The following is a 461,373-nucleotide window of genomic DNA, read 5'->3' on the forward strand; positions in this document are numbered from 1 at the left end:
GACAAGCCTTTCATTAATGGGATTGTTTGTTGGGGCATTTATTTGGCTGGTAGGAGCCAGTATTGGCGGCCGAGAACGGGTTACGGATAAATATTGGTGGCTGAAGAATTACGATGAACGTTATTGTCGTAAAAAACAGCGACATTCGTGATTATTTTAGATAAGGCGATTATGGTTACCGCCTTATCTATATTTGTTAAATGTTCAGTGTATACCCATCTCACATCAAGATGCATATTGTTTCTCCCCGCGAAGCGGGGAGAAACAATGATTATAATGAGCAACTTGAAAGGTAACACGTAGATTAAAAATTGACATTGAAACCGAGGTTGAAATAGTAGTCATGATTCGGTTCATTATCATTTTTTTCATGTGATACGGCGGCAAATGCGCGAAAGTCATTGGTCAGATTGGCATTAACACCGACTGTATATTGGATATGATCTCTATTTTGTTTCTCTCCCTGTTGGACGAAACTTGTTTTGGTCGCATTGATCGCGCTGCGAAGGGTATAGCGTTCATCATCGAATTGATGATTGAGCAGAATAGAGGCATAAGGATTGAAGCGGCCTAGTTTGGTATCTACGCGCCAACCCACCGAGCCAACTTTGGAATGATAATTTTGAGCTGCAAAATGCATGGAGGTGCTGTTGTTACCTGTTTCACGATAACCATCAATATCCCCTTTATCCCAGGAATATTGGATGATTGGACTGGTGGTCAGGTAAGGCGTAATAGGGATATTCCAGCCTGCTGCAATCTGCCAACCCCACTGTCTGCCCATCGTTGAACCTGATTCCCTGCGAGTGGCTTGACCAAGCTGGATAGAGCGTGACAGGTTGTCGTAATTGGTCCGTGAATAATGAACATCACCGTTCAGCCATCCATTACCATAATAGTTCCAGAGTGTGTAAGCAGTTATGACATGACCAATAGCAGCATAGTTGAAATTAGGTGTTGCATTTTGTTCATCTTTATAACGTGAAATTGTGGCGCCTAATAGTAAATTATCCGTCAGTTGATAATCACTACCCAATGTAAGGGTATTATTGTGATTGCCGGTATAACCGCCAAATACACCAATTTTACCTTTGGCCTGATGATTATTGCGAAGCTGTTGCAGGTGACCTTCAAGTGAGCTTAGCGCCGTTGTGGTTGAGGTGCGGTTGATGTGGTTCAACGCCATCACTTGTAAAGGGGCGTTGTAGATCGACATAATGTACTGGCCGATGACTTTGTGTGCGTAAGGGGTTGGGTGGAGGTCATCGGAAAATAAGTAGGGTTGGCTCTTATCAAAGCCAGGCTGGGAAGAAGAACACAGGGCAGCGATTGTACCTTGTGGACAGGCATAACCAAGGGTATTAGCAATACCATAAATGGTTGGATTCTCAATAACTTCCCTTAAGAGATGATTGACATCGGCACGCAGGATATTGCCGTTACTGAGTTGATTTTCTTCGTTTTGGTTAAATTCGTCGGAAAATTGGGACGCAGTTTTACTGGCATTATCATAAGCATCAAGCAATTTGCGGTAAATTTCTTTTGCTGCTTCTGGATCTTGGGGAGAAGCGCCTTCAGCAATCTTTTTAAAAACGCCCTGGAGAATTTTATCTCTGATTTCCTTATTCGGCGTAGGGTACTTGTTGATGGCTTCGTGTGCTTGTTTCAGAATTTGGGCGATTTTGTCATCGGGTATTTTACTTTTTTTTAAAGCGCCTTGAAGCACGGCTTCCATAATTTGGGGGGTTGTCCCAACATCAGGGACATTAGGCACAATAATTAAACCCGCGCCAGCCTTAATGAGTTGATTGATCTGCGATGCCGCGGATGCAGAACTCTCAGTGATACGATGTTGCGCCGCTTTTTCATCGCCTTTCGCTAAATCTTGCAGAGCGTTCTTTACATCATTGCCGCCTATCCAATGTATGTACAAACCATTCGGATCAGCCCGTCCAGAGTGTGCCTGCAAATAGTCATCAAGCTGTTTCTTTGTTGGGTGCGCAATAAAATCCCATATAGGATTACCAGAGCCGTTAGCGGTTGCTCCGCCATAGGAATAATTGGTTCCACCTTTCTCAGAGGGTATTATTTTTTTGCCAGTAAGGTTTCGGGCTATGTATTCATCATATAGCTCAGCGTCTTTGCCATCGGTTGTAAATCTGCCGATATTCCCGCCATCACTTAAGCTATCCCCGAAAACATATACATTGTTATAGGCATAAGCATTTGTCATGAGGTTAACGAATAGTGCGGCCGTGGCTGATACTAAAAAGAGTGTTGTCTTCATGTAGTTCTCCTGAAAAAACAGCGCATTATTTTCATGCCAGCCAAAACACCTTGATTTAAAAGGGCATTTGCTCATTTTTCTTCGGTTAATGGCTGATTTTCTGATTGTTTCAGTTCGATACTACTTGCAATTGCATATACAAAAATTAAACAGAACGTTAACGTTCGCGTGATAATTAAACAAAAACGCAAGGCAGTCATTTTGCCTTGCGTCCCTTAATCAATGTTTTCTTAGAAACTTGCGTTGATACCTAAGCTGAAATTGTAGCTAGGATCTTGGCTATTGCCGTCATTACGGGTAACGGAAGCAAACCCGCGTAGGTTATTGATCAGGTTTGCGTTCACGCCGACAGTATATTGACGCCAGTTTGTGCTCTGTTTGCTACTTTCCCGCACAAAGGAAGTTTTGGTAGAGTTAATGGCACTGCTCAGTTTGTAGCTTGTATCACCAAATTGGTGATTAAACTGGACAGAAGCATAAGGATTGAAACGACCTAATTTAGTATCTACGCGCCAACCCAGGGTGCCAACTTTAGAAGTGTAATCTTGATCACTAAAATGCATGGAAGTGTTATTGTTGCCGGATTCACGGTAGCCATCGACTTCACCTTTATCCCAGACATATTGGATGATTGGGCTGGTGGTCAGATAGTGAGTAACAGGAATATCCCAACCAGCGGTAATGCGTGCTCCCCATTGTTTACCTGTGGTAGAACCGGTTTCCCTGCGTGTCGCTTCACCAAGTTGAATGGTACGAGTCAGGCTATCATAGTTAGTACGTGAATAATGGAAGTCACCACTTAACCAACCATTGTTGTAATAGTTCCACAATGTATACGCTGTCAAAACATGACCACGGCTTTCATAAGAGAAGTCAGCAATCGGTGAGCGCTCTTCTTTATAGTTAGAGTACATCGCACCCAATAGCAGATTATCTATCAGCTGATAATCGCTACCCAGTGTAAAGGTTTTATCTTGGTTACCCGTGTAGCCACCAAAGACACCAACTTTACCTTGTTCGTTGCCACCGTTACGCAGTTGTTGCAGGTGACCATCAAGGGAAGAGAGGGCACTTTTCACTGGTGCGCGGTTGACTTGATTCAATGTCATTACCTGTGACGGGGCATGATAAATAGAGTTAATGTATTGGCCCATTATCTTGTGTCCCAACGGGGTTGGGTGGAAAGAATCAGAGAATAAAAATTCTTTGTCTTTAGTAAATTCTGGGTCGTTGGAAGAGCATTGATCCGCGTTTTTACCTTGCTCGCAAGCATAACCCAATGTATTTTGGATGCCATAAATCGTAGGGTTAGCGATCACTTCACGTAATAATCCATTGATATCGGCACGCAAGATATTACCGTTTCCTTCGCTGATCAATTTGTCGACTAGCTCATTATATATATCAGTGAGTTTTGTAGCCTCTTGACTTGCATCATTATAGGCAGCGAGGAGTTTTTCATAGGTTTCTGTAATCTTGGCGTTGTCACCTGGATACGATTTTTCTGCAATTGTTTTCAGTGTCCCTTCAAGCAATTGACGGCGGTAATCACTATTAGGAGTAATATGGGTATTAATGCCATCATGAACTAATTTCAAAGTGTCATTGATTTTTTGTTCGATGGGTTTTTTTTGGTCTTCAGGTAGATTGTTATAAACTTCAGGATCTTTAATACCTTTAGACTCTAAAGTCTGGCGAATGATAGCTTGACTAAGTAATGTTTCTAAAAATCTAGGGGTAGTGCTCACATCAGGAACGGTTGGAGCAATAACTAATCCAGCACCTTGTTTGATAAGTTGATTGATTTGATTTGCGGCTGCGGTAGCGCTGGTGATGGTAATATCAGCGGCAACTTTCTCACGTTCTAGTGGATCGTTTTTTTTTGAAGACTGTTCCAAGGCATTGGCGAGGTCGTTACCCCCTATCCAATGAATATAGATGCCGTTAGGATTAGCTTTTCCATTTTGGCTATTAAGGTATCTATTGAGCTGCTCTTGCGTATTAAACTTATATTTAATCGCCATAGCCCCACCTTGCGCATAATTAGTTCCACCATCCTTGGATGGCGTTGGCTGGGTGTTCGTAATATATTGAGCAATATACTCATAATATAACTGGCTTTTTGCTCCATCTGTGGTGTAGCGTCCGTTATTGCCACCATCACTCAGGCTATCCCCAAAGATATAGACTTGATCATAAGCATGAGCATTAGAAATAGCATTAATTGAAAGCGCTAGCAGTGCAGGTGTAAATAAAAATGCCTTTTTCATTGGCACTCTCCTTAAAAAGTAGTTTTTGCTATTAATCAACATCTTGTCTTTAGAAAAGCGGGTTTTTGGGCAAAAAGCATCCCGCAACTCTTCCTCAGTAGGTTAGAGATGTTGATATGTTTAATATTGAGATAAACCCATATAAGACAGCTGACTTATTGGTAACGGCTGCCTACGATTAATTATGGTTTCAGGTTATTGAACTTCCATGTTGCTTTGCATTTTTTATGGATACTGGGATCTTAAAAAATTCAACGCTTAATCGCGCACATAAAATAACCAATCGAAAATTATCCTTTTCATCCCTGGATCTTGATAACTTATCTATTAGAATAATTTATTTTTTTAGAAAAGAAATAATACCTGTTTTCCGATACTGTTGTGTGATGTAAAGAAGTAAAACCAGCGCCATTAAGCGTGCGACAGGTTAGCAGTAACTATTCAATGACACCAGTATTGTTAGAATGTTAGGAACTGGACGTACCAGATGGATTGAAATGTTTATGGGGCATTAATATTAGATTATATGGCTATTTAATCGTTTTATTTTATTGGGTGAAATTTAAGATCTTGTGTTAATTTATTGATAGTTTTACTTATTTTCTAAATGGTACTATTTTTAATTATTATTAATTCTAAGCGAAATCATTAGCTAAATATATTAAAAAAACAGAAAACCCCGTTGCTGCAAATGCAGCAACGGGGTTTTTCAAGCAATGATTTATTTAATCACTTGAATAAGTTAGCACTTAATATTGACGCTAAAACTTAAACATTAATGCTCAAACATCGCAGAGATTGATTCTTCATTGCTGATACGGCGAATGGCTTCAGCCAGCATACCAGACAGTGTCAAAGTGCGAACTTTGTTCAACGCCTTAATCTCATCAGACAGAGGAATTGTGTCACAGACCACAAATTCATCGATCACTGAGTTCTTGATGTTTTCCACTGCATTGCCAGAGAAAATAGGGTGGGTTGCATAAGCAAACACCCGTTTCGCTCCGCGCTCTTTCAATGCCTCAGCCGCTTTACACAGTGTGCCACCTGTATCGATCATGTCATCGACCAGAACACAATCACGGCCAGCAACATCACCAATAATATGCATCACTTGAGAAACGTTTGCACGTGGGCGACGTTTATCGATGATAGCCATATCTGTATCGTTTAGCAGCTTGGCAATCGCACGGGCGCGAACAACACCACCGATATCTGGAGAGACAACAATGGGGTTTTCCAGCTCTTTCTGGAGCATATCTTCCAGAAGAATTGGGCTACCAAATACATTATCAACCGGAACATCAAAGAAACCTTGGATCTGCTCGGCGTGTAGGTCAACAGTGAGAACACGGTCTACACCAACGCTGGACAGAAAATCAGCAACAACTTTTGCAGTGATAGGTACACGTGCCGAACGGACACGGCGATCCTGACGGGCATAACCGAAGTAAGGAATAACAGCGGTAATACGACCAGCAGAAGCACGACGTAGCGCATCGACCATAACAACTAATTCCATCAGGTTGTCGTTGGTTGGTGCACAAGTAGACTGGATGATGAAAACATCACCGCCGCGTACATTTTCATTGATTTGAACACTGACTTCACCGTCGCTAAAACGACCGACAGCAGCGTCTCCCAGGTTAGTGTACAGGCGGTTGGCAACACGTTGTGCTAGTTCAGGTGTGGCATTACCAGCAAAAAGTTTCATATCGGGCACGAGAAAAACCTCAGGCTTGCGTCCAGAGAGATATTGTTGACCAATCAAACAAATATTGCTTATTGGTTCAATAACATGGGTATCCCAGAGCGGAATGTATGCAAGGGAGAAATGTTAACGCCACGCGCAACAAAACCCTGCATCCACTCTGGAGTTTCATTTAACACCCTACGGGCCGATGCTTCTGATTCGAACTCGCCGAAAACACATGCACCGGTTCCGGTCAGGCGTGACGGTGCGTATTCTAACAGCCATAAAAGAAGCTGTTCAACCTCACGAAAACGTTTTCTTGCGATTGGTTCACAATCATTTGCAAATGGTGCCTGTAATAATGCGGGCAGAGCGCGAATCGGAGAATTTCTTTTTAATTCAGGATCTGTGAAGATTGTCGGGGTTGATATTTCAATTCCAGGGTGGGCAACCAAAAACCACTTTTCTGCCGGTGAAGCAGGCTGGAGCTTTTCTCCAATACCTTCGGCAAAAGCGGCATGGCCTTTGACAAAGACAGGAACGTCTGCCCCAAGGCATACGCCAAGCTGTGCTAATTCATCATCGGACAGATTGGCTTGCCAATGGTGATTGAGGGCAATTAATACCGTTGCCGCATTGGAAGAGCCGCCTCCTAAACCTCCGCCCATTGGCAGACATTTATCAACGTGAATATCGGCTCCCAAATGTTCGGTGACAGATTGAATATCCGCATTGAGATTCGGTACAGCACGTTTTTGTAATAGATGATTTTGCAATAATCGAGCGGCCCGCACGATCAAATTGTCATCATGAGCGACACCTGTAACCGAAGTCAGTAAGCGGATTTGATTATCTCGACGCGGTGAAATGGTGATTTCATCGCCATAATCTAAAAATTGAAACAGGGTTTGCAGTTCATGGTAGCCGTCAGGCCGCTGCCCTGTGATATACAAAAATAAATTCAATTTTGCCGGAGAAGGCCAGGTTAAAGTCATTATTGAATCGTCCAATTATCCATCTTTAATTTTATGCGGTTGTTTCCTTGCGTAAGCTCCAGTCGGGTGGGTAAGGCGGGCGTGATCGTTGTATCGTATCCTTGATAATTTACGCGCCAAATTTCACCCTTTTTTTTGTCACTGACGGATTTAAGCAGGTAGTTTGCATCTAACTGAAAATTTTTGGCATTACCAGGCAAACCGATGATCCAACTTCTTAGATTATCCAGAGGAATATTCATATTGGTCAGTTGGTAAATCAAAGATTCGGGTTTATCACTGAGATATTTTTTACCATTATTGTCAGTGATCTGAATCATATTTGGTTCGACGAATAATTCCAATTCTGTTGTACCCAATGGATTGAGTAACAGTAACTTATAATTGTCAGAGGAATATTGTTGCCAGAAAAATCGGGCGTACACTTTTTTTTCATCTGCCAGATAAGCGAAAGAACCTCGGGTTTGGTAATGCCCTAATTTTTGCAGTTGCTGTTCACGGGCGTGCCATTGTGGTGTATCTGCTGATCCCGTACCCATAGGGGGTTGCGTGATTGTACAGGCAGTCAGTAAAACTCCGGAGAGGGGAAGTAAGCGAAAAAAAGCAGACATTTTCATACGGTAACCCTTGGTAGTAAGAGAGCTTGGCATTTTGTCGATTATAAATATGACAATTTAAAGCGTGCTACCCAAGTTTATAATCATAGAGGGTAATTTAACGAAAGTTTGCTGAGAATTCTCGAATAAAATTATCGCATAATCACCTGATTGACTTTTATTGCACAGATGCATCAAGTAGAATGCTCGACCAATGAGAGTCCTTATGAAGGGTGTGAGTTTATGAGAATAATTATCGATATCATCATGATCTTGCCTCCTATGATAACTCAATGCAGTTAAGATGACTTTATTAGCACTCGGTATCAACCATAAAACAGCGCCTGTTTCTTTACGTGAGCGGGTATCTTTTTCTCCTGACACGATAGGATTAGCGCTTGATGACTTGCTCCAGCAACCACTGGTGCGAGGTGGCGTTGTACTGTCTACCTGCAACCGTACAGAGCTTTATCTCAGCGTTGAACAGCAGGGTAATTTAAAAGAACAGTTAATTAATTGGCTATGTAAATATCATCAGCTTAACCCTGATGATTTGACAGGCAGCCTCTATTGGCATTTAGACAATGAAGCCGTCAGCCATTTAATGCGAGTTGCAAGCGGCCTGGATTCCCTGGTATTGGGGGAACCGCAGATTTTGGGACAGGTGAAAAAGGCTTTTTCTGAGTCGCAAAATTATCAATCTTTGTCGAGTGAACTGGAACGCTTATTCCAAAAATCTTTCTCGGTGGCTAAACGGATCAGAACAGAAACCGAAATTGGCGCCAATGCCGTTTCTGTCGCATTTGCGGCCTGTACACTTGCGCGGCAAATTTTCGAATCCCTTTCCCAACTGAATATCCTGCTGGTGGGCGCGGGGGAAACGATTGAACTGGTTGCCCGTCATCTAAAAGAGCATGGCGTAAACCACATGATGATCGCCAACCGGACAAAAGAGCGGGCACAGATGCTTGCCAGTGAAGTCAATGCCGAAGTCATTTCCCTACCGGATATCGATACCCGATTGGCTGAAGCGGATATTGTCATTAGCTCTACGGCCAGCCCATTGCCGATCATTGGCAAAGGTATGGTCGAAAGGGCATTGAAATTGCGTCGTAACCAACCCATGTTGCTGATTGACATTGCCGTTCCTCGCGATATTGAACCGGATGTGGAAAAATTGAGTGATGTTTATCTGTACAGCGTGGATGATTTACAGGCTATCATTCAGCAAAATCTTGCCCAACGTAAAGCTGCGGCAGTGGTTGCGGAAGGGATTGTGCAACAAGAAAGCAGCTATTTCATGGATTGGTTGCGTTCTCAAGGCGCTGTTAATACAATTCGCGAATATCGAGAGCAGGCAGAGAAAATTAGGGCTGAGATGACGGCAAAGGCATTGATGTCCATAAGGCAGGGTGCTGATGCTGAACAGATCATTAACCAATTGACCTACCAGTTGACGAATCGTCTGATCCATACACCGACTAAATCTCTCCAACAGGCTGCCAGTGATGGCGATTTGGAACGCCTGAATCTATTACGGGACAGCCTTGGGCTGGATCATAACTAACCCTATTCTAAATAAGGTCTGATATTACGAATGAAGCCTTCTATTGTCGCTAAATTGGAAGCATTACAAGAACGCCATGAAGAAGTGTTGGCTCACCTCGGTGATGCTGAAGTCATTGCTGATCAAGAGCGTTTTCGCGCATTATCAAAAGAATATGCTCAACTGACGGATGTGACTAACTGTTTTAAAGCCTGGAAAAGCGTTCAGGATGATATTGAAACAGCCGAGATGATGCTTGATGATCCCGAAATGCGGGAAATGGCGCAGGAAGAACTCAAAAGCGCAAAAATTCGTAATGAAGAGTTGGAACAGCAATTGCAATTGTTGTTATTACCGAAAGATCCGGATGATGAGCGCAACTGTTTCCTTGAAGTTCGTGCCGGAACGGGGGGGGATGAAGCTGCGATATTTGCCGGAGATTTATTCCGTATGTATAGCCGTTATGCTGAATCCCGTCGCTGGAAAGTGGAACTCATGAGTGCCAATGAAGGTGAACATGGCGGATATAAAGAAGTGATTGCCAAAATTTCTGGTGAGCAAGTTTATGGACACCTGAAATTTGAGTCTGGTGGTCATCGTGTCCAGCGAGTGCCGGAAACAGAATCCCAGGGGCGCATCCATACTTCTGCGTGTACAGTAGCTATCCTGCCAGAAATCCCGGAAGCGGAATTACCGGACATTAATCCAGGCGATCTGAAAATTGATACTTATCGCTCCTCCGGCGCAGGCGGGCAGCACGTCAATACCACTGACTCCGCCATTCGAATTACCCACTTGCCAACGGGGATTGTCGTGGAATGTCAGGATGAGCGTTCACAGCACAAGAACAAAGCCAAAGCGATGTCTGTGCTTGCTGCGCGTATCCGTGCCGCTGAGATGCAAAAGCGTCAGGAGGCTGAGGCCTCTGAACGCCGTAACTTACTTGGCTCCGGTGACCGTTCAGATCGCAACCGCACTTATAACTTCCCACAGGGACGCGTTACCGATCACCGTATCAACCTGACGTTATACCGTCTTGAAGAAGTGATGGAAGGCAAACTGGATATGCTTATCCAACCTATCATTACTGAATATCAAGCAGACCAATTATCCGCATTGTCAGAGCAGGATTGATGAATTATCAACATTGGCTCCGACATGCAGCTATGCAGTTGACTGAAAGTGACAGCCCTAAGCGTGATGCAGAAATTCTGTTGCAACACGTAACAGGGCGTTCCCGCACTTACTTAATTGCATTCCATGAGACACCAATTTCCCCAAAAGAAGTTAGCCAGCTTGAGACCTTGCTGGCTCGCCGCATCCAGGGTGAGCCGATTGCTTATATTGTGGGGGAGCGTGAATTTTGGTCGCTGCCCCTGACTGTATCACCAGCAACGTTAATCCCGCGTCCTGATACGGAATGCCTGGTTGAAAAAGCTTTGGAACTATTGCCTGTATCATCGGCACAAATTCTGGATCTTGGCACGGGAACAGGGGCAATTGCATTGGCGCTGGCAAGTGAGCGGCATGATTGCTATGTCACTGGGGTGGATATCAACCCTGATGCAGTCGCATTGGCAAGACATAATGCTGCCAGAAACGCGGAAAAATTGTCTGTTCACAATGTGAATTTTCTGCAAAGTGAGTGGTTTTCTGCGGTTGGGGAAAGACAATTTGATATGATTGTCAGTAATCCTCCCTATATTGATGAGCTTGACCCTCATCTGCGCGAAGGAGATGTCAGGTTTGAACCAGCCACTGCATTGATCGCTGCACAAAATGGCATAGCAGATTTGCAGACAATTATAGAGCAGGCTCGCCACTTCCTGTTACCAAACGGATGGCTATTATTGGAACATGGCTGGAAACAGGGAATCGTTGTCAGAAACCTATTTTTGGAAAAAGGTTATCAACAGATAGCAACTTTTCAGGATTATGGTGGTAACGAACGTATCACGGTAGGTCAATGGAATAAAGATGAAAACCATAGTTAATTATGAATTCAATAATGCTTCCCTGATAGATGGTATTATTCTGGTAACACGGGCCATTCGTCCTGATTTCCCCCACACAATGGTGACTGAGCAATTAACAGTATTGGTTGAAGAAGCGCGCCAAAAACTTTCCTCTATTACTGACACCAAAGCAAAATTACACGCATTATTGATGCTGTTTTATCGAGAATGGAAATTTGGTGGCGCGAATGGGGTGTATTGTTTATCGGATACCTTGTGGTTGGATAATGTATTGCGTTCACGCCAAGGCGCTCCCGTCACATTGGGAACGATATTTACCCATATTGCTCAGGCGCTGGTATTGCCCGTACAGCCTGTTATATTCCCGACACAGTTAATCTTACGGATTGATTTGGCTGATGAGCCGACATGGTTTATTAACCCGATGAATGGCGATACGCTCAACGAACATATCCTTGATGTCTGGTTGAAAGGTAATATTGGCCCGATGGTTCGTTTAGAAAATAAGGATTTACAGGAAGCCGATAATAACAGCATTGTGCGAAAAGTGACTGATATTATCAAAGTTTCCTTAATGGAAGAGAAAAAAATGGAATTGGCGTTAAAGGCCAGCGAAGTCGTGCTGATGTTCGATCCCGAAGACCCATATGAAATTCGCGACCGAGGGCTAATTTATGCGCAACTCGATTGTAATCACATTGCTGTTTCAGATTTGAGTTATTTTGTCGAACATTGCCCTGAGGACCCGATCTCAGAAATGATAAAAATGCAGATTAACACCATTGATCAGAGAGCAATCATTCTCCATTAAAGGTGTTATCCAATCCAACTTCAAGTTGCAGCTTGCAAATCAATGTGATTGTTTATATATCCCCCGCTACGCGAGGAGATATAAGACGCATCTTGAAAGACGATTGGTATATAAGGCAGCATTTCCTTGCTCCTTATTTATTTTTATAGATACAGCAAATTATTTGTCCTTAACAAGAGAAGGTATAAACATGCAACAGAAAGTGGTTAATATTGGTGACATCAAGGTCGCAAATGATCTGCCTTTTGTACTGTTTGGTGGAATGAATGTCCTTGAGTCACGGGATTTGGCCATGCGTATTTGTGAACACTATGTGACCGTAACGCAAAAACTGGGCATTCCTTATGTTTTTAAGGCGTCTTTTGATAAGGCTAACCGTTCTTCGATCCACTCCTATCGCGGGCCAGGTCTGGAAGAGGGGATGAGGATCTTCCAAGAGCTGAAACAGACTTTTGGCGTGAAAATCATCACGGATGTACATGAACCCGCCCAAGCCCAAGTTGTTGCAGAGGTGGTTGATGTCATCCAGCTTCCTGCTTTTCTTGCCCGCCAGACTGATCTGGTTGAGGCGATGGCAAAAACGGGCGCAGTTATCAATGTCAAAAAACCGCAGTTTGTTAGCCCAGGGCAGATGGGAAATATTGTTGAAAAATTTAAAGAAGGTGGTAACGATCAGGTAATACTGTGTGATCGCGGCAGTAATTTTGGTTACGACAACCTGGTCGTCGATATGTTGGGCTTCGGTGTCATGAAACAGGCAACCCAGGGTTCGCCAGTGATTTTTGATGTTACTCACTCATTACAGTGCCGTGATCCATTGGGTGCGGCTTCCGGTGGTCGTCGTGCGCAAGTGTCAGAACTAGCTCGTGCTGGTATGGCGGTAGGAATTGCCGGTTTGTTCCTTGAAGCTCATCCTGATCCAGAAAATGCAAAATGTGATGGCCCATCAGCATTACCATTGGCAAAGCTGGAGCCATTCCTGATGCAGATGAAAGCCATTGATGATGTAGTGAAAAGTTTCCCAGAGCTGGATACCAGCAAATAATCACGGGATCTGTTTGGTTTTTTGATAATGCGGTTACAGAAATATTGCCCTGTGACCGCTTATTTTTTACGCATTATCTTTAATAAATAATCTCTTGCCGGGAAAATCAATTAATACTGAATATTGATTGAAAAAGTTATTTCCAATTAATCCATCCGCATTTAAGTGATTAAAATCTCCATCAACCAATAGTGAATTGAGTTCTATTTTTTTAATCCCATCCTCATCAATTTGAAACGTCGATACATCGCATTCTTCATTTTCCAGTTTTTTGCTTAAAGCCCGGCAGGGAAGGATAACTGGGGGGGATTGTAGCCGTTGTTGCCAGAACACAGAAGCTGTTGCACCAGTATCCAGGATCATGTTGTAATTCTTGGCGTTTTGTGAAACCTTGACAATAATACCTTCTTGAGTGAGTCTCAGCGGTAATTCGCTCCAACCAGCAGTCACATTGACATCCAACGCTTGCAAATGGTCAGAAACCGACAGTTGTTGGTTTTTGTAATCGATAAGAACAACTTTATCTTTGAATAAACTAAGTCCTATTACCATCGAAGCGGGGAGCTTTTTTTCTTGGCCTAATAAGGTGACTCCCCACGGTGTCAACGAAACGCCGGTAATATCCTTAAATATCATCCCGTTTATCGAAAGTTGTGGAATGTGAAATTTATCATTAAAAAAAACTTTGCCTGTAATATCAGTAGAGCGTGCTTTTTCAGGATCTATCACTAAGCCTGAAATTTCCGACATAAACTCTTTCGTTAAATGGAGGCCTTGAGATGCACCCGTGTCGATCACTAAATTTTGCTTTTTCCCATCAATTTCGAGATTTGCTATTGGCATAGAGAATTTATCAAATTGAAAATTTATATGCATAACTTCTTCAGCAGCCATGGAATCTGTGACAAACACTGGTGTAATAGAAGAAAAAACGATGAGCACTGTTGCAACAAGATGTTTATTGCGTGAAAAAAGCATGAAAATTCTCCCTATCTGCGTTTAGATTTAAGTCAAACTTTGGGGTGAAAAATGCGCTTCTCTTGAGATTTGCAATAAGAATATTAGACCAAAAAAAGCATCCAATATTCTTATCTGGGGATTTAGATTAATCTATTTCTTTCAGTGCCTTGGATAAAGTGGCATAAAAACTCAATTGTCCTTTAATTGGCTCGACTTTGGCTCGTGCCAGCGTTTTCAAAGGCTGGAAGGAGATATCGCACACAACGAGATGTTTCTCTTTTCCCATTTCCCGAACGAATGCTTGAAAAGCATGTAGCCCACCTGCATCCAGAACCGGAACAGCGTCCCACTGCATAATAATGGTGTGATAATCGGTGCCTTGTTCTTTCAGTTCAGTAAAAATACGCTCTGCGGCTGCGAAAAACAGGGGGCCATTAATTCGCACAACCAATAAACCGGTATCATGATTCGTTGCGGGAGAAATGCTGATTCGTGTCATGTTGGCGATTTTGCGCATAAACAACAGTGAAGCCAGCACAATGCCTATCGTGATTGCTACTACCATATCAAACAGAACCGTTAATGACATACACAGCAACATCACGATGATATCGTCTTTGGGGGCACGGCGGATGAGATCCACAACCTTATGGGCTTCGCTCATATTCCACGCCACAATCAACAAAATAGCTGACATAGCGGCAAGCGGTAAATAAGAAAGTATTGGGGCAAGAACCAGCAGTGCCAACAATACCAGCAGGGAGTGAACGACAGCGGCAATTGGTGAGGTTGCTCCTGCCCGCACATTGGCGGCTGAGCGAGCGATAGCCGCAGTTGCGGTGATCCCACCAAAGAAGGGGGCGACAATATTACCCATTCCCTGACCGATTAATTCACTGTTGGAATGATGTTTTTTTCCGGTCATGCCATCAAGAATAACGGCGCACAGCAGGGATTCAATTGCGCCTAACATTGCCATAGAAAATGCAGCGGGCAGTAATGCTGATATTGTATTCCAGCTAATATCAAGAGAATGAGTATCAGGTAATTGCCACGGCAGGACAAATTGGGGAAGAATGGGGGGAATACCTTGGCCTTGTGTACCTTCTTCCAGCGTATAGCTAAATGATGAACCAATTGTTGCCACATCATGGCCTAACAGATGCATGATCCCCATGATACCTGTACCTGCTATTAAAGCGGGTAAGTGACCTGGTAACTTTAGCCTGAGTTTTGGCCAGAAAATCAAGACCAGCAGGGTTGTTAAACCAATAAGGGTATCGCTCAGTTGTAATGAAGGAAACGCTTGGGAGAGGGCAATCACCTTATTAATATAATTTTCCGGTACATGGTCTAATTTCAGGCCGAAGAAATTTTGCACTTGCATGGTAGCGATGGTAATGGCAATACCAGAAGTGAATCCAAGCGTAACAGACAGTGGAATATACTCAATCAACCGGCCTAATCGCGCTAATCCCATGATAAGCAGGATAATGCCTGACATGAGCGTGGCAATGAGCAAACCACTGAGGCCAAATTGTTGCGATACAGGATAGAGTATCACCACAAAAGCTGCTGTTGGGCCGGAAACGCTATAGCGTGATCCTCCGGTCACAGCAATAATCATGCCGGCAATGGCCGCAGTATACAGGCCGTATTGTGGTGCAACACCACTACCGATTGCCAGAGCCATTGCCAGTGGGATAGCAATAATTCCCACGGTGATACCAGCAATTATGTCTTTGATAAGACGCTGAAAAGAGTAAGTTTCTTTCCAACAAGCGTCAATAAGCGCACTAAATGGACGTATTCCCTTAATTTTACGAGTATTCATTTAATTGAGAACCAAAAAATAAGATGGCAAATGATGAGCTGAAAAAAGTTATGCCAGCATATCGCTTTTATCAGCTCAGAAAAGTGTTATATGTCAAAAAGTTAACTAATAGATTAGTGCTTGTTTTTGGTCACGTGGGTAAATTTTGAGTTTGATGCTCACTTTAAGATAAATAGCACAAATAATCCTAATTATTGGCTGTGAACGTCTCTGTCGGCAAATTCGTCAGTCAAATTCCGTACCGTTTTTCTTCAGCAAACCAACAGCGGATGACTCGAAATTCATAGCCATTTCGTCGATAGTGCTGGTCTAAGACTTTGGAACGATTTGTTTTGTTACCTCTTTTAATGTTTTTTCCGGCAAGCAGGAGTTGCCCTCGTAATGTTGCAGGGACAGGTAAATAAAATAAGCGGTTATTGCTTAAGATCCTGTATATGATTAAACCTTAATTAAATCAAATTGTTTTATTGCCATTACTATCTTCTCAACGTCGTTGTCTGAAAGGTGGTGATGACAAGGAATAGTGAGAATTTCTTGTGCTAAACGTTCAGTAACGGGAAGAACTATTTGAGGTTGGCTACGAAGCCATGCTTGTTGCCGATGTATCGGTATTGGATAATGGATAGCAGCTTCAATATCATGTTTAGCTAGATGCTGCTGCAATTTGTCTCGTTTTCTTGATCTTACAACATAATGATAATAAGCATTTCCCTGTTTTCCTGCCCCTATATCCGCAACAGGAAGGGCAGCTAAACAGACTGCATCACCAATCATCGAAAGACCTTGACCAATAAGCAATTTCCGGAATGATGAGGAACGTAACGCCTCGGAATAAGGCGATGCACGTTCAGCGAATGAAGTCATTTGTTTCTCCGCAAATATAGATACGTCCATCTGGACAACATTCGGTAGTGAGTTTCTTTCCTCCACAGTAGATGTCAATGATGCCATCTGCAAATACACTGACCATAAGTCGTTGCCCGCAAAAATAAAGCATAAACCGATAGGAATCCCAATCAGATGGTAATCGGGGACGAAAATAAAGCTTTTTATCAGCAACACGTAGTCCAGCTAATCCCTCAACAAGTCCTTGCCATGCACCCGCGTAAGCTGAAAGGTGTAACCCATTTTTGTAATTTAATATGGGAGTGAAATCCAGATTATATCGGCTTGCGCGTGATATAAAATCGGCGCAGGTATCAACTTTACCTATATCTGCAGCAAGCACTGCATGAGGGCCATAACTGAGTGATGATTCATGGACAGTACGGGGTTCATAGAAGTTGAATGCTACTCTTTTGACTTCATCAGAGAAATCATTAGGAAACAATGACATAAGCAGGACGACATCAGCCTGTTTTATGGTTTTAGATGTGAAGTTTTGCAGTTTTTCAGCAGAACACCGTTCATGTTCATCGATGAATTGTGGTCCACGTTTTTTCTCGTTCCTTAGTTCAGTATCTTGAAGCATTGCATATCCATCGAATTCCTCTGGAATAGAAACACCGTCAATAATCATCCAATTTTATCAAAAAAGGGATCCATTCTGCTGGCGTCCAACGCCAATATAGCGGTACTGCCGGACGGATAGAAAACAGTCAGATAGGCGTCTTTCTCTGTTATGCCGGTCAGGGCGGCCATGCCTTTATTGACCGGGCCTTATACCTGCCTGAACAATGGACAGATGACCGGCCCCGATGTAAAGCCGCTGGCATTCCTGACTCGGTCACCTTTGCCACCAAACCCCAACTTACCCAACAGATGTTGGAATGTGCATTAGATGCTGGCGTCTCTTGTCGTTGGGTGACCGCCGATACGGTGTATGGTCAAGATCGTCGCCTGCGGTGCTGGTTAGAATCCCGATATCAACCGTTTGTACTGGCGAGCCCCAAAAATGAACACGTGTGGTGGCAGGGCCCACGTATACCAGAGCCGACAAGGTTGTGGACAGTCTGCCATCTTCGTTTTGGGAAAAACATTCCGCGGGATTGGAGACAAAGGGAGAACGTTGGTACGACTGGGTTCGGGTGCCGCTTTGGCATTTACAACTCAGTGAGGAAGAGCGGGGTTATGGGCATTATCTGCTGGTTCGGCGCAGCCGGGATGAGAAACAAGAGCGGGCTTATTATATCGTCTATGCCCGCAGAGAATAGGCTGACCTGAAAACTCTGGTTCAGGTGGCAGGGCATCGCTGGGAAATTGAAAGTGGTTTTGAGGAAACGAAGGGGGAATGTGGCTTGGATCATTATGAAGTGCGGCAATGGCACAGTTGGTATCGGCACATTACCTTATCGCTATTAGCTCATGCGGTACTGGCGGTCTTGCGGATACGGGAGAAAAAAACACCGGCGGGATTGGTAGCCCTGAGTATCCCGGAACTGCGTAAGCTGTTGTCAAAATTGATGGAAAAAACGGGAGAGGCAGTCGAACAGATTTTACATTGGTCAGACTGGCGACGACGACACCAATACTATGCACAACAATGTCATTACTGTCGTCGGAATAACCCTATAGTGACAGAACAATTACGGCTGTAGTATTAGAACTCCATTTAGATCAGATAGGGGTTTTCCGCCGGAAATTCCGATGCCATGAATTTGACGTTTTTTTATACATGTTTCGCATTATTAGGATGTACGATTAAGGTTCCATCAATGAGAATTAATGCGTACCAACCATATGAAACGTAGTAATCAGATTTTTTTGCAAGAAATAGCTACTTTTTTACTGTCCGGTTAGACCTGGTCTTACGTACAGGTTATTTTATTCCACGTTTTAGCTTTTCGGAAATTCCGGCGGAAAACCCCAGATCGAAAGACCCATGTCCGGTTTGGAGAGGGGGTGCCCGGAAAAGTACCGTGATAAACGGTAACTCGCTGGCGCTCTACTCTACCGCACGCTCCGTTCTCAGAAGAGCACAGTTTGGCAACAGGCTGTTTATCCGACTATTGTGTTACACTCTATGCAAGGCCTTACTACGCTTGGACTTGCTCTGTATCAGTAGGAGATCCAGCTGTCGAGCCGGTTCCCTAGCCACAACTGAGGTTTGTGCAAAATACGCCCAAAAACAACAACTGTAGCGGTATTCGGAACAGCTATTTAGGTGTTTGTGTAATCATCATGTAAATGCACTATATCAAATGTTATCATCACATTAAGTAATATAAAAAATCCTTTACATTATAACTTATAACGATGTATTATTATTACAGAAGCAAAAAGTAGCACGAAAAACAATCACAAATTAATAATGAATTATATGATTTTGTATCAGAAAAAATAGATATTCAAAATTCTAATTTGAACATTTTTTTGATTGAGGCTTGTTTTATTTTAGTTAAATTTACTATATGAGCTTTAAAGTTTATTGAAAAAAATAATATTAATTAATATTGATAATTTTTGAATTTTTTTAGAGAATATTAAATTTTTATCTATTAAAAATTGTGCTAATGAAGGTCGCTATCTCTACTGTTATGCTAAATAATATATGGAAATTTTTATTGGCATATAATGATGTGTGAAATGTCAATGTAATTGCTTTTTTAGAGATTATAAAAATCTTTTTTTAAAAATAAAAAATAATAGCATTCTGTATGATTATAATTTATGGTTTAATTTTTTAAAAATGTAGTTTTTAGTCAAAATAAAATTATGCGATCTTGAGGTGAGGAAATACATAGCTAATTTTTATATGACTCTTTTATACCTAAAATATACCGATTTTTAAATTTATTTATTTTTTAAATCTAACTAGGATGGTATCCATGTTGTGTATTGACAACTAATCTGGAAAAATATTTTTAGATACAGATAAATATAAAATTTAACCTCTTAGGTATGTTAAACTTTAAAGAGATTTGGCCACATATGCAGGGCGGTCTGCCTGAGTCGGTAAATAATATTATTTCTCTGGCAACCGCGAATTAGATAAGTCATCGGCTTGGTTAATAATGTAATGAATCAAGCCAATTACATTTAATAGGAGAACTATGATGACAAAGTATTGGTGTGGCGTTGTCTCCCGAGAACATATCAAGTTCGGTGAACAAGGTGGATTTTGTCAGGTGTGTCACGGAAAACGTTCACCGCTGACCAGGATGGCAGTGGGTGATGGCATTGTTTTTTATTCCCCCGTTCTGCAATTTCAGGGGAAAGAGAAATGTCAGAGTTTTACCGCCATTGGTACTGTCATCGGGGAGGAAACCTATCAATTTCAGATGACACCAACCTTCGTACCCTACCGGCGTGATATCGCTTATCAGCCTTGTGTCGATGCCCCTATTCACCCCTTGCTCGATCAGCTTAGTTTCACCGCAGGGCACAGTAACTGGGGTTATAAATTCCGCTTCGGCCACTTTGAAATTACTGCCGCCGACTTTTTGTTGATAGAGCAAGCCATGTTGCCCAATAGGACACCAACCGTTCTCAGGCCGGTTAAGCAGGAATCAACAGGTCAAACTCTGGACTTATTTACCGATCATAGTTAGTGGTAGAAGCAGCTGTGCCGAGGTGAATACTGCTTAGTACTACAGTCGTAGTTAATATTGTGTCATGATAGCTATCTCCCTTCTTCCTCACCCTAGGGAGGTGCCACATGGCCTCACCTATCAATCTCTGGGAACAAGAGCTCCTGACTGCCCATTCCCGTCTGACTTCGCTGTTTCACTCTGCGAGTTCTCAACAACGTTGTCTGGCTTATCTTCGGGGATGACTCAGTGATGTTGAACGTAAAAATGGCTGGCAACTGGCTGAATGGCTCGGTGAACGCTCGCCGGATAACATTCAATATTTTCTGGAACACGCCCACTGGGATGCAGAAGCCGCCCGCAATGTCTTACGCGACTATGTCACTGAACATCTGGGTGATGAGCAAGGTATTCTTATCATTGATGAAACCGGCTTTATCAAAAAGGGCACCCATTCTGCCGGCGTCCAACGCCAATATAGCGGCACCGCCGGGCGGGTCGAAAACAGTCAGATAGGCGTCTTCCTGTGTTATGCCGGTCATGGCGGTCATGCTTTTATTGACCGGGCATTATACCTGCCCGAACAGTGGACGGCGGATCGCCCGCGTTGCGAAGCCGCCGGCATTCCTGATTCGGTGAACTTTGCCAACCAAACCTCAGCTTGCCCGGCAAATGCTGGAGCGAGCCTTCAGCGCGGGCGTGCCTTGCCGTTGGGTGACCGCCGCTTGCGATGCTGGCTGGAAGCCCAGTATCAACCTTTTGTCCTCGCGATCCCTAAGAATGAACCACTTTGGTGGCAAGCACCTTGCTATGTCAGAGCGGACGTGATTGCCGCCAGTCTGACGGCTGACGATTGGGAAAAACAGTCAGCCGGGTTGGGAACAAAGGGAGAACGTTGGTATGACTGGGCGCGGATCCCGCTCTGGCGTTTACAGATGAGTGAAGAAGAACGTTGCTATGGTCATTATCTCCTGATCCGGCGTAGCCGGGATGATAAGCAAGAACGGGCTTATTATGTTGTTTATGCACACAAAGACCAGGCAAACCTCAACACATTGGTTCAGGTGGCCGGGCATCGCTGGGAAATCGAAAGCGGCTTTGAGGAAACGAAAGGGGAATGTGGACTGGATCATTACGAAGTCCGGCAGTGGCATAGGTGGTATCGGCATATTACGTTGTCATTATTGGCCCATGCGGTACTGGCAGTTTTGCGAATACAGGAGAAAAAAAACGCCGGAGGGACGGGTAGCCCGAAGTGTATCGGAACTGCGTAAGTTGTTGTCAAAAATGATGAAGGCAGGAGAAACCCTAAAACAGATTTTATCTTGGTCAGACTGGCGGCGACGACATCAGTACTATGCGCAACAATGTCATTACCGCCACCGGAAGGAATATCTGCCCATAAAGCAGTTACGACTGTAGTACTAGTTGCATATCATGTTCTCCTATACCGATAGATGCTTTCCCATTGTGCAAGAGCATCCCAATGCTCCTGCCTGAAAGTCACTAATGGCCTGGCCTTACGTAGGACATTTATTGCTCTGGTGATGTTGTATTCAGGATATTGTTTCAATAGCCATGCTGCTACAACCATGGCACTGCGGGACAATCCGAGTGTGCAATGGATGAATACGTTGCCTTTTTGGTGCAATTTATCCAACGTACAAACAGCGGATTGCAGTGCTTCTGGTGTTAGCGGTAATAAATCTATTTGAGGTTGGCATACATAGTGTTTTCCTTGATTATCAGGTTTTCTGTGCCACTCAGCAGTCAGATCAAACACACTGGTTATATTGATTGATTCAATAACAGATTGGCATGGTAAGCAACCGAGGATAATTCCTTCTACGATATGATTATAAGGAGAACTTTGGCGCCTGAACCAAAGATAAGAAAGCCAAGCCCCAAATTGGTATGGTGCCAGTAGCCAACGTGCGGACAGTGACATGCATCCATCGGATTGTTTTTGGAACACTGAATTACCTAATCCAGCATAACCAAGGGCGATCATCAATAATGATATAGCAGGCCATAACAATATCCAGAAAATTCCTCCTAATCCATATGCCATCAGCGTAAAAAAGAAACTTCCCATTATATAACAGCCAAAGAGTTTCCGAGCATAGCTACCCTGGCTTGGTTGCCACCGCCAATGATGTGAAATCGGTAATAAGTAACTAATGATCACACCTACGGCAAAGCCTGTGATCACGTCAATAAAATGGTGCTGCCAAGTGGTAAGGACTGATAAGGCAATCAGGAGAGACCAGACATGCAGCAAACCACGCCAGTAACCTTGAATGTGTGTGGAATAACGCAGCCAGAGTAACCATAACAGGATAATATGTAAGGACGGTGCTTGATTATAGGGTAAATCAAACAGTTCTAGTTGAGTGAACAGCCAACCGAAAATACCAGTTGTTGCAGGGCGGGAAAATGAAAATTGCAAAGGGAATAACAAAAATCCGGTACAGGCAATCAGTGACGCTGTCACTAATCTCCAGCCGTGAAGCCATTGCTCACGGCGGTTGGTACAGATAAATAATGATATCCCGTAAAAAAAATCAATACTCCAATAAGGAATAATTGTCCATGACCAAAAAGGGATATTCTGTTCCCAACTGAAAACGACGACTTTTATGTCGTCTCTTAGTGAGGTGAGCTGATTAATTTGCCCATATGTCATAAAGAAAAAGGGTGTCAGGAACAATAGCCATACACAGGCTGTCAGCCATAAACGTTGACGACTTTCAAGGGCAAGTTGCATTGGGAATTTCATAGAGTTATTTCCGGCGATGAATACGTTTGGCAATCGATACAGTAAAAATCCCCCAGTTATCCGTTAATTGATACTGTTTTTCAAAACCAGCCGCTTCTACTAATGCGTCTATTTCACCTTGGGTACGTCGTCGCATGATCCACGGCTGATTTTCGCGATGACTGGAAAGAACGCGGGCAATCATTTCAAGTTGTGGGTGCCAAGGCTGTCCGGTATATATCAGATACCCCTTTTCGGCGATCGCATCAGCAAGACCACGCAGGGAATTTTTAATTAACGTATTGTCAGAAAATAGTTCATAAAGACCGGAAACTATGCCCAAAGTTGGTGTGGGGGAAATGGTTGTAATGCTTTCAGTATCAAAAGCGTCACCGAGTACAAAACGGATTTTATCGGTAAGATTACGCTCTTCAATATAAGTTTGGCCCTGATTAACATTAATTTCGCTGTAATCCCTTAACAAAATTGAGTCAATTTTGCTGAAGTCGTTGATCGCATCAAAAATGTAGCGTCCATGTCCGGCCGCGATATCGACAATATGAATCGGTTGGTTTTGTTGATGTAGATGGTGAATCGCTTGGCGGATTAAGGTTTCCATATTGATTTTACGCTGTCGTATGCCGCGCCAGCCAATATTGCCTCTGAGATATTGCTGATCGACTAACCGTCCCCAAATTCCTTGACCTTGTGGTTGATTGCGATAGACATAATCCAGCGTGGAGCCAGAATCAAAACCTGTTTCAAGGCCGATACGAATACCTTCAGAAGCTTTGCCCCAGCGTGTATTCATTGCCTTACGCATTAATTTATAGCTGAGATTTTTAGGGCACCAGCGGGGTAATGGATGAGATAGAGTACGAAACTCATCGGCTGTGTGGCTCCAGATATCTTCATTGCTGTAATCATGTTGGTAACGTGGAACTGAAAAAATACGATCAATAAAAGTACGTATTTTGTCGAAGACGAAATGGCGATTTTTTTCGCCCAGCGTATCGTGGTAAAACCCCGCCATAACATGTTTCTCTTTAATCGGGGTATTCAATTGTTGGTAGAATTGGTGTTGGGGTTTATGGTTCACCACATAGTCATTACCAGAAATAAACAGTTGTGTCGGTAAGGTAATGGCGCTGGCATCTTTCACCACACGTTTTGCCGTTTGATAAAGTTCTAGCAGAATATTGACGGCAATTTCGCGGGTAATTAGGGGATCACGGTCATAAGATGTGATACGGGCTTCATCGTGAGTCAGGAATTTCGCTTTTACATAAGAATTGACGAAGAAAACTCCCCGTACTTTCTGCATCAATCGCAATCCCTGCACTGCAAAGGGAACATATAATTTGATATCGAACGCAGGAGCTGCAAGTATCATGGCGCGGATTTTGGGCGCATAATCATGTACCCAGGCGGACACTAACACAGCTCCAACACTCTGACCAATGACCACGATATTTTCCATTGCGATATGGTAATTGGCAGCAATAAACCTGACAAATTCATCAACATCTCGAATAGAACGGCCCATTGATGGACTATAACCGCGCAACCCTTCTGTTTTTCCGTGTCCACGAGCATCCCATGCAAACATTGGCACATCAGGAAGATTGAGTTCATCAACAACATGCTGAATTCTTCCTGAATGTTCATGGCCTCGGTGAAAAATAATAATTGCTTTTTTTGCCTTATCCTGCGCCTGGGGCCAATAACGATAAAACAGGGCGGTCTGATCTGATGTGGTAAAATAATGTTCTTCGGCAATGCGTTGATTTAATGTTTGTGTTTTCGACGTGGGTGTTTTTGCTAAGAGTGTCATGTTAATGCCTTATTTGGATTATGGTTGTTCAGTCGGTTTGATATCATGCAAGGCTTTGACAACACGCTGATAGCAAGTTATCAGGAGTAAAATAATCATGATGGGGAATAAATAATGGCTCCAGCTTAAGGTTGAAGGAAAAAGTGCGATAATCAATCCATAAGCACCGAAGATAAAAGCGCGGTCACTTTTTCCCATTGGACCATCATAGCGCCGTGATGCACCAATCGTTAGTGCCAGAACACCGATAAATTCGGTTAGGATAGCCAGAAATAAGCACATCAATAGACTGACATTGTTGACATTAGGTAAAAAATAGAAGGGGAGATAGAGTGCAATATCGGAAATCACATCGCCAAGTTCATTATAAATAGCCCCCAAATGAGATTTTTGGTGATATTCTCGTGCCAACATACCATCAATGGCATTGAGTGCCATACGAATGAAAAGAAAAATAGGCAGTAGCCAATAGAAACGGGTAGAAGGAAACAGGCTCAACAATAGGCCAACAGCGATCGACAAGAACATCGCACTTAACGTGACTTGGTTGGCAGTGAACCCATATTTTTGTAGAGAAATTACGAGAGGGCGTAATAGGTTTTGGAAATGTGGTTTTAGATTATAGATGGTCATCTTACCCTAAGTCCTTTATAGGCCAAACTGATATCACTAAATAGGTTTTCATAATACTGAGAGTATCAGATATTGGAGTTCTTTACCCCGCGCGGGGTAAGGAATACTCCTATCATTTTGAAACGCTAAACGCTATTTAGAATAAATAACAGAAAAGTGTGAACAAATAAAATAGATTTTGTTTAGGTAATTAATAATTTATTGATTAGGTGATGTATTATTGATTTTTATACCAATCTAACTTCAAGATGCGTGTAATTTATCCCCGCAAAGCGGAGGAGAAATCAGGTTTCATATCGTGTTGTAAATGGCAACTTGAAGTTTAATGCGTATATTCATAATTATATACCAATATGATTTCAAGATGCGTGTGATTTCTCTCTGTGAAGCGGGGGATAAATCAGGTTTCAATCGTGTTGTAAATGGCAACTTGAAATTTAATGCGTATAGTTGTTACTTATTCAGTAACAGAAATTATTACGAGGATATGATGATTTGTGTTACAAGTTTGGATAAATCAATGGGTTAAGTTAAGGATATGATAAATTGTCTAGAGCACAACGTTTGCTAACTCTGATGGAAATATTACGTAGTTATCACTTTCCCGTACAGGGAAAAGTATTGGCGCAGAAATTGAAAATTAGTTTAAGGACAGTTTATCGGGATATTGCGACCTTGCAGGCTCAAGGGGCAAATATTGAGGGAGAAGCGGGTATCGGTTATGTCTTACGGCCGGGATTTGTCTTACCTCCATTAATGTTAACGCAAAATGAGATAGAAGCTCTGGCATTAGGGGCTAGTTGGGTGACTAGACGTGCCGATTCACAATTAAAAGCATCTGCCAATAGTGCAATCAATAAAATTGCCGCCGTGATCCCAACAGAACTCAAACAATATCTTGAGGAAAATGCATTATTAATTGGGCCTGTCGCTACAGAAATTGTGCCTTCTGTTGATATTTCGCAAATACGGCAAGCGATCAGTCATCGGCATAAAATCACTTTCACTTATTTAGATCTGAAAAACAATCAATCAACCAGAACAATATGGCCATTTGCATTGGGATATTTTGAGAATATCAGTATTGTGATTGGTTGGTGTGAATTAAGAAAAACATTTCGTCATTTCAGATCGGATAGAATGCGTCATTTGAAGATCGAACAACGGTGTTATCCTCGTTCAAGACAGTCTTTACTTAAAGAATGGCGGGAAACAGAAAAAATATCGCGTTAGCTGCTGACAAAAACTGTCACACGGGTTTGTTACTTTGGGGGTTCTTAATGTACTGAATCCGTTATCTGACTGTTGGAGTTTTTTATGTTAACCCTCACTTTTTCTACATCGGTAAATGCAAAGCCATCTCATATTTGGTCCCATTATGTCGATTTTGACTTACGAAAAAAATGGGAAGTTGATCTTGAGTAATAACATGGCAAATGGCATTCAGGTGAGAGTTTCTTTTGAGCCTGAAGAGCAACTTTCTGATGCCCAAGCGGTAAGTTTTTTTAAACAAGTGACACAAAATCTGGTCGAAACACTCTTAAGGCTTAAAGCTGTGGTTGAAAAAACCAAGGCAGCAAAACGTGTTTCTGTTGTTAAGCCCATAGCATTTACTACAGGTAAAAAGGCATAAAGGGGATAATGTCATGTTTAGTTTTAATCATCAAGATGGTAATTATTTAGAAGTTGACGATGCTCATATCTATTATGAGATCCAAGGTAATACCAATGGTTACCCACTAATTTTTTTGCATGGTGGTTTAAGTACCATTGAAACGTTTAATCGGTTAGTAGACGATCTTGGAAAGACTTATCAACTGATTGGCATAGACAGCCGAGGGCAGGGAAAATCGACTTTGGGACAAAAAAGCCTATCGTATCAACGCCTCCAACAAGATGTAGAAGTGATAGCCAACCATTTAAGGTTAGGGAAGTGCAGTATTATTGGTCATAGCGATGGAGGTATTGTTGCGTTACGATTGGCGGCTGCGGGGATCATTTCAATCGATAAAATAGTAGCAATAGGTGCTCATTGGACCCTAAAAGAAAATGATCCGATACGAGATATATTTAAACAGATTACGGCAGAAAGCTGGAGGGCGATGTTGCCTGACAGCTATGATAACTACCACAGATTGAATCCGAAAGCAGATTTCAACAAACTGATAGGCAGTGTTGTCACTATGTGGCTTGATGCTAGTGACAACGGCTATCCAAATCAAGCTGTCCGTAAGATCGCTTGTGAATTAATGGCAGTACGAGGGGATAAGGATAGCTTAGTATCACGTACTCACTTAACTGAGTTAGCTGATCAAGTCACTCATTCTTATTTATTAAATATTCCTTTTACTGCTCATTCTCCTCATGAAGAAAAGCCTGAGTTATTGATGCCATTTTTGAAGAAATTCTTGTCGCATTAATATCAGACAGTTGAATTTTTCATACTTGAGAGCGCTGTATCTAATATTATCTTCCACAGAGGGAATGACCACACTTGGAGCGATATTTATGGTGCTGCCCTAGATCAAATGACTTATCCAGGACAGCACCATAATTAAAATTTATTTTTTAATTTATTAATTATTACAGATAATGTTCTTTTGCGGATAAATCCACTGACTGGCCTAATTATAAACCAGTAAAAAGTAAATTTTTTCTTAACACTATCACTAGGGCAAAAAATAAATGTTTCGGTTACTAGTGAATGATAACCATCAAGATGTTCCTTGACTAAAAAACGCAACACCAATTTAGCCGATTTATGATCATCAAAACTGATAAATGATGCTAGGTCAGATTGGTGTATAATACCTAAATCTGCTTGCCAAAATCTGCCCGTTAATCCCATTGATATTTCATGACTATTTTCATTAAGTGGGGTAAATGTTTTTAAGCCAAATTCTTGTTGGTTATTGTTTTTTATTCCTAATTTATTCAGTAAATAAGTTGGCACATTTCTTATTTTGGACAAAGTTTTAATAAATAAATCATCGGTCATTTCAAAGTCTTTTACAGCCTGGATTATTTCTTGCGCTGGTATCTTTATCGATTCTGATTCATGGATTTCATGAAAATGAAAGCAAGGGAGAAAAGGCGTTGGGTGTTTCCATGTCTTATATTCTTTACTATTGACTATTCCTAAAAATGTCACTGCTTATCTCCTATATTGTAATAAAGATGTGAGTTTTTGTTTTTCATAGAGTTACTGATAATGTAAGTCAAAGTGCAATTGGTTTATCTTTGATATTGTTTCTACCTGTTACTTTTACCCTTGTCTGTTATCAGTAATTGATACTGACATAACGACTCTGTCCATATCATATTAAGAATTGACCGTTTAATGATAAATAAATATGAAGAATGGGCTATTTTATTTAAAATGTAAAGGGCTTAATGCTCAATGTAAGAAGGATGAGTAATATGTCAATTTTAGCCATTATTAAAGGTACTCCTATTTGGGTTTGGATTTTATTTGTTTTTCTGATTAAACGGGGTATCAATGCGTTATATGACAGGGAAATGCGTATTGATCGGCTGTTTTTTATGCCGGTTTTGTTTTTAATATGGGCAATTTACAGTGTATTAAATGAAACGGGTCACGTATTCAATCCGTTGATTTGTGTTAAACATCGTATTCACGTTCAATGAAAGTCCCGATGACTTTATCATGCATTTCCGGTGACTTCGAATAACCCAACGTCTTACGATTGAGTCGCTTAAGTCGGTTGCGCAATGTCAAATTCTCCCGCTCAATACGTTGAGTGAAGGTTTTTCCGACAAGATGCTGGCTTTTGGGTAATAGATTGTAAGCCTTGAAATTATCTGTACACCAGAAAACAACATTGAACGAAGCCAGCGTTTCTTGAGTGTTTTTTTGCTTCTCGCTCCAAACGTATGAGCGATGATGCGTTTTAGACGAGGCTCCCAAGCATACCATAACCAACGTTGGCATTTTTTATTCCCGACAAATGACTCCACTTCATCAACTTCACAAATGAGTTGAACGTTGACATTATCCAGTGGGAGTGTCGTTACGCCTCGTGGTTTAAGTTTTTTAAAACACGGACAACCGCATTGATACTGATATGTAATGCACGGGCTGTATCACGGATACCTGCATTATTCATGGCAAGATCAACAACGTGTTCTTTTATACCCGCTTGGCAGGCGCGATAAGCGTAATCCAGTTGGAAGGTTCGTTTGCAGGAGAAACAACGATAGCGTTGATGTCCGGCCTCACCTTTGCCATGCTTTTTGACGTATTCAGTTTGCTGACAAAACCGACATTTTACTTCAACAGTCGCCATGTGATTTCTCCGAAAAAATGGCGATTATACACAATCATCAACAGGTTGAATACGTGACCAATGATCCGGAACATTTTAGGTTTATTTTTTTATGTCGGTAACTTGGCCAGGCTGCGCTGTGTTGACTCCTGTTGTTTTTGGATTATGTTTTTTAAGCAAAAAATATAACCAATTTGTTGGTAGGCAGTCATGAAATGGCAATTGAAATTTGGCGCTGTGATTATAGTTATAACGTTAATTGGTTCGGCAGCCTATTCCATCTATTCGGTATATGCAGAGAACGGGGAATTGGTTGGTGAAAATAAGTCATTGACCACCAAACTATCTGAACAAGTCGCCATCAACACCATCGGTCTGAGGGATTGGGCGAAGACTGAATGTCGGTGAGCCTCTGATTACTCAGAGGCTGGAGGTCGCTAGGTTGCAGTGTGAGAGATATCACTGGAGCTATTTATAAGGAGACTTCCATTCCCCTGAAACGGGATCGTATACAGATGCAATGGTGTTGTCTGAGTATGAGTAACTTGGATATAGTGGGTTTTGGGGGGCCTGTTGTTGCGCAGGTTGCTGTTGTTGTAGTTGCCCGGGTGGTCGGCGTTGGCGAAATGCAGCATGTCGCGGTGCAATTGAAGGAGGTTGCACTCGGTGTCTCATTGGACCACCAGCTTGGGGGCGTGGGTCTTGCATAGGCGATGGAGAGCTACTAGGTTGAGCAGGTGACTCATTTGAACTAACGTATTGAGCTAGCCCCCCAGCTATCCATCCTGCCCTTTGTATTGGGGGTGAAGACTGAGGTGGAGATGGTGCAATGAATGGATTACCTCTGCCGGATGTTGAAGGCCTAGGTCGAGAAGGAGGGTTAGCAAGGTCAGGGAAAAACTCTGCAATATCAAAGTCATCGTAATCTTCTGGGGTTGGTGAAGTTGGTCTAGGTGGAATGGGAGACGGAGGCGGTATATGCAAATGAGAATAACTAGGTTGAGAACCTCTTTGCGTTGGTGGGATATGACCGAAGCCCAATCGTGGATCTCTGGTAATGAGGCCTTCAATTAGAGGATTTTCCCAGCCAGGAGGTAGAACTTGAGTAATACAATTTGCAATATGCCGATCATCCATCGAATTAACCAGTCGCTCGACCTGCGTAGAGGGAAAGTCAGATGTATCTGGTTGATTGCTTATTGATAAATAGGATTGAGAGCTTTGGGCATGCACGGATTGTTTATGCATTTTTAAGTTGCTATTTTGAGCAAAACTTTTTCCACAATCATTACAGTGAAAAGGACGTAATTTTTCATGTACACATTTTTTATGTCGTGTTAAGACGCTATTCTGAGTAAAGCCTTTTCCACATTCGGTACAGTGAAAAGGTCTTTTTCCTGTATGGGTTCGTCTATGCGCTTCTAAATGAAATGGTGTATTAAACGTACTCGAACACCCGGGCCAGCCGCAAGAATATCGTCCAGACATAACCACCTCCAACAATGAACATCTTTACAACTACACATAAACCCATCTTCACCCAATAACAAGCGAATAATATTTAACAATTAGTTAACTTCTGAAACTAAACCCAATATTTCTCTACCCATTCCCTGAATGGCTACAGAAATAACTCATGCTGCCACCCGTACCCAACGCATGGTCATCCTACTCGGTTTAATGAAGAAGGGTGGATTAATGCTACAGATGTAGCGGTTAAGTTTGAGAAAGAAGTAACTAACTGGTTGTATTTATTAGATACATTGGAATATCTAGTAGCACTAAGCAATAAGGTTTATGGTAAAACCTGCACTATGCAGGAAATAAGTTAAATCTACATGGCTTCACCCAAAACTTGCTATCCGCTTTGCCCGCTGGTTATCTGTTGACTTAGAAATCTGGTGTGATGAACAAGTAGACGCCTTGATCCGTGGCACCCCGTCATTGTTTGGCATGATCACCTCCAAGTGGGTGTATCAGGTTGTGCTGCCTGACTCAGTTTATGCTGAGGCAAGAGAAGCTGCTAAAGGCAGCGGGGACAAGATCTACCAATACCTGAAACCGGAAGCCCGGGAACTGGTCACAGAACAACTGAAAGCGGTCACTATATTGGTCAACGGCTGAAGACTTTGAGGCACGTGGCGTTCAGTCATTTGGCAAGCAGGGTGAACAAGGTTGCTTAATCCTGCCGGTAGAACGGGAATTCAGTTATTCAGCGGTCGGACATTAGTTCTTTTGCGTCGGGTTATCGCCGTCTGTCGGTATTAGCTATGACATGCCTCCTTGCCATCGAGCGTACCGACAGAATCAAAAATAACCTATGCCCTCGTGTAGCTACCACGGGTTATTATCAGCAACACCCGCTGTAGGCTGGATAATTGATTATCGAGGGCTAAAATGAAAGTAGAAAAATTGGTCATCATTGCCTAGGCATAAGATCTCGCCTTCTTTTTTATCTTTTACTTTGATATCAGCAACCAGTTCAGTTGCGACATATTGGCTGCCTACATAATCAGAAAAAACATTTTCTTGTATGCTGTCATTATCAACGCTTGCTTGTCTCAGTATCGATAGCGCACCCTCCGCCTGTACTTTCCTCATTTCTTTAATCCCATAATCCAAGCACCGCTTAGCATAATTATTTTCATGCTCAGTGACAGCTATTGCTTGTGGTGCAATTAGTATTGATGACAAGAGTAATAGGGGAGTGATTGGTCTCATGAAAATTGTTCCGTATGTAATTTTGACAAATAAAATAGTTATGTTAGCAGTATTTAAATAAAGGGGAAAACAATGATGATAATCCACCTTAATGATAACACCATTCAGTTAAGGAATTACCTGCTTAGATCAATTGATTGATCCTCAGGTTAATTCAAAATACCCTCATCACTATTAGGTCATGAGGGTATTTTTTTTGCTTAATCATTGGTTTGGCGGAAACCGTGGAGCTGGCGAAAAATGTAATACAAACAGGGTAATATGGGTTAGGCGGCATTGCGCCAATAGCTAGCGATAATGATTTAAATGCCAAACGGCTGCCAACATCATTTTATCGTATGGGAGGTGGAACTGGTGGGCGGGATGGGGAGCAGGTATTTTGCTGCGGTATGATAAAAATATTGTATTTCATATTTGGCTGAGTGCGCAACGCACGGAACTACAGTTTGTTATGCAAATAGGTGATACCACTCGAGGTGGAACATAAACTTGGCATCGGTCATTATCAAATATCCGGCGTGCTGGGCTATAACGCTGACGGGGCATGGAGTGTACATGGTGGTATCTCGTCGCCGAAGAACAAGCGGATAAAAGACATTATCGATGGTGAAAAGGTCTACTATGCCGATGCTGAACCTTGTGATATCCCCGAAGGCTGCCGATTAGATGTCTGTGTTCAGATGCAGGAAGATGTGGAATTTGAGGCAGAAGGGGGCAGAGGTTGCCGCTGATATTGACCAGATTGAATAGGTGGCGTAAGGGAATGGTTAACCCGCAGAAGTTGCGGGTTATATTGTTGGGGTATTAAGCAGCTCTGACTATGTAATTGAATGCGATGTTGCGCGGGCGGACACGGAATGTTGCCAGCCTTGCGCCTTCACCTTCTTTTGTTAACGCAGTAGCTAAATATTCATCTGATTCTTTGTACACTGGTTCATCAAAATCTTTAGGGCGGATATCTGTTCCTTCAGCTCCTTCTATCCCTTCTGTTTTATATGCACTCATTGGTGGTGAGATAAATACTCCTGTCTCTTCACCTTTATATTTATAGGTATAAACTGACGGTAGCATGGTTGCTTCTTGTTTAGATAGTAATGCACGATTAGGATCAATTTCCCCTTCTCTATCCCAGCCGCGAATAAATTCACCACGTAAATCAGGTAGCACGCCAGAGGGATAGGCAAGTGCAAGTTTTGGGTGCCTTGCTTTATCAAATGATTCACCATTGCATATCAGCCAGCCTTCAGGTGGATTTTCTGTAGGCCAAGGAACAGGAACACCAACAGGTAGGGCTAAGTTTGCATTATTGGCATTCTGATTCGCTGTATCCGCCAAATCATATGCTGCTTTCACGGCTTTAGATGTTGCGACGGTTATTTCACTGTCACTATCTGTCTCATTACTCAGTGTGACAAATCCCGGTTCTGTCTGAGTTGCATATGGATGATTACGGCTTTGGGCGTGCTCATCAATTGCTTCTTTGATTGAATCTTTAACATATAGTGGTGTGGGTACTATTACAACGTTATCTTCTAATGCTTTTGATTCAGGCTTATTATCTTGCATATTCATTCCCTCATTTAATCAACAATACACATTGCTAAGTAACATGAAGGCGGTGAGATACTACTCCGCCTGTGAACATCAATGAAATTGGTTCATCAATACTGGAGAGTACGGCTTAATTAATATTTGATAGGTAGCATGTTTTGATGGCAGGATGACATAAAATAACAGAGGGTGAATTAATAAATTTTATATTACCGCTGATAAAATTTAATTTTAGTTGGATGATAAATATCCTCCTTTTCATTCCTGAATTACCCACTTGTCCTAATCCTCACACAACCCCAATCAATTTATTCAACTATCCACACTCGTTAATATATTCGGGCTGTCCAGCAATTAATAATTAAACAAGGAAATAGTATGTCTGACGTTATTAAGCCTGAATGTGAATGTCCGTTCGATCCAAAACAATATCAGTGTGATTGCTTTATTGCCCCAGTGGGTTCTTTCTCTTGGGCGTTGATTCAATTAAAACTCCGCAAGCGTGTTGCCCGTTCTGCCTGGGGTGACAAAGGAATGCATCTGGCGATTACACCACGTGTGAGTAACTTAATCGTAGAAGAAGGCAGTGCTTACGCGGTTGATGGTGTAGCCGTTGGGACTCAGTACGATTATCTGACTCACATCGATCTGCGCAATGAACACGGTAACTTCGTACCGTGGCAACCGACACAGGAAGATATGATGGCTTGTGATTGGAAGTTTGTGGAAGGGAAGAAAGAAGAGCCTGTGAAGCCAGAGCCTAAGCCGGAACCTATTCCAGAGCCAACACCTAAACCAGAACCAATACCTGATCCAAAACCAGAATTTGAATTGAATGATAGTATGTTTGTATTTGATCTTACTTTAGGCGTCGGACGTTATAGAGGTAGTCAGGGGAGCTCTGATGACTGGGGATATCTTGTCGATGATAGATACCTAAGTACAGGAAACGAAGCCGCTTTTGGTATCGTAAATGTAATTCAAAATAAGAAAGCTATTGAAAAAATAGACATTTTTTACTGGGGTGAAAATAATAAATCTAAATCATCCGGTATTAACTTATTAATAAATTCTCATGAAAATGATGAGAGTTATCAACAAATGCAAGATCTATTCAAAAACAAATCTCTTTATATAACAGTGGATAATATAACTTATAATTTGGGTATGAGCTCACCTAAAAGCGTTCACAGCAAATATTATTGGGGAGATTGGTATGAAAATAATGCTGAGGTAGAAAAATTAGGTGAAGTATTGAAAAAAACAGGCGAAACCAAGCGCTTCTACTTCAACTGGCGTTAACCACGATTTGTATTCCCAACTTAGGCCACGCAGTGCGTGGCCTTCCCCTAACCCCTTGATATTCCTAATCTCTGTCCCTGTGACAGAAATAAGTAAAATCAACGACTTAGATAACGGTGGGATTTCTTACCTATGCTATAGTGAGTATGTTTTCTGTTTGTACATAGATGTGTACATTTGTGGATTTTATGGGATGTATTTTTTTGTAATTATTTGTTTTTATTTAAATAAATAATGGGAGCATTTATTCAAAAAAGTTGGCACATTTCTCATTTTGGACAAAGTTTTAATAAATAAATCATCGGTCATTTCAAAGTCTTTTACAGCCTGGATTATTTCTTGCGCTGGTATCTTTATCGATTCTGATTCATGGATTTCATGAAAATGAAAGCAAGGGAGAAAAGGCGTTGGGTGTTTCCATGTCTTATATTCTTTACTATTGACTATTCCTAAAAATGTCACTGCTTATCTCCTATATTGTAATAAAGATGTGAGTTTTTGTTTTTCATAGAGTTACTGATAATGTAAGTCAAAGTGCAATTGGTTTATCTTTGATATTGTTTCTACCTGTTACTTTTACCCTTGTCTGTTATCAGTAATTGATACTGACATAACGACTCTGTCCATATCATATTAAGAATTGACCGTTTAATGATAAATAAATATGAAGAATGGGCTATTTTATTTAAAATGTAAAGGGCTTAATGCTCAATGTAAGAAAGGTGAGTAATATGTCAATTTTAGCCATTATTAAAGGTACTCCTATTTGGGTTTGGATTTTATTTGTTTTTCTGATTAAACGGGGTATCAATGCGTTATATGACAGGGAAATGCGTATTGATCGGCTGTTTTTTATGCCGGTTTTGTTTTTAATATGGGCAATTTACAGTGTATTAAATGAAACGACATTTCCAAATTCGGCATTCCTGGCGCTTATTGTCGGTATTATTGTGGGAGGGGGTATCGGATGGGGCTTATGGCGTAGTCAACCAAGATTAAGAAAAGGTAATGAAGATGGCTCAATCATTCGTTCAGGAACGCCTTTGAATTTGGGTCTGATTCTTACTGTTTTTATAGTGAAGTTTATTATTTCTGCTATGATGAGTATTAATTCTAATTTGTTATATTCTTTCAATTTTAATTTACTTTTTGGTTTTATTTGTGGGTTATCGGATGGCGTTTTTTGGGGAGGAACGCTTAATTTATTTATTCACTATGTAAATAATAAAAAGGAATAAGGTGAAACTATTTTAAATAGCGTTTCAAAATGATAGGAGCACTCCTTACCCCGCGCACCGCGCGGGGTAAGTAACTCCAACATCTGATACTCTCAGTATTATGAAAACCTATTTAATAGATAGTCATACCCATATGATCGAATAAGGAGAAACAAATGTCAGTATATTCGTTTGATAAGGAAATGGTTGCGGTTGAGATTAGCCAGCTAGGAGAGCCTGATGTTTTAACACTGATAAAAATGCCTATTCCTGAACTTAGCGCAGGGGAAATATTGGTTAAAGTGGCAGCCGCAGGTGTTAATCGCCCCGATGTGGCACAGCGACGTGGATATTATCCTCCACCAGCGGGTGCTTCTGAAATTCCAGGTTTGGAAGTTTCAGGTACAGTTGTTGCTGTTGATCCAGCTGTAACGCGCTATGCTGTTGGTGATCAGGTATGTGCATTAATTGCAGGGGGAGGGTATGCTGAATATTGCAAAGTACATGAGAGTAACGCATTGCCAATCCCTAAAGGTTATAGTTTGTTGGAAGCTGCGGCATTACCAGAAACATTTTTTACGGTATGGGTGAATCTATTTCAACGTGGCAAGTTGAAAGCAGGTGAAACGGTTTTAGTCCACGGCGGCACTTCGGGTATTGGCACTGTTGCCACTTTACTGGCAAAAACATTTGGTGCTTATGTGATTACCACCGTAGGTTCTGAAGAGAAACGTCAAGCCAGTTTGGCGTTAGGCGCTGATATTTCCATCAATTATAAAACGGAAGACTTTGTCGAACTCACTTTTCAGGCGACTAATGGCCGTGGTGCAGATGTGATTGTTGATCTTATTGCTGGTGATTATGTAGCAAAAAATTTTCAGGCGGCAGCTACAGAGGGCAGAATTATTCAAGTTGGTGTGCAGCATGGAAAGGCGAAAGCGCTTAATTTGATGCCATTGCTGCAAAAACGTCTCACAATCACAGGTTCTACACTGCGTTCTCGTAGTGTTGAAGATAAAGCCAGTATTGCTCATGATCTATGTGAGAAAGTTTGGCCTTTATTAGGGCAAGGGAAAATTAAGCCAAAGATTTTTAAAACGTTCCCACTCAGCCAGGCATCAAAGGCTCACGCACTGATGGAAAGCAGTGAACATATTGGGAAAATTATGCTGGTGGTATAGGCGATTTTATTGGGTATTTGGGATGGAAAAACAGCCTGAATATCAATTCAGGCTGTTTTATAGAAAATGGCGGTGAGGGAGGGATTCGAACCCTCGATACGTTTTCACGTATACACACTTTCCAGGCGTGCTCCTTCAGCCTCTCGGACACCTCACCGAATTTTGTTTTGTTGCATTCAATAAGAATACACTATTGTAATCGCATTACTAATAAACCTAACCATTTATGGTTAAATAGTCAGGCATTAAAAAAGCCTGACCATTCTGTTCAGGCTCTTTCGTAGAATATGGCGGTGAGGGAGGGATTCGAACCCTCGATACGTTTTCACGTATACACACTTTCCAGGCGTGCTCCTTCAGCCTCTCGGACACCTCACCATATTTTCTATTGCAGTGATTTCTCTTGAGTTCATCGCTGCAACGGGGCGCTACTATAGGGAAAAGCAGGGCAGGCGTCAACAGGCTGATGACGATTTTTTCAGGCTTTTTGACCGATTAGACAAATAAAAAACAATTTGTGTGGCGGATAGCCAATTACGGGAATAAAGGTGCTTTTTTTGTTGCAACAGGTCATGGCAAATTTGTTAACCAGATAACATTATCATTATTTTCATTCCTGTCTTCCCCATTGGAGGCTTGCAACCTTTCAGCAATAAGTTAACCCTATTAGAAAAACAAAAAGGAATGAGATTTTATGAACATCATTTTCTTTCACTCTTCCCCTAATTTTAATGGCGATGAATGGATTCAGGGAATACAAGCTAGATTACCTGAAGCTAACGTCCGGCAATGGATTAGTGGTGATAATGCCCCTGCTGACTATGCATTAGTTTGGTTACCTCCCTATGAAATGTTAGCTAACCGTCAGGATATCAAAGGAATATTTTCACTTGGGGCTGGAGTGGATGCTATCCTTCAGCAAGAATTAGCCAATCCAGGGACATTACCTAAAGGGATCCCGCTAATACGCCTTGAAGATACGGGCATGGCACAGCAAATGCAGGAATATACGGTTTCCTCAGTTTTATACTATTTTCGCCGCATGGATGAATATAAACAATATCAAGAACAGCGTCTTTGGAACCCAATGCCTGCCCATAATCGAGACGAGTTTGTCATTGGTGTCTTGGGGGCGGGCGTTTTGGGGCGTAGTGTTATTGAAAAATTGAAAGAATTTGATTTCAATGTTCGCAGCTGGAGCCGAACACCAAAACAAATTGATCATGTCGAGAGTTTTTATGGGAAAGGGCAACTGGACAATTTTCTTTCTGAATGTAAGGTATTGATTAATATTCTGCCGGATACGCCAGAAACGCGTGGTCTCTTAAATCTTGCACTATTCAGGCAGTTAAAATCTGGCTCATATGTGATTAATATTGCACGAGGCGCCCAATTGGTAGAGCAAGATTTGTTGACAGCCATTGATAAAGGTTATGTGGCGGGCGCGACCCTGGATGTATTTGCTGAAGAACCGCTATCAAATTTTCACCCTTTCTGGACTCACCCACGCATTAATATTACCCCACATATTGCGGCTAAGACTATTCCTGATGAAGCTATGGATATGATTTGTGACAATATTCGACGAATGGAAAAAGGTGAATCACCCATTGGCCTCGTTGATGTGACCCTTGGTTATTAACAAGTCGCTTTACAGCAAGGCAGACGATTAGGACAATAACAGATATTTATTATTTAGATAAGTTATTGGAGGTGAATTAAACCATGAACGAATTTTCTATTGTCTGCCGTATATTGGGAACATTGTTTAACCGAGCACCACAAGATCCTGTTTTGCAACCGGTAATCACCCTGATTGCTGAAGGAAAATTGAAACCATTGTGGCCTTTGGAGCAGGATGAGTTATTGGATAGGTTGCAGAAAAGCAGTGAATTATCGGTAATTGAAGCCGATTATCATGCCTTATTTACTGGAGAATCTGCGAGCGTTGCAGTCTGCCGCTCTGATTATACTGATAAAGATGAAAGTGAAGTACGCCAGTTTTTGGTGGAGCGAGGTATGCCTTTGACTGATATTCCTGCTGATCAATTTGGTTCCTTATTGTTGGCGGCATCATGGTTGGAAGATCAGGCCGCAGAGGATGAAATCCAGGCCCAGATTAAGTTATTTGATGAATATTTGTTGCCTTGGTGTGGACAATTTCTTGGTAAAGTTGAAGCCCATGCGACCAGTGGCTTTTATCGGACGTTGGCGATGATGACTCGAGAGGCATTGCAAGCGTTACGTGAAGAGCTGGAAGTGGAGTGACGACACACTTATAGATAAGCCAAGCGGTAAACGCATTAAACTTCAAGTTGCAATTTACAACACGATTTCTCCCCCGCTTCGCGGGGAGAAATCACACGCATCTTGAAGTTAGATGGGTATATAAGTAAGAACAGGTTGTTAAATAACCTGATCTTACTATTTTATCGATAATAGAAATTATTTATCAACCAAATCAATAATCAATTTACCGGGTTGAATTTTTAATCCTTTGGCTAATTTTAAAGCAGCGGCTTCAGCCTTGCTTTTTTCTGGATTTAAGACATAAACCGGATGATCATCAAAAAACTCACTTAAAGATACATTTAAATAAGGGAGCAACGTTTTAATTGGCGTGGCGACTTTTTCTGGTGTGGTTTGGTAGTCTACGATTTCCAACCCGTTAATGAAAATAGCCCCTTTTTCCGCATCAAATATCGGTTTAGCCCTAATAGTCAGTTTCATATCAGCATGAACCGTTCCCAGTAAGGTCACTAATTGAACTTTTGCCAGAGTTGATAATTCAATTTTTTCTGGATCTTGGCGGCCGATCTGACTGGATAAATCTCCCAGTGTGATATTGGCTTTGGTAGCGGCGGGCAGGCTAATTTGTTTTTGATAATGAACTCTTTTTAATAAATAATCATTCAGCAAGCCTTCGTTAATACTGACTTCCTTGAATTGATCACAGCCGCTGATTAACCCTGCCAGTAGCAAGATTGCTCCTAAGAAAAATCTTCTCATTGTTGTCTCCTTTTGTTTTCAATGAGCAGATCTTACACTAATTAATCCTTAATTTGCTCATCGTATGATTAATGCTTGTTAATAATGATAGGTTCAATTTTCTTCCGGTTGAACTGGTGATGCAGGGCATAAATGGTCACTAAACCCACCAATCCCAGCAGGAGCCACGGTAATTGCGGTATATTTAAGGCATGGCCTGTATCATAAAGCCACCCGCCACCGGTATAGCCCAACGCGCCTCCTAATGCCAGCCCCAGTCGGCTGAATCCCATGTAACTGCCGCGTGCCCGTGGATCAGCCAGTGAAGCACTCAGGGTTTCACGTGCCGGCTCTGCTATTACCAGGCCCAGATAGAACAGACAAATCAGGCCAAAGATGAGATGCAATTGATTGACCCAACCGATTGGAAACATGCAAAGACTCATTAAAAACAAGCCAGCCATTAGGCGTTGCTCCTGCCGAAAATATTTCTCACTCCAGCGGGCGATGGGGTAGAGCAGTGTCAGGGAGATGACAGCTTCAATGGCATACATCCACTTAACGGCGGTAGCTGTACCGGAAATTTCATGGATTATAATAGGAAACATCAACATAACTTGTACTGACAGGATAAAATAACCAGCTAATGTCAGTACGTAGTAAAAGAATCGACGATCTTTGATCACACGTCTCAGACCTTCCTTAATGGGGGTGCGAATTGTTGAGATACGGTATGCCGGCAGAAACCAAGCGTTAAATAGCGCGGCTAATACAAAGATTGTTGCGCCAATCCAGCAGACAATATTGAAATTATATTGCAGCAACCAGCTTCCTATCAGTGCACCCATGACGGCACCTGCACTATCTTGCATCAATAAAAGCGAATAGAAACGGTTACGTTCATGAGGACGGGTTAATTTTATGACTAATGCCGCCCTTGGCGGATCGAACAATGTCCCGCCCAATCCAGATAAAATGCAGGAAAGGAGTAATATCCAGGGTTCAAACGCCACGGCCATCAAGGCAAAACCCACAGCCCGTAGCAACATACCTGTGACAATCATGGGCTTGGCACCGAACTTATCCGCTATAGCACCACCAAAGATACCTAACCCTTGTTGTACCAGTTGGCGCAAACCGAGTGCCAAACCGACAATAACGGCAGCCCAGCCAAGTTGTTCGACGAAACGAATAGAAATTAAGGGAAAAACAACAAAAAATCCTAAAATAACGAGCAGATTATCAAATAAAAGAAAATATTTACCCAAGCTACGCGCTTGTGAAACTAATGACATTTTGCACCATTGGAATATGAAAAGATAAATGTGAATACTTTGTTATTTTGGACTTAATCTGAGTATTAAGGTAGAGGGATATAGATGATATTTTTTTATCGTCAGAGGGTGATTAAAAATGTCGTAAGCGCTAAATTACTTAATAAATTTTCCAGGGTAAATATCAGGAGAAAACATGTTTGGTTATCGTTCTGCATCTCCCAAGATTCGCTTTATTACAAATAGAATGGTTATTCGTGTGGTGTGTGAACGGGATACCTACAGATTGGCTGAATATTATGCAGAAAATAAAGATTTTCTTAAGCCATGGGAACCGACAAGAGATGGTAGTTTTTATCAGCCTTCGGGATGGACAAATAGGCTGAATTATATTGTGGAATTACAGCGGCAGGGATCGGCATTTAATTTTTTGTTATTAGATCCTAATGAAAATGAAGTGATGGGGATTGCTAACTTCACTAATGTTGTACGGGGGGCGTTTTATTCCTGTTACCTTGGTTATTCTTTGGGCGAGAAATGGCAAGGTCAAGGATTAATGTATGAAGCTTTGCAACCAACAATCCGTTATATGCAACGCCACCAAAAAATGCACCGAATTATGGCTAATTACATGCCACATAATCATCGCAGTGGAAATTTACTTAAGAAATTAGGTTTTGAACGGGAAGGTTATGCCAGGAACTATCTAATGATTGACGGCGTTTGGCAGGATCATGTGTTGACATCATTGATTGATGATTCTTGGGGGTTATAAATGTGTTGAAAAAATAGCAATGAATTCGGATATAGATAGTGGCCGTCTTGAGGGTTTTATTGCCAGGGCAGAGTCAATGGCATGCAGAAACGGTAGGGAGTATCCCGCTGGACGCAGTTTAACCAGCGGCTGATAATTATCTTCAAGATTGCGTACGATGCTGACCGGAGGGGGGTTACCTACAATCAAGGTATAGAGTACTGCCCCTAACGCATAGAGATCTGTCCAGGGGCCTTGTTGGTTTTCTTCATTGGCAGTGTATTGTTCAATGGGAGTAAAACCGGATCGGATGGTTATCTCTGTATCATCAGACAAGCGTGTTGTTGTCTGGCGGGTAGATCCTAAATCCAGCAATATCGGTGATTGATTCTCCTGGATCAAAATATTGTCCAGGGAAATATCACCATGTAAATAACTCCTTTGATGGAGAGTATCAAGAACATTTAACAAAGGAAACAGTATCTGACGAAGCCAATTTTCATTGATGAAATATGGATGTTTTATCCTCAATTGATTTAATGTCATCCCTTTGTAAAAGGAAGCAGCTATATATGCTGTGCAGTTTTGTTGCCAAAAACGTTGAAAGCGGGGAAGGCAGGGATGTTCGAAACAGGACATCAAATGGGCTTCACGGATAAAATCTTGTAATCCAGCATAAAATTGTTTTTCTAACTTTTTTCCTCGTAAGTTGAGTTTCATATCCTGGCGGCGTATAGCAAAAGAGTGGGGCGTATATTCTTTGATGGCAATAGATTGCTTGAGATGGTGATCCCAAACACGATAAACAATACTGCCCCTACTTTTGCCAATGACTTCTTCGATTTCAAATTCGTTAAGGCAGAACCCAATTGGAAGTGGGTAAATAAAACCAATGTTGTCATCGATATGTGTTTTCTGAAAATTTTGCAAATGGATAGCCTCTCGGTTATTTGCTTAATTTGTGAGTTGACATTGAAATTCACCTTGTTCGAGATAAAGTTGAAGTTGATGATATTGTTTCTCATGTTGACTGGCAGCAAGAAGTTGCTGGCTAATTTGTGGTAGTAGGGTATTTGTCAGGATGGCATCAACCGTGCGTCCACCAGACTCAATTTCTGTGCATCGGCTGACAATATGTTTGACGATAGTATTATCAAATGTTGCTGTAATACCGTGGTTTTCCAGTAAACGTTTTTTAATCCTTTCCAATTGTAAGTGCACAATATTTGTCATCACTTCATCACTTCATCACTTAATGGATAGTAAGGAATGACCATTAATCGTCCCAACAGGGCGGCAGGAAATATTTCCAATAATGGCTTGCGTAATTCTGTGCTGAGTCTGTCCGGCTTTGGCAGAGTGTCCTGCTGAGTGCACAGTGAATTGATCAGATCAGCACCGACATTGGATGTCAGGATAATAATCGTGTTTCGAAAATCGATGTGGCGTCCTTCACCATCTTCCATCCAGCCTTTGTCGAAAACCTGGAAGAAAATTTCATATACGTCAGGATGTGCTTTTTCAATTTCATCGAGCAAGACAACACTATAGGGACGGCGTCGGACTGCTTCCGTCAGTACACCACCTTCACCATAACCAACATAACCAGGAGGCGCTCCTTTTAACGTTGATACCGTATGTGCTTCCTGAAATTCGCTCATATTGATAGTAATAAGATTTTGCTCTCCGCCATATAATGTTTCGGCAAGGGCGAGAGCTGTTTCCGTTTTACCCACACCAGATGGGCCACACAACATGAAAACACCAACAGGTTTATTGGGATCATCCAGTTTAGCGCGTGAAGTGCGTATGCGTTTTGCAATTAACTCTAATCCATGATACTGACCGATAACACGTTGACTAAGGATATCAGCCAACTGTAATACGGCATCGATTTCGTCTTTTACCATACGATTGAGTGGAATGCCTGTCCAGTCTGAAACAACGGAAGAAATAATATTGCTGTCTACAGCAGCAAAGATAAGAGGTTCTTCACCTTGTAAGGTTTTCAATTGTTGCTGTAACTCTGACAATTCGGCATGTTTTGCTGCAAAGTTGTCATCCTGGTTGGTGTGTAATTGCGTTCGCAGAGAAATAATTTTATCGATCAAGGAAAGTTCTTGTTCCCAACGTTCTTGTAATTGTTTTTTTTGAGCTTCCAGCGTAGATAGTTCGTTCAGAATAGTGGCCGGACGTTGTTTATCACCGATGCCTACTTTAAATTCCCGTTCGGCAATCTCCAGCTCAATTTTCAATGCATCTATGTGATGACGGCAATTTTCCAGTTGGGGTGGTTCTGCATATTGGCTGATTGCAACCCTGGCACAGGCGGTATCCAATAGGGCCACAGCTTTGTCCGGTAATTGACGGGCGGGAATATAGCGATGTGAAAGACGTACAGCGGCTTCAATGGCTTCATCCAGCAAAAGCACATGGTGATGTTGCTCCAGTGCCTTGGCCAGACTGCGTAGCATGATCAGCGCTTTATTTTCATTGGGTTCATGAATTTGAACGACTTGAAAACGGCGGGTAAGTGCGGGATCTTTTTCGATATATTTTTTGTACTCCGACCAGGTTGTGGCGCCAAGAGTACGTAATTGCCCGCGTGCCAATGCCGGTTTTAACAGGTTGGCAGCATCACCGGTTCCCTGTTGTCCACCTGCCCCAATCAAGGTATGAATTTCGTCAATAAACAGAATAATTGGGGTAGGGCTAGATTGTACTTCATCGATCACTTTGCGTAGACGTGATTCAAATTCGCCTTTGGCGCCTGCACCGGCTTGTAGCATACCGATATCCAATAACCAAAGCTGGACATCCAGCAAAGGTGGGGGCACTTCTTTCGCCACAATCTTCAATGCCAGCCCTTCAATGACGGCGGTTTTACCGACACCGGCTTCGCCAGTCAGTAGTGGATTATTTTGGCGGCGACGCATCAGAATATCAATAATCTGACGAATTTCCTCATCACGCCCTGATACTGGATCAATTTCACCATTGCGCGCGCGCGCAGTCAGTTCTTGTCCATATTGTTGCAGAGAAGACGGTTGTAGAGAGGATGATTGTGGGGAAGGGCTTGCCGCACTCTGTGCATTTGATTGGGATTCATCGCTATCGTTGCAGATGCTGTTGAAATTGTCGAGTAGAGTATCTGCATTCACATGGTCAAACTGGGGGGAAATGGATTTCAGTGCATTGCGTAAGTTAAAGGTTTTCAGTATGCCTATCAGTAAATGAGCACTGCGAATTTCATTGACACCAAATTTCAGCGATCCATATACCCAAGCGCGTTCTACGGCATTATCAATATGTTCGGCAAGATCAGAGATGGCACTGGCTCCCCGTGGCAAGCGATCAAGTGCTGTAACAATGTCTTTGGCCAACGCAGATTCGTCCAGTGAAAAGTGGCGGATAATTTGCTGTAAGTCGCTGTTTTGTTGCTGCATGAGTTGATGCAGCCAGTGAACTAATTCAACATAAGGGTTGCCGCGTAGTTTACAAAAAGTGGTGGCACTTTCTAAGGAAGTGAACAGGGTGCGGTTAAGTTTGCCGAAGAGCACAGAACGACTGATTTCTGACATAGTGTATCACCCGTAGTATTGTTGACAGTGATTGAGTTTTGCAGGCAAGAGCGGGGGGATCATTCCGGCTTGTAAATTAAATCCCCGCGATGGGTTGGTTGTTTATTATTTTTATCCCGCTCAATTTTTCCAAGCCAACTGCTGAGTCCTAATTTTATCGGTTCAGACAGACAAATCCCTTTTACATCTGACTGGTGGAGAATTAACTGGATATCCCATGCGTATTCAATTCCCAAATATTGATAAACCCAGTCACACAACTGCCTTGATTTGGATCCTTCCGGCAAGAACATCTGGTATTCAGCCAGTTTTAGCGGACCTAATTTAATGCGAAATTTATGTTGAACATCGTAGTGTGCAATGCCTAAAAAAGCCGATTTACCCAAACGTGGCATGTTGCGTCCTGCTTTTAATTGGGCCTGATCCTGTACTTCGACTTCCAGCCATTGGGGAATATTTTGCACAATTTTGAGTGGGACATGGAAATAACAGGACAGTATTTTTTCTAACCCTTCTGAGTTATGCCCTTGACGGGATAAATGGCCAGATAAAAAATAACGCGCGTGATCATTGATGGTGTCTGGTTGTTGTTGAGCAGGCAAACCCATACCCACCAAACAGGAGAAATAATGGCAAAAGCGCTGATTATCCTGACGATCGAGTGATACGGTTGGTTGAGTATTGGCCCAGGCTCGATAGAACAACAGGATTAATCTATGATGGAATAGGTTAGCGAAAGCATTCAGGGTTGGATCTTGATAATTATATTGTCGTGTATAGGCATATTCGGTCATATGCAGTGGTAATGGGCCATTGGGACCGAACAAACCAAAACTGTAAATGAGTATGTCATACAGTGTCGAGTTTTCCCGCTGCTTGGCTTCAGCAATAGTAGATGGGGCGAAAATTATGGACGCTTTTTGTCCCAACCGCAGTAGCTCATATTTCGGCAATGGGGCAGAACCGAGCATATAATCTGCTCCAGATTGGGCATCGATCCGGCGCAGGGTTTGAAATAAGTCGAATTGCCAGGGAGTTTGGCAGAGTTGCTGCCAAAAGTTATCCGGTAAACGACATAGGTGATGAATAGAAATGGAATTTTTTTGCATCATATTCATTTCTTGTCTGTTATAGCAAATTCTTGTTGCCCATACGGGCAGGCCAAAATCCGATGTTGCCGCGTTGCTGACTATATAACGTCATTTCAGTAAAGGAGTTCATGGTGACCAGTCGTGAAAAGAGCTTTTCCAATACGCTGCCTAACAGCCAGGGACTGGTTCCGGCAAATTCTTGTTCATCCACTTCAATCCTAATACTAACACCACGAGCAAAGACGATCGGGCCAGGTTCAGGAACCCGCCGATAAATCGTTTTTAATGAACTGTGGCGGATACCATTAATCTGGCGCATGACGGCTGGCTCTGCAAGGTTGGCGTATAAGCTCAACAATTGTCGTAATGCCTGGGTACCTTGCTCGTCATCTTTATCCATGAGGTTCAGATAATTAAGTTGAAGCTGGCTAATTAGTTTCCAAGAGGTTGAACCTTGTGCCAAGGCAGGGCGTGGAATAGTGGGCCTTTTTAGAAAGACAATTTGGTTAATTGGAATCGAATCTAGCATGACAAAACTGTTGAGATCCTGTTGGCGCAGCATCACTGATAAGTCACGATTAGTGCACATGACATCAGCGGTCAGAAATTTTAACTCATTGAGCCACGGGGAGTTTTGCTCATCAACAATAGAGACAAAGGATTCTGTTCCAACATAACTGGTTCGGGTTCCGTAGTGACGGGTATGTTCAGATAAGATACGGGGTTTGCGGCGCACAGAAAAGTAAGAGCCGTAATTACCCTGGTCGTCACTGAAAGTAGACCAAAATGGCCTGAATATTTGTGTTTCTTTACGTTTGATGTTTGCGCCGTGCAGGCGTTGTACTGAGAAAATTTCGTAATCAAGAGGATGAATGTTATCGACAACTAAGTGGTATTCATTGACACTTTCTTCCACCGAGATCCGTTCCGTGATTTTAGGGAATAAATTAATGACCGGTGTACTGTTCAAGGCCAGATAAGAGGCATCTACCAGACGTTCCAGTTCGGAGTCGGTTTGATCCAAAAGCAGTATCAACTCAAATTCATTCTTTTCCTGAGTCTGTTGTAGTAAAGATTCCAGACTGCTGATACTGAAGAATTGAAAGCGTGCCGGAAAAGCAAAATATTCCTGGAGTTGACGATAACCACTGAAATTACGTGAGTCATTGGGGAGTAATGACTGATCATCATCAAATCCTTCATGATGCGGGAAGATATCGGGCAAGACCTGATATTGGGGTGTATCACCCAGCGTCTGACAGACTATGCCAACAGAATGTTCCATAATCAGTTCTAATAACCGTTGGGATTGAATATCTGGTCCGGAAAGAAAGAATACCAGCTTCTTGAGATCCAGTTCATTGAGGAAAAATTTTCCTTGACAGCCAAGATGAATGCGTAGTGCACTGACGGCGCCATATTGATGAAGGTTCAGTGCCACGAGCGGAAAGTTAGCGGGGATCCTGCCAAGTTCAACGTTTTTTAGATGCAGCGGCTGTAAGGTGACATCTTGTGTGGTGCTGTAGTAGAAATTGATCCCGTCCTTTTTCAATGCTTGGCAATGCATAATTGTGTTACGCGGCACTAAAAATCCATGGCTGATATCTCCCTTACTGGTATCTGGCTTGAGTTCGACGATTGCCGTTGAAGGTGTAGGAGACAAATAGTTAGGGTACAGGACCTCCAGTAATTGCTCGGAAAAGTGAGGGAATTCCGCATCCATTTTCAATTGAATGCGGGAAGTCAGAAAAGCAAAACCTTCCATCAAGCGTTCAACATAGGGATCAGCGACGTCAATCCCATGCATTCCTAAACGATTGGCAACCTTAGGATAGAGTTTGGCAAATTCTTTACCCATTTCCCGTAAATACATTAATTCACGGTTATAATATTCAAGTAATTTATTATCCATACTCCCTATATGAACGCATCCCGTTTGCAAGACAAAAATCACTTCTTACCTCGGCAACCTTTCTGCATTCACCCTTATGGTTAAAAGTTAAAGGCATTTTTCAGCACCGTCACCTATGGTGATTATGCAGCCTCTTTTATAGTGAAGTAACCGTTTTCAAGATCGATATCACTGTGGAACAGGAATTCCAGTGGCCAGGGAACGCACCACAACAAGCCCTTTATCTCTATGGATAAGGTGTTATATAGGGGTAATGTATGGGGATCGGATATACAGTTGACTTCCAGCCCATCGGGAATGATACGTGGTTCGAATATATGAATTGCTGTAATGATTCTGTTTTGGATATTTCCCCATTCTATTTCAGATATGCATTCACCCGCTAAGGAAGGTAAACCAAAGTTATACACAGAATGACGAATTTCTGGAAATGAGGTGAAATCTTCCAAGGATTCGCTGTTGATGCTATTGAGCAGCCATTGCAAATCCCTTAGGACATTCTGCCTCAAGGCGGTGTGCGACAGCATGTAATTGTTGATTGTTTCTTGTTTTTTATCAGGTTCATGATCGGTGAGTCTGTCGAATAAAGAAGGTAACATTCTATCTTTGGCAGTGATGCGCGTAGCGTTACTCCGGCTATGATAGCCACCATGTAATAAAGTTATATTCTGGTTCATGATTCACTTATTCGCCATTGCCATTGCCATTATATTGGGAGTTTTTGTATCGGTTAACTTCTGCTTCATAGGCTTGTAGGAATTTTTCACCAAACAGGAAAGGATCTTGTTTAAATGCTTTCTCTGTTTCTTGGTAATGTTTGATGAGGTACTCCCACATTGAGGCTTTGTTGTTAGCCAATGACAAAGAAAAAAGTGGCAACTCATTGTTTTTTTGTGCTTTTCGTTCAAGGGTCGCGGGATGGAATAGATGCAATATATGTGTCGTAATAGCACGCATTCCCGCAATCATACCCAATTGGTGTGCTTGCAACTCGATCAAAATGTCACGGGTTGCCAGTTCAAGTGGCATAAACCCTGGTACATGATGACAAAGCATCAGCACCAAAATAGACTGACCAGAAGGCAGAAGTTTAAATGGGTTATTGGCGTTAGACTGAGGTTGAGGTATGGCTGCGTTTGTTTCGTGTTTCAGTTGGGTACGTAAGGTGTTGAGAGTAACGATACCCTGAGTTAACTGACTGACGAATCGTCCTAATTGATACATCTTTTGTTCATCAAATTGCAGGTTGATCTCTTTCAGCCCCATACCCTCTAATAACGCCGCCAGTAATTTTCCTTCCAATTTGACGCTATTTTTGACGTTATTGTCTTGATTTTGGTGTGCATTTTGCTCTTTTTCTTCAAATAATTTGGATGATGGCTGAGAAAAAAGTTGAGATGTTGCAATAGTCGCGTCATCGACTGCATTCAATGGTATGGCGTTGTCCAATATTTGATTCAACAGCTCATCATTTTTGGTTGCTTGTGTAGCCTTAGTGTGTTTGTCGGAAAACAGTGCCAGTGGATCAATCTTCTGTTTATCATCATCTTGATTACTCTCATCATGTGACAATAACGTAGTAGGTGTGTGGTCATCCAAGATGTTTTCTTGTTGAAAAGTAGTACCTGCACTGAACATGGCGATCGGATCTGTTGCGCGCAATTGGAGGGCGTCAAAATCGATTGTTGGCTCAATTTCTGCCAATGGATCAATTGGATTGCGTTCTTTATCATATTGGCTTGTTACCAGAGGGTTATTGTCGTTTATTTCTGGTTTAGCTTGGGACGAATCAGAAGAAGTTGAGGTATCGGCGAAGGTTAAAATATGCTCAAGATCGTCCCAGATTTCACTGGTAGTTAACGAGTGCTCGGCATTGAGCCCGTGTTGTAATGGATTCTTTTTGATATCAATCACTTGGATCTGATAATTGCCAATATTCAGTATATCACCATCACGAATTTCAACCTGGCGATTGGGCGCCAGGGGGATCATGTTCAATAAAACCTCAGAGGCAGAGCCTTGATTATTTATCTGGCATTCTCCGTCAGCAGAAATAGACACAATGGCCTGCAATCTGGCAATTGCTTGTCCGTCATCGGGCAAATACCAGCTATTTTCTGTACTGCGACCGATTGTGCCGCCAGGAGGAGAAAAATCGTAACTCAGTTGTGGGGGGGAATTTGAGCCAGAGTGATTAACAATGGTGAATCTCATAAGTATGGATACCTATTGTTATATAGCAATCTAACTTCAAGATGCGTGTGATTTCTCCCCGCGAAGCGGGGAGAAATCAGGTTTCATATCATGTTGTCAATGGCAACTTGAAGTTTAATGCGTATAGATAACGATGAATGAGGAGATAATGATGTTTTGAAATAATGAAATTGAAAAGACGGCCTTCCTGTGAGTGTCCACAAGAAGGTCATTATATGTGTGGTTAATCGATTTTATTGGTGTATGAATCCCATTCATAGCTGACTTCAGCACCTTTAGCGCCTGAGCTATACCCTTGAGGGAAATAGCTTTCTTTATGTTTTTGGAAGGCGAGGAGGATAGAAGAATAAAAACCACCATCCCCGTATGCCAGGCTGGATCTCGCGACTAAAGAGTTTGTCAAAACCAATGTATACCAAGACACTTGTTTATCTCCTTGTCTACGTACTTTAAGTTGCACTTCCTTGATATGAGTCCCTTTAACGAGGTATTGGCGCAAGGTTATGGCAGACTTGTCAAATAAAATATCCAAAGATAAACCGGAAACCGTCACGATACCTGCACCGAGTCCAGTAGCTTGAGAATGAGAATTAACACTGTTCATTACTTCAAGAGCAAACGATTGAACAGCTGTCCAACCTTTGAACGTGGTGTCACCTGATTCTCCTTTAATATCAGTAAAGTTAATATATGCATCAATGCCCGGAGTAGATATGCCCAGAGTAGATATGTCCGGAGTAGACATAATTTTCTCCTTAATATAGAGAATAGAATGAAACTAACAAACGCAGCCAATAAATACCTATTGGTGCTAGACATAAAGGTATATACCAATCTAACCGCAAGATGCGTGTGATTTTTCCCCCGCTTCGGGGAAAAATCGCGTTTCATATCGTGTTGTCAATGGCAACTTGAAGTTTAATGCGTATATACGTATTGAAATTTAAAGATGAGCAAATAGGTTTTGGATAGATAGACTTTTTAAACCAATCTCCTTTCAAGATGCGTCTTATATCTCCCCGCGTAGTGGGGAGATATAAACAATCACATTGATTTGCAAGCGGCAACTTGAAGTTAGATTGGTATATAAGTAAAAAAGTATTCCTTAATTTTTTAATATTAGGTTCCTTTCAGTGAAGGGAGTTTTGAAACTAAGCGTAGGGAAACGGTCAAACCTTCCAGTTGGTAGTGGGGACGCAGGAAAAATTTAGCCTGATAGTAGCCTGGATTGCCTTCCACTTCTTCCACCGTAACTTCTGCGGCAGCTAGCGGTTTTCTCGCTTTAGTCCCTTGTGATGAGTTAATGGGATCACCATCAACATAATTTATAATCCAATCATTCAGCCAACGTTCCATATCTGAACGTTCATGAAAAGTCCCGATCTTATCGCGCACAATACATTTCAGGTAATGGGCAAAACGACAGCAGGCAAATAAGTAGGGCAAACGGGCTGCAAGGTTGGCATTGGCAGTTGCATCAGGATCATAGTATTCTGCGGGTTTTTGCAGGGATTGAGCACCAATAAAGGCGGCAACATCCGTGTTCTTGCGATGCAATAACGGAATGAACCCATTTTTTGCCAATTCTGCTTCACGGCGATCGCTAATGGCGATTTCCGTTGGGCACTTCATATCTACTCCTCCATCATCGGAAGGGAAGGTGTAGCAAGGCAGGTTTTCTACAACACCGCCGGATTCTACACCACGGATAGAAGTACACCAGCCATACAGTTTAAAAGAACGATTAATATTGACTGCCATAGCATAAGCGGCATTTGCCCAAGTGTAGTTATTGTGCGTTGGGCCTTCTGTATTCTCCTCAAAATTGAAATTATCAACGGGATTAGTGAGGGCACCATAGGGAAGACGGGAGAGGAAACGCGGTAGTGCCAACCCGATGTAACGCACGTCTTCTGATTCACGTAAGCTGCGCCAGGGTGCATATTCGGTGTTTTGGAAAATCTTGGAGAGACCCCGTGGATTAGCTAATTCCTGCCAGGATTCCATTTGCATAACACTTGGTGATACACCTGAAATAAATGGACAGTGTGCTGCTGCACTGATTTGTGCTATCTGGCGTAAAAGTTCAATATCCGGTGCGGTATGGTCGAAATAGTAATCCCCCACCAGACAGCCAAACGGCTCGCCACCAAATTGACCATATTCCGCTTCATAGATCTTTTTGAAAATGGGGCTTTGATCCCAACTCACACCTTTGAAACGTTTTAATACTTTGCTCAACTCCTTTTTGGAAATACACATCACACGGATTTTCAGCATTTCATCGGTTTCTGTGTTGTTTACCATATAATGCAAACCACGCCAAGCGCCTTCCAGGGCCTGGAATTCTTCATGATGCAGAATATGGTTCACTTGTTGTGATATCTTGGTATCGATTTCAGCAATCAATGATTGGATAGTACGGTAAGTATCATCAGAAATAGTGACCGTGTTTTCCAACGCCTGTTGTGCCAGTGTCTTCACCGCATTCTCAACGGCACTACGGGTATGATCACTTTGCGGACGAAACTCCTTATTCAGCAATGTACTTAGTTCATCAGGGGTATATTCTTTTGCTCCCTGAGTGTGTTGCGTCTGGGTTTCTTGTTCAATTTGGCTCATCAATTACTCCTTATCTTCATTACCTTCTGCTGGAGCACTCTCTGTAAGATTTGGTGCTTCAGCCAAGGATTTGAGCAGAGCGGGGTTTTGCAATATCTCGGCAATCAGTTTTTCTGCGCCATTTTTGCCGTCCATATAAGAAAGCAGGTTTGCCAGCTGGGTGCGTGCTTCCAGCAATTGCGCCAATGGCTCGACCTTTTTGGCGATGGCATCAGGTTGAAAATCTTCCATAGTTTCAAATGTTAAATCGACATTCAGCTTATCCTCACCAGTCAAGGTATTTTCAACCTGAAAGGCTGCTCGCGGTTTGATTGAACCCATCCGTTCATCAAAGTTGTCAATGTCAATTTCTAAAAATTTGCGATCATTAATGTCTGGCAAGGCTTCTACCGGTTTTCCTGCTAAATCAGCCATAACTCCCATAACAAAGGGTAATTGAATTGCTTTCTCCGAACCGTAAAGCTCGACATCATATTCAATCTGTACACGAGGAGGACGATTCCGTGCGATAAATTTTTGTCCACTGGATTTCATAACACATTCTCCGTTATTGTCTGGATAACTATACCAATCCAACTTCAAGTTGCCGCTTGCAAGTCAATGTAATGGTTTATATCTCCCCGCGAAGCGGGGAGAAACAATGAGTTATGTTGTCTTATAATGAGCAACTTGAAAGGTAACGCGTATATATCAATCTAACTTTAAGATGCGGGTGATTTCATATCGTGTTGTCAATGGCAACTTAAAATTTTATGCGTATAAAGGGATTTGCGGATAACTAATTTAATTATTTAAAACAATAGGTTATTAATCCGTGTCAGGGTTATTGGGGCGACCAAAAACGCTCTCAAGCTGACTTAACCCTTCTGGAACAAGATCGTAGATAATATTAATAAAATCACTGTCAATCAGCCGTAGAATACGGTCAATCATTATAGGCGCCGGATGGCTTGGCTCATGTTGAAGAAAATAAGTTTTGGCTTTTTCTAATAAAATGCGAGCATCATCTCGGTTACTGACTTCGATTTCTCGCCAATGGGAAAATTCACCCTTTTCAAGGGACTCAAGGATTGTTGTTGGTGAAGTTATTTGTTCCGCTGCACTGTTTTGTTGCATAGGTTCGGACGCAAATGTTTTTGCGCTGTCAGAATGTTCCTGAATATCTGTTCCTGGTTTATGCATGGGAAAAAATCTAATAATGGTATCCAACTGTTTTAAAAATTGCGGCAATTGGGGGAGGTAACTGTCGGATAAATTATGGCGAATAATTTCAATCAAGGCAGTAAGTTGTTCATGAATGGCGATGACTGCCTTGATCTCAGGGCTATTAAATTGTTGGTGTAATTCGTTAATTAATCTTGTGCGTCCGCCAGTATAACCTTTGATTTCGGTTACCGTACCATTAAACAGTGAACAAATTTCCTGTAATGACAATTCCGTTGAAACACTCCTGAGCACAATCGAGTTTTGGGCTTTTATCGTACAGGGTGAACCATCTTCAATGATGGCTAGCGTGTTGAGGCGGAATAAGGGATCATATTCACCATTAAATTCCAATTTTGGCCACACATCTTCCCAATAACGTTCCAGGGTTTGGCGTAGTAAATTCAGGCCATCGGCATACCCACATATTCCCCGAATATTTAACCATGCTTGCATCAGGGCGATGATGACACGCAGATCTTTGGTACGGGACAGTAGGTGAGTGGCTTTTTTTGCCACCTCTATCCAGTTGGGCGGTTCAGCAGGGATGAGTACATCACCAAATTGCTGTTCTGGCTTCTCGATTAGGTCTTGCTCTAATATCAGAAATTCATCATCGTATTCGAGGTTTTCCCCGCACGGAAACGCTACACTGATTGGAGTGAGTAAGGCATCAATATTCATGGTATTTTCAGCTTATATTCAGTTCACAAGTTCACAGTAAGGATATCGATCATGCTGATTGAAACAGTTCTGGATTTGGGCACGAGAAAGCAGGGAGATTAAACGGGCTGAAAATGCTGTTCGGGGTAAATTCTAGCAAGACAGTATGACCACTGATATTAAATCTTGCCCATACACCAATATTGGTTGACTCCCCTGTTTTACCACGCCAGATACGTTTAGCATGATCCAGCAAGCGGTTTAGTGCCCAGAAACCTGACGTTGATAAGTTTGCCGTTGTACCATCCGTGAGATTTAATTGAATGCGAACCAGATTGATATTGGCAGGACCAGGCCAGCTAATCAGTTGTGAAAGTTGCGGGCCGTGACTGTATTCTACTATCTGTCCATCAACATCCAACACCATACTCAATATATCGTTACTCATATTGATTGGACGAACCATGACGCGAAATGATGGTGTTGGCGTTCCGTTGGTAAATAGCGTATTGCGGATAATCTGGGCCTGTTGGAAAGGTTTGAGCAGATTTCCCCCTCCTGGCAAGGGCTTGCCATTCACACCGGGCATAAATTGCCATTTTGGCAGAGTCGTATCTACTTTACCCGCTAAATTTTTCAGGAAGAAATTGTCCATTAAGCCAGTCTCTGGCGCAAACATTCGTGCCATATCGTCGGGCTTGATATCCTGTTTTGCGTTAGGGTTTAACGGATAGCGATTGGCAATCGCCTGGTTGCAAAACCCGCCGATTTCTGTACTGAGATGCTTACCGACATTTTTCATATCACTAAGCTGAGTATCGCTACTGGCCCCCACCGCGAGTGACGAAACTATGCTCCTGAACGGTATAGGCAGGAGAGCAGATGTTGTTTGTAGCTGCGTGACAATCTGACCAGGGGGCAAGGGCATTCCTGCATTGGTTGCATTTTGTACTGAGGTTAAATACAGGTATAACTCGTTAATTTCTTTTAAGGTCTTATCAAAAGGGATACTTTGGGTGTTTTTATTTGGCCTTTTTGCTAACGCAATAATTGAGGCAAAAGATGCTTCTAATGCCTGTTCAGGTATAGTTTGTTGATTATTATCTGGCATTATTTGTTCGGGCACTAATTTCGTTAATTTATTTGATTGACTCTTCACAACACGGTTATTCACAATATTGTTGAGTTGTTTGATATTATTGCTATTCCCATTCAGTATGACGTTTTTACTGATATTAATTAAAAGGTTACGCATAGGTGAATCAAAAGAAGACAACAGGCGTGAAGTGTTGATCCGTTGTTCCAGGGTATCGATATTTATCAAACCAATATCCGCCAGAAACTCGCTCCACTGATATATATAGTCGTTAATATAAAATTGCTTAACAGCGGATTTTATTTCCTTATCGGTCTGCTTTTTTGCATAGCTACCGAGTACCCAACTGTCTTGTGAATATAAGGTTGTTAGAAAAGTATTGAGGTTTTTTTCAATGCCTTGCTGATAACCCGTTGGGGTGAACATCCCTGATATGCCATCTGTAATGGGAGTACCACTGATGCGTGAGAAAGCCAATTCAGCCTGGGGACCTGCGAGTGATTCCAGATTTACGGGGGCTAAACTGGGATCATTAATTAATTTTTCCTTCATATAGTTATAAGCACGTTGTGCTGGTGAAATATTGCTAATTAATTGCTGTTTTTTTTTGATCTGCGTGTCATCGCGAATGAAAGGAGATGTGACAACCTGGTTATCTAACAATTGGCCGATGTGTTCCGCGATTTGTTGCAAATGCTGCTGGGTTGTGTCTGCGTTTAATTGGGTTTTCAAATATTGCATGATCCAGTTATGCAGAAACTTACCATCATAATGCTTAGGCTGGTATAACATTTGATAAGCCTTGAGCGTATTGTAGGTGTTCTCTATGTCATCGTTGTTGTCATCATGCAGCTGGTTAGTGATGATCGTTGCTATCTGGGGCAACAATAATGTTTTTAGGGCTTTTCTATATAGAAAACGGCTGGCATCACTGATTTGTTCACCACAATACAACCCCATTCGATAGGATAACGGGGGATCATTTAAGGAAAAATGTTGGCTTTTATCTAAATGAGCCAAACTGTTTAAAATCGGCAGTAAGGCATAAATATCATTGGCATTTTTCTTTAAGTGAGCGCTTTGTTTTGCAATGGTCGGAAATCTGGCTTGCACTTCCGTCAGGTAATCTTTGTTATTGTTGTAGCTTATCAAAAGTAAATTGGCTACCAATGCCAGTATTGCCACTGAAACAACATATTCCAATCCGCCCAGCAAGCGTTTGCGGTATATCCACCAGCGGTTATAACCGGCAATTCCTGCTTCATTAAAGATATTTTCCAGTAAATTTTTTATAAAGTAAGCCTGGCTGGTCGGAGTAGGATGAACACTTCCTTTATTATTCCCCCATGCCATGGTTTCACTATTGTTATTGGTTGGTAACTGAAAATTGCGGTTAAATTTCTCCATGACATTGTCAAAGGAAAATCCTGTTTGTGTTCCACTGGTGAAATATAGTCCGCGTGGATAGTAGGGGATTTCAAAGCCCGACTTTGCGAATACAATTTCAAGATATTGTGCGATCAGGGGGAGCAAGGATACAAATTCTTGCGGGAATAAATAACTTTCGGCACATTGTTGTGGATTGTGTCCGTTGTTTAAGAGAATAGAAGGTAATTCAGCATCTAACCGCAATGCTAATTGGCTATACTGTTGATTAAGAATTTCATGCAAATCAAAATCAAGACCTTTATTCCACTTGCCCCGTGAAACGTTATTCCATGGGAAATTAAATCCCCAAATTTGCTCACGGGATTTTTCGTCAAAATGGGAGAAATAAGCACTAAATCCTTTTAATAAATCAGTCTTAGTGATCATGATATAAATAGGGATCTGTATCTTAAGTTGTTCATGTAATTCTGACAGGCGCTTATGCAGCATATAAGCCTGCTGCTCCCGTTTTTCAGTAGATAGATTGAGTAAATCTTCCACACTAATAGTAATAATAATCCCATTCAGTGGCTGGCCTATCCGATATTTTTTCAACAGTCGGATGAAATTTTTCCATTCATCAGCATCCTGTTGGTGAAAACTATCCTGTGTGACATAGCGACCTGTAGTATCTAGCAGAACGGCTTTATTGGTGAACCACCAGCTACAGCTATTCATGTCTTGCGTACTGTGCAGTGCGGATTTACCCAGGTAGTCCGACAGAGGAAAATGTAGGCCAGAGTTTGTCAGTGCTGTCGTTTTGCCTGAACTGGGGGCACCAATAACCAGATACCAGGGTAATTGATATATATATCGGCGGCTGAAAAAGTGTATCCAGCCTGGTTTATTTTTAATATACCAACCAGAAAAATAGGCTTTTTTCAATAATCTTGCAGCATCAGAGAAACGCTTTGCTAATGTAATATATTGTTCATTCTGCTTCTTTTCTTTGTTTTCATTTTTAGTGATCTCCAATTCCTTGGTCAGCTTTTGGTTAAACCATGATTGGTATAACCGCGGTATTACTTTGATGAAAAACCAGAGCAAGTAGAAAGAAATAATGGTAATGATTCGTGTTGTATTTGGCTCAAAAGGGAACTTGTTACCAACAGAAATAATGGGACCAATGAACCAGATAAAAAAAGAGATGGCCGTTACGCTAAGAAAACTCCATGTCAACGGGCTGGTGATGATAGAAAAAAGTGCATTCAGCATGTCTTAATTTCCTTACATCGTTTGGCTTACAGGAGAAGCCAACAGTGTGATTTCAACTCGCCTGTTTTTGGCTCGATTACTGGCAGTATTATTGGGAACTAAAGGATTTTGGTCACCTTTTCCCTCTGTTTTGACTCTTTCTGGTTGGTTCAGATAACGCTGAAGTTCTTTTTGTACAGACTTGGCTCTTGCGAGTGATAAGGCATCATTGGATGAAAAACGGGAATAACGGGTATTAATGGGAATATTATCGGTATACCCAACAACCAGAATTTCGCCGTTAAAATGGTTTAATACCTCAGCGACCCGCCTGATGACATCCAAATAGAGACTTTTGATCTGAATAGCATTGGTGTTGAATAAACCAGCGCCTTTTAGCGTGATCACGCTTCTATCAGGGAAGTCAGTGACGTCCAATAATCCTGTGGCTATTTCATCCTGTAGCCTGTTTTGCAGGTTCAGGGCGCGTGAAAATCTCCTATCGCTAACGGTGACATTAGGCAAATTAGTCTGGTAGATTTTAGCCAAAATGGGATTAACCTTATCATTCAACTTCCAGTTCAGGTTTATATACAAGAGAAGTACCAGAAAACCTAATATTGCTATAGATATCCATACTGGTAAGGAAATATATTTAGGTTTATTTGGTGAGGTAATAGTTTGTCCTTTTTCTGATAATTCAATGGGATAATTACCTCTAATCGAACTTATTAACTGGAATAAGCGTTGCTTCACGGTTTCCAATTGAGTACGACCGTTATCGATGACACGATAGCGCCCTTCGAATCCAAGCAGGAGACAGAAGTACATGAGTTCTAACAGGAACAAGTTATCTTTGGGATTTTGCGACAACTTGGCTAATAGCTGGAAAAATTTTTCGCCTCCCCAAGTTTCATTATGAAAAGTGACGAGCAGGCCACTGGCAGACCAAACACTGCGCACCCCCCAAGGCGTAAGTGCTGCGGCTTCATCCAATGCGGTGCATAGACAGTAGCGGGCGCCAATGATCACGTTGTAGGGCAGTTTGACCTGTTGGCATTCCACTTCAAAACGCCGGATTTCATTAATCAGTTGCTGGCGTAAATGGGTTGGATCAGGGTGAACAATTGAATGCCGGATCTGGGGGATCGTATTTAACAATGAGTTTATGGAAATTTTGCTTACGCAGATCGCATTCAAAAAAAACAGTTTTATTAAATTCACTGGCAGAAAAATGGCTTGTTCGTAAATCCTGCCGAAAAAAAGTGACCAAAAAAAAGTGACCGTGGCTAAACCTTGTTTGATCCATTGATGAGGCAAGAAATGTGATTCGTTCGAAGTCACTGTGGCTGAAATCAGCATATTGCAGTGAACAAGATGCAAACTGGTTATTTTTCTGTTTTGTTGCTGTAAATTGGGTTTTTTCTAAAACAGATTTATGGAATACATTGCCGGTTAATGTGCTGTTATTAAAGACCGCGAGCTTCAGATTACACTGTTCAAACGTGCTTTGCTCAAGTACAGCCGAGTCGAAAATGGCGCCTTGTGCCTGACATTCGGTAAAGCCTGTTTCTTTTATTAAAGTTCGTGAAAAATCAGCACCTGAAAAATCGACTTCTTTAAAAATTCCGCCAGATAAGTCACGTCCGGTCAGGGAAATATTCTGCAAACTGATTTTTTCAATAACCTCACCTTGCTTGATTTTGTCTACTAATTCATCGGCTGTCAGTGAACTCATATCACATCCTTATCCCGTTTGGGCAAGGTCTTGGTGCGTTTAATATAAGCATTTGTAATTGAGGTTGAATCGCTGATAATTGATTGGGACATATCAGCGCGGAATAGGTTGGCACCCTGTAAGTCGGCATTATTGAAGTTGCATTTCTGCATAAATGCGCTCATCAGGTTAGCGTTATTCAGTAAGGCACCCCGGAAATCTGTCCTAATAAACAGGCATTTTTCGGCATTAAGGTACTGCATATCAACTAACTGGCAGTTGGATTCACTGAGATCGGTGTTATTCAAGGTTGTGGCATAGAATTTCGCCCCGACTAACGGCAATTGGCGCAAATTACATTCTGTCAATGTTGCCTGGCTGAAATCGGCTTGATTAAGCTCACTGTCCATGGCAAATGCGCAGGTCAACAATCTAGCTGACTGAAACCGGATACCGTTTGCTTTAGTTTCCACCCATGAACAACTTTCCAGTTTTGCGTAATCAAAAATTGCTTGTGTTAGCTTGCACTTAATAAACGAAACTTTATTCAGGCTTGTGTGATTGAAGCTAAGAGCAGGAAGTTCAAGCTCTATAAATGTACAGTTTTTCCACTGTGAATATTGGAATTGGCAATGCGTAATAAATATTTTTTGCAGAAATAGTCCTGTAAACAGGGCATGGTCAAAGTGACAATGGTCAAATCGCGTTTCTTGCAGTTGGGTTTCAGTGAAACTTGCGGAAGAAAAGTTACTCTGTTCACATTTAGCCAGCGACAGGCTGGCATGATCTAATTTAGCGCCACGTAATGAGGCGTTGCAAATTTCAGTCCTCGCCAGCATGGCTTCGTTGAAATTTGCTTCGTCCAACTGACAATGGTTTAAACATGCGCTTTCCAATAAGGTGCGAGTGAAATTAGCTCCCCGTAGATCCATACCTGACAAATCCGCGCCAGTAAAATCCATGCCAGTGAAATTTCCCCCTTGCAGCATGATTTTTTGTACTCTTTTACGAATGATCTGTGACAGGCTACCTGTTAAGCGCAGGGCAGGGCTTTGTGCCTGTACTGAAGACAGATACATTGAGTGTAGTGTTTGCTCGATTTGTGCCAGCTCTTTATCATTGAAGCCTAATGGGTGCTTTTGTAACATATCCCGCATCTGATGCAGGTTTTCTGGCCCCTTGGGTTCTGACTTTGCCGTTATTTTTTCAATATCACTGTCTTGTTCTTTGGCTAAAGCCATTGCTTTTTCTTTCTGTAATTCAGCCTCAGCCTTTTTTTCGGTGGCATATTGTTCGATTTTTTCCATAAACTCCGGTAACTCAGCCAGTTTTGGAGCAGGAGGGGGAGGTTCTGTATCAACAGGCAGTATCGTATTGATATCGTAGCCATATTCAGACAAGCGTTCTTGTTGCTGTTCACGCAGACGTTTTTCACGATTTTGCAAGTTTTGTCGCAATGGTGAGCTATTTTCTGGTTTTTCTGTATCTAGCCACGGGCCAATCATCTCTTCGGCGATAAGATCTTTTTCCCGAAAAGCGTATAGGGCGCCTTTTTCTTTATCCAATCGTTGTTCAAGGACATGCAGGTAATGTTTCGGCGGACGAGGATTATCGCTTAATTCCAATGCCGATATCATTTGCAAGACATCCCTGGCATCATCTTCATTAATTTGTGCGCTGCCATGCCAAACCAGAACCATTTTTTCCAGGTGAGGAAAGAACCATACCGTTGTGTTGCGCATGACGACTTCTTCAAAAATCTCCTCATCAAGACGCAACCGTTTGATAAAACAACGTGCGTTCCATGCAGGCAAAATGCCTTCCTGAATAGGTTGTTCTGGATGCATATTCCAAATGCGCCACGCCGCTTTCTCTGGCAGTGTGGTGTTTTCTTCCCACCATTGATCTTCGGGGGCAGCATTAAATATCCGCCAGTCAATGTCATTGGCAAAGCCGGGGAATTCATTTTCCAGCCAGGCTTTGTCGTATTTTTTTCCAATACGGGTAAAACGACGCGGCCATATAAAATCTAAAGGGCAAAAGCTGGCCGGAATGGGAATTTCCTGTTGTGATGTCAATTGCCGTTGTGATGTTAAGCGATGGTGCAGGGCTTCAATATTGGGCAGACGATGAATTTTCAGCCTGTTATCCCGTTCTTCTGAGGTGAAACCAATTCCGTGTGGGTTTTCTTCACAACCTTCTCCCCCAAACGCTCGGCTCCAGTCTAATCGCATTTGTGTAAAGGGTTGGGGTTTTGAAGGAGAATCATCAATCCAATAGCGATCACCAAACGCAACTAATGTCTTGTCCAATTGTCCAATCTGAATACGTGCAGCACAGGTGGTTTTATCAGCTTGGTGGTGGGTATAGGCATATCCTGTCGCCAAAAATTCAGCGCGCGGTTTCGGCATAGCGAGATCGATAACGCCATTACAGGTTTGCAACTCATTTTCTGCAAGTTGCCAAAGTTCTGTTTCCGGGCGTAAGCGTGGGTTCGCTCCCATATCTGCCAGTGCCATAATGGAAATTCCGATGTGGTTCCTTTGCAACCAACGATAAGGTCGATAAAGTACACTCAGGCGCAACGGTTTGATGATTTTCATAACAAGCCGGAGGTATTGGCAATTATTTATGGAGTTAGTTATTAGAACATAGTCATTATTTGAGGATATATAAGCTGCTAGTTGAAATAGTGGTGTTTGAATTTATTTCCACATTGGTATCGCTTTTTATCTTAATGGAACTGGGGCTTGAGATTGTCGTCATTCCTGTAATGTTTTTCACCCAATTCCCCTCAATTTTTGCGTTTAAACTCCCATTAAGTGTGTAAGTATCACCACCATTAATCTCGGTTTTTCGTCCATTTTTGATCGTTAATGTATCTTTGCCTTGAATGGTTGTTTCATGGTTTGCCTTATAGGTGAAGTTAGCATCTCCAGTCACAGTGTCTTTTTGCTGTTTTTTTATTTCAGTCGTACGGTTTCCATCAATAGTGACATTTTTATCTTTTTCCACCGAGATATTCATATTCCGTTCTGCATGTAGATCAAATAATTCCTTATCTGGTTCATCATCTAAAAAGAGATAATTTGCCTGATCATGCTTACCTCCCTTGGTATTCGACATAATACCAATGCGGGTTTCATATTTAGGTAGTTCCCATGGAGGCATGTTCTCATTGTTATAAGTGCTGCCAATCACTAAAGGTTTATCAGGATCACCGTTGACGAAACTGATAACCACTTCTTCGCCCACACGAGGGACACATATACTGCCATAACGCCAGCCGGCCCAATGGCTCGCAACACGTACCCAGAAAGAGCAGGTATCATCTTTTTTGTGATCCCTATCCCAACGGAATTTCACTTTTATACGGCCGTATTTGTCAGTCCATATTTGTTTATTTTTGGGGCCGGTAACAACGGCAGTTTCAAGACCGGTCACTTTTGGCCACGGTGTCACTGCCAGTGGTTTCCAATGAGTGTTAGCAGGAATTGCCTCAAATTGAATCGTATTTTTATTGGCGTTTGAATTAAACAGGTCGTCAGTGGATGTATTAAGGCTTTCGTCAGTAACGATATCAAAAGTATCGTCAGAAGAACTGGCTATGTAAGGTTTTTCATAAAGAAAGTAGTGTGCGCCTATAATTAAATAGTCACCATGATCATCGCCTTTGATGTCATTGGGGAGTGATAGTGTAAAAGTATGTCCCGGAGCGATTCCCAGCACATAGCCTTTGCCATTAACCAGTTCACTTGTTGCTTCGGCAGCTTGCTGGCGAACTCGGGCATAAAACTGCCCTTGTTCATTTTCTACATAGCGCCCGGGCCAAATGAATATTTCTGTGTTATCAATAGAGTTGATTGGGGTCTGGGTAGCGGCATATAACTCAGCCCGTGGTTTACGGAAATCGTAGTCATCAAGGCTGTATGTATTTGGTATAGTGATACTGGAGACAGCCCAATTGTAGATATATTCTTTGATGTGTGCTTTTGGTGAATCACCCTTGTTGATATAGTAAATATTTTCATATCCAGGCATTGGCTCATGTGATTGAGGCGCGTCAACCAAGATCATCGTATGGTTTCCCATTTCATGTTTGAAATAATAGTAAATTCCTTCATGTTCCATCAGGCGATGGATAAAATCAAAATCAGTTTCATTATGCTTGACGCAATATTCCCATGTGCGATATTTTTCAACAAGCTGATTTTCAAATAGAATGTTAGCCTTATTGAGTATTTCGGCTATGATATCGGGTACAGTATTATCTTGCCATATACTATAACCAAGACTTTGTTTTAATTCCCATAATTTAGGTCTGACAGTCACCGTATATAAATAAAGCCTGTCATCATACTTATAGAATGGGGCATAGGATATCTTTTCTATATAACCACTTAGATATCTTGTTTGTGCTGATTCATTCTTTATCTCTACCGTTAATATCGTCTTATGCAGCGATATTGGGTCAGATAACCTCTTTTCGCTCAATAATTCAATCTCAAACTGATAGGCTTCAGATAATCTTTCTATTCCTCTAAGGGATTTGAAATATAACGTATTATCAGATAATGAGGCGTGTGCGATAAACTGTCTTTCCATAAGGATATCCTTACTTTGCTTAAAGCTACCGCATATTCCTTGTCGGTAAGGAATAGATGTAAAATAGGTAAACTGGCGTTAAAAGAGTGAAATCAAGATAGCATACTATTTTTAGGTAAGGAACATACAATAGGAGGGATAATAATAAGATGATGGCTTATCTGTTTATGAGTTAAGCATAATGTTTACTGTTTGCAATCTATAAGTGTAATTCTGTTGATACGATATATAAGTTTATTTAATTATTTTAATTAAAACTCATCACCATGCCTGTCTATATGTTTGTTAATATTTAAAATCCACAGATTTAATTAACGCTATAAATAGCTTAGGCAGGTTGGTGAAAATTTATTTTCTCAAGTTTTAATGCATAACCTATTAATTATTAAATGTATTTAAAAACGGGATGAGTTGGTTGGTTAATCTTGAATGTCTTATCAGAAAGATTATTTTTTTAATTTAGTTAACATAGTTCTATTAGAAAAGGCCGCTTTGATATTAGCGACTGAAATAAGTCTAAAATTTAGGATTTTTAAATCAGTAACTGCTTTTTTCTATTAGAAATATAAATTTATTTTTTTTATGATGTTTCCTTTTTGTTAAAAAACATGGGTGAGAGATACCTGCTATGCTATAAATGGAAATGGCGTTAACATTTTTGCGTCAAAACATTAACATTGGGGAGGGCGGCTTAGCGGTATGTAAACTATTTGTTATGTTTTCCAACCTTGAAATGAAAGGAATTTATTAATATTTGACAATATTATCTTGATTTCTTTGAGCTAATCGCTTTACATCTTTTATGCTCATTTCATAAAAATTAATCTTAGAAAATACCATGAATTTACTGAAATCACTGGCAGCGGTCAGCTCAATGACGATGTTCTCCCGCGTTTTGGGCTTTATTCGTGATGCCATCATTGCTCGTATATTTGGTGCTGGCGTAGCGACAGATGCCTTTTTTGTTGCCTTTAAACTGCCTAACTTACTGCGTCGTATTTTTGCTGAGGGCGCTTTTTCACAAGCGTTTGTACCTATACTTGCTGAGTATAAAAATCAGCAGGGGGATGAAGCGACACGCACTTTTATTGCCTATATATCAGGAATGTTGACGCTGATTTTGGCGATAGTCACCGTGATAGGAGTGATAGCCGCACCTTGGATCATCTATGTGACGGCACCAGGTTTTACAGATACGCCGGATAAATTCACTTTAACCCGTGATTTACTCAGAATTACCTTCCCTTATATTTTCTTGATATCGTTAGCTTCGTTAGCAGGAGCCATTCTCAATACATGGAATCGCTTTTCTGTGCCCGCTTTTGCACCAACATTGCTTAATATCAGCATGATCATTTTCTCGCTGTTTGTGGCTCCTTACTGTGATCCACCTGTGATGGCATTAGGTTGGGCCGTGATTGCTGGTGGTATTTTGCAATTGGCTTATCAGCTTCCGCACCTGAAAAAAATAGGTATGCTGGTATTGCCACGAATTTCCTTTCGTGACAGCGGCGTATGGCGGGTTATTCGCCAGATGGGGCCGGCTATTTTGGGGGTTTCTGTCAGTCAAATTTCATTGATCATCAACACCATTTTTGCTTCATTTCTGGTTTCTGGCTCGGTTTCGTGGATGTATTATGCCGATCGTTTAATGGAATTACCTTCGGGAGTGCTGGGAGTAGCATTAGGTACGATCCTTCTGCCTTCACTGGCAAAGAGTTTTTCCAACGGGGATCACCAGGAATATAGAAAGTTAATGGATTGGGGATTGCGCCTTTGCTTTTTGTTGGCGTTACCTTGCGCGGTGGCGTTGGGTATTCTGGCAGAACCCTTAACCGTGTCACTCTTTCAATACGGCAATTTTTCTGCCTTTGATGCAGAAATGACACAACGGGCGTTAATTGCGTACTGCTTTGGCTTGATGGGATTGATTGTGGTTAAAGTCCTTGCTCCTGGTTTTTACTCCCGTCAGGATATTAAAACCCCAGTCAAGATTGCGATTGCAACCCTGATTTTGACTCAGTTAATGAACCTTGCTTTTATTGGCCCATTAAAACATGCGGGATTGGCGCTTTCTATCGGTTTGGCTGCCTGTTTCAATGCCAGTATGCTTTATTGGCAATTGCGCAAGCGTGAGATTTTTAAACCGTTGGCAGGATGGGGGATCTTCCTATTGAAGTTGGCGGTGGCAATTGTGGTCATGGTTGGGGTATTACTGACCATATTGTGGTTTATGCCTGCCTGGGATCAGGGCAATATGGCATTGCGCCTGCTACGATTGATAGGGGTTGTGATTGCGGGGGCAGGGAGTTATTTTGCTGCCCTGGCTTTGATGGGGTTCCGATTGAAGGATTTTGCCCAACGAGGATTGATGTAACTATATCCATCTCACTTCAATATACATATTGTTTCTCCCCGCTGCGTGGGGAGAAATGCACCAACATTTGCATAATTTCTTCTGGCGGGCTGTTTCTCCCCACGCAGCGGGGAGAAATCACACACAGTTCTTGAAGTTAGATTGGTATAGGTTATTAAAAACAGTTATCACGCGATAACTGTTTTTAATAACGCAAAAATAGAATAAATAACTAGTATCATAATAGGCGTAGATCTGAATTTTTTTATGGCTAAGAGTAACTAAAAAAGTGAGTTAATATCAAAACTTATAAGGTGTTTTTATATGTTATCGTATATTGGCAAAGGCACTGTTTTATTCTTTTTCCTTTACACATCATTAGTACCCTATACGATCACAAACTCCTTTGCCGATAATTATCTGGCGTCTGAAAAAAAAGAGAGCGTTAAAAAAAACAATCATCCTCCACCCAGTGTGATTACTAAAAATATCCAAATGGCAGGTAATATCCTGTCATCTTCCCCTTCAGAACTGGCAGAACAAGCTAAATCCTACGCGATAGGGCAATTTAACAGTACAGTCGCTTCCGGCACACAAAAATGGTTATCACAGTTTGGTACTGTCAGAATTAATTTTGGACTGGATAGAAAGGGAACGCTAAAAAACAATTCATTCGATCTGTTACTGCCACTTTATGATAATAAAGCAGATTGGTTGTTCTTTTCCCAACTAGGTTATCGTAATAAAGACAGCCGGAATACCATGAATCTGGGGTTAGGTGGTCGTTATTTTTATCAGGACTGGATGTATGGTCTGAATATCTTTTATGACTATGACCTGACGGGGAAAAATCAACGCCTTGGGCTGGGCGGAGAAATAGGGGGCGATTATATTAAATTGTCCGCTAACACCTATTATCGCTTGAGTAACTGGAAAAATTCACGGAATTTTGCCGGTTATTACGAACGCCCAGCCAATGGTTATGATATTAATGGGGAGTTTTTCTTACCTGCTTATCCTCATCTGGGCGCCAAACTGTCTTATCAGCAGTATCTTGGCGATGACGTGACTTTATTCAATCGTAATACAAAACAGAAAAACCCCGTTCTGGCGACATTGGGACTGTCTTACACTCCGGTTCCGCTATTTACCTTGGGGGTGGATTATAAACAAGGGGGAAGTGGACACAGCGAAACGCAGTTTTTGGCGAATTTTAACTATAAACTGGGTGTTCCCCTAAGTATGCAGTTATCGCCAGAAAATGTGGCGGCGGCAAGGGCATTAGCGGGCAGCCGTTATGATTTGGTAGAAAGAAACAATCATATTGTGCTTGAGCACCAGAAAAAGCCGATTCCTCAACTGTCATTACCGGAAACAATTGTTGGATACAGCCAGGAGCAGCACGAGGTGACCGTCAAATTATCCTCTGATGCCTTTGTTAAGCAGATTCATTGGACGACGAACAAAGATTTTGAAAAAAACGGTGGAAAACTGTCTTCCCGCGTCGGCCACACCATAAAAATCACCCTGCCAAAATATTTATCCGGTGGTAACCAAAATAACAATTACCCCATCTATGCTCTGGCCGAATTGGAAGATGATCAAAAATTAGCGCCTGTCGCCATGCACGTGATTGTCAGGCCCTTTATACTGAAGCAACAGGAAGGGAACAACAACTTTACTCCAACGGGACCATTGCCGGCGACGGGGAATAAAAATGACGGATATACGTTTGATCCTGTGATCACCTTTGATACGGTCAATCGTGCACCGATAAAAAATGCCACCATTAGCCACGTTCTGTGGATAACCGATCCTAAAACCGGCCCGGATACGGGGTTGCAATGGATTGGCTGGGAATCCTCAGATTCTGTGGAACTCGATGAAAATGGGCATTTCAAACACAAACCAATTTTAATGAGTACCCGGCCACATAAAGATGTCAAAGTGTATCTGCAATTGGATAGCCAGCCGCCACAGTTAGTCGGCGAGGTTAGTTTTGATGAAAATCCGGCCAATTTCCACGTCGAGGTAGTTAAGGTTTCACCGTCAGTACCGTCACAGGTAGCCAATGGTACCCAGACTTACACCTACAGCGCTGTGGTATTAGACAGTGATAACAATCCGGTGAGAAACCAAAAAATTGCTAATGTGAAATGGAGCGTTACACGAAATGGTCATGATTTGAGTGCCAATCCGAACCTCAAATTGACGAATGACGGGGATACAACGGGTAACCAGGGGGAATTAGTTGCCTACCTGAAAAGCATTGAGGCAATACAAGATGTGGTGGTTTCACTGTCCATTGAAGGCCAACAGCCTGTTCCTGCACAACCTCCGGTGACTTTTACTGAGGATACCCAAGATTATAAGGTTAAAGGGGATATTCAGGTCAAGCCGTCAGGAGGGATAGTCACGGCAGATGGTGTCCAGAAATATACCTATACGGCGATTATCGTAGGTCTTGATAGAAACCCTGTTTTCAAGAAAAACATTTCGAATGCGACATGGAAGATAGAACATCCCGACAATATGCCTGAACTCACGCTAGATCAATCAGATAAGACAACCGATGACAAAGGACAATTAACGGCAACCTTAACCAGCATTAAGGCAGTCCAAGGGGTTGTCGTTTCACTCACGGTGGGAAAACAACAGCCGATTCAGGCAAAGCCACCTGTAGATTTCGAACCGGAACAGGTGTCAATAACACCGACACCATCAAGCCCCATATTGGTGGGTAACAATTATACCCTGACCGTTAACGTTAAGGATGCTACGGGTAAAAATTCGGAGCCTAATAAGCAAGTTAACTGGACCTTAAAAAATCCCAATCAAAAAGGAGTAACACTGAGTCCAACAAGCAGCACAACTCAGGGTGATGGGAGTGCTACCACAACATTAACCAGTACGCAGGCGCAAACAGTGACGGTAGAAGCTTCTGTCGAAGGCGTTGAAACAGCGACGTCGGTGGATGTGGAATTCAAATGGCCAACTATTCATAAACCCACCGTTACCGAAAAAACCGGCACAGTTCCGGCGGATGGAGATAAAGATCCGCAACACGCTTATCACTATACTGCGCATGTGGTTGGTGCTGATGGTAAAACACCTTATACCGGGCAAGAGATTAAATTTAAGTGGCGGTTAAAAGGTACTCCACAAAATACCTGGTTATCAGAGAAGGGAGAAGTGACTGCTCAATCTGATGGCACATTAAAAGTTCAACTGCGGAGCAGTGAGAAAAATCCGGTAGCGACAGGCGTTATCGTGTGTCTTGCTGCTGTTGATGAAAACTCTGTTGAGATCTCTGAAACAGAACAATGTGCTGATGCTGTGGATTTTGATACGGAAAATTTAAAGATAGACAGCCTTGATGTTGCGTTTGATCCTAACCATCCCATAACGGGGGGAAGTGGTGGACATTATACTTATACGGCGAAAGTGGTTAACGCTGACGGTACCGCGCTACCTGATGGGTATAAGGTAGAAGGGGCTAAGTGGACTCTGGACCCTGCCCCTGGAACCTATAACGGTCAGGCTGAATGGGAAATTAAAGGTGACAATGACAATATAGTCACAAATGGTCAAATTACGGCTACCCTAAGCAGCCAGGTGGGTATTGGTGATATTAGTAATGGTCAAGTTACTGACGGTCTGACGGTAAAATTAGAAGTACCGGCAGGAAGGGGGAAAACAACTTCCAGTCAGGCAAATCAACAAGTTGCTTTTGAAGCACCGACGTTGAACGCTGGGCTGCATGTATTCAGTGATAAATATCCAACAGGAAAAATATTTAAAGAGCAGAATAAACCCTACAATACATTTCAGAATCTGAAGGGCGAATTAGTGGATGCTTCTACAGGAAAACCGATTGCCGAAAATAGCAAGAGCGTGAACTATGATGCGAATCCTAAAGTAATAGATTCTGGTGGTACATCGATTGGTGATACATCTACTAATAGTCGATGGGATAAGGGAATAATTTCATTTAACTTTATATCTACAGCTGTTTCTAACTTAAAAGTGATAACAACGGTTAAAAAGACGAATAATGCCAAATATATATATACCTATGAATTTAACGTAAAAAGGTATTTTTTTGGCTCCCCCGATGGGTTAATTACCATTCCAAATGATTTTAATTGCGCTACGGACACGGGTGCTACACAAAAAATGACAGATTATGAACTCTATAGGGGATCTGGATCTGATATTGATCTTATAACAGAGTTTGGCGATATTTCTAAATATGGAATAGTCGGTAATCCTGAATTTATTATTGGTGTTGGTCAGTCTCAAAATAAGGGACAGAATTTTATATATGACCTAAAAAATAACACCCATTCATTTGATAGTAATAACACGACTCCAGGATATGCTATGTGTGTCGATCACGGTTAATTTTACCTTGATTAAAAACTGGCATGGTTTAGTCATGCCAGTTTGGGACAGGTAATTACATCCGCTCTACCGTCTCGATACCCAAGGTATCCAAACCTTGCTTCAAGGTCTTCGCTGTCAGCAGGGCTAATTTCAGGCGGCTCTGACGCACTTCTTCGCTATCCGCGCTCAGGATTGGGCAATGTTCGTAGAAACCAGAAAACAGGCCTGCCAGATCATAGAGGTAAGCACACATCACGTGAGGAGTGCCTTCGCGGGCAACAGTTGTGATGGTTTCTTCAAATTGCAACAGGCGCGTCGCCAGAGCTTGTTCACGTTCTTCGTTCAGAAGCATCGGGTGGAGCAGGCTGCTTTCGTCAATTTCTGCACGCTTGAAGATAGAATTTACGCGGGTATAGGCATACTGCATATAAGGTGCGGTATTACCTTCAAAGGCGAGCATGTTATCCCAGTCAAATACATAGTCGGTAGTGCGGTTTTTGGAAAGATCGGCATATTTCACCGCGCCAATACCGACGGCGTTGACAACTTTTTTCAGTTCGTCTTCCGGCATATCTGGGTTTTTCTCACGGATCAGGGCATCTGCGCGTTCGATGGCCTCATCCAACAAATCAGACAATCTGACTGTTCCCCCCGCACGGGTTTTGAATGGCTTGCCATCTTTGCCTAACATCATGCCGAACATATGGTGTTCGAGTGACATCGACTCAGGAATGTAACCCGCCTTGCGTACGATTGTCCAAGCCTGCATCAGGTGTTGGTGTTGGCGTGAATCGATGTAGTAGAGAACCCGATCAGCGTGCAGGACTTCATGACGGTACTTGGCACAGGCAATATCCGTGGTGGTATAAAGGTAGCCGCCATCTTTTTTCTGGATAATAACACCCATTGGTTCGCCTTCTTTGTTCTTATACTCATCAAGGTAAACCACGATAGCCCCATCACTCTCGACGGCAAGTCCACGTTGTTTTAGATCGGCAACAACGCCAGGCAGCATATCGTTATACAAACTTTCACCCATGACATCTTTTTTTGTCAATGTCACGTTCAGGCGATGATAGGTTTCCTGATTCTGCGACATGGTGATATCAACCAATTTGCGCCACATGGTACGGCAGTATTCATCACCGCCTTGCAGTTTTACGACGTAGCTACGGGCACGAGCCGCAAATTCTTCATCTTCATCGTAAGTTTTCTTCGCTTCACGATAGAAGGCTTCCAAATCGGCTAATGCCATATCACTGGCATCTTCGTTCTGGACTTTTTCCAGATAAGCAATCAGCATTCCGAACTGAGTACCCCAGTCACCAACGTGATTGGCTCGAATGACTTTGTGCCCCAAAAACTCCATAGTACGGGCTGCGGCATCGCCAATGATCGTGGAGCGAATGTGCCCAATATGCATTTGTTTTGCCACATTCGGTGCAGAATAGTCGATAACGATGGTTTGTGGCGCGACCGGCGTGATGCCCAGTTTTTCATCTTTCAGCGCAGTTTCGAGATTGGCAGCAACCCACGTTTTATCCAGAAAGATATTGATAAAACCAGGACCAGCAATCTCAACTTTGCTGGCAATTCCTTGCAGATCCAGCAAACTGACGACTTTTTCTGCCAATTGTCGGGGTGGCATACCCACTTTTTTCGCTGCCGCCATGACACCATTTGCCTGGTAGTCACCAAACTGAGCTTTTGCAGATTGACGAACGTGAGCTTCACTGTCGGCTGGAGCACCAGCAGCAATCAGCGCATGGCTGATTTTTTCTGAAAGAATGGCCTGAATATTCACCGTAGTACCTTAAATTACGCACAAAAGCCCTTGCATTTGAATTATGCAAATACTTTTAAGCGTGTGAGTTATGAGAAAATAACGGGTTTTATACCATATTCATTATCCTGCATGCTACTATCAGCCGCCGCTTGCGGTATGACTTTGGGTTTTTTAGCTCGCCTTTCAGGTGATAGTTTTTTGCTGGGGGAAAGATGACACACTTTGCAACAATTCCTGAATTACAGGATTTGGTGGTTGATTTATATCAGTTTGAACAAAAGCTAAAACAGTTTGGTGAATATCTTGGCCTGGAACTTACACAGTATGTAGCGGATCATATTTCCCTGCGTTGTAATGATATTTCAATCGCTGATCGCTGGCGCCAAGGTTTTCTGCAATGTGGTCAATTGATGTCTGAGAGCATGATCAATGGCCGGCCGATCTGCCTATTTGAGTTAGAACAGCCAATCGCTTTACTTGGCTGGCAAATTGACTGTGTCGAATTACCTTATCCGGGTAAAAAGCAATATCTTCACGCAGGCTGGGAACACGTCGAATTTGTCCTGCCTGTGCCACCAGAACAACTGATTCGCGAAGCCTATAAATTACTGCCTGATCCGCTGCCCGCTGTTTTTCGTACGAAAGAGAGTCAGCCGAAAGGGGATAGTGAAAGATTACCCAATCCAACATTAGCGGTAACAAATGGTGAAATCACCATCAAATTTCACCCTTTTTCTCTCAAAGAGATTATCAAAAATTAAACATACGTGTTCTTTTTGTGATCTTTATCGTAGCACTGCAACTCCGCGTAGCGATAAGCTCGCTTGAATGAGTGATATTTGAACGAATCCGGGTGGGCGACTAAGGCACGCCAGGAAAATAAAGCGCTGTTTGATACAATAGTATCAGGGCGGCAGGCTGCATTTGCCATGATTGCCAGCCAATAGAAGGCTTAAGGAAGTCATATGACAGCACGCTACATCACAATTGATTGGGGATCGACCAATTTACGCGCCTGGCTATATCAGGACGATGAATGTCTGGAAAGCAGGCAATCGGTAGCGGGAGTCACCCGCCTTAATGGAAAATCGCCACAGGTAGTGTTAGCAGAAATGACTCAAGGCTGGCGGAATGACAAAACGCCGATTGTTATGGCAGGGATGATCGGTAGCAACTTAGGCTGGAAAACAGTTCCATATCTGTCGGTTCCCATTCAGTTCTCTGCAATCGGCGAGCAATTAACCCCAGTCGCCGATAATGTCTGGATTATTTCTGGATTGTGTGTTTCACGTGAAGATAACCACAACGTGATGCGAGGCGAAGAGACACAATTATTAGGCGCTCACCAGCTTTTCCCTTCTTCCCTTTATGTCATGCCCGGTACTCACTGTAAATGGGTATCCGCTGACGACCAACAAATCCACGATTTCCGTACTGTGATGACCGGTGAACTCCACCATTTACTTTTGCATCATTCACTGGTGGGCGCGGGATTGCCCGAACAGGCAGTCTGTCCCGAAGTTTTTAACGCTGGTCTTAAACGGGGAATAGATTCTCCGGTGCTTTTGCCTTTTTTATTCGAAGTTCGCGCTTCGCACATACTGGGTACCCTGCCGCGCGAATATGTCAGTGAGTTTTTATCCGGCCTGTTGATTGGTGCAGAAGTGGCGAGCATGAGTCACTATTTTGCTGATCAACAGACTATCACACTCGTCGCCGGACTTTCGTTAGCTGCCCGTTATCAGCAGGCGTTTAACGCTATCGGACGAAATATCTCTTTGGCAGACGGCGATACCGTTTTTCAGGCAGGTATAAGGAGTATCGCAAATGCTGTGGCAAGCCAATCTCCCGCTTATCGCTATTCTTCGCGGTATTAGACCCGACGAAGCGCTTGAACACATCGCGGCGGTCATTGACGCTGGGTTCGATATAGTAGAGATCCCGCTTAACTCTCCTCAGTGGGGACAGAGTATTCCGGCCATTGTGCAAGCATTTGGCCGTAAGGCACTGATTGGGGCGGGAACTGTACTGAAACCAGAGCAGGTAGATGTGTTGGCGGAAATGGGGTGTAAATTGATTGTCACGCCTAATATCCGCTGCGAAGTGATCCGCAAAGCAGTCGCTTATGGTATGGCAGTATGTCCAGGTTGCGCGACAGCGACAGAAGCGTTTACCGCGCTGGAAGCTGGAGCACAGTCATTAAAGATTTTTCCAGCATCGGCATTCGGCCCGAACTATATCAAAGCATTGAAAGCGGTGTTACCACCAGACATACCTGTTTTCTCTGTGGGGGGTGTAACGCCAGATAATTTGTCTCAATGGATTAACGCAGGTTGCATAGGGGCCGGTTTAGGTAGTGATCTTTATCGCGCCGGTCAATCTGTTGATCGTACTGTACGGCAAGCAACCTTATTTGTTAATGCGTATCGCGAGGCCGTACGATGAAAATAATTAAATTCACGACTTATCGTGTACCTCCACGTTGGATGTTACTGAAAATTGACACAGATGAAGGTGTTGCAGGCTGGGGAGAGCCGGTAATTGAAGGCCGTGCCCGTACAGTGGAAACGGCAGTGCACGAGCTAAGTGAATATTTGATTGGACGGGAGCCAGCCCGTATCAATGACTTATGGCAGGTGATGTACCGCGCAGGTTTTTATCGTGGCGGGCCCGTTTTGATGAGTGCCATAGCAGGCATCGACCAGGCTTTATGGGATATCAAAGGTAAGGTCTTGAATGCACCCGTGTGGCAACTTATGGGTGGATTGGTGCGCGACAAGATCAAAGCTTATAGCTGGGTGGGAGGTGATCGTCCTTCGGAGGTGATTGACGGTATTAAAACCTTACGGAAGATTGGTTTTGATACATTCAAATTAAATGGTTGTGAAGAACTGTGCATCATTGAGGATTCGAGAAAAATCGATACTGCTGTCAATACGGTAGCGCAGATCCGTGAAATGTTCGGCCATGAAATTGAATTTGGGCTTGATTTCCACGGCCGTGTCAGCGCACCAATGGCGAAAGTATTAATCAAGGCGTTAGAACCGTATCGGCCTTTATTTATTGAAGAACCAGTGCTGGCGGAACAGGCGGAATATTATCCACGTCTGGCGGCACAAACCCATATTCCCATTGCGGCAGGCGAGCGGATGTTTTCCCGTTTTGAATTTAAACGTGTACTGGAAGTGGGGGGACTGGCAATTATCCAGCCAGACTTATCGCATGCGGGAGGTATTACTGAATGCCATAAAATTGCAGGTATGGCTGAAGCTTATGATGTCGCACTGGCACCGCATTGTCCACTGGGACCGATTGCGCTGGCCGCTTGCCTGCACATCGATTTCATATCACGCAATGCGGTATTCCAGGAGCAGAGCATGGGCATTCATTACAATAAAGGAGCAGAGTTACTTGATTTTGTGAAAAATAAAGAAGATTTCAGTATGGAGGGTGGTTTCTTTAAACCCTTAATGAAACCCGGTCTGGGTGTTGAAATTGACGAAGCACAGGTCATTGAGCGCAGCAAAAATGTATCGGACTGGCGAAATCCAATATGGCGACATAAAGATGGTTCCGTTGCTGAATGGTAATTGCCATTATTAAATTAACTAACTAAATCAATGCGTTCTTTTACACCCTCTGTTAACGACAAGCCAAGGTGGAGGGTTTCACTATGCCCAAAATCTGGAGACAGATTGAGATGAATATTTCAGTAACAACGACGAAAATTGGGCGTCGGCGCTATCTGACGTTGATAATGATCTTTATTACGGTCGTTATTTGTTATGTTGATCGAGCTAATCTTGCGGTTGCATCAGCCAATATCCAGAAAGAGTTTGGGGTCACAAAAACGGAAATGGGCTACATCTTTTCTGCTTTCTCTTGGTCTTATACCTTATGTCAAATTCCCGGTGGTTGGTTTCTTGATCGCGTTGGTTCACGCTTGACCTATTTTATTGCCATTCTTGGCTGGTCGGTGGCGACCCTATTACAGGGTGTTGCAACCGGTCTGATATCACTCATAGGCTTACGTTCCATTACTGGTATTTTTGAAGCCCCGACATTCCCCACCAATAACCGGATGGTAACAAGTTGGTTCCCTGAACATGAACGTGCCTCTGCCGTTGGGTTTTACACATCAGGCCAGTTTGTGGGGCTTGCTTTTCTGACGCCGCTTCTCATAGGACTCCAGGAATTAAGTAACTGGCGCTGGGTTTTTTTCGTGACAGGGGGTATCGGGTTTATTTGGTCACTGATCTGGATTAGCGTTTATCGGCGGCCACGATCAACAAAAAATATGAATCAAGCAGAGCTTGAGTATATCCGCAGTGGAGGAGGGATAGTCGATGATGATTCGCCAGCCAGAAAAGTGGTTCGGCTGCCTCTTACTATCGCGGACTGGAAGCTGGTGTTCCACCCTAAGCTGGTGGGCGTCTATCTGGGGCAATTTGCAGTTGCTTCAACACTGTGGTTTTTTTTGACCTGGTTCCCAAATTATTTGACTCAAGAGAAAGGGATTAGCGCCCTAAAAGCGGGTTTCATGACGACCGTTCCTTTTCTGGCCGCATTTTTAGGTGTACTGCTCTCTGGCTGGCTAGCAGATAACATGGTACGTAGGGGGTTCTCTTTGGGAGCGGCACGTAAGACCCCGATTATTTGTGGTTTGATAATTTCTACTTGTATTATGGGAGCCAATTACACTAACAATCCGATATGGATCATGGTGTTGATGGCGCTGGCGTTTTTTGGTAACGGTTTTGCATCTATTACCTGGTCACTGGTTTCTTCACTGGCACCGATGCATTTGATTGGTTTGAGTGGTGGCATCTTTAATTTTGTCGGTGGGTTGGGTGGGATCTCTGTACCACTTGTGATTGGCTATTTAGCGCAGCGCTATGGTTTTTCTCCAGCACTGGTTTACATTTCTGTCGTCACATTGATTGGTGCTCTCTCCTATATCTTTCTTGTGGGAGAGGTGAAACGTGTAGGCTAATTGGGCGTTTATATCCGAGGGGCTTTGAATGATAAAGCTGGAAATTTGTTGTTATAGCATAAACTGTGCTTTGGTTGCACAACAGGCAGGAGCTGATCGCATTGAATTGTGTGCAAGTCCGTCGGAAGGTGGGGTAACACCGAGTTTCGGTGCATTGCATCATGCACGACAGCATTTATCAATTCCTGTACATCCCATTGTCCGGCCAAGAGGAGGAGACTTCTGTTACAGCAACACTGATTTTGAAGTAATGAAAAATGATGTTGCTCGTATCCGTGATATGGGATTTCCTGGTGTCGTTTTGGGCGTATTAAATGAAGAAGGTCATATTGATCGGCTTCGCATGAGGCAATTGATGTCATTGGCAGCGAATATGAAAGTTACGTTCCATCGTGCCTTTGATATGTGTTTCAATCCACATGTTGCATTAGAACAACTGACAGAGCTTGGTGTGCAGCGTATTTTAACTTCAGGGCAGCAACAAAGTGCTGAATTGGGATTACCCTTGTTAAAAGAATTGTTACAGGCAAGCCAGGGGCCGATTATTATGCCTGGTGCGGGTGTCAGAATAAGTAATATCTGTAAGTTTCTGGAAATTGGGGTAACAGAAGTTCACAGTTCGGCAGGTAAAATTATGCCTTCTGCTATGAAATATCGGAAAGCGGGTGTGAAAATGAGTTCTGACGACAGTGAGGTAGATGAATATGCTTACCATTGTGTTGATGGGCAATTAGTTGAAGCGATGAAGGGCGTGATTAGTTTGGTTCAACGGACAAAATAAAATACTCTGTATGTATTTCATCTGAATCCCCAGTTATACCAATCGCCTTTCAATATGCATCTTATATCTCCCCGCGTAGCGGGGAGATATAAACAATCACATTGATTTTCAAGCGGCAACTTGAAGTTTAATGCGTATACATCGTTGACTATGCAACTGGGGTAATCAGCCTAACAGATAAAAAAGAAAAGTTATGGTTTACGGGCAATAAGGACTGCTCGCAGTGGAGCAGGGTAGCCTTCTATCGTTTTACTATGATCGTTTGGTTCAAGAAAATCGATCAGCGATTCAGTCTTCATCCATTCTGTCTGGCGTTGTTCATCCAGTGTTGTGAGCGCATGATCAACGATTCGGACATCAATAAAACCACATTTTTCTAACCAAACTTTTAGCATCTTGGCCGACGGAATAAAGTAGACATTCCGCATTTGTGCATAACGCTCACCTGGAATGAGGCATTGGTGTTCATCACCCTCAATAACCAGGCTCTCCAGAACTAATTCACCGCCGGAAACTAACTGGTTTTTCAATTGCCATAAATGGTCGAGGGGAGAGCGGCGATGATAAAGCACGCCCATTGAAAAGACCGTATCAAAGGCTTTTAGCTCTGGTAACTGTTCAATGCCTAAAGGTAAAAGATGGGCGCGTTGGTCGTTACCCAGTAATTTTTTGATGGCTTCAAATTGGCAAAGAAAAAGTTGGGTTGGATCAATACCCACAACGAGCTGAGCACCTTCTCCTACCATACGCCACATGTGGTAACCGCTGCCACAGCCGACATCAAGGACCGTTCTGCCTGCTAAAGGCGAAATATGGGGAAGGACGCGATCCCATTTCCAGTCAGAACGCCACTCAGTATCAATCTCCACACCGTACAGTGAAAAAGGTCCTTTACGCCACGGCATGAATAGCTTCAGGATATTTTGAATACGGGCTTTTTCACCGTTTGGTAATTCTGGTTGATGGTTTGCAATGACACCATTTTTCAGATCAAGTTGGGTGGGATTAATTTCAGGCAGGTTCTCCAGAATTTTTACCCATGAACTGAACTGACCATGCAATGAAGCTTGCTGCCAATGGCTTAATTGTGCGGGCAGGCATTCCAACCAGTGACTTAAGTGGTTTTTGGCGATCAATTGATAAAAGTTACTGAAATCAATCATTGTTCAGCCCCTTTTATTGCCAGCAATGAGCCAAAGTTAAAACATTGGAACCAAACTTCAACGTGCTGGAATCCGGCTTGTTTGAGGCGTGATTTGTGCGTTTCAACCGGATCTGTTCGCATGACATTTTCCAGCATACTGCGTTTTTGACTGATCTCCAGTTCGCTGTAACCATTGGCGCGCTTAAAATCATAGTGCATATTGAAGAGCAACTCGCCAATCTGCTCATCTTCAAAGTTGAATTTTTCAGACAGTACCAGAACGCCTCCAGGCTTTAAACCGGCATAGATTTTATCCAGCATTTTCTGGCGATCATCAGGGTGCAGGAACTGTAATGTGAAATTCAAAACGACCATTGATGCATTGTGAATGTCGGTATCAAGAATATCCTGTTCGATGATTTCAACGGGGATGTTGGCCTTGAAAGAGTCAATATGGCGACGGCAGCGTTCGATCATTGCCGGTGAGTTATCGACGGCGATAATACGGCAACCCTCTGTATGGAGAGGGGGACTATTATTTTCGGCGCTAATAGCACGGCGGATTGATAACGTGGCTGCACCAAGGGAACAACCAAGATCATAAATTTGACTATTTGGCGTGACAAAACGTTCTGCCAGCATACCTATCATGGAAATGATATTGGAATAACCGGGAATTGAGCGTTTCACCATATCGGGAAAAACTTCGGCAACGCGTTCATCGAAATTCCAGTCACCTAAATTGGCAATTGGAGCAGAGAACAGGCTATCCCGTTGATTATGAGATTCTTGATTTGACATAACAGCATTGATTTTGGAAACAATAAGAAGCGGTTATTCTAACAGAATGCAGGAAAAGGCAGAAAGAGGGATCATCAATAGATAGGTCCTCAGGCGGCCACATACCGCCCAGGATGACTCTAACTGTGGGGAACTATTGATATAGGGAATAGATTATGTATAGAGAGAAAAGATCTGCTCCCACGGCAAATAGTAGATGTTATTGAGGATCATGATTATCATTGAGATATAGGTTGCCGCCATGCCCATACGCCGCCAGCGTATTTCTCGATGACGCAAGCCAAAATAGTGTAGGATCCTGCCTGACAGTAATACCAGTCCACAAATGTGCAGCATCCAAACGGGGGCGCCATTCATCTCCATCACAATCAATAACAACATTGAAATTGGAATGTATTCAACTGCATTACCATGAACCCGAATGGCGGTTTGCAATTCATAAAAACCGCCATCGCCATAAGCGACCCGATATTGCGTTCTTAATTTGACTACATCCAGAGACAGCTTAATTAACAGTAGTGCGCCCAGTACGATATAAAGCGAGCTAACCATTTCTTAACTCCAATTGCCTAACCCAAAAACGGCTAAATGATGATAAACCGCAAAAAGAAAACTGTCGCTATAAATCATAGTATTTAATAATAAATTCTATGAATGTTAGCGGATAGCAAAAAATTGTCTTGTCAAGAACGGCGTTATGACCTTATCTCCGGTCAGAATTTCCAGTATAATAGTGACCTTTTTTGCAATTCTTCCTTAGAAAGAACAATGCCAAAATTTCCGCAGCAGAAAGCATAACGAGCTGAGTAAAAGGATATTGTATGCGTACTAATTATTGTGGGCAGTTGAACCTGGCCCATGAAGGCCAAAAAGTGACTCTTTGTGGGTGGGTAAATCGTCGCCGTGATTTAGGTGGCTTGATCTTTATTGATATGCGAGATCGCGAGGGTATCGTTCAGGTATTTTTTGACCCAGACCAGAAAGAGGTCTTTGCTCAGGCTTCTGAACTGCGTAATGAATTTTGTATTCAAATTACGGGGATTGTGCGTGCGCGCCCTGATAACCAAATCAATAAAGATATGGCAACCGGCGAAATTGAAGTTTTCGCAGAAAGCCTGATGGTTTTCAACCGCTCGGAGCCATTGCCACTGGACAGCAACCAGAATAACAGTGAAGAGCAGCGCCTGAAATACCGCTATCTTGATCTGCGTCGCACTGAGATGTCGCAGCGTCTGAAAACCCGTGCCAAGATCACCAGTTTTGTGCGTCGTTTTATGGACGATGCGGGTTTCATTGATGTTGAAACGCCAATGCTGACTAAAGCAACACCAGAAGGTGCGCGCGACTATTTAGTGCCAAGCCGTGTGCATAAAGGCGAATTTTATGCACTGCCGCAGTCTCCGCAGCTTTTCAAACAGTTGTTGATGATGTCTGGCTTTGACCGTTATTACCAGATTGTAAAGTGCTTCCGCGATGAAGACCTGCGCGCCGATCGTCAGCCTGAATTTACCCAGATCGACGTTGAAACCTCGTTTATGACCGCTGAACAAGTTCGCGAAATCATGGAAAAAATGATCCGTGAACTGTGGCTGGATGTGAAAGGTGTCGATTTGGGTGGCTTCCCCATTATGACATTCGAAGAAGCCATGCGTCGTTTTGGTTCAGATAAACCAGACTTGCGTAACCCTCTGGAATTGGTGGATATCGCCGATCTGGTTAAAGACGTAGAATTCTCTGTCTTTGCTGAACCTGCAAACAATCCAAAAGGCCGTGTTGCGGCTATTCGCGTTCCCGGCGGGGCAGAGTTAAGCCGTAAGCAAATTGATGAGTACGGTAAATTTGTTGGCATTTATGGCGCGAAGGGGTTGGCATGGATGAAAGTGAATAACCGTGCTGCCGGCTTAGAAGGCGTGCAAAGCCCGATAGCTAAGTTCCTGTCTGCGGAAGTGGTTGAAGACCTATTGTCCCGTACCAATGCTCAGGATGGTGATATCCTGTTCTTTGGCGCTGACAAGAAAAATGTTGTCACTGATGCTATGGGAGCACTGCGTCTGAAACTGGGCCGCGACTTGAATATTACCGATCTGGCAAGCTGGAAACCGCTTTGGGTTATTGATTTCCCCATGTTCGAAGACAATGGCGCAGGTGGTTTGACGGCAATGCACCATCCATTTACTTCTCCGCGTGATATGGCGGCGGCTGAATTGGAACGTAATCCAGAATCTGCTATCGCGAACGCTTACGACATGGTGATCAATGGCTATGAAGTCGGGGGTGGTTCTGTCCGTATCCATCGTAACGAAATGCAGCAGGCAGTATTCCGCATTCTGGGTATTCATGAGCAGGAACAGCAGGAGAAATTTGGTTTCTTACTGAATGCCCTGAAATACGGTACACCGCCACATGCTGGTTTGGCTTTCGGCTTAGATCGTCTCGTTATGTTGTTGACTGATACAGATAATATTCGTGATGTGATCGCTTTCCCGAAAACAACGGCAGCGGCATGTTTGATGACGGATGCACCAAGTCCGGCGAATTCAGCCGCGTTGGAAGAATTGGCTATTTCAGTCGTTAAAAAAGAGAACGAATAATGGCTTATAAGCGCCCTGAATCTGTACTGGTTATGATTTATGCCGTTGACAGCAAAAGGGTGCTGATGCTACAGCGACGGGATGATCCTGAGTTTTGGCAATCTGTGACAGGTAGCCTTGAAAAGGACGAAAAACCGTGGGAGGCGGCGTTACGTGAAGTACAGGAAGAGATAGGTATTGATATTATCAATGAAAATCTTGAACTGAAAGATTGTCAACGCTGTCTTTATTATGAGATTTTCTCGCACCTACGATATCGATATGCTCCTGGGGTCACGCGGAATAAAGAACATTGGTTCTCTCTGGCATTACCTGAAGAGCGAGAAATTTTGTTGACCGAACACTTGGCTTATCAATGGCTGGCGGCGGAAGAAGCGGCCACATTGACGAAGTCGTGGAGCAATCGGCAAGCAATTGAAGAATTTGTCATTTAGTCTATAAGACGTTTTATCGGAGATATTTGCATGGCAGGTCATAGTAAATGGGCCAATACGAAACACCGCAAAGCTGCACAGGATGCGAAACGCGGTAAGATTTTTACAAAAATTATCCGTGAATTGGTAACGGCTGCACGATTGGGCGGTGGTGATCCCGATTCCAACCCACGTTTGCGAGCTGCCGTCGATAAAGCGCTGTCCAACAACATGACTCGTGATACGTTGAATCGTGCAATTGCCCGTGGTGTTGGTAACGACGAATCAGATAACATGGAAACCATCATTTATGAAGGCTACGGCCCTGGTGGTACAGCAGTCATGGTTGAATGCCTGAGCGATAACCGTAACCGTACTGTTTCTGAAGTTCGTCATGCATTCACCAAAGCAGGCGGCAACTTGGGGACTGACGGTTCTGTTTCTTATCTGTTCACCAAAAAAGGGGTTATTTCCTACGCACCAGGCCTGGACGAAGATGCGGTGATGGAAGCTGCATTGGAAGCAGGCGCTGACGATGTTGAAACTTATGATGATGGTGCGATTGACGTCTATACTACTCCAGAGTCTTTTGGCGAAGTTAAAGATGCATTGGATGCAGCCGGCTTCAAGGCAGATTCCGCAGAAGTTTCTATGATCCCGTCAACGAAAGCAGAACTGGATGCAGAAACTGCGCCTAAATTACTGCGTCTGATCGATATGCTTGAAGATTCTGACGATGTGCAAGAAGTTTATCATAATGGTGAAATTTCTGATGAGGTTGCAGCACTGCTGTAATTGGCATTAGGGTTCACAGCGTAGAGAAAGTGTTCCTCAAATCAGGGCACTTTCTCTAACGTTTTTATCCCATATCACAGGCAAACCGATTTAGGCGAATAATTCGATATGGCGATTATTCTTGGTATTGACCCTGGCTCCAGAGTCACGGGATATGGCGTTATTCGCCAGCAGGGACGGCAACTTATCTATCTCGGCAGCGGTTGTATTCGGACAAAAGTCGATGACTTACCCAGTCGTTTGCAGAAGATTTACGCCGGAGTTACTGAAATCATCACTCAATTCCAGCCCAATGCTTTTGCAATAGAGCAAGTTTTCATGGCAAAAAATGCAGACTCAGCCTTGAAATTGGGACAGGCGCGTGGAGTCGCAATTGTTGCAGCCTCTAACCAATCCATACCGGTATTTGAATATGCAGCCCGTCAGGTTAAACAGACGGTGGTTGGTACGGGGGCGGCCGAAAAGAGCCAGATTCAGCACATGGTACGTTCGATGTTGAAATTGTCTGCTAATCCACAGGCCGATGCCGCTGATGCGTTGGCTATTGCTATTACACATTGTCATCTCAGTCAAAATTTGCTGCGGGTGGGTGATGCGCGGTTAAATTTAACGCGTGGTCGTCTGAAATAGTTGATGCTGGATATACGTCCAGCTTTTTTTGTGCTATAAGCTAGCGGAACGATTTATTTTATTTTCAGGGGGTAAACAGTGATAGGGCGTTTGAGAGGAACCGTGTTGGAAAAACAGCCACCGTTGGTTTTATTGGAAACTCACGGTGTCGGTTATGAAGTTCATATGCCAATGACCTGTTTTTATGAACTGCCTGAAATTGGCCAGGAAGCGATTTTATTTACACAATTTATTGTGCGTGAAGATGCTCAGTTATTATACGGTTTTAATGATAAACAAGAGCGTGCACTGTTCCGTGAACTGATTAAGGTCAATGGTGTTGGGCCTAAATTAGCGCTGGCGATCCTTTCGGGCATGTCTGCCCAGCAATTCGTTACAGCGATAGAACAAGAAGCTATTGCTTCATTGGTTAAGTTGCCGGGTGTTGGCAAAAAAACGGCTGAAAGGCTGGTTGTAGAGATGAAAGATCGCTTTAAGGGGCTTAATGGCGATCTATTTAACCAAAGTAGTGATGTTAATTTGCCGGCTGTCAGCAAACAAGCGAATTCCGCTGCCGAGATTGAAGCAGAAGCCGCAGCGGCCCTGGTTTCTCTGGGATATAAACCACAGGAGGCCAGCCGGATGGTGAGCAAGGTAGCTAAACCAGGTGCAGATTGTGAAACCCTTATTCGAGAAGCACTTCGTGCGGCTCTGTAATCACAGGAGTTAAGTGATGATTGAAGCTGACCGTCTAGTTTCAGCAGGCGTTCTGCAAGATGATGAAGCGATTGATCGTGCTATTCGGCCGAAATTTCTGTCTGAATATGTTGGACAACCCCATGTTTGTGAACAGATGGAAATTTTTATCCAAGCGGCACGTCAGCGTGGTGATGCACTGGATCACTTATTGATTTTTGGCCCCCCTGGATTAGGTAAGACCACGTTGGCAAATATTGTGGCAAATGAAATGGGGGTTAATCTTCGTACTACATCTGGGCCGGTATTGGAGAAGGCAGGGGATCTTGCCGCTATGCTCACTAATCTGGAACCACACGATGTCTTGTTTATAGATGAAATTCACCGTTTATCGCCGGTTGTGGAAGAGATCCTTTATCCGGCAATGGAAGATTACCAACTGGATATTATGATTGGTGAAGGGCCAGCCGCCCGCTCCATCAAGATTGATCTTCCCCCCTTTACTTTGATTGGTGCGACCACTCGTGCAGGCTCTTTAACTTCACCATTACGTGATCGATTTGGTATCGTACAGCGTCTTGAATTTTACAACGTTGATGATTTGCAGAGCATCGTTTCCCGTAGTGCACGCTATATGGGATTAGGCATTTCAGATGATGGTGCAAGGCAAATCGCGATGCGTTCTCGTGGCACTCCCCGCATTACGAATCGATTATTACGTCGTGTGCGTGATTTTGCTCAGGTGAAAGGTAATGGCACCATTGATAGTCATATTGCATCTCAGGCGCTGGATATGCTGAATGTCGATTCGGCCGGATTTGATTACCTTGATCGTAAGTTGCTGATTGCCATTATTGATAAATTTATGGGTGGCCCCGTTGGGTTGGATAATTTGGCCGCGGCGATTGGTGAAGAACGAGAAACGATTGAAGATGTACTGGAACCTTTCCTGATCCAACAAGGATTTATCCAACGAACGCCACGCGGGCGTATTGCAACCCATCATGCTTACCGGCATTTTGGATTGAGCAAGGAAGACGAATAATAATCATTTTGACATACCAGCTCGGGTTAATTACCAGGGGCTGGATGTATTCTTATATTGTAAAAAAATCAATCTATTTTCCTCTTATACGCATTAAACTTCAAGTCGCAATTTACAACACGATTGAAGCCTGATTTTTCCCCGCTTCGCGGGGAGAAATCACATGCATCTTGAAGTTAGATTGGTATAAATAGGTTTTCATAATACTGAGAATATCAGATGTTGGCGTTCCTTACCCCGCGCTCCGCGCGGGGTAAGGAATACTCCTATCGTTTTGAAACGCTATTTAAAAGGAATGCCATTTTTTAATGGTTGTATTTAATATTTTAAATTAACCTTTATCTTTAATAAGGATGTTTTCCTTTTAATATATTTTTTATTTTAAAGGATGACATTTACCTTTAAAAATTTCCTTGATTTTAAATTGTATGATTTATTTTTTAAAATAATACTTATTTTTAACAGAGGTATCTATTTTAAAGGTTACAAATGTGTAAGATTTATTTACATTGTCATCTATAGCTATTATAAATTCTATACCGATTTAACTTCAAGATGCGTGTGGTTTCTCCCCGCGAAGCGGGGAGAAATCGGGTTTCATATCGTGTTGTAAATTGCAACTTGAAGTTTAATGCGTATAGCTGGAAATTGATTAAGAGGTTGCAGAAATACACAGTATCATGCCTTCCTGTAAATCAATGTGCATGTTTTAATTATAATTTAGAACCCACATCCCAAAGAGTATTCAAAAGCATATGAGGAAGATGATATGTTCTTAAGTAAAGAATCGTTCAGTCATGAGGAGTGGAATGACCCAAAATTTCAATTACGTAACTTAATTAAAACATCTGAGGATTTAGGTAAATGGATTGCATTAACGGATGGAGAAAAGAAAGCGATTGAAGCTGTGAAAGGAAAATACTTATGGCAGAGCACGCCTTATTATGCTTCGATTATGGATAAATATGACGAGAATTGTCCCATTCGATTGCAAACTATTCCTCACTTAAGAGAGATGAAAATAGAGTACAATTCTGATAATGATCCGGTAGGCGATACTTCAAATCTTAAAACAGCCAGAGTGATCCATAAATACCCTAATCGAATTGTTTTACTTGTTTCCGATACTTGCCCTGTTTATTGTCGCCATTGTACACGTAAATTTCATACGACAGATGTTAACGGAACCTATTTTGGGGCCGATATTGCTGCATCATATGAAGAAGATTTTGCTTATATTGAGAGCCATCCCGAAATTGATGATGTCCTCCTGACTGGCGGTGATCCCTTAATACATTATGATAAATTTCTTGAAGCCATTATTAAGAGACTAAGAAGCATCAAACATATTAATATCATTCGTATTGGAACCCGTTATCCTGTGTTTGCTCCCCAGCGAGTGACAGAAAAATTCTGCCAAATGTTGGAAAAGTATCATCCTATCTGGGTTAACACACATTTCAATCATCCTAAAGAAGTGACCGAAGAGGCGGCTGCTGCTTGTGACCGATTGCTGCGACATGGCATTCCAGTGCAGAACCAGTCTGTTTTGTTAAAGGGTATCAATGATGATGTGGAAACGATGCGCTCATTGCTGAAGGCTCTCTTGAGAATTAGGGTCCGTCCTTATTATTTGTACCATTGCGATAATGTATCTGGTGTTTCTCATTTCATGACGACGCTGGAGAAAGGGCAGGAGATAATGGATGCACTGGTAGGATTCGAAACAGGTTTTAGTGTACCTCAGTATGTCGTCACAACCACATTAGGCAAGTTGGCTGTTAACCGAAAATATATTAACACGCATGAAAATGGTCGCATTATTGCGAGGAATTATAAACAAGAATATTTAGATATTACTGAATATATTAAACCTCCCTCTGTATTGAATTATGGCGCCGAAGCACATAGTAATGGTGAAATTATTCCCTTCAAGGCTGTCGATTGATTAATTTAAATGTAAATTAATAGAGATATTCATAATGATGCAAGAGAGAAATTTCTCAACCCGCATTGCAAGCAGATCAAAAAATATTAATGCCTCAGTAACAGTAGGGTTGGCAGATATCGTTGCTAAACTAAAAAGTGAAGGTCGTGATATTATTGGATTGAATGAGGGTGAGTTGGATTTTAATACCAGCGCCACTGTTGTCAATGAAACTATTCGTGCATTGATAGATGGTAAGACACGTTATAGTTGGCTTGATGGTGAACCTAAATTAAAAGAGAGGATTTGCCATAAAATATTTGAAGATAACCGAATTAAAGCGACACCTGAAAATATCATAGTGACCAATGGATCAAAGCAAATTATTTATGAAATACTACAGATATTAATTGAAGAAGGTGATGAAGTTATTATTCCTGTTCCCTGTTGGGCAACCTATTTAGAAGCGGTGAAATTAGCGGGTGGAAAAGCAGTTTTAATTGAAAATATTGGTGTGGATCTGGATATAGAAAAAATCAGACAGGCAGTGACTGACAAGACCAAACTTATCATTATCAATACACCGAATAATCCGACAGGGGCTGTTTACTCAAAATCAGCGTTACAAACATTGTGTCAATTGATTAAAGAAAAACAGATTTTCGTGTTATCTGATGAAGCCTATGAACAAATTGTATTTGATGTTGAACACCACAGCTTAGCTGCAATTGATGACAACGAATACATTATAACGGTACAAACATTTTCCAAAAGTTTTGCCATGACGGGATACCGCATTGGTTATATGGTTGCCCATCCTGAGTTAGTCAGCAGGGTTTCTGACCTGCACGGCCATATGACTGACAACGTTTGTACGTTTGCACAATATGGCGCTATTGCTGCACTTGAGATGCCAAAGGATTTATATCAAGAGCGGCTGGAAATACTGAAACAGAGACGGGATCTGTCATACCGATATGCCCGCGAACTTTTTGAGTGTGAATTACCTAATGGCGCATTTTATCTGTTCCCGAATGTCAAAAAATACCTCAACGGTCGTCATCGCGACGCAACTCAATTATGTGAATATTTGCTCATTCATGCAGGGGTCGCGCTAATTCCCGCAGAAGCCTGTCTTTATCATGGACATATACGTATCTCTTTTGCTGCATCAATGGATGCTATTGAACAGGGATTTGAAAGGATAGCAACTGCATTGCGGTAACTTATGACAATGAGGATTAATAACCATGAACCAATCTATATATTCAATTGAATTGTCAACTTCAGAAATTGATGAAATTCAAGCCCTCATCGGGCAATTGCAAAAACGTTATCACTCGACTGATGATCAAGATTTTGTTAGCACCTTGCCAGAGTGGGTAGAATCATTACCAACCCGATTGCGTATTGAATTGAAGAGATTCCGTAATCAGGGTTATCCACTGGCTGTAATAAAGGGATACCCTGATATGTCAGGGACTATAGGGCCAACTCCCAATCATTGGAAGGATGTTTACAATACGAATAGTAACTATGATTATTATTGTTGTTTGATGTCGAGCCTGTGTGGCGATGTGGTGGGTTTTTCTGATTTGCAGGAAGGAAAACTGGTTCAGGAAATATTCCCAATCAAAAAGGATGCCGGTAAGCAATTGGGTACAGGCTCGGTAAACCTATTACTGCATACTGAAGATACTTCCCTAGGCTATCGGGCGGATTATCTCGGTTTTATGTGTATCCGTAACAACTATCGAATCCCAACTTGTGTATCAATACCGGATTTTTCCAAATTGAGTGAAAAAACGGTCACCATCCTCAAAAGAAATAAATTCCGTATTTTTAATGACCGACCTTGCCTGTCGAAAGAAGAGCGTGACGAAAATTATACCATCTGTCCCATTCTTACCGGCGGTGGCGATAATATCCATATGCGTTATGACCCACTGTATCTGGATAAAGAAGCCTTGGATGACGAAGAGCGTGAAGCTGTGGCCGAACTAGAGGAATTAACTGAGGCAGCGGTATTTGATTTGGTTTTAAGCCCAGGTGAAGTTGCCTTTATTGATAATTATCGTTGTGCTCATGGCCGCAAGGCGTATCAACCTAAATACGACGGAACTGACCGTTGGTTAAAGCGCACCCAAATATTAACGAGGCTGCGTGATTTCAAGCACATGCTGCTACCCGGACGCATTAACGTATTGCCTTAAATCTAAGCATAGGGATTAGGCTTTTGCTTTCTTTAAACCATGAGTTGATAAATGAAACAAAAGCCTGTGCGGATTGTATCTATGTCATCTTTTTTATTTGGCTTATTTTTTATTTGGCTTAATAGTTATGCATAAACAAAATAAAAATGCAGAGAATGAGCGTTTTATCGAGCAATGGCAAGCCTGCTTACAGGGGCTTGATACGGATAATATCCTTATTCTGGCGTTATTGAAAAAAGCACTTGGCGATGTTGATGCAATACGATTTAACGACATGCAATCTAAGCGTCAGCTAAGTTGGCGCCAATTACTGTGCAGCATTGTCCGCGTTTATCGTTACTTATGTGAGCTGGAGGTTGCACGTGGCCAACGGGTAGTGACAATTTCACATAATCGCTGGGAGTTATTGGCCATTGAGTTTGCTTGCCAGATTAAAGGGGCGATTTATACCCCACTGTATGCCAGTTATCCTGAAGAAATTATTGCCTATTGCCTGTCACTGACAGAACCCATTTTAGTTATTACTGAAACCGCGGAGCATGTGCAATCCTTGCCGCGGAATTCTTCGTGGCATGTCATCACATTGGAACCTTCCAACGTTTTTACCGATTTTTCCACCATTGATAGCGACATTCACCAAGTTACCGAGGATAAGACGGTCAGTGATAAGGGGATTGGGGCAGAGTTGCACAGTTCGCTGATTACAGATTTACGGGCGACACAGGCAGAGCAAGCTTTTTGCCTGATGTTCACTTCAGGCTCCAGTGGGAAACCCAAGGGGGTATTGCTTAGTCAGGCCAATATTCTTTCACAGCAACAAGCTCTGAAAGAGTTATGGCATTTCGATGGCCCGCAATCTTTTCTCAGTTATTTACCGTGGCACCATAGTTTTGGTGGCTTGTTTGAAAAATATACAGCTATTTTTAGTCAGGCCGTATTACATATTGATAACAGTCGGGGGGTGGATATTGCGCGGTTGTGCGCCAACCTAAGCCAGCTAAAGCCGACGCGGTTTTTCAGTGTACCGAAAATACTGACCGCGGTTGCCAATAAGATGAAGGATTCAGCGAATTTTTACCACGAGGTGGCTCCTTCATTGCAAATGATCTTTTCTGCGGCTTCCAAACTGTCTGCGGACATTGAAGATTATTTCAACCGTTGTGACATTCAGGTCGTTGAGGGTTGGGGGCTGACTGAGACAAGCCCTTGCCTGACACTCAAGGGATTAGACAGTAAAGAACCGAACAGTGTAGGCCGCCCTTTACCTAATGTGACACTCCGTATTGATGAAGAAACTGGGGAGATTTTGGCTAAGGGGCCGAATGTTATGCTGGGTTATTATGCTGATGAAGCTGCGACCCAGCGCTGTTTCAAGCAACAATGGTTCAGGACTGGCGATCTCGGCAAAATGGTTAATGGAGAACTGGTGCTATTGGGGCGGTCAGATGCAGTCAGGAAACTGTCCAATGGTGAAAAGGTTTCCAGTGATACTATCGAACAGAGTTTGTTTGCTAAGACCGATATTATTAGCCATGCCATTATTGAGATTGAGCAAAGGCCATACGCCACAGCGTTATTGTTTATCAATCCTGAGCTTCGTCGCCAGACGTTAAGAGAGGATTGTACACTCCAGCATTCAACACGTTTGCGGGAATATATCTTACAGATCTTGCAGCAACACAATCGTCAGGTGACGGAAATTTCCCACAAGTTGATAGCGGTTGCGATCACCGAAACACCGCTGTCTGCTGATAAAGGTGAAATCACGCCATCATTTAAAGTCTCCCAGCGTACCGTGCGGGAAAATTACCGTGCTGTGCTTGATGCACTATATGACACTGATAGATCTTTCAATTTAAATCCGGCATGTCGTTCATTTTTGAAAGTTTCAGAAAATCACCCTGTTTCGCCCATTATTTTCCAAGATAACCTACTGACAGGTTCTATTAATTGGGAAGGGTTTATACACATCATTGGTCAAGTCAGAGGACAAAATCTGTCAGGTGATGATACTCAGAGATCCTTGCTTGACCTTGGTTATAATTCATTGACGATAGTTCAATTGGCGGAGAGTTTAAGCCAGGCTAGCGGTCAAGTCGTCACAGAAATAGAGCTGTTCTCCAGTTCGTCAATCCATCAACTTTGGCAAAGATTAGTGACACGGACGACGGGGAAAACTTTCTGCCATGCCAATACCACAGAACAGATGCTGTCAGGACAGGATCAGGCCGATGTGGCGATCATCGGCTATGCAGGGCGTTTTCCCGGCGCTGAGGATTGTGAGCAGTTATGGGAAAACTTGCTTGCAGGCAAAAGTATGTTTAGTCGTTGCCCTGACGATCGCCCCTTTATGGCTACATTGCTGGCAGAATTTGCAGCCAAAGGCACCCAATTAAGTGGGGCATTTTGTAATAACATTCGTCAATTTAACCATCGCTTTTTTCAAATCAATCCCAAAGACGCCCGATTGATGGATCCCCAACACCGGTTATTGTTGATGGTGACATGGGAAGCCATTGAACAGGCTAATCTGAGCCTGGATGATTTGAAGGAGAGCCGAACAGGTGTATTTATCGGTATCAGCCAAAATGGCTATCGGCAATTGTTACATGATTACCAGGCCGAGACGGGGGAAGAGGGTTATCCGAGTAGTGCAATTAACAATCAGAATAGTATATGCGCCAATCGATTGTCATATTTTCTGGATTTAAGGGGACCTTCATTAGTTGTTGATACCTTGTGCTCATCATCATTGGTGGCATTGCATCAAGCGCGTTTGAGTATTGAAAGGGGAGAATGTGATACTGCCATTGTCGGAGGAGTGCATCTGCAATTGGATATGGCTCATTTTAGGGAAATGAGCCAGTTGGAAGTGTTATCCAGTGATGGAATGTGCCGCCCTTTTGATGCCGAGGCGAACGGAACTGTGCTGGGTGAGGGCGCAGGGGTGGTGATCCTTAAACGCCATGATCTTGCCATGCGTGATAAAAATGATGTCAAGGCAATCCTGCTGGCTTCCGAGGTTTATCATGGTGGCCGTAGTAACGGTATTACAGCACCAGATCCACTTTCACAACAAAAGTTATTGGAGCGGTGTTGGACGAACGCAGGCATAAGAGCGAGTGATATCGCTTATTTCGAAACACATGGCACTGGCACACGTTTGGGTGATCCTATCGAGCTGGCTGGAATTAGTGCTTGTTTTCATGACCAAAAAATGCAGGCTCCCTGTTATCTTGGGGCTATCAAAGCCAATATTGGCCACCTTGAAGCCGCCGCAGGTATTACCGGGTTGATCAAATTACTATTGATTGACCAGCACAGAATAGCGCCACCAGTGGCAGCATTTAGCCAATTGAATCCCCGGATCTCGCTGGCCGAAGGGCAACTGGAGATCCCTACGACAATACAACCGTTACCTGCTGAAAAAAGTTGTTTGGCTGTCAGTGCGTTTGGTATGGGAGGAACGGGGGCGCATGTAGTCATTAAAAGTAATGGCAAACCCCCTTTTTCTGATGCGGAACAAATAAGCGAAACGTTGCCTTGTGTGTTGAGTGGATGTGATCAAGCTCATCTCCAGGCTGTTGCCACCAGTTTATTAACTTATGTGCAACAGCAAGTGATGCAACAAAAATTTGTCCTAATGCATTTCTGTCAGGCGTTGGCTCAACGCACGGTGCTACCGGTTGTTTGTACTTTGGGGGTAAATAGTGCTGAACAATTGATTGAACAGTTATCTGCAATAGCCAGCGGGGAGCTTGTTGGTTATCGTGCCAGTGCAGCCAATAGCCAGGATAATACGACAACCCTGGCATTGGTTTTTGCCGGACAGGGAACCCAATCGGTGGCAATGGCGGAACAGTTGTATCGTCATAATGTGCAATTTGCACAGTGGCTCGATCACATCGATCAATTGTGTTCTGAAATAGCGCATGAAAGCGGGCAGCCAAAGGTGGAGGTAAAACATCTGCTGACTGAGCAGGTGGATGAACAGACGATCCATCGTACCGAATTTGCACAGGTGATTTTATTTGCTTTCGAGTATGCACTGTACCAATGCCTGCGCCCTGCTATCGGGCATGTCGATATTCTGCTTGGCCATAGTCTTGGCGAATATGTCGCGGCCTGTATAGCCAATGTATTTTCATTGAAAGAGGGGCTTAGGATCATCATTAAACGCGCCCAATTGATGGAGGCGAGTGATCCCAATGGTGCCATGATGATGGTGAACTGTTCAGCAGAGCAACTTGGCACCTTCATGGTGGTGGTTAAAACCGACAATGGCGTGGAGGGGGGCGCTGGCCTGACTATTGCTGTTGAAAATAGTGAAACCAATACAATTATCAGTGGCTCACGTAGTGTACTTGATCATTTCCAGTCGCAATTAGAGCGGCATGGTTTCCATTCTCGCTTTATCAGTACCAATAGGGCATTCCATTCTCCGATGATGGCAAATGCAGCCCACGAATTTGGAGTATTTCTCGCCAATATCCCCCTTAAGGCAGCAGATATACCCATTTTGTCTAATCTGACGGGGCAACCGGAAACAGATTGTTTCGCTACGGCAGAATATTGGCAACAGCATATGTTAGGTCGTGTACTGTTCCGTCATAACCTGAATAAATTAACTGCCATGGTTGGGCTGAAGATCATTGAGATTGGCCCCAAAAGTATGATCGGCGCGTTGCTCGATGAAGCTCCGCAACATCATCTGGCTTTAGCGTATTGTCCTGCCCAGAAAAACCAGCAGCTCAATTATGGTGATTTAGTAGCAGTGTTAGCCAGTGAGCATTTATCTGGTTCACCAAGAGATTGGCTGGCAATGTATGCGCCATTCACGCCGAAACCTGCCTTATTACCAGCAAGAAAATTATTGACAGAAGATTACTGGTTTACGGGAACTGCCATTGCGCCTTCATTGAATGGGGCAAGGCAACAAAAACCTGACGAACATTTCAACCTGACTGAGCGTGAGCCTCTCGCCATCATGCAACAACAAATTGACTGTATGAACGCTATCTTCCAGGCCCAATCAGAAATTATGAAGGGAATGTAACATAATGACTCAATTGCCAAATGAAATTAAACACTCTCTGCAAAGTTGGTTACAGTCAGAATTAGCAAGTGAACATGTGCCTACCGATACTGACTTTTTGGCACTGGGTATTGAATCTCTCACATTGATTAGACTGAAAAACAATATTAAATCTCAATATGGTGTTGATATCGGTATTGGAAAGTTTTTTAAAGGATTATCGACTATTGATAAGGTCGCTAATTTTGTTAGCAAGCAGGCACAACCTGCCTCGGTTGATAACTTGAGCAATCAACCACAGACAGTATCTGTGCCGATACCGCCAATAGCAGAGCCGGAGGTACAAGCGCATGTTCTAACGCCTCCAACAATATCGTTATCACCCTCTGTATCTCCTTCGGCGATGATGTCTAACAAACAGATTGTTACTAGCCGCGAAAACCAGACTGTTATTAGCAATAACCCAGGCATGGAGATCAAACACGGCATTATGGCTGCCCAATTAAACGCCATGCAGCAATTATTCCAACAGCAGTTGGCAGTGTTGCAATATCTTGGGGGAGGAAGCGCTGTTCCGACGACTGGTGACCAGCCACCCGCCGCCGTTCAGCGACCAGATCCCACTTTAATTTCAGCATCAAGCAACCTTTCATCTAAAGAGAGTGTTGTTAGCGAGCCATTAGTGACATCTGGTGAAAAAGCCAAATTTACCTACAAACCCGTTGATATTGCCGAGCCTGTACAGTGTGATGCTGAAACGACGGCATTTATTCAGCATTACAACGCGAAAACCAGTGCATCAAAAGCGGCTATCCAGAAATATCGGAGGGTGCTCTGTGATAACCGCAACTCGATTCAGTTCAACAGTAAGCTCAAAGAATTGTGTTATCCGATTGTGGGAAAAACCGCAAAAGGAGCACATTTTACTGATCTGAACGGCAATGTCTTTATTGACATTGCGATGGGGTTTGGCGTCAACTTTTTTGGGCATAATCCTGATTTTATCCAACAGGCTTTACAAAAAAGGCTTCAACGTGGTTTTCATCTCGGGCCGCTTGATGAGTCTGGTATGGTTGTTGCGGATTTAATCGCTGAAATCACGGGTGTTGAGCGAGTGGCTTTCACTAATTCAGGCACCGAGGCCATTATGCTTGCCTGTCGCGTAGCCAGGGCTGCTAGCGGGAAAAGGAAGATCGTTATCTTCAATAATGCCTACCATGGTCACTATACGGAAATCCTCTTTATGGGAGGAATGAGAGAGGGAGAGATATTCCCTCAATCTAGCGGCATTCCTGAAGATTTGGGGCGGGATATAGTGATACTCAATTATGGCGAACAACAAAGCCTGGACTATATTACCGCTCACGGAAATGAAATTGCTATGGTCATGGTTGAACCCGTCCAATCGCGCAATATCAACCTACGGCCTAAATCTTTTATTCAGACGTTACGAAAAATCACGGCACAGCAGAATGTGGTATTGCTATTCGATGAAATCATTACTGGTTTTCGTTATCACCCAAAAGGGGCGCAACATTACTATCAGGTCAAGGCTGATTTGGTGACATATGGCAAAGTCATCGGGGGTGGTATGCCTATCGGTGTTTTGGCTGGCGATGCGGCAATAATGGATTACCTTGATGGTGGTTTCTGGCAATTTGGTGACGCGTCTTATCCACCCAATGAGACCACTTTTTTTGCCGGAACGTTTTGTAAACATCCGCTGGCGATGGCCGCAGCTGAGGCAACGTTATTACATATGAAAACGATGGGGTCTGCATTACAAACTGATTTGAATGACAGAACCTCAGGCTTTGTTGAGCGGCTCAATGCGTTGTTCACTACAGCAAATTGCGGTATAGAAGTTGCGAACTTTGGCTCATTATTCAAGTTCAGTCAGAAAAACACACACGAATTATTTTTCCATAACTTGTTAATGAATGGGGTTTATACTTGGGAAGGGCGTACCTGTTTCCTCTCTACAGCTCATGATGATAACGTGTTAAATGAATGTTTCGATGCTTTTGAAAAAACCATCGAGAAGATTTCTGCCAAACCCCGCTTGCTGAACGTACCTGTAGAATCAAAAGCGCCAGTGAACGTTGTCGTACCCGAATTTAAGATGCAGAAGAATTTGGCGATGTCCAGTTGGTACGATCCGGCGGCATCAAAATCTTACAATGAATTCGTTCAGTATGTGATCACTGATGGATTGCAGCTGCATCGTTTAAACAGCACTATTGAGTATTTGTTCAATCGTCACCAACAATTGCGCCAGGTTTTTTGTCCTGAAACCTTTAAAACGGTGACCGGCCAATTTGATCATCATGCCGCAATACGGACTGAACCGGCGATCATGGATTCACCAGAACAGTTTTTACAATGGCGGCAAAGTTGTCTGGATGAAGAGTTTGCGCTTGATCGTGGACCGATGTTTAGAGTGCATGTAGCACAGATTGATTTAGCTCTGCCATTATGGAGTGAAACACCTTTAGCACAACATGCACTTAACTATAGCCGTGTGGATATGATTTTTTTGGTCGCCCACCATGCTATTGTTGATGGTGTCTCTTTGGATGTATTAATTGATGAGCTGGTGGCTGTTTATCATGGCACCGGCGATTTGCCACCAGCCTGTCAGTATCATGATTATTTGGAGCGTCTGGCTGCATTCAAAAAGACCCCGGATTTTATTCACCAGAAATCATTTTGGCACAAGTACCTGTCTGGCTGGCAGAGGGATTTGGCAAATTTACCCGAACCGGCTCCTGTCGTGCTGACAGAAGAGGGGAATGTACTTGCGACGGGGGGATTTTATCTTGAGAAATTATCGGCTGACTTGACGGCTAAGATTTTGGCTTATGCGGCTGCACAGCGTGCGACTCCTTACATGCTGATGTATACCGTCTACTCTATTTTTTTGGGTACGGTACTCAAACAATCCCAATTTGTTATGTCTACTTCAGTATCCGGGCGTAACTTTGACAATTTCGACAATCTGGTGGGCTTGACGACGGCAATGTTGCCCGTTCGGGTAAATACTTGCAATGGTGAACAACGTTTCAGTGAGTATCTTGACCTTACTTGTGAACAATTGTTGGATATTTTTTCTAACCAGGATGTCACGATTGAAGATTTGACGGTGCAGAATTGTAGCCTGGGGCATCATTCGGAAATGGTAAACCGTTATCTTAATTACGACTTCAATTTCAGTCCCCGTAAACTTAAGCTTAATGAAAGTGGTAGTTGGTCTTTGTTACTGGATAACCCCAAACGCTACATTGTTGGTCAATTGTCTTTGGATGTATTTCAGAGCGAGCACGATCTGTATTTACATTGGGAATATGCAGCACAAGCCTACAACAAGGCGCAAATCAAAACGCTGTCAGGTAAACTGGTACAGTTACTGGATTATCTCATTAACTCTCCGGAGAGGGATACACTGACCCTGGCTGATATTGTCACTTATCTGAACTCGCTGGATACACCCTCTATTGCCATTGGGCCGTTGCGGAAGGATTTTCTGTACAAGGCACCAATCCATGCCTTGTTTGAACGGCAAGCCGCCGATGATCCACAGGCATGTGCATTAATCGATGCCAGTTTGAAAGAAGGACAGCGTCAGCTTTCATTTGCCGAATTGAACCGACAGGCAAATGCATTGGCACATCATTTGCTGCAACAAGGTTTACAGCCAGAAGAGCCTGTTTTTATCAGTGTACGTCGTGGGATACCCTTAGCCGTCTCGGTATTAGCAGTACTGAAAGCGGGGGGCGTGTACGTTCCTATTGATAAGAAGCTACCTCTTACCCAAGTCGAATTCTTGCTCTCAGAACTTACTCCGCGATTTGCCCTGCTCGATGGGGATTATGGAGGCTTAAATGATGGTAATGAGGTAAGAAACTCTGACCATATTTCGTTGCTGAAAACGCTATCTCATGTCCGGTATTTCAACTTTTACGATGAAGGGATGTTGCTGCGTCAATGTGGGGTTGCCTCGGGGGATACCGCGTTACTGCAAAATCCGGGAAAAGTAATACCTGCGGGGCAAACAGCCTATATTACCTGTACATCAGGAAGTACCCAAAATGCTAACAACGTGATGAACTCCCATGGGGCTATCGCCCATCACTGTTTGATGATGAAGGAATATCTAGCGATTTGTTCGGAAGATCGGATGCTTCAATTTACCGATTTGTGCTGGGATATTGTTCTTGAGGAACTTTTTCCTGTTTGGAGCGCAGGAGGCAGGGTTGTATTTTTCGGTGATACCCCGCCAAATACGTTTGCTGATTTCAACCAATTGCTGATTGAACAACAGATTACGTTGGCCGATTTACCGTCTACCTATTGGCAAGGATGGGTGGATAGTTTGGAAGATCCTGCCATAAATTACCCATCCCACTTACGGCGTATTTTAGTGGGAACTGAAAAAGTTGATCCACAGACGTTGAAAAAGTGGCAGAAATTTGTACCTGAAGGGGTAATTTTCTCCAATGCTTACGCCCAAACTGAAACCACTATTACCGCTACGGATTCAGTGATTACTAGGGATACACCGGTGGGAGAAACTGTGCCGCTTGGGAGGCCGCTCGCCAATACCGGATTTTATGTGCTGGATGAGTCAGGCAAACCAGTGCCACGCGGTGAGCCTGGTGAATTGTATATCGGTGGTCCGCTGGTATCTAAGGGATACTATGGCAATGACACTCTGACAGCCACCAGATATGTAGTTGATCCTTATATCCCTGCTGAAATTTGCAACCAGACAGCACCACTTATGTACAAAACCGGTGATTTGGTCAGCATGGATGAACAGGGATGTCTGTCTTTTCTTGGTCGAACAGATTTTCAGATCAAGGTACGAGGTTATCGCATTGAGCCAACCCAGCTGGAAAGTACCATTGGTCAGTGGGAAGAAATCGAACAAGTTGTACTGACGACAAACAGCGTGATTGATCCGACTATTCCTGTGGCAGAAACAAAATTGCTTTGTTATGTGAAAACCCAAGCCGACAAAGCGGTACAAAGAGAATTAAGTGAACGGATCCGGCAGTTCATCAACTGTAATTTTGCTCATTATATGCAACCACATCGCATTATCTATCTGGCTGAATTCCCTAAAACCGCTAACGGCAAAGTTTCGATAAAGCAGTTCCCTTTGCCGGAACGAACTGTACCCAATGACCCTTTACAGTATCTTAACAGTGCGGCGGGGCGTTTGCTGATGACTCATCTTAGGCAACGTGAACTGGATATGGGCGAAAGTTTCGTGGCGTCGGGCGGGGATTCGTTAACCGCGATCAAGATCTTATCTGCATTGCAAAAAGAGCATGGAGTCACTCTTAAGTTGCCGGAGTTTATGGCTTGTCCAACATTGGCTAGCCTGATCGAATGGATAGATTCAGCATTGGTTGTGAACAAAGAAGAGGTTGTATCACAAACATTCGTGCCGGATAGCCATAAGCAGATAGCAGGGCGAAAAGAAAAACCTGTATTACAGGCTCGTCGTCGTAACAAAAAGGGAATTGTTGGATGAAGGGCATACATGGATTTTATCCGCTCTGGATTGGCATCGCGGTGTCGATATTTGGTAGTGAATTGACGGAATTTGCTTTCGGGTTATGGCTGCTTCAGAAACAAATGTCAGTCATGGCTTATACGAATATGTATTTAGTATTAGTGCTTCCGGCCTTTTTACTGATGCCGTTAGTGGGCTATGTGATTGATCACTACGATAAACGCAAGGTGCTGCTACTCACTGAAGGGATTGCGGGTTTGGCCTTGGCAATTGTGCTCTTGTGCAATCATTTTGGCTATATCAATTCCATCGTAGTCTATCTGTATATCGCCCTGACCAGCGTGCTGACCGCGTTGCAGATTGACTGTTACAGCACTCTGGTTTTTCGGCTGGTTCCACAATCTTCATTAAATCGGGCAAATGCATTGGGCAGTCTTAGCGATTCATTGCCACAAATGCTTGCTCCGGTTGTTGGTGCGTTTCTGTTTTCTCACTATGGCCTGGGTATGGTGCTGACGGTTGATCTTCTAACCTTTATGGTAAGTGCGTTCGCCGCAGGGTTATTGTTCAGGGTGAAGTCTGTACAGTTTCTGCCGCACGATGATGGCACATTATCTAAGTTGAACTGGAAAGCCATTTTTCCTGATATGGAATGTGTTCGTTTGGTTAAGGCATCGCCAGAAATGACTTATATGATCGGGTATACCTTTTTTAAGTCAATTTTGGTTGGTGGAACGCTAATCACGATTGTTCCTTATTTTACCACCTATTTTTCTGTCGCAGATGCAGGCTACATGATGTCTGTCGGCGGAGTTTCTATGGTGATAGTCAGCCTGATGTCGGCATGGAAGCCCTCTATATTGCGATATATGCCATTGCTGTTATTGGAGTTTTTATTTGCGATTGGTTTTTTGATATTGACGCAGATAAAAAATGTTTACGTCTTAGGGGCTTGTATTGCTATCAGCTTTATCACGATGCGAATAAGCATTATTAAAATGCAAACGTTATGGCAAACCATTGTGCCGAAAATCTATCACGGTCGTGTTTTTGCCTTACGTAATCTGGTTAAGACATTCAGTAGCTTCATTATTTATCTTATCACTGGGATTGTCTTGGAAATATTACTGGCTCAAGAGGGAGGGTGGGCGATTTGGGGGCAAAGTAACCCGATGGATCTTTATTTTATTGGGATCACCCTTCTGATATTACCTCCCTTGCTTATCACGACACAAAAACTGTTATTAGCGATAGGGGGGAAATAATATGCTGAAGATAGGCATTATCGGTACAGGCGCGGTTGCATGTTATTTGGCTCATCAATGCAAGAAACAAGGATGTCAGGTTTTTTTATTATCTTCACGAGGAATAAGGAACCAGACATTACCTATCAGTCACATACAACTCAGTGATGATACAAATCATAAGCAGGCAATCAGCAAGGATCTCGGCAGTATCGTTATTGATGGTCATTTCACTGATTATGCAGATTTTCTGTCTAAAGATTTTGATCAATTGTATGTGTGCAGCAAGACGGTATCCAATCAACATATTTGCCAGCAATTATCGCGCAATAAACATCGGCTCCGTAGCCCTGTGGTCATATTCCAAAATGGTTTTACCACAGAACAAACCTTTATTGATGAGGCATTAGGTGTCACGGTCATCCGTGGTGTACTCAACTTTTCGGTGACTTTGCATAGCAAACAAAACCTGAGATTGATGTTTCTTAAAACCAGCTATCTTGGATGCATTGAACTCACTGAACAGGCAGAAGCGGATATTTTGGCGGTTTTGGATTTACTCAACCGAGTCGGCATTCCCTTCGAAGGTTGTGAAGATATCGGACATAAAGCGTTTGCCAAAAACACGCTCAATGCGGCGGCCTCTGTGTGCGGATTAGTCCGTATCGGCGTATATACAGCGATGCGTAATTATGCTTCCCGATCTGTTATTCAGTCGATTATTGACGAGTGTGCTGCCATTGGCGAAAAAACCGGATATGTCAAAGATAGCGAAAGTTTCCGGCGTCAGTCCGTGGGGTATTTAATGTCAATTCCCGATTTTAATTCTTCTTTGGTATTGGATGTGATCAATGGCCGGGAAACAGAGGCAGATACCTTACTGGCTTCCTTGGTCAAACTTAGCCAACGAATAGACATTGCCACGCCAAATCTGAATTTTGTTTATCGTTATTTCGATTTTTATAACACATATATAACCCAATCCCAGACATTCACGAAAACGATCCTGGTCGAAGGAGATGCCTAATGAGTAATAATACTACAATCGATACTACAGTCATGTTACCTGAAGGTGGTGAAGGTGTTCTGAATAACGTATTTTCTCCTTATGCTGATTATTTTATCGACATGATCGACCAGCGTCACTCTCATATTGCGATTGAACCGGTTGGAATATATGAGAGCCAAATTAAACATTATGTTTGCCAGGATTATTTCAATTACGAACAAAAAGAACTGTGGAAAAGTATTCCCCAGTTTATAGCGCCCATTCAATCATTGGAAAAAGTAGGGGATTTTATTACAGTCGATTATCAGGGGCGTGTTCCGATGATCGTGAGTAAAGTCGATGATAATCGTTGTGCTGTATTTGAAAATGTCTGTCCTCATCGGGGAGCCAGACTTGAACATCATAAGGAAGGGTGCAAAAAAGCTTTTGTTTGCCCTTATCATAGTTGGTCATTCAGTCATCAAGGCCATCTGATAGCTGCTCGTTGGCGAGAAGCTTTCCCTGAAATACCCGATCAATATCGTTCACTTAATGCAATTGATACGCTACAAAAGTTTAGTATGTTGTGGCAAATGCCAGGTGAATCTATGCCTGACTTTTCGCTGGAACATTGGTTTTCTGCCATTGATGATCAAATTTCCGCTATCGGCTTTGAACAGCACCAATTGTTGAATTCCCGTGAAAGGATGATTAAAGCTAACTGGAAATTACTGATTGAAAATTTTATTGAATATTATCATGTCCAGTCTCTGCACCGAAACAGCCTAGCTCCCACATTAAATGGCCAGCTTTATTCATTGGATTCTTTTGCCCAGCATGGACGGATTTTGACCCCACTGAAAAATTTGGCTCAGGTTCGTCGACAAACACCACATAAGACACGTCGGGAGATGGTAGCCACTTATTTGCTGTTCCCCAATGTGATTATCGGGGTACAGCCTTATCATGTTTTTGTCTCTTTTTATCATCCTGTGTCGGTAAACCAAACCTGGTCGAAGACGTTCAACTTTATCCATAAAGCAGATGAGGCGATAAGCGAGGTATGCCAACTGGATGTGGAATATCTGGCAGAAGCCCTTGAAGAAGATTACGAGGCGATTGAGCAAGTCCAAAGAAATCTGGAAGTATGCACCGCGCCGAGTCTGCTGTATGGCGAAGCGGAATCCCTTATTGTGCAGTTGCATCGCAATTTGGCAGCCATTTTGAACCAAAGTGGTAAGGGAGCAAACAAGGTATGAGTGAGATAAGAGATCTGGATCGTGCTGATTTTGAGATTGATGAAGTGCCGGTCTCTGCTGGTCAGCAAGATTTGTGGTTGGCAGAACAATTAACTGCAAAACAGCTTTACATCGTACCCGTAACCTACGAATTAGTTGGCTCATTAGATCAGGATAAATTGCTGGATGCGATTGCCCAGACGGTACAAAACAGTGAAGCTTTCCGTACCGCATTTGTCGAAAGCGATCAGGGATTGGTTCAGCATATCTACCCTGAGATTGAATTACCCGTTACTGTGATAGATCTATCTAGGCAAGGCATAGCATCAGATAATGATGAGCGCCTGCAACAGGCATTAATGCACTGTCAGCATAATTTGGAAACCCCATTTACTTTGGAAAAACCCGGCTTGGCACGTTTTTTATTGATCAAGTTAGGAGAGCAAAGCCACATTTTGCATTTTTGCCTCCATCACCTGATTTGCGACAATGATTCAGTGGCATTGATTCTTAATAATATTGCGACAGTGTATGCGGGAGGTTCGTTACCGAGCGGTGATACTGATCGCCTTGAATACGCTGAATTTGCCAGCTGGCAGGATGAATTGCTGCGCGGTGATTATCTGGCTAATGATGAAGAATATTGGTTGACAGAACTTGAAGGAGTAGATGGGCGCTTGGAACTGGCTATTGGTAATCCTGTTCCATCGAAAAGTGAGCAAGGTGGTATGATCCGGTGCCAGCTAGCCCCTTCTTTAGTTACCTCCTTCAATGATTGTGCCGCTACTTTGGGTATTTCACCAGCACTGGGTTATTTTACCCTATACGCTTCTCTTTTGTATCGGCTGACGGGACAGCAAGCCATAGTGTTTGGGGTACCGGCTTCTTTGCGAGATGATCAGCGTTTGGAGAAAACGATAGGTTATTTTATTAATGTGTTGCCGATTAAAGTGATATTCCATCCGCAAATCAGTTTTGCTGATATTGCAGCCCAGCTTAGTCGCCAGCTCTACAATGGCATTGAACACCAGCAATTGCCTTACAGCCATATTGTACGTTGTGTCAGCCATGCCCAGCAAATCCCGCAGTCCCCCTTATTCAATGTGATGTACAACTATTTTGTTGGTCAGGGAGATTGGGTATTGCCCGGAACCCGATCTCATCAACATGAGTTGATACCCGTTGGGGGAAAATTCCCATTGACGTTGTTTGTGGTTAATCACGCTGATACCGTAGAGTTAAGTTTTGAATATCAATACGCACATGTTGCCGCAGATTATGCTGAAGTATTAAGCGACAGTTATCAGCAATTGTGTACGGCGATGGTTTTTGATGTTGATCAGGAAGTGTTGGCGCAACCTTTGTTGAATGAAACTGATTATCAACGTCAAGTCCTGGCATTCAACCAGACTGACACTGTCTTCCAAGATGATTTTTGTCATCATTTTTTCCGTCAATTGGACGCTGAACCTGAGCTAACGGCGGTTGAATATTGGGACGAATCGCGAACTGGACGACTCAGTTATAAAAAACTGTACCACTTAAGCCAATGGGTAGCTGACGAATTACGCAGTCATATTATTTCAGGTTCATCACGGCAGGCTAAGGTGGTTATTTTCTCTGGCGCCACCCCCTTGTCCCTAGCCACGATTGTTGCTTGCTTGATTGAAGGTATTGTATGGATACCGGTAGATAGCCAATTACCCCTCAACCGTCTGTTGCTGATTGTTCAAGATGCCATCCCCGATGCCATAGTGATAGAAGATAAGATCGCGGGCAAAAATGCATCTTTATTGGCGGCAATGGAGCGTTTCGATATACCCGTTATTGAGTTAAACAGCGAATGGGAAATAAGAGATGATAATAATCATATAGGCTGCATCCCTTTGATTCCTCGTTGGAAACTCATTGCAGAAAATGATTGCCTTTGCTACATGATTTATACCTCCGGTACGACAGGGAAGCCAAAAGGTGTCGAAATTTATCGCAAGGGCCTTAACAACTATCTCAATTGGACAACACAGGCTTATATGCCGCCAGGTACATCTGATTTGGGGGGATTAGGTGTGCCAGTGACCACTTCCTTCGGGTTTGATGCCACTATTACGAGTTTGCTTCTGCCATTAATTGCGCGAGGATACGTCATCCTTTTTTCTGCGCAGGCCAGCCAAAATGCGGCATTATTGCGCTTATTTGAGCTAAATCAGCCTTTAGGATTGATGAAAACGACGCCTTCACAATTGGAGCATTTAGCATTAAGCATGGGGCAGAAGCAGACTCCGCTGGATGTTAAGGTCATAGTGATCGGGGGTGAGCAAATGAGTCGTGCTCATTTGGGCTATCTCAAAACAATCGCGCCAGAAAGTAGGTGTTTTAATGAATATGGACCGACAGAGACTGTCGTTGGTTGTTGCGTAGAACGGTTGAATATCGCTGCTGAATCGAACCAACATTATCATGGCGTGTTACCGATAGGTTCTCCCATAGCTAATACACAGATGTATGTGTTGAATGAAAGAGGTTGCCATCAACCCTCTGGCGTGATTGGTGAATTATGTATTGGTGGGGAGGGAGTAGCTAAAGGATATTGGCAACGCCCGGATTTAACAGCCGCTGCATTCATTGCCGATCCATTCTCAAAAGTTAATGGGAAATGGCTTTACCGAACTGGCGATCTGGCTTGTTTTACCATGGATAATAAACTCTTATGTCTGGGGCGAAAGGATAATCAGATCAAGCTTCGTGGTTACAGGATTGAACCGGAAGAAATTGAGTCGTGGATTAAGCAGGTGCCGGATATTGATAAGGCTGTGGTCGTGATTGAAAAACAGCTCCATGAACGGCTTTGTGGCTACCTGGTTGCATCTTCACGGTTTACGGGAAGTGCGCAAGAACTTATTGATAAGGTCAAACAGTATCTGCAAGGCCAATTGCCGGATTACATGATCCCAACACAATGGCGGGTAATTGAAGCCATTCCTTATACAATTAACAATAAGATCGATACTGCTGCATTATTGGCATTAGGGGGGAACCAAATCTCTTCTGATGCAGAGGAGCATCTGGAACATGACTTGGATTCTGATATAGCAAAACAAGTCTTGAGCCATTTTAGCGAGGCGCTAAATCGCCATATTGTTTCGCTAGAGGATAATTTCTTTCAACTAGGGGGAGATTCTCTGATGGCAGTACACCTGCTGGCAAAAATCAACGTACATTTCGCTATTGAGGTAAAACTCAAGACGTTCTATCAACAGGCATCCCTGAAAAATTTGATTACGTTGGTAGAAGAAAGGATCCGTCATGGTAATAGACATATTGGCAAGTGATTTGAGGAGTGTAGTTTGGAAAATAATAAGTTGTTTATTATACCAAAACCGATCAGTAGTCCGAGGTTGAGACTCTTTTGCTTTCCATATGCGGGGGGATCTGCGAGAACTTATCTTGATTGGGCAGCGTATTTTAATGATGATATTGAGATAGTGGCAGTTCAACCGCCAGGGCGGGCAACTCGAATTGGTGAAACCTTGTATGAAGATTTGCCTTCTCTGGTCGATGAGTTAATCGCTCATGCTGCATTTATTACGCAGATCCCTTATGTATTTATTGGACATAGCCTGGGATGCCGTGTGGCATTTGAACTTGCTTGTCAATTGCAATCCCGTGCTTATCCCATTCCTGTCCACTTCTTTGCGTCAGGGTGTCCAGCTCCACATTTGAAGGATAATAATCCTTATACTCATAACTTGCCTCGTGACCAATTTATCCGTGAGCTACAAAAAATGAATGGCGCCACTGATGAGATATTGTTAAATGATGAACTTATGGATATATTGCTGCCGGTTTTAAGGGCTGATTTCAAGATGGCTGAAACCTATCAGCCAGCACGATTCGTCCTAAAAAGCCCAGTAACTGTTTTAAGTGGTGATTCCGATCCTGACGTTAAACCAATTGAACTTTATGCCTGGTCAGAATTATCCAGCGAAGATTTAACGATACAATATATTCAGGGAGATCATTTTTTTATTGATCAAAATAGAAGGCGGGTTATAGAGGTTATGTTGTCTGCATTATCACCAATGTGACACCTTGCCTATCGGAAAGGGTTATAACTTACCTAAATATAACCCTTGTTATACGCATCAAACTTCAAGTTGCAATTTACAACACGCTATGAAGCTCGATATCTCCCCGCTTCGCGGGGAGATATCATATGCATCTTGAAGTGAGATTGGTATAGTTGTATTTGAATTGTCGCTAAAAATCAGTTTCTTGCCTTGAACGTTAAGCTCAAGGCAAATAACACTGCCGAACAAAGTACAACGGAAGGTCCTGCCGGTGTGTTATAAAATGCCGATAATGTTAACCCTCCCGTAACAGAAAGCATACCGACAATAATTGCAAAAACGGCCATTTGTTCAGGTGTGCGGGAGAAACGACGGGAGGTAGCGGCAGGGATAATCAGCAGGGAGGTGATAATTAATGCCCCAACGAATTTCATTGCCAGCCCAATAGTTAATGCTGTCACTAACATGAGTAAAATACGCAGACGTTGAATTTTAATGCCATCAACAAAGGCCAAATCTTGGCTAACTGTTATTGATAGCAGGGCGCGCCATTGCCATGTCAGTAATCCAGTAACAATCGCGACACCGGCCGCAATGAGCCAGAGATCTTCGTAAGTTACGGACAATAAATCGCCAAACAAATAAGCCATTAGATCGACCCTGACACTGGTCATAAAACTCACGACGACTAAGCCCAGCGATAAGGCACTGTGAGCCAGAATGCCTAATAAGGTATCAACTGCCAATTGCGGGCGCTTTTCCAGCCAAACCAAAATAGTGGCTAAGATAAGTGTTACTGCAATCACCGCATAAAATGGGTTCACATTCAGTAAGAAACCAAATGCAACACCAAGCAGTGATGCGTGTGCCAGTGTATCACCAAAATAGGACATTCTGCGCCAAACGACAAAAGAACCAAGAGGCCCCGCGGCAATTGCCAAAAAAATACCGGCGAGCCAGCCGGGAAGTAATAATTCAATCATCGGCGTGATTCCCCTACATTTTTCAAAATAACTTTCCCTCTAAGATCATGATGATGATTGTGGTGATGGCGGTAAACTGCCAGTTGTTCTGCACCATGATGTCCAAACATTGCAATAAACTCTGGGTGCATTGACACCACTTCTGGTGTGCCAGAACAACAAATGTGCTGATTGAGGCATAAAACCTCGTCTGTTTTCGCCATGACTAAGTGCAGGTCATGGGATACCATCAGTACAGCGCAATTAAGCTCTGTTCTGATTTGGTTGATTAAGTCATAAAGCGCCAGTTGGCCATTGACATCCACGCCTTGTGTTGGTTCATCAAGAACTAAAAGCTGGGGATGGTTCAGCAAAGCCCTGGCGAGTAATACCCGCTGAGTTTCTCCACCAGACAGCTTTTGCATGGGTTGCTCCAATAAGTGAGCAGCCTTGACCCGATTTAATACCGGCATGATATCTGCGGGTTTCACATTGGGCCTTAACAGCATAAAACGCTTTACAGTCAGGGGCAGAGTGGGATCAAGGTTAAGTTTTTGCGGAACATAACCAATTCTTAATGTGGGGTTCTGTTCAATCGTGCCCGAAGTGGGTTGGACTAAACCAAGAACGACGCGAACCAGAGTTGATTTTCCTGCACCGTTTGGGCCGATCAGGGTCAGAATTTTCCCTTGCTTGAGATTGAATGAAATATTATTTAATACCTTGCGGTTACCAAATTCAACCGTAATATTTTTTAGGGTAATCATAGTTGGCGAGTCAAAAGTGTCTTGCGGAATTATTGGAATGTTATAATATAACAAAATTCAATTTTCTGCATGGAATATTCATATTATGTTACACAACTCACAGAAATACGCGCATAAGTTTTTTCATAACATCGCATTAGCGACTACGTTAGTGGCAGGAATGAATGGCTCTGCGCAAGCCGATGTTGTTGCATCCATTCGGCCATTGGGTTTTATTGCAGCTGCCATTGCTGATGGTGTAACAAAGACTCAAGTGCTTCTGCCCGATGGCGCTTCTCCACATGATTATGCGTTACGGCCTCGGGATGTACAGAAAATTAATCAAGCCGATTTGGTTGTTTGGATTGGTCCAGATATGGAAACCTTTTTGGCGAAACCCATAGCTAAAATTGAACGGAATAAACAACTGTCACTGGCTGAATTATCGACGATTAAGCCACTATTATTGAAAAATAGTGAAGATAGTCATGAACCGGATGCTGAATCATATCAGCATAAACATGAGGAAGATCACGAACATCATCATCACGGTGAATATAATATGCATATTTGGCTTTCTCCAGAGATTGCGGAAAAAGCCGCTCAGGCAATATATGATCAGCTTATTGAGCAATATCCTCAACAAAAACAGCAATTAGAAGTAAACCTACGTAAATTCAATGGACAGCTTGCACAAACTGATAAGAATATTACTCATGTTTTAAAGTCCGTACAAAAACAGGGTTATTTTGTTTTTCATGACGCGTATGGTTATTTTGAAAAACACTACCAATTGGCTCCGCTAGGTGTTTTTACGGTCAATCCTGAAATACAACCTGGTGCGCAAAGGTTACACAAAATACGAACACAATTGGTTGAGCAGAAAGCAAGGTGTATTTTTGCTGAACCTCAATTCAAGCCAGCCGTTATTCATGCCGTAGCAAAAGGTACTGATGTACGTATTGGAATACTTGATCCTTTAGGGAGTGGTATCGTATTGGATAAAGATAGCTATATGAAATTTATAACTCAGCTATCAAAACAATACGCGAGCTGCCTGAATTAGTATAGTAAGGAATTTTATTAGTGCAGCAGATAGCTAAAACTATCGTTCTGGTATACAACAACCTGCCCAAACCACACAAGATCATGCTTGGATCTCTCACGCTGGTCACTCTGGCTATCGCGATATGGCGGCCTGTTGTTTACCATGAACGAGAAGAACAGACAGGTAGTATTATTCTCAGTACCCCCAATCGCATTCCAGAAGCAACGGATGATGATGTCGCTGGGGATGCTAATGAACAACTCCCCAATGAGGGCATTGGGGATGATGATGGCAGTTCTGTTGATACGGCAGTAAATGTTCCGCACCAATATGTTGTCTCCAGTGGTGATACCCTGAGTTCGATTTTAACTCAGTTCGGAATTGATTCCTCTGATGTTGCTTTGTTAGCAAATCAATATAAGTCATTGCGTAATTTAGGTATTGGTCAGTCATTATCGTGGACTACTGATGATAATGGGAGTTTAAAAACGCTGACTTGGAATATATCACGGCGCGAAACTCGCGTTTATACTCGCGAAGGAGATACTTTTAACCAAACGCAAGAGTTCCAGAAGGGAGAATGGAAAAACAGTGTCATCAAAGGTACAGTTGATGGCAGTTTCAATAGTAGTGCTCTGGTGGCTGGATTAACAAGCAGTGAAGCTAGAGAAGTGACAAAAGCGTTGCAATGGCAGATAGATTTCCGCAAATTGCGTAAAGGTGATCGTTTTTCTGTGTTGATGTCCCGTGAAATGCTTGATGGGAAAAGTGAACAAAGCCAATTGTTAGGTGTTCGCTTACAAAGTGGTGGCAACGATTATTATGCCTTCCGGGCCGATGATGGTCGTTTTTACGACAGCAATGCTTCCGGGCTTGAGCGTGGCTTCTTGCGCTTCCCCACAACTAAACAGTTCAGAGTATCTTCTTCTTTCAATCCACATCGCTTAAATCCGGTAACTGGCAGAATTACAGCGCATAAAGGGGTTGATTTTGCTATGCCAGTAGGAACTCCGGTTCTGGCGGTAGGTGATGGTGAAGTCGTTGTCGCCAAATTTGATGGGGCAGCCGGTAATTTCATTGCTATTCGGCACGGTCGTCAATATACAACTCGATACATGCATTTGAGGAAAATACTGGTAAAACCGGGTCAGAAAGTGAAACGGGGAGAACGTATTGCGCTATCAGGGAATACGGGACGCTCAACAGGTCCACACTTGCACTTTGAATTCTGGAATAACCAGAGGCCGGTTAACCCGCTCACGGCAAAATTACCGCGCGCTGGTGGGCTGAGTGGTAAAGAGCGTACAGAGTATGTAGCAATGGTTCAAGAGACTAAGCCTCAATTGTTGCTAGATTAAGTGTATCAACTTCCTATTATTGACAGAGATAAAAGCGGATGATTACTATCATCCGCTTTTATCTTATTTTTTGTTGTAAACTTGCGCCTTAAGAGTAAATATTGGGATCATCAGAGTTGTTAGCTCATGAATAAAGAAAAAGATACAGATAGTAAATTGGGATATGTCCCTCGGTTTCATCGAGCTTATTTACATCCTCGTTATTGGGGGCTTTGGGCTGGCGTGGGTATATTGGCAGGATTGTCTTATGTCCCTGTAAAATGGCGTGATCCACTCTTGGCCAAGATAGGTGTTTTGGCGGGAAGAAAAGCGAAAAGTGCTCGCCGCAGGGCAAAAATCAATTTAATTTACTGCTTTCCTGAGTTAACGGAACAACAGCACGAAGAGCTGATTGATCGCATGTTTGCTACCGCCCCTCAATCGTTTGTTATGCTGGCGGAGCTTTGTCTCAGGGGAGCAAAATCAACCCTTGAACGAACCCAATGGCATGGCGAAGACACTATTCAAGCCTTAAAAGCACAAGGTAAGAATGTGATTTTTATGGTTCCACATGGTTGGTCTGTTGATATTCCCGCGATGTTGTTGGCTGCACGTGGACAAAAAATGTCAGCTATGTTTCACCACCAAAGCAATCCCGTGGCTGATTACTTATGGAACAAGGCGCGTTGTCACTTTAGTGGTCGTTTGCATTCCCGTGATGCAGGGATTAAACCCTTTATCTCTACAGTGCGTGAAGGTTTTTGGGGATATTATTTACCTGATCAGGATCATGGCGAAGAGCACAGCGAATTTGTCGATTTTTTTGCCACTTATAAGGCGACTTTGCCTGCACTTGGACGCTTAATGAAAGTTTGTCGCGCGGCCATTGTTCCGTTATTTCCGGTTTATAATTACCAAACTCATCAGCTGGACATTTATATCCGTCCACCCATGGAAGATATTGCAGGACAGGATGATGCTTATATTGCTCGTCGGATGAATGAGGAATTGGAAGAGTTGGTGAAGCCGAATCCTGAACAATACACTTGGATCTTAAAATTGCTTAAGACGCGCAAAGCAGGGGATATTGAGCCTTATAAAAGGGAGGACTTGTGATTGGAAAAACGACATGTAAACATTGATTTTACCTTATGAATTAGCTTATCCCCCTAATCAATAATTACCTTTTAATTAGGGGGAGGTGCTAAGGTAACACTAAATTATCCTGCCATAACCTGTTCTATCGTTTTCAACAAGTTACCGGTTCCACAGCATGAATTATTATAATTTGGGTTATGTTTTCTATTAATGACCCTATCATGAGGACAGCCACCATTACATATGAAGAACCATTTACATTGATGCATTTTTTCATATGATTCTTTTTCTTCTATAAGGTGGTTTTTATTAGTATTGGAGTTTTTTAGGAGATATCCTAAATCATTATCTATTATTGAACCGTAATTATTCCCTTTTGCGCCAACATATTTGTCACATGCAGATATGGTACCATTGGGTTCTAGGGTAATAATTTCTTGGGAACAATTTCCAGCCCAATAGCAATCGGAGATCTTTTTCTGGGAATATTTTATGCTATTAATAAAGCCGTCAAATAAACGAATATTTATTTTGTCTCTATAATTACCCCACCAAATACGGAAAACTTTAGAAAGGAAATTAATATAATCATGGTAATTGATATAACTTCCTCCCGGATCATCACCAGGTTTAAGCCTGTTATCCGGGACAATATTTAGGAATTCAATATCAGTTAAATCTATTTCATGAAAATAAGAGAGCATTTTTTCTATATTTGATTCGTAAACATCCCTATCAACAACGATAAGTGCGCCATATGGTATTCCATATTGGCGTAGCTTTTTCATTCCGGCTGCAACTCTCTGAGAGGTTGGCCTTCCCCTGTAATCTAATCTTCTACTGTCATGTATTTCAGGGATACCATCAACACTAATGCCCACACTCATGCCAATGCCTTTTAGGAATAACAGCCAATCTTCAGGAATGTTTACCGCATTAGTTTGCACAGTATTTGTTATAATCTGGCCTGGCTTCTTAAATTGTTGTTGCAACCATATCAGCTTCTTGAAGTAACTCACATTTAGCAATGTTACCTCACCACCGTGCCAAACGAACTCGAATCTTTTTATATTTGGAATAGAGAGAAAGCGATGGAGAGATCTCATTAAGTTAAAAAAAGTTAATGTATTCCCTTTTCCTTCAGCCCATGAGTGACAGTAAGTACACCTTAAGTTGCAGAGCCTGGTTGCTTTTATAACGACAACTAGCTTAGTTGCGCTAATTTTTTCTGGACTAAAATGTATGCTTTTTTCCTTTTTATATAAATCAAATTCTTCGTTATTTAGTATATTTTCTGCAGGAATTTCACCAATAATTCTGGCAGCTAATTGCTTGTAATTAACTTTTTGAGTCCCTGCGGAAGAAGGGGGGGAGGTCAGATCCAAAAATTTTATAGGAATTATTGTATCCATATATAATTTCTCTTTAGTTATTAATATCAAGTCATTAAATGACCGTCCTTCATAATTAGTATTCTGTCAGAGAATTTAGCTGCTTCTGAAGAATGGGTAACCATTAAAATTGTGGTGCCATTTTTATTTAACTCTTTCAGTGAGGATAATATAATTTCCCCATTAGCACTGTCCAAATTACCCGTTGGTTCATCGGCTAATAATATAGCAGGGTTGGATATCATTGCCCTGGCAATTGCAACACGTTGTTGTTGACCTCCTGATAATTGTATTGGTTTATGATTTTCTCTATTTTTCAGGCCAAATTTATGTATTGAATCAAAAACTTTTTCTTTTCTTTGTGATTTTTTGTATCCCCTATATTTTAGTGGTAGCTCGATATTCTCAAATACAGTTAGATTTGGTAACAGGTTGAATGATTGAAAAATATACCCAATAAGTTCACGGCGTAATGAAATTTTATGGGAATATTTCATATTGGAAATGTTTTTATCGTTAATTGTTATTTGCCCATGTTCGAAGGTTTCAAACATGCCTATAACATTCAGTAAGGTTGATTTACCAGAACCTGATGATCCCATAATAGAAACAAATTCACCTTTATCTATATTCAGATTTATGTCACTCAAAACATTAGTTTGGATAAATTTTGTCTTATATGTTTTGCAGACATTTACGATGTTAATCATATTATTCAATCCTTACTGTATTGTTCTTAACAAAATTGCTTTTGCCAAAACTGACTATTACCTGATTTTCAGAGATACCATCTTTGATTTCTGTATTAATCCCATCATCAGAACCGATAGAAACTAATGTGCGTTGGGCTGATTTTTGGTTTTTATCCAGAATGAAAACATAGTATTTATTGTCTAGATAAAATATCATAGATGAAGGGACAGAAAATATCGATCTGTTTTCGGACAGATTTACCGCGATATCAACAGATTGTCCTCGTTTGAAATTAAAGTTTTTTTGGGTTTTAAATACAAACCTGACCTTGAAAGTGCCGTTATTAACTTCAGATGAAATTAGCTTTACCGATAAAGGTATTTTATTATTGTTATAAATTAAGTTTGCAGGAGAGGTATAGGTTATTTTATCCAGGTAATATTCATTAATTTCTGATTCGAAATAGAAACTGGATAAATCGTCAATGACAGCTATTTGCTCCCCTGGTTTTAGTCTCTGGCCTAAAATTAAATTTAATGAGCTGATGTTACCAGAGATTGTTGATTTTATTGAAAGTTGTTCAAAGCCGTTTTCAATGATTTCAGAAAGCTTTTTTTGTTTTTTTACAGCATCATTAATTTCTTTTAGTTGCTGTTTTATGTTTTTATCCTGTTCGTATTTTAATTTTTTATAAAATTGATAAACATTACTCCAGTGATCCATCTTAATTTTTAAATCACGCAAAACTTCTTTAGAAACATAATCTCTGTTTGTAATGTTATTGTATCTTTCGAGTTTATTCTTAATGGTTTTTAATTCCTTAGTGGCGTCTAAAAATTTATCATTTATATCTCTGTAATCTGATTGTAAATTAGTTTTTATATTTATCAAGTTATTCAATTTATCTGTAACGTCAGCTAACATAACTGAGTTATTCAAGGTGAAATTAAAGTTAGATAGCTTTACTATTTCTTCATTTTTTAATATATTTTGTGAGGGTTTTTTTATAATTTCGCTAACAATTCCACCTATTTCTGTTGAAATAGATACGCTATTATCAGGAACGACAACAGCTCTTATCTTCAAGGAATCATTGCTTGTTTTCCTGAGTACTTCAAATTGTGTTATCTCTCTCTTTCCTACAGTCACTTCTTTTGCAGAAAAGGTATAATATAAAATGAAAATGATAAATAAAATAAAAAGTATCAGAAACAAAAGAATTATTGATTTTTCTTTATTATGTATGCTTTTTTTTCAATCTTTATATCCATTATTCATCTCACAAGAATTTAGCAGAAGATAATTTCTTATAGTTTATTAAATATACTGCAATAAGAATAATAATAGTAAATATCATGGTTGCTGACAAAGCTAATGTGCTATAAACAAAAGTATTTGCATAAGAAATGTTATATTCTTTGATTAAGTAATTTAACAGGGGCTTTCCTGATAAGTATGCTATAAATATTGATGCAATGATAGGAAGAATACTCTTTGATAAAAAATGGATTAAGTTAGTGTAAATAGATCCTCCAATAGATTCCATAATGCTAAATTCTTTTTTCATACCATTAAAGTCAGTCATGCTGGTAGTGAAACAAGAGAGCATTAACAGGACAATAGAAAAAATAGCTGTAGTGGAAGTAAGTTTAATTAATTTCCAATAGTTATTATAATAAGCGTCAAATAATTGGCTGGTTAAATCAATATCATTCTTGCTAAAACCATGTTTTAACAAATTATCAAATATAACAGGTGTGTTTTTTATATTGTTAACATTAAATGAAATGTATTTGTTGTCACCTTTTTTAATGAAAATCACTATGGGTCTAAATGGTTCATCAATGGCAGCTAAGTTAAAGTTTTCTATAACCTGAATAAACCTGATCTGTATTTTATTATTCCCTTGCATATACCAATAATAGTTATTAAATATGTCGTCAAATTTAGTAATGCCGTTTTGTGTCAAAAATTCTTTTGTAACAATAGCATTGACTGTATTTTTATCATTGCTCTGATATATATGATTATTCTCTCCTGCAATTGTCCTTATTTTCCAGACATTAGTAAAATTTTCATCCGCAGTGATCACATTTGAGTAAATATATTTATTGCTGATTTTTTGCCCTGAATGGTAAATGGTAATGTTTTCTCTTGACATATCAAATGGACGCCAACTGCTAAATGTTGATGATGATATAATTTTATTTTTGGTAAGTTCATCACCCAGTTTATTAATGGTCAATTTTTTGTTATTATCATTGTTTATATCTATTGATAGTGTATTCGTGTTATCGTACGGAATGTGTAATTCCATTAATTGGATGTATTGACTGACTAATCCTGTAACCAGGTAAATTGAGATGCCGGCAACAAATAATTGAATAGCTAGGGAGGTTTTTTTGAACCAAGAGAAGAATATGGATTCATATCTCATATCCATTTTTCTGTTTCTTTGATAAAAATAAAATCTTAGTAAAAATGAAAGGTTTATTAATGAAGTTATTATAAATGAAAGAAAAATAGAAAAAATTGCCAGAAAAATCAATTGGTGTGTATCGAGTATATCGAGTATATCGAGTATATCGAGTATATCGAGTATATCGAGTATATCGAGTATATCGAGTATATTGAGTACATTCCTAATGTATGCAGAATAATGGATTATACATATACTTAAAAACAAAAATATTATGATAGAACATATGGATTTTATCAGGATTTTTGGAAAAGTGTCATAAATGATGTTTAATGTTGATGCACCTAATGCCTTTTTTAATTGGTAAATATCTCTTTTCTCAGATGAGTAAGAAGAAATTAAGCTATAGTAATTGGTAATTGCCGCGAATAATATAAATGCAAGGGCAGCATATGAACTATAGATAACTTCTTTTGATAACCCCGTGGATATTTCATCAGGCAAGCCATCTTGATAATGAATATCTTTCATTTTTTTTAGAGTAAGATGTATAAAATCGGTCGCCGTGAATGGTGCTCCTGGGAGATTAGTGGCTTTAGTTGCAATGATATTATTAAGGGAATTATCCTGGTTTTCTTTTTGAATTTTATTCGTTAGCTTAATAAATAAATAGGCGTGAGTATCATACCAATTGAATTTTTCAATATTATAATTTTGCATTAAATTTGGATTAAACAAAATAATAGCATTTATATCTAAGCTATTGTTATTGCGTTTTTCTAATAAATCTTTAATGATATAGGTTTGATTGTTTAATATGATTGACTTTCCTTCTGGTTTTTGTAAATGAAGATACTGGTCATTAAATTTTTTGGTTATGAATATTTCATTTTCTTTTAAGAAAACGCCTTCCTTTTTAAAAGGTGACAAAGTATGTAAAAAATCACTACTGACAGCAATTATTGGTACTTTTGGTATTCTCTTTTCATCTTTTTCTAATGTCATATTAATTTTGAAAAAATAATCAATTTTCTTAACTTGGGAATCTTTTTGGATTTCTTCAATCAATGGCAAAGGAGACTTTGCAGATCTCACTTTCTCCCCATTAGGTAAGTTAAAAGTTGTTTCAACACGGTAAAGATTATCGTTATTATTATCGATATGGTAATCGGAATAAAAAAAAGTAGAGAATAAATAAACCGCTAACATCATAACGGATGTTGAAAGTATTAATAAAACCATGCTGGCATACTTCATTGCGTTTGATTTATTATCTACATTCATGTTTTTCTATTTTTCCTATTTGTGTTATTTTTCTATTTAAGTAACATCATTACCTGATGGAAATAACTTACTTTCCTATTTGTATAGCACATTATTTTTATTATGGCAAATTTCCGGTTTTATTGATTGTTTTACTTATTCAAACTTTTAAATCTGGTGTTTTAAAAAATCAATAATAACAATTCGTTATTATTGATTTTTGAGTTGTTTTAGGTGATATCAATAGGGTAATCATTTGTGATTACCCTGGTTTTTTTATTTATAGTTCCTGAAATCCTTTAGACCAATTCCAGGCGCTAATTTCTGGGATTGTTGGATTTTCTTTGAGATCATCCAAAGATTTTTGGCTGATAGATAGATCTGTTCCTTTAAATGATGTAGCCAGAAAACTTAATGCTTCTTGATTTCTGTTCATTTCATTTGATGTATTAATCATAATAATCTCCATTTTGGGATTAGAGAGGGTTTATATATCTTAATACTCATGGAAAAAATTTATTCCATATGGATAGTGTTGATATCAACGACTAATTAATAATGTTTTATTCCCCCCCCCTGTCAATACTAATTTTATTTATTGTTATTTGTCGAATTTTATCATAAAAATAAAGTTGGTATTGGGGTGATATATACCAGCCTAACTTCAAGATGCGTGTGATTTCTCCCCGCGAAGCGGGGAGAAATCAGGTTTCATATCGTATCGTAAATTGCAACTTGAAGTTTAATGCGTATAGTATAAGTCGTTTATTGTGAAATTAATTTTGGACGCTTGTTTCATTAAATAAATTTTTTCTAATCGTTATTGTAGGTTTTATTTAATATAATTAGAGGGATGATATACCAATCTGAGCGGTTCGCTAAGCTGCTCAGTGTCTTGCAGGTGAAAGTCCTGCCGCAGTAGTTGGTTGATTTGACTGCGTAGCTATGGCGTACGTGTGGATGGTGACTGAAACACGGGAGCAACGCCGGATAAACGTGACCCCTGACCCAGACTGTGGGTGCGCGCAAGTATGCAGCCCGTAACGCAAGTGAACCTGAACAAGCCTCGTAAATTTCAGCCATACCGTTATGCTGGGAGAGTGTGGTGTAGGGTGATCCTGCCGAGCCTTTAGAATGGGGGCGAAGGCCAGTGAATCATGATGGATTAACAACCATATGAAGTCATGACAGGGATCCGGGGTATTGAGGATGGGATGCATGTATAGCACTGAGTGGAACGAACGAGACCTCTCCCTGTCGTAGTCTAACCCACTGCGTAATCAAAGATATAAGGTAACCGCTGAAATTCTGAGAGATGCAGGATAGAGGAGTCGGAGGAGGTCATAGTACTGTTGATGGTAGGGACAACATAACCTGACCGTAGGGAAGGACCTCTACTTCTGTCATGCCTGTTGTTACAGGAGGTACTACGTGATTGCGAAAGCTCTAAACACGGCATTTGAAAAGGTACGAGTACTGCAACGCAAGCTATACCTGGCAGCCAAGGCGGATCCAAAACGTAAATTTGGTGTTCTGTATGACAAGGTATGTAGTGGTCGTGTGCTTGTTATGGCATGGACGCAGGTTAAAGCCAATAAAGGTTCTTCAGGAATTGACAGGTTAACAATCGATAAGATTGAAACTGAAATTGGTGTAGGTAACTTTCTGCAAGACATCCAGAAGAAGCTAGTTCAAAAGAAGTACTCTCCTCAACCGGTGCGTAGGGTTTACATTCCTAAACCGGATGGAAAGGAAAGACCACTGGGCATACCTGTTATTGAAGATCGTGTAGTTCAGGCAGCAGTAAAGATAGTCATAGAACCGCTTTTCGAAGCGAGTTTTAAAGATTTTTCATATGGCTTTCGGCCTCGCAGAAATGCGCAGCAGGCGCTGAGAGAAATCTATAAGTGGCTAAATTTTAAATGTTACTGGGTGGTAGATGCTGATTTGAAGTCTTATTTTGACACTATCCCCCATGATAAATTGTTGTTATCGGTGAGAACCAGAGTCATAGATCGCTCAGTTGTGAAACTGATTGAAATGTGGCTGAAAGCTGGAGTAATGGAAGAGGGAAACCTGAAAGCGGGGATAGCAGGAACTCCACAAGGAGGCGTGATATCTCCACTACTGGCTAATCTTTACCTGCACTGGCTGGATCATATCTGGGAAAAAGAGGGATTCAATCAGCGTGAGCATGACGCTCATCTTGTTCGTTATGCCGATGACTTTGTCATTTTGTGTAAGAAAGCACCGAGGTTTTATCTGGCTCAAGCCTGTAAGGTACTTGATCGGCTTGGATTGACGCTAAATACCGAAAAGACGAAAGTCGTTCATGCAATAAAGTCACCGTTTGACTTTCTGGGGCACAGGTTTGCAGTGCAGCCGTCCAAAAGGGATGGAAAATTGAGAACCTATTACTACCCCTCACCAGAAGCGATGAAAAGAGTAAAGCGAAAGATTCGTGAAGTGACACGAAAAGGTCAGCATCGGGATCTTCCGGAGCTAATCAGAACAGAAATAAACCCAATCCTTAGAGGGTGGGGTAATTATTTCAAGACGTGCAACTCCCGGATGCATTTCAAAAGCATCGCAAATTACACGATATGGACACTCTGTATTATGTTGAGGAAGAAGCACAAGAAGCGAACTAAAGGATGGAGGGACCATCCGCCGAGCTGGTTCTACAAGTATCACGGGTTATTTAAGTTGTATAGTCTGTCGATAAACGGAAACGAAGTCAGTCGGTATGCTCGCCTTGTAACGTCGTAATGCAGCAGGAAGAAGACAGTCGGAAAGCCGTGTGCGGGAAAACCGCACGCACGGTTTGACGAGGGGCCGCTGGGGAGATGACATCAAACTTGAGGCCTACTCTACAACTTCAAGATGCGTGTGATTTCTTCCCGCGAAGCGGGAAGAAATCAGGTTTCATATCGTATCGTAAATTGCAACTTGAAATTTAATGCGTATAAATAGTCGTTATTAGGATGAGAAGAGGGCCGTGATAGTGCCCTCTATTTTATGATTTATATTGAGATTATTCTACTTCAAGTACGCGACAGGTATTGGTACTGCCAATAGTTCCCATCTGATCACCTTGGGTTACGAGTACCAAATCCCCTGAGATGAGATAACCTTTATCGCGCAGGCGATTTACTGCTTCATTTGCCGCAGCGATCCCGTCAGTATGTGAGCTACAATAAACAGGCGTCACACCACGATAAAGAGCGGTACGGTTTAAGGTTGATTCATGGCGAGACATAGAGAAGATAGGCAGGCCAGAACTGATGCGGGACATCATGCGGGCTGTGCGGCCAGATTCAGTCATGGCGATAATTGCCTTGACGCCTTTCAGGTGGTTGGCTGCATACATAGTGGACATTGAAATCGCTTCTTCAATACTATCAAATGTTATATCCAAGCGATGTTTGGAAACATTGACACTGGGCATTTTTTCTGCGCCAAGACAGACTTGAGCCATAGCGGCAACAGTTTCCGCAGGATACTGGCCTGCCGCTGTTTCAGCGGAGAGCATAACCGCATCAGTACCATCCAGTACCGCATTGGCGACATCCATGACTTCAGCACGCGTCGGCATTGGATTGGTGATCATGGATTCCATCATTTGCGTGGCTGTAATCACGACACGATTAAGTTGGCGGGCGCGGCGGATCAGTTTCTTCTGTACACCAACCAGTTCAGGGTCACCAATTTCAACACCGAGATCACCACGAGCGACCATGACAACATCCGATGCCAGAATAATTTCATCAATGATTTCGTCACTGCTAACAGCTTCCGCTCGCTCAACTTTTGCAACGATTTGGGGTTCACAGCCTGCATCTCGTGCGAGACGGCGCGCATAATTCAAATCTTCACCTGAACGAGGGAAAGAAACAGCAAGATAATCAACACCAATTTTGGCTGCTGTGATGATATCTTCCTTATCTTTTGCTGTCAGTGCTTCGGCTGATAACCCGCCGCCCAATTTATTGATGCCTTTATTGTTGGAAAGCGGGCCTCCTACAGTCACTTCCGTGAAGACTTTCATCCCCTGAACGTCCAGAACTTTCAATTGAACGCGTCCATCATCCAATAGCAGGATATCTCCCGCCGTCACATCAGATGGTAAACCTTTATAGTCAATACCGACTTTTTCTTTATCTCCTTCTCCCTTACTTAGATTGGCATCCAACAGGAATTTATCCCCAACATTCAGGAAAATTTTTCCTTCCTTAAAGGTGGATATGCGTATTTTGGGTCCTTGAAGATCACCGAGGATGGCAACATGACAACCTAAACGGGCAGCAATTTCGCGCACTTTATTAGCACGTTGGATATGATCTTCCGCAGTGCCATGAGAGAAATTAAGGCGGACGACGTTGGCCCCCGCTTGGATAACTTTTTCTAGATTGTCGTCACGATCTGTAGCTGGGCCAAGTGTAGTGACGATTTTTGTTCTTCTGAGCCGTCTGGACATGTATTACTCCGTTGACCTGTGAAGTATACCTTTTGTTTTTCAAGTTACCGCATCGGTGAGGGGAACTTGAAATCCATTGGGTATATGAGTTTTCGATTACTGTAGGGTAACTATTAATTTATTGATTATTAACTCCGCACTGCAAATAGGCAGTGGGGAAAAGTCTACATATGCTATCAGTCTGGAGAGTTGATAAATAGTGAACAAAAACACAGTCTATTTTCTGGTTTATTCAGACTTATCAAACCGTGAATTACGCAACGCTTCTTTGACTCTCTTCAAATTATCTCTGAATTTTGAGCCGCGGCGAAGTGTAAAACCCGTTGCCAGTACATCAATGATGGTTAATTGAGCAATCCTTGAAACCATCGGCATATAGATATCTGTATCTTCGGGTACATCCAATAGAATGGGGAGGGTGGCTTCGTGTGCTAAGGGGGAGCCTGTCGAAGTAATGGCGATCACTGCTGCATCGTTCTCGCGGGCCAGTTTAGCCATTTCTACCAGGCTTTTTGTTCTTCCGGTATGAGAAATTAATACGACAACATCGCCTTCGGTACTGCTAATGCAACTCATCCGTTGCATCACAATATCGTCAAAATAGGTCACTGGAATATTGAAGCGAAAAAATTTGTTCATGGCATCATGGGCTACAGCGGCTGATGCCCCCAAACCAAAAAAAGAGAGTTTTCTGGCTTGAGTCAAAAGATCGACAGCTCGGTTAATTGCTGCAATATCCAGATTACTTTTGACCGTTTCCAGATTTGCCATTACTGATTCGAAAATTTTGTTTGTATAAGCGGTGACACTGTCACTTTCTTCCACGTTGCGGTTTACATAAGGTGTACCATTGGCAAGGCTCTGTGCCAGATGCAATTTAAAGTCAGGAAACCCTTTGGTGTTGAGACGACGACAAAAACGATTCACCGTTGGTTCACTCACATTGGCCATTTTAGCCAGAGTAGCAATGCTTGAATGGATGGCAGTTTGTGGTGAATCAAGGATGACCTGCGCAACCTTTTTCTCTGACTTACTCAAAACATCAAGACTATTTTGGAGCCGTTCCAGTGTGTTCATAAAACGAAGTTCAACCTCGGTTTTAACGATTTCATTAACAGGAGAAATCTATTTCATTTTCATGAAAATATACTACTTGTTATTGAAAGCTGGCAGTGGCAATAATCGGATAATATGGGATTTTTCATGAAAATATGACAAGTGTCTAACTTTCAACTTGGTAAGATTACTTCTTAAGCGTTGTAAATTTTCAACTTATAATCACTAATCGGTATGAATGACGACCACATTGCAAGTGAATACAAAATTATCATGGATGTGACAGCAGTGTACAGAAAATAGACGTGGTTGTTTAATAACCTGTGTATGGATTTCATTTTGTCGTTAATCCAGCAGCAACATGAAATACAGAGAATTACATGAATAATCAGTGTTTACTGCATATAGCCAAAAGAGTACATTACCCACAGATTCTGTAAAAAAATTACAATATCCCGTAATTGAGGAGATGCAACATGGCGGTGACGTCTACAGCTCAGGCTTGTAATTTGGTAATTTTTGGGGCGAAAGGAGACTTAGCACGCCGGAAATTAATGCCTTCCCTTTACCAGTTGGAAAAAGCGGGTTATATCCATCCTGATACCCGAATTATCGGCGTCGGTCGAGCTGATTGGGATAAAAAAGCCTACACCAAAGTTGTTGAAGAAGCATTGGTGACATTTATGTCCGAGAAACCAGATCCAGAACTGTGGAAGAAGCTGAGTTCACGTCTGGAATTTTGTAATTTGGACGTAAATGAGACGGGACATTTTACCGAATTGGCAAAAATAATTAATAAAGATGACTTACCCGCTATTCACTATTTTGCCATGCCTCCAAGTACATTTGGGGCAGTATGTCATGGATTAGGCGCTGCGGGGTTGAATACGGAACCCAACCGTGTGGTGATGGAAAAACCACTGGGAACAGATCTTGCTTCGTCCAGAGCGATTAATGATGAAGTGGCAAAATATTTCAATGAAAACCAAATTTACCGTATTGACCATTACTTGGGAAAAGAAACGGTATTGAATTTGTTAGCGTTGCGTTTTGCCAACTCGCTTTTCGTCAATAATTGGGATCATCGCACGATTGATCATGTGCAAATTACCGTTGCTGAGGAAGTTGGTATCGAAGGGCGTTGGGGATATTTCGATCAGGCAGGGCAGATGCGCGATATGATCCAAAATCATCTTCTGCAAATTCTGACTATGATTGCCATGTCACCACCGGCTGACCTGACAGCAGATCGCATTCGTGATGAAAAAGTGAAAGTGCTGCGTTCATTGCGTCGGATTAATCAGACCAATGTCAGGGAAAAAACGGTTCGCGGGCAATATACCGCAGGTTTTGTTCATGGTAAGAAAGTTCCCGGTTATCTGGAAGAAGAGGGGGCGAATAAAGCCAGTAAAACGGAAACTTTTGTATCGATTCGTGTCGATATTGATGACTGGCGCTGGTCTGGTGTGCCTTTTTATCTGAGGACCGGAAAGCGGTTGCCAGCTAAATGTTCTGAAGTTGTCGTTTATTTCAAAGAGCCTCCTCTGAATCTATTTGCTGAATCTTACCAGCAATTACCGCAAAATAAATTGACAATCCGCTTGCAGCCAGATGAAGGTATTGATATTGAAGTGCTGAATAAAGCCCCAGGACTGGAACATAAACACCGTTTGCAAACAACCAAACTGGATCTGAGTTTCTCTGAAACATTTAACCAGACGCATCTTGCGGATGCTTATGAAAGGTTATTGTTGGAAGCAATGCGCGGCATTCAGGCATTGTTTGTCCGGCGTGATGAAGTGGAAGAAGCCTGGAAATGGGTGGATTCCATTATGGATGCGTGGGCGGCGGATAATGAACCACCGAAACCTTATCAAGCAGGCACGTGGGGGCCAGTGGCTTCTATCGCTATGATTACGCGTGATGGTCGTTCATGGAATGAATTTGAGTAATTTGCGCGTTTTTAATTCGCATTAACTTAGTTATTAATAAAATAACAGCTGGACTTGATGTTTATACGCATTAAACTTCAAGTTGCAATTTACCAGCATGCGATGAAACCTGATTTCTCCCTGCTTCGCGGGGAGAAATCACACGCATCTTGAAGTTAGATTAGTAAATATAAATAGTTATGCTTTGTATTTGCGAAATTTTAGGGGCAGAAAATGATTTTCATTTTTGCCGAAGCAAGAGACTAAATTTGTTATCTGAATAAATAAAATTCAGTATAAATAAACGGTTATTCAATTTTTCTTACTAAAAGTAGAGTTTGATTAACTAAATACAAACCATTGCTTTTTATTTTGGGCTATGATAGAAATACATCATTCGTTTACTAATATGAGGGTTCGTAGTATATCGTGCGATAGTTATACGATTGTCGTGTGATGAAAGAATAAAATATCATGAATAGCGCCAAAAGCGTCAACATTCAACATAGTAACAAAATTCAACGTTGTACCCATGTTTTCTTCCTCTCAACTATTTTATCCAGTGAGCACTACTGGTGCGGCGCCCTTTAGGGCCTTCTCCTACTAACCGGTTCTTCACCGGCAATTTTCGTTTGCCAAAATATTTTGCTAAAAAGTCAGTTTGATTCTGATATTGCGTCATTACATTTGCCACCGACTTTGTTGGCATCTATAGCTTGATATCTTGGCATGCTTATCAGTATGTTCAGGAGAAAAAAAATGATTTATTGGGTATTTCTTGTACTGGCGATTATGACAGAAGTGATTGGTACTCTGTCAATGAAACATGCCAGCGTATCGGGTGATTTTACAGGCATGATCGTGATGTATACCATGATCACAACTTCTTATATTTTGCTGGCCGTTGCTGTAAAAAAAGTCGCATTGGGCGTAGCTTATGCACTGTGGGAAGGTATTGGGATCCTGTTTATTACCACTTTTAGTGTGATGTGGTTCAACGAATCACTGTCATTGATGAAAATGAGCGGATTGGTCTTGTTGATGGCTGGAATTGCCTTGATCAAGATGGGAGAGAAAAAAAGCAAAGGCCAGGCTTCAAACAATGCATCCCAAAATAATCCATCAACAGCATTAAATAATGTTTCGAACAAGCAAATCAGGGAGGCATGATATGCTGACGCAATTTGAATGGTGGCATGGTGCATTCCTGATTCTGGCTGTTGTTTTGGAAATTGTGGCGAATATTTTATTGAAATTATCCAATGGATTTCAGCGTTTCTGGATGGGTATTTTGTCTCTGGTTGCTGTTTTGGGCGCATTTAGTGCGTTGGCCCAGGCAGTGAAAGGGATAGAACTTTCCATTGCTTATGCCTTATGGGGAGCATTCGGCATCATTGCCACAGTGGCAGCGGGTTGGATAATGTTTAATCAACGACTGAATTTTAAGGGATGGAGTGGTATTGTGCTGCTATTGATAGGCATGATTATTATTAAGATGGCTTGATTTCTACTCTCCATTCCTTAAATTTTATTTCTAAGCATGGCATTGAATGAGCAATAACTCATTCAATGCCATATTTGTTTGGCCGGTGTGGATTATAAAGCGGCGATAATTTTGATTTCGACTTTATACTTAGGATCCATCAATGCAGCCTGAACAGTACAGCGGACTGGAGCACTTCCGGCAACCACCCATGCATCCCAGGCGGCGTTCATACCTGCAAAATCAGCCTTATCCGCCAGAAAAATCGTTGCATCCAATATCTTGCTTTTATCTGAACCAAGGCGGTGTAACAGGGTATCAATGGCTGCCAGAGTATCGGCGGTTTGCTCTGTAATATCACCGTCCAGTTGTTCTGGCACGCTGGTATAATAGATAGTGTCATTGTGAACGACCGCTTCTGACCAACGGGTATCTGGATCAATGCGTTTAATAGTCATTAAATCTCCTGTTAATTTATCCAGTTTTTTGCTGAATTGAGTAGTTATTACAACTTAGTATTGGCATAATTCTGCTACATTTTATTGAAAGAGGCTGTTTGTGTCAGACGATTTTGCGAAAAATGGCATACTAGCCAAAGCCATACCAGGTTTCAAGCCACGCGATGCCCAGCGGGAAATGTCTTCGGCTATTACAGTTGCGATTAAAAAACAGCAACAATTGGTCGTAGAAGCAGGAACGGGAACCGGTAAAACATTTGCTTATCTGGTCCCTGCTTTGCGTTCCGGTAAAAAAGTGATTATTTCTACTGGTTCTAAGGCATTGCAGGATCAGCTTTACAGTCGAGATCTACCCACTATCGTTGATGCGTTAGGTTTTACTGGCAATCTGGCGCTATTAAAAGGGCGCTCAAATTATTTATGCCTTGAACGCCTTGAACAACAGTCAATCGGCAATTCCCAGTTAGAAGCTGAAGTCCTGGCGGAAGTCATCAAATTGAAGCATTGGTCAGGTGATACAACAGATGGTGATATCAGTACCTGTCATCAAGTGGCGGAAGATAGTACGGTTTGGCCATTGGTCACGAGCACTAATGATAATTGTCTTGGCAGTGATTGCCCATCCTATCAGGAATGTTTCGTTCTGAAAGCCCGTCGAAAAGCGATGGAAGCCGATGTGGTGATTGTTAACCATCACTTATTTATGGCAGATATGGTGGTTAAGGATAGCGGATTTGGTGAATTAATCCCGCAGGCTGATGTGGTGATTTTCGATGAGGCGCATCAGATCCCTGATATTGCCAGCCAATATTTTGGTCAGCAATTAAGTAGCCGCCAATTGATGGACTTATCGCGCGATATCATCATGGCTTACCGTACTGAAGTGCGAGATCAGGCACAATTGCAAAAAAGTGCAGATCGTCTCAGCCAAAGTGCACAAGATTTCCGTTTGTCATTGGGTGAAAACAGTTATCGGGGTAATCTTCGTGGGGCCTTGCAACAGCAGCAGGTTCAGCGCGCATTAGTGCGGATGGACGATGCGCTTGAGCTTTGTTATGACGTGATGAAACTCTCTTTGGGGCGTTCAGCCATGTTAGATGCGGCTTTTGAACGGGCAACGGTTTACCGTAATCGTCTTAAGCGTCTGATTGATGTTAGCATACCCAATTACAGCTATTGGTTTGAAAGTTATGGGCGGCATTTTTTGCTGGCACTAACACCGTTATCTGTTGCTGACAAATTTAGTGAGATGATCCTTGAAAAATCAGGTAGTTGGATTTTTACATCGGCAACCTTGTCGGTCAATGAACAGCTAAATCATTTCACTGAACGTTTAGGGCTAAAACAGGCCCAAACATTACTCTTGTCTAGTCCCTTTGACTATCAACGTCAAATGTTATTGTGTGTTCCGCGTCACTTACCATCACCTAACCAAAATGGTGGGGCAAAATGGCTGGCTCGTATGCTAAAGCCATTAATTGAAAGCAATAAAGGACGCTGTTTTTTCCTCTGTACTTCTCACCAAATGATGCGCAGCTTGGCGGAAGAGTTTCGTGCCAGTATGACATTGCCAGTATTGGTTCAGGGTGAAACGAGCAAGACACAACTTCTGACACAATTTATCTCTGCGGGCAATGCATTACTGGTAGCGACCAGCAGCTTTTGGGAAGGGGTGGATGTCCGCGGTGATGCATTGTCCTGTGTTATTATTGATAAATTGCCGTTCACTGCGCCGGATGATCCTTTGCTTAAGGCCCGTATTGAGGATTGCCAACTTAAGGGCGGAGATGCTTTTCACGAGGTCCAGCTTCCCGATGCCGTGATTGATTTGAAGCAGGGCGTTGGGCGCCTGATCCGCGATATTGATGATTATGGCGTTGTGGTTATTTGTGATAATCGGCTGGTGATGCGTCCATACGGTGAGGTTTTTCTAAACAGCCTGCCTCCCGCTTCCCGTACCCGTGATTTATCAAAAGCAATTGCGTTTCTGAACTCACGCCCACCGCGGTCTGGGTAATAAAATGTCAGGGCGATGATGTTGGGGCTATGGTAGTATAGCCCCTTGTTTTGAATCCTATATCTTGCCGGAGTTAAGGCATGTCCACGCGAATTTTAGCTATTGATACTGCAACTGAAGCCTGTTCTGTTGCGCTTTGGAATGAAGGTGCTATCGAGGCACAGTTTGAAATTTCCCCACGGGAACACACTCAACGTATTTTACCAATGGTTCAAGCGGTTTTATCAAAAGGTGGTGTGAACCTGCAACAATTGGATGCGTTAGCGTTTGGCCGTGGACCGGGCAGTTTTACCGGTGTACGGATTGGTATTGGCATCGCTCAAGGGTTGGCATTGGGCGCTGAATTACCGATGATTGGTGTTTCCTCGCTGAAAACAATGGCACAAGGGGCTTTTCGCTTAAAAGGAGCAACAAACGTTTTGGTTGCTATTGATGCGCGGATGGGAGAAGTTTACTGGGGACAATACACGCGTAATTCACAAGGTGAATGGCAGGGTGATGAAACGGAAGCAGTTTTGAAACCTGAACAAGTGCAAGAGATTATGAGTTCCTTGTCAGGAGAATGGGGAATTGCTGGAACGGGATGGGAAGCCTATCCTCAATTATTAGACAGCCATTTAGTGCTGACAGCAAGCGATGTTACTTTACCCCATGCAGAAGATATGCTGCCACTGGCCATTCAGATGTGGGACGCGGGGGAAGCGACAGCGGTTGAACATGCTGAACCTGTTTACTTGCGTAATGAAGTGACATGGAAAAAATTGCCCGGCCGTTAAGGAACTTCTGTCTGGCGCCATAAAATTCATGCAACTTGTGGCAGAAAGCGGTGTCCATGAGTATAAAGGGCTTACAGTATGGCTAACCAGATGGATGGTTAGTCTAATAAGATTTGGAGGCGTTATGCTCAATGGAACACACTATCGAAGCATACTGCAAACGGTAACATTATTGGGAACCCTGGTACTTGCGGGCTGTGTGTCAGTTCCTGATGTTATTAAAGGAACGACTAAAACACCGGTGGAAAACCTGCTTTCTGTCAAGAACATGCCTGAGTTATACATTGGGCATGAAGGAAGATTTGGTGGCAAAGTACTGAGTGTCTTGAATGAAAAAAGCCAGACTCGATTGGAAATATCTGCTATGCCACTAGCGGGCAATGCTTCCCCCCGTTTGGATGCACCTTCTTTGGGACGAGTGTATGCCTACGTTAATACTTTTTTAGAACCCAGTGATTTTAAAGATCACTATGTGACCGTTGTAGGTTTGATTACGGGTCTTGAAAAAGGAAGAGTAGGCAATAGCCCGTATAATTACGTTGTGATGAATGCAACGGGAGTGAAACGTTGGTATGAATCTCAGAGAATGATTCTTCCTCCTGCTGTCGGAATGGAACCATGGGGCTATTATGGCAACCCTTATGATCCGTTTTGGCGCGGTTATTCACCACTCCAGCCTGTATCAGTTGAGACAATTTTAACCGAATAAACCTCTTGCCAATCAAGGGGTATCTGGTGGCAGGCATTTGTCCCCCAACCAAAACAAACCTGCCACGGGTGATACCCAGGGTTATCCGTCTGTAAAAGAATCAATTTCCCGTCATGTCGTGACATAAACTCTTAATAATTATCCTTTGACTGATATGTCTTATTTATAACTATTTAGAATAATAGGAAGACTTCAAGCCAAAAATTAGGAAATAAGTGTATAATTGGCTAACTATAAATCCAAGTGATAACAATTTAGCTAATTGTTTGATAAATAATAAAAAATACTCAGGCGGCAAAAGCTGCCTTATTTTTTTGCAGTCATTGATAGTATTAAATTAGTGATGTGTATCGCCAACCTGAACATTGTTGCTTTGCAAACTGGTACGCTGAGTTAATAATTTGTTAAATGTACTAGTCAGGTTTGTTTTATGGTTAGTGGTTACATCGCAATTAGATTTCAGGAGTATTCAACTTGGAAAAAGTTTGGCTAAAACATTATCCGGCAGATGTTCCGGCAGAAATCGATCCCGATCGTTATTCATCGTTGATTGAAATGTTTGAAAATGCTGTAGCGCGTTATGCCGATCAAGTCGCATTTATCAATATGGGCGAGGTAATGACTTTCCGTAAATTGGAAGAGCGTAGCCGTGCCTTTGCTGCCTACTTACAAAATGGCTTGGGGTTGAAACAAGGAGATCGGGTAGCATTGATGATGCCCAATTTACTGCAATACCCCGTGGCATTATTTGGTATTTTGCGTGCGGGTATGGTTGTTGTAAATGTGAATCCACTCTATACCCCGCGTGAATTGGAGCATCAGCTTAATGATAGTGGCGCATCTGCTATTGTTATCGTTTCTAACTTTGCACATACCTTAGAAAAGATTGTCTTTAATACGCAAGTCAAGAACGTTATTTTGACGCGCATGGGTGACCAACTTTCTCGTCCTAAAGGAACCCTTGTTGATTTTGTCGTTAAATATGTCAAACGGCTTGTGCCTAAATATCACTTACCGGATGCCATTTCGTTCCGTAGTGCGATTCATAAAGGCTACCGTATGCAGTATGTCAAACCGGATGTGAAAAACGAGGATTTGGCTTTTCTGCAATATACGGGGGGAACCACAGGGGTGGCAAAAGGTGCAATGCTGACTCATCGTAATATGCTGGCAAACCTCGAGCAAGCCAAAGCCTGTTATTCTCCGTTATTAAAGCTTGGGCAAGAGTTAGTGGTCACTGCATTGCCGTTGTACCATATCTTTGCTTTGACGATAAATTGTCTGTTCTTTATTGAATTGGGTGGGCAAAATTTGTTGATTACCAACCCTCGTGATGTAAACGGCACGGTCAAGGAACTATCGCGTTATCGCTTTACCGCACTATCAGGTGTTAACACATTATTCAACGCTTGGCTGAATAATGCGGAATTCCAGAAGCTGAATTTTTCCTCACTACGTTTATCTGTTGGTGGCGGCATGGCCGTACAACGAGTAGTGGCTGAAAAATGGCAAAACCTGACAGGTCGTCGTCTACTGGAAGGATATGGATTGACGGAGTGTTCCCCTCTAGTTTCAGCTAACCCGCATAACTTGACCTATTACAGTGGTAGCATTGGCTTTCCCATTGCTTCAACAGAAATCAAGTTGGTAGGGGATGATGGCAATGAAGTTTCACTGGGCGAGGTAGGTGAAATGTGGGTGCGTGGGCCACAGGTGATGAAAGGTTACTGGAATCACCCTGATGCAACGGATGAGGTATTGAAAGATGGTTGGTTGGCAACTGGGGATATTGCCAGCGTGGATGAAAAAGGCTTTATCAGTATTGTTGATCGGAAAAAAGACATGATCCTAGTTTCTGGATTTAATGTCTATCCAAATGAAATAGAAGATATTATTTCTTCCCATCCTAAAGTGTTAGAGTCTGCTGTAGTCGGTGTTCCGAGTGAAAACTCAGGAGAAACTGTCAAAGTATTTGTGGTACGCAAAGATCCCAGTTTGACTGAGGATGAACTGAAAACGCATTGCCGTCGTTACCTGACTGGGTATAAGGTGCCGAAGCTTATTGAGTTCCGCGATGAATTGCCGAAATCGAATGTCGGTAAAATTCTTCGCAGAGAACTTCGCAATGAAGAATTGGCAAAAGTGGATAACGCTGCAACAAATTGAGTATATTTGTACATCAACAACGCCGGTTTTACCGGCGTTGTTGTGTTACAAACTTGGCACCGGTCATTATCAGATATCTGGTATATTGGGCTATAATGCTGCGGGGCTGGCGGTATTTCATCCCCGAAGGTTGTCTTTAGAGGCCCGCTTGAAGATGCCGGAAGATTCGGGATGGAATTTGAGGCAAGGGAAAGTTAAAGAGTAAAATAAATCCGCAGAAATTTGCGATTTCTATTGTTATGCCTAATTTTCTGTATCGCCAGATTTTGGGTTCGAAATAATCCTCGTATGTTAAAAAAGCAGATTGCTGCCCTATAGTGATAGTAGCTTCCTTTCTCATTGAACCACGATTTCCCGTTTTCTTTCAGATAGTCATAACAGTCATAATGCTTGGTCGAGACGCCAAGTTTTTGTGGAGTTGTGAATACCTTTCATATCAGAACTAACCCTCATTCCTCCGCAAGTGTCTTACAGGTTCGTCTGATATCCCTTGGAGTAAATTTGTCAAAGTTGTGGTAAGAGAAAAGCATGTCTAATACTATAGAAACAGCTATTTGAGTGAAGGACGTCTAGAGATTTTTATTGTGTGTACATAACTGTGTACATTGTTATATTTTTTTAGTATTTATGGTTGTGTAACATAATGTATTTAAAGGATATTTTATTGTTTAATTGTGATTATCAGTTGATTACTACCGATGCCCAATTGCAGTCAGCCTGTGAACAGGCAAAAAAACATGCAAGAATTGCACTGGATACTGAATTTATACGTACACGGACGTATTATCCCCAATTAGGTTTGATGCAACTATTTGATGGTGAACAACTTTCTCTGATTGATCCCCTCGAAATTTCGCAATGGCAGCCCTTTAGGGAGCTATTGACTGATCCGAATGTATTAAAGTTTATCCATGCTGGCAGTGAAGATTTAGAGGTTTTTAGTAATAGTTTTCAGTGCTTGCCAGAACCCATGATTGATACTCAGGTACTGGCTGCATTTATTGGTCATCCTATGTCATGTGGCTTTGCGACATTGGTTGCTGAGTATTTACATACTGAATTGGATAAAAGTGAATCCCGCACTGATTGGTTGGCTCGGCCGTTGAGCGAAAAGCAATGTCAATATGCTGCGGCAGATGTCTACTATTTATTACCGCTGGCCGATATCTTGATGGAAAAAACAAGGCAAGTGGGGTACTTGGATGCGGCAAGAGATGAAAGTAACTTGATAGCACAACGCCGTAAAGAAGTATTGATGCCGGAATACGCTTATAAGGATATTGGTAACGCATGGCAATTGCGCCCAAGGCAATTGGCTTGTTTGAAAAAACTGGCTGCATGGCGTTTAAATCAGGCTCGTGAGCGCGATCTGGCAGTCAATTTCGTGATCCGCGAAGAAAATTTATGGCAGGTTGCCCGTTATATGCCAACTTCTTTGGCAGAATTGAATGCGCTGGGATTGAGTGGACAAGAAATTCGTTGCCATGGTCGCCGATTATTGGCAATAGTTGCGGAGAGCAGAGATATTCCAGAAGAAGAATGTCCAGCTCAAATTGTGAATTTAGTTGATTATCCTGGTTATCGTAAGGCGTTTAAAGAAATTAAATCGTTGGTCACTCAGGTGGGGGAATCTCATCATTTCAGTGCTGAACTGCTGGCTTCTCGCCGCCAAATTAATCAGTTACTTTGTTGGCATTGGAAATTGAAAGCGCCGGAGTATCAACCTGAGTTAATCAGAGGCTGGCGAGGCAAGTTGCTGGCTGAATCTATTGCTGAAATATTGGCAAATTATTCGCAGGAATAGGATTAATTCAATCACTATTATGGTCTTATTTGCGAGATATAAACAATCACATAGCAGGATATAAATTTGATTCCCTGCCTGATATATAGGCAGGGAAAATTGCTTTTACTTCTTACACTATTATTTAAATAACAAATTGTTTTAAAAATCACCACCTCAAATTAAATAGCGTTGTTTGATACTGCTATTTTGGTGATTCTTCAACCTCGGGTAATGTTACATTTAGTTCTAGTACAGAAATATCATCATTTTTTTGCTCAAACTGCACAGAAAGCATATCTGGATCGATTTGTACATACTTACAAATTACAGCCAGAATATCCCGTTTCATGTCGGGCAAATAGGCAGGCTCAGAGTCACCACGGCGCCGCTCTGCTACGATGATTTGTAGCCGCTCCTTGGCGATATTGGCCGTCGGTTTTTTTCTCGACAGGAAGAAATCTAACAAAGCCATGCGTTACCCCCCAAACAGGCGTTTTAAAAAGCCTTTTTTTTCTTCTTCGATGAAACGGAAAGGCCGCTCTTCACCGAGTAAACGTAAAACAGTATCTTCGTATGCTTTACCTGCGTCAGAGTCTTTGTCCAAAATGACCGGTTCCCCTTGGTTGGATGAACGGAGAACAGATTGATCTTCAGGGATAACACCAAGCAAAGGAATACACAGAATTTCCAGTACATCTTCCATACTCAACATATCGCCGCGGTTCACACGCCCTGGATTATAGCGTGTCAGCAGAAGATGCTCTTTGATAGGCTCGTCACCTTGTTCTGCTCGGCGTGATTTGGATGCCAGGATACCTAAAATACGATCAGAGTCACGAACAGAAGAGACTTCCGGGTTTGTCGTAATAATTGCTTCATCGGCAAAGTAAAGCGCCATCAATGCGCCGCTTTCAATACCAGCAGGTGAATCACAGATAATGAACTCAAATCCCTGTTGGTCCAATTCATTCAGAATTTTTTCAACGCCGTCTCGGGTGAGTGCTTCTTTATCGCGAGTCTGGGAAGCGGGCAGAATATAGAGATTGTCTGTGCGTTTATCTTTGATAATGGCCTGATTCAGGCTGGCGTCACCTTGAATGACGTTCACGAAGTCAAAAACCACACGGCGTTCACATCCCATAATGAGGTCGAGGTTTCGTAAACCGATATCAAAATCAATAACGACGGTTTTTTTTCCTTTTTGGGCGAGGCCGGTAGCAATGGCCGCGCTTGAAGTGGTTTTGCCAACGCCACCTTTACCAGATGTAACAACAATAATGCGTGCCATGAAGCGATTCCTTGTTATAAGGGCTAGACTAAAGTTTCAATAGTTAATTCATTGTTCACCAGACGTAATTTTGCTGCCTTGCCAACAAAATTTTCTGGAATTTTCTCGCTGAGCCAATATTGACCTGCTATAGAGGTGAGTTCAGCGTTTAAATGGGTGCAGAAAATCTGGCTTTCTTGATCACCAGATGCGCCTGCTAATACTCGTCCACGCAGCACACCATATATATGAATATTTCCATCAGCGATTAATTCTGCACCAGCGCTCACATTATTTGTCACAATAAGATCACTGTTTGGTGCATAAATTCTTTGTCCTGAACGAACAGGTGTATTAATTATACGAGTTTTTTTGAAAATAGGTTCAGCCGGTTTATTTTCTTGAGTAAGAACTTTCTGACTTTTACCTTCTTTCAATAAAGGAAGCTCAGATTTTAGAACAACTTCTCGTTGCTCTTCGTTTTGGCAACCGCTGATGCCAACGATGCGCAACCCTACTGACTCAATGGCTCGGTGGAGTGCGAAGAGATCTGCATCGACAGGGAGAGCGGATATATTGATAACAACGGGCGCATTTTTCAGGAATTCGGGCGCTTGCTCCATTTTTTCCTGCATAGCTTTATGAATAACTTCCGGCTGGTCATCATATAAATGAACGACCGAAAGCGTAAAATTACTGCCTTTTAGCTCAATTGGCGATTGTGACATCGATATTCTGACTCAGCAAGGTTAAGTTTCCCAAGGTAGTTTACACAAACATTTTCCTAAGCCTCTGGGAGACGATATTCTTAGATATAATAAGCATGTTATAGTTAGTGAATTATTCAAGCAAGTCACAGCGTTAATTTAAAAGAGTTTATAACAATGATTTGTGTAATCTACAGAAGCCCAAAACGTGACCAAACATATCTGTATATTGAAAAAAGAGGCGATTTTTCGCGCGTTCCTGACGAGTTGTTAAAAGCGTTTGGTGAACCTCAATATTCAATGATGATTTCATTATCTGAAAGAAAAAAACTGGCTAATGCTGATATTGAAAAAGTAAAAACCGCGTTAAGTGAGCAAGGTTTTTACCTGCAAGTACCACCGCCAGTGGAAAGTTTGCTCAATACGCACCTGGCACCAAATAAGCCGCCTAAACAATAAAAATTGCGGGTAACTGTCTGAGCCTGAATTATTGAGGAGGAGCCGATTTATGAAATTAATCACTGGGCTGACTTTATTGACAGCAACTTTGCTGGCAGGGTGCAGTACATTAAGTGGCAAACAATTGTACCATCCATCCGTGTTGGCTTCACGATCCCACGCCGAAGTCAGGGCATTGGAGCAAGATTTTCCATTGAGTGCCCGTGAACCATCACAGTTCCCCGCCTATGTGGTCTTGTTAAAACAGCAAGCCAGAGAGCAAGGGATCAGTGAAAAAACATTAGATCGAGCATTTACCAATATCCATTTTATCCCGCGCGTTATTAAAGCCGATCGTAACCAGCCAGAAAAGAAAGTGACTCTGGATGATTATCTGACGCGTGTCTTGCCAGCCTGGAAGATTGAGCAGGGTGCCAGGGAATATGAGGATAATAAGCCCCTGTTAGCAAGGATCAGCCATCAATACGGTGTACCCGAAGCTTATATTGTTGCTTTGTGGGGATTAGAAAGTGGTTTTGGCAAATTTCAGGGAAAAGAAGATGTCATTTCGGCTTTATCTACGCTGGCTTTTGAGGGACGCCGAGAAGTGTTTTTTATCAGACAGTTACTGGCAGCGTTAGAAATAATTGAAAATCAATATATTGATAAAGATCAGGCGCTAAAAGGTTCTTGGGCGGGCGCAATGGGACAAAACCAATTTATGCCAACCTCTTACTTAACGTATGGTGCCGATGGCGATGGTGATGGTCAAATTGATATTTGGCGTAATAAAGCAGATGTTTTTGCTTCGACTGCCAATTACTTACATAAGGAAGGATGGAAACCGAGCTTACCTTGGGGATATGCCATTTCGTTACCTACAGGCTTTGATATCGCTTTAGAAGGCGTTAAACCCGAACAGGGAAAAACCATTGCTCAATGGCAGGCATTGGGAATTTCATCTCCGCATTTTGCTAAATTACCTGCAAATACGAAAGGTTGGATAGTCATACCTGATGATTCGGCTCAACGGGCATTTTGGGTGACTCAAAATTTCCGCACTATTATGCACTGGAATCGCTCTTACTATTTTGCCCTCAGTGTTGGTATGATGGCAGACGGTATTATGCAACGTACTCATTTTCTCACTCGCTGAAAATCAAATCCTGAAAACAAAATAAAGGAACCATGTTATGTACCAGCATCGGGATTGGCAGGGAGTATTGTTAGATTTTCCTGCTAATAAGGTTGTTTGTGTCGGCAGTAATTATGACAAGCATATGAAAGAGATGGGCTCCCAATCCACTGAAGAGCCAGTGATATTCATCAAACCTGAAACAGCGCTGTGTGATCTGCGCCAGCCTGTTTTCATCCCACAAGAATTAGGTGCTGTGCACCATGAAATAGAATTGGCTGTTTTGATTGGTTCAGCACTTAAGAATGCCAATGAAGAGCGAGTCAGTCAGGCGATTGCAGGTTTCGCAGTTGCACTGGATTTGACATTACGTGATTTGCAGCGTGAATTTAAACAATCGGGGCAACCGTGGGAAAAAAGTAAGGCATTTGATCGATCATGCCCGATATCAGGCTTTATTCCTGTCAATGCCTTTGGTGATCCACAAAATGCCGAACTTTCTTTGACAGTCAATGGTGAATTACGTCAAAACGGCAATACGAGTGACATGCGAATGCCTATCATCCCGTTGATTAGCTACATGTCGCGTTTTTTTACCTTACGTCCGGGCGATATTATCTTAACGGGAACGCCTGAAGGCGTAGGGCCATTGCAATCTGGTGATGTGTTAGATGTTTCTCTTAATGAGCACGTTTTGACAACCAGGGTGATTTAACTACGAGGAATGACAGAAATTATGTCTCAACCTTTCTGGCAGGTGAAAACCTTAGAACAAATGACAGATCAAGAATGGGAAGCACTATGTGATGGCTGCGGTCAGTGCTGCCTGCATAAGTTGATGGATGAGGATACGGATGAAATTTATTTTACCAATGTTGCTTGCAATCAACTGAATATTAAAACCTGCCAGTGCAAGAATTATGAAGATCGTTTCAGATACGAGCCTGACTGCATCAAATTGACCCGTGAGAATATGAACACCTTTGAATGGCTGCCAAAGACGTGTGCTTATCGTCTGATTGGCGAGGGGCAAAGACTCCTCCCTTGGCATCCATTGGTCAGTGGTTCAAAATCGGCCATGCATGCGGAGCGTATTTCTGTCAGGCATATTGCTGTGCGTGAAGTGGATGTGGTGGATTGGGAAGAGCATATTTTAAATACACCAATGTAATGATACGCATTAAACTTCAAGTTGCGCTTTAAACACTTTATGAAACCTGATGCCTCCCCGCGATGCGGGGAGAATTCGGAATTGGCATTAATATCGGATTTTTCTCCCGTTTTTCTGACTTTAAACAGTAAAGAAAAACTGATAACTTGTTTGGTCAAAAATCAAAAACAAGGAAAGAGAAATGGCAAGTTATTTGATTCGTGTGGAGCTTTATGGCACGGGTATTGAGGGTTATGAAAAATTACATAAAAGAATGACGGCGAATCAATTCAGCCAATCTATCCGCTTTCCTAATGGGAAATGGCATCGCCTGCCTGGTGGCACTTATATTGGTCATTCGACGATGGAATCCGTGCAGTTGGCGGAGAAAATCAAATCTATGGCTACACCATTTTCAAACAAAGATCCTGCGATATTTGTTTGCACTTACAGTAATTGGAGTGCGTCGCTATATCCCGAAAAACCACATACTGAATCCGGTTTTGGTGAATAATTCGTTAAGAAACCACGTGTTGTGGTTTTTTATGATCTAACTCTCTTATTCTGGTTAGTTTTATTACCTGAGCATTGTCTTACTAATATACGCATTAAACGTCAAGTTTCACTTTACAACACGCGATGAAACCTGATGTCTCCCCGCAAAGCGGGGGAGACATCACACGCATCTTGAAATTAGATTGGTATATAACAACCTGGCTAATTTAATACCCTTTGTAATAAATATTAATATGGCACTTATGCCGCATACCAAATATATATTAAATGCTGTTTATATTTTTTATGTCAGATCGTTAGGGCCACTACCGTGCAGCTATGGATGTTTGTTTGATAATGAGGGAAAGTAAAATGAAGAACAGATTGGTGAGCTATGTAACGTTTGTAGGGGTTTGGATTACCGTAACATTGACAATTGGCATTATCTTGTCATAAGAACATAAACGAAATTAACTATAAACCTCGCCTCGCTTTGGCGGGGTTTTATTTATTATTTGATGCCCGATTACCCAGTTGATACTGGGTAATCACAATCATAGGAACGGTTGTGAGTAATTATTGAAAATTATTCAACAAGATTTGGACAAACCTTTCCAGAGACTAATTGCTGAATATTTTGCAAAGTTGTTTCACTAATACTGGTTAAGGCTTCTTCGGTTAAGAATGCCTGGTGGCCGGTGAACAGCACATTATGGCAAGAAGATAAACGGCGGAAGATATCGTCTTGAATAACGTCATTTGATTTATCTTCAAAGAATAAATCTCTTTCGTTTTCATAAACATCCATGCCCAACGCACCAATTTTTTGTTGTTTCAGTGCATTAATAGCAGCCACGGAATCAATCAGGGCGCCTCGGCTGGTATTAATGATCATCACGCCATCTTTCATTTTGTTGAATGCGGTTTCATCCAATAAATGGTGGTTTTCCGGTGTCATGGGGCAATGCAGGGAGATCACATCCGATTCAGCATATAAAGTATCCAGATCTACATATTCCACCCCCATATTCAAGGCTTCAGGATTAGGGTAGGGATCATATGCCAGTAAACGCATACCAAAGCCTTTCAAAATCCGCAAAGTAGCAATACCGATTTTTCCTGTTCCGATAATACCCGCAGTGCGTTTATACATATTAAAACCAGTTAATCCTTCCAGGGAAAAATTAGCATCGCGGGTGCGCTGGTAGGCGCGGTGGATACGTCGATTAAGACATAGCATCAACCCAACAGTATGTTCAGCAACGGATTCAGGGGAATAAGCAGGAACTCGAACAACCTGGATGCCTAATTCTTTTGCTGCATCCAGATCGACATTGTTGAATCCGGCACAGCGTAGTGCCAGGATTTTGATATTCATCTCTGCCAGTTCTTGCAGCACTTCCCGTCCACCATCATCATTGACGAAAATGCAGACGGCATCTGCACCAACGGCATTTTTGGCAGTTTGTGGACTTAAAGGAAAATCAAAAAACTCGATATGATAATCAAAGCCAAGCTTTTGGTTGAGTATTTCAAAATGCTTACGGTCATACTGCTTTGTACTGTAAACAACCAGTTTCATAACAACATCTCCACTATACAGTAACTATAGAATCATTCGAGCCATTCATAAAATTTACTTTGCTGCAAAAACTGCCTGCAATCATGACGTCTCCTGAAGGTTCTAAGCGTTATCTTTCGCTATACTCGAATAAATCGCCGGATAAGCTATTCATAGGGATAGCTTGTATAATAAATCGGCTTAGAGCCTGATATGAGATTATCATAACAGGAAGTTGTTCTCAGGTTGACAAGAAGAGATAAGGATTTAATGGCAAAAATACTCAAAGTGTTTGCAGTGATAATGGTAATGCTGGCGTTATTGGTGTCGATGGGATGGTATACACTTCCACGCTGGTTACCATTGATTGCCAGTTATTGGTTGCCACAAGGAGTCACGTTTTCTTTAAGCCAACCTCGATGGAAGAACAGCGGATTGTGGTTAGATGAACTGTCATTACAGGCAAAAGAGTGTGAATGGATCAAAATCTCCGGGTTATCTGTGGAATACTTATCTGGGAATCGCCATTGGAATATTCATGCCACCAATATTGACAGCCAGAACCAATGCCTGGCTCAACTTCCTGTAGCAGAAGAGCAATCAGCCCCGCTATCTGTGCAAGAGATATTATCCGCAATACCTTCGCTTAGTCTTACTGTTGATCGGCTGGCTCTTATGCCTTGGCCCGAATTTGCTGGCAAACTTCAATTGAGTTCATCATCCCAAGGGCAAATGTTCTCTTATCAAGGGGAAAAATTAAAACTCAATGCACATATTGCAGATAAACAAGATCTCATTGTGCAGAGTTTTTTTATGAAGCTACCTGAACAGGTGATTTCCCTGAATGGAGATATTGCATTGCCCTTAAATACTGCAACGCTACCAAGACATGGCCAAATCATAGCGCACGTATCTTTGAGCCAATATCCCGAACCGTTGCAAATGGCATTGAGTTGGCAGGAACAGCGCGGGTTGTTCACCGTTATTAAAGAAAAAAATCAGCAGCTATTGGCAGAATTACCTTGGTCATTCGACGAATCGCAGTTCCAGATTGTTAATGGAAAATGGCAATGGTTGGAGAGTCATCAAGCGTTGTCTGGACGAGTAAATATTACACTTGAACAATGGAAAAAAGGTCTGTCAGGCATGTCTGCCAGTGGGCGGATAAGTCTGGTTACTCAAAATAAGCAGGGTAAAGGCAATGTTGTTCTTTCCGTGAAACCAACCCCAATCAATATAACCAATGCTCATATTCCGTTTCAGGTTACCGGGCAAATGAATAGCGGCAGGATGGTTATGACGATGTCATTGCCTGCCGTTATAACAGGGCCGTTGGTTGATCCTAAAATTATTTTTCGTCCAGGTGCCCTGTTTCGGGCATGGGGGAGAGTCAGTGAAACATTGACTGTCAAGGAAGCCAGATTACCTTTAGCAGGCATTTATTTGACTCGTGATGGCTTTACCGGCCGTCTTCAAGCTATTGTGACGGCACAAGACAGCTATTGGGGGAGATTTAAGCTACATCTGGATGGTTCTGCAAAGGATTTTATACCCGATCAGGGAAGTTGGAATTGGCGTTATTGGGGAAATGGGCATTTACCACCGCTACAAGCCAAATGGGATATCGCGGGCAGGGGAAGTTGGAATCAATCAAAGATAACAGTAGATACATTAAATACCGGTTTTGATCTTATCCAATATGGTCTTGTGAAGATGCAAGCACCGCGCTTAAAACTGACAAATGCGTTAATTTGGGAGCGAGCAGCAGATCGTCCCAATTTAACGGGAGATTTACAATTATCTGCCCAGAAAACAGAATTTCGTTCTGGTGGTTTTTTGCCTGCTTTTGATTTCAAAGCCACGCTTGCAGGAGAATCTCCTGATAACTTTATGTTGAATGGTAAGCTATATTCTAACGGTATTGGTCCCATTCCCTTTTATAGTCGTTGGGATGGAAAGCGATTAAGGGGAGAAGCCCGCTGGCCGAGGCAATCTTTATTAGCCTTTCAATCTTTAATTCCGCCAGATTTGGGGATTACCGTGCTTGGTGGAACTCTCTATGCTCAGGCTGCTTTTTCCGCAGCAAAGGGGCAAGGATTGCTGGCTGGTGGTCATTGGGTGGTCAAAAATGCGGGTATGTGGCTGAAAAATGGGGAAGTTAATGACCTGGATTTTGTTTTGCCATGGCGTTTACAGGAGGACACGTGGCAATTAGGGTTGGGATCGCCCGTCCAGTTGCGGATCAAGGCAATTAAGGGTCTGTTTGATATGCAAAATGTAACAGCCGATCTGCTAGGATACTATCCCGCAACAGACAAACAGCCATTGACGTTGACCAATGTGAATGTAGATATGCTGGATGGAAAATTGGCGATGGACCAATTACAGATCCCACAAAAAGAAGCTGCGGTATTGCGGTTTAACAAACTGAATTTGAGCAAATTATTTGGCGTATTGAAAGTCAAACAAATGGCGATGTCAGGAAAGATTTATGGTGAATTACCCGTATTATTAAACGATAAACGTTGGATTATTCAACGAGGATGGGTATCCAATGAAGATTATCTGACATTAAGGTTGGATAAGGACACAGTTGATTCTATAGGAAAAAATGACTTATCGGCAGGTATGGCAATGGATTGGTTGCGTTATTTAGAAATCGATCGGTCAAAAGCTTACGTTACGCTCGATAACTTGGGGATCTTAACATTGCATTCAGAGATTAGTGGAGTAAATCCCGTGGTGGATAGAAAACGTGAAGTCAGGCTTAACTATCATCATGAGGAGAATATTTTTCAATTATGGCGTAGTCTGCGTTTTGGCAGCAATCTGGAAGAATGGTTGCAGAAAAATATATCTGTGATAGGTGGGAGTGATAAATGATAACAAATATTGGATTCAAGTTGCCAACAGCAAGAATGAGTGTAATGTGGATCAGCGTAGCTTTGTTCAGTATGGCATTGATGGGCTGTCTCAGGCTGGAAGTGGCGACACCGGATAAGCCTATCAACATCAATATGAACGTGAAAATTGAGCATGAAATTCATATTAAAGTTGACAGACAAATTGAAGATATGCTTAAAAATAACTCTAACTTATTCTAAGGGCTAACACATGAAAAAAGTAGGAATAATATTTCTGTTAAGCCTGTTATTCAGTTCTTTTGCTAATGGCATGACGTTAAATGAAGCAAAACAACAAGGGCTGGTGGGAGAAACATTCAGTGGCTATTTAGCACCAGTAAAAAATGGCCAAGAAGCCCAAACAGTAGTGAAAAAAATTAACAATGAGCGGCAAAAGAAATATGCAGAGATCGCGGCTCAAAATAACATGACGACAGAGCAAGTTGCCAGGATGGCAGGAGAGAAGTTGGTAAACCGCGCAGCTTCAGGCGAATATGTCCTTGGTATCAATGGTAATTGGGTGCAGAAATAGGGGGAATGATTCGACTTGGTTTGACCATAGCATTAAAAATTTTTATCAATCGCCTGTTAAAATCTTCAATTTATGTGCTATATAATTAGTTGACATTTATTGTGCTTTTCAAATGAAAGAGAATAATATCTTAGGAACAGCATATGTTACAGCATATAGTCAACACTTTTCGTTTCTTTGTTTTTCTGTGTTTTTTATTACTGCCATCATCTTTGATGAGTGCTGGTTCTGTTTATAATATGAAAATGGAAGAAAAATACTTACAAAGCACAGAACAGAGAAACAACATAGATTTTAAAATTGAAGAATCAAGTGGAAACTTAGCGAATTCAAATAATAAGAAAAAAAGCAATTCAAATGAAAATAATGATGCTTCAATAAATCATGATCTAAACTCTATTAACCAAAATATCCAAATTGCAGGGAACATTCTATCATCTTCACCTTCAAAATTAGCGGAAAAAGTAAAAACCTATGCTTTGGGTAAATTTAACAGTACCGTATCTTCAGAATCTCAAAAATGGCTATCCCAGTTTGGGACTGTCAGAATCAACTTTGGATTAGATAAAAAAGGAAGATTAGAGAATAATTCACTCGACCTATTACTACCACTTTATGATAATAAAACAGATAGGTTATTTTTCTCACAATTAGGTTATCGTAATAAAGATAGTCGTAATACCATTAACGTCGGTTTAGGTGGGCGTTATTTTTATCAGAACTGGATGTATGGCCTGAATACCTTTTATGACTACGATCTAACGGGCAAAAATCAGCGCCTTGGGTTGGGTGGAGAGATTTGGGGAAATTACATTAAACTTTCTGCTAATACCTATTATAGATTAAGTAATTGGAAAGACTCACGGAATTTTGTCGGTTATTATGAACGCCCTGCCAACGGTTATGATATTAATGGGGAGTTTTTCTTACCCGTTTATCCTCATCTGGGCGCCAAACTGACCTATGAGCAGTATTTTGGCGATAATGTGACTTTATTCAATCGTGACACGAAACAGAAAAATCCTAACCTGGCTAAATTGGGGCTGACATACACGCCAGTTCCGCTACTTACTCTGGGTGTGGATTATAAACAGGGAGAAAGCGGGCACAGTGAAACGCAGTTTTTGGCGAATTTCAACTATAAACTAGGAGTTTCCTTGAGCGGGCAGTTATCACCAGAAAATGTGGCAGCGGCAAGGACATTAGCGGGCAGCCGTTATGACCTTGTAGAAAGGAATAATCATATTGTACTTGAGCACCAGAAAAAACCGATTGCGCAATTGTCGTTACCGGAAACTATCGTTGGATACAGCCAGGAACAGCACGAAATTACCGTCAAATTATCATCTAATGCTTTTGTTAAGCAGATTCATTGGACAACCAATAAAGATTTTGAGTTGCGTGGTGGAAAACTTTCTTCCCGCGTCGGCCACACCATAAAAATCACTCTGCCAACCTATTTATCCGGCGATAACCAAAATAACAATTACCCCATCTATGCTCTCGCTGAATTAGAAGATAACCAAAAATCAGCACCTGTCGAAATGCGTGTAATTGTCAGGCCATTTATGCTGAAAAAACAGGAAGGGACTTACTTTACCCCTGCGGGGCCACTGCCGGCAACGGGGGATAAAAAGGATGGATATATGTTTAACCCCGTGATTACCTTTGATACGGTCAATGGTGCCCCAATAAAAAATGCTACCATTAACCATGTTCAGTGGATCACCGATCCTAAAATCGGACCGGATTCTGGATTGAAATGGATTGATTGGGAAACATCAGACTCTATTACACTTGATGAGTATGGGCATTTCAAACGAAAACCAATATTAGTGAGTACCCGACCACATAAAGATGTCAAAGTGTACCTGCAACTGAATAACCAGCCGCCACAATCCGTGGGGGAGGTCAGCTTTGATAAGAAATCAACCAGTTTCCACATTGATAAAGTTGAGGTTTCACCACCTATACCGTCGCAGATAGCCAATGGTTCCCAGACTTACACTTACAATGCTGTGATATTAGATGCTAATAACAATCCTGTAATAAAACAGAAAATCGCTAATGTGAATTGGAGTAAAGATAAGAACCACGATGGGCTTATTTGGAACCCACAAAATGGTGATGTCACAACGGATGAAAACGGGAGATTAACGGCAACCCTGGCCAGCACAGAGGCAATAAAAGATGTCACGGTTTCGCTGTCCATTGAAGGCCAACAGCCTGTTTCTGCACAATTTCCGGTGACCTTTACTGAGGATACCCAAGATTATCAGGTTAAAGGGGATATGCAGGTCAGCCCGTCAGGGACGTTAACGGCAGACGGTGTCCAGAAATATACCTATATGGCGACAATCATAGGTATTGATAAAAAAAACGTTTTCAAGAAAAACATTCCGAATGCGATATGGAAGATAGAGCATCCCGCTAACATGCCTGAACTTACGCTAGATCAATCAGATAAGACAACCGATGACAAAGGACAATTAACGGCACACTTAGCCAGTACTAAGGCAGTTCAGGGGGTTGTCGTTTCACTCACGGTTGGAAACCACAATCCGGTACAGGCAAAACGGGCGGTAGATTTTAAACCGGAACAAATGTCAGTAACAGTGACACCATCAAGCCCAAGATTAGTAGGTAATAGTTATACTCTGACAGTGAGTGTTAAGGATACTACAGGTAAAAATTCAGAGGCTGGTAAGACAGTTAATTGGACTATAAAGGCGCCTGACCAGACAGCGGTCACGCTTACCTCAACAACCAGCACGACTGATGGTAATGGTAATGCCAGTACAACGTTGACCAGTACGCAGGCTCAAACAGTGACGGTAGAGACTTCTGTAGAAGGTTCTGAAATCAAGAAGTCTGTGGATTTGACGTTCAAATGGCCAACAATTCAGAAAATAAAGTTAAAACAAAAAAATGGGAGCATTCTTCCAGGTGGGGAATATGATTTCACAGCAACAATATCAGGTACTGAGGCTGATGATATTGACAAATATAAGGGTAAATTTGAATGGATACTCAAGACTCCAACAGATAAAGGACTCTCTCTTTCACCGCAGGGAGAAATCAGTATTTCACCGAATAGCGGGACATTAACAGCGAAATTAATAAGCCAGAAGAATCAGCCTGCTGTTAAAGGCGCTGTTGTCTGTTTGACAATTGTAGGCGCACCTGCCTCTGAACTTCCGAAATGTGCCGATCCTGTCGATTTTCAAATAGAATTTGAAATTAGCCATGTTGAAGTTTGGCGTGTTAATCGGGCAGGGAAAGAAGAAGGATTTGATCCCAATAAACCATTACTTGGTGATGGAAAGTCAGAATATCAATACAGGGCGCTGATCGTTGAGAAAAAAGGTAATAAAAAGCCAATTTCTAATTATTCATTCAGTGATGTTACGTGGGTTAGGGATCATTCAGAAGTTACGGATCTAGAATTACCTCAGCCTGAATGGGATAAGGCAGATAAGACGGATGGAGACGGGTATTTACATGCAACATTGAAGAGTAGAGTAGTGGGAGTGGGGATTGATGACGTTGCAGTAACATTAAGTATGGATGGGTCAGATGGAAATACGTTATCCCAGCCTGCCAATGACAAAGTAAGTTTTAAGGTTGTGCCAGTGCTAGCAGCGATAAAGGTCTATAAGTATAATTATAAAATAGGAACAGTGGATAAATCCGTTAGCAAACTTTTTACTGAGCAGGAAAGGCCATATAATATCTTTAACCAATTGGCCGCTGAATTAAAATCAGTGAAAGGTGAAGAACTCGTTGAGCCTGGGGATACTGCCGACTATAGCCTGCAACAAGACGGAGGGTGGCCTGCAATAAATGTAAACTCTCAAACCGGATTGGTTACATTTAACAATACAGGGCACGGGAAAGTTATTCTTGATATTACGAAAAAAAATGGAACAAAGCGTCAATATACTTATACATTTTTTCCAAAAATGTGGCTTATATCTATACCGGGAGCTTACAATAACACCTACCCATTGAATGACAATAATAATTGTGAACGTCCAATAAAGAGTGATCAACATAACCTATCACCTCTTTATTCAGAACTGATTTCAACAGGAACAGGAACGGCATTATCTGATGAATTTCCGGACGCCTATAAATTTGGTATTTTGGATGATTTAAATCATATAGATAAAACGACTTATATTAAAATGCTAAAATCTCGTCAAAATAATGGGGGTTATTTAGCATATGACACAGCTACTGGTAAGGAAATACCGAATGATGATCCTAGAAAATCAATAGTTGCATATATTTTATGTGCACTGTATTACAATTAATCAAGAATATAATATAACAAAGGGCAATGTTTCACATCAAGCCATGTAGATTTACCCATACTGTATTTACATTTATTAATGGTTCATCTACTCCTCGATATGATTTCACTAATATTATTAAATAAATTAGATCAGAAACCATCCTCAAAAATACTGTGTGGTAAAAATAAATTCAGGTGATAACTTTTAATTATCACCTGATAATTATTTTTCATTATACATTTAACTTGGAATTTAGCTTAATATAGTAGAGTTCATAGATAATAGTTATATATTTTTCATTCACGCAATGAGGTGTATTATGTCAGAAGAAAAAAAAAGTCATTTACAGGGTAGTAGTACTCCCACAATAGATACAAAATTATCAGTAACACCTGATACCACTTTAATTTACGGTCAGCAATTTTACCTTGATGTGACATTAACAGCCAGCACTGGTAATTTACCACAGGGGTATTTTATTAATGTCACCGCAAAAGTCGATAGTGGTATAACAATAGCTCTACCGATGTTTAAAGTTGTAACATCGGGTCATGAAAATAGTATAAATTCCGGACTATATAGCATAGTAATTGATGATTATGATGATAATACCATAAAAAACGGTAAAGTATCTTTTACTGTTGATCTAAAGAGTAGAATGAACAATAATTCTATTTATAACACCACATTTAGCTATAACGTAAAAAAAATACTTTTCTATTCTTTGCAATTATTGCCTGACAAACCGGTTTGCGTTATTCCTAAAAAATATTCTGATCCAAAATTCAATGATCCTAATGATAAATATATTCGGTATGAAACACAGTTATTAGAAGATACAGGGAGTTTATCATCAAATATTCCAATGAAAAAAGTGCTGGTTTATATTACATCTATACCTGGAGGTGATTTCAGTAAGGATATTATTATTACATCTGATCCAGATTCGAACGGTCCAAATACACCGCTAATAATTTATACGCCTGAAACTGTAGATGGTGTAACATTTATTAATATTACAAGTAATGAGAAAAATGGAAAAATAAGCTTCCGTGTCTATCCAAATAATAAACCAAAGGACAACAATAGTAAGGCTAATTATAAGCCGACTTTGCTTTCTTTGGGGTGTGTGATTTCAGGACTGGAAAGGTATACGCATATGGCAGAAAGTGTATGTTTTATTACTCCCAGACCGATTTTTAACTTCGATGATTTAGATCTATTATTGATCCCTAGCGCCAATGGTGGTGTAATAAATCGTAGGTCATCAGATGAGATTACTTTTGAAGTTATGATCCAATCTTATGATAACCCTAGCTCAGATGATAAAATTTTATTTTTCACCAAAGAAAAAGACCATATTCCTGATATTAATAGCTTAATATTACCCATTTACAGTATGCAGACAGGAGAAGAAGCTAATTATTCTTTTTCTATTCCTTTTGCCAACTTTAAACCTGATGAATGGACGGAGATTTTTTATGTGATTACTAACACAGGAAATACGCGTTATTCAGGTGGACAGCAGATTAAATACTCAGGTGAAGATGCAGACTTTGTACCATCTGATGGAGTAAAAAGAACCTATAATAAAGTTCAGGTTTATTCCAGTTTGGCTGATTATAAAAATGACCCACAGTTAGAGCAGGCAGGGGAAGAAAACACATTATTCTGGGAGAATAGTTATACCACCAGAGTGGAGTTGTCAAATTATATTAACAATGGCGGTAATGATGCCTATGTAAAAATAACAGCAACTAACGATCCAACAGATGATAAACGGCCAAAAGTGGGAGATACTGTATATGTAAATATGTACGTCAAGTCGGGTAATAAGAATTTTTTCCACAAGTTACCTGACACAAAACTTTCAGCGACTCTAGATACTGTTCCGGCAGATAATAAAACATTATGCTCTACAGTGATCCCAATTAAGCACCCGTTATATTATGGGATAAGATCTTATACTGACGGTTCACCCGCATTCGTTTATTTTGAGTATTATACGATGGATAAAAATAACAAGGCAACGTTTAGTCATTATTGGCGCGGAATGACGGACACCTCACTGCCTGGATTGGACGATGATTGATTTTAATTTTCACAGTAAATAAATTCATGTTTTTTATAGTATTAAAATCAACGAACCATATTTAACCTATAATATATTTTTATTCTTAACTGAAAACCACCTTCTGTGGTGGTAGTCAGCAACAGGTTTTAGCTCTGCCTTATTGGCTTTTGGATTTTAAAGTAGCAGAAGTGGTAGGGGTTTATTTTTAGGGATTTTAGTACGCCCCTCTGGGGCGAAATCAATGCCGCCTTCTATGAAGGCGGATTTTTACTAATATATAGCGTTCATAGATGACATTTATATATTAATATTGTGAGAATGTAATGAACGCATCCCAACCACTTGGCCTTTGGTACCGTGCTGGAATTGAGAGATGAGGCGTGGATCCTCACAGATTTCCGGCCTTATAGTGCCTAAAGCGGGAGCCTGTTGCTCCCTGATGACTGGAGGATCCACTCATGAAACATACACCTTTTGGCGTCGATATTGCAAAACATTTGATGCAGATTCATTTTGTTGATGAATACACCGGTGAACTCATTGATAAGCAACTGAGGCGAAATGACTTTTTAACGTTCTTCAGTAACCGTGAGCCTTGCCTGATTGGCATGGAAGCCTGTGGCGGTGCGCATTATTGGGCACGGGAGCTAAGAAAGCTGGGGCATGAAGTCCGTTTGCTTCAGGCTAAATTTGTCAAAGCGTTTCGGATGGGAAACAAAAACGATGTTCAGGATGCCCGGGCTATTTGGCTGGCCGTTCAGCAACCCGGTAAATCGGTCGCTGTCAAAAACGAAGAACAACAGGCCATTTTGTCGTTACACCGGATGCGCTACCAGCTAGTGAAATTCAGAACCTCGCAAATCAATGCGTTGCATGGCTTACTGCTGGAATTTGGTGAAACCGTGCATAAGGGAAGAGCCTCACTGGATAAAGCGATGCCGGAGGTGCTTGAGCGGCTAAGGGAAAAACTCGCCCCATTCCTGCTTGGACTCCTTGAAGAACAATACCGTCGTTTGGACGAAATCGATGAACAAATTGACCTGGTGGAAAAACAACTGACGGCGTGGGCAAAGCAGAATGCTGATTGTCAGCGAATTATGAAAATTCCCGGAGTCGGTGTCTTAATTGCCACAGCCGCCATCGCGACGATGGGCGAGCCCAGCGGGTTTCGGTCGGGCAGGGAATTTTCGGCCTATTTGGGCCTGGTGCCGAAACAAACGGGAACGGGAGGCAGGGTCAAATTACTGGGCATCAGCAAACGGGGAGATACCTACTTGAGAACCCTGTTTATTCACGGTGCTAGAGCGGCCACCTTACTCACGAAAACCCCGTCGCCGTGGGTGACAGAACTGAAAGAACGACGCCCAACCTGTGTAGCGATAGTAGGCATGGCTAATAAGCTGGCTCGTACCGTTTGGGCACTGGTTGCCCATCAACGGGACTACCAAAAAGATTACGTCAGTGTGAGGCCTTACTAAGGCGCTTCACTGGTCAACTTTAACTTGTAACACAACAAGGATGAATGCAGAAAGATTGCTGAGGCAAGGGTAACGATGACAAAGACAGGTAAGACCGTGACTTGCTAAACCTGAATAGTTCCTTGAGCATAAAGCTCGTCAGGAGAATGAGGAGCAAGCCAGCGGATTACATCGAGGCCCGCAGTTTTGGCTGCAATAAGGCCGGATATAGAGCTGCAACCTACCGTCGATGTCAGCGTGGTTTTTGTCTTGCAAACGGGATGCGTTCATATAGATGAACTATGTCAGAAACAAAAAAAAGTCATTTACAGGGTAGTGGTACTTCCTCAATAGACGCGGAGCTATCAGTAACACCTGATACTACTTTAATTTATGGTCAGCAATTTTATCTTAATGTGATATTAAAAGCTAATACTGGTAATCTACCAGTAGGGTATATTAATATCACTGCAAAAGTCGATAGTGGTATAACAATAGCTCCACCGACATCTAGGGCTGTAACATCAGGTCATGAAAACAGTATAAATTCTGGACTATATAGTATAGTAATTGATGGTTATGATGATAATACCATAAAAAATAGTCAAGTATCTTTTACTATAGCTTTAAATAATGGTAGTAATAATATATACAATAAGAATTGTAGCTACAATGTAAAAAAAATACTTCCTTATACTTTGCAGTTACTGCCTGACAAACCAGTCTGTGTTATTCCTAAAAAATATTCTGCACCAACACAACAGGATCCAAAGGATAGGTATGTTCTTTACAAAACTCAATTATTAGAAGATACAGAAAGTTCTGGAAAAAAAACACCAATAACAAATGTGCTGGTTCATATTACATCTAAACATGGGGATGATTTCAGCAAGAATATTATTATTACGTCTCATCCAAAATTAGGATTACAACCAACAATTTACTCTCCCACCATTGAAAATGGTAAAACATTTATTAGATTGATGAGTGATAGTCATGATGGAACAATAAAATTCCGTGTCTATCCAAATAATAAACCCAAAGATGGCAATAGTAAGGCTAATTATAAGCCGATCTTGCTTTCTTTGGGGGTGTATTTTTGGTCAGGAAAGGTATACGCATATGGCAGACAATGTATGTTTTATTACTCCTAGGCCGTTGTTTGACACAGATCTCCTAGAACCATTGCTGATGCCTGATGCTGACGACAGTGTAATAAAGGGTGGACCAGAAGATCCTACATTTGAAGTTACTATTCAACCTTATGATAACCCTAGCTCAGATGATCATATTTTATTTTTCACTAAAGAAAAAGATAAGGTCCCTGATATTAATAGCTTAATATTACCCATTTATAATATGAATGATGCTAACGAGGTTAAATATTCTTTTCCCATTCCTTTTGCCAGCTTTAAACCTGATGAATGGGAAGGGCTTTTTTATGTTATTGCTAAAAAAGGAAATACTCGTTACTCAATGGGAGAGATGTTTAAAGTTTCAGGTGGTAGAACAAGCCTTATACCGTCAGATGGAATAGAAAGAACTTATAATAAAGTTCAATAGAGTAATGGTTCTTGTGGTTAAACTAATATAAAGTCTGTTATTTTATATTTAGCGTATTTCAAAAAATAGTGCGCCGGAAATAGAGTGAATACCCCGCCGCATAACCAGAATAATTGAAGTTTGGAAGGCAGTGAGAATAGACATATTTCGTCGAGACATTGGTTGAAAAATTAAAAAGGTACTGATTATGATTGATAAAGAAAATATATTACAAAATGCTGTCCTATCGTCAGTTGTTCTGTCCGTGCCTCATCGTTCAGATGTGGTTATTGGGCAAAGTTTTTATCTTTATATTACCATGATGTTCAATGGGAAATTACCTTCGGAATTAAATGTTAATTTAACAGCGATTAACGGAATAACTGTAGACAGTTTGACTAAAGCCACTCCTGTTACTGGTATAGAAAATGCTCTACGCTCAATTGCTTATTTAACTATTGATGATGACAGTACTTTAAAGTCCGGAGACACCATTGCGTATAAATTAGAGATATCTAATTTGCATACGCAAGACATACATTATACTGCTAATTTGATTGATGCAGATTCTCTTAGGCTGTCAGTCGATCAATATATTTGTGAAGTACCATACACAGAGACTCATATTGATAATCAAAATAAGAATTTTATTCTTTATACTGCGAAATTGAAAAATAGTAATGGTAAGGAAATGATAAATACACCGATCCAGATTTCCTCAGTTATTAAAGATAGCCTAAATAATAAGGTGATTATTACTACGGATCCGGATGATGGGCAATCCACTCCTGTGACTCTTTATCCCATTGAGGAATATGAACAGGTTGTTATTCCTATCAATAGTAATCACCACGGTAAAATCAGTTTTCGTGTTTATCCAAAAAAGAATCAACCCATTACACTGCGGTTAGAAAGCGAATTGCCTGGGCTTGAAGTCTATTATGCAGCACCTTCTGTCTATATGCTGAACCCTAAGCCTGCCGATCCGCGTGAATTGCTTCCCGTCCCGATAATAAATAACTTGAGTCATGGTCAATTGCAAGCATTTGGCTCAGATTATACATTTGATGTAACCGTTGAGCCTTATACTAATTTGCATGATGATGATAGTATTATATTTTTTATTGATGACAAACCTGTTTTACCCATTAAGATGATAGCGCACTCAGATATCCCTGATCACAGTTTTAAACTGTATTATGATCTGTTTCCAAAAAATAATATAGTACATCTTAATTACGTAATCGCCCCTGTAAGCGGGAATAATAGATATTCAAAAAAATTACCGATCACCTATATAGGTGGTGGTGAAAATAAACCGTCAAATAACATTGAACGTGTTTTTGACATGCCTGTTGTCTATGCTAGTTGGGCAGATCCTAATAGTCAACCACCGTTAAATCAGGATGATGACAATTTTATACTGGAATATGGTTCAACTATTAATAGTTCTTCAATCGCTGGCTATCAGGAAGAAGGAAATGAAGGTTATGGGCTATTTGTAAAAATAATAGGAACAAATGATTTTACGGATACAAGCAAACCAAAATTTGGCGATACCATTCATTTCACAATGTACCTTAATGGTGATTCAAGTGATGATTTGAGTAATGATGACCAATATAAACAGATCAATGAACCCTTCTCCACGGTTATTAACCATGTTCCTGATTATGATGGCGGTAAAACATCCACAACGGTTATTAAGATTAAATACGATTTGTTGGTTAACTTTGCGAGCAGTTCAACTTATGGAATGCCAGTGATTTACTTTGAATATTACATTGATAATGAAGGTGTGAGGCAATACAGTCATTATTATTATAGCCAAATAGAAACTGTCGGCGAATAATAAGAGTGGCAGAAGTGAATTCAGTTCATCTTTTATATATTTATAATTACGGAATTTTATGGAGTGAATAATAATGTCATCTAAGAAAATTACGACTTCTATAAAACTAGGTTCAGATTTAGTCATAGGGGAAGAATTTATTCTCGACATCTTTTTAACATCTGATACACCTATTTCTAGTGATGCAAGTGTCGAATTGACACCTTATGGTGGTATCGGGTTGCGTAGACATGTACCTCCAATCGTATTATCTGATAATAATAGAAAGGGAACGATTTCTGTTGAATTACGTGTTGATAATAATATTGTTGAAAACAATGAAATTACATTAGATATTCAGCCAAATTCAGCAGCAATAGGGTTTGAAAAAATCAGTGTATTCTATTATGCCAAAACGCTTGATTTTTCATCAGTTCAACTGGCTATCGGTGCTGATTATTTAGATATGCCGACAGAAGTTAATGACCCACCTGGTGGACGATATTTTGTGAAGGTGGGAACAGTAAAAACCGCAATAACAAATAAGGATAATACAGTCAAATTATCTGGTACACCTGTGAATATACTTGATACGCCTGACAGGAATTTTGATAAAGTGGATTTTTATCAGGATGATAAAAAAACGAAAATTCCTATCAGGAAGATTGGTAGTAAAAGAGGTTTCATCATTAACACAGATCCTCATGGTAAATTAAATTTTTATATTTATGCCAGACAGGAAAGTTCTGTTGTTCTGACTCTTTATTCACAAATATTTGGTGCAACAGGAGAAATTTCAGCTGATAAGACGCTATACATTTTGGATAGTGATCAAACGGATGTCAATTCAATGGATTCGTTATCGGCTCCAGTTATTGCCAAAGTTAATAATGGAGTTTTACACAATGATGGTAGCTCTTTGGACTTTTCTGTTAACATACCACCATATGATAATGCGTCGGGGGGAGATACGATATTTTTCTTTATTAATGGAAAAATGATTGATAATCCTCACCGTTTGTTAGATCCAGACTATCTTGGAACACCTTTTATAAGGTTACCTTATGGTGTTTTCAATGAAAATAAAGAAAAGGTTAATTTTTACTATAGTGTTATTAAGGAAAGTGCGGATAGATTAGTTTCGGATTCTCTAGAGTTTACATACACAAAGTATATTCCTCCAGCAGATAATGTTTATGAAAAATGTTTGGTTTATTCGAGTTTAGGAGTAGGGAAGGATAATTTAATTACGGAAAGTGATATTATAAATTACAAGACTATCTCTCATTATAAAGAGAATGCCAATCATGAGGCTTTATTTGTTAAGATTATAGGAACAAATGATCTAAATGATAAGACTAGAATACCTTTAGGTAGTGAAGTGACTTTGAATTTACATATTCATTCAAAGCTCACAAAGTTAGATAAATCTTTCGGGCAAAAGAGGATGCCAATGACAGCTGGTGATGATGGCGTCACTAATTATGTCATCTTTGGTATACCACAAATCTATCTTGAAGGAAATGATGAATTTGATATTTATAATCAAGGAAAAATTTATTTCTCTTATACTGTGAATATAGATAATACGAAAGTTATTAGTCAGATATGGAAAGGACAAATCAATGTCGCTCCTCCTGATGAAATAATTCCAATAGTAACTGGATATCAGCCAATCGGTGACGAATATGAAATACTTACAATTCAAATTAATGATAAACAGACATCTGAACAAATTAAAAATACGCCCATCTCTTATAAAATAGATTCAGCCGTAAACATGAATAACGTGTCTGAAATTGCTTCAAACTCCGATACGATACAATCAATGACTACAAATGAATACGGGCAATTTAAAATAAATCTTCAAGGGAAAAAGGGAGGATATGGCACTATAACGGTTACAGCCAATAATCTTGTTGGCAGAATAAAACATACTATGGGACAATATTAAGGAGATATTAGCAATGGCAACGAAAACACTTTCTTTTCCGGATATAAAAAATGGTTGGTATGTTTCGTATTTCTTTCAAGTGTTAGCTGGATATGGCTATACAGTGACAATACAAGATAGTGTCACCGGGAGTACTTACGCTACTTGGGAAAAACCGAACAATGGAGATGATTCTCCCTATAGTAATACCCATTCATTTTGGTACACAGGACCAGATGGAAAGCTTATATGCAATGTTGATTGCCCAGAAAGCATTCGCCTTGATAATACCTGGGCTGAAAGTATTATAACTCCAGATTCGGGGGAACCAACTTTGGGAAGAACCTATTGTGTAGCTTTTGAGGATAATGGCATTAAGCATAATGGCACAGACTACAGAATCGAATACAATAACTTATTTCTATGTCTGGTCGGATGGTCTCATTATCAGGACGATCCCAACGAATAAATTATCCATTTTGTAATTAAAAATTATTTCTAGAAAGACTTGAACCGTTGTGTGAAGCCTATCCGATCTATACGCATTAAACTTCAAGTTGCAATTTACAATACGCTATGAAACCTGATTTCTCCCCCGCTTCGCGGGGAGAAATCACACGCATCTTGAAGCTAGATTGGTATAAATATTCCTGCTAAATAGCGTTTCAAAATGATAGGAGTATTCCTTACCCTGCGTGCCACGCGGGGTGAGAAACTCCAACATCTGATATTCTCAGTATTATGAAAACCTATTTAGTTTTATAAGGGCTACAGCCAATAATTTTGTCAGGAGCATAAAATGAACTATGAAATAATATTGAGGGGATATTAATAATGGCAAGTAAAACACTTTATTTTCCGGATATAAAAAATGGTTGGTATGTTTCATATTTTTTTCAGACGATAGCTGGATATAGTTATATCGTGACACTACAAGAGAATGACACTGGGCATAATTACGATATCTGGAAAAAACCGAATGATGGAGCTGATCCTGCTATCCGATATTCCAATTCATTTCTATATACAGGATCAGATGGGAAGCTTATATGCACTATTGATAGTCCGGAAAGTCATCGACTTGATAATACCTGGTCTGAAAGCATAATAACACCAAGTTCGGGAGAAAAAACGCTGGGAAGGAGTTATTTTGCAGCCTTTGAGGATAATGGTGGAATACTCGAATACTGTAACCTTTATGTCTGTCTGATAGGAGCGCATATTGCTGGTACAGTGGAAATAAAGCAGTAAAATGTAGTACTTGACTTTTTCGAATAGGGTTTTAAGCAAAGCTACATATCTATAACATGATTGCTGCCATTGTCAATTATTGAAGATATGGATAAGTTTTTATTACTTCAGGGGGTGACCGTAGATTTGAGCGCGCCATTGGGCGCGCCAACTGATCTTAATTTCGTGATATGTTATCGAACAATGTTAAGCAACGATTTTTTCAGATTGCTTCTGTCCCATTTTCGCTATGATATCATCTATCGCGTCACGGGCATCTTGATGTGTCTGGTTAGCGGATTCGGCTCCCTTAGCTAAGCCTTCAGCAAATATAAATTCCACATCTGTAATGCCGATAAATCCAAAGAAAGTGCGTAAGTAGGGTGTCACCAAATCTGTTGGACTGTTTTTGTGAATGCCGCCCCTGCTGGTCAAAATAACAGCGCGCTTGCCTTGTATTAACCCTTGTGGGCCTTTTTCAGTGTACTGGAAAGTTACACCAGCACGGGCGATCAGATCAAAATAGGCTTTTAGTTGAACAGGGATTGTGAAGTTATACATTGGTGCGGTGATGACAATAACATCATGTTCTTTTAACTCTGCAATTAACTGATCTGACAGGGCCAATACTGTTTTTTGGCGTTCTGTCAATTCTGCATCGCTTGGACGCAAGGCACTGACTAACTCTCCGTCTAGTACTGGAACTGGGTTTTCAGCCAGATCACGTGTGGTAATGTTGCTCTCTGAATGATCAGCTAACCATTTTTCAACAAAGTAGTTAGCCAGTTTATTGCTTTGGGAATATTGTGCCAGGATGCTGGATTTCAGAACCAGTACGTTACTCATTCTCTACTTCCTCAGTTATCTACAACCCAAGTTACCTAAGATACTAATAACTTCATTGATAATATTGCTTGTGAATCATATTTTATATAGAGAATTGTTCAGTCAATAGCTCAATATTTTGAGATATTCATTCAAATTTATTGAATCAAGCGATGAATTGGTGAGGGGAGTACGTGAGATCACTCAAGATATGTTACACTTCTAATATCGTTATGCCATAAAAAAACAATCCTCTGAGCCTGCAAAGACAGCGCTACTCAGTTAAAAAACGTCACAAGGATTTATCACGTGAAATCACCTTTGACAGCACCATTTGCTGAATTATTCGCTGAACTTGATCACACACCGCTGCGCGATCAGTTCCGTTTAAAAAAACGTCTGCATGGAGCAGCAAAAATTAAGAATCAAGTCTCCTTGCAGGCTGTAGCACAATCCATCGCTGCGGATATAGCGACGGCAAAACAGAAAATTATGAATCGCCAGGCTGCGTGTCCTTCGATTCAATACCCTGAAAACCTGCCGGTTAGCCAGAAGAAAGACGATATCTATAAGGCTATTCGGGATAATCAGGTTGTTATCATTGCCGGGGAAACCGGTTCAGGTAAAACAACTCAGATCCCCAAAATCTGCCTTGAATTGGGAAGGGGAGTTAAGGGGTTGATCGGCCATACCCAACCCCGTCGTTTGGCAGCACGTTCGGTTGCTAATCGTATTGCGGATGAACTGGAAACACCGCTTGGCTCGACGGTTGGTTATAAAGTTCGTTTTAACGATCAGGTCAGTGAAAATACGCTGGTCAAATTGATGACTGACGGTATTCTACTGGCGGAATTACAGCAAGATCGCTTGTTATTGCAATATGATACGTTAATTATCGATGAAGCCCATGAACGCAGCTTAAATATCGATTTTATCCTCGGTTATCTGCGCCAATTACTGCCAAAACGCCCAGATCTAAAAGTCATCATTACTTCTGCAACTATCGATCCTGAACGCTTTTCCCGTCACTTTAATAATGCCCCGATTATTGAAGTATCTGGACGTACTTATCCGGTAGAAGTGCGTTATCGCCCCGTAGCGGGTGATGAGCATGACAGTGATCGCGACCAGCTTGACGCTATTATTGATGCAGTGGATGAATTAGGGCGTGAAAGCTCAGGTGACATACTGGTATTTATGAGCGGTGAACGAGAAATTCGTGACACGGCGGATGCCCTCAATAAGCAAAATTTCCCACATACCGAAATCTTGCCACTTTTTGCACGGTTATCTAACAGCGAGCAGAACAGAATCTTTCAACCCCATGTTGGCCGCCGTATTATTCTGGCCACCAACGTGGCGGAAACATCCTTGACTGTACCTGGCATCAAGTACGTGATTGATACCGGTTTTGCACGTATTAGCCGATACAGTTATCGCACCAAAGTGCAGCGCTTGCCGATAGAACCGATATCGCAGGCTTCTGCCAATCAGCGGAAAGGGCGTTGTGGCCGTGTTTCGGATGGGGTTTGTATTCGCCTTTATTCGGAAGAGGATTTTTTATCACGTCCAGAATTCACCGATCCGGAAATCTTGCGCACTAATCTGGCCTCCGTTATTTTGCAAATGACCTCCATTGGGTTGGGGGATGTCAGCGCCTTCCCGTTTGTTGAAGCGCCGGATAAACGTAATATCCAGGATGGAGTTCGTCTGTTGGAGGAGTTGGGGGCTATTGATCCGGAGTCATTGTCAGAAGGGGGTTATCGACTGACTTCAATGGGGCGACAATTGGCTCAGTTGCCTATCGATCCCCGCTTGGCACGTATGGTACTGGAAGCTAAGGTACATGGTTGCGTTCGTGAAGTGATGGTGATTGCTTCTGCATTGTCAATTCAAGATCCACGGGAACGACCGTTAGAAAAACAGCAGGCTTCTGATGAAAAACACCGCCGTTTTGCGGATAAAGATTCAGATTTCATCGCCTTCCTGAAGTTATGGGATTTTCTGGTGGAACAGCAGAACGCGCTTTCCAGTTCCCAGTTCCGTAAACTTTGTCGGCAGGATTATCTGAATTATCTTCGTGTGAGGGAATGGCAGGATATTTATACTCAGCTACGGCAGGTTGTGAAAGAAATCGGGTTGCCGATTAATAGCCAAGAAGCTGATTATCGCAGTATCCATGTTGCCTTGCTGACAGGGTTGTTATCCCATATTGGGCAGAAAGATACGGATAAACAGGAATATACCGGTGCACGCAATGCCCGTTTTTCCGTTTTTCCTGGCTCTGGGTTATTTAAAAAACCACCAAAATGGGCGATGGTGGCTGAATTGGTGGAAACCAGCCGCTTGTGGGGACGTATTGCCGCGCGCATCGAGCCTGAATGGGTAGAGCCATTGGCGGCTCATTTAATCAAAAAACACTATAGTGAACCGCACTGGCAGAAATCCCAGGGGGCGGTAATGGCAATGGAAAAAGTTACCTTATATGGTTTGCCAATTGTGACGGGGCGTCTGGTCAATTACAGCCGAATCGATCCCATGTTATGCCGCGAATTATTTATCCGCCATGCACTGGTAGAAGGCGATTGGCAAACTCGTCATTCATTTTTCCGCGCTAATTTGAAATTACGTGAAGAAGTAGAAGAGCTGGAACATAAATCTCGCCGACGAGATATTCTGGTGGATGATGAAACCTTGTTCAGTTTCTATGATCAGCGCATTGGCAAAGACGTTGTTTCATCGCGCCATTTTGATCGTTGGTGGAAAGTTGCCAGCCAGGATCAGCCTGAATTGCTCAACTTTGAAAAGAGTATGTTAATCAAGGGAGATGCAAACAAAGTCAGTGCGTTGGATTATCCAAATTACTGGCACCAAGATAACTTGAAATTCCGTTTGAGTTACCAATTTGAACCGGGAACCGATGCTGATGGCGTAACAGTGCATATTCCTTTACCGGTATTGAACCAGGTCAAAGATGAAGGATTTGATTGGCAAATTCCGGGCATTCGCCATGAATTGGTTGTTGCGTTGATTAAGTCATTGCCAAAACCAATACGTCGTAATTTTGTTCCGGCACCTAACTATGCGCAGGCATTTCTGGAGCGTGTGACACAACCTCAGGCCCCTTTACTGGATAGCCTTGAGAAAGAGTTGCGTCGCATGACGGGGGTGACAGTGTCACGCGATGACTGGCAGCTAGAACAAGTACCTGATCATTTAAAGATCACATTCCGCATTATTGGAGAGAAGAAAACGGGTGAAAAAAATAAATCGTTAGCGGAAGGCAAAGATCTGTCTGCATTGAAACTGAAATTGAAAGAAAAAGTTCAGGAAACGCTTTCCGCAGTTGCAGATGATGGTATAGAGCAAAATGGATTGCATATCTGGAGTTTTGGAACATTGCCTGAATGTTATGAGCAGAAGCGTGGGGGCTATTCTGTTAAGGCATTTCCGGCATTGGTGGATGAGAAAGACAGTATCGGTATTAAACTATTCGAAACCGAGTCCGAACAACAGAATGCTATGTGGGAAGGAACGCGCCGCCTGTTATTGCTGAATATTCCATCGCCGATTAAATACTTGCATGAAAAATTACCAAACAAATCTAAACTGGGGCTGTATTTCAATCCATATGGAAAAGTATTGGATTTGATTGATGATTGTATTTCCTGTGGTGTTGATAGATTGATCGCAGAAAATGGTGGACCAGCTTGGGATGAACAGGCATTTTCCAGTTTGCATGATAAAGTTCGTGCTAATTTGAATGACGCCGTGGTTGATATTGCCAAACAAGTTGAGCAAATCCTGACTGCGGTCTTTAATATCAACAAGCGCCTGAAAGGGCGGGTGGATATCTCTCTCGCACTGGCGTTATCTGATATTAAAGAACAAATTTCTGGTCTGGTATTTAATGGATTTGTGACTTCCCACGGTTGGAAACGTCTGGCAGATGTCTTGCGCTATTTGAATGGTATCGAACGTCGATTGGAAAAATTGGCGGTAGATCCTAATAAGGATAGGGCGCATATGAGCAGAGTTGAACATATCCAGCGTCAATGGCAACAATGGTTGGCAAAACTGTCTGTGCAGCAGAAGCAGTTAACGGAAGTAAAAGAAATTCGTTGGATGATTGAAGAACTTCGGATCAGTCTGTTTGCCCAACAATTGGGTACTGCGTATCCAATATCGGATAAACGTATTTTACAGGCGATGGAAAATATCGCGTCGTGATAAATAGGGGCAGTTGTGGCTTACAACTGCCCAAAATACGCTTAAAAGGATCCATTACTGTTTTAGTTACAACATACTAATTTAACTCACTAACATCCCCCACTTAACAACATTACTATCAAATAGGGGATAACTATCATTTACTGATATGTAAAAGTGATTGTTGCTGTTGCATCTGCTTTGCCCGGCTTAATTTCTGCTTCCGTTTGGATATAACGGGCAATTAATGGAATGGTTATATTTCCACCAGACTGTGTGGAGCCAAATACAACGGGAGTACGCATCGTTACGGGGCGGTTTTGATACAAAATTTGTAAACCAACTCCTTTTGCGACGTTGTCAATATTGTCCAAGGCCCAGATATCTTGGGCATTCCAGCTTACCGAACTGCCATCCAGCATCAACCCAACATCGACATTAGCATCGCAATTTATATTGATATCAAAACGTTGCATTCCCGCTGTACTATGAATACCCCGAAAATCACTTTTTTTAATATCTCCCATATTGACTAAAATCATTTCTTGATTGAGAGAACAACCTTTAGTCACGATATAGGTATTCGATAAATTGAAAGTGTGAACAGGAATGTTGTGACCTAATGTAGCACGAGTCAGTTTCGCCGAGTTAACGGCTCCAGAACCCGTTGTTGATGCAATCTTGATTAGCTGTACCGTCAAATAACCCCATGACTCACCGCAATATTGTTTTTTCCATCGAGATTGCGGCGATGAAGGGCAAGTGAATGGATAGGTCGCTGTTCTGGGTAGCCAATCAATACCATAACCGTATCCCCAGGTATTAATGCGGATGCCAACTCCCGGAACACCGGATTCATAAATGGCATCCTGATTATAGTTTGCAGGTTTAAGGTCAGGTTGTTCCCATATTGTAGGCAAGGAAGTGTCGCAGAGGGCGATATTACCTTTTTCATTCACCTGCTCCAGACGTATTTCTTTGATAGTTGTTCCGATAGGATGGTTTCTGGGAATTGTAATCGAACCAAAAGAAACTGGAGTCATACCAGGTACAAAACCCGCAGAATATTGGCAATGGTATTTAGCTAAGCTAGAAAAACTACTCATCGTGCCGATGAGAAATGTACTTGCCAATAATAATTTTAATTTGTTGGCCATAGAATAATTTCCACTATTTTTATATATATGCATTAAACTTCAAGTTGCTATTTACAACACTATGTGAAGCTTGATGTCTTCCCGCGAAGCGGGAAGACATCACACGCATCTTGAAGTTAGATTGGTATATGCCATTTGCAAGAGATTATTCGCAAGAAGCTTCAACCATATACAAACCTGAAGCAGGTTCGTCATCAGAGAGTTGATAGTTGGCATAACACTCTTGTATTTCTTTATATCCCCATTTAACCCATATCCGGCCAGATTTAGGTATACCACTGAGATAAACTTGCCCATCATTACTGACAATTGCGCTGTTGGAAGCATCAATATCATGCTGTTTTTCCAGTGTCGCAGTTGCACCAAATGGGATCGCTTTACCTTGATGAGAAAGTATCAGTAAAGCACGATAACCAATACGAGTCTGGAAATTGGCCAGTGTCAATGAGCCTTGGGTTGGAATAATAGTTTGCGTATTGATATCAATATCAACATTGTTACCCATTGAATGCGTATCTAGGGCAATACGGTTTTTCCGATAACTACTGGCATAAGGCACAATGGCATAGCCTTTCCAGTCAGTTTTGATACCGATATGGTTTTGCACTTTGACTTCTGAAGCACCATTGGCGCGTACTAATACCGATGTATCCCCTAAAGGTTGGGAAAGGGTGATACCATAAGGATGGGCAACAATCCCGCCATTTAAACCATAAGTAAGTTGCCTGGTATATTTGTCATAATTGTAACCAGCGCTGACCTGGCCATATGTTCCTTTATATTCAGCGTTGATATTTCCGCCAACGCTTTGATTACGGTCAGTATAACTTTGCTGAATGCTATAAATCAGATTGTTATCTTCAAAAGCTGTACCATTTAAGCTGACTTGATGAGACGTGTCACTGCTTTTGTTGCTGGTCATGCTATAGCTTACCCAACTATTTTTCAGCCAACGATCAAAGGGAACCTGCACACTGAATGAAACGATTTGCTCACTACGATTTGATCCAGGGAAAGCGCTGTGAGAATAATTCAAGCTATAATTAAACGAATTGTAACTTGTGTTATAACCCGCACTGACATTTTTTTCGTAGCCTTTTTGATGCCAATAATCTTGTTGAAAAGCCGATAAATAAATGGTTCCCCAATCCCCAAGGGATTGATTGATATGTAATTGCAATTTACTGCGCTTATTGCTGCTCCTTCCATCGATTGCAGGATTTAACTCATTCGCTTCTTTAAAATCGTAAAAATTTTGTGTCGAGTAACGATAGCCTGCGAGAGTGAGGTTAGTGCCTGTCTGAGAGAGATCTTTGGCATATTGGAAACGGTAAGATTGGCCATAATTGTTGGAGTTCGACATTAAATTGGTTTTGGCGTAAGTCACATCAAAAGAAAGGGAACCCCAGTCAGACAGACTATAGCCTGTCCCCAAAGCAACGGATTGATAATCTTTTGCAATTGTGCTTCCCCCATAGGCAGTGACACGATTGGAGATACCATAAATCACCGTACCTTGCATGAAATAGGGGGTTTTTCCGCGGTGAGAATTAGACTGGTATTTCCCCAAAGTCAGTGAATGTCGCAGGCTATTTTCCCGTAACATAATCGGCACAGTGGAAAAATTTTGCACAGAACGATGTTCTTTCCCATTAGCTTCTTTGACAATAACCTCTATATCTCCGGTTGAGGTTGTTGGATAGAGGTCATTGATAACAAAAGGGCCGGGTGAAACGTAGGATTCATAGATAATGTAACCATTTTGTTTGATGGTGACTTGAGCATTGCTTTGGGCAATCCCTCTAATTATTGGTGCAAAACCTTTTAGACTATCGGGCAACATATTGTCATCGGAAGACAATTGCATTCCGCGAAACTGAAAGCTATCAAATATAAGTGAAGGTGTGTAACTGTCTCCAAATATTAATTGGCTTTTCAATGCATGAATATCTCGTTGCAGATATATATTAATATTCTGCCATTTTTTATTTTGACTACTGTAAGTGGAATAGTTGCGCAAACGCCACGCATCCCAATTAACGCCCGTTCTAAGGTTGAGAAAATGGTTTTTTGTCGAACCTACTTGATCATCCTGCCAAGTCATGGAGCCACTATAGCTATAGTTGACTAACAGAGACGTTAATCCCTGATCCCACAAATGAGGTGGCACGTAGTCTCTTGCCTGACTCTTTAAGGCTGCTTGGGGAATACTGATATCCAGCCGTTGATGTTTGAAATCGAAAGACGTCGATGCAGATGGAATATATTGACTGAGATCAACAAGCTCCGTTTCTGGCGGCAAAGTAAGTAGCGTAGGGGATGACTCAATATTCACCCCCATTTCTCTGAGTTGTTGTATCTTAATTTTGGGAAATAGCTTGTTATTAACGATAATAAAATCGACATTTCCCGTATCTACTTTTTCTCGATTAAGATAAATATCTACCCAATAACGTCCGGGAGGTTGCTGATCATCTTGAGTAAAGATAGAGAGATCAATATCTTCAAAACCTGAATGGTTTTCCAGTGCATTGATATTGAAATACTCTTCTGCGTAAGCCTTATTGTTATACATCCAAAGAGAAGTGGTTAACAATGCACAAATCGGCACCTTACAATATAGACAACGCAAGCGTAGCTTGATAAGTAACGCCCAATTACCAGAACTATTTTGTTGAAGATAATGACGATAGCTATTCATAATAAATTTTTAATTTTGATATACCTACTATCCTACAACTCACGTCTTTCTTCTGGTGTTACGCCACCAAAATCATTAATCGTTTTCCAGGTTACTCGATTGATATTTTTAATAGGGATATCCCAACTCTCTTGTTGAAACGGTGGGATCATTCCCGCAGATTTAATCTCGTAACTTTCTACATTATTGCCGGTGGTTAGCTCAGAAAAAGAGATATAGTAAGGCGTTGGGTTTTCTGCCATGAGTTTGTGTCCATCGGTTTTGAACTTTAGAGCCTTATAAGCAATACCGGCATTACCGGCGAGGTTGGCAGGGCGATAGAATAACTTAAATCGAGATTTTACCGTGATTTGCAATTGATTCTGTTCTGATTTAGTTGTGGCAGGAATAGACTTAATATTGAGCCAAAACAAAGATTCTTTGTCATCAGGTAATCCATTGCCAATTTTAACTATTCGTAAAATATTCTCATTCTCTGCTGTTAATTTAAAAAGTGGGGGAGTGATAATAAAAGGGGTTTTAGTTTCATCACCTTCACCTTCAACCCATGATTGAATGAGGTAAGAGATGCCAGCTTCTGGATTGTTAATAGAAATAGAGGCTTCTTTCTGGTCACTAATATAAACAACACGTGTGCCGCCAATAACGACGCCAGCAAAAGAGATATTCGTATTGAAAATGCAGATAAAGATAAAAATTAAAATGCGAAAGTATTTCAAAGCGGTCGCTCCAAACAATATTTAGACCAGAGTGATATTGTTTTGGCTTCCCTGCCATAACTTCCTTTGGTTATAGGTAGTTAGTTATAGACAATAGTGAAGTTAGCGACGGCGTCACCCGCACCTGGAGTTACGGTTTCAGCTGTTGCTATGTATTTGGCAACAAATTTCAACTCTTCTGTCTTTCCATTTGAGAAATATTGAGGGCGTGAATTTTTTGCCAAATTGATCAAGGTATTACTGTCATCTTCATAAAGGGCAATTGCGACACCTTGAGCTGGATTATCTCCACCATTACTGTTTAACGCCAAAAGTCGGTTACTGGCTCTGTCTGGTTGGCCGTCAAATTTGACCTGTGCTTGTTGATAATCTTTCGGGCAATCAGTCAATTTGATACTAAAGCGAGTAGCGGCAGAAGTGCTATAAGCCCCAGCAAATGAACTTGAGCTGATAGTTCCCATATTTACGGTTTGATTAGCCGAATTTGAATCAACTTTACACGCAGTGGCGGTAATTTTGCCCGTAAATTTAATTTGACCATCAGCAGCATGAGCTGCGGACATAAATACAGATGAAACAAATAAAGATGAAATAATTAGCTTGATTTTCATTTTTTAATATATCCCACCTCTGAAGAACGTATTCGACAGAGAAACCGATTATTGAGTTAATGTTTGTTGCGTATATGAATACAACAACGGATTACTTAGTTTACTTCTGAAAATAGCAAAGGGCTTTCTCATCAACAGATGAGATAAAAATATAGTAGCGAATAATTAACAAAGTTCAAAATAATAACTTGACTAATCTCATAATTTGAAGTTTTAAGCTATTAAGAAAAAAATAATAGCATTGTTATGCATAACATAGATTTTTTTCTAAACATCAATGAGTTTTTGTTCTGTTTTATAAGATTAATTATTAATTGCTGACATTCTGTAAAAATAAAAGTTATGCAATACATATAATATGTTCGAATTTTGCTTTTTTGTTAAAGTTTTAACTAAATATTATGTATTTATTATTTGTTTGTAACGTGTGTTTTATTTTTCAAATTTTGTATCTAATTATTTTAATTATGTAAGAGGTTAAACCTATTCATAAGGCAAATGAAAATGAATTGCATTTGCTTTAAGTTAATTTTTTGTTAATAAAGTCTTTGTGATAAATACCCAGACATAGTTTAAGTTCTATATATTTGAAGAATGTGTCAGCATAAAAACAAAATTAATTCTTATGATTTGATTGAAAAATGATCTATATTTTAATTTTTAGTTACAACATACTTCTAGTAAGCACAAAAAAATAAACTCTCTACAACATCATCAATATCAAAAAGAAAACTAAACAGCACAATTTTTATAAACGATGAAAACATCAAAGAAATACAAATTCTCTCTCAAATTACCTGTTTTTATAAATCAGTAACGGATAATAGTCTGTCGCAAATAAAAACCGGCACAAAGGCCGGATTCTTTGGAGTGATTGATATTAGTGCATTAATTGCCATGTAGACGGGAGCGCTATCAAGAATAAAACCACAATTATCGATTTTTCTATAACAGTTAATGGTACTTTTTCCTGATTTTGTCTGCGTGCGTACAGAAAAACCAGCAATCCAGGAACATATAACACTACCGAAAGTAAGAGGTTCATTAGCCCCGAAGCATAGAGTAGCCATAACCCATAAGTACAAGAACCCAACGCAATAAAGAGTAAAGCACGGCTACCACGTTGAAAGGAAACTTTCACTAAAAATGCACCGACAAGAAAGTAGGGGACAAGGATCATCTCAGAAGCAATAGAGAGTAATGTATTGTAATTACTGCCACTTAACCAAATTAAAATCAAAGAGAGTTGAACCGCGCCATTTGTGATCCAAAGTGATGATTCAGGTGCTTTCTTACAATTTTGTTTTTTGAATACCTTAGGGAATGAACCGTGTAAGGAAGCGATAAAGGGGACTTCTGCTGCCATGATTGTCCAGCTTAGGTAAGCACCACAAACAGAAACAATCAAGCCAGCTACAATCACAATTTCACCCGCCGAACCCATTAACCCAACCATTAAAGTTGCCATAGAAGGGTTACGCATAGCCGCTAACTCAGGTCTGGTGACTAATCCTAGTGAAAGCAGGGTAACCAGCACATACACCCCTAATGCTGAAATAACAGCCAGCACAGTTGCGATACCAATATCCTGGCGTCTTCTGGCTCTGGCTGAAACAACAACTGCGCCTTCTACGCCGATGAAAACCCACAGTGTAATTAGCATCGTATCTTTCACTTGCTGCCAAACAGGAACGCCCATTTCAATGCCGCTGAAATCAAAAGAAAATACATCCATTTTGAACGCGATGACAGCTAAGATAATAAATAGGGTTAATGGTAATAATTTTGCCATTGTCGCCAGCAGGTTAACCCCCGCAGCTGTTTGTACACCACGCAATACCAGCCAATGCACGAACCAAAGTAAAATAGACTCACCGATTAACGATTGCCAGGTATTGCCATCACCAAAAATTACTGCGTGTTCGGTATCGGTGAAAAAACTTAACGCGGCAAAGACAATAACTAAATAAGAAACATTGGCAATAATGGCACAGAACCAATATCCCCATGCAGAACAGAATCCAACTAACTCACCGAAACCTTCTCTTGCATAAGTAAAAATCCCGCTATCCAAATCAGGGCGCAGTCGTGAGAGTAAAAGTAAGGAAGTGGCCAAAAAGAGAATACCTATACCCGTTATTCCCCAACCAATCATTAATGCAGCAGGGCTACCTGCTTGCGCCATATTTTGCGGTAAACTGAATACGCCGGCACCGACCATAGAACTGAATACCAGTGCGGTCAAAGACGTAAGGCCTAATTTCTTTTCCAAAGATACGTTCCTAAAAAAATATAATCGACACGATTAGCCAGAACATTTGTTCTGAATATCGAACACATATTGGACATTTATTGCATCCATGCGATGGATTGCGAACGGATTTAGTCGATAAAGCTAAAAACAGGGCGATTCTACGGAGTGAAAGGATTGTATGCAATGGTTGACTATGCAAAAAAATATAAATTTTATGCATAAAATTCTGTAGAGGAGTAAGAAAACAAATTACGGATAATTTTTCTAATGTGTGTTATTGCCTGAATAAACATAGAGATGATCACAAGATAAGCACCTTAGATAATATTAGTCATATATTTTACTCTATTGAAACAAATAACAAACAATTATGTATACCAATCCAACCTCAAAATGCGTGCGATGTCCCCCCGCAAAGCGGGAGAGACATCAGGTTTTATATAGTGTTGTAAATTGCAACTTGAAGTTACATGCGTATAAACAGTATTAATGAAAAGGAAGGATAAACAGGATAATTTGCAAATCAAGCCGCAATATAACGTTATTGAGTTGTTAATTTTTAAGAAGTTAAAAAAGTAAATAAATTATGAACTAGCAAAAAAATTCGATAAAAAAGGCACAAATGTTCTTTGTGCCTTTTCCAAAAATGACAGAACTATCTATATGATTATTTGAATAAATCTGCACTGATGGTAACGTTACCACCATTAGACTGCCACTCTCGTGTGATATGGTAGTATTTTGCGCCTTTCTCTGCTGCACGTTTAGCAACCTGGTAAGAAACCTCTGGTGCGGTAGTGTAATAACCAGAAAAAGTAACGGAATCGAATGGTGCCATCAAAGCGGCGGAGGCTTTATTCAACTCTTGAATTTTTGTACCATCAGGTAAAGTTACAGTGTAACGACCACCTTTTGATGACTGGGTTTCAAAAAAGCGACCAACTACATTGCTTGTTGACGTTGAAGAAGCAACGCCTGGAATCTCAACTTTCTTGGCTTCCTCTCCGCCTTGAGCCAGAGCTTGGCGTCCTGCATCAGAATCGGCTGGGATCACCGCTTCACTAGACTGAACCTTACGTTTTGGTGCGTCTTCTTTATAAACATAGGCTGTGACGACTTGGTTTCCGCCATTATTCGGTGCAATATCACGGACGATAAAGAAAGAGGCTGCATCTTTCTTTTTAGCTGCCTTAGCGAGAGCTTCTTTCAGATCAGGATCAGTCGGGAAATAACCATTTACTGTCACAGTATCGAAAGGCTCTAAAGTGATAGCCTCAGCTTTAGGTAACTCTTTGATGCCACGATAGATACGATAGTTAGGTGTTTTATCTGCTTTTTCCGCATCTTTGTGGTACAAATCGGCGACAACACGCAAATTACCTCGTCCATTAAGATCATCAAGACTTTGAATATAAAAACTGTCAGCGCCTTTTTTATCGGCCTGACGGGAAACCGCATCCGCAGCTTCATAAATTGCATTAAAACGACCAGTAACTGAGATCCGCTCAAAAGGTTTAAGCTCTGCCGCTTGTTCTGGAGTTAATTCTTTAGCTGCATGTGCAGCGGTCATCGTGGTTAGTGCGAACACCGCAGTCGCGATGATCGTTGTCTTCAGCTTCATAAAAAATCCTTTCGCCTTGCGCATTAAAATATTTATAACGTGCTGAACATTGTTATGCATCACATAGAACGCAATTATTACATGTAATAATGCCAATTGTCGCAAGAAATTATGCCCTCTAAAGAAACGATTGCTAGCTTTTAGTATATGACACTAAGAATTTTAATAAATATAGTAAGTTATACGAGCTAAATAATTGTTTACATTAACAGGTCATTTTGTTTTTCTGATTTTATGATAATTCGTTGACATTATTTTCATTAAGTTACTATTTGGTATTCTATTGATAGGTTTTGCTGATAGCAGCGATAAAGTCAATCTAATCGTTAAATAGGCATCAACAAGGTAATAATCAGCCATATTTCATTCTTAAAGAAGGAAACATTATGCGTATTGGTGTACCAAAAGAGCGACTTTCCAATGAAGCACGCGTTGCTGCCACACCATCAACCGTGGAGCAATTGCAGAAATTGGGGTTTGACGTCACAGTTGAGACAGGCGCAGGGCAACTTGCAAGTTTTGGTGATATTGCTTATCAAAAAGCAGGCGCTGATGTAGCAGAAATCCACCAGGTTTGGCAATCAGATATCATTTTGAAAGTAAACGCCCCTGAAGATGATGAAATTGCCTTAATGAAAGAAGGTGCTGCGCTGATTAGTTTTATTTGGCCAGCGCAAAATCCAGCATTAATGGCAAAATTAGCCGAACGTAAGGTCACTGTTTTTGCTATGGACGCCGTTCCACGAATTTCCCGCGCACAATCTTTAGATGCCCTCAGTTCAATGGCCAACATTGCGGGTTATCGTGCCATTGTTGAATCCGCCCACGAATTTGGTCGTTTTTTCACGGGACAAATTACAGCAGCAGGCAAAATACCACCAGCTAAGGTTATGATTATTGGCGCAGGGGTTGCCGGATTAGCGGCAATTGGTGCAGCGGGTAGTCTTGGTGCGATTGTCCGTGCTTTTGATACACGACCGGAAGTGAAGGAACAAGTACAAAGCATGGGGGCTGAATTCCTGGAATTAAATTTCAAAGAAGAAGCGGGCAGTGGTGATGGTTATGCAAAAGTGATGTCAGAAGCTTTTATCAAAGCAGAAATGGAACTATTTGCTGCACAAGCAAAAGAAGTTGATATTATCGTGACAACTGCATTAATTCCGGGGAAACCGGCACCACGGCTTATCACAAAAGAAATGGTTGATTCCATGAAACCTGGTAGCGTGATTGTCGATCTGGCTGCTCAAAATGGCGGCAACTGTGAATACACGCAAGCCAATCAATTGGTTGTGACAGAAAATGGAGTAAAAATTATCGGTTACACAGATTTACCCAGCCGATTGCCGACTCAATCATCACAACTTTATGGATCAAACCTGGTCAATTTGCTGAAACTACTGTGCAAAGAAAAAAATGGCGAAATCACCATTGATTTTGATGATGTTGTTGTTCGTGGTGTTACTGTCATTAAAGAAGGTGAAATCACCTGGCCAGCTCCACCTATCCAAGTTTCAGCCCAACCAGCAACGACCAAACCGACGTCAGTAAAAAAAGAAGAGAAACCAGCAGAAAAGCCTAAATCTCCGTGGCTGAAATATGGAGCACTCGCACTGGCGATAATTTTATATGGTTGGTTAGCACATATTGCGCCAAAAGAATTTTTATCTCATTTTACGGTTTTTGCCTTGTCCTGTGTGGTGGGTTATTACGTTGTCTGGAATGTCAGTCACTCATTGCATACACCATTAATGTCCGTCACCAACGCGATTTCCGGGATCATTGTGGTTGGCGCCGTACTGCAAATTGGGGAAGGGGGATGGGTAAGTTTCTTCTCATTCATTGCCGTGTTAATTGCCAGCATCAATATTTTCGGTGGCTTTACAGTCACTCAACGTATGCTGAAAATGTTTCGTAAAGGATAGGGGGTAACTTATGTCGAACGGAATAGTTACAGCTGCCTATATTGTTGCTGCCATTTTGTTTATTTTCAGTCTTGCTGGACTTTCCCGTCACGAAAGTTCCAGACGCGGTAACATTTTGGGTATCGTGGGTATGGCGATTGCCCTGATTGCCACGATATTAGGGCCTGATACTGGCAAAATTGGCTGGATTATTTTAGCGATGGTCATCGGTGCGGTTATTGGTATTCGTCTTGCCAAAAAAGTGGAGATGACTGAAATGCCAGAATTGGTGGCTATCCTGCACAGTTTTGTCGGTTTAGCGGCGGTTCTGGTTGGGTTCAATAGTTTTATCACTCATGATAATTTTGCCAGCGCTATTATGGAAAACATTCATCTGACAGAAGTTTTCCTTGGGGTATTTATTGGTGCTGTAACCTTTACTGGCTCAGTTGTCGCATTTGGTAAATTACGTGGGAAAATTTCTTCCAAGCCATTGATGTTGCCACATCGTCACAAACTTAATTTGGCAGCATTGATCGTCTCCTTGCTCTTAATGTTCACCTTTATCAAAACAGAAACTGTTGGCTTACAAGTTTTCACCTTGCTGGTGATGACAGTTATCGCGCTCGCTTTTGGCTGGCATTTAGTGGCCTCAATTGGCGGGGCAGATATGCCAGTCGTTATTTCCATGCTGAACTCATATTCAGGCTGGGCGGCTGCGGCAGCCGGTTTTATGTTAAGTAATGATTTGCTGATCGTCACGGGTGCCTTAGTGGGTTCTTCGGGGGCAATCCTTTCTTATATTATGTGTAAGGCGATGAACCGTTCCTTTATCAGTGTCATCGCGGGTGGTTTCGGTACAGATGGCAATTCTTCAGGTGATGATCAAGAGCTAGGCGAGTACAGAGAAACAACTGCGGAAGACGTCGCTGAACTGTTAAAAAACTCCACCTCAGTCATCATTACCCCAGGCTACGGTATGGCAGTTGCGCAAGCTCAGTATCCTGTTCATGACATTACCGCCAAATTACGAGAGAAGGGTATAAATGTTCGCTTTGGCATTCACCCCGTTGCGGGACGGTTGCCAGGTCATATGAACGTATTACTTGCCGAAGCTAAAGTTCCTTATGATATTGTCTTGGAAATGGATGAAATTAATGACGATTTTGCTGAAACGGACACGGTTTTAGTTATAGGAGCCAATGACACCGTAAACCCAGCCGCTCAGGAAGATCCTTCAAGCCCTATTGCCGGAATGCCAGTTTTGGAAGTCTGGAAAGCACAAAACGTTATTGTATTTAAACGTTCGATGAATACGGGATATGCCGGAGTACAAAATCCATTATTCTTTAAAGACAATACACAAATGCTGTTTGGCGATGCGAAAGAAAGTGTAGAAGCCATCCTTCGGGCTTTATAACTGAACGGGGACCAGTTTCCAAAGAGCTTCGGGTTATAAATCCGAAGCTCTTTTCTTTAAAAAAGATAGATAGATTCTTTTGTCTACTAACATTGATGAGTCCTTTCAAAGATTAAATATCTGCTATGTAAAGTAAAGAGGTGGGAATTTGGATATATGATTGTCTGGTCCTTTTCTTACAGTACCATCGTCATTTACAGTAATATCATTATAATGTTGATAAAAGGTTCTGCGGGGATATCCCTTTTCATATCTGAATGCGTTTTCTGAAAGGCTTCCAGCAGAGTATTTCCCTAAGCCAACAGTTTTTGCTTCTTCAAGCAGAAGAGGGTGGAAACCTTGGTTTAACTCGCTGTTCACGAGACGTTTTCCTTCTAGATTATGAAGGACATGGAGCAGCTCATGAAATACAATACATGCATTTTCTTTTACCCTTTCGTCCTTGCGCATTTGATTATTTTGTCTAAGATTGCAATAAAAATCAGATTTCGTTCCCAGATAACTGCCAGCGTAATGATCTTCTTGTGCTTTAACGCCTGTATATTGGGTATTGAGATGAATAGATAACTTAAGTTGTTTACTTCTTAATGCTGCGTCGATACGCTGAAGCAACTGACGGCCTGTTAACGATGATTTTATTTCTTCCATTGCCTCATTAAGCCACTTCATTTGTTCACTATTATAGCTAACAAAAGAAACACCTTGATTATTATAAAACCACTTCATCCTGAAGTTTTCTTGATAATGAATTTCATTCTTGTGCGGTTGCAATGATAATGTCAAAACAGTAGGACGTAGCATATGTGTCTCCTTAACTAACCCCAATTTGGGGTGGATCGAAATTTTCTTTTATTTGTTTGATATTTAAGTTTTTTGTTATAAAATGGTCAGAAATACTAGCTAGAATGTCATAGGTGTGTAACTTTTACTTAGACCCAGTTCAAAAAAATTGGTGTGACCAAAAAATATTAGCTCTGTTCAGCCATCAAAATCGTTTGGGTATCTAGTGTTACTCTGTGAATGGAGTTTTTTTTATAAGAGTTGAAACGTAATGCGCTGCATTCATATATTGAATGCAGCGCATATTACATATATTAACAAAAGCATCTTGAGGATTAACTACATACCTCAAATATACCAAGCCATTGTATGATTTTTTCTAGATAATTAACTTATTTTCTTCCTTCATAATAAGCTTGATAGGCTTTCTTTCCATTATATTCACACGCCCCATTTTGTCCGACTTTTCCTTTAAAATACCATTTAATACCATACTTTTCAAAGTAATTTGCAAAATTACTTGTAGGATTAACAACATACATTTGATACAGGTTACCACCAATATTTACTGGTCTTTCTGCATTCTCACATTTACTTAATGCCATAGCATTACTACTCAACAAAGCACCTGCGGCTAATGCCCCAACCGCCAATAATTTCTTAAACATAAACATTCTCCTGTAATATTTCAAAATTTGCTATTTAAATATATTGCTTATAAAGTCTTATTTGATAACGCACGCTAAATCTAAATCACCATCTGATGAAGTTGCAATTTCAAAATTTAAAAACTTATTATATTTTTATATCCTGGATTAGAAATACAACCTCCATTATCATCATTTGTAATCAATAATTATTTATCTATTATTTTCAAGATGGAAATAAATTATTGTAAATTGCAATATAATGCATAATAACAATATTGATTTAATGCAATCTAATTATCCACTTATTAATTAAGTTTGAATATATTTTATGAAAGGTTAACATGTAGTTATCAACAAGATGAAGAGAACTTATATGGTCATGACTATAATTTGAATTTTAGGGTAATTCTTTTACTTCATGTGCAATCCTGCTCATCTATTTTCACAATGGACAACTACTTCTATGCCAAGAAATAGATCAAAAAAAGCACAAACCCCGTTAAAATAACGAGGTTTGTCAATGCTCTGAAAGCCTTATAAATAAGATGGTCTTTAGTTGGATTTTAATGCTTGTTACTTTTAGTTACCTTTATATTGAGCAGCCCAAGCTGCAGTTCCATTATATGAGCATTGGAATGAAGGACCTTGAAAATACCATTTAATTCCATCACTTGTAAATGTATTAGCAAAAGAATTATAAGGATTAACTACATATCTCAAATATACTCGTCCATTATGTGATTTATCTTGAGATGGGCATTTAGCAAGTGCCGTAGTTCCTGCCGATGCACTCCCAATTCCTCCAGTTAATGCAATACCTGCGGCTAATGCCCCAACTGTCAATAATTTCTTAAACATAAACATTCTCCTGTAATATTTCAGAATTTGCTATTTAAATATATTGCTTATAAAGTCTTATTTGATAACGCACGATAAATCTAAACCACCACCTAACGACATTGCAATTTCAAAATTTGGAAACTTATTATATTTTTATATTCTGGATTAGAAATATAATCTCCATTATCATCATTTGTGATCAATAATTATTTTTCTATTATTTTCAAGGTGGAAGTAAATTATTGGAAATTGCAATATCATGCATAATAACAATATTGATTTAATGCAATCTAATTATCCACTTATTAATTAAGTTGGAAATATTTGATAAAGATAGATATTAAAAAAGGGGATATTATAAAAATAATGGATACTATAAATTCGATTCATCCCACAATACCGATATCACCTGTTATTAATATGCAGCGGTTAACCCGTGTTTATCAACAGGGTGGAGAGAACCCAATACCCGTTCTAAAAAATATAACGACACAAATTTATGCTGGTCAGAGTTGCGCTATTGTCGGAACATCAGGTTCAGGTAAAAGCACCTTACTAAACATCCTTGGTTTGCTGGATAAACCCACCACCGGTGAGTATTTTCTTTGCGGTGTTGATATGTCAACAGCTGATACTGATCTCAGAGCCAGAATGCGCAATAAAGAAATTGGTTTTGTTTTTCAAAGCTTCCATTTATTAGCCGGAATGACAGCTACAGAGAATGTCGCTTTGCCGCTTCTTTACCGCGGTATTCCTGCCTCACAAGCTCATAAAATTGCCAAAGAAAAACTGCATTTGGTTGGTCTCTCACATCGTGCTACTCACTATCCGGCAGACTTATCTGGCGGACAGCGACAACGCGTTGCGCTCGCCAGAGCATTGGCCGGAGACCCCTCGTTATTACTGGCTGATGAACCTACCGGCAATCTGGATCGCCAAACCGCAGAAGAAATTTTATTGCTACTTTCTTCTCTTCATACAGATAAGGCGATGACGCTGGTCGTAATAACCCATGATGCTATGGTTGCGAACCATATGCAGCGTGAATTACGCATCATTGACGGCCAATTACATGAAACCAGAGGGATAACAATACATGCATGATAGCAACTATGGCATGTCGATATTAATGATCTGGAGAGAAGCCTGGCGTAACTTAATGGCAACAGGGAGAAGCACTCTGCTGGCTTTATCGGGTATTGCTATTGGTTGCGCTTCTGTTGTGGCATTTGTGAATACCGGACATAACGCGACACTGGCTGCGTTGAAAATGTTCAGCGGGCTGGATATCAATGTCATTACAGCAGATCTGAATTCCTATAATCATGGGATTGGTAGTGAGTCAATTACAATGGCCGATCTGACAACTGCTATTCCGGGGTTATCTTCTGCAGCCCCCTGGATTTATTATCCTTCGCCCGGTCGCTATAACGGGAAAACAGAAACCTTTACCATGATAGGCTCCTCTGCGGAACTTGAGGAGGTTATGCAATTGCGACTTCGTTATGGCCGATTTATCACAGATTATGATCAGCATTCTCCTTATGTGGTCATTGGTAATGAAGTCGCGGTTACCCTGGGTGAAGGGGAGCCATCCCGTATACTTGGCAAACAGATTCAGCTTGGCAACTATTTATATACCGTCATTGGTATTTTCGCTATAAAAGGGCAAAACCCTATCTTTCCTTTTTCGCTAGATTCAGTGGTGATTGCGCCCATCAATGCCATGCGTAAAATCTCACCCAATACCGATTTAAATGGCATCATTGCTCGCACGATAACGACCGCAACCACAGAAAGTGATGCGAAGGATTTATTGGCCTTGCTCAAGCGCAAGTTTCCGGCAGTTGATATTAATGTTCGGGTAGCCCAACAATTACTAAAAGGGCAGACAGAACAAAGCAAAACCTTTTCTTTTATGTTGATCGGGCTAGCGGGTATTTCGCTGCTCACCGGCGGTATTGCAATTTCCAATGTGATGCTGATGAACGTTTCCGCCCGACGAAAAGAGATCGGGTTACGTATGGCTTTGGGAGCAAGAACTCAGGATATCCGGCGGCTTTTTTTGTATGAAGCAGCAGCCTTGACTTTAGCCGGCGCCATTCTTGGGACACTGGCAGGTATTATCGTCGCTTTTCTTTTTGTCCTTTATTCTGGCTGGTCATTTTCTTTAGCCCCTTTATCTATTCCTTTAGGGATAGGTAGTTCAATCATGGCGGGACTTATCTCCGGTTTTTATCCCGCACATAAAGCCTCTCAAATGGAACCCGTACAGGCATTACGTGATGATTAAAAAATATTTTCTTTATGGCGCTCTGACCTTGTTTTTCTTTTTTCCTCAAACAGTGCTCTCTGCATCTGAACAGGAACGAGAACCTGATTACAGTTTGCATCGGAAAGCCTCAGAAAAGGCTATAGGCTTATCGTTGAGTGATGCAATATCACTGGGTTTAAGAAACAACTACGCAATACGTAGTGTTTATCTGGATCGTATCGCCCAAAAATTTGATTTACGGGTAGCAGAAGATCGATTTACACCAAAGCTACAGCTAAGTGGGCGTTACATTGCGGGTAAAAATCAGGATGCAAATTTCAGGAAAACTAACCTTTCACCGAATGCCACACTATTCACTCCGTTGGGAACACGTTTTACTCTTTCCTGGACGCGTGAAAACACGAGATCTGGGATTAACAATTTTCATAATGATGGCGCAAGTATTACTGTAGTACAGCCTCTCTTACGAGGAGCAGGAACCGATGTTAACAATGCTCCGATCTTATTGGCTAAACTCCAGGAACAAACCAATAGGTTGAATTTAAAAGCGACTATTTCCGATTCCATCACGCAAATTATTTTTGCATACCATGCATTACTTCGTGCTCAGGAACAACAATCATTATCTATCGCTTCCCTTAAGCGGATGCGGAAATTAGTCGAGATTAACAAAGAGTTGATTGATGCAGGCAGAATGGCCCAGACAGATATCATACAAACACAGGCTGATTTAGCGATGCAGGAACTTTCGGCCAAAGAAGCGGAAAACAATGTGCATTCCACCAGGCTGGCATTACTCAAGTTACTTGCCCTAAACCATAAAACTCCCATCTATGCTACAGATACGCTAAAAGGAACGCATGTTAATCTGAATATTGAACAATCAATTGCCAAGGCACAGGCCCAGCAACCTGATTACCTTATTCAATTACTTTCTGCAAAAACAGCCGATATTCAATTATTGCAGGCCCGAAATGACCGGCTTTGGGATTTATCATTGGTTGGTGGCACATCGCAGAATCGTTCATCCTCTTCTGAAACCCGAAACTGGGAAAATTTTGTGGGTATACGATTAGATATTCCAATCGGAGATATGACTCAGAAACAAGCAGAAGTTCAGGCGAAAGTCAATGTCCAGAAGCAAGCCTTACGCTTGGAAGAGGCAAAAACGAATCTGGAGCAAAAGATAATCAATGCAATCCGCGATACAGAATCACGCTGGCAGGAATATCAATTAGCGATAAAAGCCAGTTCACTTTCTCAAAAGAAACTCGAAATTGAACAGGAAAAATTACAGGCTGGCCTATCCAGCAACTTTCAGGTTCTGAGTTTTGAAACTGACCTAAGAAATGCTGAAAATGCACGCCTGAACACACTTATTCAGTATCTCAATGCTCAGGCTGAACTCGATCAAATTCTGGGTACTACACTGGAAAGCTGGGAGATAACACTCAATGATTAAACGTTATCGATGGGCCATTGCTGGCATATTTATTGTGGCGGCTTGTTTTTTAGTCTTTTTATCCTTAAAGCAATCACCAGCTCAGGAGTCAGTACAATGGATTAAAGTAAAACAAACCGTTATAGAAAAACAACTTGGTTTGGTCGGCAATCTACAATCTGCACGTCTTGAAACTATACCTGCTCCATTTGATGCGATTATCAAACAAGTTTCGGCCAAAGAAGGGCAGTGGGTGAAAGCTGGCCAAACATTAGTGACGCTTGATACCCGAAAGATTGATATTGATCTTCGGCAAGCGCAAGTTGAGATGATCAAAGCCTCATCAGTCGTTGACCAATTGCATGACTGGGAAAACAGCCAGGAAGTTATCCGCGCCAGAAGAAACGTTGAAAGTGCCAACCATATGGTTATGGAGCTGAAAAATAATCTCGCCAAAACTCAGGCTCTGTTTTCACGGGGCATCGTGCCAAAAATGGAAGTGGAAAACCTCCAGCAACAACTTCGCCGACAATTAACGGAACTTGCTTCAGTACAGGACGATCTTGCATCCATCCGACAAAAAGGAAGCATGAATAACGTGCGTGTTGCAGAGATGGAGCTTCAGAATGCAACAAGCCGCTATCAGACATTACAAGAACAATATTTACATAAAGAAATCAAAGCGCCATTTTCGGGTGTCGTACTTAGGGCAACACAGGGAGAAAGTAAGAAGCTATTAACGATTCAAACAGGCGTTAGAGTGACCGAAGGTATGCCATTACTGGAAATTATGGACACAACCCAATATCAGGTATTGGCACAGGTAGAAGAAACCGATCTCGCCAAACTTAAAGAAGGGCAGGCAGTAAAAATTACTGGAGAGGGATTTTCTCAACATCCTCTGGATGGAGAAATTGAGACTATTGCGATGCAAAGTGTGAGTACGGATAAACCAGGATCAGCAATTTATTATGATATTGTGATTAAAGTGATTTCATCTATGAATCAAAGTTATCCCATCAGACCTGGAATGAGCGCCAAAGTCAACATTGTTATTTATCGCAATGAACAGGGAATTGTTGTACCCGAAGCAGCGCTAACTCGCGCTAACAATGGACAATTAACCGTAAACTGGCGCCCGGATTTAAAACAGCAGGCCATAACTCGTCAGGTCACTGTTGGCGAAGCTATGCCGGAAGGGATAGAGGTTCATGGTCTGGAAGAGGGATTTATCGCACTGCCACGTTAAAAATAATCACTCAACTTTCTATCTGGTAAGGGATAAGCATATCACTGCGCGTCATCTTTGCTAAGAAGTTGGCCATTTTCCAGCTTGATGCAATGATCAGCCAGGTGGAAAAAACGATCGTCGTGTGTAATAGCCAATACCGCTTTACCGCGTGCTGCTAATTCGGGCAATAATTCCCGATAGAATACCGTTTTAAACTGCGGATCTTGATCTGCCGCCCACTCATCAAACAGATAAAATGGCCGGTCTTCCAAATAAGCAACCACCAAGGCAAGACGTTTCCGTTGTCCTAATGATAAATCACGGGTTGAAAAACAACCGTTTTCAATCTTTACCTTGTGATCTAAATGTAGTTTAGCAAGTAACTCATTAGCACGTGCATCCAATGTTGAATCCGAGTCACCCAAACCGACCAAAGTTTCGAAAAGGTGGAAATCAGCAAAAATCGCTGAAAATAATTGTCGGTAGTTTGTTCTGTTGTGGTCAGTGATGACATGTTCATCAACGGTCATGACTCCACTTTCTGGTGTATAAAGACCGGTTAACAGCTTGGCGAGAGTCGTTTTACCACTGCCATTACCACCGATCAGGAAAGTAATTTCTCCTCTTTTGAGTTCCATATCAATGGGGCCAAGTTGGAATACTTCATCCTCTCTTTCTCGATAATAACTGTGGGTGATACCAGACAGACGTAGTGAATGAACTTTCCCGAATTCGTTAGCAGATATTTGTTGATCAAAGTTATCTTGTTCATTCAATTCAGAAAGTACATTTCCAATGCGGTCCAGCGACACACGGGCAGCATTCAATGCTGGAATGTTGTTTAGTAACCCATCCAGAGGCATCAACATAAACAGAAAGATAATCAAATAACCAGACAAAGTCGCTGTTGCAAGAGAAGGTATCACTATCGGGGAGAATATCACCACACCCAGGAACACATAAAATAAGAAGAGGATCCAACCAGTGCCGAAGGCATAAACACTGAAAGCACGAGTACGATGTTGGCGTACCGCATCAATCTCACTATTAAGCGAGTTGGTAAAAAAAGACTGAGCGCGTGCGAAATGTAACTTTAACTCTTTTGCACCAGAAAATAAGGCGTTGAAGTGATTGAAGAGACGATCTTGCGCCTTGCCAGCTGCTTTGAACGCAGAGATTGCCTGAGTTCCCCCTAAGCTATAACCAAGTGAGCCAATGATCACGACAATCAATGCTAAGGAGAATATAGGCCAGGACAACCAAGCCAGATAACCGAGGCAGCCTAGTACAATAGATCCCTGCATGATGATATTGGGTAAGGCGAAGAATAAGATTGATACATTATTGGTATCATCAGTAATAATGGATTGACCTTGAGAGGAGCTAAGTAGCTCAATCTGGCGAAAAGGTGCACGAACAATGCGCTCTGAAATAAGTTGGCGCATCTTCGCTATTGTGTTCTGACTTAATTTGGCGAAAATCACACCACTTAATATGCGACAAGTAATAGCCAGCACAGCCAGGGCACCGAAATACCAAGCGAGCAAAGCGTAATTTTCTTTAGGAATCGTCACTGCTCTATTAATTAATGTAACCAATGAGACACTGGAAATACCATTGGCAATACTGGCAAAGATAGCAATGATTAATGCCCAGCGTGAACGGAACAAAAGTGATAATAAAATCTGATAGGCTGGTTTTTTTATTGTCGAAATGTTCATTGATGGACCCGTCCCGTAAGGCTAGCTAAGGTGACGGCATTGTATCACTCTGTTTCATGAAGCACCCTCAACACACCTTAAATACATTAATATTATTAATTTAATCCCATTTCCCCATAACCAACGGGAAAACAGTTAACTGGTGAGTTTCTCGCATTAATCAGATGACCGAAAATCTTTATAGAGGGTAGGCTGCATGTAGTTTAGTGACAATATCACAAAGTAAATCAACAAAATAATCACCAGATTGATATTTAATCTACTTTAATAAATTTTCATTAAATTCAATTCGTTATCATGGATCATATTTAACGTTTTTTCTTCAAAATGTTTCTACTTATTAAAATAGCCATTTGAAAAAGTAAGATTTATTGCATAAGATGAGCAAGGGGAAATACCGTGATTTTTACAGAGCGCAACCATCAAACCCTCACCAAATTGAACAAAAATAAACCATAAGGAAAATGGAAATGCCTATTCCGTTCAACCACGAAAATAGCAATGATGAAAAATCACTGATTGTACCGATCGATTCCCAACAAGAAACAGGGATGCTGATGTCGCTATCAGCAGCGGGAAAACAGATCCATAACAATCCCGCCATTGCCTATCTTGTCAGTCTTAGTTCAAAACGCAGTCGCCAAACTATGAAATCATTTCTGGATATCGTGGCAAAAATGTTGGGATATCAAAATGTACAGGACTGTACCTGGCATGCACTTCGTCGTCACCATGTTCAAGCCATTATGGAAATGCTTTCAGATTCGGGTAAAGCTCCGGCAACAATCAATACCTATCTTTCTGCCTTGAAAGGGGTGGCATTGGAAGCATGGACAATGAAACAGCTCGATACCGACAATTTTCAGCATATAAAACAGGTGCGATCTGTCAGAGGAAATCGATTACCAAAAGGCAGGGCGCTTGAGCGTTATGAAATAAAAACTTTATTCTTTACCTGCGAAAATGATATCAGCACAAAAGGGTTACGTGATGCAGCTATCATTGGTGTGCTTGTGGGGTGCGGGCTTCGTCGTTCAGAAATTGTTTCACTCGATATGAAGCACATCATTCGTCGCGAGCAAGCATTAAGAGTGATGGGAAAGGGTAATAAAGAGCGGTTGTCCTATATGCCGGAAGGAACCTGGGAACGTTTAAATCGTTGGGTAGATGAAGTGCGCGGTGATCACCCCGGCCCACTTTTTACCCGAATTCGCCGCCATGATGATGTCACTGATAACCGTTTATCAGATCAAGCTATCTATCACATTCTTGAAATACGCAGAATAGAAAGCGGATTGGAAAAATTTGCCCCACATGATCTGCGCAGGACTTTTGCGTCAGCCATGCTGGACAATGGTGAAGATATCGTGACTGTCAAAGATGCGATGGGGCATTCAAGCATCACGACAACTCAAAAGTACGATCGACGTGGAGATGAACGTCTAAGAAATGCTGCCAGAAATCTGAATTTTTAACAGGAAATAGCGCTGTTATCCTGCGCTATTTTTGCAATCAAATATTATTCGACAGATTGCTTCATTCAGTGTTAATTATGAACCTCTCATAAATAACTATGACAGGTGTATTTGTATGACCTCAAAAACAACACATTGGAGCACTTACGGTTCAACTTCCCTTTTCGTTTTATTATGGAGTAGCGGCGCAATCTTTTCTCGTTGGGGACTGGATCATAGTTCTTCTTTTGCTATTTTGACGGTGCGTTTTGCGATTGCATTTCTATTTTTGTTAGCACTCTGCATGTTCAAAAAACATTTCCTGCCGGCGTCTGAAAGTAGGAATAAAATTGCTGCAGTTGGATTACTGATCATTGGCGGGTATTCGATTTTTTATTTTCTGGCGTTAGAAAGTGGAATCACCCCCGGTATCTTGGCTACAGTGATGGGAATTCAGCCAATTATTACACTTTGGGTGATGGAAAGAAATTTCACAGCTCGTCGTTTAATAGGTTTGTTTCTGTCGTTCATCGGATTAATGCTTGTTGTATTTCAAGGGTTGGTTTTGACAAAGTTTTCCTTCTCAGGCACTCTTTTTGCTTTAGCTGCTCTGGCTTGTATGAGCATCGGAGCCATCTTTCAGAAGCAAATCCAGCAAGCTCCCTCCGAAGTATTACCATTACAATATGGTGTCAGCTTATTGCTTTGCCTGTTATTTATACCTTTCAAACCTTTCCATATTGAACCTGTCATCGGTTTTATTGTACCTGCCTTATGGCTTGGTTTAGTGATTTCTGTAGTTGCGCAATTATTACTTTATAGACTCATCAGAGCAGGTAATTTAGTTAATGTCACTAGTTTGTTTTACCTTGTTCCAGGAGTAACAGCAATAATGGATTACTTATTTTTAGGTAATGCATTATCTATTTTAAGTATCATTGGAATGTTCGCGATAATAACCGGTTTGGCTCTGGTTTTTCGTAAAAAAAAGACAAAGGAAATTAATAATCTCAAATAAATTCAATTGGCTAAAATCATTGTGATTTATATGGATTATAATGTTTCAGGTTTACAATAATAAAATAACCAAGGATCACCGGAGTTGCTAATTTTTAAAATCTGATTAATCTCAACAGGCGGGAATAATGAATAACATTGAATAAAAAATGGGAGGCAACATGAAAAAATCATCTCATTTAGAATCACCTAAGTCACCCGTTAATGCATTTACTGAATGGGATCCACTTGAAGAAGTGATTGTTGGTATTGTCGATGGTGCCAGGTTTCCTGCATGGCATATGGCACTGGAACCTGTATTACCAGATGATCAAGTCATTAATTTCCAAAGGAATGCGGGACGTTCTTTTCCTAAAGAACGTATTGAAGCAGCGTCGAGAGAGTTAGAAGAATTTGTGCATATTCTTGCAAGTGAAGGCGTCAAAGTTCGTCGCCCTGACGCTCAAGATCAATCACAAATATTTGGTGCACCAGGATGGGCAAGTACAGGATTATATTGTGCCATGCCCAGGGATATACTTTTTGTTATTGGTGATAATATTATCGAATGCCCGTTGGCATGGCGCTCTCGTTATTTTGAAACGTCAGCCTATAAGTCTTTACTGAAAGAATATTTTAAGGCTGGCGCTAAATGGAGCGCCGCGCCTAAACCGCAATTGACTGATGAACAATATAATTTTAATTGGGAGAAAGAAAGTATAGAACAACAGAAAGTTGTTCTTGCAGTAACAGAGTTTGAACCCACTTTTGACGCGGCTGATTTTTATCGTTGTGGCAGAGATATCATTGCTCAGAAAAGTCATGTAACAAATGATTTTGGCATTGAATGGTTAAGAAGACATATTGGAGATGAATATCGTATACATGTTTTTGAATTTGATGATCCAAACCCAATGCATATTGACGCCACTTTTGTTCCTATTGCGCCAGGGAAGTTACTGATTAACCCTGAAAAGGTATCGAAAATTCCAAAGTTATTTAAAGGCTGGGATGTATTACATGCACCAAAACCGATTATTCCAGATTCTCATCCTTTATATATGACCAGTAAATGGATTAATATGAATATCTTAATGCTGGATGAAAATAGAGTAATTGTAGAAAAACAAGATGAGCCCATGATAGCCGCCATGAAGCGTTGGGGATTCACGCCTATCCCATGTAATTTTAGGAATTTCAACAGCTTTGGCGGTTCTTTCCATTGTGCAACATTAGATGTCAGACGCCGAGGCAGCTTGCAATCTTATTTTTAATAATCAATAAAAGTCTAATAAAAAATCATTAACAGTGAATATCTGGAAAGTTAGTTATCATATTTCACATACTATACCAATTCCACTTCAAGTTGCAGATTGCAAATCAATGTAGTTGTTTATATCTCCCCGCTACACGGGGGAGATATAAGACGCACCTTGAAAGGCGATTGGTATAAAAACATTAACTTCAAATTATATTCACTGTTGAAATTTTAACAATGAGGTAAATATGAAGATATGGAAATATTCCACTAAAGATTCCATCATGTTTATTTTTAGCTTGTTAAATATCATTATAAGTATAATGATGGCATCATATTGGCATGATTTTTCAATTTCAAATTGGCTATTTAATATAGCTATTCTCTCATTTCTAGCCACATACAATATTATAGTCATTTCACATTTCTTTAGTCATACTCCATGGTTTATATCGCCAACTATGAATGGTTTCGTTTCTATGCTCAACTCTATCAATATAGGGCAATCAATCCAAGCTTATCAATTTACACATGTCAGAAACCATCATAAATATCATAATGATAACGGCAATCCTATTAAGGATAGTTCGTCAACCTTTTTGGGTGGTAAAGATGGGAAACATAATACATTATTGAATTATGCTATCTTAGGCGGACTCAATACCCTTTATAAAATGATCCCTCACATGTTATGGGCAGTATTTTTATGGGGGAAACCTTTCAGCCAATATGATCATGGTTTTGAAAAATTAATTTCAAAAATTGAGGTTAATAAGAAGAAAGAACTTATCCAATTACGTTTGGATCGGCTTGCTATGTTTGTTGGACTCGTTTTTTTCTTTATCTTATCTTGGCAATGGACATTACTCTGTTATTTACCATCGTTATTAGTTGCTTTTATTCTGGTGAATGTTCAAAACTATTATGAACATTATGGTGCAAATCCAGAAAATCAATTTTCCAATTCAGTCAGTTATTACGGAAAACTGTACAATTTATTAACTTTTAATGATGGTTACCACCAAGAACACCATATTTCAGGTAACACACACTGGAGTCTTCTGCCTAAATTGCGGGAAAGATATGCTTCTAAGTTTAAAGAGCAGGAGAGAATAGTAAGTCCCGTGCCTGCAATTGTAGGTTTTTTGCATAACAAACGGAAAATGTTACATAAAGATCAAGAGATAAAAATAAGAACCCCAAAATAAATTAAACGAAATATGATTTAGAGAGAAATCAGGTTTCATATCGTGTTGTCAATGGCAACTTGAAGTTTAATGCGTATAAATAGCGTTTCAAAATGATAGGAGTATTCCTTACCCCGCGCGGCGCGCGGGGTAAGGAACATGAAAACCTATTTAATATATTGAAGGAATAATCATGATGCAAAAAAAATTATCGCTCACAGGAGTGAAGCTAGAAGAATCAGAATTTGTTATACATGAAACTGAAGGCCGCATAGAAAAAAGTGCTGTTGATACTCTGCTAGATGGTCATCTTGCCGCATACCGAATCCGTCATTTTTTACCGTGGGAACAACGAAAAAAAATCATTGATAATTTTTGGCGTTCTACAGCCAGAAAACCCCGATATGGTGACGGGATAGATGGCGTAGAGGGATATTTCCTTGGGGCTTCTCACATAGAAAAAACAACGCCTGAGTATTTCAACGAGGTTGAATATTTTCGGCCAGCCATTTCTCAACTCTTTCAGGGGACGGTTAATCCTTTGACACATTTTATAGCGCAATTAAATGGTTCACAGTCAAAGGTGCGGCCAGCCATGTATCAAGGAGCGCCTGCTGGTGATGCCAAAGCTGTCTATTGGAATAATTCAGGAGAATTTTTGTTATTACCCCATGATGATTTAGCCCAACTAAGCGATCCTCGACAAAATGACTTTGAGATTCAGAGTGTCAAGCGAGTCATGGCAGTCAATTTTTATGCGGAAGTTCCACAAGGGGGAGGACAATTAAAAGTGTGGAATATTGCCCCTGATATGGAATCTCGTTCTGCTCTTGGACTCACCCATAGTGGTTTTCCTTATCCTACAGATCGACTCAAAGAACATGAGAGTATGATCATTGATATTGCTCCAGGGGATTTAATCCTACTAAATGGCAACTTGATACATGCTGTGTTAACTGGAAATGCCAATCAATTGCAGGAAAAACGGCTACTCATTACATGCTTTATGGGACGTCACAAAGATGGTGATCTCATTTGGTGGACATAATTTCTGAAAAATATGACGATATGACATGAGACTATCCGATGAAATTCGGGCAATCTATACCAATCGCCTTTCAAGATGCGTCTTATATCTCCCCGCGACGCGGGGAGATATAAACAATCGGCAAAGTTGGATTGGTATAAGCACATCACTCTACATCGATCTTGATTGGGCAAACAAAACCATCAGGCTTTATAGCCAGCAAATCACATCTTAGGCGATCGATGACATGTTCGGCGGTATTGCCAAGAAACGCAGCTGATAACCCAGTTCGACCAAGAATACCTAAAACAACCACACCCGCATTGAGTTCATCGCATATTTCAGGGATGACTTTTTCCGGTATACCTTCATGAACGTGAGTTTGCTGTTCATCAATATAGAATTTCTGCCTCAACTCTTTCATGGCGATCAGATGTTGGCCACGCAACGCCTGGTTATACACATTAGGATCAAAGTCAGGTAATTCAGTGGCAATATTTAAAGGCGCAACTGGATAAGCACTAACAAGATGGATCAGAGGGTCTTTCACAATTCGATTGGCAAGCTCTTGTGTTTCACGCACCAATTTCAGATTCAATTCATTATGGTAAGGTTCTTCATTGGATAAATTGACAGCAACAACCGCAGAACCATTTTCTGGCCATATTTGATCTTTTACCATCCAGACTGGGCAGGGGCATTTACGTAACAGATGCCAGTCAAGTGGGGTAAAAATCATCGATTCCAATCGGGAATGTTGATGTGCCATTTTCAATAATAAGTCGTGATTTCCGGTAATAACTTCTTGAATGATGGCTTCATAAGGGCGATTATGCCAAACCACTTTGATTTCAATATTGATGCCTGATTCAAGGTAGTAATGAGCTTGCTGTTTTATCCAAGCGATTCGTTGGCCTATGACACCTTTTCGCATCGCATTTCTTTCTTCTGGAGAAAGTAAGGTGGTCATTTCGTATGAAAAGTCATAAATAGGTAAAAATGCTTTAATCTGCCCACCACTGCGTTGCACGATATAGACTGCGCGTCTTAATGCGGGCTGATCATCCTGATTAGGGTCAATTGCAACCAAGAGGTTTTGGTAGTTTGCCATATTGAGTTCCTCACAGAGTCTGAATGCCTCTTTCGTACAGAAGATAAATATATACGCAAGCTGCAATTTACAACACGATATGAAACCTGATATCTCCCCGCTTCTCGGGGAAATATCACACGCATCTTGAAGTTAGATTGGTATAAACAACTATAACAGGATAAGAGTCAGCCAGATCAGCAAAATATAGTGATCTGGCCTAAAATTTAACTAACGTTAGGACGCATTAGCAGGAGACTTGCCAACCAACTCTGTCAATTTATTCATATCTTCGATTGCAATATACTTACCTTTGACAGCTAAAATTCCACTTTTCTGGAAGCGGCCAAGCAGACGGCTAATTGTTTCAACAGTCAGGCCCAAGTAATTACCAATGTCGCCGCGTGTCATGGTAAGGCGGAATTCACGAGGTGAAAAGCCGCGCTGTGAAAAGCGGCGTGACAGGTTGTAAATAAAAGCAGCTAATCTCTCTTCTGCGTTCTTTTTGGAAAGCAGCAAGATCATCTCCTGGTCACCTTTGATTTCTCCACTCATCAAACGCATCATTTGCTGACGGAGATTAGGCATTTTTCCAGAAAGGTCATCCAGCGTTTCAAATGGGATTTCACAGACCATTGACGTTTCCAAAGCCTGGGCAAAGCTTGGATGCTCAGTATTAATGATGGCGTCAAATCCGACTAAATCACCAGCAAGGTGGAAACCTGTAATTTGTTCATCACCTTCTTCAGTAATCGTATAGCTTTTGATGGTCCCAGAGCGGATGGCGTAGAGTGATTTAAGTGCATCACCGGCCTTAAATAACGTTTGTCCTTTCTGGATAGGTTTCTTACGCTCAATGATGTTATCAAGCTGATCAAGTTCGTGCTCATTTAAGGTGAAAGGAATGCAAAGCTGGCTAATGCTACAATCCTGACAGTGGATTGCACAACCACCAGATTGAATCCGACGAATAATACGTTTTTCCGGGATCATAGGGAATGCTCATTAGAAGTGATTGATATGTGTAAACTTAACACATTTAGGTTGCTCTGATAAGAGCAAGATACTGCCATCAATCGCGGTATTTATCATCACGAGTAGAAAAAATAAAATTTTTTTGTATTAACGTTGAACTTGCGTAAAATTTTAGCCATTCAATATAATATCTCAATCAAACTGAAATTGAGTGAATAATATATGGATGTAATACGCATCGATGATGTTATTTGGTTACATATAGATGGAATAGGGTTATGACATGAGTGAATGGTTATTAATTGCATTTACGATGATAGTACAGAGCTCGGTGGGGCTTGTATTGATGAGCGGGCTTTATACTTACTGGATTAAGCATGAGTTAAACACCTGGCAACATTCAGTGACCATGTTTGTGCAAAAAATATTACTAAGAACATTAATAGTCAGCAGTGCATTGGCAGGGATAGGGTTGGCTGCTTCTTTGAACATCATAGAATACCCATTTAGTGTTTATCACACATTGCAGAACATAATACATGAATGGGTAAACATAGAAACAATTTTTGCTGTTATCTATTTCGCTTTGCTGGTCTTATACACACTTTTTTTTATGATCACAAAACGCGCGCATGTTTATATTATTCTAGTAATTGGGGTTATTGGTTTAATTGATCTTTATTATATGGCAATTATTTATGTTAATAGCGCCATGATTACTTGGGCAAATATTAATACCTATTTTTTATTTTATAGTGCAGTATTTACGTTAGGGCCTGCATTGGCACTGTCACTTATTTCCTATCCATTAGGAAAATATCTTAGCGGAATATTGCCTATCAAATTAGTGATGGCTGCTTTGCTGGTTGTTTTCATTAGCGTCACCATGCGATTGGTTGAACAACCTGCTTATATGGAGTGGCTATCGGAAATCACAATCGTTAATGATAATGTTATTTTTCCACATCGAGCTGAATTCAATATCAACAGCGCCTTTGGATTAAGAATGATTTCATGGTGTTTGTATATTATTGCCATGGTCATCTGGACTTACTCTCTCTGGAGAACAAGAGTTAACCAATTTATTAATAACAACTATCCTATTCTCATCGGTGCAACCATCATGTTTTTCGCTGAAGTGATCAATCAATATACATTTTTTATTATGTGAAACGTATATACCAATCTAACTTCAAGATGCATGTGATTTTTCCCCGCTTTGCGGGGAGAAATTACGTTTCATATAGACTTAAAGTTTAATGCGTATAGTAGATAATTCATACTGTTCCAGCTAATTATCCTGACACTCTTCTCTCGACATAACGCAAGCTGTGACAACGTCACGGTTCACGTTATACTTGAAAGTAACTTACTTTATAATTTCAATGGATATATTTTCATTGTAATACTATGGGGTATTATTTTCATTTTTTTGTGGTAGCGCACAAAATTAAAGTTAATTATTAACTTATTATTAATATTCTAAGGATTATGTTTTATATCTATACCAACCTAACTTCTCCCCGCGTCGCGGGGAGAAGTTAGGTTTCATATCGTGCTGTAAATTGCAACATGAAGTTTAATGCGTATCTATAAAATAGATTTATTCGGCATAATATTGCAGAATGATTTTTATGCAATTGTAGTGATCGAAAATCAAACAATTATTTTCAGTGCGTTATTGTGGGGGTTTTATCACCTCCGCAAGACATTTGCCGTTAAAGCAGAAAATAAAAACAAATCTATTAATAATTTTATAAATATTTAATTTAAGACAAGACAAAAAGAATCAATTAAAAGGTTACATGATCATGACTAAACCATTTCATCCTAATTTAAATGTAGATGCATTGTTTTTGGGACCAAAATCAGAAAACGCTGTTTTTTTTAGAGAGATGATGGATTATGCAGTGAGCGAACATTTACATTGGCGTTCAGGTTTTCATCCCGAAGATTCAACTTTAGTCACATCCGTTGCTCGCTATGAGCATAACTATAGAGAAACGCTTTATCGTACAGAAGGGATCTTAAATCAGCTGTCAGCAAAACTGAAAAACACGTCTATTCCTTTCTTTTCTCCTCGTTACCTTGGTCATATCAGTAGTGATACCTTAATGGTTTCTAATCTTGCCTACGTTATGGCCATGATGTATAACCCAAATAACTGTAGTTATGAAGCATCCCCGACAACAACAGAACTAGAGCTTGAATCAGGATTAGATCTCTGCCGCATGTTTGGCTATGACCCACAGAAATCCTGGGGGCATATTACTTCTGGTGGCACAGTTGCTAATTATGAAGGTCTATGGGTAGCCAGGAATTTAAAAACATTGCCTTTTGCTATATCTCAGCATCCTAAAGCAAAAGATCTCATCGAACATAAAACATCCCGGCAATTGAAAAATATGCCAACCGCTGAACTTTTGGATCTTATTACCGCACTACAAGAACGTGGGCTGTTTGAAGAAATTCGCGATATGACATGCCGTGGTATGGGAGTGAAAGGGGAAGTTCTAGGCAAATTACTGGTTCCACAATCCAAACACTATTCTTGGATGAAAGCCGCCGATATTTTTGGTATTGGTCAAGAAAACATTATTCCATTACCTGTAAATGATAACTATCAAACTGACATTGCTCAAATGCGGAAAATCACCTTGGAATTAATTGAACAAGGTGAACCCATTCTGGCAATGATTGCCGTAGTGGGCACAACTGAAGTAGGAGCGATTGATCGGATTGATGAAATCATTGCATTGAGGAAAGAGTGTGAGGAACGTTATGGCGAATCATTCTACATTCACGTTGATGCTGCTTATGCAGGATATGCGTGTTCCATGCTCCTGAATGAGCAGGGTGAATTTGTAGAATATGATGAGTTGGCCAGTTACCACCGTTCGGTGGGGATCATGCCGGAAAATATCAGTTGGCCAAAACCGGAAGTTTACCAAAGCTTCAAGGCATTGAAAGAAGTCGACTCGATTACTGTCGATCCGCATAAAGTTGGTTTCATTCAATATGCAGCGGGTGCTGTCTGCATGAAAGACAAGCGCATTCTCGAATTGATCTCTTCACATGCAGCCTATGTGTTTGAAGACCACGATGAAAAAACAAATAGCGTCAGTCGGGGAATTCTTGGTTCATCCATCATGGAAGGTTCAAAATCGGGAGCAACAGCTGCGGCACTTTGGGCTGCTCATCGTCTGTTACCTTTGAATATTAATGGATATGGTAAAATAATTGCGGCGGGTATCGTCACAGCACAAAGATTGTTGAATAAATTGGCGAACTTACCGCCAATAGAAATCGGTAAACATCAATTTGAAGTACATATCTTTCCATCCCCTGATTTCCATATGATCAACTTTACGTTCAAAGAAATTGGCAGCGAAAGCCTGAGCAATCATAATGCGCTTAACAAGCGTCTATACGAGCTTTGCTCATACTCCACAGGACGTGCTTATGCCAATGATTTTCTCACCTCCTCAACCATATTAGATTATAAAGAATATGGTGATACGCCGTGGCATTATGCAGAGAAATGTGGTTTTAGCCGTAATGAATGGGAAAAAGTACGCAATATCTATGTACTACGCGCAGCGGTAATGACTTATTGCTTACGCAATGAAGAGCACTTTGAAGAGTTTTGGCAGCAACTTCAAGCTATCTTTGTGAAGAAATTGAACCAGATTGTTGATGAAGAAGAGAAAAAATATCGGTTAAAATTAGAACTAGACATACCATTTATTGGTTAATAAATATCAATCTAAATCTAAATGTTTATACCAACCTAACTTCAAAATGCGTGTGATTTCTCCCCGCAAGCGGGGAGAAATCAAGTTTCAGATTCAGAAATTGCAACTTGCAGTTTATCGAGTATAACTAATTGAAAAACTGCCTATTAATTAAAAAAGAGCTTAGATAAAGATAAGCTCTTTTTTATTTCAAAAACCCACAATAAATACGTAACCAATTGAAAAATAAAACAATACATAAAAACAACAATCTATCAACATAATAATGTGATTGTTATCACAAAATAAAGATATTCTCAATGCGAACTGAAGTTATTGATGTTTAAATCATAAATCATCGCGATTATTTTTATCCTAAATAAAAGCATAATATTTATTAATTAAAAAATAGAAATTAAATATAAATTCACGCCTTCTATTATTTAAAGGTGATTTTATTACACATAAAATAAATTAACCAAACCATGAAAGAATAAAGATTAATGTGATTAAAGAAAATTAAATTAAAGTTTAAAGCTTTTTATCATTTTTATATTGATTTATTAGAAAATATAGAATCACCAATAATCTTTAACTAAAGAAGGAATTAATATATGTCGATTACAATCGAGCCTGTCAAGGGAAATTTTGGTGCTTATATAACCTGCCAAAGTCTTTCAGAGCTATCATCAGAAGAATATAAAAAAATAAAGGTATACTTATCAGAATACGCTTTATTGATTTTCAAAAACCAAAAGATGGATGATGAGGCACTAGTGAATTTTGCACAGCATATAGGAAGCGGAAGACTCGAAGAACCAGCCAGAAAAATTTCATTATCAGACAATCGAAAATACATCGCTTATTTGACAAATATTCGTGATAGTCATGGTGAACAATTAGGTTTTGCCGGAAATGATACCGATTTTTGGCATTCTGATCAGGAGTTTAGGATTAATCCCGCCTCCGTTAGCATCTTATATGGTGAAGTTGTGCAGTTTAGTGGTGGCAATACATCCTTTGCTTCAACAGCGGTAAACCACCTTGGTTTAACCCATGATGAAATATCGATGATGAATGATTTGTATTCCACCCGCCAGCCAGCAGCTTCACATGACAATGTGCCTCATATTACCGTTGCTCATCCGGTCATGCTCGAAAATATACAAACGAAACGACGGTTTGTTTATGTTAGTGAAAATACTATCGCATTTTTTCTCGATAAGAAAATATTACCAAACTCAGACATACTCAAAAACGCCATTTTAGATAAGATCTTGTCACCAAAAAATATTTATTCCCATCAATGGGAAGAAGGCGATTTGTTGCTATATGACAATAGCCAACTTTTACATCGCCGCGAATGTTTTACCGGAAATAGATTTATCAAAGGATTGAAAATATATCCTGATACATCCTACCAACCGGAAATACCTGGTTGGACTGTTGGGGGAATTTGATATGAACCTATCAAGAGAAAAAGAGAAATCCATTACTCAATTGATTAGAGATAGTAATAAAAAATATATTCATGGGCGTAATCTTAGTCCTGCCGAACCTATGTTAATCAGGGCAGGAATAGCGGGTGATTTGCCATTTAATAGCTTAACCACAGATGTCGTAACTGGTTGTTTACCTGAAAGTATGGCTTGTTATGGTATGTGTTTTTCCGCTATCTCTAGTTGGGAAAATGGGATCGACTTTGGTAAACGTATCGATAATCACTTGGATGAAGATATTTTTTCCGGCGATCTACAAGCATTACCTGATTCACAAAAATACGTCAGATGCGGGTGGAATAGTGATCCTTCATGGAATTGGGCCGTATCTACGCGAATGGCTGAATTGGCACGAGAAACTGGGATCTTAATGATTTTCATCACCAAATTCTTTAAAAAGATGACTGATGATATTGCGCAGCGTTTAATCACGGTAAAGGCTGAGATGAGAGTTTCGGTTAGTGCATTAGATACCAATGAGCAATTAAAGAAACGGCTCGCTTTTATTGAGTATTATCGCAACGCAGGAGGGATCGTGATCCCCATTGTGTTAACAACATTTTTTAAAGATATTGGATTGATGGAACGACAACAAAATATTGTCGATTGGATGGTTATTCATGACTATCCGGCAGCCGAAAACAGCCTGCGATTCCCTAACAATGCTAAAATTTCTGAAATTGTTGATCCTGATATGGTTAAGCCATTGGATAAAGGCGACGAATTTTGGAGTGGTCGGCTATACCCTGATCAGCTCGTATTTCCTACCACAACCACTGTTCCAGAAAATTATCAAGGGATTAATAGTGGTTATCTTTCCGAACTGGATATGGATGAAATCCATCAATTATTCCTCGATCCCGTTAAAACACATCAAGAAGTCATGCAATCTAACTTGCCGTTGTCCAGTCCAAAAATGTGCGGAGTCTCTGATATGCATCGCCGTGCCCAAGAATATTGAGAAGGTGTAAAAATGAAAATCAGCGAAATAGTAGAGTCAGAAAATGGCTCCAAGAAATATTTGCTATCAGCAAGTGACTCAGATTTAAGAAAAAGCGTTGAATCGACTTTCTTTATGCATACAGATCAACATTTGCCTTATCTCTGCATATCCAGCCAATACGGTTGTGCGGTTGGTTGCGTGTTTTGTGAAACAGGCAGGCAACAACCATTGGGAAATATGACAACAGAACAAATAGTACAGCAAGTCTTGTTATGTCATGAACATTTATTGCATTCAGGAGCATTGGGTGACAGCCAAAGGCTTAATACGATATTGTTTGCAGGAATGGGTGAGCCAATGTTGAATCTGAAAGAGATCAGCGGGGCAATAACTGAGTTCAAAAAACAAACATTAGCAAATAGGGTTACCCTGACAACAGTGGGTATTCGCCACGCTGGAGATAAAATTTATGAGCTTCCGCTTGATATGATTTCCATTTCTCTTCATGCCACCACAGACGAACAGCGTGACATGCTCATTCCATCAAAAGCAAAATTTGGTATCAAAGACCTTCTTGACCATTTTTCAACATATCATCACCATACAGGTGTACCTGTTATCGTCAATTATCTGATGATAGAGGGAATCAATGATTCCCAAGAGGATTTGGCACGGTTAAAAGATCTGGTGGATAAAGACACATTCATTATCAAGTTAAAGTACTTGAATGAAGTAAGTGATATCAATGGCATAACATTGAATCCTTCAGAAAATATGCCGTTTTTTGCCCGATCACTTACCGAAGCCGGTTTTCGGTGTATATCAGATAAAAGTGATGGAACAGAAATTTGGGGAGGTTGTGGACAATTAAAATCTCAAGTCAGGGATATTCGCAGTAAGTATCGAATTATGTAATATGTCACTATTACGTCATCATTTGGCTCGTGCGATGGATGCTCCACAAGACATCCATCGCAGATATTTTTTTATTTTATTCCCATCCATACAGTCCAAAAATCTTTCTCAACGATATCCGTATCATTACCCAGCGATTTTTCAATATGCTTGATTAGATAAGCTATCTCTTCATCACTTAATTCATGCAATATAGAGCGCCCTTTACGCGCCTGAAACTCTACGGCTAATTGTGAAAAATTTTTATAGACAGTCTTCTTTTCCAGAAGAGAAAATGCCTTAACTTGTTTAAAACCAATGGATTGTAAGCCATCAATCACTTCAATACCTAATAATGGTACAAGATATGACCGAGATTATTGCCTTATATCCCGACAAGGAAATTTGATCCACTTCCCAATAATTCAGGAAATTTAAAGAAAAAATAGTTGAGTCCGATAAGATATGAGACAAAATGTCAATAAATTATCAGGTTATGTAGTTTTGGAGGTGTCAAATGGGCAGAAGCATTTCAGATGAGTTTATGGATGGACAGTTAGTATTTGATAATGGAAGATTAAAACCTCTTAGCCATATGAAAGCGTAAAGTTTTGGTATTAAAGCTAAAGAATATAAAGGGAGAGGAGGAGCTAAACATAGGAAGTGGTTCAAAAAGCCTAGTAAATGGTATAGTTACTGGAGTTAAGGTTAGTATAGTTTTCTCTCTTGCTTATAGAACTATCGAATTTATGACAAAAGATGAATATGCGCTTGCCGATTTTCTGGGTAATATAACAGTTGATGCGGCCAAGACATTGGTTACTGTGTTAGCTATTGCCGCTGTTGGTGAAATAGCGTCTGGGTATTTTTTAGCAGCGGGGGTGAGTGTAATAGGGCTTTCTGTTGGATTGTTTTTTATTGGTGTTGGTATAGCGGCACTTTTATATTATCTTGATAATGAATTAGGGATAACAAATAGCGTTATTGAAGCAATTAAAGAAGTAGATAAAAAATACCAGGTGATCATTATGAGATTAATCGCCAAGCCATGGGCGTAAGTACGCCAGTTATTTGGCCTTGGAATTAAATATGGAAATGTGTTTTTATTTTATGATTATTAAATGAGAGAGCCTTATGTCAAATAAAATTGAAAACAAAAACGAGAAACCGGTAATTTTTTCTTTATGGCGTAGGATTTTTTACATATCAATATTGATGCTGATTATGTTATCAATGTGTTCGGTAGTTTTTTTTCATGGCGTGATTTCATTTCATTAATTAATTAATTAATTAATTTAAATGATAGAGTTTATTTTTCTTGGAGGGTGTTTTTTATTTCCTTTGGATTTCCAATAAGTATTCATATGTTGTATTCTCTTATGATTGCTTGTTTCTTAGATAAACCTCGACCATATCAAGGTCGTATGGTTAATTTCTTAGTGTGGTTATTTTTCTTGGCGTTTATTTTTAGTATTCCTGTGTCTTTATATGTTGATAATAAATTGAAACATTTTGGTTATGTAACGTGTAGCAAAAAATCTTTAATTGCACCAAATGAATATGTTAGAAATATAAATTTATGTCACTAAGCATATATTAAATATATGCTTAGTTTTTACTATGACTTTAGCCAGTTTAAGTAGCGTCATCTGCTTAAATCATAACCACCCGCATAGCGGGTGATTATGATTTATTTAGTACATTCTGTCTTCCCATATACTATAGGCAGATGTACCTGCTGTTACATGATTCCATGAGACTCAGATGCGCCTTACTGATATTTGTCGTCATTATCATTTAATATCAATATGATACATAATTTAACTCTATTAAAAAAAGAGGAAATTATTTATATTTATACGCATTAAACTTCAAGTTGCCATTTTCAACACGATATGAAATCTGATATCTCCCCGCTGCGCAGAGGGACGTCACACGCATCTTGAAGTTAGATTGGTATAGATATCGTCTTACTATCTGAATCTATCGCTTACCGATTTACCAGGTAATAATTAAATGGCATATAAGGAGCCACCTTATGAAAAATGAAAGAAGACTTTTCCTGAAACAGGCGAGTATTACTGGTGCAGTATTTTCATTATTACCGCTGGTTCCAACAGCAGCTTTTGCCTCTTCACATAATCAATCAAAGAAAGAGAATGGTATTGATATAGGCGTTTGCGAGATGACACCAGAGGAAATGTCAGGTCCATATTTTATAAATAACAAATTGCTAAGAAGGAATATAACAGAAGATGAACCAGGGATCCCTCTGTTATTGACAATGAAAGTCATTGATTCGGTAACCTGTAAGCCGCTGAATGATATCCTTATTGATATATGGCATTGCAATGCAATGGGAAAGTATTCAGGTTGGAAATACATAAACCCAGACCTTGAGGCTCCATCCGATCATATAGGAACGATTTCGAGAACTGATGAAAGCACATTTCTTCGTGGAGCACAAAGGACAGACAAAGAAGGCATCGTCAGATTCACCACCATTTTCCCCGGTTTTTATGCTGGAAGAGCGATACATATTCATTTATCAGCAAGGAATGCGAATGTACAAAAAAGACAGGAAGATAAATTCTATTTTGTCGGCCAACTATATTTCCCTGAGGATATCTCTAAAGAAGTGATGAGTAATGATATGTATTCTCCAAGGGAGGTCAATAGACTTAAAAATGAAGATGATTCCATCTTTTCTGGAGTTAAAAATAGGGCTGCTATTTTGACAATAAATAAAATAGGCGATAATCCTTTGGATGGATTACACGGAAAGATAGTTTTATCTATTAATAAAGACAATGTATCTAAGAAAATAACACCTAACGACTTAGCTAAATACACTGTATAAGAAAATCTCCCATAACCGGAGTTTGAAATAGTGGTTATATATTATTACTCCGGTGAAACAGGGCTAAAGAAGAGGTAAAGTTCAAAGGCGCAGTTAGTGGCCTCAACTAAGTGACGTTGTCACCAATAAATCTTTCAGTGTTAGCACAATTGCCACGATAAAACCGCTTCCCAGTATCATCACCGTTACCACAGTGCCGTATTGTGACAACAGCATAGTCGCTATTGGAAGTAAAAACAGAATGGTTAGATTATTCAAACTCTCTGAGATAGCCAATATTTTCCCTTTATCCTGTTTTGCCCGCTTTGCCAGAAGCGAAGTGCTTATCGGCGCAGCAAGGCCGAGTGTACATCCCCATAACATCAGACAAGCCAAACTAAAAAGTAAAGACAGGGGCAATAACATAAATGCAGAACTGGTGATGAAAAGTAAAATTATTGCTAACAAAAGCACACATTCATCTCTGATATTCAGGTGCTTCACGATACTTACAGATAAGTTACCCAACCCAAGCCCGATCCCAAATACAGAAACAGAAATACCAACAGCTCCTGTTCCCATCGCGTAATGATGTCTTAAAACCTCTCCGGTTAATATAAAAGCAGATACTGCTGTACCGTTCCAAAATCCTTTCGCAATAAGGGGGCGTATTAGGTTGCTTTGCCATCCAAATTGAAACTTCACTGTTTGGTGAACTGTTTTCAGAATATTAATCTGGTTTGGAATGTATTTTTTACTTAAAAAATAGAGCAAAAGGCATCCTGCTACACTCACTAAAAATGGTACTTGCCAGTAAAATAATTCTGTCAAAACACCGGCAACAATAGGACCTCCCGCAATTCCTGCTGTCATACCAAGCATAACAATGCCCATTGCCGATGCCTGTTTATGAGATGGAAAAAGTTCTGCGACCAGCGCAAATATGGTCGGAATTAAAGCGGCAGAAGCAATGCCACCCAAAATACGTAACCCCATTGCAATCTCCAAGTTGGGAGCTATCGTTAATGCTAATCCATCAAGGAACAGAAACAGCAAAGATATCCGCAATAATTTGTGTCGATTGATCCGATCAGATAACCAACCGAAAATTGGTGCTGCAAGTGCGTAGGCGAGGGCATAACCAGATACCAGCCAAGTGACCTTGTCTATTGTTGTCCTGAATGCATCAGCCAAGGGATTGAGCATAGGTGATAACATGAATTCCATCGCACCAATGAAAAATAAAATAAGTGAAAATATCAGTAGTATCGTAGATAAAACAGCACGTGGCGGCATATTTAAGTCTCCTTAGATATATACCAATCGCTTTTCAAGATGCGTTTTATATCTCCCCGCTTCGCGGGGAGATATAAACAAGACATTGATTTGTAAGCTACAATTTGAAGTAAGAAAAATAAAGGGGGAATCAGTACGATGATATTAAGTAAGATACTAAGGATTATTAAATATGGCAATTGATCGACTCTACCAAGACAGTCACTTAGCTCAATTTTATGATTTCGATAACGAATTGGTATCAGGTTATGACTATTATGTCGGACTTGCTAAAGATGCACATGCTATTTTAGATCTGGGTTGTGGCACTGGAACGCTCACGAATAAAATTGCCTTCACTTATCCCGATAAAGTGGTATTTGGTTGTGATATTGCCAGCGCCATGTTGGATATCGCGAAATCAAAATCAGCAGGATCACGAGTTACTTGGATACAATCTGATGCTAAACAGTTGGCGTTATTTCAGAAATTCGACTTAATCATTTTATCCGGCCACGTTTTTCAAGTGTTCTTAACCCATCAAGATCGCGTTACCGTGCTTAAACGGATTTATGAACACTTGGCAGAAGGGGGACAATGTATCTTTGACAGCCGTAATCCTTTAGCAAAAGAGTGGTTGACTTGGACAAAAGCTGATTCTAAACGTGAGTTTATTCATCCAACATTTGGCTCTGTCTTGGCATGGAATGATTTTCGAGTTCACAATACGACGATTACTTACGGCACTTACTATCAAATTCTAAACAACAAGCAGGAATACCAGGCATTTTCAGCAATTACATTTGCCAGTTTTGCTGAGATCCAGCAAGCACTAGCTGACGCGAATTTAATTGCGACAAATGTATTCGGTAACTGGCAAGGAGAAACTTATCATGATCAGTCAGAAGAAATGATTTTTATCGTACGAAAGAATAAATGAGACTATACGCATTAAACTTCAGGTTGCAATTTCTGATCCTGAAACTTGATTTCTTCCCGCTTCGCGGGAAAAAATCACACGCATCTTAAAGTTAGATTGGTATATAAAGGAAAACCCACTGCTAGCTTTTGCCAACAGTGAGTTTATTTACATTTTACTTAGTAGTCGTTGCTTCAATATCAAGGACATTAATCGGGCCAGCATTTCCTGCCATATCTTCACCATATGCGCAAACACGCCATGGTGCTTCAGATTTTGCCAACATTGTTAGCCTCCAGGGATAGCTATAACCTGTTTTATCGTCACAATTTGTTGTTGCTTTAGGTCCATATTTAATTTGTACACTTGAGATGTCATACGGACGAGTGTGAGCGGTTATACGCCAAACATCCCCATAATCATCCTTATTTAACGCGGGCTTAATTGATGGAGGAGTATTATCAATTTCTCGCAACATGACAGAAGCATCTTTTGTCTTTTGCCATTGGCCATCATTATTCTGGTGAATAACACAGAGTTTATAGATGCCTTCTTTATTAGGAAGTAGCATGTTTTGCAGCGGGCTTTGGCTTGCAGGAATAGAAACACTGTATCCTGCTTCAGCAGAGCAATCGACATCACTGATTAATCCTGTTTTATATCGAATATTCTTAACGTTAGCATTTTCCTTGATAACAATGTCCCATTTTGCTTTCTTGCCGTCCACAGGATTAACGCTCTGAGTTATCCAGCGTGACCAAAGAGGACTTCTTTCCAGAATATTACCGCGGTTATTTTCCAGTTTAGATAGATCTAATTTGCTATCCTTTGTCAACGCATTGGCAATACTATCGACAGGGATAAAATAGCTGGCGCCTTCTGTTGGAAGGCCTTTATTGTTTTCGATAGTACAAGGTCTGCCAAGTCCACAGCCGGTCATTCCTGGTGTTACTGTTGTATTTAGCACACCAATCACGTCTGTTTTGTCTTTTTCAAAAACAGGGGAACCAGACGTTCCACCAGCGACACCATCACAATTTACGGAGAAAACTGGAGTCCAAATCCATGGTGAGCCGCCTTCATATAAAACGGGTGATTTTCCGGTGATATTACACTCAGATTTTCTGAGATAAGCGTAATTGTAATCAACGTTATCGACAGGAATATGAGTCAACACAATAGGTTGATGTTTCATATTAAGGTTTTTTTTCAACTTCAAAGGATGATAGCCTTTTTTTGCTAAATCACCATAAGTTGCATCCAATTGTAATACCGCAATATCTTCGTATTTCATCGTTGAATATAAAATACGGTTGACTTTTATTGGTGATAGCGTCTCTTTTTTATCAATGAAATAATCCGGGGTATATCGCCAAAATTCAGGCGCCAGTTGATCAACAATGACATCATTTGTGCCTACATTGCTATCTACACAATGTCCTGCGGTAAGTATCAATGCTGGAGTATCCTTATTCGGTGTATTTTCACCAGAAATCAGGGTTGCAGTACAGTGTGAGATTCCATTTAATTTACCAACAGTTCTAAATTTTTCAGCGCCAGGATCGGTTGATTTCATCAACGGAGCACCATTATTACTTGCTGCTAAAGAACCTGTTGAAACAGAAAATAAACTGATTAATAGGATTTTACGATAAGCCACAATTTTCCTCCTTTGGATTGGTTTAATGACTTAAATTCATTATCTACTTTAATCATTACCCAGTACTACCAAGGTGGCTTGTGCCAAAACGGATACAAAAACCTAAAAATCTTACGAGATAAAAAACTCACTGCCAACCATTGCCAGCAGTGAGTTTCTGTTATCAAAAATTGATTAACTAGAACTTCCAATTGGCATTCAGGAATACACCATTATCCTTATGGCTGCCTGATAAAACACCATTATACCCCAGTGATAGTTTAGTATTTTTATTAATTTCCAATTCCGTGCCTGCCTTAACTACAGCAGCATCACGTGCGGCTGCAACACTATTGACAGTAAACGTGGCATCGCTATTGTTAAAACTTAATTTAGTACCCCGATCTACATTGCCAAACTGATGTTGCCAACCCAATTCACCATATGCCCCTACAGTGATGTCATTTTCAGTCTGCCATTTTTGATCGACACGTAAACCTAATGTAGAGAAGGTGGCATTTTTCGATTGTTTCTTGCCGTTCAATGCAGCAGCACCGCCATGTTCATTGATACCTTCATTACGGAAATTAACATAAGACAGGTTGGCGAATGGTTCCAGGTTCAGCCAGGAAGTATTTATTCCGTAAGCGGCTTCTGTAAACAGTTGACCAGTTTGAGCACCATATTTCGCTTTCAGGTTGTCGGATTGACGGCCAAAAGCCACCGAACGTTTGGTATCAAAACGATGCCAACTGTAAGTAGCGCCGGCACGTAATGCCAAAGCATCAATCTGTTTACTACCGTATAGCGCCAAATGGAAATTGTTACTGCGGGCTGAAGTGTTATATCCACCATTCAAAGAAGAGCGGGTATATCCGGTAGCGACACCAAGCCGCCAATCATCACCTAACTCTTTATCTGCCCCTAATAACACGCCATAGTTGGATACACGATAACCGTTGACTTCACTGTTACCATTAGCACGTTGCCAGTTACCTATGATTTGTCCCCAGGCACCATTTCTATCAACTTTGATATCCTGTTCAATGCTTCCACCATTAGCCTGACGCAAACGGGTATTCAGCGTATCGCGCAGATGGTGGCTATTATTGATTTGTGCCGCAGCAATATCAGCATGGATCTGGCCGGAAGAGAGTTGCTGGAATGCCTGACTGGCTTGCGCTGCTGTATCAAACATCAAGATACTCTCATAAACCGGATGTCCCAAACTTAGCTTATCAGCAGCATCAGCCACAGCACGTTCATTAGCGGTCATTCCTAAACTGGCAAATGTGGTGGAATTACGTTTTATATCCAACATTACCTGATTAGGGCGAGAACTAGATTGAGTATGAGGTTGGTAACTAAGCTCAGTACCAATAAACAGATAGTTTGGCACTACGGTAGTAAATTGGCCGTTGATACCCCGATTTGCTTGCAGAATATTATATTGTTGCCCAAGCAAACTACGGACTTCTTGCTTCGATAACAGGTTACTACTATTTTCCAGAGTGACTTGTACTTCACCGCCTTTCAGCGTAACCAAGCCATTACTGATAATGCGATCACTATACCCTTGGCTATTTGGTGCAACTTTTACCCGATAACGTGAACCTGCTTGAAAGGTCACATCATGAGTAACGTTCAGCGTGCCGCTAGAACTGACGGAGTCAGAACTTAAGTTGCCTGGGGCAATACTGGCTCCAGCGTTGGCCATGATTGAACCGACAGTACCATTCCCGCCAAGAATGGCATTATCTTGCACAGTAACATCCGAAGTTATGGAACCACTAACCAATAAGTGACCTTGTTCGACCAACGTTGGGCCTTTATAGGTACTATTTTTACCGGCCAGTTCAAGTATACCGTTACCAATTTTCGTCAATCCACCATGACCGGAGATATCATTGGCCCAACTGTCATAAGCACATTCAATACTATTACAGACCCGTTCTACAGTAGTACCTTTCTCAACGATGCCACCAATACCTGGAATATTGGCGATAAACTGAGTTTCAGAATAAGAACCTGGAATATAGTATTTCTTCGGAATATCCTTTTCAGTGATGAACATCTTAGGACCATCAATAGCATCTTTCAGGTTCAGCATTCCCCAACCATACATATCATCCAAACCAGGTTTACCTAAATCGGTTGCTGTGGTTTTAAGGACATCTGCGATTTGTCCGGCAGTCATATAAGGGAAGCGTTGCATCAAGACGGCAGCGGCGCCAGCCACATGTGGTGATGCCATTGATGTCCCTGTGTAGGCATCATAGGTGGGATCAATCGTCAACTCACCATTTTCGAAAGCATCTTCGTCGATCTCTCCGTTAACTTTAGAAACGAATTCCCCCGTACTACTGTAAATTTTTGTACCTGGTGCCGACAAACAGTAACTGGCTGTATAACCACAACTCGTTGATGAAACGTTAATTTCGTTTTCCCTGGTCAGATTGGCAACGCTGAGGTAATTTTTCAAGGTATCAGGGAAGAAATAGGGCATACCCGCATGTAACCAGGTGATGTTATAGTTATTTGCATTCCCCGCAGCAAAAACAACTAATTTTCCATGACGCGCTGCACGCAATAGGCCCGCGGTTCTCGTTGTATAGTCATCGAGTTCTGGAATTGGGGAGCGGCTTAACCGATCCAAATCATCCTTAATCGGTGTGACATAGTTAATAAGCTCTTGCAACGTCACTTTGTCATACTTGATCGTACCGTTTTCCCATCGTTTTGGCCGGCCATATTCATCGGTTTCATAAGAAGGGCGCACACCCCAACTGTTATTGATGACACGTGCATTGCTTTGGATCAGGGCTTCTGTGCGGTTATAGGGAGTCTGTAAATATTTCCCTGTAATCAAACCTGCATCAAATGCTACACCATGCATTTCCTTGCCATCCCGATTTGCTGCAATGATCCCAGAAACATGGTTACCGTGAGCCCCAAAACTGATAATCCCAGTGTAGAGGTTTTCATCGTAATTCCAGGGGTCATCTGGGCTTAGAATTTTCAGCTTGCCTGCAAATTCAGGATGGTTGGTAACGGCTTCATCCAATACACCAACATTAATGCCTTTTCCCGTGTAACCACGAGCATAGGCATAATGAGCACCAATAGCAGCTAACCCCCACTGATGATTAAATTCATCTGATAACCAACTATCTGGTGAGTTTTTTTTACCCTGTTCCTGATATTCAGTCGCCATTGAAGCACTGACAGGTAATAATCCCCAAAATAATGTCATCCACAAAAATATCGGTCGTGCCGAATTGTTTTTTTTCATAAAAGAGGTTCCATTTTCCAAAAAAGTGGCAATTTTCAATTCGCTATTTGGTACATCGCTCATTGAAAAGTCTTTATTAATAAAACCAATTATTGAACTTAAATAAGTAGGCCATGGTGGGATCGATCTATATTTTTAGAACAGCTATAGAACAATGCAGACCATATTATTTTCTGCTCACAAGGTGCTATAGCATAATAATTAAACCCAAAATGCAAGAATAATAATTAACTTTTTTATAACCATTTTATAACAATGGAGAGATCATATAAATAACACACTTTTGTTTAACATCCCGTTTAAGTGGCATGATTCTGGCATGATTTGAATTAATTACATATCAATTGTTATTTATATGTTATTTTTTGTGGTGCTTTATTAAATGTTAATATAAACATTATTATTAGAGGTTTTTTTGTGATTCAAGATGCGTTTTATATCTCCACTCTTCACGGGGAGATATAAAAAATTACATTGATTTTCAAGTTGTAACTTGAAATTGGATTGGGTATATTATCTTTTTACATAAACAATCAAACGCAAATGCCTTTCTAAATCAGTGACCATTGATGTGTAATCGAAAATAGTTTCCTGTCCATTCACATTTAATTCCCGTATTCCATTACAAGGTTCATAGATTTCATGTCGATGCCACATTTCACAAAAGTCAGGTGATATCTTAATCAATTTATTCACAATTTCTTGAATATAACTGTCTTTAGCGGCAAGAGCATAATCACGTCTAAAGCTAGCAAGTAAACGATAAGCATCTCGTTCCCAATGACACAAGAGTTCACGATAATACTCATTGGTAAATAATAACCACAAAAAATTACGTTGTTCTCCTGCAAATTGACTGAAACGAAAGCATTCATCTGCTGGTTGATTAAAAGCTAAAACATCCCAATGCAAGTTCAGCACATAAGTTAAATGAGGCGATAAATCATCCATAATCTTTTTGATCAATGGAGAAACAACACACTGGGTTTGTCCCGTTTCAACAGGCTCGCGCATGTGTGCCAGTAGGTATAAATGCCTGCGTTCAGCGGTAGTCAGTTTTAATATTTTGGCGAGATTGTCTAAAAAAACAACGGATACGCCAATTTCCCGACCCTGTTCAAGCCATGTATACCAGGTCAAGCCAACACCCGCCAAAGCAGCTATTTCTTCGCGCCTTAATCCAGGAGTACGACGACGTCCAATATGGGGCAATCCAACGGATTCAGGGCTGATACTTTCTCTCTTGGTGCGTAAAAAGTTGGCTAACTCAGTACGGGATCTTTTCATTTTTGTCATTTATTTCAACCCATTACTTTTAGTAATAGTAAAAATGGTTAAATTGTAACAGGCTAATGGGGTGATTAAAATCTGTTTATCTCAAACATGGTGAGGATTTTTATCATGACTAAAAGGGACTATTTAGCCTTGTCGGTTTTGTTATCAGCTGGATTTGTGACTATTTTTGATCTTTTTGTTGTCAACGTTGCTATCGCCAATATTCAATTACACTTACAAGCCAGTTTGTTCCAAATTACACTGATTATCGTAACCTATGAAATTGGGTTTGGTTTGTTACTGATTACAGGAGGACGCTTAGGGGATCTATTTGGACGGAGGCGATTGTTTCAGTTAGGTATGCTCGCTTTTACTTTAACATCATTGCTTTGCGGTTTTGCACCTACAGCAACTTTTTTGGTTTTTGCCCGGTTTTTACAAGGATTATCAGCAGCTCTGCTATTTCCGCAAGTTTATGCCAGTATCCGTGTCAGATTTGACGAAGAAAATAGCCGTCGGGCATTTGGTTTATTAGGGATGACCTTAGGCTTAGCTGCCATTGCAGGTCAAACGCTGGGAGGATGGATGATTTTCGCCAATTTATTGGATTTACAATGGCGCTCAATTTTCTTAGTTAATGTTCCAATCGGTTTATTAGCTTTAATTTTCTCAGGTTATCTCAACGAGAGCATCGCTCAAGAAAAAACGGAATTAGATTTAACTGGGGTGGTACTTTCCAGTATTGGTATTTCTGCTTTGTTGCTACCACTTTTGGTTGGGCCAACATTGAATTGGCCAATGTGGTGCTGGGTATCTCTCTTTTTAGCCAGCCTGACACTGCTGCAATTTTTCCATCATGAAAAATGTTATGTTGCTAAAGGAAAAACACCATTATTCAATTTTGATTTATTGAAAATAAAGCCCTTTAGTTTAGGTTGTTTATTGGTTCTATTTATCTATTCCACCTCCAGTTCATTTTTCCTTGTTTTCGCCTTACTTTTACAAAATGGTTTGGGTTTCAATCCATTCGATGCTGGATTGATTTTTGCTCCAGCAAGCATAGGATTTGTTTTGTCTTCACTTAATGCCCCTTATTGGGTGAAACGTTTTGGCAGCAAAGCTATCATTGCCGGAAGCTTACTTTATATGCTTTCTTTCATTACTTTGATTGTTGCCATTAGCACATTATCACCAGCCAATTCACCCATATTTGTGATAGTGCCAATTCTAATACTCCTTGGATATGGTCAAGGTTTTGTCATGACACCATTGCTTAATATTGTTTTGGCTTTTGTGAACGTGAGATTCGCAGGTATGGCATCAGGGGTGATTGCAACTTTGCAACAAATTGGAGCCGCTTTTGGTGTGGCCGTGGTTAGCATATTAGTTCAATGGCACTTTAATGAAATAGAGACATTGCTTTTTGTTACATACCAAAAGGCCTTTGTTCACAGTATGCTTTACAATGTTATGGCTGCTTTTATTGCATTTTACTTCTTGAAAAGATTACATCGAAAGTAGAGTAAATCACGAGGATATCAAAAGTGATCAGACCATTTACAAAAGCAGATATGGATGCGGTGCTATCTATTTGGTTGGAAGCTTCTATCAAAGCTCACAATTTTGTGGCAGCTGAATTTTGGCAATCACAACGAGAAAACATGAGAAGCATCTATATTCCGGCTTCAGAAGTTTATGTCTATGTACAAGGTGCTAACGTTGTTGGCTTTTATGCGCTTCACGAAAATAGTTTGGCTGCGATTTTTGTATCACCCGATAAACAAGGGCAGGGAATTGGCAAGGCATTAGTGAGTGATGCCAAAAATAGAAGGACTGAACTCACGTTATCTGTTTATCAGCAAAATCAGGCAAGTTATGAGTTTTACTTATCACAAGGTTTTTATGTTGTCAGCGAAGAAGTCGATGAACACACTGGATGCCAAGAGTATTTTATGTGCTTAGATACCGGTATCATAATCTAAGGGTTTGGTTGAGTTGCGTGATGCACGTTAACCAAAGGATTCTTTTCAATCAAATTGAGCGCAAAAGTATCAACCTGTGTTTCTTTATTAAACAAAAATGCCAAAAATACGATGCCCTGTATTTTTATACAGTACAACTAATAATGAGTAACTTTCTCGATGAAACTACTCAATAGAAACAAAGAAGGGAAATGCTCTCGGCTCCACTAGTGGAGCCGAGGTTTATGTATAAAGAAGTGGATATTGTTTATTCACATACCATACAGATAATTTTCACTTTCTTCGCCAACGTCATCACGAACTTGTTCCAGTGCTTTGGCATAAGATTTCAGCAAATTCAGCGTATAGTGAACACGGCTTTCAAATTTCTCATCGTTACAAATCAGATCCTTTGAAATCAAACTTTCACTTTGACGGAAAACTAAATGGTCAGGCAAGAAACAGACATGGTTATTTTTAAAACCTGTCATGCGTAATTCGCAAAGAGGATAAACACCGTTAATTCCACTTGATACACTCGCCAATAATGCTGGTTTATGGCCTAATTCTGCTATAGAACAATACAATAGAAAATTCTTCAATGCCGGAGTTGACATTCCATGCCATTCTGGAGTCACGAAGATAAATGCTTCACTCTCTCTTAAATGTTGTGCAATTGGCTGCCAGGGATGAGATTCCGCTGATATATCTGTTGTATAACCATCATGTAATGGCAATTCTACATTGGAGAGTTCCAAAAGCTCTATCTCAGCAAATCCATATTCGCTACTTAATTTTTGTAAATAACGAGCTACACGTTGGCTGCGAGAATCTGGACGTTGGCTACCTGAAATTATAGTAAGTTTCATTGATTTTCCTGTTATTCATTAGGTTGAAGAATTATCGGATTTTTTTGTCTGATTCCCGCGGAATCGAAAGCCAAACAGCAATAATGATGGTGCATACCCCAAGCATTTGTGGCAAGGAAAATGTTTGTTTTAGAAACAAATATCCTAAAATACAAGCAGATAGTGCACTAAGGAATCCCAAAAACGAGATTGTCACAACGGGTAACTTTTCAATTCCTCGAAACCAAATAATATAAGAAAACACCGCACCAATTATACATAAATAGCTATAGCCGAAAATATTGGTTACAGTAAGGTGTTGTGGTAAACCTTCTATAGAAATGGCAACAGGCAATAACATTAACCCTCCAAGAGTTAATTGCCAGCCGGTAAAACTGAGTAATGATAAATTGGTGGGGCGGTTCCAATATTTAGTAAGCACAACCCCTAAAGCCATACAACTGCACCCCGCGAACCCCGTAATAACGCCTTGCCAATTTAAACTACTGGCTGAGTTTAATACTAATAAGCCAATCCCGACAACGCCCAATATTGCCGAAATAATATGTTTGATTGTGAGAGAAGTTTTCAATATGTAAGTACTTAACAAGATAACAATTATGGGTTGGCAAGCCATAATTAATGATGCCGTACCACCAGGTAGATATCCTGCCGTAACAAAGAGAAAATAGAAGAAGGCACTGATATTGAGCAAGCTCAATACCATAATACGTAACCACCAAATTCCTTTGGGCATAGTACGACAAATCAACAGTAATAATATACCAGCAGGTAATGCTCTAATAGTAGAAGCTAGCAAAGGCACATTGGGTGGTAATACTTCTGTCGTAATAATGTAAGTACTTCCCCAAACAATTGGGGCTAATGCAGTCAATAACATATTATGGATAGATCTAATTTCTAGCATGTTTCTGCCCTTCTGATTTGTTCGTTTTTTGTTCTTAACATCACTTTTTTTAGTACTCCTTTTTAGTGCTTACTACCTAAAAAAATCACCAACAAAAGTATCTTTATGTAAAGATAAATTAAAATAATAGCCTAATTGATTTTTATCAAGTATCTTTCCATCAAAATAAATGAATAGGGGGAAAAACATGAAATACGATCACGTTGACCGATTACTGAGACAGTGGGAACAACAGCGTCCAGATCTTGATCCGTCGTCAATAGGCGTCATTGGGCGGTTATGTCGCATTCACAAAATTATTGAACAACGCTTGCAACATGCTTTCAAAGAACATGACCTAAGTGGTATCGAGTTTGATATCCTTGCGACACTACGACGTAATAACAGACCAATTACACCTACTGAGCTATATCAATCCGTTATGCTAACTTCTGGAGCAATGAGCACTCGTATTGAACATATGGTACAGCGAGGGTTGATTGGGCGTATTGCTAACGAAGAAGACCGACGTAGCTGTAAGGTTTTTCTGACACCAGAAGGAAGGACCTTGATAGACAAAGCAGTGGAAAGTCATTTAGAGAACCAAAAAGCCATTCTCGAACCACTAACGACAACTCAGCAAGAGCAACTTGCAACACTGCTGCGGCATTGGTTGCTGGATAATGAGTCAACGAGTAGTGATTCGCCCTGATATAAATCAGGGCGAGATAGATCTAGGAGAAGATATTAGAACTTAATATTAACTCTTGCCCAATAAGTACGTCCAGGTTCATTGACTGCCGTATTACCGGAATAACCAAAGCCTTGATTCCCCGCTAAGTTAAGGTGTTCGCTATAGGTTTTATCAAAAATATTGTCAACCCCAGCACTGATTTGAACGTTTTTGGTCACCTGATAGGCTGTATTAGCAGATAGGGTGGCGAAGTCTTTGCTACGATCAAAGTCTTTACCTACAACGTTACCTTCATTGATTGCCACTCGGTGCTGGCTACTTACCAGACGCAGCAAACCACTGCTAGTCCAATCGCCATGCTCCCAGGTCAAGCCGAAACGCGCTTCCAAAGGTGGGATCTGCGGCAATGGGCGATGATGAGTGGTATTTTGCGCCCAGGAATACGCCAGGCTGGCATCAGTTTTCCAGTTTTCGTTAAACTTATAAGCGACTCCTGTTTCTCCGCCCATAATGGTGGCATCCACGTTACCAGCCACCGCATTCTTGCTACGATAATCGAACAAGATAAAGTCATTCACTTTACCCACATACGCTGATATCCAACCTTTCAGGCGGTTATCATTATATTGTGCGCCGATATCCAATTGGGTTGTTTTTTCGGGCTTGATATTAGTGAAAGCATTACTGCCCGCTTTACCCGAAACCAGCTCCCAGTAATCAGGAAAACGCTCGGTATAACCAATGCCGGCATAGAGCATTACCGGAGATTCTTTCAGGTCATGTTCAAGCCGAATAAAGCCAGCGGGCAGGGTTTCTTTACGTTCTTGTTGAGTAGCATATTTATACGCTGTTGCACGATCTAATCGTACACCACCGATCACTTTATTCTGTGTAGTTGCATCCCAGGTTAATTCACCAAAAATACCGTAATCACGGAAGCGGACATTTTTTACCCAGCCATTTCTTTCAGCTTCAGCCATCCTGCGATCGGTATTGGTACGGTGAATATTAGTTTGCATATCCACTCCGCTCTGTAACTTGAAATCTTCCCACAACCAAGTTCCCATCATACGGCCACCCATTGTCAGGCGGTCAGGTTCTGAGGCCATTTTCATTTTTGAACGTCGCATGGAATAGTTATCCATTACATGGTCGGTGTAGTTGTAATAAAAATTGGATTCGAATTTGTCAAACACTTCGCCAATGTTGGATTTCTCAAAACGCACACCAAAACTTTTGCGCTTAAATTGTGTGCCGTCCATACCTCGCGTGGCATAACGTGCTTCACCATCACCTTGTCCAGCGCTTAACTCCAGTAACGTATTTTCATCTGGTGTCCAACCCAAGGCGATATCGGTATTCCATTTATCCCAGCGGGAAGGAACGCGTTTGCCATCACCATCTTTATAATCATTAGAATGGGATTTATTGCCGATCAAACGGATATAGCCCAATTCATTGCCAATACTGAGATCGGCATTACCATCCCAACGACCATGAGAACCCATCACTGTGCTGATATTGCCTTGAGCGCCAGCTTGCTCAAACTGAGGGCGAATACGTTCGAAACGAATAGTTCCCGCTGAATTACCTGGCCCCCAAAGTACGGTTTGTGGGCCTTTGACTAAACTCAAAACATCATAACTTTCTGGTGAAATATAAGAGCTTGGCGCATCCATACGTCCGCCACAAGAGCCCAGTATTTCACTGTCATCAATTAACATTCTCAGACGAGAACCAAACATGCCACGGAATACAGGATCACCGTTAGTGCCGCCGTTACGGATCTGTGAAAACCCTGGAATGGTTTTCAGGTAATCAGAACCATCACTAGCAGGTATTGGTTGACGAGGTGTTTTTAATGAAGAAACTACTTCAAGAGGTGAAACTGCCGGTGCAGTTACCGTGATCACAGTTTCATTATCGTGATCATGAGCAATGTGTTTTTCTTTTGTTTCTTTGGTATTGGCAGCCCAGCCACTGCTTGGCATGATGAGTGCGATAGTCAAAGCTGCTGTCAGAGGTGATATACGAAATAGTTGTGTAGTAAACATAAAAAATCCCTTAATTAGCAACGTTGCCATACAAATTGCGTAAGGCAAGGAAAATAAAATGGTTTATTTTAAGCAGACCGACTAAATAAGGGGTGGGGCGCGTGGTTGTGATTCGCCATAAAACAGCCGAATAACAGGGCCAAAGAAACGCGATATTGGTAGTGCCCTGAACACAATGAGTGTCAATAGAATGAAAGGAACAAAACCACCTGCTAATAATGGCAGATTAATCAGAAGTTGACAGTAACCACAAGCGATATCGTCCATTAAGCCCATATGAATATGATCGACACCATGATGATTCATCGTGTGTGTCGCAGGCATACAGTGATTTATTTCACTTTTTATTTCTTCACGGTGGTGCTCCAGTGTTTTTGATACCACCGGTGCAATGAACAACATCAAAATCGCCAGTAAGGCGATGATAGCGGGTGTTCGGCTTTGTGAGAGGCGAAAAAGCGATAACAAGCTAATGATCCGGATCAATTTCTACGATTGAGGGCTAATCTTACTGCATTTAGGCTGAGGTTGTTAAAATATTTTGGGATTGTGTATCAGTCACCAGCGTTCCAGCACATCATAATTTCACTGGAACTCTGGATTTATCTGTTTTCTTCCAAGAAGACCCGCTTATGGCCTGCACCTTCTCCTACCCATATCACTGTAACCCATTCGCCATTACATTGTATTTCCATTTTGTCCTTTAATATCGCCATAATCATAATTTTTGATTATTGATTTATCTGGCGTATTTTTATCAATCTTAAACTATACGATTGATTATTCATATTATGACTCAGTATTTGAACACATTCTTATGACAAATTCTTCTTGAGGTGAAAGATGTATATCGTTAATGGTAAAAGCATCTTCCTCGCCGTTAGTCCTAATCAAGTCGTTGATATATTCAAATGTGTTATTTCTATACATAAGCCTAGGCGTTACCCCATCATATAATGATATATAATAAATTTCTGGAGAATACCAAGGTACATTATTACCAAATAAATTAACCATTGGATTATCAGGAACGAAACCGAGCGCATAACCAAAATGACGTACTAATAATATATACATATATCTTTTTACTGCTTCATATGGATTATGAATATCACCAAATGTTCTCATTATCGTTGTTATTCTTTCATCACTCATTCCTGCAAGGAAATTATCAACATATATACCATATTGTCCTGCAAGATTAGTATTCCCTAATGCTAATGTATTTATATATCCAGTTTGTGGTATGTAAGCGATAGCAGGTTCAAGACCAGGTCTTCCTGCTAACATATTTAATGCCGAAGAATAACCAATCCTGAAGTTTGCTTCCTGAGAACTATTTGCGCGCCTAATAGTTAATTGTGGATATGCATCACGAGCGACATTTCGCCAAAAATCTACAGCAGCCTCAATTTCTGCGGAGTAATCAATTCTTCTCGTAGCACCATAAATTTCAGCATGAATTACAGCTCCATTAGGCGGTATAGTATAGCGAATCTCTCCTCCATAAGCTTCCACTGGGTTATAATGAACTCCATCTCGATCAGGTTGTGTTATACTGGCTCTATATTTTATTGTCACATTAGCGTTAACCCCCATTGAATTTAAAAGAAATAAAAAACAAATCACCCTTGCAAACATTAATAATATAAATCTAAAACGTGTTCTATCATTCATAACATTATCCTATTTTTAATAATTAAGGTTAATGGATGTATATAATTTGATATAGAATGAATAATGTTTGATATATTTAACTCACTGTGTGATCTTACTCTCATTCATTAAATTGAATCGCTCCGGATGTGCATAATTAAAAACAATTATCAATTAATAACCAAATGTTATCGGTTGATAATTAATTAGTTTATCAGCCCTCATAATAAAATCAATCAGCGGATGGAAAACATCATATATTTATGATTATATCTATTTTTAAATTTGTGAATTTCATTTGCGTGAGTAAACTCATCACTAATGATTAGATAATTGAGGTTTAACTTGAGTAGAGTTTCATTGCAAACTCTTGGCTACAACCTTGTGCGAGGGACTATAAAATGCCAGATAGAAATTATTTCCAAAAATTGAACTTTAAAGCCCACTGGATGCCGTTCAGCGCTAATCGTCATTTTCAACAAGATCCACGTTTGATTGTTTCAGCAGAAGGAAGTTGGCTATTTGATGATCAAGGCCGTCGAATTTATGACAGTTTATCAGGATTATGGACGTGTGGAGCAGGCCATTCACGCGCTGAAATTCGTCAGGCTGTTTCAGATCAACTGGGGACATTGGATTATTCCCCAGGTTTCCAATATGGACACCCTTTGTCATTTAAATTAGCAGATAAAATTGCCAGCCTTATGCCTGGTGATTTAAATCATGTATTTTTTACCAGTTCAGGTTCAGAAGCTACCGATACCGCAGTAAAAATGGCTCGTGCTTACTGGCGGATTCAAGGACAACCTGCAAAAACTAAATTTATCGGTCGGGCACGGGGTTACCATGGTGTCAATATCGCAGGAACCAGCCTTGGCGGTATTGGGGGTAATCGCAAAATGTTTGGTCAGTTTATGGATGTTGACCATCTTTCGCATACATTACAACCTAATATGGCTTTTACTAAAGGGATGCCAGCGGCTGGTGGCCCCGAACTGGCAGATGAATTACTAAAACTCATTGAATTGCATGATGCCAGTAATATCGCTGCTGTTATTGTCGAACCACTTTCTGGATCTGCCGGCGCTATTATCCCACCACAAGGTTACTTACAACGCTTACGGGAAATTTGTACTCAATATGATATCTTGCTGATTTTTGATGAAGTAATTACCGGTTTCGGGCGTTTGGGAAGCTGGAGTGGTGCTGAATATTTCGGTGTAACCCCAGATATCCTTAACTTTGCTAAACAAATTACCAACGGTGCAATTCCTCTGGGTGGTGTAATTGCGTCCAGCAAGATCTACGATGCCTTTATGTCACAATCTCTGTCCGAACATATGATTGAATTCAGCCACGGTTATACCTATTCAGGTCATCCGGTTGCTTGTGCCGCGGGATTGGCTTCATTGGAACTGCTGGAAAAAGAAAATTTGCTTCAACAAGCTGCGGAATTGGCATCACATTTTGAACAAAAATTACATGCACTAAGTCACTGCCCAAATGTCGTGGATATTCGTAACTGCGGGCTAGTGGGGGCCATCCAAATTGCTCCACGGGATGGAGATGCCGTTGTCCGGCCTTTTGATGCTGGTATTGCATTATGGAAAGCGGGTTTTTATGTCCGTTTTGGTGGTGACACGTTACAATTTGGTCCCATGTTCAATGCTAAAATTGATGATCTTGATCGTCTGTTCAATGCGGTTGGTGATGTTCTATACCAAATCAAATAAAATCTTCATTAATGAGGGGGAATCTGTAAGATAACATGAAAGCTATTGAAATCATAAAGTTAATTGAAAACAAATATCCAAAAGCAGGGCATTGGGTATTTGGTGATTCTCCTTCCATGCATGATGAGTTGGCTAAGTTAGTTGCTAAGGGTATAAAAACAGCAACAACTTGCTCATTTCACTCTTATGAGTCGGACGATAGCAAAATTACAGTTGGTAATCACTATATTGTCTTCGGCAGTAAAGGAAATCCAACTTGTATTGTCAGAGCCACAGCTATGCACTTGATGCGATTTTCTGAAATGACCGAGGAACTGGCAAGGAAAGAAGGTGAGGGTGATAGGAGCTTGGCTCATTGGCAATTAGAACATCAACGTTTTTTTGAAGAGAGCGGTGAGTTTTCACCAAATATGGAAATTGTTGTGATCGAATTTAAGGTGGTAAAACTGACATAATCATTCAAACCCACCCAGCATATAACGCCATTTAAAGCTGTTTTTGTACCAATCGCCTTTCAAGATGTGTCTTATATCTCCCTATATTCATAAGGCTTGCACTTATCCACTTTTTTATCTCACATTTTATATGTGCAATACCAATAATTCTATTTGGAAATTGTTTCTGTATTTTATTTTTTTATTCATTGTACCGTGCAGTATTGTATGGAACAGTGAGATTGGTATATAGCTGATTCACACCATTAACCCACGAATTTTTATTCAGGAAATACATCACATAAAGACATAATAAGTTGTTTGAGATAAATTAACTCTTCCGACAATTACTTAAATTATATTTTCATAAAGTTATAATCTTATGTGTTGATCGAATCATTATATCAATATAAAAAATAGGAAATATTATGACTGATAATAGCACTAGAACCGATCTTTTCTCGCCTACCAAATTAGGGGATATTGAACTTGCTAATCGTATTGTTATGGCTCCTTTAACACGTGCTCGTATGAATGAGGATGGTGTCCCAAACGAACTTAATGTTACATATTATGCTCAACGTGTGAGCGCCGGTTTAATCATTTCAGAAGCAACTAATATTTCAGCACAGGGATGCGGTTATGCTATGACTCCTGGTATCTGGACAGAAGATCAGGTGGCAGGATGGAAAAAAGTCACAGATGTTATTCATGCTGCTGGTGGTAAGATTGTAATGCAATTGTGGCATGTCGGTCGTTTCTCACACGTTGATCTTCAACCAAATAAAGAAGCACCAGTAGCACCATCCGTTATTGAAACAGATGGTAATGTTTTTACCCGTCGTGGTATAGAGAAAGCGTCCATACCACGTGCACTTAGAACCGACGAGATCCCTGACATTATTAGGCAATATAGACATGCGGCAGAATGTGCTAAACGTGCAGGGTTTGATGGTGTAGAAATTCATGCTGCTAACAATTATCTATTGGAACAGTTTTTGCGTGATTCAACTAACCATCGCACCGATCAGTATGGTGGTTCAATTGAAAACCGTGCCAGATTGATTATCGAAGTTATTGACGCTGTAACCCATATTTGGGGTGGTGGGCGGGTGGGTATTAGGCTGTCTCCAGTGACAACAGAAGTAGGAAATACTCCGCTTGATAGTAATGTGATGGCAACTTATGGCTATCTGATCCAGCAACTCAATAAATTCAAACTGGCTTATCTCCATTTTGTTGAAGGAACAACAGGAAAAAGCCGTGATATTCCCGCAGAAGTTGATTTGGATGAACTAAGATCGTTGTTCGATGGTGCTTATATCGGTAACAACAATTATGACCTTGAAATGGCGATTTCTCGTCGTGTGGAAGGTAAGGTGGATGCCGTTGCATTCGGTCGTCCATTTATTTCTAATCCAGATTTGGTAGAACGTTTACGCTACGGGATTGAACTGACTGATCTCAATAATGATGCTTATTACGGTAATGGAGAAAAAGGATATACCGATTGGTTGAAAGCGAATTATTAATTTTATAAGCGTCTTTTTCAGCAAAATGCAGATATTGATTTGAGCAAAAAAAGTGGCAGGTACTGTAGAGCACTATTAACGGCTCTATGTTACCTGCTTTTTTAGGTAAAACCGACGGTGACCTGTGATTATCAGAGAAACCAGGTGGTGTGACAGAGAAGAGTAGATGTAAGGACGTAATTATGAATAAAAATCCTGAGATCATTAAAGCACTTAATGAACTTTTAACATCATTTGATAAACATGCTCCAGGTGTTGTCTACATGGCCAAGTATGACAACGGATTAACCTATCAAGGTTCTATAGGATTGGCTTGTTTAGAATCACATAAACCGCTTTCAATAGAAAGCGTATTTAATATAGCTTCAGTTTCAAAACAGTTCACTGCATTTACGCTCTTATTGTTAGAAAATGACGGTTATTTGTCGTTAGATGATTCAATCACAAAGTTCCTGCCTGATTTAGGCAGCTATGCAAAACCTGTTACTCTGCGTCACTTAATCTATCATACAGGTGGACTCGTTGATTATATGGAACTGGCTGAATCGATTGGTATTAATGAACAAGATCCGTTGACAATTGAACAATCATTACATCACTTATATGCGCACTCTCAATCTGTATTTGCGCCAGGGACAGCATTTGAGTACAGCAATACTGGATATTTTTTATTAGCGCAAGTGGCTGAAAAAGCCAGTGGGATAAAACTGAGTGAATTCAGTCAAGAACGTATTTTCAAACCTCTCGGGATGAAAAATACGTTCATTGTTGATGAATATCCAATCGCTGTCGAATTTGCACGAGCATATAACCCAAAAGGTCAACTTTTTGAATCGCCATGGACACATACAGGTGATGGGGCGGTACACTCAACTGTTGGAGACCTCATGTTATGGGGTGAAAATTTATCTCACGGTAGGGTTGGTGGAAGATCATTAGTCCAACGCATGACTCAAGCATTACCCAAGATAACATCTACTGGAGATATGGTTAAAAACTATGAAACTTATGCATTTGGCTTAGAACATCACAATCACTTGGCTGAGCCTAGTCTGGAACACTCCGGTGAATGGGCCGGTTACAGAGCTCATTTTATACGTTTGCCAAACTCATGTTTAACTATTGCTGTACTAAGTAATCAAGTGGCCATTGATACTCAAGAATTAAGTTATAAGATTGCTGATATATTGCTAAAGGCAGCGTAACTTTTGCGTCAAAATTGCCTGTCTTTTATGAAAAGAGTCTCGCTAAAGTTTTGCAACGTTTGGGGGCCGAGAGCAGGGCGTACTCATCATTAATGCATTACCGGATTTATCAAATACGAAGATGGTAATGAATGAAATTAAATGTTATTTAACATAATATAGATTATGCGAACCAAGAGATAACACCAGTTAATAATGCCATTTTTTGCGGCATAAAGGAGAAAACCTTTTGCCGCGATAAGAACATTCAGATGTTGGTTGTTGGTGACTATCATGCTTTAAGTGATGTTACTCGTGTCAGTTGCACATACTCTTAATCTGTGACCATCAGGGGCTATCGCTACGAATATTCAGAACGAAACCATATCTGCCGGATTAATCGTGCTTATTACTCCCAGAGCGCCTTTAATTAATGGGATAGCCACCGGAGAGAGATAGGAGCCTAGCGGGATCCTCGTGTGATCAATGCAGGTAAGCATAGCAAAGTCGCGGTTACGTCCGATGAGATCGTCGCTGATGGCTTTGCCAACGCGTACCGTTTGTGCCACTCCATGTCCGCTCCAGCCATGCACCATATAGACAGGGATGTTGTCACCACTTTTGCGGGCATCGGTCGCACCGTTCAGGGTCAGATCGCTGATCCCACCCCAAGAGTATTCCAGTTCAGGTTTTTCCAAATACGGGAATACGGTTCTGATACGATCAAGCAAGTAGTTGTTCACATCGCGCGGCGACCAGGAGTTCCCCGTGCCCTGTCCACCAAATAACAGACGATTGCCACGCACCGCGCGATAATAGTCTATCTGTAACTGTGTATCGTAGACCGGCAGATCTGACGGAATCAGTTTTTTGATATCCACCGACAGCGGCGAGGTTACTGCTACATAGGTGAAAAAAGGCACTGTAGTAGAAGGACCGGAAATAAACTCATCCGTAGAGCCATGTACCCCCAGCACCACAGCTTTACTCGCTCTGATAAGTCCCCGCTCAGTTTCTATAACCGTGCTGCTGACATCCTGTCTAATGCCCTGCACCTTTGTACTGTCATAGACTCGTCCCCCCAGTCTGACAAAGCCATACACCAAGCCCCGCAGCAGCGCCAGAGGTTGAACCTGTCCACCGATGCTGTCGATATTAGCACCATGATAGATACTCGAACACACATACTCTTCCTGCAATTCGTGTGGCCCAATAACTTTCACTGCCCTATCCCCCAGCTGGCGTCGGGCATCAACATTAGCAACCAATGGCCCCATGTGACCTGGATGTATCGCCGCAGTAATGTGACCATATTTGCGGTCACATTCAAAGCTGTAACGTTCGCGGAGCTCATCCACAAGTTCCATTGCTTCAATCGATGCAAAACGCCATAAACGTTTGGCCTCATCAAGGGAAAATTTTTCCAGTATGGTTTCAGCTTCCCAGCGGGCAATGCCAGGTGTCATCTGTCCCCCATTACGGCCAGAGGCTCCAGAACCAATGTTATCCTTTTCAACCAGAATCACATCGATGCCCTCTTCAGCAAGATGCAGCGCAGTAGATGCTCCCAGTAACCCACCACCAATAACTGCAACCTCACAGCTCTGATCTCTGGAGAAGCTTCCAAAAGCTGGCCAATCAGCCAGAGATGCCTCATAGTAGTTGGCAGGCATGGCGTTGGTAGTCATGTCTCTATGCCAATTCCAGATGCGCGGATCCAAACCCAACCGGCTGGTTTTATACTGTGCATCCTGCAACAACGTCGGCCGGAATGGGTTAATATTGATGACCGGAGTATCAACCGCAGCTAATGCCTGAGCAAGCAGAGATGCAGAGGGAAGTATGGATGAAAGGACTCCCGCCCCTGCAAAAATTGCGGCAGTAGAGATAAAATCTCTTCTGTTCATTGCCATTTCAGCTCTCCTTTAATGGAGTGAACCCGATTCTTTGAATCGTATTTATTACTACCCATCTGTCCTTTCAGAGCAGCGAGTATCAGTAAAATAACCGTGCCGACAAAGGGGATCAGATGTAACAATAGCCACCAGGCGCTACAATTAATATCGTGTAGGCGGCGGGCATTTACCGCCAATGCTGGCAAAAATGTGACCAGTAAATAGATAGCACTAAGCCACCCCATATAAATTTCGGGGTTGGCAATAGCAAACAACCTTTCCAGGAAGGAAATGATGAGAACAGCAAGGATCTGAAACAGAAAAAAATGCCAGAACTCCTTACGCTTAGCCCTCCCCCTGAAACAGGTATAATTCTTTAATACGTTTAGATACCAGTGCATTGTTGTCCTCTATTATGAACCTGCTCAGGTTACTCCTTGCCGCCACATACATATCCCTCCTGGTTATCTCCGGTTAAACGGCAGGTGTACAGTTCAGTTCGAGCAAGACAGATTTCAGGATATTAAGTGCCTCGTCAAAAACATCATCTTGTATGGTCAGCGGTGGAAGGAAACGGATTACGTTGCCATGTATACCACACGTCAACAGAATTAGGCCACGTTCTAGCGCTTTCTGACGTACTGCGTTGGTAAAATCGGCATCAGGTTCTTGACTCTCCGCACGATTAAATTCCACCGCAATCATCAGCCCAAGTCCCCGCACATCAGCAATCTGTGGGACATGCGGGCGCAGTTTATGCAGATATTGTCTTAGCCGTTCTCCCAGCTGCATTGCACGCTCAGTCAGCTTTTCTTCTTCGATTACATCCAGCACCGCGTGACCAGCAGCAATCGCTACCGGGTTACCTCCATAGGTTCCCCCTAATCCCCCTGGCACTACAGCGTCCATCAACTCTGATCGTCCCGTTACAGCTGCCAGCGGAAATCCTCCCGCCAGCCCTTTCGCCATCGTGGTCAGATCGGCTGCAATCTGATGGTGTTCCATAGCAAACAGTTTTCCTGTACGCGCGAAACCCGTCTGAATTTCATCAGCAATGAGTACAATACCGTAGCGATCGGCAATTTCGCGTAGAGATTTGAGTAAGTTGGGAGGTGCAGGATAAAATCCGCCCTCACCCTGTACTGGCTCGATGATAATGGCAGCAACGCGCGTGGGTTCAATATCAGTTTTGAAGAGATTCTCCAGCGCGTTCAGTGTCTGCTCTACACTGATACCGTGTAACTCTACCGGAAATGGAACACGGTAAACGTCGCCGACTAGCGGGCCAAACCCCATTTTGTACGGTGCGACTTTGCCGGTTAATGCCATACCAAGGAAAGTACGGCCATGAAAAGCGCCGCTGAAAGCGACTACACCATTACGTCCGGTAGCGGCACGCGCGATCTTCACGGCATTTTCTACTGCCTCAGCCCCTGTGGTGACAAAAACGGTCTTTTTCACAAAATTACCCGGCACCAGATGGTTCAATCGCTCGGCTAGCGTTACATAATTTTCATAAGGCACTACTTGATGACAGGTGTGGGTAAATTGTTCCAACTGCTCTCTGGCCGCGGCAATGACGCGCGGGTGGCGATGGCCGGTATTCACTACAGCGATACCGGCGGCAAAATCAATATAGCGTTGTCCTTGGGAATCCCAGATTTCAGCATTTTCTGCGCGTTCAACATAGACTTGTGTGGTCACGCCTACGCCTTTTGCGATAGCTGCCCTACGTCTTTTAGCTAACATAGATTCAGTCATAAGCAAAAACTCCTGAGTAATTTTAATTAGTGGGGTTCAGCTAACAAACGCCCTGTGTGATGGCGGTAGGATCACCAAGTGCAATGAAGGAACTTCTCGATTGGCCGAACGGTTAACGTCTTGTCCCTTCAATAGTGAACCTGACCGCACTCCTGGCACGGTTGAAGTCACGACACGCCCATCGTCATTAATAATTAATGCAGGCTTACCGATAGCACCAAGAACCGGCAGAAGTAACCGATCCAGCGTCGAAACCAGAATATCCACTGCTGCGACACCGGCAAACTCTTCACCGATAAGCACCGGATGGGCTATCGTAATCGTGTAGGCGCCATTACAGACATAATCCACATAAGGGCCATCGATGACGGGAAGATGACAGCTGGCTGGTTGCCGGAACCACTCAAACGATCGGAAATCCAGACGTCTGCGTTGCTCTTGATTTTGTTCCAGCTGCGCATATTGAATGGTATTCCCTTCCTGACGCCACCATTCCAGCGTCCAGTAACCGCTCTCTTCCCTAACCGTCTTCGGTATCGCATAACTGGCAAATCCCGCCCCGTTACACCAAACGTGGTTACACCGCAGTACATCTTGGATATGTTTTTGCAATACGTCGCGCTGCGCCTGCTGCAAACGAACACCTTCCGTACGATATAACGGCAGTTCTAATAAAATACGTGCTGTTTTATCCGCTAAAGTTGTAGTGGCCCGCTGCGCCGCAACCAGGATACCGTCCAGGATATGCTTAGCGCGTTCTACATATATGTTGTTGTACATATGTCCCCCTTTCCAGGGATAAATGCCGCCACATTACTTGCGATCAAATCGTTGTAAGAATGATGCATCAGTATCCATACGCAATTTGCATTCAAGTAAGTGGTCAGTTATTCGGGTAATCATCTTCTGTGCCAATTGGTAACAGGCGAAACCATCCCCTTTATACAAAGCGGCCAAGATTGTATGCCAGGCGGCAGCAACCTCGTTGTGAATAACTGCCTCTCGATATAGAAGTACCATCAAAGGCGCCCATTCAGCCTGTATCTCCAGCTCTTGATTGGCGAGCCTGGCTGATTGGGCCTGGGATGCCAGAGTTAACAGACAGCGCATATCTGCCTGTATACGTGCATCTGGTTGCGTTGCGGTTGCAAAGCTGTCGATCAGTTGTCCAAGCTTTCTCAGTTCACCTAGTGTTGAACGTTGAGCCGCAAGCCTCGCACTGTGACCAATAACTGCACAGTGAAACTCGCTGAAATCCGCCAGTTCACCTGAAGCCATCAGCCGCAACGGGTGATATTTCTGCATTGTCTCAACGGAAACTTGGCACACAAAACTACCGCCATGACGTCCGCGCCGAGTATCAATCAACTGCCTGGCACGTAGTGTGTTCAGAGCGTCGCGAACAGTTACCGGTGACACACCCAGCAGCCGCGACAACTCGTTTTCGTTAGGCAACTGCTCATCAGTTTGTAATATTCCGGAGATGATCGCGTTACTTAAACGTTCCACAACCTGTTCGGTTCTGGTGGCCTGATCGAGTGGTGCGTAGACGATGGAATATGCCGTCATTTTCTAACTCCTGATTGAAATGACACAGGATTTCAGCATGTCTGCAAACAAACGCTAAAAAATACCGTGGCGGTGTAGCGCTTGCGCATCCTCTGGTACTGGTGTGATAGCATCCCAAAGTTCAGCCACTTTGCCATTCTCGACGCGCCATAGCTCAAAATAACTGTGACGCACTCCGGCAATACTTCCCTCTGAATGAGTCAGAACAAACTGCCCGTCGGCTACTGTATGGTGGATTTTTGTATAATGCAGGCCCTGTCCTTCATTTTTCAGTTGCTTAAGGAATGCAATGACTGCAGCCGTACCATCGGAAATATCGGGGCTATGCTGGCGGAACGCCTTACCATTGGTGTAATGTTCAAACTCATCATAGTGCCCTTCGATCAGGGTCCGCGTGAAAAAATCAACCACTAGTTCACGGTTTTTCTCTTTGTCACGGCTAGGGCCTGTTTCCGTTGGGCCATCTAATTGAGTTCGGCCACTGGCATTCGGCGCGGACTGCGGTACTAAACCATCCCAGTGTTCCACGATTAAGCCATCGGTAACCCGGTAAAGATCGAAACCAACTAACGGCTTATCGTCTAAGCCCGTGAAACGGCCGTGGATAGCAACCAGATCACCGTCTTGTAGTACGCGAAATGTTTCATGATGCAGTGCGGGATGTGACTGGACCAACTCACGCAGTCCGGTAAGACCATTTTTGATTAGTGGAGAATGTTCAATGAAATTCGGCGCGAAATAACGCTCAAGCGCCCTCACATCACGGTCAGTAAACAGTTCATGGTGCGCACGTGATACCAGGTCGCGCAAAGATATTTTTTGATTCATGTGGATATCCTTGTATCAATCATTGGAACTCATCACGTGTTTGATACGTGTGTATTCATCGAAACCATAGGCCGACAAATCTTTACCGTATCCAGATTGCTTAAAGCCACCATGTGGTGCTTCTGCCGTAAGAGGAATATGGGTGTTAATCCAGACAGTTCCAAAATCAAGCTCACGAGACAGGCGTAACGCACGGCCATGATCGCGAGTCCAGACACTGGAAGCTAATCCGTACTTCACATCGTTAGCTTTCTCGATAGCTTCCTGTTCTGTCAGGAATTTCTGCACTGTGATAACAGGCCCAAAAATTTCAGTCTGAATCACTTCATCATACTGCTCCAGGCCAGTAATCACTGTAGGTTCAAAATAATATCCCGAGCGACTGGCCTGACGCCCTCCTGTTTCGATACGGGCATGGGCGGGCAGGCGCGCAATAAACCCTTTGACCTGTTCCAGCTGACGAACATTATTAAGCGGCCCATACAGCGCCTCTTGATCTTCTGGCTCGCCAAAACGGGTGGCTTTAGCTGCCGTCACCAATTTAGCGACGAAGGTATCGTGAACAGATTCATGCACCAACACACGTGAAGCTGCCGTGCAATCCTGACCTGCGTTGAAGTACCCTGCGGTAACGATGGTATCCACTGCTTTATCGATATCCGCATCAGCAAAAACGATTACCGGCGCTTTACCTCCCAGCTCAAGATGCGCTTTGGTGAGATTAGCCGCCGCCGAAGAGGCAACCTGAAAACCTGCACGTGTGGAACCAGTAATAGAAACCATAGCAGGCGTTTTGTGTGAAACGACCAGAGCGCCCGCATTCGCATTACCCAATACCACGTTGAAGGCGCCAGCAGGGAAAAACGGCGCGGACAGTTCAGCCAGTAGCAAAGTGCTTTCCGGTGTGGTGTCACTTGGTTTAAGCACCACGGTATTACCTGCGGCCAGAGCAGGTGCTATCTTCCACACCGCCATCATCAACGGATAGTTCCATGGAGTAACCTGCCCCACCACGCCCAGCGGTTCACGCCGAATGCTGGTGGTCATATCAGGGAGATATTCTGCTGTAGCTTTGCCTTCCAAAAAACGGGCAGCACCAGCGAAAAAGCGGATATGATCCACAGATGTTGCAACCTCCTCGGAGGCAATCAGGTGTTTGAGCTGCCCTGTATTGCGGCTTTGTAATTCAATCAGGCGTTCAGCGTTTTTTTCTATCGTATCTGCCAGTGCTAATAACGCCCGTTGGCGCGCTGAAGGGGTGCTGCGGCCCCATATCTTAAATGCCTCTTTAGCCGATGCATAAGCATCATCAACATCCGCCGCGGTCGCGTTAGGAGAACGCGCATAAAATTCACCAGTGACAGGGCTTACCAGATCAAAATATTCGGAACCTTTAGTTTCAACATACTGACCATTAATGAAATGCTTAAGCGTTGGTATCGACATGGTTACTTCCTCTCCTTATGGATTAAACGGATAAAATATAACCTATGATTTAATATATTTAACGGTTGCATTTTAGTCAAATTTGTATAAAAAATGTAAAAACAAGAGGAAAGTTAGATACATATATGTAACTTTAAGGACTCTCGGCAGAAAAAAATCTTCAGATATGTGAGAAAGATCGAAGATTTCATATTTTGCGGGCTGGAAAAGATGAACGGATAGCAGGTTTATGTAATTTCAATTTTCAACTGACTATAAAACTTATGCATATATACCAATATAACTTCAAGAAATCAGGTTTCACATCGTATTGTAAATTGCAACTTGAAGTTTAATGCATATATTTGCGAATTATCTGAATTCTTAAGCAAATAATTTCTACATAATTGTTTAACCTGTTCTTCTAATTTATCGCGTAATAGCGAGCAATAAATTAAATAAAATATGTCACGCAAATGTAATGATGTTGTTATTTTTTAATAAATTATTTAAATTTAAAGTGCTCAAATATCAAACGCCATATTTATTTTAATTGACTTTTGCGTTATATCACTTTAAGTATTTAAGTGGATTAAAAATTGAACCGAACACGTCATTTATTTAAATTTTAATTAATTTTTTTGTCACATTTGTGATAAATGTCACTGACAGATATATATAATACACTACCTTACTACCCATATTTTGTATCATCAATATATTTATATTTAGTTGGCTATATATATCAATCTATACCAATCCAACTTCAAGATGCATGTAATTTCTCCCCGCGAAGCGGGGAGAAATCAGGTTTCATATCGTGTTGTAAATTGCAAATTGAAGTTTAATGAGTATAGTTAACTTAGGTGAAATTTTGTTTATTGACAAACAAAAAATAAACATACCCATAAAAAAAATAAAATTGAATCATTAATATTAGTCTGTAACATATCTCGCTGTAACTGTTTGTATGATGTTGTTTTTTCTCTTTTTCATGTTCTAGTTGATGAACATTTTTAGAGGTAATAATGAGTAACAAAATGAACGAAGCCATTAAATCGATATTTAATGGACTCACTGATCTTCCGCCTGAAACTTATTTCCAGGAAGGTTTTTTCAGGGACCCAGCGAGAACAATCAATACAGATGATAGGTATTTTTTATCTCCTGCTGATGGGTTTGTCATCTATAGCGGGATAATAAACCCAGATGAAGCGATCACCGAAGTAAAAGGAAAAAAATATAGCATTCAAGATATCATCAGAGATAAACATTATGATAAGCGTTCGCTGGTCATTGGTATCTTTATGACATGCTATGATGTTCATATTAATAGAATTCCTTACGATGGTATCCTTAGTTACGCGGAACATGAGCCTCTGGAAACCAATAATCTACCAATGATTGATGTAGAGAATAATATTTTTTATAAAGAGAACATTGAATTAATTTATGACGACTATTTATATCTAAATCAACGAGTTGTCAATAAGGTCTATTCGCCTGGCATTAATCGAGAATACTATATGGTTCAAGTCGGTGATTATGATGTTGATACGATAACACCGTTCCATATACAACAAAATACGCCTGTATATCAGGGTGATAGATTTTCAATGATTCGATATGGTTCACAAGTCGACTTGGTGATCCCTGTTACTGATGATGATGAATTAACTTCATTAGTTACTGAAAAGGAACATGTCACTGGTGGTATGACGAAGTTAGTTAGAATCAACGATAACTCTCTATAAACAAATAATATAAACTAGAATTGAGGTTTTAAGATGTTAAAGAATTCTCCCAATATCATTTCTGATCTGAAAATGCCCGTGTTTTTATTAGCTCCTCCATTTTCATTAAACACCAATGTAAGAAATAACATTTGGATGGAGGAACTGGACGAATCTGCTATCAATGTTAACAGCAAAGTGGCTTTAAGACAGTTCTATAAGCTATATAGCTTTATGTCATCACAATCGTTGGTCTATCTGTTGCCATCCGATACTCACCAAGAGCTACAAGATCAAGTATATGTTGCTAACTTGGGCATTATTATTGGAGATGAAGATCCAACAGCAATAGTTGCCAATTTTGCATCAGAAATCAGAAGATCAGAAACACCTATTGGAGTCAGTTTCTTTGAATCATTGGGCTATAAAACTGAAGTTGCCCCCTACTATTTTGAAGGTGAAGCTGAATTAAAACATTTGCATGATAATGTCCTGGTCGGTGGTTATGGAATAAGAAGTGATATTAAGACCTATGACTGGATGGAAGAAAAATTCGACCTCAAAATCGTGAAAGTGGAAGAAAGAGATCCTTATCTTTACCATTTGGATTGCAGCATTTTCCCACTGGATAAAGAAAATACGCTCGTTTATACCGGCGGATTCAACAGCGACGAGCTGAAAGAATTGGAAAAAGTCACTAACATTATTAGCATCAGTAAAGATATTGCATACAGTGGGATTTGTAACTCTGTCAGAGTCAATCAGCATATTCTCTGTTCATCCAATATTAATGATCTGAAAGCAGGTACGGAGGAGTATATCTATGAAATGAACAAAAACCATGAGCTGGAAAAAGTTTGCTCTAAATTGGCATTAACACCAAAACTTTTCAATTTATCTGAATATATGAAGAGCGGCGCCCTGCTTTCCTGCATGGTTATGCATTTAAATAGATATTCTTATAAAATACAAGTAATCTAAAAATTGCGATAAATCATTGATCACATAATTTCACTCAAAATTATTGAGTTAGTTGCAATATAAATTGTATTTTATTGCCATAGGATAAATGTATTCCAAGGATGGAGTTAGTCGCTTTTTGGTAGGATGATAAGTTTTAACATGTTGTCTATACTAGTTAGATTGATAACTTAACAGTGATCAGTATATGAAATATATTATATTCCTTTATTCTTTTATACGTAAACAAAAAACAGCATTGGTGCTGGCTATTGTTTTTACGGTAGTGGCTGCTTTAGCGGAGGTTGTATTTCCATTCCTGGTTCAGGAATTAGTCAATACTTTATTAAAGGATAAGCTAATTCTTTCTTTCTCATTTAATGAATTAATTGCTTCTCTAATTGCAGTATCATTATTGATTGTCATCAGTCATGCTATTATTATTTGGATGCAAACAATTAATGCATCAGAACTGAGTTATAATATGAGGAAATCGCTAGTCGATTCTTTCCTCTCTTTTCCTTATCATATCACCAGAAAATTTCATTCAGCGAATCTGGCATTCAGAATAAAAAATGATACTTACCTTGTATCAGATAGAGTTAGAGATTTATATAGCGAATTTCTTTATGATACGTTGTCAATAATCGGCCCATTTATTGCTATGGCACTGATTGATATTAAATTGGCGATTTTGGCATTTATGATGGTTTGTCTGACGACTTTAATCAGCAAGCCAATCACTAACCGAGTGGCTGTTTATGAAAGAATTCTGCAAATTTATAACTCACGATTGACCGGCGTCATCCAAGAATCACTTTCTTGGATCAAATCTGTCAAGATTTTCAATTCTGAAGAGTCGGAGAAAAAGAGAATTAATGATGCTAATACTAAAGTGAAAAATGTTGAGAGGATCACCGGACTGTTTATGTCCCTATCTATTCCTCTTGGCTTTTTTGCACAGTTAGCATCGACCATTGCTGTGCTTTGGTATGGTGGTTTGCTATTGATGGATGGAACGATCAACCCTGGTAATTTTGTTGCTGCATTTACCTATGAACAATTGATGTCTGATTCCATTAAGAGATACAGTAATCATTTAAATAAATTTGCTTCACTCAAGTCGTTGTTGGATAGAGTTTTCGAATTGTTGGGAGCATACCAGCCAAACAATCGCAAACAGAGCCAATCAGTGGAAAATTGTAGTGCCAATGCTATTGATATCAACGTTAAGAAATTTTCCTATAACGACAGAGATACTTTGTTCAGAGACATGAATATCTCTATACAAAAAGGAGAACGGGTTCTTATCGTCGGTGATAATGGTCAAGGTAAAAGTACGATATTTGATATCGTGACGGGTTTAACACCACTAAACGAAGGCTACGTTTCAATTTTTGGTGAAGTGCTGGATGATCCTGATTCTCAGCGCTGGTTACAAAAATTTGGTGTGATGTCACAACAAACTCAGATTATAAAGGGCACGTTATACGATAATTTGCACATTGCCAATACAGCATCAACCAGGGAAGAGATGATTTCTGCGTTGATTAAAGCAGGTGGCCATGAACTGTTGGACAAATTGAAAGATGGCTTGGATTCATACATTGACGAAAAAGGCTCTTCCCTGTCGGGCGGTGAAAGGCAGGTAATTGGGTTAGCGCGTTTGTACCTTAAGACACCAGAAATACTGCTATTTGATGAACCTACGACCTATCTGGACAATAGTAAAATAAATAGCTTTGCTGAATCATTGAACAATATCGTTCGCGGTAAAACTGTGCTTATGATAAGCCATGATCCGCGTGTATTTAGACTGGCTGAGCGAGTAATCCGAATCGACAAAGGGAAAATTGCATTCGATGGTTCCCTACAAGAATATATGGAGCAAGCAAGAGCAAGCTAATCTGCTCACTTTTTCAGGCCCGCATTTGGCGGGCCATCTGCGTTTCATCCATAATTACATAAACCTACGTATAGTCTCTATATTCAAAATTCAAAACGGTTTCAGCAAATTCCCCTAGTTCGATCTCAGAATTTTCAAATTTCGGCTGGTAATTTTGCCATAAATCGACATATCTTCCTTCTATCCAAGGTGGAGATACTGGCGAACCATCTAGCCAGAATTGTATGCAGGATTGAACCCTTGGATCTTTCCTATTTCGGTATATCCATCTCAGTTCTTTGTTGGTATATGAGTCTTTTCCTTTGTCGATTTTTGGGTTATTTTTTTTATTGATAACATTCTCCATATCTATTCCATCTAAGATAAAATGGATATTTGCATGGCTTAACGAGTGAGAATACCAAGACAACCCAGTTTTACATTTTCGGCTTGTTATTTTTCTAGGGTAGTAAACGTTCCCATTTCTGATATCAATCTTATAGTTATCTTCTTGATTGAGTATATCTCTGTATTTCCAGTGTTCCATTACCGCCGTTGTAAAGCTTTCTTGATTATGAGGAATTTGTTGTCCATACATCTTACGTACCTTAATTTCATTTTGAGTAATTGAATATCTATCAATAGTTGATATGTTGTTAGGATCAAGAACTAGCTGAAATCCTGGGTGTTTTTGAGCATGTTGTTTTCTCTTATCATATAATCCAAAGATAAGATCCCCTGATTCAAAAGAAGTTTTAAATGGTTGATAAAAAGGCATATTACCCTCTGCTCTCTATTTCCGTGTAGATTATTTTACATAAATGCATTGAATAGTGTTGCTAATTTCTTATAGAACTTTTTGGGCTAATTACTCGCATACTATGAATAAGTAACTATATATACTAATTCAACTTCAAATTGCAGCTTGCAAATCAATGTGATTGTTTATAAATAGGTTTTCATAATACTGAGAGTATCAGATGTTGAGGTTCCTTCTTCAAGATATGTGTGATTTCATATAGTTCTGTAAATTGCAACTTGAAGTTGCATGTATATATTAAAAAAATAAATTAAATGCAAATGAAACAATTTAACCTTGACTAATGAGAAACAAATTTCTCTAATAATATGGATATTATGATAATAATTCACAGATAAGAGGATAGTTATGATTATTTTTGTGACAGGTGCAACTTCGGGTTTTGGTGAAGCAATTGCAAGAAAATTTATCAAACATGGCTCCATCGTCATTGCAACAGGACGCCGTAAAGAGAAATTAGATCAGTTGAAAAATGAATTGGGTGAGAACTTCCACCCCATCCAACTTGACGTGAGAGATCGCACAGCAATCGAACAAACCGTTCAACAATTACCAGATAACCTACGTCATGTAGACGTTCTTGTGAACAATGCAGGGCTTGCGTTAGGGCTAGAACCCGCTCACCAAGCTAACCCTGATGACTGGGAAATAATGATTGATACTAATACGAAAGGATTAGTGAACATGACGCGGGCTTTGTTGCCTAATATGGTACAAGCCAATCATGGACATATTATTAATATTGGTTCCACCGCAGCAAGTTGGCCCTATGCAGGCGGTAACGTATACGGTGCGACTAAAGCCTTTGTCAAACAATTTAGTTTAGGGCTGAGAGCTGACTTACATGGGAAGAATATCCGAGTCACCGATATTGAACCTGGTCTGGTTGGAGGAACCGAATTTTCTCATATTCGCTTTAAAGGCGATAAAGAAAAAGTTGATAAAACTTATGTCGGCGCCGATGCATTAACGGCGGATGATATTGCCGAAGCAGTATTTTGGGTTGCTAACCTGCCTTCTCGCGTCAATATTAATACATTGGAAATGATGCCCGTTTGTCAGTCATTCGCAGGTTTAAGCATACATAGAAACTAATGCTTTTTTAGCAGATTCGCTAAATGGCTTAGTCTTATAGTTTAAGTAATAAAGAGGTTCAAAAATGAACGTTCGTTCTTTGATTGTTAAAAGTGTTTCTGCTGTTGCTCTGGTATCCTCCCTCTTTTGGCAGACGTCCGCCTTCTCTACGCCGTGTGCGTCAGAAAGTACGTGTGTAACCATCAATGGTGGAGAAACTTCCTTAAGCAAAGAAATGGCTCGTCAAAGCAAAGAAGAATGGGATGAACAGAGAAAATTGCGCCATAAAGCGGACAAACGTAAAGAAAAAGAGTTTGATAAGTATGAAGCGGAAGCTGATAATCGTGAAGCCTGTTTAAAAAGTGTCGATATTAATGCTTATTGGGAACCGAGCACAAAACGTTGCCTGGATATCAATACGGGCCGCCCGATTAAACCTTGATAAAATCAACGCCGACATCAAAATAAGGAGATGATAGTGAACAAGATCCTACTGACCGGAGCTTTGTTTTTTGCGCTTTCTTCCTTTACAGTGCAAGCTTCACAAAAGATAACATGTGAAAACTTGAAAGAAGAGATTGCGCAGAAAATCATTAAAAATGGTGTTTCAGCAACGGATTTTAGACTTGACTTAGTTCCTAGTGATCAAGTCACTGAAAACAATACGGCAAGTGGAAAAGTTGTTGGTCATTGTGATTATGGCAAACAAAAAATAGTCTATGTCCGTCTTTCTCATGATAAGAAAGGCTGAGAGCAATATTCTTGCTAATTTTCGAAAAAGGGAGCGTAATTTGCTCCCTTTTTACTTCTTGTTTTAATCGTCAATTGCCAGTATCGCAGACGTATCCAGATAGCAAGATAAATCGCGTTCTTCTGGCCTTAAAAGATAAGGTATTTCTCCCAATTGCGGAGCTGGTATGTGACGCTGTAACCTTTCCAATACCTTGGCGTAATGCGCTAATCCTGGATTGATGCGATTAGCAATCCAGCCAATCAGGGGTACACCATCATTCCTGATGGATTGCGCCGTTAGAATAGCATGGTTGACACAGCCGGCCTGAATACCAACAACCAAAATGACAGGAAGTTTTTCTTGTACTACCCAATCAGAATAAAACGTTTCATCTTCCAGTAACACACGCCACCCCCCGTTACCTTCAATGATGACGCGATCTGCTTTATAGCCTAAATTTCTTAGCCCTTTCGTCATTTGAGTAAAATCAGCACGATTTTCTTTTTCATAACTGTTTTCCCAAACAACAGGATTGATTTCTTCATAATCCACTTGTACCGGTGAAGATTTATGTATGACTAAGGCATCACGATTACGTATTCCCTCCGGAGTTTCATGTTTTTCTGTCGCAATAGGTTTATATCCTACAGCGGTTGTTCCATCACGATTAAAGACTTGCAATAATGCGCGGGTAACAACTGTTTTACCGATGTTGGTATCCGTGCCTGTAACAAATAAGCGCGTTAACATAAATTCATTTTTCCGTAATAACAGAATAGATTGACCGGTTACTTACTCTCTTTAGCGAGCAAGGCTAGAGTGTAGGAGATGTGTTTAAGGCAGGGGTTGCGTTAGCTCAATGTTTTGCGTGATGGGGGCTATCCTTGCATTAGCTCAAGCAGTAATTCACCGTTATACAATGCCTGTTTAATTAAGGCTGCCGCAGGTAGTGTGCCTGTATTGTTAAATTGAGTAGCCACAATATCAACTTGTTGGCTATAACCAGGAAGTGAACGTTGTGTTATCTGTTGTTGAATGGCAGGATAGAGAATATGTTTAATGTTGTTCAGCGGCGAACCAATCAGGATCCTTTCGGGGTTAAAGATATTGACCATAATCGCCATGATGCGCCCGATTCGTTCTCCTGCATCACGAACCAATTCTGTTACCCGTGGATCTCCCTCCATAACGGCCTGACAAAATGAATCAATTGTCACGGAGTCAGCTTGGCTTTCTGTCTGGGCGTGAAATTTTTGCAAAATTTTTTTGATACCCACCACAGTTTCAAGACAGCCGATATTGCCACAGTAACAATGTTCGCCATTAGGTTCGATTTGAATATGCCCAATTTCTACGACACTATGATTTCCTGCATGGAGCATTTGTCCTGCTGTCATAACTCCTGCGCCAACATTGTCATCTATAACAATCTGGATAAGATTCTGGTAGTTTTTCCCTGCTCCATATAAAGATTCTGCGATTGTCCATGCGGCTATGCCATGTTGCAGAAAAATTGGTAGTCCTGTGCGTTGATGTAAAAATTTTCCCAGAGGAAGATCGTGGATATCGTAGTAGGGTGAACTATGGATAATCCCATTTACCGGATCAACTATCGCATTGATAGTAATACTGATGGCTGTTAAACGTTCCAGAGCAGATTGATGATACAAAAAGAAGTTATCAATCTCATTAACGATGCAATCTAAAAAAGAACAATGCTGAGACACAGAAAATACTGATTGCTTTTCAACGACAAGATTACCGCTCAAGTCACGAAGCCCAATGACAATATGTCCTTCATCAATACGAATACATAAAAATTGCCACCCTTTACTATCTACCTTCAACCCAACAGCAGGACGACCTCTAAAACCGAGATCAGGAAATTCAGTTTCTTTCACTAAATGTGCATCAATGAGTTCCCGTGTGATTTTAGTAATACTGGCCGGCGCTAATTGAGCTTTTTTGGAAAGTGCGGTACGCGAGATAGGCCCATATTGATCAATTAACCGATAAACCAACCCAATGTTAGTTTGTCTGATCTGGTCAATATGACTTGGTTGAACATCAACACTCACCTCGCCTCCTGCATTTAATTCACGCTGCTAAAAAATTAATAATGACGATTATGTCTCTGTTTAAATGAGAAGATATCCGTTTAAGGTAGAAATGTGATCTTTCACACGAACTTATCGTGATTATTACTTTTGATGAACAATTTCATCTACTAGCTTCATCCACAATGTTTGAAATCAGGAGATGAGTTAACCGATCCGCCGCAGCGCTGTTATTGTGATTTTTATGTTTAACCAGCCAAACTTCGGAGTAAGCAGGGTTGTTTGCTAAAGGCAAATATTGAACTCCATCCAGTTTCATTCGAGTAAACGATTCTGTAATAATGCTTACCCCTAATCCCGCAGCGACTAATCCTAATATCGTCATTGCCTCTCCCGCTTCTTGGGAAATCGTTGGAACCACTCCTACATTAGCCAATAAGGAAATAATTTCATCATACAGTGCCGTTCCTACATCGTGCTCAAAAAACACCAGTGGATAGTCAGATAGCATTTCCAAATTCACCCCTTCATTAGCGTACTTCAGCAGAGGATGATCATCATATACGGCCAACATAAAACGCTCGCGGAAAAGTAACTGATGCTCCAAATTATCGGGCAATGACGTATTACGCATAATTCCTATATCGATTCTGCCTGTCTGCAAAGGTGCTATTTGCTGTTTGGTATTCATTTGATGCATATGGATGGCGACGTCAGGATAACGTTCCCGAAATTGACGTAAACTCAGTGTTACTTTTTGTATAAAAGGTGTGATAGATGTAAAGCCAATCGATATCTCCCCCAACTCCCCTTGCTGCATTCTGGCAGCTTTGGTTGCTGCAGCATCAACCTGGGAAATGATTTGATATGCTTCCTGAAGAAACATCTGTCCGGCAGGTGTTAGATTAACATTCCTGTTATTACGCACCAGTAACTTGGCATTTATATTTGTTTCCAGCGCTTGGATCTGCTGGCTTAATGGGGGTTGTGAGATATTCAATCGTTCTGCTGCACGTCCAAAATGCAACTCTTCTGCCACAGCAATGAAGTAACGTAAGTGTCTGAGCTCAATATTAGCAGTCATTGTTTATGACCTCATTGATATTTTTAACATATCATTTTGAATGATTAATATATTAGACAAAATATTCATGAATTTCTATCCTTGATCCACATCAAGTAATTAACGTTTGTTTTACCTAGATAAGGAAGTAACGTGAATACAATCCAAAGCGTCAGTGAAAAATCAGCAGTCTCTGACGTCGAAAGAGATGTTGAAAACACAGTTAATCATGGATACAAAGGTAAACAGCCTTACATTCAACGTGAAGATGCTGTATACCTGCGAGTCACTCTCTCGTTCTTTGCCGTAGGACTGGCAACATTTGCATTACTCTATTTTGTTCAACCCATTTTGCCAATTTTGTCAGATGAATTTGACATCTCGCCAGCCAATAGTAGTTTGGCTTTATCCCTGTCCACTGGGATGTTATCCCTCGGTCTATTAATAACTGGCCCTTTATCCGATGCACTTGGCCGTAAACATGTCATGGTAGTATCACTCATTGCTGCCGCCATTTTTACTCTCCTAAGCTCTGTTGTAACAAGTTGGCACGGGATTTTGGCTATGCGCGCACTGGTGGGGTTATCATTAAGTGGTGTTGCTGCTGTCGCGATGACTTATTTAAGTGAAGAGATCCATCCCAGTTATGTAGCTTTATCTATCGGCCTCTATATCAGTGGTAATTCAATAGGGGGAATGAGTGGACGTTTGATTGCTGGTGTGATCGCTGATCACTATTCATGGCGGATTGCCGTTCTCTTACTTGGTACATTTGCTTTAATCTCCGCTCTTGCGTTTTGGAAGATGTTACCGGAATCCAGGCACTTTAAATCCAGCTCATTAAAACCTAAATCATTACTTATCAATTTGAAGCTACACCTGCGTGATCAAGGTCTTCCCCTGCTCTTTGCCGAAGCTTTTTTGCTTATGGGAAGTTTTGTCACTATGTTTAACTATATTGGTTATCGGTTATTAGAAGCCCCTTATCATTTAAGCCAAACTATAGTTGGTTTATTATCTATCGTTTATTTAACAGGAACTTACAGCGCAACTAAAGCTGGCGGATTAATAAGTAAGCATGGAAGAGGAACAGTATTGTTAGCCGCTATTAGTATGATGTTAATAGGTTGCTTAATCACCCTATTTTTCCCTATCTGGGCGGTAATACTGGGAGTGATGATATTGACAACAGGCTTCTTTGCCGCTCATGCTGTTGCTAGTGGATGGATAGGACAGAGAGCCAAGCGCGCCAAAGCACAAGCTTCATCACTCTATTTATTCTGTTATTACTCCGGTTCCAGTATTGCAGGAACATTAGGTGGAATATTTTGGTTCTATTTTGCATGGAATGGCGTTGCTGCGTTTATTTCATTATTAATGATAGTTGCTATTTATTTAGGCTTAAAACTCAATAAATTACCAAAATAATAAAATATAGCTGCCGGCATAAATGAGAAACGTCGGCTTATTATTAATAATAGGATTCAATCGGTAACACTAAAACTTTTGTTAAATATCCATCAATAATTTCAATGCATCCATCTTTTTTTAGAGTAAGTAACACGCGTTGTATACAACTGCGTGAAAGTGTGCATCTTTGTTCTATATATTTAATTACCGTAATATTTTCTCTGAATTCTGTCGGTAAGGTCATCAGGCGAGATAACAAACTACACACGATTTCCTTATTAGCATGACGGAAGAGGCTAATATCTCTGGCATATAAGAAAGCTATTTTATAGGAAATTATTCTCATCCACTCTCTATAGAGATCATGCTTCTTTATCGTATTCAATGCACTAACCCTGGGAATTTGATAAAGTTTACAGCTTTCCCCCAGCTCAATGGAATAATAGATTTCTGCTCCAGAATAGAAAGATAATCCGATAATGTAGGGAGAAAAAAGTGTCGCGATGATTAAATCGTCGTTGATTCTGCGCATATTGATATATCCTTGATCTAATAAAAAAAACTTAGCAAATTCACTTTCTATTTTAATCACCTTTTCTTGAGGTGATAAATCAGCTGTAATCAATTCGGCGTATGGTAACAATGCATCGATCACTTTCTTAAAGGAATTCACTGGCTTAACTAATCTTTTCATAGGTAACGACCTTGGTGTATGCCCCACTCTATCAATCATCTAATTTCAAATTAATATGTTACCTGTTTTTTATCACAATGTTAAATTATTTCGCAATAAGCATTTTCTTTTTTAGTTAGCTTTTGTGGTAGTGTGTGGTGGATTTTTTGGGGAGTTGGTTTTATATTACAAGTATGTTGTAACTAAATAAGTCGTCGTATGCTCGCCGGAAATTTGGGTTAAGAACAATTATGAATAAGTATTTTTCAATAGAATCACTGACAACTTGCTTTAAAAAACAAGAAGAAAAGCTATCTGAACTGATTGAGTTGTTAATGAGTTACAGGCTTATTGATGCCCGGGTATTTGAATTACCGAAAATCGAAAAAGGTGAAGAACATGAACAAATAACCGAAATTATGGTCAGTCCGCTACAGGGAAATGAAGCGCTCAATGTAGGATTACACTTCTATCAGAAGCTATTCATACACCATAATAATCCGAATGTCAGCAGTAAAGCGGCTAGCCGCCTGCCTGGTGCCTTGTGTTTTGCGGTTAACCACCCGCAATATAGAGAAGCAATGGCAATCATTAATGAAGTAAACCAATTAAAAATAGAGTTAGAAAATATCGTTACCAAAGAATCAGGTATCAGCAAAGAACAACGTTTTGAATTTGTTCATGATCATTTGCGTGGCCTTATTACCCTGAATGCCTATCGCACTATCACTCCTCTATTAAATCCCGACTCCATTAATTTTGGCTGGGCTAATAAAAACATTATTAATAAAGTCACCAAGCAACAAATTCTGGAAAGGCTGGAGAAAAGCTATAATGCGGGCAGAGCAGTCCCTCCCTACTCCAGTGATCAATGGGCAGCACTGGTAGCATTGGAGATTACAGATATAAAAAAATTACCCGATGATGTGGTATTGAAAATTAAACGGCCAGTAAAAGTACAACCTATTACTCGTGTATGGTATTCAGAAATACAAAAGCAAGTCCAATATGCTTGTCCGGTTCCTGTGATTGTTTTCTACACAGAAGAAAGTGAAATCAAACCCAAACTCGGCAATTTGTCCAATTACAATGCCAACGCAATTAAACATAAGTATAAACCCAAAGCGCAGCCACTTGAGTTGGTCATTCCCCGCTTACATCTCTACAAAGAAATCTAAGAAATAAAAAACCGGAGTAAATGCTCTCCGGTTTTTTTATGTTACATGCGTATAGCAAGCATTACTTCATGCTGCCAACCATATCTTCTGGACGAACCCATGCATCAAATTCAGCTTCAGTTAAATACCCTAACTGAAGTGCTGATTGTTTCAACGTCAAACCTTCTTTATGTGCTTTTTTAGCAATTTCAGCCGCTTTATCGTAACCGATATGAGTATTTAATGCCGTTACCAGCATCAGTGATTCATTCAGCAATTGGGTGATGCGATCACGATTAGGTTCAATACCAATAGCACAATGCTCATTGAAACTACGCATACCATCCGCCAGCAAACGAACAGATTGCAGGAAGTTATGGATAACCATTGGGCGGAATACGTTCAGTTCAAAGTTACCAGACGAACCGCCAATATTAATGGCCACATCGTTACCCATCACTTGGGCACATAACATGGTCATCGCTTCACACTGAGTTGGATTGACTTTGCCTGGCATGATGGAGCTGCCTGGTTCATTTTCAGGAATGGAAATTTCACCAATACCACAACGAGGGCCAGAAGCTAACCAACGAACATCGTTAGCAATCTTCATCAATGATGCAGCCAAACCTTTCAATGCACCGTGTGAATGGACCAGAGCATCACAAGTTGCCAGGGATTCAAATTTATTTGGCGAAGTAACAAAAGGATGGCCAGATAATTCAGCAATTTTCTGCGCAACCCTGACGGCATATTCAGGGTGAGTATTCAGACCAGTTCCTACCGCAGTTCCTCCCAGGGCCAGCTCACACACATGAGGAATACTCTCTTCAATGTGTTTCAAGTTATGCGTTAACATAGCTGCCCAGCCGGAAATTTCCTGGCCTAAAGTCAATGGCGTTGCATCTTGTAAGTGAGTACGACCAATTTTTACGATATCTTTAAATGCTTCCGCTTTATCTGCCAGCGTTTTTTGGAGTACGTTTAACTCTGGTAACAGATGCTCACGTAATGCAGTAACTGCTGCAACATGCATGGCCGTTGGGAAAACGTCATTAGAGCTTTGGCTCTTGTTAACATCATCATTAGGATGAATCAGACGTTCATTGCCCCTTTTACCACCAAGGATCTCACTACCACGGTTCGCCAACACTTCATTCATGTTCATGTTGCTTTGAGTTCCCGAACCGGTCTGCCAGATAGCAAGAGGGAATTCTGTTGGATGTTTGCCTTCTAACACCTCTTTCGCCGCAGCGATAATTGCTTCACCACGCTCTTTAGGTAGAAGGTCCAGATCCATATTAACGCTGGCCGCTGCTTGTTTAGTCAATGCAAGGGCATGAATCAAGGCAACAGGCATTTTTTCCTGAGAAATGCGGAAATGCTCCAGTGAGCGCTGAGTTTGCGCCCCCCATAATTGGTCAGCAGGTACTTCGATAGGTCCCATTGAGTCTTTTTCAATGCGAGTGGCTGCCATTACTATCTCCTTAGCACACAGAATAATTGAATACGCCGGAACAAACTTTGCAGATAAATTAGTCGGCATTTTTATATCATGCCATAAATTTATTATCGATAATGCGACCTAACCGTGTTTATTGTATTGTTGTCATATAAATAAGTGACTTTTTATTATAGGAAATTCCGCCATGCTGAAAATGACCAACAAAATCCAACATTATGACTGGGGAAGCAAAACCGCTCTGACGGATATTTATGGTATCGAGAACGCGGATAATCAGCCGATGGCAGAGCTATGGATGGGCGCACATCCAAAATGTAGTTCACAGGTAACAGATCCTCAAACGGGTGAAACTATCGCCTTAAATATTTTGATCGATAAAGAACCAGAGAAATACCTTGGAGAAAAAGTAGCCCAGCAATTCCAACGTTTGCCTTTCCTGTTCAAAGTATTATGTGCAGCTCAACCACTGTCTATTCAAGTGCATCCTGATAAGACATCAGCAGAAATAGGTTTTGCCAAAGAAAATGCACAAGGGATACCGTTAGACTCAGCACAACGCAACTACAAAGATGATAATCACAAACCTGAATTGGTCTATGCGCTGACGTCATTCAAGGCCATGAATGCTTTTAGACCGTTATCTGAGATCGCACAATTATTGGATTATGTTTCTGCCGCGCATCCAGATATTCAAACCTTCCTCCAGCAACCAACTGAACAAAATCTGGCGTTTCTGTTTTCACAATTATTGAATATGCAAGGCGAACAAAAACAGTTGGCGATGGCGGTCTTAAAGTCAGCATTAAACTGTCATCAGGGCGAGCCGTGGGATACCATCAAAAACATGACCTCATTCTATCCCGATGATAATGGGCTGTTTGCACCACTCTTACTCAATGTCGTTGAACTTGAACCCGGTCAGGCGATGTTTCTATATGCTCGCACACCCCACGCCTATCTTGATGGCGTTGCCTTAGAGGTTATGGCCAATTCTGACAATGTGTTGCGTGCTGGTTTAACCAGCAAGCATATTGATGTCCCTGAATTAATGGCTAATCTGGATTTTATTCCAAAAGCTGCCGATACTTTGCTAACCGTGCCAAGGCAGGAAAAAGATGCGCTGAATTACCCTGTTCCTGTTAATGATTTTTGTTTTTCTGTTTATTCTGTTTCAGAACAACCAATCTCATTGGAAAATGATGCAGCATCGGTTCTATTTTGTATTGAAGGGCAAGCAGTGATCAGCACTGATAAACAGCAGTTGAAATTACTTTCAGGTGAATCAATTTTCTTGCCTGCTATTGAAAAAGCCGTCACTGTTTATGGTAGGGGAAGAATAGCCAGAGTATCTAATTAATTTGATTAGATTCATATGGTTATGATTAATCTTTTATTGGCAGTTAATCATATTTTGACATAAATACAAAACGCATAATACGTCTATGTATACGCGTTAAAAGGATGGGATCTCCACATGAAAAAATCGTTAGTTGCAGTAAGCGTTGTTGTTGCTCTGGGTGCTGTATGGACAGGAGCATCATGGTATACAGGTAAGAAACTTGAAGATCATTTAGATGGCTTCATAAAACAGGCAAACACAGAACTGGCAAAATCGTTTCCTGAAAGCGGTATAGAATGGCAAGCAAAAGATGTCAAACGAGGTATTTTCAGCTCCGATGTCCGTTTGATCCTAAACATCAAGAATGGTGTAAAAAATGCCGATATCCCACCAAATGAAGAAATCATTTTTAAATCGACAATCGATCATGGGCCATTTCCGATCTCTAACTTGAAGAGATTCAATCTGATCCCCCAAATGGCCTCTGTCCACGCAGAACTGGAGAAAAGTGATGCGTTGAAAAAACTATTTAATATCACAAACGAAAAATCGCTGTTTAACTTAGATGCTAAAGTCAGTTATAGTCGTGCGCTCTCTGCTAACATTGATCTGATCCCTATTAATCATACGGAAACGACTGAAAATAATGACCAACGGGTTCTGTCATTTTCAGGTGCAAAAATCCGTGCCGACGTCAATCGTGATCTCAGTGAATTTTCCTTCACAGTCAAAAGTGATGAACTGTCTTTCAGTGATCCGACCAAAAAAGAGTCAATTGCACTGAAGGGTATTGATTTTAAAGGGGATAACAAAAAAGGAAAATTCGATATCTATACCGGAGATCAAAGCTACAGTATTGGCGAATTCAGCATGAATGGAATTCCTAATGAGCCAGATATCGCTCTTAAAGGAATAAAAGTGACATCCAATTTAGGTGAGGATAAAGACAATCTGAACATCAAAATCGTTTATAGCATTGATGGTGTAAAGATTAAAGATATAGAGTTTGGCTCTGGTAAGTTAGCTCTGGGGATGGAAAAACTTGATGGCCCGTCTGTGCGTAAATTTACCCAAGCCTATAATGATGCGGCAGAAGCAGCCTTGACTACGGATCACGTATCTTATGATGCGACTTCCCTGGCGATCCTCAGTAACTTACATCTTCTCCTGAATAACAATCCACAATTCAGTGTTTCTCCTTTTAGTTGGAAAAACAGCAAAGGTGAAAGTTCAGTGGATTTCAACCTCTCCTTACAAAATATTCCAGAGGATAAAAGTGCATTGCAACTGATGGGACCAGAAGAAATGATTCATACCCTGGTTCAAGAGTTGTCTTTGCACATTAATGTACCGAAAGCCATGTTGATAGAATCTATTGCGCAGTCAGCAATGCTAGATGGTCAGGATAAAGATACCGCAGAAGCTCAGGCAGAACAGCAAGTTGAGATGATCATCCAAAAAGGGATTGAATACAAAATCCTGACTGATAAAGACGGTATCATTGGTCTTAACTTCCTCTATGCCAATGATAAAGTCAAATTAAACGACAAAGAGTCCAACTTACATCAATTCCTGCTTGATAATGGCCTTGCAGAATAGTGTTTTCTCTTTCTTGCCAGTCAACACGTTGGCTGGCTTTTTGCGTACATAAAATTTAATAAAAAGGATAATAAAATGATTGACATACAGCTTCCACTGACCGATCTTCACCGTCACCTTGACGGTAATATCCGTCCTGAAACTATTTTGGATCTTGCGCGTCAACATAATATCCCACTCCCAGCTTATGAGCTGGAAGCATTACGTCCGCATGTCCAAATCATTGAAAATGAGCCTAACCTTGTCAGCTTCCTGCAAAAATTAGACTGGGGTGTGACTGTACTTGCCGATTTAGAAGCTTGCCGCAGAGTCGCCATTGAAAACGTTGAAGATGCGGTCAATGCGGGTCTTGATTACGCTGAACTGCGTTTCTCTCCTTATTACATGGCAATGAAACACCAACTTCCCGTTGAAGGCGTCGTGGAAGCAGTAATCGATGGCATTCACTCAGCAAGCCAGCAACATGATATTCAGATCCGTTTAATTGGTATCCTGAGCAGAACATTTGGGGAAAAAGCGTGCACCGAAGAACTCGCTGGACTTCTTGCTCATAAACAACATATCACTGCATTAGATCTGGCTGGTGATGAATTAGGCTTCCCCGGTCATCTCTTTGAACAACATTTTATCCGAGCACGTGACGCAGGTTGGAATATTAGCGTACATGCAGGTGAAGCCGCAGGTGCGGAAAGCATCTGGCACGCTATTCGGGAATTGGGTGCAACTCGTATTGGCCACGGAGTCAAAGCAATCACTGATCCAGCCCTAATGGATTATTTGGCTAAACATGGTATCGGGATTGAATCCTGTCTGACATCAAACTTGCAAACCAGCACAGTCAGTTCCTTACAAGCTCACCCGCTGAAACAGTTCCTTGAACACGGGATCCTAGCATCAATCAATACAGATGATCCGGCAGTAGAAGGCATTGAAATTCGCCATGAGTATCACGTTGCTGCGCCAGCAGCGGGACTGTCTCCAGCGCTAATCCGACAGGCGCAGATTAATGGCTTGGCAACTGCATTCCTTAGTGACGCAGAAAAACAGGCACTGAAAGCAAAAGTCGCCAACCGCTAAGAAACATTATTTGTTCCAAAGGCAGAAATTATTCTGCCTTTTCTGTTTTTAGGCGCTGCGCATAACGTTGAGCAAGGACAGCACAAACCATCAGCTGGATCTGATGGAAAATCATCAACGGTAACAGCATCACACCAACCATTGACGCGGGAAATAATACGTTCGCCATTGGTACACCATTCGCCAGGCTCTTCTTCGAACCACAAAACACAATAGTGATTTCGTCATCTTTGCCAAATCCCAGCAAACGCGAGCTATATACGTTAATGAGTAGTACGATAGCTAATAAAACACAGCAGACGATCCCAATCATAAGCAATGAATAGGCATCGATTTTATGCCAAATACCTTCCACCACCGCCTCACTAAATGCAACATAAACCACCAGCAAGATAGAAGAACGATCTGTCATGTTGACCAATTTCTTATGTTTTTCTACCCAACTGGCAATCAAAGGACGCGATAAATGTCCGGCGATAAAAGGCACCATTAACTGCAAGATAATATCTCTTATCGCTTTCCAGGTATCGGTTTGAGCCCCTCCTTCTTGAGTTTGGATCAAAAAACCAACCAACAATGGAGACAGGAATACACCTAACAAGCTTGAGGCGGAAGCACTGCATATCGCCGCGGCAACATTTCCCCCGGCAACGGAAGTAAAAGCGATCGCTGATTGCACCGTGGCAGGCAAAGCACAAAGATAAAGAAAGCCCATATAAACTGTTGGTGACATCCACTCTGGCACAATGAAACGTAATACCATTCCCAGTATGGGAAACAGAATAAACGTGCTGGTGAAAATCACCAAGTGCAACCGCCAATGCCCTATCCCTGCCAAAATGGCATTACGGGATAATTTCGCACCATGCATAAAAAATAATAACGCGATAGCGGCCGTAGTTAAGTATTGAAACCACTTCTTAGCTTCACCTTCGCAAGGAAAAAACGATGCAATGATGACCACAGCAATTAATGTCACTAAAAAAGGAGCGATTCTTAATTTTTGCAACACGTTCATCAACATAAGCCCCCTTTACCCACCTGCCACTGTTTAATTAGTCAATTAAATTAGTCAATTAAGATTGTACGCTGTTCTTTTGCCGATTTTTCACCGGCTTCAATAAGCTTCATAATCAAAATAGCTTCACTGGCCGTCACGGGGTTCGGTTTTCCAAACAAAATCGCATCACGAATAGCGGCATAATAAGCGCCATAATTGCCAGGTACAGTAGGGACAACTTTCGTAACCAAGCTCTCATCTTGTGACAACGTCACATAACCATCCCGTGCATCATATCCCCAGTCAGCCCGTGGCGGCCTTTCCCCTGCCTTTAAACGCTCTTCCTGAGTATCCAACCCATACTTGATATAACTACCAGTCATACCATGCAATGTATAAATAGGCGATTCTGCCGCTGCAAGCATGGTTGCATGTAATACCACTTTCAAATCAGGATAGGTGAGCTGGGCATGAAAATAATCCGCCGTCTCTGCATTTGGGCGCATCATACCCAAATCGGTTGTGATAGCTCGAGGTTTGCCAAAAAGTTGCACGGCTTGATCCAGTAAATGAGGCGCTAAATCATACCAAATGCCACTACCGGCTCCGGCGGCTTCACGCCAGCGCTGACGAACAGCGGGACGGTAACGATCAAAATGGGATTCATAATATTTTAATGTTCCCAATTTATTTTCTTTAATAATTGATTTCACCGTCAGAAAACCAGAATCCCAGCGACGATTATGGAATACAGACAGCAATAAATTAGCTTCCTCCGCTTGCTTTTTCAGCGATTGGGCCTGTTCTACCGTAATGGTAAAAGGCTTATCAACGATGACATGTTTACCTGCCGCTAATGCCTGTTGTGCCAATGGGTAGTGAGTATCATTTGGGGTTGGGATCACAATAAGGTCAATGTTGGGATCACGGAAAAGTTCCTCCGGTGAGGGAACGACTGATATCGTTGACCAGTCTTTTTTAACTTTATTTGCATCACTGCTGGAAATAGCCACCAATTCAATATTGGACGTTCCCGCAATCAATGGCGCATGGAACGTTTTACTTGCATAGCCATAACCTACCAAACCAACTTTTAAAAAATCACTCATAACTGCCTCTAAAAAATGATCGTAGTGTCGTAAACGCATAACCAGGCATCAGAAAGTATCACCACCTCTCACACGTTAGCAAATAATCCTGATTCCAGTATTACTCTCTTTTTCCTATAATTATTTCCCCAATATCAAAAACACTCATGATGGAGTGAAAACTTCTTATGTATCAGTCCAATGATTATTATCGTATTAATGGCTGGTTATTAGCGCCTGCTGCCTATCTCATCATGACATTAATTGCTGCCAGTTTGATGTTACTGTTATATATAATGACGTTTATCCATAAAAATGAAGCGATTCATCAAATAGGTGGTAGTTTTACCACCTTGTGGTATACCTCAGTATTAACCACGACAATAATGTGGTGTTTCACCGTATGGGTATTGAAGCTACTTTTTATTCGTTCGAAACGATTCCCCCGTATGTTTATTATTTGGCTGATGGTTTCCGTGCTGATAGCGATAAAAACTTTCGCCTTTTCTCCTATTTCTGATGAAATGGCAATGCGTTCCCTATTATGGCCATTACTGGCTGCTGCCGTTTTTACTCCTTATATTAAACGTTCCCATCGGGTGAAAATGACTTTCACACAAGATCGATAACATACCCCACAATTGATTGTTATCATTGCCCCGCTTCCCCACATTCAGGTGGGGAATTTCTACTCAATCTATGTAAGCAGTGTTCCATTTTCCAATATCTTATTTTCAGGTATAGCAATGACTGAATACCTTTTGTTATTTATTGGCACAGTCTTAGTCAATAACTTTGTTTTAGTGAAATTTTTGGGTCTATGCCCATTTATGGGAGTATCCAAAAAACTCGAAACTGCCATCGGCATGGGGCTGGCCACAACTTTTGTTCTGACCTTGGCTTCTATCTGCGCATGGCTGGTAAACACATTTATTCTTGTCCCGCTTGATTTGGTTTATTTGCGCACTTTAAGCTTTATTCTCGTTATTGCGGTTGTCGTTCAATTTACGGAATTGGTCGTCCGCAAAACCAGCCCGACGCTTTATCGCCTGTTAGGAATTTTCTTGCCACTGATTACCACCAACTGTGCTGTACTTGGTGTTGCATTACTGAATGTCAATCAATCTCACGATTTTTTACAATCTGCTGTATATGGTTTCAGTGCTGCCGCGGGTTTTTCTCTTGTCATGGTGCTATTTGCCGGCATTCGGGAACGCCTGGCCGTTGCCAACATTCCTGTCCCTTTTCGTGGTTCATCAATAGGGCTTATTACAGCAGGGTTAATGTCCCTCGCATTTATGGGATTTAGTGGTTTGGTGAAATTCTAATGATGTCATTATGGATTGCTATCGGCGTACTAAGCATACTCGGATTAGCCTTTGGCTTAATCCTTGGTTTTGCTGCGCGTCGTTTTAAAGTAGAAGAAGATCCGATTGTTGAAAATATCGATAATCTATTACCCCAGAGTCAATGTGGACAGTGCGGTTATCCTGGCTGTCGCCCCTATGCGGAAGCAGTTGCCAATAATGGCGAAATGATCAATAAATGTGCCCCTGGTGGAGAGCAGGTTATGCTCAAAATCTCTGAATTGCTGGGTGTTGATCCACAACCGTTAGATGGCGACGATAGTGTTCAGAATCCAGACAGGAAAGTTGCTTTCATTGATGAAGAAAATTGCATAGGTTGCACAAAATGCATTCAGGCTTGCCCTGTAGATGCTATTATTGGTGCAAACCGCGCCATGCACACCATTGTTGAAGATCTCTGCACAGGTTGTGACCTATGTGTCGCACCTTGCCCAACAGATTGCATTACAATGATCCCCGTTGCTACTACTACCTCAAATTGGAAATGGGATTTAACCACCATTCCAGTGAAAAATATTCCCGTAACACCAGATCCCACTTTGTTCTCTCCTGCTAAGTCTGTTGAGGTTAAAACCCATGTTTAATTTGCTCAACTTGCTTAACAAAAATAAAATCTGGGATTTTAATGGTGGTATCCATCCACCAGAAATGAAGTTGCAATCTAGCCGCACCCCATTACGCCATGCACCATTGCCGGATGAATTAATCATCCCCCTACAGCAACATTTGGGGCCAGAAGGCGAACTGCTGGTTAAAGTGGGCGATAATGTGCTGAAAGGTCAGGCACTAACGTTTGGAATGGGCAGAACAGTACCTGTTCATGCTTCCACATCTGGGACAATTATTGCAATTGAACCTTGCGTCACAACACACCCTTCCGGGCTGAAAGAATTATGTGTCCGGTTGCGTCCTGATGGTAAAGATCAATGGGGAGAACGCAACCCAGTCGCTGATTACACCACATTGGAAGTCAATGAAATATTACAACGCATTCAACAAGCCGGTATTGCTGGCTTAGGTGGTGCTGGCTTCCCTACTGAAACAAAACTAAAAGGTGGACGACACAATCTCAAGACATTGATCATCAATGCGGCTGAGTGTGAACCCTATATCACCGCTGATGATCGTTTAATGCAAGAACATGCGAAAGAAATTATTGCGGGTATCCGCATCTTAATACATTTGCTTAATCCAAAGCAGGTATTGATCGGCATTGAAGACAACAAACCCGAAGCAATTAATGCCTTAAACGCAGCACTTAGTGGTGATAACTCCATCATTGTGCGCGTCATTCCAACAAAATATCCTTCTGGTGGTGCCAAACAACTGACCAAGATCCTGACCGGAAAAGAAGTACCTTCTGGCGGTCGTTCTTCTGACATCGGCGTTCTTATGCAAAACGTGGGAACAGTTGTGGCGATAAAACGTGCCATTATTGACGGCGAGCCGTTAATCGAACGTGTAGTTACGCTAACAGGTGAAGCAGTCACTTCGCCTGGTAATTTCTGGACTCGCCTCGGCACACCTGTTCACTTCCTGTTACAACAAGCCGGATTTAACCCAGGATCAGAACAAATGGTCATTATGGGTGGACCATTAATGGGATTCACTTTACCTGATTTGAATGTCCCCATCGTCAAAATCAGTAACTGTATTCTTGCACCTTCGGTACAAGAGATGGAACCCAAAGTCATTGAAGAAGCGTGTATTCGCTGCGGCCTATGCGTTGAAGCATGCCCCGCCGGATTGCTGCCGCAACAACTGTACTGGTTCAGTCGTGGGCAAGAACATGAAAAGGCCAAAGATCATCATTTATTCGACTGTATTGAATGTGGCGCTTGTGCTTATGTATGCCCAAGTAACATTCCCCTGGTTCAATACTACCGACAGGAAAAAGCTGAAATATGGGCGATAGAAGCAGAAGCACGCCGATCTGCTGAAGCTAAGGTGCGTTTTGAAGCCAAACAAGCACGTATGGAACGGGAAAAATTGGCACGTGAAGAACGCCACAAAAAAGCGGCTGTTCAAGTAAATAGCAGTGATAAAAGTGCTGTACAAGCTGCCCTTGCCCGTGCGAAGGAAAAACAGGGAAATACTGGCGAATCTATTATTGTGCAGGCAGGACAATCACCTGACAATACAGCAGCAATTGCAGCACGTAAGGCCAGAAAAGAACAGTTGCGTGCTCGTCAGGCAGAAAAACAAATTACTACAAGCTTAGATATAAAGGAAAATACATCAACATCGGTTGAAGACAATGATCCGCGTAAAGCCGCCCTCGCCGCTGCGATAGCCAGGGCAAAAGCGAAAAAGGCAGCACAAAGCGGTGAAGTGACAACGTCACCAGAGCAATCTCAACAAGATAGCGGGGATGATACACAAGATCCACGCAAGGCAGCTGTTGCAGCGGCTATTGCCCGTGCTAAAGCCAAGAAAGCTGCGCAGAGCCAACCGGAATCAACTCTTCCTCACGCTGATTCTGCAAAACCGGAAGAAACCGATCCCCGTAAAGCTGCTGTCGCAGCGGCTATTGCCCGAGCTAAAGCCAAGAAAGCTGCGCAGAGCCAACCGGAATCAACTCTTCCTCACGCTGATTCTGCAAAACCGGAAGAAACCGATCCCCGTAAGGCAGCTGTCGCAGCGGCTATTGCCCGTGCTAAAGCCAAGAAAGCCGCGCAAAGCCAACCGGAATCAACTCTCCCTCACGCTGATTCTGCAAAACCGGAAGAAACCGATCCCCGTAAAGCTGCTGTCGCAGCGGCTATTGCCCGTGTCAAAGCTAAAAAAGCCGCTCAGGAAGAACAAGTAATTACAACCGAATAGTGAAATTTATCGATGAAATTTAGGCCAGTAAAAACTGACAACAACCAACTAAAAGTCGCAAGTTCGCCTTTTACACACAACCAAAAAAGCACTAGTCAGATCATGCTTTGGGTAGTTTTAGCGGCCATACCTAGTATTGCTGTCCAGACCTATTTCTTTGGCTCTGGAACATTATTCCAGATTTTGCTAGCTGTCATTACCGCATTGTTAGCTGAATCTGCTGCTATAGCATTGAAAAAACAGCTAATACTTCCCTATCTCAAAGATAACTCTGCTTTAGTGACAGGATTGCTTTTAGGTATTAGCCTGCCACCATTAGCGCCATGGTGGCTAATCGTACTCGGCACATTTTTTGCTGTCATTATTGCTAAGCATTTGTATGGCGGACTTGGGCAAAATCCGTTTAACCCTGCCATGATCGGCTATGTCGTTCTATTGATCTCTTTCCCCGTACAAATGACCAGTTGGATGCCTCCTGAATCTTTACAGACATTCACTTTAACGCCATGGGATAGCCTTATGGTCATTTTCACAGGACATACGCCAGATGGCTCAACTTTGTTACAACTGCAACAAGGTATTGATGGATTGAGTCAAGCAACACCGCTGGACAGTTTCAAAACTGGCAGGTTGACTCACAATATTGATGAAGTATTGCAACAACCTATATTACAAGGCGTTTTAGCTGGCATTGGCTGGCAATGGGTTAACGTTGCTTATTTGGTTGGCGGCCTGATCATGCTCAACCGAAAAATCATTAACTGGCAAATTCCAACTGCATTTATTTTGTCACTGGGTATCTGTGCACTGATAAGTTGGCTTTTTGATCCTACCCGTTATTCACCGCCCTTATTGCAACTCTTTTCCGGTGCCACCATGTTAGGCGCATTTTTTATTGCAACTGATCCGGTTAGCGCATCAACAACACCAAAAGGCCGTTTGATTTACGGAGCTATTATTGGCGGGCTTATTTGGATAATTCGTGTTTATGGTGGTTATCCTGATGCGGTTGCATTTGCGGTATTACTGGCAAACATATGTGTGCCACTGATTGACAATTACACCCAGCCTCGTGCTTACGGCCATAAATAGGAAAAGAGATACTATGTTAGAAACTATGCGTCGTCACGGTATTACCCTCGCAATTTTCGCGGCTTGTACGACAGGGTTAACGGCAATTGTTTATTCATTAACAAAGGATCGGATAGACGAACAGGCTGCTTTGCAACATAAGGTATTGCTGGATCAAGTTGTCCCCCCTGCTTTATACGACAATGACATGCAAAATGAATGTTATCTAGTGGCAAACAAGGCATTAGGCAATGAACAGCCTCACCGTCTTTACCTCGCCCGCAAAAAAGGCGTTCCGGTTGCGGCTGCGTTAGAAAGTACAGCACCTGATGGCTATTCAGGTGCAATTCAATTACTGGTTGGTGCTGATTTTTCTGGCGGCGTGCTGGGTGTTCGAGTCACTGAACACCATGAAACTCCTGGTTTGGGCGACAAAATTGAAACCAGAATTTCCAATTGGATTTATGCTTTCTCTGGCAAAAAAATCATGTCAAAGGATGATCGCAACTGGGCGGTCAAGAAAGATGGTGGAGAATTCGACCAATTTACCGGAGCAACCATTACACCGCGTGCCGTTGTCAATGCTGTTAAACGGACTACGCTTTATCTGGAAACAGTGCCGACACAACTTTCTTCCCTGCCAACTTGCGAAGAGAAATAATTATGAATGAAACTAAGAACCTATTTATTCAGGGGCTATGGAAAAATAACTCTGCATTGGTACAGCTTTTAGGGCTTTGTCCTTTATTGGCCGTTTCCTCTACGGCTACCAATGCTCTGGGGTTAGGATTAGCGACGACACTGGTTTTAGTGAGTACCAATATGGCCGTGTCAGCATTACGTCGCTGGGTACCCCATGAAATTCGTATCCCTATTTATGTGATGATCATCGCGTCTGTCGTCAGTGCCGTCCAAATGTTAATCAATGCTTTTGCTTTCGGACTCTACGAATCATTGGGTATTTTTATTCCCCTGATTGTGACTAACTGTATCGTGATTGGTCGTGCTGAAGCCTACGCATCAAAAAATTCTCTTTACCATTCAACAATTGATGGTCTTGCAATGGGGCTGGGAGCAACTTTCACCTTATTTGTATTGGGTTCCATGCGAGAGATTTTGGGGAACGGAACTATTTTTGATGGCGCCGATCTATTGCTGGGTAACTGGGCTAAATCACTACGTATTGAAATCATCCATCTGGACTCCCCTTTCTTGCTTGCCATCCTGCCGCCAGGTGCTTTTATCGGATTAGGTCTGATGCTGGCAGGAAAATATATCATCGATGAACGCATCAAAAATCGGGCAGAACATAAAGAACGCCAATACAACGTAGAAAAAGGCTGTGGAAGCCATATCACAAGAAGCTAAAGAGTAACCAGATATGAATCAACAAAAACGGATTGAGATACTTACCCGTTTACGGGATAACAATCCACACCCAACGACTGAGCTGGTATTTAATTCTCCATTTGAGTTACTCATTTCTGTATTGCTATCTGCACAGGCTACAGATGTCAGCGTGAATAAGGCAACGGCAAAACTGTATCCCGTTGCTAATACACCGCAGGCGATCCTTGATTTGGGCGTTGATGGTTTAAAAGAGTATATAAAAACTATTGGGTTATATAACACTAAAGCTGAAAACGTGATTAAAACTTGCCGGATATTGCTGGAAAAACACCAGGGAGAAGTACCGGAAGATCGCGTAGCGTTGGAAGCGTTACCAGGCGTTGGTCGAAAAACGGCTAACGTTGTTTTAAATACTGCTTTTGGTTGGCCAACTATTGCGGTTGATACACATATTTTTCGCGTCAGTAATCGAACACAATTTGCCCCAGGGAAGAATGTTGATGAAGTCGAGAAGAACTTATTGAAAGTTGTGCCAGCCGAATTCAAGGTTGATTGTCATCATTGGCTGATTCTGCATGGTCGCTATACTTGCATTGCCCGCAAGCCGCGCTGTGGCTCTTGTATTATTGAGGATCTTTGTGAATATACGGATAAAACCGAATAATAATAAAACCTTACTTTCTTAAATCTCTATTAGTCTGTCTCTTGGTTAATTCTTGCAGGAGACAGACCGGATAAACCATTTCGCTCCTTCCCCTATCAAAACGTATAAATATAAACAAGCTAAGATTAATTAAATCAGCCAGATAGAAAAATCTTATTGAGGAAGAGTTATAAAGATAGCCTATCTCACACAGGATCTGATAACATAAGCTGAGGCGTGATACCAAATTATTATGTCGTTCAAATCCCCTCACTCAAATGTTAACACGTCCTAATTTAAGAAAGTTAATTATGAGAAAAATAATACCATTACACGCACCAATACCTGTAATGGTTATTTATCAAAAACCGTTATTAACCTGATGTAATAAACTCACACGAAGTTAATATAAATAATCATTATACCTCCACATAATTGAATAGTTATAAACCACTTATTGCGTTATGCGCTAATAATACTGGCATCAAAAAAGAGGACACGCAGCATGAAGTTTTTTCTAAATATATTCATTGCATTTCCTTTTGATGATAATGAAAGCATATTCAATGTCGTCATATTAAAACTTAATAATAATTATAATCTTTATTATGTTACCAATAATTATGCACCTCCCTTCTTTTAATATTATTTTTTAACTAGTAAAATTGAACTAATAAACTATTAATAAAGGTGAAACCATGAAAAAAATTAAGCTTTTTTTAGTCATTATTGCGAGCATATATTTCTTCTTAGGCAATACAATGGCACATGCAGGACAACTAGAATGCACAGGAAATGATATTGGGGGATATATGCTGGGAGTAGAAATAGGTCAGGATGGATACCCATCAGTTTTTTTTATTTCTAAGGATGCCACTTCAACAGGCTATTATCTAAGTAGTTATAATAATACATCAGGGGGAAAAAACATGTTATCAGTGGCACTGTTTGCATTGGCTTCTGGTATGAAAGTTAGAGCATTTTGTGCCGATGATGGAACCGTAAGAGATTTTTTTATAAGTCCTAATGCGTGGTAATAGCCCCCTCATATTTCCACTTTCTACTACCGCGCCTCTCTTTTCAATCGTTGGTTGAATATGTGGTGGGTGTTATTTAGGTTAAGTTAGGCGCGGTGGTTTTTTGGGAAGTTAATAGTATGTTGTAACTAAATAAGTTATTGTCCATAGTTATCGTGCTTATTTGGTGTCAATTTTTGGTCTTGTGCCACAGTTTTTCCTGTTTTGATAAGATGTTACTTGCTCCATACTCTCGATTCGCGTAAAACTGTTGTCCAAAATTATCGATAATAACTCTATATTCCCCAGATATTATGTTTCAAAATAATCCGCTGCTTGCGCAGCTAAAACAGCAACTTCACGCTCAGACCCTGCGTGTAGAAGGTTTAGTCAAAGGAACTGAGAAAGGTTTTGGATTTTTAGAAGTCGACGGCCAAAAAAGTTATTTCATTCCACCTCCCCACATGAAAAAAGTCATGCACGGAGATCGGATTACTGCAGCTATCCACACAGACAAAGAGAAAGAAATTGCTGAACCTGAGTCTCTGATTGAACCCTTCCTGACTCGTTTTGTAGGAAAGGTCCAGAAGAAAGAAAATGACAACCGACTATGGATTATTCCTGATCATCCATTATTAAAAGACACTATCCCTTGCCGCCCAGCAAACCACGTTGACCATACCTTTGAAAACGGCGATTGGGCCGTAGCTGAAATGCGCCGCCATCCTCTGAAAGGTGATCGCGGTTTTCATGCCGAAATTACTGGCTATATTACCCAAGGTGATGACCACTACGCGCCATGGTGGGTAACATTAACTCGCCACGAACTGGAACGCGAAGCGCCAGCAATGACAGATTGCCCGTTGGATGATAGTTCCATCGAGCGCATCGATCTGACTGCACTGGATTTTGTCACTATTGACAGTGCAACAACCGAAGATATGGATGATGCCCTACACATCACCAAAAATGATGACGGCAGCCTAAAACTTTCTATCGCAATTGCCGATCCCACTGCTTATATCAAAGCGGGTAGCGAACTGGATAAAATTGCCTATCAGCGCAGTTTCACCAACTACCTGCCAGGTTTCAATATCCCAATGCTCCCTCGTGAGCTATCCGATGACCTATGCTCCCTGCGCCCTAATGTACGCCGCCCTGCCCTGGTTTGTCAGGTTTCAATTTTCGAAGATGGTCAATTGGGTGATGATATTCAATTCTTCTCTGCTTGGGTTGAGTCTAAATTTAAGCTGGTTTATGACCAAGTCTCAGACTATTTAGAAGGCCAGGAAGGTTGGAAACCAGAATCAGGCGCTGTGACTAATCAAATCACTCTCCTCAAAGAGATGTGTGAACGTCGCAATAACTGGCGTCTGCAAAATGCTCTGGTTTTCAAGGAACGTCCAGATTATCGATTTATCCTTGATGAAAACGGCCATGTTGTTGATATCGTTATTGAACAGCGTCGTACCGCTAACCGTATTGTCGAAGAAGCCATGATCACAGCAAACTTATGTGCCGCTAAAATTCTGCGTGATAAGTTAGGCTTTGGTATTTATAACGTCCACACGGGTTTTGAACCTACCCAGATTGAGCAGGTCGTTGAAGTTCTCAAGGAAAACGGCATTGAAGCGAATGCCGAAGCATTACTGAATCTGGAAGGGTTCTGCGAATTGCGCCGTGAACTGGATAAACAATCAACCCAATTCCTGGACAGTCGCATCCGCCGTTTCCAAACATTTGCTGAAATCAAAACAGAACCAGGCCCACACTTTGGTTTAGGATTTGATGCTTACGCGACCTGGACATCTCCTATCCGTAAATACAGCGATATTATCAATCACCGTTTGTTGAAAGCCGTTATCCAGCAAGTGGAGATAGAAAAACCGACTGAAGATCTTTGCCTGCAATTGACTGATCGTCGCCGAGCTAACCGCATGGCCGAGCGTGATGTTGGTGATTGGCTCTATGCTCGTTTCTTGCAACCTCATGCTGGTACAGATAAAACCTTCCCGGCAGAAATTATCGATATCACCCGTGGTGGCCTGCGAGTTCGATTGGTTGATAACGGTGCCATTGCTTTCGTCCCTGGACCATTTTTGCATGCTGTTCGTGATGAACTTCAATGCAGTCAAGAAACAGGTTCCGTATTGATCAAGGGTGAAACAGTTCATCGCCTGAACGACATCATCAATGTCCGTATTGAAGAGGTCAGAATGGAAACCCGCAATATTGTGGCACGCCCTGTATAGACACATCTTGCAAGTAATTTCCATTAAATTCTGCCGCCATTTATGGCGGCAGTTTTGTAATGACAATAAGAGAATCCCTATGAGGACTTTCACATGCTATTTTCTTCGGGTTTCGCAACGGCTTTCACGTCCTTACTTGGTGTATTATTCACTTTGCCAGCCAATGCAGCTATTCATAACAATCAAATTTCTCACCATGAAATATCTGCAAAAAAACCAAGTGAGACAAATGAAATCACCCACCAGCTTTCCATATTGGAGAAAAATGCCAATGGCCGACTTGGTGTGGTATTGATAGACACGACTGATCATTCCACTATCACCTACCGTGCAAACGAGCGTTTTCCTTTATGCAGCACCAGTAAATTGATGGCGGTATCCGCTATTCTGCAAAAGAGCGAAAAAAATGCTCACTTATTAAATCAACAAGTTTACTATCAACAAGCAGATCTTGTTGAATATAGCCCAATTACGGAAAAACATCTCAAAGAGGGTATGACCTTAGGAGAGTTGAGCGCAGCAACACTGCAATATAGCGATAATACGGCTATGAATTTGCTTCTTAACCAATTGAATGGCCCAAATGAAGTGACACGCTTTGCCCGTACTATCGGTGACAATTCTTTTCGTCTCGATCGCTATGAACCCGAATTAAATGCCGCTATTCCAGGTGATGAACGTGATACTTCCACCCCTCAATCTATGGCAAAAAGTTTATATAATTTGGTTTTAGGCGATGCCCTGGCTATAACACAACGTGAACAATTAGCCGAGTGGATAAAAGGCAATACAACGGGTGGTGCCAGCATTCAGGCGGGAGTCCCCAAGGATTGGATTGTAGGAGATAAAACCGGTCGCTGCGATTATGGTACAACAAATGATATTGCGGTTATTTGGCCAGTACCTAACCGTGCACCATTAGTTTTAGTGACTTATTTTACTCAGCCAGATAACAAAGAAGCCAGTGCTCGTCCTGATGTACTGGCAGCGGCTGCTCGTATCGTGACACGTATTAATTAGTTCAATTAACCAGCTATGCAGTTTATTGGCTGCATAGCTGGTAGAAGCTTAGCCTCCAGCCAGTTTTACTTTCATGCCTTTTGCTTCCAGCAATTGCTTCAGCAAGTCGCGTTTATCGCCCTGAATTTCAATTTCACCCTCTTTGACAGAACCCCCGCAGCCACATTTTTTCTTCAATTCAGCTGCCAGCTTAGCCAAAGTTTGGTCATCGGCATCTATGCCCGTAATCACACAAACCCCTTTCCCTTTACGGCCACTACTCTGGCGCTGGATCCGTACAATACCATCACCTTTCGGACGAGAAGGCTTTACTTTTTCCTCCTGCTGAATGCGGCCACCATCTGTCGAATAAACCAGGCGAGAGTTATTATCCATGAACAACTCCAATAGATTGATTAATCTGTTGGAGTGCTAATGCCGGATTTTCTGCGCGGGTAATTGGACGCCCGATCACCATATAATCCACCCCAGCCTGAACCGCCTGAGGAGGTGTCATAATCCGGCGCTGATCTCCCGCTTCTGTACCTTCAGGGCGAATACCTGGAGTAACAAGTTGGAAGGCTTGTCCACATACAGATTTCAATTGCTGTGCTTCATGGGCTGAACAAACTACGCCATCTAAACCACACTGTTTTGTCAAAAATGCCAAACGCTCCGCATGTTGCGCTGGAGTCATATCAATACCTGTGCCCGATAAATCAGATTGTTCCATACTGGTCAGCACTGTCACCGCAATCAACAAAGGTGCATTCTTACCGTAAGGCAGCAACGCTTCTTTAGCTGCTGTCATCATTCTCGCCCCACCGCTTGCATGAATATTAACCATCCAAACACCTAATTCTGCGGCAGCAGCAACAGCTCTTGCCGTTGTATTGGGGATGTCGTGAAATTTAAGATCCAAAAACACATCAAAACCACGCTGATGCAGCGCCTGAACAAATTGCGGGCCATACAGTGTAAACATCTCCTTGCCTACTTTCAGACGACAGGATTGTGGATCAATCTTGTCGACAAATGCCAGCGCTGCATCTTGATTGTCATAATCCAGTGCAACAATAACAGGTGAGTCAATCTGCTTATCTAAAGTTTGAACTGTGTGGGAGATCATTTTTAGGCCCTTTGATTTACTAATTAACTTAAATTACTAATGAATAGCAGCATAATCGTGACATTGTCACTGACCATCCAATCCTCGGATCGGCTTAATAGAGTCCCAAGAACGACATGATGGGCAATGCCAATATAACGAACGAGAAGTAAAGCCACATTTATGGCATCGATAACCAGGTTTTGTGCGGATTTGCTCACCTACCATATTGCGCAAAAGAATCAGACTCTCTTTCGCCCGCCCTTCTTCCGCTTCCGTCATATGGTAATCCATCAGACGGTAAAATAATCTCATTGTTGGATGGCGTTCCAACTGACGGTTAATGAAGTTTTGAGCAACTTCACGTCCTTCCTTTTTCTCAATAATATCGGCCATATGAAGTTCAGCGATCGCACCACAATTTTCTTCTACACAACGCTGCACAAAAGCTTGCCACTCATCCGGTTGAGACAAATGCTGATAACATTCCTCCAGCATTGGCAAAGATTCACTGACCAATTGTTTATCCTGCTCAAGAATGCGTTTCAACGCATTGGTCGCTTTAAGATATTCCCCCTGAGCCATATAAATACGACCAAACATAATAGAAGTACGGGCACAATTTTTGTCTGCTTGGGCCGCTTTATTTAAATAGCCGATCGCAGTAGTAAAATCATCACTGCCCATACATTGCAGAGCCAACTCACAGTAGAAATGGGCAATTTCTTCCCGAAAATGGTGTCTACCCAGTTTTACGAGTTTTTCAGCGATATCAATGGCCTTATTCCAATCACTGGTTGACTGGTAGATGGTTAGCAAGGAATTAAAAGCATTTTCACGGAAGTCAGTTTCGTCAACTAACTGAACGAACATGTTCTCTGCGCGATCATAGACTCCTGCAGCCATATAATCTTGCCCAAGCTGCTGGATCGCAAGTAAACGCTGTTCAAATGTCAGGGAAGCACTTTCCATCAAGGACTGGTGAATACGGATGGCTCTTTCAACTTCACCACGGGAACGGAAGAGATTTCCCAATGTCAGGTGAGCTTCAAAAGCCGGACTATCCTCTTTCAGCATATCAAGAAATAAATCTACTGCCTTATCTTGCTGATTGGAAAGCAAAAAGTTAACACCATCAACATATTCACGCGAAAGGCGGTCAGCCGATTGTTGTTTATCTTGTTGAGCACTTCTGCGCCCCATATACCAGCCATAAACGGCGGCGATAGGAAGCAACAGAAACAACAGCTCTAACATAGAGAATTATTCCTTGTTTAATGCTACGGTAGAGACGACTTTTTTGGATGATTCAGAGGGTTGTTCCACTTGAGTTTCCAGTCGCTTAATTTTGCGTTTCGCATGTCGCAAAGAAACACAGGCGCGTAGGTAAAAAAAACCACAAATTCCCCAACCGAGGATAAAGCCAACAGCAAACAATGCAGCCAGCAATGTGGATACAGAGTAATCGCCCTTAGCAATCAAATAATTAAACGTCACTACCTGATTATTATTTACTCCCAGTGTCACTGAGATAACAAAAACAACCAGTGCCAGTAATAAGATCAGAAAATATTTCACATTTCTTCCTGTTATCTATCGTTGCTGATTAGTTATGTCAAATAACAGACATAGTGGCGTGTTAAATTAGCATTTCTCGTCTACACACGTCTACGTAAAGGGAGCAATTTATTGCAATAAACCCTGATTTCCCTCTTTTTGTAATAAATGCATCTGCAAAAATCTGCCTATAGTTTAGCATGTTAATATATTTATCATTAAAGGACTCGATGCTTTATATTCATGCGTATTAATAATTTCTGTTACAATGCGTCGGCGTGCATGCGTTGTAATCAGAGAAAATTTTTGCGTAGTTTTAGCTGATTTCTCAACCGGTATTGTTCTGATATCGCAATATTTATAACGAGTTAAATCAACATATGAATACAAAAATACAGCTAAAACGAGTAGCTGAAGCAAAATTACCTACGCCATGGGGCGAGTTTTTAATGATTGGATTTGAAGAAATCAAAACAGGCCGCGATCATGTCGCTCTTGTTTTCGGCGATATCTCTGGTGATGAGCCGATATTATCGCGCATCCACTCAGAATGCCTCACTGGAGACGCTTTATTCAGCCTAAGATGCGATTGTGGTTTCCAATTAGAAGCCGCACTTTCGCAAATTAGCCAGGAAGGCCGAGGTGTTTTGCTCTATCACCGCCAGGAAGGCCGCAATATTGGCCTGCTGAATAAAATTCGAGCCTATGCTTTACAGGATCAAGGTATTGATACTGTTGAAGCCAACCATCAATTAGGTTTTGCTGCCGATGAAAGAGATTTCACCCTGTGTTCAGATATATATAAGATATTGAATATTAATGCAATTCGCCTTCTTACTAACAACCCTAAAAAAGTTGAAATCATGCTAAAAGCGGGGATTAATGTCACCGAACGTGTTCCATTGATCGTAGGACGCAACCCCCAAAATACTCACTATTTAGACACCAAAGCTAACCGAATGGGCCATTTGCTGCCTAAATCAAGCTAAAAGTTCTCTAAATTATTTTCTATGAAATAGAAAAAACTGCGTCGGTGTGGGCGCAGTTTTTATTTCTAAATGTGATTTTTATCATTTCAGCATATTACGAATCACATAATGCAAAATACCATCATGATAGAAATAAGCCAGTTCTGTTCCCGTATCAATACGGCAACGAGTATCAATCACAATTTCCTGTCCATTGGCATAGGTAACTTTCACGGCAATTGTCTGCCCAGGTTGAATGTTAGATAATCCTGTAATATCAATTCGTTCCTCTCCCGTCAGGTTTAAGCTCTTACGGTTCACACCTTGAGGAAACTCCAATGGCAAGACACCCATACCAATCAAGTTAGAGCGGTGGATGCGTTCAAAAGATTCTGCAATCACCACCCTGACGCCTAGCAATCTTGTTCCTTTTGCAGCCCAGTCCCGACTTGATCCTGAACCATATTCTTTCCCCGCAATAACGGCTAATGGTATTTTTTCCTCCTGATAACGCATAGCCGCATCATAAATAGCCAGTTGGGATTGTGAAGGAATATGCCGGGTATAACCGCCTTCAACTCCTGATACCATCTCATTACGAATACGAATGTTAGCAAACGTTCCTCGCATCATAACTTCATGATTGCCACGCCTTGAGCCATACGAATTAAAATCTTTTGGCGCAACACCATGTTCTTGTAAATATCGTCCGGCAGGGCTGTCAGCCTTAATGTTTCCTGCGGGGGAAATGTGATCCGTCGTGACTGAATCCCCCAAGATCGCCAAAATATGAGCCTGATGAATGTCTGTAACGGGTTTCGGTTCAGCCGTCATATCACTAAAGAACGGTGGATGTCGGATATAGGTGGAATCCGGCTGCCAGGCATAAGTTGCTGAACTTTCCACACTCAGGGACTGCCAGCTTTCATCACCATCAAACACAGAATCGTATTCTTTATGGAACATTTCGGTTCTGACTTTTCCAATCGCTTCTGCAACTTCTGTACTATCAGGCCAAATATCCTTCAAATAAACATCATTGCCTTGTTGATCTTTTCCGATAGGTTCTTGCGTCAGATCCGTTTTCATACTGCCAGAAAGCGCATATGCCACCACCAGCGGCGGTGATGCCAACCAGTTGGTTTTCACTAAGGGATGAATACGTCCTTCAAAATTTCGGTTACCAGAAAGCACTGCCCCAACGGTTAAATCAGCTTGCTTAATCGCAGCTTCTATAGGATCAGGCAATGGCCCAGAGTTACCAATACAGGTAGTACAACCATACCCCACCAAGTTAAAACCCAATTTTTCCAGATATGGCATAAAACCTGCCAGTTCCAGATAATTTGTCACAACTTTCGAACCTGGTGCCAGTGAAGTTTTAACCCACGGTTGACGCTGCAAGCCTTTCTCAATCGCTTTTTTGGCAAGTAATCCCGCTGTCATCAATACGCTCGGGTTAGAGGTGTTTGTGCAAGAGGTAATAGCAGCAATCACCACAGCACCATCTTGCAATGAAAAAGTTTGGTTATCTAAAGTCACTGATACCGTTGCTGAGTGCGCTTGCGTTTTATGGATATCCAATTCCATGGCAGACTGAAAAGCCTGTGGGACATTTCCCAATGCAACCCTGTCTTGAGGGCGTTTCGGTCCAGCTAAACTGGCTTCAACTGTCGACATGTCCAATTCCAGGGTGCTGGTAAAGATAGGCTCATCCCCTGTATGACGCCATAGGCCCTGAGTTTTGCAATAAGCTTCAACCAAAGCAATTTCTTCTTCATGGCGCCCCGTTAAGCGCATATAGTCTAATGTAATGTCATCCACAGGGAAGAAACCACAAGTTGCACCATATTCAGGGGACATATTGGCAATAGTTGCCCGATCTGCCAGCGGCAAATCAGATAATCCATCACCATAAAATTCAACAAATTTACCTACAACACCGTGCTTACGCAGCATTTGTGTCACCGTCAGGACCAGATCAGTTGCTGTGATCCCTTCTTGCAATTTTCCGGTCAGTTTAAAGCCAACAACATCTGGGATCAGCATGGAAACTGGCTGCCCCAGCATCGCCGCCTCGGCTTCAATTCCCCCTACACCCCATCCCAGAACACCCAACCCATTAATCATGGTCGTGTGAGAATCCGTCCCGACTAGCGTATCAGGATAAGCAAAATCCTTACCATTCTGATTTTCATACCAGACGGTTTTACCCAGATATTCCAGGTTAACCTGATGGCAAATCCCCGTACCAGGAGGGACAACACGGAAACGATTAAAAGCTTTCTGCCCCCAACGCAAGAACAGATAACGTTCATAGTTACGTGCCATTTCTATCTGGACGTTTTCTGAAAATGCCTGTTCAGAGCCAAATTTATCAACCATCACCGAGTGATCGATAACCAAATCAACAGGGGATAACGGATTAACCTGCTCTACATTACCACCGAGTCTCAACACAGCTTCCCGCATCGCAGCAAGATCGACGACAGCCGGCACACCTGTAAAATCCTGCATAAGTACGCGGGCGGGACGATAAGCAATTTCGCGGTCTGCATGACCGGTTTTTTGCCACTCCACCAGCGCCTGTAAATCATCTTCCACAACGGATTCACCATCAACATTGCGCAAGAGATTTTCGAGCAGAACTTTCAGTGATTTTGGCAGGCGGGATAGATTGCCAATTTGTTCAGATAACAGAGGTAAACTGTAATAGTGATAGATTTTACTGCCAGTGGATTTGCTTCCAATCGAGAGCGTTGAAGCACAGTCCGTTTTCAATTTAAACGACATAACTCCTCTCCTTTCTTATTATTGATGGTCAGCCATCATTAAACATAACATATAAGCAACTATTTGTTATTCCGTCACCACACATTTTGCTAACTGGCTGTAAATCCTCATTTATTGATAAATTTTAATGATGACACCGCTAAAGTAGATATGTTTTATTCACACTCTAAGAGTTTGATTGAATTGACTCTAAAGTTTCTACGCATTTCTGGCTAATAAGTTGGATTTGCAACTTGAAAAATAAAGGTATATACGCATTAAACGTCAAGCTGCAATTTACAACACGATATGAAACCTGGTTTTTCCCTGCTTTACGGGGAGAAATCACACGCATCTTGAAGTTAGATTGGTATATTCAGGGTGCTCAATACGTTTATTAGAGATTGGAGGTAACATTATGGATACAGAAAAAAACAAAGAATTCCAACATTACCTAAGCCATATACAACAAGCTGATCAGTTTTTTTCGGCTGGCATTAGAGAAAAGTTTTCCTTTTCAGATTATCAGCTTAGTGACACAGACGGCCTTGTCCAATTTATTATTACTGCAAATATTGTCGACAAAGCCAGTGTCATACAGAAAATGAATGAAATCAAAAAAATACAGATCGCCCTTTCTTCAATAGCCGCTGATCACATCGCCAAATATACCCATGTCCACGGCACAGAATATAAGACTGACATTCAATTTTGGGAAGAAATTATGGCGAAACTGCCATTGATGAGTATCATGAATGTCGAAAGTCAAACCTATCAGCATGAAATGAAAGGAGTTTCCATTGCAACAAATTTACTCCAACTCATCATGGATATTATTTTAAATGCAAACTCTCCAAGCCTGAAAAGCTTTTCCGATTTTTTGCAAAAACAAGGTGATGCTATAAGGCTAGGCTTAAAAAGGAATGGAGATCATTATTCCACTCTCACATTAGCCAGTGTTATTGAAGCAATTGGCGTTGAAGATCGTGTCATGTATGTCCCTAAAATAAAACTCTATAAAATAGATTTTGACAGAACTAACTCAGAAGTGACATCAAACTGCGCTTCTCACGAGAATATCAATGTTGAATTCACTTACTCTTCTTGTATTTCTTTATTTAATTATCAAGCGTTAGAAAATCACGAAGTTAAAATAGCTTTCGATAATTTCATTCTTAAAAATCAAAAATCTTCAATTGAAAATTCTGACAATTTTTTTAGTGGTGAATTTAAGACGGTGCTCCCAAAAGAGACATAAAATAAAAGATCAACCACCTGCCTGCTGTTTGGCGGTGGTTTAATCTTCTTGACACTAGCTATATCTACCTTCTTTATATCTATTTTGCTGATATTAAATATCTTTTTACACTATCGGCAGTTCGATATCTTTGAACATTTCTTCGATTTCTTCATTGGAGCGTAACGCAATGGCTTTATCTACGACATCACGCGTTAAATGTGGTGCGAAACGCCAAATAAAATCATACATATAACTGCGCAGAAAACTACTGCGTCGAAAACCGATCTTAGTCGTGCTGTAACCGAATTGATCACGCATATCAATACGTACTAAGTCACTGTCTTTAACGGGTTCTACAGCCATACTGGCAATCACACCAACTCCTAACCCTAACCGCACATAAGTCTTAATCACATCAGCATCTGTTGCTGTAAATACGATTTTAGGTTTTAAACCCACCCGATCAAAAGCAACATCCAACTCAGAGCGCCCAGTAAAACCAAATGTATAGGTTACAATCGGATATTCAGCCAGTTCTTCAATTGTCACATTCTGTCTACTCGCAAGAGGGTGATCTTTCGTCACCACAATAGAACGATTCCAATGATAACAAGGCAACATAATCAGATCGTTATAGAGATGTAGTGCTTCTGTTGCTATCGCAAAATCACTATTTCCTTTGCATACCTCTTCCGCAATTTGCGTTGGAGAGCCTTGATGCATATGCAGTGATACATTGGGATAACGTTCAATAAAGCCCTTAATAACAGGAGGTAAAGCATATCTTGCTTGTGTATGGGTGGTCGCTATATATAAAGAACCCCGATCGGGATAGGTGTGTTCACTGGCAACAGAACGAATTGAATCAATTTTTGACAGAACCTCACGTGAAATACGGACAATTTCTTCACCAGCCGGAGTCACGTGCGTCAAATGTTTACCACTACGAGCAAATATCTGAATCCCCAGCTCATCTTCGAGCATCCTGACTTGCTTGCTGATCCCCGGTTGAGAGGTATACAACCCTTCTGCTGTAGAAGATACATTTAGATTGTGGTTAACCACCTCTACAATATAACGCAATTGCTGTAATTTCATATCAGCACTGTCCCTAATAATCAAATGTATGAACGTTTTGTAGTTTAACCAATTTCTATATTGCTAATGGTTACTCACTTATAACTATATAGAATATATATTTGTGAGAATATAACCACTATAACACCTGCTATATATTTATATAACAAATAATTAAGTCGAGTAACTACTATCAAGCACCTGTTGCAGATATATTGTGTTTTAATTTTGTTGAAATACAAAAAAAGCCAGTCCATAGAACTGGCTTTTTAGAAAGAAAAGTTACGTTTCCCACAAAAAAAGAAATATCTCTCTAAATATATTTATATGAATTATACCCTATAAATGGGGATATAATGCACAAATTTATCTTAAAGATCGTTCACTTTTCTTTCACAACCCAAGCCCCTTCAACAAAAAATGCGGTCCATCCGGTCGTCTTGCCATTTTTCTCTGACGAAACGTATTGCTGTTTAGTCTTACGGCTAAAACGAACAACCGTTTTATTCCCTTCAGGATCAGCAACAGGCGCTTGTGCTAAATAACGCAATTTTTCCGGTAAGCGATCTTTGAACCGGACAAGCTCTTCAACCAATGGCGCCCGCGTTTCGCGAGATTTAGGGAAAGTGTTCGCTGCTAAAAATACCCCTGCCGCACCATCACGCAAAACAAAGTAAGCATCTGATTTTTCACACGCCAATTCCGGTAACGGAATCGGATCTTCTTTTGGTGGCGCCACTTCCCCATTGCGTAAAATCTTACGGGTATTTTTACATCCTTCGTTTGTACAACCCATATACTTACCAAAACGCCCCATTTTCAGGTGCATTTCTGAACCGCACTTATCACACGCAACTATCGGACCATCATAACCCTTAATGCGGAATTCACCTTCTTCAACTTCATAACCATCACACTCAGGGTTATTACCGCATACGTGCAATTTACGCTGGTTATCAATCAAATAACTGTCCATCGCTGTACCACACTTTTTGCAGCGACAACGAGCGCGCAATGCATTGGTTTCAGCATCATCCCCTTCCAGGATATTTAGGATTTCATTTTCCGGTATCAGGTTAATCGTCTGCTTGCATCGCTCTTTAGGTGACAATGCGTAACCAGAGCAGCCAAGAAATACCCCTGTTGTCGCAGTACGAATTCCCATTGGCCGGCTACAGGTCGGACACTCAATCGAGGTAATGACCATCGGGTTCGGACGCATTCCGCCTTCATCTGGTTCTTTATTGGCAACATCAAGCTGTTTACTGAAATTGGAGAAAAATTCGTCCAAAACGCCTTTCCAATTGGCTTCATTGTTGGCTACATGATCGAGCTGATCTTCCATTCTTGCCGTAAAATCGTAGTTCATCAATTCGTTGAAATTTTCTTCCAAACGATCATTAACGATTTCACCCATCTTCTCTGCATAGAATCGCCGATTTTCAACGCGAACATATCCTCGCTCTTGAATGGTTGAGATAATTGATGCATAAGTCGATGGACGACCAATTCCGCGTTTTTCCAGCTCCTTGACCAAGGATGCTTCACTGAAACGTGCTGGTGGTTTTGTAAAGTGCTGGCTTGGTATTAGCTGTTGCAAATCAAGCTCTGTGCCCACTTCCATGATCGGCAACGTATGATCTTCATCTCCTTTACGCAAAGCCGGCATGACTTTTGTCCAACCATCAAAACGCAGAGTACGGCCTTTAGCACGTAACTCAAAATCACCAGCCTGAACGGTCAGTGTCGTGGAATCATATTTCGCAGGTGTCATCTGACAAGCAATGAATTGACGCCAGATCAGCTGATACAATTTTTGTGCATCAGTTTCCATATCTTTCAATTCTTCTGCCATGACATTAACATCAGAAGGCCGAATCGCCTCATGAGCTTCCTGAGAGTTTTCCTTGCTGCTGTAAACATTGACACTTTTCGGCAAGTATTTATCACCAAAATGGTTGCTGATATAACCACGAACCATTTCCAACGCGTCCTGACTCAAGTTAGTCGAATCGGTACGCATATAAGTGATATACCCAGCTTCATATAAGCGTTGTGCCATCATCATGGTTTTCTTAACCCCAAACCCAAGCCGCGTACTTGCCGCCTGTTGTAATGTTGAGGTAATGAATGGTGCACCTGGCTTACTCGATGTTGGACGATCTTCACGCTCAATCACTTTGTATCTTGCTTTTTCAAGCAGAGAAACTGCTGACTGCGTTTGTTGCGCATTGACGGGCTTAAATGGTTTTCCCTTCTCATGGGTAACTTCCATATGGAGAGGGATATCGCCCTTAGCCATTAAATCCGCGTGCAGTTGCCAATATTCTTCCGGCACAAATGCCTTAATTTCACGCTCCCGCTCAACCACAAGCCGAACTGCGACAGATTGCACCCGCCCAGCGGATAACCCTCTGGCAACTTTTTTCCACAGTAGCGGTGAAACCATGTAGCCTACAACGCGATCCATAAAACGACGCGCTTGCTGGGCATTCACACGGTCAAGATTCAATTCACCAGAATTATCAAAAGCCTGTGTGATTGCATTTTTGGTAATTTCATTGAATACAACCCGACTGAAACGGGATTCATCTCCACCAATCACTTCCCGCAGGTGCCATGCAATAGCCTCTCCCTCACGGTCAAGGTCCGTTGCAAGATAGATATGATCAGCTTTTTCAGCCAGCGTTTTCAGCTCTGAAACAACTTTTTCTTTACCTGGCAAAATTTGATAGTTCGCTTCCCAACCATGATAAGGATCGACGCCCATACGAATTATTAGCGCCGTTTTCTCATCTTTTTTTACTTTCTTTTTATTCTTATCGGTAGATGAGCTTGAACTCTTTTGACTCACTGTTCCACTCGTCGGCAAATCACGGATATGACCTACACTGGATTTTACAACGTAGTCATTCCCCAGATATTTATTGATTGTTTTGGCTTTTGCCGGGGACTCCACTATAACAAGAGCTTTAGCCATAGTTACCTTTACCTAATTATCTTCTTTTCAGATGGCGAAAATCACGGCGTTATGTTGCGATATATAAAATAAAACCTCTTTTTATATTGCGATAGATTTGCAAGATATCAACTAATTTTTATCTTGTACTTTTACTTAAACGCAAAACCCGTTGAAATATTTAGGGTATTTTATATACCAACACAAACCATGCAATTGTATGTTTTAACAGTTGTAAACAAAATCTTCCATCTGCATGACGAAAAGCCCACACTCTACCTGATAAAAAACGATGCGCAACAACTTATTTCTTGCAGGAGCACAATAAATGAAAACTGAAACCATCCCCATTAAGCGAGAACAGTTACTAAAAAAAGTAAATAAAATCATTAAGACATACGAAGATTTGATACAAGGCATGTACGCAGAGAGGCAGAACAAAGAAGTGGAGTATTCCCCCTGGTTGATGAATAAATATGCGGGCAATAAAGGATATATAAGTCACCTTTATTTACCCGCATAATCTGTAATAGTTTTGGGTAACGATTTTGCCGTTACAACAAAGGTTTTTCTCCCCTTTGCCACCAACGCATAAACAATTTGTCAACGTTCTCCATCGCGCTGCCCATAAAGCGATCTATGGCACGTTTGCGGCGATAATAATTGACGCCGATGACTTCACAATGTTCAATTTTTTCAATCAGAAAATCATCACTAACACCCACATCATCAATCAATCCATTTTCTTTTGCCTGTGTACCGTACCAATACTCCCCTGTGGCTACATTTTCCACATCCAAAGATGGACGATATTGGTGAATAAATGATTTGAATAACTTATGCGTTTCGTTCAAATCTTCCTGAAATTTCTTGCGGCCCTGTTCAGTATTTTCTCCCAGAACGGTCAAGGTACGTTTATATTCACCAGCAGTATGCAATTCAACATCAATATCGTTTTTCTTCAAAAACCTATGAATATTGGGTAATTGCGCCACAACGCCAATAGAACCGATAATGGCAAACGGTGCTGCAATAATGCGATCAGCTACACAAGCCATCATATATCCACCACTTGCAGCGACTTTATCCACGGCAATTGTCAGGCGTATCCCTTTCTGTCGCAAACGAACCAATTGGGATGCTGCCAGTCCATATCCATGAACCACACCACCAGGACTTTCCAGTCGCAGCAAAACTTCATCTTTTTTGTCAGCCACAGCCAGTATTGCACTGATTTCTTCGCGGAGTGACTCCACCTCACGGGCATCCATACTGCCTTTAAAGTCCAAAACATAAAGACTTGGCTTCTGTATGCCTTTATGACCTGTTTTGGCTGCCGCTTTTTTCTGCTTAGCATCACTTTTCTGCTGTTTTTTTAATTCTTTTTGCCAAATTTTTTGTTCTGCTTCACTCATTCGCGCCTGCTGCATCTGACGCTGTCTTTCCTTATATGACTCACCAAGATTGGTCAGCTTTAATTCCCCTTTGTGCATTGCCTTACGTACACCTAATCCGATACAAACGATCGTCAGAACAGCGATTGCCAAGACCACCGTGAGCACTTTGGCTAAGAACAATCCGTATAGAGACAAATATTCCACAGATCCACCTTTATTGATTTATAACAAACAATATATTTGTTTCATTCTAACCAAAAATCGAACGCCTTGCCCTAACAGTTTACTTAACCCTATCTCAATTGAAGTTACACTTTTTTACCCATTTTTCACTCATGCAGGCAAATTTGACGGAAACCTTAAGTTTTGTTCTGATGATAACCTGTATATGCCAATCTGAAATGGCAAATCATAGATTCACAAGCAATATAGGAAGATTGTTCGATGTTTGATTACCAACCCAATAGTCATTTGCTACAACAAAAAATTATTCTCGTCACTGGTGCTGGCGATGGCATTGGACGCGAAGCCGCACTGACCTATGCCCGCCACGGTGCACAGGTTATTTTACTGGGACGTACTACTGCGAAACTGGAAGCAGTCAGGCAGCAAATTACAAACGAGGGCGGTTTACCTGCTGACATTTATACGATGGACCTGCTGACAGTGACCGCCGAGGAATGCCAAACTTTCGCCCATGACCTGGCACAGCGCTATTCACGTTTGGATGGCGTCTTGCATAATGCTGGTCTTCTTGGCGCCGTCTCCCCTATCGTAGAACAACCTGTTCAACTCTGGCATAACGTAATGCAAGTGAATGTCAATGCCACTTTTATGCTGACTCAGGCATTGATCCCCCTGCTATTAAAATCCACCAGCGCTTCTTTGGTGTTCACCAGCTCCAGTGTCGGCCGTCAAGGTAGAAGTGGTTGGGGAGCATATGCTGTCTCCAAATTTGCTACAGAAGGTCTAATGCAAGTTTTGGCAGAAGAATATCGGGATACTTCCCTGCGTATCAACTGCATCAATCCCGGCGGGACACGTACCAACATGCGAGCAAGCGCTTTTCCTGATGAAAATTCCGCTAAGTTAAAAACACCCGCGGATATTATGCCCGTCTATCTTTATGTAATGGGAGATGATAGCCGAAATGATTCCGGCATCAGTTTTGATGCTCAACCCGGACGCAAAGCGGGGCCTGCCGAATAATGACCAGAGATAACAGCCAGTACCAGAAAAGACAACAACGCCTGAAAGAAAAAATCGATGCCCGTATTGAAGCAGCACAACAAGAACGGGGAATTGTCATTGTGTTCACTGGAAACGGTAAAGGAAAAACGACCGCTGCATTTGGCACAGTGATTCGTGCAATCGGGCATGGACAACGTGCTGGCGTTATCCAATTTATTAAAGGGACATGGGAAAGCGGTGAAAGAAACCTGCTGATACAGCAAGGTGTTGAATTTCATGTGATGGCCACAGGTTTCACATGGGAGACGCAAAATCGCGAATCAGACACAGCAGCCTGCCAAACAGCCTGGCAACAGGCTGTAGCAATGCTATCTGATCCTTCACTACACCTTGTCGTGCTGGATGAATTAACCTATATGGTCAGTTATGGTTATTTAGAACTGACCGATGTTCTGGCCGCTCTCAAACAGCGCCCTGCTCATCAAAGTGTAATTATCACTGGCAGAGGATGCCATCGAGAATTATTGGAATATGCCGATACGATTACGGAAATGCGTCCGGCAAAACATGCTTTTAATGCCGGCATCAAGGCACAGAAAGGTATTGATTGGTAAATGGATCCGCTGTTTCAAATCGCCCAGATAAATGTTGATATGAGCTGAAACAGCGGCTTAAGCGTATTAACGACCTTTAGATGTCGTTTTCTTCCCTGCATTCTGACGAGAACTGCTTGCAGGACGTTTTCCTGCCGGACGGGATGCAACCTGAGTATGTCGTCTTACTGCACGGCGGATCTGATTAGCCTTAACGCGGCGTTGATCACGCCCAACAGCAACTTTGGTCACACTCTCTTCATCCAAGTCAACCAACTGACGTAAATAGTTAGTCTGTTCTAACCCCAACTCAGTCCAGCCACCTCGCGGCAACCCTTTCGGCAGATTAATATCGCCATAACGCACACGGATCAGGCGGCTGACTTGCACACCAACGGCTTCCCATAAGCGTCTGACTTCGCGATTACGGCCTTCTGTCAGAGTCACGTTGTACCATTGGTTGATCCCTTCTCCACCTTTAAACGCAATGGTCTTAAATGAAGCCGGGCCATCTTCCAGTTGTACACCTTGTGTCAATTGACGGAGTTTTGCGTTATCGACTTCACCGAACACACGGACTGCATATTCACGCTCAACTTCGCGGCTTGGGTGCATTAAACGGTTAGCCAATTCCCCATCGGTAGTAAACAACAACAACCCGCTGGTATTGATATCCAAACGCCCTACCGCAATCCAGCGTGCGCCTTGCATTTTTGGCAGACGATCAAATACAGTCGGACGGCCTTCAGGATCATGGCGGGTACACAATTCACCTTCCGGTTTGTAATAAGCCAAAACCCGGCAAACTGTTTTCTGTGGCTCTTTGATATTTAAGATCCGTCCATCCAGACGAATTTTTATTGCGGGATTAACTTCGATTCGATCACCCAACGTTGCGATCTTACCATCAACGCTAATGCGCCCTTGTTGGATATACCCTTCGATTTCGCGACGGGAACCATGACCAGAACGCGCGAGAACTTTTTGTAACTTTTCTGTTTTATCGCTCATTGAGCAACCTCTATTGTCGCCTTCACAGGCGTCGTGATACTAAATAAAATTGAATTGTATACTTTAAGAAAATCGTACACTTTATAAAAAAGGTGTTACATCACCTTCGCCTTCACGAAGGATTACGGGCGAATCCCCCGTCAAATCTACTACCGTCGTCGGTTGCTGCCCAAGATAACCACCGTGAATGATTAAATCAACTTGTTTACCCAAAGTATCTTTAATCTCTTCAGGATCAGATTCGGCAAAATCATTTCCGGGTAAAATCAAGCTACATGACATCAATGGTTCACACATCCCTTCCAGCAATGCCAACGCAATAGGATTAGAAGGAACACGTAAGCCAATCGTCTTACGCTTTTCGTTCATCAAGCGACGCGGTACTTCTTTTGTCGCCTGTAAAATAAACGTGTAATTACCAGGCGTATTATTTTTGATCAACCTGAATGCCTGATTATCTACATGGGCATAAGTGGCAATTTCAGACAAATCACGACACATCAAGGTAAAATTGTGGCGTCCTTCCAATTGGCGAATACGACATATACGCGTCATCGCATCCTTATTTTCCAGGCAGCACCCAATAGCATAACCTGAATCAGTAGGATAGATAACAACTCCGCCCTTTTTCAGTACATCAACACTTTGGTCAATAAGACGGGCTTGTGGATTGTCAGGGTGGATATAAAAAAACTGGCTCATACAATAACCTCTATACTTCTATGCAGTCCAAGCCGTGACCAGTCGTGCCATATCGGTACAACATCACCGGGTAACCACAAATTGCGCCCAAGTTCTATCCATGAACAAGGTTGGTGAAAATCCGATCCTAATGATACTTTCAACCCATAGTCTCTTGCCAGTTGACCAAGTTGCTGTCTTTCATTAGGGGCTTGCTGGCACTGTGCAACTTCCATTGCATCACCACCATGTTGTTTAAACCAAACTATTAACCGTTTTAACCATTTCGTCGACAAATTATACCTGCCGGGATGGGCAATCACAGCCTGTCCCCCTGCCTGGTGAATGGTTTCAATAGCCTGCTCGATTGTACACCATTGCGGTGGAACATAACCGATTTTTCCCTTTACCAGATATTTTTTGAACACTTTCGGGATAGTCGGTACAACTCCCGTTTCTACCAAATAACGGGCAAAATGGCCGCGAGTGACTTGTCCACCATTGGCTAATCTGGATGCCCCTTCCCAGGCATCAGCAATGCCTGCTTTGGCTAATCGTTTTCCCATTTCAACACCACGCTGTTGCCTTAAATCAACCTGATGCGCTAAAAACTTCCTTAAGGAAATAGAGTGGATATCAATATCTAAGCCAACGATATGGATTTCCAGATTTTGCCATAATGTCGAAATTTCAACGCCGGATATCAAAGTTAATGGCAAATTATTTTGCTGAATATAGTTTAAAGCGGGCGGGATCCCCTCCGTCGTATCATGATCGGTGATTGCCAGTACATCAACCCCCATAGCAATGGCTCTGTCTACGAGCTGATCAGGTGATAAAACGCCATCTGAAGCAGTCGTATGGCTATGCAGATCATAGCGTCTTGTCATTTCACTGGCGGCTTCAATCATTGTTTTTTAACCTGTTTTCGGATGGGAAGAAGGCACTATCGATTAAGTGATATGAAGCGCTATCAAGCGCAAAGCGGTTATGATAACACAAGAAGAAAAAAAATCATTGACAAGCAAACCACGAACCAGTTTACTAGTACATGGGTTGACTAAGACACTCTTTACTAAAAAAACTTTTATCAAAAAACCATTGAATCAATGAGGCACTCGAAATGAGCGTATTTATGCAAACTAAGCAGTCAAAGCGTTGGTGGCACAACTTCCCAGTCAGGGCGGTTGGCTCACGCACGTAAGTTCAGAATAGATACGCAAGTGCCAAAACCCGCCCTAAGAGGCGGGTTTTTTTATAAATAAAGATTAGAAACGGGGTATGAAGATGACTGGCAAAGAATTTAATATCTCTATAAATCAGGTAGATACTCTCTACCAGACAGATCCAACACTGCTTTTTCATCAACTTTGTAGTAATCGCCCAGCAACGTTATTGCTGGATTCTGCTGAAATTCACAGTAAAAAGAATCTTAAAAGCATTTTGATCATTGATAGTGCTATGCGCATCACGGCCAACGGGCGTCAAGTTACTTTTGAGGCGCTCACTGAAAACGGCCAAAACCTGATCCCGATACTCACTAACTTACTATCAGGTAAAGCTCAATTAGATGTAGAACCGAAGGTTATGCGAGCACGGTTTCCGGCCATTGAGCACCATCTGGATGAAGATAGCCGGCTAAAATCCGATTCAGTTTTTGATGCATTGCGTGCCCTGGCAGCACTAGCCTCTTTTTCAGAAAACCCCGATGCCATTTTTGTTGGTGGATTGTTTGCTTACGATTTAGTCGCCGGTTTTGAACCATTACCTAAAGTAGAAGCTCATCAACGTTGCCCTGATTTCTGTTTTTATCTCGCAGAAACACTATTAGTGATCGATCATCAAGATAAACATTCACGTCTGCAAACTTCATTGTTTGGCGAATCTGATTCAGAAAGAAAACGCCTTAAAGCGCGTTTAGCAACCTTAGTTACAGCCATTTCAGCCCCGCTTCAGCCACTCTTACCTGTCACATTACCCGATATTACTGTCGGCTATAACCAAAGTGATGAACAATACGCAAATATCGTGCGTCAGCTACAGCGATTTATCCGTCAAGGGGATATTTTTCAGGTAGTTCCATCGCGTCGTTTCACCTTGCCATGCCCTTCTCCGCTGACCGCTTATCATGTATTGAAAAAACAAAACCCAAGCCCTTATATGTTTTTTATGCAAGATCAAGATTTTTGCCTGTTTGGGGCTTCACCAGAAAGTGCTCTTAAATATGATGCCAACAACCGCCAGATCGAAATTTATCCGATAGCCGGTACTCGACCACGTGGACGTGATCACAACGGGGAATTGGATGCCGATCTTGATAGCCGAATTGAGCTGGAAATGCGCACGGATGCGAAAGAAATGTCTGAACACGTGATGTTAGTCGATTTAGCTCGCAACGATTTAGCCCGTATCTGCGAACCGGGCAGTCGATATGTCGCCGATTTAACCAAAGTCGATCGTTATTCATTTGTTATGCACCTGGTTTCCCGTGTTGTCGGCACACTTCGACATGATTTAGATGCTTTCCACGCCTATCAAGCTAGCATGAATATGGGTACATTGACGGGAGCCCCTAAAGTTCGGGCGATGCAACTCATCGCAGAATATGAAGGTGTACGACGTGGCAGTTATGGCGGAGCCGTCGGTTACTTCACTGGCAAAGGGGATTTTGATACCTGCATAGTGATCCGTTCCGCCTATGTGGAAAACGATCAAGCCACCATTCAAGTTGGAGTCGGTGTCGTGCTGGACTCTATTCCTCAGTCGGAAGTAGATGAAACTCACAGTAAGGCCAGAGCTGTTATTCGCGCCATTGCACAAGCGCATCATGTGGAGGTGACATTCTGATGGCTAATATTCTTTTACTCGATAATGTAGATTCCTTCACATATAACCTTGTGGATCAACTGCGTACTCATGGTCACCATGTTGTTATTTACCGCAATACCGTGCCAGCAGACGTCATTATTGCCAAACTTAATGAGATGGCATCTCCTCTTTTAATGTTATCCCCTGGTCCGGGGAAACCCTCAGAGGCAGGCTGTATGCCCGCATTGATTAAACAAGCAATAGGCCAGATCCCGATAATCGGAATTTGTCTTGGACATCAGGCGATTATTGAAGCTTACGGAGGAAAAATTTCTGCTGCTCAGGAGATTTTGCATGGCAAAGCAACACCGGCCATCCATGATGGGAAAAATATGTTTTCCGGTCTCCCAAATCCTTTGTCTGTCGCCCGTTACCATTCTCTTGCCGCTGTGCATACTCCAGCAGAACTGACAGCTTCTGCTTCATGCGGTGATATTGTGATGGCTGTGCGACATGATGAGCACAAAGTTTGTGGTTTTCAGTTTCATCCCGAATCTATCTTGACTACACAGGGTGCCAAACTCCTTGAACAAACTCTAGCCTGGGCATTGAACTAACAATTTCAAAGACAGATGAGTTTAAGGGTATCGAATTAAAAGCACTCAACTTAAAGGAATGGGAAGATGCAGTTGATTTTTGACAAATTATTCAGTGCTCAGGCACTGACACAACAAGAAAGCCAGCAGCTATTCACCGCCATTATTCATGGTGAGCTGAACGATACACAACTGGCTGCTGTATTAATTAGCCTGAAGCTGCGTGGCGAGCAGCCACAAGAAATTGCGGGCGCAGCCCAGGCGTTCCTGGCAAACGCAGCCCCCTTTCCTCGCCCGGATTACACGTTTTGTGATATCGTCGGCACAGGTGGAGACGGTTCCAATAGCATCAATATTTCAACAGCCAGCGCCTTTATTGCTGCTGCCTGTGGCCTTAAGGTGGCAAAACATGGAAATCGCAGTATTTCCAGTCGGTCTGGATCATCTGATTTATTAGCTGCATTCGGCATTGCATTGGATGCTCAAGCTGAAGAATCACGCAAGGCTTTGGATGAAATTGGGGTCTGTTTCCTGTTCGCCCCCCAATATCACAGTGGATTCCGTCATGCGGTGCAAGTACGCCAGCAACTAAAAACCCGAACACTATTTAATGTACTTGGCCCGTTGATCAATCCGGCGCGTCCTCCTGTGTCTCTCATCGGCGTCTATCACCCTGAATTAGTTGAACCCATAGCCCATACCTTACACGCTTTAGGTTATCAACGCGCCGCCGTTGTACACAGCGGAGGAATGGATGAAGTTGCCTTACATGCACCAACTTATGTTGCAGAGCTTAATCACGGTGAAATTCGCCAATATCAATTAACAGCAACAGATTTTGGTTTGCCAAACCATCCAATATCATCACTGCAAGGTGGATCACCAGAAGAAAACCGCAACATGTTGGCAATGTTGTTACAAGGTCACGGAAACCAAGCCCATGCTCATGCCGTAGCAGCCAATGTAGCTCTGTTAATGAAGATCCACGGGCAAGAAGACCTACGGGAAAATACTCAATTGGCACTCGATACTATTTACAGCGGCCAGGCCTATGAAAAAGTAACGGCATTGGCAGCAAGGACCAGATCATGAAAACCAGCGTATTACAGAAAATTGTTGAAGATAAAGCGGCATATCTGATTACTCGTAAAGCAGAGCAACCGCTGGAGAGTTTTATTGCTGATATCGTTCCAAGTCATCGTCGGTTTTATCAAGCCTTGACTCATAAGCAAACCATTTTTATTTTGGAATGCAAAAAGGCATCCCCGTCAAAGGGATTGATTCGCGAAGATTTCGATCCTGTCCATATTGCTAAAACTTATCAACCTTATGCCGCTGCAATCTCTGTCCTGACCGATGAAAAATACTTTCAGGGCAGTTATGATTTTCTCGCCATGGTCAGTTCTGCTGTCCATCAACCTGTTTTGTGCAAAGATTTTATTATTGATGCCTATCAGGTTTATCTTGCCCGTTATTATCAGGCTGATGCTATTTTACTGATGCTGTCTGTCCTTGATGATGATACATATCGTAAATTATCGGCATTGGCCCACAGTCTTGATATGGGTGTATTGACCGAAGTCAGTAATGAAGATGAACGGCAACGGGCAATTAAATTGGGCGCAAAGGTTATTGGTATCAATAATCGGGATCTCCGTGATTTGTCCATTGATTTAGAGCGTACCCGTAAATTATCGGTGGGTTTACCTGAAGACACCATCGTCATCAGTGAATCCGGTATCCACCAGCATCGTCAGGTGCGAGAATTAAGCCAATTTGCCAATGGTTTTCTTATCGGTAGTTCTTTAATGGCACAACAAAATTTAGATCTCGCCTTACGACGCCTAATTTTAGGTGACAACAAAGTTTGTGGCTTGACTCGCCCACAGGATGCCAAAGCTGCGTTGCAAATGGGTGCCGTTTACGGTGGTTTAATTTTTGCCGAAAAATCACCGCGCAAAATCAGTCTGCAAAAAGCTCAACAAATCATCAATGAAGCCTCTCTGCTATATGTTGGTGTGTTTCAAAATCAACCCATTGATTTTGTCAATAATACTGCCCGTAGGCTTTCACTCACCGCAGTGCAACTGCACGGAAGTGAAGATGAAAACTACATCAACGCCCTGCGCTCGGTACTACCTGAACATTGTGAAATTTGGAAAGCCATTAATATGTCTAAGGCTGAGGACGTTTCCGTAATACCTCATGTTGATCACTTACTGTTGGATAACGGAGCTGGCGGAACGGGAAAACCATTTGACTGGCAATTAATTAATCCATTAATTCAGCATAACAGTTTTCTGGCGGGTGGCCTGAATGCTGAAAACTGTCAACTGGCAGCAACACTTGGTTGCTATGGATTGGATTTTAACTCAGGCGTTGAAGTGTCTCCAGGCATCAAAAGCAGCCAGAAAATCAAGCAGGTGTTTCAACAATTGCGCTGTTATCACTAATTTTTCAGATAAAAATGGATGAGTAGAACAATGAGTAAATTGAATCCTTATTTTGGCGACTTTGGTGGGCAATTTGTGCCACAAATTTTAATCCCTGCACTTAACCAATTAGAAGAAGCTTTTATTGATGCACAGAAAGATCCGGAATTTCAGTATGCATTTCAGGATCTCTTAAAAAACTATGCAGGCAGACCTACTGCCTTAACGCTGTGTCAAAACCTGACGAAAGGGACAAAAACACGTTTATATCTGAAACGTGAAGATTTGCTTCACGGCGGTGCTCACAAAACCAATCAGGTCTTAGGGCAAGCATTGTTGGCAAAACGCATGGGAAAGCATGAAATTATTGCTGAAACAGGTGCAGGTCAACATGGCGTCGCCACCGCGCTAGCTTGTGCGCTATTGGGGCTGAAATGCCGTATTTATATGGGAGCAAAAGATATTGAACGCCAATCGCCCAATGTTTTTCGTATGCGTTTGATGGGTGCAGAAGTGATCCCTGTCCACAGCGGTTCAGCAACCTTGAAAGATGCCTGTAACGAAGCAATGCGTGACTGGTCAGGTTGCTATGAGAAAGCACATTATCTATTAGGCACTGCCGCAGGCCCTCACCCCTATCCGACAATGGTACGAGAATTCCAACGTATGATTGGTGAAGAAGCCAAAGCGCAAGTTCTGGAAAAAGAAGGCCGTTTACCTGATGCAGTCATTGCCTGCATTGGTGGTGGTTCAAATGCCATCGGTTTGTTTGCTGAATTTATTCCAGAAAACGATGTCCGCTTGATCGGTGTTGAACCTGCGGGGCATGGTATTGAAACTGGAGAGCATGGTGCCCCATTGAAACACGGAAAATTGGGAATTTACTTTGGCATGAAAGCCCCCATTATGCAGACAGAAGATGGGCAAATTGAAGAATCTTATTCTATTTCGGCGGGTTTAGATTTTCCTTCCGTTGGTCCACAACATGCCTATTTAAACAGTATCGGTAGAGCCGATTATGTTTCAATTACTGATGATGAAGCGCTGGATGCTTTCCAGGAACTCTCACGCAATGAAGGTATTATTCCGGCACTGGAATCCTCTCATGCGTTGGCTTACGCCTTGAAAATGATCCATGAGTCTCCAGACAAGGAACAACTATTAATTGTCAATTTATCTGGCCGTGGTGACAAAGACATTTTTACCGTTCACGATATTTTAAAATCCAGGGGGAAATCTGATGGGACGTTACGAACAACTTTTTAAGAAGCTGCAAAACAAAAACCAAGGCGCTTTTGTTCCTTTTGTCACCCTTGGTGATCCTAATCCTGAATTATCATTGGAAATTATTGATACCTTAATTTCAGGTGGTGCTGACGCCCTTGAATTGGGTATTCCGTTCTCAGATCCCCTGGCTGACGGCCCAACTATCCAAAATGCCAATCTGCGCGCGTTATCATCCAAGGTCACGCCTACATTATGTTTTGACCTGCTGGCTAAAATACGGGCTAAATACCCTGATATACCCATTGGCCTGTTAGTTTACGCTAATCTCGTCTTTCACAATGGCATTGATGAATTTTATCGTCGCTGCAAAGATGCCGGTGTTGATTCCGTTCTTGTGGCTGATGTACCGTTATCCGAGTCATCACCTTTCCGTTCAGCCGCCATAAAGCATGATATTGCCCCGATCTTTATTTGTCCCCCAAATGCAGATGATGATTTATTACGTGAAATTGCTTCATTTGGACGGGGATATACCTATCTGCTATCAAGAGCGGGAGTAACTGGTAGTGAAAATCGTGCTCAACAACCACTTAGCCATATTGTCAATAAGCTCAAAGAATATCACGCAGCTCCTGCTATACAAGGTTTTGGCATTTCAGAGCCAGAGCAGGTTATAACCGCTCTCAATGGCGGTGCGGCGGGTGCAATTTCAGGTTCAGCTGTTGTCAGAATTATTGAAGATAACTTACATCAACCCAATATCATGCTGGCAAAATTAATGGATTTTGTTCGTGCCATGAAAAACGCCACACAATTATAAGCCCACTAACAAAAAAATGGGGCAATGACGCCCCATTGGTTCTCTCTTATGTCACAGTCAAACACATACGTAGCTTTAGTTAGAAACTATAACCAACACCGAACATAAAGACCCATGGATCAAGACGGGTTTTATATTTTTTCTCTACATCACCAACTTTGAATTTCACATCAGTCTCAATATTCATCCACCAAAGCGAAGTATTCAGCATCCAGTTTTTGTTCAGTTGATAATCCAGGCCAACCTGCCCAGCGATACCCCAAGAATCTTTCAGATCTAAGCTATTTAAATTAGCGGCCTTCACGGTTGCATTATTACTAAATTTTTCGCTAAAGAAAGTCGTGTAGTTAACACCAATCCCGACATAAGGACGAAATTCATTTTCTGATGAACCAAAATAATATTGTGCCATTAGCGTTGGTGGTAAATGTTTAACTTCAGCGATTTCACCCGCTCCCGGCAAACTGACCCTATGCTGGAATGGTGTCGCTGCCAATAATTCAACACCAATATTATCAGTAATCATGTAACCAAAAGTTAAGCCCAACTGGGTATTATTATTGACACCAAAAGATCCCAATCCTAATACATTATCAGAACCCACATGCGGCCTTACCGTTGCTGTACCTGCACGGAACAAGAAGTCACCTGCTTCATGGGCAAAAGTCAATGACGGGGCTAACGTAGCAGCAGCCAATACAAGCGCAGAAATCTTTTTCATTATCCATCCCATTTGTGTGGTTTTAAAACAGTCAGAAATATACCCGTTTGTTTACTATTGTGATCTAAGATAGATCACATCTTTTAAATATTTTTGGCGCAGTAAGGTATTTACCACTTTATTATTTCATCTACTGGATATTTTAAATTGATCCAAATCAAAATTTTCTGCGTATTAATTTTAATGCCATCCATGATTTATATCTTAATATCATTTTTTGAATGAATAACAATATACGCATTAAACTTCAAGCTGCAATTGACAACACGATATGAAACCTGGTTTTTCCCTGCTTTACGGGGAGAAATCACACGCATCTTGAAGTGAGATTGGTATAAACAATAATAAAAATTATATATGCATTAAATTTCAAGTTGCAATTGACAACACGATATGAAACCTGCTTTCTCCCCGCTTCGCGGGGAGAAAGCACATACATCTTGAAGTGAGATTGGTATATATTAAAATCCTTTATTTAATATTCCAACCTCCAATCAATTTATTAACACAAAATTAATAAATTGATCATTAATATATGCATTAAACTTCAAGCTGCAATTGACAACACGATATGAAACCTGATTTCTCCCCGCTTCGCGGGGAGAAATTACATGCATCTTGAAGTAAGATTGGTATATATAAAATCTACACTGAGGAAGTGTAGCAAAAAAGAACTCTTCCCCCCACCAGCCTCAAGATACAGGATCAAGTATTGGAGTAAATCTTAGGTATCCAATAATCCACCTAACAAGGTACAATTGTTCCCTATTGTTGTTTTATTTGATAGGAGCCACTTTCATGCCCATCACGGCAAATACCCTGTATCGTGACAGCATCAACTTTTTAAAGAATCAACTGTTGAATATTGTCATCCTCTCCATCTTGGCCGCGCTGGTGACAACACTGCTGGGACATTTATTCATGCCGAATGATGAACAGCTCAATTTAATCGCTGAGTTGCAAAATATAGTCAGAGAGTCCGGCAACACAGGTATTCAACGTTTCGTGGTGCAATTAACGCCGGATGAGCAGTTCACGTTAATGCGCACAATGCTAGGGATTTTATTTACCCAAATATTTGGTAATACCCTACTAACGGCCAGTGTGTTGGTACTCATCAATGCTATCTCTCGCGGTCAGCAAACGAATGCTATTCATGCCAGTACATTATCAATAACACAACTCCCTAAGATGTTCTTGCTAATGTTTATTTGTACCCTGTTGGTCCAAATTGGCTACGCTTTAATGGTCCTGCCAGGGATCCTGTTTTCTATTGCATTCTCACTGGCTCCTATTTTTTTGTTTGAGAAAGGCAAAAATGTTTTTGCAGCTATGCAAAATAGTTGGAAGTTAGCATTTGGTAATCTGCGCTTGTTGATCCCAGCTATACTGCTATGGCTTGCCGCCAAGCTAATCCTGGCTCTTGTGCTGACAAAAATGCCCAATATGTTGCTATCAGTGCTGGATAATTTCTTATCGTCTCTGTTGCTGATTTACCTATTCCGCTTGTATATGTTGGCCAGACCACAAAATAAAACCACAAACGATATTTAATAATCACCTAAAATCGTTCACCTCACGGCAATGCTGCGAGGTGAACCGCAGTTACTTTTCCTGTTTGTCCTCCACTTGCTGCTTACTTTGAAGTAAACGAATGGCAAAATAGAGATCCGGCACAACTATCAAATCGTCATCACTACGACTGAGTTTGTTTTGTTTAATCCAGCGGTTCAGTTCTGTCCTGCGCCCTGCCAAGACCAATGTCACTCCTTTCTTTTTTAATTCTGTGATTAACTCATCCAACACGGCAAAAACACTGACATCATCATAGGTAAAACTGACCGTCGCATCGACTACTAACCATACAGGACCATTTGCAGCACTGTTCACATGCTGTAATACCCGTTTTTTGAAATATCCGGCGTTAAAATAAGTGAGTGGAGAGTTAAAACGGTACATCATAATGCCATCTACCGGTTTGATATCATTATGCTTATGGATGGAACGAACCATACCTTGGTCATTCACACCCAACAGCTGATCCGAAGGCCGAAAAACTATTCGCAGAAATTGCAATAATCCCAGCAAAACAGCAAAACCAATACCATCGATCACCCCCACCAGCAAGACGGCAATTAACGTAAAAATTGACAGGGTAAAAGCCTGGCGATTACGTTTTCGATAAGCCCAAAGATTTTTTAAACTCAATAAAGACCAAGTGGAAAAGATCAAAACAATACCCAGTGATGACAAAGGGATATACACCAAAAATTCGGTCATAAATAGCAATACCAGCAAAATGGCACAAGCCGCTATCACCGACACCATTTGCGTTTTACCACCTAGTGCATCATTGACCGCAGTACGGCTACCCGCAGCACTGACAGCAAAACCTTGTGATAATGACGAGGCGATATTGGCAATACCCAATGCCTTAAGCTCCTGATCTGCATCGACTTGGTAGCCATTTTTACTGGCAAAACTACGCGCTGTTATCATAAAACTGACGAAACTGATCACCGCTAAGTTAATGGAAGGAACCACTAAATCACGTATGATACCGAGTTCAAATTCAGGTATAGGAACAATAGGCAAACCACTCCCCATACTCCCCACAATCTGGATACCATATTGACTGAGTTCAAATTGCCAACTGATATAAGTCGATACGATCATGGCCACCAGTGGTGCCGGCCAACTCGGACGGAGAAAATGTACACTAAGCAGTACCAGCAGCGTCATTACTGACATCCCTACCGTCGGCCAATGAGATTCTAATAAGCTACGGGGAAAAGCAATCAATCGTTCAATCAATTCCGCAGGTAACCCAGATAGTCCAAAAATTTTAGCCAGCTGATCAGCCATAATAGTGATCGCAACGCCGTTAATAAAACCTTTCAAAATGGGATGAGAGATAAAATCAGCGAAGGCACCCAAACGAAAATGGCTGGCCAAAATACACCAAAATCCCGTCATAAACGTCATCACTATGGCAAGCTGCCAACGTACGTGTTCATTTCCCAATGCCAACGGTGTAACAGCGGCAGCAATAACAGCACACGTTGCAGCATCTGGACCAACAATCAACTGCCGTGAAGTACCGAACAGTGCATACGCAAACATCGGTAAAATACAGGCATATAAACCAATAATGGCACTAATTCCCATTAATTCAGCATAAGCAATCGCAACGGGCAGCGCCACTGCGGCAACAGAGAGACCCGCCCGCATATCATGGCCGAAATACGCTCTACGGTAATGACAGATATTTTCCAAACCTGGCATCCAACGATGTAATCTTTCCCACAACATAGCTTTTATGTCCTTTTGTGAAAATAGAACCTAGTGATAATGCGTAGCTAAATGGAAACTCACAGCTTCCTTCTCCCACACTTAGCTTGTCGCTCATTGTGATAAAATGCTTCAAACAGATGAAAAATGTTTTTTACCTGATAAATAAACCATTTCATTGAGATCTGGTACACTCTGGCACAAATCCAAAAACATGCCATCATTGACTTCATAATGGGTTCAATTTATGAAACAACTTTTAGACTTTTTGCCACTGGTCGTTTTCTTCGTCGTCTACAAAATGCACGACATTTTCTATGCATCTGGCGCCTTGATTGCAGCAACAGGGTTAGCTGTTGTCATTACTTACCTGATTTATCGTAGAGTTGAAAAATCCTCCTTAATTACATTTGTTATGGTTGCTGTTTTCGGCACTCTGACACTGGCCTTCCACAGTGATTTATTTATTAAATGGAAAGTGACTGTCATTTATGCCATTTTTGCGCTGGTATTACTTATCAGCCAATGGGTGATGAAAAAGCCGTTAATTCAACGGATGTTAGGCAAGGAGTTAGAATTACCTGATTTTGTCTGGAACAAACTGAATATGGCTTGGGCGATTTTCTTTATTGCTTGTGCATTAGCAAATATTTATGTCGCTTTCTGGCTACCTCAAGATGTTTGGGTAAACTTTAAAGTGTTCGGGTTAACGGCATTGACACTAGTCTTTACTGTATTGAGTGTGGTATATATCTACCGTCATCTGCCTCGCGAACAAAAATAATATAATGACCTTCATAATGGATACCTGCCGATGCAGCGGCAGGTATTGTTGTATTCACCAAATAAATCAAGTTTTCTAATGACACAACAACAATGCTTACCAAACGGAGAATTGGTTCTCCGTACACTGGCCATGCCTGCTGATACTAATGCCAATGGGGATATTTTCGGTGGCTGGCTGATGTCTCAAATGGATATTGGCGGCGCAATCTTAGCAAAAGAGATTGCTCTGGGGCGCGTAGTAACTGTTAGCGTAAATGGCATCAGTTTTCTGAAACCGGTTGCGGTAGGTGACGTCGTATGCTGCTACGCCCGTTGTCTGAAAACGGGAAATTCATCTATCACTATTAATATTGAGGTGTGGGTGAAAAAAGTGGCTTCTGAGCCAGTCGGTCAGCGTTATCGTGCTACAGAAGCCGTTTTCACCTATGTTGCCGTTGATGAAAATAATACTTCCCGTCCTTTGCCTGAAGATAAAAGACATTTCAAGTTGGAAAGCAGCGAAATTGACAATAATTAAATTAAAACAAAATGTTAAATAAAATACAAAACGCATAAAAACCACACATGTACACACCTATGTACAAACAGAAAACATACTCGCTATAGCACATAGCAATGGATTTTACGTACATTAGATAGAGGAAGTTCAGGTCATAGGTAAGGATAAAAAGGAAATCACTATCACCACACACAGGGCAGTCATCTGCCCTTTAACTCTCAGGGTGATCATCTAAAAAATTTTCCGATTTGAAATCGGGAAATCCCTATAGTTCCTGTATATAACTCAAATCTGAGCCATGATGGAAATTCCTATTATCTTTAAGATTCGAGAAATTTTTCACACACCCATCAGCTAAAATTTCAGCTGATGTATAATTAGTCAAACATTCGTCCGATTGGAACTGCCCCCCAAATTATTAGGTAAGCCAAAGTGAAGACCACGGTAATTTCATACCTCCGTTTGAAACAGAAGCGTGCTAAATTAAAGACGGGGAAACCTCCACGCTTACTCGCTTACTGTACTAAATTTCATCAGCCACCTCAAAACCGCAATCATCCAGATGCAACACTGCAAGATAAAGGATTTGTTGTCCTGAGCAATGATTCTGGTAGCAATTACCAAAAGCAGTAAAAGCGGCGTATGATTTAGCGAATACAGCTAATCAAAATGCCAATATTCAACTAGCCAAAGACCAAAACGGAGCGGATATAGAAAACATCAATCTTTTGCTACATGAGATCTGCTTCTGGATTACCTTCGGATAAATTTCGCGCATCCAGATAATGTGCAAATGTTATACAAATAGTCACATACGCCTGAGCCATCAATAGCAAACAATAGAATTTTATTTCCTGCTTCCAAGCGTTGAAAATCTGTATTAATTTTCATACGCAATGTGCCTGTTCATCAAATATAGCTAATTCTCATGCCCCACCAGACATGGGGATCATAATTATTGCGTCTGCCTTGACCCGATATTGACCCGTTTGTAGTCATTTATATTCTCCTTTCAATAGGAAGCCAAAAGCCAGTAGCGAAAATGCTGGCTTTTTTATTTGGTTAATTAGGTAGGATTAAAAAAACCATGCAAAAACGCCCGATGAAAAATAATTTCACAGGTTAATTTCATGGTCTTAGATTTTGGAGTGAGTGAAGGCTAGATTTTATTCTTAAGTTATAGAATTATTTAGTTAGAAGACCACATTCTGCTGCGCAGCCAGTCAGTGAACGGGGGTTATTCAGGAAATATGGGGAATTCTTCTGGCTTACAATTTGGTGCGAGTCGAAATAAGCCGTATAGCCGCAGAGGCTGGCGTCTCTCCATTGCGTATCAGTTTTATTATGGCATTACGGGATATTCATATGGTGTGCGATTGCAACTCCCGGAACTATTCCCAAAAAACTCAGGGCACTGAGGGAAAGAGTGAAACGGTATATTTTGCCTGAAAAAAGAAAACGGCCCAAAAGTCGGACCGTTCGTATGTCGAAGACTCGCTACTCTATTCGATCAAAACATTCTTAACTGAATGGTGTTATCATAAGAGGCCGTTATTTAAAAGGAATACAAAGACTGACCAGAGTCATAAATCTAGTTAGTATAATGGAAATCAATTACCACAATACCCTTCCTTGGCAAGACGAACATCTGACTTAGATATTACCTTTTTTCCTTCTTCCTCTGTTGATACACTTAAATCAGCGCCACCAACAAAAACGCCCATCTTTATGTACTGCCTTACGAAGTAATTTTTCCCAGATTCAGTAAAAATGAGTAAATCATTAGGGGAAAATTCCGATTCAGTAGATATTTTGTGGTTTCGGTCACCTGCTACCTGTGTGTAGAAAAAAGTTTTACCTGCTGTTTCTCCAAGACACTTACCATCAACATGAATATCTTTTTTTAGAGCCTTGCCGACAAAACTGTCTCGGTAAATATATAAACCAGATTTGCCCTTCTCTGGAGCAGGGAAACTTTTAGCTTCTACTGTTTCTTGTTCAGTTGCAAGAGGTACGCTAGCACAACCACTGAGAAGTAAAGCGCTTAAAAAAGAAACGGACAAAAGCAATTTTTTAGTATTCATCATAAAATAGAACCTTTTTATATCATTTTCCATTACATTAAAAGATAACAAACAAACCGTAACCAACCCACACCTAGCTTTTCATTACCTCCATTGTTAAATTTTATTCATTATACCAATCAATGAAGGAAAACGACCCCAAATAAATGCATAAATAGCATCGACAGCTTATCTTTGAAGCAGTGCATCTGTGCCATACAGGTAACAAGTTAATCACTGATCAAATAAATCATAGACGATTTAAAGCTCTAATAGAGCTTTATGTCACCATCTCAACTCAATTGCATTCATTTTGTTGTTAGTTCCATGTTAATCAGCACATCAAAGCCTGATAAATATTCTATGGGGGCTCATTTAGCTATGTTTTTGATTGGTAGATACGCAAATTTCTCTCTATTGAGTCTGACGTTAAACAGATAACTATCATCTTTATTACCAATGTCGTGAATTTCTCATAACGCCAAATGAATATTTGTGACTATTTCTGATTACAACAAATAAAGGATTAAATTATCTTAAAAATCAAAATATTAATTAACAAAATGTGACTGCACGTGACTGGAAATGATTAATAGTGATTAAATAAAGGCATTTCAAGTTGGAAAGTAGTAATTCAGAGTCATAATTCATTTTGCTGATGAAGTTAGGGGATGTTTTACATCCCCTGTTCAGGAAAGAGACGTTTTGGTCAGTTAGGATTGTGAAATTCCCGTAGTTTTAAACTCGATAGTTGTTATATGTCCGGTAGCAGGAATTTTTTCATAACGCCATTTTCTCATCGCTTTTTTCACTTCACGTTCAAACACATTCTTCGGATTGGCAGAAATAATTTCAATATTCTTAACTCGGCCATTTTCATCAATATCAAATTTTACCTTTACCGTCCCCTCAGTGCCTAGCTGTCGTGCTCTGGATGGATAAACGGGATCTGGCCTATTCAATGCCTTTGGTCCGTTTTGTACCCCAACTTTTTCACTAATGGTATGGTGCTTCGATTTTTGATCATCCAAATTCTTTGCCGTCTGAGTTTCTTGATCAGAAATAGGATTCAGCGGTTGTTCCGAAGCTTTTTCTGTCTTTTTCTCTCTTGGCTTAACTTCTTTTTTGACAATTTTTTTCTTTTCAGGTTTAGGATTAGGCAAAGCGATTTCTGCAATAGGTTCAGGCTCCGGCTCAGGTTCTGGCTCAGGAAGTGATTCAGACACGGCAGGTTTGGAAACCGGTGCCTCTTCAGCAGCCAACTGGATCATGGCAACAGACATAGACGTAACTTCTGCCTGTTCCCCTGGTTTAATGGCATGGAAAAGTGCCGCAGCAATAGAGATGTGTAAACAAATGGAAAGTAGTATCGGCCAATGTATCCAACGCATAAGAGAATTCTTGCTTAACAGCATGATAGTCAGTTTTCAGATAGATATTAGTTTAAATGCAAATGACTATCATATTCAATAAAGATTCAAAAACATCTATCTCTGACTTGCATTTTTCAAGTGAAAATCTTATTGGATACACATGCTCACGCCAGTCATATCGCATAATTATTGGAGGCTAAAAATATTTTTCTTAACGGAAAAATATCAAGCCGTTAAGAAAATGCTGCACATTGACTCTAAGCAATTTGCACTATATTAACATTAAATCCACTCTATATGCTGGGTGAATAGAATCGATCTGCGACGCTTATAAGCATCTGCCTTACGCAGTGCATATATTCGTAAATTACGACGTGACTGCCCTTCCAACCAGCGACGACGACGGCAAAGACTTTGGCGGAGCATTCTCCAACGCCCGACTTCTCTTCTACTATGTTTCATAAATATTCCGGGTAATCTCTCATTGAATGAATAATATTATTCTTAATTGTCACTATTAGCGATGTCAACCCATTGCCTATCTATTCCATGGAAAATGGGAAGATTACCGCGTGTGATGTCTCCCCTCGAAGCGGGGGGAAATCAGGTTTCATAGAGTGTTGTAAATTGCAACTTGAAGTTTAATGTGTATATCATCAACCATTCATGATTTATTTATATCAATTTGCATATATTGCATACAGTTTATAAAGTCAAGTCGTCGTTATAAGTGGCTAAATAGTCATGGCATTTATCATAATTAGCGCTTTTTGCTAAAATTGCACTCTATTCAATTAATGATATTAAGTTGATAGTTTGCCCGAATTTCTAGAAACTTGTGGCAATGACTGCATTAAATATCTAAATAAATAGGATTGATTGCCACATATGACAACTTTCTACTCTGTACTGAGCTGGCTGGCGATTTTTTTCTACTGGCTGATTATTGCTGGTATCACTATTCGAGTTTTGATAAAACGTCGTCCAGTGACTTCAGCAATGACGTGGTTACTCATTATTTACATTTTTCCCTTAGTCGGAATCGTTGCTTACTTGTCATTCGGCGAATTACATCTTGGCAAACGCAGGGTTGAGCAAGCCAGACAAATGCGTTCATCTGTAACCAAGTGGCTGGCCGAATTAAGAAATTCCCCGCAAATTTTTGCCGATGAAAACAGTGAAGTCGCTACTCCGCTGTTTCAACTGTGTGAACGTCGACAAAAACTCAAAGGTGTCAGAGGTAATAAAATGCAATTAATGACATCTTACGACAACTCGCTAAAAGCGATTGTTCATGATATTGAAAACGCCAAATACAATATCGAAATGGTGTTTTATATATGGCAATCTGGGGGACTGGTTGATCAGGTCACTGATGCTCTGATGCGTGCAGCCAAACGCGGTATTAAATGTCGAATTATGGTAGATTCGGCGGGAAGCTGGCAATTTTTCCGGAGCCCTTATCCTGATATTATGCGAAAGGCAGGTATTGAATTTGTTGAATCACTCAAAGTTAATATCTTTCGTCTATTTTTACGTCGTATGGACTTACGCCAGCATAGAAAAATTATCCTGATCGATAATCATATTTCATACACCGGCAGCATGAATATGGTTGATCCCCGTTTTTTTAAACAAGATGCAGGGGTCGGTCAATGGGTCGATATCATGGTGAGAATGGAAGGCCCTGTTACGACAACACTAGGGATCATTTACGCTTTTGACTGGGAAATGGAAACAGGACAGCGGCATCTTCCTCCGCCACCTGACAGTGTCACCATGCCCTTCGAACAAGCCAGTGGTCATATAGCCCAAGTTATTGCTTCCGGGCCTGGGTTCCCTGATGAATTAATCCAACAATCCCTAATGACTGCTATTTTTGCTGCCCGCAAACAGCTTATTCTTACCACTCCCTATTTTGTTCCCAGCGATGATTTAATGCACGCAATTTGCACTGCGGCTATGCGCGGTGTTGATGTCAGTATCATTGTGCCAAGCCAAAATAATTCATTTCTTGTTCGTTGGGCCAGTCGCGCGTTTTTTTCTGAATTACTGGAAGCCGGTGTGAAAATTTATCAATTTGAAGATGGCTTATTACACACTAAAAGTGTCTTAGTCGATGGACAACTCAGTATGGTCGGTTCTGTCAATTTGGATATGCGCAGCTTATGGCTGAATTTTGAAATTACAGTGGTCATTGATGATGAACACTTTGGCAATGATTTAACTCTGGTTCAACAAGACTATATTATGCGTTCAACCTTGCTTGCAAACAATAAATGGGAAAAACGCCCTGTGTGGCATCGTATCCTTGAACGTGTCTGTTACTTTTTCAGCCCGCTTTTATAATTCCACGAATAACAGTATTCATTCAATACAGAACATGTTTTAATTTCATCATGTGATTAATCTCGGACCTTGCACCATGGAAAACCAACCGAAATATTCTATGCAATTAGACTTAAATAACCGAATGACTGAAGATGAAGCGCTTGAAAAAGCTTACGACATCTTTTTGGAACAAGCACTTGCTCATCTCGATCCGGCTGACAGCCTGTTGTTTAATTTGCAATTTGAAGAACGAGGGGGTGTTGAATTAGTGGAACCTTCAAGGATCTGGCTTGAACATGTTGATTTTGATTTGGATCCAGACTTTTTTTCAGAAGTCATTATTGGCCTGGCTGAATCAGACGAGGCTGAAATTGATGACATCTTTGCCCGTGTCTTGCTCTGCCGGGAAAAATCTCACTCCATCTGCCATATCCTATGGAAAAAATAATCAGACACGCCTCCCCCGATCGGCCAAAATGCCCTCACTGTGAGGGCATTGAATTTAATTTCGTGACAGTGTCACAATAACCTAATCTAACAGATTAGAGTGGATCAACCTTAAGGCAAGACACCGCATGTTTAAAGCTTCCCTCAAGCAATGGACGGGTCTTGGCACATTCAGCATCAGCCATTGGACAGCGAGTGCGGAATACACATCCAGATGGGGGATCAATCGGTGAAGGCAGTTCTCCCTCCAGCAATTCAATATGCTTGTTGCGCTCTTTGTCTGGATCAGGGATTGGCACCGCCGACATAAGCGCTCTGGTATATGGATGCAATGGATTATGATAAACTTCATCGTAAGTACCTAATTCCACAGCATTTCCCAAATACATCACCAAAACACGATCTGATATGTGTTTTACTATTGATAGGTCATGAGCAATAAATATCAGGGAAAGTCCCATTTCCCGCTGTAATTCCTGCAACAAGTTAACGACTTGTGCCTGAATGGAAACATCCAGCGCTGAAACAGGTTCATCGCAAATAACTAATTTAGGCTCCAGAATTAAGGCGCGAGCAATGCCAATACGCTGGCATTGTCCCCCAGAGAATTCATGTGGATAACGGTTTATCAGGTTAGGTAACAATCCTACCCGCATCATCATCTTTTGAACTTTTTCTTTTATTTCCCCACCTTTCATTTTGGGGTAATACGTTTTTAATGGCTCTGCAATAATATCACCAATGGTCATACGTGGGTTCAGCGATGCCAAAGGATCTTGAAAAATCATCTGAATATCATTGCGAATATCCCGCCATTGTTTGTCACTCATATCCAGCAGATTTTGACCAAGCCAGGTGACTGTGCCGCCAGATGCTTTCACTAACCCAATGACGGCTCTGGCAAGTGTCGATTTCCCGCAGCCAGATTCTCCTACCACACCCAGTGTCTCACCTTCATATAATCTTAAGGTAACGCCATCTACCGCCTTTAGGGTTTTTACCGGCTGCCAAAACCACTGTTTTCCATCTTTAATATCAAAATAAACTTTAAGGTCATCAACTTCCAATAAGACACGTTTTTCAGCTATTGTGCTCATACCAATTCCTCCTGGCGTTTAAAGCAGGCACGCAAGCGCCCATGGCCAAATTTTTCCAGCTGTGGTTCCTCACGAACACAATGCTCTGTGGCAAACTGACAACGCGGCTGGAATGGGCATCCCTTTGGCAAACGCAATAAATTGGGGGGATTGCCTTGAATCGTTTCCAATGATTCCTCATCACCATCCAGGCGAGGAACAGCATTCAATAACCCTATAGAGTATGGATGGGTAGGCCGATAAAATACGTCACGCGCCGTGCCATATTCCATCGTTCTGCCGGCATACATAACTAATACTTTGTCACAAATGCCAGCAACCACCCCCAAGTCATGGGTAATCATGATGATGGCAGTGTTAAACTCTTTTTTCAGATCGTTAAGCAACGTCATAATCTGGGCCTGAACGGTTACGTCCAATGCCGTTGTCGGTTCATCGGCAATCAATAACTTAGGCTGGCATAATAACGCCATAGCAATCATGACGCGTTGACGCATACCACCAGAGAATTCATGCGGATACATTTTCATGCGCTTACGTGCCTCTGGCATCTTAACGGCATCCAGCATACGGATAGATTCTTCAAAAGCCGCACTTTTACTCATACGTTTGTGCAGCATCAATACTTCAATTAATTGATCACCCACCCGCATATAAGGGTTAAGGGAAGTCATGGGATCTTGAAATATCATCGAGATCTCTTCTGCCCGCATTCGGTTCAGCTCTTTTTCTTTCAGGTTGAGAATTTCTCGCCCATTAAAGTGGGCAGAGCCACTGACCGAACCATTGCTGGCTAATAACCCCATTAATGCAAATGCCGTCTGCGATTTGCCAGAACCAGATTCACCCACGATCCCCAGTGTTTCTCCGGCCTGTAAGTCAAAATTCAATTTATTTACAGCAGTCACGTTGCCATCTGGCGTACTGAATACGACATCTAGATCTCTTACCGATAAGAGGGATTCAACATTTTTCGAAGTTTCAACGCTATTCATAGGCTCTCCTTAACGGTCTTTCGGGTCGAGGGCATCTCGCAGGCCGTCACCAATAAAGTTAAAACAAAACAGGGTCATGACCAGAAAGCCCGCCGGAAATAACAATAACCACGGAGCCACTTCCATTGAATTAGCACCATCACTTAGCAAAGCACCCCAACTACTGAGTGGTTCCTGAGTTCCCAAGCCAAGGAAGCTTAAGAAGGATTCAAACAGGATCATACTAGGTACAAGTAATGAGGCATAAACCACCACAACACCTAATACGTTTGGCACGATATGGCGCAAAACGATATGGCGGGTAGAAACACCACAAACCAACGCTGCTTCGATGAATTCCTTGCGTTTTAAACTCAGTGTCTGACCACGGACAATACGTGCCATGTCCAGCCATGACACCATGCCTATTGCAACGAAAATCAACAAAATGTTTTGACCAAAGAAAGTCACCAGAAGGATAACGAAGAACATGAATGGAAAAGAGTTGAGGATTTCCAGCAAGCGCATCATGACCATGTCGATTTTACCGCCAAGATAGCCTGACATCGCACCATATAAAGTACCAAATAACACGGCAATCAAAGCGGCGGCAATCCCAACCATCAATGAAATCCGCCCACCAATGGCAACGCGCACTAACAGATCACGCCCTGAAGAATCGGTGCCAAAATAGTGTTTGGATTCAAAATCCGGCGGCATCGTCATCATGTTCCAATCAGTGTCATCGTAAGCAAATTGGGACAACATTGGAGCTAAGATCACAAATAATATAATCAAGAATAGAATACATAAGCTTGTAATCGCCGCCTTATTATGCACAAAACGGCGACGTGCATCCTGCCACAAACTGCGGCCCTCAATTTCCAGTTGCTCAGAAAAATTTTCCAGAGCTTCGCTATTTTTTTTATTCAGTAACATTGCGCGCTCCAGTTTTAATAACGAATTTTCGGATCAATGACGGCGTATAGCACATCAACAATGGCATTAAACATAATGGTCAGGCTCCCCACCAGGATCGTCAAACTCAGTACCAGTGAGTAATCACGGTTTAATGCACCATTAACAAATAATTGTCCCAGGCCAGGTAAACCGAAAATAGTCTCAATAACCATTGAACCCGTAATGATGCCTACGAATGCAGGCCCCATGTAAGAGATAACGGGTAATAAGGCAGGTTTTAACGCATGACGGAAAATAATCTTCCGCAATGGCAAACCCTTGGCCCGTGCAGTACGAATAAAGTTGGAATGCAAAACTTCTATCATGGAACCACGGGTAATACGGGATATGCTGGCAATATAAGAGAGAGAAAGTGCGACCATTGGCAAAAGCATATATTTAGGTGCCCCGCCATTCCAGCCTCCTCCCGGCAACCATTTTAATGTAATGGCGAATATCAAAACTAATAAGGGAGCGACCACGAAACTGGGGATTACGACACCTGTCATAGCAAACCCCATTACTGTGTAATCCCATTTCGTATTCTGGTTCAATGCCGCAATAACTCCAGCACTGACACCGAATACTACCGCCATAACAAAGGCGGCAAATCCCAATTTAGCAGAAACCGGCAAAGCTTCTGCAACCAGATCATTGACACTGTAGTCTTTATATTTGAATGAAGGACCAAAATCCCCCTTAGAGAGTTGGATCAGGTAATTGAAATATTGCTTATAAATAGGATCATTTAAATGGTATTTCGCTTCAATATTTGCCATAACCTCTGGCGGTAGCTTTCTTTCTCCTGTAAATGGGCTACCCGGCGCAAGCCGCATCATAAAAAACGAAATAGTAATAAGTATAAAAAGTGTCGGGATCGCCTCTAAGCAGCGACGTAAAATAAATTTTAGCATTGCCCGTTCCTACTATTTAGCCAAACTGTGGCTTTTAATTATTTAACAAGCCGGTGATCTCGTTGGATCACCAGCTAATTCCTAATGTTTTATTATGTACAGATCTTTGGTATGGAAGTTATCTAAGGGATCTTTACCGGTATAACCACCGACATAAGGTTTTAGCAAACGAGAATTTGTATAATAATAGATAGGAATAATTGCAGAATCTTTATCCAATTGCGCATTAGCTTTAGCATAAATTTCAGCACGTTCTTCGTCGGTTTTGACTTGAAGTGATTGTTTCATTAATGCATCAAATTCTTTGCTCTTATAATGGGCTGTGTTATTGCTACTATTGGATAACATGGGGTTCAAGAAGGTAGAAGCTTCGTTATAATCAGCACACCATCCTGCACGAGCAATGTCATAGTTACCTTGATGGCGGGAGTCAAGGAAAGTTTTCCATTCCTGATTTTCAAGAGAAACATCAATACCGATATTCTTTTTCCACACAGATGCAGCGGCAATAGCTAACTTTTTATGCAGATCGGAAGTATTGTATAATAGCTTAATTTTCAAGGGATTATCTTTAGTAAATCCAGCCTCTGCCAAAAGTTTTTTCGCTTCTTCATTACGCTGCTGCTGATTTAATTTGGTATACCAGTCTGGTTTCTCATCTTTAAAATCGGCGATATAGGGTGGTGTATAACCATAGGCAGGTATATCACCCTGATTTTTCACCTTATTAGTCATAAGATCTTGATCTATACCCAGTTTCAGTGCGGTACGTACTCGGGGATCGTTAAATGGTGGTTTCTGGTTATTAATCTCGTAGTAATAAGTGCACAATTTCGGGTTAATGTGCAACTGTTCGGGGATTTCTTTTTTTAGTTTTTGGAATAACTCAATCGGTAAGTTGTCGTAAGACATCTCAATTTCGCCAGCGCGATAGCGGTTAACATCGGTGACTTCGGAGGAAATAGGCAAGACAGTGATTTGATTAATAACTGTATTCTTATTATCCCAATAGGTTGGACTACGTTCTAAAACAAGGCGTTCATTGATCACCCAACTTTTCAGTTTATAAGCACCATTACCAACAAAGTTCAGGGGTTGCGTCCATCTTTCACCATACTTCTCTACAGTTGCACGATGGACTGGTGATGTACTTGTATGAACAAACAATTTGACTAAATAAGGTACAGGTTCGCTGAGTGTCAATTCTAACGTATGATCATCCAATGCTTTGATACCCAACGTTTCGGGTTTCTGTTTACCTCTGATGATATCGTCAACATTGAGAAGATGGGCATATTGAAGAAAACTTGCGTATGGGGACGCAGTATTTGGATCTACCAGACGGCGCCAGCTATAGACAAAATTCTGTGCAGTGACAGGGTCACCATTAGACCACTTTGCATCTTTACGCAGATGGAATGTCCAAACTTTGAAATCCTTATTTTCCCAACTTTCTGCAACTCCCGGTATAATTTTACCGTCAGGATCATTGATTACCAGAGTTTCAAATAGATCACGCGCGATATTAGATTCTGGTACACCTTCAATTTTATGCGGGTCCAACGATTGTGGTTCAGAGCCATTGTTGCGAACTAGCACCTGTTTTGCAGCGTCTGCAAGTTGCACGCCAGCAGGCACTTGTGCTGCAAAGGCCGGCCACCCAATCATCATGCCTAACGCTACCGTAATGCCTGTAGCCAGTCTTTTCTTTGTTGTGTTTATCATCTTATTCTCTCCAATTGATATCATTTGACCCATTAAAGTCATATCCACGCATTGGGCTGGTTATTTTCCGTATCCAAAAGGAACTATTTTGTTTACGGTAAAACAATATCTTGTGACGATAATTAATTATTCACCTTTTTAATATACAAATTCTTTAGATCGACATAATCCATGGGATCTTTCCCTGTCATTCCCCCAACAGTCGGCCGAATAAGGCGCACACTGACGCGGTAATAAACCGGTATCAACCCTGAATCTTTATCTAGCTGAGCTTCGGCTTGCTGATAAAATGCCTTACGTGTCGCATCATCTTTGGCAGTCAGGGCCTGCTTAAGCAAGTTATCAAAAGTCTCACTTTGGTAAAAACCAGTATTGTTACTGCTAGTTGACAGCCACATATTCAAGAAAGAAGAGGGTTCGTTATAATCGCCACACCATGTCGCTCTTGCGACATCGTAATTTCCTTGGTGGCGGTTCTGGAGAGAAGTTTTCCACTCTTGATTTTGCAAGGTGACTTTTGCGCCAATATTTTTCTGCCACATAGAAGCCGCAGCGATGGCTTGTTGTTTATTTTGCTCTGATGTGTTGTATAACAAAGTAAACTTAAGGGGGTGACTGGCATCAAAACCTGCCTCTTTCAACAATTCCTTTGCCCGCTGATTGCGCTGTTCCTGGGTCCAACTTGCCCATTCTGGATTAATAGTCAAACCGCCGCCAATATATGTGGGAGTATATCCATAAGCCGGAATTTGCCCCTGCGCCATAATTTTTTCCGTAATAATATCGCGATCAAGGCTCAGTTTTATGGCTTCACGCACCCGTTTATCTTTAAACAGAGGGTTCTGATTATTGATTTCGTAATAAAACGTGCACAAATAAGGTGAAATTTGCAATTGTTCGGGGATATCCCGTTTCATTTTTTGGTATAGATCAGGAGGAATAGCATTATCAGTAACATCCACTTCCCCGCTACGGTAGCGGTTAACACTACTAACTTCAGAGACAATAGGCAGGAAAGTGCCTTTTTCAATGAGGGTTTCTTTATTGTTCCAATACTGAGGATTACGCATTAAAACAATTCGCTCATTGACCACCCAATCCTTCAATGTATAAGCACCATTGCCAATATAGTTTTCCGGTGATGTCCATTTATTCCCCCATTTTTCAACCACATCTTGCCTTATAGGTTTCATCGCGGTATGGCTTAACATGTCAATCAGATAAGGAACTGGCTGGCTGAGTGTTACCTGGAAACGGTGATCATCTAACGCCTTAACTCCCAATTGTTCCGGTGATTTGATTCCTTTCAGAATATCGTCAACGTTTTGAATATAGGCATATTGCAAATAACTGGTATAAGGTGAGCCAGTATTGGGATCAGCGATCCGGCGCCAACTATAGACAAAATCCTGCGCAGTCACGGGCTTACCATCACTCCATTTGGCGTCATGACGCAAATAGAAGGTCCATACCTTATAACCGTCATTTTCCCATCTTTCTGCTACGCCAGGCACAGTTTCACCATGTGGCCCTGTCGTTACCAGCCCCTCCAACAGATTGCGGATAATGATGGTTTCTGGAGTACCTTCAACTTTATGAGGGTCCAATGAAGTGACTTCGACGCCATTGTTAACGGTTATTTCTTGTTTTTCAGCCAGGGTAACGCCTGCTGGAACAGTAGCAGCAATGCTCTGTGCTGCGAAAAAAGATAATAAAACGATACTCGAAACCAACTGACCTAACTTTGATGTTTTTTTTCTCATATTTTACTCCAAGTTATAAACAGTAAATGAATCGTTTTTAATCTACTAACTCCAATAATTTACTTATCTCGTTAACAAAGGGTAATTAACCTACTAAAAAACGATGTCCACATAATAATTGTTATTTGTTTTTTATAATGAATTTATTAAAACATTAAGATCATTCGTTACCCTTGTATACAATACATTTACATAACTAATGTAACATGATGATAATAATAGGTTTTATTCTGTTATCTCCATGCGATATTCGTGGAATATGATCAAAAGAGAAAATAAACATTATTTTAACAAAATGCAATCACCACAGAGTAAAAGTCCATCTTCATCACAAAACAACGATGCAAGCCACCAATTAGATAGATTTATGAAATGCAAAACAGTGTAGAAAATTACAGTATTATTTTAAGAAAATCACAGATTAAAAAGGAATAAAATATGAACAATGTTTCAAGAAAATAGCTCAGAAATGATGTTATCGACCAATTACACTTTAATTGGTTATTTATTAGTTAATTTTTGATTAATTCACACTCCATTTAAGTATAAAATTTCAATTTATTACATTAATAATTTAAACAAATACATAAGTTATCTTTGCTATACCAATCTCACTTCAAGATGCGTGTGATTTCTCCCCGCGAAGCGCGGGGTAAGGAACGCCAACATTTGATACTCTCAGTATTATGAAAAACTACTTATATCGTAGTAACCCAGGAAATAAGGCTATGCCCTTATACCAAACATATTAATAATAACCCCACAATTCGAGTAGTTACGTTAATACCAACCTACTGCAAAGTTAATCAATTACATTTAAATGGTTAAATAACAACCTAATGTCCATTTCCTCCTGAAACAATAGCTGAATTGAGTCAGCTTAATGTTTTCATGATCTAAATCACAATACAAATGCCTGTAGATGGTAAGCTGTATTCAACGCAGAATTTCAAGGAAAGAAACTGTTCCTATATTAATAATTTTGTTAAGCAATTTTTTAAGGCAATTAGCTATATTCACGATTAAACCTAAACGATTAATCTCATAATATTATTTAATAAATTAATAATCTCGCAGCTAATTGCCCTAAAAAATTTAACATCTGTCAGGAGTAATTTTTATGGCTGTCACTCACGTCGCAGAACTCAATGAATTAGTTGCTCGCGTAAAACAAGCCCAACATGAATTTGCCCATTTTTCTCAGGAACAAGTTGACCGAATTTTTCGGGCTGCCGCCCTTGCCGCTGCTGATGCCCGTATTCCACTGGCAAAATTAGCCGTATCTGAATCAGGCATGGGAATTGTGGAAGATAAAGTGATCAAAAACCACTTCGCTTCAGAGTATATTTATAACGCCTATAAAGATGATAAAACTTGCGGGATCTTATCTGAAGATAATACTTTCGGTACGATTACGATCGCTGAACCTATTGGCCTGATTTGCGCCATTATTCCAACAACAAACCCTACATCTACTGCTATTTTCAAGGCACTTATCAGCCTGAAGACTCGTAATGGTATTATTTTTTCCCCTCATCCACGTGCCAAGAAAGCGACCAACCGAGCAGCAGAAATTGTCTTAAAAGCCGCAGTTGAAGCAGGTGCACCAAAAGACATCATTGGCTGGATAGATGAACCTTCCGTTAAACTCTCAAATGCCTTAATGCACCACCCTGATATTAACCTGATTTTGGCAACAGGTGGTCCAGGTATGGTAAAAGCAGCCTATAGTTCAGGCAAACCCGCTATCGGTGTCGGTGCCGGCAATACCCCTGTCGTGATCGATGAATCAGCTGATATCAAACGTGCCGTTGCATCTATCCTAATGTCTAAAACGTTTGATAACGGTGTGATTTGTGCTTCAGAACAATCTGTTATCGTCGTTGATTCTGTTTACGAGCAAGTTCGTGAACGTTTTTCAACTCACGGTGGGTATCTTCTTCAGGGAAAAGAGCTAAAGGCCATTCAAGATGTTATCTTGAAAAACGGTAGCTTAAATGCAGCGATTGTTGGTCAACCAGCCATAAAAATTGCTGAATTGGCTGGTATTAATGTTCCTGAAAGTACCAAAATTCTTATTGGTGAAGTTACTCTGGTAGATGAAGCAGAGCCCTTTGCTCATGAAAAACTATCACCATTGCTTGCCATGTACCGTGGTAAAAACTTTGAAGATGCGGTCGAAAAAGCCGAGAAATTGGTTGAGATGGGAGGTATTGGACATACGTCATGCCTCTATACCGAACAAGATAATCAGGCAGAGCGTATTAAATACTTTGGCGACAAAATGAAGACCGCACGTATTTTGATCAACACGCCAGCATCTCAAGGTGGTATTGGAGACTTATACAACTTTAAGCTGTCCCCTTCTCTGACGCTGGGTTGTGGTTCTTGGGGAGGCAACTCGATTTCTGAAAATGTTGGGCCAAAACACCTGATCAATACAAAAACCGTCGCTAAAAGAGCCGAAAATATGTTGTGGCACAAACTTCCAAAATCAATCTATTTCCGACGTGGTTCTCTGCCCATTGCCTTGGAAGAGGTCGCTACCGATGGGGCTAAACGCGCTTTTATTGTGACAGACCGTTTCTTATTCAATAACGGTTATGCCGATCAGGTTATTAATGTCTTGAAATCTTATGGCGTTGAAACGGAAGTATTCTTTGAAGTCGAAGCAGATCCAACATTAAGCATCGTTCGCAAAGGTGCTGAACAAATGCATCTGTTTAAACCGGACGTTATCATTGCTCTTGGCGGCGGTTCCCCGATGGATGCAGCTAAAATTATGTGGGTAATGTATGAGCATCCAGAAACACATTTTGAAGAACTGGCTCTGCGCTTTATGGATATCCGTAAACGTATCTATAAGTTCCCGAAAATGGGTGTAAAAGCTAAATTGGTCGCCATTACCACCACTTCAGGCACGGGTTCCGAAGTCACGCCTTTCGCGGTTGTTACCGATGACGTAACCGGCCAGAAATATCCTTTGGCAGACTATGCACTCACCCCCGATATGGCGATTGTTGACGCAAACCTGGTCATGGATATGCCAAAATCGCTATGTGCCTTTGGTGGCCTGGATGCAGTAACCCACGCATTGGAAGCCTACGTTTCTGTTTTAGCCAATGAATACTCTGACGGGCAAGCACTGCAAGCATTAAAGCTGCTAAAAGATTACCTGCCGGTTAGTTACCACGAAGGTGCAAAAAACCCCGTTGCCCGCGAACGTGTCCATAATGCTGCTACGATAGCAGGTATTGCCTTTGCTAATGCATTCTTGGGGGTATGTCATTCTATGGCCCATAAACTTGGTTCTGAGTTTCATATCCCACATGGCTTAGCTAATGCACTGTTAATTTGTAACGTAATCCGCTACAACGCCAATGACAACCCGACAAAACAAACTGCCTTCAGCCAATATGACCGCCCTCAAGCACGACGTCGCTATGCAGAAATTGCAGATCATTTGGGGCTAACCTCATCGGGCGATCGTACTGCCGCCAAGATTGAAAAACTATTGACTTGGCTGGAAGAAATGAAGTCTCAGCTAGACATTCCAGCTTCAATTCGTGAAATAGGTGTGCAAGAAGCTGACTTCCTGGCAAAAATCGACAAGCTTGCCGAAGACGCATTTGATGACCAATGCACCGGTGCAAATCCGCGCTACCCATTAATTTCTGAGTTGAAACAACTGCTGCTAGATTCTTTTTATGGCCGTAAATTCACCGAAGAAGGCAAACCACAGGAGGCAGCAAAATCAAATAGAAAAAATAATAAGAAAGAATAATAAATGATAGGCTGATGGATGTAACTTAAAAGGCGTTAGGGCAACCCAGCGCCTTTTTATTATTTTATTTTCCCGCCTTTTTTAAATAGGTTTTTATAATACTGAGAGTATCAGATGTTGGCGTTCCTTACCCCGCGCTCCGCGCGGGGTAAGGAATACGCCTATCATTTTGAGACGCTATTTAACCTATACGCATTAAACTTCAAGTTGCCATTTACAACCCGATATGAAACCTGATTTCCTCCCCGCTTCGCAGGGAGAAATCGAAAACCGCCAATAACTTCCCGTGAATAATCTTTTCTCCCCCGCTTCGCGGGGAGAAATCATACGCATCTTGAAGTGAGATTGGCATATTATCGTTTGCGATTTATCGATTACAACTGGCAGCGTATTAAACTTTTTTGGCCATAGCTTCACGAATAACGTCAGTATAATGCCTACGACACACAGAGACGTATTTTTCGTTACCACCAATATCAACCTGAGCACCGTCGTAAACAACGTTGCCATCGCTACCAAAACGAAGTACACGGCTGGCTTTTCTCCCACAATGACAAATGGTTTTCAACTCTACCAATTTATCTGACCACGCGAGGAGATATTCACTGCCGCTGAATAACTCACCTTGAAAATCTGTCCTTAAGCCATAGCAAAGAACGGGAATATCATCATAATCTACAATTTCACAAAGTTGCTCAACATGCTCTTTCGTTAGGAATTGGCATTCATCAATCAAAACACAATGGACTTTTTCTGCCCTATTTTCTTTTCTGATAAGCTCAGCAATATTTGTTTTTGGCGAAAACAGCAACGCTTCAGCGGATAATCCAATACGGGAACTGACCTTTCCTTTACCGAAACGAGTATCGATTTCTGCTGTAAAGATCAGCGTTCTCATTCCCCTTTCGTTATAGTTATAGGAAGACTGCAATAAGGAAGTTGATTTCCCTGCGTTCATGGCAGAATAATAGAAATAAAGCTGGGCCATTGGCCGGTTCGTCCTCTTGTCAAATTTAATCAGGCGATATAACAGCACCAGTTTACCACAAACTCTGGTTAAGATTATCCTTGTTATTGTCAAATGTGGAGCAGCAGAAACAAATTAGAATGAATAAGGAAAGATTATTTTCATGATAATCATCACATTTGCGCATATAAAATCAGCACCACAAGTACTTATTGCATGCCAAATGCACAAAATTAACATAAAAAGAAAATAGTTATTTTTACTCTCACCCTTTGAATATTAATAATCATATTGGTTTACTTTTGTTCAACTCACCCACCATGATCATAACTAATGGATTACCCATAAAAAACTTTCATCTCACACTTACTCTTCAGCTTATTTCCAGCAAAACAGTTAATGTTTCTTACGGATTGACTATAAATTAGTTTTATACCCTAGATTTTATTCCTTACTGAACTTTACAGTAATCCCCTTCATTCTTATTGAAAAATGGTAAACCCAATAGCAGGATTAAAACGCAATATATCGATTACTTCAAAAATTGCATTTTAAAATGACATGTTTTAGCCTGAGAAAGTAAATTCACTATTGCAGAAAATAAAATAGCATTCTATTATTATCTCTACATCAGCTATCATCATTATAATTTGAGACCAGGACAATGAGCGAAAATTTAAAATCCTTAAATAACATCCGTACCTTGCGCGCACAAGCAAGAGAATGTGAACTTAGTACTTTAGAAGAAATGCTGGAAAAACTTACGACTGTTGTTGAAGAACGTCGCGATGAAGAAAACCAGGTTCGTGTACAATTAGAAGAGCGTACACGTAAGCTTCAAGAATACCGTGAAATGCTGGAAAAAGACGGTATTGAATTAAGCGATTTAGTGGATGCATTAAGTGGTAAATCTACTGGTAAATCTAAACGTGCTGCTCGTCCAGCAAAATATTCATACGTTGATGGCGGTGAAACTAAAACCTGGACTGGCCAAGGCCGTACACCAGCTGTGATCAAAAAAGCAATTGAAGAAGAAGGTAAATCACTGGAAGATTTCCTGATCTAATCAGTTGCTTTGTCAACCTGACAACAAAAATACCCTTGATAGGGTATTTTTGTTTTATGCTTAATATAAACTAACCAGGTTAATTACGGGCTGATGTAGAAACACAGAGAGTTATATTAATAGCTAAATCGCTTTCATATTCTCGATGTGATAAAAAATAACTTAACACTAACTTAGTTTTTTATTAACATAAATTTATAAAAAAGGAGCTGAACGCTCCTTTTCCTATTTCTACTATAACAGTCTTTGATAAAAGTCTAAATACCAATCAGTAAAGCGTTTCACGCCTTCCTTTACCGGCGTGTTAGGTGAAAAGCCAATCTTGTCGTAAAGTGCACTTGAATCTGCACACGTTGACAATACATCGCCATCTTGAATTTCCATGAAGTTTTTCTTCGCCTCAACCCCTAATGAGGTTTCAATGGCTTCAATAAAATCACCCAGTTTTGTCGGTTGTCCATTACCAATATTGTAAACACGATACGGCGCAGAACTGGCAGATGTTTGACCATCTTCGACTGACCATTCTTTATTGGAAGTAGGAATGATATTTTGCAATCTGATGATAGATTCAACAATGTCATCAATATATGTAAAATCTCTTACCATATTGCCATGATTATAAACATCAATCGGCTTACCTTCTAACATAGCTTTCGTGAATTTAAATAAAGCCATGTCAGGACGCCCCCACGGTCCATATACAGTAAAAAATCTTAATCCTGTAGTGGGGAGTTGATAAAGATGTGAATAGCTGTGAGACATTAACTCATCAGCTTTTTTTGTTGCTGCATATAAAGATACCGGATGGTCGACTGAATCATCAGTAGAAAAAGGTTGCTTTTTATTTAAGCCATATACTGAACTGGAAGATGCATATAATAGATGCTCTACAGAATGATGGCGGCAACCTTCAAGTATATTGATATGACCGACGATATTGGCATCGATATATGCCATAGGGTTTTGTATTGAATAACGCACACCCGGCTGAGCCCCTAAATGGATCACTCGCTGGAATTGATGTTTCGCGAACAATTCAGGTATTGCAACTCTATCCGCCAGGTCTAATTGTTCAAATCTGAAATTTGAATACGGGAGTAATAAATTTAATCTCGCCTGTTTCAAATTAACATCATAATAATCGTTGAGGTTATCAATACCAACAACCTCATGCCCCATATTCAATAACCGCTGACTAACATGAAAACCGATAAAACCAGCAGAGCCTGTAACTAAGAATTTCATAAATTAACTCAAATGACGGGTTTGATTGAGGCACCGCGGCCAATACCATAATAAGTAAAACCACGCGATTGCAGGCGTTCGGGATCATAAAGATTGCGCCCATCAAAAATCACCGGCGTTTTTAATGAATCTTTAATCATATCAAAATCAGGTGCTCTGAAGTTTTGCCATTCCGTACAGATAATCAAAGCATCAGCACCTTTTAATGCTGCTTCTTTTGTACCCATTAAAGCGAGATCATCACGCTGCCCATAAATACGCTGAGCTTCCTGCATAGCTTCAGGATCATACGCCTGAATTTTAGCACCACATTTCCACAATGTTTCCATCAAAACACGGCTCGATGCTTCACGCATGTCATCTGTATTAGGTTTAAATGACAGCCCCCAAATGGCGAATGTCCTGTCCGATAAATCATCACCAAAATGGTGTCTTACAAAAGCAGGCAATTTACTTTTCTGTTTTTCGTTAACCTGCTCCACTGCCTGAAGAATTTTGGGCGTGTATCCAATTTGTTCAGAAGTCCGGATCAGTGCTTGAACATCTTTAGGGAAACATGAACCCCCATATCCACACCCAGGGTAAATAAAGTGATATCCAATACGTGAATCGGAACCAATTCCCTGGCGCACATGTTCAATGTCAGCCCCCAGCATTTCAGCCAAGTTAGCAATTTCATTCATAAAACTTATTTTTGTCGCCAACATGCAGTTAGCTGCATATTTAGTCAATTCAGCGCTGCGGATATCCATGACTATCATACGATCATGATTACGATTAAATGGCTCGTACAACTCGCGCATGACATCAACCACATCATCATTATCACAACCAATAATAATGCGTTCAGGCCGCATACAATCAGCAACAGCGGCGCCTTCTTTCAAAAACTCAGGATTGGAAACGACATCAAATGGAAGTTCCAAATTACGCTCTGCCAATGTTGCTTGCATCACTGCCCTGACTTTATCAGCCGTACCGACTGGCACCGTTGACTTGTCAACAACAACTTTGTAACCATCCATATTTTCCGCAATAGTTCTGGCTACCGCAGTTACATACTTAAGATCAGCAGAGCCATCTTCATCAGGAGGTGTGCCTACTGCTATAAACTGTAATTTGCCATGAGCAATACCGGCTTTGGCATCCGTTGTAAAATTCAGCCGTCCTTCAGCATGATTTTTCTTTACCAAGGGCGTTAAACCCGGCTCAAAAATAGGAATTTGACCATTTTTCAGGTTCTCGACTTTTTTTGCATCAACATCGACACAAAGAACATCATGCCCCACTTCAGCAAATACGGTTGCTTGCACTAAGCCTACGTAGCCAATACCAAATACAGTAACTTTCATATCACACCTTAAAGTACTAGTAGATTATTTTTCAAACTGATTTTGCAAGGCCATGATCCAATCCGTGAATGACTTGCCCAATTCTTTATGTTTCATGCCATATTCAACAAATGCCTGCATATAACCCAACTTATTACCACAATCATGACTACGGCCTTGTAAGTGATAAGCCTCAACAGGCTCTTTTTCCATCAGCATGGCAATGGCATCGGTCAGTTGTATTTCATCTCCTGCCCCTGGCGCAGTTTTAGCCAATAATGGCCAGATTTTTTCAGATAATACATAACGACCAACAATGGAAAGATTCGATGGCGCTTCCTCTGGTTTTGGCTTTTCAACAACACGGACGATAGGTTTGCTATCCCCAGGCTGTAAATTTTCCCCCAGACAATCAACAATGCCATAATCGGCAACACTTTCTACAGGGACAGGTTCAACGAGAATTTGGCTTACACCCGTGCTGTTGAAGCGTGATAACATTTCGCTCAAATTATATTTTGATAGGTCAGTACTGTACTCATCCAAAATAACATCAGGCAGAACAACAGCGAACGGCTCATCACCAATAAGTGGTTTAGCACATAACACGGCATGTCCCAATCCTTTTGCAATACCCTGCCGAGTTTGCATGATTGTTACATGATTTGGACAGATAGATTGTACCTCGTCCAATAACTGGCGCTTAACTCTTTTCTCAAGAATCGCTTCTAGCTCAAAGCTGGTATCAAAATGGTTTTCTATCGAGTTTTTGGATGAATGTGTGACCAAAATGATCTCATTAATACCTGCTTTGATACATTCATTGACCACATACTGAATAAGTGGTTTATCTACCAAGGGGAGCATTTCTTTCGGGATGGCTTTGGTGGCTGGCAACATCCGGGTTCCCAAACCAGCAACAGGTATAACCGCTTTTTTGACTTTTTTATTTATTACTGACATTACATCGTCTCCTACTGCTATGTTTTCACTGAAAACTCCTTTACAGTTTAAACAATAGCATTAACTCTCAAAAAAAATCGTATGTGTGAAGAAAATTGCACTCGCAAAAAATAACGCGCACGAGTATACACCAGTTAATTCGGCCAGATATACAGTGCGCTAACTTTTAATCACATTTCAATGATTAGATGCCGGATTGTGCATTTAATCCTATTCAACAAAGACTAATTTACCTTACAATTAACGATAATCTGCAACTACTTTAAATAACTGGAGTTACTTTGACAAAAATGTGTCCCTGTGGCAGTGGCTCATCTTTCGACCTTTGCTGTAGCCCCTATCTTGAAAACCGTCACCCTGCCCCAAATGCTGAATCCCTGATGCGTTCCAGATACAGTGCTTACGTTACACAAAATGCAGACTACCTTATCGCTACCTGGCACCCAGATTGCCAGGCTGAAAATTGGCGTACAGAAATAGAACAAAGTTTTGCCGGTGTACAATGGCTGGGATTAAATGTCCTCGCAACTCATCAGGGGAAACATAATAACGAAGCTTATGTTGAATTTTCAGCTTGCTTTATTGAACAAGGAAAGCAAGATAAGCAATTGATTCATGAGCGCTCACGTTTTTTGCGCATTGATCAACGTTGGTTTTATATAGATGGTATTCGACCTGAAATAGGCCGAAATAGCCCTTGTCCATGTGGTTCAGGCAAAAAATATAAGAAATGCTGTGGTTAAATCCGCATCTAAATATCAAACATCACAACTCACACACAGTGAAGAATATTTGAGGTTTTCGTAATCCATGCAAAACGCAAACATACAGAAAAAAATCTTGCGTACGATTTGTCCTGATTCCAAAGGATTGATCGCAAAAATCACAAACATTTGTTACAAACATCAATTAAACATCGTTCAAAATAATGAGTTTGTTGATCATCGTACTGGCCGATTTTTTATGCGTACCGAGCTGGAGGGCATTTTTAATGACGAAACGCTTCTGGCCGATTTGGATGATGCTCTACCAGCGGGTTCAAACCGTGAATTAAATACAGCAGGCCGACGTCGTATCGTTATCATGGTGACAAAAGAAGCGCATTGCATTGGTGACATTTTAGTTAAAAGCGTCTATGGCGGACTGGATGTCGAAATTGCTGCTGTCATCGGTAATCATACTACTTTGCAAAAATTGGTTGAGCAGTTTGATATCCCATTCCATTACATCAGTCATGAGGGCCTAACCCGTGAACAACATGACGAAGCATTGATAGCCCAAATTGATCAATATAAGCCAGATTATGTTGTGCTTGCCAAGTATATGCGAGTCTTAACACCTGCATTTGTTCAGCGTTACCCAAATCAAATAATCAACATTCACCATTCATTCTTGCCCGCCTTTATCGGTGCTCGCCCTTATCATCAAGCTTATGAGCGTGGTGTGAAAATTATTGGTGCGACAGCTCATTATGTAAATGACAATTTGGATGAAGGGCCGATTATCACCCAAGATGTAATAAATGTGGATCATACCTATACCGCTGAGGAGATGATGCGTGCTGGACGTGATGTTGAAAAGAATGTATTGAGCCAAGCATTATACTGGGTATTTTCCCAGCGGGTTTTTGTCTATGGTAACCGTACCGTTATTCTTTAATCAACCATGTTATTTTTTTAATAAACAATAAGGTATTGTGCCTATAGCTATTTGGGCACAATACAACCTGCAATACAGGAACTTTCTGTCGGTAATATCACCCAGCAGGTTGCGACACGACCACTTAGATCAAAAAGCAAGCGCACGATACTTTATTTTCAATTATCTACTTTACAGCGGCGGTTTATCTGATATTATGCCGCTCGCTGCTAACGACAGCACACGATTCAAAATCTGGTGGGGTTCCCGAGCGGCCAAAGGGAGCAGACTGTAAATCTGCCGTCACAGACTTCGAAGGTTCGAATCCTTCCCCCACCACCATCAAGAACTCACATTTCATTACATAAAAATCAAAAAACATCCTTATCCTTACTAAACCGTAAATTATGGCTTACTAACTCGTAGAATGAATCGATTTGGGAAGTATTAATACGTTCAGCGAACATTCAAACAGAATGGCGATGGGCAAGAGATGTGTAATACCTATTAAGCCAAAGGTGAGGAACGAAATAACACATCATCCTTCCTCACCACCATCAAAAATCTACTCTAAGCTCTTTTAATGCATTTAGGCAAACACCCATAGCGGAGCTGAGAAACCGGATAGTTCGCTCCGCTCATGCAGTCAGTTACTCCATGTCACTGACGGAGTCGATGAAACGATTTAACACGCTTGAATGAGATTTTGATTTGTAGACATAACACTGATTAATTGCATCAGGCCGTGATATAGGAATGAAACCCAGGCTTTCTCCCTCTTCCAATGCACCGGAATGGGAATCTGTAATAAAAATATAATCGGTTGACTGAATAAAATTGAGACAGCATTCTATATTATCCATCTGTCGAATATTAACTTTTTCTCCATTTTTTATCATTTCCTCTTCCAAATTCTTTATCAAATTGCCTTTATAGAGCACTGGATCACATAACCACGTTCTCTTTCTCAGCAATTGAGTAAAGTCCCCATTGACGTCATCCAATAACTCTTTACGGCAGCAGATCCCCAAATTTGGGCCATCAATTTTCCTTACCAGGCTGAATCGATCACTAAGTATTTTTTCTGAACTTAAAATTATTGTATTGCCCTCATAGTCAACTATTTCATCAATATTATCATAACTGAAGCGTAATATATTAACTTGAGCATTATTTCTGTCCGCAGCTTTATACAGCGAAATCAGATGCTTTTTCTTACCCCAATCATGGTATATATTTACAACATTACAAATACTCCCGCTAATGTGTTTCTTTGTAATTTCTTTCTCTTTCAAATAGAGCTCTTTTAAGTCATTATATAACTCCACTCCGTCTTTGGTCAGAATCATCCCAAACTTCTCCCTTTTGAACAAGCGCTTTCCTAACGTCGCTTCAAAGTCTTTAATTGATTTAGCGACTGGGGGAGTCGTACGGTTCATCACTCTTGCCGCTTTGCTTAAAGAACCCATTTCCACCACCGCCATGAATGCTTCTAATTTACGAGAAAAAAACATAATTCACCGTTCCTATGTAACTTGTGGCTAAAATAATTTCCTTGAAATGGCCTTCTCATCAGGTAACCGCTAAATCAAACTTGATATTATGAAGGTATAATTTTGTACAATAAAAATAAGTATTTTTCAAATGGCATTTATATAAAATGCCAGTCCCTGATGCAAAATGCGGTTTAGATGAACGTTATTATTCATCTATATCATGATGAATATTCCACCGTGATTGTAAACCATTAATAAATATAACCATGGCCTACAAGTTCAAATTTCTATCAGAGATTGATTAACTCTTCTACTTTTTCATTAATTAATTTTTGTAACACACAACATAAAATAAATTTCAAGAATAAAAACTCTTACAGGAAATTATAATATCAAACGTTGAATATAACATATAACAATTAGTAAATTACTATATATCAATTACTTTATTATTTATTGATTTGGTGTCTTTTTATTATTTAAAAATCGATTCGACACTTTAAATTTGGGGTAACGAGCGCATTATACTCAATATAGTATTACATATATGAGTAAAATAGCGAATTATCAAGGTGATTAGGTGAAATTTATTATTTAATAAATAGTTACATCCTTATTTGTATCTGTTAATATTAAGAATATTTATTAGGTGATTATAACAATATGAAATTTATATCATTCAATATTAATGGGTTAAGAGCACGTCATCATCAACTCGCTGCCATTGTTGAACAACACCAACCTGATGTCATCGGATTACAAGAAATCAAAGTCCATGATGAAATGTTTCCTCTGGAAGAAGTCAGTAAGTTGGGTTATCACATCTTTTATCATGGTCAAAAATCGCACTACGGTGTCGCCCTGTTGACTCGCCAACAACCCGTAGATATCCGTAAAGGTTTTCCTACTGATGGCGATGATGCACAACGCCGCATTATTATGGCGGATATCGAAACTCCTCTTGGTTTACTCACGGTAATTAATGGCTATTTTCCACAAGGGGAAAGCCGTGACCATCCGATTAAATTTCCTGCAAAAGAAAAGTTTTATCAAGATCTACTGTCTTACCTGGAAACTCACCATTCTCCAGAGTCACACATTCTGATTATGGGAGATATGAATATCAGTCCAACAGATCTCGATATTGGCATCGGAGAAAACAACCAGAAACGCTGGTTGAAAACGGGGAAATGTTCTTTCTTGCCAGAAGAGCGTGAATGGATGGAACGCTTAAAAAATTGGGGATTCATCGATACATTCCGGGCACTAAATCCCGAAGTCAATGACCAGTTTTCCTGGTTCGACTATCGTTCAAAAGGTTTTGATGATAATCGTGGGCTGCGCATTGATTTGCTGCTTGCCAGCCATCCGTTAGCAGAAAAATGTCTCTCTTCTGGTATCGATTATGCTATCCGCAGCATGGAAAAACCATCCGATCATGCCCCTGTTTGGACTGAGTTTAAGATATAAACAGCAATCATGAAACACCGCACCCCCAACTATGGTGCTGTGTCATCATTTCAGATTATCCCTGATTGGCTTGAGCTTTCTTTGTCCTGCTCTTACTGGATTTTGCCTGCTTTCCTTTCCCTTTTTTGACACCAGCGGGAACAGGGGGCAAATCCCTGAAAGCCATCAAATTACGATGCTGTTTTGCCTGCCAAATCAACTGCTGCAATGTTTCCTGAAGGGGGAACATAAAATCTTGATAACGGAATTGCTTTTCGCTGATTTGCGTCAACCGAGATTCCCAATGTGCAGTCATATCTGGCAATACCGCCATGTCCGGCAATACGTGAATTAACGCCCTGCCAGCCGGAGTCGCGTGAATATAGCGCCCTTTTTTGTACAGGAAATCCCGTTTGAATAGCAGCTCAATGATCCCTGCTCGGGTCGCTTCCGTACCCAAGCCATCAGTGGCACGAAGCACTTTTTTTAGAGCTTTATCCTGCACAAATCGAGCTATGCCAGTCATTGCAGACAATAGTGTCGCATCAGTGAAAGGACGCGGGGGTTGTGTTTGTCTTTCCACCACTTCGCCTTTCTCACACAATAACTCATCTCCTTTAGCAACAACAGGTAATGGCGTGCCTTCATTCTCTTCATCCCGTTCCTTGTTGCCAAGCAGAGTCCGCCAACCCGCTTCTGCCAGAAAACGTGCCTTGGCGATAAATTTCCCACCTGCAATATCAAGTTCAATCGTACATTTCCGAAATACCGCATCAGGAAAAAACTGCATCAGGTATTGTCGCGCAATCAAGCTATAAATATGGCTTTCATTTTCGGTTAAATTGACCTGGCTACTGCGCGCAGTAGGAATGATGGCATGGTGAGCATCAACTTTCTTATCATCCCAACAGCGGTTCTTTTGCTCTATATCTAAAGCATCCTGCGGAAGCAAATGGGTAGCATGAGTCGAAATGGCATTCAGGACCGCATGACGCCCGACAAAATGTTCTTCCGGCAGGTAACGACAGTCAGAACGCGGATAAGTGATCAATTTATGGGTTTCATAAAGCCGCTGACAAATGTCAAGGACATCCTGAGCACTCAAACCAAAACGCTTGGCTGCTTCAATCTGTAAGGATGAAAGGGAAAAAGGCAATGGAGCCGTTTCTGATTCACGCTTATCCTGATAGGAAGTGACATAGGCAGGTTGTCCGGTAATACGTGCAACGACATGTTCAGCTAACGGCCGATGGATAATTCTCCCTTCTTCATCCTGAAAATCAATGCAAGATTCACTGGGTTGCCATAAAGCGGTAAATCGCTCTTCATTAGGGGTAACAATATGTGCTTTAACTTCAAAAAAGTCTTTTGGCACGAAATTTTCTATCTCTTCATCACGGCGCACAACCAAACCTAAAACAGGGGTTTGGACTCGTCCAACCGATAATACCCCCTGATAACCGGCATTTTTGCCTAATAAGGTGTAAGCGCGGGTCATATTGATGCCATAAAGCCAGTCTGCCCTGGCTCTGGCGAGCGCAGAAACACATAAGGGGATAAACTCCCGATTGCTCCTTAGCCGTTCAATCGCTTTCGCGACTGCCTGGGGATTGAGATCATTGATTAAGCATCGCTGGACATTGTGTTTTTTATCCATATCCAGAGCTAAAAAATCCAGCACTTCATCCACCAACAATTGCCCTTCACGATCAGGGTCACCTGCATGAACTATCTCGTTCGCTCTTTCCAACAGGGATTTAATTGTGTTGAGCTGTTTGGCCACGGCTGCCCGTGGCTTTAACTGCCATTTTTCAGGAATGATCGGTAAATCCGCCAATACCCAACGAGCATAACGGCTATCGTAAGCATCGGGTTCGGCCTGTTCCAATAGATGACCAACACACCAAGTCACAAACTGGTTATTACCACATTCAATAAACCCATCCCCACGTCGATGGGGCTTCGGTAAAACATCTGCGATAGCTCTCGCGAGGCTAGGTTTTTCTGCAATAAAAAGACGCATGGAATTATTCAAGAACTTCAATGAGTGCCCTGCCTGAGCTTGGCTCAGTCAGTTCACCAATAGCAAAAAAATCAATGTCGTGGCTTCGTGCAACGGCTTTCGCCTCTTCCACGGCATCCGGCAAAATCGCCAGCAATAAACCACCCGAAGTTTGTGGGTCACACAAGAGATGACGTTGATGGGGAGTCATCTTTCCAACCAAGTGCCCATAACTGTCAAAGTTGCGTCCCGTGCCTCCAGGTACACAACCTTTTTCGAGATAAACATCAACATCCGGCAATCTCGGAATTTGTGAAAATTTGACCTTCGCCTGAACGCCAGAACCTGCGCAAATTTCACTCAAATGCCCTAACAGACCAAAGCCTGTTACATCCGTCATAGCGGTAACACCCTCAATTCCTGCAAAATCTGTCCCCGCTTTATTCAACTGGCACATGGTTTCTTTCGCAATACCTTGGTGTTTAAGTTGGAGCAATCCTTTCTTTTCCGCCGTAGTCAATACGCCAACGCCCAAAGGTTTAGTCAGAAACAGGAGACTACCTGCTTTTGCCTGATTATTACGCTTTACACGTTCAATATTGATAATGCCTGTCACTGCCAAGCCGAATATGGGTTCAGGGGCATCAATAGAATGCCCACCAGCCAGGGAAATGCCTGCTTCCTGACAAACAGCCCTGCCTCCCTCAATGACATTTTGCGCGATTTCCGGTGCCAACTTATTAATTGGCCAACCCAAAATCGCAATCGCCATAATTGGTTTCCCTCCCATCGCGTAAATATCGCTAATGGCATTAGTCGCCGCAATACGACCAAAATCAAACGGATCATCAACAATAGGCATAAAGAAATCCGTAGTGCTAATGATGCCTGTACCATTACCAATATCATACACAGCAGCATCATCACGGGTTTCATTGCCTACCAAAAGATTAGGATCGAAAAACTTTGCCTGTTCACTGTGCAAAATAGTTTCCAGCACCTTAGGCGAAATTTTGCAGCCACATCCGGCACCATGGCTGTATTGAGTCAGACGGATTTCTGTTGACATTAGTCGCTCCAGTTAAGATGTCACTGACAAATTAGAAGTAACTGACAAAATTCGTCAAATCTGGCGTTGCAACTTTTGCAGGTGCCCTCAGTTCTGGGGTTCCTAAGTACAAGAATCCTACAATCTTGTCATTTTCCTCACATCCCAAGCCGGCCTTAACAATGGGATCTTCTGTCCATGAGCCTGAACGCCATATGCCACCAAAACCTTGGGTGATTGCAGCCATTTGCATCGCGTGAACGGCACACCCCGCAGCAACCACTTGTTCCCATGCCGGAACTTTTGCATGTTCAACGACCTTAGCGATAACGGTAATAATCATAGGTGCTCGGTAAGGGGCATTTTTTGCTTTCTCCTCAACATCCTTGCCCAGCCCGCCCTCAATGGCTGCTTTTTCAAGAAGATGACTGAATTTATTTATACCTTCCCCTTCCATCACAATAAAATGCCAAGGACGCAAAGCCCCGTGGTCAGGCGCTCTCATTCCTGCGGCTAAAATATGCTGCAATTCATTACCTTTTGGGGCGGGGGTTGTTAAACGTGAAACTGAACGACGATTTAACAAAAGTTCCAAAGCATTCATTATTTTCTCCTAAATAAGATAATCTGTTTAAACCCACATTCTCTGTTTATTCGTTAATGAATGAAAGCATATAAACTGTTTTTTCAATCAATAACATGATTTCCAGCTGACATTTCCCAACGAGCTGATTAGGATAATCCCATTTAGATACCATAACCGGAGACAATATGCGCAAATTATGGCACTTCACGGCAGCATTATTTAAATGGAGTTGGAAACTCCTGAATTTTGCTCGCCAGTTTATTTTCAATCTTATTTTTATTCTGTTGATTGCTGTTATCGTTGTTGGGGTTATCGTTTACCAGCAACAATCCAAACTTGACGATAACTATCACGGAGCATTGTATGTCAACCTATCTGGTATCGTTCTTGATCAAGTAACTGATCGCAGTCCATTTGAACAATTCACCCGAGATCTGGTTGGGCCATCCAGTGGCAATAACAAAGAAACTTCCGTGTTTGACGTTGTTGACAGCATTCGCCGCGCAAAAAACGATCCCAAAATTACAGGCATGGTATTAAAGCTAACTGATTTCATCGGCGCAGACCAGACCTCTATGAGGTATATTGGCAAGGCTATCAACGAATTTAAAGCGACGGGTAAGCCTGTTTTTGCGATCGATGGTTCTTACAGCCAAGCACAATATCATTTAGCCAGCTATGCCGATAAAATATATTTATCTCCCCTCGGTACTGTTGATATCCACGGTTTTTCCACCAACCATTTATACTACAAGTCATTGTTAGATACGTTAAAAATATCTACCCATATTTTCCGTGTGGGAACCTATAAATCAGCCGTTGAACCCATGCTACGTGACGATATGTCAAAAGAGGCGCGTGAAGCTGATAGCCTCTGGCTCAACGAATTGTGGAACAATTACTTAAATACTATTGCCGTTAACCGACACATCCCTGCCGATCAGGTCTTCCCTGGCGCAGCCAACTTTCTCGAGAAATTCCGCAAAGCTGGCGGAGACTTTTCACTGTATGCATACCAAAACAAACTGGTGGACTATATTGAGCCACGCAGCGCCGTTGAAAAGGAAATGCGGGAGAAATTCGGTTGGAATAAAGAACAAAAACATTTCAATTACATCAGCATCTATGATTACATCAACCAAAAACCAGTACAAGATACAGACAATAAAGGCAATATTGCTGTCATTGTTGCTGAAGGTGCAATCTTAGAAGGCAAGCAATCACCGGGTATCGTTGGAAGTGACACTATTGTTGAACAACTGCATACCGCACACCATAACCCCAACATAAAAGCGATCGTATTACGAGTGAACAGCCCAGGTGGCAGTATCAGTGCGTCCGAAATTATTCGTAATGAATTGGCAGCCATCCGAAATGACAAGACCGGAAATGCGAAACCTATTGTAGTTTCCATGGGCGGGACTACTGCATCAGGGGGTTACTGGATATCTACTCCTGCTAACTACATCATTGCTGATCCGGTTACCTTAACAGGCTCGATTGGTATTTTTGGTGTCATTCAAACCTTTGAGAAAAGCCTCAATTATATTGGTGTGAATACCGACGGTATTTCAACAACACCATTCGCCGATATTTCTGCAACTAAAGGTATCAACCAGACATTTTCAGATACAATGCAGCTCGCTATTGAAAATGGCTACCGTAAGTTTATTGGGCTGGTTGCAGTCGCCCGTAATAAGTCTGTGGATGAAATCGATAATATCGCTCAAGGGCGTGTTTGGAGTGGCATTGATGCCAAAAAGCATGGTTTAGTCGATCAGCTGGGTGATTTTGATGATGCCGTTAAAAAAGCCGCTGAGCTGGCAAAGGTCAAAGATGTATCACTGGATTGGATGCAACCTGAACTTTCATTCTCGGAAAAATTCATGCTGGGACTGACTTCATCAGCGCAAGCACTATTACCCAATACTTTGCAGTCAATGTTACCGGCTCCATTTGCTGAAGTCGCCCAAGATGTGCAAAAACAAGCTGCATTTTATAAGAATATGAAAGATCCGCAGAATATCTACACATTCTGTCTGAATTGTGTCGATATTCGTTAAAATAATTGACTAAGTTTCCAACAGATTTAAAGCCTGATTTCACCATCAGGCTTTTTTTATTCTTGATACTCCCTATAATCCAGCTAAATGTTTTTATTGAGGCGTTATCATGCAGAAGAAATCGATCTATGTTGTTTACACTGGCGGTACTATTGGGATGCAACATTCCCCTAATGGATATATTCCCGTTTCCGGTCATTTACAGCAACAACTCGCCAAGATGCCAGAATTTCACCGCCCTGAAATGCCGATATTCACGATCCGTGAACACCAACCCCTGATTGATTCTTCTGATATGAGTCCTGACGACTGGAGCATTATCGCAAATGATATTTATCAGAATTATCATGATTATGATGGCTTTGTTATTCTGCACGGTACAGATACCATGGCTTTCACAGCGTCAGCACTCTCCTTCATGTGCGAAAACCTTAATAAACCCATTATTGTGACAGGGTCACAAATTCCTCTGGAAGCATTGCGTTCCGATGGACAAACCAATCTTCTTAATGCGCTGTATCTCGCAGCAAATTATCCTATTAACGAAGTCGGCCTGTTTTTTAACAATAAGTTATTTCGTGGCAATAGAACAATTAAAGCCCATGCAGATGGTTTTAATGCTTTTTCATCCCCTAACTGCCCCCCACTGATGGAAGCCGGAATAAATATTCGCACCTTCAAAACAAATCCTATACCGGTTAGTCACGGCGAATTTGTTGTGAATACCATCACACCACAACCGATTGGTGTCGTGACTATCTATCCGGGATTATCCAGTCAGGTGGTAGACAATATTCTCATGCAACCAGTCAAGGCGTTAATTTTACGCTCGTACGGTGTTGGCAATGCTCCGCAACGTGCTGATTTGTTACAAACGTTAAAGGAAGCAACTGAGAGAGGCATTATTGTGGTTAATTTGACACAATGTATTTCAGGCCGAGTCAACATGGAAGGCTATGCGACTGGTCACTCTCTAGCGGCATCAGGTGTTATCAGCGGTTATGACATGACTTTCGAGGCAACTTTAACGAAATTGCACTATTTATTAAGCCAATCTTATACTTCTGAAGAGATCCGCTATCTGATGCAACAAAATCTGCGGGGAGAATTGAGTTATGCTGATGAATAATAAACAGATGAGTCGAGAAATATGATGAAAACCGCATTATTACTTATCGATCTACAAAACGACTTTTGTACGGGGGGCGCCCTGGCTGTTAAAGATAGTGATGCAGTGATTGAAGTCGCAAATAATGTTATTGCACGATGTCAGGCAAACAATATCACTGTTATCGCCACTCAGGATTGGCATCCGGCTAACCATATGAGCTTTGCCGAAAACTCAGGACAAAAAGTAGGTGAATTAGGCGAACTCAATGGCATTCCTCAAGTATGGTGGCCGAATCACTGTATACAAGGAGAGTTTGGTGCAGAATTTCATCCTTTGTTAAATCAATCTGCTATTCAGGCAATTTTTCGCAAAGGTGAAAATCCCCAAATAGATAGCTACAGTGCATTCTTTGATAATGACCATAAAAGCAAAACCCATCTGGATGATTGGCTAACAGAGCAGAAGATACAACGTCTGATTGTCATGGGTATCGCCACTGATTACTGCGTAAAATTTACTGTACTTGATGCCCTGACACTAGGTTATGAAACTTATGTCATTATTGATGGCTGCCGTGGTGTTAATATCCAGAAAGATGATAGCCAACAAGCATTTGAGGAAATGGCCAGAAAAGGGGCTACATTAATTCCACAAAGTGAAATTATATCCATTTTATAACCTCCTTGAATCATTCATAAAATTAAAAAGAGCCTCGTCCTTCAACAGAAATAGGGCGAGGTTCTTAATTCATGCCATTTCAATCTTCCGACTGAGGTTTTAATTTTGCAACCATGTCGGACTGAAATATAGCCTTTAACTCCTGCTTACTTTTTATGGTAATTTGGCCGTCTGTGCCAATCGTCATATGTTCAGGATCATGGTTATATTTTGCTTGCCAGAGCATCACCGCCTGTAAACTGTATTCTTTCTGTTCTGGCGTAAGTGGTACACCATCCTGCCATTTTCCCAGTTCGACAGCCTGAACTAATCGCTGATAAATTTCAGGAGTCATGGCGGAGAGTAAATCATCCAACTTCATCGAAATTTCCTTAATGGCTATATGCTCTATTTCACTACATATTTTACTTGTACGATTGTAAGCCGTCATGGTTATTATTAATATAATTGACCTTAAGAACCGTTAAGACGACTTTGTCAAAAAATAAGCTGAATCGTTTCTTTTTAGCTCATAAAGCCAACATTTCATTTAAATTCAGAGTATTCAAATAACATTAACCTGCCGTTTCTTCACCTGTTTCTTTCTCAACAAAACGCAGCGCTGCTGAATTAATACAAAAACGTTCCCCTGTCGGTTTCGGGCCATCAGGAAAGACATGCCCCAAATGTGCCTGACATTGGCTACAACGCACCTCTATCCGATGCATATTATGAGAATAATCATCAATATATGTGATAGAGCCATCACTAATCGGTTGGTAAAAGCTTGGCCATCCACATCCCGAATCAAACTTCGTATCAGAAACAAATAATGGCTGGCGGCAACACAAGCAATAATAAATGCCATTTTTTTTGTTGTGCAGTAGTTTCCCTGAAAATGGCGGCTCAGTACCTGCTTCTTGCGTAACATAGCGCTGCATTGTACTAAGTTGTTCTATAGAAAGGGAAATATTTTGACTTTTAGTCATAATGACCACCTTTTAAGGTCAATATTTTCAATAAAATATCATCGGAAACAATCCAAAATTAACACCAAAATGTCAAAACGCATTCTAACCCATCCAACATAGCAATTTACTTTACTAATTGTGATAAGTCTCACATAACTAACCAATGGTAACTTTAAATATCTCCTTATACCCCGATAATGGTGTGCGTAGAGCTTGTTCCAGCTGTATAACAATCGTCTAGATAGTGATTCTTAAATTGATCTTTTTCAATTGTTGACACGATTCCGCTTGACGGCTGGCAAGATTTTGGTAACTTTAGAAACAACTTTTAATTCACTAAAAAATAGCTGGTGGAATACTATGACTATCAAAGTAGGTATTAACGGTTTTGGTCGTATCGGCCGTATTGTTTTCCGTGCTGCTCAAGAGCGTTCAGACATTGAAATCGTTGCGATCAATGATCTGTTGGATGCAGAATACATGGCATACATGCTGAAATACGATTCAACCCACGGCCGCTTCAACGGTACTGTTGAAGTTAAAGACGGTCAACTGGTTGTTAACGGCAAAACCATCCGTATGACATCTGAAAGAGACCCAGCTAACCTGAAATGGAACGAAGTGGGTGTTGATGTTGTTGCAGAAGCAACGGGTATTTTCCTGACTGACGAAACTGCACGTAAACATATCGCTGCGGGCGCGAAAAAAGTTGTTCTGACTGGTCCATCCAAAGACAATACGCCAATGTTCGTTATGGGTGTCAACCACAATGCCTACGCAGGCCAGGATATCGTTTCCAACGCATCCTGTACCACTAACTGTCTAGCTCCACTGGCTAAAGTTATCAATGACAAATTCGGCATCATTGAAGGTCTGATGACTACCGTTCACGCAACAACCGCTACCCAGAAAACAGTTGATGGTCCTTCAGCAAAAGACTGGCGTGGTGGCCGTGGTGCAGCACAGAACATCATCCCATCTTCTACTGGCGCAGCAAAAGCAGTAGGCAAAGTTATCCCAGAACTGAACGGCAAACTGACTGGTATGTCTTTCCGTGTTCCTACTCCTAACGTTTCTGTTGTTGACCTGACTGCACGTCTGGCTAAACCAGCAACTTATGCAGAAATTTGTGACGCGATTAAAGAAGCCGCAGAAGGCGAACTGAAAGGCATTCTGGGCTATACTGAAGATGACGTTGTTTCCACTGATTTCAACGGCGAAAAACTGACTTCTGTATTTGATGCAAAAGCAGGTATCGCGCTGAACGATAACTTTGTAAAACTGGTTTCCTGGTATGACAACGAAACCGGTTATTCCAATAAAGTTCTGGATCTGATCGCTCACATCTCCAAATAATTGAGCTTTTATCCAATTTCAAAAGCCATCTGTTTACAGATGGCTTTTATGTTTATATAACTAAAATATTGAGATATTCTTATTCCTTAGTTCAACGGCCAACTTAAGTTTACATAAGGTCATGACAGATGCTTGATAAAATTTTCTCATTACCGATTGTAGAGCAGCTCTCCCCTTATATTAGCCAGCGAAACATGGACGGTTTTCCGTTAATTGTTGTTTCCCATCCTAAAGCTCGCGGCGTGATCAGTCTTCAAGGTGCACACCTGATTACCTGGCAACCCAACAACGAAAAACCCGTATTATGGGTAAGTGATAACACTCTTTTCAGCGCAGGCACGGCTATTCGTGGTGGTATTCCCATCTGTTGGCCTTGGTTTGGTTCGTTTACAGCGCCCAGCCATGGATTTGCACGGATACTTCCCTGGGAACTCAAAGCCCATGATGAGAATGAAAATGGCGTTATTTTGACGTTCACATTACAGGATAATGCATATACCCGTAAGTTATGTCCACATGAATTCACGCTAATTGCCCGCTTTAAATTGGGGGAAACGTGTGAAATAGAATTAGAATCCCACGGTGAATATCAAGCCATGTGCGCTCTTCACTCTTACTTCAATGTAAGTGACATCAATCAAATTCGGGTTAGTGGGCTTGGTTCACATTTTATTGATACCCTCACCGATAGCGAGCAATATATCGATGAAGATTTAGCCTTCCACGGGAGAACAGACCGCATTTATACAGAATCAGACGATTTTAACCTGCTTAGAGATCCGCTATGGAAACGAACAATTGAAATACATCACTATCACCATAGCGAAGTAGTATGCTGGAATCCTGGTGCTGCACTTTCCAGTAGTATGAAAGATATGAGCAAAGAAGGTTATAAAAATATGGCCTGTATCGAAACTGCACGTATCAATAACCCATTACAGCCCAAGAATGGCAATCCTGACAGACTTTCTGTCATTATCCGCTGCCGTAAGTTCTCAGATAATAATCAGCCAAGTGGAATATAGAACAGGCATTTATTCCAAAACCAAGGATAAAATGCCTGAATGCTTTAAGATAGAAAGGATTAAACCACAGTGACAGGAACGCGTTTCGCTAAAGCGCACAACAGCTCGTAACCAATGGTTCCTGCCGAGTTTGCCACTTCATCTACGGGTAGATTTTCTCCCCATAACTCGACAATACTACCTATGTTTGCCTGAGGACACGGAGTCAAATCAACCGTCATCATATCCATTGATATAGCACCCAATAACCGGGTACGAACACCATCAACCATAACAGGCGTTCCCGTTGGGGCATGTCGCGGATATCCATCCGCATAACCACAGGCAACTGTACCGACACGCATGGGTTTTGGGGTTATATAGTGGCTGCCATAGCCAATTTTTTCCCCCTTGGGAAGTTCATGTACTGCAATGATTTCACTTTGTAGCGTCATGGCTGATTTCAACCCAATATCGGCAATATCACACCACTTGCCACTGGGAGATGCACCATAAAGAATAATACCTGGCCGTACCCAATCTTTATGTGTTTTCGGATGCCATAACACAGCACCAGAATTCGCCAGGCAGTGAGGCAGTGAATTCATTTGCAAACATTCAATAACCGCGAATTGTTCATCAATACCCATTTCGTTATCCGAATTGGCAAAATGAGTCATTAAAGTCACTGATTTAATATTTTTAACTTTCCTCGCCATTGAAACTATCTGTGGATACTCTTTTGGGGTGAATCCCAATCGATTCATACCACTATTGAGTTTCAAATAGATATCAATGGGAGCATCTAAATAAGTTTTTCCTATCTCATCCAGCTGCCAACGACTATGCACTACCGTTGTCAAACGGTATCGATTGATAATCTGCAAATCCGCGGGTTTGAAAAAACCCTCCAATAGCAAAATTGGCCCTTGCCATCCCTGCTCCCTTAAATAAATAGCTTCATTCATGTCAAGCAGTGCAAATCCATCTGTCTGCATGAGTGATTGCCATATTCTGTCCAATCCATGCCCATACGCATCCGCTTTTACTACCGACCAAATTTTACTGTTACCCACCATTTGACGAATAACCGACAGATTATGGCGAAATGCATCGAGATGGATCGTTGCCAAAATAGGACGTGGCATGACGACCTCTTCTTATAGTTTATTAATTTATGCTGTGTGTAAATGAGGCTTCATTGAAAACACTTTTATATTAAAGCCATCAATGTATCTGAATACAGAGAGATCATCTGCCGCAATATCGGGCTTTTTGCCTGAAATTAAATCAGCCAGTAACTTCCCTGAACCACAGGCCATCGTCCAACCTAGTGTTCCATGTCCCGTATTTAAATAAAGATTTGCATATTTGGTTGGCCCAACAATGGGGGTACCGTCCGGAGTCATAGGACGCAAACCCGTCCAGAATGAAGCCTCCGTCATATTGCCCCCATTGTGGTATAGATCCTGTACAACCATTTTCAACGTTTCACAACGATTCTGGAGGACATTCAAATTAAATCCGACCACTTCTGCCATACCACCAACGCGAATACGATTATCAAAACGCGTAATGGCGATCTTGTAAGTTTCATCCAGCACAGTTGAGACAGGTGCTTTTGATTCGTCCATGATCGGCATCGTCAATGAATAACCTTTCAGCGGATAAACCGGAATTTTAATCCATTCTTTTAATAGTTCAGTGGAATAAGATCCCATCGCTACCACATAGTGATCCGCCGTCATGATACCATCATCACATTGAACACCCGTGACTTTATTTCCATCCACCAAAATCCGTTTAACTTGCTTATTGAATACAAACTGCACACCAATATCTTCAGCCATTTTGGCCAGAGCTTTGGTAAAAAGCTGACAATCACCCGTTTCATCATTTGGTAATTGCAACCCGCCAGTCAGTTTATGAGAAGCATTAGCAAGCGCTGGCTCCACTGTAGCTAATTGCTCAGCAGTCAATAATCGATAAGGAACGCCCTCTTGCTGTAACACTTTGATATCATTGGCAGCATTATCAAATTGTTTAGTGGTTCTGAACAATTGCAGGGTTCCCCCCTGACGTCCTTCATATTGGATCCCCGTGTCGGCCCTTAGCTGTTTAATACAATCCCGACTATATTCTGCCAAACGTACCATTCTGCTTTTATTCATCGCGTAATGGCTTGCATCACAATTACGCAGCATTTGCCACATCCAGCGTAACTGAAACAGGGAACCATCGGGGCGAATAGCTAAAGGTGCGTGACGTTGAAACATCCACTTTATTGCTTTTAGTGGGATACCTGGAGCTCCCCAAGGGGTTGCATACCCTGGTGAGATTTGGCCGGCATTAGCGGCACTAGTTTCTTCCGCAGCACTATTCTGGCGATCAATTACGGTAACTTCATGGCCTGCTTGTGCAAGATACCATGCGCTGGTTACGCCAATAACACCGCTGCCTAAAATAAGGACCTTCATTTTACCCCCTACTGGCACGTGATATTTGCAAGCATAATATGCTAAACATAAAAAGCCAATACAGAATAATAGACTATGACACAATTAATTAACTTTTAGGATTTAAGTCACATTTACATGACAAAATATAAAAAACATATTCCTTCAATAACCGTATATTTTTCATATAAAATCATTTAAATCAAATAATTAAAGAAGATAAAAATACTGCTTACCCCATTAATTTCTACTTATTAAGGTGATTTTTATGGCAAAAAACAAACATTTCATTCACAAGAATCTGTTTTATAAAATTCCAATAAAATTAAAATTTTTAGAATTTTACATAATATCGCGGTTAATTAAGTAGAATAATAATTTAAAAAATTGCATTACACAGTTAGGAGTGTTTTTAAATGGCACACATGTGTTAAGTGATGATTAGAGAGATACCCCAGAAACATATACCAATCCAACTTTAAGTTGCAGCTTGCAAATCAATGTGATTGTTTATATCTCCCCGCTACGCGGGGAGATATAAGACGCATCTTGAAAGGCGATTGGTATAGATAATTACGCATCATATAATTGCATATTATATGACCATGATATTACTACATAACTGGGGTAAATAAATGTAACCAACAGCGAGGCAAACAAAAAACGAAGAGTTTAACCAACTAAGACGTGTTCCTGTTAATGCGTTGATCTTTCCGTCAATTCATTGATCATAATACCCTGCATACTATGCCAGATAATGCCACTTTCTTTACCATAATTACGCACACAACCCATAATCTTATCATAGGCTTTTTCCCGACATAATGAGCTTAACTGCTGGTAGAAATTCAACGCCAAATTACGTGCTTCAGGACTGGAGAAATAATAACGACCAACACGGGTATACAACCCTTTCAGCCCATTAATAATCAAACCATAAATTGGGTTTCCTGACGCAAAAGCCAGACCACGGAAAATATCATAGTCCACAGAGCTGAAAGCTTCAGCGGTATCTTCCACGTTTTCTTTTTCTGCCAAAATTTCCAATGATTTTTCAGGATTGTTCCTAAATGCAGTGCGGATAAAGATGGCAGCGATATTGGTTCGCACTGCCAATAAGTTATCAATCAACTGGGGAACACGATCATGATCAAGACGCGCCAAAGTTTCCAGAATATTAAGACCGGATGTTTCCCAAAAATTATTAACCTTGGTTGGTTTGCCATGCTGAATAGTCAACCAACCATCACGGGCCAGGCGCTGCAACACTTCACGCAAGGTCGTGCGGGTGACACCGATCAATTCAGATAATTCACGTTCTGCTGGCAGTATGGAGCCGGGTGGAAAACGATTATTCCAAATACTTTCAATGATATACTCTTCCGCGAAACTCGCAGGACTTTGAGCCTTAATTACCATAATTTTAATTATTCCAAAGCAGTTTTCTTGGCTAATAATAGCGGTTGATGATACCAGAATGTGCTTGCTCGACATAGTTACCTGGTAAATAAACCGTGAAAGAGTGAAAGGGCTCATAAAAAATGCGATCATTGGTAGATTAATTATGCGCTAATGCTCTTAAATTGCTATCGCATTGAGCGTACTATACCGCTCCGATATGTTTCTATAGTGGTCGTTTGATTTATCGCTACTGAAATTTTTTCTACATATCCACAAAGAGGAATATTAATAATAATGGAAATCAGTATCCGACGTGCCGTGGTGAAGAACTTTCTCGGCAATTCGCCAGATTGGTATAAACTAGCTATTATTGTCTTTCTGATTATCAATCCACTGGTCTATTTCTTTATCAGCCCTTTTGTTGCTGGCTGGATGCTCGTTGTTGAGTTTATCTTCACATTGGCAATGGCATTAAAATGTTATCCTCTGCAACCTGGAGGATTACTCGCTATTGAAGCAGTCATCATTGGAATGACTTCACCAAAACAAATAGGTCATGAAATTGCCAACAATCTGGAAGTCATTTTATTGCTGATTTTCATGGTTGCGGGCATTTACTTCATGAAACAGTTATTGCTGTTTGTTTTCACAAAGCTGCTACTAAATATCCGTTCCAAGAAAATGCTGGCATTAGCATTCTGCCTGGCGAGTGCTTTCTTGTCCGCTTTCCTTGATGCCCTGACTGTCATTGCCGTTGTCATCAGTGTTTCAATTGGGTTTTACGCCATCTATCACCGCTTTCTATCCCATAATGGCAGTTCTGAACTGAGTGATGATAAGTACATTGACAGTGAGGATAAAAGACAAACGCTGGAACAGTTCCGGGCATTTCTGCGCAGTCTGATGATGCATGCGGGGGTTGGTACTGCACTGGGTGGTGTGATGACTATGGTTGGTGAACCCCAAAACCTGATTATTGCCAAACATGTTGATTGGGATTTTGTCACATTTTTTATTCGCATGTCGCCAATCACCATTCCTGTGTTCATTTGTGGCTTGCTGGTCTGTTTGCTAGTTGAACATTTTAAACTGTTCGGTTACGGTGCTGAATTACCTGAGCGTGTTCGCTCTGTTCTGGAAGATTACGACCAAAAAGCCAGTGAAAAACGTACCCGCCAAGAAAAAGCCCAGCTTGCTGTTCAGGCATTGATCGGCATCTGGCTGATTGTAGCACTGGCTTTTCATTTGGCTGAAGTGGGTTTGATTGGCTTATCAGTCATTATCTTAGCGACCGCATTCTGTGGTATTACCGAAGAACATGCGTTAGGTAAAGCATTTGAGGAAGCTTTACCGTTTACTGCCCTGTTAACCGTGTTTTTCTCTGTGGTTGCCGTCATTGTTGACCAACAACTGTTTGCGCCATTTATTCAATTTGTCTTGCAGTCTTCACCCGCTTCACAGCTTTCCTTATTCTACTTGTTCAACGGATTGCTCTCTACGGTTTCTGATAACGTTTTCGTCGGTACGGTTTACATTAATGAAGCGCTTATCGCCCTAAAGAGTGGTCTGATTTCACAACAACAATACGAGTATTTGGCCGTTGCTATCAACACAGGAACTAACTTACCATCCGTGGCAACCCCTAATGGACAAGCCGCTTTTCTGTTCCTGCTAACTTCTGCCTTGTCTCCATTGATCCGTCTCTCTTATGGTCGCATGGTCATGATGGCCTTGCCTTATACCATTGTGATGACACTAGTAGGACTGTTGTGTGTTGAATTCTGGTTAGTGCCTGCCACTGAATATCTCATCAAACTTGGTTTGATCACGCCACTATAATTAAGGACTCAGCTATATCCTGCCGGATGGTGTGTTTTTGCATACCATCCGGTTTTTTTGATAATCACTTTCCTGAAAAAAATAGCTCAGTTAATTTTAATTTTATTTTTTTATGGCTGATGAAACGGCACAATAAGCCAGTTAATTATCTTGAAAAGATGGGAAGAAAAGAAAATGTTTCGATTTTTAAGTCAAAGTTCCCAAGGGCGAGGCGCATGGTTATTGATGGCGTTGACCGCTCTTATCCTGGAAGCGACAGCACTCTATTTTCAACATGTGATGCAGTTACAGCCTTGCGTGATGTGCATTTATGAACGTGTTGCGTTGTTTGGTATTTTAGGCGCTGCGCTGCTTGGTGCAATCGCACCAAAAACGCCTTTGCGCTGGTTAGCGATCCTGCTGTGGATTTATAGCGCATGGCAAGGATTACAACTGGCATGGCATCACACCATGATACAGTTATACCCTTCCCCGTTTAATACTTGTGACTTTTTTGTCCAATTTCCATCTTGGTTACCATTGAATGACTGGTTACCCTCAGTTTTTCAGGCGTTTGGGGATTGTTCAATAAAACAGTGGGAATTTTTAACACTGGATATGCCGCAATGGCTGATTGGTATTTTTGCCGCTTACCTGCTGGTGAGTATATTGGTGTTAGTGAGCCAATTTTTTCGAAATCAGGATAGATATTAAGAGTAAAAAATTGTCCCAAAAGGAGTCTCTAAAGGCTCCTTTTAACCTACCTTCCCTATATTCAATTCTCTATCACAATAATAAAAACGCGATCTGCATTGCAGATTATAAATCAGAAAAAACGGAAAGATGAATTTTACTGATTTATAGGCTGAAAAAATGGTAGACTTTTTAAGTCGAAAAAATATTTTATAAAACAGTTAGATAAAATTAGGGTGTTCCCCGTGAGTACGGGGATAAACCGCGCATGAGCAGTTTAATTGAATATTCACAGGCGTGTTCCCTGTGAGTGTAGTGATGTGATGGACGTCCCCTTTTTCAGCAGCAAATCGTGCCATCTTTTTTTCCGATGCACTGAATTTCGGGAGAACATCTCATGAATGCGATTAAAGTTATTGGCATTGACTTCGCCAAAAACGTTTTTCAAGTCTGTGTCTGGATGGAGGACGGTTCTGTCGCCTCGAACCGAAAAATTTCACGGCAAAAATTGCTTGATACTGTGCGCACTTTTTCGCCAGAAACCCTCATTGCTATGGAGGCCTGTGCAACTTCTCACTATTGGGGCAGAACCCTTCAGGCGATGGGATTTATCATCAGGCTTGTGCCGACCCAGCATGTTAACGCTTTCAGCCATCATCAAAAAAATGATGCCAATGATGCACTGGCTATCTGCGAAACGGCCTGCCGACCCGGTATCCATTTTGTTCCGGTCAAGACGGTGGAACAGCAAGATATCAAGGCACTGCGCAGTGCCCGACAACTCATGGTGGAACAACGTACCGCACTCGCCAACCAGATTCGGGCTTTCCTCGCTGAGGAGGGGGTGAGCATTCCTGCTGGTATTCAGAAACTGCAACAGTACCTGCCTGAGATTCTAGAAGAGGAGAGCCATGAGCTGTCCTCTGTACTACGACGTTTGCTTCATACTTTGGGGGAAGACCTACGGAATCTGAACATTCGCATTCATGAAATGGATAATGAAATAGCGGCACTTTCTCGTCAGCAAAGTGGTTATCACCATCTGCTCACGATCCCCTGCGTCGGTCCTCTTATTGCAGCCGCCTTCGTGAGTGAAGTCAGTGCGCCCCAATTTGCCAATGGCCGGCAACTTTCTGCCTGGTGTGGCCTGGTTCCCCGACAACACAGTTCAGGTGGAAAAAACCGGCTGTCTTCCCTGAGCAAAAATGGAAACCGTCATCTCCGAACGTTAATTATCCACGGTGTTCGTGCCGTGATGCGCTGTGTCCAAAATCGTGATGATTGTCTGGGAGAATGGTTGAGAAAACTGATTGCCCGATGCGGGTTTATGAAAGCCACGATCGCTTTAGCCAACAAACTGACCCGGATTATCTGGCGTGTTCTGCGGGATAAAGTGGATTTTAATATGCAAAAAGCTTTTATTATTAATTAATTGAGCAACAAAAATAGACGCATTATCGAGTTTGCAAACACTGATGAGAAAACGGCTACCGTCCCTATAATAGCCTGTTCTTATACAAGGTAGTGATATACCGATGTAGTGAGAAGGAAGCAGGGTGCGGATAATTTTTCCATTATGACGCCGGATATATGGTCGCAAACCGTATAACTTGGTGCTTGCACAACTGGGGCGTCCATATATGGTATAAAGATCTCGGACACCTTGATATTAAACCTGTCCGGCTCACTTTGCAAATGCAGGTTGCGGCTCACGTCTGCCGTGACTTTCTCGCCACTGACGGTCGCCGGCCTCTTCCATTCCATCACTGGTGCGGTTGCCCATTGCCCCGACGATGACCTCAATGTTGCCCGTCGTGGTGCTTCTGGTGGCAACAGTATCCAGATTATTGCAGGAATTCAAGCTGAAGTGACGGCTATTCCTACCGCGACCACGCTTACAGAACCGCTTGGCTGGGATCGTTGAAGTCAAAGCAATCTAAAACGGTATGCCAGCCAAATGATTGCTCCTATTCCTCCACCTATTAGGCAACCAAGTTTCAACCCTTTGATCCAATTAAGCTGATAGATGCTTTTATTAGTCAAAAACCATTCTGATGATATCAAAATAAATGAATATGCTACTGCACAAACAATTATCAGTAAAATTAAAGAAGTTATAGAAAGCTTCATCATTTACCATCCTTATTGGTTGCCTTATCACCTGTCATTTTATTACCTAAGTCATTACTAGGTGGTGATTTACCATCTGTAATATTACTATTTACAGCTGCACCGCTATACTCTAAAACACCAGAGCCAGCTGCTCCCCCTAATATTCCAGGAAGCGGACCAAAATTAGCTTCCCCAGATATAAAATTGGAATACACAGGTTTTTCTGCATATTTAAATGCGTCTCGGCTTGCAGGCATCCCAAAATAATTTTTAATTGCATTGGCTTCTAACTTACGTGTAATTGCAGAGCCAAATCCGTAACCCAATGTTGTACCAAACGCGGCCCCAATGACTGCCGCCTCTGAGTTCTGACCTGCTACTTGACTACTGAAATAGGCACTACCCGCGTTTAACTGGACATTCGTATGCAATGATCGGCCAGTTCCCGTCCAACCAGTGAAACCCGCGAGGAATAAGCTCGTATAATCAAATTTATCTCCGGTATTACCGTTGTAAACCTGAACACCAGCATTCGCGCCCATACTCAGTCCAGTACCCACGACTTTCGCTCCTGCGGATGCATTTGAATTAAATAAAGAACGTCCTCCTGCCACCCAACCAACTACATTCTCTGGTTCAGCAATGAAAGCACCTGCCCTATCCCAATTGTCCGTATGCTTGTTACCATATTCTGCATCCTGACTATTGACATAAAGCACCGCGTTTTTAACTTCCTCATTATTCAGCGAACCATACAACCATTTAGGTCTTGATGCTGCCGAGATACCGCCATCTATTTTCAGCTTGTCTTCACCCGCTGCACAGACGAGTGAGTTTTCTTCGCAAGTTTTCCGGTATCGCTCTGAGTTTTCCTTATGTATCGCTGCATACTTATCAATGACAGGCTGACAATCGCTGCCAGCGGCTTTACAGGCGGTCATTTCTTTATCAAACGCACGGGCCTCATCAAAGCTTAAGAAACCTGAACTTCGCTTAAGAAAGGAAAGACAAAAAGGAACTCAGTGCCTGAGGCACGATCAAAGTTTTTGCTTAGAAAACAAAATCGTGGGGATCCTCAGGCTATGACTACTTTAGAAGAACTTTTCTGTTGCGTCGATGACTTTTGCCAAAAATTTATTCCCCTTTGGGAACAACAGCTCATTGAGAATAATCAGCTCAAGCGTCATCGCGCCACTTCCCTGTCTCTCAGCGAAATAATGACTCTCCTCATTTTATTTCACATGAGCCATTATCGTCATTTTAAAGCGTTTTATACTGAGTATGTGCAGCAATACCTCAAAGCAGATTTCCCCAGTCTGGTGAGCTACAATCGAATAATAACATTGAAGAAAAGAGCCCTTATTCCGTTATGCGCTTTCCTTTCTTCACGCCAACAAAAATCACACGGCATTGCCTTTATCGATCCCACTAAAATCGCGGTTTGCCATAACCTACGTATTTCTCGTCATAAAGTTTTTGAGGGTGTCGCGCAGCGAGGAAAAACCAGCACAGGGTGGTTCTATGGCTTTAAACTCCCTCTGATTATTGATGATTGCGGTGAGATTTTATCCGTTAAATTAACACCGGGAAATGTTGACGATCGTCAGCCGGTAAAGGAATGAGTCAAAGGTTTAACCGGGCATCTCTATGGTGACAAAGGCTATTTATCCCAAGTGTTATGCGATGAACTGAAAGAGGAAGGGCTTACGTTAATCACGAATGTTCGCCGTAATATGAAAGCCAAATTTTTATCGCTTTGGGACAAGGTCATGTTAAGAAAACGGTTTTTGATAGAAACGGTGAATGACCAATTGAAAAATATTTCTCAGATAGAACATTCAAGGCACCGAAGCATAGTCGGCTTTTTACTGGAAATAGTATCAGGACTGATTGCTTATACATTCCGTTGCTTTGCAGTTTACCGTCACGGTTATCCAGCATCCCGTTTAAGTTCAGCCGCACCGATTTCTGGCTGTCAATAAGGCCGTCAGTGTTGTTCAGACTCTGCGCCGTGACAACGAGGTCGCCGTCCGCCAGCAATTTCCCGCCTGCGTTCTGCACACGGCCGGCCGCCGATCCCTCGGTAGCACCCTGCACATCCAGCCGCCCCAGCGCGCTGATTTTCCCCCCCTGGTTATTAATCTCCTGTACTGAGCGCAGCATCAGCGCGCCTTTCTGATTGTCCAGCGTGATGTCCTCCGTCGGTTACCCACCTGGCCGCACGACCGGTTAAATGAACTCTTGCCCTGGCCTGAGACCCCGTTTAGCTAAATCCCACTTTGTGCTTATCTGAGAAAGCAAGGTGAGATCACCGGACGGTTACGGATCTTCAAATTCAAAGCCATTTAAAACGATATGCCAACCAAATTATTGCACCACCTCCTCCACCAACTAGGCTACCGAGTTTAATATTATGTAGCCAGTTGAGTTGATAAATACTTTTATCAGTTAAAAGCCATTCTCCCGATATTGCTATAAATGAAAATGACATCCCACATATAAATACCATAAAAAATAATGACGATAATGATGTTTTCATTAATTAGACTCCTTAACGTCTAAATCTTTCTTACTATTTTGGTTAATAAATTTCTCATTCATTTTTTCATCATTTATTTTTATGTCATCTGTCTTTTTATTATTCATGATATAACTACTCATAGCTGAACCGCCCATTTCTAATTCAAAAGAACCAGCAAAGCCACCCAATATTCCAGGAAGCGGACTCAAATTAACTTCCCCGGACATAAAATTGGAATACACAGGTTGTTCTGCATATTTCAACGCATTTTTGCTTGCTGGCATACCAAAATAATTTTTAGCTGCTTTGGCTTCTAGCTGGCTTGTGAGTGCAGAACCTGCCCCGTATCCCAGTGTTGTTCCAAACATGGATCCAACCACTGCCGCTTCGGAATCCTGACCTGTCACTTGACTACCAAAATATGCACTACCGGCATTTAATTGAATATTCGAATGCAATGACCGACCTGTTCCCGTCCAACCGGTAAAGCCAGCCAGGCTGAAGCTCAAATAATCAAATTTATCACCTGTATTTCCGTTACCTACTTGAACAACAGCGTTCGCTCCCATGCTCAGTCCAGTGCCTGTCACCTTAGCTTTTGCTGATGCATTTGAATTCAGTAATGCTTTGCCACCCATGAACAACCCGAATACATTCTCTGGCTCCGCAATAAAGGCACCCAGTCTGTCCCAGTTATCCGAGTGCTTGCTGGCAAATTCCTTATCCTGATTATTAATATACAAGACAGCATTTTTGACTTCTTCATTATCGAGAGAACCATACAGCCATGTTGGACGCTCTGCTGCCGAGATCCCACCGTCTAGCTTGAGCCTTTCATAGCCAGCTGTGCAGTTCAGTGAATATCTTTGACACTCCTCTTTAAATGATTCTGAGTTTTTTCGGTGTATCTCAGCATACTTGTCAATGACAGGTTGACAATCTTCCCCTGCTGCTTTACAGGCAGTCATTTCTTTATCAAAGTCACGGGCTTCAGTAAAGTTCAGGTAGTTATTCTCAACCGCGTTTTTCGCACTCTGCGCCCCGGCCACACCCCCTGCGGTAGAATTAGTAGCTAGTCCGGCGGCAATTCCGCCTGCCAGTGTGGACAGGTTACTGACGGCTTCTTTCTCTTCCGGTGAGAGATCTTTCGGATTTTTATCTCCGTATAGTGCACTCATAATAGCAGACGCGGCCAGTTCCCCGCTCACCGCGCCCGTTGCCCCGGCAGTCGCTGAGCCGCCTTTCATTTCGGCGATGACCCCGCCTAAAATCGCATGCGCCATCAGATTGATGGCTTTTTCTGCTGGCGTCAACTCATCATAGTGGTCTTTACCCTTATAGGTCAGTGCTTTCACACCATTGGCCAGATACGGGGCTGCGCCGCTGGCAATGGCTGATTTGATATCACCGCCGGCTAAGCCCTGCAATGCGCAGATGACCGCCGTCACCGCCTGACGCTGGCTACTGCCGATATCCGCGCCCTGCGCTTTGATGGCGCTGTCATAAGCTAGCTTATACGCCCGGTCAGCCACCGATTTCGCATTGATTTCCTGACCTTCATCTTTCAGTTGCTTTTCAGCATCCCGACTCAGATTCAATTGCGTTTGCGGGTCTTTCAGTTTTTCCGTCGCGGCTTTTGTCGCCTTCATCGCTTCATGCGTATTGTAGATATCCATCACCTGGGTGCCGATTTCCGCGATAGCCTGCGCCTGTGCCAGCCGCCGTTGCTCTTTTTCCTTGTCGAAAATCGGACTCAGGCCATTCGCTGCATTATCAGTATCCCGGCTTAAGTCAGCCACATCCTGTGTCTACTTACCCGCTAGCAGCTGCTTGCTGACCGAGTTCTAACATTTTTTGGTCTGTAAATACTTTCGGGTCGTATACTGTTTTCTTAAATGGGCCGTTTTTACCATCACCTTGCTTGGCTGGGATCTTTGAAGTCAAAGCCATCTAGAACGGTATGCTAACCAAATAATTGCGCCGCCAGCTCCACCGAGAGTACTTCCCATTTTAAAACCTTTTATCCAATCGAGCTGATAAATATTTTTATCAGTCAAAATCCATTCCAGTGCTATAAGACCAAATGAGCATGTTAACCCATACGCAAGTATCAACAAGATCAAAGTAATTAAAGGACGTTTCATTATCTTTCATCCTTATTATTTACTTTGTCGTTAGTCATGCTATTGCTGATATTATTACCACGTATTGTTTGACCATTTGTGATATTACTGTTTACTTCAGCCCCACTAGCTTCTAAGAAAATAGAACCCAAAAATCCTCCAGATATACCAGGAAGCGGACCAAAATTAGCTTCCCCAGATATAAAATTGGAATACACAGGTTTTTCTGCATATTTAAATGCGTCTCGGCTTGCAGGCATCCCAAAATAATTTTTAATTGCATTGGCTTCTAACTTACGTGTAATTGCAGAGCCAAATCCGTAACCCAATGTTGTACCAAACGCGGCCCCAACGACTGCCGCCTCTGAGTTCTGACCTGCTACTTGACTACTGAAATAGGCACTACCCGCGTTTAACTGGACATTCGTATGCAATGATCGGCCAGTTCCCGTCCAACCAGTGAAACCCGCGAGGAATAAGCTCGTATAATCAAATTTATCTCCGGTATTACCGTTGTAAACCTGAACACCAGCATTCGCGCCCATACTCAGTCCAGTACCTACTACTTTCGCTCCTGCGGATGCATTTGAATTAAATAAAGAACGTCCTCCTGCCACCAAACCAACTACATTCTCGGGTTCAGCAATGAAAGCACCTGCCCTGTCCCAATTGTCCGTATGCTTGTTACCATATTCCGCATCCTGACTATTGACATAAAGCACCGCATTTTTAACTTCCTCATTATTCAGCGAACCATACAACCACTTAGGTCTTGATGCCGCCGAGATACCACCATCTATTTTGAGCTTGTCTTCACCCGCTGCACAGACGAGTGAGTTTTCTTCGCAAGTTTTCCGGTATCGCTCTGAGTTTTCCTTGTGTATCGCTGCATACTTATCAATGACCGGCTGACAATCGCTGCCAGCGGCTTTACAGGCCGTCATTTCTTTATCAAACGCACGGGCCTCATCAAAGCTTAAGAAGTTATTCTCAATCGCATTCTTCGCCGCCGACGCCCCGCTCACCCCACCTGCCGTGGAATCCGTTGCCAGTCCTGCCGCTATCCCTCCTGCCAGTGTAGACAAGTTACTGACTTTTTCCTTCTCATCTGGCGACAATTCACTCAGATTTTTGGCTGGGTAAAGCGCACCGGCTATCGCCGAAGCTGCCAGTTCACCACTGACCGCCCCCGTTGCACCCGCCATAGCAGAACCCCCTTTCATCTCAGCAATCACGCCGCCCAAAATCGCATGGGCCACCAGATTGGTCGCTTTTTCTTCTGCCGTCAATTGCTCATACGGCTTACCGCCGTAGGTCAACTCCTTGACCGCATTGGCCAGATAAGGCGCCGCGCCGCCAGCGATGGCGGCTTTAATATCCCCGCCGGCCAGTCCTTGCAGGGCAGTCACGACAGCCGTCACGGCCTGACGCTGACCGCCGCCAACTTCCGCACCCTGTGCTTTGAGTGCCGCGTCGTAAGCGATTTTATGCGCCCGGTCTGCAATGGATCCCGCTGTAATTTCCCCGTTCTCTTGCCTCAGCTGCGCTTCGGCTTGCTGTTTCAGGGCCTGCTGCGTTTGCGGGTCTTTCAGTTTTTCCGTGGCGGTTTTTGTCGCTTTAATCGCTTCGTGCGTACTGTAAATATCCAGTACCTGGGTGCCGATTTGGGCAATGGCCTGCGCCTGTGCCAACCGCCGCTGCTCTTTTTCCTTGTCAAAAATCGGACTCAGGCCATTGGCGGCGTTATCAGTATCGCGGCTCAGCTCTGAGACAGCCTGTTGCTGCTTATCGGCATCGCGAATAGTAATTGTGCCCTCACTGACCGCCGCATGTGTCGTTGACGATTTGCTGTCACTCTTGTTGGTGCCGGCCAGCCTATTCGAGGCCATATTAGACACCAGCTGGCTGCCCACCGCGCCGCCGGTACTGATACCGACACTTTGGTGTTCGCTCTTGTATTCCGCCTTGTTCTCAATATCACTGAAGCCCAGTGTACCCGTCTCCAGCCGGTTCTTATCCTTATCGGCAGCGCTGGCCATCACTGCGCCGTCAAGCTGGGTATGTTCGCCGACCTGGATATCAAAGCCGCCCTGGCCGGCAAAAATCCCTGTCTGCTCATTGACAGACTCGAACTGGCTGTGGATTTTGTCACGGCTGGCATTGACACTGGCCGAACCACTCATTGAGCCGTAAGTAAAGCTGGCGCCGGCGCTGGCGTTTTCCTGTTTGGCATCATAATTGTCTTTATCCTGCTCGCTCTGCAAATGCAGATTACGGCCGATATCGGCGGTGACTTTCTCGCCACTGACCTGCGCCCCTTTGAGCGTGGTGTCCTGACCGGATGTCAGGCTGACCTGATTGCCCGCATCAATCAGTGTTTCAGTATGGGTCACCCCGTCGCCGGTTTCATGGCCTTTGCCCTTGTTGACGCTGGCCGAGAATTTGATGCCGTAGCCGCCCTGACCGGCGGTCAATCCCACACCGACACTACCGCCTTTGCTGCTGTTTTCACCGCGCGTCGTCTGGGTATTTTCAGCGGACGTGAGCGAAATATCTCGTTTTGCTTCCAGAGCGACATCACGGCCCGCTTTCAGGCTGCTGCCTTTGACCCGAATATCGCCGCTGTCCTGCGTCGTGCTGTCCCCGGTGGCTTTGATACGAATATCCCGCCCGGCATTAAGCTGACTGCCCTGTGACTGTGTCTGCTCTGTGCGGGTTTCTGATTTCGCCGACTGGCTGCCATAGGAAAGCTGGATACCGATGGTATCGGTCGGTTTTTCCGCGTTGCCGCCCGCCTGATTAATCGCATCGGCTTTCGCGGCGTCGGCCTGACTGCGCTGCCACGCCTGATAGCCCTGTGCCCCGGACAGCACCGACTGCGTGCCTTTCAGCGCGTTCAGCCGCCCGTCCCCTTCGGTTCTGGCCTGCTGGGCCGTGCTGACTGCGGTATTGAGCGCACTGCCCACCGCACCGGACAACGCCAGGGTCAGGCCAGACTGTTTCGTCTCAAACGTCTCTGCCCGGCGGCGTTTGTCCTGCCCCGGGTCAATCTGCACGCTGTCGCCGGTCAGACTGATATCCTGCCCGGCCACCAAATCGGCCCCGCCGACCTGCACCCGGTTACCTGCCGTGATAGTCACATTGCCCTGACTGCTGCCCACCGTGCTGACACTCTGGCTTTGGGTGGTGCCCTCTTCATTAACCTGATGGCGGGTAGACTGACTGCCTATAGTGAAACCTATGCCCCCGCTGCTGAGCAGCCCGCTCTTCTTCTTCTCTTCCAGTAAATAATGGGACTCGGTTTCGGTGGCCGCAGTAATCGCCACGTTATTGCCTGCCTGCAGGGTCACGTCCTTATCCCCGGCAACCGCCGACCCGCTCACGCTCAGGTCGTTACCCGCTGTGAGACTGATACTGTCGCCGCTGAGCAGGGTGCCTTGCTCACGGGTCACGCGGTCTTCCTGTACTGTATGGCTGCGGCTTTTTGACAGCACGCCTTTTTTATTCGCACTGGATGCTGAGAATTGAGAGTCACTGTCGGTGGCACTGTCCAGCGTAATATCTTGTTTCGCTTGCAATGCCAGCGCGCCCTGCTCACTGTGCAGTGTGCTGCCGGTGACCGTGATATCCCCTTCACGCGCCATCACCGAAACGCCGTCCCGCCCGCTGAAGGTACTGCCCACACTGCGCTCGCTGACCGTCTCCATTTCCCGCTGACTTTTCGTGCTGCCCTCACGCTTGCGCTCACTGTCCTGATCCGCCACACGCTGACGCACGTCTTTGATGATAACCGCCTGGGCATTCAGACCGAGATGCCCTGACCGGCTGTCAACCTGTGCGCCTGCGGCCGTCAGGTTTTCGCCCGCCTGAACAGTCACGCCCTGGTCACCGCTCAGGGTACTGAGATGCAGCCGTGCTTCCTCACGCTGGTTACTCACCGACGAGGTTCGGCTATTGGCTTCCAGCTGCGTGCGGTGGGTGGTACTTTCTGCCAGAATGTTCACGTTGCCGCCGGCCTGCACCCGGGCCGTACCGCCGGCTTTGGCCTGACTCCCCTGCAACGTGATATCCTGTCCCGCACGCAGGCTGAGGTTACCCCCGGCATTCAGCGTACTGCCCCGCGCCTGTTGCCACTCGCCGCTGACGGTCGCCCTGCGTTTTCCGGCCTCTTCCATGCCATCACGGGTGCGGTTACCCATGGCCCCGGCGATGATTTCAACGTTGCCCGTTGTGGTCCTTCTGGCGGCCGCAATCTCCAGATTATTGCGGGCATTCAGACTGAGGTGACGGGTGGCCTCCAGCTTCGCGCCGCGCAGCTGGATATCCCCCCCGCTGAGGCTGAGCTCACGGGCACTCATGGATGCCTGGCGCAGGGCATCCTGCAGATGGGTGCTTAAGGTCAGGCTGTCCGCTTGTACGTCAATACTGTCTGCGCGGATATCCCCGCCCTGGTGCAGAAACTGCCCCGCGTCAATGTTCAGTGCCCGCTCGGCAAACAGGTTACCGGCGTTAGTGAGACTGTTTGCTGACAGTTGCAGGGTACCCCCGCCAATCAGGGCACCCTGGCCGGTCAGCCGCAGCGTAGTATTGGCCAGGTAGACCTTGGGGGTCCATACCGTCTGCGGGCCACTGGCAGTCTCAACCGTCTCGCTCACCAGCCAGACGATATCCTGCTGCAACGCCGCGATCTGGGCCGGCGTCAGTGCCACGCCCGGCACCAACTGAAAGTCGTTGGCCACCTTCGTCCCATTGTTCATCAGGGTCTGGTACTGCGCCATCGCATCTTCACCGCGCACGGAAGGCCGCCCCGTCAGCTTGAGTATCTGCTCACGCACCAGCCGTTGTTCATAGAAGCCATCACCCAGCCGTTTATGTACCTGCGCCGGATCATACCCTACCCGCTGCAACAGGTAATCGCTGCTGATAAACCGGGTCCGGCTGGTAAAGCGTTCATCCGTTACCACCAGATAAGGACTGCCTTCTGCCGGGTGCTGACGGAACAGGCCGTTATTGGGCACAAAGGGGGCGACCCGGTCAAGTTGTTGCTGACGGGTCAGCGCCAGTTCAGCCGGCGTCAGGGGACGCGCGATCGGCCTGAGAGGCTGATCGGCCGGGGTGAGTTCCCGCTTAAGCAGCGTGAGCAATTGCGCGTCCGAGATGAGGGGGTGATCGACCGGCGTGAGTACCCGTTTAAGCGGTGTGAGCCACTGATCATCCGGTGTGACAGGGTGGTCGGTCGACGTGGGTTCTCGCTTAAGCAGCGTGAGTAATTGATCACCCGGTATGGCAGGGTGGTCGGTCGCCATGAGTTCCCGCTTAAGCAAGGTGAGCCATTGATCGTCCGATAAGTGAGATTGGTCGATCGACGTCAGTGCCCGCTTGAGCGGCGTAAGCAGCTGGTTAACCAACACCAGTTGACTGCCCTTCTCTTGCCACCCCACCCCCGCCACCGTTACCGCCAGCGGGTTACGTTCCCATTCCGCCCGCTCGGCTTCCGCCGCCTGCTGAGCCGCCTCAACCACGCTGATTTGCGCCGGGTTGACCGTGGTATTTTCCAGCTGCGCACCGTTGATAGCGACATCGCCGTGCCCGGTCATGATCGCATCAATGGTCGCCAGTGCGACAGTTTCATCACTGTGGTGCTTCGGATACCAGTGCCGGGTATCCCGGTCGTAATGGTCGACCAGGAATTCCTGACGCCGTTCATTCACGGAATAACCCCGGTTGGTGACCTTGCCGTCGCCTTTCGTCAGCAGGTCGCCGTTGGCGCTGACGGTGCTGGCATCATTCAGCAGTTCGTCCGTAATCCGCAGCGTCATGGTGCCCCCCGCCAGAATATGGGCACCGATACCTTCAGACACCAGTTTGTCCCGCGTCACCGTGCCGGTGGCCGAGCGTTCACGGAAGTTGTTGTAATCATCCACAAACGGCACATGAGCAATGTCGAGATGTTTCTCCGGATCCCACTGCTCAAGCCGTCCCCGGTTGTGCTCGCGCCAGACCGTGTTGTGATAAGGGGTCGGCACCGTATTTTGACGATGACCGCGCGTCTCATAGAACGTCATGGCGTAACTGCCGTCGCGATCCGGGGTCAGTGCCAGATAATTCACCCACAATTCATAGGGTTGCCCTTTGTGATCCTTGACCCGCACCTGAGCCCGTTTACCGGCCGCATCAATGGCCAGCAGGGTGCCGTAACGGTTGTTTTCCACCGCGGCGTTATCGCGGAACGTCAAGCGCTGGGTCGTCGGCGCCATGGTATTTTTGTCGCGATTCACCCCCGACGCGTAAGAGCGCCAATAGTAGTTATAACGATGCCATTGGGTTTCGCCTTTTTCTGCCCCGCGCACGATCTCAAGCCCTTCGCGCAGGTTATTCAACCGGTTGGCTTCAATCGATACGTTCCCGTCGGCCTCAATCCGGCTCGCTTTGTTCTCAATCAGGTCATCACTGGCCAGGTGCAGGGTGTCGGCACTGTAAATCAGGCTGCCATCCCGATTGGTCAGGCGCTCACCGGCCTGCAGATCCAGGCGTTCTGTCGCGGCAATCACCGCGTTCTGCCCGTGGTTATCGATAATCCGGCTGCGCACGGTAATCGCATCCCCCATCACCGTGTCTGTGTTATCCAGCGTATCACTGGTGAGTGTCATGCTATCGGCCTCCAGGCGATTTTCGTTGCGCAGGCGGCCGGTCGTCAGCTGCAATGTTTTCCCGGCCAGCGTCCCCTGGTTGATGAAGTGGGTACTGTTGACGATCAGACGGCCGGGCAACAGCCAATCGGCCAGGTTGGTCAACGTCCCGCCTACCGAGAAGGTCAGCGTGCCGTTACTGCTAATCATATCCCCCGTGCGATGGGTGTAATCCTGCTGCACAGCCAGAGTCAATCCTTGCTGGCTGAGCAATGTCCCGCCGGTATTATCCAGAGCGCGTGTATTGACCGTCAGCTGTTCCCCGCTCTGGACGAGTCCCCCCTGATTGAACAACGCCAGCACGGACGGGAGGCCCGCATTGAGGTCGAGTGCGCCATTAGCGCGGATCTTCCCCTGCCGGTTGACCAGCTTGTCGAGGTTTGACAGTGTCAACGTGCCGGTACTTTGCAAACGTCCTGCCGTGTTGTCCAGCTCACGGGTTGTCACTGCGGTGTGCGTTGTCCCCAGCAACAAGCCGCCATCATGATTGTTCACCTGATCACTGTGCACAACCAACGCGTTCTGGCTGGTAATTTTCCCTTGCCCGTGGTTATTGAGTGTTTGACTGTCGATCCGCATCGATCCAGTGGCAATCAGCTGTCCGGCCTGATTGTTTATCGCTTCCCCCTTAAAGGTCAGAGTGCCGCCGCCATGGATTTTTCCCTGTTGGTTATTGAGCACATTGATGCGGTAAATGCCGTTACCCCGGCTGATAAACGTCCCATCCGGGTTATCAAGCTGATCGGCGGTGACGTCAAGCGTGCCCAGACTATTGAACAGTCCCTGCCGGTTGTTGACCTGCCCGGCCGAGATCCGCTGGTCACCATTGCTTCTCAGCGTTCCTCCGGTATTATCCAACCGTTCCTGAATGCGCAGCCCAAGCTGCCGCTGACTGCTTATCGAACCGGTGCCATTCAGCAACGACCGGGCATCAAGCTGCATCTCTCCGTTGCTTTGCAGTTTACCGTCACGGTTATCCAGCATCCCGTTTAAGTTCAGCCGCACCGATTTCTGGCTGTCAATAAGGCCGTCAGTGTTGTTCAGACTCTGCGCCGTGACAACGAGGTCACCGTCCGCCAGCAATTTCCCGCCTGCGTTCTGCACACGGCCGGCCGCCGATCCCTCGGTAGCACCCTGCACATCCAGCCGCCCCAGCGCGCTGATTTTACCCCCCTGGTTATTAATCTCCTGTACTGAGCGCAGCATCAGCGCACCTGCTGACGCCAGTGCGCCTTTCTGGTTGTCCAGCGTGCTGACGGCCATGATGGCATCCTGCAGGCTCGACACACTGCCCTTCTGATTATCAAACTGGTCAGCCGTGGCGGACCAGCTTCCCTGGGTGCCTATCCATCCCTGAGTATTCAGGATGTTTCCCGCACGCAGGGATTGCGCCAGCTTACTGAAGATGTAGCCCTGGCTGTTATCCAGTGCCCGGGTGAACTGCATATCCAGCGTGTCCAGCACCTGAATTTTTCCCTGTGCATTGAGGAAGCTCAGCGCATTCACCGTGCTGCGCCCGCCGCTGGTCAGTTCTCCCCCCTGGTTATCCCAACGGCCCGTCAACTCCAATTTCAGCCCCTGTTTGCCCTGAATCTCACCTTTCTCGCGGTTAGTCAGTTGTCCGCCCCGCAGTGACATCATGCCTTCGCTAAACACCGTCCCCGCGTCATTGTTCAATACGCTGTCCGGGCCGCCCTGCCAACGCAGAGATTGCTTTGCTGACAGTTTACCCGCCTGATTAATGATATCGCCTACACTATTGAGCGTCAGGTCACCGCCTGACAGCAGTTTGCCGCCGGTGTTATCCATGCTGTGGGTGGAGACGATCACTTGTTTGCCGCCTTGAGCGGTGCCGCCACGGTTATCCCAGTGCCCCTCTGTATGGATATCCAGTGTGTCACCGGCCTCGATAAATCCCTGCTGATTATCAATCGCCTGATGGATATCAAACCGCAGGTTCCCCAGGCTGACCAGATTACCTTGGGTATTCTTCAGGTGCTGTGCCGTCAGTTGCAGATAATTGCCCTGCATGTTTCCAGACTGGTTATCAATGCTGCCAGCCGCCTTCACGGTCAGTTGTTGATCAGAAAACAGCTTGCCCTGACCGTTTTGAATATCGCCCCCCGACGTTACGTTTAATGCAGACAGCCCCTGCAATGTACCGCTCTGGTTATCGATATTGCCCGTCGTATTCACGATTAACGCATGATCCGCCAACAAATTACCGCCGCTGTTATTGATATAGTGGGCGGAGACATCGACCTGCCTGCCACCTTGTGCGGTTCCGTGGCGGTTATCCCAGTTGCCTTGGGTACGAATATCCAGGGCGTCAGCCGCTTCGAAAAGCCCATGTTGGTTATCAATCGCCTGCCGGATATCAAGCTTCAGGCGTCCCTTGCTGATAACCTTACCCTTCGTATTATCCAGGCGTGATGCCGTCAGCTGCAGGTGTTCACCTTCGATGTTCCCGGATTGGTTATTGATGTTGTCGGCGGCGTTCAGGATCAGCGTATGGGCGGCCGACAGTTTGCCGTCACTGTTATCAATGCTACGGGCAGAGACGTCAACTTGTTTGCCGCCTTGTAGGGTGCCACCGTGGTTATTCCAGTGACCCTCCGTGTGGATATTCAGTGCATCATCAGCTTTAATGAGCCCGTGCTGATTATCAATCGCCTGCTGGATATCAAGCTGCAAATGCCCCTTGCTGACGATCTTACCTTCCGTATTCGTCAGCGCCTGTGCCGTCAGTTCCAGTGCTTCGCCCTGGATGTCGCCGGACTGGTTATCGATACTACCGACGGCCTTCAAGGTCAGTGCCTGACCGGATAACAATTTGCCCTGACCGTTTTGGATATCGCCCCCAGACGTCACGTTCAAGGCGGACAGCCCCTGCAACGTGCCGCGCTGGTTATCGATATTGCCTGTCGTGTTCACGGTCAGTGCTTGATCAGCCAACAATTTGCCGTCACTGTTATCGATATGGCGGGCGGAGACATCAATCTGTTTGCCGCCTTGTGCGGTGCCGTGGCGGTTATCCCAGTTGCCTTGGGTGCGAATATCCAGGACATCAGCCGCATCAAGAAGTCCGTGCTGATTATCAATCGACTGATGACTATCAAGCCGCAAACGGCCCTGGCTGACGATCTTACCCTGTGCATTATTCAAGTACTGCGCCGTCAATTGCAGCGTTTCGCCCTGGATATCCCCGGACTGGTTATCGATATTATCGGCGGCGTTCAGGGTCAGCTTTTGCCCGGCCGACAGTTTGCCGCCACTGTTATCAATGCTACGGGCGGAGACGTCAACCTGTTTGCCGCCTTGTAGGGTGCCGCCGTGGTTATTCCAGTGGTCATCCGTGTGGATATTCAGGACATCATCGGCTTTAATAAGCCCGTGCTGATTATCAATGCCCTGACTGATATCAAGCTGCAAATGCCCTTGGCTGACGATCTTACCTTTTGTATTTGTCAGTTTCTGTGCCGTCATCTCCAGCGCTTCGCCCTGGATATTGCCGGACTGGTTATCGACGCTGCCAGCCGCTTTCAGAGTCAGAGCCTGACCGGACAACAGCTTGCCTTCACCATTTTGGATATCACCCCCCGACGTCACGTTCAAGGCGGACAGCCCCTGCAACGTGCCACGCTGGTTATCGATATTGCCCGTCGTGTTCACGGTCAGTGCTTGCTCAGCCAGCAGTTTGCCGTCGCTGTTATCTATATGCTGGGCGGAGACATCAATCTGTTTGCCGCCTTGTGCGGTGCCGTGGCGGTTATCCCAGTTGCCCTGGGTACGAATATCCAAGGCGTCAGCCGCATCAAGAAGCCCGTGCTGATTATCAATTGATTGATGACTATCAAGCCGCAAACGGCTCTGGCTGACGATCTTACCCTGTGCATTGTGCAGGTGCTGCGCCGTCAATTGCAGCGTTTCACCTTGGATATCCCCGGACTGGTTATCGATATTATCGGCCGCGTTCAGGGTCAGCGCTTGGGCGGCCGACAGTTTACCGCCACTGTTATCAATGCTACGGGCGGAGACGTCAACCTGTTTGCCACCTTGTAGGGTGCCACCGTGGTTATTCCAGCGACCCTCCGTGTGGATATTCAGTGCATCATCAGCTTTAATAAGCCCGTGCTGATTATCAATCGCCTGCTGGATATCAAGCTGCAAATGCCCCTTGCTGACGATCTTACCTTCCGTATTCGTCAGCGCCTGTGCCGTCAGTTCCAGTGCTTCGCCCTGGATGTCGCCGGACTGGTTATCGATACTACCGACGGCCTTCAAGGTCAACGCCTGGCCGGAAAACAGCTTACCCCCGCCACTTTGGATATCGCCCCCCGACGTCACGTTCAAGGCGGACAGCCCCTGCAACGTGCCGCGCTGGTTATCGATATTGCCCGTCGTGTTCACGGTCAGTGCGTGATCAGCCAGCAGTTTGCCGTCGCTGTTATCGATGTGATAGGCGGAAACATCAACCTGTTTGCCGCCTTGTACGGTGCCGTTGCCGTTATCCCAGTTGCCTTGGGTGCGAATATCCAGGGCGTCAGCGGCATCAAGAAGCCCGTGCTGATTATCAATCGACTGATGACTATCAAGCCGCAAACGGCTCTGGCTGACGATTTTACCCTGCGCATTATTCAGGTGCTGCGCCGTCAATTGCAGCGTTTCACCCTGGATATCCCCGGACGGGTTATCGATATTATCGGCCACGTTCAGGGTCAGCGCTTGGGCGGCCGACAGTTTGCCGTCACTGTTATCAATGCTATGGGCGGAGACATCAACCTGTTTGCTGCCCTGAGCGGTGCCACCACGGTTATCCCAGTGCCCCTCCGTATGGATATTCAGTGCATCATCAGCTTTAATGAGCCCGTGCTGATTATCAATGTCCTGATTGATATTAAGCTGCAAATGCCTCTGGCTGACAATATTACCTTTTGTATTTGTCAGTTTCTGTGCCGTCAGCGCCAGCGCTTCGCCCTGGATATTGCCGGACTGGTTATCGACGCGGCCAGTCGCTGTCAGGGTCAGAGCCTGACCGGACAACAGCTTGCCTTCACCATTTTGGATATCACCCCCCGACGTCACGTTCAAGGCGGACAGCCCCTGCAACGTGCCACGCTGGTTATCGATATTGCCCGTCGTGTTCACGGTCAGTGCTTGATCAGCCAGCAGTTTGCCGTCGCTGTTATCGATGTGATGGGCGGAAACATCAATCTGTTTGCCGCCTTGTACGGTGCCGTTGCGGTTATCCCAGCTCCCCTGGGTACGAATATCCAGAGCGTCAGCGGCATCAAGAAGCCCGTGTTGATTGACCATCGACTGCCGGATGTCAAGCTTCAGACGCCCCTGGCTGACGACTTTACCTTCCGTATTAGTCAGGTTCTGTGCCGTCAGCAACAAGTGTTCACTCCGCATCTCTCCGGACAGGTTATCAATACTGCCAGAGACCTTCACCGTCAGCTGTTGATCAGACAACAACTGACCTTTGGTGTTATTAATATCCGCTTCCGAGTTCAGGTTTAATACCGACAGCCCCTGCAACGTACCGTGCTGGTTATTGATACTGCCCGTCGCGTTCACCGTCAGCTGTTGGCCAAACAGTTTGCCCTGTGAATTCTTAATATCCGCGCCCGATGTCACGTCCAATGTTAACGGACTCTCCAATATACCGCCTTGATTATCAATGTTGCGATCCGCCTTCACTGTCAGCCGTTGGCCGGACAGCAGCTTACCCTCGCTGTTATTGATATCGGCTCCCGATATGATGTCCAATGCCGATTGACTCTTTAACGTGCCGCGCTGGTTATTCAGGCTACCAGTATCAAGCCGCAGGTCACCATTGTTACCCAGCAGGCCATCGGTATTGTTCAGCAATCCGCTCACTCGCCAGTGTTGCACCGTCTTGTCAAGCGCCACCAGATGCCCCCGCTGGTTGTTCAAGGAGCCGACATTCAGGCTAAGTTGTGGCGCTTCAATGCGTCCACCGGTGTTATCCAGCGCCCCGACCAGCGTGAAACGGCTTTCCCCGGCTTCCACCTGAGACCAGATCGCTTTCTGGTTGAATAGATTGTTGGCATCTATCTCCCAACGCCCGACACGTACCTGTGCCTGTTGCGCGTCGATATTGCCTAGGGTTTTCACAGTAAGCTGTTGACTATCAATTTTGGCTTGTTGCAGGGCAACGCCATCGGCTTGTGCGGCAATATTGGCACGGCTGGCCGCCAGTTGGCTTTGACTGATATCCACCCGATGGCCGGTCATTCTGATATCACCCAGACTGAGCAAATGGCCGCTGGTTCTGACATTCCCCTGACTGTTCAGCGTCAAATTCGCCTTATGCTTCAACGTACTGTTGATATCACTGCCAGCCAGCAAATGCCCGCGGCTCTGAATGCCTTGAGCCGACGTCAACCGAATATCGCCCACTGCCGCTAGGGTGCCGGACTGCTGAATGTCACCATCACGGCTCTGTACCGCAAGCTGCCCGCCACTGTGCAGTTTGCCGTGATGTTCAATACCGTCCCGGGCGGTCAAGGTCACATCCCCCACCACTTGGGTGACCGGCTCTTCCTCTTCCCTCGATTGCCAGCTAAGTCGACCTTCACTGCTGACGGTCAACATTTTCCCCGCCTGCAAGTGCCCGCCCTGATTACGCACACCGACGCCCGCTTCAGTGCCTATCATACGGATATAACCGCTGTACATGCCGCCCATCTGCCCCATGTCTATCGCCAGTTCGGGCTTTTTGTCATCTGCGGCTAGTGGCGTCACTGTTTTGCTGTCAGCACTGATGCGATTACGCCCCGCCACCACGGCAAGTTCCGCTTTTGCCCAGACACCGGCATTCACCTTCACCGCCCGCGCCAGAATATCAACATAACCGGTATCATGGCGCGGGTCACCATTGAGTCCACCGCCCTCAATGCTCACTACGCCTCGTTCGACCTGATACCCAGCCAGACTACCGTCAGCGTTCAACTGCGGCTTGCCGGTGGTCAGAGTCATGCGCCCGGCATTAATGGTGCCACAGCCGTTGCACACAATCCCCGACGGGTTGGCCACAATCACCTGTGCCCGCCCGCCAGCCACTTCCAGAAATCCCCGCAGCTGGCTGGGCTTATCGCTGTTGACTTCATTAATAATAAACCGAGCCGGCGCGGCATTGGGATCAAGGCGGGGGTTACCCTGTATCATCCCGGCTAGTTGGGTAGAGGTCATCAGCGCCGAATTGTTAAGGATGGCACCTCGTTGGCCGACATCAAACTGCTGGTAGGGGTTATGTGATACGCCGGCCTGATTGGGCGCATTGATATTGACCTGCGGCAGACCATTCTGAGTAGTTATCACTTCCGGACGCTGGCCAGATGGTACCTGCCTGTCAGCGATAATACCGTCAGCCAACGCCTGCCCAGCAAACAGTGCCGCCCCCAACAGCCACACCGCGCGGCGCACCGTCACCCATAAGCGCGATGCACCGATACCACGACGCTGCCCAGGTGCGGTACTGCAACTGCGGGCCAGTTCTGATACCACCCGCAATTCACCGTGCGTGCGGCTGTAAATAAGGCAATAACACTGTTTGTTCATAAATCCATGTCCGTCCAGGTCAAATAAATAAACGCAACACTTGTTTGTGATTAAGGATGAGCGTTGTTATCAAATTTCCAGATTGAAGCTGAAACCGCCACTCACGCCTGGGGTATGAAAACCCGCGGGCTGGTAGAATGGCACACCGGCAAACAGGTCATAACTGAGTCGGCGCCACAGCGTGCCGCGCACACCCAGAGCACCGCCCGCCAGCTGATGCCCGACGAGATAGCGGGTGCCCGGTCCATCCACACGACCATAATCCACCGCCCAGTAAAGCTCGTGACCCCGCGACAGGACATTCCAGGCTAACTCATTACGCCAAAGCAGCCCTTTTTCACCGGACAGCATCTGCTCACCGTCAAACCCGCGCACGGTATAACGCCCAGCAATCGCCAGCCTGTCTTGGGGGGTCAGCGGGTTTGCACTCCACTGCCAACGCACTTTGGTGTGATAACGCCAAGGCTGTGTGCCCCATTTAAAAGGCACATTCAGACTGATATCACCCAGAGCCATCCCCGTGCGGGCACTGCCTCCGTGATAGGCTTCTTCCGGTGCCGGCAGCGCACCGAAGGCGCCGGTTCCGCGCCGCCAGTTGATACCGGCATCCAACGTAATGTTGCCGAAGTAACTGCGCTGGCTTAAGCCTAACTCCCAGCCCGCAGTCCGGCGGTGTTGTTGTGCTATTTCTATATTCCCCACGGCATTGGTGGAATGGCGGCGAAAGATCCGCAGATTGAGCGTGGTTTTATGCGACTGATTGCGAAATAACAGGCGGGACACCGTGAATTGCACATTCTCGCTTTTGCCACTGTAGGCCAGGATTTCGTGCGCGTTGGCGATATTCTGGTGATAGGTGTAGTCGTTGTAGTTGGCAGAAAACGCCCAGTAGCCGAGCGGAAAGACGTAATTCACAGTACGGGCGCGGTTACCAAAGGGACCGGGCTCAAACAAATCCCGGCCGATATTGGCATAGAACAGATCGTTCTGGGCAAAAGGGGCATCAATCGCCAGGGTCACCGAACCCAGGTAGCGGCCAGTACTTTTAGCACCACTGTCATCGAGTCCCAGACTGAGCCGGAACGGGCGCCCCTCTTTCCAGCTGATCCGAAGGTCACTGGTCGCTTCCTGCTGGCCTGGCTCGATTTTAATGTCGGCCTCCACACTGGGCACCCGTTTGAAATTCTCCAGTGCCTGCTCGATATCACGCAAATTAAGGATATCCCCGGATGCGGCCGGCATCGCATTCCACAGCCGCCCACGCCAGGACACCGGCTCATCAAAACGGATATTGGCAATGCGTCCAGGCTGGAGCGTCAGCGTCAGCACTCCTCCGGTCAGATCCTGCTCCTGCACCATCACGCGGGTGGTGACATAACCTTTGGCCAGAATGGCATTTTGCACCTTGTTATTGACCAGCAAAATCCCCTGTCCACCCAGGCAACGCCCTTTAGCATCCTCTGCCGCGTCCAGTGCCCACTGAAAACGATGGGCCGCGTCGCCCTCCAAACGTAACGTATTGATCGTAAAACAGGGATGTTCGTTAGCCGGATAATCAGGCTGGCGCACGCTGGGTCGCATGAGCCGGACATCGGCATCTGGCGTCTGTTGCTGTTGTAGCGCGTGTTGCCTTTCCTGCTGACGCAGTTGCTCCTGAGCATCCAGGGTCGCCGCACTTTGCATGGTGTTATCGGAAAAAGGCGCAGTAAGCCGCACAGCGGTTGCCAGACGTTGTTCTGCTATCTGTGATTGTTGTTTTTGCTGAATAAAGGGCGGATCATCGGCCTGTACGGGGGAGAATACAAATACAGTCCATCCGGCCAGCCCGGCTATTATGTAGCGGGAAGTTACCGTTGCCATAGTAAACCCATCGGATACGTAATTATTATTAAACAGTAATAAGGGAATTTTAAGATGAGGTATTATGGTCAGCAGAGGTTAATTATCAAGCTGGTAGCTGAGACATTCATCACAAAGGCGTTAATTCAGGCCATTTAACTCTAAAAATGCAACAATACGGCAATAAACCAACATAATCACAACACATTATGTGAAACATTAAGCAGATTAATTCGAGCTTTAAATTCACCCAAAACAAAAGCGAAATGAATATGATGAAAAAAGATGATGAATAGGGTGGATTACGCGTAAATCGGTAAGTGGCTTCAATATCCGCCGGTGTTTTGAGTAAGAGGAAAAAGATTCAAAAAAATCCCCCGACTTTTTCTCAGGGGATTTGTGTATGAAAGATAGATACGGGGATTAAGCAGAAAAGGCACCTATTTAACCAGTTAAACACCAATTAAGACCTTATACCACATTCGGCATTTCTACTGACTTTCTGCTGTAATATTTTCTTTCAGTAGCGTGTGATTCACGGCATATTTTGCCTGCCATGCTTTAGGGTTGATTAAATAATGTTGCCGGAAACGTTTAGAAAAATGACTTGGGCTGGAATAGCCTACTGCGGCAGAAACCTCAATGACACTCATTCCTTTCTTCAATAAATCTTCCGCTGTGGTCATACGGACGTTTTCCAGATATTGATGGAAAGTACGAAAAACAACCGCACGAAATCCCTCTTTTAATTTCCTTTCATTCAGACCTACTGCTCTTGATAACGATTTTATTGTCCAGGGATGATGATAATCGTTATTAATGATTTTTATCGCATTGTAAACAGCCCGGCGCTGCAACCCGCTAATCATATTATATTGGCAATCATAAATTTGCGCTGTCACGCAAGCGAGTATCTCTAATGCCTTTGCCTTTAAGTAGACTTTTCTGACACTACCAGTTAATTGACACTCTTCTATTTGATTCACTATCTGCATAAAAGGCGGATAGATAGGACAAGCCATCATCAAAGCATCACTATAACTCGCGTTTTTCTCAAAACCAGCCGTTAATTTGGTAAAAGATGGCAACTCCTGAGCTTCAATTTCGTTCAGAGAAAAACGGATATCGAGAATACGCCAGGTTCCGCAGCCAAAAAAATTCATACCTCGCGTCACCGTAGGCGAATAAAAAAAGACCATCGTTCCCGGATTAATATCTAAAACCTCGCCATTTTCAATTGCCATTTTTCCCTTCCCATTGAGAACAAAGGCTATTGACACTGTTGGTGGTCCTTCACAATATTCTGTAAAATCTTGACTTAACTCAAGATGGATACGGTTGATGTGAATTCCATCAGATAGTTCCTCTGTTAGCAATGAAGGCGTTGTGTTGTTTTCCTCTACTGGTGAATGCCTATTATTGCCATGGCCAGCAGCGAAAATCCCCAATGTTTCGCTATAGATTGTCTTCATGAAATCCCCTGTAAAATCAGCATCAGACACCAACCATTTCAAAAAAACGCTTTCCACAATAAAAACAGCATGTTGTGCGTGTTAAAGGCATTATTCTTTTATTTTATATATTTATATACCAATGTGAATATCACGCAATTTATCATTAATGAGAATCATTATCAATAGTACGTATCGCGCTATTTTTGTCCCTATCCCGTTAGCTCTTCCTTTCTATTCCAGTTAATTTCACTAAAGATTGTTTTCGGTTTACCACGCTTATTTGGTTTACCACATTTGATCTTTTTAAAACATGATTTGGAAAGGCATAAAGAGTATTTATGAGAAAAAAATATGCTAAAGCGTCTGTCTTATGTTGTCTGATCACACCTGTTGTGACTTGGGCGGAGCATTCACCCAAAGCCACAGAAGATGTTTTGATTGTGACGGCTAACAAACGAGCAGAAGCATTAAATAAAGTTAATGGCAGTATTTTAGTAAAAACTGGCGAGGAACTTGAGCAAGCAGGTATCACCCAAGTACAGGATCTTGAGCGTGCTTTCCCTGGCTTACAAATCCGCTCTCGCGGTAACCGAACCTACTCAGCAACCACCATTCGGGGTATCAGTTCACCCGATTACTATTCACCCTCCATTCGCATTTATGTTGATGGTGTTCCTCAAGATCACCAATTTCTGACACAAGAGTTAATTAATGTAGAACGTGTAGAATTATTACGTGGTCCTCAAGGCACTTTATATGGTGGCAATGCCCAAGCCGGTGTTATCAATATCATCACTCGCTCTCCAAAAGAAGGCCCTTGGCTTAACCTTTCTGGTCATTATTCTAAATTAAAACAAGGGGGTTCCTTTAGCGGATCAATGCCGCTTATTGAAGACATGCTTTATGGCAGCATGAGTCTACGCTGGGTAAAAGAGCCAGGACAAATTGATGCCCCAAATCGCGGTGATAAAAATATTGACTCCAGCAAGACCTGGCTTGGTAAAGGAAAGCTGACCTTTGCACCAGAAGAGTCTCCATTCAGCGCTGAACTTAGCTTTGCTCATGAAGATCTCAATTCACATGAAGAGCTTTATTTAACCGACGAACAGTTCCGTCGGAAAGAATATGATGGCCCTATCCCGGATTTAACACGGCGCGTCAACAGTTATGCACTCAAAGCGGACTATGATTTTGGTAACAACGTATTAACCAGTATCACCGCCTATCAGGATCGCGATATTTTCCGTGATTTTATCGGGGGTAAATGGAAAGAAAAACACCATGCCACCACCCAAGAACTACGCTTAAACTCCAACTACTCTAATGGGATTACCAGCGTTCTCGGCGGCTGGTTCTCAGATGAAACTAGCAGACATCATACTGGCGCCTATATGAATTACTATAGCGCTGCCTTGAACACGATAAAAACAAAATCACTGGCCCTGTTTGGTGAAGTCAAATTACCCATCGCTTCTCAATGGGATCTGACGCTTGGCGGGCGTTTGTCACATGAAAAATCTCAAATAGCCTATGCAGGCCGTTCTGGCATAATGGCGGTCGACGCTTTTGATAACCAGGTTTCCAGCAATGAGTTTATACCTAAGGCAGCACTGGGCTGGCAATTGACACCAGATACCCGTTTCTATCTCTCTGCCACCAAAGGGTACAAGCCGGGCGGGTTCAATAACATTGTTTCCTCTGCCAATGATAAAAAGCCTTACGATACCGAAACCTCAGACAATTATGAGTTTGGTTGGCATACCTCATTCTTTAATGACGCAATGACATTAAACAGCGCAGTTTATTACATTCGTTCCAAAGATAAACAGATCTACGTCGGGCCTATGGGTGGACAATTCATTCGTAACGCCGGAAAAGCAGAAAGTAAAGGTATCGAGCTGAGCAGCCAGATTAACCCAATGCAAGGGCTTAGACTTTCTCTGGGTGGTAGCGTAGGTAAGTCAAATTTCACTGAGACAACAAGTGGCGTAAATTATAAAGGCAAACGCCTGCCTTATGCACCAGATGTCATGCTTAATGCAAGTTTCGACTATCTGATTAATCAAACATTGTTACCAGGTAACCTCTATTTCAATGCTGGCACTCGCTACTATTCAAAAAGCTACTTTGATGAAGCAAATGCCCTTGAACAAGGGGGATATACTCTCTATGACGCATCACTTAGTTTAGAAATGGATCATGGCATCAATGTCAAACTTTATGGGGAAAATTTAGGTAACAAACAGTACCGCGTATCCAGTTTCCAGATGGGAAACAATACGTATAGCATGATAAATAAAGGCTTGAATGTTGGGCTGGATGTGAGCGTTGCACTATGATGCACAACACCCCACATCGCCGTCACATCTCGTTACTACTTTTGACTTTGGCTGGTGTTTACACCATCCAAAGTACCATTGGTATGTTAACGTTACAAAGCATGCCGGCATTTCTACGCAACCACGGCGTTACCCCAGATAAGATAGGGTTACTCTATCTATTAATGTTACCTTGGGCATTAAAATTCCTCTGGGCTCCCGTTGTAGAACGCTATCGCAAATCAGGTTCGGGGGATACTCACCCCCGCCGCATCATGCTCTGCGGCAATCTGTTAATTGCACTGCTTTTTGGTTTAATGTCCTTAGCGAACCCTGCCGAACATATGCCGCTTATCATAGCGACCCTGTTTTTGATTACGCTTTGTCTGACCGTGGTAGATACCACCACAGACGGCCATGCTATCGATCGATTACCACCACAGCATCGCCCCTGGAGCAATGTCATGCAGGTTGGGGGAAGTTATCTGGGCGCCATTATTGGCAGCGGTCTGTTTTTATATCTTATTTCACTCTATGGCTGGCACATTGGTGCAGGCATGTTGGTGATAGTGATGCTATTAATGTCACTGCCTATCTTGTTCATCCGAAAAACGCAGGGACAGGCAGAATCGAGCACGTCAAAAACATCGAGCACGCCCTCCTCGCCAAAACCTTCGCTAAAGAGTGCATTACGCCGTACTCCGGTTAAACAGGCACTGATTTTAATACTGCTATGTATGATGGGGACACGCCTGTCACTCGGTATGCTCTCCCCATTTTTAATCGATCGTGGCGTAGACTTAACCCAATTAGGCATCATTGCTGCCAGTGGTGGGGCATTAGCTGGCTTATCTGGTGTCCTGCTTGGCGGCATCGTGGTTCGTAAACTAGGTGCCATCCAGACATTATTGGCGGTCATGTTGCTTGAGTGTCTGGTGTTAGTGGGTATTTTCTGGCTTTCTCAGCAACCAGAAACACCCCTGTCCCTGCTTTCGGCAGCATACGTTTTTATCACGCTAATCACCGCGACCAAATTTGTTGCCTTGTATACCCAAATGATGTCTCTGGCGGCAGGCATACAATCTGGTGTGGATTTTGCGCTGATGCAATCCGCAGATATGAGCATTGCCATCATCTGTTCAATGCTGGGTGGATTGATTGTAACCAAAGCAAGCTATGCCTCTCTTTTCGCGCTTGCCTCCCTCTTCACCCTGGCTGGCTTGTTCTGGACATTACGTAAGCGCCACGATTTCCAAAAGGAAAACACCTATGCCCAGCAATGATCCTTCTGTTCAAAATTCTCCTGAGCAACGTGCCGCTGACGCCGGTGTCCTTAAGACATTGTGGGATATGATGCGCCCATACCGCACGCTGAGTTACGTTGCTATCGCACTTGCCATTGTTTCTGCTGGCCTGCAAATACTGCCGGCCGCAGTTGCTGGCCTTATTACCCAATCACTCTATGACGGGCAATATGACACCTTGCTGAATTACGGCGTCATGTTATTAAGCTTCACCTTTGCCGCGATGCTGACTTTCAGTGGTTCAACGTTTGTTGCTCATTTGATCGCTGCCGATGTTCAGGCTGATGTTCGTCGTAATATCAGCAATAAGTTGAAGTCTGTTCCCCTGGGCTTCTTTATGCAGACTGACAGCACCGAAATCAAGAAGATGATGTTAGATGACGTCGAACAACTTGAAGATGGTATCGCCCACATTATTCCAGAGATGTCAGCAACCGTGTTCGGTCCATTAATAGCATTGGGTGTGATGTTAGCCATTGACTGGCGATTAGCATTAGCGGCTTTTGTTCCAACTTTGGGTGCTTGTTTATTATTCATCTATATTCAGATGAAAGTTCAAACCACTACTCAACGATTTTACGCCGCCCAAAATCGTATTGCCTCGACAATGGGTGAAGTTATCAACGCAATTCCTGTAGTGAAAACCTATTCAGGCGGCAATATTGCCCTACAGCGAGCGGAAGAAGCCTTTACCGCCCTGACACGTATTATCGATGTTTGGGTTGAGAAAGTGCAGGTCAAATCCAGCCGATTTTTTGTGCTATCCAGCGCTAATCTGCTGTTTGTCCTTCCTTTGGCGGTCTGGCTATTTAACCGACAAGCAATCACTTTATTTGAATTCACCTTCTTTATTCTGGCTGCCATGGCATTCGGCAATATTGCTTCATCTATGTTTTCGGTGATGACACGTTTGCAGCAGCAAGAGGCCTTAGTTACACGATATCGTTGGCTCATGAATCAACCTGAATTAGCGCCATGTACCCAAAATCAGGTCCCTGCCGATCATACTGTGACTTTGCATAATGTCAGCTTTTCCTATCAAGATAAGCAGGACAATGTCTTAAATAACGTTTCGTTTTCCGTCCCTGCCGGCAGTTCACTCGCTCTGGTTGGTGCCAGCGGCTCTGGTAAATCCACGATAGCCAGCCTGGTTGCCCGTCTTTGGGATCCTCAACAGGGCAAAATTACTGTTGGTGGTGTTGATATCCGCAACATGGATGAAACCACACTGCGTAATAACATCTCTTTTGTGTTCCAGCGGGTATTTCTGTTCAACGATACGATAGCCAATAATATCCGCCTGGCTCGTCCTGATGCTTCACAAGCAGAAGTTGAAGCAGCGGCCATCGCAGCACAAGCACATCCATTTATCCAACAGTTACCACAAGGTTACAACACCGTAATCAACAACGGTATTAGCTTGTCTGTAGGAGAAAAACAGCGTATCGCCGTTGCCGCCGCTATCCTGAAAAACGCGCCCATTCTTGTATTAGATGAAGCTACCGCTTATGCCGATCCAGAATGTGAAAAAGAGATGCAACAAGCACTCAATGCGTTATGCCGCAATAAGACGGTGATTGTTATCGCCCATCGCCTGCCAACTATCCGTCACCTTGATCAAATACTGGTCCTGGATAAAGGACAAATCATTGAGCAAGGCACCCATGATGAACTACTCGCACAGCAAGGCGCGTATGCCAAACAGTGGGTAGCCTGGCGGGGAGAAAATACCGGAACAGGAGTAAATTAATCATGGGATTATTTAATCGTCTCCAACAACATCTGTCCGCAAAACTACAACGGGTTTGGTTGGGTGGATTGTTATATAAGCAGCTTGATACCATTGCAATTATGGCGCAACTGGCTATCGCTGCCTGGGCCATCGCTCATCTGGAGGGAACTCATCCGAAAGAAAGTGACAACGCTATGCTGCCACTTATCACACTGACATTATTGGTTATTTTACTGTTGCTGCGATTCACTTTTATGTCTCGCGCATTACGTAAACTCACCATTGCCGCTTATGGGTTGGGGATAGAAATCCGCCGCTCTTTGCTACAGCGGCTTGTCGGTATGTCCATCGCGACAATTCGCGGACTAAGTGCCGGAAAAATAGCCCTGACATTATCCGAAGATGTGCAATGGCAGGAAAATCAATCAGCCTATACCACCCCACAAATTACCTGCCAGATTATGATGCTGACGCTTATCTATCTGGCTTTATTCTGGTTCGACTGGATTGTTGCTGGCTGTGCCCTATTAGTCTTGATGGTTGGATTACTGATCCTGGGTGGGATCCGGCAAAAACTCAATGAAATACTGCGCCGTCGGGCAGCGATGATGGCTGATGTATCCGAAGCAATCGTAGAATATGCCCAGGGCATGGCGTTTATTCGCGCGGCGGCTGCGACCACAACGGTAGAACAACGTTTTGACCAAGAAATTGAACAACTACGTGCCGCATTCCGCCGTGGAATATTCAAAAGCATACCGTTGCTGAGTCTGTTCTACATCATTATTGATACCAGCGTGGTTGTTGGCATTCTGGCCGGAGCCTTACGTTTTCATGAAGCACTCACTCTCCCTGAGATGCTGATCACTATTCTGTTGTTGTTCGCCACTATTACCCCTTTACGCGGGATCATTCCCCTGCTCAACGTAACCGCATTGACACAAGTCGGTGAAACACATATTGCAGAGATAGAAGCGATTGCAACACAAACTTCCGGGCCATTAGCTGCACCCAACAAATATGATGTTGAAGTTAACAATATCTCATTTAGCTACCCAGGGACTCACCAGCCCGCTATCCAGGACGTATCATTTTATGCCCCACAAGGCAGTATGACCGCTATTGTGGGGCCAAGTGGCAGTGGTAAATCCACGCTGGCCTACTTATTACTCGCTTTCTATCAACTGGATAAAGGTGAAATCCGTTTAGGTGGGAACCCTATTCATCATTACCAGACTCAAGCACTGTATGACACCGTCACAATGATGTTCCAGGAAACCGCCCTATTCCAGGACACGGTTGCCAACAATCTTCGTCTGGGAGATCCGAATGCGACACAGTCAGAGCTGGAACAGGCGGCCCGCCTCGCCAATATTCACGATACGATTATGGCATTACCGCAAGGGTACGATACACCTTTAGGTGTGGATGGCGGTACGTTATCGGGCGGCGAACGCCAACGGCTTGCCATTGCTCGAGCGATCCTAAAACAGTCCCCGGTTCTATTCCTGGACGAAGCAACGGCGTCGCTGGATCCCGAAAATGAGCAGTTAATACAAGAAGCATTTGATTCTCTCACTCAGGATAAAACCGTTTTTGTCATCGCTCATCGGTTAAGCACGATAACCCGTGCTGATCAAATATTGGTAATGGATCATGGAACCCTCTGTGATAGCGGTACACATGATGAATTATTGGAGCGTTGCCCGCTTTACCAATCCCTTTGGAAAAATCACCTTGGCTCAGAAGAGCATTGGCACTTACATCCCAGTATTCACTTAAACAAGGTGTAACCCACCCATTTGATTTTCTAGGTACTGTCATTTTATAGGATTTATTTATGCACACGGACCTTCACTCTCCTGATTCACTGCGCCAGCTTATCGCTGGCCTGTTTAATCAAAAAAATATTTTGGTGGGCGATCATGACGATTTAATTCGCAATGGACTGGATTCAATGCAAATCATGGCATTGCTAAACCAGTTTAGACGCCAGGGCCATCGTGTCACTCTGCGCGAACTTTACCAAAAGCCAACGCTGTATGCCTGGAGTCAGCTTCTGCAACGCTATGCCCCTGTCACTCATACAGTTTCCCAAGAGACAACGCCACAGCCACGGATTGTTGATGCTAACCCATTCCCATTGACGGCGGTACAACATGCTTATTTTGTTGGGCGTTCACCGGAGCAAACGTTGGGAGGTGTGGGTTGTCATTTGTATCATGAGTTTGATGGTATCGGGCTGGAGCCTGAACAACTGGAAGCGGCTATTCACCTACTGATCCAGCGCCATCCGATGTTACGAGTGCGTTTTTTGCCGGATGGTCGCCAGCAAGGTATGCCCCGCGCTTACTGGAAAAAATTAACGGTTCACGATCTCCGCCATCAGTCCATTGATGAACAGCAACAAGCGCTGGATAACATACGTAACCAATTAAGCCATCGTGTATTACGGGTTGAAGAAGGGGAAACGTTTGATATTCAGCTTAGCCTGTTTGGCGATAAACAACATCGGCTACATACTAATATCGATCTGCTGATCATGGATGCCGCCAGTTTTAGCCTGTTCTTTACCGAACTGGCGGCATTAATTGCCAAACGCAGCCTGCCTGCTATTTCTTCTGACTATGATTTTTGTAGTTACCTGACACAATATCAGGCTCAATTTAAGCAAGCCCGACAGGAAGCAGAGGAATTCTGGCGTAACCGATTAGACACCTTGCCACCTGCCCCTCAACTTCCTCTGGCCAGAGATCCTTCTCTGATAAAAAATGTTCGGATCCAGCGCAGGTGTTTTCGTTTATCGCCTGAACATTGGGAACGTTTTAAACAACTCGCGCAACAAAATGGCGTGACGCCAACGATGGCATTGGCGACGGCATTTGCCGCTTTATTGTGCCGTTGGAGCAATGCAACACGCTTGTTGTTCAACCTGACGCTATTTGACAGAGCTCCGCTGCATAACGCGGTTGACAACATTCTGGCCGATTTTACCAATATTTTGCTGTTGGACATCCCCGGCGATAATTTACCGTTCAGCCAACTGGCTCAGGATGCACAAGCAACATTTACCGAGGCTTACGAACATCGTCACTGGTCTGGTGTCGAAGTTCTGCGTGAACTCAAGAAGCGAGGTAACCACCCACATGGTGCACCGGTTGTGTTCACCAGCAATTTAGGCTGGCCTTTATATGGTGAAAATACCGGTGATGTCCTGGGAAAACCAAGCTGGGGAATATCACAAACCCCCCAGGTATGGCTGGATTTTGTTGCCTTTGAACATGAAAACGTCCTGAACATCCAGTGGGATAGCAACGATGAGCTTTTCCCTGACGGCCTGATGGATACGCTATTCACAACCTATCAAGGGCTGATTGAAAACCTGACGGAAAACGCAACACAATGGCACGAAAAATTACCGGATCTGATGCCTGAGTCGCAATACCGTCTGCGACACCAAATTAATAACACGGTTGAACCGTTACCCAATGCTTTGTTGCATGAAGCGGTGTTTACACAAGCAGAACGCACACCAAATGCTGTGGCTTTAATAGCCCATCATGAACAAATAAGTTATGGCGACCTCAGTCTGGCCGCCCGCCGATTAGCCGCCGTACTGCAAAAAGCGTCGGTTATATCGGGAGATCGCGTTGCCATTAGCATGGAAAAAGGCATTGGACAAATTGTCGCTGTGCTCGCTGTACTTTATGCCGGCGGTGTTTATGTTCCGGTTCCCGTGGATCAACCACTAAGCCGACGTCGCGCTATCTGTGAAAGTGCCGGAATCAATGTCGTTATTATTGATCCTAAACAGCAGAATAATACCTGGTCACAGGATATACATTGCATTTCCTGGCACCAAAATGAGCCATTACTGCCCTTAACTCACATGGCTAAGCGCGCGGTGACTGATCCGGCTTATATCATTTATACCTCTGGTTCAACTGGTATGCCAAAAGGTGTGGTGATTAGCCATCAAAGCGCACTGAATACCTGTCTGGATATCAATCGCCGTCATCAGGTACAAAGCCATGACCGTTTACTGGCACTCTCTGCCCTGCATTTCGACCTCTCTGTGTATGACATTTTTGGCATTCTCAGTGCAGGAGGCGCACTGGTCTTAATTGATGAAGCACAACGCCGCGATCCATCAACCTGGGAAATGCTGATCGAGCGTCATCACGTTACGTTGTGGAACAGTGTACCAGCACTGTTTGATATGTTGCTGACCTATTGTGAAGGGATGGAGGTTGATGCCCCGAAAACACTTCGTACTGTGATGTTGTCCGGGGATTGGATCGGTTTGTCACTGCCTGAGCGTTACCGTGCGTTCAATCCTGATGGTGTATTAAGTGCAATGGGCGGCGCAACGGAAGCGGCTATCTGGTCAAATGAATATATCGTGAAGGAAATTGACCCGCAGTGGCGTTCTATCCCTTATGGGTATCCTCTCACTAACCAGCGTTACCGCGTAGTTGGTGAAGATGGCCGTGATTGCCCTGACTGGGTTGTCGGTGAACTGTGGATTGGGGGTGCTGGTGTAGCGCTGGGCTATTTTAATGATGAAGAACGCACGGCTACCCAATTTGTCATTGATCAGGGAGAACGCTGGTATCGTACTGGCGATCTGGGTTGTTATCACCCCGAAGGCTGGCTTGAATTTATGGGACGCCGTGATAGCCAGGTGAAAATTGGGGGTTACCGGATTGAACTGGGAGAAATTGATGCCGCCCTCAGTCAAGTAACCGGTATCAGTAAAGGTGTTGCCTTAGCCCGTGGTGAAAAAGAAAAGTCTCTGGTGGCATTCCTGGAATTGGAAGGTGATACTTTATGCCAACGCATAAATCGTGCCCCACAATTACCAACACACTATCGTGATCTGTTCCCTGCAATGCGGGCAATAACCGATGATAATCATCATGACGAAGTTGCGCCATTCCTGCTTGAACACCTATCGCGTTACGGCATTACATTGACTTCACCGCAATCGCTCACTGATTGTCTGACGCACTATCAACCTCAGCCGGAATACCATCACTGGTTTGCCCGTATGCTGACGTACCTTTGCCGATGCAATTTATTGACTGAACCTGCACATCATATCTATCAAGCTGGATTACCAGCCACCTCATTCAGTCATGAAGCAAAATGCATTCCTGCACGCTGGCATTCTACGCTGCGTAATATTCTTACCGGACAGCAGGCAGCCGTCACATTACTTGATGATCCGCAATTTGCACCGGAGCAACTGCTCTTTGCCCAACCAGAAACCCAGCAATGGCTGGCAGGGTTGAAACACGTCATCATTGGCCTGTCCCAGCGGTTACAACGCCCCGTTACTTTGATGGAGTTCGATGCCCGCAGCGGCCTCTGTGCTCAGTGGCTGGCAGAACATATCACTGACCAACATCTGTCTTATATCGGCTTTGAACGTTCTCAGGCCCTGATTAACCAGATGCAGACAAGATTAAGTGGCTATACTCACGCATCAGCACAATATTGGTCTGAGAAAAACCGGCCAGAATCGCAACAACATCAGGCAGATATCATCCTGCTAAACAATGTATTACACCGTGAGGAAGACCCAACACGTTGCATCAAAGCGTTGCTTCCACTGGCACAGCCGGGAGCGTTGGTATTGGCAATGGAGTTGCAACAAGCCTCCCCTATTTCCCTGATTACCGCTGAGTTACTTTCACCCCAAGGTATTCGGTTACGTTCTGCGGCAGAGTGGTTATCTCTTCTTCCATTACATGCGGAAACACCGATTACTATCGGCAATTTGAGTGTGTTGTTGATGCAAACAAGTGACAACGTCACCATACCTGATCGGGAAAAAATTAAATCCGCTTTGGCACAACATTTGCCAGGGTATATGATCCCACAGAGCTTGCATGTTATCCCGCACCTGCCCCTGACTCCTAACGGCAAAATCGACCGCAAGGCGCTGGCACAATCTCTTCAGTTCGCCACAAAAACAGCTACAGCGACGCCTCAGCCTGAAATAACCTCACTAAATGCGGTGGAGCAAACCGTTGCCGATAGTTGGCAACGCCTGCTAAATACAGAGCAATTGGGCCGTAACAGCGACTTTTTCCAACTTGGCGGTGACAGCCTTTTAGCTACCCGTTTGATTGGTGACCTGGCACAACAAGGCTTCAAAGGCGAACTCAGTCACCTGTTCCGTCACCCGCAATTGGCGGCGTTTGCCTCAACACTGACTTATTTATCTGAAACTACATCAGAAGCCTATGCAATACCCGAAGAGCAAGATGAATGTCAGCCTTTCCCATTGACCGAAGTTCAGCAAGCTTATCTGGTCGGGCGCTATCCTGGTTTTGCTCTAAGCGGCATTGGTGCACATTTCTTTATCGAATACCGGATAGAACAATTAGATGTTCAGCGCCTGAATCGTGTGTTAAATCGCCTGATCCAACGTCATCCGATGCTCAGGACAGTTGTGATTAATGGACAACAACAGATATTGCAAAATGTCCCGCTTTTCTCCGTTAAACAACACCGATTTGCTGATATGGCTGAAGCAGACACCTTACGCGACCACCTGTCACATCAAGTATTAGATGTCAGTCGCTGGCCGGTGTTCGATTTCCAACTTGCACAAGACAACAGTCCAGTCTCCCGACTATTTGTTAGTCTGGATAACCTGTTATTAGACGGGTTAAGTATGCAGATATTGCTGGCTGAATTAGAGCAGCTATATCTCAACGAACAGCACACATTACCGCCACTGAAAGTGACATTCCGTGAATGTGTATTACGCCAGCAACAAATGCCGGTACACCAGCGTTCACTGCAATACTGGCAAGAGCGAGTGAAAACATTGCCATTGGCTCCGCAATTACCATTGCGTATTGCACCAGAAAATGTCCAATCCCCGCATTTTGTGCGCTATAGCGATCGGTTATCTGCACAGGAATGGGAGCAGTTAAAACAACAGGCGGCCACCCACCAAATAACACCTTCTGCGCTCCTGCTTGCCGCTTATGCCACCGTTCTGTCCGCATTCAGTACCAGACCGGAGCTAACCCTTAATCTGACGCTGTTTGATCGCCCACACTGGCATGAGGATATCAAACATATTCTGGGTGATTTCACCTCATTGTCACTACTGGCCTGGCATCCAGAGAAAAACTGGTTATCAAGTGCGCGTCGGCTGCAACAACAGCTATGGCAAGATCTGGATCACCGCCATATTTCAGCAATCAGAGTGATGCGCGAACTGGCACAGCGCCGTGGTCCCAACGCTGCCGTTATGCCAGTCGTTTTCACCAGTGCGTTGGGAACCCATGAAGGGCAGTTCCTGTCACGTTCATCATGGATGAAACCGGTTTGGGGGATCTCGCAAACGCCACAAATCTGGCTGGATCACCAGGTTTACGAATCTGACAGTGAACTTTGCCTGAACTGGGACGCAGTCGAAGAATTATTTGAGCCACACCAGTTACAAAGCATGTTCAACAGCTATATGGCGCTATTGCGCACGCTCGTTACACAACCGGAAAGTTGGCATTCAGCTTTAGAGCAATTGCTGCCACGCCAGCAAGACACGGTCGTTACAGATAATCCTGTTGTAGCGATGGCACCATCACGCTTAGAAGGCGCCGAGCCACAAATATGCAGTGAAATTCAACGCCTGTTTTTATCTGTAACCCAGTGTCCGATAAATGCACAACAGAACTTTTTTGAGGCAGGAGCCAGCTCGTTACAGCTCATTCAACTGCATAACAAATTACAACATGCGGGCTTCCAGCATCTTGCTGTTACTGATTTATTTGCTTATCCGACACCAGAGACGCTCAGTTTGCGTTGCCGTAAAGAGACACCCGACGGAAACCACCCGTCGATTACCCTTCGTCAACGTCAACAACAAAAGCGTCTGCAACAACGGGAAAAACGTCATAAAGGAGCTGTACAATGACTAACTTAACGCCTCACTACGATAATTGCGATCCCATCGCAGTGATTGGCCTTGCCTGTCGTTTTCCGCAGGCACCAGATAGCGATACTTTTTGGCATAACCTGCAACAGGGGATTGAGTGTACAACGACACTTTCCCGTCAAACATTATTGGATGCAGGTATTCCTCCTGAAGTCATTGATAGTGAAAACTTTGTCAATCAGGCGGCAATACTGGAAAACGCGGAACAATTTGATGCCACACTGTTTGGCTATTCGCGTCAGGAAGCAGAAATGCTCGATCCTCAACAGCGTCTATTCCTACAAACAGCCTGGCACGCGCTTGAACATGCCGGTTATGCGCCACGAAATATCGCCCTGAAAACCGGTGTCTTTGGTAGCAGCCGGATCAGTACCTGGCCTTCGTGGTCACAGTTTGCGATGACCGATGTTGGCAAAGTGAAAGGGTTACAGGCATTAATGAGTAACGATAAAGATTATCTTGCGACTCGTACTGCCTATAAATTAAATCTGAAAGGGCCTGCCCTCACCGTACAAACAGCCTGCTCAAGTTCACTGGTTGCCGTACATATGGCTTGCGAGAACCTGCGTTCCGGTGAGTGTGACATGGCTCTGGCCGGTGGTGTGGCGGTTTCTTTCCCACAAGAAAGTGGTTACTTGTATCAACCCGGGATGATCTTCTCACCTGACGGGCATTGTCGTCCTTTTGATAGCCAGGCAAATGGCACCTACGGTGGCAATGGTGTTGGTGTTGTTGCATTGAAACGTCTGAGTGATGCCTTACGCGACGGCGATCCCATCATGGCCGTATTGCGTGGCAGTGCCATTAATAACGATGGCAACGAAAAAGTGGGCTTTACTGCACCTTCAGTGAATGGCCAACGCCGTGTGATTAGCGAAGCATTACAACTGGCTGATGTCAGCATTGATGACATTGGCATGATTGAAGCGCATGGCACAGGAACACCCCTTGGTGATCCCATAGAAGTTGATGCATTACGCACTGTATTCTCTGACCGCAGTGGAGCAGTTCCGCCTTGTTACCTTGGCTCCGTGAAAAGCAACATCGGCCATCTCGATACTGCCGCAGGCATTGCCAGTTTGATCAAAGCGGTTCTGTCCGTCTGGCATGGTTACATTCCTCCAACAATCAATGTACAGCAACCCAATCCGGCATTACGGTTGCAAGAAAGCCCATTCAGGCTGGCAACACAAGGACAACGTTGGACGCAAGAATTACGAACTGCCGGCGTTTCTTCATTCGGTATTGGCGGCACCAACTGTCATATTGTGGTGCAATCATTGCCAACAGAATTACACCGCCGTGATGTCAATCATTCACCAACAGCGCCGTTACTGCTCTCCGCGGCTTCTGAATCCTCATTGCGTCAATTGGCACAACGCTACGCGACTGCGCTCAATAATACCCCTGAACGTTATGCCGATCTGGCCTGGACTGCCTTACAAGGGCGCGATATTTCACTGCCCTGGCGTTTAGCGCTGACAATATCACCACACGATATAGGGAAAAATGCGGCCAGTTTATCCGCTTTTGCGGGCAATATACCAACACCGAACATTTTTAGCGGACAAGCTAAGAATGAAAACAAGCAATTGTGGCAATTCAGCGGTCAGGGATGCCAATGGTCTGGTATGGGAAAAGCCATGTATGCCAGCTCTCCGGTTTTCTCCGCCATGTTAGATCGTTGCTGTGCAGCCTGTGCTTGCGAGTTAGCGCTGCCATTAAAAGCCGTTATGTTCGGCGAGCATGATGCTGCATTAGCGACTACCGAATATGCACAACCGGCCATTGTGGCACATCAAATTGCATTGGCAGCCCATTGGCGTGCACTTGGGCTCAAACCGGATTATGTCCTCGGGCATTCCGTTGGTGAATTCGCAGCTGCCGTTGTTGCCGGAATTTTTACGCCTGAACAAATCATGCCGCTGGTCGCCGCTCGCGGCAAACTGATGCAAAACTGCTCCCAGGGAGGAGCAATGCTGGCAGTCTTTGCCAACGAAGAAGATATTTGTCCTGTTACTGATTCATTATCTTTGGATCTGGCGGTTTGCAATGGCCCACAACACTGGGTTTGGGCCGGCACTGAGACAGAAATTGAGCTTCTGGCACAACGTCTGGCACAGCAGCAGATCCGCTGCCAACGGCTTAAGGTTGCCTGTGCCGCACATTCAGCCATGCTTGATCCTGTTCTGGCAGACTTTTCCCTGTATTGCAGTCGGTTACAACCTGCATCGGGAGAAATTCCGCTCATTTCTACCTTGACAGCCAATCTGGCAAGTGATGAGCAATTAGGTTCACCAGATTACTGGTGTAACCATATGCGCCACACGGTACGTTATCACCAGGCCATCGAGTTTGCCCGCCAGCAAGGTGTGGCACTGTTCATGGAGTTTGGGGCTGATGCACAGCTAACAGGGATCGGACGACGTGGCAGTCTGCCGCTGGAAACCTGGATTGCGAGTACACATCGTCAACGCTCCCCAGAGGCAGCTCAACAAACGGCACTTATGCAACTTTACTGTGCCGGTGCACATCTTGACTGGCCGCATCTTTTCCCCTTTGCCGGAGTAAAATGCCATGCGCCACTCTATCCATTTGATGAGCAGCATTACAGCTTCTCTGCAACCGAATTACCTGCCAATAGAACCGGACAACCTTTAGCCAATAGCCTTATTGAGCTTGATGTCAATTCCCTGCTTGATCCTGCCATTGAGCAAAACCCTGATGCAGCGATATTGCGGGCATTGTATACCGATGCATTGATATATCAGTGCCATGGGCGTGACGCTGAACAAGGTTTCAGTGCCATCGACACCATTCGGGCTGGTCGGCTACAACCCTGCTGGCGTCCGTTGCTGGAGCAGCTATTAACCCACTGTGTACAGCAAGGCTATTACCAGGAAATTTCCGTTCCAGCGGTAAGTAAAATATATCGTCCTTACCGTGCCTTGCCTTATGCCAGACGCCGGTTATTGGAGGCGCGTTTATTCGCGGCTTTCCCGGCACTAATTTATGCTGGTGAGCGCCTGTTCGCTCTATTAAGTGATCGTGCTGATCTGCCTCGTCAATCAGTGGCATCCCAAACGATGGCAAAAGCCTGGCTTCCTGCCCCCCAACCATGCCCTGATACTCACTATGTCTTGCATTGGCGCCCAATAAACACCGCGGATAGACAGAAATTTTCAACGCCCTATACGCTTCGCTCTTCAACAGCAAATAGCGAGACGATAAGTCATTGGCGTCAGGCCGGTATTCATTTACAACCTGAAAGTGGCAATACGTTATTGCTGCTCACAGGCAATGATGTTGCAGAATTATGTGATCAGGTTATTCATGAACTAAAACGCGACGAAACAACACCGTTAACCGTTATAACCTGCTGCGCTCAACCAGAATCCACCTTGTTAAAAGAGGATATCAATCCCGCCCAATATGCTATTTGGGCCTTGCTGCGTGTTGCCGTTGAAGAATACCCCCATCGTCGCATTCAGGCGATTGATATCGCTGATGTCAACGACGCTGACGCGTTATCATTCGCACTTGGCTATCTGGATGAAGGCCATCAACGCTGGCTGCGAGTACGTGGAAAACAAATCGCTGTCCCTGTTTTACAGCGCCAGCCATTACCATTATTACCGCAGCCGGTATCCATTCCTCATCAGGGTTGGCACATTATTACGGGTGGAATGGGCGGTATCGGTCGCATTTCCATTCGTTGGTTGCTATCCCAGGGTGCGGGCAAAATTGCCGTGTTTGCCCGCCGCAAACAGGCTGATTGGGATGATTTTGTGCAAGAATTGTCATTGAATAACGAATGTGAAATACGTTGGGTTAACCTTGATGTCACTGATACGTCAGCCTTGCTAAATGCGGTGCAAACTCTGGCACAAGAAGATCGTATTGCTGGCGCGATCCATGCCGCAGGCATTGCTGACCACACCCCGCTGGCAAAACTTGAGCGTCAACACCTGTCACAAATATTATCCGTCAAAGCTCACAGCGCATCAGCACTGCAAACTGCGCTCCAACAACATCATGCACAGTACCTGCTGTTGCACGCATCTGCTGCATCAATGCTAGGTGCCCAAGGGCAAGGTGCTTATGCAATCGCCAACGCTTGTCTGGAATCCTTAGCGCTGACAGCACCAAATCAATTAATGGTTAAAACGTTGGTTTGGGGCGTTTGGGGTGGCATTGGTATGGCCAGCGACCGACGGTTGGTAGAAAAACTGGCGCAAGATGGCATGTTACCGTTCAGCACAAATGAAGGTATCTGGCATCTCAACCAATCTTTGCATACTTCATCAGCTTGCTATCTGGCAATGCGGTTAGATGAACATCACCCTGATATTTTGCGGCGCTTACAGGCTGGTGTGTCCGATACTATCTCGTCACTTTCTGCCGATAACACGTTGTATCAGGATAATGAACAACGGCTTAACTGGCTGCGTCAGCATGTTGCAACATTATTACGTCTGGAACAAATTGAACATTTAGAGCCGCACCAAGATTTATTGCAATTCGGTTTGGATTCCCTGCTATTCCTGGAGTTAAACGCGGCGATCCACCAGCAATTTGGCTTTAGGTTGACCGCAGGTTTGGCTTACCAAAATATGACGCTGGCGGGGCTTAATACGCTCATTGGCGATGCCCTGCCTGAACAGCCTGTCACCTCTTCCCAGCCAGCGGTGATTGTTGACAGCGCCCAGCGCCACGCCCCCTTCCCTCTGACACCCATTCAGCACGCCTACTGGATTGGTCGTACACAGGCCATTGATTTTGGGGGTGTTGCTTGTCATGTCTTATTTGAATGGGATCTGGCACTGGATAGCTTTGATATCCCGCGTTTTGAACAGGCATGGAATGCGTTGATTCAGCGTCATGGCATGTTGCGCATGATAGTCGATGAAGACGGGCAACAAAGGATCTTGCCGGAAACACCGTGGTATGTTCTGTCTCAGGCTGATTTGCGTACACTGGATGATACCGCCTGCGAACAGGAGTTAGCCCAGCGTCGCCATACTCTCTCCTACCAAGTACCACCGGCAGAACAGTGGCCACTGTTTGACGTCTCTGTATCACTGCTACCGAATGAACGTTGTCGCTTACATATGAACCTGGATCTGTTGCAGTTTGATGTACAGAGTTTCAGGATCATGATGGATGATCTACAACTCGCTTATCATCAACAACCTCTGGCCCCACAAGCATTTACTTTCCGCGATTATGTGATGGCAGAACAAGCGCAACGTGAAAGTAAAGAGTGGCGGGCATCATGGGCATATTGGCAGGAACAACTACTTTCATTGCCACCGGCGCCACGATTACCGTTGGCGCCACAATTGCCCCAACGTAGCCAACCACAATTCACAACTTATGAAGGTCGATTGGCACAATCTGACTGGCAATGTCTCAAACAAAGCTGGAAAAAATGGGGAGTTACCCCTTCTGCAGGTCTGTTGACGCTGTTTGCCCATACCCTTGAATGGTACAGCCGTCATCCGCTGTTTACGCTCAACCTGACATTCTTTAACCGGCAACCTTTTCATCCAGAGGTGCAAGAGCTGATTGGTGATTTTACCTCGGTGATGTTGATGGATTTTGATTTACGCAAGACAACATCCCTACGAGCCAGCATGGAAAAAACCCAGGCTTTGCTCTGGCAACGGTTGAGCCATAGCCATGTCAATGGTGTTGAGGTATTGCGGGAACTTGGCCGCCAACAAAACGGTGAAACCCAAAGCAGGCAGCCGCTGACACCGGTCGTTTTCACCAGTATGTTAGGAATGGCACAAGAAGGCGTCGCTATCAAACAATCCATCACCCAATTACTGGGCGATCCGGTCTTTGTTCTCAGTCAGACGCCACAAGTCTGGTTAGATCATCAGGTCATGGAAGTCGATGGTGATCTGCTATTTAACTGGTACTGCATGGATAATGTGCTAGAGGCAGGCGTTATTGAGTCACTGTTTGCCGCTTATAATGCACTGTTAGTGCAAATTTGCCGCCAGCCTGAACACATGGCGTATTACAACCTGCATACGCCACCGTCTGGTCATACGCGTTATGACTTCTGGCCACAACACCCTGAATTGCGTCAAGCCGAACATTATCTGCGTACTAAGCCTGAAATACGGCTGGCAGAAATTCAGCCACGTCAGGATGATACACAAGGTTACAACCTGTGGTTGGTTGCAGAAGATCATTTGCCCTTATCACTGCCAGAAACACGGGTTATCAACACCGATACCTTACCGCTCCCCACGTTAGCAGAACAACACGCGTTTGAACGCTCCTGGCAACATATTGAGCAACAAGCATTATTTGGCTTGAGCCAAACTTTACTGCGCCATAACTTATTCACTGCTGTACAACAATATCACTCTCGTGCAGAGATTGAACAACGCTTACAACTGGCACCACAGTATCAACGCCTGCTGACTCAATGGCTGGCATTGTTCAATAGCCAGGGATTTATTGAAAAAATCGCTGACGGATACCGTTGTCTGCAACCACTTAGCCATGTTCCAGCCCCTACAGCAAAACTGGATGACGCACAATGGTGTCAAACCATCAGCCGATATATAGCAACCTGCATCGAACAACATGACAGCCTGCTTGCCGGACGTGGCAATGCATTGGAACTGCTGTTTGCCGATAAACAAATCACTGCCAGCCTCTACAGTGAAAATCCCGCATTACGTTGCCTGAACCAGGCTGCCGCTGAAATTGTCCGACAATTGAGCCAGACATCCGAACATTTCACTGTACTGGAAGTCGGAGCAGGAACCGGTGCAACCTCAGAGAAGGTATTGGCACACAATGCACACGCCATTCAAAACTACCATTTTACTGATGTTTCACCACTATTCCTGGATGACGCACGCCAGTTACTCCATCACTACGGCGAAACGGTAAAATTTGCCCTGTTTGATATTAATCAGCGTATTGATTTTAGTCAGCACCCAGCATCCGGTTATGACCTGATTATGGCGGTTAACGTATTACATGATGCGCTCCATCTGAAGAATACCCTGCGACGCCTCTCCCGATTATTGAAAGCCGGCGGATGGTTGCTAATTATTGAATCAACCAAACGCGAAAGCGCCATGCAACTCACCAGTGTCGGATTTATTGAAGGTATTAACGCCTGGGTTGATGATCGCGGTGATGATCATGGTAATAGTGCATTGATGGAACTTGCGGGTTGGCGTAATTGCCTGACGCAGTCCGGTTATCGGGTTTCATTAGAATGGCCGGGGCAAAACGGGCCTGAACTGCATCAACAACTGATCCTGGCACGAGCTGAACAACAAGCACGGCTTAATATCAGTGAAATAACCGCCCAATTTTCTACCTTGCCTTACTCATTGCATATTCAACAGCAAGAGCAATTGCCGTTGATAGTGACAGCGAAAGAGAGCATGGTACAACCGTTAATCGCGGAAACCGGACAACCAGACACAGAAGATGATCAGCTTCATGAGATTGAACAACAAGTCATTGCGCTCTGGCGTTCACTGCTTCCTCAGTCAATACAGCGCCACAGTGACTTTTTCCAAAGTGGCGGTGACAGCCTGATTGCCACCCGAATGGTCGTGCAACTACGTCGTCAGGGTTACGAACAAGCCAATCTGCAACAGCTATTCGAACATCCTAAGTTGAGTGAATTTTGCCGTACTCTGCGGGTAACCGAATCCCGTCCAGAGACACTTGCGATATCGCAGCAAACTGAGCCTGCATCTGAGCAAATTTTGCCACTGACCGCACTGCAATACGCTTATTGGCTGGGAGAGAGCCAACTGTTTCAATTTGGTAACGGTATCGCTCATTTCTATGCTGAGCTGGCTATCAACGGGCTTGATCTGCCTCGTTTTACCCACGCCTGGAACCGTGTGATAAGCCATCATGCGCAACTACGTGGTTATGTGAAGGATGGGCAATATCATATTTTGCCGCAAGTTCCCCGCTATACACCGACAGTTATTGATTGCCGTGCCATGATGCCGAATGAACGCGAGATGCAACTGCATCATGCCCGCGACACGCTACGTACTCAAGGCGTTCCCAGCGACAACTGGCCGCTGTTTGATTTAACCCTGTACCATACCGATGATCGGACGCATTTATTGCATTTGACCATCGACCTGTTGGTTGCGGATGGTAAGAGCCTGACGTTAATCCTGCGCGATTTACACCATTGGTATCAGGAACCTGACTGGCAGCCAGCGCCACCGGCAGCAACAATTGGCGACTATATTCAGGCACTGGAGAATGAAGAAACCGGAGAAACCTGGCAACAAAGCCGGCAATACTGGCTTGATCGCTTACCTTCGTTGCCGGATGCTCCGGTGTTACCACTGCAAGATCACCAGTCACAGCAACTCAATCAACAATGCCTGACCGGACATATCAGCCCACAACAATGGCAGCGTTTGCAACAGCGTGCAGCAGAATACCGCATATCACCGTCACAAGTGATGCTAACGCTATTTACCCATGTTTTATCCGTGTGGAGCAGCAACGAGCATTTTACAATCAATGTCCTGCATGGTAACCGCCTGTTAATGCCTCAGTATTGCGATACGTTAGTCGGCAATCTGTCTACCACATCATTGCTGGAAGTGGATCTGCGTAATATCACAGGGTTTAGTGAGGCTGTAAGCCGGATACAGCGGCAATGGCTGGCCGATCTTCAACACGCGCTGTTTGACGGGCAACGGGTACTCAGGGAGAAAAACCAACATCGCCACAACCTCAACGCGGGTATGCCAATTGTATTCAATGATACAACCGGCACAGCGGGTAAAGGACCAGCAGGGTTGGGAACACTCAATCTTTTTGGTGCGCAAACTCCCCATGTTTATCTCGACTGTATGTTAATTTCCGGCACAGAAGGTGGTGTCACCATACAATGGGCGATCTTGCCACAACTGTTCCAGCCTCAGGTTGCGGAAAACATGTTTGCCCATTATCAAGCGTGTATCACTGCCTTGCTCGAACCGGATTACTCATGGAATACCCCGCTGCCTGACTGGCTGCCAGCAAGTGATCGCGCTTTGTGCCAGAACAGTAATGCGACAAAAAACGTGTTTCCATCACACACGCTCTGCTCGCTCATTGAACAGGCTGTAAATCGTTACCCACAACGTACTGCTGTGGTCGATACCTCTCGTCAGATTGACTATCGCACTTTGTGGTCACAAAGCCTGACACTGGCAGCCCATCTGCAAGCACAGGAAAATCAGGCTTCATCCCTGATTGGTGTGGTCATGGAAAAAGGCTGGGAACAGGTTGTCGCCGTTCTTGCAATTTTATTCGCAGGACGGGCTTATCTGCCTATTGATGCCAGTTATCCGCAACAGCGGATCCATCAGCTATTGGCATCAGGGAAAGTTGATACTGTACTGACGCAACCTAAGTTTGCTCAACAGCTGAATTGGCCTGAGCATACCCACGTCATCTCTCTGGATGAAACATGGCTCAATCACTTACCTGTCACCGAAGCACAACGTTTAGCTGTACACCCCGAAGATTTGGCTTATGTCATCTTCACCTCCGGCTCGACCGGAAAACCAAAGGGCGTAATGATAGATCATCAGGGTGCTGTCAACACGATCTTGGATATTAATCAACGCATTGCGCTCAATGAGCACGATAGCGTATTGGCAATATCAGAGTTAACCTTCGATCTTTCCGTTTATGATCTCTTCGGCACATTGAGCCGTGGGGCAAAACTGGTTATTCCTGCTCCTGGAGACACTAAACAACCTGACAAACTGCTGGCATGGTTACAACAAGAATCGGTCACTGTTTGGAATTCCGTGCCAGCATTTGTGCAACTGCTTGAGGAATATGCCCGAAGCTATTCTCATTCTCTAAATAGCCTGCGTTGGATATTGATGAGTGGTGACTGGATACCCACCCATTTGCCGGCAAAATTGTCTGCCCTTCACCCTGCGCTTAACCTGCTCAGTTTGGGCGGCGCAACCGAAGCATCAATATGGTCTATTGCTTATCCTATCGCACACGTCGAGCCTCATTGGAGCAGCATTCCCTATGGCAAGCCTTTGGCTAATCAGACTTTCTATGTGCTTAATTCAGCATTGTCACCTTGTCCGGTCTGGGTAACCGGCGAGCTTTATATTGGTGGACGTGGACTTGCCTTGGGTTATTGGAATGATACAGAAAAAACGCAACAAGCCTTTATCATTCATCCCCAAACAGGTGAGCGGCTCTACCGTACCGGTGATTTAGGTCGCTGGCGGCCAGACGGTAATATCGAATTTCTGGGGCGCAATGATCATCAGATTAAAATTCGGGGTTACCGGATTGAATTGGGTGAAATCGAGCATCGCTTATGTGAACACCCTGACATACAACAAGCGATAGTCTTTGCGCATACGACGTCAAACGGAGCATTGCAGCTCGTCGCCGGCTTACGTTTAACCGATACTGCGTCAGTATCTGCCGAACTGTTACCGATACTGCCGCATTGGTTGCAGCAAACCTTGCCAGTTTGGATGTGTCCACAGCGCTTTATCATTCTCGATACGATACCCGTATCTGACAACGGTAAAATCGACAGACGTACATTAATGACTCTGGTTGAAAAAGTGCAAGAAAGTGACTCAGCACCATCAGTGACTCTCAGCGCGACAGGACAAACGGTATTAAACCTTTGGGAAGCCGTATTAGAGCAACAAGATATTAACGTGCATGAAAGTTTCTTTACTCTTGGCGGGGATTCTCTGGCAGCAGTACGCTTAATGGTGCAAATCAATCAGATATTTAATCGCCAATACCCGCTCAGCCTGTTGCAAACTTACGATACCGTACATTCACTGGCGGAATTTATTGAGCACCACCCAGAAAATACGTGTCAAGGCGTGATATTAAACAAAGGGAACATTGCACGATCTACCTTAGAACGATCCACCTTAGAAGACTCCACCTTGTTTATCGTCCATCCAATTGGTGGGCACCTGTTAGGATACCGTCATTTGGCTGCCAATTTTGACGCCCAGCGCATGATTGGCCTGGCATTTGCGCCAGAAAGCATGAATACCGATAAACCTTCTGTCGTTGCGCTGGCCACGGATTACATCAGTCAAATCCGTAAATTCCAGCCTAAAGGACCTTATGCACTGGCGGGTTGGTCTTTCGGTGGATTAGTGGCTTATGAAATGGCCCATCAATTACGTGCTGCCGGTGAAAGTGTTTCCCATTGCATCCTGATTGATAGTTTCGCGCCGAATGTGCGCACGGATCTGACGCTGGATGATACATGCTGCCATCGTCATTTCCTGCTCGATTTACAAGGACAATTCCCTGGGCTGGAGCTGGATAACAGCGCTATCACAGCAAACACGGAAACCTTCCTGCAAGCATTGCACCAAGCCTTACCGCAATCTGCACAGATGGATAACTCACTGGCTGAGCTTTACGCCATCTGGCAGCATAATCTGCGGGCATTGCTTGACTATTGTCCACCACAAACTTCACAACCTTTCAGCCTTATTCGGGCAAGGCAGGCATTGCCTGATTTTATGGATTACCTCGATTCAACAACCATTACCTCAACTGATCTTGGCTGGCAGGCTTTCGGACCAGTCAATGTGACACAGCTTGATGGTGATCATTACAGCCTATTCCACAAACATGTCGGCTCTCTGGTTGCGTGTCTGAAAAACATCCTGAGTTTAGTTCCAATTGTTAAGGAGAACATATGATAAAGCTACGGCGGGTTCTGATTGTCGGTTCAAAATTTGGTGAACTGTATCTTAATGCGTTTCTACAGCCTCGGTCAGATCTGGAACTGGCCGGAATTCTGGCGCAAGGAAGCCCTCGTTCACAACAACTTGCCCGCGATTTCAATGTCCCCCTATTCCGTTCATTGGATGAATTGCCGGATGATATCGATATTGCCTGTGTGGTCATACGCGCAGAGGTTATTGGTGGCGAAGGCGACCAATTAACTCAGGCGTTATTGGCACGGGGCATTTCGGTCATTCAGGAACATCCTCTTGATGCAGAAGCGATCAAAAGACACCAATCAACAGCTAACCAGCATAATGCTATGTTTTGGGTAAACAGCTTTTACAGCCAATGTCAGGCTGGCAGAAGTTGGTTACATGCGGCTCATCAAATCGAGCAATTATCACAGCAACGTCCGGTAAGTGGCTATCTGACAACCAGCCGCCAGTTACTTTTTTCCGCCCTTGATCTGTTGTTACAGGGCTGTCATTGCCCGGAACAGATTGAGATAGCTTATGTAGGTCAGCGAAACAATGCATTTCATCGCTTTGAACTCAGCATAGCGGGAACCACAATAACGTTAGATGTTCAATCCTATCTGGACCCCAGGGATCCCGATATGCACAACCTGGTCATGCATAAAATGACGCTAATTTGGCCGGCCGGTTATCTGACGCAGGAAGCCAGCTATGGACCGGTTATCTGGACACCGGTTCTTCATGCACCAAACCATCTGAATAATGAACAGAGTCTTTACCTGAATGCCGGCCAGCCGGAAGGCGCTTATCTGCACCAGACAACATCACAAATTCTTTGTCCGGCAACGCAAAATTGGATGACTGCATTTGAATGTGATGGTGCCGAAGGTGTGGCACGCCTCCTCAATACCTTGAATTCAGTATTGAATGGGGCACTCTGCCCCCCTGCTTTTAGCTACGATTACCAATTGCGGCTGGCAGGCTTGTGGCAACAAGTTTTACGCATGATGGGAGAGCCGGTTACTCAAGAGCTACAGCCACCCGTCTGGATTGATCCAACCCAATTGATGTTAATTAAGGAAGAAAACTGATGACGTGGAAACTTCCTGTCCATCCAATGATCCGTCCATGCCTGACGACGCATAGCAAACCTAAATATACGCTGCTCATCTGCCCCTTTGCTGGGGGCAGTACCAGTGCATTTCGGAATTGGTCCACATTGGAAGATTCCGATATTGCGGTTTCACTGGTGATTTATCCCGGACGTGACAGCCGTATGAATGAACATGCTGTTACCCGCATTACGCCATTGGCTCAGTCGCTTTCTGATGTGATCAGATCGTTGACTCCCGCACAGAGAGAAAACCTGATACTGGTCGGCCACAGCATGGGAGCGCAAGTCGCTTTTGAAACCTGCCGACACCTTGAACAACATCTCTGTGCCCCCAAGGCATTGGTACTTTCGGGATGTCATGCCCCTCATCTTCAATCCCGCCGCAAACTGAGTGGATTGCCTGATCATGAATTCATTGAACAACTGATTGATATTGGCGGTTGCAGCCCGATTTTACGGGAAGATCCTGAACTACTTGCCCTGTTCTTACCCATGTTACGGGCTGATTTTTTTGCTACAGAGCACTATTACCACGCTATTCAGCCGGATTCAGTAAAACTACAAACCCCCACATTGTTGCTTTATGGCACTGAGGACAAAGAAGCTTCCGCGGTGGAAGTTCAGCAGTGGCACCATTGGCTTGCAAGTGACAAACAAAATCTTGCGGATTGCTGCCAAGAAATTGCTGGCGATCATTTTTACATTACACAAAAACCACAGAATTTTATTCTTCACGTTACCCAATTTATGCAATATGTTTATTCAAAGGAGTTCGCATAATGGCACCTTTTTCTATCCCAGAGAACACACTGACGATGACGCCAAACTATCTTTGGAATGGCAAAACCCTGGATCAACAACTTGCCGGATGGTCCAGTATCTGGGGGAATAAAACAGCGCTGATCTATCAAGAACAGCGGCTCACTTACCATGAACTCCATCAAGCTGCGGAAAGACTGGCGAGCGGTTTGTATCATCGTGGAATACGCCGTGGTGATAACGTTATGGTACAACTGCCTAACCGTATCTCCTTTGTTGTCACCTGTTTTGCTTTGTTTAGGCTAGGCGCTCATCCAATATTATTAATGCCTACCCAACGGGCACATGATGTTCATGCGCTTTGCCAGATTGCCCGTCCGGTGGCTTATATTATCCCTGATTGTATCCACGGCTTTGATTATCGGGAAATGGCACGGGAAGTTGCCGCATCTTGCCCCGAACTAAAACATATTATCGTTGATGGAGAGGCAGAAGAATTTATCCCATTCACCGCTATTGAGGATGAACCGCTCAATATTATTGGCCCAAGTTATGGTGATATCGCCGTACTTCTGCTTTCCGGCGGAACGACAGGTACACCAAAACTAATCCCACGTACTCACGATGCCTATACCTATGATTTTGTACTCTCCGCCCGTCTGTGCGCAGTCAATACTGAAAGCGTCTATTTAGCGGTATTGCCTGTTGCACATAATTTCACGTTAGGCAGCCCTGGGATCCTGGGTACGCTTTCTCAGGGAGGGTGTGTACTCCTCAGTGATACTGCGAGTTGTGATGAAGCTATGCCATTGATCGAAGAGCATAAGGTAACACACTTAGCATTAGTTCCGGCTCTTGCACGGCTCTGGGAACAAGCGCGAGACTGGGAACAAAGCGACCTTTCATCCCTGCGCTGCTTACAAGTTGGTGGTGGCAGGCTCACACCGGAACTGGCAGCACAAGTTATGGCGCGCCTTGGCCCTTTACAACAAGTCTTTGGTACAGCGGAAGGGTTACTTTGCTATACCCGATTAGACGATCCTTATGAAGTTATCGTTAACACCCAAGGGCGCCCATTGTCAGAAGAAGATGAGATCAAAATTGTTGATATCAATCTGCAACCCGTTGCATCTGGGGAAGTCGGTGAACTGATTACACGAGGTCCCTACACCATTGCAGGGTATTACCGTGCTGAACAGCACAATACCGTCGCTTTTACCAAGGATGGATTCTACCGCACAGGCGATTTGGTCCGCATCAGACCAGATGGCAACCTGATCGTTGAGGGACGGATTAAAGAACAGATCAACCGCAGCGGTGAAAAAATTTCAACGCTAGAAGTTGAAACATTGCTGCTGCAACACCCAGATATTGATGACGCCGTTGTTATCGCTGTCCCAGACGAACTATTGGGTGAACGCATTTGTGCTTGCCTGCCAAACAGTGTCAGCCAACCCGATCCTGCTCTCATACAAGCATTTTTGCATCAGAAGGGTGTTCAGCGTCATAAAATCCCTGACCAATGGTTATTTGTGGCGTACTGGCCATTAACTGCGGTAGGAAAAATCGACAAACGCCAGTTAGTACAGATGGCACAAGCAGAAAATAATCACCTGATGCAGCAATATCATGAACACACTATTACCATTACCAGCACTCCGTTAGATCTGGTTACCCATTTACTTGCCGATAATGATGCACAACCTTGTACACTCTATGAAATGAAAGGTGAATGGTCATTGGGAATAGGTTGCGCCGCAACCATAAGTGCAGATGCATCGGGGCAATTGATTGATTCACAAGGCCATCATCATCCATATGATATCCATACATTAAGCCAAAAACTTGAACAAGTGCTCAACGCGGTTCCAATTAAAGACTGGCGTGCTTATGGCAAAACATTATTTGAGTTTTCCCATATGACATATGGAATGGCAATAGAAAACCAAGATGAAGCGTTAATCAAAATTACTATTCCACAACATGAATTACGCATAACTCAAGGGCAGGTGCTGATACGAACACTGGAAGAAGCGCAACTATCTATATTGAGTGAGAAAGTCAAACAGGCTGATCAATTAGGCACACCGGTTTTCTCAGATACAAAAGAGATAGACATTATCAATACAGCAGACGCTGCAAAACATTATCAAGACAACGTTGCCAATGCAGTTAAGGATATTGCCGCAGATCACTACCAGAAAGTGATCCTGTCACGCCGAGTCGAGCTTGGTTCAAATATTGATATTACACACAGTTACTGGCTAGGCCGTCGGACTAACACCCCTGCCCGCTCTTTCTTCTTACGTGATGGAGATTTCACTGCTTACGGTTTCAGTCCAGAAACCGTCGTTGAAGCCGAAAGTTCGGGTTGGGTTAATACCCAACCGTTGGCTGGCACCAGAGCATTAACACATGACAAGGAGCAAGATCAGAAACTGCGAGCCGATTTACTTTCTGATCCGAAAGAAATTTCCGAACACGCGGTTTCGGTTAAACTTGCATTAGAAGAATTAGCGCCGATTTGTCAACCAGAAACGCTTTGTGTCTCAGAATTTATGGCTATTCGTGAACGTGGTTCGGTACAACATTTGGCATCACGAGTAAAAGGGTTGCTACACACAGACAAAAACCGCTGGGATGCATTTATTGCCTTATTCCCGGCAGTCACCGCGTCAGGGATACCGAAAAAACCTGCTTTACAAGCCATTTCTCGTTATGAAAATGAACCACGCCAGCTTTATAGTGGTTGTGTCATGCTCCTGGATAGTACAGGTAAACTGGATGCCGCATTGGTATTACGCTCCCTCTACCGGCATAAAGGACACTGCTGGCTTCAGGCTGGTGCTGGTTTGGTCAGAGATTCAAGACCAGAAAGAGAATGGCAGGAAACCTGTGAAAAACTTGAGTGCATTATGAAATATGTTCGCCCTTATTCCAGCAAAGAAGATTAAACGTTTATTAGGATAGGCTTCCAGATATCACTCCTGTCTCTTGATCACAAGTCTTGTTCAAGAGATAGCCCGAATAGCGGGTGGTTTTATGTTTAAGCAGCTGACGCTACTTAAACTGGCTAAGGCCATAATGATAGGAGTATTCCTTACCTCGCGGGGTAAGGAACGTCAACATCTGATACCCCCAATATTATGAAAACTATTTATACCAATCTAACTTCAAGATGCGTGTGATATCTCCCCGCAAAGCGGGGAGATATCAGGTTTCATATCGTGTTGTAAATTGCAGCTTGAAGTTTAATGCGTATATAATAAAAAATAACATACTAATAAATCATGATTGAAAGGTAATATCTTTAGTGATTTTATTGCAAAGTAAAAAATACAATTTGCATTCACATAATAAGCCACCATCTTGATGGCCAAGCTTTGGTAGCTTATTAGATGAACCCAAGGTTTCTTATTAATTTAAATTATGTATTAAACAACTCCCTTCCCATATAGTAAATACTGACATATTGAATAATAGAAATTTTAAAATAAATCCAGATCTATTTTTTTGTAATATACAGATAATCCTAAATAGGAAAAATGTTGTTGGCAAAATAAAAACAGATATAAAAATCAACTTATTATAAAATAAAGTTATAACAAGAGGAGCAGTTAGTGCAATTATTGTTATTGACAAAACATTTAAAATGACAGATAAAATATTTTTTTCTGATATACAAAAAGACTTAAATAATCCAAACATCGGCATATGCAAAGAAATCATTGTATGTAAAAGTGCTGATGTTTGAAACATGAGAATTACATGAAAAAACGCAACAAGTAAAATAATAACTGAGAAACTTAATCCAGTGGAGTTTAATAAAAAAATAATTAAAATTGGAACAATTAAAACAATAAATAAATTTATCCTTTGATTTGTATTTTTCAGTCCAAACAAGTAATAAAACAATATCATTCCAATATTGAATTTAAATCCTTTATTTGGATTAACTAATTTTAGAGGTTTTATGTTTTTTATTTTTTTAGGAAAAACAAATGGAGAATTTTTAACTTTATAAACAAATATATACACTACTATGAATGAAAGTATTTTTATGGTGAATGATGATGTAATGGACATTACAAAAGGAATAAATAATGAAAATAAAAAAACAATCAAAAAGGAGTATTTTGAATAGAGGAAAACCAATTGAAAAAATAAAAAATATATCATTAACAATAAAATTGTTGTTGATCTTTTAAAAAAAACAATATTACCTACATCACCTTCATGACCAAATAACATTGCAGCAAAAAACGGTATAAAAATGGGAATGTCAATAATGAATAGTAAAGATAAATTTAATGAATTTATAATGTTTTTACTAATTGGTAAAGTATCCAAAAAATTCTGATAATTTCCTCCACTAATACCTTTTGTCTGAATGCTGCAAATGATAATGAATGAAATTGATAATAAAAACCATATAAATAGTACATGATAAAAATCATGATCGTCAGTTAACACTAAAATAGGAGTGGCTAACAGGCGCATTTGTAATAAAAATGGCATTGCCATAGGAGAAATAATTAAAAGAAAAAATAGCGTGACACTCATACGTTTTTTAAGTATTTCAGATGTGACATCCGAATAATATCGGAGACGAAAAAGTAAAAGTTTAATATAAATTCTCATTTATTTATCCTATATTGGTGCGATTATTTTTCATACTAAAAATAATTAGATATGATGGTAAATTCCCTGCTTTTTATATATATAAGTATGGCTAAAGTTGATGTGGTTTGTTGTTACTGTCACAAAGCAGAGGGAGTTAAAGGGCATGGAAAAAGCAGCAATGGACATCTGTCAAGATTTATTAAGGTACAACATTACATCAGAAAAAATCGTAAGATGATTCTAAATTGCGTCAAATTTTTCTGCCGTTTATTTTTTTAATGAATTTTGTATAAGCCACTGATAGATAGGAAATGCATTTTGTGTTAAAAATGACTCGTTATGAAATTGAATTGAGGCGACATTATTTGACGATAATGCAATAATCTCATTAGAAACAAACCGTTCTAAATGGATAGTTTTGTTATACGTCGTGCTATACCAAAAAGGCTCATCATGCATGGCAGAAAAGCTATTATAGAAAGCAACACAATGTTTTTTTCCTGAATCGATACCTGATATTGACTGCCCTGACGACTTTTGGACAAACGTATAATTGGGATGCCAAGCTCAGCGCAAATGAGTTGATGTCCCAGACACGTGCCAATTAGCGGATGTTGGGAACGCAATTGTTGCGCAATAACTTGTCGAACAATCCGAATTCTTTCGAGTTCTAAGTTTGCAGGGTCACCCGGTCCCGGGCCGATGAACACAATGTTGTTACTGGTCTGTAGCAATTTGCACTGACTGTCATACCAGGGAACAATTATGATAGAGCAACCTGCTCTTCTTAACTGATAGCCGATCATTTCGGTGAAAGTATCTTCCATATCAATCAGGAAGATCTTGCTGTAAGGCAGGATCATCCTGTTTTGTTTCATATTTCCCAGCCAGAATGTGGATACTTTCTCATTGCGTTGTGCCAAAAGTTGGTTTGCTCTGCTATACAACTTTGCGGATATTTCCGTTTTTGGCGAGCCTGCTGATATTATCGCAACATCAAAGAAAGAATGCATCAATCCCTGCAATTTAGCGCGTGTTTCGCAGGCTTCATTATGTGGTACGGAGTCCCTGACGATGGTCGAACCAGCCATCAAGCGGAAATGCCCCTGTGAGCTGATATCCGCAGTACGGATCACGATTGCAGAATCTAGATAACGTTTTTTGCCGTTATTACCAATAATAGCAATAACACCGCTATAATAGCCGCGACCTCGCTGTTCATGGCGTGCAATGACTTTACAGGCATTTTCAATTGGACTACCCGTGACTGCTGGAGCAAACAGCGATTGCTGGACAATTTCCTTCAGCCCCCTGTCAGACTCACCATTAATATAGTATTCTGTATGGGCGATATGGGACATCATCTTGAGTTTTGGACCGGATACTTGGATATCTCGTTGACAAATTCTGCTCATCATTTTGAGTTCTTCATCAACTACCATGAATAACTCGTCGCGCTCTTTTTTATTCTGTAAAAAATTACACAACGCACGCTCTAAATGCTGAGATTTAGGATATCTGAATGTACCACTGATGGGGTTCATCGAAACAGATGGTTGGTTAACCTTAATATGTTGTTCGGGTGTACTGCCAATAAAATAGCGGTTACCAGTATAGAATATCCATGTCCAGTAAGCTCCGTATTCTGACTGTACCAATCGTTTAAATAAACTCAGTGCGTGTCTGATACTAAAACCATCAAGATCAGCTTCTAGACTGCGTGAAATAACGAAATTACTGCCTTCCCCTGCGCTGATTTCTTGATTTATTACGGTGTCAACAATTTCACCGTACGCTTGATCATCGAGATCGAAACAAATATTCTGCGGCTGAATATCGTAACTGACGATAGCTGCCATAAACTGGTTAACAGGGTAATATGCCAGTTTATCAATGTGCATAACAATCACTTGTTCATAGTCGTCAATGCAGGCATAGCTCTTTTCCTTTAATTGATTAAAAGGTAGCAACACCAACTGCGATATCTGATGGGTGTTAGCATCTATCGTCGAGGTATCAAGGGGAAAATCAGAGAAGGAAGGAAATTGCTCAATATTGCCCTCAAGGAATAACACCGAATCAGCCATATCAACTTGAGGACGATAAATACAAGCAAAGGGCCGATCGAGATTAGCGATATAAGCCGGGAGTTCAGCGATACTACAGGCGGCTTGTGCTGTTTTATTGGTAGATAACATCATTATTTCCTTTAATACAGGATGTTATTTCAAAATGTTGATGAGCTGTTGAGTGGATAACACTACGGAACACGTTTCTGCTGCCAGCTCTAGCGCCAAGCGATGTTTTTCAGCAGAAAAATCAGCAACAGCATCGGCTATGAAAAAAGTTTCGATATCATTCGAGTAAGCTTCTTGTGCTGTGCACAAGCAGCCGATGTGAGCATAAACACCGCATATGACGAGCTGATCACGTTTCAGGCTGTGCAACGTAGACAACAGTGAGGAATTGAAAAACGCGCTGTAACGCCACTTGGTTAAAACATGTTCACCTTCTTGGGGGGCTAGTTGTGAGATAATCTGTTTGTGTTCGTGGCTGGCCCGCATACCCGGTCCCCATAGACTTTGCAGCAATCCTCGCTGCTGGGGAGTCATATCTCCCGGCTGAGCAGAATAAAACACGGGGATTTGCAGATGCCGGGCAACTTTCAGCAAATGATGCACATTATCAATAACCTGTGCTACAGGTGACGTATTCTCCGTAAAAAAATTGAGAAAATAATGCTGCATATCATGGATGAGCAATGCTATACGTGTGTAATCAGCCTGCCAGTTTGCAATAGATATCGGTAATAAGTGTTCTATCGGTAATGGATAGGGAGATATTTTTTTCATTCTGCTTTCCTTTTAAAAATTAACAACTTCCTAGAGCCGCGCCGCCATCAACCAGTAATGTTGAAAGTGTGGTTTGGCCTGACTCTTCGCACAAGTAGAAACAGACTGCCGAGGCGATCTCATTCGCCGTTGCGATCTTGTTGAGCGGAATACCAATACGAAATTGTTGCAGATTGCCATTGAGTGTATTTTTCTGATCACATTCGTTCTGCCACATACTCCGCAGCATAGGTGTGTCGGTAGACCCAGGGGCAACAACATTACAGCGGATACCATAAGGTGCAACTTCTAACCCCAGTGCATAAGTAAATGTTTGAGCTGCGGCTTTTGATGCGCAGTATGCCGCCATCATTGTTCGAGGTACACGCGCTGCGTTAGATGCGATGGTCACAATACTGCCTTTTCGCTGTTTCATCATCATATTGGCCGCATAGCGACTAACGTTAAACACACCGGTCGCATTGACTGCAAAAGTTTTTTCCCAATCCTGAAAGGATGTCTCGGTAACAAAAGAATGACATAATACGCCTGCGCTATTGACCAAATAACCCACTGCTCCCAACTGATGACTCAGTGTGGCAAATACTTTTTCAACACATTGATCATTAGCTACATCAACGGGAAAACCCATAATTGGCTGCGTATATTCGCCTTTTAGCTTGGCTACCAGAAATTCCAGCGCTTGTGACTTATTATCCAATAGCGCTAATGAAATGCCTTCTTTTGCCAGTGAACGGGCTATAGCCTCACCAATCCCCCCACAAGCACCAGTAATGACGGCAATATAATGTTTATCAAAGGTCATTTTGTTGTAGCTCCTTACAGTAGTGTAATGAAATAAATAATATAATTGATTAATAACCTTATTTATTAAGAAAATCCAAGATTCATAATAAATTTACTTATCTCGATATTACAGCATTCCCAGCTGTAACTTCGTTTAAATATGTGATTATCATTTTCTAATGTATACAATTTACGTTTAACACTTTCATCGGTGAAAGATTTTGAATGTTCCCAAGGGGTCACCTCATCTTCTTTTGAATGAATTATTAACATGTCTGTATCTATATTTAAAAACAACTTATTTGTTATAATTTCATTCTCTATTAAAGATTTATTTAAAACATTATAGTCATAAACCGGATTAATAAGAATAGTTGGAATAGATGAATTAGTATTATGCAAAAACTTCAGTATAGATAAACTACCTAAACTACCAGAGCAAAGTACAATTTTATTGAAGCCAACTTCATGTAATTCTTTAATCACACCATTAAGATAATCATCTTCATTAATCTCCTTATTAACTCCAAAGTTATTTACATAGCCAAAAGAGCTAGGAGTATTGATTATAACACCTTGATAGATTTTTGATTTATCTTTGGTAAAGAGACGACAAATACATTCTTGAAACATATTTGGCTGCATACCACTCATTGCCAACTTATGGGTTCCGGGGTAATAAATAACAATGATTTTTTCTTTTTTGTAATTTAGATCTAAAACTTCCTTTTTTACAGATAATCAATCTAGTCTAGGTATAAATGGATATTTTGTTTTGTCTTGATATAATATTTTTACATCCATACTAGTACGATTGTACTTCAATATTGATAGTTTGTCTTCCAATACTCCATAAAAAACACAATCACCATTTTTTATAATAGACAATTGATATCCTACATCTTCAAAAATCATTCTTGTGGTTAATTTATCACCATAGCAAGTTACTTCAAAAATTTTTCTGACTGGTTTATCTGTGGTATAATCAATTGCAATGTAATATATTGAAGAGTAACAACTAGATGAAACAAAGTTAATAACTACATGCTGTGGTAGAGATATAGGGGTTATACGTTTATTTACAGAGTTATAATGGCATAAATAAACATTATAATTCCTCTCACAGACAAATAAAATATCGTTATTTTTCCATCTTGATAAATTAATATTTTTTACACTTAAATGAGATACTGCCTTAACACTTACACTTCTAATTGAATTAAAGTCATGTTTATTTAAAACAATAAGATGATTATTAGCTTTACCTATTAAATCTTTTTGTTGTACATATACATATATATATGATTCAGTAGGAACTATACTAAAATCGGTTCTAGAATTACACTTTATCCTCCCTATTTTATATCTGAAACTTTCTTCTCCATCATTCACAATTAAAGTGAAATTATTTTTATCATTCCTAGAGAGTATATAGTTTGTTTTTTCATTTAAAAAAAATGATTTAACATTATTTTTAAATACATAATATTCACTAAAAGAATTTGGCAGGGTTTTAAACAATGCTTCCCCAGATAATATCCACAATGTATTTTTGTAATCAAATTGCATTGACTTTATGTTTTTTAAATTAATTAGTCCATATATTTTGTTATTTTCGAAAGAAAAAACATTAACGTTATTACTTGAACTTAAAGCATAATTCATCTCTGAAAAAGAAATTATATTTTTATAAATAGTTTTTTCTAAATGCAAAAAAATAATTTCCTCTTCAACAATTTTATACCAATAGTGGCATGCATTATTACCATCACTAGCTATCCAAGACACAATTACATTTTCTTTATTATCATTCTGCAATGAGGTGATAAATGGTGTTTCAAAAATGCTTTGTTTTACAACAAATGAAAGACAATTCATTTAATTACCCTTAAATATATTTATGTTAATAACATGAGGATTTAAATATTTTTTAACTTCAAAATCATGGCATGTCATTATAACTAATCCAGACAAGCTGAATTTTTTTATATTTTCGATAAAATATAAAAATGAATCATTATCAAGTCCATTAGTTGGCTCATCAAAGATAAGTATTTTTACATTTGCTATCATGGCAGAAACTAACATGAACTTTTTTGCAGTTCCAAGAGACATATCACGAAAATGAGTATGCATATAATTATGCAAATTAAAACCATCGATTAAATTAAGTTGTTTTTCTATTTCTATCTTTCTTATAGAACAAATAAGATCTAAAAATTCTTTCCCAGTAATGAATTCATATATACAAGGACTATCGGGAGCATAAGCTATAAGTTTTTTTCTACAACAGCCCTCCCCATTTAAAAATATATCTCCATAATCAGGTTTAATAGCACCAGCTATAATTCCTAGCAAAGTCGATTTACCCGAGCCATTTTCTCCTTCTAGACAATAAATACCATCATTAGGAAAAGTAAAGCAAGCATTCTTAATTATAAATCTTCCTGAATATTTCTTACATACACTGGATAATTTAATCATCATGATACCTATTTTTATCTAATTTAAAGTATTAATATTGGTTTTTTATTTTTAAAGCCGGTTATCTTTTTAGTAAAAAAAATAATAAATCCTTACTTCACACAACAGATTAAATTGTATAATCTCAATATGCCTATTTAATTTATTTTTAATTTAATAAAGCTACCGCCTTTGAGTTATTTTCATGTCAGTAACCCATTTATCTTATTAAACTTTTCATTAATTATCACCATAATATATATGGCTAAAAATCAGAACACTTCATTAATACTTTAATGCTGAAATCACTTTTTTTATCGCTCTGAAAATATCTAGTGTATCATCATGATCCCCTAATAAAGCTCGGTGATGTATCCAAACTCCTCTCTTTGAGATATATTCAGTAACTGGACAAAAGTCCATAAAATTTTGCTTATTCCGTGTTGTACAAGGAGGTAGCCAATAATTATCAACATGGTAGATTGCTTTATAAGCACGGAATGCTGGAATTCCCTCAGCGAATAAGCAAGCTACAAAGTAATCACGAACAATATATGCAACCCTTTGATTAAGTGTAAACATAAACATATAATGAGGATGAGATGTTACGATTTTAGTGTCGTATTCTTGAAGAGTAACTTCTGGTAATATTTTTAACAGTTCCTTTAAACTTTCCGCGTTACGCTCTCGAATATGAGTTTGTTCTTTGAGTCTTTTTAGTTGAGTACGCAAAACCGCAGCAGAGAACTCACTTAGTCTAGCATTTGTTGCGATTATAGTATGTTGATATTCTTTGTCTTTTGCATGACGTCCACAATTACTATAAAGGAAAACAAGATCACGTAATTCCTTAGTGGGGCACAAAACGACACCACCTTCCCCTGCTGTCATTAGCTTAAAATTATGGAAACTAAAACATGCCAGTGTTCCCCAATCACCAATCTTTTTCCCTTTTTCTCCACAGGCACCATGCGCATGAGCAGCATCTTGAACAATAAAAATGCCATGTTTATTTGCTATTTTTATTATATTGTTCATATCACATAAATGACCAGCCATATGAACCGGTATGATTGCTTTTGTTCGGGGAGTTATATTTTTTTCAATTAGATTAGGATCTATGCAATAAGTACTCTTTAAAACATCTATAGCTATTGGTATTGCACCAACTCGTTGAACTGCCATACTAGTAGAAATAAATGTAAAAGCTGGAACTATAACCTCATCTCCAGGTTTTATACCAGAAGCTAATAATGCCAATTCTAATGCCACAGTTCCACTAGTGACAGTGACAGCATAACCATTATGGTATTGTCCGAATTCTTGTTCAAAAAAATTATTTTCTTCCCCTTGATTTCTCCACCAATGCCCTTGGTGCAAGCTTCTCAATAATGCTTTCTCTTCGCTTTCATCATAATAAGGCCATTTAGGAAAATTAGCGAGACGAATAGCACTACCACCATTGATTGCTAATTTCATATCAATCACCTATTTAATTTTAATAAATTATAAAACTATACATGTGAGATTTTATTTTTACGCCAATTCTAGATACAATATAAAAAATCACACTCATTTATATCCAAACTTACATGGACAGGTGAGACGACAATATGCAGGAGAAGTAAACAATATTTCTCTAGCACGGTGTAGACTCTCTAAAATATCATTAATGTCGAAGTTGGAATCTCTTTCCAAGACAATACCATGAGGTACAATTCTAGAGCATAGATATTCAAGTAACTCCCATACTGGAGTTCCTATTGTATGCCCATGACTATCTATTAATAACTCATCATGGACATATCCTCCAGCTATATGAACTTCTATTATTGAATTCAAATTTATTTTTTCCAAAAAATCATAAGGATCGTAATTATGATTTTTAGAATTAATATAAAGATTGTTTACATCAAGCAACAATCCGCATCTACTTTCCTTAATAATATCATTTATAAATTTGCACTCACTATATTCATTGTCAGGAAAATCAAAATAATACGAAATGTTTTCTATTAAAAATGGTATATTAACAGATGAACAGATTTCTTTTATTTTTAATATTATTCTTTTTTTATTATATAAATTCCTCCTAATAGGCATCAATTGATCTATATCAAAATCATTTATTTTTGTATATGCCAAGTGATCACTAAACCATAATGGAGATAATTTATTTATGATATTTACTGTTTCTTTTAAATACCTTAAATCCATATCTTCATGAGCACCTATAGATGATTTCAATCCATGTAGAACACAATGCTTTTTGGTTAAAATTTCTTGCAAAGATAAAGGAATATCTTTAGATAAAAAAAACAATTCAGTGATAATTTCTATAAAATCAAAAGAATTAATATTATTTAATAACTCATTACCTATTTCAGTGCGATAGTTAATCCCGATACCATATGGAAGATTTTCTAACATATTAATTCCCCTTTCTATTTTTAATGCACACTTGAAAACCATCTAATCACACCAAGTGATTCTAACTGATTAAATATTAAATTCACTTTCAAATAATCATCATCTGATAACATTGATGGAAATATTTCATCAACAATTTCTTTATAAGATGAGTGGGAATTACATTTTTTATTAACTTTATTAATAGTGAACTTACCTTTATCGTCCTGACTTTCTGATCATGCCAAGAAATATAAGTTAAAATATTACTCTCCTCATTTTTTAAAATTTCTTTACACGATAATTCTATGTCTATATTATCATTTTCTCTCAGTTTTGCTATCAACGTTACTATATCAAAGTCATAAGTATGATAAACTGGATTTGACATTAACATAGGATAACCTAAATCACTTTTAGAACCTGATATTAATAATGGACTATATCTTTTTTCCTTAGCGTTATTTAATACTTCAAGAATACTAGTTTCATAGCGAATAACTTCAAAAATGAAAAATTCATTATCGGAATAAAATAATAAATCTTTATTTTCTATATATTTAATAAAATCCAGCGCATATAAATAAGCATCATTCCATCTATGATTAGATAATGTATTACGAAAGTCAATCCACTTTATATTCAATGTTCTTTCCCCCATTATTTTTGCTGACAAAGGAAAAAACAAAAGAACTCTCTTATATAATCTTTTATCTAAAATTTCACTTAATATTCTAATGCTTTTTTTCTGAATCATGACTACATTATGAATAATATCTTTAATTTCATCAGGTATGTTGAAGTTAGGAATGTCAAATTTTTGGGTATATATATAGTACTCCAATGATCGTGTATTAGTAACCAAATAACCGATCAAATATTGAATCATTGCTTCCTTTTCTTTTATTTTCATCATGATTTCCTTCTATATAGTTTATCATTACCCTCTTTAATTTTAATTAGAATATCACCCGATAGAACAGACTCCAACAGAGATGAATATTTTTCAGATTTATTTACATCAAGCCTAATCATTTTTTTATAAGATTTTAATTTAATTGATGGAGTGCCTAGGATAAATATTTTCTCCAATATATCAAATTGAAGGTCTGAATTTAATTTATCAGAAATCAATAAACATGAAGTCAAATTACGCAATACTACCATTGAGTAATCAATATTATCATAGGGATCATTTTTTCCTAACCATACGGTGTCGCCATTTTTACCTGCTCTCATGTCAGAGTCACAGAAAATATGTAGAGTAACGCTATATTCAGATAAGTCGGGATCACCCAATGTATGGATACATGGTGGTATTAAATAACCAGTTTTTCCTTCACTTGCAATTAGCTCTTTATTAACTGTTATTTCTTTATTTACTTTTTCAAAAATTTTTATTTTTATTTTATTGTACATCACTCCACTTACGCTCCACGTATTATGTTGGTGTGGTTGGTTTTCACTTTTAGGATTCCACAAAAAAATATTCATCCTCCATTTATTTTTATAATCAATATAAAGTGGTTTATTTTCATTGTGGTTTATAATATTTCTAGTGTTTTCAATAAGCTCATTAACACAATCATTCAAAAAAAATTCATTTACAATTGCTATAGATACAATACTTCTGATATTATTTATCATATCAGGTACACTTTGTGCTGATGTAATTTCGTGGTTTATTTTTTTTATAAAATCAATAAGCTTCATAATACCCCCGTAAAAACACGTTTGCATAACTAAAATAGTTATATTATTAAACGTTATTAATTTTAATAATGGTTAATTGATAAATAAATATTTAACAATCATAAGAAAATTCAGTTAGAGTTTGGCCTCCTAAAATATTACGTTGTAATTTTCCTGCGCTGTTTCGCGGTAAAGAATCCATAAACTCAATTCGTTCTATATGCTTATGTGGAAAATCAATCCATCTATTTTTTACTGAATTGAAAATTCTTTCTTCTAGGGAAGGAGATATGATTACTTTATCTTTACATACAACACATGCTTTTAATATAATTACATTATTTTCATTTGTTTCCCCAATGACTGCACATTCTAAAACCTCATTATTTTTTAATATCACATTTTCTATCTCATAAGGAGATATCCATTCACCACAGCCTTTTTTGATCATATCATCTGCTCGACCAAAATATGTAAGGTAACCATTATAAATGCTAAACATGTCATTACTAACATGCCAACCGTTATTAAAAGATTGTTCACTTCTCTCTACATCATTTAAATATTCACAAGCAACACTTGGACCTCGAATACAAAGTCTACCAATTCCTTTTTCATTAACTTCATTTCCCTTCTCATCAATTATTTTAACCTGAAAACCACTTAAACATTTACCTGCTGTCTGTGGTTTTGTATCTTCTTGAGTATTAGATATAAAAATGTGGCCTACCTCTGTAGAACCAAAACCATCTAAAAGTGGACTTCCTATTTCTTTATTCCACTTTTCTAAAAGAATAGGTGATAAAACCTCTCCAGCAGAAGTAGATATACGCAAAGACTTTAGCTTTTTTTTCCTATTGTCACTAAGTAATTCAGATATCATTCTTGGTGTTCCAAGAAATATCGTTGGATTTAAACTTTCAGTTAACTCTATGATTTTTACATATGTTGTTTTTTCTTTAAAAAGAATACATGATGCACCATATATGAAACTAAATAGTAATGCTCCACCCAATGCATAACCAAAGGTTAGTTTAGGAACTGCTAGCACTTTATCAGTAGAATTCATATGCAAAACATTTTCAGAAAAAGCATAAGCACAGTGTAAAATATCTCGATGACGTCTAGGTATTACTTTAGTTCTTCCCGTCGTACCCGAACTAAGTAAAGCATATGCATAGTTATCAGCACTTGCATGGCTGATCAAAAAATCATTCGATTGGTTTTCTATTGCTATTTCTAAATAAGATGGGTTTAAATGGAAGTCTCCAGTGAAAATAGTTCTAATTCCATTGATTATTTCTGGAGATAGTTTTCTTTTCTTTTCTATTTCATGGTCAATGATTAATACTTCCGCATTTATTTTTTGTATTATATCATTTAGTTCTACCAATTCATTAATGGGATTACTTAATATAGCCATAGCATCACATGCTATAATTGCAAAGAAGCTTATTACGAATGCAGGTGTATCAGAAATAGATAATATTACTCTAGTTTTACTCTTTATACCGATTGATTTAAAATAGTTTGATGTTTTTGAAATCTTTTCTGATAGTTCTTGGTAAGTAAAATTTTTTCCATTATATGATATAGCTACATTACCCCCCCTGCCTTCTCTAATATTACGGAAAACAAGAAAGTCAGTTAAGTTCAAATAATCATTTTTCAATGACTCTTCCAAATAGATATTTTTCATAAAGGCAAAACACCCTATTAGTTATTAAATTTAATTATTAATCACGTTAATATATAAATAACAGAGGGCAACATAATTATTGCCCTCTGTTAATAATGATATTAAGAACAGCTTAAGCAAGCCAATCCTGCTGCTTCAATTTGTTCTAATACTTCAATTAATTCTATAGATTCAATCTCTCTGATAGCTTGACTTTGTACATTTTGAATATCAGATTTTCTGTCCATATGTACCTCTTAAAATCGAATTATTCAATATTGGTGATTTATATAGATGAAATAACTCTAATATAGAAATTCATCTTTACCCAACTTAAAACACTGATGACTTGCTGTCAAAGTAATCAGACAACTTGTTGTCAATGTGTTTAACTTATACTCATACACAGAATTTTAAGCGATAACTGTATATTTTAGATATAAAAAAGGCTTCATTTATGATCTGATTATCGTCGCCAAACAAACCATCAAAACCACGGATGAAACCTGTGACAATCACCGCTATAAAACATCAATTTATGCCATTTTTTCATGACGTTTCTTTGCAAAAAATAGCGTTTTAGTGTGGATTTACCCAACGTGTCAGAAATATTAAGCCCAGTACCTTGTTCCTCAGCACAGGTAAAATTACGTCTATTGTCCGGCTACATCAGAAATTTAATAGTCAGAGCGATACACCATAACAAATTAGTTATCGACTTTTTTACAATCAGTTACGTAAATCTGCTTTTGAAGCATTTGTGAAGAGCATCGTCAGATTTATCATGGCACAAAGGGTTGAAAAATAGCTTTAGACACCAAAAAATTAGCCAAATTTAAAAATGTGCTCCTTCAAGAGGATTGTTCATTTAAAATCCATCCGGGAGCAGATGCTGGGGATTAGCCTGTTACCGGAGCTGTTTTATCCAATAATAAAACGTAGCCAGATTAATCTCCTGGTGCCGACAAAACGCAGTCACCATCAGACCGCTCTGTTTCTGAACCTCGGTAACCGTTACCCAATGTTGTTGTTTTTCAGTTAATGCCATGGTGGTTCTCCTTCTCAATAAAAGAGAGCACACTATGACAAAAGATTAATCAGCCGGATATGTGGGATTAATTAGGCGCTTACGTTAAAAGGATGTACACCCACCATCCAACAACGCCTGTTCATTACAACGACGACCGTTCGCCAGCTGGCAAACAGGAACTTGGTGACCATTCAATTGCTTGGTTAATGCCGGAATTCCCCCTGCATCAGAACAACTTTCACTGGCATCTTTACTCAGATAAATACCCAGATCAGAATATTGATAGTGTTTGTATCGGCTTGATTGATGGCTGCTGCAACCTGCCAATATAGCACCTACCAGCAACAATTTGACAAGGATAACTCCCCGCTTTAACCGCATATTTTCTCCCGTTTACTTATCTGATGAGGGTATATACCAATCGCCTTTCCAGATGCGCCTTATATCTCCCCGCGTAGCGGGAGATATAAACAATCACATTGATTTGCCAGCGGCAACTTGAAGTTAGATTGGTATAGCTCAATGCCCTGTGCTTTTAGAAAACAAATTAATGACTAAAACACCGACAATAATAAGAAGAATACCGATAATTGCCGGTAAATCCAATTTTTGCTGGTACAAAAATATACCCGCAATAGAGACTAAAACTATACCAAGGCAAGACCATACAGCATAAGCAATCCCCAAAGGCATCACCTTGACAACTTGTGATAACGCCCAAAATGATAAGCAATATCCCATCACCACAACAACAGACGGCACTAAGCGAGTGAAACCATCGGCTGTTTTTAACATTGTTGTCGCTATCACTTCAGACAAAATTGCGATAAACAAATAACCCCATACATTCATCTTGCTCACCAAGCCAACGTTATAAGACAGACCAAATTCAAAAAAAACCGCTTAATCTACCATAACTTAAAACAGAATACCTTAACGAAATGAGGTGTTTTTTCTTTATAAAAAAGAATGATGATGAAAAAATCAAATGTAAATTTGACAAGGAATTATTTAATAAAATAAAAATGATTATTTCATTAATCTATCCACATGCATCAATATTATTTCCACCTATAAAAACCACTTCAAATTATTTATACCCATCTCACTTCAAGACGCGTGTGATTTCTCCCCGCGAAGCGGGGAGAAATCGGGTTTCATATCGTGTTGTAAATTGCAACTTGAAGTTGGATTGGTATATCACAAAAATGACTAAAAGAAATTATTCATTTCAATATAGAAAAGATCAGGTAATTATTTCTTTGCGATACAAACACTATAACAGCAACTTAAAAACCAACAGGTAACCATAAAGAAATAAAACCAGATCATAAGTAATTAAAAAATATAACTCTAACGGATAAAAATATTATAGACTTCACTACAAATGACTATCACTATTGAAACCTGAAAAACTGCGACTATAAAATCATGAACATGGAATAATGGATAAAAATAATGACTATTTTAAAAAATAAAAACAAACTACGCGAAACAGGATAAATGTCGAAGATATACACTAAAATAGACAAAAAATAAAATTTAAACCCTTGGACAAACAATATTAGCTATTTTAAATGAGGGAGAATGCTGAAAGATTGCAAGATTAGTCGTAGTGATACCATGATAGCTTATGCCAACACCTATTAAATAAAATAATAACCTGATGTTAAAAACCATAAAACATCAGATATAACGTAATAAATTATGTTAATGCCAAAACATAAATAAATTAAGGTTAGGCAAACACTGAAATCTACTCATTTGTATCATGAATGACAAATAACTTGTAAACGGAATGCATTCGTATAATTGACTATGAGAACACTTGAAGGTTCGTTGAATTCGAACTTATATCACCTTCATCCCGCTCAAGAGGATGTGTTTTATGAGCAAACTTTTCACGAAAACAGCCCATTACATAACCTGGGTTGGTATACCTTAATGGAAGATGAAGTTGATATAATCATCCTGCAACAAGCCTGGCGATTACTATATCAACATATTGATACGCTGAGGTTACGCATATCCATTAATTCAGATAATGAAGCAACCCAATATGTTCAGAATCAGAATGAGATTGAGTTAGTCATATTCCATGATTTTACAATGCAACCTGATCCTGAAAAAAAAGCAAAACTTTGGATGCAGCAACAGATAGATATTCCCATTAACTTTCCAAATGAGCCATTATACCTGGCTGCATTGCTTCGTATTACCAACGAGAAATATTACTTCTTCACTAAGTTCCATCATATTATGATGGATGGGGTTGGTTTATTTCGGTTACATGAATATGCTCATAAGTTATATGCATGTCTGAAAAATAAAACTTCAACCACCTGGTTAACAGAAATTCCACAATATTTAGATACGATAGAAAAAGCAAAAGAATATCTGATTTCCTCCTGTTACGAAAAAGACAAAAAATACTGGTGCGATTTTTTAACAAAAAACGATATACATCAATTAACCCCTTGTTATCAAAATAGGGGTTCTCGTAACGATACGTTGGCATTACCGTTTTCAATTAAAGCTGATTTGCTTGCCTTTTGCGAAAAAAATAAAACGAACTTTCTTGCTGTCTTTTCGAGCTTAATCATCATGATGATGTCAGAACTGACAGGGCAACAGGAATTAACATTTAATACCATTACTCATGGCAGAAGGACAAAATCAGAGAAATATGTCGTAGGGATGCAAACCAATATTTATCCGGTACATTGCCATGTTTCTCACACAATCCGTGTTACCGAACAGATTAAGCTAATCGAATTAGCGCTAAAAGAGAGCTATCACCACAGCCAATTTCCTCGCTCTCACTTAATTCGCATGGCTAATAACCAGGGCATTGCTTTACCGAATATATTTATCTTCTATGAAAGGCTTTCAGCATCAGCATCTGAAATCAACCAAGCTCAGCATTATATTGTAGATGGCGGGTTTAACACTGACCCTCTCGTTTTTCGCTTGCAAGACTTTGGATATGATCAGGAGCTAACAATAGCGATAGATTATTTACAGGAATATTTTAGTGAGCAAGATGTAAAACAACTACTTGTACGATTGCAGAATTTATTGATTGCTTTGCTTAACACGCCTTCTTTATTCGTCCATGAATTACCTATTTTATTAGAACAGGAGCGTCATACCCTGCTGCACAGTTGGAACCAAACTGATGCATCTTACCCACAGGATAAAATCCTACAGCAACTGTTTGAGGCACAGGCAGCAAGAACACCGAATAACGTGGCGCTGGTGTTTGAAGAGAGAACCCTGACCTACCGCCAGCTCAACGAACAGGCAAACCAGCTCGCCGTTGTCATTCAGCGGCAATGCAATACACCGATGCAAGCAGATACCCCCATCGCTCTCTACCTCGATCGCAGTCTGGAGATGGTAGTCAGTATTCTGGCGGTCTTGAAAGCCGGCGGCGCTTATGTACCGATCTCCCCTGAATATCCACCGGAGCGAGTTCAGTTTATTCTGGAAGACACCGGAAGCCCATGTATACTCACCCAACAACGCTATCTGACAACACTAGAGCAGCATACTTACACTTTGCCAATTCAGCCGACGCTGATAGCCGCAGATGACCGTACAGTCACCCAAGGCCAGTCAGTAGAAAATTTAGTGCCAGTGAACAAAAGTTCTGATTTGGCCTACATTATCTACACCTCCGGGACGACCGGACAGCCGAAAGGCGTTGAGTTGACCCACCGAAACGTCATCAATCACTTATGTTGGATGCAATCCCAATACCCATTAAGTGCCTCGGATAAAGTCCTGCAACAAATCCCTTATACCTTTGACGCTTCAGTCTGGGAGTTAATTGCAGCTAACTGTTTTGGTGGCACTATCGTACTGCCCTCACCGGATACCCATAAACAGCCGGAGGACTTATATCAACTGATAGAGAAAACTGGCGTAACGGTGGTGCAATTCGTCCCGTCCATGTTAGGCGCTTTCTGCCAGACAGTACGGGACTTAGGACAGCAGTTACCCCGCACTATCCGTTACGTTCTGTGTGGCGGGGAAACGCTGACGATGTCCCATGTCAACGCGTTTAGATTTATAAATAGTCATTCAAGCACTTTAATTAACCTCTATGGCCCCACAGAAACGACAAATGATGTCACTCACTTTGAGGTAACCAATGAGATTGGTGGCATTATTCCGATTGGCAAGGCACATAACAACACCCGCCTGTATGTCCTTAACCATCATGGAAAACTGTCTCCCATCGGCGCCCCTGGAGAGTTGTATATCGGCGGTGCTGGGCTGGCGCGGGGATATCGTAATCGTCCAGATCTGACTGCCGAGCATTTTGTGGAAAATCCGTTTGCCACAGATGAAGACAAATCCCGTGGTTATACTCGTTTGTACAAAACCGGTGATCGGGTACGCTGGCTGCCAGACGGTAACTTAGAATATCTGGGACGCCATGATTTTCAGGTCAAAATTCGTGGTTACCGCATTGAACTGGGTGAAATCGAAACCACTTTATCCTCTCATCCGCAAGTGAAACAGGCAGTGGTGATCGACCGAGATCATGCAGGCCATAAAGCACTGGCGGCTTATCTGGTCACAGACGAAGCCTTGACCAATGACACTTTGATAGCGCATCTCTCAACCCACCTGCCGGAGTATATGATACCCGCCAGTTTTACCCGCATTGATGCCATCCCCTTGACTATCAACGGCAAGCTCGACCGCCATGCTTTGCCAGCACCGGTATGGGAAGATCGGGATCGTTATATAGCGCCACGCACTGAGTTGGAAACCCAATTGTGTGTGCTCTGGCAAGATGTCTTAGGATTAGAACGGATCGGTATTGAGGATAATTTCTTCCGTATCGGTGGCGACTCGATTGTCAGCATCCAGTTAGTCTCCAAACTGCGGCAAATCGGTTTCTCCCTGCAAGCCAAATCGATTTTTGAAGCACCAACGGTAGCGCGGTTGGCGCAATTGCTGACACAAACTTCATCCCATGTCTCTGTGGTGGCTGAACAGGGATTATTGCATGGGGAATTTGGTTTATTGCCTATCCAGCAAGATTTCTTCAACCTGAACCTGCCATGCCCGCACCATTGGAATCAGGCATTTATGATCCGGCTGCCAGGCAATATCAGTCACGCAGCTATTGAACAGGCGCTGATCGCACTGACTGAGCGACATGATATGTTACGCGTCCATTTTGTTAAAACTGAACAGGGTTATCGTCAGTGCTACTCCGCAGAAATATCCCCCTGGTTACCCACATTACAGCATTGTGATTTCAATGAATTAAATCATCAACAGCTGACACAATGGCAAAGTGGCTTTAATTATTGTACGGGGCCTTTGTGGCAAGCCGCCCATCTGACCGGATATGCCGATGGCAGCGCCCGCTTATTCTTCGCATTTCATCACCTGATTATTGATGTCGTGTCCTGGCGGATTATTGCGGAAGATATACGCCTGCTGCTACAGGGAACAGCGCTGCCAGCGAAAACCAGCAGTTACCGGCAATGGGTTGCTGCTGTCTATCGCTATGCCATACAGCATCAAGATGAAGTGCCCTACTGGCAGGGCGTCATGGCGGGTGAAAAAATTTACCCGCTGATGGGAGAACTCAACACGCATCAATTGAGCTTATCAACTGAACTGACAAATATTCTGCTACATGAGGCTAATCTAGGTTATCACACGGAAATTAACGACTTGCTGCTTAGTGCTCTCACACTGGCATTGCAGACAACGTTCTCCCATGCGGTCAACTTCATTACTCTTGAGGGGCATGGGCGGGAAGCCATCGACAGTGCTGTGGATATCTCCGAAACTGTGGGCTGGTTTACAACCACCTATCCTGTTCGCCTGGTAACGCAGGACAATATCGCTGAGACGATTATTCACACGAAAGAGATGCTGCGTGCCGTGCCAAACAAAGGTATCGGTTATGGGGCGCTACGTCAGGTTGGATACTTGTCAGGGGATTTACCAGCCATCAGTTTTAACTACCTTGGTCAATTGGGCGGTGAGAACCATCAGTATTGGGCACTGACCAATGAAGAGTGTGGTTCAATGATTGCCAGCGAGAACATAAGCCATTTACTGCTCGATATCAATGGCGCAGTTCAGGCAGGAAAACTGCAATTCAGTGTATTGTCTCGTTTACCGTCAGCCCAAACACACATATTTATCACAGCCTTTGAGCAAGCACTCAATAGTGTCATCGCCGCTGGCCAAAAACAGGCCCAATTGGGTAGTGTGAAAACACCCAGTGATTATGAATTTAAAGCAGTTTCAATCGAACGCTTAAAGCGTTTGCAACAAAACTATCAAATGGAAACTCTGTATCCCGCAACCAGTTTGCAGCAGGGATTTATTTATCATCATCTGGCTCAACCACAAGATGATGCCTATCGTGTGCAATTGTTGCTGGATTATCACACCGCACTCAACCCTGCCGCCTATCAACAAGCCTGGTCTCTGGCTTCACTGCGCTTTCCCATCCTCAGAACAGCATTTGATTGGGAAGGGGAAATTTTGCAGATTGTAACCACGGGTGCCAGTATTAATCTGGCTAACTTCGAGAGCAAAGATATCAGCCACTTACCCGCAGAAGAACGAAACAAGGCGATTGAAACAATCCAACAACATGACCGTACTCTGCCTTTTAATTTACGTCAGCCTGGTTTAATCCGCTTTACCCTAATTAAACGAGTGAACAACGGGTAACGGTACTGATAACCCAACACCACACGATTACTGATGGCTGGAGTGGTCCGATTTTATTACAAACTGTGCACGGGTATTACGACATGCTGGTGCAAGGGCAAATGCCTCAGATCGTAGTGGAGAAAGCTTATCTGGCAACCCAGCAATATTATTTGGGGCATCTGGCCGAATCTGAGCGGTATTGGGCGGAACGTAAAACACATTTCCAGGCAACTAATGATCTGTCAAACCTGTTGAATCGTCATGTTAACTTGACGCAGATAAAAACCATCGAAAAACCGGCTGAACAGGCACTTACTGTGCAGGGGAGCGATTATGCGCAACTTAAGGATATGTGCCGGACACAAGGTATTACCCTGAACGTGGTCTTGCAATTTGCCTGGCATAAATTACTGCACAGTTACACCGGAGATGAGCAGACCATTGTTGGCACCACCGTATCCGGGCGCGATGTACCGGTAGACGATATTGAATCCAGCGTCGGCCTGTATATTAATACCTTACCATTAATGGTGCAGTGGGATAATAACCGCAGTGTTATTAGCGTTTTACAAGCTATACAGAAAGATATCGCTGCGCTCAACAGCCACAGTGCTGTCTCACTTGCCAGTTTGCAATCCGACGGGGAACGGTTATTCCATAGCCTGTTTGTCTTTGAAAACTACCCTATCCCCGTGGCAAGCGAAAATAAGGCCGCTCTTGAAAACACCCTGATATTCCGCCAGGCCATAGAAAAAACCGATTATCCATTATCACTGATGGCCTATGAGCAGAATAACTGTCTTACGGTTAAATTGAGTTATGGTGAAGATTGGCTGACCGACAAACAAGCACAGCGCTTGCTGCATCAGTTTGAACGCATTCTACACGCTGTGGCCGGTGATCCACACCAGCTTCATACCGCCATCTTGTTCCTCAGTGAAGCAGAGCGTTATACCCTGCTGCACACCTGGAACCAGACCGATGCCCCTTACCCGCAAGATAAAACCGTACAGCAACTTTTTGAAGTACAGGCAGAAAGGACGCCGGATAATGTGGCACTGGTATTTGAAGGGGAAACCCTGACCTACCGGCAGTTAAATCAACGGGCCAATCAGTTAGCCCGGGTTATTCGTGAACATTATCAGCAACATAAAAATGCCCCTCTGCCAGCAGACACCCCCATCGCCCTCTACCTCGATCGTAGTCTGGAGATGGTCATCAGTATTCTGGCGGTACTGAAAGCCGGTGGTGCGTATGTCCCGATCTCCCCGGTATACCCGCCGGAGCGGGTGCAGTTTATTCTGCAAGATACCCAAAGCCCGTGTGTCCTTACCCAGCAACGCTATCTGACAACACTGGCGGAATATGCTCAGGCACGGATAGCGGCAGATGACCAAACTATCACCATAAACCAGCCCGTAGAAAATGTGGCATCCGTCAATAAACCTACCGATCTGGCCTATATCATCTACACCTCGGGCACCACGGGGCAGCCTAAAGGCGTCATGATCGAACATAAAAATGTGGCCCATATGGTGGCGGCACAGGCAGTCCTGTTTGATAGCACAAAGCGCAAAAAAGCCCTAATGTTTGCGGCTTATGTCTTTGATGGTTCCGTTTTCGAACTGTTTTCCAGTTTACTGCATGGCCTGACGGTCTATCTGTGCAGCGAAACAGAGCGCAATGCGCCGGCCGTTGCACAACTGATCCAACGCGAAGGTATTGAAATCGCCGCCCTGCCTCCTGCCATACTGAAGTTATTAATCGGCACTGAGTACCCCTCTTTGCAGTTATTGGTGACCGCGGGAGAAGCCCCATCCCTAGATTTTCTTGACTATTTCAGCCATCACAGCGATGTATTCAACTCTTACGGCCCGACCGAAGTGACCGTTTGTGCCAGCGGCAAGCACTACCAATCCGGGGCGATTGCCCGCAATATTGGCCAAGCCATTAATAACGCCCGTCTGTATGTCGTTGACAAACAAGGTAACTTATCTCCTATCGGCGCGACGGGTGAGTTATATATCGGCGGTGCCGGACTGGCACGAGGGTATTTAAACCGGCCTGAACTCACCGCTGAACGTTTTGTTGAGAACCCGTTTGCCTCAGAAGCAGATAAAGCCCGGGGCTATACCCGTTTGTACAAAACCGGTGATTTAGTCCGCTGGCTGCCGAATGGGGAGCTGGAATATCTGGGGCGCAATGATTTTCAGGTTAAAATCCGGGGCTATCGTATCGAATTGGGAGAAATTGAAACGGCCCTTGCCTCGCATCCGCAAGTTAAACAGGCGGTGGTGACTGACCATAAGCATCGAGGCAATCAAGTGCTGGTGGCGTATCTGGTTACGGCGGGTGAGGTATCGGATGATGCCCTAATGACACACCTTTCTCTTCGCCTGCCGGACTATATGCTGCCGGCCAGTTTTACCCGTATTGAATCCATACCCTTAACCCTCAACGGTAAACTGGACCGCCGTGCCCTGCCAGCACCGGTATGGGGTGATCGCGACAGTTATCTCGCGCCCCGTAATGCCTTAGAAACTCAGTTATGCGCTATCTGGCAGGAGGTATTGGGGCTGGAGAGAATTGGGATTGAAGATAACTTCTTCCGTATCGGCGGCAATTCCCTGACCGCGATTAAGCTGACGGCCGCAATTCACCACACCCTTGGGCTTGCGGTTTCATTGACGCAACTCTTTGAACACAAAACCATCGCCAGCCTGGCGAACCAAATGGGACAACCCACCAATACGGTTATCCCTCATCGCAAATTGGCGCACTACCCCTTATCCTTTGCTCAGGAGCGAATGCTGTTTATCGAGCAGTTTGAACAGGGCACCGATGCCTACCATATTCCCTGTCTGGTTCAACTGGATAATGCCGCCTGTCTGCCTGTGTTAGAAACCGCCATTAACCGATTAGCGCAGCGCCATGCCGTGATAAGAACGGTATACCCCCATCATGATGACGGACAGAACTACCAACAAATACTGGACAGGCCGTTGGTTATCCGGTCAGTCGCGCCCTGTGATGATATTGACACGCTTCTGGATACCGTACGCACTGAGATAGCCACGCCATTTGATTTGACCACCGAACCCAGCCTGCGTCTCCGTCACTATACCCTGGCCGATAAACATTACTTCCTGATGTTATGGCACCATATCGCCATTGATGGCTGGGGCATCGACATTTTTATGCGTGAACTGGCCGAGATTTACCCAGCCTTGTTAGCCGGCCGTGACAGCCCGTTGCCTGTTCTGGATATCACCTATGGCGATTATGCCGCCTGGCAGCGGGAATATTTACAGGGCGATGTGCGTGAACGCCAGCTCGCTTACTGGCGACAGACTTTAGCCCATTACGAAACCCTGGCCCTGCCAACAGACTCCCCCAGACCCGCTCAGGTCCGTTATCAGGGACGGGACTTCAATTTCACGCTAGATACCGCCCTTTCTGACCAGCTCAGAATGCTGGCAAAAGAGCAGGAAACCACCCTGTATACCGTGCTGCTCAGTGGCTTTTATGTCACGCTGGCAAAACTATCCGGCCAAAACGATATCGTACTGGGCACACCAACTGATAACCGGCACCACGCCCAAACCCAAGCGCTGATAGGGATGTTTGTCAACTCTCTGGTCTTGCGGGTACAACTTGTGCTGACAGACAGTGTCGCCACCCTGATTCAACAAATTCATCAGTTGCTTGCCGATGCCAAAGCGCATCAGGACATGCCGTTTGAACAACTGCTTGACGCTTTGGCAATTGAGCGTGACCCCGCCCGTCATCCCATTTTTCAGGTGATGTTTGGCTTACACCGTGTTGGGGAGCACCGGCCAGATGAAGCCAGGCTGCCGTTTCAGCCGGTGACATTAGATGAATCCCTATACAGTCCGGCCAAATTTGACCTGAGCCTGTTTCTGTCCGAGGGACAACCCGCTATTACAGGCAACCTGAATTACGCGGTTAGCCTGTTTAACGACACCACCATGGCACGGCTGGCCGCTATCTACCAACGGGTGCTGGCCGCCTTCGTGACAGACCCACAACAATCGCTGGCGGGGATTGCTATCCTGTCGGACTCGGAGCGCCATACCCTACTGCACACCTGGAACCAGACCGATGCGCCTTACCCGCAAGAGAAAACCTTGCAGCAGCTCTTTGAAGTACAGGCAGAAAAGACGCCGGATAATGTGGCACTGGTATTTGAAGGGGAAACCCTGACCTATCAGCAATTAAACCAACGGGCCAATCAGTTAGCCCGGATCATTCGTGAACATTATCAGCAACATAAAAATGCCCCTCTGCCCGCAGATACCCCCATCGCCCTCTATCTCGACCGCAGTCTGGAGATGGTCATCAGTATTCTGGCAGTGCTGAAAGCCGGCGGTGCGTATGTGCCGATTTCCCCGGCCTATCCGCCGGAGCGGGTGCAGTTTATTCTGCAAGACACCCAAAGCCCGTGTGTCCTCACCCAGCAACACTATCTGACAACACTGGCGGAATATGCTCAGGCACGGGCAGCGCCGCCGATACGGATAGCGGCAGATGACCAAACCCTCACCAGAGATCAATCAGTGGAAAATTTGGCATCCGTCAATAAACCTGCCGATCTAGCCTATATCATCTACACCTCAGGCACCACGGGGCAGCCAAAAGGCGTCATGATTGAGCATAAAAATGTGGCCCATCTGGTGGCGGCGCAGGCAGTCCTGTTTGATATCACAAAGCGCAAAAAAGCCTTAATGTTTGCGGCTTATGTCTTTGATGCCTCGGTTTCTGAACTGTTTGTCAGTTTACTGCATGGCCTGACGGTCTATCTGTGCAGTGAAACAGAGCGCAATGCGCCGGCCGTTGCACAATTGATCCAGCGCGAAAGCATTGAATTAGCCACCTTACCCCCAGCCATATTAAAAGTGTTAATTGGCACTGAATTGCCCTCTTTGCAGTTATTGGTGACCGCGGGAGAAGCCCCGTCCTTAGACTTTCTGGACCATTTCAGTCATCACTGCGAGGTACTGAATGCGTACGGCCCGACCGAAGTGACCGTTTGTGCCAGCGGCAAGCACTACCAATCCGGGGAGATTGCCCGCAATATCGGTAAGGCCATCAATAATGTTCGTCTCTATGTTATTGACCAACAAGGTCATCCATCTCCTATTGGCACACCAGGCGAATTGTATATTGGCGGTGCCGGACTGGCACGGGGGTATTTAAACCGGCCTGAACTCACCGCTGAACGTTTTGTTAAGAACCCGTTTGCGTCAGAAGCAGATAAAGTCTGTGGCTATACCCGTTTGTACAAAACCGGCGACTTAGTCCGCTGGCTACCGAACGGGGAGCTGGAATATCTGGGGCGCAATGATTTTCAGGTTAAAATCCGGGGCTATCGTATCGAATTGGGGGAAATCGAAAACGTCCTGACTTCACACCCACAAGTTAAACAGGCGGTGGTGATTGACCATAAGCACAAAGGGGATCAAATACTGGTGGCGTATCTGGTCACCGATGGTGTGCTGCCCGATGATACCTTGGTTCGGTATCTTTCCACCCGCTTGCCAGACTATATGCTGCCCGCCAACTTTACCCGTATTGAATCCGTACCCTTAACCCTCAACGGCAAGCTGGATCGCCACGCCCTGCCAACACCGGTATGGGGTAAAAGTGACAACTATATTGCGCCCCGTAATGCCTTAGAAACTCAGTTATGTGCTATTTGGCAGGAAGTTTTGGGTTTGGAACGGGTAGGTATTGAAGATAACTTCTTCCGCATTGGTGGTAATTCCCTCATAGCGATTAAATTAACTACAGCAATACGTAATGAAATAAACGTTGATATTCCTTTAAATATTCTATTTAGCTACAAATGCATTTCCTTGTTATCCCAATGGTTGGAAGCCGGTAGCGCTACATCTAATTTACTTAATTTCTTAACACCCGAATCAACCGCAAGCAATAAACTGTTTATGATCCATGCAGTTAATTGCGGTAGTGAAGTCTATGAGCCTCTGGCAAATGCTTTATCTGATACGTATAACTGCATCGGTATCGATAATTACAATCTTTCCACAGAGCATAAAATCGATTCATTACAACAGATAGCACAGATCTACATGAAATTAATCTTGACTGAAACTTCCATTGATAAACCTATCCGTATTCTAGGCTGGTCATTAGGAGGACAATTAGCGATAGAGATTGCATTTCAATTGGAACAACTTGGTGCAAAAGAGATTCAGTTGTTTCTATTAGATACCGTCATCAATAATGATGAGATAAGAAAACTTAGAAATAAATTAGATATATCAAATGCATATAACAAGGTTATCAAAAAGTTACAGGAAATGGGAGCAAGCGAAACTTATATCAATAAGGTATTAGAAGCAATACCTTTTGAGTCTAGAATAGCAGACTGTCATTTAAGCGGAAAATTATCACATACAAATATCACTTTATTTAAAGCGGGTAAAATAAACCCACATCATAAAGAAGAAACAGGACTTACTATGAGTCGACTGATAATCAAAATACCAGATAATAATATTTCACAATGGTCAACCCATCCATTAGTCATTAAGTTGATTGATGATTGTTATCACGAGAATATTATTGAGTCTGTTTCCATTATCAGTGCAGAAATAATTAACACATTATCAAATAAGGATGATATCAATATAGAGTAACTGAACAAGGCCAGTATTGCTGGCCTTATTTTTTTACATCTTTATTATTAGAAATATATACCAATCTAACTTCAAGATGCGTTTGATTTCTCCCCGCTACGCGGGGAGATATTAAAACGATTGGTATAAAACCAACTGTGAATATTTTTCCAACCGACATCAGCGGCATCCTTATCACTACCGTGCTTTTTTATAACACTGCTCGATATATGGCTGAAATCGGTTGGACACAGACATGTTTCAAACAAAAAGAAAAATCCGTATAATCCCCCTCCTGCAAAGGATCCGTATAGAAAATCTACAGCCAATTAATCGGCAATGTGAGAAGTCGCAATGAATCAAAAAGATACGAGAAAAGAGACACTTGAATTCAACAAACTCCAGAAACGCCTGCGGAGAAACGTTGGTAATGCCATCATTGATTACAATATGATTGAAGATAACGATGTTGTAATGGCATGTATTAGTGGCGGCAAGGATTCATTCGCGATGTTAGATATTCTGTTGAATCTGCAAAAAGCGGCACCAATAAAATTCAAAGTCGTTGCAGTAAACCTTGATCAGAAACAGCCTGGCTTCCCTGAACACATTTTACCCCAATATTTTGAAAGCCTGGATATTCCATACTACATTGTTGATAAAGATACCTATTCTGTTGTTAAAGAGAAAATTCCTGAAGGCAAAACTACCTGCGGATTGTGTTCAAGACTACGTCGCGGCACCCTCTATTCTTTTGCAGAAAAAATCGGGGCAACAAAAATTGCGCTGGGACATCATCTTGATGACATCGTTGAAACGCTGTTCCTGAATATGTTCCATGGCGCACGTATGAAAGCGATGCCGCCAAAATTACGCTCTGACGATGGCCGTAATGTTGTCATCAGGCCGCTGGCATATTGCAGGGAAACAGACCTGATTGAGTATGCGGAAAGCAAAAAATTCCCAATCATTCCTTGCAACTTATGTGGTTCCCAAGAAAACTTACAGCGACAGGCGATCAAAGCAATGCTAGTAGATTGGGATAAGAAAACACCAGGCCGAGTGGAGAATATTTTTAAGTCTATTCAGAATGTTAGCCCAAGCCAACTGGCAGACAAAACGATTTTCGATTTTGTCAACTTGCCATTGCATCGTGAGGGAGAAAGGGAAGAGTATGCTTTTAACGAAGCAGTGGTATCGTCAACGAATATTAATGAATCACTGTTTATCGATGTGACAAACATTTAAAACTAAGCAGTTTTGGTACAGGTGGCTTAAACTCCGTCAAAAAAATAGCCGATACTAAAACAAGTATCGGCATAATTAATGAGCAATTATTCTGTGTAAAACTCAATATGAGAAAAACTACAATTATGGAGCACAACGTTCAACGCTGTATTCACCTGCGGAAACTATGATGCCTTAATTATGGCAACCAATCATTGATTTATCTCAAATCCTATAGCCATTTGCTTCGCCTTAACCACCACGCAAAAGCCACCATTAATAGTGACAACAAAAGCGTGAACAAACCAAACCCAAACCGATACTCATTACCGGGTATTCCGCCCAAGTTGACACCGAACAATCCAGTCAAAAAGGTGGTTGGCAAGAATACCATCGCCAATAGAGACATCATGTAAGTACGGCGGTTCATGGCATCCGCCATCATGGACGTGATTTCATCAGCAAGAACTGCGGTTCGGGCAATACAACCATCAAGATCATCTATTCCCCTACCCAACCGATCAGCAATCTCCTGCATTAAACGGCGCTCTTCATCATTCATCCAAGGCAATTTTTCACTGGCCAAACGGATAAAAATATCCCGCTGTGGTGCCATATATCGGCGCAGAACGATTAGCTGTTTACGCAGTAATACTAATTCTCCGCGGCCAGGAACTTTCTGCTCCAAAATATCATCTTCAAACTCAATCAAGTTGTCATGTAGCTCTTCAATAAAATCATTGGCTTCATCAGTAATGGCCCCCGCTATTTCTACCAACCAATTCCCTGTACTTTTCGCACCAACACCGTTATGCAAATCAGCCAAGACCTGATCGATGGAATGAATTTTTCGATGCCGGCTGGAGATAATAATTTTGTCATTAATATAGATGCGAAATGAAACCAGATGATCGGGACGCGCATTATCATTACGGTTCACCGATCTCAAGGTAATCAAAGTTCCTTCACCTGTGCGCACGACCTTTGGACGGATATTATCACTCACTAACCCCTCCTTTACTGGGAACGGTAGCAAGGTTGTATTCATAATCCATTGATGGCTAGCCGGATTTTTATAATCAAGATGTTGCCACACTGGTTGCTCTGCGGTTACGAGTGAATTATCCCCAAATGCGGTAACACCTCCCTTGCCATTTAATTGACAGGCATAAATTGCATTTGAACCTTTAAATACCGAGCCATAGATAGCTTCCACATCTGCTCCTTATTTGTACTTAAATTTCGCGCTTACTCTTCATGCTCAATTGTGTTACAGGATATGACTATAGGCGATATCTTCAGGATTAGTGATCGGGTATCCTTTTAACCACGATTTGATCCACCGACCATTGGTATAGTGACTTTCTTCAATACGGTATTTTTTTGATAAATAAATTATAAGATATTGTTAATTAAAAGAAGGATGAATATTTTATTTCTTTTTGTGGGCAAGATCGCACTATTCCTTTACACTGGCGGCATAGTTTACTTTATAGAGAGATTAAATCATGACACAAACAGTCAAGTTTCAAGGTGGTGATATCACCGTTAATGGAGATTTTCCACAAGCAGGTCAGGCAGCAAAAGAATTCACGCTAGTTGCTAAAGATCTCGCTGATGTAACATTGAGCCATTACGCAGGTAAACGTAAAGTGCTTAATATCTTCCCAAGCATTGACACCGGTGTTTGTGCCACATCTGTCCGTAAGTTCAACCAACTTGCCAGCGAATTAGATAATACTGTTGTGCTGTGCATTTCAGCGGATTTGCCTTTCGCGCAGTCTCGTTTCTGTGGTTCTGAAGGTCTGTCTAATGTTGTCACTCTTTCTACACTGCGTGGCGGGAAATTTCAGGAAGATTACGGCGTTGCAATCAGCGAAGGCCCGTTGGGTGGACTGACTGCACGCGCTGTTGTTGTTCTGGATGAAAATAATCAAGTTATTTATAGCCAGTTGGTTGATGAAATCACCAATGAACCTGACTATGACAGCGCGTTAGCCGCATTGAAGTAATTGTTTTTTTAAGGTTTAGTGTTTAAATCTTATTGCCTGGCGACGATAAAATCACCATTTATCATTTTATCGTCGCCAGCTTATTTCATATATAAGATATTGTTAAAAGCCGTAATACTTCAGTTATTATTCACCGTCTTCATGTTCAACTAAGTGTTTTTTACCATTCAGACCATATTCACGTAATTTATTGGCGATTGCCGTGTGAGAAACACCAAGCCGTTTTGCCAGCTTACGCGTACTGGGGTAATGACGATAAAGACGTGTCAGCACAGAGCGTTCAAAACGCTTGCTGATTTCATCCAAAGATCCCACCAAAATATCTTCATTAAATGTTACCTCAGCTTCTAGTTCGGGCAGCCGGATATCCTGCGGGCTAAGTTTGTTACTCTCAAGTTGAGTCAAAGCCTGATATATCGCATTACGAAGCTGTCTGACATTGCCTGGCCAATGGTAACCACACAAAAATTGCTCTAAATCAGCAGAGAATTTAGGCTTATGTAAGCCCTGTTCTTGCGCAAATCGTGTTACAAAATAGTCTGCCAATGGCATGATATCCGCCTGACGTTCCCGCAAAGGCGGTAATGTGATGGTTAAGACATTCAGCCGATAGTAGAGATCTTCCCGAAACGCCCCTTTTTGTACCAACTCCATTAAGTTTTTCTGCGTGGCGCAAATGATCCTGACGTTTACTTTAACTTCATTCTCTTCACCTACACGACGAAATGTTCCATCATTCAAGAAACGCAGTAATTTAGTCTGCATCTGTGGCGACATTTCACCAATTTCATCTAGCAAAACCGTACCGCCATTAGCCTGTTCAAAGAATCCTTTTTTACCTTCCAATGCATTGGGGTAGGCTCCCGCCGCATAACCAAACAGTTCACTTTCTACAACATCATCCGGCATAGAAGCACAATTTAGCCCAAGAAAAGGCTGTTTTCCCCTTGCACTGCGCAAATGACAGGCTTTAGCAAATTCATCTTTTCCTGTTCCTGTTTCACCAACAAGCAGCAAGGGAACATCGAGCATTGCCATCTTACGGGCTTGCTCAACGATATGAACCATTTTAGGACTGACAGCAATAATCTGTTCAAAAGCATTATCATCACTTACGGTTAATTTTTTGCGGGATGATTCAATATGCCCCGTTGGCTGATGTTCACCAGAACGCAGCATAATTACCGCCCCTGCACATCTGACAACTTGATTTTCATCCGTTAATTGCATAGGAATAATATCCATCCCATACTTTTGCTCTTTGATGGAGAGTTGTGCTGAATGGGGTTGATGATGCTCACTTTCAAGCCAGCGAAGGAAATTGTAATTGTTAATCAGATGGCTAATGTTTTTTTGGCTAATTTTTTCTTTACTGACACCAAACAGTGCCAAAGCCGCAGAGTTAACCAGTTCAACATTGCCTTTCATGTCAATAGAAAAGATGGGGTCGGGAATCGATTCCAACAGTGTCCACATCGCCCGATGCTCTTTCTCTGATGGCATAAAGGCAACTGTCCTGACATCAATGACGCCATTGATACGGCGAATTTCTGCCATCAACTCCCGAAAGATATTGAAATCAATTTGAGTGAAATTAAGGTAAATACGACATGCAGGAGAAATTTCAATTCCTTTCAGGTCAATATTTCGTAAAACCAGTAAATCAAGTAACTCGCGGGTTAACCCAATTCGATCCTGACAAGTAACTTCCAATCGCATTTTTCTGACCTTATTGACACGATGTTCTTAACTGCCTGAAATGTTACCCGTTACTATCCAATAGATGAAGCCCTTGTCAGCAAAAGTTTACAAGAAAATAAGATGTCAAGCTGGTATGACAGTTGTTATTAATTTGCTTACTTTTTTATTGCCTCTTTGGCTGTGCTTTTGTTTTTCATTGGTAACGTACTTTTAAGCTGAGCAAGTAATTGGTGACGAAAATCGCCTAACTTCGGTTTATCTCCATCAATCCACGGCAAAGGCCGACACAATTCCATTGCCTTGATGCCCAAACGGGCTGTCAGCAACCCTGCACCAATCCCTTGTGCGGCACGCGCAGAAAGGCGAGCCGCAATATCTTGTGACAACCAGTCCATACCCACTTCCCTGACTAACTCTGAGGCTCCTGCAAAGGCAATATTCAGCAATACTAACCGAAATAAGCGAATACGGCTGAAATAACCTAACTCGATACCATAAAGCGCTGCAATACGATTAATGAGCCGAATGTTTCTCCAGGCAATAAAAGCCATATCTACGATAGCCAATGGACTGACAGCGATCATCAGAGCCGATTCCGCAGCTGAGCGACTGATCTCTTGCCTGGCTTGCGTATCCAGGACAGGCTGAACTAATTGACTGTATAGCATGACAATTTCACGATCATTGTGCGTCTCATGCACGGCTGCCTGCCAACGCTGTAATGCCGGATGTTGTCGTTCAATGCCAGCCTGTTCTGCTAATTTTTCACAAAATTGCCTCCCCTTGCCAATGCCATGACTTTGCAATAGCGTTTTCGCCATGTCTCGCTCTTCTGTACGCTGCCGTAAATGGTGAAGACGCCGCCATTCTTTTATCACGCTGCCTATTCCCGCAAACACAATCATACTGCCTGCTGCTGCGATCCCCAGTGCAATCCAGTCATGTTGCCGCCATGCCTGGTAGATCCACTGAATACATTGGGCAACAACACTCATCCCCAATAACAGGACAGCACTGATAAAAACTTTTCGCCAGAAACTACGTTTTGGTTTCAGCGCAGCATACACTGCACCTTCAAATTCGCTTTCCTTCTCCTCCGCTTCCCGCTCTGACATAACCGAATAGAATTCTTCTTCCTGCCCAATAAATTCTTTTTTTGCTTTTAGTGATGGCTCAGACGCTGTTTGTGTAAGATCGTCAAAATCCATTCGCGGTTTTAAAGGCTCGGTCATGTTAATTTGTCTCCCAATAAAAATTCCATCACGCTATCCATGCGAATATGGGATAACGGGGTGTTGACATTGGCTTGTTTTGGCCGAAATGATTCAAAATTAAACCCCTGTTTCTGCCAGAATTCACTATTTGGCAAGCGCTGTGGCACTTCACCAGGAAAAAATGTCAATAACTTATCATCTGACAAGCGATTGCCTTTGATGGCAGGGATTTTTTCGCCTTTATGCATGACAATGCCGCTCTCTGTTGCCTGAACAGATGCAAGCCCTACACAATCCATGCTGATCCCTTCAAACGCCGCATTTTGCCATGCTTCCTGTACCAAATGCTGTAAGAGTGAAACGAGATTGGCATGTTGATCTGACGTAATATGATCTGCTTTGCTGGCAGCAAACAGCAACTTATCGATGCAAGGCGAAAATAAACGACGAAACAATGTTCGTTTACCATAATGAAAACTCTGCATAAGTTGTGTTAATGCAAGTCGCATGTCATTGAAAGCTTGCGGGCCACTATTTAATGGTTGCAAGCAATCCACCAGCACAATTTGCCGATCAAAACGCAGAAAATGCTCTTTATAGAAGGCCTTAACGATATGATCACAGTAATAAGCAAAACGCTCACGCAACATGCCAATGTTGGTATGTTTATCCGCCTTTGCCAGTTGTGGCTCTCCGATGCTGTCAATATCCGGCCACGGGAAAAATTGCAGCGCGGGTGCTCCCGCCAAATCACCCGGCAAGATAAAACGGCCAGGTTGGATAAAATGCAAACCTTGCTGTTTACATTGATGCAGGTAATCCGTATAAGCCTGAGCGATTTTGGCCAGTAAATTTTCATCAACAGGTGCCAGTGGATCACATTGCTAGCATAACGCTAACCATGGCTTAGCCCAATTCGCTCTTTCTCCTTTCAGTAATCCATACATATGCCGTGACCATGCCAGATAATTTTGTTCCAGCATGGGTAAATCCAATAACCATTCGCCCGGATAATCGACAATTTCTAAATAAAGGGTAGAAGTTTCTTTGAGGTAGCGAAACAGGGAATCTTCCGAACGATAGCGCAACGCTAAACGTATTTCACTTACACCACGGGTTGGCGTCGGCCAGTCAGGGAGAGTGTCATACAATTCTGCGATGTTTTCATCATAGGTAAAACGAGGCACCCCAAAATCTCGTTGTGGCACCCGCTTTGCGCCAAGCAAGCGTCCATCACGCACGGCAGAAAACAGCGGTAATCTGGCTCCACTGTGAACATGCAAAAGTTGATTTACCAAGGAAGTAATAAATGCGGTCTTTCCACTGCGACTTAATCCTGTTACCGCCAGTCGCAAATGACGGTCCATACCACGATTAACAAGTGCTGTCAGTTCGTTTTGCAACCGTTTCATGTTTCTCCTAAATGGGAATACTGTGAATCAGTCTCATCTGGCCTGTAGCAACGGAAATAATGGCAAATTTTGCCGATGTTACAAGCCAGATCCCATGCTATATCCACTGTCTGGTTACAACTCAAAGCTGGCGGAAACGGCTACGCACATTGTAAGTATCAGAAGTCACATAGCGTTCCATTTGACGTAAACGTGCTTCGCTTGCTTTCAATTGGTCGTCTATTTCGTCCAACATCTTCTGTGCTGATGGTCCTCTATACTTTTCCTCTGCTGAATATCCCGCAGGTGCGGGATCCATGACAAAGGTCAAGATAATATAAGCCAATACCGTTATGCCAAATAGACCAAAGAACAGTGATAATACTGCGATGGTACGAATAAGCGGAGCGGGTACGTCAAAATAGTCTGCCAGTCCGGCACAAACTCCTTTAACTACCCCCTGCTCTGGCAGACGGTAAAGTTTTCGACGGTATTGATTTGACATTATGACTGTCTCCAATTTGGATGCTCTGCGTCGAGGATATCTTCTAACGTTTTGATCCGTTCTTGCATACGTCTGGCGTTCTCCGTCAACTGTTCCAAACGCTGAATTTCACTGTTCCCTAACTGATCTTGATTGCTGTTGCGGTGGCTATAATGCAGCCACAACCAGATGGGTAAGACAAAAAGCACAAAAATGATCAGCGGGATCCCAAGAAATATATAGCCCATTATCTTTCCTTAGTTATGTATGACATATGTCATCATTGAGAATCTTTGATATTCATTTTAGCTTTCAAGGCCGCTAGTTGTGCACTGATTTCATCATCTGCCTTCAATTCTGCAAATTGCTGATCGAGTGATTTTTGTTTACCCAGCCCAAAAGCTTCTGCTTCCGCTTCCATATGGTCTATCCGACGTTCAAACTGTTCGAAGCGCGCCATTGCCTCATCGATTTTACCACTATCTAACTGACGGCGTACCTGGCGCGAAGATGCCGCAGCCTGATGACGCAGTGCCAATGATTGTTGTCTCGCACGCGCTTCCGTCAATTTATTTTCAAGCTCTGTCACTTCGCCTTTAATACGTCCCAGCGTCTCATCCAGAATGGATAATTCGTGTGTGAGTGATTCAACTAAGCTAGTGACTTTTTGTTTTTCAATCAATGCTGCACGCGCTAAATCTTCTTTACCCTTGCTCAATGCCAGTTCAGCTTTTTCTTGCCAACCATCAATTTGGTTTTCACCCATGCTAATGCGGCGCAAAAGCTGTTTTTTCTCTGCCAGGGTACGGGCAGAAGTCGAACGGATCTCCACCAGTGTGTCTTCCATTTCCTGAATCATCAAGCGGATCATTTTCTGTGGATCTTCTGCTTTATCCAGCAGAGAAGAGATATTGGCATTCACGATATCAGCAAAACGAGAAAAAATACCCATAGTCATAAACCTCTTTCATTAGAATGTATGTATGTTATGCCTGTGTATTGTTAAAACGGAAACAAGATACACGGTAAGGCATTTAACTAAATACAAGATACATGCCAACTTTATTACTTTTATTATCTAATTGAAATTACTGATATAACTTTTATTTGCTTTTTTATTGCAATTCGATAATTTAGTTAAATTAACCAATTTTTGGCGAAAAATACCATGTCTCAGTTCATTGATAACCTATTAGGTGAAGCAAACTGTTTTATTGAAATTTTGGAACAAGTCTCCGCATTAGCGAAGCTGAACAAACCTGTTTTAGTTCTGGGGGAACGAGGAACAGGCAAGGAGTTAATTGCCCGCCGTTTACACTATCTTTCTCCACGCTGGCAAGGCCCTTTCATTTCCCTGAACTGTGCTGCACTCAATGAAAATCTGCTTGATTCAGAACTCTTTGGTCATGAAGCGGGGGCATTCACGGGTGCTCGCTCAAAACACCAGGGACGCTTTGAACGAGCCGACGGCGGAACCTTGTTTCTTGATGAACTCGCCACGGCTCCCATGCAAGTACAAGAAAAATTATTGCGTGTCATTGAATATGGTCACCTGGAGCGTGTTGGTGGCACTCAGTCATTACAAGTTGATGTACGTTTGATCTGTGCCACTAACGAAGATTTACCTGCCATGGCTACCCGTGGAAAATTCAGGGCTGATTTGCTCGACAGACTCGCGTTCGATGTGATTCATATCCCACCACTGCGCCAACGGCAACAAGATATTATGTTACTGGCACAAAATTTTGCGATTCAGATGTGCCGTGAGTTGGATCTGCCATTTTTCCCCGGATTTACTGACAAAGCCAAACAACAATTACTTTCCTATCACTGGCCTGGCAATGTTCGCGAATTAAAGAATGTCATCGAACGCTCTATTTACAGACATGGTAATAGTGAAAATGAATTAAACACGATCATCATCAATCCCTTTTCACCATCACAGCAATCTGCCTCCTCATCCACTGAGAGCAAGATTATCAACGATTCCCTTCCCAAATTACCTCTCGATTTAAGGCAGTGGCAAAATGACAACGAAAAGAGTTTACTCTTACAGGCTTTGACAGAAAGTCAATTTAATCAGAGGAAGGCCGCTGACAAACTTCATTTGACTTACCACCAGTTCCGCGGGTTAATCAAGAAACACCATATTGATGTTAATGGCAAGATAGAGTAGACAGATAAAAAAGTAGCCGGCACCCGAGCCGGCTAATAAAAATACTGGAAGCAATGTGAGCAATGTCGTGCCTTTTCTGAGAGATATACTTGCCATTGCAAGATGCCTCCCTGAAAGCACATGCGAATGATAATACTTATCAATTACATTTGTAAAGCATTTTATTGAGAATTTTTCTCATTATCGTGATCTGCCCGTTGTTTTTGAGCAGAAAGCGATAATTAAGTTACAATGGCCAAACTCTTTTTTATGACTGACATTTTATATGCGTTATTTGATTTACTGGATGATATTATTAATTTCCGCCCCTACTCTGGCGGCCAGGAATGCGACTCCAGAAACGGTTGCGGAACCCATTCAAGAACCGACTAAAATGATTCCAGAATCGAGGCCAAACAATGCCTCGGAAAGCTTGCCCCATATTTCAACATCCTTACGGCAGAACGGTTTTATTTATTGCGTTAATGGCAATTTGAATACGTTTAACCCGCAAATGGCTATCAGCGGCTTGACTGTGGATACGCTGGCTGCACAGATTTACAATCGCTTGCTGGGTGTTGATCCTCTTACCTATCGCCTGATCCCTGAACTGGCTACTGACTGGGAAGTGCGGGATAATGGGGCAACTTATCGCCTTCATTTGCGTCATAATGTTGCTTTCCAGTCAACCGATTGGTTTACACCAACCCGTGCAATGAACGCGGATGATGTTGTTTTCAGTTTCCGTCGTGTCTTCGATAAAACACACGATTATCATGATGTTAATGGGGGCCATTATCCCTATTTTGACAGTTTGCAATTTGGTGATTCAGTTAAAGATATTCGGAAAATCAACCAATATACTGTCGAATTTCGCCTTAATGCACCCGATGCGTCTTTTCTCTGGCACCTGGCAACCTATTATGCCCCTATCCTGTCCCAGGAATATGCTGAAAAACTACAGCAAATAAATAGACAAGGACAAATAGATTGGAAACCTGTCGGAACAGGTCCCTTCATGCTGGAAGATTATCAAATGGACCAATTTATCCGCCTTGTTCGCCATGATAAGTATTGGAAAGGTCAACCGCGCATGGAACAGGTTGTGATAGATACTGGCGCAGGGGGTACAGGTAGGATCTCAAAATTGCTCACGGGTGAATGCGATGTACTGGCTTATCCCGATGCCAATCAATGGAATATTTTGCATGATGATCCAAATCTGCGTCAGACATTACGTTCAGGCATGAATATCGCTTATCTTGCTTTCAATACCAGTAAACCACCATTGGATCAGTTAGTCGTTCGTCAGGCCATTGCTTACGCCATCAATAACCAACGCCTGATGAAATCCATTTACTATGGTACGGCTGAGACGGCTGCTTCTATTTTGCCCCGTGCATCATGGGCGTATGATAATCGTGCTGAAATCACCGAATACAATCCTGAAAAATCCCGCAAGATGTTAAAGGAATTGGGATTAAATGGGTTGGAATTAACTTTATGGGTGCCAACGGCTTCACAATCCTATAACCCAAGCCCGCTGAAAATGGCGGAACTCATTCAGGCCGATTTGGCACAAGTGGGTATTAAGATGTCTATCCGTCCCGTCGAAGGCCGTTTTCAGGAAAACCAGCTCATGGATAAAACCCATGATATGACGCTGGCAGGCTGGTCTACTGATAGCAACGATCCCGATAGTTTTTTCCGCCCGTTATTGAGCTGTGCCGCCATTGCGTCGCAAACGAATCTGAGCCGTTGGTGTAACTCAGCGTTTGATGAAGCCCTGCATGATGCCTTATTAAATCAACAACTTGCTTCACGCATCAAAAATTATCATGTTGCACAAGAAATTCTCGCGCAGCAATTACCTGTGTTACCTCTGGCTTATTCGATGCGTTTACAAATCTCTCGTTATAACATTCAAGGGTTGGTGCTCAGCCCGTTTGGTAATAGTTCCTTTGACAAAGTTTACCGCGAACAGGAAGCCAGCGTTCCTGATGAAAATAAAAAGGGAAGCCAATGATTATTTATATCCTGCGTCGTTTGTTGCTTCTGGTTGTGACGTTGTTTTTTCTTTCATTAATCAGTTTCAGCCTGATGTATTTCACACCTCATGGTGCCTTGAGCGGTGCATCACTGTCAGACGCTTACGTATACTACTTCCGTAGCTTACTCCAATGGGATTTTGGTATTTCCAGAATTAATGGGGAACGGATTATCGAACAACTGTATACTGTTCTCCCTGCCACAATGGAGCTGTGCGTCCTCTCTTTTACCATCGCCTTGTTAATCGGCATCCCTCTTGGGATTATTGCGGGTGTCTGGCGCAATAAAAAAGTCGATATCATTATCAGTACATTTGCCCTATGCGGTTTCTCCATTCCGGTGTTCTGGCTGGCGTTACTGCTGACTCTGCTTTTTTCACTGTATTTAGGCTGGTTGCCTGTCTCAGGGCGATTTGACTTACTCTATCGGATGGAGCCTGTCACTGGCTCTGCACTGATTGATGCCTGGCTGTCAAAGGCTCCTTATCGCAATGAAATGATCATGAGTGTTATTCTGCATATGGTTTTACCCGTTATGACACTGGCCGTTGCGCCTACTACCGAAGTTATCCGTTTGATGCGCAATAGTGCAGAAGAAGTTTCAGGTGAAAATTATATCAAGTCGGCAGCAACACGCGGTTTATCACGGTTAACTATCATTCGTCGCCATTTATTGCATAATGCCTTGCCGCCTATTATCCCTAAGTTGGGGTTGCAATTTTCAACCATGCTCACCTTAGCGATGGTGACAGAGCAAGTCTTTAACTGGCCTGGTTTAGGGCGCTGGCTCATCAGCGCTATTCGCCAGCAGGATTATTCCGCAATCTCGGCGGGCGTCATGGTGGTAGGCTCGTTGGTTATTTCCGTTAATATTCTGACAGATATTATTGGTGCAATGGCTAATCCTTTAAAGCATAAGGAATGGTATGCCGTTAGATAATTTTTACCGTGAAAAGAAAATGCCATCGCCATTAAAAGTTATCTGGCGATTTTTCTATGCCGATATATTAGCAATGACAGGTTTTTATGGGGTGTTAATTTTAATTGCACTGTGCCTGTTGGGTGATCTTTTCGCCCCATATCGGCTTGACCAACAATTCATGTCCCAACTTATGCCTCCTTCATGGTCACATCACGGTAATGTCGCCTTTTTCCTTGGAACTGACGATCTTGGCCGTGATATTTTCAGCCGTCTATTGATTGGCACGTCTTCCACATTTGGGGGAGCATTGATAGTCACTGCGGCGGCAACCATTGTAGGATTAATCATTGGTAGCCTTGCCGGTATGACTCACGGCTTGAAATCGGCGGTGATGAACCATATTCTTGATACCTTGCTCTCTATCCCTTCATTGCTATTGGCTATCATCGTCGTCGCTTTTGTTGGTGCCAGCCTGCACCATGCCATGATTGCCGTTTTTCTGGCATTGTTGCCAAGAATTGTACGTACCGTTTATACTGCTGTACATGACGAACTGGATAAAGAATACATTATTGCAGCGCGTCTGGATGGCGCTTCAAACTACCATATTTTGCGTTATGCCGTTCTCCCCAATATCACTGCGGTGATAGTCAGTGAATTAACCCGTACCCTCTCCATCGCGATTCTTGATATTGCCGCACTGGGGTTTCTCAACCTTGGAGCACAACTACCTTCTCCCGAATGGGGAGCTATGCTGGGAGATTCATTAGAATTGATCTATGCTGCCCCCTGGACTGTTATGTTACCTGGAGCAGCAATTATGCTCAGCGTCTTGCTGGTTAACTTACTGGGTGATGGTCTGCACCGCGCTATTAACGCAGGAGTCGAATGATGCCATTACTTGATATTCGAAACCTCACCATTGAATTCATGACAGCGGAAGGCCCCGTCAAAGCTGTTGACCGGATGAGTATTTCACTGACAGAAGGTGAAATATTGGGTTTGGCTGGCGAATCAGGCTCAGGCAAGAGCCTGATTGCCAAAGCGATTTGTGGTGTCACAAAAGATAACCTCAAAGTAACCGCCGATCGTTTCCGTTTTAACGACATTGATTTATTGCGCCTGACACCACGGCAGCGCCGTAAGGTGATTGGGCACAATATTTCCATGATTTTTCAGGAGCCGCAGTCATGTCTCGATCCATCAGAAAATATTGGTAAACAGATTATTCAATCTATTCCTGGATGGACGTATAAGGGCCGTTGGTGGCAGAGATTTAATTGGCGAAAACGCCGCGCAATTGAGTTACTACACCGTGTTGGTATTAAAGATCACTCCGACATTATGCACAGTTACCCTTACGAATTAACAGAAGGTGAATGTCAAAAAGTGATGATTGCCATTGCGCTTGCCAACCAGCCACGCTTGCTGATTGCTGATGAGCCGACCAATGCAATGGAACCAACAACACAGGCACAAATATTCCGTTTACTGTCGAGCCTCAATCAGAACAACAACATGACTATTTTATTAATCAGCCATGACCTGCAAATGATGAGTAAACTAGTCAAACGTATCAATGTGCTGTATTGCGGTCAGACAGTGGAAAACGCTACACCGGATGAGTTGCTGGTGAAACCTTACCATCCCTATACACAAGCGTTGATCCGTTCAATTCCTGATTTTGGCAGTCCGTTACCACACAAAAGTCGGTTAAACACGCTGTCTGGCGTTATTCCATCACTGGAACATTTGCCGGTAGGTTGCCGTTTGGGGCCACGTTGCCCTTATGCACAAAAAACCTGTATTGCAACTCCACGGTTACGGGTAATTAAGAGCCATGCATTCGCCTGCCATTTCCCTTTGAATATGGAGGAATCATAAGTGGTTGAGACATTGCTGGAAGTTAAAAATCTGACTAAAACATTTCGCTATCGAACCGGATTATTTCGCCGTCATCAACTTGACGCCGTAAAGCCAGTGAGCTTTACCCTGCAATCGAAAAAAACCCTCGCTATCCTTGGCGCAAATGGCTCAGGTAAATCTACACTCGCGAGAATGTTATCAGGGGTTATTGAACCAAGTTCAGGTGAAATTTTGATTAACGGTCATAAGCTGTCTTACGGGGATTATAGCTACCGCAGCCAGCGCATTCGTATGATTTTTCAAGATCCCAGCACCTCACTGAATCCTCGTCAGCGCATTGGTCAGATTCTGGATATGCCATTAATTTTGAATACGAAGTTATCTCCCTCCGAACGGGAAAAACGTATCAACCAAACATTACGTCAGGTCGGTTTATTGCCAGATCATGCTAATTATTACCCACATATGCTCGCATCAGGACAGAAACAACGCGTGGCTTTAGCACGGGCTTTAATATTGCAGCCACAAATCATTGTTGCAGACGAAGCCCTGGCATCGCTTGATGTATCGATGCGTTCCCAAATCATCAACTTGATGCTGGAATTACAGGAAAAACACGGTATTTCATATATCTATGTCACCCAACATCTCGGTATGATGAAACATATCAGTGATCAAGTTCTGGTCATGCATCAAGGGGAAGTTGTCGAACGTGGCAATACAGCGGAAGTTCTGGCTTCTCCGCTGCATGATATTACACGCAAATTGATAGCCAGCCATTTTGGTGAAGCCCTGTCTGCTGAAGCATGGCGACAGGATATCACCTAATGTTTTTATTGGATGTATTTTAATCACTGATCGGAACAGAATGGGAAACTCACCACATTTTCCTCCGGCATGGTAGAATCATCCCCGTTTATTCACCATAAATACCGTAGTTATGGTTAGAGATTTATTATTTCTGTTTATCCATGACTTTTGGTGTTTGATCACAAAGAACAATTTTGATCATAAAGAACAATAAGGATACTGCTATGGGTTTCATGACCGGCAAGCGCATTCTCATTACTGGCGTCGCCAGCAAACTGTCTATTGCTTATGGAATTGCCAAGGCAATGCACGATCAAGGAGCAGAGCTGGCTTTCACTTACCAAAATGACAAGTTGAAACCTCGCGTCGAAGAATTCGCCGCATCACTGAATTCAGATATCGTTCTGCCATGTGACGTGGCTGAAGATGAAAGTATCGACGCATTGTTCGCTGAATTAGGCAAAGTATGGCCTAAATTCGATGGTTTTGTTCACTCTATCGGTTATGCACCGGCTGACCAGCTTGATGGTGATTATGTTAACGCTGTTAACCGTGAAGGTTTCAAAATTGCCCACGACATCAGCGCATACAGCTTTGTCGCAATGGCGAAAGTCTGCCGTAATATGTTGAATCCAGGTTCTGCCCTGCTCACCTTGAGTTATTTGGGTGCTGAGCGTGCCATTCCTAACTATAACGTAATGGGTCTGGCAAAAGCCTCCCTGGAAGCAAACGTACGTTATATGGCAAATGCAATGGGGGTTGAAGGTATTCGTGTTAATGGTATCTCTGCTGGCCCAATCCGTACTCTGGCAGCTTCTGGTATCAAAGATTTCCGTAAGATGCTGGCACACTGTGAAGCGGTTACACCTATTCGCCGCACTGTGACAACAGAGGATGTCGGTAATGCGGCTGCCTTCTTATGTTCAGATCTGGCTGGTGGTATTAGCGGTGAGATCTTGCATGTTGATGGCGGTTTCAGCATCGCGGCCATGAATGAATTAGAGTTAAAGTAATAGCCTGTTAAAAACAGTTCCAGCCATAACATTATGGGTGGGACTGTTTTTTTATTATTAGTCTATTCTGACAGCATGAAATTGATGTTCTGGAGTGACTATCCTATCTTGTGCGGCAACAATCTGTAATTCATATTCCTCGCTCTTTTGCGTTTCCAGCATCACTTCGTAGACCGCAGCGGCAACATGTTCTAAGGCCGCTTGTAATGCTTCATTTGTCAAAGAAGGGCTTTTTAATAGATCAGCGAGAAACAAACCACTCGTTAAGTCACCAACACCAACTGGTTGACGTGCTCCTGTATCAATTAATGGGCGACTAACGTGCCAACTATGTTCTTTAGTTACCAAAAGCATTTCAAAACAATCGGCCTGATAACCTGCACGACTCAAATGCTTAACCAATACAATTCTGGGACCTTTTTCACATAACTCACGCGCAGCAGATATCGCTTGTTCTACGCTGCTAATTTTTCGCATCGCCAATGTTTCAAGCTCCAGCAAATTAGGTGCAATAACATCACTGGCTGGCAGAGCTTTATCACATAAAAATTCTGCAACGCCCGGAGCAACTATGCATCCTTTTTCTGGATGTCCCATGACAGGATCACAGAAATACCATGCATCAGAGTTGGCTTCTTTCACCTGCTTTACGATATCAAGGATATAATTTCCCTGCTCCGCAGAGCCAATATAACCACTCAGAACCGCATTACAGGATGCGAGTTTATTAATTTCACCAATTCCCTGCACGATTTCAGTCAAATGTTCCGGCGACATAACACAGCCACGCCATTGAGGATATTGGGTATGGTTTGAAAATTGCACCGTATTTAATGCCCATACGTTCACTCCCATACGACGCATCGGAAAAACAGCCGCACTGTTTCCAGCATGGCCAAAGACAACATGAGACTGAATTGAAAGAACATTATTCATGATAAGGCCTAGTTTATTATTTTTAATTTATGAATAGATAATATTTATACGCATTAAACTTCAAGTTGCAATTTACAACACGATATGAAACCCGATTTCTCCCCGCTTCGCGGGGAGAAATCACACGCATCTTGACGTTAGATGGGTATATACCAATCGCCTTTCAAGGTGCGTCTTATATCTCTCACTCCGCGGGGAGATATAAATAATCACATGGATTTGCAAGCTACAACTTGCAGTTGGATTAGTATATAAAGACACCAAGATACATTAAGGGCAACATTATCGTTGCCCTTAATAATATCAGTTAATTATTTCCAATTGATGAGGCAATAATGTTTTTTACCACGGCGTAATAAGCTATAACGCCCAAATAAACAATCATTATCCGTAAATACATACATAGGTTCGGATTGTTTTTCACCGTTGATGGAAACCGCATTAGAGCTGATCATAGTACGAGCCTGTCCACGGGAAGGAACGAATTCGGCGGTGACCAATGCTTGTTGCAGATCTGCACCTTTTTCCAGTTCTATTGTTGGCATTCCATCTTGTGCCAATTGAGCGAAATCTTCTTCGGTCAAATCGGCAATGGCTCCTGAGAATAAACTCTCGGTGATACGCTTCGCCGCTGCAAGACCTGCTTCACCATGCACCAGACCAGTAACTTGTTCTGCCAGTACATATTGAGCACGAGGCGCTTTACCACTGTTTTTATCTTCTTCTTCCAGCGCATTAATTTCTTCAATGCTCATGAAAGTAAAGAATTTCAAGAAACGATAAACATCCGCATCTGCTGTGTTAATCCAGAACTGGTAAAATTTGTACGGACTCGTTTTCTTCGGATCTAACCAAACTGCCCCACCCTCTGTCTTACCAAATTTAGTTCCGTCTGATTTGGTGATAAGTGGCACAGTCATGCCAAACACTTGTTTCTGGTTTAAGCGACGCGTCAAATCGATACCTGAAGTAATGTTGCCCCATTGGTCTGATCCACCAATCTGTAATTCAACACCATATTCTCTATTCAAATTTGCAAAGTCATAAGACTGCAATAGGTTATAAGAAAATTCAGTGTAGGAAATACCAACATCATCACGGTTAAGACGTTGTTTCACCGCTTCTTTGTTGATCATCTGGTTTACGGAAAAATGCTTACCGATATCACGCAGGAAGGTCAGCACATCCATTTGACCAAACCAATCGTAGTTATTGGCTAACTCTGCACCATTGTCACCATCAAAACTAAGGAACGGAGAAACCTGGTTACGAATTTTCTCAACCCACTCTTTGACTGTTGTTTCTGTGTTCAACTTGCGTTCAGTTGCTTTAAAACTTGGATCGCCAATCAAACCTGTCGCCCCACCAACCAACGCAATAGGTTTATGCCCAGCAAGTTGGAATCGTTTTAAACACAGCAAGGGAACCAGATGGCCCAAATGCAAGCTGTCAGCGGTAGGATCGAAGCCACAATAGAGAGAAACCGGACCTTGCGCCAGTCTCTCAGCTAACGCCTCTTCATCTGTTACCTGGGCAACAAGGCCCCGCTCTTGCAGTTGTTTAATCAGGTTATTGCTAGACATTAATGACTCCATCAGTTTGTATACTTTGCTTATATTTCTATACTCTTCTTTCACGTTGCCAGCTTATTAGCTACGCTGCAACTTGAAACCTATTGGGTATATAAGCATCTCGTGATAAATCAAGTGCTATAGCATAAAACGCCAGTCATATAAGTGCCAGTATTAAAAACAGTAATTATTTCTTCTACTTTGTAAGTCACTATCTGATTGGCTGTAATTTGCAATTTAAGGGGCCAAACGGTCTACATTCCACTTATCACCATCACGCTGATACAGGAAACGATCATGAAGACGATGAGCACCGCCCTGCCAAAATTCAACTGAGTCAAATGTGACCTTGAATCCGCCCCAAAAACTAGGAAGAGGAACTTCACCATTCTGAAATTTCTGTTTCAACTCCAAAAACTTCCCTTCCAAAATGCTTCTGGCTGAAACCTTTGATGATTGCTGGGAAGCCCAGGCTGCAATTTGGCTATCCCTCGGACGACTATGAAAATATTTTACAACTTCAATCGGAGACAGACGCTCAGCCCTGCCAAGAAAACTGACCTGTCGTTCCAATTGATACCAAGGAAAATGGAGGCTGATCCGGTTATTCTGGGCCAGATGTTTTGCCTTGCGACTGCCAAGATTGGTATAGAATATCAAGTTATTAGCATCAAAATGTTTTAACAAAACGATGCGTTGATAAGGTTGCCCATACTCGTCGACTGTCGCAATACACATTGCCGTCGGATCGCTAAGCTTTGCTTCACAAGCCTGCTTTAACCAACGTTCAAAAAGTTCAATCGGCTCTTCAGTAAGATCTTTTCGCCTTAACCCACCACGTATATATTCCCGACGCAGCTCTGCAATATCGGTTTCATTATTTTCTGACATTTCTAACTCTCTATTTATTAATGAGTATTAGCATACCATTGTTATCTGTTAGCCAACTGTCGTCTTCTAATAATGATCATCTGTTAATTGATCATTATCCAGCCAATTATCTGACAACCGGATAAATTGCCCCTAAAATCGTTTCTCTATCCGCACCTGTGACTGATGGTAAATTACCAGACAACCCTGACATTGTTCGGAATGCCAGCCAGGCAAATGCCAGTGCTTCCATGTCATCCCCACTCAAACCATATTTGTCTGTTGTGGTCACTTCAGTACCCGGCAATAAAGCCGATAGCCGATTCATCACGAATGGATTACGCGCCCCGCCGCCACATACCAGAAGACGATCACATCCACCACTTAGCATCACTTGTTGAGCAATGCTTACAGCCGTTAGTTCAGCTAATGTGGCTTGAACATCCACTGGTGCAACATCAGGGAAATCAGCCAACTGTTTTTCCAACCATGCCATATTAAAATATTCACGCCCTGTACTCTTCGGTGCCGTACGTGCGAAATAAGGATCAGAAAGCATTTTCTGGAGTAAAGATGCATTATCAGTCCCTTCACTGGCCCATTGTGCATCTTTGTCATAAGGCAATTGCTTATGCCGCCATGTCCAAGCATCCATCAACATGTTGCCCGGCCCTGTGTCATAGCCCTTAACGGCTGAATTAGGCAGAAGTGCTGAAATATTTGCTATTCCGCCAATGTTTAAAATAATACGCCTTTCTGTCGGATGGCCCAATACAGCCATATGGAATGCGGGTACTAAAGGCGCGCCTTGCCCACCATAAGCCATGTCACGCCGTCTGAAATCACCGACCGTTGTGATATTGGTAAGTGCTGCTACTCGGTTATTGTCACCGATTTGCATGGTAAAAGGCTTTTCACCGTCCGGCTCATGCCATACGGTCTGCCCATGACATCCAATTGCTATAATATCATTTGCCGTCAGCCCTGCTTTATTCAGTAACCCTTGAACAGCTTCTGCAAAAAGAGTGCCAAGCTCATAGTCAAATCTTCCGATCATTGATAATGTCGTCTGCTGCCCTTGACAAATGGATAACAATTTTTGTTTAAGTTCTTGCGGAAAAGGATGGCTATAACTCACTTGTTGAGTAACAATTTTATCACTAATCTCCGCCAAAATAACATCAACCCCATCCATGCTGGTGCCAGACATCACACCAATATAACGTCCTGACTTCATAAATACTCCTCTATTCAATAATGGCTCACATTTAACATGTGGATTACATTTAATCTTGCGTAAACTATAAAACACATCTATTTGGACTATATATGTTTAATGATCATTATCAGAGATAAAATCTGAGTTTTGGAAAGCTCTTCACAAAACATGCTAAACTTTTGGTCAGGAATTATTCCTTTCAGAGTTCATCGGGAACATTTATTATATGTAAATATGCATTATTAGTAGCCGGCAAATTTATTAGTTCTGCTGCTAACAATAGTGTTTACTACTGAGAATAGTAGCCGAACACTTGGTGATAAGTTTATTCTCAAGCTTCCCTCTCGGGCATTAAAATTAGGAGTGATTATGTTAAAACGTTTCCTGGTTGGCGCAGTTGTAGTAACCACGTTGTCTGGCTGTGCAGACATGGGAGCACTTTCTAGTGATACTTACTCTATTGATCAAGCCAAACAAGCTCAAACTGTAACTTATGGCACTATTCTATCTGTACGCCCCATCACAATTAAAGGTAAGCAAGCCGGTGATCCTAGTATGTTAGGTCTCATTGGTGGTGCTGTTTTGGGAGGGCTGCTAGGTAATACAGTTGGAGATGGTTCTGGTCAAAGACTCGCCACAGCCGCGGGTGCTATTGCTGGCGGCCTGGCTGGCCAAAAAATCGAAGGTGCGTTAGACCAAACGAAAGGTATTGAGCTAGAAATTCGTATGGACAGCGGAAAAAATATCATCATAGTACAAAAGTTAGATAGTGTCGTGTTCAGCAGAGGGCAACGTGTCAGGATCGCAAACAGCGGAGATTCTTTGACTGTATCACCACTCTAAAATGTTCAAATAACGCAAAACAAAAAATCGCGGTTTACCAGTAACAAGATCTGGGCCGCGATTTTATTATTATAGATTAATTTTTATATTACCTGTTTGTGCAATTGGTTAATATTTTTTTCAATTTTCTTTATTACAGAAGCGAGCAGAATTAACTCATCATGAGTAATTCCCTCCAAAATTTCTTTTCTTGTCGAACCAATAACACTATCCACTTCTCTAATAAAGTTTTCCGATTCTTTGGTTAATTTGATTCTTTTTGCACGTCGATCATTGGCACATGTGTGGCGTGTAATCAGTTTCTTTTCTTCTAATTGATCAAGCGTTCTCACCAAAGAGGGTTGTTCAATACCAATAGCTTTTGCGAGCTGTATCTGGGACTGCTCTGGTGGTAGTTGACTAATATTGTATAGAGTAACCCAATGCGTCTGAGTTAATTTCAACGGTTTCAAACGATGATCAATTAAAGCGCGCCAGATACGGACTAAACGTGCCAGATCTGATCCCAATGTCAATTCCAATTACCCCTCCTTATAATTAGAGACTCATATAACATCAATGAATTATCCAATCAGTTTATTCATATGAATAATGAATACGCACTCTATATCATGCTTACATTATCAGAGTCAGCAATTTCGCTAATTACCTAATGAGTATCGCGTTGGCTTGTTCCTCAAAGTTGACATCTTCGTCGCCCTAAAGAGCGAAATTGTACGGCGCATCGAATAAAATCGCGCATTAATCCACCAACGATATAAACTGTATAAAATAATCCTTCAACTAAACTATTATGAATTTAAATATCAACAAAAAAAGTACAATCTCCTAAAATATATACATTTCCACTCGGCTGAAGTTCTATAAGAATAACCGCCATCCAAATACTAATCTATATATTTTTACATTAATATCATTTTTCTCTTACAGAAATTGACAGCATTGAAATAAATAACATAAAAAAACAATAAGATAACAAAATAGATTCTTTTTTGTTCAATAAGTAATTCTTTAATAAAAAATTTTTACTGAGATGATTAAGATAGACAACAGAAGTGGTATTTTGAAATGACTTATGTCAAATAAAAGAAATGTAATATAAATGATATCTCATCTATTACTAAATAGCGTTTCAAAATGATAGGAGTATTCCTTACCCCGCGCGGAGCGCGGGGTAAGGAACGCCAACATCTGATACTCTCAGTATTATGAAAACCTATTTAGTAATATTTCTTATTTTTGTGATCATCCTATACTATACGCATTAAACTTCAAGTTGCAATTTACAACACGATATGAAGCCTGATTTCTCCCCGCTTTGTGGGGAAAAATCACACGCATCTTGAAGTCAGATTGGTATTTAATTCATATAAAAGATATTTTTTAACCAGTTCAGAGTGAGATTAAAATAAATCGGATTGTCTTGGAATAATATTGCTTTCTTCTTCCTTCTTTCTCAAACTTCTTAGTTTTCTCTGATGACATAACCGCAATATTTCTCTTTTTTCACTATCCGATAATTTCATCCATATAAACCGCTCTTCCCTGCTACGATAACATCCCTGGCAAAAACCACGGGGATCAGATTCACAAACTCCCCGACAAGGGTTTGGAATAGCAAAAAATTCTAATTGTTCAGCCATCTCATCCCCCTGCATCCAAACTTATCAAGCATTCCCACAATAAGGCCATTTATTGATCAGTATAAACTTCACCCATGTCATTTCAAAATAAAATGGTAACAACCTATACGCGTTACCTTTCAAGTTGTTCATTATAAGACAACATAACTCATTGTTTTTACCCGCTTCGCGGGGAGAAACAATATGCATCTTGAAGTGAGATGGATATAAAGGTAAATAAATCGGATAATTTGAATTATTTGATCTATATACGGCATAATGCAGATATGTGAGCCACGTTTCTGAACATTATGTTTCGTAATAAAGTTATAAAGATCAAGAGGTAATCATGCGTTTACTCCACACTATGATCCGTGTTGGCAATATGCAGCGCTCGATTGATTTCTATACTCAGGTAATGGGTATGCGTTTACTCCGCACCAGCGAAAACCCAGAGTATAAGTATTCTCTCGCGTTTGTTGGTTATACCGATGAAAGTCAAGGCGCAGTTATTGAGCTAACTTATAATTGGGATGTTGAAAACTATGAAATGGGAACCGCATTTGGACATATCGCCTTAGGTGTTGATGATGTTGCGGCAACCTGTGAACGCATCAAACTTGCTGGAGGGAAAGTAGTTCGCGAAGCAGGGCCAGTTAAAGGTGGAACAACTGTCATTGCATTCGTTGAAGATCCCGATGGCTATAAGATTGAACTCATCGAAAATGCAAGTGCCAGCAATGCATTAGGCAACTAACGCTATTTCTCACTATTACGTTATAGTGAGAAATTATTTAACTAGCTAAATAAGGGCATCTTGCCCTTTATCCCCCACTGTATAAGCATTACTTCTGCAAGACACACCAAATTTTGTCATAATACTCACTATTCCAAAGTTAAAAAATAGAATCCTGAAGCTAAGAACTGAAAATCAGATGTCTAATCAAAATATGCTAAGTGGGCGCTTTCGTGGCTACTATCCCGTTGTTATTGATGTCGAAACCGCTGGTTTTAATGCGCGTACAGACGCTTTACTTGAAATTGCTGCAACTACTTTAAAAATGGATGAAGATGGTTGGCTAACACCGGCCAATACGCTGCATTTTCATATCGAGCCTTTTGAAGGGGCTAATCTTGATCCTGCCGCTCTCGCTTTCACTGGCATTGATCCTACAAACCCCTTGCGAGGAGCTGTCAGTGAATATACTGCCTTGCACGCAATTTTTAAAATGATCCGCAAAGGTATGAAAGACACAAATTGTAATCGTGCAATTATCGTCGCTCATAATGCCAATTTTGATCACAGCTTTGTCATGGCCGCTGCTGAACGTGCTAGTTTGAAACGCAATCCATTCCATCCGTTCGCGACTTTTGATACCGCTGCACTCAGTGGCTTGGTTCTTGGTCAGACAATTCTTGCCAAAGCCTGCATCACAGCGGAAATTCCGTTTGACAGCAATCAGGCCCATAGCGCTCTTTATGATACTGATCGAACCGCCCTACTTTTCTGCGAGCTGGTTAATCGCTGGAAGCGGCTGGGTGGTTGGCCACTACCATCTACTGATAACGCTAACTGCGAATCCTAAAAAAGTAAGCCCCATACTTTAATCGGTATGGGGCTATGGAAAGTAACCATTATTCAGATGAATGACTGGCCTTATTCCTGCTCACGATATTTATCGGCAGTCTCTTTGATCAGTGTTTGTAGTTCACCGCGTTGATACATCTCAACAAGAATGTCACAACCTCCCACCAACTCACCATCAACCCAAAGTTGAGGAAAAGTCGGCCAATTTGCATATTTAGGTAATTGAGCGCGGATATCTGGATTTTGCAAAATATCCACATAAGCAAAACGTTCACCACAAGCTGATAAAGCCTGAACTGCCTGTGCAGAGAAGCCACAGCTTGGCAATTTCGGTGAACCTTTCATGTACAACAGAATTGGGTTTTCTCTAATCTGGCGTTCGATTTTTTCAATGACTGCATCAGCCGTTGTATCAGTAACCGTATTAGTGTTTGTATTAATATTAGTCATTTTTGCTTCCTTAAAAACTGCACGTGCTATTTATCAGCATAAGATAAAGATTGATTCAGAATACCACTTTCTACGCTAATTTTTCTACCGTGAACTTTATATGGCAAATTTTTGCCATGACTTGCCACAAATGATCATTAGATATTTTCATTCCAACTGACTGTATCCAATACATGTTAAGTTCAGTTCTGCACCAGTTCGCAGCTTTATAGCATCTTTTTCCCTGTTATTTAGCAGAAAAGTTGTTAAGATAATTATCAAAATAGTAACACGATAATAAGCTTAAATTTGCCCTGTTCCATGGTGAGTGTCTAAGCCATGGTTTGCAGAGCCAAAAACCCGATATTAAAAAGGAGCATGCAATGTCTTTTGAATTACCAGCATTACCTTATGCCAAAGATGCCCTGGAACCACACATTTCTGCAGAAACTCTGGAATATCACTACGGCAAACATCACAACGCTTATGTTGTAAACCTGAATAATCTGATTAAAGATACTGAATTTGCCGGAAAATCACTGGAAGAGATCATCAAAACATCTGAAGGTGGCATCTTCAATAACGCAGCACAAGTTTGGAACCATACTTTCTACTGGCACAGCCTGTCACCAAATGGTGGTGGCGAACCCACCGGAAAAGTGGCAGATGCTATCAGTCATGCTTTCGGCTCTTTTGCTGAATTTAAACAGCAATTCACTGATGCAGCCCTGAAAAACTTTGGTTCTGGTTGGACTTGGTTAGTCAAGAAAGCTGATGGTACTTTGGCTATCGTTAACACTTCTAATGCAGCAACGCCATTGACTGGCGAAGATAAGCCAGTGCTGACTGTTGATGTTTGGGAGCACGCATATTATATCGATTACCGCAATGCTCGCCCTCAATATTTGGAGCACTTCTGGGCTCTGGTCAACTGGAACTTTGTTGAAGAAAACTTAGCTTAATAAGATTAATTCTTATACTAGTTTGAAATAATAAGGGCGGGCTTTTCCTTTATTTGCGATATTGCACATGTTGGAAAACCCGCCCTTAAGATAAGTGGGGCTACAAATTCTTTTAGATCTTGATCAGATCAGGCAGAGGCTCCCCAGAAAAACAATCATGATTAATGCACTACTGGCGGCCAATAATCCCAATTTCAGATCTGTATCCATAGAACATCCTCAATGTGAAAATTAAGACACCTCAACATCCTAAATTTTAAGCGGTTATTTGCCATACTATCTAAAAATCATACCGCAAGATTTAATCCATACTCTTTATAGCATCGATTATTACTTTCACTTTTGAGCTAGATCAGACAAAATTCAAGGTTTACCGCTAAATTATTGCCAACCATCACCCTGTATACAAATATATTGGTAAACGATTAACAAATAGCTATACCCGAAAAGAAAGATAAAGGGTATATAAATTAGACCAGAAGGTCAGGAGTCCTTTTTTCATGGCAACGATTAAAGATGTGGCCAAACGCGCTGGTGTTTCGACTACAACCGTATCCCATGTTATCAATAAAACCCGTTTCGTCGCCGAAGATACAAAGGCCGCAGTTTGGGCCGCTATTAAAGAATTGAACTATTCTCCCAGTGCGGTTGCCCGTAGCTTAAAAGTTAACCACACCAAATCCATTGGGTTGCTGGCAACATCAAGTGAAGCACCATACTTTGCTGAGATCATAGAATCAGTTGAAAATAGCTGCTATAGCAAAGGTTATACCCTGATTTTATGTAATTCTCATAACAATCTTGATAAACAGAAAGCATATCTCGCGATGCTCGCACAAAAACGAGTAGATGGTTTGCTGGTAATGTGTTCAGAATACCCTGAGCAACTTTTGAGTATGTTGGAAGGCTATCGTAATATTCCTATGGTGGTCATGGATTGGGGAGAATCCAGAGGTGATTTTACCGATGCAATTATTGATAATGCCTTTCATGGTGGTTACCTGGCTGGCCGTTATCTTATTGAACGCGGTCATCGTGATATTGCATCCATTCCTGGACCATTGGCAAGAAATACGGGAGGAGGCCGCCACCAAGGTTTTCTTAAGGCACTAAAAGAAGCCAATATCGCTATTCGGGATGAGTGGATTGTACAAGGTGATTTTGAACCTGAGTCCGGTTACCAAGCCATGTATAAGATCCTGAATCAAAAACATCGTCCAACTGCTGTTTTCTGTGGTGGAGATGTCATGGCTATGGGAGCGATCTGTGCAGCTGATGAGTTGGGTTTGCGTGTTCCGCAAGATATTTCAATTATCGGTTATGATAATATTCGTAATGCCCGCTATTTTACGCCAGCATTGACAACCATTCACCAACCCAAAGAGCGTTTAGGGCAAATGGCCTTTTCAATGTTACTGGACAGGATAGTCAATAAACGTGAGGATGTACAAACTATCGAAGTCCACCCACGCCTTGTTGAACGGCGCTCTGTTGCAGATGGACCTTTTATCGATTATCGCCGCTGACAGTTAATTTTCTTGCAGCCATTCGGCATTAAGCGTTTCGCTATCCCCCAGATAATCAAGTAACCAGCTTAATGCCGGTGAATGGCTTTTTTGCGACCATGTCAAGCAGCATGGGCTGTCAGGCAATGGTTGTTCAAGTTCAAGTGTCATCAATTTGCCTTTACGGATCAGCGGTTGCGCACGGTGCTTAGGCACCATGCCTACACACAATCCATCCATCAAGCAACTTAATCCAACATCCCAATCAGGCACAATCAATCGCCGCTGATTATCCAAAGCCCATGTATCACGTTTAGGTAAGCTGCGCGCTGTGTCTTCAAGACATAAACTGGGATAAGGTCGCATTTGGTCATCATTCAATTTTCCCGATATTACTGCCAGTTCGTGTTCTGGACTGGCTACACACAGCCAAGGCATGAACCCCATATCCCTGAAGCTATATCGCTCACCAACAGGGGAAGCACGTGTCGCTCCGATGGCGACATCCACTCGGCCATCCACCAGAGCATCCCATACGCCATTGAAAACTTCAGGATAGATAAGTAACTCAATATCTGGGAAATGGCGATAAAAATCCAAAATTAGCCGAAGCGTTCGCTCTGGTTTTACAACCTGATCAACCGCAATACTAAATTGCCCTCGCCAACCATTAGCAACCTGTTGGCACTGATGCCGAGTGTGATTCATTTTTTTGATAACAGAACGCGCTTCTTTGACAAAAATTGCTCCCGCTTCCGTTAAATCGACATCACGGTGACGACGTTCAAACAGAGGAACTGCCAGCCATTCTTCAAGCTGTTTTACCGTATAGCTGATAGCAGAAGGCACACGATGAAGTTCTGATGCAGCCGCGCTGAAACTTCCTGTTCTGGCAACAGCATCAACGACTTCCAGAGAGTATTCAGACCACATATATCTTCCTTTCAATTTTTTTCACAGCATGGTGCAAATATTACCGTTTCACAAGTAAAAATCATGCTATATAAAATAAGCCAACTATTTCCTTATCCACGACAAAATCTAACTACTAACACAATGACAACAAATAAAAACACCATTCCATTTATGTCTTATCTCGCTGGCTTAAGCATGTTAGGCTATTTGGCCATTGATATGTATCTGCCCGCTTTTGATGCAATGAAAGCAGAATTAGGTACATCAACTAATGCTATCAGTGCAAGCCTTAGCATTTTTCTTGCCGGATTTGCTTTTGCACAACTTTTATGGGGTCAATTGTCTGACCGGTTAGGCAGAAAACCTGTTCTTATTATCGGCCTGTCCCTGTTTTCCATTAGTTGTTTAGGTATGCTTTGGATAACAGATCCGATCCAATTACTGGTATTGAGATTTATGCAGGCTGTGGGCGTTTGTTCCGCTGCGGTAACCTGGCAAGCTTTGGTCGTCGACAGATATGATGCAGAGCGTACCAAACGTGTTTTTGCCATGATCATGCCTTTGGTTGCCCTTTCTCCTGCACTTGCTCCTTTGTTGGGGGCATGGTTATTGACGCATAGTGGCTGGAGAGTCATTTTCCTTATTTTAATGATAGTAACGATATTGCTGTTAATACCCACATTTTTCCTGACTAATAAACGTACTAATATTGAAACCCGCACTGATAAAAAAGCGGTTTCTTTCTTTACGTTATTAACTTCTCCAGTTTTTAACGGAAATGTATTGATCTACGCATCTTGCAGTGCCGGTTTTTTTGCCTGGCTAACGGGTTCACCAACCATTCTGAAAGATATGGGTTATGATCCTACCGATATTGGTTTAAGTTATATTCCTCAAACTCTGGCATTTATGATTGGCGGGTATGGTTGCCGTATCTTACTGGAAAAAGTAAAAAGTGAAACGGTATTCCCATTTTTGTTGGTAGGTTATGCTGTAAGCATGATCACTATTTATTTGATCTCCATATTAAGTCAACCTTCATTTATCGCCATTCTTATTCCTTTTTGTGTAATGGCAGCAATGAATGGCGCATCCTATCCAATTGCAGTAGCAAATGCTTTGTCTATTTATCCACAAGATAGTGGTAAAGCGGCTGCATTACAAAATGCCCTGCAATTGGGCCTCTGTTTTGTCGCAAGTATGCTCGTCTCTGTATTTATGGAATACCCTCTTTTATCGACGACAACAATAATGGCGCTTACGGTTGTGCCAATGGCTGCCGGTTATTGGCTGCAAAAACAAGGTGTTGAAAAAAGCCATCAAGCATAAATACGATAGTTTTCCAAAAAAATAATAGTTAAGAACATTATTATCTAAAGGTTACGCCATGATGTGACCTTTAGATGATTGTCTAAATATCATTTCACTCATATACTCATACGGATTCATTATTCTAAAAACTCGGAATTTGAGGTCCTTCAGAGCATTGACGCTCTATTTAATTTCAGGATGAATAGGCAATATGTGCTTTTCAATACAATTTCTATATTATTTTCCAATAAACCCTCGAGGTTTTATATAATAAAAATCAGCTACAAAGTGACACCTCAAAATTCCATCACACCAATGTTGGAGAGTATATGAGTTCGTCTTTCGTTGAAGGTAAAAAAACAATCACTGATCCTTGGCATAGGATCGCCCATGAATTGCTTCAGGAAATTGATATTGATATCAATGGCAAGCGCCCTTTCGACATACGTATTAAAAATCCTGATTTCTATAAGCGCGTATTGAAAGAAGGCTCGTTGGGGCTGGGTGAGAGTTATATGGATGGCTGGTGGGAATGTGATCGCCTTGATATTTTCTTTTACAAAGTATTGCGGGCAGGTTTAGAACATCGTATTCCTAAAAATATCAAGGATATCTTCAAGATAATTATCTCTCGTATATTTAATTTACAATCTCCCAAACGTGCCTGGATTGTAGGTAAGGAACATTATAATTTAGGTAATGACCTGTTTATTCGGATGCTTGATCCTCACATGCAATATTCTTGCGGTTATTGGAAAGATGCCAACACACTGGAAGAAGCACAATCCCATAAGCTACGCCTGATTTGCGAAAAACTACAACTGTCTCCAGGCATGACCTTATTGGATATCGGTTGTGGATGGGGAGGTTTGGCCGCCTATGCAGCAGAAAACTATGGTGTATCTGTCACAGGGGTAACGATTTCAGCCGAGCAACAGAAGTATGCACAGGAACGCTGCAAGGACCTAAATGTAGAAATTATCCTTGAAGATTACCGAAACCTTAATTTGCAATTTGATCGCGTTGTATCTGTCGGCATGTTTGAACATGTGGGCCCTAAAAATTATGATAATTATTTCAGTATTGTGAAAAAGAACTTAAAACCTGATGGTCTGTTCCTTCTTCATACCATCGGTTCCAATATTGATAAATCAGGTTCCGATGCATGGATCAGCAAGTATATTTTTCCCAACGGCTGCTTACCATCAATTGCCAAAATTGCCAAAACAACCACCGGAAAATTTGTTATGGAAGATTGGCATAATTTTGGTGCTGATTATGACCGGACATTGATGGCATGGTATGAGCGATTTATCGCCAGTTGGCATGAAATAGAGCATAACTATAGCCCACGTTTCAAACGGATGTTCAGTTATTACCTGAACGCCTGTGCAGGTGCATTCCGTGCAAGGGATATACAGTTATGGCAGATAGTCTTTAGTCCCCGAGGTATTGAAAAAGGATTAAGAGTACCTAGATAGCTCCCCATAACGGAACGCTTGAAGCTACAGAAATCGTTTTTCTGTAGCTTCCATATTTTATCGAATCTAAATAGTTTTCATAATACTGAGAGTATCAGATGTTGGCGTTCCTTACCCTGCGCGGGGTGAGGAATACGCCTATCATTTTGAGACGCTATTTAGAAAGATTTTTTATTGTTCTTCAGTCTGTGACAATAATTTTTCTTGTTCTTTCTGAGCCAGAACCCGTTCAACGGTATCTACAATCGCTTGAGTCTGTGGATCAATTTCAATATTAACCTTCTCACCGAGACGTTTTTTATCCAACGTTGTGCGTTCCAATGTTTCTGGAATTAAATGAACGCAAAAGCGATTAGTGACTACATCTCCAATTGTTAGGCTAATACCGTCAATACCAACAAATCCTTTATGCAGGATATATTTCATTAACTGTTTATCGTGCATTCGAAACCATATTTCATGGTTATTTTCAGAAGTGAAGATCTTGGCAATTTCTGCTGTTGTAATGACATGACCGGACATCAAATGCCCGCCAATTTCATCACCAAATTTAGCGGCCCTTTCCAGATTAACTAAATCTCCTACCCTAAGTTCGCCAAGATTGGTCAGGCGCAATGTTTCTTTCATTAAATCAAAACTGATTAAATCACCGTCGATCTTCGTTACAGTCAGACAACAACCGTTGTGAGAAACAGAAGCTCCCGTTTCAATTCCGGGTAATAATTCAGCCGGAAATTTAACAACATGGGTCCGAAAATGCACTTTTTCATCAATAGCAACTATCGGTGCTTTTCCCTGAACGATACCTGTAAACATGGACACCTCTTTATAATTTCATCGAGCGGATTAGTTTAACCCACTCATCACTTTTAAACAGCATTTCGTTTAAACATAGCGCTGTTTATACTGTTTATACCAATCTCACTTCAAGATGCAGCTTGCAAATCAATGTGATTGTTTATATCTCCCCCGCTACGCGGGGGAGATATACGCATTAAACTTCAAGTTGCAATTTACAACACGATATGAAACCTGATTTCTCCCCGCTTTGCGGGGAGAAATCACATACATCTTGAAGTGAGATTGGTATATAAGACGCATATTGAAAGGCGATTGGTATAAATACCATTTTATTTAATGCATTATTTGGGTTGAGTTTAGTTTCAATTGAGTATGGCTTCAATCATGCTGAGTATAAACATCATGCAATGATTGGATTAATAAAATGAGTCCTATACAATATGGCCGCTTATAAGCGATATATTTTCCATTAACATCGTTTGCTCGCAAAAATATTTCTTGTTTTTCTCGTTAATTTTCAATCAAAAAAGGTGTAGTACGTGCAGAAATATTTAAATGAAGCGCGTAGTTTGCTCGCTTTAGGGATCCCTGTTGTCATCGCACAGTTTTCACAAACTGCGATGGGTTTCGTCGATACCGTCATGGCTGGCAAAGCTGGTGCTGTTGAAATGTCAGCGGTTGCTGTTGGTACATCAATCTGGCTACCAACCATTCTATTTGGCCAAGGTTTATTGCTCGCCTTGACGCCAATCGTGGCACACATGAATGGCTCCGGCCAGAGAAAAAATGTTGCAGGCCAAATTCAGCAAGGATTTTGGCTTGCAACCTTTCTCTCTATCTTAACCATCGCAATACTGTATAACAGCCGATTTATTATAGAAGCACAACATAACGTTGATCCTGTATTGGCCCAAAAAGCCACGGAATTTATCCATGCCATCATGTGGGGAGCACCAGGTTATTTGTTTTATCAGGTTTTACGTGGTCAATGTGAAGGATTATCGAAAACCAAACCAGCAATGCTCATAGGCATTGCCGGGTTACTGGTCAATATTCCCGTTAACTATATTTTTATTTACGGTAAATTTGGTGCGCCTGCATTGGGTGGTGTCGGTTGTGGTGTTGCAACAGCAACCGTTTACTGGGTTATGTTCCTGTTGCTGCTTGCCTATGTGAAGCACGCTCCTTCCCAAAAAGATATCCACACATTCAACAAATTTGTCGGTCCTGAATGGCATACGCAAAAACGCATTACACTGCTTGGTCTGCCTATCGCTTTAGCGATGTTTTTTGAGGTTACTCTGTTTGCTGTCGTTTCGTTGTTGGTTTCTCCACTCGGTGTTGTGGCCGTTGCAGGGCACCAGATATCACTCAACTTCAGCTCCATGATGTTTATGTTCCCGCTATCATTGGGGATAGCTGCCACCATTCGCGTTGGCTACAACCTGGGGCAACAATCAACAGAAGGTGCCAGGATATCCGCATATACGAGTATTATTGTGGGCTTAATTATTGCCTGTATGACAGCGACCTTCACGGTACTGTTTAGCAAACACATTGCGTTTATGTACAACGATAACCCTGAGGTCGTTACTCTTGCCTCCCACTTAATGCTGTTTGCTGCGATTTACCAGCTTTCCGATGCAGTTCAGGTCATTGGCTCAGGGGTATTACGTGGGTATAAAGACACCCGTTCGATTTTCTTCATCACTTTTATTGCTTATTGGCTCTTAGGGTTGCCTAGTGGCTATATTCTGGCATTGACGGATTATGTCACTCAGCCGATGGGACCACAGGGGTTCTGGATTGGGTTTATTATCGGTTTAACCGCATCAGCATTTATGATGGGTTACCGTATTTTATGGACACAAAAACAGCCCGCCCATTTTGTTCTGAAACGTTCTACTCGTTAATTCAGCACACTATACCAATCTAACTTCAAGATACGTGTGATTTCTTCCCGCGAAGCGGGAAGAAATCAGGTTTCATAGCGTGCTGTAAATTGCAACTTGAAGTTTAATGCGTATAAGCCTACCAACATAAGGGAAAAAAGCTGCGAATTCATGCGAAAAGATGTAAATGCGAGCAGTTGAACAAGAATTTGCATTTTTCCCCTTGCCAGAAAGCTCAGTGCCCGTTAATATTCGTCCCCGTTGTCAGCCACAGACATTTAGATTGCGTCCGTAGCTCAGTTGGTTAGAGCACCACCTTGACATGGTGGGGGTCGGTGGTTCGAGTCCACTCGGACGCACCAAATATCTGGTTGACAAAAAATAGAATCTTGATGTGCGTCCGTAGCTCAGTTGGTTAGAGCACCACCTTGACATGGTGGGGGTCGGTGGTTCGAGTCCACTCGGACGCACCATATCTAGTTCATCACTTCACACCTCTGTTATACCAATTAGATTTACCCAATTTTCTCATTCCACTCCCCTCTTGTACTCATGAGCCAGATTTTTGCCCAATCTACCTGTGTACTAAAAATGCAATTATATTTTATTTGCGCAACAACTCTCTGATTTCTTTAATCATGAACCATGGTTATCTCCTCTTTTCTGTATGGAAATTCTTTCAAGCACTATTTTTTGATTCATTTCACAGAAATTAGTCTCTATAATACGCCTATGTCATAAGTTGAATGGTTTCAGCTAATTAATTTACCGAATCCAGAAAAAATTACAGATGATTAGTCGAACTAAATCCGCATATCTGCACATACCGAACTTCATGCTGAAAAACCATTTGACGCTTA

348 protein-coding genes, 5 tRNA genes, 9 pseudogenes and 1 other annotated feature (1 of these 363 running past the window's edge) are annotated in these 461,373 nt (G+C 42.2%); of the genes and pseudogenes, 193 read left to right on the plus strand and 169 right to left on the minus strand.

The window, feature by feature from the left end; translation table 11 throughout:
* On the plus strand, nt 1-151 hold the 3' portion of the coding sequence (ychH, locus tag WDV75_RS09115; RefSeq protein WP_273570898.1) for a stress-induced protein YchH. 125 nt of this gene lie to the left of the window's left edge; only the last 151 of its 276 coding nucleotides appear in the window; the start codon falls outside the window, past its left edge; the stop codon is at nt 149-151.
* 153 nt (nt 152-304) lie between these two features.
* Here the strand turns inward: ychH and WDV75_RS09120 are convergent, their stop codons facing one another.
* The 5 genes from WDV75_RS09120 to lolB form a co-directional block, all read right to left on the minus strand.
* The gene (locus WDV75_RS09120; RefSeq protein ID WP_273570896.1) at nt 305-2,287 is read right to left on the minus strand and encodes an autotransporter outer membrane beta-barrel domain-containing protein; all 1,983 of its coding nucleotides are present in this window, start codon (nt 2,285-2,287) and stop codon (nt 305-307) included.
* A 230-nt stretch (nt 2,288-2,517) separates the two neighbouring features.
* Nucleotides 2,518-4,557, minus strand: a complete 2,040-nt coding sequence (locus WDV75_RS09125; RefSeq protein WP_273570895.1) for an autotransporter outer membrane beta-barrel domain-containing protein — start codon at nt 4,555-4,557, stop codon at nt 2,518-2,520.
* Between the two features lie 775 nt (nt 4,558-5,332).
* The gene (gene prs, locus WDV75_RS09130; RefSeq protein WP_120211349.1) at nt 5,333-6,280 is read right to left on the minus strand and encodes a ribose-phosphate diphosphokinase; all 948 of its coding nucleotides are present in this window, start codon (nt 6,278-6,280) and stop codon (nt 5,333-5,335) included.
* Nucleotides 6,281-6,339: 59 nt separating this feature from the next.
* Nucleotides 6,340-7,245 (minus strand): 4-(cytidine 5'-diphospho)-2-C-methyl-D-erythritol kinase, encoded by a 906-nt coding sequence (gene ispE / locus WDV75_RS09135; RefSeq protein WP_273570893.1) that lies wholly within the window; start codon nt 7,243-7,245, stop codon nt 6,340-6,342.
* Entirely contained in the window at nt 7,245-7,862 is a 618-nt protein-coding gene (lolB, locus tag WDV75_RS09140; RefSeq protein WP_273570891.1) for a lipoprotein insertase outer membrane protein LolB, read from the minus strand. Before lolB ends, ispE begins: the two co-directional genes overlap by 1 nt.
* Before the next feature lie 283 nt (nt 7,863-8,145).
* Between lolB and hemA the strand changes: the two genes are divergently transcribed.
* From hemA to kdsA, 5 genes are all read left to right on the plus strand, one after another.
* Nucleotides 8,146-9,408: a glutamyl-tRNA reductase gene (hemA, locus tag WDV75_RS09145; RefSeq protein WP_273570889.1), complete on the plus strand. Its 1,263-nt coding sequence runs from the start codon at nt 8,146-8,148 to the stop codon at nt 9,406-9,408.
* A 30-nt stretch (nt 9,409-9,438) separates the two neighbouring features.
* Nucleotides 9,439-10,521 (plus strand): peptide chain release factor 1, encoded by a 1,083-nt coding sequence (gene prfA / locus WDV75_RS09150; RefSeq protein ID WP_189759986.1) that lies wholly within the window; start codon nt 9,439-9,441, stop codon nt 10,519-10,521.
* Entirely contained in the window at nt 10,521-11,381 is an 861-nt protein-coding gene (prmC, locus tag WDV75_RS09155) for a peptide chain release factor N(5)-glutamine methyltransferase (RefSeq protein WP_273570885.1), read from the plus strand. The genes prfA and prmC overlap by 1 nt, the downstream gene beginning before the upstream one ends.
* On the plus strand, nt 11,365-12,174 hold the full coding sequence (sirB1, locus tag WDV75_RS09160) for an invasion regulator SirB1 (RefSeq protein WP_273570883.1): 810 nt from the start codon (nt 11,365-11,367) through the stop codon (nt 12,172-12,174). Before prmC ends, sirB1 begins: the two co-directional genes overlap by 17 nt.
* A gap of 190 nt (nt 12,175-12,364) precedes the next feature.
* Nucleotides 12,365-13,219: a 3-deoxy-8-phosphooctulonate synthase gene (kdsA, locus tag WDV75_RS09165; RefSeq protein WP_273570881.1), complete on the plus strand. Its 855-nt coding sequence runs from the start codon at nt 12,365-12,367 to the stop codon at nt 13,217-13,219.
* Between the two features lie 66 nt (nt 13,220-13,285).
* On the opposite strand, the gene WDV75_RS09170 is transcribed toward kdsA, so the two are convergent.
* From WDV75_RS09170 to WDV75_RS09185, 4 genes are all read right to left on the minus strand, one after another.
* Nucleotides 13,286-14,197: an aspartyl protease family protein gene (locus WDV75_RS09170; RefSeq protein WP_273570880.1), complete on the minus strand. Its 912-nt coding sequence runs from the start codon at nt 14,195-14,197 to the stop codon at nt 13,286-13,288.
* Nucleotides 14,198-14,324: 127 nt separating this feature from the next.
* Nucleotides 14,325-16,013 carry a C4-dicarboxylic acid transporter DauA gene (gene dauA, locus WDV75_RS09175; protein WP_273570879.1) on the minus strand — a complete coding sequence of 563 codons (1,689 nt, stop codon included), beginning with the start codon at nt 16,011-16,013 and terminating at the stop codon, nt 14,325-14,327.
* Nucleotides 16,014-16,451: 438 nt separating this feature from the next.
* Nucleotides 16,452-16,877, minus strand: a complete 426-nt coding sequence (locus WDV75_RS09180) for a DegT/DnrJ/EryC1/StrS family aminotransferase (RefSeq protein ID WP_273570877.1) — start codon at nt 16,875-16,877, stop codon at nt 16,452-16,454.
* Nucleotides 16,861-17,532, minus strand: coding sequence for a glycosyl hydrolase family 65 protein (locus WDV75_RS09185; RefSeq protein WP_273570875.1), 672 nt, complete (start codon nt 17,530-17,532; stop codon nt 16,861-16,863). Before WDV75_RS09185 ends, WDV75_RS09180 begins: the two co-directional genes overlap by 17 nt.
* 20 nt (nt 17,533-17,552) lie before the next feature.
* Between WDV75_RS09185 and WDV75_RS22110 the strand changes: the two are divergent.
* From WDV75_RS22110 to WDV75_RS09210, 5 genes and pseudogenes are all read left to right on the plus strand, one after another.
* Nucleotides 17,553-17,894 (plus strand): annotated as a pseudogene (locus WDV75_RS22110) (IS701 family transposase); the annotation flags it as partial.
* A 26-nt stretch (nt 17,895-17,920) separates the two neighbouring features.
* Nucleotides 17,921-18,166 (plus strand): hypothetical protein, encoded by a 246-nt coding sequence (locus WDV75_RS09195; protein ID WP_273570872.1) that lies wholly within the window; start codon nt 17,921-17,923, stop codon nt 18,164-18,166.
* A gap of 84 nt (nt 18,167-18,250) precedes the next feature.
* On the plus strand, nt 18,251-18,550 hold the full coding sequence (locus WDV75_RS09200) for a hypothetical protein (RefSeq protein ID WP_338861101.1): 300 nt from the start codon (nt 18,251-18,253) through the stop codon (nt 18,548-18,550).
* A gap of 1,455 nt (nt 18,551-20,005) precedes the next feature.
* On the plus strand, nt 20,006-20,503 hold the full coding sequence (locus WDV75_RS09205; protein ID WP_273570869.1) for an EVE domain-containing protein: 498 nt from the start codon (nt 20,006-20,008) through the stop codon (nt 20,501-20,503).
* Nucleotides 20,504-20,760: 257 nt separating this feature from the next.
* The gene (locus tag WDV75_RS09210) at nt 20,761-21,756 is read left to right on the plus strand and encodes an IS701 family transposase (RefSeq protein WP_273570917.1); all 996 of its coding nucleotides are present in this window, start codon (nt 20,761-20,763) and stop codon (nt 21,754-21,756) included.
* 161 nt (nt 21,757-21,917) lie between these two features.
* Here the strand turns inward: WDV75_RS09210 and WDV75_RS09215 are convergent, their stop codons facing one another.
* The 3 genes from WDV75_RS09215 to WDV75_RS09225 are packed head-to-tail and all read right to left on the minus strand — an operon-like array spanning nt 21,918 to nt 25,707.
* On the minus strand, nt 21,918-23,261 hold the full coding sequence (locus WDV75_RS09215; RefSeq protein ID WP_273570867.1) for a phosphatase PAP2/dual specificity phosphatase family protein: 1,344 nt from the start codon (nt 23,259-23,261) through the stop codon (nt 21,918-21,920).
* A gap of 4 nt (nt 23,262-23,265) precedes the next feature.
* Nucleotides 23,266-25,074 carry a bifunctional alpha/beta hydrolase/class I SAM-dependent methyltransferase gene (locus WDV75_RS09220; protein WP_273570865.1) on the minus strand — a complete coding sequence of 603 codons (1,809 nt, stop codon included), beginning with the start codon at nt 25,072-25,074 and terminating at the stop codon, nt 23,266-23,268.
* 18 nt (nt 25,075-25,092) lie between these two features.
* Nucleotides 25,093-25,707: a CDP-alcohol phosphatidyltransferase family protein gene (locus tag WDV75_RS09225; RefSeq protein ID WP_189759979.1), complete on the minus strand. Its 615-nt coding sequence runs from the start codon at nt 25,705-25,707 to the stop codon at nt 25,093-25,095.
* 546 nt (nt 25,708-26,253) lie between these two features.
* Here WDV75_RS09225 and WDV75_RS09230 point away from each other — a divergent pair.
* From WDV75_RS09230 to WDV75_RS09240, 3 genes are all read left to right on the plus strand, one after another.
* Entirely contained in the window at nt 26,254-26,940 is a 687-nt protein-coding gene (locus WDV75_RS09230; RefSeq protein ID WP_273570862.1) for a helix-turn-helix transcriptional regulator, read from the plus strand.
* A 196-nt stretch (nt 26,941-27,136) separates the two neighbouring features.
* Nucleotides 27,137-27,340, plus strand: a complete 204-nt coding sequence (locus WDV75_RS09235) for a hypothetical protein (protein WP_273570860.1) — start codon at nt 27,137-27,139, stop codon at nt 27,338-27,340.
* A 13-nt stretch (nt 27,341-27,353) separates the two neighbouring features.
* Nucleotides 27,354-28,127: an alpha/beta fold hydrolase gene (locus tag WDV75_RS09240; protein ID WP_273570859.1), complete on the plus strand. Its 774-nt coding sequence runs from the start codon at nt 27,354-27,356 to the stop codon at nt 28,125-28,127.
* A 134-nt stretch (nt 28,128-28,261) separates the two neighbouring features.
* Here the strand turns inward: WDV75_RS09240 and WDV75_RS09245 are convergent, their stop codons facing one another.
* Nucleotides 28,262-28,858 (minus strand): hypothetical protein, encoded by a 597-nt coding sequence (locus WDV75_RS09245; RefSeq protein WP_338861105.1) that lies wholly within the window; start codon nt 28,856-28,858, stop codon nt 28,262-28,264.
* Between the two features lie 269 nt (nt 28,859-29,127).
* Here WDV75_RS09245 and WDV75_RS09250 point away from each other — a divergent pair, with 269 nt between their 5' ends.
* The gene (locus tag WDV75_RS09250) at nt 29,128-29,355 is read left to right on the plus strand and encodes a DUF6622 family protein (RefSeq protein ID WP_338861107.1); all 228 of its coding nucleotides are present in this window, start codon (nt 29,128-29,130) and stop codon (nt 29,353-29,355) included.
* On the opposite strand, the pseudogene WDV75_RS09255 reads toward WDV75_RS09250, so the two are convergent.
* Nucleotides 29,330-30,014, minus strand: a pseudogene (locus WDV75_RS09255) (IS1 family transposase). The gene WDV75_RS09250 and the pseudogene WDV75_RS09255 sit on opposite strands and share 26 nt — an antisense overlap.
* Before the next feature lie 189 nt (nt 30,015-30,203).
* On the opposite strand from WDV75_RS09255, the gene WDV75_RS09260 reads away from it, so the two are divergent.
* The 4 genes from WDV75_RS09260 (at nt 30,204) to WDV75_RS09275 (ending at nt 32,117) form a co-directional block, all read left to right on the plus strand.
* Entirely contained in the window at nt 30,204-30,401 is a 198-nt protein-coding gene (locus tag WDV75_RS09260) for a hypothetical protein (RefSeq protein WP_273572174.1), read from the plus strand.
* Between the two features lie 41 nt (nt 30,402-30,442).
* The gene (locus WDV75_RS09265) at nt 30,443-30,703 is read left to right on the plus strand and encodes a hypothetical protein (protein ID WP_273572173.1); all 261 of its coding nucleotides are present in this window, start codon (nt 30,443-30,445) and stop codon (nt 30,701-30,703) included.
* A gap of 984 nt (nt 30,704-31,687) precedes the next feature.
* Complete coding sequence (locus WDV75_RS09270) at nt 31,688-31,825, plus strand: hypothetical protein (RefSeq protein WP_273572176.1); 138 nt, start codon at nt 31,688-31,690, stop codon at nt 31,823-31,825.
* A 91-nt stretch (nt 31,826-31,916) separates the two neighbouring features.
* On the plus strand, nt 31,917-32,117 hold the full coding sequence (locus WDV75_RS09275) for a hypothetical protein (protein WP_273572172.1): 201 nt from the start codon (nt 31,917-31,919) through the stop codon (nt 32,115-32,117).
* Nucleotides 32,118-32,375: 258 nt separating this feature from the next.
* Here the strand turns inward: WDV75_RS09275 and WDV75_RS09280 are convergent, their stop codons facing one another.
* The gene (locus WDV75_RS09280) at nt 32,376-32,714 is read right to left on the minus strand and encodes a hypothetical protein (protein ID WP_273572171.1); all 339 of its coding nucleotides are present in this window, start codon (nt 32,712-32,714) and stop codon (nt 32,376-32,378) included.
* 476 nt (nt 32,715-33,190) lie between these two features.
* Here WDV75_RS09280 and WDV75_RS09285 point away from each other — a divergent pair, with 476 nt between their 5' ends.
* On the plus strand, nt 33,191-33,445 hold the full coding sequence (locus WDV75_RS09285) for a hypothetical protein (RefSeq protein WP_273572169.1): 255 nt from the start codon (nt 33,191-33,193) through the stop codon (nt 33,443-33,445).
* A 73-nt stretch (nt 33,446-33,518) separates the two neighbouring features.
* Here the strand turns inward: WDV75_RS09285 and WDV75_RS09290 are convergent, their stop codons facing one another.
* Complete coding sequence (locus WDV75_RS09290) at nt 33,519-34,280, minus strand: phage tail protein (protein ID WP_273572167.1); 762 nt, start codon at nt 34,278-34,280, stop codon at nt 33,519-33,521.
* A gap of 363 nt (nt 34,281-34,643) precedes the next feature.
* Between WDV75_RS09290 and WDV75_RS09295 the strand changes: the two genes are divergently transcribed.
* Nucleotides 34,644-35,567: a DUF2829 domain-containing protein gene (locus WDV75_RS09295; protein WP_273572165.1), complete on the plus strand. Its 924-nt coding sequence runs from the start codon at nt 34,644-34,646 to the stop codon at nt 35,565-35,567.
* Nucleotides 35,568-35,786: 219 nt separating this feature from the next.
* Here the strand turns inward: WDV75_RS09295 and WDV75_RS09300 are convergent, their stop codons facing one another.
* A complete protein-coding gene (locus WDV75_RS09300) occupies nt 35,787-36,029 on the minus strand; it encodes a hypothetical protein (RefSeq protein WP_338861109.1) in 243 nt (80 codons plus the stop codon).
* A gap of 269 nt (nt 36,030-36,298) precedes the next feature.
* Here WDV75_RS09300 and WDV75_RS09305 point away from each other — a divergent pair, with 269 nt between their 5' ends.
* Nucleotides 36,299-36,805: a DUF6622 family protein gene (locus WDV75_RS09305; protein ID WP_189761351.1), complete on the plus strand. Its 507-nt coding sequence runs from the start codon at nt 36,299-36,301 to the stop codon at nt 36,803-36,805.
* Between the two features lie 155 nt (nt 36,806-36,960).
* Complete coding sequence (locus WDV75_RS09310) at nt 36,961-37,965, plus strand: NAD(P)H-quinone oxidoreductase (protein WP_273559080.1); 1,005 nt, start codon at nt 36,961-36,963, stop codon at nt 37,963-37,965.
* Nucleotides 37,966-38,032: 67 nt separating this feature from the next.
* Here WDV75_RS09310 and WDV75_RS09315 read toward each other — a convergent pair.
* Both WDV75_RS09315 and WDV75_RS09320 read right to left on the minus strand, forming a co-directional pair.
* Nucleotides 38,033-38,122, minus strand: a tRNA-Ser gene (locus tag WDV75_RS09315).
* Between the two features lie 131 nt (nt 38,123-38,253).
* Nucleotides 38,254-38,343, minus strand: a tRNA-Ser gene (locus WDV75_RS09320).
* Between the two features lie 316 nt (nt 38,344-38,659).
* Here WDV75_RS09320 and ghrA point away from each other — a divergent pair.
* The gene (gene ghrA / locus WDV75_RS09325; protein WP_273559078.1) at nt 38,660-39,607 is read left to right on the plus strand and encodes a glyoxylate/hydroxypyruvate reductase GhrA; all 948 of its coding nucleotides are present in this window, start codon (nt 38,660-38,662) and stop codon (nt 39,605-39,607) included.
* A gap of 83 nt (nt 39,608-39,690) precedes the next feature.
* Nucleotides 39,691-40,233, plus strand: coding sequence for a TorD/DmsD family molecular chaperone (locus WDV75_RS09330; RefSeq protein ID WP_273559076.1), 543 nt, complete (start codon nt 39,691-39,693; stop codon nt 40,231-40,233).
* Between the two features lie 177 nt (nt 40,234-40,410).
* Here the strand turns inward: WDV75_RS09330 and WDV75_RS09335 are convergent, their stop codons facing one another.
* Entirely contained in the window at nt 40,411-40,974 is a 564-nt protein-coding gene (locus WDV75_RS09335) for a lipoprotein (protein WP_273559074.1), read from the minus strand.
* 68 nt (nt 40,975-41,042) lie between these two features.
* The gene (gene mdtH / locus WDV75_RS09340; protein ID WP_273559072.1) at nt 41,043-42,248 is read right to left on the minus strand and encodes a multidrug efflux MFS transporter MdtH; all 1,206 of its coding nucleotides are present in this window, start codon (nt 42,246-42,248) and stop codon (nt 41,043-41,045) included.
* Nucleotides 42,249-42,423: 175 nt separating this feature from the next.
* On the opposite strand from mdtH, the gene rimJ reads away from it, so the two are divergent.
* On the plus strand, nt 42,424-43,002 hold the full coding sequence (gene rimJ / locus WDV75_RS09345) for a ribosomal protein S5-alanine N-acetyltransferase (RefSeq protein WP_273559070.1): 579 nt from the start codon (nt 42,424-42,426) through the stop codon (nt 43,000-43,002).
* On the opposite strand, the gene WDV75_RS09350 is transcribed toward rimJ, so the two are convergent.
* The 15 genes and pseudogenes from WDV75_RS09350 to WDV75_RS09420 form a co-directional block, all read right to left on the minus strand.
* Nucleotides 42,997-43,911, minus strand: a complete 915-nt coding sequence (locus WDV75_RS09350) for a serine/threonine protein kinase (protein ID WP_273559068.1) — start codon at nt 43,909-43,911, stop codon at nt 42,997-42,999. The two genes, rimJ and WDV75_RS09350, sit on opposite strands and share 6 nt — an antisense overlap.
* Before the next feature lie 24 nt (nt 43,912-43,935).
* Nucleotides 43,936-46,562 (minus strand): annotated as a pseudogene (gene tssH, locus WDV75_RS09355) (type VI secretion system ATPase TssH).
* A gap of 59 nt (nt 46,563-46,621) precedes the next feature.
* Nucleotides 46,622-47,680, minus strand: a complete 1,059-nt coding sequence (gene tssG / locus WDV75_RS09360) for a type VI secretion system baseplate subunit TssG (RefSeq protein WP_420497509.1) — start codon at nt 47,678-47,680, stop codon at nt 46,622-46,624.
* 10 nt (nt 47,681-47,690) lie between these two features.
* Nucleotides 47,691-49,565: a type VI secretion system baseplate subunit TssF gene (gene tssF / locus WDV75_RS09365; protein WP_273559064.1), complete on the minus strand. Its 1,875-nt coding sequence runs from the start codon at nt 49,563-49,565 to the stop codon at nt 47,691-47,693.
* A gap of 122 nt (nt 49,566-49,687) precedes the next feature.
* Nucleotides 49,688-50,242, minus strand: coding sequence for a type VI secretion system baseplate subunit TssE (gene tssE / locus WDV75_RS09370; RefSeq protein WP_273559063.1), 555 nt, complete (start codon nt 50,240-50,242; stop codon nt 49,688-49,690).
* A 7-nt stretch (nt 50,243-50,249) separates the two neighbouring features.
* Nucleotides 50,250-51,779, minus strand: a complete 1,530-nt coding sequence (tagH, locus tag WDV75_RS09375) for a type VI secretion system-associated FHA domain protein TagH (RefSeq protein ID WP_273559061.1) — start codon at nt 51,777-51,779, stop codon at nt 50,250-50,252.
* A gap of 223 nt (nt 51,780-52,002) precedes the next feature.
* A complete protein-coding gene (locus tag WDV75_RS09380; RefSeq protein WP_273559059.1) occupies nt 52,003-52,524 on the minus strand; it encodes an Hcp family type VI secretion system effector in 522 nt (173 codons plus the stop codon).
* 374 nt (nt 52,525-52,898) lie between these two features.
* Entirely contained in the window at nt 52,899-54,401 is a 1,503-nt protein-coding gene (tssC, locus tag WDV75_RS09385) for a type VI secretion system contractile sheath large subunit (RefSeq protein ID WP_273559057.1), read from the minus strand.
* Nucleotides 54,402-54,404: 3 nt separating this feature from the next.
* Entirely contained in the window at nt 54,405-54,935 is a 531-nt protein-coding gene (tssB, locus tag WDV75_RS09390) for a type VI secretion system contractile sheath small subunit (protein WP_273559056.1), read from the minus strand.
* Between the two features lie 273 nt (nt 54,936-55,208).
* The gene (tssA, locus tag WDV75_RS09395; protein ID WP_273559054.1) at nt 55,209-56,288 is read right to left on the minus strand and encodes a type VI secretion system protein TssA; all 1,080 of its coding nucleotides are present in this window, start codon (nt 56,286-56,288) and stop codon (nt 55,209-55,211) included.
* 49 nt (nt 56,289-56,337) lie between these two features.
* Nucleotides 56,338-60,006, minus strand: coding sequence for a type VI secretion system membrane subunit TssM (tssM, locus tag WDV75_RS09400; protein ID WP_273559052.1), 3,669 nt, complete (start codon nt 60,004-60,006; stop codon nt 56,338-56,340).
* Between the two features lie 12 nt (nt 60,007-60,018).
* A pseudogene (locus WDV75_RS09405) lies at nt 60,019-61,152 on the minus strand (DotU family type VI secretion system protein); the annotation flags it as partial.
* Nucleotides 61,100-61,723 (minus strand): pentapeptide repeat-containing protein, encoded by a 624-nt coding sequence (locus WDV75_RS09410; RefSeq protein WP_273559050.1) that lies wholly within the window; start codon nt 61,721-61,723, stop codon nt 61,100-61,102. The gene WDV75_RS09410 and the pseudogene WDV75_RS09405, both read right to left, overlap by 53 nt.
* Entirely contained in the window at nt 61,720-64,305 is a 2,586-nt protein-coding gene (locus tag WDV75_RS09415; protein ID WP_273559049.1) for a DUF2169 domain-containing protein, read from the minus strand. The genes WDV75_RS09410 and WDV75_RS09415 overlap by 4 nt, the downstream gene beginning before the upstream one ends.
* Nucleotides 64,306-64,360: 55 nt before the next feature.
* Nucleotides 64,361-66,307 (minus strand): type VI secretion system Vgr family protein, encoded by a 1,947-nt coding sequence (locus WDV75_RS09420; RefSeq protein ID WP_273559048.1) that lies wholly within the window; start codon nt 66,305-66,307, stop codon nt 64,361-64,363.
* 838 nt (nt 66,308-67,145) lie between these two features.
* On the opposite strand from WDV75_RS09420, the gene murJ reads away from it, so the two are divergent.
* Nucleotides 67,146-68,684, plus strand: a complete 1,539-nt coding sequence (murJ, locus tag WDV75_RS09425) for a murein biosynthesis integral membrane protein MurJ (protein ID WP_273559047.1) — start codon at nt 67,146-67,148, stop codon at nt 68,682-68,684.
* Nucleotides 68,685-68,987: 303 nt separating this feature from the next.
* Nucleotides 68,988-73,067, plus strand: coding sequence for an inverse autotransporter beta domain-containing protein (locus WDV75_RS09430; RefSeq protein WP_273559045.1), 4,080 nt, complete (start codon nt 68,988-68,990; stop codon nt 73,065-73,067).
* Nucleotides 73,068-73,122: 55 nt separating this feature from the next.
* On the opposite strand, the gene argS is transcribed toward WDV75_RS09430, so the two are convergent.
* A complete protein-coding gene (gene argS, locus WDV75_RS09435; RefSeq protein ID WP_273559043.1) occupies nt 73,123-74,853 on the minus strand; it encodes an arginine--tRNA ligase in 1,731 nt (576 codons plus the stop codon).
* 194 nt (nt 74,854-75,047) lie between these two features.
* On the opposite strand from argS, the gene WDV75_RS09440 reads away from it, so the two are divergent.
* From WDV75_RS09440 to cutC, 6 genes are all read left to right on the plus strand, one after another.
* Nucleotides 75,048-75,596 carry a VOC family protein gene (locus tag WDV75_RS09440; protein WP_273559041.1) on the plus strand — a complete coding sequence of 183 codons (549 nt, stop codon included), beginning with the start codon at nt 75,048-75,050 and terminating at the stop codon, nt 75,594-75,596.
* Nucleotides 75,597-75,800: 204 nt separating this feature from the next.
* Nucleotides 75,801-76,712 (plus strand): 2-dehydro-3-deoxygalactonokinase, encoded by a 912-nt coding sequence (locus tag WDV75_RS09445; RefSeq protein ID WP_273559039.1) that lies wholly within the window; start codon nt 75,801-75,803, stop codon nt 76,710-76,712.
* Nucleotides 76,663-77,280 carry a 2-dehydro-3-deoxy-6-phosphogalactonate aldolase gene (locus WDV75_RS09450; RefSeq protein ID WP_273559038.1) on the plus strand — a complete coding sequence of 206 codons (618 nt, stop codon included), beginning with the start codon at nt 76,663-76,665 and terminating at the stop codon, nt 77,278-77,280. Before WDV75_RS09445 ends, WDV75_RS09450 begins: the two co-directional genes overlap by 50 nt.
* A complete protein-coding gene (dgoD, locus tag WDV75_RS09455; protein ID WP_273559037.1) occupies nt 77,277-78,425 on the plus strand; it encodes a galactonate dehydratase in 1,149 nt (382 codons plus the stop codon). Before WDV75_RS09450 ends, dgoD begins: the two co-directional genes overlap by 4 nt.
* 110 nt (nt 78,426-78,535) lie before the next feature.
* Nucleotides 78,536-79,828: an MFS transporter gene (locus WDV75_RS09460; protein WP_420497510.1), complete on the plus strand. Its 1,293-nt coding sequence runs from the start codon at nt 78,536-78,538 to the stop codon at nt 79,826-79,828.
* 28 nt (nt 79,829-79,856) lie between these two features.
* Nucleotides 79,857-80,609, plus strand: coding sequence for a copper homeostasis protein CutC (gene cutC / locus WDV75_RS09465; RefSeq protein WP_273559035.1), 753 nt, complete (start codon nt 79,857-79,859; stop codon nt 80,607-80,609).
* A 191-nt stretch (nt 80,610-80,800) separates the two neighbouring features.
* Here the strand turns inward: cutC and cmoB are convergent, their stop codons facing one another.
* The 3 genes from cmoB to WDV75_RS09480 all read right to left on the minus strand — a co-directional run bounded on the left by cmoB (nt 80,801) and on the right by WDV75_RS09480 (nt 83,106).
* The gene (cmoB, locus tag WDV75_RS09470) at nt 80,801-81,772 is read right to left on the minus strand and encodes a tRNA 5-methoxyuridine(34)/uridine 5-oxyacetic acid(34) synthase CmoB (protein WP_273559033.1); all 972 of its coding nucleotides are present in this window, start codon (nt 81,770-81,772) and stop codon (nt 80,801-80,803) included.
* Entirely contained in the window at nt 81,769-82,554 is a 786-nt protein-coding gene (gene cmoA / locus WDV75_RS09475) for a carboxy-S-adenosyl-L-methionine synthase CmoA (RefSeq protein WP_189759480.1), read from the minus strand. Before cmoA ends, cmoB begins: the two co-directional genes overlap by 4 nt.
* 153 nt (nt 82,555-82,707) lie before the next feature.
* Nucleotides 82,708-83,106, minus strand: coding sequence for an MAPEG family protein (locus WDV75_RS09480; RefSeq protein ID WP_047770012.1), 399 nt, complete (start codon nt 83,104-83,106; stop codon nt 82,708-82,710).
* 269 nt (nt 83,107-83,375) lie between these two features.
* Between WDV75_RS09480 and aspS the strand changes: the two genes are divergently transcribed.
* The 16 genes from aspS (at nt 83,376) to WDV75_RS09560 (ending at nt 110,954) form a co-directional block, all read left to right on the plus strand.
* The gene (aspS, locus tag WDV75_RS09485) at nt 83,376-85,145 is read left to right on the plus strand and encodes an aspartate--tRNA ligase (RefSeq protein ID WP_273559029.1); all 1,770 of its coding nucleotides are present in this window, start codon (nt 83,376-83,378) and stop codon (nt 85,143-85,145) included.
* Nucleotides 85,145-85,579, plus strand: a complete 435-nt coding sequence (gene nudB / locus WDV75_RS09490) for a dihydroneopterin triphosphate diphosphatase (RefSeq protein WP_189759477.1) — start codon at nt 85,145-85,147, stop codon at nt 85,577-85,579. The genes aspS and nudB overlap by 1 nt, the downstream gene beginning before the upstream one ends.
* 30 nt (nt 85,580-85,609) lie before the next feature.
* A complete protein-coding gene (locus WDV75_RS09495; RefSeq protein WP_273559027.1) occupies nt 85,610-86,353 on the plus strand; it encodes a YebC/PmpR family DNA-binding transcriptional regulator in 744 nt (247 codons plus the stop codon).
* A 108-nt stretch (nt 86,354-86,461) separates the two neighbouring features.
* Nucleotides 86,462-86,983 carry a crossover junction endodeoxyribonuclease RuvC gene (gene ruvC, locus WDV75_RS09500; protein WP_273559025.1) on the plus strand — a complete coding sequence of 174 codons (522 nt, stop codon included), beginning with the start codon at nt 86,462-86,464 and terminating at the stop codon, nt 86,981-86,983.
* A gap of 78 nt (nt 86,984-87,061) precedes the next feature.
* Nucleotides 87,062-87,679 (plus strand): Holliday junction branch migration protein RuvA, encoded by a 618-nt coding sequence (gene ruvA / locus WDV75_RS09505; RefSeq protein WP_273559023.1) that lies wholly within the window; start codon nt 87,062-87,064, stop codon nt 87,677-87,679.
* Nucleotides 87,680-87,695: 16 nt separating this feature from the next.
* Entirely contained in the window at nt 87,696-88,703 is a 1,008-nt protein-coding gene (gene ruvB, locus WDV75_RS09510) for a Holliday junction branch migration DNA helicase RuvB (protein ID WP_189759473.1), read from the plus strand.
* 769 nt (nt 88,704-89,472) lie between these two features.
* Complete coding sequence (gene blsG / locus WDV75_RS09515; protein WP_273559022.1) at nt 89,473-90,651, plus strand: arginine 2,3-aminomutase; 1,179 nt, start codon at nt 89,473-89,475, stop codon at nt 90,649-90,651.
* A gap of 34 nt (nt 90,652-90,685) precedes the next feature.
* Nucleotides 90,686-91,855, plus strand: coding sequence for a pyridoxal phosphate-dependent aminotransferase (locus tag WDV75_RS09520; protein ID WP_273559021.1), 1,170 nt, complete (start codon nt 90,686-90,688; stop codon nt 91,853-91,855).
* Nucleotides 91,856-91,880: 25 nt separating this feature from the next.
* Nucleotides 91,881-92,843 carry a TauD/TfdA family dioxygenase gene (locus tag WDV75_RS09525; protein WP_273559020.1) on the plus strand — a complete coding sequence of 321 codons (963 nt, stop codon included), beginning with the start codon at nt 91,881-91,883 and terminating at the stop codon, nt 92,841-92,843.
* Nucleotides 92,844-92,970: 127 nt separating this feature from the next.
* Nucleotides 92,971-97,899, plus strand: a complete 4,929-nt coding sequence (locus tag WDV75_RS09530) for a type I polyketide synthase (protein WP_273559018.1) — start codon at nt 92,971-92,973, stop codon at nt 97,897-97,899.
* 4 nt (nt 97,900-97,903) lie between these two features.
* On the plus strand, nt 97,904-103,417 hold the full coding sequence (locus WDV75_RS09535) for an aminotransferase class III-fold pyridoxal phosphate-dependent enzyme (RefSeq protein ID WP_273559016.1): 5,514 nt from the start codon (nt 97,904-97,906) through the stop codon (nt 103,415-103,417).
* Nucleotides 103,414-104,664, plus strand: coding sequence for an MFS transporter (locus WDV75_RS09540; protein ID WP_273559014.1), 1,251 nt, complete (start codon nt 103,414-103,416; stop codon nt 104,662-104,664). The genes WDV75_RS09535 and WDV75_RS09540 overlap by 4 nt, the downstream gene beginning before the upstream one ends.
* 1 nt (nt 104,665) lies before the next feature.
* Nucleotides 104,666-105,670: a ketopantoate reductase family protein gene (locus tag WDV75_RS09545; RefSeq protein ID WP_273559012.1), complete on the plus strand. Its 1,005-nt coding sequence runs from the start codon at nt 104,666-104,668 to the stop codon at nt 105,668-105,670.
* The gene (locus tag WDV75_RS09550) at nt 105,670-106,890 is read left to right on the plus strand and encodes an aromatic ring-hydroxylating oxygenase subunit alpha (RefSeq protein ID WP_273559010.1); all 1,221 of its coding nucleotides are present in this window, start codon (nt 105,670-105,672) and stop codon (nt 106,888-106,890) included. Before WDV75_RS09545 ends, WDV75_RS09550 begins: the two co-directional genes overlap by 1 nt.
* Nucleotides 106,887-110,198, plus strand: coding sequence for a non-ribosomal peptide synthetase (locus WDV75_RS09555; protein ID WP_273559008.1), 3,312 nt, complete (start codon nt 106,887-106,889; stop codon nt 110,196-110,198). Before WDV75_RS09550 ends, WDV75_RS09555 begins: the two co-directional genes overlap by 4 nt.
* A gap of 66 nt (nt 110,199-110,264) precedes the next feature.
* Nucleotides 110,265-110,954: a thioesterase II family protein gene (locus WDV75_RS09560; RefSeq protein ID WP_338861203.1), complete on the plus strand. Its 690-nt coding sequence runs from the start codon at nt 110,265-110,267 to the stop codon at nt 110,952-110,954.
* 179 nt (nt 110,955-111,133) lie between these two features.
* Here the strand turns inward: WDV75_RS09560 and znuB are convergent, their stop codons facing one another.
* Nucleotides 111,134-111,919, minus strand: coding sequence for a zinc ABC transporter permease subunit ZnuB (gene znuB, locus WDV75_RS09565; protein ID WP_189759472.1), 786 nt, complete (start codon nt 111,917-111,919; stop codon nt 111,134-111,136).
* Nucleotides 111,916-112,665, minus strand: a complete 750-nt coding sequence (gene znuC, locus WDV75_RS09570; protein ID WP_273559003.1) for a zinc ABC transporter ATP-binding protein ZnuC — start codon at nt 112,663-112,665, stop codon at nt 111,916-111,918. The genes znuB and znuC overlap by 4 nt, the downstream gene beginning before the upstream one ends.
* A gap of 85 nt (nt 112,666-112,750) precedes the next feature.
* Here znuC and znuA point away from each other — a divergent pair, with 85 nt between their 5' ends.
* The 3 genes from znuA (at nt 112,751) to lpxM (ending at nt 116,145) form a co-directional block, all read left to right on the plus strand.
* Nucleotides 112,751-113,710: a zinc ABC transporter substrate-binding protein ZnuA gene (gene znuA, locus WDV75_RS09575; RefSeq protein WP_273559001.1), complete on the plus strand. Its 960-nt coding sequence runs from the start codon at nt 112,751-112,753 to the stop codon at nt 113,708-113,710.
* 20 nt (nt 113,711-113,730) lie between these two features.
* On the plus strand, nt 113,731-115,050 hold the full coding sequence (gene mepM / locus WDV75_RS09580; protein WP_273558999.1) for a murein DD-endopeptidase MepM: 1,320 nt from the start codon (nt 113,731-113,733) through the stop codon (nt 115,048-115,050).
* Between the two features lie 126 nt (nt 115,051-115,176).
* A complete protein-coding gene (gene lpxM / locus WDV75_RS09585; RefSeq protein ID WP_189759468.1) occupies nt 115,177-116,145 on the plus strand; it encodes a lauroyl-Kdo(2)-lipid IV(A) myristoyltransferase in 969 nt (322 codons plus the stop codon).
* Nucleotides 116,146-116,249: 104 nt separating this feature from the next.
* On the opposite strand, the gene darE is transcribed toward lpxM, so the two are convergent.
* The 5 genes from darE to darA form a co-directional block, all read right to left on the minus strand.
* Complete coding sequence (gene darE, locus WDV75_RS09590) at nt 116,250-117,539, minus strand: darobactin maturation radical SAM/SPASM protein DarE (RefSeq protein ID WP_273558997.1); 1,290 nt, start codon at nt 117,537-117,539, stop codon at nt 116,250-116,252.
* Between the two features lie 26 nt (nt 117,540-117,565).
* Nucleotides 117,566-118,228, minus strand: a complete 663-nt coding sequence (locus tag WDV75_RS09595) for an ATP-binding cassette domain-containing protein (protein ID WP_273558995.1) — start codon at nt 118,226-118,228, stop codon at nt 117,566-117,568.
* 1 nt (nt 118,229) lies between these two features.
* Nucleotides 118,230-119,360, minus strand: coding sequence for an efflux RND transporter periplasmic adaptor subunit (locus WDV75_RS09600; RefSeq protein ID WP_273558993.1), 1,131 nt, complete (start codon nt 119,358-119,360; stop codon nt 118,230-118,232).
* 130 nt (nt 119,361-119,490) lie between these two features.
* Entirely contained in the window at nt 119,491-121,914 is a 2,424-nt protein-coding gene (gene darB, locus WDV75_RS09605; RefSeq protein ID WP_273558991.1) for a darobactin export ABC transporter permease subunit, read from the minus strand.
* 259 nt (nt 121,915-122,173) lie between these two features.
* Entirely contained in the window at nt 122,174-122,350 is a 177-nt protein-coding gene (gene darA, locus WDV75_RS09610; RefSeq protein ID WP_273558988.1) for a darobactin family peptide antibiotic, read from the minus strand.
* Between the two features lie 974 nt (nt 122,351-123,324).
* On the opposite strand from darA, the gene ltrA reads away from it, so the two are divergent.
* Nucleotides 123,325-124,662 (plus strand): group II intron reverse transcriptase/maturase, encoded by a 1,338-nt coding sequence (ltrA, locus tag WDV75_RS09615; protein ID WP_338803455.1) that lies wholly within the window; start codon nt 123,325-123,327, stop codon nt 124,660-124,662.
* 265 nt (nt 124,663-124,927) lie between these two features.
* Here ltrA and pyk read toward each other — a convergent pair whose 3' ends face one another.
* Complete coding sequence (gene pyk / locus WDV75_RS09620; RefSeq protein WP_273571168.1) at nt 124,928-126,370, minus strand: pyruvate kinase; 1,443 nt, start codon at nt 126,368-126,370, stop codon at nt 124,928-124,930.
* A 228-nt stretch (nt 126,371-126,598) separates the two neighbouring features.
* Nucleotides 126,599-127,447 (minus strand): MurR/RpiR family transcriptional regulator, encoded by an 849-nt coding sequence (locus tag WDV75_RS09625; protein WP_273571170.1) that lies wholly within the window; start codon nt 127,445-127,447, stop codon nt 126,599-126,601.
* A 455-nt stretch (nt 127,448-127,902) separates the two neighbouring features.
* Between WDV75_RS09625 and zwf the strand changes: the two genes are divergently transcribed.
* The 3 genes from zwf (at nt 127,903) to mdtI (ending at nt 130,861) form a co-directional block, all read left to right on the plus strand.
* Complete coding sequence (gene zwf / locus WDV75_RS09630; protein ID WP_273571172.1) at nt 127,903-129,378, plus strand: glucose-6-phosphate dehydrogenase; 1,476 nt, start codon at nt 127,903-127,905, stop codon at nt 129,376-129,378.
* A 738-nt stretch (nt 129,379-130,116) separates the two neighbouring features.
* Nucleotides 130,117-130,527 carry a multidrug/spermidine efflux SMR transporter subunit MdtJ gene (gene mdtJ / locus WDV75_RS09635; protein ID WP_189759464.1) on the plus strand — a complete coding sequence of 137 codons (411 nt, stop codon included), beginning with the start codon at nt 130,117-130,119 and terminating at the stop codon, nt 130,525-130,527.
* A gap of 1 nt (nt 130,528) precedes the next feature.
* Entirely contained in the window at nt 130,529-130,861 is a 333-nt protein-coding gene (gene mdtI, locus WDV75_RS09640) for a multidrug/spermidine efflux SMR transporter subunit MdtI (RefSeq protein WP_273571175.1), read from the plus strand.
* Between the two features lie 92 nt (nt 130,862-130,953).
* Here the strand turns inward: mdtI and WDV75_RS09645 are convergent, their stop codons facing one another.
* Complete coding sequence (locus WDV75_RS09645) at nt 130,954-131,298, minus strand: RidA family protein (RefSeq protein ID WP_273571177.1); 345 nt, start codon at nt 131,296-131,298, stop codon at nt 130,954-130,956.
* A gap of 100 nt (nt 131,299-131,398) precedes the next feature.
* Between WDV75_RS09645 and WDV75_RS09650 the strand changes: the two genes are divergently transcribed.
* The 6 genes from WDV75_RS09650 (at nt 131,399) to rnd (ending at nt 138,770) form a co-directional block, all read left to right on the plus strand.
* Nucleotides 131,399-133,315 (plus strand): ATP-dependent DNA helicase, encoded by a 1,917-nt coding sequence (locus WDV75_RS09650; protein ID WP_273571179.1) that lies wholly within the window; start codon nt 131,399-131,401, stop codon nt 133,313-133,315.
* An 80-nt stretch (nt 133,316-133,395) separates the two neighbouring features.
* A complete protein-coding gene (gene tsaB, locus WDV75_RS09655; protein WP_273571181.1) occupies nt 133,396-134,091 on the plus strand; it encodes a tRNA (adenosine(37)-N6)-threonylcarbamoyltransferase complex dimerization subunit type 1 TsaB in 696 nt (231 codons plus the stop codon).
* Nucleotides 134,092-134,215: 124 nt separating this feature from the next.
* On the plus strand, nt 134,216-134,800 hold the full coding sequence (locus WDV75_RS09660) for a Slp family lipoprotein (protein WP_273571182.1): 585 nt from the start codon (nt 134,216-134,218) through the stop codon (nt 134,798-134,800).
* 474 nt (nt 134,801-135,274) lie between these two features.
* Complete coding sequence (fadD, locus tag WDV75_RS09665; protein WP_273571184.1) at nt 135,275-136,966, plus strand: long-chain-fatty-acid--CoA ligase FadD; 1,692 nt, start codon at nt 135,275-135,277, stop codon at nt 136,964-136,966.
* Nucleotides 136,926-137,171 carry a hypothetical protein gene (locus WDV75_RS09670; RefSeq protein WP_273571186.1) on the plus strand — a complete coding sequence of 82 codons (246 nt, stop codon included), beginning with the start codon at nt 136,926-136,928 and terminating at the stop codon, nt 137,169-137,171. The genes fadD and WDV75_RS09670 overlap by 41 nt, the downstream gene beginning before the upstream one ends.
* A 438-nt stretch (nt 137,172-137,609) precedes the next feature.
* Nucleotides 137,610-138,770, plus strand: coding sequence for a ribonuclease D (rnd, locus tag WDV75_RS09675; RefSeq protein ID WP_273571188.1), 1,161 nt, complete (start codon nt 137,610-137,612; stop codon nt 138,768-138,770).
* 184 nt (nt 138,771-138,954) lie between these two features.
* Here rnd and minE read toward each other — a convergent pair whose 3' ends face one another.
* From minE to minC, 3 genes are read right to left on the minus strand one after another with little or no spacing between them, the layout of a single operon-like run.
* Nucleotides 138,955-139,224, minus strand: coding sequence for a cell division topological specificity factor MinE (gene minE, locus WDV75_RS09680; RefSeq protein WP_047770052.1), 270 nt, complete (start codon nt 139,222-139,224; stop codon nt 138,955-138,957).
* 3 nt (nt 139,225-139,227) lie between these two features.
* The gene (minD, locus tag WDV75_RS09685; protein WP_273571191.1) at nt 139,228-140,040 is read right to left on the minus strand and encodes a septum site-determining protein MinD; all 813 of its coding nucleotides are present in this window, start codon (nt 140,038-140,040) and stop codon (nt 139,228-139,230) included.
* 23 nt (nt 140,041-140,063) lie between these two features.
* Nucleotides 140,064-140,747, minus strand: a complete 684-nt coding sequence (minC, locus tag WDV75_RS09690) for a septum site-determining protein MinC (RefSeq protein ID WP_273571193.1) — start codon at nt 140,745-140,747, stop codon at nt 140,064-140,066.
* Nucleotides 140,748-140,903: 156 nt separating this feature from the next.
* On the opposite strand from minC, the gene WDV75_RS09695 reads away from it, so the two are divergent.
* The 5 genes from WDV75_RS09695 to WDV75_RS09715 all read left to right on the plus strand — a co-directional run bounded on the left by WDV75_RS09695 (nt 140,904) and on the right by WDV75_RS09715 (nt 143,963).
* Nucleotides 140,904-141,185 (plus strand): YcgL domain-containing protein, encoded by a 282-nt coding sequence (locus WDV75_RS09695; RefSeq protein ID WP_273571195.1) that lies wholly within the window; start codon nt 140,904-140,906, stop codon nt 141,183-141,185.
* A 49-nt stretch (nt 141,186-141,234) separates the two neighbouring features.
* Nucleotides 141,235-142,320 carry a lytic murein transglycosylase gene (locus tag WDV75_RS09700; protein WP_273571197.1) on the plus strand — a complete coding sequence of 362 codons (1,086 nt, stop codon included), beginning with the start codon at nt 141,235-141,237 and terminating at the stop codon, nt 142,318-142,320.
* A 37-nt stretch (nt 142,321-142,357) separates the two neighbouring features.
* On the plus strand, nt 142,358-143,014 hold the full coding sequence (locus tag WDV75_RS09705; RefSeq protein ID WP_273571198.1) for a fumarylacetoacetate hydrolase family protein: 657 nt from the start codon (nt 142,358-142,360) through the stop codon (nt 143,012-143,014).
* Nucleotides 143,015-143,032: 18 nt separating this feature from the next.
* A complete protein-coding gene (locus WDV75_RS09710; RefSeq protein WP_273571205.1) occupies nt 143,033-143,470 on the plus strand; it encodes a YcgN family cysteine cluster protein in 438 nt (145 codons plus the stop codon).
* Nucleotides 143,471-143,651: 181 nt separating this feature from the next.
* A complete protein-coding gene (locus tag WDV75_RS09715; RefSeq protein WP_189758429.1) occupies nt 143,652-143,963 on the plus strand; it encodes a type V toxin-antitoxin system endoribonuclease antitoxin GhoS in 312 nt (103 codons plus the stop codon).
* Between the two features lie 567 nt (nt 143,964-144,530).
* Here the strand turns inward: WDV75_RS09715 and WDV75_RS09720 are convergent.
* On the minus strand, nt 144,531-145,526 hold the full coding sequence (locus tag WDV75_RS09720) for a 2-hydroxyacid dehydrogenase (protein WP_273571200.1): 996 nt from the start codon (nt 145,524-145,526) through the stop codon (nt 144,531-144,533).
* A gap of 249 nt (nt 145,527-145,775) precedes the next feature.
* On the opposite strand from WDV75_RS09720, the gene WDV75_RS09725 reads away from it, so the two are divergent.
* The 12 genes from WDV75_RS09725 (at nt 145,776) to WDV75_RS09780 (ending at nt 163,326) form a co-directional block, all read left to right on the plus strand.
* Nucleotides 145,776-148,388, plus strand: coding sequence for a YdbH family protein (locus WDV75_RS09725; protein ID WP_273571201.1), 2,613 nt, complete (start codon nt 145,776-145,778; stop codon nt 148,386-148,388).
* 35 nt (nt 148,389-148,423) lie between these two features.
* Entirely contained in the window at nt 148,424-148,609 is a 186-nt protein-coding gene (locus tag WDV75_RS09730; protein WP_223281581.1) for a YnbE family lipoprotein, read from the plus strand.
* 10 nt (nt 148,610-148,619) lie between these two features.
* Nucleotides 148,620-148,940 carry a YdbL family protein gene (locus tag WDV75_RS09735; protein WP_273571202.1) on the plus strand — a complete coding sequence of 107 codons (321 nt, stop codon included), beginning with the start codon at nt 148,620-148,622 and terminating at the stop codon, nt 148,938-148,940.
* A 143-nt stretch (nt 148,941-149,083) separates the two neighbouring features.
* The gene (locus WDV75_RS09740) at nt 149,084-153,256 is read left to right on the plus strand and encodes an inverse autotransporter beta domain-containing protein (protein ID WP_273571203.1); all 4,173 of its coding nucleotides are present in this window, start codon (nt 149,084-149,086) and stop codon (nt 153,254-153,256) included.
* Nucleotides 153,257-153,557: 301 nt separating this feature from the next.
* Entirely contained in the window at nt 153,558-155,330 is a 1,773-nt protein-coding gene (locus tag WDV75_RS09745; protein ID WP_273571204.1) for a hypothetical protein, read from the plus strand.
* Nucleotides 155,331-155,770: 440 nt separating this feature from the next.
* Complete coding sequence (locus tag WDV75_RS09750; RefSeq protein WP_273572382.1) at nt 155,771-156,790, plus strand: IS110 family transposase; 1,020 nt, start codon at nt 155,771-155,773, stop codon at nt 156,788-156,790.
* A gap of 281 nt (nt 156,791-157,071) precedes the next feature.
* Complete coding sequence (locus WDV75_RS09755) at nt 157,072-157,923, plus strand: hypothetical protein (RefSeq protein WP_338861140.1); 852 nt, start codon at nt 157,072-157,074, stop codon at nt 157,921-157,923.
* A complete protein-coding gene (locus tag WDV75_RS09760) occupies nt 157,892-158,332 on the plus strand; it encodes a hypothetical protein (RefSeq protein ID WP_273557712.1) in 441 nt (146 codons plus the stop codon). The genes WDV75_RS09755 and WDV75_RS09760 overlap by 32 nt, the downstream gene beginning before the upstream one ends.
* Nucleotides 158,333-158,519: 187 nt before the next feature.
* Nucleotides 158,520-160,163 (plus strand): hypothetical protein, encoded by a 1,644-nt coding sequence (locus tag WDV75_RS09765; protein WP_273557710.1) that lies wholly within the window; start codon nt 158,520-158,522, stop codon nt 160,161-160,163.
* A 73-nt stretch (nt 160,164-160,236) separates the two neighbouring features.
* Complete coding sequence (locus WDV75_RS09770; protein ID WP_273557709.1) at nt 160,237-162,096, plus strand: hypothetical protein; 1,860 nt, start codon at nt 160,237-160,239, stop codon at nt 162,094-162,096.
* Between the two features lie 13 nt (nt 162,097-162,109).
* The gene (locus WDV75_RS09775; RefSeq protein WP_273557708.1) at nt 162,110-162,544 is read left to right on the plus strand and encodes a hypothetical protein; all 435 of its coding nucleotides are present in this window, start codon (nt 162,110-162,112) and stop codon (nt 162,542-162,544) included.
* A 365-nt stretch (nt 162,545-162,909) separates the two neighbouring features.
* Nucleotides 162,910-163,326 carry a hypothetical protein gene (locus WDV75_RS09780; protein ID WP_273557707.1) on the plus strand — a complete coding sequence of 139 codons (417 nt, stop codon included), beginning with the start codon at nt 162,910-162,912 and terminating at the stop codon, nt 163,324-163,326.
* Between the two features lie 186 nt (nt 163,327-163,512).
* Here WDV75_RS09780 and WDV75_RS09785 read toward each other — a convergent pair whose 3' ends face one another.
* Nucleotides 163,513-164,151 carry an FMN-dependent NADH-azoreductase gene (locus tag WDV75_RS09785; RefSeq protein WP_273557706.1) on the minus strand — a complete coding sequence of 213 codons (639 nt, stop codon included), beginning with the start codon at nt 164,149-164,151 and terminating at the stop codon, nt 163,513-163,515.
* Nucleotides 164,152-164,439: 288 nt separating this feature from the next.
* Here WDV75_RS09785 and hrpA point away from each other — a divergent pair, with 288 nt between their 5' ends.
* Complete coding sequence (gene hrpA / locus WDV75_RS09790) at nt 164,440-168,360, plus strand: ATP-dependent RNA helicase HrpA (protein WP_273557705.1); 3,921 nt, start codon at nt 164,440-164,442, stop codon at nt 168,358-168,360.
* A 140-nt stretch (nt 168,361-168,500) separates the two neighbouring features.
* Here hrpA and WDV75_RS09795 read toward each other — a convergent pair whose 3' ends face one another.
* The 6 genes from WDV75_RS09795 to ydgH all read right to left on the minus strand — a co-directional run bounded on the left by WDV75_RS09795 (nt 168,501) and on the right by ydgH (nt 177,402).
* Nucleotides 168,501-169,496, minus strand: a complete 996-nt coding sequence (locus WDV75_RS09795; RefSeq protein ID WP_273557704.1) for a fimbrial protein — start codon at nt 169,494-169,496, stop codon at nt 168,501-168,503.
* A 145-nt stretch (nt 169,497-169,641) separates the two neighbouring features.
* Nucleotides 169,642-172,197 carry a fimbria/pilus outer membrane usher protein gene (locus tag WDV75_RS09800; protein ID WP_273557703.1) on the minus strand — a complete coding sequence of 852 codons (2,556 nt, stop codon included), beginning with the start codon at nt 172,195-172,197 and terminating at the stop codon, nt 169,642-169,644.
* A 32-nt stretch (nt 172,198-172,229) separates the two neighbouring features.
* Nucleotides 172,230-172,916, minus strand: a complete 687-nt coding sequence (locus WDV75_RS09805) for a fimbrial biogenesis chaperone (RefSeq protein ID WP_273557702.1) — start codon at nt 172,914-172,916, stop codon at nt 172,230-172,232.
* An 80-nt stretch (nt 172,917-172,996) separates the two neighbouring features.
* The gene (locus WDV75_RS09810) at nt 172,997-173,527 is read right to left on the minus strand and encodes a fimbrial protein (RefSeq protein ID WP_273557701.1); all 531 of its coding nucleotides are present in this window, start codon (nt 173,525-173,527) and stop codon (nt 172,997-172,999) included.
* An 880-nt stretch (nt 173,528-174,407) separates the two neighbouring features.
* Nucleotides 174,408-175,799, minus strand: coding sequence for a basic amino acid/polyamine antiporter (locus WDV75_RS09815; RefSeq protein ID WP_273557700.1), 1,392 nt, complete (start codon nt 175,797-175,799; stop codon nt 174,408-174,410).
* A gap of 649 nt (nt 175,800-176,448) precedes the next feature.
* Nucleotides 176,449-177,402, minus strand: a complete 954-nt coding sequence (ydgH, locus tag WDV75_RS09820; RefSeq protein ID WP_273557698.1) for a DUF1471 family protein YdgH — start codon at nt 177,400-177,402, stop codon at nt 176,449-176,451.
* A 386-nt stretch (nt 177,403-177,788) separates the two neighbouring features.
* Here ydgH and pntA point away from each other — a divergent pair, with 386 nt between their 5' ends.
* Both pntA and pntB read left to right on the plus strand, forming a co-directional pair.
* A complete protein-coding gene (gene pntA, locus WDV75_RS09825; protein WP_273557697.1) occupies nt 177,789-179,324 on the plus strand; it encodes a Re/Si-specific NAD(P)(+) transhydrogenase subunit alpha in 1,536 nt (511 codons plus the stop codon).
* 10 nt (nt 179,325-179,334) lie between these two features.
* Nucleotides 179,335-180,723 carry a Re/Si-specific NAD(P)(+) transhydrogenase subunit beta gene (gene pntB / locus WDV75_RS09830; protein ID WP_273557696.1) on the plus strand — a complete coding sequence of 463 codons (1,389 nt, stop codon included), beginning with the start codon at nt 179,335-179,337 and terminating at the stop codon, nt 180,721-180,723.
* A 123-nt stretch (nt 180,724-180,846) separates the two neighbouring features.
* Here pntB and WDV75_RS09835 read toward each other — a convergent pair whose 3' ends face one another.
* From WDV75_RS09835 to WDV75_RS09845, 3 genes are all read right to left on the minus strand, one after another.
* Nucleotides 180,847-181,524: a M91 family zinc metallopeptidase gene (locus WDV75_RS09835; protein WP_273557695.1), complete on the minus strand. Its 678-nt coding sequence runs from the start codon at nt 181,522-181,524 to the stop codon at nt 180,847-180,849.
* A 371-nt stretch (nt 181,525-181,895) separates the two neighbouring features.
* Nucleotides 181,896-182,171 (minus strand): LCI fold-containing protein, encoded by a 276-nt coding sequence (locus WDV75_RS09840; protein ID WP_273557694.1) that lies wholly within the window; start codon nt 182,169-182,171, stop codon nt 181,896-181,898.
* Between the two features lie 561 nt (nt 182,172-182,732).
* Nucleotides 182,733-183,011 (minus strand): LCI fold-containing protein, encoded by a 279-nt coding sequence (locus tag WDV75_RS09845; RefSeq protein ID WP_273557693.1) that lies wholly within the window; start codon nt 183,009-183,011, stop codon nt 182,733-182,735.
* A 348-nt stretch (nt 183,012-183,359) separates the two neighbouring features.
* Between WDV75_RS09845 and WDV75_RS09850 the strand changes: the two genes are divergently transcribed.
* Genes WDV75_RS09850 through WDV75_RS09865 form a run of 4 tightly spaced genes read left to right on the plus strand, consistent with a single transcriptional unit; the run spans nt 183,360 to nt 187,958 of the window.
* Complete coding sequence (locus WDV75_RS09850) at nt 183,360-184,097, plus strand: ABC transporter ATP-binding protein (RefSeq protein ID WP_273557692.1); 738 nt, start codon at nt 183,360-183,362, stop codon at nt 184,095-184,097.
* Nucleotides 184,090-185,286, plus strand: coding sequence for an ABC transporter permease (locus WDV75_RS09855; RefSeq protein ID WP_273557691.1), 1,197 nt, complete (start codon nt 184,090-184,092; stop codon nt 185,284-185,286). The genes WDV75_RS09850 and WDV75_RS09855 overlap by 8 nt, the downstream gene beginning before the upstream one ends.
* The gene (locus WDV75_RS09860) at nt 185,279-186,730 is read left to right on the plus strand and encodes a TolC family protein (RefSeq protein ID WP_273557690.1); all 1,452 of its coding nucleotides are present in this window, start codon (nt 185,279-185,281) and stop codon (nt 186,728-186,730) included. Before WDV75_RS09855 ends, WDV75_RS09860 begins: the two co-directional genes overlap by 8 nt.
* Entirely contained in the window at nt 186,723-187,958 is a 1,236-nt protein-coding gene (locus tag WDV75_RS09865; RefSeq protein WP_273557689.1) for an HlyD family secretion protein, read from the plus strand. The genes WDV75_RS09860 and WDV75_RS09865 overlap by 8 nt, the downstream gene beginning before the upstream one ends.
* 41 nt (nt 187,959-187,999) lie before the next feature.
* On the opposite strand, the gene WDV75_RS09870 is transcribed toward WDV75_RS09865, so the two are convergent.
* Nucleotides 188,000-189,661 carry a cyclic peptide export ABC transporter gene (locus tag WDV75_RS09870; RefSeq protein ID WP_273557688.1) on the minus strand — a complete coding sequence of 554 codons (1,662 nt, stop codon included), beginning with the start codon at nt 189,659-189,661 and terminating at the stop codon, nt 188,000-188,002.
* 557 nt (nt 189,662-190,218) lie between these two features.
* Between WDV75_RS09870 and WDV75_RS09875 the strand changes: the two genes are divergently transcribed.
* From WDV75_RS09875 to WDV75_RS09895, 5 genes are all read left to right on the plus strand, one after another.
* On the plus strand, nt 190,219-191,136 hold the full coding sequence (locus WDV75_RS09875; RefSeq protein WP_420497495.1) for a tyrosine-type recombinase/integrase: 918 nt from the start codon (nt 190,219-190,221) through the stop codon (nt 191,134-191,136).
* A gap of 115 nt (nt 191,137-191,251) precedes the next feature.
* Entirely contained in the window at nt 191,252-192,133 is an 882-nt protein-coding gene (locus tag WDV75_RS09880) for a DMT family transporter (protein ID WP_273557685.1), read from the plus strand.
* A gap of 160 nt (nt 192,134-192,293) precedes the next feature.
* On the plus strand, nt 192,294-193,385 hold the full coding sequence (locus tag WDV75_RS09885) for an amidinotransferase (protein WP_273557684.1): 1,092 nt from the start codon (nt 192,294-192,296) through the stop codon (nt 193,383-193,385).
* A gap of 232 nt (nt 193,386-193,617) precedes the next feature.
* Nucleotides 193,618-194,577, plus strand: coding sequence for a fatty acid desaturase family protein (locus WDV75_RS09890; RefSeq protein ID WP_273557683.1), 960 nt, complete (start codon nt 193,618-193,620; stop codon nt 194,575-194,577).
* A gap of 172 nt (nt 194,578-194,749) precedes the next feature.
* Entirely contained in the window at nt 194,750-195,604 is an 855-nt protein-coding gene (locus tag WDV75_RS09895) for a hypothetical protein (RefSeq protein ID WP_273557682.1), read from the plus strand.
* 145 nt (nt 195,605-195,749) lie between these two features.
* On the opposite strand, the gene uspE is transcribed toward WDV75_RS09895, so the two are convergent.
* A complete protein-coding gene (uspE, locus tag WDV75_RS09900; RefSeq protein WP_273557681.1) occupies nt 195,750-196,694 on the minus strand; it encodes a universal stress protein UspE in 945 nt (314 codons plus the stop codon).
* Nucleotides 196,695-196,910: 216 nt separating this feature from the next.
* Nucleotides 196,911-197,666, minus strand: a complete 756-nt coding sequence (locus tag WDV75_RS09905; RefSeq protein WP_273557679.1) for an FNR family transcription factor — start codon at nt 197,664-197,666, stop codon at nt 196,911-196,913.
* Between the two features lie 265 nt (nt 197,667-197,931).
* Between WDV75_RS09905 and WDV75_RS09910 the strand changes: the two genes are divergently transcribed.
* The 5 genes from WDV75_RS09910 (at nt 197,932) to WDV75_RS09930 (ending at nt 204,739) form a co-directional block, all read left to right on the plus strand.
* A complete protein-coding gene (locus tag WDV75_RS09910; protein WP_273557678.1) occupies nt 197,932-198,819 on the plus strand; it encodes a dimethyl sulfoxide reductase anchor subunit family protein in 888 nt (295 codons plus the stop codon).
* A 640-nt stretch (nt 198,820-199,459) separates the two neighbouring features.
* Nucleotides 199,460-201,403, plus strand: a complete 1,944-nt coding sequence (locus WDV75_RS09915; protein WP_273557677.1) for a pyridoxal phosphate-dependent decarboxylase family protein — start codon at nt 199,460-199,462, stop codon at nt 201,401-201,403.
* Nucleotides 201,404-201,996: 593 nt separating this feature from the next.
* The gene (locus WDV75_RS09920; RefSeq protein ID WP_273557676.1) at nt 201,997-202,842 is read left to right on the plus strand and encodes a TauD/TfdA dioxygenase family protein; all 846 of its coding nucleotides are present in this window, start codon (nt 201,997-201,999) and stop codon (nt 202,840-202,842) included.
* A gap of 1 nt (nt 202,843) precedes the next feature.
* On the plus strand, nt 202,844-203,842 hold the full coding sequence (locus WDV75_RS09925) for a hypothetical protein (protein ID WP_273557675.1): 999 nt from the start codon (nt 202,844-202,846) through the stop codon (nt 203,840-203,842).
* Between the two features lie 12 nt (nt 203,843-203,854).
* The gene (locus WDV75_RS09930; protein WP_273557674.1) at nt 203,855-204,739 is read left to right on the plus strand and encodes a radical SAM protein; all 885 of its coding nucleotides are present in this window, start codon (nt 203,855-203,857) and stop codon (nt 204,737-204,739) included.
* Nucleotides 204,740-204,810: 71 nt separating this feature from the next.
* On the opposite strand, the gene WDV75_RS09935 is transcribed toward WDV75_RS09930, so the two are convergent.
* A complete protein-coding gene (locus WDV75_RS09935) occupies nt 204,811-205,059 on the minus strand; it encodes a hypothetical protein (RefSeq protein ID WP_273557673.1) in 249 nt (82 codons plus the stop codon).
* Nucleotides 205,060-205,329: 270 nt separating this feature from the next.
* On the opposite strand from WDV75_RS09935, the gene WDV75_RS09940 reads away from it, so the two are divergent.
* The 3 genes from WDV75_RS09940 to WDV75_RS09945 all read left to right on the plus strand — a co-directional run bounded on the left by WDV75_RS09940 (nt 205,330) and on the right by WDV75_RS09945 (nt 207,578).
* The gene (locus WDV75_RS09940) at nt 205,330-205,776 is read left to right on the plus strand and encodes a hypothetical protein (protein WP_273557672.1); all 447 of its coding nucleotides are present in this window, start codon (nt 205,330-205,332) and stop codon (nt 205,774-205,776) included.
* A gap of 267 nt (nt 205,777-206,043) precedes the next feature.
* Nucleotides 206,044-206,307: a DUF1240 domain-containing protein gene (locus WDV75_RS22115; RefSeq protein ID WP_422399059.1), complete on the plus strand. Its 264-nt coding sequence runs from the start codon at nt 206,044-206,046 to the stop codon at nt 206,305-206,307.
* A gap of 449 nt (nt 206,308-206,756) precedes the next feature.
* Nucleotides 206,757-207,578 (plus strand): intradiol ring-cleavage dioxygenase, encoded by an 822-nt coding sequence (locus WDV75_RS09945; RefSeq protein WP_273557671.1) that lies wholly within the window; start codon nt 206,757-206,759, stop codon nt 207,576-207,578.
* 102 nt (nt 207,579-207,680) lie between these two features.
* On the opposite strand, the gene WDV75_RS09950 is transcribed toward WDV75_RS09945, so the two are convergent.
* Entirely contained in the window at nt 207,681-208,853 is a 1,173-nt protein-coding gene (locus WDV75_RS09950; RefSeq protein WP_273557670.1) for an MFS transporter, read from the minus strand.
* Nucleotides 208,854-209,025: 172 nt separating this feature from the next.
* On the opposite strand from WDV75_RS09950, the gene WDV75_RS09955 reads away from it, so the two are divergent.
* Nucleotides 209,026-209,772, plus strand: coding sequence for a class I SAM-dependent methyltransferase (locus tag WDV75_RS09955; RefSeq protein ID WP_273557669.1), 747 nt, complete (start codon nt 209,026-209,028; stop codon nt 209,770-209,772).
* A gap of 154 nt (nt 209,773-209,926) precedes the next feature.
* Here WDV75_RS09955 and WDV75_RS09960 read toward each other — a convergent pair whose 3' ends face one another.
* The 3 genes from WDV75_RS09960 to WDV75_RS09970 all read right to left on the minus strand — a co-directional run bounded on the left by WDV75_RS09960 (nt 209,927) and on the right by WDV75_RS09970 (nt 215,978).
* Nucleotides 209,927-211,411, minus strand: coding sequence for a trypsin-like serine peptidase (locus WDV75_RS09960; RefSeq protein ID WP_273557668.1), 1,485 nt, complete (start codon nt 211,409-211,411; stop codon nt 209,927-209,929).
* Nucleotides 211,412-211,589: 178 nt separating this feature from the next.
* On the minus strand, nt 211,590-214,682 hold the full coding sequence (locus tag WDV75_RS09965; protein WP_273557667.1) for an autotransporter domain-containing protein: 3,093 nt from the start codon (nt 214,680-214,682) through the stop codon (nt 211,590-211,592).
* A 513-nt stretch (nt 214,683-215,195) separates the two neighbouring features.
* Nucleotides 215,196-215,978: a helix-turn-helix transcriptional regulator gene (locus tag WDV75_RS09970; protein ID WP_189758383.1), complete on the minus strand. Its 783-nt coding sequence runs from the start codon at nt 215,976-215,978 to the stop codon at nt 215,196-215,198.
* 105 nt (nt 215,979-216,083) lie between these two features.
* Here WDV75_RS09970 and WDV75_RS09975 point away from each other — a divergent pair, with 105 nt between their 5' ends.
* Both WDV75_RS09975 and WDV75_RS09980 read left to right on the plus strand, forming a co-directional pair.
* Complete coding sequence (locus WDV75_RS09975; protein WP_273557666.1) at nt 216,084-217,478, plus strand: MFS transporter; 1,395 nt, start codon at nt 216,084-216,086, stop codon at nt 217,476-217,478.
* Nucleotides 217,479-217,501: 23 nt separating this feature from the next.
* On the plus strand, nt 217,502-217,939 hold the full coding sequence (locus WDV75_RS09980) for an N-acetyltransferase (RefSeq protein WP_273557665.1): 438 nt from the start codon (nt 217,502-217,504) through the stop codon (nt 217,937-217,939).
* A gap of 251 nt (nt 217,940-218,190) precedes the next feature.
* On the opposite strand, the gene WDV75_RS09985 is transcribed toward WDV75_RS09980, so the two are convergent.
* Nucleotides 218,191-218,787 carry an NADPH-dependent FMN reductase gene (locus WDV75_RS09985; protein WP_273557664.1) on the minus strand — a complete coding sequence of 199 codons (597 nt, stop codon included), beginning with the start codon at nt 218,785-218,787 and terminating at the stop codon, nt 218,191-218,193.
* Between the two features lie 31 nt (nt 218,788-218,818).
* Nucleotides 218,819-219,694 (minus strand): EamA family transporter, encoded by an 876-nt coding sequence (locus WDV75_RS09990; RefSeq protein ID WP_273557663.1) that lies wholly within the window; start codon nt 219,692-219,694, stop codon nt 218,819-218,821.
* Nucleotides 219,695-219,881: 187 nt separating this feature from the next.
* On the opposite strand from WDV75_RS09990, the gene WDV75_RS09995 reads away from it, so the two are divergent.
* A complete protein-coding gene (locus tag WDV75_RS09995) occupies nt 219,882-220,385 on the plus strand; it encodes a MarR family winged helix-turn-helix transcriptional regulator (protein ID WP_273557662.1) in 504 nt (167 codons plus the stop codon).
* 35 nt (nt 220,386-220,420) lie between these two features.
* Here the strand turns inward: WDV75_RS09995 and WDV75_RS10000 are convergent, their stop codons facing one another.
* The 3 genes from WDV75_RS10000 to WDV75_RS10010 all read right to left on the minus strand — a co-directional run bounded on the left by WDV75_RS10000 (nt 220,421) and on the right by WDV75_RS10010 (nt 224,098).
* A complete protein-coding gene (locus WDV75_RS10000; protein WP_273557661.1) occupies nt 220,421-222,421 on the minus strand; it encodes a TonB-dependent copper receptor in 2,001 nt (666 codons plus the stop codon).
* A gap of 81 nt (nt 222,422-222,502) precedes the next feature.
* Nucleotides 222,503-222,889: a DUF2946 domain-containing protein gene (locus WDV75_RS10005; protein WP_273557660.1), complete on the minus strand. Its 387-nt coding sequence runs from the start codon at nt 222,887-222,889 to the stop codon at nt 222,503-222,505.
* Between the two features lie 321 nt (nt 222,890-223,210).
* Nucleotides 223,211-224,098 carry a hypothetical protein gene (locus WDV75_RS10010; protein WP_273557659.1) on the minus strand — a complete coding sequence of 296 codons (888 nt, stop codon included), beginning with the start codon at nt 224,096-224,098 and terminating at the stop codon, nt 223,211-223,213.
* A gap of 380 nt (nt 224,099-224,478) precedes the next feature.
* Here WDV75_RS10010 and WDV75_RS10015 point away from each other — a divergent pair, with 380 nt between their 5' ends.
* From WDV75_RS10015 to WDV75_RS10030, 4 genes are all read left to right on the plus strand, one after another.
* Nucleotides 224,479-225,810 carry an aspartate aminotransferase family protein gene (locus WDV75_RS10015; RefSeq protein WP_273557658.1) on the plus strand — a complete coding sequence of 444 codons (1,332 nt, stop codon included), beginning with the start codon at nt 224,479-224,481 and terminating at the stop codon, nt 225,808-225,810.
* Nucleotides 225,811-225,845: 35 nt separating this feature from the next.
* Entirely contained in the window at nt 225,846-226,265 is a 420-nt protein-coding gene (locus WDV75_RS10020) for an ASCH domain-containing protein (RefSeq protein ID WP_273557657.1), read from the plus strand.
* Between the two features lie 407 nt (nt 226,266-226,672).
* A complete protein-coding gene (locus WDV75_RS10025; RefSeq protein WP_273557656.1) occupies nt 226,673-227,776 on the plus strand; it encodes an alkene reductase in 1,104 nt (367 codons plus the stop codon).
* Nucleotides 227,777-227,958: 182 nt separating this feature from the next.
* Nucleotides 227,959-228,981, plus strand: coding sequence for a serine hydrolase domain-containing protein (locus WDV75_RS10030; RefSeq protein ID WP_273557655.1), 1,023 nt, complete (start codon nt 227,959-227,961; stop codon nt 228,979-228,981).
* Between the two features lie 350 nt (nt 228,982-229,331).
* Here the strand turns inward: WDV75_RS10030 and WDV75_RS10035 are convergent, their stop codons facing one another.
* The 7 genes from WDV75_RS10035 to WDV75_RS10065 form a co-directional block, all read right to left on the minus strand.
* The gene (locus tag WDV75_RS10035; RefSeq protein WP_273557654.1) at nt 229,332-230,873 is read right to left on the minus strand and encodes an NAD(P)/FAD-dependent oxidoreductase; all 1,542 of its coding nucleotides are present in this window, start codon (nt 230,871-230,873) and stop codon (nt 229,332-229,334) included.
* On the minus strand, nt 230,864-231,256 hold the full coding sequence (locus tag WDV75_RS10040) for a DUF805 domain-containing protein (protein WP_273557653.1): 393 nt from the start codon (nt 231,254-231,256) through the stop codon (nt 230,864-230,866). Before WDV75_RS10040 ends, WDV75_RS10035 begins: the two co-directional genes overlap by 10 nt.
* Nucleotides 231,257-231,329: 73 nt before the next feature.
* Entirely contained in the window at nt 231,330-232,616 is a 1,287-nt protein-coding gene (locus tag WDV75_RS10045; protein WP_273557652.1) for a 4-aminobutyrate--2-oxoglutarate transaminase, read from the minus strand.
* 36 nt (nt 232,617-232,652) lie between these two features.
* Entirely contained in the window at nt 232,653-233,396 is a 744-nt protein-coding gene (locus tag WDV75_RS10050; protein WP_273557651.1) for a cache domain-containing protein, read from the minus strand.
* 33 nt (nt 233,397-233,429) lie between these two features.
* Entirely contained in the window at nt 233,430-234,185 is a 756-nt protein-coding gene (locus WDV75_RS10055) for a FadR/GntR family transcriptional regulator (RefSeq protein WP_273557650.1), read from the minus strand.
* A 54-nt stretch (nt 234,186-234,239) separates the two neighbouring features.
* Entirely contained in the window at nt 234,240-235,013 is a 774-nt protein-coding gene (locus WDV75_RS10060; RefSeq protein WP_273557649.1) for a nuclear transport factor 2 family protein, read from the minus strand.
* 15 nt (nt 235,014-235,028) lie between these two features.
* Nucleotides 235,029-236,459, minus strand: a complete 1,431-nt coding sequence (locus WDV75_RS10065; RefSeq protein ID WP_273557648.1) for a gamma-aminobutyraldehyde dehydrogenase — start codon at nt 236,457-236,459, stop codon at nt 235,029-235,031.
* Nucleotides 236,460-237,478: 1,019 nt separating this feature from the next.
* On the opposite strand from WDV75_RS10065, the gene WDV75_RS10070 reads away from it, so the two are divergent.
* From WDV75_RS10070 to WDV75_RS10080, 3 genes are all read left to right on the plus strand, one after another.
* The gene (locus WDV75_RS10070) at nt 237,479-238,192 is read left to right on the plus strand and encodes a phosphatidylserine decarboxylase (RefSeq protein WP_273557647.1); all 714 of its coding nucleotides are present in this window, start codon (nt 237,479-237,481) and stop codon (nt 238,190-238,192) included.
* A gap of 33 nt (nt 238,193-238,225) precedes the next feature.
* The gene (locus tag WDV75_RS10075; RefSeq protein ID WP_273557646.1) at nt 238,226-239,152 is read left to right on the plus strand and encodes a dimethylarginine dimethylaminohydrolase family protein; all 927 of its coding nucleotides are present in this window, start codon (nt 238,226-238,228) and stop codon (nt 239,150-239,152) included.
* A gap of 187 nt (nt 239,153-239,339) precedes the next feature.
* Nucleotides 239,340-241,037 carry an ABC transporter ATP-binding protein gene (locus tag WDV75_RS10080; RefSeq protein WP_273557645.1) on the plus strand — a complete coding sequence of 566 codons (1,698 nt, stop codon included), beginning with the start codon at nt 239,340-239,342 and terminating at the stop codon, nt 241,035-241,037.
* Between the two features lie 64 nt (nt 241,038-241,101).
* Here WDV75_RS10080 and WDV75_RS10085 read toward each other — a convergent pair whose 3' ends face one another.
* A complete protein-coding gene (locus WDV75_RS10085) occupies nt 241,102-241,794 on the minus strand; it encodes a hypothetical protein (RefSeq protein ID WP_273557644.1) in 693 nt (230 codons plus the stop codon).
* A 390-nt stretch (nt 241,795-242,184) separates the two neighbouring features.
* Here WDV75_RS10085 and ydfG point away from each other — a divergent pair, with 390 nt between their 5' ends.
* From ydfG to WDV75_RS10100, 3 genes are all read left to right on the plus strand, one after another.
* Complete coding sequence (gene ydfG, locus WDV75_RS10090; RefSeq protein WP_273557643.1) at nt 242,185-242,931, plus strand: bifunctional NADP-dependent 3-hydroxy acid dehydrogenase/3-hydroxypropionate dehydrogenase YdfG; 747 nt, start codon at nt 242,185-242,187, stop codon at nt 242,929-242,931.
* A 64-nt stretch (nt 242,932-242,995) separates the two neighbouring features.
* Nucleotides 242,996-243,352: a DUF1283 family protein gene (locus tag WDV75_RS10095; protein WP_273557642.1), complete on the plus strand. Its 357-nt coding sequence runs from the start codon at nt 242,996-242,998 to the stop codon at nt 243,350-243,352.
* A gap of 30 nt (nt 243,353-243,382) precedes the next feature.
* Nucleotides 243,383-243,661 carry a DUF1161 domain-containing protein gene (locus WDV75_RS10100; RefSeq protein ID WP_337927161.1) on the plus strand — a complete coding sequence of 93 codons (279 nt, stop codon included), beginning with the start codon at nt 243,383-243,385 and terminating at the stop codon, nt 243,659-243,661.
* Nucleotides 243,662-243,724: 63 nt separating this feature from the next.
* On the opposite strand, the gene bioD is transcribed toward WDV75_RS10100, so the two are convergent.
* The 3 genes from bioD to WDV75_RS10115 all read right to left on the minus strand — a co-directional run bounded on the left by bioD (nt 243,725) and on the right by WDV75_RS10115 (nt 246,784).
* Nucleotides 243,725-244,393 (minus strand): dethiobiotin synthase, encoded by a 669-nt coding sequence (gene bioD, locus WDV75_RS10105; protein WP_273557639.1) that lies wholly within the window; start codon nt 244,391-244,393, stop codon nt 243,725-243,727.
* A gap of 128 nt (nt 244,394-244,521) precedes the next feature.
* A complete protein-coding gene (gene mlc / locus WDV75_RS10110) occupies nt 244,522-245,721 on the minus strand; it encodes a sugar metabolism global transcriptional regulator Mlc (protein ID WP_273557638.1) in 1,200 nt (399 codons plus the stop codon).
* Nucleotides 245,722-245,863: 142 nt separating this feature from the next.
* A complete protein-coding gene (locus tag WDV75_RS10115) occupies nt 245,864-246,784 on the minus strand; it encodes a LysR family transcriptional regulator (protein ID WP_273557637.1) in 921 nt (306 codons plus the stop codon).
* A 132-nt stretch (nt 246,785-246,916) separates the two neighbouring features.
* Between WDV75_RS10115 and WDV75_RS10120 the strand changes: the two genes are divergently transcribed.
* Nucleotides 246,917-248,191, plus strand: coding sequence for an MFS transporter (locus tag WDV75_RS10120; protein ID WP_420497493.1), 1,275 nt, complete (start codon nt 246,917-246,919; stop codon nt 248,189-248,191).
* Nucleotides 248,192-248,234: 43 nt separating this feature from the next.
* Here WDV75_RS10120 and WDV75_RS10125 read toward each other — a convergent pair whose 3' ends face one another.
* Nucleotides 248,235-248,867 carry a helix-turn-helix domain-containing protein gene (locus WDV75_RS10125; RefSeq protein ID WP_273557636.1) on the minus strand — a complete coding sequence of 211 codons (633 nt, stop codon included), beginning with the start codon at nt 248,865-248,867 and terminating at the stop codon, nt 248,235-248,237.
* A gap of 230 nt (nt 248,868-249,097) precedes the next feature.
* On the opposite strand from WDV75_RS10125, the gene tus reads away from it, so the two are divergent.
* Nucleotides 249,098-250,024 carry a DNA replication terminus site-binding protein gene (gene tus, locus WDV75_RS10130; RefSeq protein ID WP_273557635.1) on the plus strand — a complete coding sequence of 309 codons (927 nt, stop codon included), beginning with the start codon at nt 249,098-249,100 and terminating at the stop codon, nt 250,022-250,024.
* 61 nt (nt 250,025-250,085) lie between these two features.
* Here the strand turns inward: tus and fumC are convergent, their stop codons facing one another.
* Entirely contained in the window at nt 250,086-251,480 is a 1,395-nt protein-coding gene (fumC, locus tag WDV75_RS10135; protein ID WP_273557634.1) for a class II fumarate hydratase, read from the minus strand.
* 172 nt (nt 251,481-251,652) lie between these two features.
* On the opposite strand from fumC, the gene manA reads away from it, so the two are divergent.
* The 3 genes from manA to add all read left to right on the plus strand — a co-directional run bounded on the left by manA (nt 251,653) and on the right by add (nt 255,483).
* Nucleotides 251,653-252,825, plus strand: a complete 1,173-nt coding sequence (manA, locus tag WDV75_RS10140) for a mannose-6-phosphate isomerase (protein ID WP_273557633.1) — start codon at nt 251,653-251,655, stop codon at nt 252,823-252,825.
* A 117-nt stretch (nt 252,826-252,942) separates the two neighbouring features.
* Entirely contained in the window at nt 252,943-254,406 is a 1,464-nt protein-coding gene (locus tag WDV75_RS10145) for a YdgA family protein (protein WP_273557632.1), read from the plus strand.
* 75 nt (nt 254,407-254,481) lie between these two features.
* Complete coding sequence (gene add, locus WDV75_RS10150; RefSeq protein ID WP_273557630.1) at nt 254,482-255,483, plus strand: adenosine deaminase; 1,002 nt, start codon at nt 254,482-254,484, stop codon at nt 255,481-255,483.
* A 28-nt stretch (nt 255,484-255,511) separates the two neighbouring features.
* On the opposite strand, the gene WDV75_RS10155 is transcribed toward add, so the two are convergent.
* Together WDV75_RS10155 and WDV75_RS10160 are read right to left on the minus strand one after the other, a co-directional pair.
* The gene (locus WDV75_RS10155; protein WP_273557629.1) at nt 255,512-256,501 is read right to left on the minus strand and encodes a bile acid:sodium symporter family protein; all 990 of its coding nucleotides are present in this window, start codon (nt 256,499-256,501) and stop codon (nt 255,512-255,514) included.
* 50 nt (nt 256,502-256,551) lie between these two features.
* Entirely contained in the window at nt 256,552-257,592 is a 1,041-nt protein-coding gene (locus tag WDV75_RS10160; RefSeq protein ID WP_273557628.1) for an oxidoreductase, read from the minus strand.
* Between the two features lie 167 nt (nt 257,593-257,759).
* Between WDV75_RS10160 and WDV75_RS10165 the strand changes: the two genes are divergently transcribed.
* The 11 genes from WDV75_RS10165 (at nt 257,760) to bla (ending at nt 269,113) form a co-directional block, all read left to right on the plus strand.
* Nucleotides 257,760-258,200, plus strand: coding sequence for a DUF2569 domain-containing protein (locus WDV75_RS10165; protein ID WP_273557627.1), 441 nt, complete (start codon nt 257,760-257,762; stop codon nt 258,198-258,200).
* Between the two features lie 117 nt (nt 258,201-258,317).
* Nucleotides 258,318-258,899 carry an electron transport complex subunit RsxA gene (rsxA, locus tag WDV75_RS10170; RefSeq protein WP_189760139.1) on the plus strand — a complete coding sequence of 194 codons (582 nt, stop codon included), beginning with the start codon at nt 258,318-258,320 and terminating at the stop codon, nt 258,897-258,899.
* Nucleotides 258,899-259,522 carry an electron transport complex subunit RsxB gene (gene rsxB / locus WDV75_RS10175; protein WP_273557626.1) on the plus strand — a complete coding sequence of 208 codons (624 nt, stop codon included), beginning with the start codon at nt 258,899-258,901 and terminating at the stop codon, nt 259,520-259,522. Before rsxA ends, rsxB begins: the two co-directional genes overlap by 1 nt.
* Nucleotides 259,515-261,761 carry an electron transport complex subunit RsxC gene (gene rsxC, locus WDV75_RS10180; RefSeq protein ID WP_273557625.1) on the plus strand — a complete coding sequence of 749 codons (2,247 nt, stop codon included), beginning with the start codon at nt 259,515-259,517 and terminating at the stop codon, nt 261,759-261,761. Before rsxB ends, rsxC begins: the two co-directional genes overlap by 8 nt.
* Nucleotides 261,762-261,773: 12 nt before the next feature.
* Complete coding sequence (gene rsxD, locus WDV75_RS10185; RefSeq protein WP_273557624.1) at nt 261,774-262,853, plus strand: electron transport complex subunit RsxD; 1,080 nt, start codon at nt 261,774-261,776, stop codon at nt 262,851-262,853.
* A gap of 13 nt (nt 262,854-262,866) precedes the next feature.
* Nucleotides 262,867-263,493 (plus strand): electron transport complex subunit RsxG, encoded by a 627-nt coding sequence (rsxG, locus tag WDV75_RS10190; RefSeq protein ID WP_273557623.1) that lies wholly within the window; start codon nt 262,867-262,869, stop codon nt 263,491-263,493.
* Nucleotides 263,494-263,495: 2 nt separating this feature from the next.
* Complete coding sequence (locus tag WDV75_RS10195; RefSeq protein WP_273557622.1) at nt 263,496-264,200, plus strand: electron transport complex subunit E; 705 nt, start codon at nt 263,496-263,498, stop codon at nt 264,198-264,200.
* A 13-nt stretch (nt 264,201-264,213) separates the two neighbouring features.
* A complete protein-coding gene (gene nth / locus WDV75_RS10200) occupies nt 264,214-264,846 on the plus strand; it encodes an endonuclease III (RefSeq protein ID WP_189759558.1) in 633 nt (210 codons plus the stop codon).
* 677 nt (nt 264,847-265,523) lie between these two features.
* Nucleotides 265,524-265,862, plus strand: coding sequence for a hypothetical protein (locus WDV75_RS10205; protein WP_273557621.1), 339 nt, complete (start codon nt 265,524-265,526; stop codon nt 265,860-265,862).
* A gap of 293 nt (nt 265,863-266,155) precedes the next feature.
* Complete coding sequence (locus WDV75_RS10210) at nt 266,156-268,093, plus strand: exoribonuclease II (protein WP_273557620.1); 1,938 nt, start codon at nt 266,156-266,158, stop codon at nt 268,091-268,093.
* 93 nt (nt 268,094-268,186) lie between these two features.
* A complete protein-coding gene (bla, locus tag WDV75_RS10215; RefSeq protein ID WP_273557619.1) occupies nt 268,187-269,113 on the plus strand; it encodes a class A beta-lactamase in 927 nt (308 codons plus the stop codon).
* 48 nt (nt 269,114-269,161) lie between these two features.
* Here the strand turns inward: bla and yciH are convergent, their stop codons facing one another.
* The 4 genes from yciH to WDV75_RS10235 all read right to left on the minus strand — a co-directional run bounded on the left by yciH (nt 269,162) and on the right by WDV75_RS10235 (nt 271,778).
* Complete coding sequence (gene yciH, locus WDV75_RS10220) at nt 269,162-269,488, minus strand: stress response translation initiation inhibitor YciH (RefSeq protein ID WP_189759556.1); 327 nt, start codon at nt 269,486-269,488, stop codon at nt 269,162-269,164.
* A complete protein-coding gene (gene pyrF, locus WDV75_RS10225; RefSeq protein ID WP_189759555.1) occupies nt 269,481-270,221 on the minus strand; it encodes an orotidine-5'-phosphate decarboxylase in 741 nt (246 codons plus the stop codon). Before pyrF ends, yciH begins: the two co-directional genes overlap by 8 nt.
* 66 nt (nt 270,222-270,287) lie before the next feature.
* Nucleotides 270,288-271,457, minus strand: coding sequence for a lipopolysaccharide assembly protein LapB (lapB, locus tag WDV75_RS10230; protein ID WP_273557618.1), 1,170 nt, complete (start codon nt 271,455-271,457; stop codon nt 270,288-270,290).
* A gap of 6 nt (nt 271,458-271,463) precedes the next feature.
* The gene (locus tag WDV75_RS10235; protein WP_189759553.1) at nt 271,464-271,778 is read right to left on the minus strand and encodes a LapA family protein; all 315 of its coding nucleotides are present in this window, start codon (nt 271,776-271,778) and stop codon (nt 271,464-271,466) included.
* A 371-nt stretch (nt 271,779-272,149) separates the two neighbouring features.
* On the opposite strand from WDV75_RS10235, the gene ribA reads away from it, so the two are divergent.
* Nucleotides 272,150-272,746 carry a GTP cyclohydrolase II gene (gene ribA / locus WDV75_RS10240; protein WP_273557716.1) on the plus strand — a complete coding sequence of 199 codons (597 nt, stop codon included), beginning with the start codon at nt 272,150-272,152 and terminating at the stop codon, nt 272,744-272,746.
* An 81-nt stretch (nt 272,747-272,827) separates the two neighbouring features.
* On the opposite strand, the gene acnA is transcribed toward ribA, so the two are convergent.
* The gene (gene acnA, locus WDV75_RS10245) at nt 272,828-275,518 is read right to left on the minus strand and encodes an aconitate hydratase AcnA (protein WP_273557617.1); all 2,691 of its coding nucleotides are present in this window, start codon (nt 275,516-275,518) and stop codon (nt 272,828-272,830) included.
* 397 nt (nt 275,519-275,915) lie between these two features.
* On the opposite strand from acnA, the gene WDV75_RS10250 reads away from it, so the two are divergent.
* The gene (locus WDV75_RS10250; RefSeq protein WP_273557616.1) at nt 275,916-276,755 is read left to right on the plus strand and encodes a hypothetical protein; all 840 of its coding nucleotides are present in this window, start codon (nt 275,916-275,918) and stop codon (nt 276,753-276,755) included.
* 105 nt (nt 276,756-276,860) lie between these two features.
* Here the strand turns inward: WDV75_RS10250 and cysB are convergent, their stop codons facing one another.
* Nucleotides 276,861-277,835: an HTH-type transcriptional regulator CysB gene (gene cysB / locus WDV75_RS10255; RefSeq protein ID WP_273557615.1), complete on the minus strand. Its 975-nt coding sequence runs from the start codon at nt 277,833-277,835 to the stop codon at nt 276,861-276,863.
* Nucleotides 277,836-278,196: 361 nt separating this feature from the next.
* Entirely contained in the window at nt 278,197-280,794 is a 2,598-nt protein-coding gene (gene topA, locus WDV75_RS10260; RefSeq protein WP_273557614.1) for a type I DNA topoisomerase, read from the minus strand.
* 307 nt (nt 280,795-281,101) lie between these two features.
* On the opposite strand from topA, the gene WDV75_RS10265 reads away from it, so the two are divergent.
* On the plus strand, nt 281,102-281,296 hold the full coding sequence (locus WDV75_RS10265; RefSeq protein WP_273557613.1) for a DUF2498 family protein: 195 nt from the start codon (nt 281,102-281,104) through the stop codon (nt 281,294-281,296).
* A 31-nt stretch (nt 281,297-281,327) separates the two neighbouring features.
* Here the strand turns inward: WDV75_RS10265 and sohB are convergent, their stop codons facing one another.
* The gene (gene sohB, locus WDV75_RS10270) at nt 281,328-282,374 is read right to left on the minus strand and encodes a protease SohB (protein ID WP_273557612.1); all 1,047 of its coding nucleotides are present in this window, start codon (nt 282,372-282,374) and stop codon (nt 281,328-281,330) included.
* A 240-nt stretch (nt 282,375-282,614) separates the two neighbouring features.
* Here sohB and WDV75_RS10275 point away from each other — a divergent pair, with 240 nt between their 5' ends.
* Nucleotides 282,615-283,379, plus strand: a complete 765-nt coding sequence (locus WDV75_RS10275; protein ID WP_273557610.1) for a YciK family oxidoreductase — start codon at nt 282,615-282,617, stop codon at nt 283,377-283,379.
* Nucleotides 283,379-283,975: a cob(I)yrinic acid a,c-diamide adenosyltransferase gene (gene cobO, locus WDV75_RS10280; protein ID WP_273557609.1), complete on the plus strand. Its 597-nt coding sequence runs from the start codon at nt 283,379-283,381 to the stop codon at nt 283,973-283,975. The genes WDV75_RS10275 and cobO overlap by 1 nt, the downstream gene beginning before the upstream one ends.
* Nucleotides 283,976-284,041: 66 nt before the next feature.
* Here cobO and rluB read toward each other — a convergent pair whose 3' ends face one another.
* The 3 genes from rluB to rnm all read right to left on the minus strand — a co-directional run bounded on the left by rluB (nt 284,042) and on the right by rnm (nt 286,557).
* Nucleotides 284,042-284,965, minus strand: coding sequence for a 23S rRNA pseudouridine(2605) synthase RluB (gene rluB / locus WDV75_RS10285; RefSeq protein ID WP_273557608.1), 924 nt, complete (start codon nt 284,963-284,965; stop codon nt 284,042-284,044).
* An 81-nt stretch (nt 284,966-285,046) separates the two neighbouring features.
* Nucleotides 285,047-285,667, minus strand: coding sequence for an L-threonylcarbamoyladenylate synthase (locus WDV75_RS10290; RefSeq protein WP_273557607.1), 621 nt, complete (start codon nt 285,665-285,667; stop codon nt 285,047-285,049).
* Entirely contained in the window at nt 285,664-286,557 is an 894-nt protein-coding gene (gene rnm / locus WDV75_RS10295) for an RNase RNM (RefSeq protein ID WP_273557606.1), read from the minus strand. The genes WDV75_RS10290 and rnm overlap by 4 nt, the downstream gene beginning before the upstream one ends.
* A gap of 242 nt (nt 286,558-286,799) precedes the next feature.
* Nucleotides 286,800-286,905: a sequence feature (Trp leader region), on the plus strand.
* 28 nt (nt 286,906-286,933) lie between these two features.
* On the opposite strand from rnm, the gene WDV75_RS10300 reads away from it, so the two are divergent.
* The 6 genes from WDV75_RS10300 (at nt 286,934) to trpA (ending at nt 293,529) form a co-directional block, all read left to right on the plus strand.
* Nucleotides 286,934-288,493 (plus strand): anthranilate synthase component 1, encoded by a 1,560-nt coding sequence (locus WDV75_RS10300; protein WP_273557605.1) that lies wholly within the window; start codon nt 286,934-286,936, stop codon nt 288,491-288,493.
* Nucleotides 288,493-289,071: a glutamine amidotransferase-related protein gene (locus WDV75_RS10305; protein ID WP_273557604.1), complete on the plus strand. Its 579-nt coding sequence runs from the start codon at nt 288,493-288,495 to the stop codon at nt 289,069-289,071. The genes WDV75_RS10300 and WDV75_RS10305 overlap by 1 nt, the downstream gene beginning before the upstream one ends.
* A gap of 66 nt (nt 289,072-289,137) precedes the next feature.
* Nucleotides 289,138-290,142: an anthranilate phosphoribosyltransferase gene (gene trpD / locus WDV75_RS10310; RefSeq protein ID WP_273557603.1), complete on the plus strand. Its 1,005-nt coding sequence runs from the start codon at nt 289,138-289,140 to the stop codon at nt 290,140-290,142.
* Nucleotides 290,139-291,503 carry a bifunctional indole-3-glycerol-phosphate synthase TrpC/phosphoribosylanthranilate isomerase TrpF gene (gene trpCF / locus WDV75_RS10315; protein ID WP_273557602.1) on the plus strand — a complete coding sequence of 455 codons (1,365 nt, stop codon included), beginning with the start codon at nt 290,139-290,141 and terminating at the stop codon, nt 291,501-291,503. The genes trpD and trpCF overlap by 4 nt, the downstream gene beginning before the upstream one ends.
* 30 nt (nt 291,504-291,533) lie before the next feature.
* Complete coding sequence (gene trpB, locus WDV75_RS10320) at nt 291,534-292,748, plus strand: tryptophan synthase subunit beta (RefSeq protein WP_273557601.1); 1,215 nt, start codon at nt 291,534-291,536, stop codon at nt 292,746-292,748.
* Nucleotides 292,723-293,529: a tryptophan synthase subunit alpha gene (gene trpA / locus WDV75_RS10325; protein WP_273557600.1), complete on the plus strand. Its 807-nt coding sequence runs from the start codon at nt 292,723-292,725 to the stop codon at nt 293,527-293,529. The genes trpB and trpA overlap by 26 nt, the downstream gene beginning before the upstream one ends.
* Nucleotides 293,530-293,608: 79 nt before the next feature.
* On the opposite strand, the gene ompW is transcribed toward trpA, so the two are convergent.
* A complete protein-coding gene (gene ompW, locus WDV75_RS10330) occupies nt 293,609-294,250 on the minus strand; it encodes an outer membrane protein OmpW (protein WP_273557599.1) in 642 nt (213 codons plus the stop codon).
* A gap of 798 nt (nt 294,251-295,048) precedes the next feature.
* Between ompW and WDV75_RS10335 the strand changes: the two genes are divergently transcribed.
* Nucleotides 295,049-295,804 carry a YciC family protein gene (locus tag WDV75_RS10335; protein ID WP_273557598.1) on the plus strand — a complete coding sequence of 252 codons (756 nt, stop codon included), beginning with the start codon at nt 295,049-295,051 and terminating at the stop codon, nt 295,802-295,804.
* 51 nt (nt 295,805-295,855) lie between these two features.
* Here the strand turns inward: WDV75_RS10335 and WDV75_RS10340 are convergent, their stop codons facing one another.
* Nucleotides 295,856-297,562: a SulP family inorganic anion transporter gene (locus WDV75_RS10340; protein WP_273557597.1), complete on the minus strand. Its 1,707-nt coding sequence runs from the start codon at nt 297,560-297,562 to the stop codon at nt 295,856-295,858.
* A gap of 226 nt (nt 297,563-297,788) precedes the next feature.
* Here WDV75_RS10340 and WDV75_RS10345 point away from each other — a divergent pair, with 226 nt between their 5' ends.
* The 3 genes from WDV75_RS10345 to WDV75_RS10355 all read left to right on the plus strand — a co-directional run bounded on the left by WDV75_RS10345 (nt 297,789) and on the right by WDV75_RS10355 (nt 299,459).
* Nucleotides 297,789-298,325, plus strand: coding sequence for a septation protein A (locus WDV75_RS10345; RefSeq protein WP_273557596.1), 537 nt, complete (start codon nt 297,789-297,791; stop codon nt 298,323-298,325).
* A 78-nt stretch (nt 298,326-298,403) separates the two neighbouring features.
* On the plus strand, nt 298,404-298,844 hold the full coding sequence (gene yciA / locus WDV75_RS10350; RefSeq protein ID WP_273557595.1) for an acyl-CoA thioester hydrolase YciA: 441 nt from the start codon (nt 298,404-298,406) through the stop codon (nt 298,842-298,844).
* 414 nt (nt 298,845-299,258) lie between these two features.
* The gene (locus WDV75_RS10355; RefSeq protein ID WP_273557594.1) at nt 299,259-299,459 is read left to right on the plus strand and encodes a hypothetical protein; all 201 of its coding nucleotides are present in this window, start codon (nt 299,259-299,261) and stop codon (nt 299,457-299,459) included.
* 98 nt (nt 299,460-299,557) lie between these two features.
* Here WDV75_RS10355 and WDV75_RS10360 read toward each other — a convergent pair whose 3' ends face one another.
* Nucleotides 299,558-299,653 carry a hypothetical protein gene (locus WDV75_RS10360; RefSeq protein ID WP_420497491.1) on the minus strand — a complete coding sequence of 32 codons (96 nt, stop codon included), beginning with the start codon at nt 299,651-299,653 and terminating at the stop codon, nt 299,558-299,560.
* Nucleotides 299,654-300,034: 381 nt separating this feature from the next.
* On the opposite strand from WDV75_RS10360, the pseudogene WDV75_RS10365 reads away from it, so the two are divergent.
* Nucleotides 300,035-300,351: pseudogene (locus tag WDV75_RS10365) on the plus strand (IS4 family transposase); the annotation flags it as partial.
* A gap of 85 nt (nt 300,352-300,436) precedes the next feature.
* Here the strand turns inward: WDV75_RS10365 and WDV75_RS10370 are convergent.
* From WDV75_RS10370 to WDV75_RS10380, 3 genes are all read right to left on the minus strand, one after another.
* A complete protein-coding gene (locus WDV75_RS10370; RefSeq protein WP_273557593.1) occupies nt 300,437-300,913 on the minus strand; it encodes a DUF2846 domain-containing protein in 477 nt (158 codons plus the stop codon).
* A 689-nt stretch (nt 300,914-301,602) separates the two neighbouring features.
* Nucleotides 301,603-302,280: a TonB system transport protein TonB gene (gene tonB / locus WDV75_RS10375; protein WP_338859733.1), complete on the minus strand. Its 678-nt coding sequence runs from the start codon at nt 302,278-302,280 to the stop codon at nt 301,603-301,605.
* Nucleotides 302,281-302,544: 264 nt separating this feature from the next.
* A complete protein-coding gene (locus WDV75_RS10380; RefSeq protein ID WP_273557591.1) occupies nt 302,545-302,724 on the minus strand; it encodes a YciY family protein in 180 nt (59 codons plus the stop codon).
* Nucleotides 302,725-303,150: 426 nt separating this feature from the next.
* Between WDV75_RS10380 and cls the strand changes: the two genes are divergently transcribed.
* Together cls and WDV75_RS10390 are read left to right on the plus strand one after the other, a co-directional pair.
* The gene (gene cls, locus WDV75_RS10385) at nt 303,151-304,611 is read left to right on the plus strand and encodes a cardiolipin synthase (protein ID WP_273557590.1); all 1,461 of its coding nucleotides are present in this window, start codon (nt 303,151-303,153) and stop codon (nt 304,609-304,611) included.
* A 100-nt stretch (nt 304,612-304,711) separates the two neighbouring features.
* Complete coding sequence (locus WDV75_RS10390; RefSeq protein ID WP_273557715.1) at nt 304,712-305,041, plus strand: HI1450 family dsDNA-mimic protein; 330 nt, start codon at nt 304,712-304,714, stop codon at nt 305,039-305,041.
* Between the two features lie 94 nt (nt 305,042-305,135).
* Here WDV75_RS10390 and oppF read toward each other — a convergent pair whose 3' ends face one another.
* From oppF to WDV75_RS10420, 6 genes are all read right to left on the minus strand, one after another.
* On the minus strand, nt 305,136-306,137 hold the full coding sequence (gene oppF, locus WDV75_RS10395) for a murein tripeptide/oligopeptide ABC transporter ATP binding protein OppF (RefSeq protein WP_273557589.1): 1,002 nt from the start codon (nt 306,135-306,137) through the stop codon (nt 305,136-305,138).
* Nucleotides 306,134-307,132 (minus strand): ABC transporter ATP-binding protein, encoded by a 999-nt coding sequence (locus WDV75_RS10400; protein WP_189758962.1) that lies wholly within the window; start codon nt 307,130-307,132, stop codon nt 306,134-306,136. The genes oppF and WDV75_RS10400 overlap by 4 nt, the downstream gene beginning before the upstream one ends.
* A 9-nt stretch (nt 307,133-307,141) precedes the next feature.
* Nucleotides 307,142-308,050 (minus strand): oligopeptide ABC transporter permease OppC, encoded by a 909-nt coding sequence (gene oppC, locus WDV75_RS10405; RefSeq protein ID WP_189758961.1) that lies wholly within the window; start codon nt 308,048-308,050, stop codon nt 307,142-307,144.
* Between the two features lie 14 nt (nt 308,051-308,064).
* A complete protein-coding gene (oppB, locus tag WDV75_RS10410; RefSeq protein WP_189758960.1) occupies nt 308,065-308,985 on the minus strand; it encodes an oligopeptide ABC transporter permease OppB in 921 nt (306 codons plus the stop codon).
* Between the two features lie 81 nt (nt 308,986-309,066).
* Complete coding sequence (oppA, locus tag WDV75_RS10415) at nt 309,067-310,710, minus strand: oligopeptide ABC transporter substrate-binding protein OppA (protein WP_273557588.1); 1,644 nt, start codon at nt 310,708-310,710, stop codon at nt 309,067-309,069.
* Nucleotides 310,711-310,832: 122 nt separating this feature from the next.
* Nucleotides 310,833-312,473: an ABC transporter substrate-binding protein gene (locus tag WDV75_RS10420; protein WP_273557587.1), complete on the minus strand. Its 1,641-nt coding sequence runs from the start codon at nt 312,471-312,473 to the stop codon at nt 310,833-310,835.
* Nucleotides 312,474-313,593: 1,120 nt separating this feature from the next.
* Between WDV75_RS10420 and adhE the strand changes: the two genes are divergently transcribed.
* Complete coding sequence (adhE, locus tag WDV75_RS10425) at nt 313,594-316,257, plus strand: bifunctional acetaldehyde-CoA/alcohol dehydrogenase (RefSeq protein ID WP_273557586.1); 2,664 nt, start codon at nt 313,594-313,596, stop codon at nt 316,255-316,257.
* A gap of 391 nt (nt 316,258-316,648) precedes the next feature.
* On the opposite strand, the gene WDV75_RS10430 is transcribed toward adhE, so the two are convergent.
* A complete protein-coding gene (locus WDV75_RS10430) occupies nt 316,649-317,245 on the minus strand; it encodes a thymidine kinase (RefSeq protein WP_273557585.1) in 597 nt (198 codons plus the stop codon).
* Between the two features lie 643 nt (nt 317,246-317,888).
* On the opposite strand from WDV75_RS10430, the gene WDV75_RS10435 reads away from it, so the two are divergent.
* Nucleotides 317,889-318,290: an H-NS family nucleoid-associated regulatory protein gene (locus WDV75_RS10435; protein WP_189758955.1), complete on the plus strand. Its 402-nt coding sequence runs from the start codon at nt 317,889-317,891 to the stop codon at nt 318,288-318,290.
* Between the two features lie 234 nt (nt 318,291-318,524).
* Here the strand turns inward: WDV75_RS10435 and WDV75_RS10440 are convergent, their stop codons facing one another.
* The 3 genes from WDV75_RS10440 to galU are packed head-to-tail and all read right to left on the minus strand — an operon-like array spanning nt 318,525 to nt 321,832.
* Nucleotides 318,525-319,538 carry an NAD-dependent epimerase gene (locus tag WDV75_RS10440; protein WP_273557584.1) on the minus strand — a complete coding sequence of 338 codons (1,014 nt, stop codon included), beginning with the start codon at nt 319,536-319,538 and terminating at the stop codon, nt 318,525-318,527.
* An 8-nt stretch (nt 319,539-319,546) separates the two neighbouring features.
* Nucleotides 319,547-320,890, minus strand: coding sequence for a UDP-glucose dehydrogenase family protein (locus WDV75_RS10445; protein ID WP_273557583.1), 1,344 nt, complete (start codon nt 320,888-320,890; stop codon nt 319,547-319,549).
* A 24-nt stretch (nt 320,891-320,914) separates the two neighbouring features.
* Nucleotides 320,915-321,832, minus strand: coding sequence for a UTP--glucose-1-phosphate uridylyltransferase GalU (gene galU, locus WDV75_RS10450; RefSeq protein WP_273557582.1), 918 nt, complete (start codon nt 321,830-321,832; stop codon nt 320,915-320,917).
* 281 nt (nt 321,833-322,113) lie between these two features.
* Between galU and WDV75_RS10455 the strand changes: the two genes are divergently transcribed.
* From WDV75_RS10455 to WDV75_RS10465, 3 genes are all read left to right on the plus strand, one after another.
* Nucleotides 322,114-322,575 (plus strand): YchJ family protein, encoded by a 462-nt coding sequence (locus WDV75_RS10455; protein WP_273557581.1) that lies wholly within the window; start codon nt 322,114-322,116, stop codon nt 322,573-322,575.
* A 67-nt stretch (nt 322,576-322,642) separates the two neighbouring features.
* Nucleotides 322,643-323,491: a formyltetrahydrofolate deformylase gene (purU, locus tag WDV75_RS10460; protein ID WP_189758951.1), complete on the plus strand. Its 849-nt coding sequence runs from the start codon at nt 322,643-322,645 to the stop codon at nt 323,489-323,491.
* Between the two features lie 236 nt (nt 323,492-323,727).
* Nucleotides 323,728-323,812 (plus strand) — tRNA-Tyr (locus tag WDV75_RS10465).
* A 308-nt stretch (nt 323,813-324,120) separates the two neighbouring features.
* Here the strand turns inward: WDV75_RS10465 and WDV75_RS10470 are convergent.
* Nucleotides 324,121-324,984 (minus strand): helix-turn-helix domain-containing protein, encoded by an 864-nt coding sequence (locus tag WDV75_RS10470; RefSeq protein WP_189758950.1) that lies wholly within the window; start codon nt 324,982-324,984, stop codon nt 324,121-324,123.
* Between the two features lie 645 nt (nt 324,985-325,629).
* On the opposite strand from WDV75_RS10470, the gene xthA reads away from it, so the two are divergent.
* Complete coding sequence (gene xthA, locus WDV75_RS10475) at nt 325,630-326,436, plus strand: exodeoxyribonuclease III (protein WP_273557580.1); 807 nt, start codon at nt 325,630-325,632, stop codon at nt 326,434-326,436.
* Between the two features lie 55 nt (nt 326,437-326,491).
* Here the strand turns inward: xthA and WDV75_RS10480 are convergent, their stop codons facing one another.
* From WDV75_RS10480 to WDV75_RS10490, 3 genes are read right to left on the minus strand one after another with little or no spacing between them, the layout of a single operon-like run.
* Complete coding sequence (locus WDV75_RS10480) at nt 326,492-328,438, minus strand: DNA topoisomerase III (protein WP_273557579.1); 1,947 nt, start codon at nt 328,436-328,438, stop codon at nt 326,492-326,494.
* A 4-nt stretch (nt 328,439-328,442) separates the two neighbouring features.
* Nucleotides 328,443-329,486: a selenide, water dikinase SelD gene (gene selD, locus WDV75_RS10485; RefSeq protein WP_273557578.1), complete on the minus strand. Its 1,044-nt coding sequence runs from the start codon at nt 329,484-329,486 to the stop codon at nt 328,443-328,445.
* Nucleotides 329,487-329,517: 31 nt separating this feature from the next.
* On the minus strand, nt 329,518-330,069 hold the full coding sequence (locus WDV75_RS10490) for an NAD(P)H nitroreductase (protein ID WP_273557576.1): 552 nt from the start codon (nt 330,067-330,069) through the stop codon (nt 329,518-329,520).
* A 167-nt stretch (nt 330,070-330,236) separates the two neighbouring features.
* Here WDV75_RS10490 and sppA point away from each other — a divergent pair, with 167 nt between their 5' ends.
* The 3 genes from sppA to pncA all read left to right on the plus strand — a co-directional run bounded on the left by sppA (nt 330,237) and on the right by pncA (nt 333,903).
* Nucleotides 330,237-332,114, plus strand: a complete 1,878-nt coding sequence (gene sppA, locus WDV75_RS10495) for a signal peptide peptidase SppA (protein WP_273557575.1) — start codon at nt 330,237-330,239, stop codon at nt 332,112-332,114.
* A 109-nt stretch (nt 332,115-332,223) separates the two neighbouring features.
* A complete protein-coding gene (ansA, locus tag WDV75_RS10500) occupies nt 332,224-333,243 on the plus strand; it encodes an asparaginase (protein ID WP_273557574.1) in 1,020 nt (339 codons plus the stop codon).
* Between the two features lie 24 nt (nt 333,244-333,267).
* Nucleotides 333,268-333,903 carry a bifunctional nicotinamidase/pyrazinamidase gene (pncA, locus tag WDV75_RS10505; RefSeq protein WP_273557714.1) on the plus strand — a complete coding sequence of 212 codons (636 nt, stop codon included), beginning with the start codon at nt 333,268-333,270 and terminating at the stop codon, nt 333,901-333,903.
* A gap of 79 nt (nt 333,904-333,982) precedes the next feature.
* On the opposite strand, the gene WDV75_RS10510 is transcribed toward pncA, so the two are convergent.
* Nucleotides 333,983-334,264, minus strand: a complete 282-nt coding sequence (locus WDV75_RS10510) for a YeaC family protein (RefSeq protein ID WP_099132353.1) — start codon at nt 334,262-334,264, stop codon at nt 333,983-333,985.
* A gap of 193 nt (nt 334,265-334,457) precedes the next feature.
* A complete protein-coding gene (msrB, locus tag WDV75_RS10515) occupies nt 334,458-334,871 on the minus strand; it encodes a peptide-methionine (R)-S-oxide reductase MsrB (protein ID WP_273557573.1) in 414 nt (137 codons plus the stop codon).
* A 342-nt stretch (nt 334,872-335,213) separates the two neighbouring features.
* On the opposite strand from msrB, the gene gapA reads away from it, so the two are divergent.
* Both gapA and WDV75_RS10525 read left to right on the plus strand, forming a co-directional pair.
* Complete coding sequence (gapA, locus tag WDV75_RS10520; protein ID WP_273557572.1) at nt 335,214-336,209, plus strand: glyceraldehyde-3-phosphate dehydrogenase; 996 nt, start codon at nt 335,214-335,216, stop codon at nt 336,207-336,209.
* A 128-nt stretch (nt 336,210-336,337) separates the two neighbouring features.
* Entirely contained in the window at nt 336,338-337,234 is an 897-nt protein-coding gene (locus tag WDV75_RS10525) for a D-hexose-6-phosphate mutarotase (RefSeq protein ID WP_273557571.1), read from the plus strand.
* Between the two features lie 59 nt (nt 337,235-337,293).
* Here WDV75_RS10525 and alr read toward each other — a convergent pair whose 3' ends face one another.
* The 3 genes from alr to fadR all read right to left on the minus strand — a co-directional run bounded on the left by alr (nt 337,294) and on the right by fadR (nt 341,088).
* The gene (gene alr / locus WDV75_RS10530) at nt 337,294-338,361 is read right to left on the minus strand and encodes an alanine racemase (RefSeq protein WP_273557570.1); all 1,068 of its coding nucleotides are present in this window, start codon (nt 338,359-338,361) and stop codon (nt 337,294-337,296) included.
* A 27-nt stretch (nt 338,362-338,388) separates the two neighbouring features.
* Nucleotides 338,389-339,690, minus strand: a complete 1,302-nt coding sequence (locus WDV75_RS10535; RefSeq protein ID WP_273557569.1) for a D-amino acid dehydrogenase — start codon at nt 339,688-339,690, stop codon at nt 338,389-338,391.
* A gap of 675 nt (nt 339,691-340,365) precedes the next feature.
* Complete coding sequence (gene fadR, locus WDV75_RS10540) at nt 340,366-341,088, minus strand: fatty acid metabolism transcriptional regulator FadR (RefSeq protein ID WP_189758937.1); 723 nt, start codon at nt 341,086-341,088, stop codon at nt 340,366-340,368.
* 276 nt (nt 341,089-341,364) lie between these two features.
* Between fadR and nhaB the strand changes: the two genes are divergently transcribed.
* From nhaB to WDV75_RS10560, 4 genes are all read left to right on the plus strand, one after another.
* Complete coding sequence (gene nhaB / locus WDV75_RS10545; RefSeq protein WP_273557568.1) at nt 341,365-342,909, plus strand: sodium/proton antiporter NhaB; 1,545 nt, start codon at nt 341,365-341,367, stop codon at nt 342,907-342,909.
* A gap of 174 nt (nt 342,910-343,083) precedes the next feature.
* A complete protein-coding gene (gene dsbB / locus WDV75_RS10550; RefSeq protein WP_273557567.1) occupies nt 343,084-343,602 on the plus strand; it encodes a disulfide bond formation protein DsbB in 519 nt (172 codons plus the stop codon).
* 376 nt (nt 343,603-343,978) lie between these two features.
* Entirely contained in the window at nt 343,979-345,013 is a 1,035-nt protein-coding gene (locus WDV75_RS10555) for an IS110 family transposase (RefSeq protein ID WP_338859741.1), read from the plus strand.
* Between the two features lie 270 nt (nt 345,014-345,283).
* Nucleotides 345,284-345,505 carry a hypothetical protein gene (locus WDV75_RS10560; protein ID WP_273572349.1) on the plus strand — a complete coding sequence of 74 codons (222 nt, stop codon included), beginning with the start codon at nt 345,284-345,286 and terminating at the stop codon, nt 345,503-345,505.
* Between the two features lie 2 nt (nt 345,506-345,507).
* Here WDV75_RS10560 and WDV75_RS10565 read toward each other — a convergent pair whose 3' ends face one another.
* Nucleotides 345,508-345,714: a hypothetical protein gene (locus WDV75_RS10565; protein ID WP_273572350.1), complete on the minus strand. Its 207-nt coding sequence runs from the start codon at nt 345,712-345,714 to the stop codon at nt 345,508-345,510.
* Entirely contained in the window at nt 345,711-346,634 is a 924-nt protein-coding gene (locus tag WDV75_RS10570; protein WP_273572351.1) for a hypothetical protein, read from the minus strand. Before WDV75_RS10570 ends, WDV75_RS10565 begins: the two co-directional genes overlap by 4 nt.
* 141 nt (nt 346,635-346,775) lie before the next feature.
* On the opposite strand from WDV75_RS10570, the pseudogene WDV75_RS10575 reads away from it, so the two are divergent.
* Nucleotides 346,776-347,675, plus strand: a pseudogene (locus tag WDV75_RS10575) (IS982 family transposase).
* Here WDV75_RS10575 and WDV75_RS10580 read toward each other — a convergent pair.
* The 7 genes and pseudogenes from WDV75_RS10580 to WDV75_RS10610 form a co-directional block, all read right to left on the minus strand.
* Nucleotides 347,632-347,856, minus strand: a pseudogene (locus tag WDV75_RS10580) (hypothetical protein); the annotation flags it as partial. The pseudogenes WDV75_RS10575 and WDV75_RS10580 overlap by 44 nt on opposite strands.
* A 172-nt stretch (nt 347,857-348,028) precedes the next feature.
* The gene (locus WDV75_RS10585) at nt 348,029-348,232 is read right to left on the minus strand and encodes a hypothetical protein (protein WP_273558139.1); all 204 of its coding nucleotides are present in this window, start codon (nt 348,230-348,232) and stop codon (nt 348,029-348,031) included.
* Nucleotides 348,232-350,013: a VENN motif pre-toxin domain-containing protein gene (locus WDV75_RS10590; RefSeq protein ID WP_273558140.1), complete on the minus strand. Its 1,782-nt coding sequence runs from the start codon at nt 350,011-350,013 to the stop codon at nt 348,232-348,234. Before WDV75_RS10590 ends, WDV75_RS10585 begins: the two co-directional genes overlap by 1 nt.
* A 141-nt stretch (nt 350,014-350,154) precedes the next feature.
* Nucleotides 350,155-350,358 carry a hypothetical protein gene (locus WDV75_RS10595; protein WP_187655206.1) on the minus strand — a complete coding sequence of 68 codons (204 nt, stop codon included), beginning with the start codon at nt 350,356-350,358 and terminating at the stop codon, nt 350,155-350,157.
* Nucleotides 350,358-364,613, minus strand: a complete 14,256-nt coding sequence (locus WDV75_RS10600) for a hemagglutinin repeat-containing protein (RefSeq protein ID WP_273558141.1) — start codon at nt 364,611-364,613, stop codon at nt 350,358-350,360. Before WDV75_RS10600 ends, WDV75_RS10595 begins: the two co-directional genes overlap by 1 nt.
* A gap of 69 nt (nt 364,614-364,682) precedes the next feature.
* Complete coding sequence (locus WDV75_RS10605; RefSeq protein WP_273558142.1) at nt 364,683-366,473, minus strand: ShlB/FhaC/HecB family hemolysin secretion/activation protein; 1,791 nt, start codon at nt 366,471-366,473, stop codon at nt 364,683-364,685.
* A gap of 470 nt (nt 366,474-366,943) precedes the next feature.
* The gene (locus tag WDV75_RS10610) at nt 366,944-367,924 is read right to left on the minus strand and encodes an AraC family transcriptional regulator (protein WP_273558143.1); all 981 of its coding nucleotides are present in this window, start codon (nt 367,922-367,924) and stop codon (nt 366,944-366,946) included.
* Between the two features lie 320 nt (nt 367,925-368,244).
* On the opposite strand from WDV75_RS10610, the gene WDV75_RS10615 reads away from it, so the two are divergent.
* The 9 genes from WDV75_RS10615 to WDV75_RS10655 are packed head-to-tail and all read left to right on the plus strand — an operon-like array spanning nt 368,245 to nt 397,782.
* On the plus strand, nt 368,245-370,245 hold the full coding sequence (locus WDV75_RS10615) for a TonB-dependent receptor (RefSeq protein ID WP_273558144.1): 2,001 nt from the start codon (nt 368,245-368,247) through the stop codon (nt 370,243-370,245).
* Nucleotides 370,242-371,507, plus strand: a complete 1,266-nt coding sequence (locus tag WDV75_RS10620) for an MFS transporter (RefSeq protein WP_273558145.1) — start codon at nt 370,242-370,244, stop codon at nt 371,505-371,507. The genes WDV75_RS10615 and WDV75_RS10620 overlap by 4 nt, the downstream gene beginning before the upstream one ends.
* Nucleotides 371,494-373,278, plus strand: a complete 1,785-nt coding sequence (locus WDV75_RS10625; protein ID WP_273558146.1) for an ABC transporter ATP-binding protein — start codon at nt 371,494-371,496, stop codon at nt 373,276-373,278. Before WDV75_RS10620 ends, WDV75_RS10625 begins: the two co-directional genes overlap by 14 nt.
* A gap of 2 nt (nt 373,279-373,280) precedes the next feature.
* Entirely contained in the window at nt 373,281-375,053 is a 1,773-nt protein-coding gene (locus WDV75_RS10630; protein ID WP_273558147.1) for an ABC transporter ATP-binding protein, read from the plus strand.
* Nucleotides 375,054-375,100: 47 nt separating this feature from the next.
* Nucleotides 375,101-381,199 carry a non-ribosomal peptide synthetase gene (locus WDV75_RS10635; RefSeq protein ID WP_273558148.1) on the plus strand — a complete coding sequence of 2,033 codons (6,099 nt, stop codon included), beginning with the start codon at nt 375,101-375,103 and terminating at the stop codon, nt 381,197-381,199.
* The gene (locus tag WDV75_RS10640; RefSeq protein ID WP_273558149.1) at nt 381,196-392,952 is read left to right on the plus strand and encodes a non-ribosomal peptide synthetase/type I polyketide synthase; all 11,757 of its coding nucleotides are present in this window, start codon (nt 381,196-381,198) and stop codon (nt 392,950-392,952) included. The genes WDV75_RS10635 and WDV75_RS10640 overlap by 4 nt, the downstream gene beginning before the upstream one ends.
* Nucleotides 392,949-394,046 carry a Gfo/Idh/MocA family oxidoreductase gene (locus tag WDV75_RS10645; RefSeq protein ID WP_273558150.1) on the plus strand — a complete coding sequence of 366 codons (1,098 nt, stop codon included), beginning with the start codon at nt 392,949-392,951 and terminating at the stop codon, nt 394,044-394,046. Before WDV75_RS10640 ends, WDV75_RS10645 begins: the two co-directional genes overlap by 4 nt.
* Nucleotides 394,046-394,849, plus strand: a complete 804-nt coding sequence (locus WDV75_RS10650) for a thioesterase II family protein (RefSeq protein ID WP_273558151.1) — start codon at nt 394,046-394,048, stop codon at nt 394,847-394,849. The genes WDV75_RS10645 and WDV75_RS10650 overlap by 1 nt, the downstream gene beginning before the upstream one ends.
* Before the next feature lie 35 nt (nt 394,850-394,884).
* Nucleotides 394,885-397,782: a salicylate synthase gene (locus WDV75_RS10655; RefSeq protein WP_337927168.1), complete on the plus strand. Its 2,898-nt coding sequence runs from the start codon at nt 394,885-394,887 to the stop codon at nt 397,780-397,782.
* 463 nt (nt 397,783-398,245) lie between these two features.
* Here WDV75_RS10655 and WDV75_RS10660 read toward each other — a convergent pair whose 3' ends face one another.
* The 16 genes from WDV75_RS10660 to WDV75_RS10735 all read right to left on the minus strand — a co-directional run bounded on the left by WDV75_RS10660 (nt 398,246) and on the right by WDV75_RS10735 (nt 413,213).
* Nucleotides 398,246-399,469 carry a DUF6136 family protein gene (locus WDV75_RS10660; protein ID WP_273558152.1) on the minus strand — a complete coding sequence of 408 codons (1,224 nt, stop codon included), beginning with the start codon at nt 399,467-399,469 and terminating at the stop codon, nt 398,246-398,248.
* Between the two features lie 386 nt (nt 399,470-399,855).
* Entirely contained in the window at nt 399,856-401,652 is a 1,797-nt protein-coding gene (locus WDV75_RS10665; protein ID WP_338859751.1) for a chorismate-binding protein, read from the minus strand.
* Between the two features lie 21 nt (nt 401,653-401,673).
* Nucleotides 401,674-402,303, minus strand: coding sequence for an isochorismatase family protein (locus WDV75_RS10670; protein WP_273558154.1), 630 nt, complete (start codon nt 402,301-402,303; stop codon nt 401,674-401,676).
* 19 nt (nt 402,304-402,322) lie between these two features.
* Nucleotides 402,323-403,108 (minus strand): SDR family NAD(P)-dependent oxidoreductase, encoded by a 786-nt coding sequence (locus WDV75_RS10675; RefSeq protein WP_273558155.1) that lies wholly within the window; start codon nt 403,106-403,108, stop codon nt 402,323-402,325.
* Nucleotides 403,109-403,173: 65 nt separating this feature from the next.
* Complete coding sequence (locus WDV75_RS10680) at nt 403,174-403,749, minus strand: hypothetical protein (RefSeq protein WP_273558156.1); 576 nt, start codon at nt 403,747-403,749, stop codon at nt 403,174-403,176.
* 81 nt (nt 403,750-403,830) lie between these two features.
* Nucleotides 403,831-404,967, minus strand: a complete 1,137-nt coding sequence (locus tag WDV75_RS10685) for a hypothetical protein (RefSeq protein ID WP_273558157.1) — start codon at nt 404,965-404,967, stop codon at nt 403,831-403,833.
* Nucleotides 404,968-405,576 (minus strand): ABC transporter ATP-binding protein, encoded by a 609-nt coding sequence (locus WDV75_RS10690; RefSeq protein WP_273558158.1) that lies wholly within the window; start codon nt 405,574-405,576, stop codon nt 404,968-404,970.
* 261 nt (nt 405,577-405,837) lie between these two features.
* Entirely contained in the window at nt 405,838-407,031 is a 1,194-nt protein-coding gene (locus WDV75_RS10695; RefSeq protein ID WP_273558159.1) for a DegT/DnrJ/EryC1/StrS family aminotransferase, read from the minus strand.
* Between the two features lie 93 nt (nt 407,032-407,124).
* Nucleotides 407,125-407,982 carry a DUF692 domain-containing protein gene (locus WDV75_RS10700; protein ID WP_273558160.1) on the minus strand — a complete coding sequence of 286 codons (858 nt, stop codon included), beginning with the start codon at nt 407,980-407,982 and terminating at the stop codon, nt 407,125-407,127.
* Between the two features lie 88 nt (nt 407,983-408,070).
* Complete coding sequence (locus WDV75_RS10705) at nt 408,071-408,874, minus strand: hypothetical protein (RefSeq protein ID WP_273558161.1); 804 nt, start codon at nt 408,872-408,874, stop codon at nt 408,071-408,073.
* Nucleotides 408,874-409,674, minus strand: a complete 801-nt coding sequence (locus tag WDV75_RS10710; RefSeq protein ID WP_273558162.1) for a hypothetical protein — start codon at nt 409,672-409,674, stop codon at nt 408,874-408,876. Before WDV75_RS10710 ends, WDV75_RS10705 begins: the two co-directional genes overlap by 1 nt.
* Nucleotides 409,675-409,765: 91 nt before the next feature.
* Nucleotides 409,766-411,352, minus strand: a complete 1,587-nt coding sequence (locus WDV75_RS10715) for an AMP-binding protein (RefSeq protein ID WP_273558163.1) — start codon at nt 411,350-411,352, stop codon at nt 409,766-409,768.
* A 101-nt stretch (nt 411,353-411,453) separates the two neighbouring features.
* Entirely contained in the window at nt 411,454-411,579 is a 126-nt protein-coding gene (locus WDV75_RS10720) for a hypothetical protein (protein ID WP_273558164.1), read from the minus strand.
* Between the two features lie 659 nt (nt 411,580-412,238).
* Complete coding sequence (gene tnpA, locus WDV75_RS10725; RefSeq protein ID WP_273558165.1) at nt 412,239-412,379, minus strand: IS66 family insertion sequence element accessory protein TnpA; 141 nt, start codon at nt 412,377-412,379, stop codon at nt 412,239-412,241.
* Nucleotides 412,380-412,463: 84 nt separating this feature from the next.
* The gene (locus WDV75_RS10730) at nt 412,464-412,742 is read right to left on the minus strand and encodes a DUF333 domain-containing protein (RefSeq protein ID WP_273558166.1); all 279 of its coding nucleotides are present in this window, start codon (nt 412,740-412,742) and stop codon (nt 412,464-412,466) included.
* Nucleotides 412,743-412,880: 138 nt separating this feature from the next.
* Nucleotides 412,881-413,213 (minus strand): DMT family transporter, encoded by a 333-nt coding sequence (locus WDV75_RS10735; RefSeq protein WP_273558167.1) that lies wholly within the window; start codon nt 413,211-413,213, stop codon nt 412,881-412,883.
* Between the two features lie 1,001 nt (nt 413,214-414,214).
* Between WDV75_RS10735 and WDV75_RS10740 the strand changes: the two are divergent.
* Together WDV75_RS10740 and ttcA are read left to right on the plus strand one after the other, a co-directional pair.
* Nucleotides 414,215-425,743 (plus strand): annotated as a pseudogene (locus tag WDV75_RS10740) (amino acid adenylation domain-containing protein); the annotation flags it as partial.
* 336 nt (nt 425,744-426,079) lie between these two features.
* Nucleotides 426,080-426,973 (plus strand): tRNA 2-thiocytidine(32) synthetase TtcA, encoded by an 894-nt coding sequence (gene ttcA / locus WDV75_RS10745; protein WP_189761323.1) that lies wholly within the window; start codon nt 426,080-426,082, stop codon nt 426,971-426,973.
* A 211-nt stretch (nt 426,974-427,184) separates the two neighbouring features.
* On the opposite strand, the gene zntB is transcribed toward ttcA, so the two are convergent.
* Nucleotides 427,185-428,168: a zinc transporter ZntB gene (gene zntB, locus WDV75_RS10750; protein ID WP_273558168.1), complete on the minus strand. Its 984-nt coding sequence runs from the start codon at nt 428,166-428,168 to the stop codon at nt 427,185-427,187.
* Between the two features lie 292 nt (nt 428,169-428,460).
* Here zntB and tpx point away from each other — a divergent pair, with 292 nt between their 5' ends.
* Nucleotides 428,461-428,964: a thiol peroxidase gene (gene tpx / locus WDV75_RS10755; protein WP_273558169.1), complete on the plus strand. Its 504-nt coding sequence runs from the start codon at nt 428,461-428,463 to the stop codon at nt 428,962-428,964.
* 126 nt (nt 428,965-429,090) lie between these two features.
* Here the strand turns inward: tpx and tyrR are convergent, their stop codons facing one another.
* From tyrR to pspA, 6 genes and pseudogenes are all read right to left on the minus strand, one after another.
* Nucleotides 429,091-430,683: a transcriptional regulator TyrR gene (tyrR, locus tag WDV75_RS10760; RefSeq protein ID WP_273558170.1), complete on the minus strand. Its 1,593-nt coding sequence runs from the start codon at nt 430,681-430,683 to the stop codon at nt 429,091-429,093.
* Nucleotides 430,684-430,820: 137 nt separating this feature from the next.
* Nucleotides 430,821-431,897 carry a YcjF family protein gene (locus WDV75_RS10765; protein ID WP_273558171.1) on the minus strand — a complete coding sequence of 359 codons (1,077 nt, stop codon included), beginning with the start codon at nt 431,895-431,897 and terminating at the stop codon, nt 430,821-430,823.
* Nucleotides 431,894-433,291 (minus strand): annotated as a pseudogene (locus WDV75_RS10770) (YcjX family protein). Before WDV75_RS10770 ends, WDV75_RS10765 begins: the two are co-directional and overlap by 4 nt.
* Nucleotides 433,292-433,412: 121 nt before the next feature.
* Complete coding sequence (gene pspC, locus WDV75_RS10775; RefSeq protein ID WP_273558172.1) at nt 433,413-433,775, minus strand: envelope stress response membrane protein PspC; 363 nt, start codon at nt 433,773-433,775, stop codon at nt 433,413-433,415.
* On the minus strand, nt 433,775-434,002 hold the full coding sequence (pspB, locus tag WDV75_RS10780; protein ID WP_273558173.1) for an envelope stress response membrane protein PspB: 228 nt from the start codon (nt 434,000-434,002) through the stop codon (nt 433,775-433,777). The genes pspC and pspB overlap by 1 nt, the downstream gene beginning before the upstream one ends.
* Nucleotides 434,003-434,034: 32 nt before the next feature.
* Nucleotides 434,035-434,706, minus strand: a complete 672-nt coding sequence (pspA, locus tag WDV75_RS10785; RefSeq protein WP_273558174.1) for a phage shock protein PspA — start codon at nt 434,704-434,706, stop codon at nt 434,035-434,037.
* A gap of 216 nt (nt 434,707-434,922) precedes the next feature.
* On the opposite strand from pspA, the gene pspF reads away from it, so the two are divergent.
* The 7 genes from pspF (at nt 434,923) to fabI (ending at nt 442,568) form a co-directional block, all read left to right on the plus strand.
* Nucleotides 434,923-435,930 (plus strand): phage shock protein operon transcriptional activator, encoded by a 1,008-nt coding sequence (gene pspF / locus WDV75_RS10790; protein ID WP_273558175.1) that lies wholly within the window; start codon nt 434,923-434,925, stop codon nt 435,928-435,930.
* Nucleotides 435,931-436,195: 265 nt separating this feature from the next.
* Nucleotides 436,196-437,935 carry an ABC transporter substrate-binding protein SapA gene (gene sapA / locus WDV75_RS10795; RefSeq protein ID WP_273558176.1) on the plus strand — a complete coding sequence of 580 codons (1,740 nt, stop codon included), beginning with the start codon at nt 436,196-436,198 and terminating at the stop codon, nt 437,933-437,935.
* A complete protein-coding gene (sapB, locus tag WDV75_RS10800; RefSeq protein WP_189760286.1) occupies nt 437,932-438,897 on the plus strand; it encodes a putrescine export ABC transporter permease SapB in 966 nt (321 codons plus the stop codon). The genes sapA and sapB overlap by 4 nt, the downstream gene beginning before the upstream one ends.
* A complete protein-coding gene (sapC, locus tag WDV75_RS10805; protein WP_189760285.1) occupies nt 438,884-439,771 on the plus strand; it encodes a putrescine export ABC transporter permease SapC in 888 nt (295 codons plus the stop codon). The genes sapB and sapC overlap by 14 nt, the downstream gene beginning before the upstream one ends.
* Nucleotides 439,771-440,763, plus strand: coding sequence for a putrescine export ABC transporter ATP-binding protein SapD (gene sapD / locus WDV75_RS10810; protein WP_273558191.1), 993 nt, complete (start codon nt 439,771-439,773; stop codon nt 440,761-440,763). The genes sapC and sapD overlap by 1 nt, the downstream gene beginning before the upstream one ends.
* Nucleotides 440,764-441,573, plus strand: coding sequence for a putrescine export ABC transporter ATP-binding protein SapF (sapF, locus tag WDV75_RS10815; RefSeq protein WP_189760284.1), 810 nt, complete (start codon nt 440,764-440,766; stop codon nt 441,571-441,573).
* A gap of 206 nt (nt 441,574-441,779) precedes the next feature.
* Nucleotides 441,780-442,568 (plus strand): enoyl-ACP reductase FabI, encoded by a 789-nt coding sequence (gene fabI, locus WDV75_RS10820; RefSeq protein WP_273558177.1) that lies wholly within the window; start codon nt 441,780-441,782, stop codon nt 442,566-442,568.
* Nucleotides 442,569-442,625: 57 nt separating this feature from the next.
* Here the strand turns inward: fabI and pdxY are convergent, their stop codons facing one another.
* The 4 genes from pdxY to anmK all read right to left on the minus strand — a co-directional run bounded on the left by pdxY (nt 442,626) and on the right by anmK (nt 447,182).
* Nucleotides 442,626-443,504 (minus strand): pyridoxal kinase PdxY, encoded by an 879-nt coding sequence (pdxY, locus tag WDV75_RS10825; protein WP_273558178.1) that lies wholly within the window; start codon nt 443,502-443,504, stop codon nt 442,626-442,628.
* Nucleotides 443,505-443,815: 311 nt separating this feature from the next.
* A complete protein-coding gene (gene tyrS, locus WDV75_RS10830) occupies nt 443,816-445,087 on the minus strand; it encodes a tyrosine--tRNA ligase (protein WP_273558179.1) in 1,272 nt (423 codons plus the stop codon).
* A gap of 225 nt (nt 445,088-445,312) precedes the next feature.
* Nucleotides 445,313-445,966 carry a pyridoxamine 5'-phosphate oxidase gene (pdxH, locus tag WDV75_RS10835; RefSeq protein WP_273558180.1) on the minus strand — a complete coding sequence of 218 codons (654 nt, stop codon included), beginning with the start codon at nt 445,964-445,966 and terminating at the stop codon, nt 445,313-445,315.
* Between the two features lie 106 nt (nt 445,967-446,072).
* Nucleotides 446,073-447,182 carry an anhydro-N-acetylmuramic acid kinase gene (gene anmK / locus WDV75_RS10840; protein ID WP_273558181.1) on the minus strand — a complete coding sequence of 370 codons (1,110 nt, stop codon included), beginning with the start codon at nt 447,180-447,182 and terminating at the stop codon, nt 446,073-446,075.
* Between the two features lie 351 nt (nt 447,183-447,533).
* Between anmK and WDV75_RS10845 the strand changes: the two genes are divergently transcribed.
* Nucleotides 447,534-448,007, plus strand: coding sequence for a glycine zipper 2TM domain-containing protein (locus tag WDV75_RS10845; protein ID WP_189760278.1), 474 nt, complete (start codon nt 447,534-447,536; stop codon nt 448,005-448,007).
* An 83-nt stretch (nt 448,008-448,090) separates the two neighbouring features.
* Here WDV75_RS10845 and slyA read toward each other — a convergent pair whose 3' ends face one another.
* The gene (gene slyA, locus WDV75_RS10850; RefSeq protein WP_099132866.1) at nt 448,091-448,528 is read right to left on the minus strand and encodes a transcriptional regulator SlyA; all 438 of its coding nucleotides are present in this window, start codon (nt 448,526-448,528) and stop codon (nt 448,091-448,093) included.
* 882 nt (nt 448,529-449,410) lie between these two features.
* Nucleotides 449,411-449,650 carry a DUF1289 domain-containing protein gene (locus WDV75_RS10855; protein ID WP_273558182.1) on the minus strand — a complete coding sequence of 80 codons (240 nt, stop codon included), beginning with the start codon at nt 449,648-449,650 and terminating at the stop codon, nt 449,411-449,413.
* 328 nt (nt 449,651-449,978) lie between these two features.
* On the opposite strand from WDV75_RS10855, the gene gloA reads away from it, so the two are divergent.
* Both gloA and rnt read left to right on the plus strand, forming a co-directional pair.
* Nucleotides 449,979-450,386 carry a lactoylglutathione lyase gene (gene gloA, locus WDV75_RS10860; protein ID WP_189760905.1) on the plus strand — a complete coding sequence of 136 codons (408 nt, stop codon included), beginning with the start codon at nt 449,979-449,981 and terminating at the stop codon, nt 450,384-450,386.
* Between the two features lie 178 nt (nt 450,387-450,564).
* Nucleotides 450,565-451,215, plus strand: coding sequence for a ribonuclease T (gene rnt, locus WDV75_RS10865; protein ID WP_189760906.1), 651 nt, complete (start codon nt 450,565-450,567; stop codon nt 451,213-451,215).
* Between the two features lie 71 nt (nt 451,216-451,286).
* Here rnt and WDV75_RS10870 read toward each other — a convergent pair whose 3' ends face one another.
* On the minus strand, nt 451,287-451,667 hold the full coding sequence (locus WDV75_RS10870; RefSeq protein WP_189760907.1) for a Grx4 family monothiol glutaredoxin: 381 nt from the start codon (nt 451,665-451,667) through the stop codon (nt 451,287-451,289).
* A 362-nt stretch (nt 451,668-452,029) separates the two neighbouring features.
* On the opposite strand from WDV75_RS10870, the gene sodB reads away from it, so the two are divergent.
* Together sodB and purR are read left to right on the plus strand one after the other, a co-directional pair.
* Nucleotides 452,030-452,608 carry a superoxide dismutase [Fe] gene (gene sodB, locus WDV75_RS10875; RefSeq protein WP_189760908.1) on the plus strand — a complete coding sequence of 193 codons (579 nt, stop codon included), beginning with the start codon at nt 452,030-452,032 and terminating at the stop codon, nt 452,606-452,608.
* 500 nt (nt 452,609-453,108) lie between these two features.
* Entirely contained in the window at nt 453,109-454,134 is a 1,026-nt protein-coding gene (purR, locus tag WDV75_RS10880) for an HTH-type transcriptional repressor PurR (RefSeq protein WP_273558183.1), read from the plus strand.
* A gap of 3 nt (nt 454,135-454,137) precedes the next feature.
* Here purR and punR read toward each other — a convergent pair whose 3' ends face one another.
* Nucleotides 454,138-455,046, minus strand: coding sequence for a DNA-binding transcriptional activator PunR (gene punR, locus WDV75_RS10885; protein WP_273558184.1), 909 nt, complete (start codon nt 455,044-455,046; stop codon nt 454,138-454,140).
* A gap of 123 nt (nt 455,047-455,169) precedes the next feature.
* Between punR and punC the strand changes: the two genes are divergently transcribed.
* Both punC and cfa read left to right on the plus strand, forming a co-directional pair.
* The gene (punC, locus tag WDV75_RS10890; protein WP_273558192.1) at nt 455,170-456,357 is read left to right on the plus strand and encodes a purine nucleoside transporter PunC; all 1,188 of its coding nucleotides are present in this window, start codon (nt 455,170-455,172) and stop codon (nt 456,355-456,357) included.
* 311 nt (nt 456,358-456,668) lie between these two features.
* Complete coding sequence (cfa, locus tag WDV75_RS10895) at nt 456,669-457,820, plus strand: cyclopropane fatty acyl phospholipid synthase (protein ID WP_273558185.1); 1,152 nt, start codon at nt 456,669-456,671, stop codon at nt 457,818-457,820.
* A 171-nt stretch (nt 457,821-457,991) separates the two neighbouring features.
* Here the strand turns inward: cfa and WDV75_RS10900 are convergent, their stop codons facing one another.
* A complete protein-coding gene (locus WDV75_RS10900; RefSeq protein ID WP_273558186.1) occupies nt 457,992-458,636 on the minus strand; it encodes a riboflavin synthase subunit alpha in 645 nt (214 codons plus the stop codon).
* 524 nt (nt 458,637-459,160) lie between these two features.
* Between WDV75_RS10900 and WDV75_RS10905 the strand changes: the two genes are divergently transcribed.
* The 3 genes from WDV75_RS10905 to WDV75_RS10915 all read left to right on the plus strand — a co-directional run bounded on the left by WDV75_RS10905 (nt 459,161) and on the right by WDV75_RS10915 (nt 460,986).
* On the plus strand, nt 459,161-460,534 hold the full coding sequence (locus WDV75_RS10905; protein ID WP_273558187.1) for an MATE family efflux transporter: 1,374 nt from the start codon (nt 459,161-459,163) through the stop codon (nt 460,532-460,534).
* 264 nt (nt 460,535-460,798) lie between these two features.
* Nucleotides 460,799-460,875: transfer RNA gene (locus tag WDV75_RS10910), tRNA-Val, on the plus strand.
* Between the two features lie 34 nt (nt 460,876-460,909).
* Nucleotides 460,910-460,986: transfer RNA gene (locus WDV75_RS10915), tRNA-Val, on the plus strand.
* The last annotated feature ends 387 nt before the right edge of the window (nt 460,987-461,373 follow it).

Source organism: Xenorhabdus griffiniae (assembly GCF_037265215.1).
Lineage (GTDB): Bacteria > Pseudomonadota > Gammaproteobacteria > Enterobacterales > Enterobacteriaceae > Xenorhabdus > Xenorhabdus griffiniae.

What these genes read in the sequence shown, in the direction of transcription:
- WDV75_RS09120 (WP_273570896.1), bottom strand. Translation starts at nt 2,287, where the DNA reads ATGAAGACAACACTCTTTTTAGTATCAGCCACGGCCGCACTATTCGTT.
- WDV75_RS09125 (WP_273570895.1), bottom strand. Translation starts at nt 4,557, where the DNA reads ATGAAAAAGGCATTTTTATTTACACCTGCACTGCTAGCGCTTTCAATT.
- ispE (WP_273570893.1), bottom strand. Translation starts at nt 7,245, where the DNA reads ATGACTTTAACCTGGCCTTCTCCGGCAAAATTGAATTTATTTTTGTAT.
- lolB (WP_273570891.1), bottom strand. Translation starts at nt 7,862, where the DNA reads ATGAAAATGTCTGCTTTTTTTCGCTTACTTCCCCTCTCCGGAGTTTTA.
- hemA (WP_273570889.1), top strand. Translation starts at nt 8,146, where the DNA reads ATGACTTTATTAGCACTCGGTATCAACCATAAAACAGCGCCTGTTTCT.
- prfA (WP_189759986.1), top strand. Translation starts at nt 9,439, where the DNA reads ATGAAGCCTTCTATTGTCGCTAAATTGGAAGCATTACAAGAACGCCAT.
- prmC (WP_273570885.1), top strand. Translation starts at nt 10,521, where the DNA reads ATGAATTATCAACATTGGCTCCGACATGCAGCTATGCAGTTGACTGAA.
- sirB1 (WP_273570883.1), top strand. Translation starts at nt 11,365, where the DNA reads ATGAAAACCATAGTTAATTATGAATTCAATAATGCTTCCCTGATAGAT.
- kdsA (WP_273570881.1), top strand. Translation starts at nt 12,365, where the DNA reads ATGCAACAGAAAGTGGTTAATATTGGTGACATCAAGGTCGCAAATGAT.
- WDV75_RS09170 (WP_273570880.1), bottom strand. Translation starts at nt 14,197, where the DNA reads ATGCTTTTTTCACGCAATAAACATCTTGTTGCAACAGTGCTCATCGTT.
- dauA (WP_273570879.1), bottom strand. Translation starts at nt 16,013, where the DNA reads ATGAATACTCGTAAAATTAAGGGAATACGTCCATTTAGTGCGCTTATT.
- WDV75_RS09180 (WP_273570877.1), bottom strand. Translation starts at nt 16,877, where the DNA reads ATGACTTCATTCGCTGAACGTGCATCGCCTTATTCCGAGGCGTTACGT.
- WDV75_RS09185 (WP_273570875.1), bottom strand. Translation starts at nt 17,532, where the DNA reads ATGATTATTGACGGTGTTTCTATTCCAGAGGAATTCGATGGATATGCA.
- WDV75_RS09205 (WP_273570869.1), top strand. Translation starts at nt 20,006, where the DNA reads ATGATGACAAAGTATTGGTGTGGCGTTGTCTCCCGAGAACATATCAAG.
- WDV75_RS09215 (WP_273570867.1), bottom strand. Translation starts at nt 23,261, where the DNA reads ATGAAATTCCCAATGCAACTTGCCCTTGAAAGTCGTCAACGTTTATGG.
- WDV75_RS09220 (WP_273570865.1), bottom strand. Translation starts at nt 25,074, where the DNA reads ATGACACTCTTAGCAAAAACACCCACGTCGAAAACACAAACATTAAAT.
- WDV75_RS09225 (WP_189759979.1), bottom strand. Translation starts at nt 25,707, where the DNA reads ATGACCATCTATAATCTAAAACCACATTTCCAAAACCTATTACGCCCT.
- WDV75_RS09235 (WP_273570860.1), top strand. Translation starts at nt 27,137, where the DNA reads ATGGCAAATGGCATTCAGGTGAGAGTTTCTTTTGAGCCTGAAGAGCAA.
- WDV75_RS09240 (WP_273570859.1), top strand. Translation starts at nt 27,354, where the DNA reads ATGTTTAGTTTTAATCATCAAGATGGTAATTATTTAGAAGTTGACGAT.
- WDV75_RS09250 (WP_338861107.1), top strand. Translation starts at nt 29,128, where the DNA reads ATGTCAATTTTAGCCATTATTAAAGGTACTCCTATTTGGGTTTGGATT.
- WDV75_RS09260 (WP_273572174.1), top strand. Translation starts at nt 30,204, where the DNA reads ATGAAATGGCAATTGAAATTTGGCGCTGTGATTATAGTTATAACGTTA.
- WDV75_RS09280 (WP_273572171.1), bottom strand. Translation starts at nt 32,714, where the DNA reads ATGAGACCAATCACTCCCCTATTACTCTTGTCATCAATACTAATTGCA.
- WDV75_RS09290 (WP_273572167.1), bottom strand. Translation starts at nt 34,280, where the DNA reads ATGCAAGATAATAAGCCTGAATCAAAAGCATTAGAAGATAACGTTGTA.
- WDV75_RS09295 (WP_273572165.1), top strand. Translation starts at nt 34,644, where the DNA reads ATGTCTGACGTTATTAAGCCTGAATGTGAATGTCCGTTCGATCCAAAA.
- WDV75_RS09305 (WP_189761351.1), top strand. Translation starts at nt 36,299, where the DNA reads ATGTCAATTTTAGCCATTATTAAAGGTACTCCTATTTGGGTTTGGATT.
- WDV75_RS09310 (WP_273559080.1), top strand. Translation starts at nt 36,961, where the DNA reads ATGTCAGTATATTCGTTTGATAAGGAAATGGTTGCGGTTGAGATTAGC.
- ghrA (WP_273559078.1), top strand. Translation starts at nt 38,660, where the DNA reads ATGAACATCATTTTCTTTCACTCTTCCCCTAATTTTAATGGCGATGAA.
- WDV75_RS09330 (WP_273559076.1), top strand. Translation starts at nt 39,691, where the DNA reads ATGAACGAATTTTCTATTGTCTGCCGTATATTGGGAACATTGTTTAAC.
- WDV75_RS09335 (WP_273559074.1), bottom strand. Translation starts at nt 40,974, where the DNA reads ATGAGAAGATTTTTCTTAGGAGCAATCTTGCTACTGGCAGGGTTAATC.
- mdtH (WP_273559072.1), bottom strand. Translation starts at nt 42,248, where the DNA reads ATGTCATTAGTTTCACAAGCGCGTAGCTTGGGTAAATATTTTCTTTTA.
- rimJ (WP_273559070.1), top strand. Translation starts at nt 42,424, where the DNA reads ATGTTTGGTTATCGTTCTGCATCTCCCAAGATTCGCTTTATTACAAAT.
- tssG (WP_420497509.1), bottom strand. Translation starts at nt 47,680, where the DNA reads ATGAATATGATGCAAAAAAATTCCATTTCTATTCATCACCTATGTCGT.
- tssF (WP_273559064.1), bottom strand. Translation starts at nt 49,565, where the DNA reads ATGGATAATAAATTACTTGAATATTATAACCGTGAATTAATGTATTTA.
- tssE (WP_273559063.1), bottom strand. Translation starts at nt 50,242, where the DNA reads ATGAACCAGAATATAACTTTATTACATGGTGGCTATCATAGCCGGAGT.
- tagH (WP_273559061.1), bottom strand. Translation starts at nt 51,779, where the DNA reads ATGAGATTCACCATTGTTAATCACTCTGGCTCAAATTCCCCCCCACAA.
- WDV75_RS09380 (WP_273559059.1), bottom strand. Translation starts at nt 52,524, where the DNA reads ATGTCTACTCCGGACATATCTACTCTGGGCATATCTACTCCGGGCATT.
- tssC (WP_273559057.1), bottom strand. Translation starts at nt 54,401, where the DNA reads ATGAGCCAAATTGAACAAGAAACCCAGACGCAACACACTCAGGGAGCA.
- tssB (WP_273559056.1), bottom strand. Translation starts at nt 54,935, where the DNA reads ATGAAATCCAGTGGACAAAAATTTATCGCACGGAATCGTCCTCCTCGT.
- tssA (WP_273559054.1), bottom strand. Translation starts at nt 56,288, where the DNA reads ATGAATATTGATGCCTTACTCACTCCAATCAGTGTAGCGTTTCCGTGC.
- tssM (WP_273559052.1), bottom strand. Translation starts at nt 60,006, where the DNA reads ATGCTGAATGCACTTTTTTCTATCATCACCAGCCCGTTGACATGGAGT.
- WDV75_RS09410 (WP_273559050.1), bottom strand. Translation starts at nt 61,723, where the DNA reads ATGAGTTCACTGACAGCCGATGAATTAGTAGACAAAATCAAGCAAGGT.
- WDV75_RS09415 (WP_273559049.1), bottom strand. Translation starts at nt 64,305, where the DNA reads ATGAAAATCATCAAACCGTTGCGCCTGAGTGTACTTTATCGACCTTAT.
- WDV75_RS09420 (WP_273559048.1), bottom strand. Translation starts at nt 66,307, where the DNA reads ATGGAAAGACAGTTTATCGCACACGCCTCATTATCTGATAATACGTTA.
- murJ (WP_273559047.1), top strand. Translation starts at nt 67,146, where the DNA reads ATGAATTTACTGAAATCACTGGCAGCGGTCAGCTCAATGACGATGTTC.
- WDV75_RS09430 (WP_273559045.1), top strand. Translation starts at nt 68,988, where the DNA reads ATGTTATCGTATATTGGCAAAGGCACTGTTTTATTCTTTTTCCTTTAC.
- WDV75_RS09440 (WP_273559041.1), top strand. Translation starts at nt 75,048, where the DNA reads ATGACACACTTTGCAACAATTCCTGAATTACAGGATTTGGTGGTTGAT.
- WDV75_RS09445 (WP_273559039.1), top strand. Translation starts at nt 75,801, where the DNA reads ATGACAGCACGCTACATCACAATTGATTGGGGATCGACCAATTTACGC.
- WDV75_RS09450 (WP_273559038.1), top strand. Translation starts at nt 76,663, where the DNA reads ATGCTGTGGCAAGCCAATCTCCCGCTTATCGCTATTCTTCGCGGTATT.
- dgoD (WP_273559037.1), top strand. Translation starts at nt 77,277, where the DNA reads ATGAAAATAATTAAATTCACGACTTATCGTGTACCTCCACGTTGGATG.
- WDV75_RS09460 (WP_420497510.1), top strand. Translation starts at nt 78,536, where the DNA reads ATGAATATTTCAGTAACAACGACGAAAATTGGGCGTCGGCGCTATCTG.
- cutC (WP_273559035.1), top strand. Translation starts at nt 79,857, where the DNA reads ATGATAAAGCTGGAAATTTGTTGTTATAGCATAAACTGTGCTTTGGTT.
- cmoB (WP_273559033.1), bottom strand. Translation starts at nt 81,772, where the DNA reads ATGATTGATTTCAGTAACTTTTATCAATTGATCGCCAAAAACCACTTA.
- cmoA (WP_189759480.1), bottom strand. Translation starts at nt 82,554, where the DNA reads ATGTCAAATCAAGAATCTCATAATCAACGGGATAGCCTGTTCTCTGCT.
- WDV75_RS09480 (WP_047770012.1), bottom strand. Translation starts at nt 83,106, where the DNA reads ATGGTTAGCTCGCTTTATATCGTACTGGGCGCACTACTGTTAATTAAG.
- aspS (WP_273559029.1), top strand. Translation starts at nt 83,376, where the DNA reads ATGCGTACTAATTATTGTGGGCAGTTGAACCTGGCCCATGAAGGCCAA.
- nudB (WP_189759477.1), top strand. Translation starts at nt 85,145, where the DNA reads ATGGCTTATAAGCGCCCTGAATCTGTACTGGTTATGATTTATGCCGTT.
- WDV75_RS09495 (WP_273559027.1), top strand. Translation starts at nt 85,610, where the DNA reads ATGGCAGGTCATAGTAAATGGGCCAATACGAAACACCGCAAAGCTGCA.
- ruvC (WP_273559025.1), top strand. Translation starts at nt 86,462, where the DNA reads ATGGCGATTATTCTTGGTATTGACCCTGGCTCCAGAGTCACGGGATAT.
- ruvB (WP_189759473.1), top strand. Translation starts at nt 87,696, where the DNA reads ATGATTGAAGCTGACCGTCTAGTTTCAGCAGGCGTTCTGCAAGATGAT.
- blsG (WP_273559022.1), top strand. Translation starts at nt 89,473, where the DNA reads ATGTTCTTAAGTAAAGAATCGTTCAGTCATGAGGAGTGGAATGACCCA.
- WDV75_RS09520 (WP_273559021.1), top strand. Translation starts at nt 90,686, where the DNA reads ATGATGCAAGAGAGAAATTTCTCAACCCGCATTGCAAGCAGATCAAAA.
- WDV75_RS09525 (WP_273559020.1), top strand. Translation starts at nt 91,881, where the DNA reads ATGAACCAATCTATATATTCAATTGAATTGTCAACTTCAGAAATTGAT.
- WDV75_RS09530 (WP_273559018.1), top strand. Translation starts at nt 92,971, where the DNA reads ATGCATAAACAAAATAAAAATGCAGAGAATGAGCGTTTTATCGAGCAA.
- WDV75_RS09535 (WP_273559016.1), top strand. Translation starts at nt 97,904, where the DNA reads ATGACTCAATTGCCAAATGAAATTAAACACTCTCTGCAAAGTTGGTTA.
- WDV75_RS09540 (WP_273559014.1), top strand. Translation starts at nt 103,414, where the DNA reads ATGAAGGGCATACATGGATTTTATCCGCTCTGGATTGGCATCGCGGTG.
- WDV75_RS09545 (WP_273559012.1), top strand. Translation starts at nt 104,666, where the DNA reads ATGCTGAAGATAGGCATTATCGGTACAGGCGCGGTTGCATGTTATTTG.
- WDV75_RS09550 (WP_273559010.1), top strand. Translation starts at nt 105,670, where the DNA reads ATGAGTAATAATACTACAATCGATACTACAGTCATGTTACCTGAAGGT.
- WDV75_RS09555 (WP_273559008.1), top strand. Translation starts at nt 106,887, where the DNA reads ATGAGTGAGATAAGAGATCTGGATCGTGCTGATTTTGAGATTGATGAA.
- znuB (WP_189759472.1), bottom strand. Translation starts at nt 111,919, where the DNA reads ATGATTGAATTATTACTTCCCGGCTGGCTCGCCGGTATTTTTTTGGCA.
- znuC (WP_273559003.1), bottom strand. Translation starts at nt 112,665, where the DNA reads ATGATTACCCTAAAAAATATTACGGTTGAATTTGGTAACCGCAAGGTA.
- znuA (WP_273559001.1), top strand. Translation starts at nt 112,751, where the DNA reads ATGTTACACAACTCACAGAAATACGCGCATAAGTTTTTTCATAACATC.
- lpxM (WP_189759468.1), top strand. Translation starts at nt 115,177, where the DNA reads ATGAATAAAGAAAAAGATACAGATAGTAAATTGGGATATGTCCCTCGG.
- darE (WP_273558997.1), bottom strand. Translation starts at nt 117,539, where the DNA reads ATGGATACAATAATTCCTATAAAATTTTTGGATCTGACCTCCCCCCCT.
- WDV75_RS09595 (WP_273558995.1), bottom strand. Translation starts at nt 118,228, where the DNA reads ATGATTAACATCGTAAATGTCTGCAAAACATATAAGACAAAATTTATC.
- darB (WP_273558991.1), bottom strand. Translation starts at nt 121,914, where the DNA reads ATGAATGTAGATAATAAATCAAACGCAATGAAGTATGCCAGCATGGTT.
- darA (WP_273558988.1), bottom strand. Translation starts at nt 122,350, where the DNA reads ATGATTAATACATCAAATGAAATGAACAGAAATCAAGAAGCATTAAGT.
- pyk (WP_273571168.1), bottom strand. Translation starts at nt 126,370, where the DNA reads ATGTCCAGACGGCTCAGAAGAACAAAAATCGTCACTACACTTGGCCCA.
- WDV75_RS09625 (WP_273571170.1), bottom strand. Translation starts at nt 127,447, where the DNA reads ATGAACACACTGGAACGGCTCCAAAATAGTCTTGATGTTTTGAGTAAG.
- zwf (WP_273571172.1), top strand. Translation starts at nt 127,903, where the DNA reads ATGGCGGTGACGTCTACAGCTCAGGCTTGTAATTTGGTAATTTTTGGG.
- mdtJ (WP_189759464.1), top strand. Translation starts at nt 130,117, where the DNA reads ATGATTTATTGGGTATTTCTTGTACTGGCGATTATGACAGAAGTGATT.
- mdtI (WP_273571175.1), top strand. Translation starts at nt 130,529, where the DNA reads ATGCTGACGCAATTTGAATGGTGGCATGGTGCATTCCTGATTCTGGCT.
- WDV75_RS09645 (WP_273571177.1), bottom strand. Translation starts at nt 131,298, where the DNA reads ATGACTATTAAACGCATTGATCCAGATACCCGTTGGTCAGAAGCGGTC.
- tsaB (WP_273571181.1), top strand. Translation starts at nt 133,396, where the DNA reads ATGTCCACGCGAATTTTAGCTATTGATACTGCAACTGAAGCCTGTTCT.
- WDV75_RS09660 (WP_273571182.1), top strand. Translation starts at nt 134,216, where the DNA reads ATGCTCAATGGAACACACTATCGAAGCATACTGCAAACGGTAACATTA.
- WDV75_RS09670 (WP_273571186.1), top strand. Translation starts at nt 136,926, where the DNA reads ATGAAGAATTGGCAAAAGTGGATAACGCTGCAACAAATTGAGTATATT.
- rnd (WP_273571188.1), top strand. Translation starts at nt 137,610, where the DNA reads ATGTATTTAAAGGATATTTTATTGTTTAATTGTGATTATCAGTTGATT.
- minE (WP_047770052.1), bottom strand. Translation starts at nt 139,224, where the DNA reads ATGGCTTTGTTAGATTTCTTCCTGTCGAGAAAAAAACCGACGGCCAAT.
- minD (WP_273571191.1), bottom strand. Translation starts at nt 140,040, where the DNA reads ATGGCACGCATTATTGTTGTTACATCTGGTAAAGGTGGCGTTGGCAAA.
- minC (WP_273571193.1), bottom strand. Translation starts at nt 140,747, where the DNA reads ATGTCACAATCGCCAATTGAGCTAAAAGGCAGTAATTTTACGCTTTCG.
- WDV75_RS09695 (WP_273571195.1), top strand. Translation starts at nt 140,904, where the DNA reads ATGATTTGTGTAATCTACAGAAGCCCAAAACGTGACCAAACATATCTG.
- WDV75_RS09700 (WP_273571197.1), top strand. Translation starts at nt 141,235, where the DNA reads ATGAAATTAATCACTGGGCTGACTTTATTGACAGCAACTTTGCTGGCA.
- WDV75_RS09705 (WP_273571198.1), top strand. Translation starts at nt 142,358, where the DNA reads ATGTACCAGCATCGGGATTGGCAGGGAGTATTGTTAGATTTTCCTGCT.
- WDV75_RS09715 (WP_189758429.1), top strand. Translation starts at nt 143,652, where the DNA reads ATGGCAAGTTATTTGATTCGTGTGGAGCTTTATGGCACGGGTATTGAG.
- WDV75_RS09720 (WP_273571200.1), bottom strand. Translation starts at nt 145,526, where the DNA reads ATGAAACTGGTTGTTTACAGTACAAAGCAGTATGACCGTAAGCATTTT.
- WDV75_RS09725 (WP_273571201.1), top strand. Translation starts at nt 145,776, where the DNA reads ATGGCAAAAATACTCAAAGTGTTTGCAGTGATAATGGTAATGCTGGCG.
- WDV75_RS09730 (WP_223281581.1), top strand. Translation starts at nt 148,424, where the DNA reads ATGAGTGTAATGTGGATCAGCGTAGCTTTGTTCAGTATGGCATTGATG.
- WDV75_RS09735 (WP_273571202.1), top strand. Translation starts at nt 148,620, where the DNA reads ATGAAAAAAGTAGGAATAATATTTCTGTTAAGCCTGTTATTCAGTTCT.
- WDV75_RS09740 (WP_273571203.1), top strand. Translation starts at nt 149,084, where the DNA reads ATGTTACAGCATATAGTCAACACTTTTCGTTTCTTTGTTTTTCTGTGT.
- WDV75_RS09745 (WP_273571204.1), top strand. Translation starts at nt 153,558, where the DNA reads ATGTCAGAAGAAAAAAAAAGTCATTTACAGGGTAGTAGTACTCCCACA.
- WDV75_RS09750 (WP_273572382.1), top strand. Translation starts at nt 155,771, where the DNA reads ATGAAACATACACCTTTTGGCGTCGATATTGCAAAACATTTGATGCAG.
- WDV75_RS09755 (WP_338861140.1), top strand. Translation starts at nt 157,072, where the DNA reads ATGTCAGAAACAAAAAAAAGTCATTTACAGGGTAGTGGTACTTCCTCA.
- WDV75_RS09760 (WP_273557712.1), top strand. Translation starts at nt 157,892, where the DNA reads ATGGCAGACAATGTATGTTTTATTACTCCTAGGCCGTTGTTTGACACA.
- WDV75_RS09765 (WP_273557710.1), top strand. Translation starts at nt 158,520, where the DNA reads ATGATTGATAAAGAAAATATATTACAAAATGCTGTCCTATCGTCAGTT.
- WDV75_RS09770 (WP_273557709.1), top strand. Translation starts at nt 160,237, where the DNA reads ATGTCATCTAAGAAAATTACGACTTCTATAAAACTAGGTTCAGATTTA.
- WDV75_RS09775 (WP_273557708.1), top strand. Translation starts at nt 162,110, where the DNA reads ATGGCAACGAAAACACTTTCTTTTCCGGATATAAAAAATGGTTGGTAT.
- WDV75_RS09780 (WP_273557707.1), top strand. Translation starts at nt 162,910, where the DNA reads ATGGCAAGTAAAACACTTTATTTTCCGGATATAAAAAATGGTTGGTAT.
- WDV75_RS09785 (WP_273557706.1), bottom strand. Translation starts at nt 164,151, where the DNA reads ATGAGTAACGTACTGGTTCTGAAATCCAGCATCCTGGCACAATATTCC.
- WDV75_RS09795 (WP_273557704.1), bottom strand. Translation starts at nt 169,496, where the DNA reads ATGGCCAACAAATTAAAATTATTATTGGCAAGTACATTTCTCATCGGC.
- WDV75_RS09800 (WP_273557703.1), bottom strand. Translation starts at nt 172,197, where the DNA reads ATGAATAGCTATCGTCATTATCTTCAACAAAATAGTTCTGGTAATTGG.
- WDV75_RS09810 (WP_273557701.1), bottom strand. Translation starts at nt 173,527, where the DNA reads ATGAAAATCAAGCTAATTATTTCATCTTTATTTGTTTCATCTGTATTT.
- ydgH (WP_273557698.1), bottom strand. Translation starts at nt 177,402, where the DNA reads ATGAAGCTGAAGACAACGATCATCGCGACTGCGGTGTTCGCACTAACC.
- pntA (WP_273557697.1), top strand. Translation starts at nt 177,789, where the DNA reads ATGCGTATTGGTGTACCAAAAGAGCGACTTTCCAATGAAGCACGCGTT.
- pntB (WP_273557696.1), top strand. Translation starts at nt 179,335, where the DNA reads ATGTCGAACGGAATAGTTACAGCTGCCTATATTGTTGCTGCCATTTTG.
- WDV75_RS09835 (WP_273557695.1), bottom strand. Translation starts at nt 181,524, where the DNA reads ATGCTACGTCCTACTGTTTTGACATTATCATTGCAACCGCACAAGAAT.
- WDV75_RS09840 (WP_273557694.1), bottom strand. Translation starts at nt 182,171, where the DNA reads ATGTTTAAGAAATTATTGGCGGTTGGGGCATTAGCCGCAGGTGCTTTG.
- WDV75_RS09845 (WP_273557693.1), bottom strand. Translation starts at nt 183,011, where the DNA reads ATGTTTAAGAAATTATTGACAGTTGGGGCATTAGCCGCAGGTATTGCA.
- WDV75_RS09850 (WP_273557692.1), top strand. Translation starts at nt 183,360, where the DNA reads ATGGATACTATAAATTCGATTCATCCCACAATACCGATATCACCTGTT.
- WDV75_RS09855 (WP_273557691.1), top strand. Translation starts at nt 184,090, where the DNA reads ATGCATGATAGCAACTATGGCATGTCGATATTAATGATCTGGAGAGAA.
- WDV75_RS09860 (WP_273557690.1), top strand. Translation starts at nt 185,279, where the DNA reads ATGATTAAAAAATATTTTCTTTATGGCGCTCTGACCTTGTTTTTCTTT.
- WDV75_RS09865 (WP_273557689.1), top strand. Translation starts at nt 186,723, where the DNA reads ATGATTAAACGTTATCGATGGGCCATTGCTGGCATATTTATTGTGGCG.
- WDV75_RS09870 (WP_273557688.1), bottom strand. Translation starts at nt 189,661, where the DNA reads ATGAACATTTCGACAATAAAAAAACCAGCCTATCAGATTTTATTATCA.
- WDV75_RS09875 (WP_420497495.1), top strand. Translation starts at nt 190,219, where the DNA reads ATGTCGCTATCAGCAGCGGGAAAACAGATCCATAACAATCCCGCCATT.
- WDV75_RS09880 (WP_273557685.1), top strand. Translation starts at nt 191,252, where the DNA reads ATGACCTCAAAAACAACACATTGGAGCACTTACGGTTCAACTTCCCTT.
- WDV75_RS09885 (WP_273557684.1), top strand. Translation starts at nt 192,294, where the DNA reads ATGAAAAAATCATCTCATTTAGAATCACCTAAGTCACCCGTTAATGCA.
- WDV75_RS09890 (WP_273557683.1), top strand. Translation starts at nt 193,618, where the DNA reads ATGAAGATATGGAAATATTCCACTAAAGATTCCATCATGTTTATTTTT.
- WDV75_RS09895 (WP_273557682.1), top strand. Translation starts at nt 194,750, where the DNA reads ATGATGCAAAAAAAATTATCGCTCACAGGAGTGAAGCTAGAAGAATCA.
- uspE (WP_273557681.1), bottom strand. Translation starts at nt 196,694, where the DNA reads ATGGCAAACTACCAAAACCTCTTGGTTGCAATTGACCCTAATCAGGAT.
- WDV75_RS09905 (WP_273557679.1), bottom strand. Translation starts at nt 197,666, where the DNA reads ATGATCCCGGAAAAACGTATTATTCGTCGGATTCAATCTGGTGGTTGT.
- WDV75_RS09910 (WP_273557678.1), top strand. Translation starts at nt 197,932, where the DNA reads ATGAGTGAATGGTTATTAATTGCATTTACGATGATAGTACAGAGCTCG.
- WDV75_RS09915 (WP_273557677.1), top strand. Translation starts at nt 199,460, where the DNA reads ATGACTAAACCATTTCATCCTAATTTAAATGTAGATGCATTGTTTTTG.
- WDV75_RS09920 (WP_273557676.1), top strand. Translation starts at nt 201,997, where the DNA reads ATGTCGATTACAATCGAGCCTGTCAAGGGAAATTTTGGTGCTTATATA.
- WDV75_RS09925 (WP_273557675.1), top strand. Translation starts at nt 202,844, where the DNA reads ATGAACCTATCAAGAGAAAAAGAGAAATCCATTACTCAATTGATTAGA.
- WDV75_RS09930 (WP_273557674.1), top strand. Translation starts at nt 203,855, where the DNA reads ATGAAAATCAGCGAAATAGTAGAGTCAGAAAATGGCTCCAAGAAATAT.
- WDV75_RS09945 (WP_273557671.1), top strand. Translation starts at nt 206,757, where the DNA reads ATGAAAAATGAAAGAAGACTTTTCCTGAAACAGGCGAGTATTACTGGT.
- WDV75_RS09950 (WP_273557670.1), bottom strand. Translation starts at nt 208,853, where the DNA reads ATGCCGCCACGTGCTGTTTTATCTACGATACTACTGATATTTTCACTT.
- WDV75_RS09955 (WP_273557669.1), top strand. Translation starts at nt 209,026, where the DNA reads ATGGCAATTGATCGACTCTACCAAGACAGTCACTTAGCTCAATTTTAT.
- WDV75_RS09965 (WP_273557667.1), bottom strand. Translation starts at nt 214,682, where the DNA reads ATGAAAAAAAACAATTCGGCACGACCGATATTTTTGTGGATGACATTA.
- WDV75_RS09970 (WP_189758383.1), bottom strand. Translation starts at nt 215,978, where the DNA reads ATGACAAAAATGAAAAGATCCCGTACTGAGTTAGCCAACTTTTTACGC.
- WDV75_RS09975 (WP_273557666.1), top strand. Translation starts at nt 216,084, where the DNA reads ATGACTAAAAGGGACTATTTAGCCTTGTCGGTTTTGTTATCAGCTGGA.
- WDV75_RS09985 (WP_273557664.1), bottom strand. Translation starts at nt 218,787, where the DNA reads ATGAAACTTACTATAATTTCAGGTAGCCAACGTCCAGATTCTCGCAGC.
- WDV75_RS09990 (WP_273557663.1), bottom strand. Translation starts at nt 219,694, where the DNA reads ATGCTAGAAATTAGATCTATCCATAATATGTTATTGACTGCATTAGCC.
- WDV75_RS09995 (WP_273557662.1), top strand. Translation starts at nt 219,882, where the DNA reads ATGAAATACGATCACGTTGACCGATTACTGAGACAGTGGGAACAACAG.
- WDV75_RS10000 (WP_273557661.1), bottom strand. Translation starts at nt 222,421, where the DNA reads ATGTTTACTACACAACTATTTCGTATATCACCTCTGACAGCAGCTTTG.
- WDV75_RS10010 (WP_273557659.1), bottom strand. Translation starts at nt 224,098, where the DNA reads ATGAATGATAGAACACGTTTTAGATTTATATTATTAATGTTTGCAAGG.
- WDV75_RS10015 (WP_273557658.1), top strand. Translation starts at nt 224,479, where the DNA reads ATGCCAGATAGAAATTATTTCCAAAAATTGAACTTTAAAGCCCACTGG.
- WDV75_RS10020 (WP_273557657.1), top strand. Translation starts at nt 225,846, where the DNA reads ATGAAAGCTATTGAAATCATAAAGTTAATTGAAAACAAATATCCAAAA.
- WDV75_RS10025 (WP_273557656.1), top strand. Translation starts at nt 226,673, where the DNA reads ATGACTGATAATAGCACTAGAACCGATCTTTTCTCGCCTACCAAATTA.
- WDV75_RS10030 (WP_273557655.1), top strand. Translation starts at nt 227,959, where the DNA reads ATGAATAAAAATCCTGAGATCATTAAAGCACTTAATGAACTTTTAACA.
- WDV75_RS10035 (WP_273557654.1), bottom strand. Translation starts at nt 230,873, where the DNA reads ATGGCAATGAACAGAAGAGATTTTATCTCTACTGCCGCAATTTTTGCA.
- WDV75_RS10040 (WP_273557653.1), bottom strand. Translation starts at nt 231,256, where the DNA reads ATGCACTGGTATCTAAACGTATTAAAGAATTATACCTGTTTCAGGGGG.
- WDV75_RS10045 (WP_273557652.1), bottom strand. Translation starts at nt 232,616, where the DNA reads ATGACTGAATCTATGTTAGCTAAAAGACGTAGGGCAGCTATCGCAAAA.
- WDV75_RS10050 (WP_273557651.1), bottom strand. Translation starts at nt 233,396, where the DNA reads ATGTACAACAACATATATGTAGAACGCGCTAAGCATATCCTGGACGGT.
- WDV75_RS10055 (WP_273557650.1), bottom strand. Translation starts at nt 234,185, where the DNA reads ATGACGGCATATTCCATCGTCTACGCACCACTCGATCAGGCCACCAGA.
- WDV75_RS10060 (WP_273557649.1), bottom strand. Translation starts at nt 235,013, where the DNA reads ATGAATCAAAAAATATCTTTGCGCGACCTGGTATCACGTGCGCACCAT.
- WDV75_RS10065 (WP_273557648.1), bottom strand. Translation starts at nt 236,459, where the DNA reads ATGTCGATACCAACGCTTAAGCATTTCATTAATGGTCAGTATGTTGAA.
- WDV75_RS10070 (WP_273557647.1), top strand. Translation starts at nt 237,479, where the DNA reads ATGAACGAAGCCATTAAATCGATATTTAATGGACTCACTGATCTTCCG.
- WDV75_RS10075 (WP_273557646.1), top strand. Translation starts at nt 238,226, where the DNA reads ATGTTAAAGAATTCTCCCAATATCATTTCTGATCTGAAAATGCCCGTG.
- WDV75_RS10080 (WP_273557645.1), top strand. Translation starts at nt 239,340, where the DNA reads ATGAAATATATTATATTCCTTTATTCTTTTATACGTAAACAAAAAACA.
- WDV75_RS10085 (WP_273557644.1), bottom strand. Translation starts at nt 241,794, where the DNA reads ATGCCTTTTTATCAACCATTTAAAACTTCTTTTGAATCAGGGGATCTT.
- ydfG (WP_273557643.1), top strand. Translation starts at nt 242,185, where the DNA reads ATGATTATTTTTGTGACAGGTGCAACTTCGGGTTTTGGTGAAGCAATT.
- WDV75_RS10095 (WP_273557642.1), top strand. Translation starts at nt 242,996, where the DNA reads ATGAACGTTCGTTCTTTGATTGTTAAAAGTGTTTCTGCTGTTGCTCTG.
- WDV75_RS10100 (WP_337927161.1), top strand. Translation starts at nt 243,383, where the DNA reads ATGATAGTGAACAAGATCCTACTGACCGGAGCTTTGTTTTTTGCGCTT.
- bioD (WP_273557639.1), bottom strand. Translation starts at nt 244,393, where the DNA reads ATGTTAACGCGCTTATTTGTTACAGGCACGGATACCAACATCGGTAAA.
- WDV75_RS10115 (WP_273557637.1), bottom strand. Translation starts at nt 246,784, where the DNA reads ATGACTGCTAATATTGAGCTCAGACACTTACGTTACTTCATTGCTGTG.
- WDV75_RS10125 (WP_273557636.1), bottom strand. Translation starts at nt 248,867, where the DNA reads ATGAAAAGATTAGTTAAGCCAGTGAATTCCTTTAAGAAAGTGATCGAT.
- tus (WP_273557635.1), top strand. Translation starts at nt 249,098, where the DNA reads ATGAATAAGTATTTTTCAATAGAATCACTGACAACTTGCTTTAAAAAA.
- fumC (WP_273557634.1), bottom strand. Translation starts at nt 251,480, where the DNA reads ATGGCAGCCACTCGCATTGAAAAAGACTCAATGGGACCTATCGAAGTA.
- manA (WP_273557633.1), top strand. Translation starts at nt 251,653, where the DNA reads ATGCTGAAAATGACCAACAAAATCCAACATTATGACTGGGGAAGCAAA.
- WDV75_RS10145 (WP_273557632.1), top strand. Translation starts at nt 252,943, where the DNA reads ATGAAAAAATCGTTAGTTGCAGTAAGCGTTGTTGTTGCTCTGGGTGCT.
- add (WP_273557630.1), top strand. Translation starts at nt 254,482, where the DNA reads ATGATTGACATACAGCTTCCACTGACCGATCTTCACCGTCACCTTGAC.
- WDV75_RS10155 (WP_273557629.1), bottom strand. Translation starts at nt 256,501, where the DNA reads ATGAACGTGTTGCAAAAATTAAGAATCGCTCCTTTTTTAGTGACATTA.
- WDV75_RS10160 (WP_273557628.1), bottom strand. Translation starts at nt 257,592, where the DNA reads ATGAGTGATTTTTTAAAAGTTGGTTTGGTAGGTTATGGCTATGCAAGT.
- WDV75_RS10165 (WP_273557627.1), top strand. Translation starts at nt 257,760, where the DNA reads ATGTATCAGTCCAATGATTATTATCGTATTAATGGCTGGTTATTAGCG.
- rsxA (WP_189760139.1), top strand. Translation starts at nt 258,318, where the DNA reads ATGACTGAATACCTTTTGTTATTTATTGGCACAGTCTTAGTCAATAAC.
- rsxB (WP_273557626.1), top strand. Translation starts at nt 258,899, where the DNA reads ATGATGTCATTATGGATTGCTATCGGCGTACTAAGCATACTCGGATTA.
- rsxC (WP_273557625.1), top strand. Translation starts at nt 259,515, where the DNA reads ATGTTTAATTTGCTCAACTTGCTTAACAAAAATAAAATCTGGGATTTT.
- rsxD (WP_273557624.1), top strand. Translation starts at nt 261,774, where the DNA reads ATGAAATTTAGGCCAGTAAAAACTGACAACAACCAACTAAAAGTCGCA.
- rsxG (WP_273557623.1), top strand. Translation starts at nt 262,867, where the DNA reads ATGTTAGAAACTATGCGTCGTCACGGTATTACCCTCGCAATTTTCGCG.
- WDV75_RS10195 (WP_273557622.1), top strand. Translation starts at nt 263,496, where the DNA reads ATGAATGAAACTAAGAACCTATTTATTCAGGGGCTATGGAAAAATAAC.
- nth (WP_189759558.1), top strand. Translation starts at nt 264,214, where the DNA reads ATGAATCAACAAAAACGGATTGAGATACTTACCCGTTTACGGGATAAC.
- WDV75_RS10205 (WP_273557621.1), top strand. Translation starts at nt 265,524, where the DNA reads ATGAAAAAAATTAAGCTTTTTTTAGTCATTATTGCGAGCATATATTTC.
- WDV75_RS10210 (WP_273557620.1), top strand. Translation starts at nt 266,156, where the DNA reads ATGTTTCAAAATAATCCGCTGCTTGCGCAGCTAAAACAGCAACTTCAC.
- bla (WP_273557619.1), top strand. Translation starts at nt 268,187, where the DNA reads ATGCTATTTTCTTCGGGTTTCGCAACGGCTTTCACGTCCTTACTTGGT.
- yciH (WP_189759556.1), bottom strand. Translation starts at nt 269,488, where the DNA reads ATGGATAATAACTCTCGCCTGGTTTATTCGACAGATGGTGGCCGCATT.
- pyrF (WP_189759555.1), bottom strand. Translation starts at nt 270,221, where the DNA reads ATGATCTCCCACACAGTTCAAACTTTAGATAAGCAGATTGACTCACCT.
- lapB (WP_273557618.1), bottom strand. Translation starts at nt 271,457, where the DNA reads ATGTTAGAGCTGTTGTTTCTGTTGCTTCCTATCGCCGCCGTTTATGGC.
- acnA (WP_273557617.1), bottom strand. Translation starts at nt 275,518, where the DNA reads ATGTCGTTTAAATTGAAAACGGACTGTGCTTCAACGCTCTCGATTGGA.
- WDV75_RS10250 (WP_273557616.1), top strand. Translation starts at nt 275,916, where the DNA reads ATGGATACAGAAAAAAACAAAGAATTCCAACATTACCTAAGCCATATA.
- cysB (WP_273557615.1), bottom strand. Translation starts at nt 277,835, where the DNA reads ATGAAATTACAGCAATTGCGTTATATTGTAGAGGTGGTTAACCACAAT.
- topA (WP_273557614.1), bottom strand. Translation starts at nt 280,794, where the DNA reads ATGGCTAAAGCTCTTGTTATAGTGGAGTCCCCGGCAAAAGCCAAAACA.
- WDV75_RS10265 (WP_273557613.1), top strand. Translation starts at nt 281,102, where the DNA reads ATGAAAACTGAAACCATCCCCATTAAGCGAGAACAGTTACTAAAAAAA.
- WDV75_RS10275 (WP_273557610.1), top strand. Translation starts at nt 282,615, where the DNA reads ATGTTTGATTACCAACCCAATAGTCATTTGCTACAACAAAAAATTATT.
- cobO (WP_273557609.1), top strand. Translation starts at nt 283,379, where the DNA reads ATGACCAGAGATAACAGCCAGTACCAGAAAAGACAACAACGCCTGAAA.
- rluB (WP_273557608.1), bottom strand. Translation starts at nt 284,965, where the DNA reads ATGAGCGATAAAACAGAAAAGTTACAAAAAGTTCTCGCGCGTTCTGGT.
- WDV75_RS10290 (WP_273557607.1), bottom strand. Translation starts at nt 285,667, where the DNA reads ATGAGCCAGTTTTTTTATATCCACCCTGACAATCCACAAGCCCGTCTT.
- rnm (WP_273557606.1), bottom strand. Translation starts at nt 286,557, where the DNA reads ATGATTGAAGCCGCCAGTGAAATGACAAGACGCTATGATCTGCATAGC.
- WDV75_RS10300 (WP_273557605.1), top strand. Translation starts at nt 286,934, where the DNA reads ATGACTGGCAAAGAATTTAATATCTCTATAAATCAGGTAGATACTCTC.
- WDV75_RS10305 (WP_273557604.1), top strand. Translation starts at nt 288,493, where the DNA reads ATGGCTAATATTCTTTTACTCGATAATGTAGATTCCTTCACATATAAC.
- trpD (WP_273557603.1), top strand. Translation starts at nt 289,138, where the DNA reads ATGCAGTTGATTTTTGACAAATTATTCAGTGCTCAGGCACTGACACAA.
- trpCF (WP_273557602.1), top strand. Translation starts at nt 290,139, where the DNA reads ATGAAAACCAGCGTATTACAGAAAATTGTTGAAGATAAAGCGGCATAT.
- trpB (WP_273557601.1), top strand. Translation starts at nt 291,534, where the DNA reads ATGAGTAAATTGAATCCTTATTTTGGCGACTTTGGTGGGCAATTTGTG.
- trpA (WP_273557600.1), top strand. Translation starts at nt 292,723, where the DNA reads ATGGGACGTTACGAACAACTTTTTAAGAAGCTGCAAAACAAAAACCAA.
- ompW (WP_273557599.1), bottom strand. Translation starts at nt 294,250, where the DNA reads ATGAAAAAGATTTCTGCGCTTGTATTGGCTGCTGCTACGTTAGCCCCG.
- WDV75_RS10335 (WP_273557598.1), top strand. Translation starts at nt 295,049, where the DNA reads ATGCCCATCACGGCAAATACCCTGTATCGTGACAGCATCAACTTTTTA.
- WDV75_RS10340 (WP_273557597.1), bottom strand. Translation starts at nt 297,562, where the DNA reads ATGTTGTGGGAAAGATTACATCGTTGGATGCCAGGTTTGGAAAATATC.
- WDV75_RS10345 (WP_273557596.1), top strand. Translation starts at nt 297,789, where the DNA reads ATGAAACAACTTTTAGACTTTTTGCCACTGGTCGTTTTCTTCGTCGTC.
- yciA (WP_273557595.1), top strand. Translation starts at nt 298,404, where the DNA reads ATGACACAACAACAATGCTTACCAAACGGAGAATTGGTTCTCCGTACA.
- WDV75_RS10360 (WP_420497491.1), bottom strand. Translation starts at nt 299,653, where the DNA reads ATGGCTCAGGCGTATGTGACTATTTGTATAACATTTGCACATTATCTG.
- WDV75_RS10370 (WP_273557593.1), bottom strand. Translation starts at nt 300,913, where the DNA reads ATGATGAATACTAAAAAATTGCTTTTGTCCGTTTCTTTTTTAAGCGCT.
- tonB (WP_338859733.1), bottom strand. Translation starts at nt 302,280, where the DNA reads ATGCGTTGGATACATTGGCCGATACTACTTTCCATTTGTTTACACATC.
- WDV75_RS10380 (WP_273557591.1), bottom strand. Translation starts at nt 302,724, where the DNA reads ATGAAACATAGTAGAAGAGAAGTCGGGCGTTGGAGAATGCTCCGCCAA.
- cls (WP_273557590.1), top strand. Translation starts at nt 303,151, where the DNA reads ATGACAACTTTCTACTCTGTACTGAGCTGGCTGGCGATTTTTTTCTAC.
- WDV75_RS10390 (WP_273557715.1), top strand. Translation starts at nt 304,712, where the DNA reads ATGCAATTAGACTTAAATAACCGAATGACTGAAGATGAAGCGCTTGAA.
- oppF (WP_273557589.1), bottom strand. Translation starts at nt 306,137, where the DNA reads ATGAGCACAATAGCTGAAAAACGTGTCTTATTGGAAGTTGATGACCTT.
- WDV75_RS10400 (WP_189758962.1), bottom strand. Translation starts at nt 307,132, where the DNA reads ATGAATAGCGTTGAAACTTCGAAAAATGTTGAATCCCTCTTATCGGTA.
- oppC (WP_189758961.1), bottom strand. Translation starts at nt 308,050, where the DNA reads ATGTTACTGAATAAAAAAAATAGCGAAGCTCTGGAAAATTTTTCTGAG.
- oppB (WP_189758960.1), bottom strand. Translation starts at nt 308,985, where the DNA reads ATGCTAAAATTTATTTTACGTCGCTGCTTAGAGGCGATCCCGACACTT.
- oppA (WP_273557588.1), bottom strand. Translation starts at nt 310,710, where the DNA reads ATGATAAACACAACAAAGAAAAGACTGGCTACAGGCATTACGGTAGCG.
- WDV75_RS10420 (WP_273557587.1), bottom strand. Translation starts at nt 312,473, where the DNA reads ATGAGAAAAAAAACATCAAAGTTAGGTCAGTTGGTTTCGAGTATCGTT.
- adhE (WP_273557586.1), top strand. Translation starts at nt 313,594, where the DNA reads ATGGCTGTCACTCACGTCGCAGAACTCAATGAATTAGTTGCTCGCGTA.
- WDV75_RS10430 (WP_273557585.1), bottom strand. Translation starts at nt 317,245, where the DNA reads ATGGCCCAGCTTTATTTCTATTATTCTGCCATGAACGCAGGGAAATCA.
- WDV75_RS10435 (WP_189758955.1), top strand. Translation starts at nt 317,889, where the DNA reads ATGAGCGAAAATTTAAAATCCTTAAATAACATCCGTACCTTGCGCGCA.
- WDV75_RS10440 (WP_273557584.1), bottom strand. Translation starts at nt 319,538, where the DNA reads ATGAAATTCTTAGTTACAGGCTCTGCTGGTTTTATCGGTTTTCATGTT.
- WDV75_RS10445 (WP_273557583.1), bottom strand. Translation starts at nt 320,890, where the DNA reads ATGAAAGTTACTGTATTTGGTATTGGCTACGTAGGCTTAGTGCAAGCA.
- galU (WP_273557582.1), bottom strand. Translation starts at nt 321,832, where the DNA reads ATGTCAGTAATAAATAAAAAAGTCAAAAAAGCGGTTATACCTGTTGCT.
- purU (WP_189758951.1), top strand. Translation starts at nt 322,643, where the DNA reads ATGCAAAACGCAAACATACAGAAAAAAATCTTGCGTACGATTTGTCCT.
- WDV75_RS10470 (WP_189758950.1), bottom strand. Translation starts at nt 324,984, where the DNA reads ATGTTTTTTTCTCGTAAATTAGAAGCATTCATGGCGGTGGTGGAAATG.
- xthA (WP_273557580.1), top strand. Translation starts at nt 325,630, where the DNA reads ATGAAATTTATATCATTCAATATTAATGGGTTAAGAGCACGTCATCAT.
- WDV75_RS10480 (WP_273557579.1), bottom strand. Translation starts at nt 328,438, where the DNA reads ATGCGTCTTTTTATTGCAGAAAAACCTAGCCTCGCGAGAGCTATCGCA.
- selD (WP_273557578.1), bottom strand. Translation starts at nt 329,486, where the DNA reads ATGTCAACAGAAATCCGTCTGACTCAATACAGCCATGGTGCCGGATGT.
- WDV75_RS10490 (WP_273557576.1), bottom strand. Translation starts at nt 330,069, where the DNA reads ATGAATGCTTTGGAACTTTTGTTAAATCGTCGTTCAGTTTCACGTTTA.
- sppA (WP_273557575.1), top strand. Translation starts at nt 330,237, where the DNA reads ATGCGCAAATTATGGCACTTCACGGCAGCATTATTTAAATGGAGTTGG.
- ansA (WP_273557574.1), top strand. Translation starts at nt 332,224, where the DNA reads ATGCAGAAGAAATCGATCTATGTTGTTTACACTGGCGGTACTATTGGG.
- pncA (WP_273557714.1), top strand. Translation starts at nt 333,268, where the DNA reads ATGAAAACCGCATTATTACTTATCGATCTACAAAACGACTTTTGTACG.
- WDV75_RS10510 (WP_099132353.1), bottom strand. Translation starts at nt 334,264, where the DNA reads ATGAAGTTGGATGATTTACTCTCCGCCATGACTCCTGAAATTTATCAG.
- msrB (WP_273557573.1), bottom strand. Translation starts at nt 334,871, where the DNA reads ATGACTAAAAGTCAAAATATTTCCCTTTCTATAGAACAACTTAGTACA.
- gapA (WP_273557572.1), top strand. Translation starts at nt 335,214, where the DNA reads ATGACTATCAAAGTAGGTATTAACGGTTTTGGTCGTATCGGCCGTATT.
- WDV75_RS10525 (WP_273557571.1), top strand. Translation starts at nt 336,338, where the DNA reads ATGCTTGATAAAATTTTCTCATTACCGATTGTAGAGCAGCTCTCCCCT.
- alr (WP_273557570.1), bottom strand. Translation starts at nt 338,361, where the DNA reads ATGCCACGTCCTATTTTGGCAACGATCCATCTCGATGCATTTCGCCAT.
- WDV75_RS10535 (WP_273557569.1), bottom strand. Translation starts at nt 339,690, where the DNA reads ATGAAGGTCCTTATTTTAGGCAGCGGTGTTATTGGCGTAACCAGCGCA.
- fadR (WP_189758937.1), bottom strand. Translation starts at nt 341,088, where the DNA reads ATGGTAATTAAGGCTCAAAGTCCTGCGAGTTTCGCGGAAGAGTATATC.
- nhaB (WP_273557568.1), top strand. Translation starts at nt 341,365, where the DNA reads ATGGAAATCAGTATCCGACGTGCCGTGGTGAAGAACTTTCTCGGCAAT.
- dsbB (WP_273557567.1), top strand. Translation starts at nt 343,084, where the DNA reads ATGTTTCGATTTTTAAGTCAAAGTTCCCAAGGGCGAGGCGCATGGTTA.
- WDV75_RS10555 (WP_338859741.1), top strand. Translation starts at nt 343,979, where the DNA reads ATGAATGCGATTAAAGTTATTGGCATTGACTTCGCCAAAAACGTTTTT.
- WDV75_RS10565 (WP_273572350.1), bottom strand. Translation starts at nt 345,714, where the DNA reads ATGATGAAGCTTTCTATAACTTCTTTAATTTTACTGATAATTGTTTGT.
- WDV75_RS10570 (WP_273572351.1), bottom strand. Translation starts at nt 346,634, where the DNA reads ATGACCGCCTGTAAAGCCGCTGGCAGCGATTGTCAGCCTGTCATTGAT.
- WDV75_RS10585 (WP_273558139.1), bottom strand. Translation starts at nt 348,232, where the DNA reads ATGAAAACATCATTATCGTCATTATTTTTTATGGTATTTATATGTGGG.
- WDV75_RS10595 (WP_187655206.1), bottom strand. Translation starts at nt 350,358, where the DNA reads ATGAAACGTCCTTTAATTACTTTGATCTTGTTGATACTTGCGTATGGG.
- WDV75_RS10600 (WP_273558141.1), bottom strand. Translation starts at nt 364,613, where the DNA reads ATGAACAAACAGTGTTATTGCCTTATTTACAGCCGCACGCACGGTGAA.
- WDV75_RS10605 (WP_273558142.1), bottom strand. Translation starts at nt 366,473, where the DNA reads ATGGCAACGGTAACTTCCCGCTACATAATAGCCGGGCTGGCCGGATGG.
- WDV75_RS10610 (WP_273558143.1), bottom strand. Translation starts at nt 367,924, where the DNA reads ATGAAGACAATCTATAGCGAAACATTGGGGATTTTCGCTGCTGGCCAT.
- WDV75_RS10615 (WP_273558144.1), top strand. Translation starts at nt 368,245, where the DNA reads ATGAGAAAAAAATATGCTAAAGCGTCTGTCTTATGTTGTCTGATCACA.
- WDV75_RS10620 (WP_273558145.1), top strand. Translation starts at nt 370,242, where the DNA reads ATGATGCACAACACCCCACATCGCCGTCACATCTCGTTACTACTTTTG.
- WDV75_RS10625 (WP_273558146.1), top strand. Translation starts at nt 371,494, where the DNA reads ATGCCCAGCAATGATCCTTCTGTTCAAAATTCTCCTGAGCAACGTGCC.
- WDV75_RS10630 (WP_273558147.1), top strand. Translation starts at nt 373,281, where the DNA reads ATGGGATTATTTAATCGTCTCCAACAACATCTGTCCGCAAAACTACAA.
- WDV75_RS10635 (WP_273558148.1), top strand. Translation starts at nt 375,101, where the DNA reads ATGCACACGGACCTTCACTCTCCTGATTCACTGCGCCAGCTTATCGCT.
- WDV75_RS10640 (WP_273558149.1), top strand. Translation starts at nt 381,196, where the DNA reads ATGACTAACTTAACGCCTCACTACGATAATTGCGATCCCATCGCAGTG.
- WDV75_RS10645 (WP_273558150.1), top strand. Translation starts at nt 392,949, where the DNA reads ATGATAAAGCTACGGCGGGTTCTGATTGTCGGTTCAAAATTTGGTGAA.
- WDV75_RS10650 (WP_273558151.1), top strand. Translation starts at nt 394,046, where the DNA reads ATGACGTGGAAACTTCCTGTCCATCCAATGATCCGTCCATGCCTGACG.
- WDV75_RS10655 (WP_337927168.1), top strand. Translation starts at nt 394,885, where the DNA reads ATGACGCCAAACTATCTTTGGAATGGCAAAACCCTGGATCAACAACTT.
- WDV75_RS10660 (WP_273558152.1), bottom strand. Translation starts at nt 399,469, where the DNA reads ATGAGAATTTATATTAAACTTTTACTTTTTCGTCTCCGATATTATTCG.
- WDV75_RS10665 (WP_338859751.1), bottom strand. Translation starts at nt 401,652, where the DNA reads ATGATGTTATCTACCAATAAAACAGCACAAGCCGCCTGTAGTATCGCT.
- WDV75_RS10670 (WP_273558154.1), bottom strand. Translation starts at nt 402,303, where the DNA reads ATGAAAAAAATATCTCCCTATCCATTACCGATAGAACACTTATTACCG.
- WDV75_RS10675 (WP_273558155.1), bottom strand. Translation starts at nt 403,108, where the DNA reads ATGACCTTTGATAAACATTATATTGCCGTCATTACTGGTGCTTGTGGG.
- WDV75_RS10685 (WP_273558157.1), bottom strand. Translation starts at nt 404,967, where the DNA reads ATGAATTGTCTTTCATTTGTTGTAAAACAAAGCATTTTTGAAACACCA.
- WDV75_RS10690 (WP_273558158.1), bottom strand. Translation starts at nt 405,576, where the DNA reads ATGATGATTAAATTATCCAGTGTATGTAAGAAATATTCAGGAAGATTT.
- WDV75_RS10695 (WP_273558159.1), bottom strand. Translation starts at nt 407,031, where the DNA reads ATGAAATTAGCAATCAATGGTGGTAGTGCTATTCGTCTCGCTAATTTT.
- WDV75_RS10700 (WP_273558160.1), bottom strand. Translation starts at nt 407,982, where the DNA reads ATGTTAGAAAATCTTCCATATGGTATCGGGATTAACTATCGCACTGAA.
- WDV75_RS10705 (WP_273558161.1), bottom strand. Translation starts at nt 408,874, where the DNA reads ATGAAAATAAAAGAAAAGGAAGCAATGATTCAATATTTGATCGGTTAT.
- WDV75_RS10710 (WP_273558162.1), bottom strand. Translation starts at nt 409,674, where the DNA reads ATGAAGCTTATTGATTTTATAAAAAAAATAAACCACGAAATTACATCA.
- WDV75_RS10715 (WP_273558163.1), bottom strand. Translation starts at nt 411,352, where the DNA reads ATGAAAAATATCTATTTGGAAGAGTCATTGAAAAATGATTATTTGAAC.
- WDV75_RS10720 (WP_273558164.1), bottom strand. Translation starts at nt 411,579, where the DNA reads ATGGACAGAAAATCTGATATTCAAAATGTACAAAGTCAAGCTATCAGA.
- tnpA (WP_273558165.1), bottom strand. Translation starts at nt 412,379, where the DNA reads ATGGCATTAACTGAAAAACAACAACATTGGGTAACGGTTACCGAGGTT.
- WDV75_RS10730 (WP_273558166.1), bottom strand. Translation starts at nt 412,742, where the DNA reads ATGCGGTTAAAGCGGGGAGTTATCCTTGTCAAATTGTTGCTGGTAGGT.
- WDV75_RS10735 (WP_273558167.1), bottom strand. Translation starts at nt 413,213, where the DNA reads ATGAATGTATGGGGTTATTTGTTTATCGCAATTTTGTCTGAAGTGATA.
- ttcA (WP_189761323.1), top strand. Translation starts at nt 426,080, where the DNA reads ATGAATCAAAAAGATACGAGAAAAGAGACACTTGAATTCAACAAACTC.
- tpx (WP_273558169.1), top strand. Translation starts at nt 428,461, where the DNA reads ATGACACAAACAGTCAAGTTTCAAGGTGGTGATATCACCGTTAATGGA.
- tyrR (WP_273558170.1), bottom strand. Translation starts at nt 430,683, where the DNA reads ATGCGATTGGAAGTTACTTGTCAGGATCGAATTGGGTTAACCCGCGAG.
- WDV75_RS10765 (WP_273558171.1), bottom strand. Translation starts at nt 431,897, where the DNA reads ATGACCGAGCCTTTAAAACCGCGAATGGATTTTGACGATCTTACACAA.
- pspC (WP_273558172.1), bottom strand. Translation starts at nt 433,775, where the DNA reads ATGTCAAATCAATACCGTCGAAAACTTTACCGTCTGCCAGAGCAGGGG.
- pspB (WP_273558173.1), bottom strand. Translation starts at nt 434,002, where the DNA reads ATGGGCTATATATTTCTTGGGATCCCGCTGATCATTTTTGTGCTTTTT.
- pspA (WP_273558174.1), bottom strand. Translation starts at nt 434,706, where the DNA reads ATGGGTATTTTTTCTCGTTTTGCTGATATCGTGAATGCCAATATCTCT.
- pspF (WP_273558175.1), top strand. Translation starts at nt 434,923, where the DNA reads ATGTCTCAGTTCATTGATAACCTATTAGGTGAAGCAAACTGTTTTATT.
- sapA (WP_273558176.1), top strand. Translation starts at nt 436,196, where the DNA reads ATGCGTTATTTGATTTACTGGATGATATTATTAATTTCCGCCCCTACT.
- sapB (WP_189760286.1), top strand. Translation starts at nt 437,932, where the DNA reads ATGATTATTTATATCCTGCGTCGTTTGTTGCTTCTGGTTGTGACGTTG.
- sapC (WP_189760285.1), top strand. Translation starts at nt 438,884, where the DNA reads ATGCCGTTAGATAATTTTTACCGTGAAAAGAAAATGCCATCGCCATTA.
- sapD (WP_273558191.1), top strand. Translation starts at nt 439,771, where the DNA reads ATGCCATTACTTGATATTCGAAACCTCACCATTGAATTCATGACAGCG.
- fabI (WP_273558177.1), top strand. Translation starts at nt 441,780, where the DNA reads ATGGGTTTCATGACCGGCAAGCGCATTCTCATTACTGGCGTCGCCAGC.
- pdxY (WP_273558178.1), bottom strand. Translation starts at nt 443,504, where the DNA reads ATGAATAATGTTCTTTCAATTCAGTCTCATGTTGTCTTTGGCCATGCT.
- tyrS (WP_273558179.1), bottom strand. Translation starts at nt 445,087, where the DNA reads ATGTCTAGCAATAACCTGATTAAACAACTGCAAGAGCGGGGCCTTGTT.
- pdxH (WP_273558180.1), bottom strand. Translation starts at nt 445,966, where the DNA reads ATGTCAGAAAATAATGAAACCGATATTGCAGAGCTGCGTCGGGAATAT.
- anmK (WP_273558181.1), bottom strand. Translation starts at nt 447,182, where the DNA reads ATGAAGTCAGGACGTTATATTGGTGTGATGTCTGGCACCAGCATGGAT.
- WDV75_RS10845 (WP_189760278.1), top strand. Translation starts at nt 447,534, where the DNA reads ATGTTAAAACGTTTCCTGGTTGGCGCAGTTGTAGTAACCACGTTGTCT.
- WDV75_RS10855 (WP_273558182.1), bottom strand. Translation starts at nt 449,650, where the DNA reads ATGGCTGAACAATTAGAATTTTTTGCTATTCCAAACCCTTGTCGGGGA.
- gloA (WP_189760905.1), top strand. Translation starts at nt 449,979, where the DNA reads ATGCGTTTACTCCACACTATGATCCGTGTTGGCAATATGCAGCGCTCG.
- rnt (WP_189760906.1), top strand. Translation starts at nt 450,565, where the DNA reads ATGTCTAATCAAAATATGCTAAGTGGGCGCTTTCGTGGCTACTATCCC.
- WDV75_RS10870 (WP_189760907.1), bottom strand. Translation starts at nt 451,667, where the DNA reads ATGACTAATATTAATACAAACACTAATACGGTTACTGATACAACGGCT.
- sodB (WP_189760908.1), top strand. Translation starts at nt 452,030, where the DNA reads ATGTCTTTTGAATTACCAGCATTACCTTATGCCAAAGATGCCCTGGAA.
- purR (WP_273558183.1), top strand. Translation starts at nt 453,109, where the DNA reads ATGGCAACGATTAAAGATGTGGCCAAACGCGCTGGTGTTTCGACTACA.
- punR (WP_273558184.1), bottom strand. Translation starts at nt 455,046, where the DNA reads ATGTGGTCTGAATACTCTCTGGAAGTCGTTGATGCTGTTGCCAGAACA.
- punC (WP_273558192.1), top strand. Translation starts at nt 455,170, where the DNA reads ATGACAACAAATAAAAACACCATTCCATTTATGTCTTATCTCGCTGGC.
- cfa (WP_273558185.1), top strand. Translation starts at nt 456,669, where the DNA reads ATGAGTTCGTCTTTCGTTGAAGGTAAAAAAACAATCACTGATCCTTGG.
- WDV75_RS10900 (WP_273558186.1), bottom strand. Translation starts at nt 458,636, where the DNA reads ATGTTTACAGGTATCGTTCAGGGAAAAGCACCGATAGTTGCTATTGAT.